This is a genomic window from Flavobacterium piscisymbiosum, assembly GCF_020905295.1.
Taxonomy (GTDB): Bacteria; Bacteroidota; Bacteroidia; order Flavobacteriales; family Flavobacteriaceae; genus Flavobacterium; species Flavobacterium piscisymbiosum.
Genome location: NZ_JAJJMM010000001.1, coordinates 5,766,542 through 6,227,914, shown reverse-complemented (window position 1 = coordinate 6,227,914; position 461,373 = coordinate 5,766,542). Strand labels below are relative to the sequence as shown.

Annotated in this window: 366 protein-coding genes, 3 tRNA genes, 1 other RNA gene and 2 pseudogenes (2 of these 372 only partly in view); 149 read left to right on the top strand and 223 right to left on the bottom strand. The window is 34.4% G+C overall.

The window, feature by feature from the left end:
- The 12 genes from LNP81_RS26095 to LNP81_RS26040 form a co-directional block, all read right to left on the bottom strand.
- A protein-coding gene (locus tag LNP81_RS26095) for a GH1 family beta-glucosidase (RefSeq protein ID WP_230040463.1) crosses the window boundary here: on the bottom strand, positions 1-563 show its 5' portion. Its footprint begins 790 nt before the window's first position; 563 of the gene's 1,353 nt are visible here — the first part of the coding sequence; its start codon is at positions 561-563; its stop codon lies beyond the left edge, outside the window.
- A 212-nt stretch (positions 564-775) separates the two neighbouring features.
- Positions 776-985: a hypothetical protein gene (locus LNP81_RS26090; RefSeq protein ID WP_230040461.1), complete on the bottom strand. Its 210-nt coding sequence runs from the start codon at positions 983-985 to the stop codon at positions 776-778.
- 8 nt (positions 986-993) lie between these two features.
- Positions 994-1,404: a hypothetical protein gene (locus LNP81_RS26085; RefSeq protein ID WP_230040459.1), complete on the bottom strand. Its 411-nt coding sequence runs from the start codon at positions 1,402-1,404 to the stop codon at positions 994-996.
- 132 nt (positions 1,405-1,536) lie between these two features.
- Positions 1,537-2,598 carry a type I restriction endonuclease gene (locus LNP81_RS26080; protein ID WP_230040457.1) on the bottom strand — a complete coding sequence of 354 codons (1,062 nt, stop codon included), beginning with the start codon at positions 2,596-2,598 and terminating at the stop codon, positions 1,537-1,539.
- A 163-nt stretch (positions 2,599-2,761) separates the two neighbouring features.
- Positions 2,762-3,661: a hypothetical protein gene (locus LNP81_RS26075; protein WP_230040455.1), complete on the bottom strand. Its 900-nt coding sequence runs from the start codon at positions 3,659-3,661 to the stop codon at positions 2,762-2,764.
- A 5-nt stretch (positions 3,662-3,666) separates the two neighbouring features.
- Positions 3,667-4,935: an ABC transporter permease gene (locus tag LNP81_RS26070; protein WP_230040453.1), complete on the bottom strand. Its 1,269-nt coding sequence runs from the start codon at positions 4,933-4,935 to the stop codon at positions 3,667-3,669.
- A 3-nt stretch (positions 4,936-4,938) separates the two neighbouring features.
- On the bottom strand, positions 4,939-5,334 hold the full coding sequence (locus LNP81_RS26065; protein WP_230040451.1) for a hypothetical protein: 396 nt from the start codon (positions 5,332-5,334) through the stop codon (positions 4,939-4,941).
- 9 nt (positions 5,335-5,343) lie between these two features.
- The gene (locus LNP81_RS26060; RefSeq protein ID WP_230040449.1) at positions 5,344-5,598 is read right to left on the bottom strand and encodes an excalibur calcium-binding domain-containing protein; all 255 of its coding nucleotides are present in this window, start codon (positions 5,596-5,598) and stop codon (positions 5,344-5,346) included.
- Positions 5,599-5,600: 2 nt separating this feature from the next.
- On the bottom strand, positions 5,601-5,831 hold the full coding sequence (locus LNP81_RS26055; RefSeq protein ID WP_230040447.1) for a DUF4236 domain-containing protein: 231 nt from the start codon (positions 5,829-5,831) through the stop codon (positions 5,601-5,603).
- A 376-nt stretch (positions 5,832-6,207) separates the two neighbouring features.
- On the bottom strand, positions 6,208-6,876 hold the full coding sequence (locus LNP81_RS26050; protein ID WP_230040445.1) for a response regulator: 669 nt from the start codon (positions 6,874-6,876) through the stop codon (positions 6,208-6,210).
- A gap of 6 nt (positions 6,877-6,882) precedes the next feature.
- Entirely contained in the window at positions 6,883-8,346 is a 1,464-nt protein-coding gene (locus LNP81_RS26045; protein WP_346432747.1) for a tetratricopeptide repeat-containing sensor histidine kinase, read from the bottom strand.
- 300 nt (positions 8,347-8,646) lie between these two features.
- Positions 8,647-8,817 (bottom strand): hypothetical protein, encoded by a 171-nt coding sequence (locus LNP81_RS26040; RefSeq protein WP_230040441.1) that lies wholly within the window; start codon positions 8,815-8,817, stop codon positions 8,647-8,649.
- Positions 8,818-9,168: 351 nt separating this feature from the next.
- Here LNP81_RS26040 and LNP81_RS26035 point away from each other — a divergent pair, with 351 nt between their 5' ends.
- Positions 9,169-10,251 carry a hypothetical protein gene (locus LNP81_RS26035; protein ID WP_230040439.1) on the top strand — a complete coding sequence of 361 codons (1,083 nt, stop codon included), beginning with the start codon at positions 9,169-9,171 and terminating at the stop codon, positions 10,249-10,251.
- Positions 10,252-10,384: 133 nt separating this feature from the next.
- Positions 10,385-10,801, top strand: coding sequence for a lipocalin family protein (locus LNP81_RS26030; protein WP_230040437.1), 417 nt, complete (start codon positions 10,385-10,387; stop codon positions 10,799-10,801).
- Between the two features lie 109 nt (positions 10,802-10,910).
- Here LNP81_RS26030 and LNP81_RS26025 read toward each other — a convergent pair whose 3' ends face one another.
- From LNP81_RS26025 to LNP81_RS26015, 3 genes are all read right to left on the bottom strand, one after another.
- Positions 10,911-14,891 carry a PAS domain-containing sensor histidine kinase gene (locus tag LNP81_RS26025; protein ID WP_230040435.1) on the bottom strand — a complete coding sequence of 1,327 codons (3,981 nt, stop codon included), beginning with the start codon at positions 14,889-14,891 and terminating at the stop codon, positions 10,911-10,913.
- A 12-nt stretch (positions 14,892-14,903) separates the two neighbouring features.
- A complete protein-coding gene (locus LNP81_RS26020) occupies positions 14,904-15,353 on the bottom strand; it encodes a response regulator (RefSeq protein WP_230040433.1) in 450 nt (149 codons plus the stop codon).
- A gap of 404 nt (positions 15,354-15,757) precedes the next feature.
- Entirely contained in the window at positions 15,758-18,148 is a 2,391-nt protein-coding gene (locus tag LNP81_RS26015) for a mechanosensitive ion channel family protein (RefSeq protein WP_230040432.1), read from the bottom strand.
- Between the two features lie 550 nt (positions 18,149-18,698).
- On the opposite strand from LNP81_RS26015, the gene LNP81_RS26010 reads away from it, so the two are divergent.
- Positions 18,699-20,300, top strand: a complete 1,602-nt coding sequence (locus LNP81_RS26010; RefSeq protein WP_230040431.1) for a Na+/H+ antiporter — start codon at positions 18,699-18,701, stop codon at positions 20,298-20,300.
- A gap of 20 nt (positions 20,301-20,320) precedes the next feature.
- Here LNP81_RS26010 and LNP81_RS26005 read toward each other — a convergent pair whose 3' ends face one another.
- Both LNP81_RS26005 and LNP81_RS26000 read right to left on the bottom strand, forming a co-directional pair.
- A complete protein-coding gene (locus tag LNP81_RS26005) occupies positions 20,321-21,544 on the bottom strand; it encodes an McrC family protein (protein ID WP_230040430.1) in 1,224 nt (407 codons plus the stop codon).
- Positions 21,545-21,546: 2 nt separating this feature from the next.
- The gene (locus tag LNP81_RS26000; RefSeq protein ID WP_230040429.1) at positions 21,547-23,982 is read right to left on the bottom strand and encodes an McrB family protein; all 2,436 of its coding nucleotides are present in this window, start codon (positions 23,980-23,982) and stop codon (positions 21,547-21,549) included.
- Positions 23,983-24,262: 280 nt separating this feature from the next.
- Here LNP81_RS26000 and LNP81_RS25995 point away from each other — a divergent pair, with 280 nt between their 5' ends.
- The 9 genes from LNP81_RS25995 to LNP81_RS25955 all read left to right on the top strand — a co-directional run bounded on the left by LNP81_RS25995 (position 24,263) and on the right by LNP81_RS25955 (position 36,311).
- Positions 24,263-24,403: a hypothetical protein gene (locus tag LNP81_RS25995; RefSeq protein WP_230040428.1), complete on the top strand. Its 141-nt coding sequence runs from the start codon at positions 24,263-24,265 to the stop codon at positions 24,401-24,403.
- A 208-nt stretch (positions 24,404-24,611) separates the two neighbouring features.
- Positions 24,612-26,174, top strand: a complete 1,563-nt coding sequence (locus tag LNP81_RS25990) for a type I restriction-modification system subunit M (RefSeq protein WP_230040427.1) — start codon at positions 24,612-24,614, stop codon at positions 26,172-26,174.
- The gene (locus tag LNP81_RS25985; protein ID WP_230040425.1) at positions 26,174-27,424 is read left to right on the top strand and encodes a restriction endonuclease subunit S; all 1,251 of its coding nucleotides are present in this window, start codon (positions 26,174-26,176) and stop codon (positions 27,422-27,424) included. Before LNP81_RS25990 ends, LNP81_RS25985 begins: the two co-directional genes overlap by 1 nt.
- Positions 27,425-27,649: 225 nt before the next feature.
- Positions 27,650-28,201 carry a transposase gene (locus tag LNP81_RS25980; RefSeq protein ID WP_230040424.1) on the top strand — a complete coding sequence of 184 codons (552 nt, stop codon included), beginning with the start codon at positions 27,650-27,652 and terminating at the stop codon, positions 28,199-28,201.
- Between the two features lie 3 nt (positions 28,202-28,204).
- Positions 28,205-31,084, top strand: a complete 2,880-nt coding sequence (locus LNP81_RS25975; RefSeq protein ID WP_230040423.1) for a type I restriction endonuclease subunit R — start codon at positions 28,205-28,207, stop codon at positions 31,082-31,084.
- A 563-nt stretch (positions 31,085-31,647) separates the two neighbouring features.
- A complete protein-coding gene (locus tag LNP81_RS25970) occupies positions 31,648-33,102 on the top strand; it encodes a glycosyltransferase family 2 protein (RefSeq protein ID WP_230040422.1) in 1,455 nt (484 codons plus the stop codon).
- Positions 33,103-34,207: 1,105 nt separating this feature from the next.
- Entirely contained in the window at positions 34,208-34,804 is a 597-nt protein-coding gene (locus tag LNP81_RS25965; protein WP_230040421.1) for a TetR/AcrR family transcriptional regulator, read from the top strand.
- A 6-nt stretch (positions 34,805-34,810) separates the two neighbouring features.
- Positions 34,811-35,038: a hypothetical protein gene (locus LNP81_RS25960; protein ID WP_230040420.1), complete on the top strand. Its 228-nt coding sequence runs from the start codon at positions 34,811-34,813 to the stop codon at positions 35,036-35,038.
- Positions 35,039-35,057: 19 nt separating this feature from the next.
- Entirely contained in the window at positions 35,058-36,311 is a 1,254-nt protein-coding gene (locus LNP81_RS25955; RefSeq protein ID WP_230040418.1) for an MFS transporter, read from the top strand.
- Between the two features lie 497 nt (positions 36,312-36,808).
- Here the strand turns inward: LNP81_RS25955 and LNP81_RS25950 are convergent, their stop codons facing one another.
- From LNP81_RS25950 to LNP81_RS25880, 15 genes are all read right to left on the bottom strand, one after another.
- Positions 36,809-37,846 carry a hypothetical protein gene (locus LNP81_RS25950; RefSeq protein ID WP_230040416.1) on the bottom strand — a complete coding sequence of 346 codons (1,038 nt, stop codon included), beginning with the start codon at positions 37,844-37,846 and terminating at the stop codon, positions 36,809-36,811.
- Positions 37,847-38,401: 555 nt separating this feature from the next.
- A complete protein-coding gene (locus LNP81_RS25945; RefSeq protein WP_230040414.1) occupies positions 38,402-39,430 on the bottom strand; it encodes an NHL repeat-containing protein in 1,029 nt (342 codons plus the stop codon).
- Positions 39,421-40,659, bottom strand: coding sequence for a hypothetical protein (locus LNP81_RS25940; RefSeq protein ID WP_230040412.1), 1,239 nt, complete (start codon positions 40,657-40,659; stop codon positions 39,421-39,423). Before LNP81_RS25940 ends, LNP81_RS25945 begins: the two co-directional genes overlap by 10 nt.
- Before the next feature lie 316 nt (positions 40,660-40,975).
- Positions 40,976-42,913, bottom strand: a complete 1,938-nt coding sequence (gene nagB, locus LNP81_RS25935; RefSeq protein ID WP_230040410.1) for a glucosamine-6-phosphate deaminase — start codon at positions 42,911-42,913, stop codon at positions 40,976-40,978.
- A gap of 238 nt (positions 42,914-43,151) precedes the next feature.
- On the bottom strand, positions 43,152-44,069 hold the full coding sequence (locus LNP81_RS25930) for a DMT family transporter (protein WP_230040408.1): 918 nt from the start codon (positions 44,067-44,069) through the stop codon (positions 43,152-43,154).
- Between the two features lie 13 nt (positions 44,070-44,082).
- A complete protein-coding gene (nagA, locus tag LNP81_RS25925) occupies positions 44,083-45,210 on the bottom strand; it encodes an N-acetylglucosamine-6-phosphate deacetylase (protein ID WP_230040406.1) in 1,128 nt (375 codons plus the stop codon).
- A gap of 74 nt (positions 45,211-45,284) precedes the next feature.
- Positions 45,285-48,488, bottom strand: a complete 3,204-nt coding sequence (locus LNP81_RS25920; protein ID WP_230040403.1) for a LamG-like jellyroll fold domain-containing protein — start codon at positions 48,486-48,488, stop codon at positions 45,285-45,287.
- Between the two features lie 471 nt (positions 48,489-48,959).
- Positions 48,960-50,171, bottom strand: a complete 1,212-nt coding sequence (locus tag LNP81_RS25915; RefSeq protein WP_230040401.1) for an AGE family epimerase/isomerase — start codon at positions 50,169-50,171, stop codon at positions 48,960-48,962.
- Positions 50,172-50,578: 407 nt separating this feature from the next.
- The gene (locus LNP81_RS25910) at positions 50,579-52,609 is read right to left on the bottom strand and encodes a GDSL-type esterase/lipase family protein (RefSeq protein ID WP_230040398.1); all 2,031 of its coding nucleotides are present in this window, start codon (positions 52,607-52,609) and stop codon (positions 50,579-50,581) included.
- 199 nt (positions 52,610-52,808) lie between these two features.
- Complete coding sequence (locus tag LNP81_RS25905) at positions 52,809-54,050, bottom strand: MFS transporter (protein ID WP_230040396.1); 1,242 nt, start codon at positions 54,048-54,050, stop codon at positions 52,809-52,811.
- Positions 54,051-54,402: 352 nt separating this feature from the next.
- Positions 54,403-55,563 carry a Kelch repeat-containing protein gene (locus LNP81_RS25900; RefSeq protein WP_230040395.1) on the bottom strand — a complete coding sequence of 387 codons (1,161 nt, stop codon included), beginning with the start codon at positions 55,561-55,563 and terminating at the stop codon, positions 54,403-54,405.
- Positions 55,564-55,593: 30 nt separating this feature from the next.
- Positions 55,594-56,514: a dihydrodipicolinate synthase family protein gene (locus tag LNP81_RS25895; protein ID WP_230040393.1), complete on the bottom strand. Its 921-nt coding sequence runs from the start codon at positions 56,512-56,514 to the stop codon at positions 55,594-55,596.
- A gap of 80 nt (positions 56,515-56,594) precedes the next feature.
- Positions 56,595-58,058: a RagB/SusD family nutrient uptake outer membrane protein gene (locus tag LNP81_RS25890; protein ID WP_230040391.1), complete on the bottom strand. Its 1,464-nt coding sequence runs from the start codon at positions 58,056-58,058 to the stop codon at positions 56,595-56,597.
- Positions 58,059-58,075: 17 nt separating this feature from the next.
- Positions 58,076-61,510: a SusC/RagA family TonB-linked outer membrane protein gene (locus LNP81_RS25885; RefSeq protein WP_230040390.1), complete on the bottom strand. Its 3,435-nt coding sequence runs from the start codon at positions 61,508-61,510 to the stop codon at positions 58,076-58,078.
- 508 nt (positions 61,511-62,018) lie between these two features.
- Positions 62,019-63,251: an ROK family transcriptional regulator gene (locus LNP81_RS25880; RefSeq protein WP_230040389.1), complete on the bottom strand. Its 1,233-nt coding sequence runs from the start codon at positions 63,249-63,251 to the stop codon at positions 62,019-62,021.
- Positions 63,252-63,731: 480 nt separating this feature from the next.
- On the opposite strand from LNP81_RS25880, the gene LNP81_RS25875 reads away from it, so the two are divergent.
- The 9 genes from LNP81_RS25875 to LNP81_RS25835 all read left to right on the top strand — a co-directional run bounded on the left by LNP81_RS25875 (position 63,732) and on the right by LNP81_RS25835 (position 78,249).
- Positions 63,732-64,289, top strand: a complete 558-nt coding sequence (locus tag LNP81_RS25875) for an RNA polymerase sigma-70 factor (protein ID WP_230040388.1) — start codon at positions 63,732-63,734, stop codon at positions 64,287-64,289.
- A 116-nt stretch (positions 64,290-64,405) separates the two neighbouring features.
- Positions 64,406-65,326, top strand: coding sequence for a FecR family protein (locus tag LNP81_RS25870; protein WP_230040387.1), 921 nt, complete (start codon positions 64,406-64,408; stop codon positions 65,324-65,326).
- Between the two features lie 326 nt (positions 65,327-65,652).
- Entirely contained in the window at positions 65,653-69,042 is a 3,390-nt protein-coding gene (locus LNP81_RS25865) for a SusC/RagA family TonB-linked outer membrane protein (RefSeq protein WP_230040386.1), read from the top strand.
- A gap of 19 nt (positions 69,043-69,061) precedes the next feature.
- The gene (locus LNP81_RS25860; RefSeq protein ID WP_230040385.1) at positions 69,062-70,597 is read left to right on the top strand and encodes a RagB/SusD family nutrient uptake outer membrane protein; all 1,536 of its coding nucleotides are present in this window, start codon (positions 69,062-69,064) and stop codon (positions 70,595-70,597) included.
- Between the two features lie 582 nt (positions 70,598-71,179).
- Positions 71,180-73,003 carry an alkaline phosphatase gene (locus tag LNP81_RS25855; protein WP_230040382.1) on the top strand — a complete coding sequence of 608 codons (1,824 nt, stop codon included), beginning with the start codon at positions 71,180-71,182 and terminating at the stop codon, positions 73,001-73,003.
- Between the two features lie 390 nt (positions 73,004-73,393).
- Entirely contained in the window at positions 73,394-73,729 is a 336-nt protein-coding gene (locus LNP81_RS25850) for a hypothetical protein (protein WP_230040380.1), read from the top strand.
- Positions 73,730-73,836: 107 nt separating this feature from the next.
- Positions 73,837-75,492: a peptidase domain-containing ABC transporter gene (locus tag LNP81_RS25845; RefSeq protein WP_230040378.1), complete on the top strand. Its 1,656-nt coding sequence runs from the start codon at positions 73,837-73,839 to the stop codon at positions 75,490-75,492.
- Positions 75,493-75,494: 2 nt separating this feature from the next.
- Complete coding sequence (locus LNP81_RS25840; protein WP_230040376.1) at positions 75,495-76,850, top strand: HlyD family secretion protein; 1,356 nt, start codon at positions 75,495-75,497, stop codon at positions 76,848-76,850.
- Entirely contained in the window at positions 76,831-78,249 is a 1,419-nt protein-coding gene (locus tag LNP81_RS25835) for a TolC family protein (RefSeq protein ID WP_230040374.1), read from the top strand. Before LNP81_RS25840 ends, LNP81_RS25835 begins: the two co-directional genes overlap by 20 nt.
- A 110-nt stretch (positions 78,250-78,359) precedes the next feature.
- Here LNP81_RS25835 and LNP81_RS25830 read toward each other — a convergent pair whose 3' ends face one another.
- The gene (locus LNP81_RS25830; protein ID WP_230040372.1) at positions 78,360-78,971 is read right to left on the bottom strand and encodes a helix-turn-helix transcriptional regulator; all 612 of its coding nucleotides are present in this window, start codon (positions 78,969-78,971) and stop codon (positions 78,360-78,362) included.
- A gap of 420 nt (positions 78,972-79,391) precedes the next feature.
- Between LNP81_RS25830 and LNP81_RS25825 the strand changes: the two genes are divergently transcribed.
- The 4 genes from LNP81_RS25825 to LNP81_RS25810 all read left to right on the top strand — a co-directional run bounded on the left by LNP81_RS25825 (position 79,392) and on the right by LNP81_RS25810 (position 85,834).
- Positions 79,392-79,889: a DUF2480 family protein gene (locus LNP81_RS25825; protein ID WP_230040370.1), complete on the top strand. Its 498-nt coding sequence runs from the start codon at positions 79,392-79,394 to the stop codon at positions 79,887-79,889.
- Positions 79,889-81,010: an efflux RND transporter periplasmic adaptor subunit gene (locus LNP81_RS25820; protein WP_230040368.1), complete on the top strand. Its 1,122-nt coding sequence runs from the start codon at positions 79,889-79,891 to the stop codon at positions 81,008-81,010. The genes LNP81_RS25825 and LNP81_RS25820 overlap by 1 nt, the downstream gene beginning before the upstream one ends.
- Positions 81,011-81,016: 6 nt before the next feature.
- Positions 81,017-84,166: an efflux RND transporter permease subunit gene (locus tag LNP81_RS25815; protein WP_230040366.1), complete on the top strand. Its 3,150-nt coding sequence runs from the start codon at positions 81,017-81,019 to the stop codon at positions 84,164-84,166.
- A 282-nt stretch (positions 84,167-84,448) separates the two neighbouring features.
- Positions 84,449-85,834, top strand: a complete 1,386-nt coding sequence (locus LNP81_RS25810) for a TolC family protein (RefSeq protein ID WP_230040364.1) — start codon at positions 84,449-84,451, stop codon at positions 85,832-85,834.
- 89 nt (positions 85,835-85,923) lie between these two features.
- Here the strand turns inward: LNP81_RS25810 and LNP81_RS25805 are convergent, their stop codons facing one another.
- The gene (locus LNP81_RS25805) at positions 85,924-86,715 is read right to left on the bottom strand and encodes a response regulator transcription factor (protein WP_230040362.1); all 792 of its coding nucleotides are present in this window, start codon (positions 86,713-86,715) and stop codon (positions 85,924-85,926) included.
- Between the two features lie 66 nt (positions 86,716-86,781).
- Between LNP81_RS25805 and LNP81_RS25800 the strand changes: the two genes are divergently transcribed.
- The 3 genes from LNP81_RS25800 to LNP81_RS25790 all read left to right on the top strand — a co-directional run bounded on the left by LNP81_RS25800 (position 86,782) and on the right by LNP81_RS25790 (position 89,765).
- Complete coding sequence (locus LNP81_RS25800; protein ID WP_230040360.1) at positions 86,782-87,429, top strand: DUF1349 domain-containing protein; 648 nt, start codon at positions 86,782-86,784, stop codon at positions 87,427-87,429.
- A 123-nt stretch (positions 87,430-87,552) separates the two neighbouring features.
- On the top strand, positions 87,553-88,851 hold the full coding sequence (locus LNP81_RS25795; RefSeq protein ID WP_230040359.1) for a M20 metallopeptidase family protein: 1,299 nt from the start codon (positions 87,553-87,555) through the stop codon (positions 88,849-88,851).
- Between the two features lie 20 nt (positions 88,852-88,871).
- The gene (locus tag LNP81_RS25790) at positions 88,872-89,765 is read left to right on the top strand and encodes a retroviral-like aspartic protease family protein (RefSeq protein WP_230040358.1); all 894 of its coding nucleotides are present in this window, start codon (positions 88,872-88,874) and stop codon (positions 89,763-89,765) included.
- A gap of 86 nt (positions 89,766-89,851) precedes the next feature.
- Here LNP81_RS25790 and LNP81_RS25785 read toward each other — a convergent pair whose 3' ends face one another.
- Both LNP81_RS25785 and LNP81_RS25780 read right to left on the bottom strand, forming a co-directional pair.
- Positions 89,852-91,261 (bottom strand): MFS transporter, encoded by a 1,410-nt coding sequence (locus LNP81_RS25785; RefSeq protein WP_230040357.1) that lies wholly within the window; start codon positions 91,259-91,261, stop codon positions 89,852-89,854.
- A gap of 389 nt (positions 91,262-91,650) precedes the next feature.
- Complete coding sequence (locus tag LNP81_RS25780) at positions 91,651-93,045, bottom strand: aldehyde dehydrogenase family protein (protein WP_230040356.1); 1,395 nt, start codon at positions 93,043-93,045, stop codon at positions 91,651-91,653.
- 271 nt (positions 93,046-93,316) lie between these two features.
- On the opposite strand from LNP81_RS25780, the gene LNP81_RS25775 reads away from it, so the two are divergent.
- Positions 93,317-93,751 carry an SRPBCC family protein gene (locus LNP81_RS25775; protein WP_230040355.1) on the top strand — a complete coding sequence of 145 codons (435 nt, stop codon included), beginning with the start codon at positions 93,317-93,319 and terminating at the stop codon, positions 93,749-93,751.
- A gap of 557 nt (positions 93,752-94,308) precedes the next feature.
- Here the strand turns inward: LNP81_RS25775 and LNP81_RS25770 are convergent.
- The 8 genes from LNP81_RS25770 to LNP81_RS25735 all read right to left on the bottom strand — a co-directional run bounded on the left by LNP81_RS25770 (position 94,309) and on the right by LNP81_RS25735 (position 109,286).
- Positions 94,309-95,580, bottom strand: a complete 1,272-nt coding sequence (locus tag LNP81_RS25770; RefSeq protein ID WP_230040354.1) for an acyltransferase family protein — start codon at positions 95,578-95,580, stop codon at positions 94,309-94,311.
- A 61-nt stretch (positions 95,581-95,641) separates the two neighbouring features.
- Positions 95,642-96,850 (bottom strand): anhydro-N-acetylmuramic acid kinase, encoded by a 1,209-nt coding sequence (locus LNP81_RS25765; RefSeq protein WP_230040352.1) that lies wholly within the window; start codon positions 96,848-96,850, stop codon positions 95,642-95,644.
- Positions 96,851-97,072: 222 nt separating this feature from the next.
- Positions 97,073-100,072, bottom strand: coding sequence for a serine hydrolase domain-containing protein (locus LNP81_RS25760; RefSeq protein ID WP_230040350.1), 3,000 nt, complete (start codon positions 100,070-100,072; stop codon positions 97,073-97,075).
- A gap of 81 nt (positions 100,073-100,153) precedes the next feature.
- Entirely contained in the window at positions 100,154-101,659 is a 1,506-nt protein-coding gene (locus tag LNP81_RS25755) for a sodium:solute symporter (protein ID WP_230040348.1), read from the bottom strand.
- A 110-nt stretch (positions 101,660-101,769) separates the two neighbouring features.
- Positions 101,770-102,597 (bottom strand): N-acetylmuramic acid 6-phosphate etherase, encoded by an 828-nt coding sequence (murQ, locus tag LNP81_RS25750; RefSeq protein ID WP_230040346.1) that lies wholly within the window; start codon positions 102,595-102,597, stop codon positions 101,770-101,772.
- Between the two features lie 187 nt (positions 102,598-102,784).
- A complete protein-coding gene (locus tag LNP81_RS25745; RefSeq protein WP_230040344.1) occupies positions 102,785-103,984 on the bottom strand; it encodes an exo-beta-N-acetylmuramidase NamZ family protein in 1,200 nt (399 codons plus the stop codon).
- A 256-nt stretch (positions 103,985-104,240) separates the two neighbouring features.
- The gene (locus LNP81_RS25740; RefSeq protein ID WP_230040342.1) at positions 104,241-105,974 is read right to left on the bottom strand and encodes a RagB/SusD family nutrient uptake outer membrane protein; all 1,734 of its coding nucleotides are present in this window, start codon (positions 105,972-105,974) and stop codon (positions 104,241-104,243) included.
- A gap of 24 nt (positions 105,975-105,998) precedes the next feature.
- Positions 105,999-109,286, bottom strand: coding sequence for a SusC/RagA family TonB-linked outer membrane protein (locus LNP81_RS25735; protein ID WP_230040340.1), 3,288 nt, complete (start codon positions 109,284-109,286; stop codon positions 105,999-106,001).
- Between the two features lie 245 nt (positions 109,287-109,531).
- Here LNP81_RS25735 and LNP81_RS25730 point away from each other — a divergent pair, with 245 nt between their 5' ends.
- From LNP81_RS25730 to LNP81_RS25690, 9 genes are all read left to right on the top strand, one after another.
- Positions 109,532-110,281: a DeoR/GlpR family DNA-binding transcription regulator gene (locus LNP81_RS25730; protein ID WP_230040338.1), complete on the top strand. Its 750-nt coding sequence runs from the start codon at positions 109,532-109,534 to the stop codon at positions 110,279-110,281.
- 136 nt (positions 110,282-110,417) lie between these two features.
- Positions 110,418-112,343, top strand: a complete 1,926-nt coding sequence (gene nagB, locus LNP81_RS25725) for a glucosamine-6-phosphate deaminase (RefSeq protein WP_230040336.1) — start codon at positions 110,418-110,420, stop codon at positions 112,341-112,343.
- Between the two features lie 125 nt (positions 112,344-112,468).
- Entirely contained in the window at positions 112,469-115,384 is a 2,916-nt protein-coding gene (locus LNP81_RS25720; protein ID WP_230040335.1) for an FAD-binding and (Fe-S)-binding domain-containing protein, read from the top strand.
- Positions 115,385-115,519: 135 nt separating this feature from the next.
- Positions 115,520-116,344 carry an alpha/beta hydrolase gene (locus LNP81_RS25715; RefSeq protein WP_230040333.1) on the top strand — a complete coding sequence of 275 codons (825 nt, stop codon included), beginning with the start codon at positions 115,520-115,522 and terminating at the stop codon, positions 116,342-116,344.
- A gap of 549 nt (positions 116,345-116,893) precedes the next feature.
- Entirely contained in the window at positions 116,894-118,729 is a 1,836-nt protein-coding gene (locus tag LNP81_RS25710) for an outer membrane protein assembly factor BamB family protein (RefSeq protein WP_230040331.1), read from the top strand.
- Between the two features lie 372 nt (positions 118,730-119,101).
- Positions 119,102-120,574, top strand: a complete 1,473-nt coding sequence (locus LNP81_RS25705; RefSeq protein WP_230040329.1) for a glycoside hydrolase family 10-like protein — start codon at positions 119,102-119,104, stop codon at positions 120,572-120,574.
- A 20-nt stretch (positions 120,575-120,594) separates the two neighbouring features.
- The gene (locus LNP81_RS25700; RefSeq protein WP_230040327.1) at positions 120,595-123,099 is read left to right on the top strand and encodes a beta-N-acetylhexosaminidase; all 2,505 of its coding nucleotides are present in this window, start codon (positions 120,595-120,597) and stop codon (positions 123,097-123,099) included.
- Positions 123,100-123,103: 4 nt separating this feature from the next.
- The gene (locus LNP81_RS25695) at positions 123,104-124,408 is read left to right on the top strand and encodes a serine hydrolase domain-containing protein (protein ID WP_230040325.1); all 1,305 of its coding nucleotides are present in this window, start codon (positions 123,104-123,106) and stop codon (positions 124,406-124,408) included.
- Positions 124,409-124,625: 217 nt separating this feature from the next.
- On the top strand, positions 124,626-125,774 hold the full coding sequence (locus LNP81_RS25690; RefSeq protein WP_230040323.1) for an exo-beta-N-acetylmuramidase NamZ family protein: 1,149 nt from the start codon (positions 124,626-124,628) through the stop codon (positions 125,772-125,774).
- Positions 125,775-126,082: 308 nt separating this feature from the next.
- Here the strand turns inward: LNP81_RS25690 and LNP81_RS25685 are convergent, their stop codons facing one another.
- From LNP81_RS25685 to LNP81_RS25555, 27 genes are all read right to left on the bottom strand, one after another.
- Positions 126,083-127,273, bottom strand: coding sequence for an IPT/TIG domain-containing protein (locus LNP81_RS25685; RefSeq protein WP_230040320.1), 1,191 nt, complete (start codon positions 127,271-127,273; stop codon positions 126,083-126,085).
- Between the two features lie 131 nt (positions 127,274-127,404).
- Entirely contained in the window at positions 127,405-128,595 is a 1,191-nt protein-coding gene (locus LNP81_RS25680) for an IPT/TIG domain-containing protein (RefSeq protein WP_230040318.1), read from the bottom strand.
- A gap of 105 nt (positions 128,596-128,700) precedes the next feature.
- A complete protein-coding gene (locus tag LNP81_RS25675) occupies positions 128,701-129,885 on the bottom strand; it encodes a DUF5977 domain-containing protein (RefSeq protein WP_230040316.1) in 1,185 nt (394 codons plus the stop codon).
- A 4-nt stretch (positions 129,886-129,889) separates the two neighbouring features.
- Entirely contained in the window at positions 129,890-130,750 is an 861-nt protein-coding gene (locus tag LNP81_RS25670) for a DUF5977 domain-containing protein (RefSeq protein ID WP_230040314.1), read from the bottom strand.
- A 76-nt stretch (positions 130,751-130,826) separates the two neighbouring features.
- The gene (locus LNP81_RS25665) at positions 130,827-131,195 is read right to left on the bottom strand and encodes a phage tail assembly chaperone (RefSeq protein WP_230040312.1); all 369 of its coding nucleotides are present in this window, start codon (positions 131,193-131,195) and stop codon (positions 130,827-130,829) included.
- A 24-nt stretch (positions 131,196-131,219) separates the two neighbouring features.
- A complete protein-coding gene (locus LNP81_RS25660; RefSeq protein WP_230040310.1) occupies positions 131,220-132,365 on the bottom strand; it encodes a gp53-like domain-containing protein in 1,146 nt (381 codons plus the stop codon).
- 91 nt (positions 132,366-132,456) lie between these two features.
- Entirely contained in the window at positions 132,457-138,228 is a 5,772-nt protein-coding gene (locus LNP81_RS25655) for a hypothetical protein (protein ID WP_230040307.1), read from the bottom strand.
- Positions 138,229-138,241: 13 nt separating this feature from the next.
- Complete coding sequence (locus LNP81_RS25650; protein ID WP_230040305.1) at positions 138,242-145,690, bottom strand: hypothetical protein; 7,449 nt, start codon at positions 145,688-145,690, stop codon at positions 138,242-138,244.
- Between the two features lie 476 nt (positions 145,691-146,166).
- On the bottom strand, positions 146,167-148,236 hold the full coding sequence (locus LNP81_RS25645) for a leucine-rich repeat domain-containing protein (protein WP_230040303.1): 2,070 nt from the start codon (positions 148,234-148,236) through the stop codon (positions 146,167-146,169).
- Between the two features lie 276 nt (positions 148,237-148,512).
- Positions 148,513-150,297, bottom strand: coding sequence for an NHL repeat-containing protein (locus LNP81_RS25640; protein ID WP_230040301.1), 1,785 nt, complete (start codon positions 150,295-150,297; stop codon positions 148,513-148,515).
- A gap of 443 nt (positions 150,298-150,740) precedes the next feature.
- Positions 150,741-151,301 carry a metallophosphoesterase gene (locus LNP81_RS25635; protein ID WP_230040299.1) on the bottom strand — a complete coding sequence of 187 codons (561 nt, stop codon included), beginning with the start codon at positions 151,299-151,301 and terminating at the stop codon, positions 150,741-150,743.
- Positions 151,302-151,303: 2 nt separating this feature from the next.
- Positions 151,304-151,960 (bottom strand): hypothetical protein, encoded by a 657-nt coding sequence (locus tag LNP81_RS25630; RefSeq protein ID WP_230040297.1) that lies wholly within the window; start codon positions 151,958-151,960, stop codon positions 151,304-151,306.
- 11 nt (positions 151,961-151,971) lie between these two features.
- Positions 151,972-152,637, bottom strand: coding sequence for a hypothetical protein (locus LNP81_RS25625; protein WP_230040295.1), 666 nt, complete (start codon positions 152,635-152,637; stop codon positions 151,972-151,974).
- A 203-nt stretch (positions 152,638-152,840) separates the two neighbouring features.
- The gene (locus LNP81_RS25620; protein WP_230040292.1) at positions 152,841-153,107 is read right to left on the bottom strand and encodes a hypothetical protein; all 267 of its coding nucleotides are present in this window, start codon (positions 153,105-153,107) and stop codon (positions 152,841-152,843) included.
- Positions 153,108-153,196: 89 nt separating this feature from the next.
- The gene (locus LNP81_RS25615) at positions 153,197-153,745 is read right to left on the bottom strand and encodes an REP-associated tyrosine transposase (RefSeq protein WP_230040290.1); all 549 of its coding nucleotides are present in this window, start codon (positions 153,743-153,745) and stop codon (positions 153,197-153,199) included.
- A gap of 103 nt (positions 153,746-153,848) precedes the next feature.
- Entirely contained in the window at positions 153,849-154,481 is a 633-nt protein-coding gene (locus LNP81_RS25610) for a hypothetical protein (protein ID WP_230040288.1), read from the bottom strand.
- A 416-nt stretch (positions 154,482-154,897) separates the two neighbouring features.
- A complete protein-coding gene (locus LNP81_RS25605; protein ID WP_230040286.1) occupies positions 154,898-155,392 on the bottom strand; it encodes a hypothetical protein in 495 nt (164 codons plus the stop codon).
- A gap of 28 nt (positions 155,393-155,420) precedes the next feature.
- Positions 155,421-158,855 (bottom strand): hypothetical protein, encoded by a 3,435-nt coding sequence (locus tag LNP81_RS25600; protein WP_230040284.1) that lies wholly within the window; start codon positions 158,853-158,855, stop codon positions 155,421-155,423.
- Positions 158,855-161,026: a hypothetical protein gene (locus LNP81_RS25595; protein ID WP_230040282.1), complete on the bottom strand. Its 2,172-nt coding sequence runs from the start codon at positions 161,024-161,026 to the stop codon at positions 158,855-158,857. Before LNP81_RS25595 ends, LNP81_RS25600 begins: the two co-directional genes overlap by 1 nt.
- A 30-nt stretch (positions 161,027-161,056) precedes the next feature.
- Positions 161,057-161,560, bottom strand: coding sequence for a hypothetical protein (locus LNP81_RS25590; RefSeq protein ID WP_230040280.1), 504 nt, complete (start codon positions 161,558-161,560; stop codon positions 161,057-161,059).
- 17 nt (positions 161,561-161,577) lie between these two features.
- Positions 161,578-162,036 (bottom strand): CHAP domain-containing protein, encoded by a 459-nt coding sequence (locus LNP81_RS25585; RefSeq protein ID WP_230040278.1) that lies wholly within the window; start codon positions 162,034-162,036, stop codon positions 161,578-161,580.
- Positions 162,033-162,320, bottom strand: a complete 288-nt coding sequence (locus tag LNP81_RS25580) for a hypothetical protein (RefSeq protein ID WP_230040275.1) — start codon at positions 162,318-162,320, stop codon at positions 162,033-162,035. The genes LNP81_RS25585 and LNP81_RS25580 overlap by 4 nt, the downstream gene beginning before the upstream one ends.
- A gap of 315 nt (positions 162,321-162,635) precedes the next feature.
- A complete protein-coding gene (locus tag LNP81_RS25575) occupies positions 162,636-162,881 on the bottom strand; it encodes a hypothetical protein (protein WP_230040273.1) in 246 nt (81 codons plus the stop codon).
- Positions 162,882-163,314: 433 nt separating this feature from the next.
- Positions 163,315-163,515 carry a hypothetical protein gene (locus LNP81_RS25570; RefSeq protein ID WP_230040271.1) on the bottom strand — a complete coding sequence of 67 codons (201 nt, stop codon included), beginning with the start codon at positions 163,513-163,515 and terminating at the stop codon, positions 163,315-163,317.
- A 122-nt stretch (positions 163,516-163,637) separates the two neighbouring features.
- Complete coding sequence (locus LNP81_RS25565; protein WP_168199981.1) at positions 163,638-164,354, bottom strand: DUF3164 family protein; 717 nt, start codon at positions 164,352-164,354, stop codon at positions 163,638-163,640.
- Positions 164,355-164,367: 13 nt separating this feature from the next.
- Positions 164,368-164,646 carry a hypothetical protein gene (locus LNP81_RS25560; protein ID WP_230040269.1) on the bottom strand — a complete coding sequence of 93 codons (279 nt, stop codon included), beginning with the start codon at positions 164,644-164,646 and terminating at the stop codon, positions 164,368-164,370.
- Positions 164,639-164,776: a hypothetical protein gene (locus tag LNP81_RS25555; protein WP_230040267.1), complete on the bottom strand. Its 138-nt coding sequence runs from the start codon at positions 164,774-164,776 to the stop codon at positions 164,639-164,641. Before LNP81_RS25555 ends, LNP81_RS25560 begins: the two co-directional genes overlap by 8 nt.
- Before the next feature lie 304 nt (positions 164,777-165,080).
- On the opposite strand from LNP81_RS25555, the gene LNP81_RS25550 reads away from it, so the two are divergent.
- The 8 genes from LNP81_RS25550 to LNP81_RS25515 all read left to right on the top strand — a co-directional run bounded on the left by LNP81_RS25550 (position 165,081) and on the right by LNP81_RS25515 (position 181,459).
- Positions 165,081-165,764, top strand: coding sequence for a S24 family peptidase (locus LNP81_RS25550; RefSeq protein WP_230040265.1), 684 nt, complete (start codon positions 165,081-165,083; stop codon positions 165,762-165,764).
- Positions 165,765-165,995: 231 nt separating this feature from the next.
- A complete protein-coding gene (locus tag LNP81_RS25545) occupies positions 165,996-170,132 on the top strand; it encodes a hybrid sensor histidine kinase/response regulator transcription factor (RefSeq protein ID WP_230040263.1) in 4,137 nt (1,378 codons plus the stop codon).
- Between the two features lie 427 nt (positions 170,133-170,559).
- Positions 170,560-173,586, top strand: a complete 3,027-nt coding sequence (locus LNP81_RS25540; RefSeq protein WP_230040261.1) for a SusC/RagA family TonB-linked outer membrane protein — start codon at positions 170,560-170,562, stop codon at positions 173,584-173,586.
- Between the two features lie 41 nt (positions 173,587-173,627).
- Complete coding sequence (locus LNP81_RS25535) at positions 173,628-175,220, top strand: RagB/SusD family nutrient uptake outer membrane protein (protein ID WP_230040260.1); 1,593 nt, start codon at positions 173,628-173,630, stop codon at positions 175,218-175,220.
- A gap of 295 nt (positions 175,221-175,515) precedes the next feature.
- Positions 175,516-176,610 (top strand): endo-1,4-beta-xylanase, encoded by a 1,095-nt coding sequence (locus LNP81_RS25530; protein WP_230040259.1) that lies wholly within the window; start codon positions 175,516-175,518, stop codon positions 176,608-176,610.
- Positions 176,611-176,866: 256 nt separating this feature from the next.
- A complete protein-coding gene (locus tag LNP81_RS25525; protein WP_230040258.1) occupies positions 176,867-177,766 on the top strand; it encodes a hypothetical protein in 900 nt (299 codons plus the stop codon).
- Between the two features lie 160 nt (positions 177,767-177,926).
- Positions 177,927-179,336 (top strand): hypothetical protein, encoded by a 1,410-nt coding sequence (locus LNP81_RS25520; protein WP_230040257.1) that lies wholly within the window; start codon positions 177,927-177,929, stop codon positions 179,334-179,336.
- 320 nt (positions 179,337-179,656) lie between these two features.
- Positions 179,657-181,459: a glycoside hydrolase family 2 protein gene (locus LNP81_RS25515; protein WP_230040256.1), complete on the top strand. Its 1,803-nt coding sequence runs from the start codon at positions 179,657-179,659 to the stop codon at positions 181,457-181,459.
- A gap of 77 nt (positions 181,460-181,536) precedes the next feature.
- Here the strand turns inward: LNP81_RS25515 and LNP81_RS25510 are convergent, their stop codons facing one another.
- From LNP81_RS25510 to LNP81_RS25420, 19 genes are all read right to left on the bottom strand, one after another.
- Positions 181,537-182,994, bottom strand: coding sequence for an FAD-dependent oxidoreductase (locus LNP81_RS25510; RefSeq protein WP_230040254.1), 1,458 nt, complete (start codon positions 182,992-182,994; stop codon positions 181,537-181,539).
- A 49-nt stretch (positions 182,995-183,043) separates the two neighbouring features.
- Positions 183,044-185,029, bottom strand: coding sequence for a GAF domain-containing hybrid sensor histidine kinase/response regulator (locus LNP81_RS25505; protein ID WP_230040252.1), 1,986 nt, complete (start codon positions 185,027-185,029; stop codon positions 183,044-183,046).
- A gap of 671 nt (positions 185,030-185,700) precedes the next feature.
- Positions 185,701-187,074: an MFS transporter gene (locus tag LNP81_RS25500; protein ID WP_230040250.1), complete on the bottom strand. Its 1,374-nt coding sequence runs from the start codon at positions 187,072-187,074 to the stop codon at positions 185,701-185,703.
- A 42-nt stretch (positions 187,075-187,116) separates the two neighbouring features.
- On the bottom strand, positions 187,117-188,529 hold the full coding sequence (gene uxaC, locus LNP81_RS25495) for a glucuronate isomerase (RefSeq protein ID WP_230040248.1): 1,413 nt from the start codon (positions 188,527-188,529) through the stop codon (positions 187,117-187,119).
- A gap of 148 nt (positions 188,530-188,677) precedes the next feature.
- Positions 188,678-189,862, bottom strand: a complete 1,185-nt coding sequence (uxuA, locus tag LNP81_RS25490; RefSeq protein ID WP_230040246.1) for a mannonate dehydratase — start codon at positions 189,860-189,862, stop codon at positions 188,678-188,680.
- 19 nt (positions 189,863-189,881) lie between these two features.
- Complete coding sequence (locus tag LNP81_RS25485) at positions 189,882-190,685, bottom strand: SDR family oxidoreductase (protein ID WP_230040244.1); 804 nt, start codon at positions 190,683-190,685, stop codon at positions 189,882-189,884.
- 29 nt (positions 190,686-190,714) lie between these two features.
- Positions 190,715-191,377 carry a bifunctional 4-hydroxy-2-oxoglutarate aldolase/2-dehydro-3-deoxy-phosphogluconate aldolase gene (locus LNP81_RS25480; RefSeq protein ID WP_230040242.1) on the bottom strand — a complete coding sequence of 221 codons (663 nt, stop codon included), beginning with the start codon at positions 191,375-191,377 and terminating at the stop codon, positions 190,715-190,717.
- 24 nt (positions 191,378-191,401) lie between these two features.
- Positions 191,402-192,409: a sugar kinase gene (locus LNP81_RS25475; RefSeq protein ID WP_230040239.1), complete on the bottom strand. Its 1,008-nt coding sequence runs from the start codon at positions 192,407-192,409 to the stop codon at positions 191,402-191,404.
- A gap of 60 nt (positions 192,410-192,469) precedes the next feature.
- On the bottom strand, positions 192,470-194,749 hold the full coding sequence (locus tag LNP81_RS25470) for a glycosyl hydrolase family 28 protein (protein WP_230040237.1): 2,280 nt from the start codon (positions 194,747-194,749) through the stop codon (positions 192,470-192,472).
- Between the two features lie 238 nt (positions 194,750-194,987).
- Entirely contained in the window at positions 194,988-196,664 is a 1,677-nt protein-coding gene (locus LNP81_RS25465) for a PQQ-dependent sugar dehydrogenase (RefSeq protein ID WP_230040235.1), read from the bottom strand.
- 9 nt (positions 196,665-196,673) lie between these two features.
- Positions 196,674-198,161, bottom strand: a complete 1,488-nt coding sequence (locus LNP81_RS25460; RefSeq protein WP_230040233.1) for a glycoside hydrolase family 28 protein — start codon at positions 198,159-198,161, stop codon at positions 196,674-196,676.
- 14 nt (positions 198,162-198,175) lie between these two features.
- Positions 198,176-200,287, bottom strand: coding sequence for a hypothetical protein (locus LNP81_RS25455; RefSeq protein ID WP_230040231.1), 2,112 nt, complete (start codon positions 200,285-200,287; stop codon positions 198,176-198,178).
- A gap of 64 nt (positions 200,288-200,351) precedes the next feature.
- Entirely contained in the window at positions 200,352-201,926 is a 1,575-nt protein-coding gene (locus LNP81_RS25450) for a rhamnogalacturonidase (RefSeq protein ID WP_230040229.1), read from the bottom strand.
- Positions 201,923-204,256 (bottom strand): hypothetical protein, encoded by a 2,334-nt coding sequence (locus LNP81_RS25445; RefSeq protein WP_230040227.1) that lies wholly within the window; start codon positions 204,254-204,256, stop codon positions 201,923-201,925. Before LNP81_RS25445 ends, LNP81_RS25450 begins: the two co-directional genes overlap by 4 nt.
- A gap of 40 nt (positions 204,257-204,296) precedes the next feature.
- The gene (locus tag LNP81_RS25440; RefSeq protein ID WP_230040225.1) at positions 204,297-205,898 is read right to left on the bottom strand and encodes an MGH1-like glycoside hydrolase domain-containing protein; all 1,602 of its coding nucleotides are present in this window, start codon (positions 205,896-205,898) and stop codon (positions 204,297-204,299) included.
- A 193-nt stretch (positions 205,899-206,091) separates the two neighbouring features.
- Positions 206,092-207,612: a hypothetical protein gene (locus tag LNP81_RS25435; protein WP_230040223.1), complete on the bottom strand. Its 1,521-nt coding sequence runs from the start codon at positions 207,610-207,612 to the stop codon at positions 206,092-206,094.
- 302 nt (positions 207,613-207,914) lie between these two features.
- Complete coding sequence (locus LNP81_RS25430; protein ID WP_230040221.1) at positions 207,915-209,387, bottom strand: RagB/SusD family nutrient uptake outer membrane protein; 1,473 nt, start codon at positions 209,385-209,387, stop codon at positions 207,915-207,917.
- Positions 209,388-209,397: 10 nt separating this feature from the next.
- Positions 209,398-212,751 (bottom strand): TonB-dependent receptor, encoded by a 3,354-nt coding sequence (locus LNP81_RS25425; protein WP_230040219.1) that lies wholly within the window; start codon positions 212,749-212,751, stop codon positions 209,398-209,400.
- Positions 212,752-212,986: 235 nt separating this feature from the next.
- Complete coding sequence (locus LNP81_RS25420) at positions 212,987-214,150, bottom strand: FecR family protein (RefSeq protein WP_230040217.1); 1,164 nt, start codon at positions 214,148-214,150, stop codon at positions 212,987-212,989.
- Between the two features lie 144 nt (positions 214,151-214,294).
- Here LNP81_RS25420 and LNP81_RS25415 point away from each other — a divergent pair, with 144 nt between their 5' ends.
- A complete protein-coding gene (locus tag LNP81_RS25415) occupies positions 214,295-214,864 on the top strand; it encodes an RNA polymerase sigma factor (RefSeq protein ID WP_230040215.1) in 570 nt (189 codons plus the stop codon).
- Between the two features lie 97 nt (positions 214,865-214,961).
- Here LNP81_RS25415 and LNP81_RS25410 read toward each other — a convergent pair whose 3' ends face one another.
- The 4 genes from LNP81_RS25410 to LNP81_RS25395 form a co-directional block, all read right to left on the bottom strand.
- Entirely contained in the window at positions 214,962-217,037 is a 2,076-nt protein-coding gene (locus tag LNP81_RS25410; protein WP_230040213.1) for a glycosyl hydrolase 115 family protein, read from the bottom strand.
- Between the two features lie 544 nt (positions 217,038-217,581).
- Complete coding sequence (locus tag LNP81_RS25405; RefSeq protein ID WP_230040211.1) at positions 217,582-219,336, bottom strand: CocE/NonD family hydrolase; 1,755 nt, start codon at positions 219,334-219,336, stop codon at positions 217,582-217,584.
- A 104-nt stretch (positions 219,337-219,440) separates the two neighbouring features.
- Positions 219,441-220,313 carry a helix-turn-helix domain-containing protein gene (locus tag LNP81_RS25400; protein WP_230040209.1) on the bottom strand — a complete coding sequence of 291 codons (873 nt, stop codon included), beginning with the start codon at positions 220,311-220,313 and terminating at the stop codon, positions 219,441-219,443.
- A gap of 1,005 nt (positions 220,314-221,318) precedes the next feature.
- Complete coding sequence (locus LNP81_RS25395; RefSeq protein WP_230040207.1) at positions 221,319-221,594, bottom strand: hypothetical protein; 276 nt, start codon at positions 221,592-221,594, stop codon at positions 221,319-221,321.
- A 46-nt stretch (positions 221,595-221,640) separates the two neighbouring features.
- On the opposite strand from LNP81_RS25395, the gene LNP81_RS25390 reads away from it, so the two are divergent.
- Positions 221,641-221,799: a hypothetical protein gene (locus LNP81_RS25390; RefSeq protein ID WP_230040206.1), complete on the top strand. Its 159-nt coding sequence runs from the start codon at positions 221,641-221,643 to the stop codon at positions 221,797-221,799.
- On the opposite strand, the gene LNP81_RS25385 is transcribed toward LNP81_RS25390, so the two are convergent.
- From LNP81_RS25385 to LNP81_RS25370, 4 genes are all read right to left on the bottom strand, one after another.
- The gene (locus tag LNP81_RS25385; RefSeq protein WP_230040205.1) at positions 221,794-222,051 is read right to left on the bottom strand and encodes a hypothetical protein; all 258 of its coding nucleotides are present in this window, start codon (positions 222,049-222,051) and stop codon (positions 221,794-221,796) included. The two genes, LNP81_RS25390 and LNP81_RS25385, sit on opposite strands and share 6 nt — an antisense overlap.
- Before the next feature lie 62 nt (positions 222,052-222,113).
- On the bottom strand, positions 222,114-222,422 hold the full coding sequence (locus LNP81_RS25380) for a hypothetical protein (RefSeq protein ID WP_230040204.1): 309 nt from the start codon (positions 222,420-222,422) through the stop codon (positions 222,114-222,116).
- Positions 222,423-222,538: 116 nt separating this feature from the next.
- Positions 222,539-223,027, bottom strand: coding sequence for a hypothetical protein (locus LNP81_RS25375; protein WP_230040203.1), 489 nt, complete (start codon positions 223,025-223,027; stop codon positions 222,539-222,541).
- Positions 223,028-223,088: 61 nt separating this feature from the next.
- A complete protein-coding gene (locus tag LNP81_RS25370) occupies positions 223,089-223,793 on the bottom strand; it encodes an XRE family transcriptional regulator (RefSeq protein ID WP_230040202.1) in 705 nt (234 codons plus the stop codon).
- A 290-nt stretch (positions 223,794-224,083) separates the two neighbouring features.
- Here LNP81_RS25370 and LNP81_RS25365 point away from each other — a divergent pair, with 290 nt between their 5' ends.
- From LNP81_RS25365 to LNP81_RS25245, 25 genes are all read left to right on the top strand, one after another.
- Positions 224,084-224,365 (top strand): hypothetical protein, encoded by a 282-nt coding sequence (locus LNP81_RS25365; protein WP_230040201.1) that lies wholly within the window; start codon positions 224,084-224,086, stop codon positions 224,363-224,365.
- 22 nt (positions 224,366-224,387) lie between these two features.
- Positions 224,388-224,612, top strand: coding sequence for a hypothetical protein (locus tag LNP81_RS25360; protein WP_230040200.1), 225 nt, complete (start codon positions 224,388-224,390; stop codon positions 224,610-224,612).
- A 99-nt stretch (positions 224,613-224,711) separates the two neighbouring features.
- Positions 224,712-224,942 (top strand): hypothetical protein, encoded by a 231-nt coding sequence (locus LNP81_RS25355; protein WP_230040199.1) that lies wholly within the window; start codon positions 224,712-224,714, stop codon positions 224,940-224,942.
- 73 nt (positions 224,943-225,015) lie between these two features.
- Positions 225,016-225,237 (top strand): hypothetical protein, encoded by a 222-nt coding sequence (locus LNP81_RS25350; protein ID WP_230040197.1) that lies wholly within the window; start codon positions 225,016-225,018, stop codon positions 225,235-225,237.
- 2 nt (positions 225,238-225,239) lie between these two features.
- Positions 225,240-225,461 (top strand): hypothetical protein, encoded by a 222-nt coding sequence (locus LNP81_RS25345; RefSeq protein WP_230040195.1) that lies wholly within the window; start codon positions 225,240-225,242, stop codon positions 225,459-225,461.
- Between the two features lie 155 nt (positions 225,462-225,616).
- On the top strand, positions 225,617-227,623 hold the full coding sequence (locus LNP81_RS25340; RefSeq protein WP_230040194.1) for an AAA family ATPase: 2,007 nt from the start codon (positions 225,617-225,619) through the stop codon (positions 227,621-227,623).
- Positions 227,623-227,832 (top strand): hypothetical protein, encoded by a 210-nt coding sequence (locus tag LNP81_RS25335; RefSeq protein WP_230040193.1) that lies wholly within the window; start codon positions 227,623-227,625, stop codon positions 227,830-227,832. Before LNP81_RS25340 ends, LNP81_RS25335 begins: the two co-directional genes overlap by 1 nt.
- A 5-nt stretch (positions 227,833-227,837) precedes the next feature.
- A complete protein-coding gene (locus LNP81_RS25330; RefSeq protein ID WP_230040192.1) occupies positions 227,838-228,908 on the top strand; it encodes a recombinase RecT in 1,071 nt (356 codons plus the stop codon).
- A gap of 2 nt (positions 228,909-228,910) precedes the next feature.
- Complete coding sequence (locus LNP81_RS25325) at positions 228,911-229,651, top strand: MBL fold metallo-hydrolase (protein WP_230040191.1); 741 nt, start codon at positions 228,911-228,913, stop codon at positions 229,649-229,651.
- Positions 229,652-229,656: 5 nt separating this feature from the next.
- A complete protein-coding gene (locus LNP81_RS25320; protein ID WP_230040190.1) occupies positions 229,657-230,097 on the top strand; it encodes a hypothetical protein in 441 nt (146 codons plus the stop codon).
- A 60-nt stretch (positions 230,098-230,157) separates the two neighbouring features.
- Positions 230,158-230,745 (top strand): hypothetical protein, encoded by a 588-nt coding sequence (locus LNP81_RS25315; RefSeq protein ID WP_230040189.1) that lies wholly within the window; start codon positions 230,158-230,160, stop codon positions 230,743-230,745.
- Positions 230,746-230,747: 2 nt separating this feature from the next.
- Entirely contained in the window at positions 230,748-231,908 is a 1,161-nt protein-coding gene (locus tag LNP81_RS25310; protein WP_230040187.1) for a DEAD/DEAH box helicase, read from the top strand.
- Positions 231,909-231,913: 5 nt separating this feature from the next.
- Entirely contained in the window at positions 231,914-232,651 is a 738-nt protein-coding gene (locus LNP81_RS25305; RefSeq protein WP_230040186.1) for a DUF7833 domain-containing protein, read from the top strand.
- Positions 232,608-233,477 (top strand): P-loop NTPase family protein, encoded by an 870-nt coding sequence (locus tag LNP81_RS25300; RefSeq protein WP_230040185.1) that lies wholly within the window; start codon positions 232,608-232,610, stop codon positions 233,475-233,477. The genes LNP81_RS25305 and LNP81_RS25300 overlap by 44 nt, the downstream gene beginning before the upstream one ends.
- An 8-nt stretch (positions 233,478-233,485) precedes the next feature.
- Positions 233,486-233,710, top strand: a complete 225-nt coding sequence (locus tag LNP81_RS25295; RefSeq protein ID WP_230040184.1) for a hypothetical protein — start codon at positions 233,486-233,488, stop codon at positions 233,708-233,710.
- 1 nt (position 233,711) lies between these two features.
- Positions 233,712-233,933, top strand: coding sequence for a hypothetical protein (locus tag LNP81_RS25290; protein ID WP_230040183.1), 222 nt, complete (start codon positions 233,712-233,714; stop codon positions 233,931-233,933).
- A complete protein-coding gene (locus LNP81_RS25285; RefSeq protein ID WP_230040182.1) occupies positions 233,930-234,367 on the top strand; it encodes a hypothetical protein in 438 nt (145 codons plus the stop codon). Before LNP81_RS25290 ends, LNP81_RS25285 begins: the two co-directional genes overlap by 4 nt.
- Before the next feature lie 78 nt (positions 234,368-234,445).
- Complete coding sequence (locus LNP81_RS25280) at positions 234,446-234,700, top strand: hypothetical protein (RefSeq protein WP_230040181.1); 255 nt, start codon at positions 234,446-234,448, stop codon at positions 234,698-234,700.
- Positions 234,678-237,188, top strand: coding sequence for a DNA methyltransferase (locus LNP81_RS25275; protein WP_230040180.1), 2,511 nt, complete (start codon positions 234,678-234,680; stop codon positions 237,186-237,188). The genes LNP81_RS25280 and LNP81_RS25275 overlap by 23 nt, the downstream gene beginning before the upstream one ends.
- A complete protein-coding gene (locus LNP81_RS25270; RefSeq protein WP_230040178.1) occupies positions 237,185-237,592 on the top strand; it encodes a PcfK-like family protein in 408 nt (135 codons plus the stop codon). The genes LNP81_RS25275 and LNP81_RS25270 overlap by 4 nt, the downstream gene beginning before the upstream one ends.
- Positions 237,593-237,594: 2 nt before the next feature.
- A complete protein-coding gene (locus LNP81_RS25265) occupies positions 237,595-238,950 on the top strand; it encodes a PcfJ domain-containing protein (protein ID WP_230040176.1) in 1,356 nt (451 codons plus the stop codon).
- Entirely contained in the window at positions 238,947-240,062 is a 1,116-nt protein-coding gene (gene dnaN, locus LNP81_RS25260) for a DNA polymerase III subunit beta (protein ID WP_230040175.1), read from the top strand. The genes LNP81_RS25265 and dnaN overlap by 4 nt, the downstream gene beginning before the upstream one ends.
- A 170-nt stretch (positions 240,063-240,232) precedes the next feature.
- Complete coding sequence (locus LNP81_RS25255) at positions 240,233-240,406, top strand: hypothetical protein (protein ID WP_230040174.1); 174 nt, start codon at positions 240,233-240,235, stop codon at positions 240,404-240,406.
- 2 nt (positions 240,407-240,408) lie between these two features.
- Positions 240,409-240,711 carry a hypothetical protein gene (locus tag LNP81_RS25250; protein WP_230040173.1) on the top strand — a complete coding sequence of 101 codons (303 nt, stop codon included), beginning with the start codon at positions 240,409-240,411 and terminating at the stop codon, positions 240,709-240,711.
- A gap of 48 nt (positions 240,712-240,759) precedes the next feature.
- Positions 240,760-241,260 (top strand): ASCH domain-containing protein, encoded by a 501-nt coding sequence (locus LNP81_RS25245; RefSeq protein ID WP_230040172.1) that lies wholly within the window; start codon positions 240,760-240,762, stop codon positions 241,258-241,260.
- Between the two features lie 541 nt (positions 241,261-241,801).
- Here LNP81_RS25245 and LNP81_RS25240 read toward each other — a convergent pair.
- The gene (locus LNP81_RS25240; RefSeq protein ID WP_230040171.1) at positions 241,802-241,984 is read right to left on the bottom strand and encodes a hypothetical protein; all 183 of its coding nucleotides are present in this window, start codon (positions 241,982-241,984) and stop codon (positions 241,802-241,804) included.
- Positions 241,985-242,037: 53 nt separating this feature from the next.
- Complete coding sequence (locus LNP81_RS25235; protein ID WP_230040170.1) at positions 242,038-242,916, bottom strand: septum formation initiator family protein; 879 nt, start codon at positions 242,914-242,916, stop codon at positions 242,038-242,040.
- 274 nt (positions 242,917-243,190) lie between these two features.
- Between LNP81_RS25235 and LNP81_RS25230 the strand changes: the two genes are divergently transcribed.
- A complete protein-coding gene (locus tag LNP81_RS25230; protein ID WP_230040168.1) occupies positions 243,191-244,147 on the top strand; it encodes a hypothetical protein in 957 nt (318 codons plus the stop codon).
- Between the two features lie 238 nt (positions 244,148-244,385).
- On the opposite strand, the gene LNP81_RS25225 is transcribed toward LNP81_RS25230, so the two are convergent.
- Complete coding sequence (locus tag LNP81_RS25225; RefSeq protein ID WP_230040166.1) at positions 244,386-245,066, bottom strand: hypothetical protein; 681 nt, start codon at positions 245,064-245,066, stop codon at positions 244,386-244,388.
- 62 nt (positions 245,067-245,128) lie between these two features.
- On the opposite strand from LNP81_RS25225, the gene LNP81_RS25220 reads away from it, so the two are divergent.
- Entirely contained in the window at positions 245,129-245,485 is a 357-nt protein-coding gene (locus LNP81_RS25220; RefSeq protein WP_230040164.1) for a hypothetical protein, read from the top strand.
- On the opposite strand, the gene LNP81_RS25215 is transcribed toward LNP81_RS25220, so the two are convergent.
- From LNP81_RS25215 to LNP81_RS25180, 8 genes and pseudogenes are all read right to left on the bottom strand, one after another.
- Positions 245,482-245,982, bottom strand: a complete 501-nt coding sequence (locus tag LNP81_RS25215; protein ID WP_230040162.1) for a hypothetical protein — start codon at positions 245,980-245,982, stop codon at positions 245,482-245,484. The two genes, LNP81_RS25220 and LNP81_RS25215, sit on opposite strands and share 4 nt — an antisense overlap.
- 10 nt (positions 245,983-245,992) lie before the next feature.
- Positions 245,993-246,625 carry an SOS response-associated peptidase gene (locus tag LNP81_RS25210; RefSeq protein ID WP_230040160.1) on the bottom strand — a complete coding sequence of 211 codons (633 nt, stop codon included), beginning with the start codon at positions 246,623-246,625 and terminating at the stop codon, positions 245,993-245,995.
- A 24-nt stretch (positions 246,626-246,649) separates the two neighbouring features.
- Complete coding sequence (locus LNP81_RS25205; protein WP_230040158.1) at positions 246,650-246,979, bottom strand: hypothetical protein; 330 nt, start codon at positions 246,977-246,979, stop codon at positions 246,650-246,652.
- The gene (locus LNP81_RS25200) at positions 246,972-247,283 is read right to left on the bottom strand and encodes a hypothetical protein (protein WP_230040156.1); all 312 of its coding nucleotides are present in this window, start codon (positions 247,281-247,283) and stop codon (positions 246,972-246,974) included. The genes LNP81_RS25205 and LNP81_RS25200 overlap by 8 nt, the downstream gene beginning before the upstream one ends.
- A 740-nt stretch (positions 247,284-248,023) precedes the next feature.
- Positions 248,024-248,340 (bottom strand): annotated as a pseudogene (locus tag LNP81_RS25195) (DUF3109 family protein); the annotation flags it as partial.
- A 47-nt stretch (positions 248,341-248,387) separates the two neighbouring features.
- The gene (locus LNP81_RS25190) at positions 248,388-248,585 is read right to left on the bottom strand and encodes a hypothetical protein (RefSeq protein ID WP_230040155.1); all 198 of its coding nucleotides are present in this window, start codon (positions 248,583-248,585) and stop codon (positions 248,388-248,390) included.
- Between the two features lie 106 nt (positions 248,586-248,691).
- Positions 248,692-248,979, bottom strand: coding sequence for a hypothetical protein (locus tag LNP81_RS25185; RefSeq protein WP_230040152.1), 288 nt, complete (start codon positions 248,977-248,979; stop codon positions 248,692-248,694).
- 48 nt (positions 248,980-249,027) lie between these two features.
- On the bottom strand, positions 249,028-249,321 hold the full coding sequence (locus LNP81_RS25180) for a hypothetical protein (protein WP_230040150.1): 294 nt from the start codon (positions 249,319-249,321) through the stop codon (positions 249,028-249,030).
- Positions 249,322-249,471: 150 nt separating this feature from the next.
- On the opposite strand from LNP81_RS25180, the gene LNP81_RS25175 reads away from it, so the two are divergent.
- From LNP81_RS25175 to LNP81_RS25095, 17 genes are all read left to right on the top strand, one after another.
- Positions 249,472-250,098, top strand: coding sequence for a terminase small subunit (locus LNP81_RS25175; protein WP_230040148.1), 627 nt, complete (start codon positions 249,472-249,474; stop codon positions 250,096-250,098).
- An 88-nt stretch (positions 250,099-250,186) separates the two neighbouring features.
- Positions 250,187-250,366, top strand: a complete 180-nt coding sequence (locus LNP81_RS25170; protein WP_230040147.1) for a hypothetical protein — start codon at positions 250,187-250,189, stop codon at positions 250,364-250,366.
- A gap of 43 nt (positions 250,367-250,409) precedes the next feature.
- Positions 250,410-250,676 (top strand): hypothetical protein, encoded by a 267-nt coding sequence (locus LNP81_RS25165; RefSeq protein ID WP_230040146.1) that lies wholly within the window; start codon positions 250,410-250,412, stop codon positions 250,674-250,676.
- A gap of 13 nt (positions 250,677-250,689) precedes the next feature.
- The gene (locus tag LNP81_RS25160; protein WP_230040145.1) at positions 250,690-252,159 is read left to right on the top strand and encodes a phage terminase large subunit; all 1,470 of its coding nucleotides are present in this window, start codon (positions 250,690-250,692) and stop codon (positions 252,157-252,159) included.
- Between the two features lie 2 nt (positions 252,160-252,161).
- Positions 252,162-253,610, top strand: a complete 1,449-nt coding sequence (locus LNP81_RS25155) for a phage portal protein (protein ID WP_230040144.1) — start codon at positions 252,162-252,164, stop codon at positions 253,608-253,610.
- 142 nt (positions 253,611-253,752) lie between these two features.
- On the top strand, positions 253,753-254,403 hold the full coding sequence (locus LNP81_RS25150) for a hypothetical protein (protein ID WP_230040143.1): 651 nt from the start codon (positions 253,753-253,755) through the stop codon (positions 254,401-254,403).
- Positions 254,404-254,421: 18 nt separating this feature from the next.
- Positions 254,422-254,820 carry a hypothetical protein gene (locus tag LNP81_RS25145; protein ID WP_230040142.1) on the top strand — a complete coding sequence of 133 codons (399 nt, stop codon included), beginning with the start codon at positions 254,422-254,424 and terminating at the stop codon, positions 254,818-254,820.
- Between the two features lie 3 nt (positions 254,821-254,823).
- Positions 254,824-256,107 carry a major capsid protein gene (locus LNP81_RS25140; protein WP_230040140.1) on the top strand — a complete coding sequence of 428 codons (1,284 nt, stop codon included), beginning with the start codon at positions 254,824-254,826 and terminating at the stop codon, positions 256,105-256,107.
- Position 256,108: 1 nt separating this feature from the next.
- Complete coding sequence (locus tag LNP81_RS25135) at positions 256,109-256,687, top strand: hypothetical protein (RefSeq protein ID WP_230040137.1); 579 nt, start codon at positions 256,109-256,111, stop codon at positions 256,685-256,687.
- A gap of 1 nt (position 256,688) precedes the next feature.
- Entirely contained in the window at positions 256,689-257,207 is a 519-nt protein-coding gene (locus tag LNP81_RS25130; protein WP_230040134.1) for a hypothetical protein, read from the top strand.
- An 18-nt stretch (positions 257,208-257,225) separates the two neighbouring features.
- Positions 257,226-258,104, top strand: coding sequence for a hypothetical protein (locus LNP81_RS25125; RefSeq protein WP_230040131.1), 879 nt, complete (start codon positions 257,226-257,228; stop codon positions 258,102-258,104).
- Entirely contained in the window at positions 258,104-258,331 is a 228-nt protein-coding gene (locus LNP81_RS25120) for a hypothetical protein (RefSeq protein WP_230040129.1), read from the top strand. Before LNP81_RS25125 ends, LNP81_RS25120 begins: the two co-directional genes overlap by 1 nt.
- Positions 258,258-258,716 carry a hypothetical protein gene (locus LNP81_RS25115; protein WP_230040127.1) on the top strand — a complete coding sequence of 153 codons (459 nt, stop codon included), beginning with the start codon at positions 258,258-258,260 and terminating at the stop codon, positions 258,714-258,716. The genes LNP81_RS25120 and LNP81_RS25115 overlap by 74 nt, the downstream gene beginning before the upstream one ends.
- Entirely contained in the window at positions 258,713-259,312 is a 600-nt protein-coding gene (locus LNP81_RS25110) for a hypothetical protein (protein WP_230040125.1), read from the top strand. The genes LNP81_RS25115 and LNP81_RS25110 overlap by 4 nt, the downstream gene beginning before the upstream one ends.
- On the top strand, positions 259,305-263,444 hold the full coding sequence (locus tag LNP81_RS25105) for a synaptonemal complex protein 1 (protein WP_230040123.1): 4,140 nt from the start codon (positions 259,305-259,307) through the stop codon (positions 263,442-263,444). Before LNP81_RS25110 ends, LNP81_RS25105 begins: the two co-directional genes overlap by 8 nt.
- Positions 263,444-265,705, top strand: a complete 2,262-nt coding sequence (locus LNP81_RS25100) for a hypothetical protein (protein ID WP_230040121.1) — start codon at positions 263,444-263,446, stop codon at positions 265,703-265,705. The genes LNP81_RS25105 and LNP81_RS25100 overlap by 1 nt, the downstream gene beginning before the upstream one ends.
- A gap of 3 nt (positions 265,706-265,708) precedes the next feature.
- Positions 265,709-267,727: a hypothetical protein gene (locus LNP81_RS25095; protein WP_230040119.1), complete on the top strand. Its 2,019-nt coding sequence runs from the start codon at positions 265,709-265,711 to the stop codon at positions 267,725-267,727.
- 115 nt (positions 267,728-267,842) lie between these two features.
- On the opposite strand, the gene LNP81_RS25090 is transcribed toward LNP81_RS25095, so the two are convergent.
- Complete coding sequence (locus LNP81_RS25090) at positions 267,843-268,046, bottom strand: hypothetical protein (protein ID WP_230040117.1); 204 nt, start codon at positions 268,044-268,046, stop codon at positions 267,843-267,845.
- Positions 268,047-268,154: 108 nt separating this feature from the next.
- Here LNP81_RS25090 and LNP81_RS25085 point away from each other — a divergent pair, with 108 nt between their 5' ends.
- The 5 genes from LNP81_RS25085 to LNP81_RS25065 all read left to right on the top strand — a co-directional run bounded on the left by LNP81_RS25085 (position 268,155) and on the right by LNP81_RS25065 (position 273,201).
- Positions 268,155-270,503: a pyocin knob domain-containing protein gene (locus tag LNP81_RS25085; RefSeq protein WP_230040114.1), complete on the top strand. Its 2,349-nt coding sequence runs from the start codon at positions 268,155-268,157 to the stop codon at positions 270,501-270,503.
- A 19-nt stretch (positions 270,504-270,522) separates the two neighbouring features.
- Complete coding sequence (locus LNP81_RS25080; RefSeq protein ID WP_230040111.1) at positions 270,523-270,942, top strand: phage holin family protein; 420 nt, start codon at positions 270,523-270,525, stop codon at positions 270,940-270,942.
- Positions 270,943-270,949: 7 nt separating this feature from the next.
- Complete coding sequence (locus LNP81_RS25075; RefSeq protein WP_230040109.1) at positions 270,950-271,390, top strand: CHAP domain-containing protein; 441 nt, start codon at positions 270,950-270,952, stop codon at positions 271,388-271,390.
- Complete coding sequence (locus tag LNP81_RS25070) at positions 271,387-272,007, top strand: hypothetical protein (RefSeq protein WP_230040106.1); 621 nt, start codon at positions 271,387-271,389, stop codon at positions 272,005-272,007. Before LNP81_RS25075 ends, LNP81_RS25070 begins: the two co-directional genes overlap by 4 nt.
- Positions 272,008-272,079: 72 nt before the next feature.
- Complete coding sequence (locus LNP81_RS25065) at positions 272,080-273,201, top strand: acyltransferase family protein (protein ID WP_230040104.1); 1,122 nt, start codon at positions 272,080-272,082, stop codon at positions 273,199-273,201.
- A 141-nt stretch (positions 273,202-273,342) separates the two neighbouring features.
- Here the strand turns inward: LNP81_RS25065 and LNP81_RS25060 are convergent, their stop codons facing one another.
- The 3 genes from LNP81_RS25060 to LNP81_RS25050 form a co-directional block, all read right to left on the bottom strand.
- The gene (locus LNP81_RS25060) at positions 273,343-274,503 is read right to left on the bottom strand and encodes a tyrosine-type recombinase/integrase (protein WP_230040102.1); all 1,161 of its coding nucleotides are present in this window, start codon (positions 274,501-274,503) and stop codon (positions 273,343-273,345) included.
- A 121-nt stretch (positions 274,504-274,624) separates the two neighbouring features.
- Positions 274,625-275,021: a transfer-messenger RNA gene (gene ssrA, locus LNP81_RS25055) on the bottom strand.
- Between the two features lie 67 nt (positions 275,022-275,088).
- A complete protein-coding gene (locus LNP81_RS25050; RefSeq protein WP_230040955.1) occupies positions 275,089-276,291 on the bottom strand; it encodes a serine hydrolase in 1,203 nt (400 codons plus the stop codon).
- A 240-nt stretch (positions 276,292-276,531) separates the two neighbouring features.
- Between LNP81_RS25050 and LNP81_RS25045 the strand changes: the two genes are divergently transcribed.
- Complete coding sequence (locus LNP81_RS25045; protein ID WP_230040099.1) at positions 276,532-277,734, top strand: NAD(P)-dependent oxidoreductase; 1,203 nt, start codon at positions 276,532-276,534, stop codon at positions 277,732-277,734.
- A 120-nt stretch (positions 277,735-277,854) separates the two neighbouring features.
- On the opposite strand, the gene fumC is transcribed toward LNP81_RS25045, so the two are convergent.
- Positions 277,855-279,240: a class II fumarate hydratase gene (gene fumC / locus LNP81_RS25040; protein WP_230040097.1), complete on the bottom strand. Its 1,386-nt coding sequence runs from the start codon at positions 279,238-279,240 to the stop codon at positions 277,855-277,857.
- Between the two features lie 419 nt (positions 279,241-279,659).
- Here fumC and LNP81_RS25035 point away from each other — a divergent pair, with 419 nt between their 5' ends.
- Positions 279,660-279,830, top strand: coding sequence for a hypothetical protein (locus LNP81_RS25035; protein WP_194615743.1), 171 nt, complete (start codon positions 279,660-279,662; stop codon positions 279,828-279,830).
- Between the two features lie 388 nt (positions 279,831-280,218).
- On the opposite strand, the gene LNP81_RS25030 is transcribed toward LNP81_RS25035, so the two are convergent.
- The gene (locus tag LNP81_RS25030; RefSeq protein ID WP_230040094.1) at positions 280,219-282,735 is read right to left on the bottom strand and encodes a TonB-dependent receptor; all 2,517 of its coding nucleotides are present in this window, start codon (positions 282,733-282,735) and stop codon (positions 280,219-280,221) included.
- A 94-nt stretch (positions 282,736-282,829) separates the two neighbouring features.
- Positions 282,830-283,174 (bottom strand): arsenate reductase (glutaredoxin), encoded by a 345-nt coding sequence (gene arsC, locus LNP81_RS25025; protein WP_230040092.1) that lies wholly within the window; start codon positions 283,172-283,174, stop codon positions 282,830-282,832.
- Positions 283,175-283,288: 114 nt separating this feature from the next.
- Between arsC and LNP81_RS25020 the strand changes: the two genes are divergently transcribed.
- The 3 genes from LNP81_RS25020 (at position 283,289) to LNP81_RS25010 (ending at position 285,648) form a co-directional block, all read left to right on the top strand.
- A complete protein-coding gene (locus LNP81_RS25020) occupies positions 283,289-284,227 on the top strand; it encodes a CPBP family intramembrane glutamic endopeptidase (RefSeq protein ID WP_230040090.1) in 939 nt (312 codons plus the stop codon).
- Between the two features lies 1 nt (position 284,228).
- Complete coding sequence (locus tag LNP81_RS25015; RefSeq protein ID WP_230040087.1) at positions 284,229-285,272, top strand: AMP-binding protein; 1,044 nt, start codon at positions 284,229-284,231, stop codon at positions 285,270-285,272.
- 175 nt (positions 285,273-285,447) lie between these two features.
- Positions 285,448-285,648 (top strand): bacteriocin, encoded by a 201-nt coding sequence (locus LNP81_RS25010; protein ID WP_230040085.1) that lies wholly within the window; start codon positions 285,448-285,450, stop codon positions 285,646-285,648.
- Between the two features lie 237 nt (positions 285,649-285,885).
- Here the strand turns inward: LNP81_RS25010 and LNP81_RS25005 are convergent, their stop codons facing one another.
- The 3 genes from LNP81_RS25005 to LNP81_RS24995 all read right to left on the bottom strand — a co-directional run bounded on the left by LNP81_RS25005 (position 285,886) and on the right by LNP81_RS24995 (position 290,636).
- Positions 285,886-287,115, bottom strand: coding sequence for an RsmB/NOP family class I SAM-dependent RNA methyltransferase (locus LNP81_RS25005; protein WP_056252915.1), 1,230 nt, complete (start codon positions 287,113-287,115; stop codon positions 285,886-285,888).
- Positions 287,116-287,262: 147 nt separating this feature from the next.
- A complete protein-coding gene (locus LNP81_RS25000; protein WP_230040083.1) occupies positions 287,263-289,236 on the bottom strand; it encodes a KUP/HAK/KT family potassium transporter in 1,974 nt (657 codons plus the stop codon).
- Between the two features lie 134 nt (positions 289,237-289,370).
- A complete protein-coding gene (locus tag LNP81_RS24995; RefSeq protein ID WP_230040081.1) occupies positions 289,371-290,636 on the bottom strand; it encodes a hypothetical protein in 1,266 nt (421 codons plus the stop codon).
- A gap of 121 nt (positions 290,637-290,757) precedes the next feature.
- Between LNP81_RS24995 and LNP81_RS24990 the strand changes: the two genes are divergently transcribed.
- Positions 290,758-291,819, top strand: coding sequence for a beta propeller repeat protein (locus LNP81_RS24990; RefSeq protein WP_230040079.1), 1,062 nt, complete (start codon positions 290,758-290,760; stop codon positions 291,817-291,819).
- 85 nt (positions 291,820-291,904) lie between these two features.
- Here the strand turns inward: LNP81_RS24990 and LNP81_RS24985 are convergent, their stop codons facing one another.
- From LNP81_RS24985 to LNP81_RS24965, 5 genes are all read right to left on the bottom strand, one after another.
- The gene (locus tag LNP81_RS24985; protein WP_230040077.1) at positions 291,905-292,360 is read right to left on the bottom strand and encodes a sensor of ECF-type sigma factor; all 456 of its coding nucleotides are present in this window, start codon (positions 292,358-292,360) and stop codon (positions 291,905-291,907) included.
- A gap of 14 nt (positions 292,361-292,374) precedes the next feature.
- Entirely contained in the window at positions 292,375-292,791 is a 417-nt protein-coding gene (locus LNP81_RS24980; protein WP_230040074.1) for a hypothetical protein, read from the bottom strand.
- A gap of 33 nt (positions 292,792-292,824) precedes the next feature.
- On the bottom strand, positions 292,825-293,367 hold the full coding sequence (locus tag LNP81_RS24975) for an RNA polymerase sigma factor (RefSeq protein WP_230040071.1): 543 nt from the start codon (positions 293,365-293,367) through the stop codon (positions 292,825-292,827).
- A 62-nt stretch (positions 293,368-293,429) separates the two neighbouring features.
- A complete protein-coding gene (locus tag LNP81_RS24970) occupies positions 293,430-294,614 on the bottom strand; it encodes an SRPBCC family protein (RefSeq protein ID WP_230040069.1) in 1,185 nt (394 codons plus the stop codon).
- 191 nt (positions 294,615-294,805) lie between these two features.
- Complete coding sequence (locus tag LNP81_RS24965; RefSeq protein WP_065450561.1) at positions 294,806-294,994, bottom strand: hypothetical protein; 189 nt, start codon at positions 294,992-294,994, stop codon at positions 294,806-294,808.
- A gap of 82 nt (positions 294,995-295,076) precedes the next feature.
- Here LNP81_RS24965 and LNP81_RS24960 point away from each other — a divergent pair, with 82 nt between their 5' ends.
- Positions 295,077-295,457 carry a pyrophosphohydrolase domain-containing protein gene (locus LNP81_RS24960; protein WP_055096002.1) on the top strand — a complete coding sequence of 127 codons (381 nt, stop codon included), beginning with the start codon at positions 295,077-295,079 and terminating at the stop codon, positions 295,455-295,457.
- Between the two features lie 208 nt (positions 295,458-295,665).
- Here LNP81_RS24960 and LNP81_RS24955 read toward each other — a convergent pair whose 3' ends face one another.
- The gene (locus LNP81_RS24955) at positions 295,666-296,736 is read right to left on the bottom strand and encodes a branched-chain amino acid aminotransferase (protein WP_230040067.1); all 1,071 of its coding nucleotides are present in this window, start codon (positions 296,734-296,736) and stop codon (positions 295,666-295,668) included.
- Between the two features lie 308 nt (positions 296,737-297,044).
- Between LNP81_RS24955 and mnmC2 the strand changes: the two genes are divergently transcribed.
- Positions 297,045-297,710, top strand: a complete 666-nt coding sequence (gene mnmC2, locus LNP81_RS24950) for a tRNA (5-methylaminomethyl-2-thiouridine)(34)-methyltransferase MnmC2 (RefSeq protein WP_230040066.1) — start codon at positions 297,045-297,047, stop codon at positions 297,708-297,710.
- A 165-nt stretch (positions 297,711-297,875) separates the two neighbouring features.
- Positions 297,876-298,073 carry a hypothetical protein gene (locus tag LNP81_RS24945; RefSeq protein WP_065450557.1) on the top strand — a complete coding sequence of 66 codons (198 nt, stop codon included), beginning with the start codon at positions 297,876-297,878 and terminating at the stop codon, positions 298,071-298,073.
- 34 nt (positions 298,074-298,107) lie between these two features.
- On the opposite strand, the gene LNP81_RS24940 is transcribed toward LNP81_RS24945, so the two are convergent.
- Entirely contained in the window at positions 298,108-299,049 is a 942-nt protein-coding gene (locus LNP81_RS24940; protein ID WP_230040064.1) for a LysR substrate-binding domain-containing protein, read from the bottom strand.
- Between the two features lie 108 nt (positions 299,050-299,157).
- Between LNP81_RS24940 and LNP81_RS24935 the strand changes: the two genes are divergently transcribed.
- From LNP81_RS24935 to can, 4 genes are all read left to right on the top strand, one after another.
- Positions 299,158-299,637: a Dps family protein gene (locus LNP81_RS24935; RefSeq protein ID WP_230040061.1), complete on the top strand. Its 480-nt coding sequence runs from the start codon at positions 299,158-299,160 to the stop codon at positions 299,635-299,637.
- Between the two features lie 132 nt (positions 299,638-299,769).
- Positions 299,770-300,051: a hypothetical protein gene (locus LNP81_RS24930; protein ID WP_230040059.1), complete on the top strand. Its 282-nt coding sequence runs from the start codon at positions 299,770-299,772 to the stop codon at positions 300,049-300,051.
- An 86-nt stretch (positions 300,052-300,137) separates the two neighbouring features.
- Positions 300,138-301,787 (top strand): SulP family inorganic anion transporter, encoded by a 1,650-nt coding sequence (locus tag LNP81_RS24925; protein WP_230040058.1) that lies wholly within the window; start codon positions 300,138-300,140, stop codon positions 301,785-301,787.
- A 121-nt stretch (positions 301,788-301,908) separates the two neighbouring features.
- Entirely contained in the window at positions 301,909-302,547 is a 639-nt protein-coding gene (gene can, locus LNP81_RS24920; RefSeq protein WP_230040057.1) for a carbonate dehydratase, read from the top strand.
- A 34-nt stretch (positions 302,548-302,581) separates the two neighbouring features.
- Here can and LNP81_RS24915 read toward each other — a convergent pair whose 3' ends face one another.
- Positions 302,582-303,784 carry an LETM1-related biofilm-associated protein gene (locus LNP81_RS24915; protein ID WP_230040056.1) on the bottom strand — a complete coding sequence of 401 codons (1,203 nt, stop codon included), beginning with the start codon at positions 303,782-303,784 and terminating at the stop codon, positions 302,582-302,584.
- A gap of 105 nt (positions 303,785-303,889) precedes the next feature.
- Positions 303,890-304,417 (bottom strand): superoxide dismutase family protein, encoded by a 528-nt coding sequence (locus LNP81_RS24910; protein WP_230040055.1) that lies wholly within the window; start codon positions 304,415-304,417, stop codon positions 303,890-303,892.
- A 210-nt stretch (positions 304,418-304,627) separates the two neighbouring features.
- Between LNP81_RS24910 and LNP81_RS24905 the strand changes: the two genes are divergently transcribed.
- The 3 genes from LNP81_RS24905 to LNP81_RS24895 all read left to right on the top strand — a co-directional run bounded on the left by LNP81_RS24905 (position 304,628) and on the right by LNP81_RS24895 (position 306,180).
- Positions 304,628-305,065, top strand: coding sequence for an META domain-containing protein (locus tag LNP81_RS24905; RefSeq protein WP_230040054.1), 438 nt, complete (start codon positions 304,628-304,630; stop codon positions 305,063-305,065).
- A gap of 33 nt (positions 305,066-305,098) precedes the next feature.
- Entirely contained in the window at positions 305,099-305,623 is a 525-nt protein-coding gene (locus LNP81_RS24900) for a DUF4251 domain-containing protein (RefSeq protein ID WP_230040052.1), read from the top strand.
- Positions 305,624-305,694: 71 nt separating this feature from the next.
- Positions 305,695-306,180 (top strand): hypothetical protein, encoded by a 486-nt coding sequence (locus LNP81_RS24895; protein ID WP_230040051.1) that lies wholly within the window; start codon positions 305,695-305,697, stop codon positions 306,178-306,180.
- 71 nt (positions 306,181-306,251) lie between these two features.
- Here LNP81_RS24895 and LNP81_RS24890 read toward each other — a convergent pair whose 3' ends face one another.
- Positions 306,252-307,346: a glycoside hydrolase family 18 protein gene (locus tag LNP81_RS24890; protein ID WP_230040049.1), complete on the bottom strand. Its 1,095-nt coding sequence runs from the start codon at positions 307,344-307,346 to the stop codon at positions 306,252-306,254.
- A 272-nt stretch (positions 307,347-307,618) separates the two neighbouring features.
- On the opposite strand from LNP81_RS24890, the gene LNP81_RS24885 reads away from it, so the two are divergent.
- The gene (locus LNP81_RS24885; RefSeq protein WP_230040047.1) at positions 307,619-309,631 is read left to right on the top strand and encodes a BCCT family transporter; all 2,013 of its coding nucleotides are present in this window, start codon (positions 307,619-307,621) and stop codon (positions 309,629-309,631) included.
- A 297-nt stretch (positions 309,632-309,928) separates the two neighbouring features.
- Here LNP81_RS24885 and LNP81_RS24880 read toward each other — a convergent pair whose 3' ends face one another.
- The 7 genes from LNP81_RS24880 to LNP81_RS24850 all read right to left on the bottom strand — a co-directional run bounded on the left by LNP81_RS24880 (position 309,929) and on the right by LNP81_RS24850 (position 318,535).
- Positions 309,929-311,734: an acyl-CoA dehydrogenase family protein gene (locus LNP81_RS24880; RefSeq protein ID WP_230040045.1), complete on the bottom strand. Its 1,806-nt coding sequence runs from the start codon at positions 311,732-311,734 to the stop codon at positions 309,929-309,931.
- 46 nt (positions 311,735-311,780) lie between these two features.
- The gene (locus LNP81_RS24875) at positions 311,781-312,131 is read right to left on the bottom strand and encodes a four helix bundle protein (RefSeq protein WP_230040043.1); all 351 of its coding nucleotides are present in this window, start codon (positions 312,129-312,131) and stop codon (positions 311,781-311,783) included.
- A gap of 129 nt (positions 312,132-312,260) precedes the next feature.
- Entirely contained in the window at positions 312,261-313,442 is a 1,182-nt protein-coding gene (locus LNP81_RS24870; protein WP_026984655.1) for a thiolase family protein, read from the bottom strand.
- A gap of 74 nt (positions 313,443-313,516) precedes the next feature.
- The gene (locus LNP81_RS24865) at positions 313,517-315,907 is read right to left on the bottom strand and encodes a 3-hydroxyacyl-CoA dehydrogenase/enoyl-CoA hydratase family protein (RefSeq protein ID WP_230040041.1); all 2,391 of its coding nucleotides are present in this window, start codon (positions 315,905-315,907) and stop codon (positions 313,517-313,519) included.
- Between the two features lie 52 nt (positions 315,908-315,959).
- A complete protein-coding gene (locus tag LNP81_RS24860; protein WP_230040039.1) occupies positions 315,960-316,418 on the bottom strand; it encodes a MarR family winged helix-turn-helix transcriptional regulator in 459 nt (152 codons plus the stop codon).
- Between the two features lie 221 nt (positions 316,419-316,639).
- Positions 316,640-317,677: a helix-turn-helix transcriptional regulator gene (locus LNP81_RS24855; protein WP_230040037.1), complete on the bottom strand. Its 1,038-nt coding sequence runs from the start codon at positions 317,675-317,677 to the stop codon at positions 316,640-316,642.
- Positions 317,678-317,920: 243 nt separating this feature from the next.
- Positions 317,921-318,535: an HD domain-containing protein gene (locus LNP81_RS24850; RefSeq protein WP_230040035.1), complete on the bottom strand. Its 615-nt coding sequence runs from the start codon at positions 318,533-318,535 to the stop codon at positions 317,921-317,923.
- Positions 318,536-319,313: 778 nt separating this feature from the next.
- Between LNP81_RS24850 and LNP81_RS24845 the strand changes: the two genes are divergently transcribed.
- The 11 genes from LNP81_RS24845 to LNP81_RS24795 all read left to right on the top strand — a co-directional run bounded on the left by LNP81_RS24845 (position 319,314) and on the right by LNP81_RS24795 (position 333,994).
- Positions 319,314-319,430 (top strand) — tRNA-OTHER (locus LNP81_RS24845).
- A 240-nt stretch (positions 319,431-319,670) separates the two neighbouring features.
- Positions 319,671-321,911 carry a hypothetical protein gene (locus LNP81_RS24840; protein WP_230040033.1) on the top strand — a complete coding sequence of 747 codons (2,241 nt, stop codon included), beginning with the start codon at positions 319,671-319,673 and terminating at the stop codon, positions 321,909-321,911.
- Between the two features lie 506 nt (positions 321,912-322,417).
- Positions 322,418-323,146 carry a hypothetical protein gene (locus tag LNP81_RS24835; protein ID WP_230040031.1) on the top strand — a complete coding sequence of 243 codons (729 nt, stop codon included), beginning with the start codon at positions 322,418-322,420 and terminating at the stop codon, positions 323,144-323,146.
- Between the two features lie 51 nt (positions 323,147-323,197).
- On the top strand, positions 323,198-323,338 hold the full coding sequence (locus tag LNP81_RS24830) for a hypothetical protein (RefSeq protein ID WP_230040029.1): 141 nt from the start codon (positions 323,198-323,200) through the stop codon (positions 323,336-323,338).
- A 241-nt stretch (positions 323,339-323,579) separates the two neighbouring features.
- Positions 323,580-324,596: a T4 RnlA family RNA ligase gene (locus LNP81_RS24825; RefSeq protein ID WP_230040026.1), complete on the top strand. Its 1,017-nt coding sequence runs from the start codon at positions 323,580-323,582 to the stop codon at positions 324,594-324,596.
- A gap of 70 nt (positions 324,597-324,666) precedes the next feature.
- On the top strand, positions 324,667-325,944 hold the full coding sequence (locus tag LNP81_RS24820) for a class I SAM-dependent methyltransferase (protein ID WP_230040024.1): 1,278 nt from the start codon (positions 324,667-324,669) through the stop codon (positions 325,942-325,944).
- A gap of 4 nt (positions 325,945-325,948) precedes the next feature.
- A complete protein-coding gene (locus LNP81_RS24815) occupies positions 325,949-327,133 on the top strand; it encodes a DNA ligase-like domain-containing protein (RefSeq protein ID WP_230040023.1) in 1,185 nt (394 codons plus the stop codon).
- A 13-nt stretch (positions 327,134-327,146) separates the two neighbouring features.
- Positions 327,147-328,046, top strand: a complete 900-nt coding sequence (locus tag LNP81_RS24810; protein ID WP_230040020.1) for a phosphatase domain-containing protein — start codon at positions 327,147-327,149, stop codon at positions 328,044-328,046.
- Positions 328,047-328,269: 223 nt separating this feature from the next.
- Positions 328,270-328,767: a hypothetical protein gene (locus tag LNP81_RS24805; protein ID WP_230040018.1), complete on the top strand. Its 498-nt coding sequence runs from the start codon at positions 328,270-328,272 to the stop codon at positions 328,765-328,767.
- Positions 328,768-329,049: 282 nt separating this feature from the next.
- On the top strand, positions 329,050-329,847 hold the full coding sequence (locus LNP81_RS24800) for a TatD family hydrolase (protein ID WP_230040015.1): 798 nt from the start codon (positions 329,050-329,052) through the stop codon (positions 329,845-329,847).
- A gap of 232 nt (positions 329,848-330,079) precedes the next feature.
- On the top strand, positions 330,080-333,994 hold the full coding sequence (locus LNP81_RS24795) for a YobI family P-loop NTPase (protein ID WP_230040013.1): 3,915 nt from the start codon (positions 330,080-330,082) through the stop codon (positions 333,992-333,994).
- 84 nt (positions 333,995-334,078) lie between these two features.
- Here the strand turns inward: LNP81_RS24795 and LNP81_RS24790 are convergent, their stop codons facing one another.
- From LNP81_RS24790 to LNP81_RS24780, 3 genes are all read right to left on the bottom strand, one after another.
- Positions 334,079-334,477 (bottom strand): helix-turn-helix domain-containing protein, encoded by a 399-nt coding sequence (locus tag LNP81_RS24790; RefSeq protein ID WP_230040011.1) that lies wholly within the window; start codon positions 334,475-334,477, stop codon positions 334,079-334,081.
- 264 nt (positions 334,478-334,741) lie between these two features.
- Positions 334,742-336,070, bottom strand: coding sequence for an SWIM zinc finger family protein (locus LNP81_RS24785; RefSeq protein ID WP_230040009.1), 1,329 nt, complete (start codon positions 336,068-336,070; stop codon positions 334,742-334,744).
- 6 nt (positions 336,071-336,076) lie between these two features.
- On the bottom strand, positions 336,077-339,169 hold the full coding sequence (locus tag LNP81_RS24780) for a DUF6493 family protein (RefSeq protein ID WP_230040007.1): 3,093 nt from the start codon (positions 339,167-339,169) through the stop codon (positions 336,077-336,079).
- Positions 339,170-340,269: 1,100 nt separating this feature from the next.
- On the opposite strand from LNP81_RS24780, the gene LNP81_RS24775 reads away from it, so the two are divergent.
- Complete coding sequence (locus LNP81_RS24775) at positions 340,270-340,839, top strand: hypothetical protein (RefSeq protein ID WP_230040005.1); 570 nt, start codon at positions 340,270-340,272, stop codon at positions 340,837-340,839.
- Between the two features lie 96 nt (positions 340,840-340,935).
- A complete protein-coding gene (locus tag LNP81_RS24770) occupies positions 340,936-341,514 on the top strand; it encodes a hypothetical protein (RefSeq protein ID WP_230040004.1) in 579 nt (192 codons plus the stop codon).
- 81 nt (positions 341,515-341,595) lie between these two features.
- On the opposite strand, the gene LNP81_RS24765 is transcribed toward LNP81_RS24770, so the two are convergent.
- The 14 genes from LNP81_RS24765 to LNP81_RS24700 form a co-directional block, all read right to left on the bottom strand.
- Positions 341,596-343,386 (bottom strand): AMP-dependent synthetase/ligase, encoded by a 1,791-nt coding sequence (locus LNP81_RS24765; RefSeq protein WP_230040003.1) that lies wholly within the window; start codon positions 343,384-343,386, stop codon positions 341,596-341,598.
- A 178-nt stretch (positions 343,387-343,564) separates the two neighbouring features.
- Complete coding sequence (locus LNP81_RS24760) at positions 343,565-343,996, bottom strand: hypothetical protein (RefSeq protein WP_230040002.1); 432 nt, start codon at positions 343,994-343,996, stop codon at positions 343,565-343,567.
- 231 nt (positions 343,997-344,227) lie between these two features.
- Complete coding sequence (locus LNP81_RS24755) at positions 344,228-344,671, bottom strand: hypothetical protein (protein ID WP_230040001.1); 444 nt, start codon at positions 344,669-344,671, stop codon at positions 344,228-344,230.
- A gap of 1,017 nt (positions 344,672-345,688) precedes the next feature.
- Complete coding sequence (locus LNP81_RS24750; RefSeq protein ID WP_230040000.1) at positions 345,689-345,901, bottom strand: hypothetical protein; 213 nt, start codon at positions 345,899-345,901, stop codon at positions 345,689-345,691.
- Positions 345,902-346,097: 196 nt separating this feature from the next.
- Positions 346,098-346,340, bottom strand: a complete 243-nt coding sequence (locus LNP81_RS24745; protein ID WP_230039998.1) for a response regulator transcription factor — start codon at positions 346,338-346,340, stop codon at positions 346,098-346,100.
- A gap of 155 nt (positions 346,341-346,495) precedes the next feature.
- On the bottom strand, positions 346,496-348,898 hold the full coding sequence (locus tag LNP81_RS24740; RefSeq protein WP_230039996.1) for a TonB-dependent receptor domain-containing protein: 2,403 nt from the start codon (positions 348,896-348,898) through the stop codon (positions 346,496-346,498).
- A 109-nt stretch (positions 348,899-349,007) separates the two neighbouring features.
- Positions 349,008-349,724 (bottom strand): HoxN/HupN/NixA family nickel/cobalt transporter, encoded by a 717-nt coding sequence (locus LNP81_RS24735; RefSeq protein ID WP_230039994.1) that lies wholly within the window; start codon positions 349,722-349,724, stop codon positions 349,008-349,010.
- Positions 349,725-349,732: 8 nt separating this feature from the next.
- A complete protein-coding gene (gene hypD, locus LNP81_RS24730) occupies positions 349,733-350,809 on the bottom strand; it encodes a hydrogenase formation protein HypD (RefSeq protein WP_230039992.1) in 1,077 nt (358 codons plus the stop codon).
- A gap of 1 nt (position 350,810) precedes the next feature.
- On the bottom strand, positions 350,811-351,437 hold the full coding sequence (locus tag LNP81_RS24725; RefSeq protein WP_230039991.1) for an FKBP-type peptidyl-prolyl cis-trans isomerase: 627 nt from the start codon (positions 351,435-351,437) through the stop codon (positions 350,811-350,813).
- Between the two features lie 3 nt (positions 351,438-351,440).
- A complete protein-coding gene (gene hypF / locus LNP81_RS24720; protein WP_230039990.1) occupies positions 351,441-353,714 on the bottom strand; it encodes a carbamoyltransferase HypF in 2,274 nt (757 codons plus the stop codon).
- Between the two features lie 4 nt (positions 353,715-353,718).
- Entirely contained in the window at positions 353,719-354,234 is a 516-nt protein-coding gene (locus LNP81_RS24715) for a HyaD/HybD family hydrogenase maturation endopeptidase (protein ID WP_230039989.1), read from the bottom strand.
- Positions 354,235-354,249: 15 nt separating this feature from the next.
- A complete protein-coding gene (gene cybH, locus LNP81_RS24710) occupies positions 354,250-355,008 on the bottom strand; it encodes a Ni/Fe-hydrogenase, b-type cytochrome subunit (RefSeq protein ID WP_230039987.1) in 759 nt (252 codons plus the stop codon).
- A 10-nt stretch (positions 355,009-355,018) separates the two neighbouring features.
- A complete protein-coding gene (locus tag LNP81_RS24705; RefSeq protein ID WP_230039986.1) occupies positions 355,019-356,755 on the bottom strand; it encodes a nickel-dependent hydrogenase large subunit in 1,737 nt (578 codons plus the stop codon).
- Positions 356,756-356,771: 16 nt separating this feature from the next.
- Positions 356,772-357,899: a hydrogenase small subunit gene (locus LNP81_RS24700; RefSeq protein WP_230039985.1), complete on the bottom strand. Its 1,128-nt coding sequence runs from the start codon at positions 357,897-357,899 to the stop codon at positions 356,772-356,774.
- Positions 357,900-358,084: 185 nt separating this feature from the next.
- On the opposite strand from LNP81_RS24700, the gene LNP81_RS24695 reads away from it, so the two are divergent.
- From LNP81_RS24695 to hypE, 4 genes are read left to right on the top strand one after another with little or no spacing between them, the layout of a single operon-like run.
- The gene (locus tag LNP81_RS24695; protein ID WP_230039984.1) at positions 358,085-358,426 is read left to right on the top strand and encodes a hydrogenase maturation nickel metallochaperone HypA/HybF; all 342 of its coding nucleotides are present in this window, start codon (positions 358,085-358,087) and stop codon (positions 358,424-358,426) included.
- Between the two features lie 7 nt (positions 358,427-358,433).
- The gene (gene hypB / locus LNP81_RS24690; protein ID WP_230039981.1) at positions 358,434-359,309 is read left to right on the top strand and encodes a hydrogenase nickel incorporation protein HypB; all 876 of its coding nucleotides are present in this window, start codon (positions 358,434-358,436) and stop codon (positions 359,307-359,309) included.
- A gap of 2 nt (positions 359,310-359,311) precedes the next feature.
- Positions 359,312-359,548: a HypC/HybG/HupF family hydrogenase formation chaperone gene (locus LNP81_RS24685; RefSeq protein ID WP_230039979.1), complete on the top strand. Its 237-nt coding sequence runs from the start codon at positions 359,312-359,314 to the stop codon at positions 359,546-359,548.
- Positions 359,549-359,557: 9 nt separating this feature from the next.
- Positions 359,558-360,568 carry a hydrogenase expression/formation protein HypE gene (hypE, locus tag LNP81_RS24680; RefSeq protein ID WP_230039978.1) on the top strand — a complete coding sequence of 337 codons (1,011 nt, stop codon included), beginning with the start codon at positions 359,558-359,560 and terminating at the stop codon, positions 360,566-360,568.
- 251 nt (positions 360,569-360,819) lie between these two features.
- Here the strand turns inward: hypE and purL are convergent, their stop codons facing one another.
- From purL to LNP81_RS24665, 3 genes are all read right to left on the bottom strand, one after another.
- On the bottom strand, positions 360,820-364,491 hold the full coding sequence (gene purL, locus LNP81_RS24675) for a phosphoribosylformylglycinamidine synthase (RefSeq protein ID WP_230039976.1): 3,672 nt from the start codon (positions 364,489-364,491) through the stop codon (positions 360,820-360,822).
- A 315-nt stretch (positions 364,492-364,806) separates the two neighbouring features.
- Positions 364,807-366,666: an endonuclease gene (locus tag LNP81_RS24670; protein WP_230039975.1), complete on the bottom strand. Its 1,860-nt coding sequence runs from the start codon at positions 366,664-366,666 to the stop codon at positions 364,807-364,809.
- 544 nt (positions 366,667-367,210) lie between these two features.
- Entirely contained in the window at positions 367,211-368,728 is a 1,518-nt protein-coding gene (locus LNP81_RS24665; protein ID WP_230039974.1) for a hypothetical protein, read from the bottom strand.
- A 241-nt stretch (positions 368,729-368,969) separates the two neighbouring features.
- Between LNP81_RS24665 and LNP81_RS24660 the strand changes: the two genes are divergently transcribed.
- The 7 genes from LNP81_RS24660 (at position 368,970) to nadB (ending at position 375,157) form a co-directional block, all read left to right on the top strand.
- Complete coding sequence (locus LNP81_RS24660) at positions 368,970-369,401, top strand: PaaI family thioesterase (RefSeq protein ID WP_230039973.1); 432 nt, start codon at positions 368,970-368,972, stop codon at positions 369,399-369,401.
- A gap of 3 nt (positions 369,402-369,404) precedes the next feature.
- Positions 369,405-370,472 carry a chorismate-binding protein gene (locus tag LNP81_RS24655; RefSeq protein ID WP_230039972.1) on the top strand — a complete coding sequence of 356 codons (1,068 nt, stop codon included), beginning with the start codon at positions 369,405-369,407 and terminating at the stop codon, positions 370,470-370,472.
- Positions 370,473-370,566: 94 nt separating this feature from the next.
- Positions 370,567-371,283 carry a bacillithiol biosynthesis deacetylase BshB1 gene (bshB1, locus tag LNP81_RS24650; protein ID WP_230039970.1) on the top strand — a complete coding sequence of 239 codons (717 nt, stop codon included), beginning with the start codon at positions 370,567-370,569 and terminating at the stop codon, positions 371,281-371,283.
- Positions 371,284-371,359: 76 nt separating this feature from the next.
- Positions 371,360-371,433 (top strand) — tRNA-His (locus LNP81_RS24645).
- A 656-nt stretch (positions 371,434-372,089) separates the two neighbouring features.
- Positions 372,090-372,163: transfer RNA gene (locus LNP81_RS24640), tRNA-His, on the top strand.
- Positions 372,164-372,681: 518 nt separating this feature from the next.
- Entirely contained in the window at positions 372,682-373,614 is a 933-nt protein-coding gene (nadA, locus tag LNP81_RS24635) for a quinolinate synthase NadA (protein ID WP_230039968.1), read from the top strand.
- Between the two features lie 19 nt (positions 373,615-373,633).
- Positions 373,634-375,157, top strand: coding sequence for an L-aspartate oxidase (nadB, locus tag LNP81_RS24630; protein ID WP_230039965.1), 1,524 nt, complete (start codon positions 373,634-373,636; stop codon positions 375,155-375,157).
- Positions 375,158-375,285: 128 nt separating this feature from the next.
- Here nadB and ypfJ read toward each other — a convergent pair whose 3' ends face one another.
- From ypfJ to LNP81_RS24590, 8 genes are all read right to left on the bottom strand, one after another.
- Positions 375,286-376,137 carry a KPN_02809 family neutral zinc metallopeptidase gene (gene ypfJ, locus LNP81_RS24625; RefSeq protein ID WP_230039964.1) on the bottom strand — a complete coding sequence of 284 codons (852 nt, stop codon included), beginning with the start codon at positions 376,135-376,137 and terminating at the stop codon, positions 375,286-375,288.
- A gap of 92 nt (positions 376,138-376,229) precedes the next feature.
- Positions 376,230-380,282, bottom strand: a complete 4,053-nt coding sequence (locus LNP81_RS24620) for a PAS domain S-box protein (protein ID WP_230039962.1) — start codon at positions 380,280-380,282, stop codon at positions 376,230-376,232.
- 93 nt (positions 380,283-380,375) lie between these two features.
- Complete coding sequence (locus LNP81_RS24615; protein ID WP_230039961.1) at positions 380,376-381,167, bottom strand: DUF2189 domain-containing protein; 792 nt, start codon at positions 381,165-381,167, stop codon at positions 380,376-380,378.
- Positions 381,168-381,291: 124 nt separating this feature from the next.
- Positions 381,292-382,620 carry an aldehyde dehydrogenase gene (locus LNP81_RS24610; protein ID WP_230039960.1) on the bottom strand — a complete coding sequence of 443 codons (1,329 nt, stop codon included), beginning with the start codon at positions 382,618-382,620 and terminating at the stop codon, positions 381,292-381,294.
- Between the two features lie 76 nt (positions 382,621-382,696).
- Positions 382,697-383,386 (bottom strand): RluA family pseudouridine synthase, encoded by a 690-nt coding sequence (locus tag LNP81_RS24605; RefSeq protein WP_230039958.1) that lies wholly within the window; start codon positions 383,384-383,386, stop codon positions 382,697-382,699.
- 219 nt (positions 383,387-383,605) lie between these two features.
- The gene (gene panB / locus LNP81_RS24600) at positions 383,606-384,424 is read right to left on the bottom strand and encodes a 3-methyl-2-oxobutanoate hydroxymethyltransferase (RefSeq protein ID WP_065450501.1); all 819 of its coding nucleotides are present in this window, start codon (positions 384,422-384,424) and stop codon (positions 383,606-383,608) included.
- 49 nt (positions 384,425-384,473) lie between these two features.
- Entirely contained in the window at positions 384,474-385,673 is a 1,200-nt protein-coding gene (locus LNP81_RS24595) for an SH3 domain-containing protein (RefSeq protein WP_230039957.1), read from the bottom strand.
- 122 nt (positions 385,674-385,795) lie between these two features.
- On the bottom strand, positions 385,796-387,223 hold the full coding sequence (locus LNP81_RS24590) for an L-serine ammonia-lyase (protein ID WP_230039954.1): 1,428 nt from the start codon (positions 387,221-387,223) through the stop codon (positions 385,796-385,798).
- A 317-nt stretch (positions 387,224-387,540) separates the two neighbouring features.
- Between LNP81_RS24590 and LNP81_RS24585 the strand changes: the two genes are divergently transcribed.
- The 5 genes from LNP81_RS24585 to LNP81_RS24565 are packed head-to-tail and all read left to right on the top strand — an operon-like array spanning position 387,541 to position 391,959.
- The gene (locus LNP81_RS24585; RefSeq protein ID WP_230039952.1) at positions 387,541-389,688 is read left to right on the top strand and encodes a cation:proton antiporter; all 2,148 of its coding nucleotides are present in this window, start codon (positions 387,541-387,543) and stop codon (positions 389,686-389,688) included.
- Positions 389,689-389,744: 56 nt separating this feature from the next.
- Positions 389,745-390,407 (top strand): class I SAM-dependent methyltransferase, encoded by a 663-nt coding sequence (locus tag LNP81_RS24580; protein ID WP_230039951.1) that lies wholly within the window; start codon positions 389,745-389,747, stop codon positions 390,405-390,407.
- Positions 390,404-391,108, top strand: coding sequence for a VanW family protein (locus tag LNP81_RS24575; protein ID WP_230039950.1), 705 nt, complete (start codon positions 390,404-390,406; stop codon positions 391,106-391,108). Before LNP81_RS24580 ends, LNP81_RS24575 begins: the two co-directional genes overlap by 4 nt.
- Before the next feature lie 35 nt (positions 391,109-391,143).
- Positions 391,144-391,569 (top strand): SMI1/KNR4 family protein, encoded by a 426-nt coding sequence (locus tag LNP81_RS24570; RefSeq protein WP_230039949.1) that lies wholly within the window; start codon positions 391,144-391,146, stop codon positions 391,567-391,569.
- A gap of 27 nt (positions 391,570-391,596) precedes the next feature.
- A complete protein-coding gene (locus LNP81_RS24565) occupies positions 391,597-391,959 on the top strand; it encodes a VOC family protein (protein WP_230039948.1) in 363 nt (120 codons plus the stop codon).
- Between the two features lie 78 nt (positions 391,960-392,037).
- Here the strand turns inward: LNP81_RS24565 and LNP81_RS24560 are convergent, their stop codons facing one another.
- From LNP81_RS24560 to LNP81_RS24410, 31 genes are all read right to left on the bottom strand, one after another.
- Positions 392,038-392,718: a mutarotase gene (locus LNP81_RS24560; protein ID WP_230039947.1), complete on the bottom strand. Its 681-nt coding sequence runs from the start codon at positions 392,716-392,718 to the stop codon at positions 392,038-392,040.
- 6 nt (positions 392,719-392,724) lie between these two features.
- Positions 392,725-393,093: an iron chaperone gene (locus LNP81_RS24555; RefSeq protein WP_230039945.1), complete on the bottom strand. Its 369-nt coding sequence runs from the start codon at positions 393,091-393,093 to the stop codon at positions 392,725-392,727.
- 253 nt (positions 393,094-393,346) lie between these two features.
- Positions 393,347-393,814: an SRPBCC family protein gene (locus tag LNP81_RS24550; protein ID WP_230039942.1), complete on the bottom strand. Its 468-nt coding sequence runs from the start codon at positions 393,812-393,814 to the stop codon at positions 393,347-393,349.
- A 199-nt stretch (positions 393,815-394,013) separates the two neighbouring features.
- On the bottom strand, positions 394,014-394,595 hold the full coding sequence (locus LNP81_RS24545) for an LOG family protein (RefSeq protein WP_230039939.1): 582 nt from the start codon (positions 394,593-394,595) through the stop codon (positions 394,014-394,016).
- 351 nt (positions 394,596-394,946) lie between these two features.
- Positions 394,947-395,489: a GNAT family N-acetyltransferase gene (locus tag LNP81_RS24540; protein WP_230039936.1), complete on the bottom strand. Its 543-nt coding sequence runs from the start codon at positions 395,487-395,489 to the stop codon at positions 394,947-394,949.
- Between the two features lie 301 nt (positions 395,490-395,790).
- Positions 395,791-396,915, bottom strand: coding sequence for a lactonase family protein (locus LNP81_RS24535; protein WP_230039933.1), 1,125 nt, complete (start codon positions 396,913-396,915; stop codon positions 395,791-395,793).
- Between the two features lie 244 nt (positions 396,916-397,159).
- The gene (locus tag LNP81_RS24530; protein WP_230039931.1) at positions 397,160-398,257 is read right to left on the bottom strand and encodes an MBL fold metallo-hydrolase; all 1,098 of its coding nucleotides are present in this window, start codon (positions 398,255-398,257) and stop codon (positions 397,160-397,162) included.
- A gap of 28 nt (positions 398,258-398,285) precedes the next feature.
- Complete coding sequence (locus LNP81_RS24525; RefSeq protein WP_230039929.1) at positions 398,286-398,687, bottom strand: DUF1801 domain-containing protein; 402 nt, start codon at positions 398,685-398,687, stop codon at positions 398,286-398,288.
- 6 nt (positions 398,688-398,693) lie between these two features.
- Positions 398,694-399,740, bottom strand: a complete 1,047-nt coding sequence (locus LNP81_RS24520) for a serine hydrolase domain-containing protein (RefSeq protein WP_230039928.1) — start codon at positions 399,738-399,740, stop codon at positions 398,694-398,696.
- 398 nt (positions 399,741-400,138) lie between these two features.
- Entirely contained in the window at positions 400,139-400,507 is a 369-nt protein-coding gene (locus LNP81_RS24515; protein WP_230039926.1) for a nuclear transport factor 2 family protein, read from the bottom strand.
- Between the two features lie 71 nt (positions 400,508-400,578).
- Positions 400,579-401,184 (bottom strand): hypothetical protein, encoded by a 606-nt coding sequence (locus tag LNP81_RS24510; RefSeq protein ID WP_230039925.1) that lies wholly within the window; start codon positions 401,182-401,184, stop codon positions 400,579-400,581.
- Positions 401,185-401,200: 16 nt separating this feature from the next.
- The gene (locus LNP81_RS24505; protein WP_230039924.1) at positions 401,201-401,899 is read right to left on the bottom strand and encodes a hypothetical protein; all 699 of its coding nucleotides are present in this window, start codon (positions 401,897-401,899) and stop codon (positions 401,201-401,203) included.
- Positions 401,900-401,909: 10 nt separating this feature from the next.
- On the bottom strand, positions 401,910-402,596 hold the full coding sequence (locus LNP81_RS24500; RefSeq protein ID WP_230039923.1) for an aspartate/glutamate racemase family protein: 687 nt from the start codon (positions 402,594-402,596) through the stop codon (positions 401,910-401,912).
- Between the two features lie 9 nt (positions 402,597-402,605).
- Positions 402,606-402,821 (bottom strand): ArsR family transcriptional regulator, encoded by a 216-nt coding sequence (locus LNP81_RS24495; protein ID WP_230039922.1) that lies wholly within the window; start codon positions 402,819-402,821, stop codon positions 402,606-402,608.
- Between the two features lie 17 nt (positions 402,822-402,838).
- On the bottom strand, positions 402,839-403,255 hold the full coding sequence (locus LNP81_RS24490; protein ID WP_230039921.1) for a hypothetical protein: 417 nt from the start codon (positions 403,253-403,255) through the stop codon (positions 402,839-402,841).
- Positions 403,256-403,301: 46 nt separating this feature from the next.
- On the bottom strand, positions 403,302-404,216 hold the full coding sequence (locus tag LNP81_RS24485) for a helix-turn-helix domain-containing protein (RefSeq protein WP_230039920.1): 915 nt from the start codon (positions 404,214-404,216) through the stop codon (positions 403,302-403,304).
- Between the two features lie 12 nt (positions 404,217-404,228).
- On the bottom strand, positions 404,229-405,125 hold the full coding sequence (locus LNP81_RS24480; protein ID WP_230039917.1) for an NmrA family NAD(P)-binding protein: 897 nt from the start codon (positions 405,123-405,125) through the stop codon (positions 404,229-404,231).
- 103 nt (positions 405,126-405,228) lie between these two features.
- Positions 405,229-405,714 carry an SRPBCC family protein gene (locus LNP81_RS24475; RefSeq protein WP_230039915.1) on the bottom strand — a complete coding sequence of 162 codons (486 nt, stop codon included), beginning with the start codon at positions 405,712-405,714 and terminating at the stop codon, positions 405,229-405,231.
- Between the two features lie 96 nt (positions 405,715-405,810).
- On the bottom strand, positions 405,811-406,254 hold the full coding sequence (locus LNP81_RS24470; RefSeq protein ID WP_230039914.1) for a hypothetical protein: 444 nt from the start codon (positions 406,252-406,254) through the stop codon (positions 405,811-405,813).
- Between the two features lie 380 nt (positions 406,255-406,634).
- On the bottom strand, positions 406,635-407,276 hold the full coding sequence (locus LNP81_RS24465; RefSeq protein ID WP_230039913.1) for a hypothetical protein: 642 nt from the start codon (positions 407,274-407,276) through the stop codon (positions 406,635-406,637).
- Positions 407,269-408,048, bottom strand: a complete 780-nt coding sequence (locus LNP81_RS24460; protein WP_230039912.1) for a hypothetical protein — start codon at positions 408,046-408,048, stop codon at positions 407,269-407,271. Before LNP81_RS24460 ends, LNP81_RS24465 begins: the two co-directional genes overlap by 8 nt.
- Before the next feature lie 85 nt (positions 408,049-408,133).
- Complete coding sequence (locus tag LNP81_RS24455) at positions 408,134-408,544, bottom strand: hypothetical protein (protein WP_230039911.1); 411 nt, start codon at positions 408,542-408,544, stop codon at positions 408,134-408,136.
- 12 nt (positions 408,545-408,556) lie between these two features.
- Positions 408,557-409,060: a hypothetical protein gene (locus LNP81_RS24450; protein WP_230039910.1), complete on the bottom strand. Its 504-nt coding sequence runs from the start codon at positions 409,058-409,060 to the stop codon at positions 408,557-408,559.
- A 54-nt stretch (positions 409,061-409,114) separates the two neighbouring features.
- On the bottom strand, positions 409,115-409,546 hold the full coding sequence (locus LNP81_RS24445; RefSeq protein ID WP_230039909.1) for a GNAT family N-acetyltransferase: 432 nt from the start codon (positions 409,544-409,546) through the stop codon (positions 409,115-409,117).
- A gap of 28 nt (positions 409,547-409,574) precedes the next feature.
- Positions 409,575-410,231: a DUF2306 domain-containing protein gene (locus LNP81_RS24440; RefSeq protein WP_230039908.1), complete on the bottom strand. Its 657-nt coding sequence runs from the start codon at positions 410,229-410,231 to the stop codon at positions 409,575-409,577.
- Positions 410,232-411,134, bottom strand: a complete 903-nt coding sequence (locus LNP81_RS24435; RefSeq protein WP_230039906.1) for a PhzF family isomerase — start codon at positions 411,132-411,134, stop codon at positions 410,232-410,234.
- Positions 411,135-411,544: 410 nt separating this feature from the next.
- Entirely contained in the window at positions 411,545-412,189 is a 645-nt protein-coding gene (locus tag LNP81_RS24430) for a suppressor of fused domain protein (protein WP_230039904.1), read from the bottom strand.
- A 121-nt stretch (positions 412,190-412,310) separates the two neighbouring features.
- On the bottom strand, positions 412,311-413,222 hold the full coding sequence (locus tag LNP81_RS24425) for an arginase family protein (protein ID WP_230039902.1): 912 nt from the start codon (positions 413,220-413,222) through the stop codon (positions 412,311-412,313).
- A gap of 123 nt (positions 413,223-413,345) precedes the next feature.
- On the bottom strand, positions 413,346-414,095 hold the full coding sequence (locus LNP81_RS24420; RefSeq protein ID WP_230039901.1) for a DUF2314 domain-containing protein: 750 nt from the start codon (positions 414,093-414,095) through the stop codon (positions 413,346-413,348).
- A gap of 453 nt (positions 414,096-414,548) precedes the next feature.
- The gene (locus tag LNP81_RS24415; RefSeq protein ID WP_230039900.1) at positions 414,549-415,058 is read right to left on the bottom strand and encodes a TPM domain-containing protein; all 510 of its coding nucleotides are present in this window, start codon (positions 415,056-415,058) and stop codon (positions 414,549-414,551) included.
- Between the two features lie 209 nt (positions 415,059-415,267).
- Positions 415,268-415,624, bottom strand: a complete 357-nt coding sequence (locus LNP81_RS24410) for a winged helix-turn-helix transcriptional regulator (RefSeq protein ID WP_230039899.1) — start codon at positions 415,622-415,624, stop codon at positions 415,268-415,270.
- 111 nt (positions 415,625-415,735) lie between these two features.
- Between LNP81_RS24410 and LNP81_RS24405 the strand changes: the two genes are divergently transcribed.
- Positions 415,736-416,875, top strand: coding sequence for an MFS transporter (locus LNP81_RS24405; protein ID WP_230039898.1), 1,140 nt, complete (start codon positions 415,736-415,738; stop codon positions 416,873-416,875).
- 78 nt (positions 416,876-416,953) lie between these two features.
- Here the strand turns inward: LNP81_RS24405 and lpdA are convergent, their stop codons facing one another.
- From lpdA to truA, 4 genes are all read right to left on the bottom strand, one after another.
- Entirely contained in the window at positions 416,954-418,342 is a 1,389-nt protein-coding gene (gene lpdA, locus LNP81_RS24400) for a dihydrolipoyl dehydrogenase (RefSeq protein WP_230039897.1), read from the bottom strand.
- A 358-nt stretch (positions 418,343-418,700) separates the two neighbouring features.
- A complete protein-coding gene (locus LNP81_RS24395) occupies positions 418,701-419,285 on the bottom strand; it encodes an NUMOD4 domain-containing protein (RefSeq protein ID WP_230039896.1) in 585 nt (194 codons plus the stop codon).
- A gap of 143 nt (positions 419,286-419,428) precedes the next feature.
- Positions 419,429-421,183, bottom strand: a complete 1,755-nt coding sequence (locus tag LNP81_RS24390) for an ABC transporter ATP-binding protein (protein ID WP_230039894.1) — start codon at positions 421,181-421,183, stop codon at positions 419,429-419,431.
- 149 nt (positions 421,184-421,332) lie between these two features.
- Complete coding sequence (gene truA, locus LNP81_RS24385; RefSeq protein ID WP_230039892.1) at positions 421,333-422,073, bottom strand: tRNA pseudouridine(38-40) synthase TruA; 741 nt, start codon at positions 422,071-422,073, stop codon at positions 421,333-421,335.
- 641 nt (positions 422,074-422,714) lie between these two features.
- On the opposite strand from truA, the gene LNP81_RS24380 reads away from it, so the two are divergent.
- Both LNP81_RS24380 and LNP81_RS24375 read left to right on the top strand, forming a co-directional pair.
- Positions 422,715-424,631 (top strand): SPFH domain-containing protein, encoded by a 1,917-nt coding sequence (locus LNP81_RS24380; protein WP_230039890.1) that lies wholly within the window; start codon positions 422,715-422,717, stop codon positions 424,629-424,631.
- Between the two features lie 336 nt (positions 424,632-424,967).
- Complete coding sequence (locus LNP81_RS24375) at positions 424,968-425,462, top strand: metallophosphoesterase family protein (RefSeq protein ID WP_230039888.1); 495 nt, start codon at positions 424,968-424,970, stop codon at positions 425,460-425,462.
- Positions 425,463-425,466: 4 nt separating this feature from the next.
- On the opposite strand, the gene LNP81_RS24370 is transcribed toward LNP81_RS24375, so the two are convergent.
- The 3 genes from LNP81_RS24370 to LNP81_RS24360 all read right to left on the bottom strand — a co-directional run bounded on the left by LNP81_RS24370 (position 425,467) and on the right by LNP81_RS24360 (position 427,668).
- On the bottom strand, positions 425,467-426,393 hold the full coding sequence (locus LNP81_RS24370) for a sensor histidine kinase (protein ID WP_230039886.1): 927 nt from the start codon (positions 426,391-426,393) through the stop codon (positions 425,467-425,469).
- 34 nt (positions 426,394-426,427) lie between these two features.
- Positions 426,428-427,090, bottom strand: coding sequence for a response regulator (locus tag LNP81_RS24365; RefSeq protein WP_230039884.1), 663 nt, complete (start codon positions 427,088-427,090; stop codon positions 426,428-426,430).
- Between the two features lie 167 nt (positions 427,091-427,257).
- Positions 427,258-427,668: a DUF4293 domain-containing protein gene (locus tag LNP81_RS24360; protein WP_230039882.1), complete on the bottom strand. Its 411-nt coding sequence runs from the start codon at positions 427,666-427,668 to the stop codon at positions 427,258-427,260.
- Between the two features lie 181 nt (positions 427,669-427,849).
- Between LNP81_RS24360 and rho the strand changes: the two genes are divergently transcribed.
- Positions 427,850-429,742 carry a transcription termination factor Rho gene (gene rho / locus LNP81_RS24355; RefSeq protein ID WP_230039880.1) on the top strand — a complete coding sequence of 631 codons (1,893 nt, stop codon included), beginning with the start codon at positions 427,850-427,852 and terminating at the stop codon, positions 429,740-429,742.
- Between the two features lie 359 nt (positions 429,743-430,101).
- Here the strand turns inward: rho and LNP81_RS24350 are convergent, their stop codons facing one another.
- The 8 genes and pseudogenes from LNP81_RS24350 to LNP81_RS24320 form a co-directional block, all read right to left on the bottom strand.
- Positions 430,102-431,118 (bottom strand): M28 family peptidase, encoded by a 1,017-nt coding sequence (locus tag LNP81_RS24350; protein WP_230039878.1) that lies wholly within the window; start codon positions 431,116-431,118, stop codon positions 430,102-430,104.
- A gap of 6 nt (positions 431,119-431,124) precedes the next feature.
- Positions 431,125-431,886 (bottom strand): hypothetical protein, encoded by a 762-nt coding sequence (locus LNP81_RS24345; RefSeq protein WP_346432761.1) that lies wholly within the window; start codon positions 431,884-431,886, stop codon positions 431,125-431,127.
- A 72-nt stretch (positions 431,887-431,958) separates the two neighbouring features.
- A pseudogene (locus LNP81_RS27495) lies at positions 431,959-432,189 on the bottom strand (DUF3667 domain-containing protein); the annotation flags it as partial.
- A gap of 187 nt (positions 432,190-432,376) precedes the next feature.
- Complete coding sequence (locus tag LNP81_RS24340) at positions 432,377-433,150, bottom strand: dienelactone hydrolase family protein (protein WP_230039874.1); 774 nt, start codon at positions 433,148-433,150, stop codon at positions 432,377-432,379.
- Between the two features lie 99 nt (positions 433,151-433,249).
- Positions 433,250-435,451 carry a penicillin acylase family protein gene (locus LNP81_RS24335; protein WP_230039872.1) on the bottom strand — a complete coding sequence of 734 codons (2,202 nt, stop codon included), beginning with the start codon at positions 435,449-435,451 and terminating at the stop codon, positions 433,250-433,252.
- A gap of 2 nt (positions 435,452-435,453) precedes the next feature.
- Positions 435,454-436,317 carry a cyanophycinase gene (locus tag LNP81_RS24330; RefSeq protein WP_230039870.1) on the bottom strand — a complete coding sequence of 288 codons (864 nt, stop codon included), beginning with the start codon at positions 436,315-436,317 and terminating at the stop codon, positions 435,454-435,456.
- 12 nt (positions 436,318-436,329) lie between these two features.
- Positions 436,330-437,808 carry a M20/M25/M40 family metallo-hydrolase gene (locus LNP81_RS24325; protein WP_230039867.1) on the bottom strand — a complete coding sequence of 493 codons (1,479 nt, stop codon included), beginning with the start codon at positions 437,806-437,808 and terminating at the stop codon, positions 436,330-436,332.
- A gap of 21 nt (positions 437,809-437,829) precedes the next feature.
- Entirely contained in the window at positions 437,830-438,282 is a 453-nt protein-coding gene (locus LNP81_RS24320) for an Lrp/AsnC family transcriptional regulator (protein WP_194615853.1), read from the bottom strand.
- Positions 438,283-438,501: 219 nt separating this feature from the next.
- Here LNP81_RS24320 and rocD point away from each other — a divergent pair, with 219 nt between their 5' ends.
- A complete protein-coding gene (gene rocD / locus LNP81_RS24315; protein WP_230039865.1) occupies positions 438,502-439,755 on the top strand; it encodes an ornithine--oxo-acid transaminase in 1,254 nt (417 codons plus the stop codon).
- Between the two features lie 322 nt (positions 439,756-440,077).
- Positions 440,078-440,539 carry a DUF1810 domain-containing protein gene (locus LNP81_RS24310; protein WP_230039863.1) on the top strand — a complete coding sequence of 154 codons (462 nt, stop codon included), beginning with the start codon at positions 440,078-440,080 and terminating at the stop codon, positions 440,537-440,539.
- A gap of 75 nt (positions 440,540-440,614) precedes the next feature.
- On the opposite strand, the gene LNP81_RS24305 is transcribed toward LNP81_RS24310, so the two are convergent.
- From LNP81_RS24305 to LNP81_RS24245, 13 genes are all read right to left on the bottom strand, one after another.
- Entirely contained in the window at positions 440,615-442,009 is a 1,395-nt protein-coding gene (locus tag LNP81_RS24305; RefSeq protein ID WP_230039861.1) for a RagB/SusD family nutrient uptake outer membrane protein, read from the bottom strand.
- A 10-nt stretch (positions 442,010-442,019) separates the two neighbouring features.
- Positions 442,020-445,028, bottom strand: a complete 3,009-nt coding sequence (locus LNP81_RS24300; protein ID WP_230039859.1) for a SusC/RagA family TonB-linked outer membrane protein — start codon at positions 445,026-445,028, stop codon at positions 442,020-442,022.
- Between the two features lie 401 nt (positions 445,029-445,429).
- Entirely contained in the window at positions 445,430-447,367 is a 1,938-nt protein-coding gene (locus LNP81_RS27425; protein ID WP_305070253.1) for a family 2A encapsulin nanocompartment cargo protein cysteine desulfurase, read from the bottom strand.
- Entirely contained in the window at positions 447,351-448,271 is a 921-nt protein-coding gene (locus tag LNP81_RS24290; RefSeq protein ID WP_072960213.1) for a family 2A encapsulin nanocompartment shell protein, read from the bottom strand. The genes LNP81_RS27425 and LNP81_RS24290 overlap by 17 nt, the downstream gene beginning before the upstream one ends.
- Before the next feature lie 171 nt (positions 448,272-448,442).
- Positions 448,443-449,363, bottom strand: a complete 921-nt coding sequence (cysK, locus tag LNP81_RS24285) for a cysteine synthase A (RefSeq protein ID WP_230039857.1) — start codon at positions 449,361-449,363, stop codon at positions 448,443-448,445.
- 369 nt (positions 449,364-449,732) lie between these two features.
- Positions 449,733-450,557 carry a serine O-acetyltransferase gene (locus LNP81_RS24280; RefSeq protein ID WP_072960210.1) on the bottom strand — a complete coding sequence of 275 codons (825 nt, stop codon included), beginning with the start codon at positions 450,555-450,557 and terminating at the stop codon, positions 449,733-449,735.
- 259 nt (positions 450,558-450,816) lie between these two features.
- The gene (locus LNP81_RS24275) at positions 450,817-452,250 is read right to left on the bottom strand and encodes an APC family permease (RefSeq protein ID WP_230039855.1); all 1,434 of its coding nucleotides are present in this window, start codon (positions 452,248-452,250) and stop codon (positions 450,817-450,819) included.
- A 21-nt stretch (positions 452,251-452,271) separates the two neighbouring features.
- Positions 452,272-453,438 (bottom strand): LLM class flavin-dependent oxidoreductase, encoded by a 1,167-nt coding sequence (locus LNP81_RS24270; RefSeq protein ID WP_230039854.1) that lies wholly within the window; start codon positions 453,436-453,438, stop codon positions 452,272-452,274.
- Positions 453,431-453,583 (bottom strand): hypothetical protein, encoded by a 153-nt coding sequence (locus LNP81_RS24265; protein ID WP_230039852.1) that lies wholly within the window; start codon positions 453,581-453,583, stop codon positions 453,431-453,433. The genes LNP81_RS24270 and LNP81_RS24265 overlap by 8 nt, the downstream gene beginning before the upstream one ends.
- A 22-nt stretch (positions 453,584-453,605) precedes the next feature.
- Entirely contained in the window at positions 453,606-455,306 is a 1,701-nt protein-coding gene (locus LNP81_RS24260; RefSeq protein WP_230039850.1) for an amidohydrolase, read from the bottom strand.
- 241 nt (positions 455,307-455,547) lie between these two features.
- A complete protein-coding gene (locus LNP81_RS24255; RefSeq protein WP_230039847.1) occupies positions 455,548-457,011 on the bottom strand; it encodes a RagB/SusD family nutrient uptake outer membrane protein in 1,464 nt (487 codons plus the stop codon).
- A gap of 30 nt (positions 457,012-457,041) precedes the next feature.
- The gene (locus tag LNP81_RS24250; protein ID WP_230039845.1) at positions 457,042-460,227 is read right to left on the bottom strand and encodes a SusC/RagA family TonB-linked outer membrane protein; all 3,186 of its coding nucleotides are present in this window, start codon (positions 460,225-460,227) and stop codon (positions 457,042-457,044) included.
- 960 nt (positions 460,228-461,187) lie between these two features.
- Positions 461,188-461,373 carry the final stretch of an arylsulfatase gene (locus tag LNP81_RS24245; RefSeq protein WP_230039843.1) on the bottom strand. 1,461 nt of this gene lie beyond the right edge of the window, so 186 of the gene's 1,647 nt are visible here — the last part of the coding sequence; the start codon falls outside the window, past its right edge — the gene reads right to left on this strand; it ends in the stop codon at positions 461,188-461,190.

Sequence of the window (461,373 nt, the reverse complement as noted above, 5' to 3'; positions counted from 1 at the left end):
TGAATACCCAAAAAATATCCTGCGCCGGTAAATACAGAGGGTTCGTTGATCACCATCCAGTTTTTTACACGATCTCCAAAATATTGTGCACAAACTTCTACATATTCTGAAAACCAGGAAACCGATTCGCGATTCGTCCAGCCGCCTTTTGTTTCTAAGGCATGTGGCAGATCCCAATGATAAAGTGTAATCCAGGGTTCTATTCCGGTGTCTAATAAAGCATCGATGATTTTATTGTAATATTCGATACCGGCTTGATTTACTGGATGAACTCCTGTAGGCATAATTCGGGGCCAACTGATAGAGAACCTAAAATTCGGAATATTTAATTCCCGGATTAAGTCGATATCGTTTTGGTACGAATTATAAAAATCACAAGCGGTTAAGGCATGATGTCCGTTTTTTATTTTCCCTTTTTGCGACGTAAAAACATCCCAAATAGAAGAACCTTTTCCATCGGCATCGTGAGCTCCCTCAATTTGGAAAGCGGCGGTTGAAACACCCCACAAGAAATCATCTCCAAATTGGTCTTTGTTCAAAAATGAGTTCTCTATTTTATTCATTCAAATAAGTATTTCCTTTATTTTATTGTAATTTATTAATGAAGGAAAGACGATTGCATAGCTCTTAAAAACAGCCATTCTTTGAATGAAACCAGAAAATTTAGGTTGAAGAATTTCATAACGTTTAGTTTTAATCAAATTAATAAAACTAATGTGAATTTAACGTAAAGCGATTATTATCAAATGATTAAATAATAAAAATGGGAAGATGTTTAATCTTCCCATCCGCAAAGCGTGAGTCCTAAACCTTGTGCCTGTTTTAGTGATGTTTTTACAGTTTCGTGATTGCAAGATGATAAACCACGACAGGTTTGGCTATAATGGTATTTTTTAGCACCAGTTGGGCCACAAATATATACAGTGGTTTGAGGAGGTGTAAAAGAAGTAAAAAAAACAAATAGTAAGAGTAAAGTATATTTCATCAGCGTTTTTATTTGACAATTAATTGGTATTTATTTCCATTTAAATCGGTGGCATTTAGTTTTCCGTATGAAACCCATTCAGTTTTAATTTCAATATCAGGAATAGTATCGCCAAGTAAAATTCCTGCGCCATATTTTCCTTCAACATTGATATTCCCAAAAACCGAATCGCCATCAATGTTGATTCCTTTTACATCGTAATTGTATTCGTATTGTCCGGAATTCCCGGTTCTGTATTTATATTGATAAGTGTCGTTGACATGATACGTTTTTGCTTCTTCGGCAGTAATCGTTTTTCTGTCATCGGGCGTAATTACTTGTTTTAAAAACGAATTAATTTCCGGTGGAGGAGGAGCTGAAGCTTTTTTACAGGAAAAAAACGTAATTAATAAAAATAAGATGAGGTAGTTTTTTTGCATAGGCTTTTTGGATAAAGAATTAAATGTATGGTCAATGTTGTCCAGATCTTAATCAAAAAAGAATAAGATACTTTGTGGCGCTAAATCTAATTAGAAATACCTTCTTTAAAATGCGTATTAATACTTGATTTTTTAGCCTTTATCAGTTTCGTAAAGTGCAACTGTTTCTAAGAGTTCTTTTTCGTATTGATAAATGTCGTCGATGGTTGAAATAGTTAATTTGGTTTCGCTTTTATTTTCATTAAATAAACTGATGTATTTTTTTCCACCGTTTAAATGTAACCTGCACAAAGGTTTACGATTATTATCATCAAGTAAAATACCGAAATAAGATTGTGTATCGCGATGTATGATTCGGTTAGTGGGCAGTTTTCTGCGCAAAATAGCAACAACAATGCGATAAGCGTCAAGCTCTTCTTCGGTTGTAATAGTTTTAGAATCATCTTCAACGATTACAGTTTCTTCGTCTTGCTGTTTGATAGTTTCTTTGGTCAAAGCAGCATTAAGACGATCATTAATTTTATCATTAATATACTGACTTACTGATTTCTGAACTAAATCTTTAAATTCATCGACTACTTTTTCAGTAAGTCTTCCTGTATAAACTTTATTGGCAAAAAGTCGGGTAAATTCGTTAGAAGGACTTTCTAACTCGGCATTAATTTGCTTTTTGATTTCTTTGATATATTTAAGAGAACTCGCATTGCTTACAATATTATTGACATCGAAATTGGCTTTGTGAAACTTGGCAATTTCATTGATGGTATTTTCTTTAAGATTCGTAATGTCAAATTCCAGGAACGGTTTTTCATCCATTTTATTCTGATCGTCTAAATCAGTAAAAAACTGATACGTAATACCGTTTGTTAAAAGGGCAAATCTGGTTTTGGTAACATGAAAATAGCGGAACAATTGCGAATTATGTATCGTTAGTTTTTCTTTCCAGCTTTTACATTCTACAATAATAATAGGCTCTCCGTTCTGGAAAATAGCATAATCTACCTTTTCTCCTTTTTTCAGTCCAAGATCTGCTGTAAATTCAGGAACCACCTCAAGCGGATTAAAAGCATCGTATCCCAAAATATGAATAAAAGGAAGTACAAAAGCATGTTTGGTAGATTCTTCGGTCTCGATTTTACTTTTTAGTTGATTGATTTTGTCGGCCAAAGATTTAAGTTGAATATTAATTTCCATAGTTTTTGGTTTAGATTATGATTCAAACTTAAACCTATTTGAAATCTGTATTTTATGGAAATCCGTAATCAGGTAAAATTTGAAAATAACTTTTGAAGATTTTATAAATAGAAAAAAGAGGACAATAAAATTCCTCTTTCAATTCGTTAGTTTTGGGTAACGCTTATTCTTTATTTAGAATAAAATCTTTAATAATTTTCTCCATATTAGAAGGCAAATCGGCATTTTTTATTTCAAAATGACTTATTTTCATTTCGGTAAACCATTTTGTCCAATATGCTCTGATTACTTTTTCTTCATATGGATTTTTTTTGTCCGGATTTATTCCTAAAACTAAAACTTCAAGATTCGACAAATCATCATTGGCTTTGATAAAACCAAAATCCTGATCGTTAAATTTTTTATCCCAGTCTTTTGTATTTAATCCATTTTTTCGAATTATTTCCGGAGTTATGTAAGTCGTTCGGTTTTCTTCTTTCATTACAGTACTTTCGTAAAACATATAACCATCAGTCAAAACTATAAGTATATTTCGGTATTTATTTTCAATACATTGATCTTTTACTTTACTGTCAAAGAAACTCCAAATGTCTGATCCTACATATTTATTGTCTTTTATGGCCGATTCATAAATTTTGGATGTTTGTGAAGCATAATTTGAATTGATTGAATTTAATAATTCTTTTGAAGCATTATTTTTATCAATACTAATTCTCAAATTTTGCGCAATTGTATTAATTGCAGGATCAAGAGGTTCCGGGTTAAAAAACAATTGCATCTTATCGTTAATCTGCCTTATTCTTTTTGATTTTAGATGTTGGGTAAAAGCTTCAGAAACTGATTTTATATATCCTAAATCCCTTTGGTAATATTCCATTGTTGGATTCGGATTTTTTTCAAGACTAATTCTATCCGATAAGTCAAGCAGTAAACTAATGTTGTAATCTTCGGAGACAGTGTTTTTTACAGCAACTTCTGTTTCGTCTTTATCTGATTCTTTTTTGCATGAAAAAGTAGAAATGACTAAAAAAGACATTGCAATTAGGGTAAAAGTATTTTTCATAGCAATTAATTTTTAGAATAAACCAAGTGTTGAAAATCAGGATCAACCAGATTTAATTTGCTTAAATGTTCTTCTGACGAAAGATCGCAGCTTTCCAGTAATTCAGTTTTCTCAATGTAAGGCAGCGCGATTTCGGTATTAATAGCCTGAAACCAGCCTTCTTTATATTGATGATGATAATGCAGATATTCTTTTACAGGAAATACGAAACCATCAATTTTAGATTGAAGTTCAGAGATTTTTCCGTTTATGGTAGCAATTTGTTGCTTAAAATCGTTGACTTTGTTTACATAATCTGTTTTTAATTTTTCTAAGTCGATGAGGTTTTCTCTTTTTCCTCTTATAAAAGCTCTTATTTTATCGATGTTTTCAAACTCTTTCATTACAAAATCAAAAACAAGTCCCCAAATAATATACACTACAAATCCTGCGAAAATAATCATCCAAAACTCAGCTTCGCCTAAAGCAATATTTAAATTATAAGGAGCAGAATCTGTAGTTTTATTAAATTCATATATTTTCTTTTCGATTTGATAAGCCAATAGCGCATCGAACAAAAAGGTTGTTACAAAAAGGGCAATCATTCTAAAAATATTTTTAATTCCTTTTCCTTTTTGAACCATATGAATGACATAACCCAGTCCCATAAATACAAACGGAATTGTAGTTACCAAAACACCTTCGAGCCAACTAGCCTTAAAAGAATTCGTTAATGCATTGGCATCAAAAATGGCTGCAGTTAAACTGTCATTGGCAAACTCTTTGAAAAAAGCAGAATAAGATGCCGAAATATAAAATACTAATACATAAAGCGTTATTGGTAATAATAAGAACAAACCAATATAAAATTGCGCTTTTAAACCTTTACCATCTTCGATACCGTACTTATCAGGATTGCGTTTTACCTCAATGATTTCGGTTTTAATCTGGTCGATTTCAGTATTAATATCCTGTTCTTTCTTTTCGTAGATGCCTATTGCAGCTTCAGATTTTTTAAGTTCAGTTCTGTTTTTTTCCTGTTCTTCTTTATAAGGTTGTTTGAGTCGGTCTTGATCTAATTTTTGTTTTCGACATTGGTCTTCAAAACTCATGTATAAATTCTGCAGACAGGCTTTTAGAACAATTGGTTTTCCAGTCGCTTTTATCGATGCAGCAAAACCGCTTTGATAATAGGTTATTCTGATTTGTTCTCTGTCATCTTCATTTTCGTCTAAAGTTTTGATGTGAGAATCCTCTGTTTTCTTTAAACTGAATAGTTGTGCTAGTGGTTTCATAACTTAGGAATTTAATTGACTAATAATTTCTTCTTTCTGAACATTTTTCTGGACGCAATCAATAAGATAACTGGATAAATCATTGATGTTTTCATCCAGAAAATTAAATTTCCTGCAATACTTTTTCAGCATATTTTCTTCGTCATCGGTAATTTTACCATCGGCCCAAATGATCCTTGTAAAATCATACAAGTATTCGATTTTGGTGGTTAAATTTTCCGGTACAATCAATTCGGTATTAATAGGATTGAGAAAAAGTTTATCTAGTTCCTCCCTTGGAATTCCGCGTTCATCTGCAAAGTGATACAACATTTGAAGTTCTAAAACATCAAATTGATCATCAGATAATGCCATTTGATATAATCTTAAAAAATGGCTTTTTAGTTCTAGTGTTATCATTGGTTTTTGTTATTTTTTAGATAAATTTTCGCATGCAGTTCCGTCATTATCAGCATCGAGATTTTTATAACAGCTTCTGTTGCTATCGTATGTTGCTTGTGCCTGTCCCTGAGTTTTAAAATCGCCACAAGTTTTGGTTGGACAATTTGAATTGGCTGATCCGTCTGTTGAATTTGATGAATCTGACGAGTCAGAACAAGAAATGATTAATCCCAATAGTATTATGACTATAAATATTCCAGTATATTTTATTCTATTATTCATGATTATAAATGTTTTAATGTAAAAATTAAGAATGCGATAATTCCAGTAAATCCAAATAGAACAAGACATCCGCTATTTTGATATCTTAATCCCGAAATTCCTGTTTTTACAGAATAACTGTTTTTACTAAATGATCCCATTTTTGTTTTTAAACTCGGAGAAATTCCGGATTTGCTTATATTAAATCCAAATCCTCCTCCAAGTTTTATTCTTTTTTGAAATCGAAAGCCCATAATTTTTAGCTTTTATGGCATTCATTGCAACAAGTTTTGCAACCATCCGATTTAGAGTATGTTTTTTTAGCTTCTTCGACTGCAGCTTTACAGTTAGAAAAACTTCCTAAGAATTTTTTACTTACTATGCTTTTAAAATATAGGCATTCATCAGTATGAACTTCATGATCTCCACTTGATTGTGCTGAGTTGTTTACGTAATAATTTTTCATGTTTTTAGGTTTAATTGTTAGATTGTAATTTTTAACAATTCAAACTTAAATCTATTTGAAATCAATATTTTACGGAAATCCATAATCCGTATTTTTTTAAATTTTAAGCCATAAAAAAAAGCCCCCGAAGGAGCTTTATAGAATTAATAATTTATAACGAGATTTTAAATAATCCCCATATCTTTTGCAATAGAAACCAGATGAACAGTATTATTTGCTTTAAAAAAGTCTTTTAATCTTGAAAGTCTTTTTTCTAATGCGCTTTTGCTATTGGCTTTGACATCTGAGGTTTTAAAAATTTCTACAATCTCATCCTGCGAAGTACCGTCAGACAAATGTTTTAGAATTTTAATATCGATGTCGTCAATCTCGTAATTGTTTTTTTCTTGCAATGCCGAAGCAACTTCGGGAGAAATATATTTTCCTTCAGAGGTCGAAATAAGATGTATGGCTTTCTTTAATTCCTGAATACTGGTCAGGCCTTTTAATACAAAGCCATCAATTTCGGCATTGTCAAAAAGTGATTTTATACGGTAACTTTTATCTTCTACAGAATAGGCGATAATTTTAATATCAGGCTGTAATTCCCGAACTTTTTGAACCAATTCATCACCGTTGGTAATTTTTACTTCCCGATGATCTGTTTTGAATGAAAGATCACTAATTAATAAATCATAAGGTTCATTTTTATGAATAGCAGCGCGTATTTTCAAAAACGCATCATCACAATATTTTGAATGTTGAAAATCGACAATATTTAAATCTTTTAAAACTTGTTCAATTCCTAAACTGATAGCATCAAGATCTTCGGCTATTATTACTTTTTTAAACATAGGCTTTTATTTAGGCAGTGTTATTTTTACTTTGAAACTTTTTTCAGGTTCAGAGTCAAAAGTAATAGTTCCTTTTATAGATAAAATACGGTTTTCCATACTTTGCAAGCCATTTTTTACAATTTGATCTATTTTACATCCTTTTCCGTTATCTGAATAATTGATTATGATAGTATTTGCGGTACTTTCGAACTTTAAAACGACTACATGCGCATTACTGTGTTTTTTCATATTGACCATTAATTCCTGTAATACTCTCTGAATAGTCACTTTTTTAATTTCGTCAATGCTTTCCCAATTTACTTTATCCATGTTGGTAATACTAACATTGGTTTCATTACTATTATAGGTCGAAAGCATTTCTTTTAGATTAGCGGCATAATTTATTCCGGTATCGATGCTGTTGTTTTCTCTCGAAATTCCGCGAACGCGGGTATAAATATGATTCAGTTTTTGTAATAAAGTTTCTTTTACCTCTTCTTTAGTCAAAGATTGCGTTTGTGTATAAGTTATGGCATAAAAAACGTCGTTTGCCAGTTCATCATGAATGTCTTTGGCAATTCTGGTTTCGGTATCGTAGGCGGTTTTTATTTTTTCGATCCGATTTCTATTTTGATAAAACTTTCTCAAATACAGTAATAAAAGAGACAATGAAGTGATGCCGATTATAAAAAATATCCTTTGGTATTTTGCTTCCTGTATCGATAATTCATTTTCAACTTTCTGTAAACGCAATTTTTGATTCTCGTCTTTTTCTTTTTTAGAATCGTATTTAATTTTGGCAAACTTGTTTTTAAAGTTATTACGAACCTTTATAATACTGTCATTAATAGTAATATACTTTTGTGCATATTGTGCATTTTTATTTCCGGAATCATTCGAAATTAAAAAAGACAAAGCTTTCAAACGTTCATCGACACTATTAAATCTTGTTGCGATTTCATATGCCGCTTGTGCATATTGATTCGATTTTTTAGAATCGGTTTTTAAAAAATATTCTGCGAGGTGTAAATTGCTTTCGATGCTTCCGTAAAAATCATCAATTTGTTTTCTTAATTGATAACCTTCTTGCATTAGGGAAAGTCCTTTTTCGGTTAATCCGTTTTTAAAATAAGCAAAACCTAAATTGTCTAATACTTTTGCTTTTTCATTTGTTTCTTTATCTAGTACTTTATTATCGAGTATAGATTTTAAAATTTGTATTGCTTCGTCGTATTTTTTTTGCTCTATATAAACAGTTGCAATATTATGTAAAGGAGCCTGTTTTGATACCTCATCAGTGCAATCTGCAGTAGCTTCCTGATAGTAATGTATGGCATCATTGTAAAGAGAAAGTTCCTTATCTGCAATTCCGAAAAAATTATTGATAGCTGCGCTGTATATGTCTTTCTTTTTTAGAAAAGGTAAAGCTTCTGTAAGTGTTTCTTTACTGCCATAATAATCGCCATTTATTTGCTGAATTGAGGCCATCTGGATTAGATTGAAAACAATGTTAGCACTATCTTTTATGGTTTCGTAGGTGATCTTTGATTTATTAAAATGGTAAAAGGCACTATTGAAATTTTTATTCTCAAAGTTGGATATTCCCTTTTGTCGATTGTCTGACGCGTCTTTTCTTATTGATGTTGTATCAACAGGATGAATGGTTTCTTCTTTGCAGGAAAAAAGAAGTAAGAAAAAAAGAAAACAAAAAAACGGGGATCGTAGCATAACGTTACTTTCCCCGAAATTTACTAATTAATTTAGAAATTTAGTATTTTTAATTTATGATTAATCTTGTGGCGGTGGTGGTGGAACTTTTATTGGCATATCCCCAGGGCCATCAGCGTATGCTGGTATTTCGGGTTTAATATTTGCTTTAGTATCTTCGAAATCATCAGCAGTACAAGAAATCATAGTTGTCAGTAGAGCGCACGCTCCCAATAATATTAGCTTTTTCATTTTTTTTATATTTAAGGATTAAGCATGAGTATTGCTGTTCGGAACTTTTCCGGAACTTTTAATGCAACATCATTTTGTGTTGGGAAGTGAAGTGTGTAGACAGTAAAATTTTATTTATACTTCCCAGATAAACTCCGTTTTACGGTTTTCCACACTTTTTATTTAAACTAGTTTGTACATTTGTTCTAATCGCGATATGGAACAAGAACTAATTTTGATACCGCAAAGTAACAACGGCTTTGAGCCTGAATTGATAAGGAATTCCGGGATATACTAACTTTCCTGAGATCTCCCGAAAAACTTAAAAAATCCTGGAAAAAAACTTAAAAATCCTGAAAATCCTGAGAGCTTATGGAAAAAACTACCCGAGAAAATGTTGAAAATGAGTATAAAGAAGCTATTAGAGCAAAATATCGAAAAGAAAAAGAAGGAGCAGAGTATTATGATTTTTTAGCTGTTCCAGGCCAAGCAAGTTTAAGGGATTTATGCTGGAAGATTTTTAGATCTAATCCTAAATATGATGATTTGAAAGTATATTTGGATTTTTTTAAGTTTGAATTTGATCCAAAAGAAGAAAATACTTCAACTACATACACGGATAAATTTAGAAAAGTTGGCACTTTTTATAAAGAAGGGAAAAAGCCAGCAAAAAGGAGCACAATAGAGTTAGCAGCAATTCTGGTTGACTTTGAACCAAGGCCTTTTAATAAATTTAGAATTCACAATTTGTATCCTGATGAAATTAAAGGTGATGATGGAGTAATTTTAGTAAATCAACAAAAGTTACAAAATGATGGTTCAGGAGATCTGGAAGTTTTTCTTGATGAGAAGGAAAGAGAAAAAGGAATAGACAAGGGGATAATACAAGAAAAGGAACATGTAGAGGTAAAGGAAAGTGAAGAAGAAGAGGAAAGTGAGAATGTAAAAGAAAGTGACGCAGGAGAGGAAAGTGAAAATGTAAAAGAAAGCGAAGTAGAAGAGGAAAGCGAAGTAGAAGAGAAAGATGAAAATGAAGAAGAAAGTTCTGGTAAAGAGAATCCTCCAAGTAAATTGAAGCAAAGAATTAAGAATACAATAATAGGTGTTGCTTTAGTTTTATTTATAGGGTTCCCAGTTATCTTTTTTGCATTTCCTGCGAAAGGCTGTATGCAATGGACTGGTAATAACTATGAAATTGTAGATTGCGATTTGAAAGCGGCAGATAACAACATTGAACTGTTAGATCCAAATCAGATTAATATGAAAAGGATGAAAGTATGCGATACAACGGCCTTCTTTAAAAATGAGAAAGCGGTTGTTTTTTATGCCAGATCCCGAGATTCATTAGAATGCTTTAATCAAATAGGATATCATCCAGAAAGAAAGAGTTTATATTTAAAGCCTATAACCAATCATATGATAGGTAAATACGTAAGTAATAAGCCATGTAAATAATATCTTTAATTTAATTGTGTAAATAAATTCTTTAAACTTAAATGGAATTATGTAAATCAAACCGAAAATTATAGAACATTGTTGGAGGACTTTAAAACTAATTTAGCATAAAATAATTTTAAAGAAATCAAACATGAAAACTAAAAGAATATTATTCGGATTATTATTGAGCATGGGTTTATTTGCAGCATCTTGTAGCAGCGATGACAATGACGGGGAAACAATCGTTCCAATTCAGGGTGTTTACAACCTAAGCCAAACAGGAACAATTATTGACGGTAAAGAGGTCTTAATTGATGCTCCGCAAAATCAAGCGGGATGCAAAAAAGATTATTTAGATCTAAGATTAAGCAATGCAGCTGTTATTGGTGATTACAATGGTTCTGATTGTGCCTTAGTAGAAACTACAGGAACTTATGTAAGATCTCATAATGATTTAACGCTTACTGTTGGTGCTTTAAGCTCAACTAGCGATATCATGAACCTTACAAACAAAGAGCTGAAATTGAAAGATAAAGCAACTGGTATTATTACTGTTTATACAAGATAATCTATCAAAGTAAATTTTTTTAATTCCTTGGGAGGATTAAAAAACGAAAACGGAAACGATTTTCTAAAAGTTGTTTCCGTTTTTTATTGTTTTAGATTTAAGCTTAAACTTAAATTACAGGGATATAAATATCAAAAGTAGCTCCTTTATTTTTTTCGCCTTTGGCGGTGATAATTCCGTTATGGTTTTCTACAATTTTTTTTACGATTGCAAGTCCAATTCCTGTTCCGGTGTATTCGAGTTTTCCGTGTAAACGCTGAAAAACTTCGAAAATCTTTTTGCTGTACTGAGGTTCAAAACCAATACCGTTATCAGATAAACTAATGTGGCAATAATTTACTTCTTTAATTAAAGACTCATGATCTAAATTTTCGCCTTTGGTAAATTCACAGTTTATTTTTATTACAGTAGGAATATCCGGATTGGCAAATTTTATGGAATTACTGGCCAGATTATACAATAATTGTCTGAACTGAAACGGAATAATACTTGCTTCGCAGGTATTCTCAATTTCTATTATGGCTCTTTTTTGCTCCAGCTCTTCCTTCAGGTCTTCTTTTACCTCATCGATAATTTTAGAAAGATTCACTTTTTCGAATTTTCTTTCCTGAATATTGGTTCTCGAGTAAGAGAGCAGATCATTGATAAGCGTTTGCATTCGCTGTGCTGCATTTTGCATACGCTGAAATTTATCTTTTCCGGAATCGGATAAATTATCAGATTCTTTCTCGATAATCTGCGTTGCAAAAGTTTGAATTTTTCGCAAAGGTTCCTGTAAATCGTGACTCGAAATATAAGCAAACGACTGAAGCTCTTTGTTCATTTGCTCCAGCTCGACATTTTTTTGCTCCAGTTCTTTGGTACGTGCGGTAACCTGCTTTTCTAATTCCTGGGTAAAAGCTTTTTCTGTCTGGATATCGGTAAAAGCACCTACCCATTTAATGATTTTATTGTCTTTATTCAAAACGGGTTCACCAATAACAGAATGCCATCTATAGGTTCCGTCTTTTCTTAAAACCCTCACATCGGCTTTGTATATTGTCCCGGTTGTCAGGCTTTTGTTCCATATTCTGGAGTTTTCATCAAAATCGTCAGGATGAATCATGGCTTTCCAAGCTGCTTCGCCGTTAGGAACTACTCCAGTATATTCGAACCATTTGCCTGAGGTAAACAATGCATTGCCTTTATCGTCTGTTTCCCAAATAAGCTGAGGAATACTTTCGGTCAGGGAACGGAATCTTTTTTCGCTTTCTTCTATTTTTTTTCTTGCTTCTACTTTTTCGGTAACATCAATCATGGTGATTTTTATTCCTGAAATAGTATCGTCTAACTCACGTTGAGGTGCAAATTCAAAATCAATATACATTTTATGCTCGATACTATTGATCATGATATAAAATAAAGATTCAGATTCTGAATGTACGTTTCCGGTACTGTAGACTTCATTTAAAAGTCTGGCATATTTTTGTTTTTTGAGTTCCGGGAAAACCTCTAATATATTTTTACCCTGAATATCGCTTTCATTTTTTTTCCAGATGTTTTTCAATAAGGCGCCATTGACCATTTCTATCACCATGTCTTTGCCTTTTAAGATCGCTTTAGGAACAGGAGATTCCATGACCAGTTTTCGGAATCTTTTTTCGCTTGCTTCAAGTTCCTGCTGGTGATTTTTTTCGTCGGTAATATCTCTTATCGTTCCTAACAATCTTTCAGGATTGTTTTCTGAATCATAAAATACTTTTCCTTTGGCTTCAACCCAATGAATCGATTGATCATCCCATATTACTCTGGCTTCATAATGAATGTTGCCTATAGCAATAGCTTCTTTGAATGCTTTTTCACGTATGTGTAAGTCATCAGGATGCACATGGCTAAGAAGTTGGGCATGAGTTAAATATTCGAGATTTTTATGGCCCGTAACAATTTCCAGATATCGGTTTGAGTACTGGAGGTCTTTTGTTTTTACATATAATTCCCAGGTTCCCAATTCACTGGCTTCGACTATAATGTTAAGTCTTTCTTCGTTGAGTTCTGTTTTCTTTCTGGATTCAACTTTTTCAGTAACTTCTGTTGCGGTCACGATGATGCCTGAAATTTCTCCATTTTCTTCTTTTAAAGGATGGTAAAGAAAATCAAAATAGAAAATTTCGGGATTTCCAGATCGGTTAATTGGTACAGGTAATTCATTTCCGTGATAAGGAATTCCGGTTGAATAAACAGAATCTAAAAGATCGCCAACAGTTCCTTTTACTTCCGGCAAAGAATCAAACAAAGGTTTGCCAACAAAGCTGCTTTCTTCTTTTCCTACCAATTTTAAATAAGCTTCATTGGCCATTTCTGCTACATGATTAGGTCCACGTAAAATAGTAATTCCAACAGGCGCTTGTTTTACCGTATTTCTGAAACGTTTATCAGCTTCTTCAATTTTTTGTCGGGCATTTACTTGTGGTGTATTGTCCAGCACCCAAATGGCAATTTTTGTTACTTTTCCTCCTATATTTTTTAGCGGAGCATAAACAAAAGTGACATATATTTTTTCTTCTTTGCCGTGTCTGATGAGATTCATTTCGACCTCATTGGCATAAAACGGATTACCTTCTTCAATTACTTTTTGTAGCGGAATTTCGTAAGCAGATCTTACCTCGGCAAAAGCATCCCAATAATGTTTTCCTGCAATTTCCTCGTATTTTTTTCCTGCAACTTCAATAAAACTGTCGTTTACAATTTCTGTTATTAAAGTTCCTGCATCCAGTACGCAAATACCAATAGGCGATTGCGAAACCATACTGCGCAAATTCTGTTCGTTTTCCTCTATTTTTTTCTTGGCTAAATTCAGATCAGTCAAATCGACTCCTGTATTCATTACACCATAAACATTACCGTTTACATCATATATTGGCGTCAGGCTGTAATTGAAATAATAGGTATGTAATTTTCCATCGACAGTAAGATCAAGAGGGGTATTTTGGGTATGAAAAGATTTTCCGCTGTTTAAGACTTCAGTAATTTGCTCAAAAACCAATTGGTTATCGAGCTCCGGAACGACATCTTTGAATGATTTTCCGATAACATCATTACCTTTTCCCCATATTTTTATAATAGAATCATTGGCCAGTTCAACGATCATTTCCTTTCCTGCATACAAGGCAATCGGGAAAGGTGCATTTTCGACCAACTCTCTTACTTTTTGCTCACTTTCGACCACTTTCGACCGCGAAAGCACTTGCGAAGTTACTTCTATTGCAATGCCAACTACTCCTGAAATACTGCCATCGGCTTCTCTCAGTGCTTCGTAAACAAAATTCAAATGTGTATCTTCTATTTTGCCGTTACGGGGCAGTTTGACAAGTTGCTCGTTGGCAACAAACTTTATACCCGTTTTGTATACATTATTGAGTACATCTTCAAGATATTGATTTCTTGTTTCGGGTAAAGCATCAAAAACAGGTTTATTAAGAATTTCGTTAGCTTCGACCCCCCATAACTGAATCATTTGGTCGTTTGCAATTTCTACAACATGATCTGGTCCTCTCATAACGCACATCGCCACAGGAGCCTGCATGATGTTATTTCTAAATCTTAGATTACTTTCTTTTAGTGCTGCTGTTGCGCGTACTTTTTCGGTACTTTCGATAACGGTGACCAAAAGACCGCCTATTACACCATCTTCTTTTTTAATGGGGCTGTACGAGAAATCGAAATAACAATCTTCATCATATCCATTTCTGTCCAATGTCAATTTAAAATCCGGAAAACTAACCGAACTTCCTTTCATGACATCATGAAACATAGGAGCAAGGATATCCCAAACTTCTGAAAATGTAGTTTGAGAACTAATTCCTAAGGCTTTGGGATGTTTAGAGCCCAGAATCTGACTGTAAGTATCGTTGTATATTTGCGTATAATCGTCACCCCAAACTACTAACATTCCAAACGGGTTGTTGAGCATTAGGGCAACAATGGTTTTGAGACTTTGAGGCCAGTTGTCAGGATCACCCAAAGATGTTTTACTCCAATCTTTAGCACGGATCAATTTACCCATTTCGCCACCATCGGATAGAAAATAATGATTATGATCTGTAATGCTCATTCTGGAAACGAATTAGGGTTGGAGGATAAATTGCTCTCTTAGAGGTTGCTTAAAATTATTTTCGGATACTGCATTCAGAGCATTTTCGATGACTTTTTTTAATTGAGAAAATTCCCCCGGTTTACGAATGTAATAAGTTGCTCCTTTTGCATACATCACGTCGACAATCTCATTGTCGAGCGAAGTAGAAAAAATAATAACAGGAAGGTTTTTGAGAACTTCGCTTTCTTTTATTTCTTTCAGACATTCAGAGCCATTTTTGCGGGGCATATTAAGATCCAGAAAAAGCAGGTCCGGTAAATTGTCTCCACTATGATCTGCTAAAAAATCCATAAGCTGCACGCCATCATTAACAGTTACGAGAGATACAGGAAGCGTTAATTCATCCAGTGCTTCTTTAAAAAAATCGCAATCATCTTCATCATCATCCGCCAGCAATAAATTGTAATTCTGTTTAATCATTTTGAGTATTATAAATTTTTTACTTTTTAAAAATTAAATTCACCTTTAAATTTCATAATTATATCGCTTTTGAGCTGTCTTTCTCTTAATTAGAGATCACAATTAATTCAAAATCGATTTAATTCTGCTAAGATAGAACTAATTTTATTACTATTAATCAGTAATATACCGATAAATTTAACGCTTTCAATTCTAATTCAATAATCTGTAATTTGGAGTTATTGTTTTTAAAATTAGCAGTTTACGATTTTTAAAGTATTCTTTTTTTTAATGAATTTTAAAAATAAAAAAAGCTTTTGTTAAATGCAACAATTGTTAATGTCCTTTTATTAATGAAATTAATTTCAAAAAAAATCCGCCAAAAATTGATTTGACGGATTTTAAGATATAATCTAAATTATTTTTTATGTTGATAAGGTCAAACCTTTAGCTTTAAAATTACTAAAAAGAACCTGACGTGCACTGCTAATGGTTTCTTCGGTACGGTAAATACTGCACCAGAATTTTATTTGCAGTTTGAATTTTCCATCGGCAATAGCAGTGTAATAAATCTGCGGAGGTTTAGTATTATTGACTAAATCCATGCTTTCAAGAGATTCTAATATTAAGGCATTAATATCTTCCGGCATAACATCTCCGCTAATTTCTGCAGCGATTTCTACCAGTTTATAATTATCAGTGTACGTCCAGTTGGTAATGTTTTGCGATAATAAATTACCATTTGGTATAATGATTTCAGCACCGTTTGCCGAGTTGATTTTGGTGGTACGCAATCCCATCGATTTTACACGACCAGATTCAGAAGCAATATTGATTACGTCTCCAATTTGTATCGGTTTATCAAAAATCAAAATAATACCCGAAACGAAATTGTTTACCACACTCTGAAGTCCAAGTCCCACACCAACTCCCAAAGCTCCTAATAAAATACTTAGTTTATCCAATGGCATTCCGGATGCGGCAACGGCCAAAAGGTAACCACAAATTAATACCAACAATCTTGTGATCAGTAATTTAGAATGTTGTTTTTTATTGATGTTTTCTTCGTTTTCATCATCAACTTCACCAAAGAAATATGCCACATAATTCTGTAGTAAATGGGCCATCCAGATAATGATAAAAAACAACACGATGTTTCCTAACGTAAAAGTGATACTCCCGATGGTATTAGGATGATTTAATAATGAATTTAAACCCGTACGCAGCGATTCCCAAATGTTTAAATTGGCTGCGATTACCACAACCCACATATAAGTGATTACGATGATGAAAGGTTTTTTGAGTGTTTCAGACAAGCTTTCGTAATCAAAAATCTTTTCGATACCGCGTTTTACACGGGTAGTATAAATTTGTAAAAGGATAATTTCTAAAATTATTTTCAAAAGAACGCTTAATGCAACAATTTGCGTAAGCGATATAAAAGCAGTTATGCTTAACATATTGGCCAGCGAAACTCTTCCGAAGAGATTATTAAGGATCGCCAGAACATTCAGACCAATAAAAATGATCGTCGCCCATTTAAAAAATCCTTTGTAGTAAAGCTGATCTTTCAGGGTTTTTATCTGAACAAATCCATAACGAACACCCAAAATATTGATGATAATAAAAGCGCAGCGTTGTATAAAACCAACGGCAATAAATAAGTCAAGGAAACACAATACAAAAAATAAAACTAAAAGAAGCAGCCAATTGCGCATCGCCACTTTTGACCAATTGTCTTTGAAAAGAATTGTGATAAGTCCCAAAAGACCAAGCTGAATGAGCTCTATAAACATCGCCGGAGCATATAAATTACTCACCACCGCAATGTTAAGACCCACTACAGCAACAGGAACGATAATACCGCGATTTAAATATTTAAAATTAAACTCTGATAAATGTTCATCATGGCCGTTATTTTTAAGGTATTTTAAATTGCGTAAAATGTACCAGCCCAATAATCCCATTAGCAAAACCAAAAAGATTAAGGCGCCAGCTTTATAACTCAAATAGTACGAAGCCACATTCTCTTCGATGATTATTTTAGCCTTGATATTTTTTCCGACAATTTTTTTAGCTGTAGAATCGCTGGTACTCCATAAAACAGGATATTCTTTTTTGAGCATGCTTATTCCGGATTGTTCCAGTTTGCTCTCTACCGTAATTAAAGCATTCGAAACCGCAATTTTTCTTTCTACAGTTAGTCTTTTATTCGTATTTAAAATGCCCTGATTTTTGGTCATTAAACTGTCCGTACTCAGGTACCTGCTTTTTAGGTTGGCAAATTCTTTTTTAAATTGTTTGCGTTTAACGGTGTCTGTCAAAAGCCCCATCAGGGTTTTGTCCTTGCGCAACTCGATTACCCTGCCTTTGATTTTTTCAAGCGCCAGATTTCGGGAATTAATTGCTGTGTTTTGTTCGTCCAGTTCCTGTTCGATTTCTTTCAGGACAATACGATACATTTGCTGGTTGCGCACATTAGGATTAGCACCTTTTAAACTCGCCAGAATAAGGTCGAGTTTGCCTTGCGTTCTTTTAATTTCGCCAAATAAATGATGACTGTTACCGTCAAACTCAGTGTCATTATGAGCAGATTCTAAAACCTCACCCGCTTTTTCGATCGCCATCAAATAATCGCTGTCGGTAGCACTTTCCTCAAAAAGTTTAGATTTGGTTGGGGTTTTAGGCGGAGTAGTATCAGCTTTAGCCGGTGCGGTTTCAGTTGTAACGGCCTTGGTTTGAGAATAGGTTAACGGCGCGTAAAAAAAGACGGCTATTAAGGTCAGTAAACCAATAAAATTTCTTTTCTGAATCATAATGTAAGGCAATGAATTTAAGGGTCAAATGTAATTTTTTTTAGGGTATTTATGATGGAAAGTATGATAAAATTTGGTTAAAAGAGGATTTGCGGGTTGGAGTTTAATTGTGTTGTGTTTAATTTTTTTGTCACTCCCGATAGCTATCGGGATAAAGGATTATTAGGATTTTTTTGAAAGATGGAAATTTTAAAAATAACGATGTTACCAACTTTGTCAAAGTTCTCAAAAGGAGTATTTTTAGGTTACTGCATTTTATCTCAGCATTGTATTTTTTTTTAATCAGTTGCTACAATTTTTAAACACACAGAAACATAGCTTTAGAGGGCGAATATAAAAGTCGTTTCACTTCAACATGAATTCACATAGTAAGCTGTCAGAAATCATTGGTTTTGATATAGGTTATAGCTATGTGAGAAAATCAGGATTTTTAAAATCATCTTTAATAAAGTTTTAATCTATGTTTCTATGTGTTTAAAAAAATTAATGCAAAGATTTAAAAATATTATATTCGTACTCTAAATACCAGAATTACCAAAACAATCAGAAAATGGAAAATATTACCGTAATTATCATGTTACTTTTCGGGGTTGCATTCCTAAGCCTTATCAGTAAAAAATACAATTTCCCCATTCCGATTGTGCTGGTGCTTTGCGGAGTCATTATTAGCGTCATTCCGGGACTTCCGGTCATTGCTTTAAGTCCCGAAGTGGTGTTTATTGTCTTCTTGCCGCCGCTTTTGTATCACGCGGCGTGGTACACCAGTTGGTCAGATTTTAAACAAACAATCCGACCAATTACTTTGGCGGCCGTAGGTTTGGTACTTTTTACTACTGTTGCCGTGGCTGTTGCGGCACATATGCTAATAGATGATATCTCCTGGCCGTTAGCTTTTTTATTGGGTGCGATCGTTTCGCCTCCTGATGCGGTTTCGGCTACTTCTATTACAAAAGGTTTGGGTTTGCATCCGAGGTTAATTGCGATTCTTGAAGGTGAAAGTCTGGTGAATGATGCCAGTGGTCTGGTCGCTTACAAATATGCTTTGACTGCTATTACTGCCGGAAATTTTGTCCTCTGGCAAGCCGGACTGAACTTTGTGATCATGTCGGTTTTAGGAATCGCCATTGGATTGGGCGTAGGATATATCATGAGTTTTATTCATAAAAAGTTTGTCTGCGATGAGGTGATCGAAGCGACATTAACTTTACTAACGCCTTTTGCTTCGTACTTAATTGCAGAACATTTTGAAGCTTCGGGAGTTTTGGCCGTAGTGGCAACCGGACTTTTTCTTTCGGCAAGATCAGGAACGATTTTCACGCACGAAAGCCGAATCATGACGGGAACAATCTGGAGTGTTCTAACCAATATTCTAAACGGATTGATCTTTATCTTAATCGGATTGCAGTTGCGACAAATTATCGAAGGAATCGGGGATTACTCTGGTTGGTCTTTGTTTATTTGGGGCGCTTCGGTAAGTATTGTCGTGATTTTGGTGCGTTTTTTATGGGTGATTCCGGCGACTTTGCTGCCAAGATATATCAGTAAAAAAATCCGTTTGCAGGAGGAATTCGATTTCAGGAACATGATTGTTTTTGGCTGGTCCGGAATGCGTGGGGTGGTGTCGATGGCTGCGGCTTTAGCGCTTCCGCTAATGATGAACGAAACGGAGGCATTCCCATTACGAAACCTCATCATTTATCTGGTATTTTGTGTGATTCTTTCGACTTTGGTCATTCAGGGATTGACACTTCCTTGGCTGATTAAAAAACTAAAAATCGAAAAGTATTCCATAATCGCCGAAGAATATGAGATAAGAAACATCATCGTTTCGCAAACCATTACCCATATCGAAGATAATTTCTCGTTACTCAACGATGACTTGCTCCACAACATCAAAAGCAAATACGAGGTAAAATTCAACCGCCTCCAAAAAACTGAACTCCCAGCCAATTTCTTCGGGAAAGGAAATATAATGGGCGGCGAGATCTTCAACGATTTCACCAAACTTCAAATCGATCTTTTGAATGTGGAACGCAACAAACTAGAATCGATGCACAAATCCGGTTCTGTCAATGAAGAGATTTTCAGGAAGATTGAGAAGGAACTGGATTTGGAGGAGACGAGGTTGTGGATGGAGATGTATGAGGAGTAGTAAGGGGATTGATAAATTCATTATGACTTAATAAACCAATCTATTATACAATCTCCGATATTTTTATTTAATGTTGTACCATCTTTATCAAAAATAGAGATTTTTCCTAGTGCACATTGATGCTGATTTTGTCTTGAACTATTTTTTTCAAAATGTTTAAATTCAGGTGCTTCTGTTTCATTGGATGGATATAAAAGCATGGCTTTTGTTGAAAACCAATAATCATTATACACATACATTTGGCGCAAATCATGTGTTGAAGGATTGTTATAGGAAATGTTTTTCCATTTTGTATCTATAATGAATTTATCGAATCCATTATCTAAAACAATATCAGGCCGTATTGAAATACCATTCCAAAATTGATTTGATTGCTGACCATACACAGTTATCTCTCTAGTAGATTGTCTTAATCTAGCCAATATGTATTGTTCCCATAAAGAATTCATATCGAACAGCAAAGCCAACATATTTTCTGAACCACTTGAAATATTTGGCGCAAAATTTAAAATAATGAATTTTGAAATTGTCAATGCAGTTTCATAAGGAGCAGTTTTTCTAGTTTTAGGAATTTTAGAAAATGTAGCTTCAGTGACTGACATGTTTTTTACTTCAGGAAAATCTAGTTGTACTGTTTTACATTTGGAATATAAATAATTTCCTTTAGTACATTTTTCTACAATATCTAAAGCTTTAAATAGAATTTGATGAACAAGATGATCTTTTTCATAAACTTGGTGAGTGGTGTAGAATCTTTCTTTATGTACCAGATTTTTACTGATATGTCCTGCAAATTCAAGTTTACCTTTTAATGCTTTAACATTATTAGTTTCTTTATAATACTGTTTTATTAATCCATGATGAATTAATAATTGGACTTCATTTAAAAACCACTCAAAATAAAGATCCAACAAATGAATATTTTGTCTGTTTACATTTGCCTGATCTACTTTTTGTACTTTCAATTTTTTGGTAACGCGAAGCATTTCTATTAGAGCTTTTTGCCATAATGCTTCATCACCATTGTGATTATCTATTTTAGGTAAAATTTCAATTGTTAGTCCGGCTACTTGAATAACACCTACAAATTGTTTGAGTTTTATTCCATTATGCCGTAAATCAAAATATTTGTAATTATGTAATGCGTTTAGTTTAGAAAGAGCCACAAAATGACGCTGCTCGAACTTCCTTTTTATAGGAAGAAAAGCGTGTTCAAAAACTTGTATGGTATTTTCTTTGAGCATTTTTAAGCTAATAATGTTTCTATTGCAATTTTAAAATCAATCTCGTCAAAAGGAATTATTTCATATGATTTAATTATATCAACTTCATTTTTAGTATCAAAATCAGCAAATAGGGAAGCATTATTGTTTTTCGAAATTTCTTTTTCTCTTACAAATCCTCTTCCTAAAATTAAACCTATTTTTCCACAATCATTATAGAAATATTCTTGTAGTAAAGGGATAATCTCATCTTTAAAAGAATTCGTAAAATCTTCTTTGATAAAATATGAATGCCCTAAAGTGTAATTACGATCCAACAACAATTCTATTCGTTGATTAATTTTTTTCATTATTTGGACTCTATCATAATCAGTAAAATTTTTCCCTGAGACGACTTCTAAATCAGGCATCATTTCAACAAAACAAAAACGTCTTCTTAGAGCAGTATCTAAAGCTTCTACGCTTCTGTCGGCAGTATTCATTGTTCCTATTATGTAAAGATTAGAAGGAACTCCAAACTCGCTTTTAGAATAAGGTAATTTTATTTTAAGTTCGTTTTTCGCACCGAGTCTCTTATCTTCTTCAATTAGAGTAATTAATTCCCCAAAAATTGCAGAAACATTTCCCCTGTTAATTTCGTCAATAAAAATGGCATAATTATTATTTGGATTAGCTTCAGCTTTTAAGCAAATTTTTTTAAATATTCCATCCTTGATTTCGAAATTTAATTCTGTTTCTCCATCTTCTAATTTAGGTTTTATTCCTTCTATAAAATCTTCATAACTAAAGGATTGATGAAATGTAACTAAATCATAGTTTTTTAATACGATATCTTCATTTCCTGTGAAGTTTTGAATATAATCTAAAATTTCAAAAGCTTTTGGATAATATTGTTTTAATAATTCACTATCAATAGTCCAATTTGATTTCTCATCTTTACTGAAGTATAGTGGTTCTGATCTGTCTTTTATTTTTACGTTTACATTTTTACAGTCTAAAGTAGTATGTCTTTGTAATTGTTCCCAAATTGTACTTGTTACTGTTCTTGAATTAGATAATTTTTCTTTTACTTTGACTAATTCATGATCGTATATATCATTTACTTTTGCGCTTTCTAAATCATAGACGACAACACTAATGATTTGCCACCAATTCATTTCTGAAGCAAAAAATTCAAGAAATTGTTCTCTAGATAATGATGGTTTCTTAAGAGTGAATTTATCAAAAAACTCATTTTTAAGTCTGTGAGTTTTTCCTGTGCCAGGTGGACCATATAAAATCTGATTTAAGTTATTGTTGGTCATATTATTGATAGTATTTTTATTTTCTACTGTGTTATTATTTGGTGATGTTAAGGAATCTATAAGATCAAAAGTATCGGTATAAACCTCTTTAATTTTTCGAATTGTATTATCTGTAGCTAAATTAAATCCTGTCCAATCACCTAATGCATTATTTAATTTTCTTTGCGACTTATTAATCCAAACAATTTTAATTGCTTTGTCATCATCATATCCATCTTCTAAATATTCATTATCTATAATAACGCCTATACCAGCCATATTTTTAGTTCCTCTTCTAACTAAAACTACGTCACCATCAAAGACTTTTTCTAGGGGATATTCACCACCTCTTGTTTTATGTTCACCTGAACTACCTGCACGAACTGCATTATTTCGAATAAAATCATCGTAATAATCTTTTTTATTTTGGCCATCTACCATAGTGCTTACCTGACAGAAGCCTTTTTTTAGAGGAATTTGTTTTCCATTTCCTGTAAATTGACTTAAAAATAGATTAATCTCATAAGGGTAACATTCTGGAAATGTTTTCTTATAGAAATTGAGGAATTCTTGATATTTAGGTAGACCTAATTTTTTTATTTCTTTAGTTGGATTAATTGAATTTGTTAATATTCCTGTAGTTCTCTCATCAATGGGCAGAAACTTTTTGGCATTTATAAGAAAAAGTGTTTGCGTAAATTTTACCACTCCTACGTTTACTATCGACAAAACATCTTTAAAATTGTTTTCGTCAAGATTTTTATCATTTACAACATCTGAAAATAAATCCCAAAGAATATCAACGGAAAAAGTATTGCCATTACTGTCAGCGTATTTTCCTTTGTTATAAAATAAACTTTTTGTTTGCGGTGTAGGTGTCGGAAAGTACCAATCCGTTGGTAGTTTAGTTTCTAGTTCAAAAACGTCAATACAAGATTGAAACACACTTTTTTTTTGATTGGTGGTGTTTCTTTGAGCTAATGTATAAATAAATGAAAACGGATCTATTTCAGAATATGTATAAATTGCATGTCCTTCACCAAACACATTTTTTGCCTTTTCTTTTAGATCATGGTTTCTATTTTTCCTGTTTTGACCGATTAAGTCAAGTGCTGTACTAATTGATTTAAAAAAATCAACCCAGTCATATAAAATTACATTTTTAAATTCTTTCATAATTATAATTAAAAAAAATGAGATCAATTAATCTATAAAACCTCCATTTTTAAGATTTTCTAATATCATTCCTGAAAAAGGTTGTTTTATCTATTATTTAGACAAACATACTGAAACGATTTAAAATTAAAGTATGGAAAACCGTAATGAATTAAATGTTTTTTATATAATTCTTCCAATTATGGTTTTCCATAAATAAAATTTGATTTTAATAATGTTATTTGTTATTAAGATAAGTGATAGTCACCCAATCTTAATATAACAATTAAAACAAAATAGTATGGAGACAATTGAAGCTATTAAGCCAGGTCCAAAACCAAAAAAAGAGGATGGAACACTTGACGAAAGAAGACGTGTTACACCAGAAAAAAAGGAAGATTATCCGCCTTTAAAAGAACATGATCATAAGAAAAATGATTAAAAGATTTGGTTGAAAAAAAAAGAGGCGGTTTATACGGCCTCTTTTGTGTTAAAATAGTCGAGATGTAAATTATTTTATAGCGAGATCCAAAAAAGTTCTCTTTATTTTTCCCTGAAAAAAGCAGTTAATTATGGCTTTCCTCTTTACACTTCGGTATATATTCAATACTTTAGCACTCATAATTATAATGTAAAAAAATACTTGCTTAATGGCAGCCGAACAAAAACAAAAATTAGAACAACAACTCTGGAATATCGCTAACACCCTTCGTGGGAAAATGGATGCAGATGATTTTAGAGATTATATATTAGGTTTCATTTTCTACAAATACTTGAGTACAAAAATGGATTTGTATGCTAATGAAGTATTGAAACCAGACGGTTTGACTTTTCAGGAAATCGAAGGACATGCTGAGGAAGCTTTATTAAAGCAGGAATTAAAATCATTGGCGATTGATAAACTTGGTTTTTTCTTAGAACCATCTGAATTGTTTTCTGAAATAGCAAGAAGAGGAAATGCAGGAGGAAAAAACAATTTTATTCTCGGTGATTTAGCAAAAGTACTTACGCACATTGAGCAAAGTACAATGGGCTCTGAAAGTGAAGAAGATTTTGGAAACTTATTTTCTGACTTGGATTTAACTTCTCATAAATTAGGAAAATCTGAATCAGATAAAAATGAATTAATTGTAAAAGTGCTTGTGCATTTGGATGAAATAGATTTTGATTTAGAAAATGTAGATAGCGATGTTCTTGGTGATGCCTATGAATATTTAATTGGAAAATTTGCAAGTGGAGCTGGAAAAAAGGCAGGCGAATTTTATACGCCACAGCAAGTCAGCAGTATTTTGGCACAATTGGTAACAGTTGGCAAAGACAAACTTAAAAGTGTTTATGACCCAACTTGTGGTTCTGGTTCGTTATTATTACGTGTTGCCAAAGAAGTAAAAACTGTAAATGCTTTTTACGGACAAGAAATGAATCCTACGACGTACAACTTATGTCGTATGAACATGATTATGCACGATGTGCATTACAAACGTTTTGATATTAAAAATGAAGATACTTTAGAACGCCCGCAACATTACGATATGCGTTTTGAAGCTATTGTTGCTAATCCTCCTTTTTCTGCCAATTGGAGCGCGAGTCCTTTATTTATGAATGACGAACGTTTCTCTGCTTACGGAAAACTAGCCCCGAGCAGCAAAGCCGATTTTGCTTTTGTACAACATATGGTTCACCAGCTGGATGATAACGGAACGATGGCGGTTGTTTTACCACACGGTGTTTTGTTTCGTGGCGGTGCCGAAGGACACATACGTGAGTATTTAATAAAAGAGAAAAATTACTTAGACGCTGTAATTGGTTTACCTGCCAATATCTTTTACGGAACCAGTATACCAACATGTATTTTGGTTTTAAAGAAAAAAAGAACTGATGCAGGAAATATTTTATTTATAGATGCCAGCCAACATTACGAAAAAATAAAAACCCAAAGCGTATTGCGTAATCAGGATATTGACAAAATTATAAATACCTATAAAAACCGCATCACAGAAGAAAAATACAGCCATCTCGTAAAGACGCAATTTATTGCGTCTCAAGATTACAATTTAAACATTCCTCGTTATGTAAATACTTTTGAAGAAGAAGATACAATAGATCTAAAAGCAATAACAACTGAATTGCGAGAATTAGCAATACTTGAAAAGACAACAGATGAAACAATTGCTGACTTTTGTGCTGAATTAGGAATTGAAAGACCATTCTAATGAGTACAGCAACTTTACAGAGTGAAAAGAAAAAAACTTTGGTACCGAAATTACGATTTCAGGGGTTTGCTAGAAATGGCAAAATATATATAAAACATTTTTTCAAAGATATTTTTCTTTTTTCAACAGGTAAAAATATTAAGCAAAGTGAAGCTTCGCCTGAATTTGAAATTCCTTGTGTTAGATATGGTGAATTATATCATATGTACAATGAAGTAATTTATAAAATCATCAATAAAACTAATTTGCATAGATCAGAATTGCTTTTTAGTAAGGGAGATGAAATATTACTTCCATCCGCAGGTGAAGACCCATTAGATATTGGCTCAGCTTCTGCATTAACTGTTGCAAATGTAGCAATTGGTAGAACGATAAACGTTTTAAGACCTGTTAATGAAAATGTTTACTCACAAGTTTATGTTTCGTATTATATTAATGAAAAATTAAGAAAGAAAATATCCAAGCTAGCTAAAGGTTCAAGTATAAGCAATGTTTATAATTCAGATCTAAAAACATTAGAAATTACACTTCCAACTCTCCCAGAACAACAAAAAATAGCTTCTTTTTTAAATGCTGTCGATGAAAAAATACAACAACTTTCTCGCAAAAAGGAATTATTAGAACAATACAAAAAAGGCGTAATGCAACAATTGTTTTCTGGTAAATTACGGTTTAAAGATGAGAATGGGGAGGATTATCCAGATTGGGAGAAAGTAAATGGAAATGTTCTTTTCGAAAGTATTTCTAATAAAAATCATAATTCAGATTTACCAATACTTGCTATTACTCAAGATCAAGGAGCAGTTCCTAGAGATTTAATTGAATATAAAGTTTCTGTAACTGATAAAAGTATTGATAGTTATAAAGTGGTTGAAATTGGAGATTTTGTAATAAGTTTAAGATCTTTTCAAGGAGGAATAGAATATTCAAATTATAAAGGAATATGTAGTCCTGCTTATATTATATTAAGACCAACTTCTGAGAAAGTAAATAAGTCTTTTTACAAAACTTATTTTAAAACAAGTTCTTATATAAAAGAATTGCAGAAAAATCTAGAAGGGATTAGAGATGGGAAAATGATTAGTTTTAAATATTTTTCAGAAATTAAATTGCCACTTCCATCTTTTGAAGAACAACAAAAAATAGCCAATTTTTTATCAAGTATCGATGATAAAATAGAAAGCACCAATAAACAAATTACCCAAACACAAACGTTCAAAAAAGGGTTGTTGCAGCAAATGTTTGTGTAGAGACGCGATTTATCGCGTCTAAACCATAGAATGATATGGATTGTGTTGAGACGCGATAAATCGCGTCTGTACGGATAATTGGAATCGATACGCGTGACGCACGTAGAGATGCGATTTATCGCGTCTAACACAACGGATTTCAAATATTGGAATTTCCAAATTGGATTGATTCACAGTGCGTGAGACACGATAAATCGTGTTTGTACTGAAAAATGAAAATGAAAAATGATAAAATTTCAAAATAAATATCGCATTCCATCTGCACGATTGCAAAATTGGGATTATGGTGCAAATGGTGCTTATTTTATCACAATATGCACAGATAAAATGCAGCATTATTTTGGGGAGATTTTTGAATGCGAAATGCAATTAAATGAATTGGGGAAATTAGCTCAGGAATTATGGAAAGAGATTACAAATCAATTTTCGTATGTCGAATTGGGTAATTTTGTGATTATGCCCAATCATGTACATGGGATATTAATCATAAATAAATCCGCAACGGTAGAGACGCGATTCATCGCGTCTCCAAACAACGAAGAGAAAAAGGGAGGAGTGACAGGCGATAAAAACCCAATGCTCAGTGAAAATATATCGCGTATTATTCGATGGTACAAAGGAAGATGTAGTTTTGAAATGCGTAAAATACATGCTGATTTTAGTTGGCATTCCAGATTTCATGATCATATTATCAAAGATTCTACATCGTTTGAAAATATTCAAAATTATATAGAGAATAATCCTTCCAAATGGGAAGAAGATAAATTTTATAAATAAAAAATGGGACATCAATCTGAAGCTGTATTAGAAAACAACTTAATCAAGCAATTGGTTGGCTTGGATTATACGCCCATTAAAATACAGGATGGAGATGCTTTGGTTTCCAACCTAAAAAATCAACTTGAAGTTTTTAACCAAACTACTTTTACTCTAAAAGAGTTTGATGCTATTTTGAATCATTTAGCAAAAGGTAATGTTTTTGAGAAAGCCAAAACACTAAGAGATTATTATAATTTAACCAAAGAAGATGGCACTTCGTTTTATGTTCGTTTTTTTAATACCGAAGATAATAGTCAAAATTTATTTCAGGTAACCAATCAAATAAGTCTTGAAGGAAGTTACAAGAATCGTTTTGATGTAACGCTTTTGGTAAACGGTTTGCCTTTAGTACAAATAGAACTCAAACGTTCTGGTATCGAAATCAAAGAAGCGTTTAACCAAATCAATCGCTACCAAATGCATTCTTTTTGGAGCAATCATGGTTTGTTTCAATATGTACAATTATTTGTAATAAGCAACGGTGTTAATACCAAATATTTAGCCAACAACAAATTGCAGTCGGTTAAGCAAACCTTCTTTTGGGCAGATGCTAATAATAAAAATATTAAAGAGTTACCTGATTTTGCAGATGCTTTTCTGAACCCAAATCACTTGGGTAAAATGATCTCGCATTATATTGTAATAAATGAGACACATAAGGTAATGATGATATTGCGACCTTATCAATATTTTGCAACAGAAGCGATTATTCATCAGGTTAAAAACTCCAATAATAACGCTTACATCTGGCACACTACAGGTTCAGGTAAAACCCTGACTTCGTTTAAAGCGAGTCAAATATTGATGGAATTGCCTGAGGTGTACAAAGTAGTTTTTGTAGTCGACAGAAAAGATTTGGATTATCAAACTATGAACGAATTCAACGCTTTCAAAAAAGATAGTGTTGATGTTACCGATAATACGCAATCCCTAATCAGACAATTAACAGATAATACTAAGTTGGTTTTAACAACTATTCAGAAATTAAATAATGCAGTTTCAGAACGTTTTAAAGGAAATATTGAGCCTTTGCGACATAAAAAAAACGTTTTTATTTTTGATGAATGCCATCGTTCTCAGTTTGGAGAAACGCATGAACGCATTACAAAATTCTTTGAGAAAAGCCAATTAATAGGTTTTACAGGAACGCCTATATTTGCAGAAAACGCTTCTAAAAATGATTTAGGAAAACGAACCACCAAAGATTTGTTTGGAAACTGTTTGCATAAATATGTAATTACAGATGCTATTCGCGATCAAAACGTGTTGCGTTTTGGAATTGAATATGTGGGGAAATACAAAAACAAGAGCAATACTTTTATTGATATTGAGGTAGAAGATATTGATAAACAAGAAGTATTAAATTCTAAAAAGAGAATCAACAAAATTGTTGACTATATTATTGCCTATCACAATCAAAAAACATTTAATAAAGATTATTCTGCTTTGCTTGCAGTAAGTAGTATTGATAATGTTATTCAGTATTATGATCTTTTTCAGCAAAAGAAAGAAGCCGGAGAACACGATTTGCGTATTGCGACTATTTTTACTTATGGTACAAATGAAGATTCAGACGAGGCACAAGATTTTCTTCCTTCTGATGAAGTAGATTTTGATGTTTTGGCAGAACCAAGAACTCTTTATGAATCCAGGCATACCAGAGATAAACTTGAAAAATACATTGGACATTATAATGCAATGTATGGTACCAGTTTTACAAATAAAGATAGTTCATCATTCGAAAAATATTTCCAAAACATTAGTAAACGATTAAAAAATCGTGAAAAGGAAAATTTCAATAACGAAGCTGATCGTTTGGATATTGTCATTGTTGTAAATATGATGTTGACTGGTTTTGATGCTAAAAAAGTAAATACACTTTATGTAGATAAAAACCTGAAACAACACGGATTAATACAAGCTTATTCAAGGACAAATAGAATTTTAGGAGAACAGAAGTCTCAAGGAAATATTTTAGCCTTCAGAAACCTTAAAAAAGCAACTGATGATGCAATTACTTTGTTTTCGAATAAAGAGGCGATAGAAGTTGTTACAATGCCCGATTACGAAAAGATAGCGGCAAAGTTTGATGAAGCATTAAAACTTTTAAGAGAAATAACACCAACCTATCAAAGTGTAGATGATCTAGAAAGCGAAGAAGACGAGGCGAAATTTGTGCAAGCTTTCAGAAAATTAATGCGAGCGATGAATGTATTACAATCCTACACTGATTTTAACTGGGATGATTTACCAATTGATGAGCAGGAATTTGAAGACTACAAAAGCAAATATCTAGACTTGTACGAAAAAGTAAAACAAGACAATCAAAAACAAAAATCCTCTATACTTGAAGATATTGATTTTGAATTAGAATTAATCCATAGAGATCAAATAAATGTGGCTTATATTTTGAAATTATTAGCACAATTAAAAGGAGCTAAAACTCCTACTACAGCGGCTGCTCAAAGAAAAGTTATTATTGATTTATTGGGCGGTGATATTCAATTGAGAAGTAAAAGAGAATTGATCCAAAAATTCATCGATGAGAATATGCCCCACATTAAAGATGGCGATTCGATCGAAGATGAGTTTGAAAAATTCTGGCAAGATCAAAAAGTATTAGCATTAGGAAAATTGTGTGAAGAAGAACATCTGGACAAAGCCCAATTCAAAGCACTGATTGATGCTTATATTTATAGCGGTAGAGAACCAATAAAAGACGAAGTTTTTCAATGTTTAGACAATAGACCAAGTATTCTTCAGGCAAGGGTTATTGGCGATCGAATTATTGCAAGAATGAAGGAGTTCGTAGAGGTTTTTGTAAACGGAATGATGGCTTAGTAGTTGTTCGGGATTTCCGAATAACTGGTTTTTCAGTCAGTTCTTCTTTCTGTTGGTTTTCTCTTGTGGTTATTTGTGCTTTTTTGAAATGTATCTTCTAAATAACCCCCAAAACCCCTAGCCCAGACAGAAGCGGCATCCTTTTTCTTGCTCCTTTAGCAAGGAAAAGATATAGTGGATGGCTGGAAATAGCTCCTAAAAATTAAATTCCAAAATTTTAAATTCCAAATCCCAAAAATCCTTCAACTTCTCTCAGCGTAACAATAATAAATCTCAGAAAGCGTTATAATGAAACTTCAAGCCCTATCGGGCACAACAAAACCTCAACTCAAAAAACTCCCAAACCCCAACAAAAACTGTATACTGTATCCTAAAACCGTATAATAATTACACACTCTCTAAATTGCCAAAACCGCTAAACAACTCAAAACCAGTAAAAACTAATAATGGCACAAGGCTTGCAAAATGGGATAATGTAGATTTCTGTCGATAAATGAAAATAACGAATCGGGAGGAAAGCAAAAAAATAAAAGCCATACAAAGCAAATCAAAAGTAGTGTCATATGAAAAGTGAAACCTTAACATCAGAACAATTTTATACTTCGAAATCAGACCTTAACAACGAACAAGCCTTAAACAGTTCCATTTTTCGTATCAGTAATGATCATGCAGCAACAAAAAAAGTAAGCGAGCGCACCAAAAGTAAGTTTGGGTTATTTGTGCTGGTAAGTACTTTTATCTTAATGTTTGTGGGAGCCTATTCTGTATACCATTTGCAGGACGACTTCGATCAGTTTCAAATTGAGCGATTAAACTCTTCCTGGGGATTACCATTCCTGATTGTTGCGGGATTGTTATTTTTCTTTCAGACAGGAGTTTTCCTTTACAACTTATACCTGTTTTTTAAATACAAGCCAATCGAATCCGTTTCGGATGAAATGTTGCCAACTGTTACCGTAATCGTTCCTGCGTATAACGAAGGAAAACTAGTTTGGGATACTTTATTGAGTTTGGCCGAAAGTGATTTCCCTGCACATAAACTAGAAATATTAGCCGTTGATGACGGAAGTAAAGATGATACCTGGTACTGGATGCAACAGGCCAAAATAAAATTGGGAGATCGTTTAACGATTTTTCAACAACCGGCAAACGCAGGAAAACGTCACGCCCTATACCGCGGATTTGAATTAGGAACCGGAGAAATTTTTGTAACGGTAGACAGTGATTCAATCGTAAAAAAAGATACGCTACGTAATTTAGTTAGCCCGTTTGTGGTAGACGAAAAATGTGGAGCAGTTGCAGGAAACGTTCATGTTCTAAACAGCAAAAAAGCAATTTTACCAAAAATGCTGAATGTAAGTTTCGTAATGAGTTTTGAATTCATGCGTTCTGCCGAAAGCAAATTAGGTTCGGTTCTTTGTACTCCGGGAGCAGCGGCAGCTTACAGAAAAACAGCCGTTTTCGCTTGTCTTGACGAATGGATCAACCAAACTTTTATGGGACAGCCATCAGACATTGGTGAAGATCGCGCCATGACCAATATGATCCTAAAACAAGGTCAGCACGTATTGTTTCAAAGAAATGCGTATGTATTGACAAACGTTCCTGAAGAATACACCGGATTGTACAAAATGTTTATTAGATGGAGCAGAAGTAACGTACGTGAAAACATCGCAATGGCAAAATACGTTTTCACAGATTTTAGAGAAGGATCTAAATTTGGTTCAAGACTTTTATGGCTGAACCAGGCATTAAGAATCGCTATGGCGTATCCGTTCATGCTTTTTATGTTCTTTTTTATCGCCATTCACCCACTATTGTTTTTAAGTTCAACACTTTTAGGAATCTTAATCGTATCAAGCTTTCCGGTTTTGTTTTACGCAAAAAGATATAATTTTTCAGATTCACTTTGGGCCTATTCATACAGTGTTTTTTACACCTTTAGCCTATTCTGGATTACACCATATGCCATCGTTACAGCCAATAAAAGAGGTTGGTTAACACGTGGTTTAGCATAAATTAAATACTTAGAATTAGATTAGAAATTGAAATTAGATTTGTTTTTGAAACTCCTGTTCATCTGAGCAGGAGTTTTTTTATGGAATAAAGTGATGTGTTTTTTTATAGCCACTGATTAAAGGATTAAAAAGGATTTTTTACAAATAGGTGATTTTAAATTACGTGTGGTTCTAATTTGGTCAAAGTTCTATGTCTTGAAAAACACATTTAATTTATATTTTTTTCAGGAGCTAATCCCGCACCCGAGCCTGAAAGAGCGAACTGGCGAAGCAATCCGTTCCAATCTTTTGTGCCTCCCGATAGCTATCGGGACCGGCACAAAAGGATTTTCTCCCGAAGCTTCGGGACTATCGGGGCTAGGGCACTCACTTTCATAAGAATATTTTGGTCTGGTTTGTCATTTCACAAAAGAAAATCACATATTTTCAAAGCCGATCTGCACATTTTTGGCATTTCGACCGAAAGGAGAAATGACAAACTTTCGCGATATATTTTGTTGAAATCTTAACTTATCGTATTTCAAACATAGCCCGTGGTTTCAACCACGGGAAACGTATCGAAATAACGTATCGAAATAACGTATCGAAATAACGTATCGAAATAACGTATCGAAATAACGTATCGAAATAACGTATCGAAATAACGTATCGAAATAACGTATCGAAATAACGTATCGAAATAACGTATCGAAATAACGTATCGAAATAACGTATCGAAATAACGTATCGAAATAACGTATCGAAATAACGTATCGAAATAACGCATCAAAATAACGCATCAAAAATAACGCATCAAAAATAACGCATCAAAAATAACGCATCAAAAATAACGCATCAAAAATAACGCATCAAAATAACGCATCAAAATAACGCATCAAAATAACGCATCGAAACAACGTATAAAAATAACGTATCGAAATAATGAAACACGATACATATATTGTGTCCCAACGGTTGAAACCGTTGGCTATGTTTTTTCCATATCAAGACTATTTAGATCTGAATTTGAAAACCTGTTATTTTTCTTCATTAAAATAATTTCAAAAAAATAATTAATAAAAGAATGTTCATTCATTTATTGTTTTATCTTTGCCAAAAAAATACCATGAGAATACGTGATGTTGATAAAGAAAAACTGGTAATTTCGACTGCCATAGATCAAATCGTACAAGACGGATTTCAGGGTTTCAGCATGAACAAACTGGCAAAAGCCTGCTCGATTTCTGTTGGAACCTTATATATTTATTATAAAGACAAAGATGACTTAATACAAAAAATAGGTGCCATTACTGCACTTAAGTTTTTTACCAGCACGGTAAAAAACTTTTCACCTCAAGTGTCGTTTGAAGAAGGATTATGGAAGCAATGGGAAAACCGTGCGGCGTTTACCATGAAATACCCCAAGGAAGTTGCTTTTTTTGAAATCGTCAAACATTCGCCTCACTCAGAAATTATTCTGGATTCTATTCAGGAGTTTGCAGATTTTAGAATGATTATGAAAGAGTTTATAGATAACGGACTACGTAACAAAGAACTGGTCCCTATGACATTTGAAGCCTTTTGGTCTGTCGCCTACGGACCATTATACACGCTGTTGAACTTGCATACTGAGGGTAAGAGTATGGGAGGGAAGCCATTTAAGCTTACCAGTGAAATTATGAAAGAAGCTTTTAGCCGAACCATAAAAGCTCTAAAACCATGAAAAATTATGGATACAGATTTAAATACCATACACATTTTTAAAACGAATATTGCCACTGTAGATCCCGCTTGCCCGCTGCGTAAAACGCTCGACGACCATCAGGATATACAGCAATGGAGTATCGATCACGAAGATGTCGATTGCGTACTCCGCGTTGTTTCTTCGGTACTAAAACCCGAAACAATCATTGGTATGATCAACGAATTTGGTCATGAATGCCAGGAATTAAATTAATAAAAAATAACCACTTTATATGGAAAAAACATCAGGGGAAAGCCCCACTTTTACTTTTAACCAAAAAATCATTATCGCCATTCTGGCACTTTTGCAGTTTACTGTAATTCTTGATTTTATGGTCATTTCTCCGCTGGGAGACATCTTAATGAAAACACTCGACATGACCACTGCAAACTTTGGTTTTGCCGTTTCGGCTTATGCGTTTAGTGCCGGAATATCCGGATTATTAGCAGCAGGTTTTGCAGACAAATTCGACCGAAAAAAATTACTGATTTTCTTTTATACAGGATTCATTATTGGTACCGTTTTCTGCGCACTTTCAACAAGTTATATGATGTTGCTTATGGCACGAATCGTAACCGGACTTTTTGGTGGTGTAATTGGCTCAGTATCTTTAGCCATCGTAACCGATTTATTCGTCATTCACCAAAGAGGCCGCGTGATGGGCTTTATACAAATGGCTTTTGCCACCAGTCAGATTCTTGGAATTCCGGTTGGATTGTATTTTGCCAACAACTGGGGATGGCATTCGGCATTTATCATGATCGCCGTTTTAGGAGTGCTGATTCTGATTGCGATTATTACTCAAATGCAGCCCATTGTCAAACACCTTGAAGTACAATCAGATAAGAGTCCGTTTTTGCATCTTTGGCATACCCTAAGCAACAAACAATATCAGATAGGATTTGCTTCTATTGCCTTTCTTTCGGTTGGAGGATTTATGTTACAGCCTTTCGGAAGTGCTTTTTTGGTCAACAATATAAAAATTAGCCAATTAGAATTACCAATGGTATTTTTCTTTACCGGACTTTCAGTTCTTTTTATCATGCCTTTGGTCGGGAAGTTAAGTGATAAAATAAGCAAGTTCAAATTGTTTGCAGCAGGTTCTATACTTTCGATCATTATGATTTTAATTTATACCAACCTGAATCCTATTCCGCTATGGGAAATCGTAGTGATCAATATGATTTTGTTTATGGGAATTATGAGCCGAATGATTCCTGCCACAACGCTAAACACAGCTATTCCAGGATTAGAAGATCGTGGCGCTTATATGTCGATATCATCTTCCTTACAACAAATTGCAGGTGGAATCGCAGCGGTTTGTGCGGGATACATTGTACATCAGAAAACTAAAACTGCTCCGCTTGAAAATTATGATATTTTAGGATACGTAATTGCAATTATTACACTTTGTTCGATATTCTTTATTTGGAGAGTGAATCAGTTAGTGAAATCGAAAGATGATGCAAAAGAAGTAAACATATAAACGAATCGTTCGTTTGAAAATAAGAAAGCTTGTCTGTTGAAGACAAGCTTTTTTTGTGGTTAATTTGTTTTTTAATTGCCCGCGGATTGTACGGATTAAAGGGATTTACGCGGAATTTTTTCGCAATCTTGTCATTTCGGAGGAGAAATCACACTAGAAATTATCCAAAGAAAATCGACAATCTTTGTAGTGCTTCTTACGTGTCCTTCTCCCGAAGTCTCGGGACGCTCAGGGTGACAATATTGGGGTGACTTTGTGTGTATCTTAAAAACAAACCCGACAGGTTTTAAAAACCTGTCGGGTTTACTTTGCGTGAAACTTTGTCAAAGTTCAAAACTTTGACAAAGTTGGTTGAGATGCTTTTTGTTTAAAGTTTAAGGTTTATCAGCATTGTCAGGCTGAGCGAAGTCGAAGCCCACGTTCCAATTGGAGCGCCCTTCGACTTCGCTCAGGGTGACAGCTCTGCGTTTCAGGTTTTACACCTTTCCGTTTCATTCTTAAACAACAAAAATAGGAGTGGCACCATCTGGCTGCAAGGGTACAGAATTAAAGTTTTGCGATTCTTCTATTTTACCAGTAACGGTTTTAAGAAAATCAGTTACATGATCTACGTAAAGCAATATTCTTTTGGGTTCTTTGGTGATTCCAAAAGGTAAATTAACATTGATATTTTCTTTTAATTCAATTGAAAGATTATGAGGTTCTAATTTACCCAATAAAGCAAATTTTACAAGTTCATTGCTTTTATCATAATCTCCTTCGAATTTTTGAATAGAATTAATAGAATCAAAAGGAATTTCTAAAGGGTCAAAAAGCCCATAACGAATGACAATTTTTTGAGATAAAATAAGATGAGTTCTAAAATAAATTGCTTTCAAATGCCCGATCAGATTAATCAGTAAATAAATATGAAGAATCAGGATAACAATGGCGATCGTTTTATTGCGCGAAATGAGATACGCATGCAACGCAATGGCTTCAAAAACCGAAGCCATCATTAAACCTATATAAATCGCACTAACGCCGCTTTCGCGATAGCCCGAAAAACCACTTTGATTATTGGTATTCCTTGTCCATTTTATAAAACAATAATAAAAGGAACACACTTCAAAAGCAATCATTTTTTCCAGTTTTTTAAACGGTATTGATTTTTTTAAAGAATCAGAAATAATAGCATATTCATCTTGTTCAACAATATCTTTTTGTTTTACCGCCTTTCTAAAGTTTCTCATAAATTGAAAAGCTTTCCAAAGTAAAAACATCAGAAATGCAATGTTGAAATAGATTTTGAATTGAAAAATGACTTGAAAAAAGTTGTTTTCCATTTCGAATACATAAGGAGTAATCTTGAAAACAGAATAAAAAACAAACCAAAACGTAAATTCAGTTTGTTTCTTATTTAAGATATAATACAATGCCGGTGTTACCACCAAAAAAAGAGCCGTAAAAACAGATAATAAAGACGAATTGTTCTGAAAATGATTATTTAAACTCACCAATGCAATACCAATTTCGATTGCAATAAAAATAATCAACGAGCTGTATTTTTTTAGCATAAAGTTTCTAAGATGTATTGGAAATATACTCCCTAAAATTAGAAATTTAAAAATGAATTGGAGGGGTTTTAGAGTGGTTTTTTTTAGTGAAAACTTGCAATCTTGTGAAATGATAAACTTTGTGAGCAAACTCTCAAAAACAAACTTTGCGTGAAACTTTGTCAAAGTTTTGAACTTTGACAAAGTTGGTTGAAGTGCTTTTTGTTTAAAGTTTAATATTTATCCGCATTGTCAGGCTGAGCGTCCCGAGACTTCGGGAGAAGCCCACGTTCCAATTGGAGCGCCCTTCGACTTCGCTCAGGGTGACAATAGTTACAAAAAATAAATTCAAAAAGATAAAAAATCCGTTTTAAATCCGCGTTTTCGCTTTAGCGAATCCGTATCATCTGCGTTCAATAGACAAAGAATTTCACGAATAAAAGAATTTCAAATTCCCATAAAAAAAATCCCAAATTCCAATGAAGGAACTTGAGATTTTTTATTGTAAAAACTTCTGTTTTTTTTGGAATTTGAGATTTCAAAAATTGGAATTTTCTAATTTTGTTCCTCAATCACAGATTTATTAAGTTTAATAACTCTAATCTTTTTATTCGTGTTATCCGATAAAAAGATACGATCGTTAAGTTGTGCAACACCTACAATGCTTCCAAAAGGATTTTGTCCTAAAACATCAGTAGCATTTATGCTTGCTGTATAGTTACGAGCCATAAAATCTGCTTTAGGATAAAGACGTAAATAATTAGTGCTTCCGTTATTTTCAGACGTAACAGCCCAATCATTGGTAAAACTTACGGCAATTGGTTTAGTTACAATAGTCGACGTTACCGGTTTTATAGGTTCAGTAAGTGAGCTTGCTGCATTGGCTCTGATGCCCGCAATGTTGTAATACAAATAGCTTTTTGCATCTCTTCCCGCAACGACTAAATTTCCGCCTTCAACATCAAGTGAATACACTTGGTCAAAACCATTTAAAGTATTCAGTTTTGCGATAGGTTTTAAATTCCAATCGCTGGTTTCTGTAATTTGAGAAGTTTCAAAAACTTTAATCGAGGTTTCTTTTTCTTTTACGAAAACCAATCCGTCTTTTACCACAACACCAAAAACGTGTACAAAAGTCTGCCACCATTGACCGTTTCCAACAATGCTGATTCCGGCATTTGTATTTTCGTCAATTACAAAAAGTCTGGACTCACGGCTTCCAATATAAATTCGGCCTTTATCAACAGCAACAGAAGTAATTTCCGTTAACGGAGTAGTGGTAGTTCCTTTTTTATATTCGGTAATGGTTTTGATATGTGCCAAAGTTACCGCGTTAAAAACCTCAAGTACATTGCCATTAGCGACATATAATTTTTCGTTAGCAATCGCGATTCCCTTAGGATCTAAAGTTCCCGTTCCGTCCCCAATTTGAGCCGCCGTTATCGAAGCTTCGTCAGTAGGATAGAAGTAGTTGTAAGTAGTTGGGTCATCGCCATTAGAATCTTTGCTGCAATTGGTAAAAAAGCAAAGTAATAGTAGTAAAAACGGTATTTTGTTCATGATAGTTTTGTAGGTTAGTTCCATTTTCCTTCTCCTTTATATTTTACTAAAAATGTATTTTTAGGATTAATAGTAAATACAGGTTTTTTGTAACTACCTGTTAAATAAGTAGTCTTTGTGTATCCTTTTAATACATCCGGATCAGTAAAAGGAAGATCATTTAAATGAATCAGATATTTATAAAACTCTGTTAACATTTCCTGTTGACCACCGCCCTGGCCGCTATTCGCCAAATTACTACTATGGCTATAACCTGAATGGTGCGAATATTCGTGTGACCAAACTGACATTTCTCCTTTCCAGTGTCCGGTAACATAACCCGATTCCCATTGCGATGCCAAAGCGCCTCCGCCCCAGGCAGAACCTCCGCCTACCATGGCCATATTCAGTGTACGGCTATCAATATAAGTATTATACGCTTGTTCGATTTGAGCTTTTGTCAGATAATCATAAACGCCATCGACATCATCAGCATTTCCGTGCCAGTTTAAGGCTCCATTTATTTCTGTTCCGGCTGTTGCAGCCTGTTCTTTTTTGTATCGGTCAAAATTCATGAATGTATCATAATACAAAGGATGACTGATTGCATACGAGAAATTGATGATCATGGTGATCGCTTCTTTAGCCAAAACAGGATTCATCGGTAAATATTTATTAGGATCATCAGCAGGATTATTAAGGTGGTACTGCGTGCTGAATTGTACTAGTCGATTTGATTTTATTTTCTTGAATTTGGCAAATAAAGGATCTGATGATTCTACCGAAAATTCGATCGCTCCGGAAGAAAATCCGCCAATTTTATCAATCGTAACTGTTTTTCCGTTTTCTAACTGATAATCGTGTTTTCCTTCGACCAAAGGAAGTTGGTGAAAAGAACGGTGAAAAGCAGGAACTTTAGAAAACTGGTAAATCAAAAAGCGCTTGTCGTAGTTGGCTATTTTGGCATAAACTTTTACATCGCTCAGTCCAACTGGGGAATAAAGAGAAACCTGAACAGAATCTTTTCCTTTCTGGAGGATCTGCATGGGTTGGTTAACGCGGAAAAAACGGTCCTTGTTGTCATACATTTTCGACGAGTTTTCATCGTCCTCGAACATGGTCATAGGTCGGTTTTCCTTTGGTAAATTACTAGCATCAATGCTGGGCAAATAATTGGCTTTGTAATCGTCTCCTTTCGAGTCATCATCGCTGCAGCCAATAAGTACGCTCGCGAAAATAGCAAAGGGCAAAAAATAAGAAATGGTTTTTCTCATAAGGTTTGTAGGTTAAATTTGGGGTTTATTTATACAACGCAAAACTATCAATATGATTGTTAAAAACAAGAATATTGACAGAAAATTGCTGTTTTAATTTGTTATAAAAGTAGGTTTTTTTAGATTTTCTTATTCTTTTGTTTTTTAAGGTTTTATCAGGGCGAAAGATAAGTTGTAACTGAAAAACCAACTTTTAAATCTGATCAAAAATGTTTTGATTTTGATTTTTATGGCAATTAAATCTATAGTCCTGAAACTTTGGGACTATAGATTTAATAATTACACTCAACGAGTTTTTTAAATATCTTAATTGACTTTAATAATCAAAACGTTTAAAAGCTTCGATTGCTTCGTATTCTGCTAATCCTAAATCATCGTATAAGATCGCAGTGTTTTTGTTACGGTCTTCGGCTCTCACCCAGAATTCTCTAGAGTCATTTCCCTGAAACATAACCCTGTCTTTTTGAGATTGGTGGTATAAAATCGCATGACGTTTTAATAATACTTCTGATGGAGAAAGCGGAACAGCCATATCAATTTCATGAATGTCCCATTCGTGCCAGGCTCCTCTATAAAGCCATAACCAGCAATCATCCATGTATTTTTCTGGTTTTAATTGTTTCATGGCGGCAAAAATCGCATTCAGACAAACTTCGTGCGTTCCGTGCGGATCTGCCAAATCTCCGGCTGCAAATACCTGATGCGGTTTTATCTTGGCGATAATATCTTTTACAATGGCAATATCTTCAGCTCCTAACGGATTCTTTTTTACCTGTCCTGTTTCGTAAAACGGAAGATCTAAAAAGTGCGTATTCTCATCTTTTAAACCAATATATCTTGTGGCCGCATAAGATTCTCTTCTTCTTATTAATCCTTTTAATTTTCGAACTTCAAGAGAATCGATCTCGTTTTCTGACTTGTTGTTTAAGAATTCAATTACCGATGTGAAGTTGATTCCGCTACCGGCTTCGCCAATAAAATCTTTGGCAACCTCAGCAAATTTTAATGCTTCGTCATCTGTAACCGCTATATTTCCGGAGGTCTGATATACTACATGTACATCGTGACCTTGTTTTATCAATTTTGAAAAAGTTCCTCCCATAGAAATCACATCATCATCCGGATGTGGACTAAAAAGAATCACTCGTTTTTTTGCTGGATTGGCTCTTTCCGGACGATGCGAATCATCGGTATTGGGTTTTCCACCCGGCCATCCTGTGATGGTATGCTGCAATACGTTGAACATATTGATGTTCAAATCATACGCAGAACCTTCCTGCGCCAATAGATCAGACATTCCGTTGTTGTTGTAATCTCTGTCTGTTAATTTTAATATCGATTGTTTTGTTTTTTGGCACAACCAAACAATCGCTTTGCTTTTTAATTCCTGTGTCCAAATGCATTCTCCAACAAGCCAAGGCGTTTTGAAACGCGTTAGTTCAGATGCTGCAGACTGGTCTAATACGAAAGTCGCATTAGCATGATTTTGTAAAAATGTAGCAGGAACTTCTGAAGATATATCCCCCTGAATAGTTCTCTTGATGATATCGGCTTTGTTTTGTCCCCAAGCCATAAGTACGATTCTCTTCGATCTCATGATCGTAGAAACTCCCATGGTAATCGCTCTTTTAGGAACATTGTCGATTCCATTAAAATCTGATGAGGCGTCTACTCTTGTAATATGATCCAGTGTAATAATTCTGGTTCCTGAATTGATGTGCGATCCCGGCTCGTTGAAACCCACGTGACCTGTACGCCCAATTCCTAATAATTGAAAATCAAGACCTCCGGCGTTTTTAATATTCATTTCATAATCAATACAATATTGGTTTAATTCATCAATATGTACCGTTCCGTCAGGAATATTAACATTCTCTGGTTTGATGTCAATATGATTAAAAAGATGCTGATGCATGAAATAATGATAGCTCTGATTGTTTTCTTTGGTCATTGGATAATATTCATCCAGATTGAAAGTAATCACGTTGCTAAAGCTCAGGCCTTCCTCTTTGTGCATTCTCACTAACTCTTCGTAAACTTTTATAGGAGAAGAACCTGTTGCTAAACCTAATACACAAGATTTTCCTTTTTCTTGTTTAGATCTAATTAATTGCGCAATTTCCTGCGCTACAATTATAGAAGCTTCTGTTGAATTTTTGAAGATTTCATTATGGATTTTCTCAAATCTGGTTTCTTCAAATTTTCCCGCACTTTTATAGCTGATATCAGGTTTGGTTGCTAAATCAGTTTCCATTTTTATTAATTTTATTTGGTTATTTTTATTTGTTAATCAATATTATTTTAACACATAGAGACATAGCTTTTCTTTGCCTGCAAAGGCGTTTCACTTGCATTAATGCACATATTTATAGGAGTAAAGCTTAGTTTCTCCTAATATTTTAAATCAAAACCACAGATTAAAGGATTAAATAGATTTTAAAAAAAAAATCTGCTTAATCTGCAAAATCTGCGAGAGAAAATTTATGCTCACTTCATGTTTTTATTTTTTTATCAGAAGAAAGAGTAGTGTATAATCCGATGATGACAAATAGAACTCCAAAAAGAGTATACAAAGTAAGTGGCTCATCGACCATAAAGTAGGCAATCAAAAATCCGAATATCGGGCACAAAAAAAGCCAGTACGAAGCTTTTATAGGATTGTTTTTTAATAGATACAACCAAAACTGAACAGCACCAATAGAAACCGCTATCGCCAGCCAAGAAGTTGAGAACCAAAAATCGTGGTTGAAAACATTCTGATCAGATTCATACGTTAAAAATAAAACCGGAAGCAGAAACACTGCGCCAATAATGGTTTGCCACCCATTAATGGTAAGAATGTGCAATCCGTTCCAGTTTTGTCTTGAATAATAAATCGTTCCTAATGAATAAGCAATCATGCTGGTGACCAAAATAAGTATACCGCCGGGGGTTGCAAAACTGTTTTGTAATAAAGGATATGCCGCTAGAAATACTCCAATAAAACAAAGAATCAGACTAAGTATGTTTTTGAATTTGATTTTATGCGATAACCAAACAGCTGAGATCAAAACAATAAAAACAGGATTAGTGGCCACAGCCAGACTCCCCAAACCGGCGGATACTTTTTGCATGGCAATGACATACAATCCCAGATAAAAAGTAATGTTGAACAAACCATAAATACTAATCTGAACCCATTCCTTTTTTTGCGGAAATCGTTTTGCCATTATAATATGTGAAAGAATAAGCATAATGCTCCCGGCTATTACAAACCTGAAAATAGAAATCACAAAAGGCTGCGCGGCATGCAATCCAATTTTGGTTGCCGTTGATGCAGATGCCCACAAAAAGGCAAACAATATTCCGGCAATAATGATTTTAAATTCTTTGATTTTATTGGTAATCGGGAGCATTTTTTCTCTGATCATTTTACGAAAATAGTTATGGATGTTTTAGAAAATTCAACGTTTCTATTTCAGATAAATCATCATTAAATTGTACAAAACTGGCAGGAAAACCCGTTTTTATTTTTCCGAATTGATTTTCTAAACCAATCGCACTTGCAACGCGCGAAGTAGCCATTTTGATCGCTTCATCTGCTGAAACATCCAAATGATTATAGGCATTTTGAACCGCTTCGAGCATCGATATTGTGGCTCCGGCCAAATTTCCGTCATCGTTTCTGTAAAAACCATTGTCAAGATGCGCATCAAAATTATCCCATTTGAAGTTTTCTACTTTTCGGCCTAGAAAGGTAGCGTCACTAATCAAAAAGAATTTGTCCTGTTTGAGTTTGTATGCCACTTTTGCTGCAGCATAATCGCAATGTGCACCATCAAGAATTACGGGAGCGTATACATTTTCATTTTCAAAAGTAGCTCCAACCAAGCCTGGTTCACGATGTCCAAATTGCGTCATGGCATTAAATAAATGTGTGACAAGTTTTATACCTTTCGAAAAATAAACCTGCGCTTCTTTATACGTAACAGTCGAATGTCCAATCGAGATTTGAATGTCACTTTCGAGCAACATATTCAGTTGTTCGTCTGTAAAACATTCCGGTGCAATCGTGATGACTTTGATCACGCCTTTTCCCAGTCTGATAATTTCTTCAAGCTCTGCATTCGTAGGCTTGCGAACCTGATCAATACTATGTGCGCCACGTTTTAACGGATTCAGAAACGGACCTTCCAAATGCATCCCGATTACGCCATTATCGTGCTTTTGCATGTAATTGCGAACGGCTTCAATTCCCTGAAGAATAGTTTCATGCGAAGAGGAAATTAAACACGGAAGTACCTGAGTCGTTCCGTATTTTAAACTTGCATCATAAATATCCTGAATCGTTTCCTCGTTAGGAGTCTGGCTAAAATAAAGCTTTTCTCCGCCGTTGATCTGAATATCGATAAAGCCGGCCGCAATATGTTTTCCTTGTAAATCAATCGTTTCAATGTCATTTGGAATTTCTTTTTGAACGGAAAGAATAGTTCCGTTTTCGATAATAATGACTCCGTTGGTAATGATTTCATCCCCAGTGTGCACGGTCGTATTGATAATCGCATGTTTCATTTTTTAATTTTTAATTTTTTAAACCGGATTAAAATCCGGCCCTACAATATAAGTCGAGCCGATGGCTCTTTTTTTTATTTTTTAATTATTTTATTGCTAATAGTAGAATTGGTATCATTTATATTTAAAAGATAAATTCCCTGAGTTTGATTTCCTAATGAAAAAGTTGCTTGTGTTTCATTAGTATTTAAAGTTTCAGTTCGGATTATTTTACCGGATAAATCAAATATTTGAATACTTACTTTTCCTTTAGCATTATTAATTTTCACAGTAAAAATATCATCAATTGGATTAGGATTTACATCAATACTAAATTTTTCTTCATCGGTTGCTGCTTTTTCCTGTGTTTTCTTGCTTAACGAAGGAGTATCAGCAGGCACAAATGTATCCGCACCATTTGTTAACCAGTTCAAACTAAAACGAACAAAGTACATTTGGTAGGTCGAGCTTTCTCCGTTTTCATAATAAATGCCGATCGTTCCATCAGGCAATATGGTTAAACTCGAATATGCCGAAGCTCCTGCGAAAATCGTTTTTGGTGCTCCCCAGGTTGTTCCTTCATCCGTACTCAATTGTACACTCACATTTTTTCGGCTTCCTGAAAACGGAATCGAATGCAATAACCTGTTTTTGTCATAACCATCAAGTGTAGAAGTGTAGCGAATAAAATCGCCATCGCAATTAGGGTCTGTAATACTTGCCTGATTGTAAGCTGTTCCCCAGGTTGCACCTTTGTTGGTAGAAACATTAAAACGGCGTGTTCCCGGATTACGAATACTCATCATGATATTCCCGTTATTTAATTCTACAACTTTGGCTTCATCACCATCTATTTCTGCTCTTCCGGTCGATGTTGTCCATGTTACTCCGTGATCGGCACTAGTAATCATATAATTGCAAATACGCTCTGTTCCTGAAACATTTTCTCGTACTGCAATTGCCGCTACAATTTTTCCGTCACGTAATTGATGCGCTCTTCCTGAAGCTACAAATAATCCTTTCCAACCCGGATTTGGACCATAAATTTGGCTTGTAATATCTACGGGAGTTCCCCATGTTACACCATTATCTGTACTATGAATGACTAAAACTTTGGCTGGAGCCGAATTTGTAGAAGCAAAAAATCCTTTTTCAGCCGAAACGATGCACAATAATTCACCTGTAGTTTTATCGAGAACCAAAGCTGCATCGCCCGCTCCTGTGGCAGCACCAAAATTGGCAATGGTTAAAGGAGCTGACCATGTTTTTCCGTTATCTGTACTACGGCTAACAACCGGATCTATTTTAGCGGCTAAATCTCCGGCACCGTTCCATCTTTTGTCAGTGACGGTTACTAACGATCCATCGGCAGCAGTGATAATGGCCGGAATACGATAGCTTGCAGAACCCGCATCTCCTGGAGTAAAAAGCAAAGTATTGGCCAATAAAATAACACGATTTCCGGTAACCGTATTGGATGTTGTATTGTAAGTGATTCCGTTTGCAACAATAGATTCGCAAGTGGCATCTAACAGATTTCCTTCATTGGCGGAAGCAGAAATATCATAAGTAATCCAAAAATAATTGTCTCCGTTCACTAATGACTTTGAACCGTTTACAACAAGATTTCCGCTTGACGGAGCAACATTTCCAAATAAAGTTGCCGTTCCAGGATTGAAAATTGCAGTACTTCCGCTAGAGTAAATTTTGATATTGGTAACATCAGAAACATTCGTCGTTCCTGTCATGGTAAATTTTAAAGCACTTACCGTAAGCGGATTTATAGTACCACTCACAGAAGCTTTTATGGCAATAATTCTTTGGTTGGTATCGCCAACTCCGGTTGGTAATTCGGTTTGCACCAATGAAACCGAGTTGATCTGCATTTCGTTGGTTTGCGCGATTACCATAGCTCCGTTGTTCAATGTTCCCGGATGGTTATTTCCTGAAATGTCGGGAACGGTTGTGCCAATTACGTTTTCGAAATCCCAGGCAGCAATTAAGTTGGTTTGCGGTCCGCTTACAATGGCCGTTTTATCGGTTACGATTTCTGCAGCTGTCATGGCTTTATTCCAAAAACGAATATCATCTAATTGTGCATTCATATACGATGCAAAATTACTGAGTGTTCCAAATAATACATCTCCGGTATTCGAAACCGTATTGGTTCCGCCAATGTTTGCTGTCGTTTTGGTTTGCTGTAAAACACCATCAACATAAATTTTGCAACTCGTTGACGCAACATCAACCACCATAGCCAAATGATGCCAAATATTGTTGGCAATATTCGAAGTTCCGTATGGAGGTCCCGCAGCTCCAGCGCTTGTGGTTAAATTAACACCAAATTGTCCGCCGCCTGCTGATGTATTATTGATAAATTCATAGCCAATTCCTGCACCTCCGGGACGTTTGCTAAGAATACGTTTGCCAAAATCAGTCGTTTTTATTTTACAGGTTATCGTCAGACTCTGACCCGCTGCTAAATTAAAATCAGCATGATTCAAGACCGACATATAATCATTTACACCGTCTAAAGATAAAATCATCGGGAAAGCATTTGATGTTGTTGGCGATCCCACCAAAGTTCCGGGATGGTTATTGCCCGAAACATCATGAACAGAAGTCCCGCTTATGTTTTCAAAATTCCATGCTGCCAAAAGATTAGTTGTAGGTGCATTGACAACAGCAGTCATATCTGCCTGTAATTCAAGTGCCGTCATAGCTTTATTCCAAACCCGAACATTATCAACTTGACCTGCCCATTTATAACTATTTCCAGCATCAGAAGTTGCTCCAATAACAAAATTTAAAGCATTCGAAAAATCTGAAGTAACAGAGGTAAAGGTTTTTCCTGTATTGGCCAAAACGCCATCTACATAACCATACATCGTTCGATTGCTCGACGCATCGATTACCAAAGCAATATGATGCCAGGTTCCGTCAGCAATTGAGTTGGCCGAATATCCTGCGGTACTAATATTGTTGGGTGTTCCGGTTCCGCTCATGTTCATGGCAAATTTTCCGGCATTGGTTCCGTTTCCGGTCCAGAATTCGTAGCCGTTTCCTGTAGCGCCATTTCGCTTGGCAAAAATTCGGGGTGTTCCTGTCGAAGTCGTTGTTTTGATCCAACAGGTAATGGTTTTGTTTTGGCTTGCGCCGAAGTCTAAATCAGGATGATCTGCGACTGTCATAAAAGTTGAAATTCCATCGAGGTTCAAAACCTTACCACTTTGTGCCTGGATATTACTACCGTATAAACACATAAAACACGAACAAAATAAGCGTAATAAATTTTTCATAGTTTTTATTTTGGTTAAAATTGGTTAATAAGCATAAGGTTTAATAACGAACGACTTGATGGAAAACAGGTTTTTGTGATAACATGTAATATTGTACCGTTAGGTACAACAGGTTGGTAGCATGCCGTAGGTATGCAACAAAACGTATTCTTGCGTACCTACGGCACGCGGTTGTTGTGGCTATTTTTTGTTTTTTACCAACCTGTTGTGCCTAACGGCACATTCATGCAATCATATTTTTCTACTGATATATTGTTTCGAAAAAATCAAAATATCGATTATGATTTTCTCACAGCATTATGTCATTTATTGTGCCGTTAGGTACAACAGGTTGGTAGAAAAAATTAGATTAAAGATCCCAAAGCGTGCCGTAGGTACGCAAGAATACGTTTTGTTGCGTACCTACAGCACGGGGTTGTTGTGGCCATTTTTTGTTTTCTACCAACCTGTTGTGCCTAACTGCAGATTGATTTACAAACTTTGATTTTCATATTTGATTGTTTTTTCAATATATTCGTTTAATATTTGTGTGCAATACCATTCCTGTCGCGGTAAATGAAAAGGTCCTTTATAAAGATTTCCTTTAGCCGTTTGAGCCACAGTTCCGTCTCTGTGCAAATACCCAAACCATTCTCCGTTTTCTTTATCATGAAATTTACTGTACGCATAATCATGAATCATTTTATGCCATTTTGCATATTTTTCATCGCCCGTCATTGTGTAGGCTAATAATGTGGCAATAATCACTTCGTTATGAGGCCACCAAAATTTCATATCCTGCCAATATTCCTGAACAGGTTTGCCGTAAACATCACAGAAATATAAAATTCCGCCATGTTCTTTGTCCCAACCTCGTTCCCACATATAATCGAGCATTTTACAGCCCAATTCGATTAAATGCGGATCATTATTTCGATGTTTTGCTTCGTGCAAAATAAACCATGCGCCTTCAATGGCATGACCCGGATTTAATGTTCTGCCATCAATATGATCGATGATAGAACCATCCGGAGCTACTTGCTCCATCACACATTTGATGTCGTGTTTTACAAAATCATTTTCGATTTCGGCAATCCATTTGGTGATCCATTCGTCGCAACGCGGATCTCCGATTGTTTCTCTTATTTGTTGTGCCGTATTGATCATAATCATTGGCGATCCTATTCCTTTCGACGGACGTTCACTTGTGTATTTGGGTTCTAATAATCCCGGAGTACTCGAGTATTTGATGCATTCTCCAAATAAATGACGTGCCTGTTCTGCAATTTTTTCGTCTCCGCTTGCTTTTGCGTAAGCGCTCATCGCAATCACGGCAAAGGTTTCAGAAAAATAATAACGACGTTTACGAATCGGGTTTCCTTCGCGTGTTACGTGAAAAAACATTCTTCCATCTGTATCAAAACAATGCTGATTGATAAAATCAATTCCGGATTTGGCACCATCCAGCCATTCTTGTTTGGTTTCGACAGTATTATAAAGCGTCGATAACAACCACGCAGTTCGCCCCTGAAACCAAACCGATTTATCATCATCGATTAAATCGCCATCTTGTCCGCGCATTAACAAATAACCGCCGTGAACGGTGTCGATAGATTGTGGAAACCAAAATGGTACCGTATCCTGTAATAATTGGTGCTGATAAAAATCTTTTAGTTGTATTAGATCAGTATTAGAATAACTCATTTTATATATGTTTTTAGACTTAGTGTTTTATATTTTCTAAGTGTTGATTTTTTATTTGTTGTGTATGATTTTTAAACACATAGAGACATAGTTTATAAAGCTTGGAAAGGCGTTTCACTCAAAATAAATCTCATAGGTCTATGTGAAAAAATGTATTTTCTTTAATTCTCTTTTTTTAGATTGAAGTCTATGTTTCTCTGTGTTTCATTTTTTTTTGTCACTCCCGATAGTTATTAGGATAAAAAGATTATCATGATTTTAATTCGTGCTAATTCGTGAAATTGGTGTTTTATTTTTTTGCTCGCAGATCACGCTCCCGATAGCTATCGGGATAAACAGATTTTATTTCTTGCTTCTTTCATCTCAAATCTTGTCTCTCAAATCTTGCCTCTCACATCTTGCTTCTTTCATCTTTCTCTATCTAAATCCAATTGAAAAGTCGAACAAGGCAAATTCGCTTCATTAACCAGATTGGCTGTTGTGTAAGGTTTCCATGCATATAAAACCGTTTTTATCTTTTCGCCGTTCGGAATATTTATTGAAACTTCATTTTTCATAATAGTAGCTTTGCATTCGATCCGGATTCCTTTTTCGTTGACCAATTCAAAACCAATTAAATCCTTCTTATTGGCTGTCGATAACTGTTTGGCATTCGAAAAAGAAACTATAATAGCATCTCCTTTTTGTGTTGCTTTTTGTGCCGATGGTCCGTTTGCGGTGATATTTTTTCCGTAGGTATATTTTAAGGCCAAAAGCGCCAGACGATCTCCAACCTGCTTTTTTTGAATAGGATGTACATTTGTAGCATCACCATAATCCATACTAATCGCCATGCCGCTGTGTGCGATATTTTTCTGGATTTTGGTTTGTGCATCTCTAAAGGACGGCCAGGTCGGACGATCTGTTCCTGACAATTGAACATAATAAAAGGGTAGGGAAGTTCCCCAGGCCTTGCGCCAGCTACCAACCAGGACTGGCATTAAATGTTCGTATAATTCGATGTTATGTGCGTTGCTTTCGCCCTGATACCAGATGATTCCTTTTATAGGGAAATCGGTAAAATGGGTTACACCGGCTTCATAATTGTAGCAAGGTCCGTACGGATGTCGTTGTTTTGCATTGGTGGTATTTTTCAAATTTTCATCGGCGCGTGATCTTACCCACGGCATAAAAAAATCTGATTTTCGCCAGTTGGTTAGTTCATCAACTACTTTATCATCATGTTCTAAAGTATATCTATCGATCCAGGATTCTATAGGAGATCCGCCAACGGCCACTTGTATTAAACCAATTGGGACATTTTCTTCACGCATTATATTTTGTCCGAAGTAATAGGCTATGGCCGAAAAATCTTTGGCACTTATAGAATCGCTGATTTTCCATTTTCCGGAGAAGAATGCTAACTGATTTGTTTTTTGTAAAGTAATCGAATCCCAGGCTTTTTCATCTGTTTCGGCAATGGCTTCAAAATTGAATAATCGAAGATTCGTATTTTGAATGGCTTTTTTAACCTCATCCTTTCCATTTTCTGATTTCTGAAGCGGGAATGCCATATTCGATTGTCCGGAACAAAACCAGACATCGCCAATTAGGATATTTCTTAAAATGATATTTTTTTCTTTTGATGAAATTATAATTTCATGTGTTCCTCCGGATTTCATCGCAGGAAAAATAACTTTCCACTTTCCGTATTCGTTTGCAGTCGAAATTTCCTTTTGATTATTAAAAGTAATTGCTATTTTTTCACCGCCATTTGCAGTTCCGTAAATTACAATGGGCTGGTTTCTTTGAAGAACCATATTATCACTAAAAGCAGGCGATAATCTCAGTCCGCCAAAATCTTGTGTAATATTGCCGTAAACCGTTTGTGCAAGAATAGTTGCGCCTTCTTTTGTTGGATGTAAAGCATCCGGAAAAAGATCAGGGCGATGGTATAATTTTTCGTGAAGATCAATTAAACCAACATTATTGGCCTTTGCAATTTCTTGAATGTGTTGCTGAATCTGCCAAAACCAATCTCTTGTTCCTGATTTAAAACGTGGATGTTCATTGAAGATCGGTGTCATTCGGCAAATGAAAATTTTCACCTTCGGGTTTTGTGTTTTTAAAGTATCAATCAGCCACGCATAATCGGCATCAAAATCTTCTTTATAATTGGGCCAATTCCTCGGATCTGTATCATTTAATCCCAAATGAATAATCGCGATATCAGGACGATACGCAATGGCTTCGGCACATTTTTCCGTTTTAAAATAAGGCGTACTTCCTTTCTTTAAAAGCGTTGCGCCGCTATGTCCAAAATTTTTGACTTCATATTGATTTCCCATTAAAACCTGAAGCTGCGTAGGATACGATTCTGTTTCCGGATGGGCTAAAAGATAACCTGCCGTTACGGAATCTCCTATACAAGCAATTTTTATTGGACTCTGCGCTTTCATTTCAAGATTTAAAATCATTGAAAAGAAGAGTATCAACAGGAAAATATTTCGAATTTTTGTTCTCATTTTTCTTAGAACTATTATTAAAAATGCGGCGATTAATAAGCTGGGCAGAACGCATAGCTCCGCCCGGGCTTATTGAAAAACCAAAAACCAACTAACTCTTAAATTGTAAAAAAAGGGGAATGAACTTTATATCCTATGCATCGGCAAAATCATTGACTTTGGGACGTAAAAAACTAATTTGAACTATTAAGGCAAGCAACACAACTCCGGCCATTAAAGCAAAACCAAAACCTAAAGTTCCAGTATCTGCTGATTTGCCAAGTAATGATGTAACCAACGCTCCGCAGCCAACACCAGTCATATTAAGGACACCATATGCAGTTGCCCGATGTTTGGAAGAAACAAACTGACAAATGATAGGCATATTATTCGCATCGAACATTCCGTATCCGATACCAAAACATAAAACGGCTCCAACTACATGAAATAACGAATGCCCAAAACCAATCAGCATTAAGGCGGGAATGGTTAAACTCAGACCAATGGCGCTGGTATAAACTCTTCCTTTTATATTTTTCTGAACCCATTTATCAGATAAAATCCCTCCGAAAATAACGCCTATTAAAGATGAAACCGAAATTGTAATAGTGGCTATAGGCCCGGCCTGATCCATTGAAATATTTAAGTTGTCCGAGAACAGGGTAGGAAGCCAGTTTTTTGTTGCCCAGCCCGGTAAACTTATAATAGCGAAATAAAATAAAATCACCCAAAACGAAATATTGGTAAACAATAGCGTCAGGCCTTTGAAAAGGGAATCTTTTTCGTGGGTTTTATTAAACTCAGGATCAAAAACTTTGGTTGTGACTTTTTTCTCGTATAAAAAGAAAACCAAAATAATCGAATAAACAATTCCGATAATTCCAAAATGATGAAAAGTAGTATGCCACGAAAATCTTGCAGCAATTGTAGCGCCAAAACCTCCTAAAGCTGAACCTACATAAAGTCCGGTCATGTGAATACCAATGGCAAGCGAACGTGTTTTTTGCTGATGATAATCGGCGATTAAAGATAAACCTGCCGGAATATACAAGGCTTCACTCACGCCCATAATGGCACGTAACCAGTAAATTTGGTTGTAGTTTGTGGCATATCCCATGGCATATGTAACCGCAGACCAAACAAATAAACTGCCAATAATCAGCCATTTTCGGTTTAATTTATCGGCGATAATACCTGAAATGGGGCTCATTAAAGCATAAATCCAAAGGAAAATAGCCATTAAACGTCCAAAATTTTCACCCGATACCAGTTCAGGAATGTCAGCTTCCATAGAAGGTCTCATGGTCGCCAGCATTTGTCTATCCATATAGTTAAGCAACGCTACAATCCAGAGTAACGCTACGACTAACCACGGATAATATTTAGAGTTTTTCATATTTTGATATGCTTATTTTTTGTTTAATCGGTTATTTTTTTAAACACATAGAGACATAGTTTTTATAGCTTGAAAAGGCGTTTCACTTGAAATAAAACTCATAGGGCTATGTGAAAAAAAAATGTGTTTTTTTAGAATCACCTTTACTTTGATTTTGAACCTATGTTTCTATGTGTTTAAATTTTTTTGCCACTGATTAAAAAGATTGTAATGATTTTAATTTGTGATAATTTGTGCAATTAGTGTTTAATTTTTTTTCTCGCAGATTCGGCAGATTGCGCAGATTTTATTTTAATTCTTGTTAAACCTGACAGGTTTTTAAAACCTGTCAGGTTTAGAACTGTTGAATTAATTATTTGATGGTTCCCAACATAACATCCGGTGTACGAATTCCGGGTTTTATTTCTCCATTCGATAAAACTATTTTATCATTCCAGATGGCTGCCGTTGTGGTTACCTGAGCCAGAAAAGGCAAGTCGCCTATTTTTGACCATTTATTGGTGTGTGTGTTATACAGTAAAATAGCGTTGTAAAAACCTTTGTGTGTTGTATTTAAAATATTTTTTTCGGCAATAAGTTTCGCTTTTTCTTCTTCAGAATTAGCTTTTGCAATTTGAGATAAAAAGGTTTCTATTTTATGAAAAGTAGTTCCGTTATCTCCGCCAAGAATTAGAATAGATTCATTTCCTACAGCAACTCCGGCGCCTGCCGAAAAATTGGTTGTTTCTTTTCCGTCACAAATATTGGCTTTTGTTTCCCAGGTTTGTTTTTTTAGATCGAAAGCCAAAGTGGTGTTGTGCAAATCGCTTATTCCTGAAGGCATTTTGGTTCTTCCGCCAATAACGTAAATTTTATCATTTTGAATTACTGAAACTGAATTCGCTAAAGCAAAAGGCAATTTGGTCAACGATTTCCATTCCGGTTTTTCGGCATTCAAATCAATACTAAAAACTAAATCAGAGGATTGTTTTGCTTCATCTCCGCCAATGGCATACACAATATTTCCTGAATGTGTAAGTGCAATATTGGTAATCGCTAACGGAAAATCCGGTAATGATTTTGTTTCTACTTCATTTTTATCAGCATTCCAATTTAAGATAAAAGCTTTGTTCGAAAGTCCGTTTTCGTTTTCGCCGCCTACGTAAACGATTCCTTTATTTGTAGTGGTATTTCCGGGATAGGCAATGGGTTCGGGTAATGTATTGGTTACTTTTTTGTTCCAATGAAAATCATCTCCCGTTTTTTCTAAAACATGAATTTCATTCGAATAATGTTTTTTTCCTCCTTCCCAAGGCATTTTATCGGGAAAATTAGCGCCTCCGGCAACGATCAAAACAGTATTGCTTACTCCGTTTATCGGACCGGCAAAACCCAATGAAAGACTTCCGTCAGCATTTTGCAGTTGGGCTGCTTTTTTCCATTCGACATTTGTAATTTTTGTTTTTTGCGAAAAACCAACAGTTGCAGACATAATAAAAATAGTAAGGATTAAGGAAGAAAAAGACTGATTCATATGGGTTTGTTTTAGAGAAAACGAACGGATTTATTTGGATTTGAAAGTATCGAAATCTAAACCTGCAACATCTTTTTTGAATAATTCAAATTGTTCAGCACTCATGTTTTTAACCGGTAATCTAAATTCTCCTAAATCATGACCAACCAATTTCATATACGCTTTCCCTACAGAGATTCCGCCATATTTACCTAAGAAACGAATCATATCAATTGATTTTTGCTGAAGTTTACGCGCTTTAACTAAATCATTATTATTGAAAGCATCGATTAAATCGTAATACAATGGAGCAGCATAGTTGAAAGTACTTCCAACAGCACCTTTTGCACCAAGAACCAAAGCCGATAACATATTTTCGTCACGTCCCCAAAGCATATCAAATTTTCCGTTTTCATAGCTCATACAACTCTGGAAATCCATAAAATCTTCGTGTGTGTATTTTACTCCGGCAAAGTTTGGAAGTTTATTATCTAAAGCCCTAACCAAATCGTACATCGCAACATTTACGCCTGTTAAGACCGGAATGTGATAATAATAAAAAGGCATATTCGGAACGCTTTCTCCAACTTTAATACAAATTTCAGCAAGTGTATCAACATTGTTTGGTTTAAAGTAAAAAGCTCCGGTTAAAGAAACAGCATACAAACCAATTTCGTAAGCATGTTGGGCTAAATCGATACAATCAGAAAGACAAGTTCCTCCAAGGAAAACCATTACTTTAAAATCGGCATCGTGATTTGAGCAATCTGCCCAGGCTTGTGCTACGGCTTTTTTTTCTTCCAAAGTGATAGAAACTCCTTCTCCGGTAGATCCGTTGATAAAAGCTCCCGTGATTCCGTTTCTTTTTAGAAATGCATAATAAGGCGGAATCATGCTTACGTCTAATTTTCCGTTGCTGTCAAAAGGAGTGAAAGGAGCAGAAATAAGACCTTGTAAATGTTCAATTTTCATGAGTATGTTTTTTTATTGTTTGTGTATTTTGGTATTAGACCGGGAACTTTTTGAATTCCCAGTCTAATTTTTAATTCTAATTATTTGCTAAGCGGATTTTGAACAATTTTTGGATTAAAGTTGATCGTGTTTTGAGAAATTGGAAACAAAACTTCTTTTCCTGCTGTCATTGATGGCACTAAGCTTGTTTTGTTGAAACGAACCAAATCCCACCATGATTTTCCTTCAAAAGCCAATTCTTTCAAACGTTCATTCAAAATCACATTGTCGTTGTTTGCAGGAGAATCATTTGTAAACGAAGCCGAAGGATCTGCTCTTTGCATTACCAAATTCATCTCTGCAGTTGGATCCTGACCTAAAGCATTTTTGATTTCTGCTTTCATCAATAAAATATCTGCCCAACGGTAAATGATAATATCACTTACAAATCGTCTCAGCGTTCCATCAACAGTTCCGTTGTATTTTACCAAACCTGTAACTACAGGAACTGCACCATTGTATAAAGTTAAATAAGTAGCGGCTTTTCTGGTATCTGTAGCTGCAAAGTTAAATCTTGTAATGTCAGGCTGCACTCTTGAAATTCCTGCATTTCCGGCACCGGTTCCTAATGTTCCAAAAGTTGCTGTTGCTGTTGCAGAAGTTAACGGTGCAAAATCACTTGGCCCCACAAACATAAACTGATTCCAGTTGTCTGCTAAATTCGATGGTAAATCTGCCAGAGAATAACGCACAGCAAAAACTACCTCAGCATTTGCTTTTTTGTCATAAGCAAAAACATCTTTAAAGTTAGGTAATAAAGTTGGAGTTCCCGGGATTGTGTTTATGGCTGTCAATGCCGTATTCAAATCTGCTGTTCCTCCGCCTAATTGTTTTGCTGTCCATAAATTTACATCTGCTTTTAAAGCGTAGATCGAGGCAAGCGACAACTGCGTTTTATTGTTTGTAGCATCCGGAAAGTTGGCAATGGCAGCATCAATATCTTTTTTGATGAAAGCAAATGTTTCTTCGATGCTATTACGCGGAATTATGTATTGCGACTGATTGGCATTTTCAGTAGGATCTGTAACAATTGGAACACCACCCCACGAACGTGCCATGATAAAATAGCACAATGCACGCATTGAATAGGCTTGTGCAATATATCGTTTTTGCTCATTTACCGTTGTTGGACTAAACGTAATTTGCGGTACATACTTTAAAACTAAATTGGCCGAATGTACTACGGTATATAAACCAGCCCAGTCTACGTCGATGTTTTGCGGCGTAAGAAGGTTATTATAATAATTGGCTAATGTTAGTGGCGACTGAACACCACCTGTTATTTCGGCACTTCTGGCTCCGCCCAGCAAATAATAATTTTGCTGTGTCTGGATTCTAAAGTTCACGTACATTCCGTTTACGCCAGCTTTGGCATCATCTTCTGTTTTCCAAAAACTGTCAGATGTAATGATACTATCAGAAGTTAGTTCTAAATCATCCTGACAAGAGTTGAATAGAGATAGAGTAGTAAAAAATAGTGTATAGAGAAGAAATTTCTTTTTCATGATTTTAGTATTAAAATTTACAAACTGATATTTAAACCAAGGATAATATTTCTTGGAACAGGATACGTTCCGGTTGAACCTGCTGCAGATAATCCTAAACTAGATCCTCCGTCGATACCTTGTACTTCAGGGCTTAATCCGCTGTATTTAGTGAAATAGTATAAGTTGCTTCCCGTAACATACATACGAAGTGAGGCTAACTTAGCTTTTTCAACCCATGATTTTGGAAAATTATAACTAAAGGTAATTTCTCTAATACACAAGTAATCTCCGCTTTCGTAGTAACGGCTGTTTCCCTGAAACATATTGGTGTTGTAAGCAGCTCCACTAGCTTCTGATCTAAACAAGTTGTTTTGGTTCGTTTGATCTGCCCAACGGTAGCGTGGTACATCTGTAATATCACCTTCTTTTTGCCAAGATTGTGCACTTTCTGCCAATAATCCGTAGTTACCCTGAAACTGACCTAAGAAACGGGCTCTTGATTCGTTGTAAATTGTAGCTCCCAGAGAGTAATCTGTTCTTACAGTTAATGAAAATCCTTTGTATGAAGCATCAAAATTAAAGCCTCCCACAAACGTTGGGAACATATTCCCCATATACTTTCTGTCTCTGCTGTCGATTACACCATTGTTGTCAGTATCTTCGAATACAGCATCTCCGGCGAATTTTTTACCTTCAGGATTACCACCTGCGGCAGCTGTTTTAGTTACATAAGTATCATGAACTTTTAAGTTGTAAGCATCGGCTTCTGCCTGAGTCGAAAGAATGTATAATTGTTTGTGTGCGTAGAAATTTCCAATTTTTTGTCCTTCCTGTAAACCTCCCACATATTGATAAGTACCACTATTTTGATCGAAAATCTCAGTTCCGCCAATTCGGTTGTTTAAATTTCCGTTTGATGGAAGTTTTTCGATCGTGTTGGTATTATGAGAAACGTTTGCTCCAACATTAATTTTCCAGTCGTTTTGATTGTACAAATTTGCTTGTATTTCTAATTCGAAACCTTTACTTCTTAATCCTCCAAGATTAGTTAAAACCGTAGAGAAACCACTGTTTGAAGGAAGCGTTAAATTCGTTAATAAATCAGAAGTCAGTTTGTTATAAAAATCCCCAATAATTCTGATTTTGTCTTCGTTGAAACCCAAATCAAAACCACCATTTATAGTTTCAGATTGTTCCCATTTTAATCCCGGATTGGCAATTTGTGAGTTGATAATCGCCGATTGTCCGTTGTAACTGTTGGCGATACCATTTGTTGATCCCGAATATAATCCTCCGGCCTGAAAATCTCCCAAAGTCCCTAAGTTACCATTTACACCATAACTTCCTCTAAGTTTAAGTGAAGAAATAACTTTTGGCATTGTAGCCGTCCAGAATTTTTCTTCCTGCATGTTCCATCCCGCAGAAATTCCCGGAAAGAAACCATATCTGTTATCAGGTCCTAAACTTGATGAACCGTCATAACGGAAAGAAGCTGTTGCAAAATACCTGTTTTTGTAATCGTAATTTAAACGCCCGAAAACACTATTTAAAACCAATTTGGTATTGTTGCTGTAAACCGAAACCGGAATAGGAGATGAGTCCAAAGTTTGCGCTAAATCTGACGGGCTTCCTTTTCCTGAAGCATTAAAAGCTTTTATGGTTCTGTCGTATTTAGAAACTCCTAATTTGGCATCAAAATCACCAATGTTTTCCCAGTCTTTTTTATAAGCAAAAACTCCTTCGTATTGTACCTGAGAAATTTGATTGCTTAATCTCGTTGCAGTACGCGTATTGTCTACCAAACCGCTGCTTCCGCTTAAAAATGCCTGTTGAAAAGTGTTGTCATTTTCATTTTCGCTATAAAGCGACATCGAAGGCGTAAAGGTAAAATCTTTGGCAAGCCTTAATTCACCATCAACGCTCATTTGCAATTTATTGTTTTCGTTGATTCCCTTCATTTTCCCCATTTGGTACAATGGATTCCCGTTAATGTTATTTTGACCCGGAGCTAGCGTTCCGTCTTCTAAATACATTTTTGTAGTAGGCGAGTTTCCTAAATATCTGTTGAAAACCACACTATTGGCTACTACCTGATTGTTGCTTGCTTTAGAAAATAACATACGGCCATTAATAGTAAAATTATCGGCTATTTTTAGTGAAGCATTCAATTTACTGGTAAACCTTTGATAACCTGTAAATATGGTAATACCATCACCTTTTAAGTATCCTAAACTTAAGTCGAAAACTCCTGTATCATTACCTCCGCTAAAACCAAGCGTATGGCTTTGCGTCATAGCAGTCTGAAATAAAACATCGTTCCAGTCTGTACTTTTGTACATAATAGTACTAGCAGGATTTAAAGGATCTTGCAATTCCTGCCAGCCTTTTGCCTGAAGTGTACTAATAGTTTCAGGCGATAAATTAGATTTTAATAAAGTAGCAAAAGGTGTATTGTTTTGAAGATTATTTCCCGTACCTGCAGGAGTTGCACCCGTTAACTGACCCAATCTTGCAATACCGGTTGTAGTAGAAAGTCCGGCCAGTTCTGCCGCATTATAAAGACCCTGACGTTGAAATTTGATGTAATCTCCGCCATCCATAAAATTGTATTTTTTACCAATTGTGCTGCTTTGAGTAGAAACACTATAAGTAACTTTCATTTTACCGGATTTCCCCGTATTGGTAGTAATAATAATTACACCATTTGAAGCACGTGCCCCATATATTGAGGTTGCAGCGGCATCTTTAAGAACCTGAAGCGAAGCAATATCAAGAGAGTTAATATCATCAATTTGCGTACGAATCACACCATCTACTATATATAAAGGTGTCGCTCCGGCCGGATTATCGATAGAAGTTCCTCCACGAACTAAAATGTTCGATGCTTTTCCGGGCTGACCAGAAGAGGTTTTTACCACCAAACCAGTTACGTTTCCTTGCAAAGATTGCGTTACGTTTGAGTAAGGTACATTTTCTAATACTTTTTTGTCCAGTTTAGAAACGGCTGTACTTAAAGTTCTTCGGTTTTGAGAACCGTAACCTACCACAATTACCTCATTCATTTGTTGTCCTATCTCTTTAAGAACAATATTAAGTGGTGCAGTTCCTATAGCAACTTCTTGTTCCTGAAGACCAATATAAGAAACGATTAAAGTCGTCGCATTATCCGGTACATCGATAGTAAATTTTCCGTCAAAATCTGTCTGAGCGCTAAAGTTCGTTCCTTTTGCCACTATGTTTACACCAGGTAAAGCTTCTCCTTTTTCGTTTGTAACGGTACCGGTAACTTTCTTTTGGATTGGGTCATTCTTTTTTACATTGTTATATGTAAGTGCAATACTTTTTTCTGTTTTTGCAGTTGCTAGCTGCATGGTAAAAACTAAAAGCAACGTGGAGGTCAATTTTATAACTTTTCCGTGTTTAGGAGTAAACCTACAATTGATAGGTTTACTTTTAGGCAATAATTTCATACTTTTGTAATGGTTTGGTTAATAATAACTTTGTTAAAGGTCTGTTTATTAATTTTCAAATCATTGTTCCTATCGGGGAACCGGCCAGCAATGTTGCAAGCATTCGCTGGCTTTTTTATGACTAAAAAACAAATTTTGTATGCAATGGTTTTTATTGATATTTTTTAGGATTGATCTTTAATTGTTCTTACTTCATATATAAAACGTGTATTCTTTTTTAAGCTATTTTCTTCAGCATCCTGATCTTGTATTTTATTTTCTTTTTTGAAATGCAGGGAATAATAAAAACTATTCTTTGATGATAATGCAATTTCGTATTTAGGAATATTTTACAAGTCCGGATATCATTATTACGATCTTTTAACAGTCAAAATTTATAATCCTTTTGAATGTTATGAAAATCTTATGAATAAATTAATTTATTATTATGAGGTAAAGATATAAAATATTTTAAAATAACAATATTAGTTATTAAAATATTTTAATAATTAAGAAGTAGTTGGAAAATTTAGTTATTAATTAATGGGAATAACATCTTTTCTTTGATGACACAGCAAGCACCAATAACGCCCGCACGACGGCCTAAAGCAGACTTTTTGAGTTTCATATCACGGTTGACTAAACCCAGTGAATATTTTTTTAATGCAGATTGAATAGGTAATAAGGCATAGTCGCCTAATTGTGCGAAATCTCCGCCAATTACCAGTAGATCAGGGTTGAAGATATTTAATAAAATAGATAAATAACGTCCCATTTTTTCGCTTTGCTGCGTAACCAGATCGACACAAAGAGTGTCTTCGAGATTTACAGCTCCGGCAATAATAGCATTATGCTGAAGGGTAGAAGAACTTTCATCAAGTGTAACTTTTGATTGTTTTCCCTCTTTTACAGCTTCTTTAAATTGATTGATCAGCGACCAGCCAGAAATTTCGGTTTCTAGACAACCTAGTTTTCCACATTGGCACATGATATCATTATTGAAAATGGTACTATGTCCAAATTCTCCTGAATATCCTGATTTTCCGTAATATAGCTTACCATCTGTAATCATCCCGATAGCAACTCCCCAGCTGTAATTGACAAAAATGATATTTTGTTCATCATCGACAACACCTTCGCAATACTCACCAAAAGCCATGGCACGCGTATCGTTTTCTAAATGAACGGGAAGATCCAATTGTTCTGAAATGATTTCGTTCAACGGTCGGTTTTCGCTAAAGAAATAATTATAACTAAAGCCTTCCATGGAATTGATACGTCCCGAAAAGTTGATGCAAACACCCACAATCAGTTTTTTATCTACAGAACTATCTTCGATAAAAGAGTTGATGAGTTCGCAAAATTTTAATAATGATTTTTGAGTATTTTCTAAAATAAACGATGCGCCCAATTCTACGCTAACCAGTTCATTTTTGATGTTTTGTAACCCAATAGACATACTGCTGATGCCCACCTCAACACCTAGAAAATAAGCGCAGGTTGGGTTGATACTATATAAGGAAGGTCTTCGGCCACCGCTATTGGTGATTTTTCCCATATCAACCACATAACCTTCGGTCAGTAATTCGTTGACAGCTTTGGTTACGGTTGGGACACTGGATTGTAATTCTGTACTTAATTCGGCAATCGTCGAATTACCTCCTGAAAGTAAACGTTTCGTTATAGATTGTCGTAGCATATGCCATTTCTGGCCAGAAAGACTTTTATCTTTACTATTGTCTAATAAATCTTTTAAACTCATCGCTTTTTATAATTACGTGTCTCTTACAAACTTACTATATTTTTTAAATAATTATAAGAATTGAGTTTAATTATTAAAATATTTTTTTAATCATCGAATGGTTTTTAAAATTTAACCTCGAATGAATGTTTTTTACATTCAAAAAAAACTCTACTAAAAGTTTGTTTAAAAAATTATACAGGAATAGTTTTTTTTAACTGTTCCCTTTTTATGGAGTTAATAAGCGATATCATACAAATATCTGGCGCATAACATCTAAGAGACGAAATGTTAATACAATGTTTTATAACCGGACATTTTTATTAATGTAAACGTAACCTTGCAGACCTACCCTCAGTTCTAATTTTGGAGACATATTATAAACAACACACTTGTAGTATATGTCATTTTTTAAATTAAGAATACATCGCAAAAAAATAATCAGAATTGGTGTTTTAGCCAGCACCGTTCATTTGCCAAATAATACAAAAATACTGCATCATGTATAAAGGATTTACAGATGAGCAGCTTGTTGAATTATTGAAACAAGGAAAAGACAAAGCGTTTGATGAATTGTATTTTCGGTATCGGGATGCATTGGTTCGCTTTGTTTATGTGCGAATGAAATCGGTTCCGGTTGCTGAAGAAATTGTTCAGGAAGTTTTTACCACTATTTGGGAACGTCGAAAGACTTTGGTGATTCAAAAGAAATTTTCGGCTTATATCTACACTTCGGTTCGTTATGTGACTTTAGATTATATCAAATCGCATAATACTACCGACCAATATATAAAAGAGGTTACCGACAGAAGTACAAATGACCACAATAGTACCAATGCCACCGAAGATGCTATTTATTACGAGGAACTTCAGGAAGCGGTCGACAAAGCCACTTTATTATTGCCCAAAAAATCCAAGGAAGTTTTTATTCTAAGCCGCATCAAACATTACACCAACAAAGAAATCGCCGAAGAACTCAATGTATCGCACGAAACCGTAAAGTATCATATTGCTTATGCGCTAAAATTTATGCGAAACTATTTGGGCGAATTCAATTGATCATTGTTTTCTAAAAATTATGAGTGAACGCTTTTTCTTAACAAAAGCGTAACCTTAAGCACCTACCTAAAAGTAACAATCCCAAGACATACTATTAAAGAGATAAACAAATTATAATGCCTGAAAAATTACATCAAGACGTACAACTTTTTTTAGAAGGAAAGCCTTCTGAAAAAGGAGAAGAATTATGGAATAACTGGTACGATCATCCTCAGGAAATTTTAGATCCTGCTATCATAATACAATCTGATCGTTCGCAACTAAAAAAAGAAATCAGACAAATTAAGAAAACAAACAACGTTATTTTTCTTCATAGCAGAAACTGGACAATCGCAGCTTCTCTAATCTTTTTGATGGGATTGTCGTGCTTCTTTTATCTGTCGTTTGTAAAAACAATTTCTAAAGAATATGCCACCAAATTGGGTGAACACGCAAAAATAACATTAAGCGACGGAACCCAAATTTGGCTCAATGCAGGAAGTCATTTAAAATATCCAATAAAGTTTAAAGGAGGAACACGCGAAGTATATCTTACCGGAGAAGCTTTTTTTGATGTAGCCAAAGACAAAGAACATCCTTTTATCATTCATACAGATAAAATGGATACCAAAGTATTAGGAACCAGTTTTAATGTTCAGGCTTATCCGGATCACGCCACACAGGAAGTTTCGGTTTTAACCGGAAGAGTAAATGTAAAATCGACCGTAACCGAAGAAAATGTGTATGTAACTCCGGGACAAAAAGTAGTTTTTAAATCAAAAAATAATAAAATTCAAGCCTTTACAGATATTCCGGTGAATTCTATTTCGTTATGGCGAAAAAATATCATTGTTTTTGAAGATGCGCCTTTGCCGGAAGTTATCGCAACTCTTAATCGCAATTATAATGTAGCGATCCAGATCGAAAACAAAAACCTCAACAATCTTAAAATCAGTGCTTATTTCAAAGAACTTCCTGTTAATCAGGTTGTGGCTTTGGTATGCAATATCATCAATGCCAATTATAAAATCGAAGCAGGAACTTATATCATACAATAAGGTAACCTTTAAAAGAGAATAAAAAGAATTAAAAATTGAGAATTAAAAATTAAAAATCTGCTCGATCTGCTTGATCTGCGAGCAAAAAAATTAAACACATAGAAACATAGATTTAAAATTAAGAATTAAGATGCTTTTAGAAAATCATGATTTTTTTACATAGCTAATGTGATTTATTCCAAGTGAAACGCCTTTATCGACAAAGAAAAGCTATGTCCCTATGTGTTAAAACAATTACGCAATTACAAGTATTTTAAAATTAAGTTAATCAATCATCTACGTAGAAACCAAGCAATAATCCAAACACAAATTAAAATTCCAAAAACATGACTAAAAAACAAATGCGGTACGTCGTAAACTGTCAGAGCATTAAAAAAACGATATTAACAAAAGCACTTCTGTTTGTGGCTTTATTTTTTATCGGATCAACAATGAAGGCAGCGAGCATTAACAGCAGTAAAAGGGTAACCTTAAAAGTTGAGAATGAAACGATAAAGAATGTTTTTCAGAAAATAGAAAAGCAAGCTGATGTACATTTTATGTACGAAACCAATCAGGTCAATACCAATCAGAAAATTAGCCTGAAACTGAGTAACGTAACCTTAGAACAGGCATTAGATAAAATATGCAGCAATTTTTTCTTGAAATACGAAATTGTAAGCAACAATATTGTCATCAAAAAAAATCAAAAACTGGGAGATGCAGGACAAGGTAAAATAAGCATTTCAGGAACTGTTTTTGGGGGCGATGACGGAATGCCGTTGCCGGGCGTTGGAATCAAAGACAAAAATTCTGATACAGCAGCCACTACAGATTTCGACGGAACTTTCAAGATGGAAATCAATTCATCAGAAGCTGTACTTATTTTTTCGTACGTAGGGTATGTTACTCAGGAAGTAAAAGTAACAAGTTCAGATAAAAACATAAGCGTTAAACTTTTAGCCGACATGAAACAACTACAGGAAGTTGTGGTTATGGGATACGGTTCGGTAAAAAAGAATGAAGTTTTGGGAGCTGTTGGAACGGTTTCTATGAAAGAAACTTCAAGCAGAACGTACAACAGTGCAGCCGAATTATTGCAAGGTACAGTAGCGGGTGTTACCGTAATTAATAATGGAGGAGATCCTACGGCTGAACCAACAATCAACATTCGTGGTATTGGTTCCCTGAATGCCGAAACGCCTTTGATCGTTTTGGACGGAATTATCTACAGCGGATCTTTAAACACATTAAACCCAAATGATATTGCATCGATAAGTGTGCTAAAAGATGCGGCTTCGGCAGCAATTTATGGAGCAAGGGCTTCTGGTGGAGTAATTTTAATTACGTCTAAAAAAGGAATCTCAGATCATATTAATGTCAATGTAAATTATCAGGGAGGTTTTCAGAGTGTAGCCAAAAAACTGGATGTTCTGGATGCGGCCGGATATGCTGATGCCATGAATACAGCGAGAGATAATGCTGGTCTGCCTAGAATTCCTGCTTTTGATCCTGCATTTGAACCAACAGCAAGAACAACAAAAACCAACTGGATGGATGAAATTTTCCGTACAGGTGAGATTCAGGATTTGTCTATTTCGGTAAACGGAAAAACAGAAAAATCGAATTTCTTTTTGTCAGGAAGTTATAGAAAAAATGAAGGTATTTTATTGAATACTTTCGGGACAAGATATACGGCAAGAGCCAATTCTTCTTTTAAACTGGCGCCCAATTTTACATTAGGAGAAAACATGTCGTATTCCTTAACCGACGGTCAGGCGGCAAATACAAATAGTGGTTATACAGGTGCAATTTTAGCAGCAATTTTTTATCCGCCAAATGCAACTATTTACAGAGAAGACGGTTCAGGACAATTTGGAGGAGTTCCTGAAAAATATATTGGTTCTTACGGAGACGTAATTAATCCTGTAGCTTATCTAAAAAGACTGGACAACAGAAATCCTGTTTCGACTATTTTGATCAATCCTTATGCCGAATGGGAAATTATTTCAGGATTAAAAGTAAAATCAAACTGGGGTTATACCAGAATTCAAAACAACTCAACCGATTTTGCAGTTAAAATTACAGAACCGGGCAAAGTGTTTGATTTTAACAGATTAACCTTAACCAACTCAACAACAACAGATTTATTAAGTGAGCAGACTCTTTCTTACGAAAAATCATTAGGCAAACATAATTTCAAAGCTTTAGCCGGATATACGTACCAACAAACCAAAAGAAATTTTTATACCATACAAGGTACAGGTTTCGATAATGAAGATCCATCGCAACGTTATTTATTGAATGCTAAATTAGTACAGCAAATAACTGCAGGATTATCTGAAGAAATTATTTCTTCTTATGTTGGAAGATTGAATTACGACTTTAATCAAAAGTATTTAATCTCGGGAATTGTACGTCGTGACGGAACTTCAAAATTAACATCTGAAAACCGTTGGAAAGTTTATCCTTCTGTTTCTGCAGGTTGGTTGATTTCGGAAGAAGGATTCATGAAAGGTATTAATCCGATAATCAGTACATTAAAATTACGCGGAAGCTGGGGACAAATAGGAAACTTAGGAAACCTTGGACCGTACCAGTTTAGTGTACCATTGACTCAAACCCAAGGTTTAATTGGGTCAACTCCGGTAATCAATTACGGATACGCAGAAAGCGAATTATCGAACCCTAATTTAAGATGGGAAAGCTCTGAGCAAACCAACGTAGGATTAGATTTCACGATGTTCAACAGCGCTTTGTCAGGATCTTTGGATGCTTATGTAAAAACAAACAAAGACATGTTGGTTCGTGATCAGCTTCCTGGTGTTTCGGGAACTCCGCTGGGCCGAATTGTAAACTCAGGAAATGTAGAAAACAAAGGAATCGAAGCAAGTTTAACGTACCAAAAAACACGCGGTGATTTTAAATTTGATGTAACAGCAAACGCCGCCTTTTTAAGCAATAAAATTGTTTCGATCAAAGATGATTTGACCTCTCTGGAACCATTGAATTTAAGCCGGGTTCGTAGTTTGCCTTTGGCCAATATTTATCAGGTAGGAAGTCCGGTTGGTGCTTTTTATGGCTATTCTACAGACGGATTGTTCCAAAGTAATGCTGAGGCAAAAGGGTATGTTAATACCAAAGGTGAAGTGTATCAGCCAAATGCGGTTGCGGGAGATATTAAATTTAAAGATGTAAACGGAGACGGTGTCATCAACAACAGCGATAGAGTTGTGTTGGGAAGTCCTTTTCCTAAAACCACTTTCAGTTTAAATATGAACTTTAAGTACAAAGGTTTCGATATGAATGTATTTTTTAGCGGAGCAGCAGGAAATAGCGTTTTTAATGCTGTAAAACATACCGGTTTAAACGGTTCTTTTCCAGGGTATAATTTATTGGCTGAGTCTAAAAATGCGTGGTCGCCAACCAATACAAACACTAGTATTCCGGTACTTTCATCAACAGATAACAACAATAACTTTGGTCGAATCTCTGATTTTTATATCGAAGATGCTTCTTTCGTAAGATTAAGAAACCTTTCGATTGGATATACGGTTAAAGACCAATGGCTAAACGGAAAAGCGAAATTAAGATTCTTTATCTCAGGACAAAACCTTTTCACGATTACCAAATATTCAGGAATGGATCCGGAAGTTGGTTTAAACAACTTTGGTATGGACTTAGGAAAATATCCACTTTCCCGTATTTATATGACGGGTGTAAATGCAACTTTTTAAAAAACATAAAACAAATAAAATGAAAAATTTAAGTCTTTTAGTATTGAGTTTTGTGCTTTTATTGGGCGCTACAGCTTGCGAAAGCGAACTTGATCTGGTTCCGCAAGGAGCTCCTTCAAGCGGAAATTTCTGGAAAACGCCTGCAGATGCAAAAGCAGGAGTAAACGCGATTTATGCTTTATATTCTGATGATAATATGTACGGTCGCGGATTTTTCTGGCTGAACAATGCAAGTGATGATATTGGTACCAAACCAAGACAAAACGCAGAACGTATCAAGAATTTTATTGTTGATGGTGCAGAATCTGATACCAAAGATATCTGGAGAATTCACTACGAAATCATGAAACGCTGCAACGATGTGATTCGTAACATTCCGAAGATTAATTTAGATGAGAAAACAAAAAACACCATGTTGGGCGAAGCTTATTTCAACCATGCCGTAATGCATTTAGAATTGGCGTATCATTATGGAGACGATCGCGCAGGAATCCCAATTCAGGATCGCGAAAACCCTACCAATGTGTATGTGCCAAGAGCTAAAAACGTAGCTGAAAACTATGCCTACATCGCAGCAGATTTAGTAAAAGCAGCTGAGTTATTGCCTTATTTTAATGAACTAACTCCAGACAATTACGGTCGTGCTCATAAAACAGCAGCCTGGGGATATTTGGTTCGTACGTATTTGTATGCCAAAGACTGGGACAATGTGATTAAGTATGCTAACATGATTGTTGCCAGCGGAAAACACAAGCTGTTGGATAATTTTGAAGATGTGTTTAAAATCAAAAATAACTGGTCTTCAGAATATATCTGGTCTGTAACTTCTAGTGCCGAAAATACTTCTTTGGGTTCTATTTTTCCTGGAGTTTGTCTGGAGGATAAAGGTTGGGGAGCTTACAACGGTTGGGGAAATTTTTATCCTACCAAAGAATTGTTTGATACCTATGATCCAACAGATAAAAGACGCAGCGCGACTATTTTGCAAAAAGGAGATAAATTCTTGTATTTTGGTGAATTAGTAACTTTTAATGAAGGAAAATATATAGTAAGTTCCAGTAACAGAACCGGATATCAGTTCAATAAATATATGGAGCCGTTTGGTTATCCAAAAACAACTTCTGGCGGAATCGACATTCGTTATGTAAACGCCAACGGAGACAAACCTTCAACAGCTTTAAACGTGCCGCTTTTGCGTTATGCCGATGTGATTTTAATGTTGGCGGAAGCCAAATTAATGAAAGGCCTAAACGCCGATACCGAAATCAATATGATCCGTCATCGTGCAGGTCTTGGCGATATTGCCGGAGCAACACTAACCGATTTAAAAAGAGAAAGACGTTGCGAACTTGCCGGAGAATGGACAGACCGTCATTTCGATCTTGTGCGTTGGGGCGATGCTCAGGCAACGTATGCAAAACCTTTACATCATTATAACGGAACCGTGATTTATCCGGCCCGTAATTTCAACCCTGCCATTCACCATGTTTGGCCAATACCACCAGATGAAATCGCAGTGAGCAAAGGAGCGCTTACGCAAAATAAAGGCTGGTAATTTGTAGTTTCAGTTTGTTTGTTTTTTCTACGCTGCAAGCTTGTCGGAGCTTGCAGTCGTAAGAAAAAAACAAATGAATTTTTAGATATAAAAACAAGCCAGTCTTTTTTTAGAAAAAGGCTGGTTTGTTTTGGTTTTTTTTGCCACTGATTAAAGGATTAAAAATGATTTTACCCCATGTAACTATACAAAGAATCTCCTCATAGTTTGTCATTTCGAGGAACGAGAAATCTCCGTTGCAAGATCGACAAAGATTGGAATTACATACAACGTAACCCTAATATTGTCATTTCGACCGAAAGGAGACTAAAGCGATAGCAAATAGAAGAAGTAAATTACACTAGAAATGCCACAATCTTTGTCGAGTTACTTGCGAAGATTTCTCGTTCCTCGAAATGACAAACTATACGAAAATATTGTTATGAAAACGAGTGCTTTAGCCCCGATAGAAGTGGAAATCCTTTTGTGGCGGGGTTCGCCACAAAAGATTGAAACGGATAGCGGGATTAGCTCCTAAAAAAAATAATATAATAAATAAAGTCACCTACAACTTAAAAAAAATAAACAAACCCAATTTTTCCAATGAAAAAAATAATCACCCTTTTTTGCCTCCAATTCTTTGTGTTTGCACAAGCGCAGGAATACAGCTCATCCAACATTCATTCTCATAATGATTATGCGAGTAAACTTCCTTTTTACGAAGCTTATTCCAATGAAACCGGTGTTATCGAAGCCGATGTTTTTATTGTGAATAATGAACTTTTTGTGGCGCATACCTCTAAGGAAATTAACGCACAGAATACCCTTAAAAGTCAATATTTAGATCCGCTTTCTAATAAATTAAAAAGTCTTGGCGGAAAAGCATATCCGAGTAATAAACCTTTGATTTTAATGATTGATATTAAAACAGAAGCCGAAGCAACTTTAAAATTAATCGCCCAACAAATTAAAAGCTATCCTGATTTAATTTCGAACAAAAATCTAAAAGTGGTAATTTCAGGAAACCGACCTTCGCCAACAACATGGAAAGACTATCCTGATTTTATTTATTTCGACGGAAGACTCAACGAAAATTATACTTCGGAACAATTGTCACGCGTAGAAATGATCAGCGAGGATTTAAAAGAAATTACGATTTGGAATGGGAAAGGCGTAATGACTCAGGCCGATGCCGAAAAGGTACAATCCATCATAAAAAAAGTACACGATCAAAATAAAAAAATAAGATTCTGGGCCACTCAGGATAATGTAAATACGTGGATGACGCTGATGAACCTAAAAGTTGATTTTATTGGTACTGATAATGTTCCGGAACTGACGCATTTTATCAACAATATCAAATCTACATTTTATCAAAATACCGAATTTCATCAGGCGTATGTTCCTAAAAATGCTTCGGCTTTCGCCAAAAAGAAAGCGAAAAATGTCATTCTTTTAATTGGTGACGGAATGGGTTTAACGCAGATTTACTCCGGTTACACGGCCAATAAAGGGCAGTTGAGTTTGTTTAATATTCCAACTCAGGGATTTTCGATCACCAAATCTTCAGATAGTTATATTACAGATTCGGCTGCCGGAGCAACGGCAATGGCAACGGGACATAAAACCAATAATCGTTTTATTAGTGTCGATGAAAACGGAAAACCATTAGAATTAATCACCCAACAATTGGCGAAGAAAAATTATAAAACGGCCATTATCTCAGCCGGAAATATTACCGATGCTACTCCGGCGTGTTTTTACGCACATCAACCAGAGAGAAGTTACAGCCAGCCAATTGCCGAAGATTTTTTAGCAAATCCGTCCGATATTTTGATAGGAGGAGGGCCAAAAGAATTTACATCGCGAAAAGATGGTAAAGATCTTTCGAAGCTATTGATGCAAAAAGGCTATACTTTTTCGGATAAATTCAGCTCTTTGGATACCATCAAAAACTTCAAATTTATTGTTTTGGATGACGCTTCGGTAGTGTCTATGAAAAACGGAAGAGGGGATTTTTTATCTAAATCTTTAGTGAAAGCAACCTCAACTTTTGCCAAAACAAAAAATCCGTTTTTTATCATGGCCGAAGGAGCGCAAATCGATTACGGCGGACACCAAAATAATGTAGAATATGTAGTTCGCGAAATGCTTGATTTTGATAAAGTAGTAGGACAGGCAATGGAATTTGTAGATAAAAATCCGGAAACTTTATTAATCGTTACAGCCGATCACGAAACGGGCGGACTTTCATTAATTGACGGAAGTATCGAAAAAGGATATGTACACGGAAGTTTTAGTACAAACGATCATACCGCAGTTCCGGTTCCGGTTTTTGCTTACGGGCCAGGCGCAGAGAATTTTATGGGCGTATATCAAAACACCGAAATTTATACTAAGATTATGGAGGCTTTATCTAAAAAATAGTATTCGTTTTGTTTTAAAAATTTTAAGAGACAGTTTACAATAAAACTGTCTCTTTTTTTTTATAAATAAATGAATCTTCAAAAAAAGTAAAGGAATAAATAAAGTGATTATTTTTTAAATGTCTTGCAGTAAGTGGTTTATGTGTGCGGTCTGAAATTCTAATGTTATTCTAATGTGGCAGCGAAAATTTAGATTTAACTTGCACGCTTGTACTTTTTTTGAGAAAAAATATTTTAAAAACGGGCTATTTTCTAAAGAAATAATGGATTTGAAATAGCCCTTTTTTCAATCTAATTGCTGCAAATAATATAACTTTTAGAAATGCTGAATAAAATAAAAAATAGTTTTTTATGCAAATGCCTACAGGCGTTGCTAATCGGCTATTTTTTAATGAGCAGTATCAATTTGTCTGATAATTTCAGCCAAATTATAAATGATAATGCTCAGGTAAATTCCGTAAAAGGAATGACCTGCAATTTCCTGAAAAAAATATTCAAATGCGACGGAATTCCCGAAGAACTGGACGATTATGAAACCAAAGATGCCAAAACAACTAAATTGGCAAAAGGCATTGTTTTATTAGATTATCTGGTTCCTCACGATGCAGATATAGCGGGTTTATATTTCAAAAACGGATCTAAAAGGAAAAACTACATAGACAATCCACTTTTTTTATTTGCATTTCATGGCAAGATTTATTTGCCTCCACCTGAGATGATTGTGTAAATATTTCACTTTTTTTTTGTAGATTTAAATGAAAATCTACCAACCTTAATATGGTATTTACCGTATGTTAATGTCTATCTATTAATCTTGTATTTATATATAAATTCATGACACCATTAAAACGTTTTTATAATTTACTCGCACTTGATAAGCGCGACGTATATCAAATTATATTTTACGCCGCTTTTGCGGGTCTCGTAAATCTTTCACTGCCTTTAGGGATTCAGGCTATTATTAATTTTATTCAGAGCGGACAATTAAGTGTTTCTTGGGTTGTGCTTGTGTTTCTGGTAACCGTTGGAGTTGGTTTTGGCGGAGTGCTGATCATATTACAACTCCGAATAGTAGAAAATCTGCAACAGCGAATTTTTGTACGATCTTCATTTGAATTTGCTTACAGAATGCCTTTAATTAAATTTAAAGAAATGTATTCAGAATATGCTCCCGAAAAAGCCAATCGTTTTTTTGATACGCTTATGGTTCAAAAAGGAACTGCAAAACTTTTACTGGATTTTTGTGCCGCCTTTCTGCAGGTAGGTTTTGGTATTATATTACTGGTTTTGTACCATTCCTTTTTTACTGTAATTGGGCTTTTGTTTATTGTTATTCTTTATATCATTTTTAAATTTTCGTACAAAGACGGTTTAGAAACCAGTTTGAATGAATCTAAGTTTAAATATAAAGTAGCAGCCTGGATTCAGGAAATTGCGCGCAATCGTGAAAGTTTTCGAAGAAAAGGCGGTTTCGAATATGCATTAAACAGAAACGACGGTTATGTGAGCGAATATATCAATTATCGCGAGAAGCATTTTCAGGTCATGAAAAAACAATATATTCAGCTGACTATTTTTAAAGTTATTGTTACGGCTGCCCTTTTGTCGATTGGTGGTTTTCTGGTAATTCACCATCAAATGAATATTGGGCAGTTTGTGGCAGCTGAAATTGTGATTGTATTGCTGATCAATTCGGTCGAAAAAATCATCTTTGGGTTAGAATCATTTTATGATGTACTGACTTCTGTCGAAAAAATTGGTCAGGTTACTGATATGGAGATTTCTGGTATTCCGCAAACCTCAGCGGTAAGCGACACCGGCATCAATATCGAAACCGAAAGTGTTGCTTACAACTATCCCGATCACAACAAAAAATCCCTTAAAAACATCAACCTGAAAATATCTCAGGGAGAAAAAATCATTTTAAGAGGGCCAAACGGAGCCGGAAAAAGTACTTTATTACGCTTACTTTCAGGTTTACTCGAACCCGAAAGCGGTACCATGTACATCACAGATAATTATATGAACCGTCTGGATGAAAATACGTACAGAGCGCAGGCAGGTACATTTTTGCAGGGCGATACGCTTTTTGCCGGAACCATTAGGGAGAATATTCTTTTTGGTAACGAAACCATTGATAATGATGAGCTAAAATGGGCTTTAGACAATGTCTGCCTTACACCATACATTAAAACTTTTCCTAACGGACTTGAGAATCAGATTCATCCGGGCGGGCGCGAACTTTCGGCTTCAGATGTTCAAAAAATTCTTTTGGCACGAAGCATTGTAAACAAACCGAATATATTATTCCTCGAAGATCCCGTTGATAAAATGGACGAATTGACTTCGGGCAAAATAGTTGATTTTTTACTTTCTGAAGAAAATAACTGGACGGTAATTTTAACTTCTAAAAATGATATTTGGAAGAATAAATGCGACCGTATGATCACGATTGATGATGGAAAAATTATTAACGACATAAAGCTTTAATCATGCTCAATTTATCTAAAGATAATAACGTACTTATTACTCCGGGAAAATACGCTTCGATAACCAGCGTTGCCCGCAGACCTCATTATAAAATTTTAAACAGAGTTATCATAGGTTTTTTATTGTTCGGACTAGCGTGTTTGTTCCTTCCCTGGACACAAAACATTTCAGGAAGCGGATCAGTAACTACCTTAAAACCGGATCAAAGACCACAAACGGTTCATAATGCCATTGCCGGTAGAGTAGAGAAATGGTTTGTAAAAGAAGGCGATTATGTAAAAAAAGGAGATACGATTCTTTTTATTTCAGAAACCAAAGAAGATTACTTAGATCCAAATTTGGTTGGAAATACCAAAGACCAGGTCGATGCTAAAAAAATGGCGGTAGAATCTTATGGCGATAAAGTGACTTCGCTTAATGATCAGGCAAAATCGCTTAATACCGAAAGAGAACTAAAACTGCAACAAGCACAAAATAAAATAAAACAGTCCCTGCTGAAAATAAAAAGTGACAGTATGGATCTTGAAGCGGTAAAAACACAGTTAAGAATCGCTCAGACACAGTTTAATCGTTCTACTGCCCTTAATAAAGAAGGTTTAAAACCAATGACCGATGTAGAGCAAAAACGGCTGAAATTGCAGGAATCTGAAGCTTATATCATTACGCAGCAAAATAAATTGCTAAGCAGTAAAAATGAGTTCATAAATGCTCAGGTAGAGATTAGTAGAATTAAGGCTGAATATGCAGAAAAAATATCAAAATCAAGAAGTGATAAGTTTACCGCTTTAAGCACACAATATGATACAGAAGCTCAGGTAAATAAGCTGGAGAATCAATATGCGAATTATAGCATAAGAAACGGAATGTACTATATCACAGCGCCTCAAAGCGGATATGTAAACCGTGCTTTACTAACCGGTCTTGGAGAAACCATAAAAGAAGGAACTCCAATTGTAAGCATAATGCCTGCGAGTTATGATATTGCGGTAGAAACGTATGTAGATCCTATCGATCTTCCGTTGGTACACCGTGGTGCAAATGTACGTGTTTGGTTTGACGGTTGGCCAAGAATTGTATTTTCAGGATGGCCGGGATTGTCTTACGGAACTTTTGGAGGTAAAATTGTGGCTATCGAAAATTTTATTAGTGCCAACGGAAAATACAGGGTACTAATCGCTCCCGATGGAAATAAAGAAGAGAAATGGCCAAAAGAACTTAGTATAGGTGCCGGTGCACAAAGTATAGCATTGTTAGAAACCGTTTCGGTATGGTACGAAATATGGCGTAACCTAAATGGTTTTCCGCCAAATTATTATAAGTCAGATGAAAAAGCAGCAAATGGAAAGGACAAAAAATAAAAGGAGAACTGCTATAAAATTATTTTCTTTTTTATTCTTATTTAGCATTGTTACGGGTTACAGTCAGGATTTTAATAAAGAAGAATTAAGTTATAGCGAGTTTTTAGGATATGTAAAAAAATACCATCCGCTGGTAAAACAAGCCAACCTAGAAGTGAGCAGCGCTCAAGCAATGCTTATGGTGGCGCGCGGAGGATTTGATCCAAAAATTGAAGTAGATTACAATAAAAAAGAATTTAAAGGAACCGAATATTATTCTTTATTAAACAGCAGTTTCAAAATTCCAACCTGGTACGGTGTCGAAATCAAAGCCGGTTTTGATGATACAAACGGGCAATATTACAATCCACAAAATCGTACGCCCGAAGCCGGATTAACTTCATTAGGAATTAGCGTAGCTTTGGGTCAGGGAATGTTTATCAACCAGAGGATGGCTGATGTTCGCGAAGGAAAATTGCAGTTAAAACTAAGCGATGCACAACGAAAATTGAGAGCCATCGAGGTTTTGTACAAAGCCAGTGAAGCATATTTTGAATGGAGAAAAAGTTACAACGAAGCTGAACTTTATAAAAGTTATCTGGGTTTTGCCAGTACTCGTTTTGCCGGAGTAAAAAAACTGATAGAATTGGGAGATTCTCCTGCAATAGACAGTGTCGAAGCCGGAATTACAGTAAGAAACAGGGAACTGAATGTAGAAAACGGAAACCTGAAACTGGCCAAAGCCAAACTGAATCTGTCTAATTATTTATGGATCGAAAGTGTTCCGGTGGAGTTAGAAGAGAATGTAAAACCAGAGCAGAATTTAATTCAGACACTCGAGGGCACCTTGAAAACCTCAGCGATGATGGTCAACTCAGAAACATTTGAAGCGCATCCTAAAATTCAGGCTCTGGAAACTAAAATGTCTATGCTCGAAATCAACAGACAACTCAAAGCAAATTCATTATTGCCAAAGCTGAATGTGGGTTACAATTATATTTCTGAACCTTCTTATTTTAATTCTTTTAATGCCGATGATTATAAGTTTAATATCGATTTTAGTATTCCAATTTTTCTGCGAAAAGAACGCGGAGGACTTAAACTCGCGAAGCTTAAAATTCAGGATTTAAAGTTTGATATCGATCAGCAAAGACTTGAACTTAAAAATAAAATCAAAGCACAGCAAACTGAAATTGCTTCATTAAAAAGGCAAAAAAATGTTATTGATAATCTGGTCAAAGATTACGTGACGATGCTCAACTCAGAGGAGAAACTGTTTTCCTTTGGCGAAAGCTCAATATTCTTAATCAATTCAAGAGAAAATAATCTGGTAAGTGCAAAACTGTCCCAAATTAGTATCGAGAATCAGTATTATATTTCGAATGCTGAGTTGTATAAAATACTGGCAAACCCAGATTGATTTTTAATACTTTAGAATTTAATTATATTTATTCGTTGACTGAAAAAACCTGTAAAATTGATGTTTTGCAGGTTTTTTCTATTTAATGTCTTGTCTATTTAAAAGCGAAATTAATTCAAGGTAATTTGATACGCACATCTTCTTTCTCCTGCAATAATATGGCTAATACGATTGATCATAACATCATTGCCCAATACAGATCTGAAAGTATTTAATTCAGACGAACAAAAGCCCTGACAAATAGTAGCAGCTGCACAAATAGGGCAGTGGTTTTCGACCAAAAGAAAACCTTCGTCATTCTTAGAGTATTCGGCCATATAACCTTCTCTTGTTCTTATTTCGACAAGTTTTTCTATTTTTTGTTCCAAATTATCGATAGTATCAATTTCTTCGTGATATTTCTTTTTCCCTACTTCTTCATAAACATTAATAACATCATCGAGCATATTGTTTCCCATCAAACTAATAATATTAATTAGTTTTAAGGTCAGTTCAGCATGAGTATCGGGGAATTTAGCATTTCCGTTTACTGTAAGGCTAAACGTTTTTTGAGGTCTTCCCACACCTTTAGATTCTTCCTGAGGATGAATAAGTTCTTCTTCGACAAGTTTAACTAGCTGTTGTCGAACACCTTCCTTGGTTATCTTAAGCTCATGCGCAATCTCGAGAGCCGTAAGAGAACCTCGCATTTTAAGCAACATTAAAATCTTATTTGTAGTCATAAATTAATAAAACAAGTATTTAGTTGTTTTATTATGCAAAATTATTAATTTTGCCTTACTTATCAAAGCTCATTGCGAGATATTATTATCCTAAAAGCAATCCAACTTGTGAGTTACAGCATTTATTAATACAAACTGTAAAATTATGGTACTAGAATTACGATCACCTCCCCTTAGTTCATATGATAGGATTATTTTGCCTGTTTATATCGTTCCGTACTGGAATGTGCTGATGAAAACTTTTAAATAGTATATCCTCTAGATTTTAAAAATCTCAAAAAATTTTAATTAAAGATTTACTTACTCAACCTACTATAAAAAAATAGTATTCAGATTGGGCAGGGGATATCTATGCCTAAAAATCAGCAAAATTCAAAAACTTAAAACACAATAATACCTCAATTTTTTAATCATCCAGATATGGAAATACTAAATAAAATAGATGCTTCAGGCATACAAACCCTCGATTTACGGTCGTACAAACCCGTTGAAAATGACTTTATACTATTCGATATTGTGCCTTTTCTAATAGAAGATTTTCTATTGCAGGAAAAAGCCTTTCGATCTGAAATGGCCAATATCAACTGGACGCAGTTTACAGGAAAAGATGTCGTAATCACTTGTTCAAATGATGCTATTGTTCCGCTTTGGGCTTATGTGCTAATTAGTTCATTGCTAGCGCCTCATGTATCAATAGTTGTGTATGCTGTAACAGAAAACCACATCAATCTTTTATGGATCGAAAGAGTACGGAAAATAGAATTTTCGTCTTTCATCAATCAAAAAGTAGTGCTTAAAGCCAATTCATCATTACCCGAAGAAATCCTCGTATTGGCCACAAGCCAGTTAATTAAATATGTAAAAACCCTAATGTGGGGAGAAGCAGGTTCTCCTTTAATGATTTATAAAAGAAAATAATGAAAAAAATAGCAGCAATCCTGTTTATAGGAACACTTTCGATAGTTTCATGCGAGACTAAAAAAACAGAACAAACAGAAAGTCCGGTATCATATCCAACGCTTACGCTAAAGGCTCAAAAAGCCGATGTTTCGGTAGAATATCCCACCACTTTAGAAGGGGAACAAACTGTCGAAATACGCTCAAAAGTAGACGGTTATATAGAGCAGGTTTATGTAGAAGAAGGTTCGGCTGTAGCCAAAGGACAAGCGTTGTTTAAAATCGATGCCAATAGTTATTTGCAGGAAGTAAACAACAAGAAAGCCGCAGTTCTCGCCGCCGAAGCCAGTCTGGAAACAGCCGTTATTCAAACCAAAAGAACATCGGCTTTAGCTGAAAAGAAAATTATAAACAACTACGAATTAACCTCAGCCAAAAATATAGAACGCGTAAAACGAGCCGAATTAAGCCAGGCCAATGCTGATTTATCTTCGGCAAAATCGAAATTGGCGTTCACGAATATTGTTAGCCCAATTAATGGAGTTGTGGGAAGTTTACCTTTTAAAATAGGAAGTTTGGTCAGCAGTTCGGCACCGGATCCTTTGACTACAGTTGCCAATACCAAAAATATTTACGCTTATTTCTCTTTAAGTCAGCAGCAGTTAAACTCTTTTTTGGGACAATTTTCAGGTAATCAATTAAAAGATAAATTCAGGAATATGCCCGAAGTTTCTCTGGTTACTGCCGATGGAGAAACCTATTCCTCAAAAGGAAAAATCCAGACTTTAAGCGGAGTTTTAAATGCAGGTACAGGATCTGCCAATTTCAAAGCCGTTTTTCCAAATCCGCAAGGAAAACTTTGGAGTGGAGCAAGTGCTACAATTGTGATTCCAAGACAGTTTACAGCCGCCATTTTGGTTCCTAAAAAAGCAGTATTCGAATTGCAAAGCCGCTTTTTTGTCTTTACAGTAGACGCTCAAAACGTAGTGCACAACACTGAAATAAAAATAAGAAACGAATCAACCGAAAAAGAATATGTAGTAACCGAAGGAGTAAAAGCCGGAGATATCATCATTACAGAAGGAATAGGAAATTTAAGAGACGGAGTAAAAATCGCACCGATTTCTTCTTCAAAAAAATAAAAAATCATGTTTAGAAAATTTATAGAAAATCCGGTATTATCCACCGTAATATCGATCATCATAGTGATTTTGGGATTGCTGGGATTAGCCTCTCTGCCCATATCACAATATCCTGAAATTGCCCCGCCAACAGTTGTGGTAAACGCTTCCTATCAGGGAGCCAGCGCCGATGTGGTTCTGAAAAGTGTAATTATTCCTCTCGAAGAACAAATAAACGGTGTTGAGAATATGAGTTATATGACCTCAACTGCCAGCAGCAATGGTAGTGCAGCGATAACCATATTTTTTAAACAGGGAACAAATCCTGATATGGCTGCCGTAAATGTGCAAAACAGGGTTACGAAAGCGACCAGTTTATTGCCCAATGAAGTTATTAAATCAGGTATTACTACCAGCAAACAATTGAGCAGTACAGCTTTGAGTTTCTTGCTGTACAGCAACGATGGGAAATACGACGAAAAATTCCTTGATAATTATTTAAGGATCAACATTATGCCCGAACTGAAACGTGTTGTAGGTGTGGGTGGAGCCGAGATTTATAGCAGCCGTGAATATTCGATGCGTATTTGGTTAAAACCCGATGCAATGGCCAATCAGGGTTTGGTTCCGGATGATATTATTGCCGCATTGCAGGAACAAAACATCGAAGCTGCTCCGGGGAAAATTGGAGAAAATAGTAAAGAATCGGTTCAATATGCCTTAAAATTTACAGGCCGACTTGAAAATCCGGCAGAGTTTGAAAACATTGTTTTAAGAAGTGGTAAACAAGGAAGTTTATTACGATTGAAAGATGTCGCCGATATTGAGTTTGGCGCTTTAGATTATACTTCATCTCTTATCACACAAGGTAAAGTTTCTTCGGGAGGACAAATCAGTCAGATTTCAGGATCGAACGCCAGAGAATTAATTATTGCCTGCGAGGATATCCTAAAAAAAGCATCCAAAGATTTTCCGCCGGGAGTAGAATATCATACGTTCTTAAATGCCAATGACTTTCTGGACGCTTCGATTGAGAAGGTAATTTATACGATTATCGAAGCTTTTATTCTGGTTTTTATTGTGGTGTTTGTTTTTTTGCAAGATTTTAGATCCACACTAATACCGGCAATTGCAGTTCCGGTTTCGATTATTGGTACTTTCTTTTTCCTGAAGTTATTCGGTTTTACCATTAATTTATTGACACTTTTTGCTTTGGTTCTTGCCATTGGTATTGTTGTCGATGATGCGATTGTGGTCGTCGAGGCCGTTCATGCAAAACTCGATCAGGGTGCAAAATCGGCCAAGAAAGCGACTATTCATGCCATGAGCGAGATTAGTGGAGCAATTATTTCGATTACCTTAATTATGTCGGCGGTTTTTGTTCCGGTAACTTTTATTACAGGTTCAGCAGGAGTGTTTTACAAACAATTTGGTCTGACATTGGCTGTAGCCATCTTAATTTCGGCTGTGAATGCCTTGACTTTAAGTCCCGCGCTTTGTGCTATTTTATTAAAACCACACGATCCTGAAAAATCGAATCACAATAAAGGGTTTTTGCCAAAATTCTATGCTGGTTTTAATGTAGCTTTTGATGCCTTAACCCATAAATATATTGGAGCAGTTCGATTCCTGATTCGTAGAAAATGGATATCCTTAGTCGCTATAGCAGTATTTGGGATGATATTTTATGCTTTAATCAAAACTACACCTACAGGTTTTGTACCCAATGAAGATGGCGGCGCGATTTACGGAAATGTAGTTTTACCAGCCTCTTCGACACTGGAACGTACTGAAAAAATTACAAAAGAAGTCGACAGTATTGCCAGAAGTATTCCTGAAATTGAACTTTCGTCTACATTATCAGGAATGGATTTAATTCACGGAAACGGAGGTTCTTACGGCGCTTTGTTTATTCGATTAAAACCGTGGAAAGACAGGAAAGGAAAAAATCAGGATGTCAATTCAGTTGTGGCTAAGTTGTTCGAAAAGACAGCTCACATAAAAGGGGCAAGTGTCATTTTCTTTGCCGCGCCAACTTTGCAGGGATTTGGAAACAACAACGGATTCGAAGTGCAATTGCAGGATCGAACCGGAGGAAGCTATCAGGATTTTGATAAAAACATCGCAAAGTTTATGGCCGAAATCAATAAGCGACCGGAGATTATGTACGCAACCAATCCGTTTAATATTACGTTTCCGGAAATGGAAGTGAATGTAAATGTGGCAAAATGTAAAGATGCCGGCGTTAGCGTAAAAACCGTTCTGAATACACTTCAGGGATATTTTGGCGGAATCTACGCTTCGGACATTAATAAATTCGGAAAACAATACAGAGTAATGCTGCAATCGCATGCAGATTACAGAGCCAAAGAAAGTGACATCAATAAAGTTTTTGTTCGAACAGATAAAGGAGCAATGGCACCAATTTCTGAATTTGTAACCTTGAAAAAAACATACGGTCCGGAATTTATAAACCGTTTTAATCTGTTTACCTCAACCTCGGTTACTGGTACGCCAAATGCCGGATACAGCTCGGGCGATGCCATAAAAGCAATCGAAGAAGTCGCAGCACAAACTTTAGACAGAGGATATGCTTATGAGTTTTCCGGTTTAACCAAAGAAGAATTGTCAAGCGGAAGTCAGACCACCTTAATCTTCGGACTTTGTCTGGTCTTTATTTACTTCTTATTAAGTGCACAATACAAGAGTTATATCCTGCCATTTTCGGTATTGTTATCCTTACCAATCGGGCTTGCAGGAGCTTTTATATTTGCGAATTTGTTTGGGGTTGATAATAATATTTTCCTTCAGATCAGTTTGATTATGCTAATTGGTCTTTTGGCCAAAAATGCCATTCTTATTGTAGAGTTCGCCTTATTACATCGCTTAAGCGGAAGAAGTTTGGTACAGTCGGCCATATTTGGGGCAAAAGCCAGATTACGCCCAATTTTGATGACATCGTTTGCTTTTATCTTCGGATTGATTCCACTAATGATTGCTACTGGTGCCGGAGCTTTAAGCAACAGATCGATTGGTACAGCTGCCGTTGGTGGAATGTTGATTGGTACGTTATTCGGGGTTTTTGTAATTCCGGTTTTGTTTATCATTTTCCAGTCGTTGCAGGAAAAAGTGGGAGGGGTTAAAGTGCCTGTTCATGAGCCTAGAGTAATTGATTAGTAGAGGTTTAAAAGGTTCATGGGGATCGCTTTGTGGTTATTTTACCGCAAAGAACGCAAAGTTTTTTTGCTTGTATGGTTTTTATAAAAATGCAAAGTTCGCAAAGCTTTGCCTTGAACCAGCTTTGCCTTGAAATTTTTAGCTCAAATAGGCTTTGCGAACTTTGCGTAAACCTTTGCGAACTCTGCGGTTAAATCCAGCTATAGATTAAAAAGATTTTACTGCTTTGTGAACTCTGTGGTTAATTTCACTCAAATAAATAAAAAATATAAACATATAATAATGAAGAAATACAATCATAAATTAATCATCATTATACTGATTGTTGCCAGTATATGGAGTTCGTGCAAGATCACGAAACCCTATACAAAACCCGCAGCATCAGTAACGTATCGTGATCCTGAAAGTAAGGACACGACAAATATTGCAACCATGAAATGGTCAGAACTATTTACAGATCTTGCATTGCAAAAGCTAATTTCGGATGGATTGGCTGCAAACCTGGATTTAAAGATTGCGGTGGAACGCATTAATCAGGCAACAGTGAATGTTAAGCTGAGTAAAGCCGCTTTTCTGCCTTCGGTAAACGGAAATCTATCTGTTAAAGAATCCAGATTGGCTTTCCCGCAAGGGTTTGGACTTTTCGATCAATCGACACAATACGATTTAGGAATTATTGCCGGATGGGAAATTGATGTTTGGGGTAAATTAAAAAGCGCTAAGAAAAGCGCATTAGCAAATTTATTGGCTACAGATGCTGCCAAACGTGCTGTTCAAACCCAATTGATCGCCAATATTGCCAATTCGTATTATGAATTATTAATTCTCGACGAGCAATTAAAAGTACTTAAAAAGACAGCTAAAAACAGAGAAACCGATGCTGAAACAATCAAGGTTCTTTTCGAAAATTCTATTATTAATGGAGTTGCAGTGGTGCAAAGTGAAGCCAACTTTTATGAAGCAGAATTAGCCATTCCGGATATTGAACAAAAAATAACCGAAACTGAAAATGCTTTATGTATACTTCTGGCAAAATCTCCAACCAAAATTGAACGTGGTTATCTGGAACAACAAACACTAACGTACGATCTTAAAATTGGAGTTCCGATGCAGCTTTTGGCAAACAGACCAGATGTACAACAAGCAGAATATAATTTTAGAGCGGCATTTGAAGAAACGAATGTGGCAAGAGCTTATTTTTATCCTGCTTTGACCATCAGCGGAGCGGCCGGTTTTTCTAGCTTTGGATTGAAAGACTGGTTTACAAACGGAGGACTTTTTGGTAATATTGCCGGAGGACTTACGCAGCCCATCTTCAATAAAGGAATCAATAAAGGAAGATTAGCGACGGCATTATCATTACAAAAAGAAGCCCTTTATAATTTTGAATTTTCGATGCTAAAAGCAAGTGAAGAAGTTTCGAATGCCTTATCTAAATATGATAACGCCGCTTTAAAGGAAGAAAAAAGAAAAAAACAATTAGAAGCTTTATTCAAAGCAGTTGAATTTAATAAAGAATTACTGAACAATTCCACCACCAATTATACTGATGTATTGACAGCCGAACAAAATTTATTAAACGCACAATTAAGAGGAATTGACGATCAAAGTCAAAAACTGCATGCGGTTGTAAACTTGTATCGCGCACTTGGCGGTGGCTGGAATTAATTTAAAAATAAATGTTAATTATTTAATTTGTTGGTTTTTAGTGAAGCAGGGGATAGTTGAAAAGCTATCCCTTCTTTTTTTTCGAAATTCTAACGTGGTATTAATCCCGTGGCATTTGCAATTCTGCAGGCCTCCATGGCATTATTTACATTGAGTTTTTGAAAAATATTTTGACGGTGCCTATTCACAGTATGTATGCTCAGGGACAGTTTATCGGCGATTTCTTTGCTTCGCATTCCTAAATTAATAAGCTGAATAATTTCTCCTTCTCTTATCGATAGCAAATCATCAAAACGGCCTTGTTCGCTATCTAAAATTACGCCTGTGCTGGTATTAATAATCACTCCGTCAGGAACATCAAATCCCGGATAATCATAAACCATGTTGTACAGGCAAAGTACCAGCGAAACATTTCCTTCATCTGTACTGCTCAGGTATAGTAACCGATGTTTAATCAAAAGATATTTGCCGTCGTTGTTTTTAATTCTTAGTTTGGTAATTACATTATAATTAAGGCGTTCATTTAAACTAATAGATTTCAATAACTTAAAAAACTGAAATTCGAGTCGGTATTTTTTCTGAAGATCATCGGGATGAACCCGGCTCAATAATTCATCTTCCCAAATAGAATTTATGGCTGTTTTTGTGGGCTCAAATCCCAACTGCTGAGCGACTCCGCCAGAATAAATATAACTTTTTCTTTCTTTTAGATCGCTAAGTACGCTAATGGTGTTTTCTAGTTTGGCGTATAGTGTAGCGATCATTTTACCATCGTCGAGTTGCATATTAGGCTGAGAAAAACCTGAAAACGGCTGAGAAAACAGTTTTATATCCAGTAACTCACGAATATTTTCAGTATCCTGATGGTTATTTATAGCCATTTGATGTAGAATATTAATTTATAATTTTGGAACCACAAGGTAACATTTCAAATCTATAACAAACTTATGAAAAAAACTATATTAGCTATTGGCCTCTTACTGAGCTTAACGGAAATAAAAGCACAGAGTCTTGAAAAAATGCATTGGTTTAATGAACCTGAAAAATGGCAGATAAAAGACAATAGCTTAATTATGCAGGTAACACCAAAAAGTGATTATTGGAGAATCTCTCATTATGGCTTTACTGTCGATGATGGCCCATTTTATTACAGTATTTACGGAGGTGAATTTGAAACGAAAGTAAAACTAACAGGTAATTATAAAACCCGTTTCGACCAAATGGGACTTATGATTCGTGTAGATGAAAAAAATTACATTAAAACAGGCGTTGAGTTTGTAGACGGTAAATTTAATATCAGTACGGTTGTAACGCATGAAAAAAGCGACTGGAGTGTGAATGTACTGGACAAAGTTCCTCCTTTTGTATGGATCAAGGCGGTGCGCAGATTAGACGCTGTAGAGATTTATTATTCTTTGGATGATAAAAACTATATCCTGACCCGTAATGCTCCACTGCAGGATAATACTCCTGTTATGGTAGGACTTATGGCAGCTTGCCCTGATGGAAACGGATTTGAAGCCAAATTCGAAAATTTTTCTGTGAAACATCTTGCAGATCAGAGACGTTTAGAATGGCTTAAAGATCACCAATAGGTCTTTTTTAAATTGTTAGGAGTTCTAAATTTGAAAGCTTTTTAGGCTATTTAATAAAGAATGATTAAAAACTTGTAACCTTTTCTTATTAATGACGTCTTTAAAAGAACAACCTTCAAACATATGAAACTTATTCTATCAATATTTATTCTGGTATTTATCTTTAGCTTAGAACAAATAGATAAAGAAAATCCGTCAAAACTATCTGTCGAAAATGCAACTCATAAACGCATTTCGGCAGATACTGACAAAATTTACGACAAGCTGGTAGAACTTAGAAGAGATTTTCATGAGAATCCTGAACTGGCAGGAAATGAAAAACGTACTCAGGAAATCGTAAAACAATATTTGTTAGACTTAGGAATCGAAGTTGTAATGGAGGTACACGGGTATAGTATTGTAGGGATTCTGAAAGGAGACAAAAAGGGGAAAAGTATTGCATGGAGAGCGGATATGGATGCCTTGCCAAATGATTTTCCTGACAAAGTTGATTTTAAATCCAAAATAAAAGGAATACAGCATGGTTGCGGACATGACGTACATCTTGCAATTGCATTGGGAATAGCCGAAGTACTTTCGAAAAACAAACAATCAATAAAAGGAACAATTTATTTTATATTTCAATCAGAAGAAGAAACATTTGCCGGAGCAAAAGGTATGATAGACAAAGGTTTATTTTCGAAAATAAATCCTGAAGAAATTTATGGTTTACATATAAGCGCATTGCCGGTAGGGGAAATTATGGTGAAACCAAATGAAATGTTTGCGTACCAAAAACGAATCAGAATCAAACTGAAAGATGAATTATCGAAAGACGAAACCAAAGCGCTTACAGCGAAAATTCAAAGTTTGCTTTCTCGTGTCCAAACCTGTACTAAACCCTGGGAAATACAATCTATAGTTGATCCTGAAATTGGATTAATCAATCAGAATACAATTTTTAAAGATTATCTTTTTGTCGACGGTCAATTTAATGTCTACTCAAAAAACGGCGAACTTTTTTTAGAAGCCTATTTGTATGAAACCAATAAATCGAATCTGCCAAAAATAATACCTCAAATAGAAGAGTTACTGGCCAAAGAAAAATACACACAAAAAGTGATTTCAGTATCTTTCGTACAAGAAAATCCAACAGTAATTAATGATGAAAACCTGACCAAAAAAGCCATAAAATCGCTAAATAAAATTTATGGGAATAATTTGGTGGTAAATGATTTTGGACAAATTCCATATTTTAATGATGATTTTGCTTATTTTCAACAAAAAATACCTGGAGTATATTTCTTATTGGGAGGGTCAAATAGTGAAAAAGGGATTGTAGCAATGAATCACGCCCCTAATTTTACTGTTGATGAAGAAAGTATAAAAATAGGTGTTAGGAGTTTTTCATCTTTAATAATTGAAAGACTAAATACAAAATAACAACGGCACATTTTTTATGTATGAAAAATAGAATAATTATTGTTTTAATATTCCTATCTGTCAATGCTTTTGCGCAAAAAGAAAAAGTAATGCGCGATAGTATTTCAATGAAAATTAACGAGCAGAATACAATATATGTAGAAGCAGTTTTTAATGAAACAGATACTCTGGTTCTCAACTTTGATACAGGAACAACAGAGCTTATTTTGATATATAATGTTCTTAAAAATAAAAATAAGATTAAATCGGCAACACAACTTTATAATACTCCATACAATTTGAAAATTGGAACTAACAATTATAAAGTAAAAGTGTATGACGCAGAATTAACTGGACACGGAACAGATGGCAGGTTTGGTTGGGATCTCTTTAAAAACAAGATTGTTGAATTAAATTACGATAAGAATTTAATGGTCGTACATTCAATATTGCCTGATTATGTTGAAAAAAACAAAGAATTTACAAAACTTAATATGGAGTTTATAGAAGATTTGCTATTAGTAGTAAGTGAAATTAAACAAAGTAATGTTGTAAATAAAAACGTATTTCTTTTTGATACCGGTTATCAAAGAACAGCAATGCTTGACAATGATTTAATGGCACAAGGAAAATTTCCTGCTGAGAAAATGGAAGTCATAAAAAAAGTAATCATGAAAGGCGCTCAGGGAAATGAAATTCCTGTGATTACTTCGAATTTGGAAATGCTGAAAATTGGAAAGTATAAATTAAAAAACGTTCCTGTTCAACAAACAACGGCAAACAAACCATTAAAAGATATCAATGTTCATATTTTGGGCAATGAAGTTCTTAAGAGATTTAACACCTTTCTTGATTTTCAAAAGAATGTTGTCTACCTGAAGCCCAATCATTTATTCAATGATAAATATATAGAAGGAAAGAAAAAAGAGATATGAAAAAAAGCCTGTATACATTATGTTTACAGGTTTTTTTTATGAAATTATAATCAGTGATTTATAGTGATGCATACAAAAAGAGGCGATTAAATTCCTGATTTTAAATTATCACCATCTTTATCATGAAGTCTTCTAAAAACTAATCCGGAAAGAATAGTTAGAAAACCTACCACTAAAAATGTATATCGAAATGCATTGTGAATTTCATTATGAATGAGTTTTATATCACCCTGAAATATTTTAAGAACCAAGAGTCCAAAAGCAATTCCAAAACCAATTGCGAGCTGCTGATTGACAGAAACTAAAGAATTTCCGCTACTGGTATGATAAACCCTTAAATCGGCAATAGAAATAGAATTCATAGAAGTAAACTGAATGGAGTTAAAGAATCCTAACACCGAAATAATGGGAATATACCAATAGAAAGAAGTATGAATTGACGGAATAGCCAGGGCACAAATTAAAACCCCGATAATAAAAGTATTCACCATTAAGGTTTTTCTATAACCGTATTTATTTAAAATCTTAATTACAGCCGATTTTCCAAACATCGCCGTAAGAGCCATGGGGGCGACAATCCATCCTGAAGTTACTGCCGATTGTCCGTATGCAATCTGAATCATCATAGGCAATAACAACGGAATAGAACTAAAGCCCAAACGCGTCGCCAGATTACCTACTATGCCTACGCGAAAAGTTCTTACCTTAAATAAATTCAATGGAAAAAGAGGATTGTTGTCTGTCACGGCATGTTTATAATACCAATACAACATTAAAAATCCGGACATTAATACCAATAAAACCGGTGTTACGCGAACGGTATTGCCAAATAATTCTAAAGAAATAGACAAAAGGAGGGAAGCCGCAGCAAAAATCAGGAAACCTTTTAAGTCAAAATCGATTATGGGAGATTTATAGTCAGGCATATACTTAAGACTTAAGAGAATACCAATAATCCCAAACGGAATATTGATCAGGAAAATCCAGTGCCACGATAAATAATCGACCATATAACCACCAACCAAAGGACCTAAAACAGGACCTATCAAGGCTGGAATAATGGCAAAATTCATTGCTTTTAATAATTCTTTTTTAGGAAATGTTCTAATGAGCGCCAATTTACCTACGGGTGTCATTAAACTTCCTCCGATCCCCTGAATAACACGCGAAAAAATCAGATGGCTTAAATTCTGCGAAAGCGAACAAAACAAAGATCCGATACTGAACAACAATAAAGCAAAAATAAATACTTTCTTCGTCCCAAATTTATCCGATAAAAAACCACTAACCGGCATAAAAAGCGCAAGAGTTAATACATAGCTAATAATGGCATTCTGCATATCAAGCGGCGATTCGTGCAGATCTTTGGCAATAGCCGTTATCGAAGTATTTAAAATAGTAGAATCGAGCATTTGCATAAAGATCGAAGTCGCCAAAATAATGGGTAATATTTTTTTGGTGGTTTCAATGTTTAGTTCTGCAGGGTTTGCGTTCATATTTTTAAAACTTTTTCTTTATTTAAATTTAAATCGGATGCTTAGATTTTTTACCATCAATTTATGAAACCTTTGCGTATGGTTTTTAAACACATAGTCCCGATAGCTATCGGGATTGTTTACTTAAAAAAAGGCGTTTCACTTATTTAAAATACATCCCGATAGCTATCGGGACTATGTGAAATGAAAGAAATGTGTTTCTTTTTGTCTCCTTTTTGGTGCACATAAAATCTATGTTTCTATGTGTTTAAATTTTTTCACGCAGATCTCGCAGATTTAGCAGATCTTGTTTAAAATTTAATCCTTAACATAAAAAAATCTCCTAAATCTGCGAGAAAAATAATCTATGTTTTAAATGAAATTTTCATATTAAATCGGGTAAATAAAAATTATAGAAATTTACTTTTAAAAACGGTTAGTTTTTCTCTCGTCATTTCGTTTATGGCATATGAAATTCCGCCCATGCCAATACCTGAAGAATCTCTTCCTCCAAATGGCATCCAATCGACTCTAAATGCCGTATGATCGTTAACCATAACGGCAGTAGCATTCAATTTTTTAACGGTATCTAAAGCGATATCAACATTTTTTGTAAAAACCGCCGCCTGAAAATGAACATCAAGTGCATTGGCTCTTTTGATCGCTTCATCTCGGTCTGTAAAAGAATAAATACATACAACGGGTCCAAAAATTTCGGTAGTCGAAACTTTCGAATCTTCTGACGGATTAACCAAAACTGTAGGCTCAAAGAAAGTGTCGGAAATTCTTTTTCCGCCGGTTATTAATTGAGCTCCTTTTTCAATCGCTTCATTCACCCATTCTTCGACACGATCGACTTCTTTAGGTGTAATAAGCGGACCAACATCTGTTTTTTGATCTAACGGATTTCCTGTAATTAGTTTATTGGTGGCAGCTGCAAACTCTTCAATAAAACGCTCAGAAATCTCCTGATTGACATAAACTCGCTGAACCGAAACGCAAACTTGTCCGGCATGATAAAAACCTCCTTTTACGAGAGCAGGAATCATTTCGGTAAAATCAGCATCACTTTCAACAATAACCGGAGCAGCTCCGCCATGTTCTAAAGCACATCTTGTTCCCGGAGATAATTTACTTTTTAAGGACCATCCCACTTTTGCCGAACCAATAAAAGAGAAAAAATTAATTCTTGGATCTGTGACCAATAATTCGGCAGCTTCGTTGTCGCATAAAATTATTTGAAGCCAGCCTTCTGGTAATCCTGCTTCTTTTAAAATATTGCCAAGAGCAAAACTCGACAACGGAGTCGCTGTTGCGGGTTTAAAAATTACGGGACAGCCGGCTGCAATGGCCGTAACGATTTGGTGAACTGCTAAATTTAACGGGTGGTTAAAAGCACTAACGGCGGCCACAATTCCTATAGGTTCTTTTGAGGTAAAAGCAATTCTGTTTAAAGAAGCCTCTGTAAGTCCCATTGGTATTTGTTCTCCTTTTATTTGAGAAATGTGTTCTGCTGCCAATTTTACACCTTTTATTGCACGAAGTACCTCAGCTTTAGAATCCTGATAAGGTTTTCCGCCTTCGCTTATGGCAGTGACTAATAATTCCTCGATTCTGTCATTCATAATCGAAGCTGTTTTTTCTAATATTTCGATTCTTTTATAAGCCGGAATCCACTTCGATTGATCGTTAAATAAGTTTTGAGCGGTATTAAGTATGTGGTCAATCTCATTTTTACTAATCAAGGGTAATTCTTTAATAAAACTTTGATCGTATGGAGAGGTGATTTCTGCAGTCATTTTCATAGTATTTTATTTTAAAAGACTCATTATAAAAACAAATTTAGGCTTGAAAGAATTGCTTTTACAAAGTCATTGTAGTGTATTTAATCTAAAGTTAATTAAATTAATCCTCATAATTATGAAAAAAGCGCAATAGGTTATTGAATTTAACTTGAGATTAATATTCTCTTTTAAAATATACAAAGGGCAATTACATGTTATTATTTTCAAAATAGAGTGTTTGTCAGAGCAATAGAAATTTCGTTAACTTTGAATTTACGAAAACAAAACATTCATGAAAATGGAAAAAATCGAGCACATCAATTACATCAAATCACCTATTGCTGAGGTTTACAAAACACTTACTACGCAAGAAGGACTTGGCGCGGTATGGACCACAGAATTAATCGTTAAACCGGAAGTTGGTTTTATCAATGAGTTTGATTTTGGAGATAATGATTCAACAAAAATGAAGGTAGTAGAGTTGTATACAAACAAAAGGATCTTATGGGAATGTACGGATTCTGACCCGGAATGGATTGGTACAAAAATTTCATTTGACCTGACAGAAAAAGACGGAGTAACGTCAGTTGTTCTAAAGCATTTTGATTGGCGTGAGTTAACCGAGTTTTACCAATGGTGCAATTACAATTGGGCGATGTTTCTGTTAAGTCTTAAAAGTTATTGCGAAGATGGGGAAGGAACGCCATATCAAAAGAGAAAGTTTTAGTTTTTTGCCTGAATAAAATTCTAACGGAGCGAGAGGTACTATTTTCTTCAGATTGATAATATGTCACCCCGCTTGGGCTTTTCTTCATAATCAATATTAAAATTTATATAAATATCCCGTCCAAATGTGCAATGTTATTAAGTTAGATTGTGTTCCATCGGAACACCTCATCGGTAGAAAAAAAATGCATCGTGAGAAACATCGTCCCATTGGGACGTTTGAGAAATTGTAATCTGTATCTATTTTTACCAATTATTATTTATAAAATCAGACCTTCCTACGGAACGTGAAAAACGCCATATCTATTGGGCTACCAATGAAATGTTCCGATGGAACAAAAACAAATAAGTGTAATAAAAAGAAATCCAAAAATAAATTGGCTTAATCTCATGTTGTCTTTATTAATAAAAATTAGGAGCTAATCCCGCTATCCGTTCCAATCTTTTGTGCCGAACCCCGGCACAAAAGGATTTCCACTTCTATCGGGGCTAGGACAATCATTTTCATGAAAAATTCGTGCTAATTCGTGAAATTCGTGTTTGCATGAATAACGTTTTTTACACTTTAAAAATTAATTTCTTTTTATAGAAAACCCATAAGATACATGACCAAAAAACAGCATATATAAGTGCATAAGCCAACGACGCATTCAATGGATTTTCGAACCAGGTTGTAATTCCGTATTTGTAAATCGAAGTTTGAAGACTGATTTCTTCTGACGTTATTTCCGGACTTTGAACCTTAATAGCACTCAACGCTCTCGGGATTATTCCTGAAAAGAAAAATACAATCATAGGATTTACGCCCCAGATCAAAAACAGTTTTGTCCATTTTGTATAGTTTGCAACATCTATTATGTAGTATAATATCGTCAAACATATTGTGGCGATTCCAGCCGTGTATAAAACATACGAACTTGTCCAAAGCGATTTGTTTATTGGGAAAAAGGTATTCCAGAGTAGACCCAGAATCAATAAAGAAACTCCGGCGATGGCTAATTTTTTTACAATTTCGATTTTGGCGATTTGCAGGTTTAATATCTGCCCAATAAACATTCCCATGATTCCTGTACCAATGGCTGGCAAAGTGCTCAGGATTCCTTCAGGATCCCAGGTTTTACTAGAAGCCCATAAATGTCCGTTTAAAAGTAAATTGTCTAACCACGCAGCCAGATTAGTTCCTTTGTCGAAATTGGCAGGGCCAAATCCCGGAACCGGAACAAAAGCCATCAAAATCCAGTAAATCAATAAAATCGAAGCGGCAACTACAAGTTGTGTTTTTAGGTTTGTTTTTAAATATAAAATAGAAGTAAAGAAATATACAATTCCTATTCGTTGCAGCACTCCAGGAATTCTTACGTCTTCAAAAGCTTCGATTCCGCTGTAGGCAAAGGATATTAGTATGGCAAAAATCCCTACTGCGAGATAGGTTTTAACTTTTAAAGTAAAGTTGCCTAAAAGGGCATAAGCTACTGCAAAAGTGATTAGTAATCTTAGGATTAATAACGGAATTCCTTCTAAACCAAATAATTCGAATCGGCTGAAAAAAGCGAGAAAAAATCCTAAACAGAAGATTCGTAACGAACGAACTATAATTTTATTAAAAACAGCCGAATCAAAATGTTTTACCGGCATTGCAAACGGAATCGCAGTTCCCATTATAAAAACAAAAAAAGGAAATACTAAATCGGTAGGAGTACAGCCATGCCATTCTGCATGTTCTAAAGGCGGATAAATAAAGGCCCAGCTTCCCGGATTATTGACAATGGTCATCAATAAAATGGTAAATCCTCTAAATACATCTAGTGAAATTAAACGTTCTTTTGTCATTGGTTGAGGTTGTTTTTTTGGTTTCGTTAATGATATAAAAAGAGAAATCGTGATTGTTTTTTTAATTCGGAAAAGAAATTTTTCCCATCGATACTGACGGAATCCTTTTTCTCGGTCCAAAATCAGAAGTGCCTCCGGAAACGGTTTCATTGGCTAAAATGGCAAATAATATGGCTTCTTTTGCATCGCCGGAAATTCCTAAAACATCAGTATTTTCAAAAGTACAAGGCAATAATTCTTTTAGCCAACCCACTAATAATGGATTATGCGCGCCTCCGCCTGACATATATATAGTGAAATTTTCGGGAGAATACGTTGTATTATTTATGGCCGAATGTATGGCTTCGGCGATTGTTTCAGCGCTGAATCGGGTTAAGGTGGCGAGTAAATCTTCGATAGTAATATTTTGGGTATTGCTTTGGGTTTGCGCTTTTCGAACATAGTCAATACTAAAAAGTTCCGGACCTGTAGTTTTAGGGAAAGGTTTAGCAAAGAATTCATCTTCTTTTAAAGCTTTTAAAAGAGTTGCATTTACATTGCCTTTTTTCGCAATTTCGGCATCTTTATCATACGATTTTTCAGGAAAATAAAGTCGGGTAAAAGCATCAATTAAGGTATTTCCTGTTCCTGTATCGGTCACAAAAACTTCTTCGGGATTATGGCTTGATGATAAATACGTAAAATTAGCGATACCGCCCATATTGAGCATAATACGGTTTTCATCTTTTTTGCTAAATAAAAAATAATCTCCGTAAACGGCCAATGGCGCTCCTTCACCACCTGCTGCAAGATGTTTTTGCCTAAAATCAGAAATGGTTATAATGCCGGTTTTTACGGCAATATGATCTCCGTCTCCAATTTGCAAAGTACCGTTTGGAAATTTTTCCTGCTGATGCAAAATCTTCGGAGCATGAAAAACAGTTTGTCCGTGTGAGGCTACCAGATCAATTTTTTCAGCCGGAATTTTCCAATGGTTCAAACGATCCAGAATAATATTAGCATGAAGAATCCCGATCCATTCATTCAATAAAACCAAATTCTGAAAATCAATAGTGGGTTTCGCAAATACATTGCGGATCTCTGATTTTACTTCTTCAGAATAATCAACGGTGTCAAATTGAATCAATTGAACTTCGGTATTTTCACCGGAACCTGAAATTTCGCATAAAGCCACATCCAAACCATCCAATGAAGTACCAGACATTAATCCGATAATAGTTCGTGATGGTTTTTGGGCAATTTTATAGAGTGATTCCAGATTTGCATTCATGATATTGTTTTTTTTTTATAAATTATTCTTCGTTGTGTATAATTATTTAAACACATAGAAACATAGATTTTAGAACTCAAAATAGGCGTTTCACTTGTTTAAAATACACATATCCAGCTATGCGAAAGAAATGTATTTCTTTTTTGTATTCTTTTTAAGAAAAGAAAACTATGTTTCTATGTGTTTAAAAAAAATGCCAACTTATAAGCCAACTCGTATTTTTTATTTTATAATAGCTTCCTGAATAATTTGCTGAATTTCTTCTCTAATTTTTCCTTTGGCTAATTTATTCTCATCTCCATTCGTTCCGGGATAGGTTCTGTTGGATAAAAATACATAAACAATTTCTGTTTCAGGATCAACCCAGGCAATGTTTCCTGTAAATCCTGTGTGACCAAAACTTGATGGAGATACGCAAGCGCAGGTTGGACCATCTTTACCGATTCTTTTATCAAAACCTAAACCTCTCTGAACGCCCTGATTGGCATAATAACAAGTATTGAAAGCGTCAAATGTTTGTGGAGAGAAATATTCTTTATTACCGTAGTTTCCTTTTTGCAAATACAACTGCATCATTTTGGCAACATCCATAGCGTTCGAAAAAATTCCTGCGTGACCGGCAACTCCGCCTTCCATTGCTGCGGCCATATCGTGTACATAACCCTGAATAACCTGATGTCTGAAATACGTATCAATTTCGGTAGGGGCAATGTTGCTTTTATCGAATTTGTCTAACGGATTGTAAAGCGTATTGTTCATTCCGAGTGTGCTGTAAAAATTCTGTTTGCTCAGATCTTCCAGTTTTTTATGTGTTTTTCTTTCCAGATATTCTTTTAAAATGATAAAAGTAAAGTCGCTGTATTTATATTCTTTTTTAAGGGATACCGGACTATCGGCAATGATTTTCATGATCGTATCGTGATAATCATTTCGAATATAAAGGTTGTCTGCCACTTTTGTGGTAAAACCAGTTTCGGCTATTTTTCGATAGTATTTTTCAGAAGGATTATTATTGCTGTCTAAAGTTGCTTTGTAAAACGGAATCCAGGCCTGTAGTCCGGCATAATGAGTTAATAAATCCTTGAAAATGATGTTTTCTTTGTTTGTTTTGGCAAAAAACGGCACCATATCTTTCAATTTGGTATCGAGATTTACTTTTTCTTTATCGTATAATTGCATCACGTTGGGCAATGTAGATATCATTTTCGAAATCGAAGCGACATCATATAAATCGGTGTTGGTTACTTTTTTCCCGTTCTCATAAGTTTGATTTCCGTATGATTTCTGAAAGATTACACTTCCTTTTCTGGCCACCAAAACCTGCATTCCAGGCGCCATTTTTCCATCAATTGCTTTTTGTGCCACAGCATCTATTTTTGATAGAATGGCGGGATTCATATTCACGTTTTCCGGAGCGGTAAAAGCGAGGCGATTTAATTTTTCTGTCGTTAATCCGTCATTTACTTTGAAAAAATTATTGATGGATACCGGCAGTTTTCCTTTGGCTGAAATAGCACCAAAAAGTAATTCGGCCGAAACTACCTGACTGATATCTGAATTTTGGTAAGAAACCACTAAACCTTCAATATCATCAAAATCGGAAATGGATAATAGCGAATAAGGTTTGGCAAAGATGTCGAGAATTACGTCGTTGTGTTTCGCAATTTCTTTTAGCCAAAGCATTTCGGTTAATGTAAATTCTTGTTTTTCCCAAGGTTTATTTACTTTATGAAAGCTGATAATCACCTTGTCAAATTTTCTCAATTCCTTATTCAGGCTGTCAAGATTGGTGTCTTTAACTTCTATTATTTCGGTATATTTTTTTAATGTAGAAACAAAAGTACTGTTCGTATCATCGCCTAATTTTACGTACGCAATTTTCTGATCGAGTTCTTTTATAGGCAATATTTCCTTTTCATTTTTTAAAACAGTAACCGCGTTTTCATACAATTGATAATGCAGCGCATCATTTTGTGACGGATTAAGATCAGTATAAATATTAGCCATATCAATAGGCTTGTAATGATTTAATCCTGCTTTGAATTTATAATGCAATATTTTTTTTACTGAATGTGCGAGTCGTTCCTCGGTAATCACATTTTCATTATAAGCTGCTTCCAGTTTTTGCATCGCTACGGGAACATTTTCCGGACAAAGTAAAACATCATTTCCGGCAAGAATTACCGCAATTTCTAGATCTCCGGGACCTTTAAAATTACTGGCGCCTTTCATGGCTAAACCATCGGTAAAAATCAAACCTTCGAAACCTAATTCTTTTTGAAGCAGGTTCGTAACCACATTATAAGAAGCCGAAGAAGGTAAATTTGGAATTGGTTCTAAACTCGGAATATTAAGATGCCCAACCATCACCGATACTAAACCTTCATCGAATATTCTTTTGTACGGATACAATTCGATTTGCTCCAGTCTTTCTTTCGAAAAATTAACTAATGGCAAAGCATGATGCGAATCTGTTGCGGTATCTCCGTGTCCGGGAAAATGTTTTCCGGTACTAAAAACGCCCTGACTTTGAACTCCTTTCATTAAAGCAATCGCTTTTTCGCTTACATTGACTTTGTCTTCGCCAAAAGAACGATTCCCGATAATTGGATTTTTAGGATTGGTATTAATATCTAAAACCGGCGCAAAATTAAAATGGATTCCGATTCGTTTGTTTTCGTTGGCCATATTTCGGCCCACTTTCTCAATTAAATTCAAATCCTGAATCGCGCCCAAAGTCATATTCCACGGATATCTGTAAGTAGAATCCAATCGCATTGCCAATCCCCATTCGGCATCAATTCCTACGAACAAAGGCACTTTTGCTTTCGATTGGTACAAATTGGTCAATTTCGCCTGACGAACCGGTCCGCCCTGAAAAAAGATTACTCCGCCTACTTTATAATCCTGAACCAGTTTATTGACTTCATTTACGTGTACAGAATCTTTATTAGAATAAGCCGAAATCATAAACAATTGACCTACTTTTTCGCGAAGTGACATTTTGCTGTATATGCTGTCGACCCAGGCAGTTTCTTTATCTGAATCTTTGAAAAAAGTCTTTTTCTCAGATGTTTTTGGAGCCGTATAAACGACTGTATCTTTGGTAACAGGATCTGTTTTTAAATCTTTAATTGTAGTGTCTTTTTTAGAAACGCCACAATTGGTGATTAAAAATAAAAATGAAGCACAAAGGCTGATTTTTATGATGTAATCTTTCATGTTTATTATTTTTTGGGCAATTGAAACTTGTTTAAAGAGATTTCAATTGATTAATCAATAGGGTTGTGTTTTTAAGGTGGTTTAAAAACTTATTTTTTCTGTACTGCGGGAACTTGTAAGGTATAGTCCTAAATACGTTATCAATCCGTTTAGTACGATTAATTCATTATCAAAAACATATCCTGCAAATAATGCTGCTGAATTTTCATTTATTAAATAGGTAAAGAAAGGCGATAATAAGCAAATTACAGGAACAAATTTATCTTTTACATGTCTTGATTTCTGGAACAATCCAAAAGCATATAATCCTAATAATGGGCCATAAGTATAAGACGCCACTTTGAATATCATACCCACTACTGAACTATCGTTGATTGAGTTGAAAATAAGGATCACAAAGAAAATCAATGCCGAGAAACTAATGTGAACCAAATGTCTTGTTCTAACGGTATTTTTCTTGCTGTTTTCGGCTTTGTCCATTCCCAGAAAATCAACGCAAAAAGAAGTTGTTAAAGCTGTTAAGGCTGAATCTGTTGTAGCAAATGTTGCTGCAATGATTCCTAATAAAAATACGATGGCAGGAATTGTAGCCAAATGATTCAGGGCAATTTCCGGAAAAAGTAAATCGGTTCTTGGTTTGCCGGTCAGTAAATCTGTTGGGATTGCGATGCCGTTTTTGTTGGCATAGATATAAAGTAAAGCGCCAACACTCAAAAAGAAAATGTTGATGACAACAAAGATTCCTGTAAAAGTAAACATGTTTTTTTGTGCTTCGCCAATGTTTTTACAGCTCAGGTTTTTTTGCATTAAATCCTGATCCAATCCTGTCATGGCAATGGTTACAAACATTCCGCCTAATATTTGTTTGACAAAATGGAATTTACTTCCCAGAAAATCATCAAAGAAAAATATTTTAGAATAATTACTATTTTTTACTTCTTCGAAAGCGCCAATCGCACTTAAATCCATACGATCGCAGATGAAATAAATGGTAAGAAAAACAGAAGTTACCAGGAAAAACGTTTGTAAAGTATCGGTTATAATAATCGTTTTTAACCCGCCTCTGTAGGTATAAGAAAAAATTAGCAATAGTGAAATCAGGACTGTAAAAGCAAACGGAATGTGATAAAAATCGAATACAAAACGCTGTAACACAATCACAACCAAATAAAGCCTGAACGCCGAGCTTACCGTTCTGCTGATCAGGAAAATAGACGCTGCGGTTTTATAGCTGTAAAAGCCCATTCTTTGCTCTATATAGCCATAAATCGAAGTTAAATTCATTCGATAATACAACGGCAATAATAATTTTGTAATTACTATAAAACCTATTGCATTACCCAAAACAAACTGAAAATACTTGAATTGTTCGCCACTTGGTGCACCCACTTCTCCCGGAACAGATATAAACGTTACTCCTGAAAGTGCCGTTCCTATCATCCCAAAAGCAACCAGATACCATTTTGAGTTTTTATTGGCGGTAAAAAAAGCATCATTTCCGCCGTCTTTTCTACTCACCCGATGTGAGATGTAGAATAATGTTCCGAAATAAATGATGATGAGAAGGAGGATGGTACTTGGTGTCATTTTAGTTTTTTGGTTTGTTTTTGATAAATTTTGGTGAATCAACGTTAATCAAAGATGAATAAAACGGTTGATTAAACCTAACAGGTTTTTAAAACCTGTTAGGTTTCGTTCTAGTTTTCCTGATTTTTGCTTTGAGCCAATAAAACAGCTCTTACGCTTTTGTGTTTTTGCAGTAATTCTTCGGCTAAATCATATTCAATTCCAAGTTCTTCCATGATCATTTTGATACCGCGTTTTACCAGTTTTTCGTTAGACAACTGCATGTCTACCATTTTGTTGCCTTTTACTTTTCCCAGTTTGATCATTACAGATGTAGAGATCATGTTTAAGGTTAGTTTTTGAGCTGTTCCGGCTTTCATTCTGGTACTTCCGGTTAAGAATTCCGGTCCTACAATCAATTCAATAGGATAATCGGCTTCCTGCGCAATAAGTCCGTTGCTAATGCACGAAATACTTCCTGTTTTAATGTTGTGTTCTTTTGCTTTTTTCAAAGCGCCTAAAACATAAGGTGTGTTTCCTGAAGCTGCAATCCCGATAATAAAATCTAAACTTGAAATTTCAAATTTAGCTAAGTCTTTCCATGCTTGTTCAGTATCATCTTCGGCGTTTTCAACAGCTTTTCTAATGGCAGTATCTCCTCCGGCAATAATTCCGATAATCATATCATGAGGCACACCAAAAGTTGGCGGACATTCTGATGCATCTAAAATACCAATTCGTCCCGAAGTTCCTGCTCCAATATAAAATAATCTGCCGCCCAGCTGCATTTTTTTTACAATCGCCTTAACCAGTTTTTCGATTTTAGGAATCTGCTCGTCGATAATCTGCGGCACTTTTTTGTCTTCTGTATTGATATTCGTAAGAAGTTCTTTCACGCTCATTTGATCCAAGTCTTTGTACAAAGATTCTTGTTCAGTTTCAGGATTTTTATTTTTCATTTTTCTTTTTTTTGATTTTTGAAACCAAAGTTGTTCGAATAACCGGTTTCGATATTTTGCAATTTTAGTTGGTTGTATTTTTATTCTTTGGGCATAATTTTTTAACACATAGAAACATAGTTTATTACTTTAAAAAAAGGCATTTCACTTATTTTAAAATACACATAAAACTATGTGGAAAAAGCTGTTAATAGATTAGGTAAGCCTTTCTCATTTTTTTGAAGGCTTCTAAATCTTTCTGCCAGCTCTTTCTTATTTCATTTTCTGAAACTCCGCTTTCGATTTGCTGTTGCAGCTTTTTTGTTCCGGCAAGTTTGGTAAAAAACTGATTGAAGAATTTCGTTTTATCGCTGGTATTTTGATAAGCTTTTATGAGCCATTTAAGTTCTAATTGAGTGAGTTTCGGGTAAGAAGTTAAATCTTCTCCAAAACATTCTTTTCCGTTATAAAGCGGATCTTTGGCTCCAAAATTTGGTTTTGGGGTAAAGCTGAAATTCGTTTTCTTTAAAAAAGGAGAACCATAAATTTGGAATTGTTTCTCGGTTCCGCGTCCCATACTTACGTTTGTTCCTTCAAAAAGACACAAACTGGCATATAGGTTTATCGATTGGTCATTAGGTAAATTGGGTGATGGTTTTGCCAGTAAACTGTATGGCATAGTTCGTTTATAATCGACACAAGGAATAACAGTTAGTTTGCATTGAACGGCATTTTTAAGCCATTTTTCGCCATTGATCATTTTTGAATATTCGCCAATTGTCAGACCGTGAAGCAGCGGAATAGGGTGCATGCCCACAAAACTCGTAAATTCTTTTTCTAAAAGTGGTCCGTCTATGATACCGCCATTTGGGTTTGGTCTGTCCAGAACAATAAGCGGAATTCCGTTTTCAGCGCAAGCTTCCATTACATAATGCAAAGAAGAAATATAGGTGTAAAAACGCGCACCAACATCCTGCAAATCGAATATCATAACATCGATTCCGGCCAATTGTGCCGCTTTTGGTTTTTTATTGTCTCCGTAAAGAGAGATGATAGGTAATCCTGTTTTAGGATCTTTTCCGTCTACTACATGTTCGCCTGCATCTGCAGTTCCTCTAAATCCGTGTTCGGGCGCAAAAATGGTTTGTACGGCAATTTTCTTTTCTAATAAAAAATCTACCACATGTGTTTTATCTGATAAAATTCCGGTTTGATTCGTAACGATTCCAACTTTTTTATCTTTCAGTAAAGGCAGGTACTTTTCGTAATTATCAGCTCCGGTTTTAATCGAAGAAACTTTAATTTCATGAACAGTACTTTTTGCAGCTTTTTGAAATGAATTGGAATAAGACGGTGTGTATATTACAGAAGTAACTATAAAGACACTTTTTGCTATGAATTTTATCATTTTAAATTACAGTTTAGTAGTGAGAAGACAAAAATTGACTCAATAAAATTATATTATTATTTGATTGGTAGTGTATGTTTTTTTGATTTGATGATGTAGTGTGGTATTCTGGAAAGAGAAGTCTATGATTTTTAGACCTGTATTTTATTTTTGTCAGATGCTGCTATGTCTTTTTACAAAGAAATAAGTTTAAAATACTACCTCTGGTTTTAGTGCCCAGAGGTAGTGTATTATTGATGGGTTTGGTAACTGAGGATTACCAGCCCGGGTTTTGTTTTAATGTAACACCTTGAGCTTTATATAAATCAATATCATTAGTTGGGATATTCATTAAATAATGCTTTGGCTCAAAAGTTCTGGTACTTGCAGGATAAATTTTCACATATCCGTTACCATCAACTACAGTTTGAGACCCAACAGGAGCACCAATTCTGGCTCCAAGATTTACGTCAGGATTTTTTGAAGTATCAAGATAATCTCCTTTTTTCCAACGGTAAATATCAGCTTGTCTTAAAGTAGTCCAGCTCATAAATTCAATTTGACGTTCACGACGTACTTCCCAGATTAGCGGACTTACAACACCAGCGATTTGCTCTAAAGCTGAGGTTCTTCTTGGGTCATTGATTACTACATTTCCTGCAGATGCATTATTTCCGTCAGTAGTCAAAGCGGCAATTCCTGCACGTGCACGTACTTTATTGATCGAAATATCAAGATCATTGTTGGTAGCTGTACCCAATTCAGCACAAGCTTCGGCATAATTTAAATATACTTCGCTTAATGTAAATACTGGAGCATCAGTGTAATTACGCCCTCCTGTAGTAACATCAGGACCTGTTGTAGCAGGATTGTTGTATAATTCGAATACATATCCTGACATCGAAACTAAAGCAGTTGTACCAAAAGGTTTTCCTTTATAACCGTAGTTCGCAGGATTTACAGTTTTACCAAAACGCGGATCTCTGTTTGCAAAAGTTTTAGTTACGTTATCATCACCCGTATATTGTGCGTTTCCGGCTTGTTGAATTGGTAATCCGTTTGTCGTTACATAACTGTCAGCAGCCCATTTTGTTAAACCGTATTGAATGGTTGATGTATTGGTGTAGTTTTGAAGAGAGTGCATCAATACGTTTGTTAAATAACGTTTTGCCAATATCACTTCTGTATTTCCAAGTAATTCAACTGAATTGTAAAGTGATTTCCAATCCGCATTTAATTTATAAGCCGGATTGTTCATTACAGCTAATGAAGCCACTTTAGCTTTATTAAGATAAGCACTTCCGTCCTGACCTAAATGGTATTTTCTGTATGTTCCTTCATAAAGACATGCGTTACTTAATGCTGCGTAAGCTGTGTATTTGTTTACGGTAGCATTTTTATCGTCTGAAACAAGCATTAAGTTTGCAGATTCTTCTAAGTCTGCAATTACTTTGTCCATAATTTCGGCTCTTGGCATTGCAGGAGCATAAACTGCAGGATCTGCCTGAACTAAGTATTTATCAGTATAAGGAACATCTCCCATTTTTTGCACTAAACGAAAGTAAGTATAAGCTCTAAAAAATTTAGCTACCCCAATATAGTGGTTCTTTTTCTCGGCAGACATGCTCACCGATGGTATTTTTTCCAACATCAAATTACAACGACGAATAAGCGTGTAATATTCATTCCAGGAATAAACATTTGTGGTAGCAGCAGTAACCGGCATTTGATAAAAAGTAAATGCTGATAAGTTATCATCTACTTTGTAATCACTTCCATGATAATAGAAAAAAGAAAGTCCGATTGTTGTACCGTTTCCGTAGCCATAAAAAGTGTCGTAATTAAGCCATGAAAATGTTTTTACATTATCTTCTGATTGCCAAAAGTTTTCGTTTGTAAATTTATCTGCAGGATCATCTGTTAAATAATCTGAACAACTAACCGCCGTTGTTGCTACTACAGCTGTAGCAAACATCAGCAGAAATTTTGATTTTATATTTGAATTTTTCATTTTAAAAGTTTTGAATAGTTAGTATTAGAAAGCAAGCTCAACACCAAAAGAGATTGTTTTGGTATAAGGATAAGCTCTTCCCCAGAACACCTCTGTTTCATCAATTTCAGGGTCAACAGGAAGACGTTTGTCTGCCCATGTTACTAAGTTTTCGCCCGAAGCATAAATTCTTACTTTCTCTAAAAAAGCTCTTTTTACTAAGTCTTTTGGCAATGAATATCCAAGAGTAACATTTTTTAGACGGAAATAAGACATGTCTAATAAATATCTTGTAGAGCTCACAAAGTTGTTTGAACCTGAAGTACCTGCGCCAAGAGTATTGGCTTCGTTTCCATAATATGGATTTGGCCAGTAAGCCTGAGTATTTTCCGGTGTCCAGTAATCAGCCTGGTTGGCATACATTTGCTGAGGTGCACGATAGAAAGGCAATACAGCATCTGAAGCAGCCCAGTAATCACGTTTTCCAACTCCCTGAAAGAAACCTGAAATATCAAATCCGCGGTATTTTCCACCTAATGTAATACCGTATTTGTAACGTGGCGTTGTGTTACCAATTTTTTTCAAATCTCCGTGATCGTCTGCAGTTCCTGCACCACGACTGATAACTCCGTCTCCGTCAAGATCTACATAATGTACATCTCCCGCTCCGTATTTAAAGTTACCTACCATTGTTTTAGAGTAATCAACACCATTTACCGTTTTACCGTTATTGGTAATTACGTCATCCGCCTGAAGAAGTCTGTCGCTGGTTAAACCCCAAATTTGTCCAATTTCGAATCCATCATAATAAGGATATGTAGTAGGAGTAACTAAACCTAATAATTTAGAAGTATTGTTCCATTTTGTAATTACAGATTTGTAATCAGATAAAGCCACATCAACAAATACCGAAGCATTTTCGCTTAAGTTTTTATTAAAGTTCAAAGACAATTCCCACCCTCTTGTTCTCATGTTTCCTGAGTTGGTTTGAGCTGCATTTTGACCAAAAGAACCCGGAAGTGTTATACCAGGAGCCAACATTCCTTTTGTATCACGTTGGTACCAGTCGAAAGAAGCACCAAGCATATCTAATATTTTAATATCAATACCTACATCTTTTGTGTATACTTTTTCCCAGGTTAATGAAGGATCAACATTAGTTGGTAAACCTGTAGAAGGAGGCAATGTAGAACCACTATTTACCCATGAAGGATTAGCGGAGTTCATGATCGATAAGAAGGCATTATTTCCTACGTTTTGATTTCCGATTGCACCAATAGAACCACGTATTTTAAGGTCGTTTAACCAACCACGTGTGCTTTCCATGAATTTTTCATTCACAATTTTATATCCTACAGAAGCAGAAGGGAAGAATCCCCATTGTTCGTTGGTAGGGAATTTTGAAGAACCATCGTAACGAGCATTTAATTCTAATAAGTAAATTCCGTTGTAATCGTAGTTAACACGAGCAAAGAAACCTGCAATAGAATATGTTGTTTCTGCCGGATTCAAAGAAGTATTTGCAGATCCTGAAACAAATTGTTCTCCTACTGCAAGATTAAACTCCGGTTTTGATTTGTCTAAAAGTGTATTTCTTCTGGCATAGTTACGAGAGAAATCCTGCCACTCTGAGTTAAAACCTCCTAAAACTTTGAAACTATGTTTGTTGATTTGTTTTTTATAGTTAGCATAAATATTTACAACATTGGTAACAGACTCTGATTTAGATTGTGCTACGTAATCATTTCCGGCTTCAAGAGTTGCAGGAATTGCAGTTTGAATTGTTGTAGCATCGTATGGCATCGCAGACCAGCTGTCCCATGCTAAGAATTTACCACCATTTTGTTTTCTGTTGTATGTTTCAGTTACACTGCTAACCTCAGCAATTACATTGAAGTCTTTTGTAATATCTGCTGTAAATTTAGCACTTAACCTGTTATTGCGTTTAACGTTTTCATTTCTTGAGGCATTAGCGATATATCCTCCCGCAGTGCGGAAATTATAGCCTCTGTATGTTCCAAAATTAGGAAAATATTGTCCCCAGCGAAGTGCATATCCAAAATAACCACCATAACTTGTATCATCAGTACCAGAACCGCCATAGTAGTTAAATGGCTGGTCGTATGTACTGTTAATAGTCATTACTTTGAAATCACCCGTAAGCCAGTCGGCCAATTTTGTAGTGAATCCTAAATTGATGTTGGTTCTTTGTCTTTGTTCCTGATTTACTCTCAACATACCCTCTTGGTTAGTAAGGGCAAACGAAGCAAAGAAAGAACTTTTGTCTCCTAAGTTACCTTGTGCAGAAAGATTGTGAGTAGTCTGAAGCGCATTGTTTGCATACAATTCTTTATTAGCGTCCCAAACTCTGTAGAAATAAGGTGTACCATTTTTAATCTCCCAGTCTTCACCATAAACCATTTCATGACTGGTACGATTGTTTGCATATTTTTCTTTCCAGTTTTTAATTCCGGCAAGTAAAGTATTGTAGTTTGCCCCAAAAATTTCCGGTACAGCACCATCGGTACGTGTTCCTGCAGCAATTAGTCCCGGAATTTCTTCTGTTGGATCTAAGAATTGTAACGTAGAAATTGGATTTGTAAAAGCGGTATTGGCAGAATAAGAGAATCTTACTTTTCCTTCTCCCGTTTTTCCTCCTTTAGTTGTAATCAATACCACCCCAAAAGCAGCACGCGCACCATAGATAGAAGCCGAAGCAGCATCTTTAAGTACCGTCATGGTTGCAATATCATTTGGGTTAATAAGCGATAAATCTGTAGGAACTCCATCAACTAATATTAAAGGAGCGTCTGAACCATTAATAGTTCCGGCTCCACGTATGTTAATATTCGCCGTACGATTGATATTCCCTGAGTTAAAACTAACATTTACACCGGGTGTAGTACCTTGTAATGCTTTACTTACATCTGTAAGAGGTCGGCTTCCAATTGTTTTAGCTACATCGATTGAGGCAACAGCTCCGGTTAAGTTTGTTTTTTTCTGAGAAGAGAATCCCACAATAACAACTTCGTCCAGCTTTGAAGTAGCCTCAGCAAGAGAAACGTTGATTTTTGCTTGCCCGTCAATTTTTACCACTTGCGTCTCAGATCCCATGTAGCTGAAAACTAAGCTTTGCCCTGGTGAGGCAGGGATACTGTAGTTTCCGTCAAAGTCGGTAGTCGTACCTGTTTTAGTTCCCTGAATCAGGATACTAACTCCAGGTATAGGAAACCCGTCCGCCTTGTTTTTTACAGTTCCGGTAATTGTTTTTGTTTGCCCAAATGTTACTTGAATGAACAAAACCAACAATGAAATAAGGAATAATTTTTTCATGATTATTTGGTTTTTTAATGGTTGTTGAGCAAATATATTTATTTATTGCATATAAATGCAGTATTTTGAACTTTTTTTCGAAAATTAATTCAAATAACGCAAAATAATGCATATTTAATATGTAAAATCTTTCTGCTTTATAATATTGTATAGAATTATGCAAACTATTGCAGTTTCCTACAAAAGTCCTGCTATTCAATTGAAATATTTGATATATTTGTGCTGAATTTTAACTTTTTAAGAAAATGCTGAAAGCCGAAAGACATAAATATATAATGACTAAGCTGATTGAAGAGCAGAAAGTTGTCACAACAGATTTGGCTTTGGCTCTGGATTTATCGGAAGATACAATTAGACGTGATTTAAACGAATTAGACAGCAAAAAGCTACTAGAAAAGGTATATGGCGGTGCTGTGCAGGTTTCGGAAAAATCCGTTGATATTTTTAATATTGATATAGCTGCCGAAGATGAAAAGAAAAAGATCGTGACAAAAGCACTGTCTTTATTACATGACGGACAGGTTATTATAATGAGTGGTGGAAGCACTAATTTAGTTTTCGCAAAGTTGATTCCTTCAGATTTAAAAGCTACAATATATACATATAGTTTACCAATCGCCATGCAATTATCCCAGCATCCCAATATCGACTTAATATTTATTGGTGGCAAAATGCAGAAAAATGCAATGGTAACAATTGGTATGGATGTGATTCAGGTCGTATCTAAAATTAAAGCCGATATTTGTTTTATAGGTGCGAGCAGTATTAATATAAAACAAGGTTTAACGGAGATTGGATATGAGATCTCAATTGTCAAAAAAGCCATGATAGAGGCTTCTGATAGGGTTGTATCTATGTTTTCTTCGGATAAACTAAATACTAAAATGCCTCATGTTGTTTGCGATTTGAATCTTTTGGATACGATCGTAACCGAATTAGATCCTAATGATTTAAAGTTGGAAGAATACAGAAAATCTGGCGTTTTTATCCTATAGTTTAAAATTCAATCAGTATTTTTTGCGTTATTTTGCGTTATTTGAATTTTATTTTGTTAAATAACGCAAAATAATGTATTTGTTCTGTTTTTTGTATCTATATTTGTTAAAACTAATTTTTTAACTTAGATATATTATGAAAACGAATACTTCTTTGGCTTACGACATTCCCGGGAAATTTGAAGAAACCCGATTTGAAAAAAATCATAACGTGATTTTTGATAATTCTGTTCAGGGTTCAAAAATAGTTGCTCAGGAAATAGCCGAATTAATCCGTTCAAAACAAGCCAACAATGAATCTTGTGTTTTAGGTCTTGCCACAGGATCATCACCTATAAAAGTATACGAAGAATTGGTACGCATGCACAAAGAAGATGGTCTTAGTTTTTACAATGTCATCTCTTTTAATCTGGATGAATATTATCCAATGACCAAAGAGAACCGTCAGAGCTACCATTACTTCATGCATCAATATCTTTTTAATCACATCGATATTAAACCGGAAAATGTAAACATCCCTGACGGAACCGTTGCGATCGAAGAACTGAATCAATATTGCGTTGATTATGAATTGAAAATAAAAGAAGCCGGAGGGCTTGATTTTCAGCTTTTAGGAATTGGGCGTACCGGTCACGTAGGTTTCAACGAACCGGGATCACACATCAATTCAGGAACCAGAATTATTACACTGGATCATATTACAAGAGTCGATGCTTCATCTGATTTTAACGGAATCGACAACGTTCCTAAAAGAGCCATCACAATGGGAGTTTCGACAATTCTTAGATCTAAAAGAATTGTACTAATGGCGTGGGGACAAAATAAAGCTTCTATTATAAAAAGAACAATTCAGGGCGAAATAACGTCGGATGTTCCTGCTACTTTTTTGCAAAATCATACTAATGCCACTTTCGTATTAGACCAATTTTCTGCATCTGAATTAACCCGATTCGAAACACCATGGTTAGTGGGCGGATGTACCTGGACACAGGAATTAAAAAGCAAAGCAATTGTTTGGCTTTGCAGAGAAACCCAACAATCAATATTAAAATTGACCGACAGAGATTACAACAACAACGGAATGTCGGATCTTTTAGCTCAGGAAGGTTCCGCATATGATTTAAATATTAATATGTTCAATGTTTTGCAACATACTATTACAGGCTGGCCAGGCGGAAAACCAAATACAGATGATTCTCATCGTCCGGAAAGAGCCAATCCTGCAAAAAAACGAGTAATTCTTTTTAGTCCGCATCCTGATGATGATGTGATTTCTATGGGAGGAACTTTTTCAAAATTAATAAAACAAGGTCACGATGTACATGTTGTATATCAAACTTCAGGAAATATAGCGGTTACAGATGACGAAGCATTAAAATTTGCTGAGGTTGCCAAAGATTTTGTTGGTGATGCTGCAAGCGGAATCAACTTTAAATCGGTGATTGATTTTTTAAATAGTAAATCCGAAAATCAAATTGATTCTCTTGAAGTTCGAAAATTAAAAGGATTAATCCGAAGAAGAGAATCTTATGCCGCTACAAGATATATAGGTTTAAAAGATGAAAATACACACTTTTTAGATCTTCCGTTTTACGAAACAGGACAGGTAAAGAAAAATCCTTTAGGTCCTGAAGATATTGCCATTGTAAAAGATATTATCGCCAAAATAAAACCTCATCAGGTATTTGCCGCGGGAGATCTGGCAGACCCACACGGAACGCACGAAGTTTGTCTAAATGCGATTTTTGCTGCTATGAAAGAATTAAAACCGGAGAAATATATGGATGATTGCTGGTTATGGTTATACAGAGGAGCTTGGCACGAATGGGACATTCACGAAATTGATATGGCCGTTCCGCTTTCTCCATCAGAAGTATTACTAAAACGAAGCGCCATTTTATACCACCAATCTCAAAAAGACCGGGTTATGTTTCAAGGAAACGACTCAAGAGAATTTTGGGTGAGAGCCGAAGACCGTAACAAAAACACAGCAATTCTATACGATGATTTAGGATTGGCAGAATATGAAGCGATCGAAGCTTTTAAACGTTTTGATTATTAGTAATTTCTGAAAAGTTAACCTTTTTCAGTGATAAACCTGACGGGTTTTCAAAACCCGTCAGGTTTAAATAACACAATCAAAATAAATTTTTCAAATTACCAACCAAAAGCAAACCAACCAATAAAATGTCCAGTCTTCTCCCATTACAGCAACTTTCAGATTCATTAGAGGGAACTCTTTTTTACGATGAGCTTTATAAGAAATTATATGCTACAGATGCTTCTGCGTATAGGATTATGCCTGAAGCAGTTGCAATTCCAAAATCAGTAGAAGATATTGCTAAGATTATTCGCTTTGCGGCAAAAAACAATATTTCGATAACACCCAGAACAGCCGGAACATCTTTGGCCGGACAAACGGTGGGAAACGGAATAATTGTAGATGTCTCTAAACATTTTACAAAAATTGTTGCTTTTGATGCCGAAAAGAAAACCATAACAGTGCAGCCCGGCGTAATTCGCGATGAGCTGAATTTGTATTTAAAACCACACGGTTTATTTTTTAGTCCAACTACCTCAACAACAAATCGATGTATGATTGGGGGAATGGTTGGGAATAATTCATCTGGAACAACTTCGATACGTTACGGCGTTACCCGCGATAAAATTGTAGAGATAAAAGCGGTTTTAAGTGACGGAAGTCTTGCGGTATTTAAAGATTTAACTTCGGAAGACTTTATCGAAAAGACAAAAGGAGATTCTTTAGAAAATAAAATTTATAAAACGATTTACGAGGAACTTTCGAACAAAGAAAATCAGGAAGAAATTAACAGGGAGTTTCCAAAACCTGAAATTCACAGACGAAATACAGGTTATGCCATTGATGCATTATTAAAATCAGAATTATTTTCGGGAACAGAAAATACAATCAATTTAGGGAAATTACTTTGCGGAAGCGAAGGGACTCTGGCATTTACTACAGAAATTACCTTAAAAGTAGACGATTTACCGCCAACAAACAACATTATGGTTGTGGCGCATTTTCATACCATTCAGGAAAGTTTAGAAGCTGTCGTTGTAGCAATGAAACATCATTTGTACACCTGCGAAATGATGGATGATACGATTTTAGATTGTACCAAAACCAATAGGGAACAATCTAAAAACCGATTTTTTATTGTGGGAGAACCAAAAGCGGTTATTATGCTTGAAGTAGGATCGCATATTAGCATGGAAGATGCCGAATTGCAAGCCGATGCTTTGATTAAAGATCTTGAAGCTAATAATTTTGGATATGCTTTGCCTAAAATTTACGGTGCTGATATTGATAAAGTAAATGAAGTTCGTAAAGCAGGTTTGGGACTTTTAGGAAGTATTGTTGGCGATGATAAAGCAGCCGATTCTATTGAAGATACAGCGGTTGAACTAAGTGATTTACCCAATTATATTGCCGATTTTGCTGCCATGATGGAAAGACATGGACAAAGCGCCATTTATTATGCACATGCCGGAGCCGGAGAACTGCATTTACGTCCGAAGATCAATTTAAAAACAAAAGAAGGATTACACCAGTTTAGAAATATATCAACGGAAGTCGCTCATTTGGTAAAAAAATACAAAGGTTCGTTAAGCGGTGAACATGGCGACGGAATTTTGCGAGGAGAGTTTCTGCCTTTTATGATTGGGGATAAAAATTATGAACTGCTAAAACGAATAAAAAAAGCATTTGATCCTGATACAATTTTAAACGTTGGAAAAATTGTAAATGCTTCTAAAATGGATGAAAATCTTCGATTTGAAGCAGGAAGAGTAGAACCGGATATAAAAACAATTCAGGATTTCTCAGACAGTATGGGAATTTTGCGTGCTGCCGAAAAATGCAATGGTTCAGGCGATTGCAGGAAATTGCCATCGGCAGGAGGAACTTTGTGTCCGAGTTACCGTGCCACACGAAACGAGAAAGATACCACTCGCGCCAGAGCCAATGCGTTGAGAGAATATCTAACGCATTCTGAAAAAGACAATAAATTCGATCATGAAGAATTGTACAAGGTATTCGAGCTCTGTGTAAGCTGTAAAGCCTGTGCCAGCGAATGCCCAAGTAATGTAGATGTGGCGACTTTAAAATCGGAGTTTTTGTACCAATATCAAAAAGCAAACGGATTTTCTGTTCGAAATAAAATCTTTGCTTTCAATTCAAAACTCAATAAATTAGGAAGCATTGCACCTTCTATGACCAATTTTGTTGCCAATTTACCTTTGGTTAAAAAAAGTATGGGAATCGCACCAAAAAGACAAGTGCCTTTATTAGCGCCGACAACTTTTAGAAAATGGTACGAAAAAAATAAAAAATCAGCTGTAAATAATACTTTCGAAAACGGAAAAGTCTATCTTTTCTGTGATGAATTTACAAATTATTATGATGTTTCGGTAGGGATTGATGCTTATGAATTACTAACCAAAATAGGTTACGAAGTACTTATAATAGATCACGAAGAAAGCGGAAGAGCTTTTATATCGAAAGGTTTTCTGGAAGAAGCGCAGGATATTGCCAATAAAAATGTGGCTATTTTCAAAGATTTAATTGCTGAAAATACGCCATTAATCGGAATAGAACCTTCGGCAATATTAACTTTTAGAGACGAATACATTCGATTGGCCTATGATAAAGAGGGCGCCGAAAAGTTATCGAAAAATACTTTTACGATCGAAGAATTCTTTAAAAGAGAAATAATAAACGGAAAAATCCATTCGGGACAATTTTCGGATACCGAGAAAACAATAAAAATTCACGGACATTGCCATCAAAAGTCATTAAGTACTATTGAAGCTTCGTTTGTCATGCTGAATTTGCCCAAAAACAGTTCGGTTACCATTTATAATTCAGGTTGTTGCGGTATGGCGGGTTCATTTGGTTACGAAAAAGAGCATTACGAAATTAGTATGCAAATGGGCGAGGATACGCTGTTTCCAAAAATTCGTACAACCGAAGCCACAACAGCAATTGCTGCTGCAGGAACAAGTTGCCGCCATCAGATTTTTGACGGCACGAATAGAAAAGCAATGCATCCGGTCACTATTTTAAGAGATTGTTTAAGATGATTTTACGAATTTTAAATGAAGCTTAATTTTCTTTTTACCATTAAGAGATTAACTAATTTAAGGCTTTATGAACTTAATATCTTAATGGTAAAAAAAAAGATACTTATTTTGACATAATAATTAAAACAAGATTTTATGAAAAAAGCAATCTGCACCCTATTTCTGATGTTCGTATTTTTTTCTGTGAAAGCAGCTAAAATAGATACGCTTCAGGTTTTTAGTCCTTCGATGAATAAGAACATAAAAACCTGCGTGATAACGCCTGATGATTATAAAAAAAGCAATAAAAAATTTCCGGTTGTTTATTTGCTTCATGGTTACAGCGGCAATTATGCCAGTTGGGCAAAAGACTTTAAAGATGTTGGGAAACAGGTCGATCAATATGGTTTTATAGTAATTGGTGTCGATGGTAATTTTTCAAGCTGGTATTTTGATAGTCCGATAGATCCAACTTTTAAGTACGAAACTTATGTAATAAAGGAATTAGTTCCTTTTGTAGATAAAAATTACAAAACCATTGCAAGTCGCGAAGGCAGAGCAATATCCGGTCTTAGCATGGGCGGACACGGCGCTTTGTATTTATCATTTAGACATCAGGATGTATTTGGAGCAGCAGGAAGTATGAGTGGTGGAGTCGATATTCGTCCGTTTCCTGAAAACTGGGATATCAAAAAACGCCTTGGAACACTAAAAGAATTTCCTGAAAATTGGGAGAAAAATACCGTTACCAATATGCTTGAACTGGTAAAAGACAACAAACTAAAACTGATTATCGATTGCGGTGTAGATGATTTTTTTATGGATGTAAACCGCGAACTGCATAATAAAATGCTGGCCCTAAAAATAAATCACGATTATATAGAACGTCCAGGAAAACACAATATTGAATATTGGGAGAATTCCTTAAAATTTCAATTGTTATTTTTTGATAATTTTTTCAAAGAAAATAAATTGAAATAAGAAATTATGTTTTGCAATTCACACATTAGCAATACATAAAAATTGGTTTGGTTACCTATCCTAACAGGTTTTTTAAACCTGTTAGGTATTTTTTCGCCACAGATTAAAAAGTTTTTTTTCGCCACAATTCGAGTGACAACGAACAGTCGAAGCAATTTCACAAATTTACACGAATTAAATCTGCCGAATCTGCCAAATCTGCGAGAGAAAAGGTTAGCCACAAATTAGAAGGATTAAAAATGATTTTTTTGCCACGAATTTCACAAATTTTCACAAATAAATCTGCTGAATCTGCGTGAAAAAAAGAACACAATATATATTGTAGAGACGCACAGCAGTGCTTCTAACATTCCTGATAGCTATCGGGATAAAAGATTAAAATGATTTTTTTACCGCAAATTTCACAAATTTCACAAATTGAATCTGTGTGAGAAAAAAAAATAGATTAAAAGAAAGCTTTGCGAACATCGCGTAAAACCTTGGCGTTCTTTGCGGTTAATCTAGCACCATCATAGTAGAATTTGTTTCAAAATAAATTAAAACAAACCCATGAAATATCTATTTTCCAGAATACTATTGATTTTTATAATAACATCTGGTTTTTCTCAAAACGCAGAAAAATCAGGAATTATAAAATTCGTGCAACTTACAGATTTACATGTTTCACCGGGAAATGAAAATGACTTTTTGCTGCAGAATATTATAAAAGAAATCAATACATCTGATAATGAATTTGTGGTGGTAACCGGCGACTTAACCAATCGCGGCGCCGATGATGAACTTAAAAATGTTCATTCGATTCTTTCGAATTTAAAAATCCCTTATTACGTTATTTCCGGAAATCACGAAACCAACTGGAGCGAAAGTGCCGGTTTAACCTATAAAAAAATATGGGGCAACGATCGGTTTGTATTTTCGAAAGGAGAATATCTTTTTATAGGGTTTCCGTGTGGTCCTTATATGAAAATGGGAGATGGTTTCGTAAAACACGAAGATGTGCTTTGGCTGGATAAAACCCTAAAAGAAAGCCTTAAAAACAACAATAAAAAAGTGCTGAATTTTGCGCATTACCCATTAGATAATAGCGTAAGTAATTATAAAGAAGTGCTTCAGGTTTTAGAAAAATATCCTACTGTCGCCAGTTTTTGTGGTCATGGACATACTTTAAAAAAATATGATTTCTCCGGTTTAAGCGGAATTATGGGCGCATCGATTACCTCGCGTGATGGTAAAACCAAAAGTTACAACGAAGTAATTATCAGTAAAGACAGTATTCGTATTTATCAGAAACAAATTGATCAACCAGGCGTTTTTAAATTTTCGGTTCCGTCGACACCTTCAAAAATTAAAATTCCAAAAGATTCAGGGACAGACATTTTTCCTTTTGTAAAAGATATTGCTTCTATTTATAGTGTTCCTTCTTTTGATAAAAAAAGCCTTTTTTTTGCGAATTCTATTGGTGAGATACAATCGGTTAATTTGAAAAATAAAGTACTTAACTGGAAAAAAGAAACCGGAAATGCCATTTATTTTTCTCCAACAGTGGTAAAAAACAACCTCATTATTGGTACAATCGAAGGAAATATACTGGGATTTGATACAGAATCCGGTAATCAAAAATGGAATATTCCTGTTGGAGGTGTTTTGGTAGGTTCGCCAATTGTCGAAAATAATAAACTTTATACTGCAAGTTCTAATGCATTTATTTGTATCGATGCCGTTAGCGGAAAAGTGATCTGGCAAAATAAATTACCTGAGTCTTATTCACAAGGAACTCCTTTGATACATGGCGATAAAATTATTTTTGGCGCATGGGATACCAATGTTTATTGTTTGAATAAAAATACGGGAACACTCATTTGGAAATGGAATAATGGTAATAATAAACAAGTCTTATATTCAGCCGGAAACGTGAATATGGCGGCATCAAAAAACCGACTTTATCTGGTTACTCCTGAACGTTTTCTGACGATTGTAGAAATAGAAACCGGTAAAACGCTTTTAAGAACTTCGAAATGGAAAGTAAGGGAATCGATGGGAAAAAGTCAGGACGGAAAATGGTTTTATGCCAAAACAATGGAAGGTGAACTTTTAAGATTACCACTTAATGATGAACTGGAACTGACGGAAGAAAATTTAGTGAACCAAAGCAAAGTTTTAGATCTTAAACTAGGATACGAACACAATCCTGCAGGAATATTAGAAAATAAAAAGAAAATATATACAGGCAGCCGAAAAGGTGAAGTTGTTGTGGTGGATGCTGAAAAATTTGAAATTATAAAACAAATCAATTTAGGAAGCTCCAGTGTAAATGGCTTCTCGGTTGACGATCAGGGAAAAGTTTGGACATCGCTTATAGAAGGCGGTATTTATTTATTAGAGTAGTTATGTTGTTAGTTATCCTGACAGGTTTTAAAAACCTGTTAGGTATTTTTCTTAGCCACAGATTGGGAGGATTAAAATGATTTTTTCACCACGAATTGCACGAATTTCCACGAATTGAATCTGCTAAATCTGCGAGAGAAAAAAGTTAGCCACTGATTAACAGAGTAGAAAGTTTTTTTCGCCACAAATTGCACAAATTTCCGCGAATTGAATCTGCTAAATCTGCCGAATCTGCGAGAGAAAAAAAACTTCGGGAATTACTGAGATAAAGAATTAAAAAGATGGAATAGCATAGCGAACATTGCGTAAAACCCTTGCGAACATTGCGGTTAAATCTTCTGACATTATATTAACTAACCAAAAATAATATTTATGAAAAGTTTAAAAATAATATTTCTAGTAGTATTGTTTCAAACCAATATTTTTAGCCAGCAACCAGCAAAAAGAGAAATGCGTGCGGCGTGGATATCTACGGTAGACAATATCGACTGGCCGTCGAAACCTGGCTTGTCAGACAAGGAAATGAAGACCGAAATGATTACGATTTTGGATAATTTACGATCTTATAATCTGAATACCGTCGTTTTTCAAATTCGTCCTACGGCCGATGCTTATTACAAATCGACCAAAGAACCTGCATCGCACTGGATTACAGGAAAACAGGGAGTTGCCCCGGGTTTTGATCCATTGCAATTAATGATTGATGAAGCCGGAAAACGCGGAATGAGTGTTCACGTTTGGCTTAATCCGTATCGTGTGCAAAAAGATACGACGAACGAAGTGCTTTCAAAAAATCATTTGTTTTTTAAGAAACCGGAACTGTTTCTTACTTACGGAAAAACAAGATATTTTAATCCGGGATATAAAGAAACCAGAGATTTTGTAGCTTCTGTAGTGGGCGAAATAGTCCGTAATTATAATATTCAGGCCATTCATATGGATGATTATTTTTATCCTTATAAAATTGCAGGACAGGAATTTCCTGATCAGGCGGCTTTCGCCAAAGAGCCTCGCCAGTTTAAAGACAAAGACGATTGGAGAAGAGATAATGTCGATTTGATCATCAAGCAAATACGAGATACCATCATTACGAATAAACCAGATGTCGAATTTGGAATTTCACCTTTTGGAGTATGGCGAAATATTGCCAAAGATTCGCAAGGTTCGAATACTGTGGCCGGAGCAACAAATTATGATGATTTGTATGCCAATATTTTGAAATGGCAAAAAGAAAACTGGATCGATTATGTTACGCCACAATTGTACTGGCACATTGGTTTTGATAGGGCTAATTTTGAAGTTTTGGCAAAATGGTGGGCAGCGCACAAATATGGAGCCAATGTTTATATAGGTCATGGAGTTTATAAGCTTTCGAAAACGGCAAAAGAAGTAGAGTGGAGAAGTCCGGATCAGATTGTGAAACAGATAGAAATGATTCGTACAATGCCTATGATTGATGGTTCGATGCATTTTACAGCAACCAATTTTCTGAAAAAAGGAGATACGCTGAGAAAACCTCTTATGGAAAAACAATATAAATACATCGCCCTAACGCCCGAAGCCAACAGAATTACAAGAGTAAAACCTCAACCACCGGTAAATGCTTCGATTGCTCAAAAAGGCGGCACCGCAGTTCTGACATGGAAAGCTGGGGTAAACAATCAAAAATATGTGATTTACAGATTTCCTAAATCAAAAATAACCGATTTCTCTAATCCGGAGAACATTTATTATGTAACAACAGCAACAAAATTAGAGGTTCCGAACGCTAATTTGCAGCAATATACCTACGCTATTACCGCTTTGAGTAATACACAAACGGAGAGCAGTCCGATACAATTTTAATAAAACAAAAGTTTAAAAAGATGAAAAAAAGTATTTTACTAATCGCCATTTTCCTGAGTTCGCTGAATACGATACAGGCTCAGCAACTGGATATAATCCCGAGGCCTGTAAAAATAGAACAAAAAGATAAAGCTTTTATAATTCCTTCAACGCCGAAGATTATTATTGACAAAAAGATAGAAAAAAGTATTCTTTACATTGCAAGTGATTTTTTTAAAATTACAGGAATTACGGCATCGGTTGTTAACGGAAATAAACAGGAAAAAAATACAATAGCACTTTTGGTCGATGAAAAAATGAGTCTTCCAAATGATGGGTATCAATTGACTGTTAATAAAAAAGGAGTTTTGGTAAAAGGAAAAACTCCAAACGGAGTCCTGAATGGTTTTCAGACTTTACTACAAATCTGCTCTGCAAAAGATGTGAAAAAAGGAACAATTCCGTTTGTAAAAATCGAAGATTATCCTCGTTTTGACTGGCGCGGAATGATGCTGGATTGTTCGAGACAATTTTTTGATAAACAAACGGTTGAAAATTATATCGATTGGCTGGCAGCGCATAAAATGAATGTTTTTCACTGGCACCTTACTGATGATAATGGTTGGAGAGCCGAAATAAAATCAATGCCGGATCTGACTGCAAAAGGAGCTTGGAGAGGACCGGGAGAAGTGTTATTGCCATCGTACGGTTCTGGAAACAAACGTTATGGCGGTTTTTACACTCAGCAAGATATGAAAGAAGTGGTTGCGTATGCATCTGCCAGAGGGATTGCTGTAATGCCCGAAATTGAAATTCCGGGACATTCGCGTGCGGTAACAGCAGCATATCCCGAGATTGGTTGTGCTATAACGCAGGAACTTAAAAGTGTTCAGGGTGAAGTAAAAAATGTTTGGTGTGTGGGACGTGAAGAAAACTACCAAATTTTAGATTCGATTATTAGAGAAGTTTCGGGAATTTTTCCTTTTGAATATATTCATATTGCAGGAGACGAAGTCAATCGTGCCAACTGGGAGCATTGTCCTAAATGCCAGGCTTTGATGGCAAAAGAAGGATTTACAGATAGTTTTCAGCTTCAGAATTATTTTTTTAGAAGAGTTCAAACCATTGTGGATAAATATCATAAAAAAACAAATGGCTGGAATGAAATTTTAAAAGGCGGAGAAATAAATCTAAACACTTTAATTAGTGCCTGGCAGGGAATAAGCTACGGAATTGAATCGGCTAAAAAAGGACATGAAACCATTATGATGCCGGGACAATATACTTATTTTGATATGGCACAATCTGAAAATGAACGCGGGCATCGCTGGGCAGCCATTACAGATACCAAAAGAGCATATTCGTTTGAGCCAATTCCGGAGAATGAGTTAACACCTGAACAGCAAAAACTGATCAAAGGAGTTCAGGGCGCTTTATGGAGCGAATATCTGGATCGTCCGACAAGAATTATGGAGTACCAAAGTTACCCTAGAATTGCTGCTTTGTCAGAAATTGGATGGACTAAAAAAGAGGATAAAAATTGGGATGATTTTTACGGAAGATTAACTCACAGTCATTTAGAGCGTTTGGCGAATATGGGAATTGCTTTTAGGGATTTTCCGCCAACGGCAATTTACAAAAGCGGAATTATCACCGTGACTCCGCCTTATGAAGGAGCCGTTGTACGTTATGATGCGCAAGGAAATGAACCTACAAGACAATCGCCTTCGTATACCAATCCAATTAAAACCAAAGAATACGAGCAATATATGTTCCGTACTTTTTTTAATGAAGAGATTGCAAGTCCTGCTGTAAAAGTCGAAAAACTGCCGGTTGCCAACTGGAATACTTCTAAAATTGAAGTGGTAAACATTTCGGAGAATATTTCTGAAAATGTAGACAAAAAAGGAATTTGGTACCTCACTTTTGATCCAACAACTGATGCAAGTGCGAATGGAAGTATCAGATCTGTTTCACTTTTTGAAAATGATCAATTGATACAAACTTATGCAGAAGAAAAAACACTGAAATCAAAACCTCGTTTGCGATTTGTGATCGAAAATTACAATGAAAAAAATACATACCGTTTGGATTTTGTGGTGGATAATAAAGAAGCTAGAGAATCTTCGGCGAAGGTAAATTTTAATTGCTCTCCTTATTTAGAACCAGAAGTAAAAGTCACGTCATCGATGGCGGAGAATCCTAAATTTCCAATTTCAAAATTAGAAGATTATAACATAGAAACGTATTTACGTACCGATGTTGCCTGCGCAAATGGCGACTGGATTTTATACACTTTTACCAATCCTATTGTTTCCTCAAAAATTGATGTATTAACAGGGATTCCGCATCACCCGAGATTTATTGTCAATGATGGTCATGTCGAATATTCATACAACGGTGTCGACTTTGAAAAAGGAGATAGTTTTGATTACGGAAATGCATCCATTTATCCAAAACAGCCTGTAAAAGCAGTTAAGATTATGATAACGGCCACAAACAACGAACCTTTGATGGCGGCTCAGGATTTAAGAATTAATCCATAAACCAATGAAAAAAACAGGAGTTAGAATCGTACTTGTCTTTTTGATCTTTTTAGGGATAAGTTGCCAGTCGCTTAAAAAATCGAAAAAGTCTTTTGATACAAAGCAAAATGAAGTTTTCATCGATTCGATGATGAATAATGCCTTAGGAAAAGGATTTTTTCCGGGAGCACAAATTATTGTGGGCAGTAAAGATTCTGTTTTTATCTTGAAAAATTATGGTTATCATGATTACTCAAAAAAAGGATTAGTAAAAACAGATGATGTGTACGATTTGGCTTCTATGTCTAAGGTTTTGGGCGCAACACTTGTAACCATGCGTTTGGTGGGCGAGGATAAAATAAATGTAGACGATAAATTGGGCGAAATTGTTCCTTTCTATAAAAACACGGCTATTGCTGATTTGACTGTTTTTGAATTATTAACGCACACATCGGGATTAACGCCAAGTATTACTTTTTACCAAAGTTTGCTTTCTACGCCTGACGGATCGCCTTTGTTAAGCAATCAGCAATCTGAGAATTATCCGGATTTGTTTGATACGATGTATGTAAATAAAAATATTGTTTACGATTCAAACTACCTTTCTTTCGAACCTAAAGATCATTACGTTCAGGTTTATAAAAATATGTGGATCAATCCTGAATTTTATAAAACAGTTTACGGGAAAATTGCTGTTGCCAATATACATGAACGTGGTAAATATTTGTATAGCGATCTCAATTTGCTTTTGGTACAACAAATCATAGAGACAAAAACAGGGCAGAAACTCGATCAATTGGCTAAAGGAATTTATAGTGAATTGGGGATTTCGAAAATTGGATACAATCCGCTAAAATGGACTTCGGAGGAAAATGTAATGCCAACTGAAATTGATCATTTTTTCAGAAAAGATACGATCAAAGGTTATGTGCACGATGAAGCAGCGGCTATTTTGGGAGGAGTTTCAGGAAATGCAGGTTTATTTGCCAATGCACAATCGATCTCGGTGATTTGCCAGATGCTTTTGAATAATGGCAAGTATCACGGAAAACAAATTCTAAAGTCGAAAGTGGTAAAAGAGTTTACAAAATCGCCTCTGGTAAAAAAAGGAATCTACCGCGGACTCGGTTTTGATAAACGTAAACCGGATGAATTTTACAAAAAAAATGATTTTGGACATACTGGTTTTACAGGAACTTTTTTCTTTATGAATCCTGATAATAACAGGTTTTTAATCATTCTGACCAATCGCGTAAATCCAACGAGAACAAACAGATTAATGTATAAAGATGATTTTACTGCCAAAATTTGGAGGCAAGTTAATGAGTAATTTTTTTTCGCAACGAATTACACTAATTTCCACGAATTAAATTTGATAAATCGTCATGCGAAATTTAGCCATTCCCAATAGCTATCGGGATAAAGGATTAACATGATTTTTGTTTCACGCAGATTTAAACAGATAAACACAGATTAAAAATTAAATCTGCCCTAATCTGTAGAATCTGCGTGAAAAATTAATGCCAAATAAAAAAACAATAAACCTTATGAAAAGACTAACTATACTATGCGTACTAATTACAACAGTATCTTTTGCGCAAAAAATAAAAACAGGAGCAGAAAATTATACTGCTTATTTGCCTTTATTAAAAGGAAAAACAATTGGTATTGTCACCAATCAAACCGGAATTATCGATTCGAAAACTCATTTGGTTGATTTTTTGGTTCAGAAAAACATCAAAATCAAAACTATTTTTGCGCCTGAACATGGCTTTCGTGGTACAGCCGATGCCGGCGAACATGTATCTGATGAAATCGATTCGAAAACAGGTTTATCCATAACTTCCCTGTATGGTAAAAACAATAAACCAAGTGCCGAACAATTGAAAGGTATTGATATCATGGTTTTTGATTTGCAGGATGTGGGAACGCGTTTGTATACCTACGTTTCAACGATGCATAGAATAATGGAATCTTGTGCTGAAAATAATATTCCGCTGATTGTATTAGATCGTCCAAATCCTAATATTGCGATTGTAGACGGTCCGGTTTTGGATATTGCTTTTAAAAGCGGAATAGGAATGCATCCAACGCCTTTGCTTCACGGAATGACTTTGGGGGAAGAAGCCAAAATGATCAATGATCAAAAATGGCTGAAAGATGGGATTCAATGTAATTTGACCGTTATTCCGTGTTTGAATTATAACAGAAACATGACGTATAGTCTGCCGGTTCGTCCTTCACCAAATTTACCAAACGACCAATCGATTAATTTATATGTGAGTTTGTGTCTTTTTGAAGGAACAAATGTAAGTATGGGACGCGGAACGGAAAAGCAATTTCAGATTTACGGTTCGCCTTATTTACCAAAAAGCGATTTTGCCTTTACGCCAAAACCCAATTTTGGAGACAAAGACCCTTTGTATAATGGTGTAGAATGTAATGGAGAGGATTTATCGGCAGTACCGAGAATTAATAAACTCGAAATTAAATGGCTGATTAAAGCCTACCAAACTACGGAAGATAAATCGAAATTTTTTGATAAAAGAAAATTCTCTATTCGGGCAGGAAATGAAAAACTGCAACAGCAAATCGAAGCAGGAATTTCGGAACAGGAAATAAGAAACAGCTGGAAAGAAGGTTTGCAGGAGTTTAAAAAAATGAGAAAGCAGTATTTGATTTATAGAGAGAAATAGGGTTTGGATATTTTAATAAAATAAAATACAAAAGGGAATAGTGATATACTATTCCCTTTTTTTAATGGAGTGGGATATAATGAGTTATTTATAATTCGAATTTAGATATTAGTTCGATATTTTTAAGTTATGTACTTCAACTTTAAAAGCTTTAGTAAACTTTCTTTTGATACCTTTCATTTTGTAGTCGGGTTCTTTTGTATATAGAAATGACAAACAATCAAAACTAATATAAGCTAAAGTATTTCCCAGTGTTTTAAATTTTTCTAAATAATAATCTACAACAATTTATGCGCTCATGATATTTTTTAAGTAGCTAATTCTATATAATTAATTTCAGCAAAATCATAAAACTTAGGCTGTAATACAAGTTTCAGGTTCGTTGTGGGGAAATTTGCGAAGGTGTAAATCAAAGTATTATCCATGTATAAAAACATAACTCCGCCAACAAATTTTAAGCGCATTGTATTTAAAGGCGCAATAGTTGGAAAAAAACCTCCAAGATTAAACAAATTTAGTGTTCCAGTTGAAACTAAAAAGACATTTGTATTATTAACACCACTTCCTACACTATGATAGAATTGCGCATTTAAAAAAGGTGTTCCATCTGTTGCTTTGATTAATTTTAAAGTAAAATCCCCGTAATCATCACCGCCAATATAATTTCCTAGCGGAGATCTTTTAGGTGTCATTCTAATTTCAAAAGGTTTTGAAATATTGAATACTTTATTCCAATCAGCTCTTCCTGGTGAACCGTGATTAATTAATTTAACCGAACCATTTTCATTAACATCTACCAAACTCGTATTCTCCCATTCATTAGCTGTCGGGGTATAAACTGTTCCTAAAACAATTAGTAAAGTTTTTGGAAATGTCGCAGAAATACCATTATTTAAAGTTACATTAAAGCTACCTTCAGCACGTCCCGTTGTTACATTCACATTTACTTCGTTATCACTTTTGAACTCTAGATAATTAACAGTTTGATCTTGAATTACGACTGTCATAGTTGGAGTGAAAAATGAGCCTTTTAAAATAATGTTTCCGGTTGTATTTGGTAAAAAACTATAAGGTAGGATTTCAGTAAGATATGGTGCTGGATAAGTAGATGTAGGTAAAGAGTATAATTTTAAATTACCACTTGCATCCGTACTTAAAACTTTATTTGTGGATAATTGTCCATCATTTCGTGTTGATGGATAACTTCCAAGTTTTAAATTAGAGTTATTAAGATCAGGAATAGAATTTGCTAAATCTTGTGTTGTACCTTGAAAACCACCTTTATCTATTTTGTTATTTACTAAATCTTTTAGAATTTTTCCCTGTCTCGCATCAAGAACTTTACCTTCCTGATCATAATCTAATGCATTGTAACTATCAATCCTGATATTGTTGATATCCGTAAAATTTAATTGTCCTTCAGTATCTGTTGTTAAAATTTTATTGGGCTGATTTTTTTCTAAATCAGCCACTTTAATTCGGTTATAATTTGTACCCATTTTTATTTTTTTTTAAAGATTTTTTTACAAAGCCTTTTCATGAGATTTGTAATTAAATGCAATCATGAAATCTATTTGTAAAAACAGTGATATTATTTTGAGAATTTACATTAAAAAATAAATATTTGTTTTTAAAAAAGCTCAACATATTTAATGCTTTTTATATCCTGCCTTCTTATAAAAAATTTGATATACATATCCGTTAGTTCAACATATGGAGGCGTAAATAGCAAAGTGCTATTTTTGTATAGTGTAATAACTCCATTTATTTTTCTGAAACTAAAATTAATTAATGTGCCAGATGCTAGAGTACCTGAATCAACATAATTGGAAGTGTTAAGTGTAGTTCCGGACTGAAGAAGGAAATTGGTATAGGTCGTTGTAAGTTGAAAAAATGAGAATCTATAAACTTCTACATTATCTGATATTCGATAGATAGACATAAATTGCTGATGACCGTCAAAACCACTTGTGCCGAAAGGAGAATGCATTAAAGAAAAATTAAAATGAAAATTCTTTAAAGAGTTTAATTTTAATTTTGTAGGATCTAAAATAGATGTACCTAAAACATTGTATTGAGAAACGTTTATTTCTCCGTTAATTGTTAAATCTATAGGTTGTGTAATATCTTTGTAGTCAGTTGATTTAGGAGAAAAAGTATCGCCATATATAATTAAGAAAGAATTAGGAAAGGTCGCAATCAATCCATTATTCAAAATAATAGAGAAATTGCCTTCTAAATTTCCTGATGTGACATTAACTAGGATTTCATTATCACTTTTAAAAGTAATATAATTAACTGTTTGATTTTCAATGGCAACATTCGTGTTTGGAGTGAAAAACGAGCCTTTTAAAATAATGTTTGCAGTTGTATTTGGTAAAAAATTATTAGGTAAAATTTCAGTAATATATGGCGCAGGATAAGTAATAGATGTAGGTAACGAACATAATTTCAAATTACCTTCTGCATCAGTTGTTAGAACTTTATTTGTGGATAATTGTCCATCATTTCGCGTTGATGGATAATTTCCAAGTTTTAAATTAGAACTATTAAGGTCAGGAATAGAATTTGCTAAATCTTGCGCTGTACCTTGAAAACCACCTTTATCTGTTTTGTTATTAACTAAATCTTTTAGAATTTTTCCCTGCCTCGCATCAAGAGCTTTACCTTCCTGTTCATAATCTAAAGCATTGTAACTATCAACCTTGATATTTTTTGTGGCTATAAATTCTAATTCGCCTTTTGAATTTGTAGCTAAAATTTTGTCTCGCTCATCTGTTTCTAAGTCAGATACTTTTATTCTGTTGTGATTTGTGTTCATTTTTGTGGTATTTAATTTCTAGTGCTAAATGGGATTTTTTAAAATTTTATTTGGCTGATTTATTTCTAAATCAGCCAATTTTATTCTATTATGAAATTGTCTTTATTAAAATTGACATTCTAAATATATCTGGCCAGTTTCGGCAGTTATTGATAATAAAGGTCTGCTATTTGAAACAGGTATAGATGAGTCTTTATCACCATTAGAAATTAGGAAAAAGTTATAGGCTTGACCTGAAACGAGTAAATCTAATTGAGAACTAGTTAAATTTATTTCGTTATAAGCTGTAGAATTTATAGGAACAGAAATACTATTAATAAAGGTACTATTGTCCCAGTCATTCCAATCAGCAGGTTGAAATTCTTGATTAAGTGGAATCTGAATATTGGATCCAAATAGATTAAAAGTCAACGCATTGCCAACTGTGTTTTCTGCAAACTTAAATTTTATTTTAGCAGATTTTGGCTTGATAGTAATTGACGAAGTATCAATAACACCTCTATATCTATTTAGAGAATATAATAAACTATCTGCACTTACAGCTGCACCAATAAACGTATTATCGATATGTTGTAAATCTGCAGAAGAGGCATCTCTACATTCGCTCCATGATCTGGCTTTATTTTCAAAAATTACCGATTTTACTGCATTTAGAGATAGAAGAGAAGATAGCGTCGTACTGGTTAAAATATTACTATTGCTTGAATTTCCTGTAGCATCCTTTGCTTTTATATAAAAATTGTATGTCGTAGATGGAGACAAACTGCTGACAGAATAAGTATATACATCAGATAAAGTTGAACTTAGTAAAACTCCATTTTTGTATATATCGTAGCCTGCAATTGTTCCATTGTCTGTTGCTGGAGTCCATGATAATATCAATGAATTTGAAGTAATCGAAGACACACTTAAAAAAGGACTTGTAGGAGGAGTTGAATCAGCAATGCAGGTTCCCGCATTATTCGCATAAATTTGAGCATTATTTTCCAGCCAGGCAAGTGCTTGATTATTTGCATCAGTTATACTGTCATAGGATACAAATTGATTTGCATAAGCAATAAGTTCAACTTCAGTACCTGTTTCTCCCGGGGAACAATTATTTTTTGTAACGGTTTTAGTTTGTTGGCTATTGTAATGTCGAGTGACAGGTGGGCAGGTCGTAATATCTAAAATAGGGGCAATATAATCTGGATCTGATGTTACATTTGGTTTTGTTTCTTCTGTGGAGGTATTGTCATCTGTATAGTATTTTTCTAAAAAAGCAAAAGACTTATATCCTGTGTTTTCCATGTTTTTAATAATTTATTACAACCTTTGCAGTTGATTGGTTATTAGAATAATTAATGTATCCAATGTGAGTAACTTGGTCTATTGAAAGCTGTTTACCCTGTATTGAAATGTTTTTTGAAAAGTTTAATTGCTGAACCTGATCACCGTCATTATTTATGATGTCTTTACCCTCTTTTGTCATTGTACCGCCAAGGAAAGTGGTAATTTCTACATCAATATTTCCACTAGCCTTAGAAACCCACCAAACTCCGGCCATTCTAATTTGAACATCATTGAGATTAGAATAAACTTCTTTTACTTTTTTGAAATTAATCAGACAAGTTTCGGTACCTGTTACATCCTGAATGTCACCGCCCCACATAATGTAAGAATCCTGTGCAATTGCGCTAGTCGGAATTTCATTTCCGAGTCCAAATCCTACCCATTTTTTATCTAAAGTGCTAATGCCTGTATTTACGAAACCAGTAAAAGTATCTAAATCAACACCGGCGCCAGGAGCCCACTTGTATTTTATTACCATATAATCAAAAGGTAATAAAGTTGTAGGCGGCTCTAAAACACATGAAGGGTTTGCTCCACGCCATGCTGTAGGTCTAATACCGCAGGTTCCGGTATTATTAGCATAGGCCTGAGCATTTGCATTAAGCCATGATTCGGCTTGCTCATTTGCTTCACTAGCACTTACTGTTGATACAAATTTATTGGCATTTGCAGTTAAAGTAACTGGGTTTCCAGTTGTTCCTTTAACGCAGTCATTCTTTTTAAGTGTTAAGGTTTTTTCTGTATTATAATAAACCTGTAAGCCTTCTACCGGAGTATAATGGTCTAAATATTCAAAAGGTTTAAATGTTGTGTTTTCTTCCATACATTATGTTTTTATGAAGTAATAATGTTGTTTTTTTGTTTTTAAAACCATCAGAGAATCATTGAGTTTTTTTCGATTACAGTGGCTTTACAGGCCAGACAATAGAAGATAGATCATCCAGATCAGTTAAATCTCTTAGTGCCTGTCTATAGGTTTTCCATTCTGATTTTTTTTCATCAGAAAGAGGAGAATCTCCCGCTTGTGTCCAGTCACTTTCAGCTAACAATATGTTTCTGGTGACTCTTAAATTTTCCAGAATATCATCCTGACTCTTAACGAATGCAGAATAAGCATGTTTACCATTAATTACTTTGTAGTTTTTTGATAAGGCTTGCTGCCATTCTTCTTCAGATAATTCAATATTGGGCTGTGGGATATTTTCATGAATTCCTTCAACATAAAATCCTGTGTATTCTCCGTTTTCGCTGTATGTTCCTTTATACATTTTTTTTATTTTTAAGTTTTTTTATTAATAACCAATTGCAAACATGTATCCGGTACTACCATCAATAATTGCATTGTATGAGGTACCTGTAACATTAAAAACATGATTAAAACCTTTATTTCCTGAGGAACTTCTATGTGTAGAGAGAACTATACTGCCTACTCTTTTAGGCCAGGCAATAGGAAAAGTATAATTGCTAGAACCATTAATTAAATAATCCCATTGTAATATTAAACCATTACTAAATTTTTGATATCCACCAGTCAGTGGTATACCAAAAGGGGAATGTCCGGCATCATAATCAGAACTTGTAGAATTAGAAACAGAACCATCAGCCATTAAATACTGGTTAGAAGCGCCGCCAGTTTTAATAAAGCCTTTACTTTCAATAGTTTCTGTAAAAGTTTTATTTCCTGCAATGCTTTGTTTTGTGGTTAAGTCAACATATTTTGTATTCAATTCCGGATCCGTTAATGAAATTGAACTTTGAAACCAATAGTCGACTTCGATGTTACGGCCGCTTATGGGTGCAGAAAATGTAATAACGGCACTGTCTTCGGCTATAGAATAATCTTTACCTTCTCGAAGCAGCTGGCCATTTTTGTATATTTTCACACTGTATTTAAGAGGTGTCTCTTTTAGTGTAATAGTATCATCATTAAAAGTGTCGGCGCTAAAGTTTTCTTTGTAAGGGATCGATGCTTTACCAAAGATGGAATCAGAATTGTCAGATGTTGGATTGATATTTTTAAACCAATAGTTTACCTCAATATTTCGGCTCGTAATCCCTTCACTAAAAATGATTATTCCAGTTTCTGAATTTAGTTGGTAATCTTCATTTTCTTCTAATAACTGTCCGTTTTTGAATACCTTAACACTGTTTTCAACAGGGGAAAATTCTAATTCTATTGTTGTGCCTGTAAAATCGTCCTCATATTGTTTGTATGGAGAATAACAGTTTCCGGAAAGAATTCCTGAATTTTGAAAAATGCTTTTTAAAAGTGCCGGAGTAATATAATGCTCATTGTCTGTACCGGTTTCCACCATTTGAAAATCGGCTTTATCGTCATCTCTATGAACGAAATTGTCAAAAATTTCGACGAAGTCAACGTGTGACGGAATATCTCCATCTTTGAATTTGTTGTGAAAGTCATTTCTGCTTGTTGCCATGTTGTTTAATTTTATTTCTTGCTATAAATTTTTGTTTGATGAGGCTGAATAAAACACCAATGAGTTTAATCATTGGTATTTGCTGCTAGTTTTAAAGAGTTAAGATTTTTTCTTCACTGCTAAACATTCCTGAAGAGTTTTCAGAGATTACTTTGAAATGGTGATAGATTCTTTCACCATCATCATTTTTAATAATCAATTCATCTGTATAAGAGTTTACACTTTCCAGCGGAAGACTGACATCATTCAGGTTAGAAGTAACTTCATGAATTTTTTCCCAATTCCCAGATCGGGTCATTTTGTATAAATGATATTTACCATTATGAACTGTTTTCTTCCAATTGAAAATGACTGTTTTTAAAACTTCAGTATTTGTTCCGGTTATATTTCCTGATGCTTCTAATACAGGAGATTCAGGCGAAATAGTATCAGCAATTACTGTAGCTGTAATTTTTGAAGGCTGCGAAGGCGCATAGTCAATATTGATGATAGGATTTTCTGTAGTTGAACCTGAATCTGCATATTCGATTTTTCTTGAAACCGTAATTCGGTAAAAAAGGCCATCGCCAAACGGAACAAATTCTAAATCTTCAAATTCATCATAAACTGTCCAGACATTATCAAACTCATTAGATAAAGTATCTTCGTCAATTACAATTTCTTTAGCCAGTGTCATCGTTCTTATCGATTTTGCATCCAGCATTGAAGAGGCACGATAAATATTGATTTTTCCGATTTTGTATTCCGGCTGATAAGCATTTATTTCAAACTGAATTGAAGGTTTAATTCCTAAAACCTGATTTTCAAGAATTGGCATGATTCGCTTAATTTCCGGCGTTTGAGGCGGATTTGAAGCAACCAGTTTTACAGGTCCTAAAGGATCACTAAGTTCACTAAAATTCATTTTAATATCCATTTCGCGAACCGCATAGAAATAAAAACTTTGAGAATTTCCATCCAGATTAAAATCAGTAAACTGTGTTATATTTTCAGTTTCATTAACGATCTTCATCATTGGCGCAATATCAAAATCGGGATCGGTTGGTTTTAAGGCATGACCATTTTTGTCTTTAATTGTCTGCTTTTTGTTGGTTGGTACATACGTATTGTCTTTAATGTATTCATAAATAACCGGTACTTCTGTTAATGGAACGTAGGCTGATTTTATAGCTTCTTCAATAAAATAAACAGCCAATAAATTGGTTTTAACTCCATTAGCTGTAGAAATTAATACTTGATTTAATGAAGTTAACTTCTCTATTGTTTTGGCTTTAATTTCAGGTTTTTGCGTTTCATTATGCCATTTGATAAAATCATTAATTAGTTTTACAAATTCGTCATTATCGGGTAATGGAAATCTATAGTTTGGCTCAGATTCATTTTCAGGGAAGGCTTTGTAATTCCCATTGATTTCAAGGTATTTAAAGTCTAAAAAGTTTTTCCATCTTTTTTCAAAATCAGGTTCTTCATTGCCACCCAATTTTTTTAGTTCTTCACGAATGGTATTTATAGTTGTTGTTTTATACAAAAGATTCAGGAAGTCTTGCTCATTGGCTCTATAATGCAAAGCTCCGTAAGGTTTACGTTCTTTTTTGTATTGAGTTGTAAAAGTAAAAGTCGAACGATTGTAAAAATCAGGTCTTGTGGCATATAAATTATGTCCCTCTGTAATTTCTGGTTTTTCGGCTTTTTCAACTTTAACGGCATACATAGGGCTCGGAATACTAATCTTGGATTTGTACTCAAAAGTAGGACGAACAGCACGCGAACTAATTCCGAAAATAGAGTAGCGTGTACTTTCGCCAGCTCTTGGCTGAATATTTTCTTTTGTAATTCCAGAAGCTTGGTCTTTGTACAGATATACTTTATAACTAGGATAATAGTTTACTTCTTTATTTCCAATAATGATTTCATCATGGCTTTCGAGCATTGTTTGATTTACATAATCTCCTAATTTGAAATCTGTATCATTAACATATAAAACCAAATCTCCTGTTTCTCCAATATTCTTGGTTCGAACAACTTTAAATTCTTTTCTCGTTTTTATAGGAACTGAAACTCCTTGTTTAACAGAGCTTTTTGTAAATAAACGAACAATACCATTAAACCATTCTACAGAGTTTTCGTTTCCTGCTTTAAACTGAGGGTGCTGAGGTAAATTAAAACCAGAAAAAGTGATTTGATATAAACCTAAATGTTTTTTGTCAGCCAATTTGATTGGTTTTTCATCTTTATCCAATTCATATTGTCCGTTTTTATCCATTTTATACGCATCTTCCAATACCTTTTCTATTAGGGCATTTTTCCAGATACCTCTGGTTTTCTCTAATTGCAGCTCTGTTGTGTTTTCGCTTTCAGGCTGAATAACTTCACGATGAATAATATTTAAACTTTCGGGATATTGAACTTTAAAATCAATTTCCGGTTTATGCCAGTTCGAGTCTGTTAACATGTTTTGAACCAAAGTGCATAATTTACTCTCAGGCTTTTCTATGCCCTTAATTTGGTCAGAGTCTATTGTGGCATCTCCCTCAGCATGAGTACGGTCACTTACTTCTTTCTTAAGTACAGTGATATTAGCATAGCCAAATTCATCAGGATCCTGAGGTTTTTGTTTTGGTTTAAGAACAACATTTATATCCTGAATCACATAATTTTGATCTCCAACAGTTAGAATTCCTCCTGTAAATCTTGCTTTATTGCTTTCAGTTAATGTTACTTTAACATCTTCGCCGCTGCTAAGAACTTTATACTCTCTTATTGTAACAATTGAGGTCAGTTCATCATCATTATTAATACTTGCAATTTCACCATATTCTACCTCAGGAAGTCCGTCTTTGTAGTATAGTTTAAAATGATCTGCGAATATTTCTTCTGTATCAGGAAAAATACTGTTTTTGTCCAACTCAGCTTCTTGAGCAGATATTTCAGAAGGAACAGTGTAACTTAATAATTCCTGAGCCGAGTAATAGTCAAATAAAATTCTAACCAATGTTGGATCGTCTCCTATAATTTTACCAAGACGTTCCTGCTCAGATTGAGAGGTGAACATTAATGGGTTTTCTTCGGTAATTAAAAGTGAGTTAATATTGCCTGGCGGCATTAAATTGTTTGCCGGTTTAATATCTGATTCAATACTTATTCTTCTTCCGGCAGATGCTCTGGAGAAAATATTAACGCCATATCCCTGATAGATATAGGTTTTTTTACCGGCCTCTTCCTGACGTACATTTAAGATTGATTTTCCAGCATCCGGAATAATAACCGGTACCGGCTCATAACATGATTCTTCAAGATTTTTATTGACATTGCGATATTCTAAATCAAATGATATCTCCGGTTTTCTCCAGTTTGTTTCTCCATCAATTTTAAAATCGATACCTACATAAATAGGAAATGTAAAGGAACTTCCGTCATATTCTAATGAAGATTTAAAGAAATCATCAGCCTTAGCAGATGCTATGTCATAATCCATGACGTCATCCATAAACAAACTTACGTATCTTTTCTTTCCGTCAAAACTATATCCGTTTGAATCTGTAATTTGAGCATTTTGATTTTCATCAGAACCCACATTTAAACCAGGCACAATGTTATTTAATTGAACCGGCAGAGAAAAACGCTCTGTAGCTGTAGAAGTTGGAATACTCATAGAAAGATGCTGAACCTCTCTTGATCCCAGGCCATCCCCCAAATCACCAAAAGTGGTGTATTCTGTTAGATAAACATAGTCTCCGGAAAGCACTTCTTCGTCAATATCAATACATCCCAAACCTAACATACGTGCAATATGGTAATCGTTTGCCGCAATATTTAACAAATCAAGATTAGATATTTTTTCTGCATCGTCCTGTTCTTCTCCCGGTTCAGGATCTTTATCTGCGTCAAGATCTCCAAAGTTGATAGCTTCTAATGCGGTTGGGTCATTTGGATTTTCGCTTAATTCGATATAGCGTTCAACGATTGACTTAATCTTTTTATCGCTTTCATCTCCTTCAATGGCTGGCCTGTTCCATTTGTTTTTATAATTGGTAATATTTACATATTCGCCATCATTATATTTTAGCCATTTTCCATGAACCGCATTGAGTTTTGGTTCTAATTGCTCAAAAACTTTGATATCATTTTTGCTCAAACCATATTTGCCTTTTAAATTCCAATCGCCATTAGTATTGGCATGTGTAATGAAATCTGAATAAAACTCAAAGTTTATAGCATTCAAAGTACAGTTATCAGCCTTAAATCGGATGCTTCTTCCGTTTTCTGCAAGCAAACGAACGTTATTTAATTGTGTCGAAGAATAACTTTTACGATTGGTAACTCTCTTAGCAGCAATAATGGTATTCTCTGCAACAGATAAAGTTTCTAACCTTACCTTACTTGAAGATGTTGGTGGTGAAAAGTTTAATTCTGCAGCAAAAAACAATTCGGTTTTATTTTCAATTTCAATTAAGTTGTTTCCGTATGCTTGTACAAAGGCGGCAGCATTTGCTAACGGATCTATACCAAGTTTGACTGATTTATACTTTGCTTTATTTTGAAAACTAACATAAATAGATCTCTTAGAATCCATTGTCTTATAAATCCATAAAGCCCTTTGATTATCTACAACATTTGGTTCTCTGGTTAGATCTAAAGTGTGGCTTACTTTTGTATAAGGAGCCCTGTATAGTTTTACAAAGTCTTCCGGTTTATTAAAATTAATTTTTTCACCCTTATATAAATCTCCTTTTGGAAGATGTTTTTCGCCCAATTTACCAGCAAGCAGCCAGCGAAGATGAATTCCTCTGGTACTGTCAACTCCTTTTGAACCTGACGCAGCAATTTGCAAATACGTAGACTGCAAATTTGTTTTTCCTGTAGCAATATCAATTATAGATGATTCTTTGCCAACTTTAAAGCTAATATTAAAACCTAAAGGATTTTTAACATTGTTTAAAGCAATTGGAGTAAAGAAATTTCCGAGCGCTAATGGTTTTCCTTCAATTCGAACTACAACCTCAATTTGTGTTGAGCCCGGAATTGTAACAGCATTTTGAAGTTTAAAAGTTAAGCCATTTAGACTGCCCGCAGTGTGTATTCTTGTTCCTGTGCTTAAGGAAAGAGGAACACGGCTTTTGTTTCTAAGAACCAGAGTTCCGGCTTGCTGGCTTACTTTTACACCTTTCTTTAAAGCAGGATAAGCGATTTTATTTTCAACAATACTTACATTCGAAATACAGCCCGTTTGAGCAGTAGACAAATCAGTAACAAGTTTGTTTAATTCTATTCCTAAAGTGCTGAAATCAGGAACCCTAAGGTAATCTGAGTCCAAAGCAGAGATTTTATCCTCTTTTAGTTTTGGTGTTCTGCCTAAAAAAGTATTTAATGGCGTTGTTAACTCCTTAATATCTTCTATTGTGCTCGTAACACCATAAACAAAAACCTGTGATTTTAGATTTAAATCAGTGAATAAATCTTTTAAAAATTCAGAGTTGTTTACCTGAATTCCGTCTGTTACAACGAAAACAATATCAGGAGTTACAGCTAAATTCTTGGCGGTTTGCAGACCAGATGCCCAATAATCAGATTGGATAGTAACTTTGCCATTGCCATATAGATTAATCCAGCTTAAAAAATCCTGTTTGTTACCTGCAATTTTTTTCTGAATAACATTATCGGTTCTGACAGCGGTATCGCTGTCAGACATTCCGATTAATGAAAGTGTTATATTGCTTTGCGCCTGAGAATTAATAAAAGAAGTCAGTCCATCTCTAATTTGCTTTGCTTCATTGGTGTTTATCGAACCCGATTCGTCAACAACGATTGCTATATATTTTTCGCAGTCCGAGATTGGGATTGCCTGAAGATTTATAGAACTCATTTTTTATTGTTTTTTAAAGATTTATATTTTCTGATTCTGCTTGTAGTTGTACTTTTATGTCTTGCCTGTCAATTGATGAAGTCAATGCTCTAGTTGCATTTACGGTAATTTCTTCGTTATTCCACATTCTGTAATCAAACATGATATCCACATTAGGCTCTAAAATGAATTTATCATCATGCATTATCAATACCTGCGAATAATCTTTGGAATGCAATACCTTGTAAACATCTTTTTTAGTATATTTTTTCTTTTCGTTTTCGACCGTGATTGTTACCACAGAAATAGTCTCCTGGATTTCTTTCAACGGTATTTTCGGAATATTAAATGGCTCCGGATTACGAATTAAAAGCGCTATGACTTTACCTGTATTAATATCAATAATTTTGTTTACTTCGGTATTTTGAGCCGGATCAAGAGGAGACAGTTTTAAAACTCCCTCAATGGCGCGATCAAATGAATGCTGATATTTTATAGCAATTGAATCACTTAATGTATTTGCTTCAGTTTTTGCTGCGGCTAAATGATATAAGGCATCAATTTGTTCCTGATTAACATTTACATTTACATCAAAGACTGCTTTACGATCTGTGGCTTCGTCGATGTTATAACTCTGAATTTGCTCTTCAAAATTTTTGTAACGAGAAGTCTGAAATCCGTATTGGTGAACTAAAACATTTTCTTTTTCATCTACTTTTTTGTTTTGGTTAACATCATAATAGTTATTAGCTAAAACAGTATATAGTTTTGAAGGTTGCAAATCAGTTAGGTTAACTTGATATCCATAAGATTTTGGTTGTAAAGGATCTCCTAAAAGAATACCACATTTTGTTTCAGGATGAGCACCGATAAAGTTATTTATCAATTTTATACCCAATGGAATTCTAGGATCGTTATCACTTACCCATTTTGCATCTCCTTCATTATCTCCTTCTGTTGCTCTTGGATAAGTTACGGTCTCTTCTGGAAGCGGATATGGAATAAGCGTATCATTAAGAGGATCTTTTATAATAAGATTCAATGATCCCTGGATTTCCTCTCTTTTACCGCCATAACCAGACCAGCCTTTAAACATGTGATAAACATAAGGACTTGTAAAAAACATCGAGATTTTGCATTGTTCATGTCCGTAGAAAACAGGTTTAGACTGCAATAAACTACCATCTGCATTTGGATAAGAACGATTGTAATCTAAATATTGTCTTAGCGACGTCAATGGTGATTTTGACAAATCTGTCAATTCGTTCTTTGCCGGAGGAAGTTCACCTGGCAATACCGGTTCCGGAATAGGATCTGGAACAGGGAAGTGTCCAACAGGACCTAATGTTTTAAATCCATAGAAATAGTTAAAAGCAATTGGTTTCTTGTCATCTACAGCATCAGTCAAAGTAAAATCTAAACAATAGGTTGTATTAGGTCTCCAGATTGGCTGAACAGTATTTCTTACTGCAGCTTCCATCGCTTCCCGGTTTTCTTGTACCGCCTCGATTGAAGGAATTGTTGTGTTATGGAAATAGCTTTCTTTGCTTAACCATTCGATACTCTGAACGCTGGTTGTGTAATCTAACTCAGGATCTTCTTCGGTATATCCGCTTGAACAAATCGTATCATTAACCGTAATTAATTTAGAATTTTTAGGTCGTTTGTTATAATCCACTTTGGCAGTAAGAGAAAGTGACGTTAAACTTGTAACTTCAGTTGTTAATGCTGCAACAGACGAAGTAAGTGTAACATTTTCTGCAGCATATAAAGAACAATTATCAAACTGATTATTAAACAATGAGAAGTAAACTCCTTTTTCTTTAGGTTTAGAGGAAAGCATCAGAATTTCATTTTCAGAAGGTTCATTTTGAATATGAATGATTGACGCATTTTCTACCGTATTGCCTCTTTTTATTATTCTTTTAAGCTCTAATGTTGCATTGAATACGAATAAATAATCTTTATTATACGACATAATCGAATTATCAGCCAAAGTCTTGTTAGATAAATAAACTGCCGAATCGAAAATGGTATCTTGTTTTACAATATCTAATGAGTTTCCTGTAATTTGAGCCAGACCAAATTTTCCGTTTGAAAACTGAACCGTAACCAAAGTTTTTCCGTTGGTAATAACAGCATCAATGATTTCAGATATAGAGGCATCAGAAATTACTTTTGTATCGGTTACCGAAATTGTTTTTGTACTCAAATTAAGATCAAAGCGAATGATTTTCTTGTCTTTCGTAATTAGACTAAATTCCGAATCGCTATGCTGAAGAACTTTTATTGCCGTTCCATTTATTTTTACACGTTTAATAAGATCGCGGCTGCTTCCGTTAACCCAATTAATTTGAGTTTCATTTTCTAATGTATTAACCCAAAGCAATTCATTATTGGCCAATGGCAGTACTTTGTTAAATCCTAAAGAATAACTATTTAAGTATTGAGTTCCTGTTTTTAAATTTAGTTCGTCATCAAGCTCAATAATAGCCATTGCATCGATAGGAGACTCACAACCTACAATAAAATCAAGATCGATAACGGCTTCTCCAATTCCTTTGCATTGATCAGCATTTAGAGCCTGAGTTACCAGTAAATTTCCATTTATAGCCTGCATCGAAGTAACAACACCGTTTAAGAGACGTTCTCTTAAAATATCCCCATTTGAGTTCATTTGTAAAAGCACGGTAGTATTTTCCTGCGGATGGAAAGAGATAATATAATTGTCGTTGTATTTTATTACTTTGTCAAAAGCATATAAATCTTTTCCTTTATATCCGTAATAATGCGTAAAAGTCAATGCATTTGGCGTTCCTTCCTGGATATTTTCATTTCCGGCATTGGTTTTTAATTGGTTTAATTTTGCAAGTAACAAATCATACTTTTCAAGGTCGCGCGGCCCGGACATTACAAAGTCTCCGTTTGCACTGGTGTAGGTATCATCAAACAAAGCAGCAATTTGGTTTCTCACGTCTTTAATTGCTTCTGCATTTGCCGCAATTGGTGTAATTACAATTTTATCGATTTTTGTTTTTGAGCTTGCATCAATTTCTTTGTGATATAAAGTTATTTCATTTAATAACTCAGCTTTAGTGTATGTTAACTCTGTAGAAATATCTCCTCCAGCAATTTTTCTTATATCAACGATTTCATAAGAAGCTAGTTTAGCACCCTCTTTAATAACAGAGGTATATGCTTTTATTTTTACTTCTTTGGCTTGCGTTGTAAGCTTAAATGCCGGCTCAATGGCAGATTGAGGAAAAATAACTTCTAGTTCATTATAGTTTTTAAATGCTAGTGATTTAATATATTTATGAGGATTTTTTTCTCCGGTAATACTCATAAAATCGCCTTCTGTGGTTTGGCTGTTTTCAAGAACTTCCGGAACTTCTCCAATTAGTCTAAAAAACAATCCGTTAATTTTATCTGCGGTATATTGTGTAGGAACATAATAACGTTGCCCAATTTTTTGCCTAAGGAAATCAGTATGTTCTTTTTTAATTTTATCAGATGGACAGAACAATTTTGAAGGCGTAATTCCGAATTGCTCCGGTGCATGCCATCCTGGTTCTCCCGAGCTTAAAAATGAAAACGGATCTGTGGCTAAAACACGAATACTGTCATATTGGTCGATTGCTTTCTGCCATTGTGCCCAAGGTAAATTTGTGACTTTACTGCGTTCTTTTTGTTCTACAACAGCTTCAAACGGATGATAATCTTCCCAAGTAGATCCATTCCATGATTTTAAATTAATTGATTTAATTTCATATTTATGTTTAACCTGACGAATTGGTCTTCCGGCAACTTTTTCAATTGGCGGCATCATATCTGTATAGTTTTTTGCATCTCCGGTATAACCGCCAATTTTTTTAGATAATGATGGATCTGGTAATAAGCCTTTTGCCATTTTAATATCGATATACGTGTCCAGCGGAATTATGTTTTTAATTAACTCTGCTTTTGGCATTCCGTCATGAAATTTAGTTGGATCGTAGCCATTATCATCTGTCGATTTGAAATAATCAAGAGCAAAAGCCTGATTAGTTAGCATGTGAACTCCTTTTACATTTTCTAATGTTCGGTTGTCTTCCTCATCTCCTAGTGTTCCTTTTGGCAGCGGACTGTATGGCGTACGATCAACAGTTCGGTTAATGTCCCATTGAAGTTCTATTAGAAAGTTTTTACGAACTCTTACAAAACCAATTTTTACACGAACACTTAATTGCAGTTTAGCATAAATTAAGAATGGTCTAAAGGATTCAACTGAGAAAACGGTGTCCAGAGCGATTTCAACTTTTATAATCCAAATTTTAATTTGAATTCCGCCGCCTGCAGTAATATAACCGCCCATTTGCGGACGTTTGAACGAAATTTTTCCGCCTAATTCTAAATAAGCCCATAGTTTTACCTTAGCAGGACCAAAGCTTTTTTCGAGTTTAAAATCTAATCGGGCTCCGGCCTCAATCCCCTGAGCCGAAAGCATGATAAAAGCTTTTGCAGAAAATAAAGTCAGGATTCTGGCCATAATTGGGTCTTTTCTCGATCCAATATTTACATACCAGGGTTTTTGGTTTTTAAAGAAGAAACCTGCTTCCAGCAAAGCATGCAGCTGAAAGATTTCGCCAGTATTTTTAGGAATACTAAATTCTGCTCCGGCTGCCAACTCTAAGGAATCATCACCAAATGCCACTATGGCAAAGAAAGGAGGATTGCTAGGATCATCTTCAATAAGTCCTAATCGTCCGGCAATAACATTTAATCCTGCCTCAATATAAAATAGAGTAGGAAGAGATAATAACAGCATCGCCCTTAAAGACAATACATGTCCGCCATCGGCAATGGTTCCAAAAGTCGCTCCGGCCCCAATAGAGAATGGGGATTTGTGCTGCATGGAATCAGGTGGTCCACTGAATTTATTAATATTAATTCCAGGTTTGGGATGTTTGTAAAACTCATACCATGAATTATCTTTATTTAATCCTGCTGCTTCTTTAGTTGCTACATATCTAAAACCTAATAAACCTCTAAAAGCAGAAATAGCAAGAAACCCTAACGGAATAGGAGTAGGAAGCTCAATATGAGCATCTACTAAAAATGCCGGATATTTAGGCATAAAGCGCATGCCAACACCACCTGAAATTTTTGCTTTTGGCAATTTTAAGGAAACTTGCCCTTTAAATTCTTGAGATTTTCCAGGTTCAGGAAGCGAAATCATACCATTAATGATGGCCATTGCAGATGCTTCTGTGGCTGTTCCCGGAATGATTAAGTCAACTTCGATAGTTTGAATTCTGATAAACGAATCTTCGTGACCGTCTTCAGTACAGTAATAATATTTTACACCTTCACCACGAGCGTCAACTCCAAGCGGATTGATACTGATGGCTCCATCAAAACCAAAGAAATTATATTTACGTCCGTTAATTTGGGTAGAACCAAAGTTTACGTTTGTAACGGACATCTTAACAGGACCAAGCTCTAATGAAAAATTGATAGGAATTGGAATCGAACCTCCTTCAACCTCGATGCTTCCATCGCTGTAAATACGAAGTTTTTCAATATTAATTCCCTGTCCTTTCATTAATCGCTGCATGACAACACTAGGAAACGAAACATAACAGGATGTTCCTATATAGTAATCTTTGTCTTGTTTCCCCAGTTCAAAACTGTAAAAATCAAAATCGACAAGATTCAGTAAATTGGCACGAGGAGCTGTTTCTTTAGGAAAAGAGGCAGTAAGATTAAAATCTCCGTCATCGTATAAATGTCCTTCAAGAATGGCGCTAAAAGGTCTTTCAGGTTCATTTGGACGTTTTATTTTAAGCTTTTCAAATAATAGTTTTCCTTTAATATTAGAACCAATTACTTTGTTCTGTTTAAATGAAATATCAAATTTGTTGAAACCAATTTTAAAACCTTTTTCCGGAGATCCAATGGTTTTCCAAAGTGTATTGTCTAAATTTAATTCAGATAAAAAACTTTTGTATTCCTTAGCGTTACTAAAAGTATAAGTTGTCGAAGACTTAATAGTCGTAGAAGCTAAGTTAGAAAGTGTTGTCAGCGATAAGGGATAATCAAAAGCATAAGGTTTTCCTTTGCTGTTTAATTCTTGTAAAAAGGCAATTAAAGATTCGTAATCGGCAATTTCTTTTTTAATTACAACACCGTCTTCACCTCTGTCAAACATGGCGATTGGATAATTGAAATTGAATTTGTCGCTGAAATAATTAAATGTAGTGCCTATACTTTTAACGGTCTCCAGGTAAATATTTCCTGAAAGACCACCTGAACCTACTAATAAATCTGAAGCACCAAGTCTTAGTGTTTTGTTTTCATTTTCAGGGCTTGTTTTAGGATCATGAAACCATCTTGAAGGGAGTGTAACCGAAACGGCTCGCGCATAAACTCCAACGAAATCATTAGGACGTCCATCGGCATCAGCTTCAGGAATATTGGTTTTTTTGCTTAAATCGACTTTTAAAGTATCTAATTGAAGAATTAAACCCGTGTTGCCAATCATCGCAAATGTAGAAGGACTTAAACTTCCTCCTAATTCCAGCTGATAGTCAATTCCGGCTTCAGTATCAGCATATAGTTGGGCCTTACCAAATAAGAACATTGATTTAGCAGTTGGATCTATGTAAGGAGTACCGTCTTCATTTATTGGTCGTAATACATTTTGAGGAAACTCAATACCGGCGCTCAAGGCTAATGTAGCTTTGGCTTTTGGAGTTATAATTCTTTTGATATAAGCTTCGATACCATCTGGAGCGATGATATTATAGAATTCCTGTAATTTTTGTTTCGTTGCGCTTAAATCTTCATTTAAAATATATGTGGCGAACAACAATAACGGAATTGTTTCTGTAATAGCCGCACTGCTATTGATAAGTGTAATTACACTACTAATAGATTGTTCAGCACCTTCAGGAAGTTTTAGTTTTTGTGCTTCAGGAAAATTCAGAAGCCCGTTAATATCTTCCAGAAGGGTTTCATATTTTGTTTTTCCTTCTTCGGCTTCAACAAAAATGTTCATCATGTGGGCTACAACTTGTTCTTCGCTGATGCGAAAAACCTGTAAGCCTACAGAATAAAAATCTTTTATAGAGAAAGAAAAACTGCTTGAACTGAAAGTTTTTAGGAAAGCTAAAATTTCCCACTGATATTCTAACGTAATAGGAAATGAGGAAATCGTAGAGTCTCCGTCAGGATCCGGGTTTAGAACAAGTCCTAAACCAAATGGCAACGGAAGAGCCAGTCTTTCGCTGGTAACGATGTCAAGACTATAAAAGGCCGAGTCGCCGCGATATCCTTTAGAATATTGTAAGTTTTTGTAATGAATTTTATCAAAAATGGCATTTAAACCATTTTCGACAAACGATAAAAATTCAGGTAAATCATCTACAGTGATTATCTCCGATAGTCGGGGATAATATCTTGCTGCAGGAATTGGAACCGCAGGAATAGGATTAGTTGGCATATTCTAATGTGTTTTTGACTTTGATTTTGTTCATATTCTGAATGATTAAGTTGTGGCAGCATCAAACCAATCTTAGCGCTCAAAAAGCATAATTTTTGGGTTAATGGTTTTGGTAATCTGCATTGATTTGTCCAGGTTTAGTACACTTTATAAAAGGTTCTTTTTTGGATTTTTAACACTGTTTATCCCTTTTGATATTGTAAAGGTCAGCTTAAAATAGAGGTTTAAAAAGCAGTTGCTTAGTAGTTTAACATGGGTGTTCTGGAGCTTTACAGAGTTGTAAAGGAAGTGGATGTTGGGTTGAAATTTGCTTTTTTGATATTGAATGAAAAAGTTGGGGAAACTTAAGAATTTTAAGTTTCCCCTAAACTTGGAACTGTTTGTATAGTGGTCCTAAGTCAACCTTTTGCTATCTAACTTTAAAGACTTTTTGGAATACTTGTTCAGTTTGATTTATTTATGCTCAGGAAATGTATTTATAAAAAAGGATAAGGAGTTTTTGTTATTGTCCAGCTTAAATCTTTTAACATTGACTTAGTATTTGTTCCATCTATTGAACCAACTGTGTTTCCGGCATATAATATACCTTCTTCAATTCCTAAAGAATTAATCCAATTTGTATTTGTGTTCCAACCAATTGAGGTAATTGGATTATTTTCAAGATTTAAAGTGTTTATTTCACTTGGAAACAATGTTGGATTAAAATTTACAATTTTATTATTTCCTAAATTTAGCTTATGCAGAGTGTCGTTTAAGGACTGAGGATTAAATGTAACGATCTTATTATTTTGTAATAAAATAATTTCTAAATCATCACCTGCCAAATATTTAGGGTTAAAATCAACAAAATCATTATCATTTAATTCTAATCGTTTTAATGCCCACGGTAATTGTTTACTCGTTAAGAAATCATCCATTTTATTGTGGGATAATTTTAAAGTTTTGATTCCGTCTGGTAATCCCCCTGTTATGTAAAAATGTGAAAATTCATTATAAGACAGGTCTAATAATAATAGATTTGTTTGATGTATTGAATTAGATTCCCAATCAGATAAGTTGTTACCTGATAAAAGAAGTGTTTCAAGGAATTTAGGCACAACCATTGAAAAACTCCCTATTTTGTTTTTATTAAGATTAAGAATTTTTAAATTAGTTGGCATTTCTATATTATCACCAAAAGCATCTAGTAAATTTTCTTCAAGATTTAATTCAACAAGTGAATTAGGAAGTCCTTTTATAGGTTCAAATTCACTTAGTTTATTATTATTTAGAATTAATTTTTTTAATGTTTCAGGAAGCGTATCGTATGGATTTAGTTTTGTTATTAAATTATTTGACAATACTAAAGTCTCTAATATAGGGGACAATGTGCTTAAATCAATTTCTGTCAAGTGATTATTTGACAAATCAATTTCTGTTATAGCAAGTAAATAACTAAAGTATATTCTAGTTAATTGTATATTTGGCAAATTGATAGTTTTAATTGTTGCAGCATCATTTGTTGAAAAGACAACTAAATTTCCATAAACCTTTACTCTAGTAAAGTTTGACGAACCTTTTGACGTAAAAAAAGTATTCCAATCATCAATACTGTTTACATTGTTAATTCCAAAGGCAGCAAAAGCTTTAGAACTAGTGAACTCTAAACTCAAATGTCCAGGATTTTGTGTCATTGCTATGTATGCTGTGTCATTAATTGTATGAGTAGGTGTACTGTAATAATCTCCTACTTTTAAGTTTGCAGCTAAAGCTTCACGACTGTTATTGAATTCTCCTTTTAATTCAATACCTGAAGAGCCGCTGCCTAATTTGCTTCGTATCTCTGCATGTGTTTCCCAAAGCTGCCCATTTTCATCACGCTCTATTGCTCCATTTTGCGGTGTTGTTGTTAATGAGCCATTCGGAATAATTAAAGATGGTGTCGTAATTGTCCCTGCTGCTGTTTTAACAAAATCATTTACAATAGAAATTGTTCCTGATTTATTAGGTAGGGTTAGTGTTCTGTTTTGATTTGGAGCTATAGGTTTAAGTAAAGTTGAATACCCGTTAGCAGTTGACCATTTAACAGTTTCGAACCCATATTCAGCTTTACAAACACCATTATTTACTTGATTTAATTTTGCAACAAACATATTTTGAAGCATTTCAGTTGTATAGTTGCTCGTACTGTCACTAACTTTTAGACCTTTGGAAAAATTCCAAACAGCTTTTATGATTTGAGTTTGAGCTACCACCCAATTCCACCAATTAAATAATTTAGATCTACTAACAACTTTATTGTCTTCTGTAACTGAATTTGTTATTTGTGTTTCTGAATCAGAAGCAAGGTTAAAGTTGTTATTCTCAATCATATCTTTCAATACTTTTCCTTGTCTGGCATCTAGGGCTTTACCTTCGCTGGTGCAGTCAAGTGCATTGTAGTTTTCGGTTTTTAGAGTGCTTACATCGCTAAACTCTAATTCACCTTTCATGTTCGTTTTTAAAATTTTGTCATGTTGGCTTGTTTCAAGATCTGACACTTTAATTCTGTTGTGATTTGTACTCATTTTTAATTAATTATTACGGGTTTAAAAATTACAGGCGTATATTCAGTTATTTTAGGGCGTAACCGTAATTAATGCAGGTTGAGGTAACTTCAAAAATGACTTTTTTTAGTCTTTTTTGATGGTTAAATGGCAACCAGAAAAATTATTGTTTAAAAATTGTGTTAGTGGCGTCACAATAGATTTTTATTTTACATTGCTGTAAAACAAATAGGGAGTGGGGTAAGGATGACTTTAAAAAAGTCGATTATTAGGTTGTAAAATTTATGATTTTACATTTTAAGGTTTTTGAAAAAGGGTGCGATTTCCTGTTATTTTATAAAAAGCTTTTGAAGGAAGATTTGAATCTGCATCAGCGTCTGTATCATTTGCATAACTTGGAGGTGTGAGGTAAACAAAATTGCCATTCTCGTCAAGGCAAACTCGCATTTTCTCAACTTGCATGTCAGTTCCTGACACAGTTTTTTGGCCTGTGTAAAATTCTACACGGCTTTTTCCGGTGCCTTTTCCAGTTCCTGCTTTTACCTTATTAGTTCCTCCATCAAGATCATTAGTTCCAGTAAGTGCAGAATTAATTTTCCAATTTAATACAGTATTATTCGCAAAGCCTTCTCCTGTATATACATCATTGTTAATATCTGTGGCTATCATTGATGGGCCATAGTTACTTGCCGGAACTGTTTGAAAAAACACAAAGTTTCCAGAATCATTAGCTCTAATTGAAATATTTCCTCTAGACTCTGTCACATACATATCATTTGAAGGTGTAATGCACATACTCTTATATGGTGTAGAAGGCACATTTCCAGCTAGCGTATCAGTAAATGCTCCAGTTGCATTAGTTTGCTTATACAATTTTGTACCTTGCATGTAATAAACGTTGTTAAGATTTGAATAAGTTATAGCATCATAAGTTCCTTCTAAAACTCCTTGATTTACTCCTGGTCCTGTTCCATTTATTAATCTAAAAATTCCTACTCCATTTTGATAATAATACACATCATTTGAATTAAATGAACATGCTATCTTTGTTGCAAAAATTCCTGTATCTACAAAATTCCCTGTTCTTCCAGTTCTTTTATAAATTTTATTGCCATTACAACCATAGGCATCTCCATTTTGTGTAACTCCTGATGTATGCACACTTTGGCCAAGATTTGGAAAACCAGATATAACAGAAGCAGTAAAAATAGATGATCCGCTAGGTCTAAACCATATTACTGACCTATTCGCACTAAGTAAATACATATCTCCATTTGGGTCAGCCCAAACTGTTAGCGCATATAATCCTGTCGTTGCTGTATAAGGATTAAAATCTGTAGGAGCATAATTTATTGCCCTGCCTGCAGATAATGTTAAATCTCTACCTTTTGTGGTATTAGTGGATTCTTCAATTCCTATTTCTCTATTATTTTGATTTCCTAAAGTAATATCTTTTGAAAGCGTCTTATTTGTACTTTCTATCCCTATGCATGCTCCATCGTCTTGAATCCTGCTATTTCCAATTTGCGTACCCCCTGAGTTATTGTATTTTGGGACATAATTTTGAGTTCCTGTGGCAATAATATTTGTTGGTAAATCGGAAGTCATTGCAACAATTCCGCTTTTATCAGGAAAAGTCCAGGTTCTTGATGCTGTCGCAGTGCTTGCAATAAATGATGTAAAAGTGTTTGCTGCGTTTCGCAACCCTAACATTAAGTTCAGGAAAGTTTTTACTCCAGAGACAGTTTGAGTTGTAGTTGTGTCCATGTCTGGTGTAGCAATATTACCACTTCCAAATATTGAATTTCCTCCTACTGTTTTAAATAGAGATTTAAAGTTTGCCCATGTCATCATTCGGGCTAGAGAACCAATTAGAAATGGCATTTTATCTGTGCCAGTAATTGTATTAACAGTTTGCAGTGAGTCCTGGAATGCTCCAAAATTTTCATCGGTAAGATTTGGCTGAAAATTATTTTCTACATCGCTAAACTCCAATTCACCATCTAGGTTGGTTTTCAAAATTTTATTTGGGTGATTTGTTTCTAAATCAACGACTTTGATTCTGTTGTGGTTTGTACTCATTTTTTAATTAATTTTTATGGGGTTAAAATAATTTGTGTGCATTGTTTTATATAGATTTAAAACAAATAAGTAGGTCCTAATTATGGGTACGGCTTAAAAAAAAGTCAATAGGAGAGTGGGGAAGCTTATAGATTAAGTTTCCGGATTGGATTTTTGAAATGTGTTTTTAGAGTTTTCTTTAGATTATCTCACTTTTAAGACAGCTCAAAGGATTTTGTCTTTGAGCTTTTATATATTTTGTGATCATAAATAAGATCACGATAGCGCGGATTTGCAATCCGCGTCCGCAACACAAAGACGCAAAACAAATCATTAAAACAAAAGTCACACAAATTAATGCGCATTTTAGATTTTCAAGGAAAACAAACCAATCTTTGCGGGCACGGATTGCAAATCCGCGCTATCGTTGCTGAGATAAATCTGCGCGATCGGGCTATTGTTGCTTAGTCTCTTAAAAAGACTGGAGATTTCCAATCTTTTTTAAGAATAATTTCTTTTATCTCTTCATACGAAAGAGGATAAAAATTATGGCAATCCACACCAATATCAATTGAACGAGAAGTTGGATCATCTGCTAACCCTCCATGATAATGCCCATACAGATGCCAAGTCCCATAGTGAGAGGCATTCCATTCTTTAATAGCATAATGAAATAGTACAATAAATTGTTCTCCGTTATAAGCTTCTTTATCTTTAACTGACAATTCATGATAATCTTTTATCCATTCAAAACGAGGGGCACAATCTAAAGCTGCATTTTCATGATTTCCTTTAATTAAGTATATCTTTCCATTTAATCTTTCTAAAATGATCTTTAATTTAGCAGAAGAGATTAGCCCCACATCTCCTAAATGATAGACTTCATCTTCTGGATTAACTTTTTCATTCCATCTTTTTATAAGCTCCTCATCCATTTCTTCAACAGATGAAAAAGGACGATTAGAGAATTTATTAATGTTTTTGTGTCCAAAATGATGATCGGAGGTGAAGAATATTTTGCTCATAATCAAAAATTTGGTACCAAAGGAAGAAAGTTTGTGAAATATGATAACATTGCAGGTGTCATTAAATTTAATATAGGACCATCTTTTTGTTCCCTTAAAAATTTTGGAAGAATTGTATATGGTTCTGAAAAGACTTTAGTGTTTGTATCTATGCTACTAATTTCTCCATTCTCATCAAAATAAAAAATAACTTCTGCATCATTATCAAAAAACCCATCAATATCATCAACATCAAAGATAATATTTTTATTAGCTATATTTAAAATTTTATATCCTCCTCTTGTAGGCATTCCACTAGAGTCGTAGCCAATTTGCGCTACTTCTTGATTGTTTGAGTTGAAAACCGTTTTACTATAAACAACACTCAAAGTACCTTTATACATATAATTTTTTTTCCAAACAGAATATCCATTAATTATTTCTTTATCTGACATAATTGACCATTTATGAGATAAATCTAAAGAACCAATAACGTTATTTATGTTTTCACCAGGCGACATAAAGTAAGTGCCGTTGACAATCTCATTATTATAATATAAAAATTCCATTTTTAAAGTATTATCAATAAATTTTAATTCATAATAATCTTCTAAACTGTTTTTTTGTTGAATAGTTATGATACTTCCTGTTGCATTTCTAAATTGTGTATTTAAACTCATAGTACTATAATTTAATATTTGTAAGGCATTGTTGGTAATACATCAAATTTTGAACCTTTAATGATTATTGCTGCTCCAATTTCTGTTTCTCCTTTTTCGTTCAAAGGAAAAAATATCTGTGTTCCGTCATTTCTTTTTCCAGCATTTTTTAAACCTGTTAAAAAATCAACATTTCCATTAGGAACCATCCTAAATTTATGAATAATTCCATCCTGAAAAGCTTTGTCAATTTGGTTAACTGTATTCTGTATGTTTTTCCACTCTTTGTCATTATAATCTTTTGGATCAAGAGTTTTTACATGTTTTCTCCAATTTTCTTTAACTTTTACTAAGTATTTTTCTCCTTCTGAACGAGTAAGGTATATTATTTGATCCAAATCTCCAGGAGTGTTAATTACGCCATCTTTCATTAGAACAGGTGTATTTGTTAAATCAATTGGATTTTCAGGGTGAGATTTATATAATACTGATCCTTGAATCTTGTATTCTAAAGGATTGATGTCCATTGCTTTGCAATAGTTGTCTAAATATGCTTTTTGTTGATTACAAAATAATTTATAATCATTAATATTTCTGAAACCTGTCGGAAATCCCTTGACGATTGTAACTTTAGCATAATAATTAACCAAAGTTAAAGTTTCTTCGTAAGTATATAATTTACTTGCGCGGCAACTCATATATATAAAATCTTCGACAAGTTTTCTATTATAGATTTTTAATTCTAGAGTCTTTCCAATTAAACTTTGAGTATTTACTTCATTAAAATGTAATTTATAATGGGTAGGCTTAAAACCACCTCCTGTTTGCTTAATTCTTTCTACAAGTGATAAATGTAAGGCTTCATATTCTTTAGGAATTGATACATCGAAAGCAATACCCGCTATTCAAGACTCTCTCTCGCTTTAATCCCTCTGGTATCGCTTGTAAATTCAATTGGCCACCTATTTTCATTATAGTAGGTAACTAAATTTTTAGCATCCTTTCTCAGCTTAAATTCAGAGATAACACTTCCAACTGCTGAAAATACTTCAAGCCATGTTACAAATTCTTTTAGTTTTTTTAATCCCTCATCATCTTCATTACTTGAATTTGTAATAATTTTTAAAAATAAACTCACTGAAGCAGCAGTAACATTTACAGCTTCCATACCAGCTGTAACAAATAAAGAAACCAAAACTTCAGTAGATACTGACTCCCCTGCTGGCGCGAGCGTCCCGCTCGTGCACGTGAAGCATTTCAATTAATATCAATTTCTAAGACAGTCTGATCATTATCGCCATAATTTCTAGCAGAGCTGTATTTCCAATCTACAGGATTAGTAACAAAACCAGTCTCTATCGGGTTGTTATGAATATAATTTAATTTTTGCTCAAAAACTTTAAAAGACCAGATTTCAATGGGTTTGTTGTTTTGCTGCCAAAACTGCCTGAATTTTACATTGCTGTTTTTCTTTCCAGCTCTTTCAAACATCCAAAGCATCCATTCTTTTCTGCTTTCTTGTGGATTTTCTTCAATTACTTTGAGCATTTTTCGAGAAGTAAAACCTTTAAAATCTCTTATTAGGCCGGAAGGGTCTCCATTTTCAGATCTGAAAATTAAATGAACATGACTTGGCATTATGCAATAACCATAAATCTCCATTCCCTTGTTCTTTCTGCAGTAATCTAATGACTCAACAATGCTCCCAAAATACTCTTCTCTTGTAAAAACATCTATCCAGTAAACTGTAGCAAAACTTATAAAGTAAGCTCCAGTTTTATCTCCAAATTTGTATTTTCTGCTCATTTATTATTTTTGAGCTAATGTAAGAAATACTTTGCGTTCACGAGCGGGACGCTCGCGCCAGCGGGGGGCTCGTGCTAGGGAATAAGGTTAAGTAATATATAAATTAATTACTTTTTTTCTTTTGAAATTCTTCCCACAATTGATTCGTCTTTTCTTGATTAGGAATACCTGCACTTCCTCCATTTCTTTCGCAAACGGAATCTATATAATCTAAAAAAGCATAATCTAATGACGGTAATCTGAAATCTGTTTGCTTCTTAACATCAAATTTAGAGTCGATTGTAATTTTAGTTGGCTCTGACTTATCTACATAATGACCTGTAATGTATAGTGCCTTTATAGAATCATAGGGATTTGGTAAATTTTTAAATTTATCAAACACAGAATTGTTCTTAAAAAAGTCCCAACAGAATAATGCATGGATTAAACCGGCATCTAGACTTCTTGCACTTGACAAATTAAATGTGTCACCATTTTGAGGATTATTATTTCTAAAGTCATTTAAAGAAATTACATTTTTTAACAAGTCTGGAGCTATTATTCCAACTATATTTAATAAATCATGTTGTCTACTAATTTTATTTAACCAATCTTGAGGGAAACCAATTACATTGTTCCATTCTTCCATTTTTGATAAAAAATCCTTAAACAATAATATTCCTGAAGTATCAGTTTGTATTTTTCTACCTTTTATTTGATTTTTTAACTCATTGAGTTTGTCTTGAAAATTTTCCATTTTTTTATTCTAATTTATAAAAATTTATAAGTTGATTTAAGATATCGTCCAGATTATCTAAATTTTGAGTGGGTAAAGGCGGTATATTTACTTGTAATCTTCCTAAAGAATTATATTCGGAAAATTCGAATGACCACCCTATTTTATTAACACTAAGGTAATGAGCTCCTACATCATAACTAAAAGCATTGTCTCCATTAACAAAGCTCCTTATTGGCATGTGTTTTTCCATTACCCGATAGCGCGGATTTGCAATCCGTGACCGCAACAGTAAGACGCAAAACAAATCATTTAAAACAAAAGTCACACAAATTAATGCGCATTTTAGATTTTCAAGGAAAACAAACCAATATTTGCGGGCATGGATTGCAAATCCGCGCTATCGTTGCTGAGATAAATCTGCGCGATCGGGGGGGTTAATTTATGGATATAGTATATGTTGTGTTTTTAGTTGTCACTTCCTCAAAGAACTCCCTTAATTGGATAAAAACGTCTATAAAATATTTAACTGTGAAACCATCCTGTTCTATATCATCAATATTAAAATAATTAAAAAAACTGCCTTGTTGCATTAAAAAAGCCTCAAAGCTTATTCCTATATTCCATGTTGTGGTTAAATCTAGGTTTATTGGTAAGGTTTGCAAAGAGGGAAGTATTTGATTATTTATAAATGTGTTCACCTCAGGTAAATTATTTGTTGATAAGTAAGCATTTATGTCAGTTTCAGTTACTTCTTCTAAGGGTATATTAGCTCCTAGCTTATAATAATATTCACTAACCATTGCTTTATATAATTGTAAGGCTAAATTCTGATTAAGTGTATATGCATAGTACAATATTGCACCATAATCATCAAAATTTAATAAGATTTTTAAATTGTTATCAATGCGAAATTCTATTCTTCTAGACATAGGTTTTTTATTTTTATTAATAAATTTGTTAGTCCCAACTATTTTTTTGGTTATATTTTTTATTTAAGTATTGATATGTACCTTCTATAATTTCTCCTTTTGTAGTGTTAAAGCTACTCGGATTTATTTCACTGACATCAAATTGAAAATAATTATTTTTTACTTTCTGTTGAAAATCAGATGCATTAATAATTATTTTTTCGTTAGTTTTCACATTTATCATTTTAAATTTGAAATAATCAATATCATCAAAACCTTTAATTTTTTTAGTTTTTAACAACTGATTGGAAACGAAAAAATTTTTCATTTCTACTTTGTCATAATAGGGCATTTGACCATAAGCCAGTAAATAACCAACTTCCTCATCCCATTTAGTAGCATTAATTGGTAATTTGCAACTATAAATTTTTTCAAATTTACCAGTTATATTATTATAAATTAAGCCATCAATATCTCTAATAGCTGATGTATGTAAAAGCTTATCGTTTTTACTGTAGAACATAATATCTACACTAACATAGCCTTCTTCATAACTACTAAGATTTCTTTTGATATAATCGATAGCTGGTTTTTCTATGTAGTCACCAACAGTAACTCTGCTTCCGTCACCCAAATATTTAATCGCCTTTTCCTTATTTGCTGAAGAAGGGTTTTTTATCCACTCAAAAGCATTATTGTGTTGAGGCTTATTAGGGGTTTTTATTTTATTTCTTATTGCTATAAAGTGATCATATAAATCTTTAATTTGAATTGAATTAAAATTATTATTTAACCAATGATAATCAGCTTCACTCAAAAGTAATCTCCTCATTCCGTTACCATCAATGAATTCGCTTATTTTTTGAGGGTTTTGTACAAATTTATCAAAATAAAGATCCTTGTTTCCAAAAGTATCTAAAAAAGATAATCTCCCGTTAATTTGAGCTCTTTCTAAAATGTATCGTGTTGGAATTTCATTATAAAAATTTTTATAAGCGCTACTTCTAGCCGTATTTGAAATAACGGATATTTCATTTCTTTCTAGCACATCAAGTTGTTTTAGTTCTTCCCAATTATCAAGAGTACTAGTTTTGTTTAAAGAATTCCAAAACTTAGTTTCGGTATTTTTGATTTCACCAAAATCTCTATAAAATGCTCTTTTTAGGTCGTCACTATAGTTTGCATAACGAGTTGTAATTAAATTTGTATTTTCAAGTTGAGGTAATGTAGATAATTTTGTTTCAAAAGAAACTACATCATTAACTTTATCTCCAAGAAGTGTTTGCATTACAGATTTTACTTCTGCAGGCATAGCAACAGTTCCCGCTAAATCGATCAATGCATATTCAGCAGCAGTAACTGCTTTATATCTGCAATAAATAGTGCCTCCGCCAAAAGCTAAAGCGATATAGAGAAATGCTTTGTTAGCCTGTTCTCGTGCCATTCTTTGTTCTTCAGTTGGTAATAATGTAGCATTATATTGACCTAAAGAATATATAGTTGCAGCTGTAATTGATGTTGTAAATGAACCAGCTTCAAGACCTGTCCAAACTAAGATCTCTTCTGACGCAATTAATTCTCCACTTAAAGCAGCGCGAATTTTTGTTAAATACTTTAAGTGTTGCAAATATTTTAGTTGTGTGATACCTCCGAAAGTAAAAAATAATACGACTTCTATTCCGATGGTTACAGCTAATGCTATTTTCGCATCAATTTTCAATAATCTTTTAAAATCGTCTGAATAATAAAATAGAAATGCAGGAATAGGTTGGTTATTTGGTAATATTGTTCTGTCGTCAGCTTGATGGCCAATTAGTGTTATTGACTGATATAAGTGATACTCATTAGGAATCGATTCATTTTTATCTAAACTTGGGGCATCTCCTAAATAATGGCCATCAGTACTCAAGTATAAATTAGTAGTACTAACTTTTTTATTTATAGTTACTAATTCTTTCTTTAACGTTTTATCGGTTATATAATTTACCCATGTGTTGGTTTGTAATGGCATTGCTGGATCATCCGAATTTACAGATGAAATTCTGCCACATTCTAAAACTATTGATTTTAAATGACCATTTTGATATTTGTAATAATTATTTCCATCAGTAAAAAAGAAAGATTCTGTATTTACTTCTTGTGATACATTCAGTAAATTATATTTTGATACTTTCCATAATTCGTAAACAGCATAAATAAATGCCATTCTATTGGTTTTTTCATCCGCAATCCAACTTGCAATAGGTATTCTTTCAATTCTGGCATCGTCTAGCATTTGAAATAGACAATCAAAATTTGTATTTACACCATTCTCAATTTTTAGAAGAAAGTCTAAAAAAGCATTTGCTTGATTCTGCGCTACAGATAAAACCAGCCTTACAATAAATTGTTCTTCAGTTTCTGTTATATTTCTTAATTTTATAAAAAATAAGATTGTTTTTTTTATTATTTCAATTGGTAATGCAGAAATAGCATTAATAGGAAGGATTTCTAGTAAATATTCGTATTTTGTTTCTTGGGGAAATGTAGATAACGCATGTGGTATTTTATAAGTTTTTTGATAAAAACTTACTAAGCCAATATAATAGTACTCTAAATCAGCGTAAGATGATTGTTCATTGAATATTGTAGGCAGAGTACGTCTATGTGGTAAAGAAGATTTAGGATCATAGTAATATCCCCAGCTTTTTTTCAACAAAAACAACATTTGTTCCAAATTAGATAACTTACCCAAGTCAGTATCTATATCATTTGCAGTAGCTTCTAAAACTGATTCAGAAGTGCTATGCATCAGTAAATTAGGAAAGATATCATCAATAATTTCTCTAATTTTGAAGATGATAAGCATTACTATTTTTTTTCGCTTTCTCTTATCATCATTATTTGTGTAACGATCAATAAAATCACCTAGATTTTTAGCATAAAAATAAGAACCAGGCTTATTTAATGGACTTATAGAAACAGGAATAGTTGATGAAGTAAAATTACTTGGTAATCTCAGCTTATAATCAATTGTTTCAAAACCATCAAGAATACCATCGGAATAGCTTCTAACTCCTCTATTATCAATTGTGTTTTCTATCGTAAAATCATATTTTTTGCGATCATAGAATAAATCATATGGGGCATCAAAATTAGTTACGCTTACTGAAATAGGAGCTCCTGCTTTGGCAATAAAATTATGGAAGTTAAATTTATGTTTGTAAATCATATCACTTCCAAGTGGTATATTAGGGCCAGTATTTTCAATATATTTTAGAAATTGTTTTTCATCATAAAAACCATCTGTTAAATCAGATCTTTTTTTGTCAGCTGTTTTAAATGATGATTTATTGTAAAATAGATATTTAGTGTTAATAATGTTTTTTTCAATGACTGTTTTATATGTAAATTCTATTAAAAAACCTTCAATGTCGAATTTTAGTTCACTAAAATTATTTGTTAATTTTACTGGTATGCCCGATTTATATAAAAGTACTACCATTATTCCATATCTTTATTTAAAATTAAATATTCATCTTTGAATTGCTGTTCAGGCATATACTCACTATACCCCTTACTAAAATGATATCTCCTATCAAGCGAATACACAAAAACAGCTTCGTTAGGTTGAGATAATAAATTCCCACCCTCGGCATTCTCGGCAACAATTGCAACCTTGTATTTCTGGTATTTGATATCTTCCGGAGAAATTAGTTCGTTGCCATCTTCAAATAAATCAATCAAAAACAAACGTGGATTTTTTATGTCGTCTGTGATTAATGCTTTTATGGCATCATTTTCAGTTTGAGTTAATCCCAAAATGATTTTAGTTGGATTAGAACCATCCAATGTTTTTAATTCCAGTCCGGTAATCGTTTGAGTACTGTCTGTAAACATTTTGAGGTTATAGTAGTAAGGTTCCGGTAATTCGTAAGTTTTACTTTTGGTTACGGCACCGCTTGCAGAAGCTGTTGTTTTGGTATCAGGCGTACTGCTTCCTGTGGCAGAGACTGCATTGTTCATAACATCTATCGGCTCTGTAAGGTAGGTTACACGTCTAACGGCTGCAGATTCTTCAACTCCGGTTTCGATAACATCATTAACAGTTAGAGTTTGTACTATTGAGATTCCCTGCTGTTTTTTATCGTAAAACTCATTGATAAGATTCAGTTTTTGAGAAGTCATTCTGGAATAACTTTCATCGGAGCTAAGTTTTAATAAAGGTTTTGCGTCTATTAAGCTGAATACGTTATCAAAAAAGTTGGCTTGCCCATATAAAATAACAAGATCTCCGTTTTCATCTAGAGTTGTTCCGGCTGTATATTGATTCACTTTTCCCTGATAAAGCAAAATGTTAAGCGCAGCAATATTTTTACCTTGAACAGCAGGAGTTGTAAGCTGAATGGTTGAAGTTAGATTACTATAGTTTCCTGTTTCATCCGGGGGTAATCGTAAACCGTCGGCATTAATGAAATTATCTTTTTGGGCATTGGCTACTTTTGCGATTTGTCCGTAAAAAGCAGTATTGTTATTGTTATCGGTTGCGAACTGTAAATACAAATTGTTTGTTGTAACAGAAGTTGCCTGTTCCTGAGTATTCACTAAAACGGGCCATCCAAAAGTGCCATAAGCAGCAGCAGTCATTGGGACGACTTTAGTAGCAGGATCTTCTAATAATCCTGTTTTTAAGTTTTCCGGCCCTTCGCCTAATTTATAATTTCCGTAGAAATCATAACTACGCGTGCGGTCACTTTGAATATAGATATACCAATTGTTTTTTGTATAAAAGCTATTGATAATACTGTTGTAAATTTCTGTACCTTTTTTAGTTGTTTTACTTCCGGCAGAAACTACATCTACAGCATATTCTGGGACAAATAAGCCATAAAAGGCAGCAATATCAATAAATTGTGTACTTTGTTCGCGCTGAAGTTTTTTCGTATAATCTGTAGAACCATCCGCAATAATCTTTGCATCGCCTTTACGTGCATATCCTAAATCAAAAACAAATTCGCCATTGGGCAGTTTGTTTTTATAGTCGCCGTAATTTAAGACAATATCAATTCCGCATTCGCCTTCAGCAAAAATCCCTAAAGATTTTCCCATATCAATCATAGGCAGTTCAAAAGGATCGTTTTCTTTAAGCGTGCCGTTTTTATCTTCAAATTGAGATTCTTTAAAAAAGACATTTGAAAGTAAAGTACTGTCGGGTGCTGTAAGATCGTAGCCAATATAAGCTGCAGTAAACGGAGGAACAGGAATTTCTGTAACCGTTTCGCCGTTTTTGACTTTACGCCCTTCATGAAAGGCTTTAAAATCTTTATTTATCTTGTCGATAAAATCTGAATATTCCCCTTCATTTTTAATAACTAATGGCTCAGAATCGTTTGTAAAAAAGTCACTCTTTTTTAATCCTCTATAGATAAAGTACTTGATGCTTAATCCCGGAAAAGGCTGTTTATAAGGTCTAAGAATTAGATTTACTTTGTTAGGATTGTCCGTTTGAGGCTGTATTAAAACAACCCCTTTACAGATAGAATAGGCTTTTTTAGCAGTATCTAAATTGAATTTGGAGGTGAGGTTAAACTGAGTGCTCGAGACGGGACCAAAAGCTTGTTCCTTACTTTGCGTAAGGCCTCCTGACTCCACGAAAAAATGAGATTGTGCAGACATATTTATTTAATGTATTATTTAAAAATTGATTTATTTAAACCATAAAGGCTTATAGAATTTGTACGCGAATCTCCCAATTAGAAAGAGCAGTACAAGCAGAAGCAGTCTTCCCATCCAGATTTGCACCTTTTGCCAAAAAGTTAAATGATTGACAAACTTGGTAATCGTGATTGTTTTTTCCTGAACATCTTTTACTTGTTTCGATTTCCAGAAAGCGTATAGCTCTTGTTCTTTCAGGTCGCAGTCTACGCTGAGTTTATTGTTATCAAGTCGAACCCTTGGGCTTTTTAATGTACGCCCTGGTTCGGCCTGAATAACATTTTTAAGAACTACTTTTCCGTTAATACAGTCCAGTAAAGCGTTATAGGAACTACTGTCTTTAGCAATTTTAAAAACAGTATCATGCAAAGTTTCTGTAATATTGATGGTTTGTACTTTGTTTTCGTTTTGCACGGGTTTAGGACTTCGGCATGAAATCACAATCAGGATAATAAATAGGGAGAGAACAAAGCATTTTAGTTTTTTAGTCGTCATGATAGTTGGTTTTTAATTTAATTTTGCAGGCGCAAAAAGCCCTTTATACTTTTTATATCTCGTTTTCTTCGGGCTACTTTATAGCCTTCACGGCCGCCTGTATCATTTGTATTTCCTTCGATAGTGTAAATCATGGTTCCGACTACTTTTTCTACAAATCCGGTATGGCCTAAACCATTTTTTAAATCCAGAATAAAAATGTCTCCTGCCTGCGGAATTTTTTTTACCAAAAGCGGTCTTGAGTTGTATTGATCCAGAACTCCTGCCGTTTTCTTTAAAGGATTTTTTGCGTTAATCTGCAATGCCGCATTTTGGGTGCACCAGTATACAAAAGCCATGCACCAGGCATATCCTTTTGAAAGTCCTACGCTTCTTAAATAAATCTCGACTTCAGGGCCGGAGTTACTGTTTCTGGGAATTTCTTCGACACCAATTTGTGCCGTAGCGATTTCTAAGGTTTTTTTAATTAGTGTCATGAATTTTTTCCGTTTAGTTGTTTGAATTTTTGTAATTCATCAACCAATTGCTGGTTGATAAGCATGAGTTCTTTGTGTTGTATTTCCATTTTTTTTATGGTATCGGTAGCTGCTGTAAGTCGGGCAGTAAGGTCATCCAGAAGATCACGGTAATATTTTACGGCACTTACGGCATTGTCAAGTTCGGCGGCTCTGTCCTGAGCCAATGATTTTCGCATTGAGAAAAACCAGGTAATAAAGGCGGCAAAAAATGCGGTTAGAGTGGGGTATAGAAATTGCTCCATCGAATGTTAATGTTGAATGTTAGGTTAAATATGTTTTTTGAGAAACAACAGTAGGATGTCGTTTTTTTTGGGATTTACAATCTTGTAAATTACAGTGAGATTGTAGCGGGTTCTTTCCGTTTGAGATTGCAAAGATTGGGTAAAAAAAGCCCTAAAAAAAACGAATGCAAGGTCTGCGAACATTTGTATTCTAGGGCTTTACATAGTTGTAAAGGAAGCGAACAGAACTCATTTTTACAGAGGTAAACGAGTCATCTTTGCATTGTAAAAACAAGTTTTTTTACAATTAAAAGATTTGATTTTCTTTTATAGTAATTAAGAAGATTTTTTCTTAGTACTCATAAGTTCTTCTATTTTTTTCAATTCTGAAGTAATAGGCGTACAAAGAATTTCATACAAGGTAGTTCTTGAAATAGGATAAACAGGATACACATATTTTCGCCATACTACGGTAGTAGGAATATCTTCTGTTTTATGTTTTTGATACAACTCTTTAACAAGTTTGTAACGCAGTAATTTATTTTTTTGAATTCCGAGGCTTCTGTTGGATGATATAGGCATGATAATAATATTTATGGTGTGATAGAAAATGAAGAAAAGATTTTGAAAAAGCGAACGAAGTTTAAAATGAAGATTTAATCACTATTAAAAATTACCTGAATAATAAAGTAATGATATAAGAGTTACAGCAGCCAAACCATTTAATTTTTTTAGTAATGGTTTTCTCCTTCAAATGCCATTTTGTTAAGAACCTCGTTCTGAGGTGATATTTGTTAAAGATTTTTTTTTAACAATTGAGGTCAGTACTCTTCCTATTATGATCTCGTTCCGCAGCTCTTAAGACTGGGAACTTTACAGAAAGAATGGTTTTTGGCTGCTTTTTGGGTAAAAAGAGCCCATCTTCGGTTCCTGTTTTCCTTCAAAAAAAAAGTGATAAACAGGAACCTTTTTTTATGTCTGCTAAGTTTTTTTATGCAGATAGTGAGGGATTTTTTCAGCCTTTATAAGTGGCTGTTGTATGTTTTTTGAATCTCGGATTTTTGATTACGATGCTTTCATATTGGTTAAAAGCCTGACGTTCTTTATTCGAAAGGTTATTTTTGCAGTTCCAGTTTCCAAGTCCGTCTTTAAAAATTGTATGTTCATTAACCTTGTAACTTTCGTGGTCTGTAATTGGTTTTATTTTTACGCTCATTTAAGTATTGTTTAAAAATTATTTTGATTCTGAAATAAAACCATTCACGAAATAAAAGTATTGGTTTTAAGTTGGTTGCAATAAGCAGCAAGGCTAAAAGAGCCGAAACGTATATATCATTATTAAGCTGCATGACTTTGCTCGTTTTGCTGATTAAAAAAATTAAAAGCATAACCCTGTAAAAAATCTACTGACGACATAGACAACGGAATATTGATTTTTACACCATTTTCATCAATTCTGTTTGCCTCGATAAACCAGCTTGAGCGAATAGGCTTAAAAGACGAAGCAATAATTTCAACCCCATCTGTAAATTCTTCATTATTAAATTCTTTCGTTAGTTTTTGAAGTTCCAGAACTCGTGAACCTTTTAAATTACCTTTAGCATCTTTCTTTAGTAAATTGAAAACAATTTTTACCAGCGATGCCGTTTCTTTACTTGTAGAAAGAGACGAAATATAGTTTTGTACTTTTTCAATTCCAATGGTTACAGTATCGTCCCAGCCTTCATTAATGCGATATCCAATCGTAATTTCCTCTTTATCATTAGAGAAAGTATGCGACATTTGTTTTTCTTTAAAACCATAAACCTGATTTTTTAAATCCAGAATAGTTTCAAATAATCTAAAAGTTTCTGTTTTAGCATTTCGCATCATTTCAGAGGTCTCATGCAGTCTCGAAAGTGCTTTGGGAATCGTTTCTGCTACCAGTTTTTTATAAGCATCTCTTTCTTCATTTTTTTTATTTTCAATTCGATTTAGAGCCTCTTTTAATTGTTGTGCAGAAAACTGAGATAAATCCATATTTGGGTTGATTGTGTTTGTTAAGGGAGTATTCATAATATATTGGCATTTAGTTATGTAATAAAATTTCTTCTTTAAAAGGATCACCATAATAAGGTTTGAAATTATAGAAGTGGGCAAGTTTCAAAACCTCTTTTATTTTGTATTCAATTTGCGGTGAAACTGGTCGGGATGAAGCTGTTTCATTATCCAGAATATGCATCCATTGAAAACGTTCCTGATTAATGCAGATTCTTTCTCCGGCTGTGAAAGTTTTTGTTCTTTCTGAGCAATATTGTAATGCCAGATATAATAAAGCAATACGTTCTTCAATTTGATTTCTATTCATGATTTTTAGTGATTAAGGTTCTTAAGTGATTGATATCAGATTCGATTAAATTTCTCTCGGGACTGTTTGGATTTTCAATCAGCCAATTTTCCAGTTCCTGAATTTTTTCCTTGATTTGATGTGTTTCCATTTTTTATAGTTTTTAAGTAATAATAAATAGATTTTTTATAATTAGTGATTAATATTACTGCTTATTCGTAGTTTTATTCCTATTTGACGTAGTGGTTTATTTTTTATTTCTTAAGGTCTTAATGTTGTTATAATTAATTTATATTGAGGAGGTTATTTGTTATTCTGTTTTTGATTGAATTTCTGCTACATCTAAATTTGTGCTTAATTATCTTGTTTTTTATATTTGTTTTTCTTTACTTTGCAAATATAATGTAAAATAATACATCAAAACAAATTTTTAACGTAAAAAAATACATCTTTTTATGGGGTCAACGGAAAGAATGAGAGAATACCTTGATTATAAAGGGATTACTAAATATAAGTTCTGTAATGATTTAGGCTTTTCTAATAAGTTTTTAGATAACAGCAGTAATATGGGAACAGATAAAGCGTGTAAAATTTTACATCACTATCCGGAGATTAATTCCGAGTGGCTTCTTACCGGAAACGGATCTATGATAAAAGAGGATAATGCTAATATTGTAATTATGAATAATGACCGAAAAACAATCGATTCACTACATATGAGTCAGGAAATACCTTTATATGATTTAGAAGCTGTAGCGGGTCTACGAGAATTATTTAATAGTGGAAAACCGCAAAGAGTTCTGGATACGATAAAAATTCCTAATCTGCCAAAATGTGACGGAGCCATTTCTGTAACTGGAGACAGTATGTATCCACTTTTAAAATCAGGAGATATTGTTCTGTATAAAGAAACCGAATTCGAAAATATCTTTTTTGGTGAGATGTATCTTTTAAGTGTGAAGCTAAATGACTGGGAAGAATATATTACAGTAAAGTATGTTCAGAAATCAGACCAAGGATCTGACTTTGTGAAATTGGTAAGTCAGAATTCACATCATCAGCCAAAAGATATTCATATTTCAAAAATTTCTGCATTAGCATTAATAAAAGCAAGTATCCGTATTAATACCATGATGTAAAGCTTCTGTTATTCTGGAATTATAAAAACTAAAAACCTTTAAATTGTTGATTTATAGGTTTTTTTTGTTTAATGCGTATTTGTTGTTTACAATAAGTACAAATACACCCCTTAAAAAGAAAATATAGAGACTTCTGTTTTTTGTATTAGATTTACCTTGCAGGACGTTTGACACCTCTTTTGTATCAAATCAATTCAAAATTTAATTGTTGAGCTCTTATTTATTTCAGATATGAAAAGCATTAAAAAGTATATTTTAAGTTGTATTTTATTGTACTCAATTTCGTTTAGTTCTCTTGCCCAGAATTCGGATTTATATTTTGATCATATTAATTATGATGTGAGTTTTTCGCAAAGTATGATCTCGAGCATTCATCAAACCAAAAAAGGATTTGTATGGATAGGAACTGCAAACGGATTAATTAGTTATGACGGCTATAATTTTCTGAGATATATTTACAACAAAGACATCTTAAATACGATAAGCAACAGTCATATCAACGTTATTTTAGAAGATAATGAAAAACAACTTTGGATAGGAACCAACAATGGCCTGAACCTCTTTAATAAAAAAGAAAATAGTTTTTTAAGGGTCGATGTTCTAAAAGTAAAAGGAGGCAGAAACTATATTTCGTCGATTATTCAGGACGATCATAACAGAATCTGGATTGGAACTTTTGGAGGAATCAAACGCCTTAATAAGGAAAAATATTTATTAGAAGAAATCTCAAACGATCACAATTCACCCTTTAGAAAAAGCAGGGTTCTGTCTTTGTTCTATGATGCTCAATATGGTGTATTAGTGGGTACGGCAAAAGGACTGGAATGTTTTGATCCTAAAAACGGATCGAAGAAAAATCTGCCTCAGGCTTTAAGCGAGAACGGTACTTTGCTTAAATCTAAAATCTGGAAAATCATTAAGGAAAAAAATGGCGATTTGTGGTTTGCAACCGAAACAAATGGTGCATTTCATTATTCTAAAACTAAGAATTCAGTAACCAATTATGTAGTCGATTTTAATAATAAACGAAGCTTGTCTTCCAATTGGATTAATGATATAACAATTGTAGATGACAACACTATTTGGTTTGCCACCAAAAATGGTTTGTGCGTTTTTAAAAAGGATAAAAAGGAATTTACCAATTACAAACACAATCCCTTAACGAGTTACAGCCTTTCTGACGATGATGTAAAGTGTTTTTTGAAAGACCGTCATGACGATATCTGGATTGGTACAAACGGCGGCGGAGTTAACTTTTTTCAAAAAAGCAACACCAATTTTACGAATATCCGCGAGGTTATCAAACCTGGTTTCGGACTCAATAATGCCTATGTAAATGCTGTTGCAAAAGAAAACGATGGTGCTTTATGGGTGGGAACAAACGGCGGCGGACTGAATCATTTAGACTTTAAAAACAATAGAAATGATTCGTTTTTAATAGACCATTATGATTTTGAAAAGACAGTGAATATGGTCACTGCTTTGGTAAACCAGAACGATCAGAATTTGTATTGCGGAACTTTTAACGGATTGTTTAAATTTAATAAAAACAGTAAAACCTTCAGTAATATTCCGCTTTCTCAAAAAGATTCAAAAGAGAGAGAAAGACCCATAACCTCCTTATTAATGGATAACGGAGATCTTTGGGTAGGCACCAACGGAAACGGACTCAAAAAAGTAACACCAGAAGGTTCTGTAGAAAGTTACATGGCCGATGGCAGCGGAAATTCCCTCAGCGATAACTTCATTACCGATATCGCAAACCGACAAAATGGTTTGTGGATTGCCACTCAATATGGTTTGAATTATTTTGATAAACGATTAAAAAAAGTCACCAAAGTTTTTAAAACAGGAGGAAAGAGCGGTTTGCCTAACAATAGTCTTACGGTGATGTTTACCGATTCGAAAAACAGGTTTTGGATTGGTGCTGAAAGTGGCGGAATTAATTTATTTGATGAAAAATCGGAACGTTTTTTTGAAATTAATAAAGCAAAAGGTTTTACAGATGAAACCATAAAAAGTATCTCAGAAGATGCGGAAGGTACTATTTGGGTCAGTGACAATAATTTATTGTATCAGATAAAAACAAATAAAATTAAAACGGTACCTGCAATTGCTGATTTTGAGATTACCTATTATTCTTCAAAAGATGGTTTGAAAGTGAAACAATTTTCAAACAACAGCAGCACAAAACTCCAGAATAATAAACTGGTATTTGGATCATCAAACGGACTAATCATTTTTAATCCTTCAAAATTAATAAAGACCGAAGATAAGGCAGAAATCGTTTTGACGAAACTTATCGTGAATAATGAAGAAATTAGACCTGGCAATAAAGAAATTCCGTTAGAAAATGATATCAGCGAAACTTCAGAAATTACGCTGGGTTACGATCAGGGATATATTGGACTTGAATTTAGTGCCATGAATTTCGTAAATCCTGAAAAGAATGTATATGCTTATAAATTAGAAAGCTCTTTTAATAAAGACGATTGGCATACCATAGGTTCACAGCATTATATTAACCTGACAAATTTAAATTCAGGAACTTATCTCCTTAAAATAAGAACTTCTGATGCCGGCGGAAAATGGAATCCATCTGTAAAAACCTTAAAAATTATCATGCTGCCGCCATGGTGGAAAACCTGGTGGGCGTATATCTTTTATTTTGGATTGTTAGTGGCGGGAGGCGTTTTATTGTTCCGTTTTTTTAGAAATAGAGAATTATTAAAACAAGCCTTTTATCTGGAACAGGTCGAGAAAGAAAGGCAAGAGGAATTGTACAAAATGAAACTGGATTTCTTTACGAATGTTTCGCACGAAATCAGAACGCCGCTAACGTTGATAAGCGGCCCTGTTGAAGAACTTTTAAGCAGTGCCGAAAAGGATTCAAACCTCGAACATAAATTAAAAGTCATCAAAAATAATTCAGACCGATTATTAAAACTGGTCAATGAATTAATGGATTTCAGGAAAGCAGAAAAAGGCAGTATGAAAATCTATTGCGAACAGCAGGATATTGTTTCTTTCTGTTTTGATATTTATGAATCTTTTCGCGGATTTGCAGTAGAGAAAAAGATTGATTACAAATTTGTGCTCAATATCAATACTGTAATGCTCTATTTTGATAAAAATCAGATGGAAAAGGTAATTTATAACCTGCTTGCAAATGCATTTAAATTCACAAGCAAAAACGGCCGTATCACCATAGCTGTAGAGCAAAAGGCAGATGATCCGGATTCGATAGACATTAAAGTAAAAGACAATGGTATTGGAATTCCTGAAAACAGGAAAAAGAAAATCTTCAAAAACTTTTTCCAGCTGGATGATCGCGGAAGCGCCAATTTAGGAAGCGGGATAGGTCTTGCTTTAAGCAAAAGTATTGTAGAACTGCATCACGGAGAAATTAAAGTGCAAACCGAAGCTGATGCTAATTTTACCACGATTTTTACCATTACATTAAAGAAAGGAAAAGACCATTTTAAGAAGTCGCAGATTGTTGAAAATGCCATTAAGATAGAAGAAAATGCAAACCCAATTTCGGATGTGAAAACTGAGATTGAAACCTATGAGGCGGAATATATTGAAGAACCGGAAAACAGCAACAAAAAGACTGTTTTGGTTATTGAAGACAACGAAGAAGTGCTCTCTTTTGTATATGATATTTTATACAGCGATTACAAAGTCCTGAAATTTACAAACGGAATAAAAGCACTGGAATACATGGAAAAAGAAATTCCGGACCTTATCGTAACCGATGTCATGATGCCGGAAATGGACGGTTTTGAATTGTGTAAAATTCTAAAAACAAGTATCAATACCAATCATATTCCGGTTATTCTGCTAACGGCGAAATCATCTACTTTAAACAGAATCGAAGGACTTTCAACAGGAGCAGATGCTTATATTTCGAAACCTTTTAGTATTGAAGAATTGAAACTGACAATAGCCAATTTATTATCGGCCAAAGAAATAATGCGTCAGAAATACGGAGACGGGTTTATTACAGATGCTGAGGATGAAAATGCAAACACACCCGAAGGTTTATTCGTAAAAAAACTAACACTGATCATCGAAGCCAACATCGATAATACTGATTTTGATGTCAACGATCTGGTTCGCGAAATAGGAATGAGCAGAACCGTGCTTTATAAAAAAGTACAAACTCTTACCAATCAATCCGTAGCCGGTTTTATAAAAAATATGCGACTAAAGAAAGCTGCCAGTTTATTAATAAACACCAGTTATTCAGTATCAGAAGTTACCAACATGGTGGGTTTTAATGATCGAAAACATTTCAGTAAAGAATTTAAAAGGTTTTATAATTTATCACCTACTGAATACAAAAACTCTCATTTGAATAGTTAGCCATAAAGTTTAATTGAACGCTAATGAAACAGATTCGCTTTCGCGAAAGCGCAGATTCACGCAGATATTTTAAAAACAATTAACAAATTAAAATCCGTTTAATCCGCGTCTTTGCGAAGCAAATCAGTAAAATCCGCGTCTAATTATACATAAAGTCCGCAAAGTTTAATTAAGCTTTGCGGACTTTGCGTTTTTATTCTTAGCGTGCTCTTTGCGGTTAAACTAAATTTAAAACATGAAAATTAATCGAATTTCAAAAATTTAAGTTTTTTATTACGAATACCGTTTTTTTAAAGCCTAAAACTGCAAATAAGCACATTAATCCCCCTAAAAACGAATATCTTCCTCCCCTAAAAACGTCATTTATTAGTCACATTTGCAATGAAATCATGACTGATTTTTATACTAACTAACCAAAACAATAACTATGAAAAAAAACAAACATGAAAAGATGTTTTTTCTTGGAGGAAATTATCTAAAAGTAATTTTACTACTGTTTATGTGCATCCTTTCGACCACAACGAATGCACAGGAAACCTCGATCACAGGAAAAGTAGTCGATAGCCAGGGCTTACCCTTGCCAGGCGTAAATGTACTTTCTAAAGGAACATCAAAAGGAGTTCAGACCGATTTTGATGGTAACTTTAGTATCAATGTTCGGGCAAAGAGCATATTGGTATTCTCTTTTATCGGGATGGATGAGGTTTCGGTTCCAACCGAAAATAAACAGAATCTAAAAGTAGTCATGAAAGCAAGCTCTCAGGCGCTGGATGAAATTATAGTTGTAGGATACGGAACAAAAAAGAAGAGCGATGTAATTAGTTCTGTTGCCTCTGTAAAACCGGGCGACATGATAAAAGTAGCCACTTCTGATGTGGGAGAAATGCTGAGAGGTAAAGCCGCAGGAGTTCAGGTAACTTTATCCGATGGAGGGCCGGGAAGTTCTTCTTCTATACAAATTAGAGGAAAAAAATCAATTAACGGAAGTAACGAACCTATCGTAATTGCAGACGGTATAGTTATAGGAAGTATTAATGATATTAATGCCAATGATATTGCTTCTTTAGAAATTTTAAAAGATGCCGCCGCGCAGTCTATTTATGGAGCAAGAGCATCAAATGGGGTTATTTTGATTACTACGAAAAGAGGAAAAACAGGAAAGGCAAAAATTGCTTACAATGGATTCTCGGGAGTGCAGACAATCAACCGAAATTTTGATATTTATAGTGGCGAAGAGTTTGCTCAATTAAAAAGAGAAGCTTATAGAACAAGTAATAATGGTGTTTACAGACCAGATAATCAGGTTTTTTCTCCGCTTGAATTAGAGTCGGTTCAATCAGGAAAATATATCGATTGGGAAAAATACGCTTTAAGAACCGGCGTTACCAACAACCATAGTTTGAGTGTTTCGTCAGGAACAGATAAAACAAGCATTTTTACGAGTTTAAACTACATCAATACTTCGGGAGTTGTACCTAATACGGACTTCGAAAAAGTAGCCATGAGAATTAATGTTGACCAAAGAATTAGCGACTGGCTTAAAGTGGGAATGAATCTTTCGCTTCAGTTTTCAGAGTCAAATCGTCCAAATGTGGGTAATATTTTAAATAATGCCATTAATACATCACCGTTGGGTAAAATTTACAATGATGATGGTTCGTTCCGCCATCTTCCGGGTGGAATTCAGGAAACACCAAATCCGCTTATTGATATTTACGAAACCAATACAAATGAGTTAAACAGAAACGACATCATGAATGTGTTTCTGGATATCAACATTTTAAAAGGTTTTACCTATAAATTGAATGCCAGCCGCAGATCGTGGAATTACAAAGCAATGAATTTTAATTCTTCTAGATCACTTTCAGGAATCGCAAATTCAGGGCAGGGAAGCGGCAGTATTCTTTTTAAGGATAATGTAGAATATCAGTTTAGTAATATTTTAAATTACAATTTTAAACTGGCGGAGAAAAACCATTTTAGTGCAACGGGAGTTTACGAAATAACATCATCAGAATACAATGAATTTAAAAATTCATCAAACAGGATTCCGAGTGATATTTTGGGAATTTACGGTTTAGAAAGTGCTTTTCTGAATACACCTGAAATTGGCGGAAATGAAAGATCGCTAATTTCATTTGCAGGAAAATTAGAATATGATTTCGATAACAGATATTATTTTACAGTTTCGGGCAGAGCCGATGGATCATCAGTATTTGGTAAAAACAATAAATGGGGATTTTTTCCTGCTGTAAATGCTGCCTGGAATGTTTCGAACGAAAGTTTTATGAAAGAGCACGTTCCTGTTTTGAGCAATTTAAAATTAAGAGCCAGTTATGGTAAAGTAGGGAATCAGCCCAAAGATCCGTACCAAAGTATGGCAGTGGCAGATCAAAGAGATTATATCATCAACGGAATAAAAGTATCCGGTTATGTTCCGGGTTCACAATTGTCTAATCCGGATTTGCGTTGGGAAACGTCAACACAGTTAAACCTTGCCACTGATTTTGGTTTATTCAAAAACAGATTAACAGGAACGGTTGAGGTGTATAATACTGATACGTCAGACTTATTAATCTATGAAACGCTAAATGCAAATACAGGATATACAACCAAATTGTCCAATCTTGGTAAAGTAAATAACAAAGGTTTAGAGATTACTTTGAACGGAGATTTGATCAAAAAACAAGATTTTAGACTGAGTCTTGGCGCAACTTTCACCAAAAACAAAAACAGCATCGTAAGCATTTATGGTAAAGATGCCAACGGAGACGGAAGAGAAGACGATTCTGTTGGAAACCTATGGTTCATCGGTAAACCAATTGATGTGTATTACCGCTATAAAGCTGTTGGAATTTATCAGCAAGGCGAAAATATCCCTATTGTTACAGGAACAACTTTGTATCCGGGAGATATAAAATTATACGATGCAGATCCGTCAAACGGTGCAAATCCAAATCCGGATCAGGATAGGGTAATCACTTCAAAAATGCCGGATTGGTTCGGAACTTTTTCAGTGAGTTTAGAATACAAACGTTTCGATTTCTCGGCAGATATTTATACAGTTCAGGGCGTTACAAGAGACAATTTATTTTTATATGATTATGTAAAAGGAGGTTCTTTAAGAGGAGTTAAAAACGGTATTAAACAAGATTACTGGACACCTGAAAATCCGGGAGGAAACTGGCCAAGACCAAGAGACGGAAACGATCCGCCGTATATCAATACTTTAGGATTACAGGATGCCTCTTATATTCGTTTACAAAATGTATCTCTTGGATTTAAGTTTCCTGAAAATACACTTAAATCATTAGGATTGAGTAATATGAGATTGTATGTAACAGGAAGTAATTTAATTACCATTACAGATTATCAATCGTACAGTCCTGAAAAAGATATAAACGATTATCCAGAACCTGTTACTTGTGTTATAGGCTTGCAAGTAGGTTTCTAACAGCACATTTAAGACATCAATAAAATAAAAATAACAAGATTATGAAAAATATAAATTTTCTATTTGTTTTGATATTCGGACTTTCTTTAGGACTGACTTCGTGCGAAGAATTTCTGGAAGAAAACGTAAAAGATCAGATTTCTGTAGATTATATCTACACTTCTCCGGCAGGTTTAGAAGTTGGAGTAAATGCACTTTACAACCAGATGAGGTATTATAATTCGCCATCCGGAGATAATAGCGATTTATGGGCCAATGTATTTTTTATGGTTGCCACCGATTTAGGATTGCACAGAACCTGGAATACACCTTATGGTACAGGACATAATCCGCAATCTTTTACAGGATCAAAATGGATTCAGGGATATAAAATTATCGACAGATGTTCTGCTATTATAACTTCGGCAAGATCTATTAATATGGATCAAAATGCGAAGAAAAGACTGGTGGCACAAGCACGTGTTATAAGAGGGGAATTGTACTTGGATTTAAAACAAATGTACGGCGGAATCTTAATTGATACCATTCCAACAACGCCGGAAAACATTAATGATGTAGCAGAATATAAAGTTGCCAGCGATGCCGATGTTTACAAATTAATCGACGGCGATCTGGATTATGCAATAGCAAATCTTCCTTTTAAGGTAGATGCAGGACGTTACGGACAAGGTGTTGCAAGACACATTCGTGGTAAAAGTGCTTTGTGGCAGCAAGACTGGACAGAAGCAGCAGCGCAATTTGATGCGATTATCAATGACGGAACTCACGGTTTAGTACCACTGGCTGAGGTTTGGGGACAAAATGCCAACCATAAAGAATCACTTTTTACTTATCAAAGAGATTTTCTATTAGGACCTAGTGATGATTTGGCAGGCGGAGGAGGTTTTTGGCTGGGAAGCGTTTTTACTCATAGACCTTATGAATTAAATGCAAGTGAAATGATTCAGGATGTGGCTTATGGAGGTCAGTCTTTAGGATGGTTTTATCCCAACAATTATTTAAAATCACTTTACGATCAGGCAAATGATTTGAGGTTTAAAACCTATTATTATTCGGATAATTATCAGGATTATAAAATCAATGTTCCGGGTAACCCGAAATTTGGCCAGCCGATTACCAATCCGGCAATTGCGGCTCCAAACGGAAATTACAGAGCCTGGCACTGGAGTTTGAAAAAATACCACGATACAGAAAAACTGCCTATGACATCCAACAGTTACAAAGATTATATGTATTACAGATTGGCCGAAACGTATTTATTGGCATCTGAAGCATATCACAATCTGGGTAACGACACAAAAGCACTGGCTTATTTGAATAAAGTGCGAAGAAGAGGTTATACCGGAAATCCAGAAAGTACCGTAACAACTTTTGATTTGACCAGCTGGACATTAAATAATTATTTGGATGAATCAGCCAGAGAATTGGCGTTCGAAAACAACAGATGGTTTTTGCTAAAACGATTAGGACTTTTGGTAGAAAGACAAAATCTATATTTCCGTTCAAGTCCATCAGGAACAAGTGCAGGAGAAGTGCCTTTAAAAATGACACCAGTAATGGTCAATATGCCTATACCGCAAACTCAGATCGATTTAATGGGAAAACCGGCAGGATTTAATGTGGGATATAATTAATTAGAATCAAACCGTTGGGTGTAATTATTTTTAACACATAGAAACATAGAATTACTGAAGTCAATAAAGGCGTTTCACTTGCATTAATTCATCCCGATAGCTATCGGGACTATGTGTGAGAAACAAGTTTCTTTTTGATTTACTTTTTTAAAAGCATAAAATCTATGTTTCTATGTGTTTAATTGTTTTTTTTATGAATTACCGCCAACGAGTTAATAATCAAGTTTTTGTTAGTAACAATCGAGCTGGAAATTGAATTTGGTTTTGATTTCCAGATCAAATAAAAAATAACACGATGATAAAGAAACAATATATTTTAGGTCTGTTAACCGCTTTGTTGTTTGCTTCTTGCAGCAACGACGAAAAAACAGTTTTCATTAATGTTGATGATAATGGATCTCCGGTGAATCCAACTCCAACATTGACTTTAAAAGAAAAAGCAAAGTTTAAAATTGGCGCTGCAGTAAAAATGAAAGATCTGCAAAATGAAGCCAATTTTAAAAATGCAGTCTTAAAACATTACAGTCAAATTACAGCCGAATACGAAATGAAAATGGCAAGTATCTGGACTTCTTCAACAGCTTACAATTATACAGCGGGAGATTATCTGGTAAATTTTGCCAAAGACAATAGTCTGGAAGTTCATGGGCATACATTGATTTGGTACGATTCGTTTCCGGAATGGTTTAAAAATGCCAAATACGATTCAATTGCATTTGAAGCCAAAGTCAAAATTTATATTACAGATGTTGTAGGACATTATAAGGGAAAAGTAAAAAGCTGGGATGTTGTAAACGAGGTTTTTGCAGATGGAGGAGCTTTAAGAAACGAAACGGTTATTAATTCACTTTTTAAAGACCCAATTGGATTTTACGGAAGATGTTTTAGATATGCAAAAGCAGCAGATCCGGATGCTAAATTATTTTACAATGATTACAGCGTTGTTATTGATGGAGGAAAAAGAGCTGCTATCAAAAAAATGGTCACCAGATTCAAAGCCAACGGAGTGCCAATTGATGGTTTAGGAGATCAGTTTCATTATGCGACCGATACCAACCGACAAACTATGAAAACCGGTTTTACAGATCTGGCTTCAACAGGATTGCTAATTCATATTTCAGAATTGGATATCAAAGTAAATACTGCAAAATCAGATTCGTATGTGTTTAATGATGTCGAACAGCAAAAACAATCTGAAACCTATAAATACATTACAACAATGTATGAAGAACTGCCTCAAAATCAAAAATTTGCCATTTCAACCTGGGGTGTAACCGATAAATATACCTGGCTGACAAGTTTTTGGCATCCTAAAGAGTATCCGTTACTTTTAGATGCTGATTATAATAAAAAACAAGCATATCAGGGATTTTTAGACGGGTTGAAATAGAATTTTAGAATATAGAATATAGAGACAAGAAGCAAGAGACAAGAAGCAAGAGACAAGAAGCAAGAGACAAGAAGCAAGATTAGATGAGGAATACTTTCTCTATCTTCTTTATTCTATTCTCTTAAAAAAAACAAGAATCAAAATTTGCTGAGGTCTATTCTCTTTCTTCTTTGTTCTTTGTTCTTTGTTCTTTCTTTTTTCTTCTGTCTACTCTTTCGTTTATTCTCTTAAAAAAAAATAATCAAAAAAAGAAATCATGAACATAAAACTAAATAATATAGCCAAATTAAAATACTTGTTTCTAGTGCTTTCGATAGGTTTGCTTTCCTGCGATGATGATGTACGTGAAGTTTATCTTTATAATCAGGGAAAATTAGAAGCAACTTCGACCAATACCTCTGTTAAAGCAGGAGAAATAGTTACTTATACCGATGCGTCAACAAAAGTACGTGCTGTAAAATGGACTTTTCAGGGCGGGGCTCCGGGATCTTCAATCGAGCCAAATGTTGAGGTAAAATATACTAAAGGTGGAACTTTTATAACAACTCTCGAAATTACTTTTGTGGATAATACTACACAAAAGAAAACTTTTACTGTTGAGGTCGAAGCTCCTGCAACGCCACCAATTGTTATTCCGGCTGATGCGCTTAAAATTTACTCTGATAATACTGATTTTACCAAAACCGCTCCTGTTTTAAATTGGGTTTCAAGCAATCAGTTTGTACTTAAAGAAGTGGCTACTGATGGTTATGAAGGTGCTTATAGAAATTTTTCTCTTCCAGCCACGCCGCCTGCAGCTGAAGCCAAATGGGCAATGGCAATTCTGTCGTTTGTAAATTTCACGGATATCACTTCTTACACTTATATCAATATGGCGGTAAGAACAACTAGCACGGGAAAAATCAGATTTAGAATGAAAGACGCCTCGAATACAGGTTATGTAGAATTTGATGCCACAAGCAATTTATACGGATTAAAAAGAGATGGAAGCTGGAATATGGTTAAGATCCCAATCGCAGAATACAAAAAACAGAATTCGGCATTAGATCTTACTAAAATTAAGGATATTTTGGTTTTAAGAAGCGTTGATCCGGAAGATGTAAGAGCTTTAAATAATTACATTTTCGATATTGATCATATCTATTTATCGAAATAATTAGAGTGAACTCAGTCTCAGTTTACAGTCTCAGTTCTCAGTCACGGTTCTCAGTCTCAGTTATCAGTAGTGTTAAACTGAAAACTGAGACCGCGACTGAGAACTGAATACTGCGACTGAGTACTAAAAAAACTTCTTTAAAAAAATAAAAACTAATGTAATGAAGCATTTCCTTTATCTCATATTCTGTTTAATAAACCTGATTTCTTTGCAGGCGCAGAATAGTATTAAATATCAAAAAGTCGAAGCCCGACAAAACGCTTTAGATCCCAAATGGATATCGTATGAAGCCAAAACGGTTGATAAACTACCCGGATTTAAAACTAAAAAACAAGAACCAATTTCGATTTACGGAGGATCAAAAGTCTGGCAAAAAGAAGCTACAGGATTTTTTAGAACTCAAAAAATAGACAACAGATGGTGGATTATCGATCCCGAAGGTTATCCGTTTATTTATAAAGGAGTTGCTGTTTTTAATGCGGGCCGTTCTGTAAATCAGCAAAAAACATTTGATAAAAAATTTGGAAGTCCTGAAAATTGGCTGAAACAAGAATCAAAATTACTTCGTGATAATGGGTTTAACGGAGTAGGCGCGTGGTCGAATACAGACTTAGTTCGAAAAGGAGAAAATCCGTTGGTTTATACGGTTATTGTTTCCCCAATGGGAATGTACCATTCTGATCATATTAAAAAATACGGCGGAAAATACAAAGAAGCCAACTGGCAAAATTACCGTTTTGATCTGGTTATGGTTTTTGATAAAGAATTTGATGCGTATATCGAAAAAGCATTCAAAGATGTTTCTCAGTACAAAAATGATAAGTATTTGATGGGTTATTTTACTGATAATGAACTGCCATGGTATAACGACGCATTAGATAAACATTTAACTTTATTGGCCAAAGATGAACAAGGTTATCTCGCCGCAAAAGAATGGCTGGATCAAAGAAAAGGTTTTAATGCTTCGATATCAGATGTAAATCAGGAAGATAGAATGGCATTTACTGCTTTTTATTTTGAAACCTATATGAAAAAGGTAACAGCGGCGCTTAAAAAAGCAGATCCCAATCATCTTTATTTAGGATGTCGTTTTAATCAGGATAAAGAACAGGAATTAACAAATCCGGAGATTTTTAAAGTGGCCGGAAAATACATGGATATTGTTTCGATCAACCATTATAGAAAGTGGGAACCGAGTCAGGATTTAATGAACAATTGGGACGAATGGTCAGGAAAACCGTTTTTAATTACCGAATGGTATACCAAAGGAGAAGATTCTGGATTGCCTAATAATACCGGTGCCGGATGGCTCGTTCGAACGCAGAAAGAGAGAGGGCTTTTCTATCAGAATTTCACTTTGGAATTACTTAAAAATAAAAATTCGGTGGGATGGCATTGGTTTAAATATATGGATAATGATCCCGAAGATTTAACGACTGATTATTCAAACAGAGATTCGAATAAAGGTATTGTAAACAGTGCGTTTGAGCCCTATACTCCTTTACTAAAAGAGATGAAAATCATCAATGATAATGCGTATGAATTGACGCAGTATTTTGATAAGAAATAGAGATTAATTTTTTTAACGGAAGTAAATGCGATCGATGCAATCGTGCAATATTACTCACAATCTTGTCATTCCGAGGAAAGAGGAATCTCCACAAGAAACTAACACAAAGGATATAGTTTGTCGAGCTACTAACGGAGATTCCTCGTTCCTCGGAATCGAAAACATTCTTATGAAAATGACTGCCCTAGCCCCGATAGAAGTGGAAATCCTTTTGTGGCGGGGTTCGCCACAAAAGATTGAAACGAATAGCGGGATTAGCTCCTAAAAAAGTGCATCTAAATATTAAAAATTATAATAAAAAATTAAAAATGATTTAAGCTATGAGAAAAATAATAATGCTGTGTTTTACTTTTCTGATTTTTGGGAAAACGATGGCGCAGGAAATTCCGTTACTCGCGAATATTGCGTCACGAAACAACATCAACCTAAACGGAAAATGGAGTTATATTGTAGATCCGCTTGAAAACGGATATTATGATTATCGTTTAATGCCGTTTAAAAACAACGGATTTTTCGAAAATAAAAAATTCAACACCACAGATTTAAGCGAATATAATTTTGCAACTTCAGCCACAATGGATATTCCGTCTGACTGGAACAGTAAAGACGAAAGATTGTTTTTTTACGAAGGAACGGTTTGGTTTGAGAAAGATTTTAATTATAAAAAGAATTCTCAAAGCAAAGGTATTCTTCATTTTGGAGCAGTTAATTATGATGCGAAAGTATATGTAAACGGAAAATTGGCAGGAAGTCATGTTGGCGGTTATACACCATTTAATTTTGATGTAACCGATTTATTGGTCGACGGAAATAATTTTGTGGTTGTAAAAGTAGATAACAAACGCCATAAAGATAATGTGCCAACGGTAAACATGGATTGGTGGAATTATGGCGGAATCACCAGAGACGTTACTTTGGCTCAGGTTCCGAATACGTATATTGAAGATTATCTGGTGCAGCTGGATAAAAAAGACAAAACAAAAATTTCAGGCTGGGTAAAATTGAACAGTGAAACGGCAAATCAGTCGGTTTCGATTAAAATTCCGGAACTAAAAATCAAGAAAAACATCACAACAGATGCCAAAGGAATGGCGTATTTTGAGATTAAAACCAATCCTGTTTTATGGACGCCTGAAAAACCAAAATTATACAACGTAACCATTGACAAAGCAGATGAAAGTATTGCGGATGAAATAGGTTTTAGAACTATTGAAACAAAAGGAAAAGAAATTTTGTTAAACGGAAAGAAAGTCTTTTTACGAGGCATTAGTATTCATGAAGAAGCCCCATTTCGATCTGGAAGAGCGTGGTCTACAGAAGATGCGGTTACGTTATTAACCTGGGCAAAAGAATTAGGTTGTAATTATGTTCGTCTGGCGCATTATCCGCATAACGAAAACATGGTAAAAGCAGCCGAAAAAATGGGCTTAATGATCTGGTCTGAAGTTCCGGTGTATTGGACTATTTCATGGACAAATCCAGATACTTACGCCAATGCCGAACGTCAGTTGCACGATATGATTTACAGGGATAAAAACCGTTGTGGTATTGTAATTTGGTCCATTGCAAATGAAACACCGCATGGCGACGATAGAGATATCTTTCTGAGCAAACTGGCAAAATACGCCCGTACGCAGGACAATTCTCGCTTAATAAGCATGGCGATGGAAGTGACCAAAAGTCCGAACAATGTAAATACACTTCACGATAATATGAACGAATATGTAGATATTGTGAGTTTTAATCAATATTTGGGATGGTACAGAGGAACAAACGAATCGTGTAAAGACATGCAATGGATAATTCCGTACAACAAACCTGTTATTATCAGCGAATTTGGAGGCGAAGCTCTACAAGGTTTGCACGGTGATAAAAAAGAGCGTTGGAACGAAGAATATCAGGAAGAATTGTATGTTCAAAATACTCAGATGTTCAATCGTATAGAAGGTTTGGCGGGAGTTTCTCCTTGGATTTTAGTCGATTTTAGATCACCAAGAAGACAGTTGCCTAATATTCAGGATTTCTTTAACCGAAAAGGATTAATTTCTGATCAGGGAATCAAAAAGAAAGCTTTTTATGTCATGAAAAATTGGTACGCTCAAAAAGAGGAAGAGTATAAATAACAGAAAGTTTAAATAATTAAAAAAGTGCAGTTGCCTGAAAAGACGACTGCACTTTTTTTGTGAATTATATTAAGATTTTATTGTTTTAAATCATCTTCTTTTTTCTTTATACACCTTCCTCTTGGCTCGTCACCTTCATGAAGTACAATTTCTGAATGCAGGAACTGTGCAGCTTCTGCAGAATCTTTTACTTTGATGGCGCTTCTTTCTAACATTTCAGCTTCGAATTCATTTAGAACATTTTCTCTTATGCCTGCTTTTCTCCATTGCGACATTGGCCTGCATCCTTTCGAAATGCCACGAGCTAGTGCAAGTGCATCCAGCAGCGCCTGATTGGCACCTTGTCCTTTAAACGGGCTCATTGGGTGAGCTGCATCTCCAATCAAAGTTACTTGTTTGGCTTTCGATAATAATGTTGAATCGAGTAATTCCCGATCATAAACAGGATAACCGGAAATCTGAGCTTCCTGAGTCGCTGTTATAATCTGAGGGATAGGATCGTGCCATTGCGTTCTTCGGCAGGCTTCTTCCTTAAGCGCCTGAGTTCCCTGAGCACTAAGCGTTTTGGCTTCATCTTCTGTCATTGGAAAACTGAGCTGCCACATTACAGAATCTGCCGTGTAAGGCATTATGTAAATGCGCTCATTTCCGTTAGCGGTCTGGAATACGGTTGCTGAATCCAGTAAATCACTATCAATTCCGTCAAAAGCTTTTAATGGACAAATACCCAATATCACGATACAGTCCAGATAACGTAAAGGTGTAATATCTTCACCAATCAGTAATTTTCGTACCGAACTTCGAATGCCATCGGCTCCAACCAAAAGATCGGCTTTTGCGTTTTTTATTTCGTCGTTTACCTGAAATTTTAAATCAACACCTTCGTTTTCGTTTGTTTTAAAATCAACTAATTGATGTCCCCATTGCACAAAATCATGACCTCCGAGTTGTTCTAATAAGGCCAATCGTAAAGATTGTCTTGCGATATGTACATTGGTTCTTTTATTCGCCGTTTTAATATCGGATTGTAGCCATTTTCTAATTCCCCATTCCCCAATGACTTTTCCTTCTGTAGTATGAACCAAATGTCTTGTTGAAACCACACCATCTTTTAGCGAGAAAATACCCAATCCTTCGATGGCTTTACTGGCTTGTTGCAAAGTAAGTCCGTAACCCTGGGATCGTGCCTCGAAGTTATTGTCACGTTCATAAAGAGTAAAAGGAATTCCGCGATGTAAGCAAGCAACGGCCAGAGCAACGCCTCCAATTCCACCGCCAATAATAGCAACATGTGGATAATTTTCTGTATCAGCAGGAGGAGCAGTGGCTGATGCAATCAAACCTGAACCGTTACAGTTCGAGCATACATATAAATTACCTTTGGGATAAACCGGGGCTGTTCCTTCGTTTGTTTTTTCAAATTGATCGAGAGCAATCTGGTAGAGCAGTCGCGCTTTCTTGCTGATTCTTCGGCTTTTTTTGCCGCGTCCCTGACATTCCGGACAAATAGCCCAGCTGGTTTCTTGATTTTCCACTTTTTTGCTTTCCACTTTATTTAAGTTGATCTTGGTACTAAAGTAGGATTTATATTTCCTTTAAAGATTTAATTACTTCACTGATTTCCTGATCTAAGATAGTAATCATATTGACAGTTTCGGAGCTAAATTGCCCAAGTTGAGCTTCTTTCTCTATAATAGACAAATAATTGCTAAGATCATTTAGCATAAATATGTCTAAACTGGATTTCATAATATGAGAAAGTCTAAGGACTTCATCATTATTTTTGTTATAAAATGCCTCGCTTAGTTGAATTATTTCATTCGGAATTTTTTCCAGAAAAAGAGCAATCATATCCTGCTTAAATTTTGGGTCACCGCCCGATACTTCATCCAGAAATGACAAATCTATTTTTCTCTTCAATATAGGAGAAACATCCTGGCTTAGAGCCATTTTTATAGCTTCTAAAAGTGCTTCCTGTTTAAAAGGTTTTGGTACATAAGCATTCATTCCTTCCTTATAACAACGTTCTTGCTCGCCTACAAGAGAGTGTGCGGTCATGGCTATAATAGGAATGCTTAAATTCATTTCATTTCTAATATGATGTGTAGTTTGATAACCGTCTTTAACAGGCATCTGAAGATCCATTAAAACCAAATCATATTTATTTTTTGATAAAAGATCGATACCTATTTCACCATTTTCGGCAATATCCAGTTCAAAACCAAAATTGTGAATAACGATTTTTGCCAGTTTCTGATTTAAGGCATTGTCTTCACAAAGAAGTATTTTTAGTTTACCGGGTTTATATTCTGCTAATGGTTCGTCTACTTTTTCAATGTAATTTGCTTTTTTATAAGTAATTACAAAGAAAAATTCAGAACCAAACCCTTGTTTGCTTTTTACATGAATTTCGGCATTCTGTAATTCAATAAGCTGTTTTACAATGTTAAGGCCAAGTCCTGTACCGCCAAATTTTCTTGTCGTACTTTCTTCTGCTTGTGTAAATCGTTCAAAAATCGTTTTAAGTTTTTTCTCCGGTATACCTATTCCGGTATCTTTAACAGAAAATTTAAGTGAATAATCATCAGCAGTTTCAGTAACTTTTTTTACAGAGACTGTTACTTCACCTTCTTCAGTAAATTTTAGCGCATTACCGGCAAGGTTTACCAGTATTTGGTTGAGTCTTCCCTGATCACCAATTACAATTTCCGGCATATCGGCATCCAGAAAAAGATTAAATTCTACAGCTTCAGGAACTTTTACTTTTAATAAATCATAAACGTGTTTAAGTGTCTTTTTTAAATTGAATGGCTGTGCATCAATCATCAAATTACCTGATTCAATTTTTGAAAGATCAAGAATATCATTAATGATCAAGAGCAGGTTTTCTTCTGCAACCTGAACACTATTAATATAATCACGCTGAACATCGTCTAGTTTTGTTTGAGCTAAAAGATCTGTAAAACCAATTATCGCATTTAAAGGCGTCCTGATTTCATGGCTCATATTGGCCAGAAAACTATCCTTTGCCAATACCGCACGTTCGGCAATTTTTTTCTGCTTAGCCAGTTCATTATTTTTTGTTCCTAATTCTAACTGGTTGATAACGTGTCTTGCTATAATAGAAAGTGCATTTCGCTGACCTTCATTAAGTTCTTTAGCAACATGATCAATGGCACAAATGGTTCCTATGTTATATCCGTCAGGAGTTGTAAGCGGAACTCCGGCATAAAACCTAACCTTGAAGCCGTCAACTACATTAGGATCGTCTCTAAATCTGTCGTTTAAATGAGTGTCGCTTATTTCAACCATTTCAGATTCCATAATAGTATAGCGGCAAAAGCTTATTTCCCGCGGTACTTCAGATACGCCAATTCCGATTTCAGATTTAAACCATTGTCTGTTTTCATCTATAAATGAAATATGTGCGATAGGTACACTGCATATATAAGAAACCAGTTTAGTGGCATCGTCAAATGCATATTCGGGTAAAGTGTCAAGGATATTATAACGTTTTAATGCTGCAAGACGTTCTAATTCGTTGTGGTGTATAGGTTGGGGATTGTTCATTATAAGGGAAAGTAAAGTGCAAAAGTATAAATAATATTAGACTAAAGTTTTGAATTTAGTTTATCTATAACAAAGTTTTGGGGATTATGTAGGTATTGATGTATGGTTTGTTGTGAAATAAAAAAAGGAAGATATATCTAAATACCTTCCTTTTTGTGGAATTGAAGGGATCTCAATTGAACACTTAATTCCCATATTAATGTTTATAGATAAGCTTGGTAAAAATCACTAAATCCCCTTATTTATATGAGCTCGAAGTGTATACGGATTTACTATTTATTTTGTTTAAATCGAAAAGGCTATTTTTATTTTTTAGATTTTAGGTCAAATTTTTTATTCTAAAAAAGAAAATATAACTTTTAAAGTTATTGTAAAAGTGTTCGACAGTCGAACACCTTTGTTTTCGATAGATATTTCGTTTTGATACAATATTCTTGAGAATTCCAACGGAGAAAGAGGGATTCGAACAAAACTATCACATTCCGCTTTTATACTGCATTTCTAATATTTTTTTCTGTATTGCGCCACGAATCTTCCATCAAAATTCAAATTGTAGACTTTAAATCTCTTAACTGTTTTAAAATGAATGGTAAAATTCGATAATGAAATTCAAAATTAAATCATTTTATGATAAATCAAATATTTTATTTGTTTTTAAAAGTTGTCTAATATTACAAATCTTTAATTTCTGAGTATTTAGGAACCAGTATTTTCATAACTGTCCATGCAACCAAATACGCAACAGCGCAAAGCACAAACATAATAGTATAACCAGTCTGAATATGGCCGTGGGCTTCATAATAATCAAAAAGAGTACCACCTAGTTTTGATACTAAAACACCACCAATTCCTCCGGCCATTCCTCCAATACCAATAATAGATCCTATTGCTTTTTTAGGAAACATGTCTGATACCGTAGTAAATATATTAGCTGACCAGGCCTGATGTGCCGATGCCCCAATACCAATTAATAAAACCGGAATCCAGTAACTGATGTGACCTAAAGGTTGGGCCAATAAAACTACAAGAGGAAACAAAGCAATAATCAACATCGCTTTCATTCGGCCTTCATAAGCATTGTAACCTTTATTGATGAAATACATTGGAAAATAACCACCATAAATACTTCCAACCATTGTCATCGTATATAAGACGGAAAGTGGAAATGCAATATCTGTTTTTACGAGACCAAATTGTGCTTCTAAATATTTTGGCAACCAAAATAAAAAGAACCACCAGATACCATCAGTTAAAAATTTACCTGAAACAAAAGCCCATGTCTGCTTATATTTTAAAAGTTTAATCCAGGAGATTTTTTCTTTTGGAACAGTTGTTTCAATTTCTTTTTCTGCAATTTCTCCATCAAGAATATAGTTCAATTCTGATGCTGATAATCTTTTCTGCTTTTCTGGTTTCTCATATAAGATGTACCAAAAAAACATCCAGATAAATCCAATTGCTCCAATGATGATAAAGGCAGTTTCCCAACCCCAATTTACCGCAATCCATGGAACTGTTAGTGGAGCTAGAATTGCGCCTACGTTAGAACCTGAATTGAATATTCCAGTAGCAAGCGAACGTTCTTTTTTTGGAAAATATTCGGCAACTGCTTTAATTGCAGCTGGAAAATTTCCTGCTTCACCAATAGCTAAAAAGGATCGTGAAATCATAAATCCTAAAATAGAAACCGGAACGGCAGCAATTCCAACCCAAACTAAAATGCTATTTACTGTTGTTCCAATCGGGATTGCGTAGGCATGCATAATAGCGCCAATTGACCATATCGCAATCGCTAATATATAACCGGTTTTTGTGCCGATTTTATCTATAATCCTTCCTGCAAACAGCATCGAGATGGCATAAATAAATTGAAATACAGCAGTAATATTTGCATAATCAGTATTGTTCCAGTTGAATTCTTCTGAAAGGCTTGGTGCTAATAAACTCAATACTTGTCTGTCTAAATAGTTTACAGTAGTAGCAAAAAAAAGTAAACCGCAGATCGTCCATCTGTATTTTCCGATGACTTCGTTTTTATTGTACATTATGGTTTTTGGGTTATTATAGTTTAATAATTATTTGAAAGTTTATTTTTGATGGAAATCAAAATATTGAACCGCATTTTCACTGCAAATTTTTTGAACTAAATCGCCAATTAAATTCATGTCATTTGGCAATTCAGCTTTTTCCATTTCTTCTCCTAAAACATTGCAAAGAATACGGCGGAAATATTCATGACGGGGAAACGAAAGAAAACTTCTTGAATCGGTTAGCATTCCCACGAAGCGGCTTAATAATCCAAAATTGGAGAGAACATCTAATTGCTTTTGCATACCGTCTTTTTGATCCAAAAACCACCAGGCCGCCCCGTATTGCATTTTCCCTGGAACTGACCCGTCATTAAAATTCGCTGCCATAGAAGCCATCATTTCATTGTCTCTTGGATTTAGATTGTAAACAATGGTTTTAGTCAGGGCGTCATTTGAGTTTAATTTATCAAAAAAGCCGCTCATACTTTGCGCCATAGTCAAATCTCCAATTGAATCAAATCCCTGATCAGGGCCAATGAGGTTCATCATCTTGCTATTGTTATTACGAATAGCACCAACATGAAATTGCTGTACCCATGATTTTTTATAATTCATAACGGCGATTTCATAAAGCAATGCCGATTTGTATTTTTCAATTTCTACTGAAGTTAAAGGTTCAGATTGCATCCCTTTTTCAAATATCAAATTGATTTCTTCCTGAGTTGAAGCAGCATTGTAAAAAGAAGAATGACCATGATCTGAAATTCGGCATCCCATTTCGTGGAAAAAGTCATGACGTTTTTGCAACGCTTTTACCAAATCATTAAAATTTTGAATTCTAAAAGAAACTACTCTTTCCAGTTTTTTAATCCAAAGTACAAAGGCGCCTCCTTTTTCAATTTCGGTTGCTTTATCAGGACGAAAAGAAGGAAGCACTGCAATTTCAAATTCTTCGTCTTTCAGTTCTTTATGATATAGTAAATCATCTGTAGGATCATCGGTAGTCCCTACCATTTTTACATTCATTTTATGCAATAAATTACGAACGCTGTATTCTGGCTTTTTTAATAATTCATTACAAGAATCATAAATTCTTTTTGCTGATTCAGCGTTTAATAGTTCGGTTACCCCAAAGTAACGTTGCAGCTCTAAATGTGTCCAGTGATACAAAGGATTTCTGAGCGTGTTCGGAAGCGTTTCGGCATATTTTTGAAACTTCTCAAAGTCAGAAGCATTTCCTGTTATGTACTTTTCATTAATTCCATTGGCACGCATGGCTCTCCATTTGTAGTGATCGCCTTCTATCCAAAGTTGCGTTATGTTTTCAAACTGACGATCTTCAGCAATATCTTTTGGAGAAAGATGAGAGTGATAATCGTAAATAGGTTGTGTTTTCGCAAAATCGTGATAGAGTGTTTTTGCAAAGGTATTGTGTAATAAAAAGTCGTCTGTTATAAAGCTGTTTTGCATAATGCTATTTTAAAATTTTCTTTGATTGGCTTTACTTAACTGTGAAATCTTTTTGTAAAACCTGATAACTGTTTCCACCCACAATTAATGTGAAAATAACTAAAGAATTCCACTCCAAACTTTTAAGTCCGGAGCAGAAAATTATTATTTACAAACTTCTTTTGATTCCTAGTTCCAAACCTCGTAATTCGGCTAAACCTCTTAAACGGCCAATTCCAGAATATCCGGGGTTTGTTTTTTTCTTTAAATCATCCAACATTTGATGCCCGTGATCCGGACGCATTGGCAATTTGGTACCATTTCTTTTTTCTACGATAAGAATTTCTTTTACAACTTCATACATGTCAACATCACCTTCTAAGTGATTGGCTTCGTAAAAATTGCCCTGCTCATCACGTTGTGTACTTCTTAAGTGAATAAAATTCATTTTATCGCCATGACGTCTTACAATTCCGGCCAGATCATTATCAGCTCTAACGCCGTAAGAACCTGTACACATCGTAAACCCGTTTGATTTAGAATCGTAAGCTCTCATTAATTCTATAAGATCATTCTCTGTGCTTACAACTCTTGGCAATCCTAAAATAGGGTAAGGGGGATCATCGGGATGAATGGCCATCAATACATGGTTACTTTCTGCAACAGGAATAATTTCTCTTAAGAAAAAGAATAAATGTTCTTTTAATTTATTGCTGTCAATTCCGTCATAAGCTGCCAGTGTCACTAAGAAATCTTCAACAGAATAAGCTTCCTCAGCACCAGGTAATCCTGCTAAAATATTTTGCTGTAGTTTCGTTTTTTGTTCTGGAGTTGCACTTTCAAAGTAAGCTGTAGCAGCTTTAATTTGCTCTTGTGAGTATGATTTTTCAGCATCGGGACGTTTTAAAATAAACAATTCAAAAGCTGCAAATTCTGTCATATCAAAGCGTAATGCTTTTGAACCGTCTGGCATTTCATAAGATAAATCAGTTCTTGACCAGTCTAAAACCGGCATAAAATTGTAACAAACACAGTGAATACCACATTCAGCAAGATTTTTAATGCTCTGTTTGTAATTTTCGATATATTGAAGATAATTTCCGCTTTGTTTTTTAATGTCTTCGTGAACGGGAATACTTTCCACTACGGTCCAGTTTAAACCTGTCAATCCGTTAGCCGAATTTCCATCTTTGTATTTTACAATATCAATTCTCTTCTGAATTTCTTCCACTTCCCAAACCTGACCGTTTGGAATATGGTGTAATGCTGTTACAACTCCTGTTGCACCTGCTTGTGCTATGTCTGATAAAGAAACGGGATCGTTTGGCCCGAACCATCTTAATGTCTGTTTCATCTTTTTTTTATTTTAATAATTAAATACTTGTTGCTCCAAAACCACCGTCAACTTTGATCACTGTTCCGGTTACGAATTTTGACAGGTCGCTGCACAGGAATAATAAAACTCCATCTAAATCTTCTGGTACTCCAAAACGTCCCATTGGAGTGTGTTCAATAATTTTGATTCCTCTTGGCGTAAGATCTCCTTCTGGAGTCAATAGCAAAGCGCGGTTTTGTTCTCCGATAAAGAATCCGGGAGCAATTGCATTGACACGAATTCCTTCTCCATATTTTGAAGCCAGTTCTACAGACATCCATTTAGTAAAATTGTCTATAGCCGCTTTTGAAGCAGAATAACCAACGACTCTCGTTAAAGGACGCTCTGCCGATGCTGAAGAAATATTGATGATAATTCCACTTTTTTGTGAAGCAAAAAGTTCAGAAAATACTTTTGAAGGAAGCATTGTTCCGATGACATTTAAGTCCATAACTTTTTGTAAATCGCCTAGTTTTAAGTCATAAATTGCCTGGTCAGGACCAATAGTTGCACCTGGCATATTTCCTCCGGCAGCATTAATTAAAATATCTAAACGGCCATATTTCTCTTTTATAAAATCGCGAATGGCTTCAAGATCTTCCTGATTTAAAACATTTCCTTTTACAGCAAAAGCTTTTCCGCCGTTGCTTTCAATTCTGTCTACAGCTGTCTGGGCTTCTTCAAGCGTAAGTCCGACAATTCCTGTAGTAACACCTTGTTTTGCCAATACTTCGGCCATATTGCTTCCTAAAACTCCCGCACCTCCGGTAATAAGGGCAATTTTTCCTTCTAGATTTAACATTGAATTCATTTTTATAATTTGTTGATTTGTTACTTGTTTATCGTTTTTATGATGTCCAGTACATTTTTAGTTTGATCTTCAATAGTCTGATAATCCTTTTCGTCCATCAATTTTTTGCTAATTAATTTACTTCCCATTCCAACGGCGGATACTCCCGCGTCGAACCAGGCCTGAATATTTTCTTTAGTTGTATCAACTCCTCCTGTTGGCATAAAAATCAGATCTGGAAAGATGTCTTTTATGCTGGAAAGAAAGTCGGGCTCGATTTTGTTTCCCGGAAATAATTTTATGAACTGAATTCCTTTGTTTTCAGCAGCAATTATTTCAGTCGGTGTCATACAGCCGGGGATATACAAAATTTCTTTGCTTTTTAATAATGCGGCTACTTCTGGAACAAAGCCCGGACTTATAAAAAAGTCGGCACCCAACTCGAGATAGGCTTCTGTCTGAGTTTCATTTTTAATGGTTCCAATTCCGATAAGCAAATCGAACATTTCAGCGTCGCGAACTGCTATCATTTTTTTGAAGTTTTCTGTTGCTTCAGCGCCCCTGTGTGTGTATTCAATTGCTTTTATACCGGCTCTGTAAAGCGCACGCAATATTTCAATACTTACCGTTTCATCTTTATTGAAGTACAAGGGCAAAGTGCCCTGATTGGTAATTGTCGTTATAATCTGGTCTATTTTACTCACTTTATTAGTTTTATTTATTTCTAATTATCGAATAACCCGCCCGCCTGTTGAACCGTTCATTAAAGCTATAATGTCATTGACCGAAGCCAAATTAATATCGCCAGCTATTGAATGTTTGAGGCAAGAACCGGCCAAAGCATATTCTACCGTTTTTTTCGGATCTTTGGGCCAATTGATAAGTCCGTATATGAGTCCGGCCATAAAGGCATCACCAGCGCCAATACGATCGATAATGTGTGAAATTTTATATTCTCCGGATTGATAAAGTTTTGAATCGCTCCATAAAACTGCTCCAATAGTATTTGCAGATGCATTGGCATCATAGCGTAGTGTAGAGACAATTGTTTTTAATTTGGGATGCTGTTTTTGCCATTTTTTATAGACAATTTCAAAAGATTCATCTTCGGTTGTTTTTATTGCCAAACAATTCTCAGAATCATCAATACCGCCTAAAAGTACATCGCAATATTGGATGAGGTTTGGCATTATTTCATTGGCTTTTTTGCCGTAATTCCATAAAGTCGGCCTGAAATTTAAATCGGCAGAAATGGTTAATCCCATTTCTGAAGCAATAACTAAAGCTTCTTCACAAACGTCTGCCAAATCCTGAGAAAGGGCAGGAGTGATACCCGACCAATGAAACCATTTTGCATCTTTAAAAATAGTTTTCCAATCAATCATTCCTTTTTTTAATTCAGAAAAGGAAGAACTGTTTCGGTCATAGACTACCCGTCCAGGTCTTTCGGAGGCACCTTGTTCGAAATAATAAATTCCGATTCGTTCTCCCTGTCTGATAGTATTGGCTCTCATTCCATACGAAAGCATTTCACTTTCTGCAGACGCCCCAAGTTCATTTTGAGGAAGTGCAGTAACAATATTCACATCACAGCCCATTAAAGCCAACGATGCTCCAACATTTGCTTCGGCACCGCCATAGTGTGCTTCAAATGTTTTTGATTTAAAAATTTTTAAATGATTTGGAGGCGAAAGACGAAGCAGTATTTCTCCAAAACACACGATTTTATCTGACATAACTTATTATTTGTAATTTACTTTTGTATGGAATTTAGAACCAACATTTATTATTTGCGCTTACTTAACCATTAGCTTTTTGTTTGTAACCTTGGTGTCTGATTTTAATGAAATCACGTATATTCCAGTTTTTAAAACTGAACTTAAATCAATTTGTAATCCATTTTCAGCATCAATTTTTTTAGAATAAACCAGATTTGCCGTACTGTCATAAATTAGTATTGAAGTATATTTTTCTCCATGAAAATCAATATTTAAAATTCCGTCGTTTGGATTTGGATACACATAAAAACCTTCCTCAATTAAAGGTTCTGTTGTTGTTTCAGCAGTCTTAGCACTTTTAGCTGCGATACCGCCGGAAGTCGTTCTTATTGCCAGATAATCTACATTTAATTCCGTTGTTCCTTCAGAATCACGTAATTCAATGATATTATTTCCCTGATTAAGCGCAGTACTTAAAGAAACTTCGGCAAAAGCTAAAGAAGAAGATGTGATTACGCCCTTTTTTACACCGTTTACATAAACTCCCATTTTTCGTGTACTGGCAGAATAAACCGCAACATTAAAAGCTAAACTGTAGGTTCCTGCTATAGTCATATTAACATTCCCCCATTTTAGGAAGCCTCCCGCATTTAAGTCAACATATCTTCCGGTTGCTCCGTCATTTATAGTTCCTTCGTTTATTAAAGCGTTTTCTGCTTCATAAATATTCTTATTGGTAATCTCAAAATCCATAGTGCTTACAGCTCCGCAAGGATTCGTATAAGTTGCTGTATAGATTCCGTATTTTGCATCCTGAATATTTGAAATGGTAACTTCGCGTGAATTTGAGTTAAATCCGTTTGGTCCCGTCCAGCTCCAGCTTCCGTTTGTTGGCTGAGGTCCAAAAGTTACAGACGCACCAGTTGCAGCAACAGTAATTGGCACATTTCTATAAGCTCCGTTATTTACTTTAGAGAATGGATCGATTGGAATTCTGGTACATCCGTTAGTTTCATGAACATCAGCCGTTGTATTTTCGAAGTAAGTTCTCGGACGCGTACTGTTTCCTGTATTGATGAAATCACAGCTGTTGATATCCAGACCATCAATACCTCTTGCCCAAATACCGTATGCAGCAGCAATTCCGTTATTTTTAACTTCCGGATAGTTTCCTGACATACAAGTCTGATTGACTCCCGCATTTGAACTATAATTATAAACTGTGATATTGTTAAGAGTGACGTCTTCCATTTTAGTTGGATAATCACAATCATAATTAAAAACAACAGGTTGAATAGTTGATTTTTTACAATTGACATTTTCAATTAAAATGTTACTTAGTTTACCTAAAAAAGGGTTATTATTTCCTCTGTTTTGTAATTCAAGATAGATAGGATTGTAACAACTATTGATAGTTACATTTCTTACTGTAATATCATGAACATTCGTGTTATCATTACTTTGTATAGTAATTGCAGATATACAGTCACCTGTAGAAATAGGATCCTCTCCGCTTGCGGCAGGATTAGAATGTTTGTTTATAATAATATTCTCCGCAATAATGTCATAAGCATCGTTTTTTGTGTCGGTACCTAATTTAAGAGCATTACACGAAGAAGCCAGAATACAGTTCTTGATTCTTACTTTATGCAAAGGAGCTTCGGGTTTTACTTTTAAGCAGAGTGCATCGTCACCAACTTCAATATCGCAATTTGTAATGGTGACATCAAAACAACTTTGAATGTCTAAACCATCTGCAGAACCATGAAAATTGTCAAAAGGCCTACCACGAATCAATAGATTATCTGCAATTACGAGGTTACATCTTTCTAGATTAATCGCAAAATTAGGAATGTTTCTCACGGTTAAGTGGTGAATATTCACATTTGTACAGCCAATTAATTCAATACCTCGACCTGGTTTTTGATAAGGCCTGGTACTGCGTTCGTAAACCAGACCACCGCCATCAATTATTCCGCCTCCTGTGATTTCAATATTTTTAAGGTTTTCACCAAAGAATAAATCACTACCATTCTCACGCCATACATAGATTGTATTGGCTTTAATAAGCGCACCCGGAGAAATGATAACAGTTAAATCGTTCGATTTTAGTGTCAAACCACTATCCATTAAATACGTTCCGTCAGGAAAGAATAAAATATCACCCGGCTGGCAGGCGTTAATCGCATTTTGGATCTGTACAGTGGCATAAGTGGCTCCTGTATTATCCGCTCCGTAACCTGTGACGACATTTCTTGTTGCGCTCCAAAGCACTGATGCGTTAAATAAAAATGCAACGCTTGTTAAAAATAAAATCTTCTTCATCGAGATCCGATGCAAATTCAAAATTGTTTTCATTGTAAATTGTTTTTAAGGTTAGAAAATAAAGTGATTGTGTAATAGTTGCGCATTTATAATTAGTACGAATTGTGTTTGTAATTGGTTATTTTACAGTTAATTATGTTACGTGTGCGCACACGGTTTTTTACGGTGTTTTTATCATAATTTGTGGTTTAAAATGTTATTTATTATTTATTAATTATCTTCTGTAAAAACGGTAAATATTACAGACCCAAAAAAGTCTGTAATATTGATTTTATTTAATTTTACGAATAGCAGCAACCTCTTCAGGAGAAACAGCACTGGCCTTATTACCAAAGCTATTTCGTACATAAGTAAGCACATCTGCAATTTCCTTATCGCTTAAAAAGCTGTGAGATGGCATTGCATTGCTATATATTTCTCCATCAAGTTTACCGCCTTTAAGTCCATTAAGAAGCGTCTTAATTAGTCTGCTTTTTTCACCCGTTACATTACTGGATTTTTTAAGCGGTGCATTAAGATTGGTTACGCCTGTTCCATCATCCATGTGGCATACAGCACAATTTCTGGTATAAATTTGCGCCCCAGCGGCATTTATTTTGTTGGTTTTATCAAGTATTTTATCATCATCTTTTATTACAGTTTTAGGTTTAGAAGATTCGAGATTCTGAGTTGTTCTGTTTTCATCATAGGTAATTTTGTAGATAGCTCCTTTTTTATCATCAGAAATATAAAGGGAACCATCTGGTCCCTGTGCAAGACCACACGGACGGCGCTCTGAATGTCCAGATGCGGTATTTTCCGGAGATCCTGAAAATCCGTCTGCAAAAACCTCCCAGTTTCCATAAGGTTTTCCGTTTTTGAAAGGTTGAAAAACAACAAAATAACCCATTTGAGGCTCCGGTCTGCGATTCCATGAGCCGTGAAAAGCTATAAAAGCACCGTTTTTATATCGTTTAGGAAATTGGTTTCCAGTGTAAAACAAAATGTCGTTTGGAGCTAAGTGAGCTGGATAAGCAGCAATTGGATCCAAATATTTAGAACTGCCTTCTTTTTTGCCATCACCACCATATTCAGGCATCTGGATTTTCTTCTTTTTTAAATAATCATAATAGATAAAAGGCCAGCCAGCGTTGTCTCCTTTTTTTAAGGCGTACATGCATTCAGCAGGAATTTCAGCATTTTGTTTGGTCGAATATAATTCGGGAAAAAGGTAATCCAATTGATCACGTCCGTGCTGCATTACAAAAAGCTGATTGGTTTGCGTATTCCAGTCAACAGCGACAACATTTCGTAATCCTGTCGCATATCGTACCCCATCTTGAATAGTTTGATTCAGGACATTTGGTTTAAACTGCCAGACTCCTCCGCTGATTTTCAAAAGTGGACAATCGGGGATACCCATTGATCCTTTTTTTCGGTCTTCCTGCTGGCATGAATTTAAAGGACAGCCAATCGGAATATACATGTTTCCTTTATTGTCCATCATAATCGATTTTGTTTCATGCGTACCATTATCCAATAATCCGGTAACGATTGTTTCGCGTGCTGTTGTATCGATTACCTTTCCATTTTTATCCAATTTATATCTGAAAATTTCTGAGTTGGAAGAGGTGTAGAGATATCCTCTGTAAAGTCGAACTCCCGTTCCTCCGTAATTTCCAAAACCAAATTTTAACGTCGCTTTTCCATTTTTCTGTTCTAATAATAATGTCCCTTTTCCGTTGATAGGTTTGGCAAGTCTTGCATAAATTTTGTCATTATCTGTAACGGTTATATGTCTTACCTTTCCAAGACTGTCTATCAGTTTTACAGCAGCAAAACCTTGAGGTAATGATAACTCAGTATTAAGTATGTAAACCCTGTCTTTTGATTTGATCATAGCCACCACGCTTGCCAGAATAGCAAGAGTTAGAATAAGTAGTGGAATGGTATCATTCTTTTTTATCATTGTATTTTACTATAACTTCGATTTGTCTACATTCTCACAATCTTCAATTACAATCGCTTCACGGGGATCTTTACATTTTAAATCGAATTTTAAGTTTTGGATTTTTAGCCCGTTCACATATTTAAAATTGAAACCATAGCTTGAAAGATTCCCGAAGGTATCAGGTGAAGGATAGCCGCGTTTTTTGGCAGCAAGAAGTGCCGTCATATCAATGTTTCTATCAGCACTTTCTCCCGGATGAGTCAATTCAATAGCAATGTTTTCAAGAACAACATTATTTATTTTATTGGCATTATCTAAACCTGTAACAGAAGATGCCATTGGTCCTGCACCAAAAGCTTTCATATTCGATATTCTGATGTTTTTTATGCTTCCAATTGCAGGTACCGGAGCAGAGGCAGTATGCTTACGGCTTCTGTTTCCAAGAGTAACAAATATTGGAGTAACACAATCAGTAGCTTCTATATTATCAAACCAGACATTTTCCATTTTTCCACCGTCCGTAATGATAAGGGTGATTGCTGTGCGGGTTGTTTCTGTTCCATTTACTTTGTGAAAACCTGTTACAGATTGCACGACTTTGCAGTTGCGGTAGATAATATTTTTAAATCCTCCTGTAGTTTCTGTTCCCAATTTTAAAGAGTTACAGTGACTCGCGGCAGTACAATTTTCGATCAAAACATTTTCACAGGCTGACGGGCCGTTGCTTTTTAAACAAATGGCATCGTCATCACTGTCGAAACGTGAATTACGCACATACACATTGCGGCAGCCGTCAATATCGATTCCGTCATTATTTTGATGCGCGTGGTTGAATACATTCATATTTTCGACCATTAAATTCTCGCAATCCAGATAATGCTGTAACCATTGTGGCGAATTCAGTAACATTATACCACTCATATAAATGTTTTTAGAACTGATAATTCTTATTCCGTAAGGTCTGCGTTTGTCGTTATTTCCTGTGCCTAAATAAGTGGCGCTAGTTCCTTGAAAATCAATTATACCTTTTCCGGTAATCGAAATTCCATCTACTTTTTCGGCATAAAACAGCGATTTATCTACCTGAAGATCGGTGTTGTTTTTATATTCAGGTTGTATTACGATATAATCTTTCGGGTCTGTGCTTCCCAGTATTTTTGCATTTTTATCTAATTCGATATGTACACCTGATTTTAAAATAAGTGTTCCTGTTAAATACATTCCTTCCGGAAAAAATAGGCGCGCCGGTCCTTTTTTAGAACATTCATCAATCGCAGTTTGTAGTTGTTTTGTAGTCAATTGTTTTCCTTCGTTGATGGCTCCAAAATCTTTTACTACATTAAAAACAGGTAAATTACTGTGATCTGCAGCAAGGGATTTTTCGAGTTTTTTTGCCATTACTTCCAAATCTGAAGCTAATTTCAAATGATCAAAACTGTTGGTTTGTGCAATTGCAGCATTTGCAAAAACAAAAGCTGCAAGAGTAAGAATTAATTTAGAGAACTTCTTTTTCATGATATTTTTGTATTTTATTTAAGCGCTATTTTCTTTTTGATTGTTTCGTTTTTCTTCAATATTATTTTTTCTCCGTTGAGGTCAAATTCACAGTCTTTCCATGCTTTCAATTCTATTGAAGCCGATTTTTGATCAACTTCACCGCTGACCGTTACACCCAACTTTGAATAGATATTTTGCAGATAAACTTTTTCTTTCCACGGATTGCATTTTGCTATTTCGAGTTTGCCGTACCAGTCTGTCACAATATTATTTAGAAGTGATTGCGTAATAAGGCCGTTCGTAATATTGTAATAAGCGTCCTTGTAAACACCACTGGTTTCATAAACCTGAATCCATTCTGCATCAACATAATCAGCTTTTCTAAGATTATCCCAATCTTTCTGCCATCCTGCAACGTCGCCCATTCTTGAACCAGCCAGTAAAAATTCGCCTAAAGTCCATCCGTAGAAATAAGGTTTTTTGGCTCCCATCGTAATATCATATCGAAGTTCATAAGACGTTTTTGAAGTTTCTGAAACTGTTTTTTCTATGGGAAGAAAGGCCAAAGGATTCAGTTGCACTGGATGTTTTTGACTTCCAAAATCTGATTCTCCGCGTCCTCTGTTGGTAAAATAAATACCTCTTTGTGATTTTAATGCAGGAAAAGACAATCCTTCTTTTAGAATTTTAGCGTAAGTTCCATCTTCGTCCAAATTCAATTCTATGGCTTTTTGAAAACAATATTCGGCGCTAAATAACGCGCACAAATAATCATCCTGATTGACACCGCCTTTTTCATCTTGCCCTGTTGATGGCTGAATGATAATATGCCACAGATTATCAGCTCCTTTTTGAGAAATGCTTCTGTAGAATTTGGCTGTTTCGGCAATTAAGGGTTTTGCGTTTTTTTCTGTCCAGTTTTTATCGTTTACAAAAACCGAAGTTTCATAAGCCATTCGTGCCATATAACCCGAATTATGAATTTCGTAATAAAACTTATTTGGAACAGCAGGATCGTGATAACCTTCAAAATCACCGTAAGGAAATGTCCACGGTGCCATGATTCCATCCACATTCAAAAGGCGTTTGGTGTAGGCTTTCATTCCCGGAATTCTATCAGCAAAATTTTCAACCCATGATTTTGCCAGATTGATATTTCCTGTTGAAAGTAAAATGGAATGCACAAATGAAACATCCTGCGGATAACCAAAAGACCAGTGATTTCCTGTAAAGCCCATTGGCGGTGGCAAACCTAATTTTTGATCATTAAACGAACTTAGAAATTGAGCCATAGATCGAACCCATAATTTCTGCGCATTTAAATCGGGAACAATAATAATTCCCATGGTTTGCCATTTAGAATGCCACCATGCTGTATTTTGTTTTAACGATTTTTCGGCAGCAATAGCAATTGGTTCTTTAACAGAAAGCAAGATGTTATTTTCTCCTGATTTTAGTTTTAAAATCAAATTCGAGCCTTGAAATTCTACCAAAGCATTTGTTTTTAAGTACACATTTGTTTTGGCATTCAAACAAGAAATTTCAATTTTCCATTGATCTTTTTGATTGGTTATTTTTGAGATTTGAGAGAGCTTTTGATCGTAATGAACATCTAAAATATCAGAAGGTTTAAAGATGATATCAGAAGCTTTTCCTTCAACATTAATTTTTATTCCTGCCAGATTTGTATTTACCGCATCAAACCAGGTTAGAACAGTAACTTTATTTTGACCTTCTTCAAAATGGGTTGAAATCGTACCGTCATAATAACTTTGCTTCTGACTGTAGTTTGTTGCTTTTACCGGCTCTTTTTCCCAATAAAAATGAGCAAGTGGAATGAGATAATCGGCATTATATTTTGCTCTTACAAAATGATGCATATTAAAGTATTCTGTTTTTCCATATTTGGTAAATGAAGCATTTTTTGAAGGGTCAATATGTAATCCAAGCGGACCATAAGAACTTCCAAAAACACCATTTCCCTGATACAAATTAATGGTGGCAGTATCAGGTAAAGATTTTCTCTCCAGATCTGTTGATCGTATCGTCTTTTCAATATCCTTAGCACTTATAACTGTTTTTTGCGCAGTGACCTGGCAGAAAACAGATAGAAATAAGCCTAGTAACAATATTTTTTTATTCATAATTATATTCTTTATCAACAAATTATTTTAGAAGCTAAAAAGATAGAATTTGTCTTAAGCTATTTTATTTAGTTAAAGTTGTATTTCGAATATTTACGCCTTTAACATCATCAGTCAATAGTATGTTTTTTACACCATCAGCTGTCTGCAACTTCAAATTATCAATATCAAGTCCCTGAATATCTGAAAACATGGCAGCAGGGCGCTTATCGATTGTTTCAAACTTGGTTATAATGTTTGCCAGTTCTAAATTTTTTACGTGTCGCACAAAAATCCCGTATGCAGGCAAAGTCCCAATCTTATAAGGTTCCGGATAACCGTTTCCAAGTTCTCTAGGTTTTATGGCCGTATCTTCTAAAGTTCCTCCGCCTTTAGTTATTAGACGAATATTTTCCAGTCGTAATCCATCAATAGGTTCCTCAGGCAAGCCCATAATTTGTATACCGCTCATTTTATCTGATACAGTTGCAATAACATTAGATATCAAAACATTTTTCATACGACTATTGGTTTTAACTTCCGGCGATCGGTTGCGGTTGCCTGTTGCTACATAAATTGCATAGTGGTATAAATCCGTCATTACTAAATTGGTGATAGTAATGTTTTCAAGAAGTGCACCGTCTACTGATTCAAGTGCGAGTCCTCGGCAGCTGCGTATCGTACAATTAGAAATCGTAATGTTTCGAAATCCTCCGCTAGATTCTGTGCCTAATTTAATACGTCCGGAAGCATTTGGTCTAGGTTTCATAGTTCCGTCAAGCAAAGTGCCTTCCTGAAATCCGGAAACCTGACAATTGGTAATGGAGACATTTTCGGTAATTCTAAATTCGCCAAGAGCATAAGTACTTTTAAGGCAGATTCCGTCATCACCCGGAGAATTAACACGACAGTTTGAAACTACTACGTTTCGGCAACAGTCAATATCGATACCATCGCGATTTGTATCCATCGTTACATTGTCAACAGTCATCATATCACAACCCGTTGCCAATATTGCAAAATGACCGCCATGAACGATAGTAATGTCGCTGATTGTAATGTTTTTGCAGCTTTTAAGTGCAATTGCTTTATTGCCTAATCGCATTGGTTTAAAAGTCGGATTTGGATTTTGCCAATTATCGTGACCATTCATTTTATTCAAAATTTCATCATCGCGTATAATACCGCCGCCATTTATGAATCCGTGACCGGTAATGAAAACGTTAGTAAGATTCTCTCCCCAAATTAAACTATTGTGAAAATAGGTATGCGCACCGTCCTGATAAGGACCTACAGTAGAGGGTTCAGTTTCATCATAAGCATTCATTTCCTGAGGCGCTCCCAAAATGGTTGCGCCGGCATCAATATGCAGATTTATATTGCTTTGCAAATGGATAGAACCACTCAAATACGTTCCCGCCGGAACCCAAACTGTTCCGCCACCCACTTTTACAGCAGCATCAATTGTTTTGTTAATGGCTGGACTATCAAGGTTTTTTCCGTCTCCAATTGCTCCATACGAACGAACATTAAACACATTATTTGTCTCTTTTGATTGTGCATTAAGGATAACGCAGAATCCAGATAAAAGAAAAACAACAAATGCTAGAAAAAAAGACTTCTCCGTTATTATGAAATTTAGTGTAGCTTGTTTTCTCATGGCCTTTCTATTTTAAAAAGTTTAGTTTGTGCTTGAGTTAAATTGATCTCCAGTTTTTTATTTCCGATAATGGTATTGGCTCTGTTCCAAAGCTCAGAAACTTCGACAGCTTTATTGGTAATAAATGGCAAATTAAGAGTGGTTTGTACCGTATGATTTGCTGTATGATTGATTCCTTCTTCGAGATTTCCGGCCATAATTCTAAAACTTCCATCATTAAGCTTCCACATTGATAATTGAACAGGTTGCTCTTGTTTGATTTCATCCACATAAGCAAATCCTGATTTTTTCATCGTTTCATTTATAAGTCGGGCGGTCAAAACATAAGACACCGGACTTCCCATAATTTGATCCAGAGAACCTTTGTAATTATCTGTTCCGCCAGGAAGATTATTGAAAAACTCAGGAGCATCCCAATAAATCAAATTTTTTCCGTCTTTTTGATTCAATCCCAGCGCAGGAGAGAAGCTTACGGAATAAATAGATTCAAGTCCGTCGCTAAATTTATTCTGTGTAAAAGGCTGAAAAATTGGAAATGTATTAGGAATAGAAGCATAAATGCCTTCCGTTTTATAATTAATTGTTCCGATGTATTTGGTGCTATTTATAATGGTATCAGATGAAGAAACTCCCAAAATTGTAGCAATATCTTTATCCAATCCACCAACTGGACTACCAATAACCATAGAGGGTTTGCCCGATTTTAGGACTTTAATTAAATTTTCTTTTTCAGAGGAGTTTAAATGAGACGGAGTCTGAAAGATGAACAGATCACTTTGAACATTTGGAAGATATTCCAGACGAGTTACCGACATAATAGGAACAGACCATTTCATTAATGTTCCTGCTTGTTCGTCAATCCATTCTTTAATGTTTTCGTCTGGCTTGTTATTCGATTGCCATTCCATCGCACTTCGGTTGTAAACCAATGTTGGTCCAAAAACTTCTTTGGTTGCTGCGGCATCGGCGAAAGCCTCATTGGTAGTTTGGGCAAGGAATTTTACATCTTCTTCTGGTAACAACATTTTTCCTCTGTTACCCCATGAAATATAGCTTCCGTGAGGCATTTTTAGTCCGTTTGGAGTTTTTAGAGCAGCATGAGAATACGCCCAGATCCCCCAACGCAGTCTTTCTCTGGCATTGTGAATAATATCCCAGGTTTCCCAAGCATCGAAAGTTTCGGTTAGGAAATAATGGTGCACTTTTGTATCGGCAAGCATGGCAGAATGAGAAAGCATATAACCGAGCATATAGCTGTAGCCCAATAATGGGGAACTCCAAAAACGAACTTCGGGAACATAATTCATGACAGGACGCTGCCCAACTTCATTCCACGATCCCGCCCAGGATTGGTCAATCCAGCCATCCAAATAGCCTTCTTTTGCAATGGTTTCCAAATCAAAACAATTCGCGCGCCATCCGCCAATGGCGCTTGCTGCATTTGAATAGCCAATTACCAATGCTTTTGGATTTGATATCTTAGTTTGTTTCACTAAATCAGCTGTGGCTTTGCTCCATTCTGCGACCAGTTTCGGATCTTTTGGAGCGGTTTCGCCATACGGACCTTTTCTTCTCGAATACAATCCTGTACCTAAAAAGCCGTCTCTTAAAATAATAACATCAAGGTTAAGTGCTTTTGATAAACTTCCCCATTGTTTTCCGAAGAATTCTGTCAAAGGTGTTCCTTCTGGAATTCCTTCTGGAAAAGCACCATATTTGTGGGATTCAGCAGCTAATTTAGCAACCATATTTGGTTTCCCATTTCTATAAGAATTGGCATGTCTTAATGAAAATGATGATTTATCGCCGTCATAAGAGCTTTGACCTCCGGTAATAAACGTACCCACTTTAATATCTTTTAAATTGTATTTATTTTGGGCTGTTTTTTTAAGTATGTTTACTAATTTTTTCAAATCGGCATACGTCCATTTTTCGTAATTGATAGATTGAGGTTTATCTGCCTTTTCAAAGCGATCTTTCCATAAATCCATACGCTGCGGAGTTGTTCCTGCCAATTGTCCCTGGTCTTTGATCGAACCCCAGGTTTTCATGTTTTTAGGCAGTTTTATTTCCTGATTAATATCTCCCTGCCATTCATATAAGTAATCCGTAATCCAACCAACATTGATGATAACACCTTTCCAGCCGTCGATTCCCTGCATAAGAGGTTCGTAGCGTTGCCAAAATTCATTGGCAGATTTCTCCATGTCTTTGTGTTCAAACCAGTAAAGATCAATTTCCAGCCAACGGTCTGCAGCAACGGGTGTTTTTGCATTTGTTCCAATGCTATAAAACAGGATAGAGAATAATATAATTAGATTTTTTTTCATTAGTATTTTTATGTTTTGAACTGTTCTATGTACTACAGTTTTATATTTTTTTTCCTTTTATAAGAATATCTTTTTTCCCTCCTGCCCAAAGCAATGTGAGTGTAAAATCCGTACTAGATTTCACACTTATTTGAGGCATTCTTTTAGTATCTTTTCTGGATTTGCAATAAAAATCAATAGTATCATCTGTTCCAAAAGGATATTGTTTTACTCCAAACTCATCCTTTAAAGTGACATCCCAAACAATCTTATTATTGGGTACATCAGCTCTGATTCCAAAAATATATTCGAACAAAACCGCAATAGGAGTCAATCCTGTCCAGCCAACAAAATTTTTCCGATCATTTCCCTGAACTTTTTCCGGGGAATAGTTTTCGAAGAAAGTGCCAGTTTGGGTGTAAACTTTTAGTACATTGTCAAAATGATTCGTTGCGATTTCATGTGCAAGACTATCCTGATGTATTTGGGTAAGTCCTCTTAAAACCATATAAGAAGTTGGTGCCCAGACAGATCCTCGCCAGTAACCGCCTTCGGCATTATAATCTGGACTATCAGCAGATAAAGTAGGAACACCATGCGGACGATTGAATTTTTTGGTATCAGAAAGTGGGCTAATAAATTGATTTATTCGATTTTCGGGAACTACATCTGCAAGCAATGCCCAATAAGAGCCGATTGATTGTAAATTAGATAACGATCCATCTTTGAAAGCATCGGTATAGAAATTCAATTTTTCATTCCACATTTTTTCGTTTACGAATTTGGTCAGATATTCAACTTCTTCTTTCAATTTTTTTACGTCATTTTCTCTATCAAGTTCAACAGCCATTTTTATTAAAAATCGAGCGGCAAAAATTTCCTGCAAAGTGGTATCAATCCAGGACATTTGACCGTTGCTCCATCTTACACTATATTCACTTTGTAAACGTGGTTGATTGTCCATTCCGCAGCCCCAGCCAGTCGAATAATAAGTGCCGTCTTTCCACGAACGGTTGAGGTTAAACCAATTGTAATAGGCGAGAAGGGCAGGAAATACTTTGGCAAGTCTGGTTTTGTCATTAAAATTGGTGTAATATTCCCATTCAGACCAAGGCAAAATATTAGGTCCTGTGCTCGAAGGATCGTAATGTTCGAAACAATCTTCACCGTTCGAACCATAAATCTGACGGCATATAAATCCGTCCGGTTTTTGCTTGCTGTAAAAATTATCCAAAGAACCCTGAAAATTAAATGCTCTCGAACCATAACGCCCAAATAATGTCATAAAAGAAGTATCCCACATAAAAATATTTCCATTGAAAGCAGCATCGATATAAGGAGAAATAAATCCGTTTTCAGGACTAACTTTATGAAGATTAGAAAAGGCAATTTTCCAAGCTTTCCAGTAACAAAGAATCGCATCGTTTTTTGTTTTCCAAAATGGTTGCGGAAGCTTTTCTTTTATTTGATCGAAAGTTGGCGGAGTATCAAAATTTTGTGGAGTATTTTTTATAAAATTATTTTCGGCAACCAATTTTTCAGGAATATATAATTTCTTAATTCCTTTCCCCCAGTCGGCTGTTCCAAGTTCAATAACAGGTTTTTGCGCTATTATTTGACTTAGAAAGCAAAGGAATAGTAAAAAAGAAAATATTTTTTTCATGATTATTATGTTTATTCAACCCTTTTAGTGGATTTGTTTTAACACATAGTCCCGAAGCTTCGGGATAAATTTGTATTTTAAAAAAGGCGTTTCACTTATTTAAAGACACAGAGTTTTGCTATGTGAAAGAAATGTGTTTCTTTTTGTATGCTATCTTTACATATAAATTCTATGTTTCTATGTGTTAGAATGTTTACTTTATTTTTTTATTAAATTTTAAAACCAATCCAGGATCAGAAATGTCATTTTTTGATGCTGCTGAAAGCCCGATTTTTCGAATTAAATCTCCTGAGATAATTATTTTATTATCCTTAAAAACAATATCTTTTGTAATATCTGAAGAAATATCTCCAGCCAAATCCTGGCCTAAAACTTCATAATCTGATCCTCTTATTTTTGTTGGAAGAAGGAATGTTAGCGACTCATAATCTCCAAAAATCCCGATAGGGTTATCGATATTTTCAATTTCCTGCTCCACTTTAATGCGCTTCGTAATGTATTCCCGATTAATACCTCGGCCAATAGTAACGACAGCAACAGCTCCATTTGGATACATTGATGATAATACAAAAGGCTGATCTGGACTTGGATTTAAAACTTTTGCCAATGGCAATCCACGGCTTACTCTTGCCGGCGCATTTTCTCTTAAAGTATCGCCTGGTTTGTGTTTTTTATTCCAGGTTTCTCTTTCTCCTAAAACCCAGTAATCCTTTAGAACATTTTTATCGATACTATAATTTTCTGATCCCACTCCAAAAGGTTCGGCAATGCGGTGCCATCTTATGCCTCTTGTTATTTCATCCATTCTGTATTTCATATTTCTTCCAATAGGAGGAAATGCGTAGTCATTGGTATTATTAGGAAGTTTGTCTGGGAACGGATATCGCATTATCCCAATAGCGCAACCCAAACCTGCCGCGATATAAGGTTCGTCTTCGCAATTGATAATACTTTTTGCGTCGCCTTGTGGTTGATAGTGTAATAAATTGGCAATTCTTTGAATGGTAACTGGCTGCGCAGTAACATTCTCGACATCGTAAGTTCTGTAGGTATCGCTTACTTCAATTGTATATCCATTAAAGGCATGTTCAATTACTAAATTTGGCGCATAAGTACGACCTAATTTAGTCATGGTTTTTCTCCATTCTAAGTTTCGGGATTGTTTTCCCCAATCTACTTTCCAATATGCAAATCCTGATTCATTAGCTGCTTTTATGCGTTCTGTCCAATATGTTTCTGAATTTACGTTTCCTGCAATTGGAGCTTCCTGAGCACAAATCCATCCGCCAAGACCTTTCCATCCTTTTGCTTTTACGGCATTTACCAGTTTGGTTAATCTTTCTGCCGGATTTCCGGTGTAAGAAGGAAAACGCTCCTGATTTAATTCCGTAAGACCAAATGACGGTCCGTCTTTGCTGGTTTCTGAAAGCGGAATATCCCAAGAATCATCCATAACAAAAATGAGATCTTCACGAATTTTTGGAAAAAAATTAACCCAGTTTAGATAAGTCCCTTCGCCAAGCATATTTTTTTCAGTCATTGCTTGTCTAATTTCTGCATTGGTATTGTAGCTGCATGAATATCCCTGTATGTTCCAGGTACAGAAGTAATCAGGTGCTTTTGATGGTTCATTTGGAACCAGTGAACTTTTGCTTTGCGAAAAAATATTTGCAGTAAGCATTAGAAGTATAACTGAAGAAAGAAAATGATTCATCTGTTTATTTTTATAGTATTACTTTTTGATTGAATTCAATATAAAAAATGGAGTAGGCTGTTAAAAAAGAAAAACGGAACAGGAAGGAGGATTCCCATCCCGCTTCTTTCAAAAAACTAAAATTAAACCAACTCTAAAATATTATATTGAATTTAGGCTGTCCTTTAGCCTGCGCCAATTAGAGCCTGTAATAAAACTTTTAAATTCATAGGGAATTCGTCCGCCTCTATTGAAGCATGACATTCTTAATAAATAACTTGAATTTTTCTCCCACGTTTGAGCATGGGAGAAAGATTATTTAGTTAATATCCAGGATTTTGATCTGACGGATCGATTTTACTATTTAAGTCGATTTCTCTTTGTGGAATTGGAAATAATAAATTTCTTGGCTGAGGATTTTTACCTGCAGCGGTCATAATAGGGATCAATTGCTCCGTACGAATCAAGTCAAAATATCTTTTGCTTTCAAAACAAAATTCCCAACTTCTTTCCTGAAGTATTGCTGCTCTGAATTGTTCTTTTGTCAAACCCGAAAGTTCCATCATACCAGCTCCGGCTCTTTTACGAATCGCATTAATAGCTTCGTATGCATCCGTAGTTGGTCCGTTTAGTTCATTCAAAGCTTCTGCTTTTATCAACAATACATCTGCATAGCGTAAGATAGGGTAGTTGTTATTGTTGTTGCTTCGTGCATATGCCTGTGCATCAAAGTATTTGAAAATACTTAATTCCGCTAAACCTTTTGTTGGATACTCGTAATATTTGCTCGTTTTAGGATCAGTAAAACTGGATAAGATTGAAGCATCACGGCGCGTATCTGCGGCAACAAAAGATCTCCAGAATTTATCTTCAACTAGATTAATAGCAAATCCTGATATACCATTATTCTGAATAACATTTGCTGTTCTTGAAAGATAGAATTGCGAATAGGCACTTCCGTAACCTTCCGGACCAGACTGAAATTGAATTGAGAATATATGTTCCAATTTATTTTCGTTGGCTATTTTCCAGACATCTGCCGGTGTAGGATATAAACCGTAGCCGTAAGCAGCTTTATTGTTAATTACTTCTTGTGCTTTTGCAGCAGCATTAGTCCAGTCTTTCTTTGTTAAATAAACATAAGCAAGCAGGGAAGAAGCCGCACCTTTAGTAGCTCTTCCAACTCCAGTTGTAGACTGTACTGGTAGCAATTTTGCTTCGGCTAGTTTTAAATCATCTATAATCACAGCATAAACTTCGTCTACAGATGAACGTGCTATATCAAGGCCTGCCAGTTCTTTGGTTTCCGTTAAACTTATTGGAACTCCGCCAAACTCTCTAACAAGATTAAAATAAGCTAATGCACGTAAAAAATGTGCCTCATCTATATAAAGTTCTTTATTAGCAGCAGGCATTTCAATAGCAGGAACACGTTCTATAACTGTATTGGCTCTATTGATTACAACATAGTTGTTATTCCAGTTGTTTGTTAAAACAAGATTAGAAGATTGAACAGTAAAATTATCAATATCACTTCGGTCAGTATTTGAACCTGTTCCGGGATTAGTTTGTTCGCCTGCTAAATCTCCTACAAAGGTCATATCCTGGCTGTATATAGGTCTTAAGCCATTGTAAACAGATACTAACGCAGCATATGCATCAGCGTCGGTTTTATAAAAGTTTGTTGGTGATAAAAAAGATTGTGGATCTTCATCCAGAAAATCATTTTGACAACTGCTAAATCCAGTAATCAAAATAGATAAAGCTGCAACAATAAGAAAATTATTAGATTTCATGTTTTTTTGATTAAAGTTTTACATTAAGTCCCATTAGGAATGTTTTGGCTGCCGGGTAACCCCCACGATCAACACCAATACTAAGATTATCCTGTCCAAATGAATTTACATCCGGATTGTATCCTTTGTAATTGGTAAACGTAAAATAGTTTTGTAAACTCACGTATAATCTGACAGACTGTACAAAAGTATTTTTGAAAACAATCTTTGGCATTTCATACCCAAACGATATATTTTGTATGCGCAGGTAAGATCCGTCTTCTACTTGTTTGTTGGTCAAACGTGTTTCCTTGGTAGTTCTTGGAACGTCAGTATTAGTATTTGTTGGCGTCCATCTGTTATTCGAACCTGGAGCATTAATATCGGTTTCTGCATTAACGTTTAAATTTAATACGTCGTTGCCCTGAACACCGTTAATTAAAACATTTAAATCGAAATTTTTGTAGCTGAATGTATTGGTCATACCATAAAAGAAATCTGGCTGCGCGTAACCTAAAATGGTACGGTCATTAGCGTCTAATTTTCCATCGCCATTCACATCTTTGTAACGTCTGTCTCCCAGTTGTACGCCTGCCTGTCCTGAAGCTATTCCTGCAGTTACTTCGGCCGGAGTTTGAAATAAACCATCCGTTACATAACCGTAGAATAAACCAACCGGTTCTCCAACTCTTAAAATTCCTGTATTTGCAATTGCTTTACTGGCACTTCCACCTCCCGCTGGTCTTTCATAATCACCGCCCAAATCTGTAACTTCATTTTTATTGAAAGTGATATTAAATGATGTTTTCCATTTAAAGTCACTATCGAAATTTACTGTATTTAAAGCCAATTCGATACCGTGGTTTCTCACACTTCCAACATTTTGAAGGGAAGTCTGATATCCTGAAGTTCCGGGAATCTGGACATCAAGAAGTAAGTCTTCTGTACGTTTGTCATAGTAATCTGCAACAATGTTAATTCGGTTTGAAAATAAACTCAAATCCATACCAGCATCAAATTGTGATGTAGTCTCCCATTTCAAGTTAGGATTAGCCACACGTGTAGAAGCTACTCCGCTTGTTATAACACCTCCAATAGGATAATTAGAAATACCTCCTAAGGCTGCAAGACTTCTGTACGTAGGGATTTCTGTATTACCGGTTTGTCCGTAACTTACCCTAAGTTTAAGATTTGAAATAACCTTCTCTGTTGACTTCATAAATTCTTCCTGAGATACTCTCCATGCAAGTGATCCTGAAGGGAAGAAAGAGAATTTATTACTTTCACCAAAACGTGATGATCCATCCGCACGCCCTGTAAGTGTTAATAAGTATTTGTCATTATAACCGTAATTAATTCTTGCAATATAAGATTCAAGTGCCCATTCGTTAATATTAGATGTTGGCGGAACAACTATTGCCCCGCTACCTAAGCTGCCATCTTCTAAAATATCATTAACAAATCGATCTGCACCTGTAGTTACATTTTCGGAAGTAAATTTCTGGCGGGTAAAACCTCCTAATGCAGTGAAATTATGTTTTTCGGCAAATGTTTTAGTATAGGTTAATGTATTTTCATTTAACCAGCTGAAACTTTGGTTAACTCCAATTCTTGCTCTTGCATTTTGTCCGGTATTTTGAATAAATGCAGGAAGATAATAATCATCTTTAACATTAATCTGGTCACCTCCAAAACTTACTTTAAACAATAAATCTTTTGTTATTTTATAATCAAGAAATAAATTACCCATTACACGGTCAGTTCTTGATAAATTTTTAATTTCTAACAATGATGCAACAGGATTTCCATAAAAGCTTCCATCTGGTCCAATAAATCTATTGTAGCTTCCATCAGCAGCATAAACTGGGGCAGTTGGCGGAGCGTAAAGAATAGAGGTTACAGCGCCTATATTGTTGGCATCCAAATCCGTATCGGTTTTTGCCTGATTGTTTGCTGTTCTTGATGCCGTAAAACTTAGTCCAAGTTTAAATTTAGAACTTAAGTTTTGATCCAGGTTTACTCTGATAGATCCACGTGTAAAATCTGATCCGCGAAGTATACCATCCTGTGTAAAATAATTACCTGAAATAGCATATTTTGTCTGATCATTTCCACCTGTAAAACCTAACTGATAGTTTTGTGTTGGAGCTATCCTAAAAGCTTCGTCCTGCCAGTCCGTTCCCTGACCATAAACTGCCGGGTTATAAATTTCCGGATCTGGGTAAATAATAGGACGTACTCTTTGAATATTATCAACATTAGCATTTTTGGCGAAATCATATGCATTTACTAAGTCTATTTTTTTACTAAGTTGCTGAAATCCATAATAAGTTTCAAAAGAAACGTTTGCTTGTCCTGATTTACCACGTTTAGTAGTAATAATAATTACACCATTGGCACCTCTGGCACCGTAAATAGCAGTAGCAGACGCATCCTTTAAAATTTCCATTGATTCAATATCACTAGGGTTAATCGAAGCTAATACGTTCGTAGGCTGCCCGTTCCCTAAAACTCCTGTAGAGTTACTGCTGTCATTGTATATAGGAAAACCATCAATTACATACAAGGGTTCGTTTCCTGCACTAATGGAGTTTCCTCCACGAATTCTTACCGATGCACCTCCACCGGGAGCGGATGAAGACTGTGTCATTTGTACTCCCGCAGCTTGTCCTTTTAAAGCCTGTTCTGTAGAGGTAAGTACTAAATCTTTTATAGCATTTTTATTAATAGAAGATACAGACCCTGTTATATCACGTTTCTTTTGAGTCCCGTATCCCACAACTACAACTTCATTTAGGCCTGCTGCACTTTCTGTCAGGGTTACATTGATAAGACTTTGTCCTTTAAGAGCAACTTCCTTAGAGTCAAAACCAATGAATGAAATTACTAGTATAGCGTTTTCATCTGAAACTGTAAGGGCAAATTTTCCATCAAAATCGGTTGTAACTCCATTTTTAGTTCCTTTTTCAACAACATTGGCACTTGGTAATGGCTGTCCTTTAGAATCTGTAATTACACCTTTTATTGGCTTAGGCGCCAGATCGAGAAGACTTGGTGCCTCGGTCATAATTACTTTACTTGCTTTGGTTTTGGTCAGTAGTATTTTTCGGTCGTCAATTTCATATGAAGTGTCTGTTCCTTTAAAAAGCATGTCCAGAATAACATTAACAGGTACTTTTTTAACGTTCAGGGAAACCCTTCTGTTTAAATCTACGGCCTTTGTGTTAAATAGGAATTTGAATTCTGTAGTAGTCTCGATTTCATCGATAACTTCTTTTACAGTAACACTTTCTTTATTTAAGGAGATTTTGGTTTTTTGAGAATATGATACGCTGGCTTGCATAACAAAACTTGCGGTGACAAAAAATAATAGTGATAACTTCATTTTTAAATCAAATTTTAAGCACGCAGGAAATAATCCATTGGACTTTGGTGGTTTTTTCATAATTTTGGAATGTTAATTAGTGATTAATCTTTTGCGGTTTGATCACTTTACCTAAGTCGGGAAATGTTAGCGCATTTTCCGATTTTTTTTATCCAGATGATTTGGAGAGGTAATAAGTGATAGTTAGTACTAAGTTTTTGCGTGGAACTCTAATTCATAGGCATTGTTTTAATTTTTAGTGGATTATTATTTTATTTTCTACTACGCTATAATCAATCTGATACACCTTTTTAAAGTAATTGAATACTTGTACTATACTTTCGTGGTCAGTTTCTATAGTGGCATTAAAAGTTTCATGTGCCAGGTTTTTATTATTATTGATGATAATGACATTGTAGTGGCGTTCTAGTTTTTTAATTATATTTTCAAAAGATTCCTGTCTAAAAACAAGATTTCCGCTCATCCAGGATGTATATAAAGATGTGTTGACCTTTTCGTTGGATATTGTTTTATCACCTTTGGTGAAAGTTCCTTTATAACCTGGAGACAGGAAAACTTCCTTTTTACTTTTTCCGGTTAATCCCGATTCTGTCATGCTTACAGAACCTTCAAGAAGGACGACATCAGTAGCGTCATCTTCCTGATAATTGCTGACATTGAATTTAGTACCATAAACCTGTACATCTAGTTTGTTTGCATTTACTATAAATGCATGTTTTTTATCGTGAGCAACTTCAAAGAAAGCTTCTCCTGTAAGGAAGATTTTGCGGGTTTTATCTTTTATAAACTGCACCGGATAAGTCATAGAACTTCCTGCATTCAAATATACCACGGTCCCATCTGAAAGCGTAATATTAAAACGCTTTCCATTTGGGATACTTAATGTGTTGTATACTAATTTGGTCGCATTTGGATCATTTGCGTAAACTAGTTCTTTACCTTTTTGCTCGCCAACTACTTTTCCATTTGCGTCATAAACTTTCGAAGTTCCGTCAGCAGCAATAACTTTAATATTTCCATTTCCCAGTTTCAGCGTAATTTCATCTTTTTTAGGGACAATTATTTCTTTTGTATTGTTATCAAAGATGTTTTTTTGCAATACAGCACCTATTCCTAAAAACAAGATTGCGATTGCAGCATACTTCATGAAAGAGCGAAGATTGTATTTTTTCGATTTTTTCTTTTCTCTTCTGATTTCCTTAAGAAGCGCTTTTCTCACAGTTTTAATATCGGGCTCATTCATGGCTAAAGTTATAGCAAAGTGCGTTTTAACATATTCCTGAAATATCAATTGATTTTCCGGATCTTCTATCCATTTGTTTAATATATCCAAATCGTCCATGTTTGCGGACTGTGAAAAATATTTAACGATTATAATTTCTATTTCTTTAGGAGCCATTTTCTGGGGTGCTTTTTTATGTATTACAAGACAGAATTACAATACCCTAATTTTTTATTAAAATATTTTTCATATTCGTATATTTTTTTTCTTTATTTTGCCGAATAAATACTTTTTATGGATTTCGAGGATAATATAATTTTAATGGAAAGCCTCAAAAATGGGGATGAGAAAGCTTATAAGTTTCTATTGAATAAATTTCATAGAAAATTGAACGCATATGCACTAACATTGGTTAACGATCATTCGATGGCCCAGGATATTGTTCAGAATGTATTTTTAAAAACATGGAAAAACAGAATCAAACTTAATGCTGAATTTTCTATTCAAAGTTTTTTATATAAATCCGTTTATAATGAATTCATCAATACTTACCAGCAAAATAAGGCGATGATGCTATTACAGCAGAAATATGTAGACTCTTTGCAACAAGTTGTTGAAACCACAGACGAAAGTTCTATAGAACGTATGTTGGCTATCATCAATAAAGAAATACAAAATTTACCTCCAAAGTGCCAGAAAGTTTTTATCCTAAGTAAAAAGGAGGGACTAACCAATATTGAGATTGCAGAACATTTAGAAATATCCATTAAAACTGTTGAAGCACAGATTAGTAAAGCTTTTAAAATTTTGAAAGAAAAATTGAAAGATAATTATAATATGATGTTGTTTTTGCTCTTTCATTCTCCACAAAAAGAATATTCTAAGACTTGAGATACTAAAATATAAACTTTAAAAAAAATCCACTCAATCAGAGTGGATTTTTTGTTTTAAAATGTAAAAAGAAATAGTAATGTTTTACCACCTGAACTTATTTCAAAAGCTCGTTATATAGATCCGAAAGACGCTTTTCGAGCAAATTCATTCCAAATTTAGCGTCGTTAGTATACCAGTCGGTAAATGGCGCATGATTAGATGTATTTAAACGTTCTTGTGCCAGATGAATTTCGTTTAAGGTTTGCTTGATAAATTCTCGCTTTTTCTCCTTGTTTTCCTTACTTTCATAAGCCTGTATCAAATAATTTAGCGAACGATTTAAATGCAGCATAAGATAAGCTTGTCCTCTTAAGTTATCATCAAAAAAGACTTTTCCGCTTTTAAGTTTGTTATAAATCTGATCTGATTTAGTTGTAATCTTTTCCAACTTTGCTATACTTGAGGCAGTTCCTTTAGCCATAGCTTCCAGCTGATTTTCTGCATCATTATCGGCAGGAATTACTCGAAAATAACCGACACTTCCTTTACTTGGATCATCCAGCGGATGATTGTCAAGCGGGTTTGTTGAGTATTTATCTTTTTCAAGATCGTTGAGTAACATTTCGATTGCACGAGCATACCTCAAATCCTGAAATAGATATTGTCGTTCGAATCCTGGCAGGTCACCTTTTTTTTGCTGCCAATAAGAATTGAAAAAATCCTGATACAATTGAGAAATTTCGGCTCCATATTGAGAACCATAGTAATTATTGCTGAATGTAGAAAGAAATGAAGTAGAATTAAAAGGTTTAAAATTCCACATCATATCTGCATTGGCCGATAACTCTACAAGATGTTCTCGAATATTTCCGGCATTTACTACAGAAAATAGTAATTTATGACCACTAAGGCTATCAACTATACGATAGTTTTGTTCCATTTTTCTCGGACCTTCTGCCTGTGCTAAATGCGAACCTGTTGATGTAAACTGAAAATTAAGATAATAACCGACAGGTTTTCCTGAAAAAGTGTAATTGAGTATATCTAATGCTGGGAAGTGATCTCGACGTGCCGCTACGAAATTTATGATTAATGATGACTCATCAGGAATATGAAAAAGTCCGGCAGCTGTAAGATTCGACATCTCGTTATAAAGCGTTAATCGCATTGGCGGATGCGGATCTCCAGTTTTTTCTTTAAGAAGGTCGATTTGCATCTGCACCATTTCTTCAATAACTTTTGCTCGGCTTTTGTCATCTTTTGGCGCATCTGGAAAAAATTCCCAAAATGGAATATCATGATTTCCTCTAAAACCAACCAGCCAAACAACTTCTAAGTTATTTCGTTTTGCCAAATCAATATGATAACCCCAAAACTCCTTTAAAGCCTGACGGTTCGCAATTGTCAATTCGGGAGCAGGCAGATGTCTAACTTCTTTCCAATAATCTTCCCAAAAAGCATAGGTTGATCCAAAAATATTAAGATGATGACCTGTTGTTATTAAACCACGCTGTTGACCAGTTGTGGCATCCTTTCCAGGACTATAGGGAGGAATGAAACTTTCTTTTCCTGTAATTACACCTTCAAGCGTATTAAGTTTAAGACGCAGCATCGCTTCGAACAAAGCTTGATAGTTGCTGTCTGATAGTTTTTGCCAGGGAGTCAGGAAGTCAGTATCATTGGGCAGCCATGCTCTATATTTAATATCTGGTGAATTAAAGACCTTTTTATAATTGGCAGCCATTGTTATTTGGTCCTTATGAATAGGTGGTTCAGATGCCCAGAACCAAAGTGGTTTAACGCCCAATATCAGTTCGCTAAAACTATAAATGGCATAAATAGTTCCTCGCATATCAGCACCGTTTAGTATGATACGTTCTTTATCTGTATAAATTTGGTGCGCTTCCCAGCCCTTTACTAATCGGTTGTCTTTTTTGTAATGATCCCCAGTGGCAATTACGATAACAGGGCCTTTTTGTGGTAGTTTCGTAACAAAAGCCGATGGTTGACTTAGAACTGTATTAAGGTCACGTTGTAAATCTTCTGCAGCACGACGAACTGGTGCTGATTCGCCAGGACTTATATATATGGGAATCTTAGCCTTTATTGTTATAGATTGTGCTTTCGTAGTTTGGTTAAAAAAGCAGACCAGCAAAAACTGGAGTAGTAATAAGAAATTGTGTTTTTTCATTGTGGTTATTTTTGGGTGGTTATAGATAGTAGATAACAAAGAGGCATTGCATGAGAATTCACTTAATTGTCTGAGTTATGATTATAATACAAAGCTGGAGTATAACACCCTAATTTTTTTCAGTAGTTTATTTTTATATGTGCTGTAATGACAATAGTCAAATCAGAGAGCAGATATTATAAACAATTCAATTTTACTAACAAATGTAAATTTATATCGACACGGGATATAAAACAGTTAATACTCTGCGTTCCTTATAAAATAAGACCTCAGAATTCTAAAAATGGATGGTTAGTTTAAAAGGATATTTTTTTACGATCTTCCTGTAAGTTGCGAGTACTGGCATTAATTACTGAAAGTAAAATTTGCCCAGCCTTTGTCTGATCTTTAAAATACATAATGTGAGGAATTGGCTGGTCCCGCAGGGCTTTCATATCAGTATGAAGGTAATGTAGAATGTAATGTAATGTAATGGTCATAATTGGGTATTTGGAAAATTAAAAAACAACTCCTTTCTTTGAAAAGGAGTTGTTTTTTTGGTATTCTATTTCATTAATGGCATTTGCAAATAACTTGCATATTTACCTCCAGTATGCAGAACATGAATTCCTTTGTTGTTTGGTGTACAGCCTGGAGTTCCCGGCATCACAGAACCAATTTCATCCTTGCTGCTTATCATTACTCGCAGTGTTTCGCCTGCATAGTAAATCAAACCAAGTGGACTAAGGACAATATCTAATTCTACGATTTCTTTTGGCGAAAGCTTTTCTACCCTGTCAAAACTATACGCAGGTACTTCATCAGTAGAGAGTTTTGGATCTAAATGCCTGTGTGATGCGCGTAAACGACCACTCGCGCCTTTGTAACGCAATGCAGAAGCTCCGTCTTGTGTAAAATCCTGTAAAGCAGCGTTGCGGTTTGGTACTACAAATTCGCTTAATACATTGCCTAATTTGTCAATTTTTTGTACCCAAACAAATATATCCATATCGTCTGCATTTTCTGCTTCCATAAACAGTTTCACTTTTGGATAACCTATAAAGGTAGTGTCCTTATCAAATACAGTCTGGAACGATACACGAGCTGGCATAGCTTCAGGGAAATAACGCAGTGCTGTTTCATTTTCATCTGCAGTCAATTGTAGCGTTCGTGTTTTTCCATTCAAATAATATCGTTGCAATTCTGATTCTTTTGGTGGAAAAGTTTCCGAAGTAAGTCCGGTACGATTACCGCCATGAAAATCCAAAATTGAATATTGTACGGTTGGCGTTCTTTCCCATCCGTTTTGTTTCCCAAGCAAATAATAATCAAAGAATTTACGAAGTTCCTCGGTAGATTCTTTAGCATAATAATCCGGCCACTCCTGAGTATCGTGAATACGCATCCATTTTTCTTTAGAACCTATAGAACGCCAGGAACGGAAAGTTCCCATTGTATGTAATGTATTAGAATAACTTGCCACAATATAGGCAGGAACCGTAATTTTAGAAACATCGGCTACTTTGTCTTCCCACAAATCGCAATTTGCCAGTGGATAAGCTTCTAACTCTGCAACCATATCTTCTCGTTTTGCACCGGTAGCACTTACATGATTTACCTGCAAACGGTGAAGGAAATTTGGATCGGGAATTCCGCCAATATATGCCAAATCGCGATACGCATCCTGTAAACCTTCAACAGGGTTTATACAAGTAAGATGTGGTGGCTGACCTGCAGCGATAAACCATTGTGAAAAAGCTAAATAAGAAGTTCCGGATAATGCTGTTTTCTTGTTCGACCAGTCTTGTGCTGCCAACCATTCTATAAGGTCGTAACAATCTTCTGCTTCTTGCGAACCAATCATGGTAATATCACCTTCGCTATGTGCAATACCACGTGCGTCCGGGTTACAAACTGCGTAGCCGTGCTCTACCCAGTAAGCTGGATCTGGCGCTTCAAATTTTGTTAAACCTGAACCCCACGCATTTCCCATTCCAAGCATATTAAACAAACCAACATAACGTGGAGCAGTTCCTGCACTTTTTCCGTAAGGACTCCATGCAATTAAAGTAGGGACTTTTTCTTCCGTTACAGGCAGATAAACATCTGTGTATATTGTGATCCCATCACGCATTTTTACAGGAACATCTTTCAGGAAACGAATATCGCAACCAAGAGCTTTAAAGCCAGGAGCTATTTGTTCTCCTTTTTTCAAAATGATTTCTTTGGTTTCAAATGGACTTAATACTCCGTGTTCAATTCCGTTGTCAATGTATTCAAATGCTGGTTTGAAAATCATTTTTTCAGCTATAGTATTCATATTTATATAATTATTATGTTATTAGCTAATTTAATATTACAAAGCTATGAAAGAATAATCCTGAAAATATAAACGATTCAAACCAAGAAGTATAAAATTCAAACCTAAGGGTCCCGATAAAATTTAGGAATATTGCCAGTAATTTTTTTAAAAAAACTACTGAAATAGTTGGGATATTCGAATCCTAAAATGTGCGCAATCTCAGAGATACTCCAATCGGTGTAGCGCAATAATGTTGTTGCTTCGGCAGTAATACGCTCTGCAATTATTGTTGTTGTTGATTTTCCTGTAACTTCTTTAACAGCACGGTTAAGATAATTTACATGAATAGAAAGTAAGCCCGCAAAATCTTGTGCGCTTTTGAATTTTAAAGGTTCGCTGAGGTTTTCTATTGGAAACTGACGTTCCAACTGATCCATAAAATGATTAACGATTCGTAATGAAGCACTGCTGGATTGTATAAAATTTTCTGCAGGACGCATTTGTAATGCGTCGTGAATGATCAGTTCAATGTAAGTACGCATTAAATCATCCTTGTAGAGATAATTTGTTTTGTCGCTTGTAATCATAGTATTAAAAATATCTGTGATCTTATTCTGTTGTTCTTTGTTAAGTTTAAAAGCTGGGTTTGAGTTGAGTTGAAATAGAGGCGAATGCTGGAGGTTTTCCAGCCTTTCCAAAGGTTTAATAAATTCTTCTGTAAATACACAGGAATATCCTGTCTGCTTTTCAGAAATTATCTCAGTGGCATAAGGTATACGAGAATTAGCAAAAAAAAGATACACTCCGTTAAGATGAATAGTCTGATCGTCGTAATGTATTTTGCTGTTTCCTATGCTAAGAAGTATTAGATAGAAATGACGACGCCCGAAAGCTGAAGTACCGGTTTTTGTAACTTTATTCCAGGTCACTTTGAATCCTCTTTGCTTCAGAACCGATTTTAATGCAGGGTTGGCAAATTCTCTTGTTGCTTTCATACAAATATAAAAGTACAAAAATCAAACAAATAAAAATATGCTTTTTTAACTTAATTACTTTAAAAGCTTTGCCAATTGCTTTTCTAACTCGATTACTCCAAAAGGTGTAGCCATTGATCTTATATGGTATTCGAGAAGATCGATTTCTTCTTTGCGAAAATCTACTTGAGAAAGTGATTTTTCTTTAGTATGAAAGAGAAGTTTGTAGTAAAAGAAAACATACAACTCAAGATTTATATTTTTTCGATATAAATCCTCCTTTATACCTTTTTGAATGTTTTCTCTAAAGTTTATATCGTTCTTTCGGTCTGTTAATAATGATAAATTTGTATCTTATATGTATTTCATGAGAGTTTTAGAGTGCTTAATAGTATAAAACTAATTTCGGGAAGTGAAATTAACTTTAGATATTTCATATTTTAAAAAGCTGGGTGGAGCTCATTTAGTATTAATCTTATTTTGATTTTTCTTTAACTATCAATTTAAATTCAGTTTTAAACTTTGATTAAATAATGATTTGATCCAACTATCATGAAATTAAAATCTGGAAAATCTTCAAAAAAGACTGATGATAAAATAAAGAAAGAGAAGCAGCATGCCGCTATAATCGATTGGTTTGTCAGAAGATGAGGTGTAATATTTTAATGACTTAAATGATTTATAATGAAATTACTGCTCAGTCGAACTATTTTTTAACTTATTGGTTTATAGCCGGTTAAGGTGTTCGATTCCCAACAACTCCTTTTTTGGTTTTAATACTTTCGATAATCTAAAAAAGAATATTTGTTAAAAGAATAAGAATTGTAGTGATTTAAGGATTTAAAAATGAATGTTTTTGATAATAAAATAAAAAAGGAAGGTGTTCGACACCTTCCTTTTTGTGGAGTCGCCGGGAATCGAAAACTACACCATGTAAATTCTGAATTATAAATGACCGTATTTATTGACTTTACAAACAAATTAAAATAGGTTAATATTCGTTTTTGTTCACTTTTTTGTTCACTGCTAAACTTCGCTAATTTCAATGCTTCCAGACATATTGAAGACTTTTTTATCAGTGCCAAAAATCCAATTTGCATTGACATTATATTTATAAACGATGTTTTCTATATGAGTTACTGTAAAGTGATTTGTTCCATTCTTAATTTTTGAAACTGTTTGTGGAAGAATATTTATTTCTCTACAAAAGTCTACTTCACGATTAACCTTGTTCTGAAATATAAGAACATCAATTAGGCGTAATATTCTTTTATCTATAGTATTTTCTTTATTTAGAACCATTTTAAATAGTACATTTGTTTAACTATTATTATAAAAACACATCATTATGGAAAACGAAGGTCAAATTAAGAGAGAAGACATTATTTCAAATGAAGCTTTGGAATGGGGAAATGAATATGCAAAAACCGTAAAAAAGGTAATTAGGCTGAACAAAAAATTTATAAAATCCACTAAAAAAATAAAGAAGATTTTAAAAAAATTATAGACCTAGAAACTGTTTTTGCTTTTCGCTTATATAGCTGTTTATAAATCCTGATTTCGCGAATTCATTTGCTTTTTCAGGATTTTCTGAGTTTAAATAATTTAAGCATTCATCTACTGATTTTTTCGTAATAGCGTCTAACAAAGATCCAAGTGAGGTTTGATCCTCAAGTTTATTTCCGGTTCTCTTATATACAACCTCTGCAAATCTTGCATCAATGATTTCTCTGCATTTATCTTCTATTCTTTCGATCATGATTTTATTTTTGTAATTCTTTTATCGGTGTTTTGCGTTTTATTCATTTTGATATTTAAGAACTATTCTTGAAATCTTAAAAAATTAAATGTTTTATCACTTACAACAACTTTTTGATTTAAAACCGTCGCATTAAATTGGTTTTTTGCTCTGAAGGTATATGCAAATTCAATTTCATCTTTTGGAAAAAGCTGAATGTTTGTGGCGTTTATTTCCTCCTTGGTAATCATAATTTTTAACTCATTATTTTTTCTATCTCGCTGATATTCTTTTAACATTCGTTGCAAGTCGTTTAGTCTCTTGTTGGCGTTTTCACGAGCACTGGTGTCAACCGTAAAACTGACAAATTCGTATGATTCAGGATCGTTCAATTTGCTTAACAGTTTACCCTCTGCTTCTAGTTTTAATAAGTCTATAGGCTGACTTGATTTATTGTGACAGTTATACAAAAATGTACACAAGAATAATAGTAGAATGTTTCTCATATCTATTCAATACACTTTAATTGTTGTCTAAATTTATTTGCTCGTTTTTCTTTAACCGGTTTGTCAATGTATCCATCAGTTGTATAAAATCTGACTTTAGTTATTTTTTCATCCAAGAATCTTTGATAAATTTCATCCGAAATATTAATACTTTGAGTTACGTATTGACTAGCTACTGCGCCAGGAGTTGTTTTTGAAATTTCGTATTTTGGAAATAACAAGACAATAGGATCACCTTTATCTGGTAAGAACATCAACTTTGCACCATCGCTTATTGCAAAAACTTTAAAAGATCCTAATTCTATGCTTAAAAATTTTGCATCATTAATTTTTATTAATGTGTAGGCAATATTTTCGGCAAGCCATTCAGATTTCGTTTCTAGAACTTTGTGTTTGGTAAATTCATCCACTTCGTTCCTTTTGTATTTACAATCTTGACTGTGAATTATTAATGAAGTAAAAAGAAAAGTAATTAAGTAAAATTTTTTCATGGTTGTTATTTTTGGTCGAACTTAGTTATTCCGGAGTTTTATATTGTACGGAAATCCGTAACTATCTTCTATTTCTTTTTCTTTGGATGTCTACGATGTTGAAAATCTTTGTCACATCTCTCAGGTCCATGTCAAAATCTTCGTAGTAATCGTTAAGGGAATGACAAGTGATGATCCCTTTTTCAACGTCATGCTTAATTATTCGCTTTACACAAATCCCGTTGTCTTTGTGTACAATTACAAAATCCCATTTGTTTATGTGTAATTTACTTTTCCAAAAATCTTTTCTAACATTTCGGCATAATAGAATGTCACGCTCGAGATAACTTTCATGTGTTCCGTCATCCATACTATCACCTTTTACTTCAAAGCAGATATAGTCACCTTTATGTTCTTTTTCCACTAAAAAAGGAATTTTCGGAAGTTCTTCAATATATGTTGGGTCGTTAAAACCATTTAGATAGCCGCCATATGCGTACTGATTCACTAAAGGAACGTACATCAGATTTTCGGCCACGTGATTTACGACTTCATCTTTTAGTAGCTCTTTTTTACGTTCAACCTCACCTTCACCGGTTAGAACCCATTTTAAATTGATATCTAATACTTCTGCAACTTTATCTAATTTTAGACTATCAGGATTTCCAATATTGTTAAGATAATTTTTTATTGTCGTTGGGTGGATACCCGTTGATACTGCTATTTTATTAGGGTTTAATCCGTTTTCTTTCATTTTTAAGCTTAATCTTTCTCCGATTGAATCCATTTTATAATTTAGAATGATTATAAATTAGATATTGTTAGATTAAAAATATCTAATTTTAGTTATTTATATCTAATATTAGATATATATTTGCTCTGTACAAATGACGAATGCAAATGTACTAAAAAAGTTCTTTGAAATACTGAATACGAAAAAATGTAAGTAAAAAGCTCTGTGGGTTTAAGAAAACCTTTTTGAGAATGAGCTGAAAAATAAAAATCGAATACAGGTTAGCCGTTGCGAGTAAGTCGTAGCATCGAAGCGACAACGGCGCAATTTCAAAATACTATATCATGAGAAAATCAATATTTAAAAAAGCGTGGGAATTATTTAGAAAGTTCCAAATGACATTTTCACAAGCTTTAATTGAAGCTTGGAAACTTGCAAAAAGAGAAGTACTGATAAAAGCATACAATAAAATTCCTTCAACTAGAAGCTTTCAAAAGAAAAAAGCGGAAGCTAAAAAACTTTGGCAAACGATTGAAACAATAACATATCCGTGGAGAGGTCAATTTGTTGCAGATAACACTGGAGCAGCAGCTTATTACGGAGCAGGTAGATACTCTGGAGATTAACAAAATATAACATCATTTTAATATGGCAACAATTATCAAAAAAAAGAAAAAGCTTAAAGATGAGATTTATAATATCATCAGGAATGATATTCCATTACGAGCGAAACTTGCTAACGCATTAAATATTGAACGTGATTCTGTATATGGAGCTGCAGTTCGAAAATCTACAAAATTCAGTTTGCCTTTTGTTTTGGATATTATTTCAAAACATATCGGCAAACCAAAAGAAGAATTAACCGATGTCTAAGTTAGTATCAATCGAGGACTTTATTCTGTTTTTCGCAGCCTTAATTGTTCTTCTAGGCTTTATTAACATCATTTATTGGATTTCTAAAAAGATAAACAGATGGCACTAAAAACGATAACAATACCTCTGGAAACATACAAATGTCTGCGGGGACATTTAGAAAAGGCGAATGAAATTTTCAATAGCCTGGGAATGGCCGGGGGGCTAGCAAGTGAGAGCAAGCCTCCTAAGCCAGAACCTAAAGAAACAAGATCACAGAAAGTTAATAAATACAAAGAATTAATCGGAAGTGGTAAACGGGTTAAAAAGCCTGAGCATTTAAAGAAATAAAAAAAAGCCACTTGACAGAGTGGCTTTCGCAAATAATTCAATCACGGACCTCGAATCCTTAATACAAATTATTATGAATACAAATCTAATACAAAGATTCTGCAATACCACATTGTCGAATGATAAAACAAAATTTCTTTTAGGGGAATGCTTAAAAAAGGCATTTGATGATGCTATCTCCGATCCTATAGAATCTGAAAATATTTTGGCTTTAGCCTGGAAGTTTCAAGTTCCTCAATTTGATGAAATGTTTGAAGATCATCAAAATCACGATTATCCACCTTTTACATGTTAGTTATGGAAATCAAGAAAAACCAAACTTTTAAAACTCCGGTAGGATTGTTTTTAAAAGTACAAACTGTTCGTGAATCAGGTTTGCACACTCTAGTGCTAATTGATAAAAAAGGCAAGGCAATCCCGGAGAAGCGAAATACTCGCGGTCATGTTATCCAACGAACTGAGCGCTTATGCACAGAGGAAACTATTAGATCATTTAAAAAAGTTTCGATATGTCATTAACCAAATCCAAACGAGAACAGGAGCTTTTTGACTTCTACAAAAAATACTTGAAGGATCCTTCTTTAATTGATGAGAATGTGATCAAAGCTTATAAGCACGATGTAAAACACATCAGGAACTCTAAAAAATAATAATATCATCTAATTCTAATAAAAATGAAAACAATTGAAATTAAAGGATTGATCCTTACCAACTTTAAAGGAATCGTAAAGTTAAAAGTAAACTTCCAACACAATACTGATGTTTTTGGCGCTAATGGTACCGGAAAATCTACAATATATGATGCTTTTTTATGGTTGCTTTTTGGTAAAAATGCAGAAGAGAAAAAAGAGTTCAGCATTAAAAACACTGTTGATACGTCGCTTAATAGACAAGATCATGAGGTTGAAGGCTTTTTAAATGTAGATGGTGACGATATTACTCTTAAAAAAATATACAAAGAAAAGTGGGTAAAAAAGCAGGGAGAAGAAATTGCAAAATATACCGGAAATGAAACTCTTTACTATTATAATGAGGTTCCAATGAACCAAAAGGAATTTCAAGCGAAGGTTTATTCTATACTGGACGAAACTGTTTTCAAACTGATCACTAATCCTTTTGCGCTTAATTCTATGAAATGGCCGGACCGTAGAACAATTATTACACAAATGGCCGGTGAGTTTACAAACGAACAACTCGCAGCTGGGAATCCGGAGTATGAAGCCTTGATCGCAAATCTTACTCAAGGTAAAACGATGGAAGATTATTTAAAGCAAATCAAAGCCAGCGTTAAAAAATCAAAAGATGATCTGAAATTGATTCCAACTCGAATTGATGAGGTTTCAAAAACAAAACCACAAGCGTACGATTTTCAAAATCTTAAAAATTTACTTTCTGCTAAAGAATCGGAGCTTGCAAGAATTGATGAAAGTATTCAAGATAAATCAAAAGGTTTAGAAAGAATTTTAGAAGCGAATGAAACGGCACAAAGATCAGCATCAAGTCTAAGATCTGATATTTCAAATATTGAATTTGAAACTAGAACGAAAGCTAATAATTCTGTAAAAGTGGATACTTCTGTTTTGGATGGTTTACAAACAAATCTTCAAAATAAAAAGGCTGAGTTGCAAACCGCTTCAAATGGCTTGGTAACAGTTAAAGGTTTAGTTACAGCAAAAGAATCTGACTTAAAAGCTTTGGAAGTTACCATTCAAAACAAACGTAATGAATGGACCAATGAAAATGGAAAGGTGTTGACATTTGAAGAAAATTCTTTTTGCTGCCCAACTTGCCAACGTGCTTTTGAGGAATCAGATATTGAAACTAGAAAGACTGAAATGTCTAACAATTTTAAGACTGATAAATCAAACAAACTAGCAGAGATTAACCGTCAAGGCGGCTTGCTTGCAACTCAAAAAGCAAACCTTGAAAAAGAATTGGCAGACTTAAAAGTGAGAGTTGCAAACGGCGAAACCTTAATAGCAAATTTGAATACTGATATCAAAACAATTGAAAGCAGTATTGAAACTGAAACATCTAAATCTTCAAGTGCAACGCCAGTTGATATTGAAACGATTTACGCTGAAATGTTAGCTTTTAATACTGATTACAGTTCTAAAAAATTACAGCTAGAAACGGTTGAAAAATCAATTCTAGAAGTTCCAAAAGTAGACGATGCGCAATTGAAAGAAGACAGAAAAGCTATCGTTTCTGATATTGATGGCATCAAAACTAATTTAAGAAACGAAGATCAACTAAACACAATCAATGCTCGTATCGATGCTTTGAAAGCAGAAGAGACAAGATTAGCTCAGGAGATCGCCGGAGTTGAAAAAACTCAATTCTTAATTGAACGATTTGAAAAAGATAAGATGTCGGCAATTGAAGCAAATGTCAATTCTAAATTCAGAATTGTAAAATTCAAAATGTTTGAGGATCAAGTTAACGGGGGCGAGAATCCTGCTTGTGAAATCCTGGTTAACGGTGTTCCTTTTGCAGATGCAAATACTGCTTCAAAAATAAATGCCGGTATCGACATTATTTCTACTCTATCGAAATTCTATCAAGTATCCGCTCCAGTTTTCATTGATGGCGCTGAATCTATCCATTCTATAATGGACACGGAGAGCCAATTAATAAGATTGGTAGTTAGCGAGCCTGATAGCAAAATCAGAATTGCGTAATGACTGACTACAGAGTCAAAAGAGACTCCGATGGAATCCTTACAGAAAATTGTAAAGAAAACATCGGAGTTAAAATTGGAAGTTTTGATTGTACGGCCAATTGTCCACATAATCAAAACACCAAAAAAGAAATTCAAGAACAGGCTTTCGATTTGAAAATCGTAAGGTGTCCAAAACTTCAAAGTAATCAATTAACAATCGAAATATAATTAAAATGAGCACAGATATAAAAGCTGCAGAACCTGCAAAAACGGAATTAGCAATTACACAACCGTCACAAAGTGAAAGATTCACAAATGCTGTAATGAAAGAGTTTTCATCAAATAACGGAGCAGTTACTTTAACTCCTTTTCAAAAGAAACTTTGCCAAAACTACTTTATTAAAGTTGATCAAACGCTAAAAGATAACGAAAAGAAGAGATTGGCGAAAGATGAACGATATCGAGATGGATTAGCTTTTACATGGGAAAATGTAAACATGGCTAAACTTGCCACTGACGTAATCGCTTATTCAAGCGTTGAGTTAGATCCTACTCAACCAAACCACATTAGTATTGTTCCATATAAAAACACAGCAAACAATAAGTTTGATATGGGTTTTCTCATCGGTTACCGAGGTATGGAGATCAAAGCGAAAAAGTATGGTTTGGAAGTTCCAAGTGACGTAGTTTATGAGTTGGTTTATTCGACGGATAAGTTTAAGCAGTTTAAAAAAGATATGAATAATCCGGTTGAATCGTACACATTAGAGATCACTAATGATTTTGATCGTGGTAAGGTTGTCGGAGGTTTTTGGTATCACGAATTTAAAGATGCTCCTGAAAAGAATAAAATTAAGGTCTTTTCTTTAAAGGACATTGAAAAAAGAAAACCAAAGTATGCTTCGGCTGAATTTTGGGGAGGAGAGAAGGATATTTGGGAAAATAAAAAGAAAGTTGGAACCGAAATAATAGAAGGATGGTTTGAAGAAATGGCCATTAAAACAATTTCCCGAAATGCTTATAACGCGATCACTATCGACAGCAAGAAAATTGATGATAATTATTTGGCTATTCTTCAAAAGGAAAATGAAATGAATGATTCAATCATTCAAAATCAAATTGATGCCAACGCAAACAAAGAACCATTAGATTTTGAAGATGCTGAAATGGTCGATGATAAACTTTTGGAAGTTGCCGGAACAACAGTAATAGATCAAAAAGCTAATCAAGATCCGGAACCTGAAAACGCAACTCAGCAAACCTTAGATATAGATCAATCACAAGGTGATGGACCAGGCTTTTAATTATGAAGTTAAAAGTAATTTCAACAGGTAGTATTGGCAACGCTTACATTCTCGAATCAGAGAATGAAGCGTTGCTTATAGAATGTGGTGTCAATATTATGGACATCAAAAAAGCATTGAATTTTGATTTTAGTAAAGTCGTAGGCTGTCTTGTTTCGCATGAACACCAGGACCACGCTAAATCATTTGATGAGGTCATGGGTTTAGGCATTACAACTTATACCGGTGCCAAAACTACTCAGTTCCTAAATCCAGATAACTTTCACAGATCACTGACAATTGCATCAAAAGAGATTGTGAAGATCGGAAGCTTTAAAGTAATGGCGTTTGATGTCAAACATGATGCAGTTGAACCTTTAGGTTTTTTGATAGAACATCCGGAATGCGGCAAAGTGCTTTTCTTAACCGATACCAACTATTGCGAGTACACTTTCAAAGGTTTGAACAACATCATAATTGAGGCTAATTTCTCTAAAGAAATTATCGATAGAAAGTTTGGTTCAGATAGTGGAAAGGAATTTCTAAGAAATAGGATTCTGAGATCTCACTTCTCCTTAGAAAACTGCAAAGAAATGTTGGCGGCAAATGATCTTTCAAAAGTCAACAATATTGTTCTGATTCACTTATCAGATAGCAATTCAAATGCTAAACAATTTCAAAGAGAAGTTTCAGATCTGACTGGCAAGAATGTGACAGTGGCCGAAAAGGATTTAATAATTGATTTCAACCTAACACCCTTTTAAAAATTATGCTTTACAATCCAGAAAAACCGATCGATGTCCAGAGAGCTATTGAAAAGTTCAAATATTTTGTAAAGCATAATAAAGTATTTGAACTATCAGCAAAGAAAGTTCCAAAGACATATCCTCAATTAAAGTATGCTCATCTTATTATGTCCTGGTTCGCATTAGAATACGGCGAACAACTTGAATACATAAAACTTGAGTATTTCAAAAAGCTTGTTAATCCTGCCATTTTTAAATATGATTTTATTAACCATAAAACTGGCGAAATACGAGTTGAGTACAAAAGCTTGGCGAACATCACTAAAGATGAACTAACGTTAGCAATTGATCGATTTAGAGACTATTCAAGCAAAGAGGCTGGTATATATCTTCCAGAACCTAAAGACTTAGCTATTATCAGAGAAATAGAAATTCAGATTAAAAATAACGAGCAATTTTTATGAATCAGCAGGAAGGGAAATACAAAGAATATTACTTAAAAATTAACCAATAAATAATAACTCATGACTAAGACGATAACTATCAATTCAGATAAATTTGTTCAAGCTTTAGAGAAGATTTCAGAAAAAGAAGTTGAAATAAAAGGTGCTTCGATAAAAGACGCACTCTGCACTTATTCTTACCAGCTGCTAAAAGGACCTACTAAAGGCGATACACTAAGCCGAAATGGAGCGCACATTGTTCACGATGATCTGCAAATAAGATTTGATCAGCTCGATGTTTTTTTTGCTCATCTGGATGATGCTTACACAGGAAATACGAATGTTACTCCACTGGGAGAATTAGAAGCTGAGATTGAAACTGAGAAATACCATGTTACCGGATTTAAGATTTCAGGTGTAGAAGAAAACAAGTCCGTTGTCCTTTCCGGATGGAAAGAGGTAACTAACGGAATAATAAAATTCGATGCACCAAAAGTTAAATACTCAAGTGCTTATTTATATATCAGCGACTTGAAAGAAAGAGTAGAAAATGCTCTTGATGAGGTGGAGCAATATATGAATGGTAAGACAGCGCCGCAAGAAGATCCTAATCAAGTTAACATGTCTTTTGAGGAAGAACATGCTGCATTTGAAAATGCCAAACTTTAATTATGGCTTTTCAATTACGACCTTATCAAAGTGACTCCATAAATTTAAGTGTTGACTTTCTCAAAGATAATACTAAAGGAAATGCTTTGGTAATACTTCCGACAGGATCTGGAAAATCAGTTGTAATTGCTAAAATTTTGGAACCGCTGGAGGGCAAAACTGTTGTTCTCCAGCCTTCAAAAGAGATTTTAGAACAGAACTATGAAAAGTTTTCCAATTACGGTAAGGCATCCATTTATAGTGCCTCTGCAGGTGAAAAAAGAATTGATAAAGTTACTTTTTGCACGATCGGGAGTATCATTAACAAAAAGCATCTTTTTAAAGGATTAAAAAACATTCTTATTGACGAATGTCACCTTGTTAATTCTGATGCCGGAATGTATATTGAATTTATAAGAGCGTTTCCCAATGCTAAGGTGTTGGGATTAACAGCAACTCCTTATCGATTAGATCAAGCTTCTACCGGTCCGCAACTTACCTTCTTAACTAGAAGTACACCGGCAATATTTGACAAAGTTCTTTACTATGTTCAAAATGATGTACTGTTTAATGCCGGGTTCTTGGCGCAATTGGAATACTACAATTTTGATGTTATTGACCGAAGCAAATTAGAAGTTAATAGTTCTGGAACCGATTTTACGCAAACATCCTTAAGAAGATATTACAAGTCCATCGACATGCCTTCACGAATTGTCAGAACAGCTCTAACGATTCTGAGTAAAAGAAAAAATATATTGATCTTCTGCTCCTTAATTGAAGAAGCTAAAGCAGTTCAAAAGCGCATACCAGGATCCGAAATTCTAACTGGAGAAACAAAAACAGAAGAAAGGGAGCGAATCTTAAGTCAGTTTAAAAAAGGCATTATAAAGTGCCTTATAAATGTTGGAGTTCTAACAACGGGATTTGATTATCCAGGACTTGAAGCGGTTCTTATGGCCCGTTCTACAATGTCGCTTTCCTTGTATTATCAAATTGTTGGCCGCGTTATGCGAATCTTCACTTATCCTGATGGTACTAAAAAGACAGGTTGGTTCGTAGATATGGGAGGTAATGTCAACTTCTTTGGAAAGATAGAAACAATGCAAATTAAGGTTGATTCTGAAGGCAGGTTTGCTATCTGGAACAATGGCCGGCAACTAACCAACGTACCATTTAAAAAATAGAAAATATGGCTGATGATAAACTAGATTACTTCAAGCTTATGCGTGATTTTTGGGAGTTTGCTTTTAAAAACCCTGAAAGTATAAAGCCAAACCATTGTGCTGTGTATGCCTATGCTGTAGAACACTGTAATCGTTTAGGATGGAAAGAGAAGTTTGGTTTTCCAACCTCAATGGTTTTAGATTATGTTGGAATTAAAAGCTACTCAGTTTATAAAAAAACCTTTGATGATTTGGTTCAATTTGGTTTTTTCGAAGTAATAGAATATAGCAAAAATCAGTATTCAGCCAACATAATTGCTTTGAAAGAAAATAACAAAGCACCTATCAAAGCACATGCGAAAGCAACCCCAAAAAGCGAAGAATGCTTTGAAAGAAAATTACAAAGCACATGCGAAAGCACCTATCAAAGCACCTTACAAAGCACGGAGAGTATAATAAAACAAGAAAACAATATAAAACCTTTAAAACCTCTTTCTAAAAATGAAATTTTTGGAGATGAAGTTTTACAAGATCAAATTTGGTTAGAAGCAATTTCGATGCAAAATCGAGTTGCATTAGAAAATGTTAAAGATTGGATTTTAAAATTCAATCAAAAATTAATTGTTGAATGTGATTTAAAAATTAACAAACAAGATTATGCCGGACATTTTTCCCGGTGGCTTCCAGGAGAAATTTTAAAATCAAAAAAAGTAAACAAAGATGGAAACACAAAAGGCACGGGAGGATTTACTAAAAATCGATAATGTATTAATTCCCATTATTGGAATTCACAAATACAACGAGTTAAAAAGCTTCAGTAGTGATAAGTTAACCGAAGATCAAAAAAGTCAAATTGCTGCATACGAATCCAAAAACTCAGAAGCTACAGAGGAACAGATCGCATTTCGTGCAAAATATGTTGAAATAGTTCATCGCCCAAAATCAAAACCGAAATTTTCAATTACAGCGAGAAGGCTTTACAATCTTTTCAAAGCAAATTTTCAAAAAATATGCGAAAGGCCATTTATCAAAATCGAGGGTGTTACGATAAAAAACTTAGAGCCTTTGATTTATTATTTTTCGAGAGATGAGCGCTTTTTCAAATGTGAAAATTTATCGAGAATTTCCGAACCAAGTTTTGATAAAGGTCTTCTGATTATTGGCAATTATGGAAATGGTAAAACATCAACAATGAAAGTTTTCGAGCATATTTTCAAAGGTGTTCCCGGAGTGGGATTTAGAAGTTTTTCGGCAAATGAAGCGGTAACAATGTTCGAAAAATTATCAAGTGATCTCGACCGGGATAACTTTGAAAAGATCATGTGGCGTGGAATTATAAACTTCGATGATTTAAAAACAGAACGTATCGCTAGCAATTACGGCAAGGTTAATATTTTCAAAGAGATCCTCGAAGAGAGATATCGCCTTAAATCAAAAACATTCCTGATTTGTAACTTCAAAGAGGGGTATGAAGATGATCTGCAAGCTGCAATTGATGAAATCGGCGAAAAGTATGGTGGCCGTGTCTGGGATAGGATTTATGAAATGTTCAATATTATCGAATTCAAAGGTAAATCCTTTCGAAAATAATTGGCCTGATGAATCACATTAGCCAACGCAATCTTTTAGAAGTTCAACTTAAAAGCTTCAAAGATTTTGTCCCTTTTTGTCCAAATGATTCGCTTCAGCCGTTGCTTCAGGAAATTACAAAAATTCATGATCGACTGGAAAAAATAAGAGAATTTACAATTGAACAATTGGTAGAAGAGGTTCATTACCACTACGAAACGCGTCAAAGCAAATCTAACTTTAGAACTATTTAAAATGGGAAATATAGAAATTGTATCTGACTTGACTGCAATCAAGAAGCAAATTGCAGAATTAGGAATGAAGTATGTTGAAAATCAGATGCCGGTATCATTAAGTGATGTTGGATTAACCCTGAGGCCATTTACCAGTATTGATACTTCGATCGACCAGGCTATTAAAAAACTTAGTTCCGGTAATGTTGGTCTAATTCCAAAATCAAGCACACTGAAATCATGATCAAGCAAAAAGAAAAGTTTATTGTTGGTATTGATCCGGACGTTGATAAATCAGGAGTTGCTTTTTTAAGTGGAAATCAGTTGCAATTGGATAATCTTACTTTCTTTCAGCTTTTTGATTACTTCAACGAAATGAAAAAAAAATATCCTGGGCTTGAAGTTTATGTCGAATGTGGATTTTTAAACAAATCAAATTGGCATAAAAAAAGTGATAGATCAGCTGCTTTTAATTCTAAAATTGGTGAGCATACTGGAGCAAATTTTGAAACAGCGAAAAAGATTGTTGAAATGTGCGAATACTTAAAGATCACTCACTATAAAATCAAACCAACCAAAAGTAAAATAAGTAACGATTACTTTAAAGCGATCACCGGTTACACTGGTAAAACTAATCAGGAACAAAGAGATGCATTTATGCTGATTTTTGGAAGATAGTTGATCGATTCAATCCAAAACATTTTTAAGGCTCTCGATATCGAGGGCTTTTTTATTGCCTAACCACAAAACATAAATATGGGAAATATTATCATCGATAAAATCGAGACTGAAAAAATAGTTAGATCTGTCTGGGTCGCAAAAACTACAATCTATACTCCAACTAAAACCGATATAGAAATGAAAGGAGAAAGCGAGATTAATGCTTATGAAAAGCTAATGCTCTTTTTAAAATGCGAGCAAAAACCAAAAGAGGTTAAAACGCTGCCGAACGGAAACAAAATCTATCACTTTAAAAAACCAACTACAAATGATGAATCAAAAACCTTATAAGGAATTTTTAGAGGATAAGATTGTTGTAGCTGACAGCTACGGTGTAGAAATAGACCGATCAAAAATAAATCCAATCGCTTTACCTCACCAAAAAGACATTATTCATTGGGCCATTAATGGAGGTCGAAGAGCGATTTTTGCCAGCTTTGGTTTGGGTAAAACATTGATGCAGCTTGAAATTGCCAGATTAATTATCGAATTGACAGGAAAACCTTTTCTTATTTGTATGCCTTTGGGAGTTATTGGAGAATTTAGAGATGATAATAATCTTTTAAGTACCGGTTTTGAGATAAAGTACATTACTGATACGGATGAGGTCGATGATCTGGAATTGGCGATTTATGTAACCAATTACGAGCGAGTTCGAAAGGGAGATATCACACCCGACTGTTTTGGAGGTGTATCTTTTGATGAGGCAAGTATCTTGAGAAATCTTAAGACTGAAACTACAAATTACGTTTTAAAGCACTTCAAAGACATCAATTATAGATTTGTTGCAACAGCGACGCCCACGCCAAATGATTTCATTGAGATATTAAATTACGCCGATTATTTGGGAGTTATTGACCGAGGTCATGCGCTTACACGATTCTTCCAAAGAGATTCTACAAAAGCCGGACATCTTACACTTTACGAAAACAAAAAAGAGGAGTTCTGGAAGTGGGTTTCTTCTTGGGCAGTGTTTATCAATAAGCCGTCAGATCTTGGTTATGATGATACCGGCTACAATCTCCCGAAATTGAACTTTCACGAAGTTGAAATTGATAATACTGTAGAAGGAGTTGTCACCAATAAAGAAGGTAAAATTGTTTTATTCAAAGACACAACTAAAAGTCTTGTTGATACTTCTCGCGAGAAAAAAGAGAGCATCGAAATTAGAGTTCAAAAAACGTTTGATCTAGTAAATAATGAACCCAATGCTAATTGGATTTTATGGCACCATCGGGAAGCTGAAAGAGATGCCTTAGAAAAGAAGTTTAAAAAGTTTGAACTAAAATCGGTTTACGGTTCGCAATCCAATATCGAAAAAGAAAATTTACTAATCGATTTCAAGCATTCTAAGTTTCAAATACTTTCTACAAAACCAGAAATAGCCGGTAGCGGATGCAACTTTCAACACGCTTGCCACAATATGGTGTTTGTTGGTATAGATTACAAGTTTAACAACTTCATTCAGGCCATTCACAGATGCTACAGATTCAAGCAAGAATTTGAGGTGAATGTTTACGCAATCTTCACAAATAACGAACGTGAGGTACTTAAAACCCTAAAAGAGAAATGGCGCAAACATATCGAATTACAAACTGAAATGATCAACCTGGTCCGTGAGTATGGACTTAACTCAGATAAAATTACAGCTGATATGAAAAGACAAATTTTTGAAAATAAAAGAAGTGCGATCATCGGAAATGCAAAAGTTTTCAATGATGATACTGTTGCCGTCCATGAGCAAATGCCGGATAATTCTACGGACATGATTCTAACGTCAATTCCTTTTGGTGATCATTATGAATACTCAGACAATTATAATGATTTCGGCCATAATAACGGTAATGAAGAATTTTTTAAACAAATGGATTACTTAACTCCAAATTTGCTTAGGACTTTGAAGCCTGGTAAAATTGCAGCAATCCATGTCAAAGACAGGATCCGTTATTCATATCAAAACGGAACTTCATTTACTACAATCGATGATTTCTCAGGTAAGACAGTTTCGCACTTTGTTAAACACGGTTTCTATCTTGTTGGAAAGATCACAGTTACAACGGATGTTGTTCGTGAAAATAATCAAACATATCGTCTCGGATGGTCGGAACAATGTAAGGATGCTACAAAAATGGGTGTTGGCCTTCCTGAGTATGTTCTTCTTTTTAGAAAGCGACCAAGCGAAATGAACAATGCTTATGCTGATGAGCCTTGTATAAAATCAAAAGACGAATATTCAATTGACAAGTGGCAACTTGATGCTCATGCTTACTGGAAATCATCCGGTGATAGATTTATGAGTTATGAAGAATTAGCTGCATCTGATATGAAATCTGTATTTAATCGCTGGAGAGAATTTGACAAAAAGAATATTTATAGTTACGACGAGCATTTGAAAGTATGTAATGATCTGGAAAAATCAAACAAGCTAAGCCGTTTATTTATGACTATTCCCCCAACATCACCAACTGATATGGTTTGGACTGATGTCAATCGTATGAATACTTTAAATGCTAATCAGGCAAACCGAAAAAAGGAAAAGCATATTTGCCCGCTTCAGCTCGATATAATATCTAGATTAATTAATCGATTTACAATGAAAGGCGATGTTGTTGATGATCCTTTTGGCGGTTTATTCTCTACAGCTTACAAAGCACTTGAAATGGAACGCAAAGCGATATCTGCAGAGCTGAATCCAAGCTATTATGATGATGGTCTTTTTTACCTGAAATCTATCGAGTACAAAATAAATGTTCCAACCTTATTTGATTTAGCAATATGAAAACCACAGATAATTTTAAAAAAGTAATAAGCGACCACCTTGAATTGGTCGCTTCAAATGATGCATTATTTGCAGAAACATTAAAAAAAGAAAGCAAAAATATTGAGGGATGCGTTAATTATATTTTATCAGAAGTTCAGAAAAGCGGTTGTTCGGGATTTACAGATGATGAAATTTTTGGAATGGCGATTCATTATTATGATGAAGATAATATTAAGCCTGGGAAATCTTTTTCCGGAAATGTCGTAGTGAATCATCATGTTGAGCTTACTGAGGATGATATAAAGAAAGCAAAGGAAAAGGCTATCTCACAAGTTGTAACTGAAGAAAAGGAAAGATTAAAAAAGAAAGCAAATCTAAAAAAACAAGATGCAACTCAAACCGTTCAAGCTGAATTATTCTAGGTATGGAACCAAAAACTAAGCAAGAGATTAGGATAGTCGAATTGAGTAGTAAGCTTCCTAAATTAACCGAAAAGCAATTGAAATATCCCGAAGACAATTTATTTCGAACATGGGGATCATTTTCCAGAAACAGAGTTCATTGTCTTGAATGTGGACATTCATGGAAAGAAGATTCTCCTACATGGCATAATGAAATTGTTGAGCCTATATGTCCCACTTGTAGTTCAAAATTGAAAATGTTTAAATACAATTCAACTCTTTTTCAAGAGATGAATTATTTCGCAATATTAACCAAAAAAGAAAATTATCAAGTTGTTAGAATGATAGCTTCTTATAAGTATATGAGGAAAAATCAACCACCGACTTATTTTAGTTGCGAAGTTATGCAACATTGGATTGATGAAAATGGAGAGGTCCGATCTTTGGCAAAGTTTACTCAAACTATGGGAGCAAGAGGTTGTTATGATCTCTGGATTCACAACAGCAGGATGGAAATTAAACCTAAAAGATTTGTTTACGATAATAAGTATAAACTTAATCCTTATAAAATTTATCCAGAAAGAAATATTCATCCCTTAATTAAAAGGAATGGTTTTAAAGGACATTTTTACGATATAGCTCCGCAAATATTTTTTTCCTATTTATTAAAAGATTCGACGACTGAGTTTTTATTAAAAACTAAACAGACAAACGTTTTAGGATTCCATCTTTCAGATTCCTCATATAAAGTAAATGGGTATTTAGATTCTATAAGAATCTGTATTAAAAATGGATATATAATTAAAGATTTTGTAACCTGGAAGGATTACGTTGATTTACTAAAATACTTCAATAAGGATTTGCGGAATGCAAAATATACATGTCCCGACAATCTTGTTAACGCTCACGATCGACTAATAAAAAAGAAGCGTTCAATTCAAAGAAAACAAAAGTTATCTGAAATGAAAGCAGAAATTGAGAAGTCTCAAAAGAAATACGAAAGCGAAAAAAGACCTTTTCTTGGTTTAGAATTTAAGGATAAGGAGATAACTGTGAAAGTGATTTCAACAGTTGCTGAATTTATGGAAGAAGGAGATAACCTTAGCCATTGCGTCTTTACAAATGAGTATTATAATAGACAGGAATCTCTAATATTATCTGCAAAAATTGGAAATAATAACATCGAGACGATCGAAATATCCCTTTCTAGTTTCACCATCAAACAATCTCGCGGCAAAAAAAATAAAGCTACTAGATATAATAAGCGAATCATAAAACTTGTAAACCAAAATATGGATCAGATCAGATTGATAATTAAGCAACAAGAAAAACTTGAAAAACGAAAAAAAACTATTAACCATTCAAATACTAAAATATGAAAATCACTTTAAATAGTAAAAATTTACTCGACAAGCTTTTAATTTTAAACGGTGTTATTAATTCGTCAAATACGCTTCCTATCCTGGATTGCTTTTTATTTGATATTGATGGAAATGAATTAAAAATCACAGCTTCTGACTTAGAAACAACTATTAGTTCTACTCTAGAAATTACCTCATCCGACAAAGGGTCTATCGCGGTACCATCTCGAATGTTGATCGATATTTTAAAAGCTTTCCCAGAGCAGCCGCTTGACTTTTACGTCAAAGATAACAGTACGATTGATATTAATTCCGATGCGGGAGTTTATTCGATAGCTTATGCGCTTGCAAAAGAGTATCCGCAAGCTGTTCTGATCGAAGATCCTCAAACCGCGACAATCAATTCCAAGATTTTAGGAAAGGCCATCAGTAAAACAATTTTCGCAACTGGTACCGATGATTTAAGGCCGGCAATGACCGGAGTGTTATTTCAATTTTCACCTTCCGGATTAAATTTTGTTGCGACCGATGCACATAAGTTGGTGAAATATCAAAGATCAGATATTACATCTGCAGAGGAAATTGATTTCATTGTTCCAAAGAAACCTCTTAATGTTCTAAAAGGAATTCTTTCCACGTTGGATATCGATGTTGTGATTTCCTTTAATCAAACAAATGCAATTTTCACTTTTGAAGATTATGTTTTAATGTGTCGTTTAGTTGATGCTACTTATCCAAAGTATGAAAACGTAATACCAAAGGAAAATCCAAATAAAGCAGTGATCAGCAGATCAAAACTTTTAAGTTCTGTAAAGTGCGTTTCTATTTTCGCAAATAAAACTACAAAACAAATTCGCTTTAGGTTTACTGGCAACGAAATTAACCTTTCGTCTGAAGATGTGGACTATTCAAACAAGGCAGATGAGCGCTTAAATTGTAATTACGAAGGTCAAGATACTAAAATCGGTTTCAATGCGAAATACCTGGCTGAAATGATCAGCAATTTAAGTTCAGAAGAAATCAACTTCGAATTTTCTTTACCAAATCGAGCTGCAATTTTAACTCCTATTGATGATAAGGATGATCAAGAAAAGATATTAATGTTGATCATGCCGTCCCTAATAAACTAATATAAATCCTTTTTCTATAGAAGAATCTTTGCTTGTCGGCAAGGTAGCTAGTTATAATGTGTTAAGATTGGGAGAAAAAGGGAAACGTTTCATTAACCCAATCAAATTATAATCAGACTTTTTAACCGCCCGTAATTGGGCGGTTTTTTATTAGCTAAATACGAAATGTGATGAAAAATAAAAAGATTCAAAAAATTAATAAAAACACACAAGAATTAATCATTGAAAGATGGCAGTCCAGCAGATTAAATTCTATTCCTGCTATTGCATTGGAGTTTGGATTAAAGCAGCATGTTATTAAAGCGACTGTAAATAATTATTTATCAACTCAAATAACAACTTAATCATGAAAAAAGATAAGCCAAAATTATATTTTAAAACTATTGATGATACATTTTGCAGCTCCTTAGAAAGTCACTTGCAAGATGCAAAGAATGAAGGTTTAGAAGAAGTTACTTTGATCGAGGCGGATCCGGATAATGACAATACAGACTTTACTTGGTGTACAAGTGAAGGGGAATGTGTAGAAAGACATATGTGTAAAAAATCACAATGTTCTAGCTATAATTCAAAATCGGGCAGGGGCGTATGTTCAGACCGTGGCAACTTATATAAGCATGGCGATGAGGTATCTTTTAAAATAGAGTAGTTAAATCATAAGTGGTCGATTTTGACCACTTATAAATAAAATCATATTATGAAAGCACTTTCAGTAAAGAATCCTTGGGGTTATTTGATTGTACTCGGAATCAAAGACATTGAAAATAGATCCTGGCGTACTAATTTCAGAGGGACATGCTATATTCATGCATCCGGACAAATTTACCCATTCTTCAAAGGAAATAATTTGGCTTTTCCTAGTGATCAATGGGCGGAAATAAACAAAGTAATTGATCTGAAACTTCCAGGTGAAAAAGAAAAGTTTTTTATAACCTCAGCAATTATTGGCGAAGTAGAAATAATTGACTGCGTTCAAAACCATCCGTCAATTTGGGCAGAAAAAGCAGATCCCGAAAAAAAACCAATTTGGAACTGGGTTCTTGCAAATCCGGTACTTTATGATAAGCCTATCTTAAATGTTAGAGGTAAACTTGGTTTTTGGGATATTGAACTTGATGTTTGTAATTATTGTCTTCAGTGGTGTAAAAAACTGGTAGATGGTTTTGGATGTAGAGAGTGTTCTGAAGTATATCGTTAACGTTTATCAAACCATTTTTTTCGTATTTCAGTTACAATCATTCCAGATACTAAAAGAAAAAATGAAAGGGCTATTATGCTTCCTATTAGGTAAGTAAAGAAGATGATAATGTTTCCGGTTAATTTTAGAAAGTAATGAAGTAACCAACCTATTAAAAGCATACCGACATTAAACAAAAACAAGAGAATTATAACTCGAACGATCTGATATAATATTTGTAAAAATTTATTCATAATTTCAGAAGCGGGTATGAGCAAAAAAACAATTTTATTAAGAACTGGTAGCATTGCTACCAGATTAAAGCTAATTTTTTTTTTCAGCTTTAATAGTAAATACTCCTAACAAGTTAAAAGAAAATTTACTGTATCCGGTAGCAGCAAGAACCAGAATAATCACAGTTGCACAAAGCGCAACTCCTCCAATTACATATCCCATATTTCATTTGATTATTTTTAGCAAGCACAAAAAGAAGCTGCATTCTCTTTGATAGTAACATAGTTAAAAAGTACTTAATCTTTGCTTAAGGCAGCAACTTTTTAAATTAAGAATTGCTTTCTGCTTCTGTAATTTTTCTTAAAATCACTTCGATTGTCTCATTTGTGTGAATTTCGTTGCCGGCAGTAATAATGTGCCTACGATCTTTTCTGTCAAATACATCTACAATATAATTTATATTAATGTAATGAATACGGTCGTTTCCGTCACTTATTTTAATTAGTTTCATTTATTAGTATGTTTTTGTGGTTAAGAGCTAAATATAAGGTTTTATATTAATTATTACATTTTTTTGACAGTAATTTGAATATAAATTAAGATAAATCTACCTAATCTTGTAAGTGTGACTAGTTGATTATTCAAATTTACTATTCCTAAATCTATAAATCGATTTAAATTATCGGGGTGTACACTTAGCATTGGAAAAGCCTTATGCTCTTTGCCATTACCAAACATAGTTTTTAGCGTGTTTCTTTCATCTTCTGTTAATTTTGGTAATGTCCTCTGTATCGTAAAATTAACATCTGGATCCAACACGAAGTCCAGCTCGTCTTTATTTTCGTATTTATGAATTGTTTCTGTGATACTGCTTTTTAGGGCAATAATTTCTTTATCTTTTTGTTGATTTAATTTTATTAGTTCATTTTCCTTTTCAAGTGCGAGATCTCCTCTTTCTAACCATCTTTGATGGTCTAGTTTATTGAGTTCGGTTAGATCTTTAATTTCCTGCTGCAGACTTTCTATTCTAGCCTGTAGATTATTAATTTCACTGGTACCGGCTTTTGCATCGGCAACTTGTCTTTCTAGTGCCGCATAATCTCTTTCTTGATGTAAGTCACCAGTTCGTTTAGCTTTTTTTTCCTCTGCTCTTTTTTTAGAATATTTCCCTAACAGAAAATCTATAATTAGATTTATGTAGGGTAGTGGGACTATATAGAATAATGCAATTCCGATTGGAATCAATAAATTTGGCCATTTACAATAATTATCTTCAATCCATTCTATTCGACAATGAACAGGCCATTCCGAGTAAAATAGAATTGCAAATACTCTCCAATTAAAAATTAAGAAAGAAATTATAAAGGAACCAACTAAAGGACTTTTTATTCTCTCCGTTGAGCTGTCATAGATATTTTGAAAAAACTCCTTAATTGTCTCCATTCATTTTTTAATTTTGGCAAACATAGGATTTAAATTGAAGTTTCCAAATAACTTACAATAGTGTGAAGCAAAAACAGGTATAAATACCTGTTTTTTCAATGGTCAGTTTTACACTTCATAATTTAATAAAATAAAACTGTATGTTTGCTAAAATTTGATAGCAGAAGATAATTATGGAAATTTTCTAAAAGCTATAGATTAAACAGCACGCATGGAAGTAATGTTTTTAATATATCGGCATTATTATTGCATAAATAATTTAATATAAAGATAAATGATAGAAAAGTACTGGGACCCAATTTATAATTTTTACAAAAAAAATGTGCTCTATATCATAGCGTTTTTATCCATAATTATTTTACTTATTGCCTACACATGTTTTGAAAAGGATTTCTGGGCGTTCGATGTTTTAAAAAGTCTTGGTTTTACATTGATATCTGGAGGTGTATTTGCTGTAATAGTAAAATCAGAACAGTTTTCTAATATATTTCAGAATGAGTTGCGTAATATTATTTATGGGGATGAAGACTTAAAAAAAAGGGTCGACTTAGAAGAACTTTGGGACAAAGTAACGAAAGCTCTTTGTAATCAGAAATTCAAACTAATTAGTAAAAAATTGCATGATGGTGTAAAAATATGTTATTTGCCAATCAATCATGAGTTTTATTATCGAGATCATAAAGTTGAAATTCATATCGAAATTGATAAGGAAAATCCAGAATATGTAATTGTAAACGAACAAACTGAAACAACATTAATTTCAGAAGATACAAAGGAAATATGTTATAAATTTTCAAGTAGTATTCCGTTAATTGAAGGAGAAGAAGAATTAACTACATATGAAGTTTCAAATTTTACAGTCGACAAAGAGAAAAAAGTATTATCTGTTGATGAATTAGTAATAGTTAAAAAGGATAATTATTTAAACGCGTACTGTCATTATAAAGTCAGTGGAAAAAAGAAATATAAAATAATACGAGTGGAAAAAAAACGATATAATCTTAAGGCAAATCCGTATAGACAGCATAATGCAATTTGGTTATATCAAAACTTTTCATTAGATTTAATATATTCAAAAGAATTAAAAATTGATTTTATTGAAATGGGGGTCGTAAATAAATTCGAAACTAATTTAAAAGATCACTTAGGGACACATAATAGATTAAATGCTCATTACGAGGGGCTTATATTTACGAAACAGGGGTTTATTTTGTTGTTAAACAAACTTTAAAAAAATTAAAATAATCATTGGATATTTAAATAAAAGAATATCTTTGGAAAGAAATTGTAATGCACTAAATCAATTTAAAATCAAATATTATGGAAAAAATGGCGAAACAAGATGTAGTTCATGGTTAACCGATGAATACAACTAAAATTACAATTATCACTACTATAGCCACTCAATTGAGTGGCTTTTTTATTTGCTCTATAGTAATGTTTCAGTAGATATTTATATTTAATAAAGCTTACTTTAATTCTTTTTGTAAGTTATTGAGTATTTTTCCAAACGAATTATTGAAATTGTCAAATTGATTCTGTGGAAACTCAGGAAAATCACCACTCCTTTTCTTCATATGCTCTACTACAAGATCAAAATATATAATAACTTCATTTAGATCAATTACGAGCTGCTTAAATTCTTTAGCTGTGAAATCATATATAAATAAGTGTCCAAAACGATGATTAAATGTTAAGAGAAAAACATGAAGATGTTTAAATATCCTAGCTTTTTCTGCTAGTGCTTTTACTTTAGGGCCAAATTGTAGTTCAGGATAATGTAGGATCTCAATAAGTCCGGAAATATCATCATATAAATCAAAGAATATTTGATTTAGTGTAGGCAAATGGTCTGTTAACTTCTCATAGCTATCTATTCTCTTTAAAAGTAAAGTTACATTTTTATTTTCTTCACTTGACTGCTTGCTAACTGTATTGGTTAGAATGGCAAGAATTATTAAACTACTTAGTGAGACAAGTGTATTAATTGTTCCGCCAATGTAGTCACCAAATGTGCCCCACACTGCTGAGTCATCAGATATTGGATGATCCCAAAAAGTTACAATATAAAATGCACCTGCAACTACTATAAGTAATAAAGAAATAAGTGAGATTGTTACTAGTATATTTTTCTTAAAATAGTCAATCATAGGTTTTGGTTTATAGTTGTTGCAAACATACATTTTTTACATCAAAATTAATTTGTATTTTTATGGAAAGAAATAGCAATATGGCAAATCACACACTCATATTATCAACAGCAAAAGTGGCAATTCCGGAAAGAGTTAGAATCGACTTTATCACAAGTTTGATTAATCGCGGATTAACCGGAATCGAATATTTTGGACCGGAGATCGATAACCAGGAAGATTTTATTGAACCCGATATGAAACTGGCCAGTGAAGAAATTTCATATTTCGAATTCTTTTTTGATACTGAAGAACCAATCGAATATGATCTATTTTCAGAAACTGATATTGACGGTTTTGTCCTGGAAGTAATAAAAAAATCCGCTAACATTGAACTGCGAGCGGATAAAAAAGATGTGACACTTTACTTGCATCATTAAGCTTCTTCAAATTCATCATTTTCAAATTCATCTTCGCCAGGGTAATCAGGAATAAACACAAGTGGAATATCTAAATCGATTTGTGAAATAATTACCTCTTCTTCATATTTGGCAATTATCGGTTCCAGTAATGGTTTCAATTCAAAATGCTTATCTTCAGATTTTATAATCTGAGTTTCATTGTCGAGCCATTTTCCCTCTTCATTTTTAGCTTTCTGTACAACTTTTAAAATTTTGTTGTAAAGAATTTCAAGACACTTATTGACGTGGTAATCCAAAACCTCAAATCCTTCTTCAAACAACTGAGTTGGATAACTGTAATTCGTCAATTCCATTCTGCTGTGTAAAAGCTGAGTGAAATATTTTATATACAGTTGATTATCTATGTGTGCGTAATAATCTGTAGGATCATCGGATACTGGTCTTTTCAGCTTTTCAGCTATCTTATCAAGTACTTCTTGCTGCTCTGGGGTAAATGAGGATTTCTTTTCTTCCATGTTTATAATTTTATGCAGCTTCAAAAGCCACGAGTTTTGCTTCATAAGGAAATGCAAATATAGATACATCATTTGTAGGGTCAAGCCAAGCTTGCTCATCCTCTTTTCGAAGCATCACAGGCATCCTTTCTCTATTATTGTGAATGTATTTCATTAATTCGTTTGCTTCGGTCGTAACCATTGTATACGTCTTTAAACTTTCACCAGTTGACGGATTTAGCCAAGTATCATATAATCCTGCAAAACAGAAAATTTCATCGTTTTGAGAAAATATTTGATACTTTTCTTTCTTCTTCCCTTTGGGATCTAACCAACGCCATTCGTAATAGCCAGTCGCTATTATCAAACATCTATTTGACTTAATGTTTCTATAAGAAGGTTTTGAATCAAGATCTTCTATTCTTGCATTTAGTTTTCCAGTTCTGAACTCTAACTGTTCAATACCTGCCCATGAAGGCATCAAGCCCCATGTAAAATCAGTTTGGACTTGATCGGGATCCGTATTTGTAATAATAGGAATGTTAGGATGATCAAATCCATTCACAAAAACGCCTTCATAATATTGGCCAGTATTGTTCACAGAAATATTAAATCTGATCTTTACATCTCGGCGACTTCCTTTTTGATCTACATAGTAGCACATACGCTTTATATTAGTAATATAAAGTTAATCTTTTTTCACAATTATGTTATAACGCTCACAGTAGCTTTTTTCTGCTTCTTTCGGTTCTGGTGTCATTCCAAGTATATTTTTGTAATACTCATTTATAGCATCGTTTTCTAATAGTACTTTGTCAGCTCTAATCAGAACTTTTAAACCAATGTTTTGTAACCATATAGCTAAGTCTCTATGAAGTTGTGGCTCACGTAACATCCAAAAATCCCATTCGTTCTTATCAAATAATAGCTTGATTGCTTGGTATCCTTTTGTTGTATTATCAAATCCGGCTATCTTAATTATGTGCTCTGCTACGGCTTTTTTTTCTTCGCTATTCATTTTTTTTGATTTGAATATTTAAATTAAAGTCACTTGATATGGGTTGCAGGCCCATTACATTCTCGTAATATTTTACTATTATATCAGGAGTGATCATGATTTTGTCAAATCGCATTCCGCATTCAAATTTCAAAAACCAAAGTTCTTTTCTAAGGGACACCGCATCGTCATAATTTACGTCTATAAATAGTAGTTCGTCATCTTTAAATAGACGCTGAATTAATTTATATTGCGGAGTTGCTGAGTGAAATCCGCACGCTTTGAGTAGGTGTGCTTCAACTGCATTCTTTTCATCTGTTTTCATCTTCATTAATTTAGAAATGCAAAATTAATACAGATTGTAACATAGTCGTTTGTATAGAGTGTTCTAAATTGGAACAAAATGCAAATGGAGATTTTGAGTATAAGAAGAGAGGTTTTTTGAGGAATTTAGGGAATATCAGGAATTGTTCAGGAATTCGGAGGTAATTATTTGAGGAATTTGGGGATTTTTTTGAGTTATAAACGAACTGTTGATAAATAAATCCTGAATTTTGGGATATTATCTTTAACATTTATAATATATTTGTCAAAAGAAAACCGCCTCAGTTTTTAAACATCAGCGGCTTCTGAAACATAATTATTCTATCTTTCGATAAATAATTTCACAAAGTCATAAATGAGTCGTCCAAAACCAAGAATTGACAATGTGAGGATCCTAAATTTGAGCCATAGACTTTCGGAGTCTTTAGGCTCATTTTTTTTATCTTTCAATAGACTACAAAGATTGTCATTTATCGCTAAAGATGAAAGCCAAACTTATGCACAATTCGACGTAGTTTTTAACAAAGGAGAAAAAATGAGATACTTTTCATACAATATTTACATTGTTGATTATTAAGAATTTACTGTTGATGAAAGTAGCTATTACCCTGTAAAATATAGACTTTTTACAATAAAAAGCAAGAAATTTTTAATTGTTTTTAAAAGTTTTTTTTGAGTTAAAGCCTTAATTTTTGAGTCAAAGTATATCTCTAAAAAGTTGTTAGTGAGGCGCTGGTATTTTTACTGTTTTTTAAGTACTTCAGCAACTTTTTCAAGCTCCAAATACCATTCCTGACCAAAGCGGCGTATTAATGCTTCTTTGACAAATTTATAAACCGGAACTTCTAATTCTTTCCATAAAGAACAAGCATCATCGCAAATATCCCATTTATCATAATTGACTGCGGCATATTCTGTAAAGTCTTTACACGAATTGGATATAAATGACAAGAAGCCGGTTTTTTCCAGTCTACGATTCCTTGGTTATAATCTTGCTCGATTCTGCAAAGAGCCGTTTTTCCGTCGAAAAGAACGTAACCTCAATCTTTTTCGGCGATAATGGGTTTCAAGATATCCTCTGAGAAAATGGTTTTACTTAATTGAATCAATCTAAGTTTTTAGTAAGTTCTTTTATAAATGATATAAGATCCTGATAGTTTTTTTCATTGAATGAATGCCTTTCATTTTTTCCGGTCTTTTTACTTCGGAATGTATCATAGGAAATTCCCATTGCTTCAGCAGCTTTTACGCCAGACATCCCGAAATCATCAAGTACTTTGTTTATTTTTTCACCTGTTTCCATATTGATATAATTATTACATTTACAGCAAATTTAATTTTAATAGTTAAGTTTCCTTTCTACAAAAGGTAAAACCTCTCCGATAAAGAGAGGTTTTTTTGTTTCGGGACTATTCTATATATTTTCCGATCAATCTGTTTGCTGCTCCATAGGGAGAGTAAATGATATCTTCAACTAAAAACAGCTTTGTGATATCTGGATTAGGAAAATCCCGGACCAGAACTTCTACCTTAGATCCAATATGCGGAACTGTTGCCATTTTACAGACCAAAACCGTTTGTCCATTTTGAACCAATTGAATTTGAAAGCTCAATTCTTGATCAACGAAATCGATCAAAAATCCAGTTAATAGCCAATTGAAGAATCTCTTTTTAAATTTATATGTTTTCTTTTTCATGATGTTTTAAGGTTTTTAAAGAGGAGCCTTTCGACTCCTCCGGATTAATTAATTTACAGCTTTGAACTGGCTGTTTGAATAACTATAGAACTTCTTTTTTCCTTTATCGGAGATGATATAAAAATCGTACTCACTTAGGTTAACCACTTCGTATTCTTTACCTTTTGTCAAGTTCTCTGTACTATTTCCGTGAACTTCTACACATTCTACAAAATCGCCAATTTCTAAATCTTGTAGTGACTTGTACTTCTTTTTGGAAGGTGTTGTCATCAATTGAGCTAATTGAATGTGATACGCTTCGACCACATCTAAAGCTTTGTTGTAATCTTCTCTTGAAATCATTGTTTTAAAATTTAATTGTTAATAATTGTTTCATTTCTACCCTACAAATATACGACGCAAAAATGTGTCGTGCAACACAATTCTAAACTTTAACATATTATGCAATAAAATAATATATTGTATTACTTTTGTATTGTTAATAGAATCACTATGAAGATTAATAATTTGACTGAAAAACAGGAAGCCTTTTCTAATGCGTACATAAGAATAGGTATTGGCTCGGAAGCTTATAAAGAAGCTGGTTATTCGTATTCAAACAAAAGCGATAAGTCAATTCATGAAGCAGCGTGTAGAGTGCTAAACAACAGCAAGGTACAAGCAAGGATAAAAGAATTGCAATCTGTTGTGGCCGAGATTGCCGAAAAAGAATTTAAGATCACATCAGAAGAAATGCTTCGTCATTTGAATATTCTTCGTAAAGCGAGAATCGATGAATATGTAGAATACTATGAGTACGAAGTTCCGATCACCACTACAACCGGAACGGGTAAAAATAAGAGTGTTTCAACGACAATTGAAAAGAGGACCGAATTGAGGTTAAAGACTTTCGATAAACTCAACGAAGAGCAAAAGATGTGTATTGAAGGTATTAAGCAAACCAAATATGGGATTGAGATTAAACTTCACGGTAAGGAGTGGAGCATTGAAAAGATAAATAAGCACATTGGATTCTATGAAAAGGATAATGATCAAAAGAAATTAAGTTTAGATATTTCAAATCCAGAAGATCGAAATAATAGGATTGCAGAATTAATTGCCAAAGCTCAAAAACAATGATGATCCTACTGCAATTAAAAAATAACATATAATGCAACATAATTGTAAAATATATTAGCTTTGTAGTATTAACCAAAAACAACATATCATGAGCATAGAAGTAGTAAATGGCCGCGTATTCGTAGAAGGTAAAGAAACTGTTGATCCGGCTTTAATTGGATATGCTGTATTGGATGCGGCTGAAAACGGTGATATGATCATATGTCAGGAAGAGGAAATTAAAAAACTGATCATGAATGTTCACGATTCCTCTTTTGCTGCAGGTTAGATTTTAGAAAAAAATCTCAATTTAATTGGAAGTTCTGAATAATATGACAATTGAAAACAAAAACATTTTACTAATGATTGAAAGGATTCAAATTTTAAATGAAATAGTAGCATATTTCGCAGACAGAAATCGCAAAAGTAAAGCAAGAAAAGCAGCGCTTAATCGTGCAAAAAGTAATTACGAAGCTTTAATCAATGAACTAAGATTAATTCAGGAAAAGAAAAGTAAACTGTCAAGACGCGAAAGAGAAATTGTTGTTTTGCAAATTAAATATCTTATTTCAAAGGGCCATATCCAAGTAAAAAACTAAAGGAAATAATTGAATGTCATTAACCGATGCTGAAATAATAGAGCTGGAAGAATTGTTGGCTGCACGTGATATCGATATGTCACGTGAGAGGCTTACAAAAGTTGATGACGAAACCAATCCAAATTACTCTCTACTGTTCAATGCTATTCAGAACCAAAAATACGAGGTAATAAACGGTAAGTCAGAACTAGTATCCGGATATCGAGGAGCCGGTCTTGAAGGATCTTCTCGTTCTGGCAAAACTTGGTCCGGAATTGATATCATTATTTGGCTTTGCTTATTTTATGAACCAAAAGGATGCACCATCAATATTTATCGTGAAACCTATAACGAGTTTAAGACGACTCTTTATGATGACTTCAAGCGCCGATTAGACGATTATGGATTGCCTAATAAATTCAAGGACAATGATGAAATAAAATCATTTAAGATTGGCAATAGTAAGATCTTTTTTATTGGAGATGGTAAACATGGGGGAGGATGTGATTATGCTTTCTTTAATGAGGTGATGTTCATTAAAAAATCAGTCTTTGACCAGGTAAAAATGCGTTGTCGTAAGTTCTGGTGGGCCGATTATAATCCATCCTTTACAGATCACTGGTTTTTTGACAGCGTTTTGGCCCGACCGGATGTAGTATTCTTGAGAACAACATTCAAAGACAACAAATACATTTCTGCTCAGGAAAGAAATGAGATCTTAATTACAGAACCATGGAAGCCAGGTTCTTATATGGTTAAAGATAATGTTGTTCAATGCTACAATAAAGAAACTAATAAGGTTGAACCATTATCTCCGACCAACCAACCGCCGCCACATCCTGAAAACATTAGAAACGGTACTGCTGATGAAAGCTACTGGCGTATTTATGGTTTAGGTCTAAGAGGAGCAATGAAAGGATTGATTTTCCCATTTGTAAAATGGATCGATAAGTTCCCAGAAGATAAAGCTCCAATATATCCAAACGACTTTGGCTTTACGACGGATCCTAACACATTGGTTAAGTATGCGGAAGATGAGTATAACATATGGATTGAGCCGTTGAGTTATGAACCAATAGAGACACCGGAAGCGCTTTCAATGCTTCTCGAAAGTTTAGGAATTGATAAGTCAAAGGATATTATTCCCTGCGATTCGGCTGATAAATACACTGGAGAGAACAAGGGAACCGTGGAAATGGTTAAGGGTTTAAAAAAGCTTAAATGGATAAATGCGTACAAAATAAGTAAAACCAAATCAGTTATGTTTTGGTTGGCTTCAATGAAAAAGAAGAAGATACATATAGTTAAAAATCATCTTTATAAAGAGGCTTTAAGGGAACAACAGAATTATAAGATGCGTGAAATCGCAGGTATTTCAATTAATCAACCCTTAGACAAATTCAATCACATATGGGATAGCGCAAGGTATGGTCACATCGCGCATAACTCAAAACCCAAAACATATACAACAACGGCCGAAACAATTAAATCAGTAAATTATTAGCTATGTTAGATATTAAAGGAGGATTGACCTCAAACACAGAAAAGACAATTGAAAGATTGTTTGCTGCTGGAAAAAAACCTGAAGACATTCAAAATATCAGAAAGGAATTTAACAACAGAGATAGATCAATTAGAGAAAGCCAAGTCGGTAAGACACAGAAAGATAAAGACGTTGGTACCGGCGAAAAAAGAAGAACTGTTGTTGCAGTTCGTATCGCAATAAATTTTGCAAAAAAGATTTGTCGTGTGGCAACGGCATTTGAAGTTGGGAAACCAGTTACTCTAATTCCATCAGAAACTAATAAACTGTCACAGTTGATTAAACTATTGTGGAAAACGAACAGGATTGATAGTATATTAGTAAGATTTGTGTTTCAGAAAAAGTCCGAAACGCAGGCTGCATTACAATTTTATATTGCTGATGTAAAACCTGATGGACTATTTATGAAAATAATTTCGTTCGTTGGAGCTAAGCTTGGTATAAGTTCTCAAAATAAAGAAACTAAAATAGCACTCCTAGAAAATAAAAATGGGGTTATGGCTCCATACTTTGATGAAACTGGAGATATGAAGGCTTTTAGTTGGAAATATGCCTCTAAAAGCGATGATGATAAGGATTTAGAAAACGTTATGGTCTGGGATGATTTAACTGTTTACAAGTTAGATAATTCAACAGGTAAATTAACAATGTCAGAGGGATATCCAAAACTTCATGGATTCGATAGAATTCCAATTGTTTATGATGATCAAGATGAACCTGAATGGTTTGATGCTTTAGACCCTGTAGATAGGTATGAAACTATAATATCGAAACTAGGCGGTTCAAATGATCGTACGGCATATCCTTTAATGAAATTATATGGTGAACTCGGTTCCTTTCCTGAAGCCGATGATAACGGAAAGATTTTGCAATTTCCAATTAAAGTTGATGAAGACTCCGGAAAAGAAATTCATGGGGACGCTGAGTTTATGACAAACCCAAATGGTCCAGATAGTATTAAACTAGAGCTTGAGACTTTAGAAAAAGCAATTTACGGCATTACTTCTACACCTGATTTATCTTTTGATAATGTAAAAGGTCTTGGTGCAGTTTCTGGAATAGCATTAAAATTAATGTTCTTGGATGCAATGATTAAAGCTTCAATGAATGAAGGTGACAATAGAACCGTTGTCGAAAGAATAATCAATATTATGATGTCAGGTATCACAAAGACAACAAACACTTCATTAGTTGTTGAAAGTAAAAACCTTTATTATGATATAGTTTTCAACAGCATTCTTCCAGATGATCTAAAAGAGTTGGTTGAAACTATGAGCTCCGCAAAAGAAGCTGGACTTGTTGCTACAAAAACAGCTGTCGAAAGATTGGGACTTAACGAAGACACTGAAGAGGAGATGAAATTGATTGCTGCTGAAACAGTCATTAAAAATCCAGATCCCATTACAGCATAGCGAATCCCTAATAAACTAAATAAAACCACATCATTTGAAGTGGTTTTTTTTTGTCAAATTATTTTCTTATTTATAATGATTCTAAATAAGAAAAACTTTATTACTTTTGTTTCTAATAATAAACAATTTAAAATCAATTCTTATGGCAGTTAAACCAGAACAGATTAAGGCACGACTTAAGATAAAATTTCCTAAGGCGAACTTATCGACAAAAAGGATAGACGCATTGGCGGCTAAACTATGTTTGAAACCAGCAGACGATGCAGATGATGAAGCTATTGATGCAGTATTGGAAACAGCTAACGACTTTATGTCTTTTGAAGAAATTGCCCGTGAGGATGATAGAATCAGAACATTAGAGGCGAACCAAAAGCCAAAACCAGAACCAACTCCAACGCCAACACCTACAACGGATCCTGATCCAAACAATCCGACACCCAAACCAGCGGACGATGCTCCAGCATGGGCGAAGAAAATTCAGGAAGATCTGGAAGCTCTTAAATCAGAAAAAATTATTGGATCTAAAACTCAAACAGCTCAGTCATTACTTGACAAGTCTGAAATTTTAAAAGGTCTAAAACCTGATATAAAGGCAAATTGGCTAAAGCGTATTGATTTGGATTCAGAAACTCCCTTTGAAGATCAAGTTACTGCTTTGGAAACAGAGTACACTGAACTTGTGCAAGGAGTTGCAGATTCAGGAGATTATGCCGGACGTGCTCCGCAAGGAAGACCGGACGCAGCTAAATTCTCAGATGCTGAAGCTGAAAAAATTGTTGAAAACATTTTATAAACTTAAAATTACAAAATCATGGCAGGAACTACTGCAAATTTAAGCAACGATCCGGTGTATGGCGACATGGAAAACGAGGGTATCGTAATTCAGAAAGTTGTTGATACAGTTCCGGGAGGTAGAACTTTGGATGTTACTGGATTTGCTCCAGCATTTATTCCACAAGGACACCTCGTGATCGAAGAAACAGCGACTGGTGTATTAAAGCCAATGCCGATTTCTGGAACTGCCTACGGGGCATTACCATCAGGTCACACTTACAAGTATGTCGTAATGGCTGGAATTCCAACAGCAAAACCATTTGCAGGTTTACTGCGAATCGGAACTGTGAACTGGAAAGCTATGAAGTACGATGCAACTTCGATCCTTAGCGCTGTAAAAACAGCGATTCCATCAATCTATTTTACAAAAGACTAACCTATGTTAAGTATTTTAATACAGTACATCGCAGCCTTTAAGGCAATGATGAAAGCGGTAGAGTTGCGTGTAAATGGTTCGAAAGATCCTTTGCAGTATACTTTCACAACTGAACTTAAAAAAGAGTTCAGTGCAGATATGACCTGGAATACAGGAAGCATCGATAATACAGTTGTTACTGTTGATTTCGTTGCAATGGATTCTGATTTGCCATTGGCAAAATGGGATAAGCTAGGAGTGGCCACGGGAGAGGTTCCGAAATTCGGTAAGAAGATTGTTCTTTCTGAGAGACTTTTAAGCGATATCGACAATATGATTGCGAAAAGCGCTGATACCGCTACAGTAGCAGAAAAATTATTTTCTGGTGCAGTTAAGTTGGTTTCCGGTGTTGCAGAAACAATGCAGTACCGCTACGACCAAGCTTTATCATCCGGATTAATGTTAGTTGATGATGATACTAATGTTGGGGTTGGTTTCAGAGTTAACTTTCGTTACTTAAATGCGAACAAGTTTGGAGTTGTATTACCATGGTCGGATGCAAATGCAAAACCTCTTGATGATATTAAGCGCGTTTTAAAAACTGCAAAGGCAAAAGGCGATACGATCTCTATTCTTAAAATGGATGATACAACATTTGATAATTTTTCTCGAAATACTCAAGTAAGAGAGCAGTTTGCTTTTTACAATAATTATGTTGGTTCAGTTCAGAACGTTCCAAGTCTTGATTTAGAAAAGGTAAACTTGATGTTGAAAAACAACAGCCAATTCAAAGTGCAAATTCAGATAATGGATCGTACAGTAACACATGAAAGAAATGGAGTTCGAACTACTGTTCCAACCTGGACACCAAACAAAGTTGTGTTTTTGACTTCGACAAAAGTTGGACGTCTTGTATGGAGTAAGTTAGCTGAAGCAACACGACCTTCAAAAAAGGTTGAATACACTTTTGTTGATCAGTATATCATGACCAAACTTTGGAGAGACGAAGAGCCATTCGCTGAGAACATTTCTGTACAAGGTTTAGCGCTTCCAATCATCGACAATGTGGGTAGCATTTATGTATTGGATGCAGAAGAAGCTGTTATTGATGCGCAAACAGAAGGTGACGCAAACTTTGCCTATAAGGGAACAAATTACACCAAATCTTCAGTTGTTGCTTCTTACAAACTTATCAAGCCAAATTCTACAATTACTTTTAGTACCACGGATGCTAATATTATGGCTGGTGTCAACAAATTATCTGAAGAGGATGTATTGAAGTTTGAAGGAAATATAACTCCAGCATAACATGTATACTCAAGAAGCTATTGATGTATTAAAAAAACGTATTGGTTGGTCCGATTTATCATCGGGCCTTCCTTTCGTTTTAAGTGATGAAAACTTAACTGCTGAATCTGGTAAAAAATTCAATTGGTATCATTCACTTGTATTGGTTGATAACATTTATGCAGCTGTACCAGAGGTTGAAATGTCGGAGGAAGATTTTAATAAATACCTATCGGACATTAGAAATCAGGCTGTATTAAGCGTTCTTACATCAATTCTTGATACACATGAGAACTATGTTTCCACAATTGATTATTCACGAACTATAATCGACAGACCGACTTTGTTTGATGATGCAATTGGCTATTCTTTAGCAATAAAGATGATCGAGATGTTCGTTTCTACTACCAGAACCAATTTTAACGAGAGAAGTGCAAAGATGAGTTATCAGTCACTCAAGGTTGAATTAGAGGGTGCAAAAAACGATAACGGTCATTTTATAGCAAAAGGAATTGTTTACAAGATGGAGCAAAGCATTAAAAAGGCACAGAAAGTAATTTTTCCTTATAAAATTGTTGTAAACGACGCTAACGCCTGGTAACATGAATTATCCAATAACACAACCAAAAGGAATAGATAAAGAGATCCAATTGATACAAACTTCTTTGTTTGAAAAATTAGGATGGTCGCCAATCGATGTATTTGGTCGAGTTCATAAAAATCAATCTAAAGAAAAGGGTTTAGTTCCAGAGTTTTATTTAGGGAAAGGCGAATATAAAGATGTATTCACAAACGATCTCAAAGCAGCAAATATCTTCTTCATAGATGATTCGGAGCATACTACTGATAATAGAGTTTTTTATTTCAGTGAAGTAAAAATAGTATTCATGGTTGATCTAAAAAAAGTAAAACCAAGCATTATACACCGTGCAGATATGGAAGTTGAAATTGATGCTTTAAAAATAGTCAAAAGGCATAGAATGTTTCAGGTTGATGGCTTTGAAAAGGGGATTGAATCTGTTTTTAAAGGCTTCAATATCGACAGAGTAAAACTTTTAGATATGCAACCATTTCATGTTTTTGCTATTACTGGAAAAATGAAATACAAAATAAATTGTTAACTAAAAAAATATTACACCATGGTTTACCAAGAATGTAAAAACAAAAAGAAAGCCAAAAAGAACACTGGTGCGAAAGAGCAGTGTCTTGAAGGGCTTACAATCAAAACGGCAGTCCACGTGCCGGGATTCTCTTTTGAATCGATTGCAGATGCAAAGGACAAAACTAAATGGGATGCTGCAGTTGCTGCTAAGAAAGTAATTCCATTGTATGAGGTTGAAGAATTAGCATCTGCCAATACTGAAGATACAACTTTCGAAGGTAGAAGAAATCAGTTCATTACCTCAGAAGGTAAAAAAATCACTACTTACAATAGCTTCTTAAGCTTATGTTCTCACTCGGCGCTTAAAACCTATCACAAAGCTGAATTAGGTTTATTTGAGTTTACCGAAGATGGAGCGATCAAAGGCGTGATCAATGATGATGGAACTATAAAAGGCCAATCAATTGTAATGAACGTTGGAAAACGTATTGATCCTTTAGCAAATAGACCAGCATCAACAGGAGTTACTTTAAACTACAAAGACTTTAACGAGTTTGAAGATGATGGCGCAATCTTTCGTCCTGAAGGTTGGGGCGCTGATGATTTGTATGGAATATTCGATATTAATATCAATCAGGTTTCAGCAACTTCAACAGAAATCAAATTCACTGCAACTGATGGTTGTTCCGGAGGCGATGAAGAGATCACTTCTTTCTTAGCTGCTAATATTGTGGTTAAAGATCTTGATGGAGCTACAGAAAGTGTAACGTTTGTTCCTGCTGATTCCGAAGGTGTTTACACTGTTACCGGAACTGGATTTGCAACAGGATTCACTATTGGCTTAAATGGAGTGGTTACTCAAACCGGAACTTCATATGAGACTCCAGAACCTACAAAAATTAAAGTTACACCATAATGCGAGGTGAATACAAAGGGATAGTATTTGCAGAGGGCTATAACAAGCCCTTTGCAGATTTTAAAAAAGAGTTTGCTTCAACTCATGTTTTTAAAGATATCCCATCAGACGAAAGAGAAGCCGAACTAAAAAAAGCTCACAAAATCGCAACCAATGGCAACATTTCAACAACAATTGGCAAGGGCAAAGAAGTTGAAACCGAAAAGCCTGGAGATAAACCTTTATAAATTCATTAGAAGTATTGAAAAGGATTTTTTAGATCTCGAGAAGAAAAGGCTGTCTGTTGATCATAAAGACATTTTCGGAAATCCGATTGGTTTTTATTCAGAGAACACAGAAATCATTTCAGGAGGTCGGAAAAAAGCCGGAGATCCGTTTACCGGATTAGATACTGGGGATTGGTTCAAAGGATTCTATATGCAAGAAGTTAATGGTGTTTTGAGATTTAGTTCTAAAGACCCTAAAAACTCAATCATCCTCAGTGATGGACCAGATAATACTTGGCTTTCTGATGAATTATTCGGATTAACTGATAAAGAATTAAAGGAAGTGATCACATCTCGATTGCTTCCTTTTTTTATACAAAACGCACGAAAAATACTTGAGCTATGATTTACGATTCACTTGACATAATTCCTTATAAAACATTTTTCAAGATCGCTGAATCTGGAAATTTCACTTTGTTATCTGATACTGAAAAGGATCCGGAAGTACTGTCAAAAATATGGGATTCTCTATATGAACAACATATTGAAATTGCGGGGGCCAGTTCTCAGGAAAAGAAAACTTTTAGAATTTCTAAACAGATCAGCGCTTTGGAAACCCAATACAAAGTGATTCTTATGGCTTGTGATGCATTAAAATTTGATTTTAGTCAAGAACTGTTCGAAATACTAACTGTTGACTACGGCTATACTTTGAGAATTACAGATGAGAAAGTTTACTACGAAGACATTGAACAAATTGAAAGAGAATCGAAAGCGCTTAAAGTAAAAATAAACACTCTTTCTAAGCTGCTTCCTAAAGTTGATCAAGGGCAAGAATATAACATCGATGATGTGATGGCCTCGTATTGTTCCATCCTAGAATTTCAAATTGGGGACTTCAATAAGATCACTTATACAGCTTTTAATAGCTACGAAAAGCAAGTTCATAACAAGATAGAGCACATTCGCCAACAAAACATTAAAAGCAAAAAAAATGGCTAATTCAGACGGTATAATTACAAGAAAACAGGTCATTGAAGATGATGCTCTAACCTGGGGATCGACATACGCGAAACAAACTCAAATTGCAATTGATAAAAATAAAGAATTTGTGCAAGGTATTGTTCAGATTGCTACTATTCAGAAACAGATTAAAGATGCAACCGGTAATTCTGCCTACACAGATGCTCTGCAGCAGGGAATATTAGCCACGCAAAAAGCTATTCTTGCAATCAAAGAAAGAGAAGCTGCTGAAATTTCTGCGAACAAAATCAAAATTTCCTCTATTGCTCTAGAAGAAAAAGAGCGCAAAGCAAAAGAGGCAACCAATAAAATGACTTTGGATGAAAAAATTTTGTTAGCTGAAACTAATAAACAATTAAAAGAAGCTGCAAGGGAAAGGCTCGGTCTTGTTGGAGCATATGCCAAATTAAATAAAGCCAGGCTTGATGCACAAAAAAGACTTGCTGAATTATTATCTGCTGAGAAAAGTAATATTGCGGAGGTCATACTGGCGCAGAGAGAATTTGAAAAATTAGATGCCAGAGTTAAAGCAGTTGATGCTGCAATAAAAAACTACTCTAAAAATATAGGTAATTATCAAGATGCGTTCAAAGGTCTAAACGGAACCTTAAGAGACTTAATGTCAACGTTTGGAATCGCAACAGGATTAGCTTTATTTGGACAAATTGTAAAAGACATCTTTAGTGTAATTAAAGATTTTGACAGACAATTAATTGCGGTAGGAAAAACAACTAATATTTCTGGTGAAGACTTAAAACAATTTGGTCGCGAAGTAGTAGAACTTGGAGATAGATTAAATGGTGTTACAGTTGAGGGACTAATTAAATCAGCTGAGGTTGCTGGACAGTTAGGTGTAACCGGTACCGCTAATATTTTAAAGTTCTCAGAAGCTATTGAAAAATTAAAACTGACATCAGATATTATTTCAGATGAGCAGGTTGGCCAGTTTGCCAAGTTCATCGAGGTATCATCTGACAGTTTTGAAAATGCTGATCGTTTAGCATCGGTTATCACGCAATTAGGTAACTCATTTGCAACGACTGAGAAAGAAGTTCTTGCGAATGCGACAGAGATTCAAAAAGGTGTTGCGGTATATAATACTTCCGCGCAGGGAGTTTTAGCATTAGGAGCAGCGACTTCATCATTAGGATCCGAAGCTGAGGTTTCTGCTAGTTCTATTCAAAAAACATTTGGTGTAATTAATAAATCTATTGCAACGGGTAAAAACTTAGAGAAAGTATTAGAGCTAACAAATTTGACTCAAAAAGAACTTTCTAAGCAATTTAATAAAGATGCTACCGGTGTATTTGTGAAGTTCATTAAGGGACTTAATTCAGCTAAAAAAGAAGGTCAAAATTTAGCGGTTGTATTAGGTGAATTAGGTTTGGATGAGGTTAGGTCATTTAAAACAATTGGATCCTTAGCGGCAAACTATGATTTATTAGCAAGTGCAATGGAACAAGCTAAAAAAGAGTATATCGATAATATTGCATTAAATAAAGAAGTTGAGGCGGCTTCTGAAAGTTTATCATCTATTTTATCCGATATAAAGGATCGTTGGGAAGCTTATATCTTAAGCGCTGATGATGCGAATTCGGGTTCACTAACTCTCGCTAAGACTTTGAAATTTGTTCGTGATAATTTCAAAGAAATCATTGATTTTATTGTCAAGTTTGGAACTGTTTTACTGACATATTTGGGTGTTCTCAGGACAGTAAATTTTGTTATTACAGCATATGGCGCATTACAAACTGCCGCAACTGCTGCACAAATAAGATTTGCGTTAGCAACGGGAATTGGAACAAAGTCAATTCTAGCACAAGCAGCTGCTGCCAGAGAAGCGATGATTGCTCAGGAAGGTTTGAACGTAGCAGTTAAAGCAACTCCATGGGGGTTGATTCTTGCGTTTTTATCTGCTGCAATTGTTGCTTACATGATATTTAATGATGAAATGAGTGATGCTGAAAAGAACATTCAGAGGATTGTTGATGCGAATAAAGATATGGCTAAAACTGAAAAATTCTATTCCGAAGAGAGAGACAAGGCAAATGCTGATCGATTTAAGGCAATTGAAAATGATATTAAACTTAGAAAAGCGCAAGGTGAAAATTCAGATAAGTTAGATAAAGAGGAAATTACCAGAAAGAAAGCAGTAATTCAATCCAGTATAGATGTTCTTGCAGATTTGGATGCTAGAACAACAAAAAGAACTCAAAGCGAGATTAATGCTTCAAGGCAAAGAATCGCTCAGTTCCAGCTAGAACAAAAAGTTTTAGAAAATAGTGGTTATAGAGTAAGTAAACAAGGTCGGACAAGTGAAGATCTTGATGAGTTAATTAGAACCGAGAAAGAAAAAAAGGACTTTAAGCAAGCCACTCAAGCTCAAAGTTCAAAATTATCCATAGAGGAGCAGCTTAGATTGAAAAAACAATTGCAGAGTTTAGAACAAGATGCTGCAATCAAAGATGCTGAATTTAAAAAAGAACTTTCAAAGAAAGAACTTGCTGCATTGAGAAAAAGGTTAAAAGAGCAATTCGAACTTTGGAAAAAAGGCCTTGAAGATCTTTTCAAGTTGCAACAATTTAGACTTCAGGTTGGTCTGGATATGGATGATGAGATTCTTGGGAATGAGAAAATGTCGTATGATAAAAGACTTGATGCTCTTGCCGATTATACACAGATCGCATCTGAAAAAATACGTAATGCAGCAGAGTTTGAATTGTCACAATTAGGAAAGTATAACGAAAAGACTGGAAAACTAATGCGTGAGCTTTCTGATTTGGAAATTAAAACTCTGTTAGAAAATGGTGAGATTAAAAAAGAACTGACATCTGGACAATTATTGATCTTAGAAAAATTTCAAGATGATCAAAAGAAGTTGACTTTGAAAGGTGTTAAGGATCGTCAAAAAATTATCGATAGCGAAGCAGATGAGATTAAAAAGCGTATTGATGCTGAACTATTACTTCAAGATACCAAACTTCAAGAGGCTCTTGAAGCGGAAAATATTACTTATAATGCATCCTTAAATAAATTTACGGATCTAGAAAAGGCACAGGAAGAACACGAAAGAAAAATTCTTGAGATAAAAAAGGCATTTGCGAAAGAAGCTTTAAATGTTCAGATTGGAGTAATACAAAAATTATTAGATGCAGAAAAGTTACGAACCGACGGATCTGCTATTTCTATTGATAAAATAAAGAAATTAGAGAATGAATTAGCAACTTTGAGAAGGGAAAATTCAGATATCAATGTTGAAAATAACGATGCAGCAACAAAAAAGACTTTGTTTTTCGAAGAAGAAAATTTTAAAAAAATAGAAGAAAGATCTCGAGATTTAACTTATGCCCTACAAGATCTGGGTAATGCAATTTTTGACAGTAGGATTCAAAATATAGAAGCTGAACAATCTAAAAATGATGAGTACTATGCTAAGCAAATTGAATTAGCAGGAAAAGACGAAAGACAAAAGGATCTTCTACAAAAAGAGCGTGATAAAAAGAATGAGGCTTTAGAGAAAAAGAAACGTAAAGAACAGGAAAAGCAAGCCATATTTAATAAAGGTTTAGCCATTGCCGAAGCAAGTTATAATACTGCGAAAGCAATCACTTCGGCTCTATCTGCCGGCCCTGGTATTGGTTTAGCGTTAGCAGCTATTACTGCGGCAGTTGCTGCTGTTCAATTAGCAGCTATCATCGCAACTCCAATACCAAAATACAAAGATGGTCGTAAAGGAGGTCCGAAAGAAGTTGCGATGATCAATGACGGTGGAATGACCGAGATCGTAGAATCTAAAGATGGTAGTGCAAGAATATATTCCGGAAAGAATCGAATTGTTCAACTTTTAGAAGGCGATACTGTACATAAATCCTTTGATGATTATAACAAATTGCAAAGAGCAGCGATGTTGACCAGTCTCAACATGGAAGGCAGAAACATGAGCGATTTCCAAGCTTCTCAATATTTTGAAGCTTCTTATGGAAAAGAACTTTTAGAAGAGTTAAAACGTAATACGGCCGCTATTAGGAATCAAAAGCAAGCCGTGTACAATGCACCTAAAATAGATATTCCTCATGCTATTTGGAAATCAAAAAACACTAATTGGAACTAATGGGAAATATAAATCCACAATATAACAACCGTGTTGAGTACACCTTAAAAAATAAAAATTTTGGGGAGTTGGTAACTATTGAGCCAATTGGATGGACCGACGATGATAAGGAATATTCACGTCATGAAAAGTATGACGGAATAGTAGCTAAGTTTTCTAATTCCCTAAAGTTCATCGGGGATGCTGCAGAATATATTCAACTGATTTATGATATCGACGGGATTATGGCCGATGTTGAATTGACTAGAAGAGAGAGACATCCACAAACTGACGTTTGGACATTGACTTATTCTGGCTTTTTAGATCTTTCAACCTGGAGTCGAGAAAATAGAGTTCAAGTGATGGTTAAATTCAATTCTGGGGGATTAGAACAGGAACTAAAAGCCCGGGAATCCGAAAGTGTGGAAGTTGATCGAACTACAACATTTAATGATACTAAGATTCCGGAATTAAATACAATCGATGTTGAATTAGATGGTAGACGAATTTTTCTACAAACAAAATTTGCAACTAAGGCAAGTGATAATACAGCAAAATTAAGCAATCAAACAAATGGTAATACCAGAGGTAGTACGATTGCTGTACCTCTTTCACTTGTAAATAAGTCACATGAAAGTGCACAAGCGCCGCTTCAGGGGGTATTGGTTGGCGATAATTCTTGGGATAGATCGGGAAGAGCGGAGCCAGGAAACCTATTTTTTGCTATTTCAGATCGAGATCGTGATTTAAAAGTAAACATGAAACTTACTTTTAAAGTAAACATAACAAATTTCGATGATGTTAATCATTTCACCTTTTGGGCCAGAATCGGTAAGTATAAAGATGGAGCAGAATTTATTTTTAAGGAAAATATTATTTTATTTTCAAAGGATTCTTATTCTGCTTTAAACGGAAATACTTTCAGCGTGAATTTTGATGGTACGATCGAAGTGCTAACGGGCGAAAGTCTACAACTTGTTTTTGATCAGAATTACGATGGTGCTAATGGCCATAGTTCGCATTTAGATATTACAGTTTCCGATGTTGTTTGTAAAGTTGATATTGACGAAGATAGTTTTCAGGAAAAATCTACGACGAAAGCAATTTTGGCTCATGAATTAGCTGATCGCTTAGTTACAATTTCAACAAACAAAGAGCGGGTATTTTATTCTGATTATTTTGGTAGAAAAGATTTAGGATATGCAGTTGACGGACCTGGAGCTTATATTGCTTTTACACATGGTTTTTGGGTTAGAAAGTTTGATAAGCTTCCAATTCCACAAGAAGAAACTATCACTCAAGATAAAGTTACAAATCTATTCAAGCCATTGACAACATCATTCAGTGACTTTGCGACTTCTGCTACTGCAGTCTTAAATATTGGAATTGGTATCGAAACAATTGGAAATAAGGAAGTAGTAAGAATTGAAGAAAAAAGCTATTTCTATAATCGAAACGTAACTATTAGGCTTCCTAACCAGGTAAAAAATGTAAAAAGGAAAGTAGCTACTGACAAGTATTATTCTGCTTTAGAATTCGGTTATGAGAAAGGCGGCGATTATGAAGAAGCAGTTGGATTGGATGAATATAATGTGAAATCTAATTTTTCAACAATCATCAGCAGACTTAAAAATGTTTATATCCAAATCTCAAAATATAGAGCCGATAGTTATGGAATGGAGTTCGCTAGAAGAAAGCTGGTCACATTAAACGATACTGAAGATACTTCTTATGATGAAGATATTTTCTGGTTAGACCTGTTTAAGAATCCAGTAGGAGGATTTGAACAAAGATTTTGGTTTAATAAGTACGATCGAACAAAGGATGATTTCGAGCAAGCTCCGACAGGTATTTTCAGCCCGGAGACAGCCACAAATTTAAGATTCTCACCAGTTAATTGTTTATTGCGACACGGTTGGTGGATAGCAGCTTCAGTAATTAAATACGCAACAGATAAATTAAAGTTTGGTTCATCTACTGCAAACAGATTGCTTAAAACAAAGATGATCGGCCGCAATGAATATGCTGAGAATGGTGATATTTTGAATTCGGAATTGCCAACTGCTCGTTTTATTCCAGAGGAAATTGAATTTGAACATATTTGCGATTTTGATGTTCTACAGCAGATCAATGGTACTACAACAATCTTAGGTAAAGAAGTAATAAATCTATACGGTTTGATTGAATTTATAAATGAAAACGGCGAAAAGGAGAGAGCTTTCTTCTTGAACATTAAGCCTAACGGTAAAGGTCAGTTTAAAGTTTTAAAACTAAATAGATAAGTCATGGCATATTCAAAAATAACAATACAATTTAACTCAATTCCGATTTTCAATGAATCAATTTATTTTGATCAAAGAAATGATGCGTATTCAAATTTTTATAGAGAAACATTCCGAGATAAAAGGCTAGGTTCTTACCAGGCAGAACAGCCGAAGTTTAACTATGAAAACGAGACATATATGGGATATGCTTCGGATTTTTATAGGACTGCTTTTAACTTAGACTATAATAGTGCTAATTTATATACAGTACAATCTGTTCGAGGTGAAGTAGGGTCAGGCTTAGGAACCGTGATAATTACTGCTAATTTTCCAAACGCAGTTTTCGAGAACGCTTCTGCTAGTGCAGATGTGACTTTTACAATTGAGAATGAGCCTGCATTACCTGATTTCAATATTACCAATGTGAGTTTTTCTCAAAGTTCAACTACGCCATGTCAGAATGTAAAAGTGAACGTGACCACAGATCACTTAGCTACCAAAGTAATTAGCCCTGTTTCCATTAATCCAAACAGTAACAATCCCATTTCATTTGATTGGCTGCGTGGTGACACTGTAAATTTGGTTGTTGAAGATTCAAACGGACAGCAAGTGGCACAAAGTCTCTCACTACCAAGTTTATTGAACGCAAGTAATTTTGTGATTAACGTAAATAACAGTCCAAATGGTGCAACGGTTGTGATTGAAAATATTAATACATCAGGATTGAATCTTGAGTATTCCTTAGACAGTTCAACATGGCAAATATTAAACACTTTTTCAGGTCTGGAAGTAGGTAATTTTACTTTGTATGTTAGAGATCAGTTAGGATGTTCTTTTAGTAAAGCTTTTTCAGTAAGTGAGTTCGGAATACAAGTTCCGTATTTCTACATGTCGAAAGCAAACGCAATAAGATATGCCAATAGAATTACCTGGGGAGATTCAGCAAATTATAAAACAGATGAAAATACCTTAAGCTTCGAAGTAGATGTAGATGTTCCTTATAAAGAAGTTCAACAATTTCAAAGTGCTGATATTGTTCCAACACAATTTAAATCTAATTATAGCAATATTGTAGCGAAAATTATTAAAGAGGATCTTTCAGAAGTTACTATTCCCATCGAAAAGAAAACAAGTAACATTGGTATTAAAGACAAACGTGATGCAAGGAAATACAATTTAGGTGACGGTAGAACAGGAATATACTTTTTGTCTGGAAACACATATAATTATGATACAAATGCTGTTACTGGTACATACTCTTTAAATGGTAATTTGCCAGAGTGGGCCATCATCGGTAATTATATTATTGTCGGAACTTCTTGGTTTTTAATTGAGGAAATTGCTTTTGACGAAACAAAAAGCGCTGATGTTGTGATCTTCTCACAAAGTTATGCCGGACCTGAAATTAATCTTGTAGTGGGTTCTATTTTTAATAGATTCAATTATGAGGTCTATGAATACTACATTGACATGGTTGATTATATTGATCAACATTTCAGTGTTGAGCTTGTGAATTCAGATCCCAATTTTACCACAATTACGCATCTGAGTGAAGAGATCTGGTGTAAGGTGAAACATGAGGATACTGTAGAAATTAAATACAGAAATACGACAAATACTGATGTATTTTATGCAACCGGCATTGAGTTTAAAGTAAGAGTGCCGCTCACAATTCAAAAAGGCGTGCCGGATGAGGAAAGTGAAATTCATAAAACTGATACTGATACAATTCTTTTAACGGCAGATTTATACGAAGGTGATCAATTTGTTTTTGAACCAACTACCAAAGAAATTTGGAAAAAGAACATGATCGCTTTATCACATGAGAAAGTATGGGTAAATGGAGTAGGATATGTCAAAAACGGAAGCTTTAGCACCGAGGGTCCATTGGAGAAATCAAACCTTTATGTATTAACTGCCAATATGCTTAAAACAGGAAATGTTTATAATTCACAAGGAACTGGTAATATTGATTTTGATGGAAGTCAAGTTGAAGTACCAGGATTAATTTCGACCGAATCTGGATATGTAAGTTACTAAAAGAAGAAAGCCTCTAATTGCTTAGAGGCTATTTTATTTAAGCAATAAGTAAATCCTTCTTTATGTGCCGCCAGCCGTATTAGGTATCTGACGGAACGGCTTAAATATTATTTAATTATTTGTTCAAATCTTTAAACTGTTTTCCATCAACATGCACACTTCTGTTGTCATGATAATGATGGTGATGCACAATTGTTGTTGAATTATCAACGTATTTCTTCGAGTCATCTCTATCAGGAAAAAGAGCATTGCCAATGCCTTTGCCGATCATCCAACATCCACCCACAACAACGAAAAAAAGTACAACTATAAATCCCATAAAGCAAAGTTATTAAATATTAATCTTTTAGCTAATTCAAATTGTTATTTAGAATGATTCTAAATAGAATAATATTTTTTACATTTGTTGGATAAAATATTCATTATCATGAGCTTTCAATCCTTTATTACTCAACAAGTCGCTGCATTAACTGAAAGATTAAATGCAATTGCAAATAATGCCAAGAAAATCATCGAATTACCATGGCAATCAGTTTTGCGTCCAGAATCTGAAATTCATGTAAGTGATGCCGGTACATCATTTAAAATCAAGATTCAACAAATATTTGATTGGTTTTATTCAATTCGTCAAAATCAATTATTATCAGCTAATATTTCTGTTCTAGTAAACGAGGTAAAGGTTGCATCCGGCGCACAATGGATCATAGGCAATGTAAATTATTCAACAATTAGTGATACTTCATTCACTATTGAATATGCTGAAGATGGTTATACCCGAAATGATATTTTGGTTGCTGACAAAAACAATCACATCATTCGTGTCATTGGCCCTGAAACAGTAGGGATTTCGCCGACTCCGCCAACTCCAATTGATACCGTATTAGTTACAATTATTAATATTACAGATGCAACGATTGGTAATACACCACCGATAGTAGGAGGAGATTACGAGAAAGTGATCAATAAACAAAACTCTTTGGCAGTTGATGGGAGCGGAACTAAATATCCTACGGTTGATGCGGTTAATGCAGGTCTAGCTGCAATTGTAGTTCCTGATGCTACGACAGTTGTAAAAGGAATTGTAAAACTTGCGGGTGATCTTGGAGGTACAGCAGATGCTCCAACAACACCTACAGCGTTACATTTAACAGGAAATGAAAATTTCAAAGGACAAAAAAGCTTTACTAATTCAGATTCAGGTCAAGCACTTTTTTCAGGTGTTCAAAATAGAACCTCAGGCACACTTGTTACTTTTCAAACTGGGTCTAATATTTCTGGCGGAACCTTATTAAGTATAAATAGTACAGGAGGAGATTCTTCTACAAATACATGTAAATTATTGGTTTTAGATACAGGAGTAAGTTCATTGGGAATGCCTTTTACAGTATCAAAATCAGGAGTAGTTAAAGCTACAATAGACAAAGAAGGTAATATCATAACTACGGGTAATGTTTCTGGAGCCAATCCTACTACTGCAAATCATTTAGTAACTAAATCCTACGCGGATGGTTTGGTTGTTGGTCTTTTGGATGACAGAGGATCTTATAATGCATCAACAAATGTATTTCCAACAACCGGAGGAAGTGGGACAAGTGGGGCAGTTTTAAAGGGTGATCTGTGGTACGTGTCGGTAGCCGGAACTTTAGGAGGTAAGGCGGTTTCTGTAGGCGATTCTTTCAGAGCGCTAACAGACGCACCCGGACAGACTGCAGGGAATTGGAGCGTATTAAGTTCTAACTTAGCGTATGTTCCGGCAAACGATGCGAACGTGGTTCATAAAACTGGAACAGAAACTATAACTGGATCAAAATCATTTGATACGACAAGCGGGTCAACAGCGTCGTTAAATGCTACAGTATCAGGAACAGGAACAGCCGCGGCAACTATAAATGCTTTAAATTCAGGAGTAGGTTTAATTGTATCAGGATTTAATTCTTTTAATAGAAACATAGCTACATTTTCTAATTATGGAACATTGACAAGTGCCTCTATAATCACAATAAGGAATGAATCAGGTAGTGTAAATTCAGATTTTTTAAATTGTTCTAACCCGACAATAGGTACAGTTTCTAGAATTAATAAAACGGGGGATATTACAGCAAATTCCTTTATTAAGATCGGAGGTCTTGCAACCGAATATTTAAAAGCCGATGGCTCAGTAACTACATTAACAAACCCCATTACAGGAACGGGAACACCTAATTTTTTACCGAGATTCACAGGGACTGGGGCAATTGGAAATAGTCAGGTTTTTGATAATGGTACTAACGTAGGTATAGGAACAACTAATCCCCTCGATAAGTTTCAAGTTAATTTGGCAACAAATAAAAATGTTTTCATTAGGCTAGGAGGAAACAATCTCCCATCTATTGGTTTTTTAAATGACGCGGGTAATTCTTATGTAGCTGGTGAAATTAATTTTAATAACTCTTTAATGCTTACAGGAGGAAATGTTTTAATTGGAACTGCAACAGACAACGGAGTAGACAAACTGCAAGTTAATGGTACTATTTCAGCAACGGGTATTTCAGCACCCTCATTAGGTGCTACTAATTTAGATACAGTATTTGATAGTATGCCGAATAACTCAACATCAACATTTTTAGCAAATAACGGGGGAGCAACATCTAATGCGCCTACTTCTAACTTATGCTCTGTTAACGTATACAAGGCGTCAGCCTCTTATGGAACAATGCTCGCTATAGATTTATCTAGCAATAAACTATACACAAGGTCATCACACGGGAGCGGGTGGGCTGCATGGGTTGAAAAATAATAAATAATAAAAAACGAAAATGATTTTAAAATATATACCTGATGGTAGTTTGGTAATTGGATTACTAATTATGTGTGCTTTAGATTTTGTGTTTGGGGTTACAAAAGCAACATTGACAAAAACTATTAGAACTTCGAAAGGGTTCAGAAAAACATTTACCAAATTCACTCAATATGGAGGTGCTATTGTGATGGGCATAGTTCTTTTAAATATAAAAAGCGTTAGCGATAGCAGATTTGGAAGTGAATACTCGAGTCTATTTGGGGATTCGATGATAAGTATAATGATTTACATTGAAGTTGTTTCGATTTTGGAAAACATGGAAGTCATAGGAAAAGATACTGATTTTGTAAAATATTTTATCAGACCAGTTCGACGATTAATCACTTTTCAAGTAAAAAATTTATTCTCTGATACAGGGAATATAATAACTAAATAATTATAAAATGAATGAGATTTTAAGGATTGCAGAAAAAGAAATTGGTCAAAGTGAAAAACCAGCTAATTCAAATAAAACACCGTATGGTAAATGGTTTGGTTTGGATGGTGTTGCCTGGTGTGGAATATTTGTTTCTTGGTGTTATGCTCAGGCTGGATTTCAGTTGCCTAAAATAGGTTTTTTGAAAGGTTACGCGGGTTGTCAAACTGCTGTCGCCTATTTTAAAAAAGTAAATCAAATTACAAATGATCCGGTCGAAGGTGATATTGTTTTTTTTGATTGGAATGCAGATGGTAGATATGATCATACTGGACTTTTTGTAAAATGGATAAATGATAAAGAGTTTCAGACGATTGAAGGTAATACTGCTGTTGGAAACGATAGTAATGGTGGAAATGTGATGAAGCGAGTTAGAAAAAACAAAAATGTAATATTTGTACATCCATGATTTCTTTTAAATTGTTAGGGGATAATATTAAGCATGTACTTATTATTGTTTTGGTTGTGGCTGTCGTTTGGTTTTATAAAGATTACACTTTCCAAAAATCTGAAAATTTAAGGCAAACCGAAAATGCCAGTCAATTAAGGAAATCCGAAACGCTTCTTTTTACTACTCAAATTTTGAACGAAAAAGAAATGAACGATTATCTGAAGTATCAAAATTCCGATCTGAAAAAGAAATTAGATAATGCCGGTATAAAGGCAAGTCGAATTGAAAGTATAGTATCTAATTCTTATAAGTACCAGGATACAACCAAAAGAGAAACGGATCTTTCACGAATTGTAGAAGCTGTAAGGAATAATACTCCCACAAGTCAGGAAGTGATAGATACGTTGAATTGTTGGACGACAAAGGGAATTATTACTTACGAGAATAATAAACTTAAATGGCGTGTATTGGATAGGCAGTTCAATAATAAGTCTGATGGTGTTCTTTATTGGGAACGCCGCCAATGGAAATTTTTAGGTATTAAAACTCGGTTGTTTGGTAAAAAGGAATTTACATCTCAAAATTTTGATGATTGCGGAGAAAGCCGGATTATGAAAATTGAAAAGAAAAAATGATATATGACCTACATGAAAGTGAAATTTCATGTAGGTTTTTTATTTACATTTGGCTAAAGTTAAATTAAGCTAATGTTTGGGATTTTAAAAATTGATATAGGTAATAATAGAGTTTACGGTTTAGATATTATTAGGTGTTTGGCAATATTTTTTGTAGTTTTTGGGCATGGAAATTTATTTATCTCAGATTCCACTGCTAGATATTTAGAATATTTTGTTTTTGATGGAGTTAGTATTTTTTTTGTTTTAAGCGGTTACCTGATCGGATCAATACTTATAAAGGAAATTGAAACTAAGCCTTTCACAACAGATGTGTTAATTAATTTTTGGAAAAGAAGATGGTATAGAACATTACCGAATTATTTTTTAGTTCTAAGTGTGTTGATTATTCTAAGTTATTTTTTTACCAGTAATTTTAATTTAAGTGACTCCCTTGCATACTATATTTTTTGTCAAAATTTATATTATCCTCATCCAAATTGGTTTCCGGAAGCGTGGAGTTTAAGCATTGAGGAATGGTTTTATATAATTATTCCAGTTGTTTTATTCTGTTTAATTCGCTTTTTAGATCTTAAAACAAAAAGATCAGTTTTACTTACTGCAATTTTGGTAATATTTTCAGTTACTATTTTTAGATATTTCAGGAGTATGGAAATGGTATTGTTAACGGGCGGACAGCGTGATTTGTATTTTAGAAAGCAAGTATTTACTAGAATTGATAGTATTATGTTTGGAGTTTTAGGTGCCTATATTGCTTACTTTTATAAAAGCTTTTGGATTCACTATAGAAAAATTCTGTTTGCAATTGGAGTTGTTTTGTTAATATCTAATAGGTTTTTTATTAAAGGAGAATTGAATTCTTTTTATACTACCAATTTTGCCTTTACTTTAAACTCAATTGGTACTTTGCTTATTTTGCCTTTATTAAGTCAAATAAAATCAGGTAAAGGATTCGTTTATAAAGTGGTAACTTACATCTCGCTGATTTCATATTCAATGTACCTGATAAATTTGACTTTAGTTAAAAATTGGATCATTTCAAATATGGGAATTGATTTTATAAATTCATATTTTACATTAATTATAAATTATTTTCTGTATTGGATTTTTACAATTGTGATATCAATTTTCCTCTACAAATATTTTGAGGTGCCGACCACTAAGTTAAGAGACAATAAAAAAAGCGATCAATAACGATCGCTTTTTCTTTTTCTCCAGCTACCGTTATGATATTTGTCGCTAGGATGTCCTTGAAACTTTTTAAATAGCAATGCTACTACAAGGACAATTACTGCTACTGTTATTACAATGTCGGATAATTCCATTTGATAATTTTTAAAAGTCCGGTGACTTTTCCATAATTTGGTTTCTATTTACTTCTTTTACAACTTTTGCATATCTCAAAGTCATCATTTTTGAGGTGTGGCCGTATAGTTCACGAAGAGCATCAAGTTCTACGCCTGCCAGAATTTTTTTGTTTGCTCCAAGATGTTTTAACGAATACATGTTGACATTTATTTTAAGTCCGTCAATAATTAATTTTCTCCATAATTTAGAAGCACAATCTCTATTCAATCTTCGCGGCCCAGGAATGAAATCTAAATCTTTTTTTAATCCACGATTTGTAAATTCTCTTTTTGAACCAAATACAAAATATTCATCCGGATAATCGGATAGCTTCATTTCTTCAAAGTAATTTTTTAAAAATGGATTCAATGGAACTATTCTTTCGATGTCGGTTTTAGTGATTTCCGGAGGTAATATAATTTGTGATTTTTTAAGATCAATCATTTTTAGCTTTATGTGCAAAAGCTCTTCTGGTCTAATGCCGGTATGAAAGATCGAAATTATGTACACGTAAAAACTCGGGAATTCAGCAAGGATCTTTTCCTTTATTAGTTTTACTTCTTCATCAGTTGCCGGAGTGAAAGCAGTAATTTCGCCAACCTTTAAAGATTTTATTCCGTGCGCTGGGTTATTCTCTATTATGTCCCATTGCATCAGTTCAGACAAAATTGCCTTTAGATAACCTAAATTTTTATTGAATGACTTATTCGACCACTTTCGCTGCTCTTTTGTTTTCTCAATAATTAATTTTATATGGATCCTTTTAGTATCGGCTACAAGAAGCTTCGTCATATTAGTAGCTTTTAAAGCTTCTTTTATGAATTTTACTGTGCTCTTATAACCGCAAAGAGTTTTGCTACCTAGATTTGGCGTTTTCTTTTCAATAGCAAAATCTAAAGCTTCGCTAAACGTCAGGCTGCTAAAATTATTTACTACATCCGGAACATTTGGATTCCATCCTTCCTTGAGTTTTTGAAGTAAAGCATCACAAATTATATTTGCTTCGGCTTCTCTTTTCTTAAGATTTGCAATGTAGTTTATTCCGTATTTGTAACGGAAGAGTTTGCCGCTATATCTAAAAAAGACAAACCACGGCTTTGAAACATCGTCATACTTGACAAGCTTTGGGATTGTGTAAATTGATTTCATTTTAATTTGTTTAAAAATTAAAATGTTTGCGGGGACATTAAATCAATTATTTGTAATTCTGTTCACTTTTTGTTCTCGAGTTTTAAAAACTCATTGTAAACCCCTGTAAAACAGGGGTTTTTTGTGGAGTCGCCGGGAATCGAACCCGGGTCCAAACAAGCAACTAAAGAGCTTTCTACACGTTTATTTCCTGATTGGATTTTCGTTGTTAAGCTAGGTCAGGAACAACCACTCAACACTTATCTTCTTAATTTCGATCTCCACCCGAAGCTCATGGAAATCTAGGTCTATTTTTACGGTTCTCCTGGACTGACCGCCACAAACCAAGGCTTTCAAGGAGAATCCAGCTTCCCTATCTGATAGGGACGTGGCTTAATCTTACTATAATTCGGATTATGCAGCTAAAGCGTAGTTATTTTCGCCGTGTAAAATTGTAAGATCTTATATTTACGAGCAAGGTCTCAATGCTCGACGTGCTTACTTTTCAATTCGACTTGCTGTCAAAACCAGTCGACCCCAAAAATGAGTTTGCAAATTTATACTATTTGAAGTTAGTTTTGTAATAAATTTTTCAGAAAAATAATATTATTCTTCATCCTTGAAATTAAACGGATAATCACCAAAAATAGGAGCCAGTTTACGCACCGCATAGGTCTTCGTTGTCATTTTATTGGATAAAGCAATTATGGTAACATGCTCTTTCATTAACGGAATATACGATGACGTATTACCATGCCACCAACCGTTATGGAAATAATAGTTTTGTCCGGTTTCCCAATTGATCATTCTAATTCCTAAACCGTAGTTTTTTGTGCCTTTTCTTTCATTACTATAACCGGTATAAACTTGTTTTAAAATTTCAGGTTTTAAAAATCCGGGAGCATTTCTGGCACGGTCAAATTTTAAAAGATCTCTCGCAGTCGAAAATACGTTTTTATCTCCGTAAACATTGTCCAGGTAATCAAAACCAATTTCGACACCATTACCTTTATAGGAAGGAACAATTTTTTTTCTGTCCTTATCATCATCAAAAACATAGGTATGTGTCATGCCTAAAGGTTTAAAAATCATTTGAGACATCGCTTCTTTGTATGATAGCCCCGTAATTTTTTCGATAATAAGCGCAAGCATTGCATAATTGGTATTGCAATAACTAAAACGTGTTCCGGTTTTAGCTTCTAATCCAATATCTTTTGTAGCTAAAATATCAAGAATATCTTTATTGGTCAGTTGATTGTGTCTGTCCCAAACCGACTTGTCTCTGTCTGTAAAATAAGCGTAATTACGCATTCCGCTTCTGTGAGATAATAACATTCGAATCGTACAATCCGGGTAAGGAAATGTTTTTAAAATCGTATTTACTTTTTGGTCCAAATCGATTTTACCGGCATTAACCAATTTTAAAACTGCGGTTGCAGTCAAAACTTTGCTTACAGAAGCAATTTGCACCGGAGTTTCGGCTGTAATCTTTGTTCCTTCGTTTTTATTGGCAAAACCATTATATCTTTCAAAGATTATCTGACCATTTTTGGCCACTAAAAAACTTCCGTTCATGCTATTGTTCTGCCAGTTTTTAGTATAAAAATGGTTTATTCTTCCGGCAACTGAATTTATATAAGCTTGTGAAATTTTAGTTTCATTCGCTAACGGTTTCATTTTAGGTAAAGTATCTTCGACTTCTTGCGTTGTATCTGTTTGTGTTTTTTTGTCTTTACCACAAGAGGTTAAAACTAGTATTGAGAAAAGTATTTGTGGTATATTTGTTTTTTTAAGGAGGCTCATTTTCATCATTCTTTAAAAACAAATATATAGAATTCAATATTTATGTTTTGTCTTTTTTTACTGTTTAAAAAGAGTATTTTAACAAAATATTAAGACGTAGTTTAATTAGTTGATTGTTATTCAGCTTTTAACGGTTTTAAAACATTCTAAATTGTATTTTCACAACAAAACTTTAACTAAATTTGTTATATTTGAAACAAATTGAAGTTAAAAAGTTATATTAATAATTATTTTAATCCGCTATAAATGAAATTTGGAATTATAAAAGAAAGAAAAAATCCACCGGATCGACGTGTTGTATTTTCACCAAATGAACTTGCAAAACTGAAACAAACGTATCATGATGCTGTTGTTGAGGTAGAAAGTTCTGATATAAGGATTTTTTCTGATGTTCAATATAAAAGTATGGGAATCACTGTGACAGACGATGTTTCCGGTTCTGATGTTTTATTTGGAGTAAAAGAAGTTCCTGTAGACAGCTTGATTGCAAATAAAGCCTATTTCTTTTTTTCTCATACGATTAAAAAGCAGCCTTATAACCAGAAATTGTTGAAAGCAATTTTAGAAAAAAATATCGATTTGTATGATCACGAAACTATTGTTGATGATCAAAATCGCCGTTTAATTGGTTTTGGAAAATACGCCGGAATGGTTGGTGTTTATAACGGAATACGTGCTTTTGGGATAAAATTCGAATTGTTTAAATTACCAAAAGCTGAAACTCTTGCCGGAAAAGATGCCTTAATCGCGCATTTGAAACGTCTTAATTTACCAGCATTAAAATTTGTAATTACCGGAACCGGAAAAGTGGGGAGTGGTGCCAAAGAAATTCTTGATGCTATAAAAGTAAAAGAAATTACGGTCGAAAATTATTTAACCAAAAATTATGCACAACCTGTGTATGTTCAGTTGGATGTTTTAGAATACAATAAAAGAATAGATGGTGTTGAAAAGGATTTTAATGATTTTGTAGCACATCCTGATGAATATGTTTCTGATTTTGAAAAGTTTACTAAAGTCACGGATATTTATTTCGCAGGACATTTTTATGCAACCGGAGCCCCAATGATTTTATCGAGAGAAATGCTGAATGCCAGTGATTGCAAACTAAAAGTTGTGGCTGATATTTCTTGTGATGTTAACGGTCCAATCGCGTGTACTTTGCGTTCTTCGACAATTGAAGAACCTATCTATGGCTATTTTCCTTTAGAAGACAAAGAGGTTGAGGTTTTTCACCCGGCAGCAGTGGTGGTAATGGCAGTAGATAATTTGCCATGTGAAATCCCAAAAGATGCCAGCGAAGGCTTTGGAGAGCAATTTATGGAACATGTAATTCCTGCTTTCTTTAATGGAGATAAAGATGGAATTCTGCAACGCGCCAAAATAACAGAAAACGGAAAGTTAACCGAGAGGTTTAGTTATTTACAAGATTACGTAGACGGAAAATAGGAGGAAGTTGTGAGTTATGAGTTATGAATTGTAACTTTTAGAAATAATAAAAAAGCAGAAGATTTTTTTTAATCTTCTGCTTTTTTACTTTAACTCATAACTCATAACTCATAATTTTTTTTAAACCATTTCCTCTGGTTTTACCCAGCTATCAAAATCTTCTGGAGTTACATAACCCAAACGAACCGCTTCGTCTTTAAGAGTTGTTCCGTTTTTGTGTGCGGTTTGGGCGATCTCGGCTGCTTTGTAGTATCCTATTTTAGTGTTTAAAGCCGTAACTAACATTAATGAATTGTCTACCAGTTCCTTGATGCGTTTGTAGTTGGGCGCGATTCCCTGAGCGCAATGTTCGTCGAATGAAACGCAGGCATCTCCCAATAATCTTGCTGATTGCAGGAAGTTTGCTGCCATAACAGGTTTAAAAACATTAAGTTCATAATGTCCCTGCATTCCGCCCACGGCAATTGCCATATCATTTCCTATTACTTGTGCGCAAACCATTGTTAAGGCTTCGCATTGCGTTGGATTTACTTTTCCGGGCATGATTGAGGATCCTGGTTCGTTTTCTGGAATATGAATTTCTCCAATTCCGGAACGTGGCCCTGAAGCTAACATTCTAATATCGTTTGCTATTTTGTTTAATGAAACAGCTAGTTGTTTTAAGGCTCCGTGTGTTTCTACGATCGCATCGTGTGCTGCCAGAGCTTCAAACTTATTCTCGGCAGTTACAAAAGGTAGATTGGTAAATTTTGCGATGTATTCGGCAACTTTTACATCATAACCTTTTGGCGTATTTAGTCCCGTTCCTACTGCGGTTCCTCCAAGAGCAATTTCTGATAAATGAGATAATGTATTTTTTAGCGCTTTTAATCCAAAAGATAATTGAGCGGCGTAACCTGAAATTTCTTGTCCTAAAGTTAGAGGAGTAGCATCCATAAGGTGCGTACGTCCAATTTTTACAACATCTTTGAACTCGGTTGCTTTCGCAGCTAAAGTAGCGTGCAGTTTTTCGACTCCGGGAATAGTAGTTTCGATTACCATTTTATACGCTGCAATATGCATAGCAGTAGGGAAGGTGTCGTTTGATGATTGCGATTTGTTTACATCATCATTGGCTTTGATAAATGGTTCACCTTCGCCAATATTGAATCCTTTTAAAACTTGTGCACGATTGGCAACCACTTCGTTTACATTCATGTTGCTTTGTGTTCCTGAACCGGTTTGCCAAATTACCAATGGAAATTCATCTTTAAGTTGTCCGGCAAGAATTTCGTCGCAAACGGCTGCAATAGCGTCACGTTTTTCGGTAGGTAAAACGCCTAAATCGGCATTGGCGTATGCGGCGGCTTTTTTTAGGTAAGCAAATCCTTCGATGATTTCTTGTGGCATTGAGGCCGAAGCGCCAATTTTGAAATTGTTACGGGAACGTTCTGTTTGTGCTCCCCAATATTTATCGGCTGGGACTTGTACTTCGCCCATAGTGTCTTTTTCTATTCTGTATTTCATGATGTTATATATGTGTGATTATTGTTTGTTGTTTAATGTTTGTATGGTAAATGGAACGCTGATGAAACAGATTTACTTTGTGACGCGGATTTACACGGATTTTTTACTGGTATGCTTACTATTTCTTTAGTTAATAGAAACTTCTTTTTGAAAACTATTGACCTAGCCCTGATGGGAGCGGCATCCTTTTGTGTCCGCGGCGGCGGACACAAAAGATATAGTGGACAGCAGGAATCAGCTCCTGAAAACACTCATGTTCTTATAATTTAGCTAGTTAAATAATAATCGAAAAAATCCCTTATTTAAAATGAGTTTAAATATACGGATTATTGTGATTTTATGAAAATTGATTTAGTTTTTATTGCTAAGGAAAAATATAAAACATACATTTGTCGTTACATTCAAAAATTCCGGAAAACATGTTTGAATTTTCACAGTACTTAGGCTTTTTACTTTTCTTGACCATACTAACTATAGGGTTTTGGTTGATGTTTTTCTTAGTTGGTTTCGTATCTTATTGGGTTACGGGAGCAAGCTGGGAACTTATCAAAGAGAAAAGAGCAAAGAAAAAAGCAGAACAAGCAATTTAATTTTAAGTTGACTTCATAAAAAAAGGACCCGTTTTTACGAGTCCTTTTTTTTATGCAAATAAATGAAATTCCAAAAATAAAAAAATCCAAAACCTATACAGAAAGAAAAAATTTACCGCAAAGAACGCTATGGTTTTCTTATTATTAGCTTTTTATAAAAGGCATCCCGAAGCGTCGGGACGCAAAGCTTTATGTTGATTTAGCTTTGCATTCTTTGTGTTCTTTGCTTAAAAAAAAATGTAGATATAGTATGTTTTCAACAACATTTAGAGTTTATAAAAAAAAATCCAAATTCCAACTTTTAAATTGGAATTTGGATTTTAAATTTTGGAATTTATCCAATGAGATTGGAATTTGGAATTTTTTATTTTTGGAATTTAACGAAGTGTTATCCAGGAAATTCTCCTCCGCCGTCTCCGCCACCATCATTTTTAGGAGCTCCGTTCTTTTCTCTTTCGTTTTTAGGCTTGTTGAAACGATACGTAAAAGACAAATTGAATTGACGTTTACGGAATTGCATTTCACCATATGATGTCTGGCTCTCAAGAGTGGTGTCGTTTTGAAGGTAAGTATACGACTTCATGATTCTTGAGTTGAAAATATCACTAATATTGAATGCGATTGTAGCTTTGTCTTTTAAGACATCTTTACTAAAAGCGGTGTTCATTGCAAATTGTCCAAGGTTTTTACCCTGAGCTGTTTTTTGCTCTCCATTGTAAACTCCGCTTAATTGCCAGTCAATTTTGTATGGTAAAGTTAGCTTAGAGTTGATTCTTGCAAACCATGTTGTGGCTTGATTGTCCAGATTTTGTACAACAACGTTTCCTTTAGAATCATTGTACGTGTTTTCTCCGGTAGTTTTTACGTTGTAAATATTGAAATTACTGTTTACTCTCCATTTTTTGAATGGTGTATAATTCAGTGTAAATTCAAACCCTATTTTTTGTTCTCTTCCTAAGTTAATTGGACGGCTTAAAATAACCGGAATTCCATCATTAACTGGGTTTTCTGGTGTAGGAGTTACAACCTCACCGTCAGAATTTACAACTTCACCTGTAGGAGTTCTTACGAAACTGAAAACATCTTTTGTGTTTTCGAAATATGCTGAGGTATTAAAAGTTAGTTTGTCCCAACGTTTGATGTATCCAATATCATATTTGTCTGTTAAAGAAGGATCTAAATCAGGATTTCCCTGAAAGATATTTACGTTACTGGAGTAATTTGTTGCAGGGTTCATGAAACGTCCTCTAGGTCGTGATAAACGTTTACTGTAGCTGGCTGAGAAGCTGCTTTGATCTGAAATTTCGTAACCAATAAAAGCACTAGGAAATAAGTTGTTGTATTTCTTAGTATTGAAATCGCTATTGTCTAATAAGTTCACCTGAATGTTGGTGTCTTCCCAACGCAAACCAAATAAATAAGAGAATTTGTTTACTTTGAAACCATATTGCGTGTAAATCGCGTTGATGTTTTCTTTGTATTCTAAGGTGTTAGATAATTTTGGATCTGGATTACCCAAATTGTCTGTTATTATATATTGGTTATTCAGGTCGCCAAAACTACCTTTATATCCGGCTTCAAACTGACTTCCTTCGCCTAATGGTAAAACATAATCAGCCTGAAATTGTATTTGTTTTTGAACCTGATCGTTTAAAGTATTATTAAAATTTGGTGATGCTGTAATAAGACTGTTACTGTCATCTGTATTTCTTGAAACCGATAAATCGGCAGTAAGTTTGTGTCCTTTATCGTTGAAATTTTTGATTAAATTTGAAGTATATTCTACGTTTTCACTATCGGTATCTCCATTATTTAAACGGAAAGAAGTTCCTGTAAAAGCATGATTAGCGTCAAAATTATTGTAGTTAATCAAGTCTCTGGTATTTCCGTTGCTTTTTTGGTAATTAATAGCATTTTTCCAGTATGTATTTGGTGCTACAGTCCATTCTATACCCGCTCTTCCGTTGAATCCTTCGTTGGTTCTTTTAGTATCACGATCTTCATCTAAATAACCTTTAGGCGTTTTGTCGGCATTAAAATACTCTGTATTGGTTAATCCGCCACCTTCATTGGTTCTGTAGTTGTATCCTGCAGTAGTAAAGTAGTTTAATTTTTCGGTTTTATAGTTCAAATTGGCACTTGCGCCATACGTTTCAGGAATACCAGTTGAGGCAATAAAAGTTCCGTTTAATCCCTGATTTTTTCCTTTTTTAAGAATAATATTGATTAATCCTGAACCTCCTTCGGCATCATAACGTGCAGATGGGTTGGTGATAACTTCGACTTTATCAATAGCATCGGCAGGAAGCTGACGTAAAGCTTCGGCAACGTTAATGGCATTTGAAGGTCTTCCGTCGATTAAAATCCTGATATTATCACTTCCTCTTAAACTTACATTTCCTTCTGTATCAACAGAAACAGATGGTACATTGTCAAGAACGTCACTTACAGTTCCGCCTTTTACCATCATATCCTGACCAACATTGTAAACTTTTTTATCCAGTTTTATTTCTACTGTCGATTTTTCGGCGCGCACTACAACTTCATTTAGTTGTGCTGCATCTTCAGATAAATTTACAACGCCTAAATTGGTGTCGCCCTGAATTGTTCTGCCTTTAATTTCAGATGCTTTAAACGAAATAAATTCAACTTTTATATCATAAGTTCCGGGAGCAACCGCTACATCAAATTCCCCTTTAGGATTTGTGATTCCGCCAGCAATAACTTTAGTGTCATTTGGCGCTGTGATCGAAATAGTCGCGTATTCAAGAGGCTGTTTGCTTATTTTTTCGAAAACTTTTCCTGTAACTTTTACTTTGTTATTGGCTGGTGGTCCTTGTTGGGCATAATTGTAAAAACTTGTAAATAGCATTACAAGCAATACAGCAAATTTGATTTTTTTCATTTTAATTTTTGGTTTCTTTTTCTTTTAGACCGCAAATGTACCTTTTGGTTTAAAGAGAGAAATCACAAAAAAATGTTAATAATACTCTTTATAATCAATCTAAAAAAGAAGCCATTTTGTCTAAATCTCTTCCAATAATAGCTTTCCCGTCTTTTATAACAATCGGGCGTTCTATTAAAATAGGATTATCAATCATAGTCTGAACGATTTGGTCATTCGTTAATTCTTTTCCTTTATAATTTTCGATCCATATTTTTTCTTTAGTTCGAACTAATTCAATTGGTTGTAAATTTAATTTCTCCAGTAATGCTTTTAATTCATCAAAAGAGGGAGTTTCTGTCAGGTACGGAATGATTTCATATTGCTGATTGGTTTGCTCGATAAAAGCCAGGCAATTTCTTGATTTTCCGCAACGTGGGTTATGGTAAATTTGTATCATTTTGTTATATTTAAGCTGAGTTAAGGGAATTAAATTAAAAATTAGGTATTTTAGCAAGACCAAAAGTAAGATTTAGTTGTTAAATCGAATTCTCATTTTTAAATTATTATAAATATGTTTTTAGAGCAAGGAATTAAATCTCAGAATAAGTTTTGGTTGTATCTTATAGGGTCAGTTTTAATTATTATCGCGTCATTTATAGGTCAGATTCCTTTTTCGGTTGCGGTTTTGGCTAAAACTTTGACTGGTAAACAAGTAATTCCAACTGATAATGCTGCGGTTATGAAAATCTTCGAACCAAATCTTACCTTGTTTTTGGTCATGATTTCGTTTGCTTTTGCATTTGTGGGTATTTATTATGTGGTAAAGTATTTGCATCATCAAACACTTTTATCGGTTACCACGTCAAGAAAACAGGTCGATTGGAAACGTATTTTTTTCTCCTTTTTTCTCTGGTCTTTTTTTACAATACTAAGTTTTGTAGTGGTGTATTTAAACGCTCCGGAAAATTTTATATGGAATTTTAAATTAATTCCTTTTTTGATTTTAGTTGTTGTAGGAGCGATTTTAATCCCAATTCAAACCAGTACAGAAGAATATGTATTTAGAGGATATTTGATGCAGGGATTTGCGAATCTGGCCCTTAACAGATGGTTTCCGCTGGTAATGACATCGCTTATATTTGGATTGATGCATATTTTTAATCCGGAAGTTGCCAAAATGGGTTATGTTATTATGGTTTATTATATAGGAACCGGTTTATTTTTGGGTGTCATTACCCTTATGGATGAAGGAATTGAGCTGGCTTTGGGCTTTCATGCGGCCAATAATTTAATTGGTGCTTTGTTGGTTACTTCAGATTGGTCGGTTTTTCAAACCCATTCTCTTTTTAAAGATTTATCAGAGCCATCTGCTGGCCTGGATGTTATATTGCCGGTTGTAATAATCTATCCAGTTTTACTTTTTATTTTTAGCAAAAAATACAATTGGACTAACTGGAAAGAAAAATTAACGGGTAAAATAAATGTTGTAGAAATTTCAAATCAATTATAAAATGTCAAAATTAACACACAAAAATGTTCACAACTATTTTAAGATAAATGGTTTTCATTTAAACGCTGACGAGTTGCGCCGTGTTGCTTATGATTATATAAAGGAAGGTGGCAGCAATGAAGCCGCGATAGGAGAGTTTTTGCTCGATTGGTTCGATAATAAGGAGTATATCGAGATGAAAACTTCCGGAACCACCGGGCTTCCAAAACTAGTGCGATTAGAAAAACAAGCGATGATTCAGTCTGCTTTAGGGACTGGAGATTTTTTCGAATTAGAACCGGGAAATACGGCTTTGCTTTGTTTGCCTGTACAATTTATTGCGGGCAAAATGATGCTGGTGCGCGCTATTATTTTGGGTCTGGAATTGGATATTGTAGCGCCGAGCACACAGCCATTGGTCCTTAATACAAAAGTATATGATTTTGTAGCTATGGTACCTTTGCAGGTTCAGAATTCGATTGATGCTTTAAAAAATGTCAAAAAACTAATTGTAGGCGGAGCTAAAATGGATACCGCTCTTGAAGAGAAAGTTTTACCGTTGATAAAAACCGAAGTTTATGAGACTTATGGTATGACGGAAACTATTACTCATATCGCTGCGAGAAAAGTGGGAGAGAATGTTTTTACCGTTTTGCCAAATGCAAAAATTAGTCAGGATGATCGCGGATGTTTGGTGATCACTGTTGCTACTATTTCTGACGAACCAATTGTTACCAATGATTTAGTCGAGTTGATAAGAGAGAATCAATTTATTTTTCTGGGAAGAATTGATAATGTTATAAATAGTGGAGGAGTGAAGCTTATTCCCGAGCAGATAGAAGCAAAACTGATTGGTAAGATAAATAGAAGATTCTTTGTAACCGGAGTTCCGGATACTTCTTTGGGCGAAAAATTAATTTTGGTTATTGAAGGCGAGAAACAAGAATTTGCGCCGGAGTTTTTTGATGTTTTAGATAAATATGAAAAACCAAAAGAGATTGTTTTTGTCCCGAAGTTTAAAGAAAACGAAAACGGGAAGTTGTTGCGTAAGCCAAGCTTGGTTTAAGAAAATTCCAATATTTTTAAATTCCAAATTCCAATTTTACAATTGGAATTTGGAATTTTTTATTTTTTGTGGATTTTAATGATTATTTTAAGTAGGTCTAGTTTTATGTAATTATATTATTAAGTAAGAAAATTTAGTTATATTTATAAGGTATTAACTTTAAAACCTAATAATTATGAAACTTATTCTAAATCTCCCAAGTGTTCAGGTGCTAAGCAAGAATGAACTAAAACAAATTAAAGGTGGTGATTATATTTATTATTTAAATGGTTATCAAATGCGTTGCTCAAAACCATTAACACAAACTCCTACCTGCCAAAATATACCAACATATTGTTTGATTTCGCCAGATATGTGTCCTGTAGATTTATCCTAGTATAAAAAAGCCTTTAGATTTAATTCTCTAAAGGCTTTCTTTTTATTTTAATAATTATTATTTCTAGAAGATAATACTCCGTTAGGAGTTAAATATTGGTAGAAAAAAAGAGCAGACAAAAAATATATCCTTAGGGATTATACATCTAGTAATTAAATAGGAACAAAATAAAAAATTCCAAATTCCAAGTATAAAAATTGGAATTTGGAATTTAAAAATATTGGAATTTAATCTCAATTATTCTTTAATTACTGCATCTTTACGTTCTAACAACGCCATATAAAATCCATCAAAACCAGATTCAGAAGCTAGAATTTTACGATCTTTTATGAAAGTAAATTGTTTTCCGATTTCGGTTTTTAAGAATTTTTCTACCTGCTCCTGATTTTCAGATGGTAAAACAGAACAAGTTGCATATACTAACTTTCCGCCTGGTTTTACAATTTTAGAATAGCTTTCTAAAACTTCTGCCTGTACTTTACGAATGTTATCAATAAATTCAGGTTTCAATTTCCATTTGGCATCCGGGTTTCTTTTAAGAACTCCTAAACCGCTACAAGGTGCATCAATTAAAACACGATCTGCTTTTTCGTGTAATTTTTTGATCACTTTTGTAGTGTCGATGATTCTGTATTCAATATTAAAAGCACCATTTCTTTTAGCTCTTAATTTCAATTGTTTCAATTTGCTTTCGTACAAATCCATTGCAATCAATTGTCCTTTGTTTTCCATCAAAGAAGCGATATGCAATGTTTTTCCTCCTGCACCTGCGCAAGTATCCACCACACGCATTCCTGGTTTTACATCCATAAAACCGGCTACTAGTTGTGAGTTGGCATCCTGAACTTCAAAAAGTCCTTGTTTAAAAGCGTCTGTCAAAAATACGTTTGCTCTTTCTTTTAAAACCAAGGCTTCAGGCTGGTCTTTTAAATATTCTGTTTCAATATTCAAATCCATCAACGTGTTTCTCAGACTTTCTTTGGTTCCTTTAAGCGTATTGGTTCTTAAAATAACTTTAGCAGGCTGGTTTTGAGCTGCAATTTCTGTAGCCCAAACTTTTTCGCCAAGTTCTTTTACACCCAATTCATCCATCCAGTCCGGAATAGATTCTTTTAAGGCTCTAATTTTAGAAAGTTCGTCAAAACGTCCTTTTATTTTTCTTTCAGGAGTTCCTTCCAGTTGTTTCCAATCCGGTATTGGGTAACCTCTTAAAACTGCCCAAACTGCGAACATTCTCCATAAATTCTCTCTGTCGAAAGGTTCTTTTACTTCGGCAATTTCTGCGTATAATCGTTTCCAACGAACAATTTCGTATATCGTTTCAGCAACAAACTTCCTGTCAGAACTTCCCCAACGTTTGTCTTTTTTTAATGCTCTTGCTACCACTTTGTCTGCATATTCTCCTTCATTGAAAATTGCATTTAAAGAATCGATGGTAGTATAAACTAAATTTCTGTGTAATCTCATTTTACTTATTTGAGTTGCAAAGGTACTATTAATTGATTGAAAGTTAAATTTTTAATTTTGATTGTTGTTTTAACTTCCTTTAAAAAGAAAAAAAAACACTCTAATAAGTTTAAAAGAGTGTTTTTTGAATGTATTTTTTGAATTGATTTATTTGATAATTCGGGTCAGTCCGATGTTTTCCGGAGCGTGAAGCACCATTGGGAATTTTTCTATTTTTACCGAACTACTGTCTAAACCAAAAGCTCTTTCTTCAGACAAACTCAGTTTCTTGATAAAGAAATAAGAGTTCATGATAATATTTTCGTGCCATCTTAAATCATTATCGTTTGATAAGAATTTCTCAGACAATACAAATTTGAAATCACCAATAATATTGTTTTTGTTCAAAGATTCGTAACGGCTGGTAATGTCCACTTCGCCACGTTTTACCATATCGCGAATTACTTCTCTAAACATCAAATTGATTTTGGTAGGTTCTCTAAATCCTAAATTAAAATCGATTCTGTAAATATCGTCTTTTGCGATCTCGGTAACTTTATATTGTGTTTTGTATGGTTCAGTCAAAATGTTTACGTGAACAAACCAATAAATATCAGCTCTTTTTGGGCGTTTTTGCAAGATAGAGTAAATTACTTTTTCCTCTAGTTCATCTACACGATTGGCATTGGTCATATACACCAAATGCGTTGCGTATTTAGGAATAGATAAGTCTTCGCTTAGCTCCATTAATACTTTCTTATAATCGTCAATTTTGATGATTTTAGTGTAGCTTTTATTAATTTTCTTAGCCAGATACCAGATCGTCATGATCGAAATCAGGATCATCGCAATAATTAACGTTACGTAACCACCTTCTGCAAATTTGGTAATATTGGCAATTAAGAAACTGAATTCTATTAGTAAATAAATTGTGATAAGCGGCACCATCAAATACAATTTTACTCTTTTCATTATTAAATAATAATTAAGCAAAATAGTAGTCATGATCATACATAAAATGATAGCAAGACCATAGGCATGCTCCATATTTCCTGATTTTTCGAAGTGTAAAACGATTCCGACACAACCAAAGAATAATAACCAGTTGATTGATGGGATGTATAATTGACCTTTAACCTCAGTAGGGTATTTGATTTTTACTTTTGGCCAGAAATTCAATCTCATGGCTTCGTTAATCAGAGTAAATGATCCACTAATAAGAGCCTGAGAAGCGATAACGGCAGCCAAAGTTGCAACTACAATCCCAAACGGAAGAAACCAATGCGGCATGATTAAATAGAAAGGATTTCCGTTTTCTCCGCCTAATTGTTGTAATGTACTTCCTTCATGGTGAATTAAATATGCTGCCTGACCAAAGTAATTTAAGACTAAAGTTGTTTTTACAAAAATCCAGCTGATTCTAATGTTTTTTCTTCCACAGTGTCCCATGTCAGAGTACAAAGCTTCAGCACCTGTTGTACATAAAAATACAAATCCAAGTACAAAGAAACCATCAGGGTGAATAGATAATAAATGGTAAGCATAGTAAGGATTTACGGCTTTTATTACCTCAGGATGATTTATAATTTGTATCGTTCCAAGAGTTCCTAACATGGCAAACCAAATTAACATCATTGGAGCGAAAAACTTCCCAACTAGCTTGGTTCCAAATTGTTGTATGGAAAATAGAACAAATAAGATTCCGATAACAATGTAAACAATTGTTCGGGTTTCCATTGTAGGGTAAAATGCCCTGATTCCTTCTACAGCAGATGATATCGAGATAGGAGGAGTAATAATTCCATCGGCTAGTAAAGCACTTCCCCCAATAATGGCGGGGACAATAAGCCATTGAATTTTGGTTTTTTTGACCAGTGCATACAATGCGAAAATACCACCTTCGCCATGATTATCAGCGCTTAGAGTGATAAGAACATACTTTATGGTGGTTTGTAAAGTCAAAGTCCAGAAGACACATGAAATCCCACCTAAAACAATATCAGAATTAATGGCATAATCACCAAGTATGGCTTTCATTACATATAATGGAGAAGTACCGATATCTCCATAAATAATCCCTAATGTTATCAATAAACCCCCTATAGACAACTTACTATGTAAGTTTTTATGCGATGCGCTCATGTATGTTTTTATAAAAGACGGTTGCAAATTTACTGTTTTAAAACAAATTAGAGTCAATTATAAGAAAAAAGATAAAAAAAAGCACAATCGTCAAATTGTGCTTTAGTTTTTTATTTAGAAATGCGAATTTAATATTAACCTCTTCTTCCGCCTGAACTTCTTGTGCCTGCGCCGCTTTCTCTTTGTGGCTGGCTGCTTCTTGATTCCTGGCTTGCTCTTGGAGCTTCAGATCGTTGTGTGCTTTGAGCTCTTGGTGAGCTTGATCTGCTTTCTGAACTTCCTCTGTTTTCTGAATAACTTCTTGGAGTTTCTGTTCTCTGAGGAGATGGAGTTTCTGATCTCTGAGTATAAGTTCCTCTGTTGTTCGTGTTTCTTTGTGAATTTTCTCTTGAAACATTAGAATTATTCTGACTGTAATCTCTTCTGTTTTCGGTTCTTGGAGTTGTGTTTTCAACTCTTACCGGATTGCTATTGTTTACCGTAGTCGAATTACCTCTGTTTACGGGAGTTGAACGGTTTGTGTTGTAACTTCTGTCAGTATTCGTTCTGTTTTCAGCATAGTTTCTGTTTGTTGTTCTATTGTCTGTTGGAGATACTCTATTGGTATTAGATCTGTTCGTATTGTAAGTATTTTGATTTCTGTTAGATTCTCTGCTTGCAATACGTCTTTGATCTAAATCATATCTGTTTGTTACGTTAGAATGTCTTTGAGCAAAGCTATAGTTAGGGCGTCTTGTTTCGTAACCGTAAGTACGTCTTGATTCGTATAAAACCGGAGCTCTGTAACTTCTTCTTGTATTTACATAATTGTAATGATTGTTTACGTTGATATAAACGCCAATGTTATTTCTGTATCTGTAAATTGGATAAGGGCTCCATGCAGCATAGTATGTTGGATAATAATTCCATCCCCAGGTTGAGTAGTATGGTCTGTAATTATTTACCCAAAATGAAGTATAGATTACTGGCGCAACACTGTAAACCGGCTCGTAAATATAATTGTCTCCGTATAAATAAGTATTACCTACCACCTGTACGCTTACTTTATTGTAATTATCTCTTTCTACATCGATTGTTGCAATGTCCTGGTAAACATCACGATCAAGAACTGCCTGGATAATTACAACGTGAGTTCTGTCTTCTACAGATTCTATCACACGTAAATAATCAACCTGATCATCGCCATTTAAATCAAGATTCGAGATTTGGTATTTTGGATCATTCAAACGTCTTTCGAAATCCTGAAGATTGGCTGATTCACCAAAGATAGAAGCTACTGCTCTTAAGTCTAAGTTATCGCTTATATCTGAATTTTTTGCATATACAGTAGTTTGGCTTTGTGCTGAACAAGAACCAAAAACTAAAGCTGCAAACGCTATTAAAAGTAAATTAGTTTTCATGATAAAATCATATTAAAGATTAATATTCAGAGATATCCAATTACTGTGCCAGAAAAAAACAAGTAACTTATTTTATATGTTATAAATAATTGTATTTTAGCAATAAAAAAAACTGATTTATATGAGAAAAGTAATATTTTTTTTCGGTGCTTTAATTTTATTAATGTCCTTTAAAGCGCTGAATCATAATGATGAAAGATCATTTTATAATGGTTTTACTTCAATACAAATAGATACTTTATTTCAGGATAAAATTAGTATTAGAGCGATCTCAATCGACAAGAATAAAATTTGGTACGGAGCTGATAATTCCCGATTTGGATATTATGATTTAGATAAAAAAGAGAAGTTTGAAGATCGTATTTATCGTGATACTCTAAATCTGGAATTTAGAAGTATTGCTCAAAATTCTCAAAGCATATTTTTGCTAAGTGTAGGAAATCCTGCATTGCTTTATCAGGTTTCAAAAAAAACTCAGAAAGTTAAGTTAGTTTATAAGGAAGTGAACCCCAAGGTGTTTTACGACAGCATGCAATTTTGGAATGATAAGGAAGGAATAGCAATTGGCGATCCCACAGAAGATACTTTTTCGATTATTGTAACGCGTGATGGCGGAGAAACCTGGACAAAAATATTGTCTGATAAATTGCCTACGAATGCCGAGGGCGAAGCTGCTTTTGCTGCTAGTAATTCGAATATTGTAATAAAAGGAAATGACACATGGCTGGTTTCAGGAGGAAAAAAAGCTCGTGTATTCTACTCTGCGGATAAAGCTAAAACATGGAAAGTTATTGAAACTCCTATTGTGCAGGGAAAAACAATGACCGGTATTTTTACGGCAGATTTTTACGATGCCAAACACGGATTTATTGCTGGTGGTGATTATGAACTTCCGAACAAAAAAACAGATAACAAAGCGTTTACTACAGATGGTGGAAATACCTGGAAATTAATAGGTCAGGAAATGGGTTTTGGATACGCATCGTGCGTGCAATACGTTCCGGGAGGAAATGGTAAAGAAATTATATGCGTGGGTTCTGAGGGAATACAATATTCTCAGAATGGAGGTGAAAACTGGACGCAATTATCAACGGATACGAAATTTTTTACCATTCGTTTTATAAATAGAAACACTGCAATTGCTGCAGGACATAATAAAGTAGTAAGACTTCGTTTTAAATAGTTTTAAAATAACAAGAACCCTAAATAATAAAGTAAGTATTATTATATAGGGTTCCTGTCGCTGTTGTTCTTTTAATGTTGGCTTTTTATTTATTGCCAGCCTTATCCCGGTATTGTTTTAATAATTTTCTATTAAAATCATCCTCAGATTTTTTAAGCTTTAATATTTTCTTGGCCGAAAGTATCTTTTTTAAATTAGTGTTATACTTATCACGCAAAAGATACAATTCCTTATCGGTGCTTTCTATTTGAGATAACAATACAGCAGCTTCTTTTTCTGACATCGAAGTAATATTGTCATCGTCTAATTTGCGTAAATACGTTTTCATTTTTTCATGACGCAATTCAAATTGTTTGTCATCATACGCATTATAAACGGGCCAAAATTTCTCTGCTTCTGTAGAGGTTAGTTCAAGCTCTGTAGTTAAAAACGAAACTTTATAAGCTTTGATTTTCTCACGCTTTTCATCTGTTTTATCTTGGGCATAAAACGAAAAGGTGACGAAGAATAGAATTACCGGTAGTATATTTTTAATTTTCATCTTTTTGATATTTTTTATTCTGAAATTAAATTTTCAAGATTAGGATTTGATGCTAATATATCTTCAAGTGTTTCCTGTTCAAGGGCAACGTTTTTATTCAGTTTTTCAATGTCTTTAGTATCGAGTTCCCTGATTAAGTCATATTGATTCAAATTAGATTGATACGATAAATATGTCTCTAAGGTATCTTCGTCAAGCTCTCTCGAAGTGTTATTATAGTTGTTTACGATCGGGATCATCAACGCAATAAAAACTACAGCGGCAGCAACCATAGAAAGTACCTTTTTACGTTTGTAAATCGGAATTACTTTTACTTCTTTCTCTTCGTTTAGCTGCTGTAAAACTTTTGCCGAAAAATCATCAAAATAATTTTCCGGAGTTTTAAATCCAGTGGCTATTTTCGGTTCGTTTTCTAATTTAAATGCTTTCATAATATCTATAAGACAGGTTTTGTTACAAAAGGTTTAATTTGATGTAACATATATTTCAATTTTTTTTACAGCATGATGATAAGATGCTTTTAAGGCGCCCACTGAAGTTCCCAGAATCTCAGCAATTTCTTCATATTTTAATTCCTGAAAGTATTTCATTTTAAAAACCAATTGTTGCTTTTCCGGCAATGTTACAATGGCCTTTTGAAGTTTAATCTGAATTTCATCTCCATCAAAATAAACATCGGCTTTCAAATTGTCGATGGTTTTGTTTTGTAGCGCTTCAGATGTTAATCCGTTTAGTTTTGCTTTTTGGTTTAAAAAAGTCAAAGCTTCATTGGTGGCGATTCGATACATCCAGGAGAAGAGTTTACTCTCTCCTTTGAAATTTTTTAAATACTGAAAAACTTTCACAAAAGTGTTCTGCAATACATCATCTGCATCATCATGATTCAAAACAATGTTTCGAATATGAGAATACAACGGTTTTTGATAATCTGACAAGAGTTTTTGAAACGCTGTGTTTTGCGTTTTAGGATTTAATAATTCTTGTATAAACTCCTTCTCGTCTGTCAAATTCCTTGATTTATCTTATTAGAATGAATTTTAAACAAAAGGTTTAATCAGTCCTAAATAAATTAGAATTCTGATTCTTCTTCAGTAGTTTTAGGAGTTGTTGTTTTAGGAACCGCTTTTGGTTTCGGTGCTGCTTTTGGTGTTTGTGCAGGGTCTGTTTCTGTAGGCTCTACAGATGTTGGTTCTGTATTTGCTCTGTAAACAGGAGCTTTTACAACAGGAACAACTTTTGGTTTAATAGGAAAATAAACTTCAGTCATCAGCTTAGACGGACTTTTTACATCTAATTTGCTAATGGTTAAGATTTCAAGGTGTGACCAGCTTAATTCCGGCGTTATTTTTTCTTTATTTATAAAAGCTGTGGTTTTCGTCATTGCTTCGTTTAGATGCGTATAATCACCCGTTAAAGTTGTTTTTACTGCTTCAAAACCATCCAGTTTTCCTCCTGAAATATCACTTCCTGCAGTTGTCAGGATTTCTTTGTTTGTAGGTAAACAAATCGAAATTTTTGCCAATCCGGTTGTGGTGTCGTACGTATGGTAAATAATAAAAGGTTTTCCGTTGGTAGACAAGCCATTGTTTTCGCTAAACTCAATAAGTTTAGGAATAACAATCCTGGCGTTTTTGGTTATTTTAGGAATTTCACTTGTAAAAGTTTGTCTGATATAGGCAGTTTCGGTTTTTCTTACCACACCATTTACTTTAATAGCATATGTTTTAGTTTCGAAATCCAGGTTTTTATCAATGTTGGCAAGACTTTTTTCGTAAATAGTTCCAATAACTTTATCAGAACCTCCGTTTAGAGCGGTATATACTTTAAACAAAAAGCTCATTGTTCCTGTTGCTTTCCAGGTTACTTTAGTTTTTCCTCCCAAAGTATCTTTAAAAGTCCAGTTTACATCCGCTTCTGTTCCGTCGTATTTCATTTTTTGCTGAATGCTTTCTCCTTCTTTAGTTTTTAGGGTAATGGCATTTCCGTTTCCTTCGGCTCCAGCCCAATAATACGAGGCACCGTTTCCGGCTGTTTTGTTAGGGAATGTCATTTTCATCGAAGGATCTGCTACTGACCATGATTCAAAATCTTCATAATTTCTAAAATCATTTACATAATTATAAACGGTTGCTTTTGGTGAGTTGATCACCTTGCTTCTTTCTACAGAAAAAATCCCTTTTTGGGTAGCGACAAAAACAGTTAGGGCAACTAAGCTTAATAATAATAGTAGGAATAAATATTTTAGAATCTTCATTGGGAGTCGTTTATTTTGTGTCGTAAAGTTATAAATTTTATTACTAGTCACGCTAATTGTGCCGCAATAAAAGTACACTTTATAAAATTATATTGGTCAATAAAAGCTTTAAATAAAACGTTTTTGAATAAGTTTAATTGTAAAACTTCAAAAAATATTTTATCCTAAATATAGCAATAAATTTTTCGGAATTATCTTTTAAAGAAAAATTTGATCACAAACAAAAGGGCAATAAAAATCAGGAACACGATTAATACTTTGTAATTTCCTTTATAAAAAATTCGGTGTAAGGCGAGATCTTTTCGATAAGCAAATATCATTACGATTACAAATGCGATAAAAAAACAGAGTGCGAATATTAATTGTCCTTGGCTAAACATAGTTGAAAATTATTTTTGACAAATTTAGAGAATTGTATATGAATAGTTGCTAATTTGGCATTTCATTTAAGTAAATAAAATCATGAAGAAACAACTTGACGCAGTTACCGAATTTCATACTGCTTTTAAAATAGGTCACAGTCAAACGCCAATTGCTGATTTGGGTGAAACAAAAAAAATCCTTCGTTATAATTTAATGAAAGAAGAAAATGAAGAATATCTTGAAGCAGTTCAGAATAATGATTTGGTTGAAATTGCTGATGCTCTTGGAGATATGATGTATATTTTATGCGGAACAATTATCGAACACGGTTTACAAGATAAAATTGAAGCTGTTTTTGATGAAATCCAGCGTAGTAATATGAGTAAACTTGGCGAAGACGGACAGCCCATTTACAGAGAAGACGGAAAAGTAATGAAAGGGCCTAATTATTTTAAACCTGATTTTTCTAAGCTTTTATAAAAAGAGTAACCGCAAAGTGCGCTAAGATTTATTTTTTCTTTACGCATAGAAAATACAAAGTTCGCAAAGCTAGATCAACACAAAGCTTTGCGAACTTTGCGTTTAATCTTACGCACTTTGCGGTAAAATTAACTTTGAATTTTATGATATAAATAGAAAACCCGATAACTGTGAAGCTATCGGGTTTGTTTTTATATCAATCTTTTGATTATTGAACTTTAACCGTCCATCCAAAAGTATCTTCAGAAAGTTTGTTTTGAAGATTGGTTAGTTTTTCTTTCAAAAGAGAAGCATATGAATTTTCAACCGGAGTCATTTCATAATAAACATCCTGATAAGAGAAACCTTTGATAACACTGATAACTGCAGCAGTTCCAGCTCCGAAGATTTCTTTCAAAGATCCGTTTTTGGCAGCTTCTACTAATTCTGAAACAATAACAGGACGAACTTCTACATTAAGATCTTCTTTTTCTGCCATAGCAATCAAACTTTTTCTGGTAATACCATCCAAAATTCTCTCGCTTGTTGGAGCAGTTAGTAAAGTATCGTTAATTCTAAAGAAAACGTTCATTGTTCCCGCTTCTTCTAGTTTTGTATGCGTTGCATCATCTGTCCAGATTACTTGCTGGAAACCGTCTTTGTTTGCCAAATTAGTTGGGTAAAACTGCGCTGCGTAGTTTCCTGCAGCTTTTGCAGCTCCAATTCCACCATTTGCAGCTCTACTATAATGTTCAGCAATAATTACTTTTACTTCACCGGCATAATAAGATTGTGCAGGAGAAAGTAAAATCATGAATTTATATTCATCAGAAGGATTAGCTACAACGCCAGCGCCGGTAGCAATCATAAAAGGACGGATATACATACTGCTTCCGTTTCCTTTTTGAACCCATTCCTGATCGATTTTCAATAATTCATTCAAACCATCCATAAAAATAGATTCCGGAACTTCCGGCATCGCCATACGAACTGCAGAATTATTAAAACGCTTGAAGTTTTCATCAGGTCTAAATAACCAAACATCGTTATTGTCATCTTTGTAAGCTTTCATTCCTTCAAAAATAGCTTGTCCGTAATGAAAGACTTTTGAAGAAGGATCCATTAAAATTGGAGCATAAGGCTTAATGACAGGATTTTGCCACTCTCCATTTTTAAAATCACATTCGAATAAATGGTCTGTAAAAACAGCACCAAAGCTTAAGTTTTGAAAGTCTACTCCGCTTATTTTTGACGAAGTTGCTTTTCTGATTTCAATTTTGCTTGTTTGAGTTGTACTCATAATTATGTAAAGTTTTTATGTAATTTTCACTGCAAAAGAAAGATTCTAAAGCGATGATTTGGTGTGAAATAGAATTAACTGAATGCAAAATTAAGTAAAAATATATAAATTCCTTGGTAAAACTGCATTAATTATGGCGTTTAACTGAGATTTATTTATCTTATAATAAAGTGAAAAAATTAAGAGAGTTTTATAAAGAATTTATGAAAAAACAGCCGTTTTTTAAGGCTTTACGCATTTGTTTTGAGTAAATTTGGCTGTTAAAAAAGACCAAGACCCAGTAAATACCCATTATAAAGTTCTAAAAAGTGAAAAGAGAAATAATTAAAACGCTAGATGGCTCAACGACAATTCATTTGCAGGATTGGGATGAATGTTACCATTCTAAACACGGTGCGATTCAGGAAGCAAAACATGTATTTATAAAAAACGGACTTTCATTATTTGAAAATAATCCGGTAAGTATTCTTGAAATTGGTTTTGGAACAGGTTTGAATGCTTTTATCACTTTTTTAGAATCAATTCAAAAAAATCAAATCATTGATTATGTTGGGGTAGAGGCATATCCTGTTGATGCATCAGAAGTTTTAGCAATGAATTATGTCAGTGAACTTGAGGCATTGGAATTTGAGAACATTTTTGAAGAAATGCATAAATGTGAATGGGATAAAAAAATTGAAATTTGCAGCTCTTTCTCGTTAACCAAAAGGAAACAATTTTTTCATGAAATAGATGATTTTGAAAGTTTTGATTTGATTTACTTTGACGCCTTTGGATACAGAGTGCAGCCGGAGTTGTGGAGTACTGAAATTTTCAGGAAAATGTACAACAGTTTAAAACCAAATGGAGTCTTAGTTACCTATGCCGCACGCGGAGTTGTTAAAAGAAGTATGATTGAAGTTGGATTTACTGTCGAGAAATTAGCAGGTCCTCCGGGAAAACGAGAGATGTTTCGAGCCTTTAAAAAGGTTTAAATGAGTTGTTTAGAATGATTCTATATTGATTTATACATATTAAGAAAACGTATTCGTTGCTAAAGTTTTTAAAATAATAAGTTAAAATGAATGCATATGAATGATATTTGATTAAATTTGTGCGAGTTTAGAAATATAGATAACCCCCGAAAATCTTATTTTATTATGTCAAAAATGATGTTTGATTACACGAAATCAATACTTGAGAGAGTAAGTTTCGATCCGATACTTTTCTGTAAAGAACTAGAAAAAGCTATCAAAACGCTGTTACCATACGAGATGGAGCAATTGCAGGAATGGTTGATGAATTTTATTATCGAAAAACCAGAACTAAAACAAAGTTTACTACTAATCAAAGTATAAAAAAAAGGAGCCAAATTGGCTCCTTTTTTTATGTCTATTTCTTTTGTAGCGGACTCACAATTTGAACGTTCTGGAAAACAATTGCTCCTTTTACAACTCCGGCAATTGTAGATCTTAGCGCGTCGATGATTTGCATTTTTAATTCGCTCTTTGGGTAAATTAAACTTACCTCACGAGCAGGTTTTGGTTCCTTAAAATTTCGTAGTTTCAGTTTATCGGAATCTTTTAAGTCTAACGTGTGCAAGTACGGAAGTAACGTTGTGCCCAAACCTTCGTCGGCTAATTTTATAAGGGTTTCAAAGCTTCCGCTTTGTATCTGAAAATTATTCTGATCGATATCAGTACCATTTTTGCATAAATTCAGGATTCCGTCTCTAAAGCAATGTCCGTCCTGCAAAAGCAAAATTTCATTGATGTTTAAATCTGCAATTTCAATTTCTTCTTTCTGAAAACTGGCGTGATGTTCCGGAATATACGCTACAAATGGCTCGAAGTATAAAACAATCTCTTTTATCTTTTCATCTTCAAGAGGCGTTGCGGCAATTGCAGCATCAAGATGTCCGTTTTTTAGCTTTATAATAATTTCATCTGTGTTTAACTCCTCAATTAAAAGTTTTACTTTTGGATACTTCTTAATAAAGTTGTTTAAAAACATTGGTAAAAGCGTTGGCATAATAGTAGGTATAATTCCTAAACGAAATTCTCCGCCTATAAAACCTTTTTGCTGTTCTACTATATCTTTAATTCTGTCGGCTTCGTTTACAATGTTTTTGGCCTGATTTACAATTTTTTGACCAATATCAGTAAGTTGAATTGGTTTTTTGCTTCTGTCAAAAATTAAAATATTAAGTTCTTCTTCAATTTTTTGAATCTGCATACTTAATGTAGGTTGCGTAACAAAACATTTTTCGGCAGCAAGTGTAAAATTTTTGTGTTCGGCAACGGCTAACACATATTGTAATTGAGTAATAGTCATTTTGATAGTATTTTGTGATGCAAAAATAAGTAAATATAATTTTTTTTTATACTATTTTAAAAGAACTTATATTAAATTTGTAGTAAACTTATTATAAAACGAAAAACTATGAAAACGAATATTTTAGGATTACCTGTAAAAGAGTCAGAATTGTTAGTAAAGGAATTAAATATTCTGTTGTCAAATTTTCAGGTATATTATCAAAATTTAAGAGGAATACATTGGAACATTCGTGGTAAACGTTTCTTTGATTTACATGTGAAATTTGAAGAATTGTATACAGATGCCCAATTAAAAATCGATATGATTGCAGAGAGAGTCTTAACAATAGGAGGGACTCCATTACATACATTTGAGGATTATATAAAAAACAACAAACTAACAGTTGGAAAAAACATCTCGAATGACGAAAAGGCAGTTCACCTTATTGTAAATTCTTTGACAGATTTATTAAAAATTGAAAGAGAAATTTTGAAACAATCAGATGAAATTAATGATGAAGGAACCAATTCTATGATGAGTGACTTTATTGCTGAACAGGAAAAAACAATCTGGATGATGAACGCATGGTTAGAAGAAGAACTGTAATGCGTTGTTTATAAAAGAATTAAAAGCAGGATTTTCAAATTTGATCTTCCTGCTTTTTTGTTATTGTTAAATTTGTATAAAATTTTTGCCCTCAAGCTTTGATTTTATTTGTTTAACACTATTTTTGCTCCAATGAAATTAATCGCTCGCATATTATTATTCATATTTATCGCTTTCTTATCGACCCCTACAATTGTTCAGGCGATAAAGAAAGGGACTAATACGGCTATATCTTTTAATTGCGCAGAAGAGGAAGTTCATAAAGAGCTTAAATCTGTTGTGCATCCTGTAATATTAGAGCACGAGGTTTTATTGCCTGTCTATATTCAAAAGAAAACGATTGTTTCTGAAAACATCGTAAAATTAGATAATATCTCTCCGAGCATTTTTGCTCCTCCTCCTAACTTAGTATAATACTTCCGATTATTTTGAATTACGCTGCATTTTTGATTAAATGTGGTAAATCTTTTAATGAATAATTTTTTTAGTATTGTATTATTATGACAAAAAAAATCAATCTTTTTGCCAACCTTAAATCTGATTTTGCTTCAGGTTTAGTGGTTTTTTTGGTGGCTCTTCCATTGTGTTTAGGTATAGCAATGGCTTCGGGAGCGCCTTTGTTTTCGGGTATTATCTCGGGTGTTATTGGTGGTATCATAGTTGGTTATTTAAGCCAGTCACATATTAGTGTTTCGGGTCCAGCTGCTGGATTAACAGCTATTGTTTTAACCGCTATTACTGATTTTGGTGCTTTCGATGTGTTTTTAATGTCTGTTTTTATTGCGGGACTAATTCAGTTAGCATTAGGGTTTTTAAAAGCCGGAAGTATCTCCAATTATTTCCCAACCAATGTTATTGAGGGAATGTTAGCGGGTATCGGGATCATTATTATATTAAAACAATTGCCTCATGCTTTTGGTTATGATGCAGATTTTGAAGGTGATCAGGCTTTTATTCAAAATGACGGAAGCAACTCATTTTCATTTTTATTCGATGTTTTAAATCATATACATTTTGGAGCTGTAGTGGTTTCGCTAGTTTCACTGGTTATATTGATCTCATGGGATAAGGTATCTTTTTTAAAGAAATTAAAATTAATTCCGGGAGCGCTTGTTGCGGTTCTTATAGGTATAGCTTTAAACGAATTTTTTATTGCTACAGGAAGCTCATTGGCGATTGCAAAAGAACATTTGGTTTCATTGCCAGTTCCAAAGTCTTTTGATGAATTTAAATCTATTCTAATTACACCAAATTTTGCTGCGGTTACAAATCCTCAAGTTTGGGTAGTTGCTATTACAATTGCCATTGTAGCTTCTATTGAAACATTATTATGTATCGAAGCGGCAGATAGAATGGATGTTCAAAAACGTTATACCAATACCAATGTTGAGCTTAGAGCACAAGGTATTGGTAATATTATGAGTTCACTTTTGGGTGGTTTGCCAATGACATCAGTTGTGGTAAGATCATCTGCTAATAATAATGCAGGTGCAAAATCTAAAATGTCGTCCATCATTCACGGTGTGCTTTTGCTGATAAGTGTTTTGTCTATTCCGGCAATTTTAAATAAAATTCCATTGGCGACTTTGGCTACTGTTTTAATTTTAGTGGGATACAAATTGGCCAAACCTGCAACATTCAAACATTTTTGGGAAAAAGGAAAATACCAATTTATACCTTTTGTTGCCACTTTAGTATTTGTTGTAGCAACAGATCTACTTAAAGGTGTTGCTTTAGGAATTATCATAAGTGTGATTTTTGTATTAAGAGGAAACTTAAAAAGAGCGTACAGCTTCAAAAAAGAAGAATACGAAGACGGAGATGTTATTCATATCGATTTGGCTCAGGAAGTTTCATTCCTAAACAAAGCGGCTATCAAATTGACATTGAATGAAATTCCTGAAAACTCTAAAGTAATCATCAATGCACATGATACAGAGTATATTGCACACGATGTTCTGGATTTGATTCGTGAGTTTAAGGAAACAAGAGCAATTGATGAAAATATCAAAGTAAAACTAAAAGGATTTAAAGAAGCTTACGAGCTCGAAAATTCACCGGATCTTAATAATCACGTTTCGATAGAACATTATTATGATGTTGCAAAGAGAGCATTGGTTAAAAAAGAAACGATTAAAGAAGATTTTTAAACAAATTAAATTAATTAAGGTATTTCTTCATTGTGAGAAATATGAAAAATTAGATAACTTTACATTAGTTATTTTAATATGTTTAAACATGTAGAAATACCATTCAAAAAAACAAAAAACAATGAGAAAGTTCTATGAGCAGTTATTAGAAAATAATAAAGAATGGGTTGAAAAATCATTAGCCTTAGACCCTAATTTTTTTGCAGACCTGGCAAAAGGACAAACTCCGCCATTATTATGGATTGGATGTTCTGACAGCCGTGTTCCTGCAAATGAAATTATTGGGGCAAAACCGGGAGAAGTTTTTGTACATCGTAATATTGCTAATATGGTAGTACACTCTGATATGAATATGTTGAGTGTTCTTGATTATGCAGTAAATGTTCTTAAAGTAAAACACGTTATTGTGTGCGGACATTACGGTTGTGGTGGTGTAAAAGCAGCGATGGGAAATATGTCTGTTGGAATTATCGACAACTGGATTCGTCACATTAAAGATGAATACCGTTTGCATGACAAATACCTAAATTCGATTGAAGATGAAACAGAACGTTTTAATGCTTTTGTTGAAATCAATGCTAAAGAACAAGTATACAACTTAGCCAAAACATCAATTGTACAAGGCGCCTGGAAAAACGGTCAGGATTTAATGCTTCACGGATGGGTTTACGGATTAAATTCAGGTTTTGTAACCGATTTGAATGTAAATATCGCTTCGAATGATGAACTAGATGAGGTATATCAGCTAAGTAATCTATAAAAATTAAAAAATCGCCTCAAAAGGGCGATTTTTTTTATTCGTTTTCGTCTAGATTTTCGTTAAAAGCAGATGGTAATAAGGTGGGAATAAACTTGATTAAAATCGGCAATAGTAAACTTCCGCCCGGAAGTAAAAATATCGTTAATGACGGAATGGTTTTGCAAATATCTAAAAGCTGTTTTTTTACTTTTTTCTTTTCTTTGGCATCCAGATCTCTTGTTGTAGAATAAGCCAAAAGAACCATTAATTCCTTACTCTGAATAATTTCCTTCACCAGTCTGTTTTTGTTTCTTACAATCAGTTTTACAACGCTGTGCGTCATTTGATCGTAGAAATGTTTTACAGGATTAGAATAATTAAAATACGGAATTTTCTTTTTATGAGTGGTTATAAAATCATTGGTGGTGTCGATGCTTTTGGTTACAAAATCATCAGAAACTCCCATCATAGAACCCAGTGAGTATAAAAAGTAAGCTTCTTCGTTTTCTACAACACCATCGCTCCATAAAGCCATTCCGGCCATATCGATTAAATAATAATGTTCCAGTGTATTGCTAAAATAATCCAGCTGTAAGGTTTCAAGAGTATCAACCGTAACTTTTGAGAATTTCGAATATCGAATCGAAGCTTCAAAAAGTTTAATTAATAAATCGTCATGCTGTGATTTGACAGTTTTAGTTTTTAAGGCCAAAGCGACAATGCCCAAAACAGTTTCTTCGATTCGTTTTAGATATTTATCTGGAATCGCGCCTTTTTCCAGATATTGTCTAAAAGCCAAAACATCAATAAATAAAAGCGCATTGGTTACTAAATGCGAAAAGTTTTTACTGATGATACTGTCATTCGTCTGAACGCGCTGATCTATTATATTTTCTAAAGAAAGGGAAGGAGTATCTTTTGGAAGTAAAATTTTGAACAAATTAAATCCTTCAGGATTCATTTCGTTATAAAACTTTAAAACTTCGCTAATAAAATTATTGGGTTCAAAGCTTCTTTTTTCTAAACAAAATACGCCGTACAAAGTATTTAGTAAAGCGACTTTAGAAATTTCGGTCTTAAACCAGCCTTTTATAGGAACCGGAATTCGGGAATCGATAGTTATGATGTGGCCATAGATAAAACCAGTTTCTCTGACTTTATAGTAAAACGAATCTGTAGTCTCAAAAGGAATAGCCTCTGAAAACTTTTGTTCACTAAAAAACTTGTCTATCCAACCTGATGCTGATGGGTTAATCATTAACTTTAATTTATAGCTGCAAAGCTATATCTTTTTCTTGTGTTAGGATAAATTTTAAATGAAATAACCACTAGATTTTGTGAAAATGTAGTGGTTATTGTTTTTTTATTTGATGATTCCGGCACAAGCGACTCTTCCGCCTGCATTTCCGGTAGGCTGTGTTGTAAAATCATCAGTTCCCTGATGTACAACCAAACCTTTACCTAAAACGTCTTTAGTTTCATCTCCACAACCAATACACCATTCGTCAGTGGTTAATGTTATAGTTCCGTTACCTTTTGCATCAGCAGTAAAGTTTCCGATATCTCCTTTGTGGTATTCTGCAACACCCCATTTTCCGTGCTTTTTAAAAGTTGGATTCCAGTGTCCTCCGGCTGAACTTCCATCAGCAGAACTACAATCTGCTTTTTCGTGAATGTGTATCGCGTGAACTCCCGGAGTTAAACCAGTCATTTTTGCAACAAAAGTTACTTTCCCGTTTTTCTCTGTAAAAGTAGCAGTTCCAGCAACGGCACTACTGCTTTTTGGTTCTAAGGCAACAGTCAGGGTTTTGGCATCATTTGATTTTGTATTGGTCTTACAGCCAACTATTAAAGCTGTAATTATAGCGAAAGAAGCGATTATTTTTTTCATGCGAAAGGCTTTTAAATTAAAGATTAAGTAAATTTAACATAAAATTCCGACATTGATTGACGCTAATAGTTAAAAAAATCTAAAACTATTGGTGGTTATTTAATGTTACTTTATGAAATCAACCCAAGATTATTGCGTAATTTCGTAGAACCCCCGAATTTAAAATTTTCAAAAACCAGTATTATTATTATTAATTTAATCTGTAAAATTATGATAAAGAATATTTTGATTTTAGTTTTTTCAGGAGTGGTATTAACTTCATGTAATGCTTCTAAAACACAGAAAAATGATTCGGTTTCTAAACTCGAAGGAACCTGGGAACTTAATTATATAACCGGACCAAGAATTGCTTTTGATGGTTTATACCCTAATAAAAAACCAACAATTAGTTTTGATCTCAAAGAAAATCATGTTTCAGGAAACAGCAGCTGTAATAACTTTACAGGAAAACTGATTGTAACCGGCAACAAAATTGATTTTACGCAGCCAATGGCTATGACCAAAATGATGTGTGTAGACGGTCAGCAAGGCGAACAGACTTTTATAAGTACTTTGCAAAAGATAACTTCCTACGATGTTACGGATGATGGTAAAACTTTAAATTTTATTTCTGGTGATATTGCGATGATGCGGTTTGCCAAAAAATAGTAATTACCTTTTTTAACTCATATAAATACTATTATGAAAATTAAATTATCGATTTTATTAGTCTTATTAAGCTTTTTAAATTCTCCTGTTTTTGCGCAGGAAAAGACTAAAAAAGAATTAAAAGCAGAACAAGAGCTACAGAAGCAAAAAGAAATTGAAGCTCTTATAAACTCTAAAAATTTTATTTTTGAAGCACAAAAAGTTAATACTCAAGGAGGCAGGCTGATAATTCTGGATTATAAGACTTATTTCTTAAAATTCAATACAGAAAAAACAACTTGCGATTTACCCTTTTTTGGACGCGCTTTTAATGTTGCTTACGGCGGAGATGGCGGAATAAAATTTGAAGGAGTTCCCGAAAATATTAAAATTGAAAAAAAGAAGAAAAGTTATATTTTGAAGGCTACTGTCAAAGGTAAAGATGATGTATATAATTTAACTTTTTCTATCTTTTTTGATGGAGGTGCTACGCTTTTTGTAAGTAGTAATAATAAGGCTTCAATTTCTTATACGGGGCAAATTGAAGCTCCAAAAACTAATGAAGGTGATAAAAAATAGTGTATTAACTTATTAAAAATCAGTATATTTGATAATGCATGAATTTTTAAGAACCCATTAAATTTAATACTATGAAAAAACTAAGTCTTATTCTTATTATGGCAATTGCCTCGTTTTCATCTTATGCTCAGTCTTCGTTTAAGGAAGATGTAGATGTATTGCAAAGTGTTTATGGCAAGTCGAAAAGTGATCTTGTAAAACAATACATGAACTTGTCTGATACACAGTCTGTTGCATTTACTAAAGTTTATGATAATTATGAAACAGAACGTAAGGCGCTGGGGCAGACAAAATTTCAGTTAATCAACGATTATGCTGCTAATTATGCAACCCTTACAGATGCAAAAGCCGATGAGTTGGCAAAAGGAACTCTAAAAAATCATTTAGGGTATGAAAAATTATACTCTAAAACTTATAATCAGGCCAAAAAAGCTGTTGGCGCGATAAACGCTGCTAAATTTCTTCAGTTAGAAGTGTATTTGCAAACTATAATAAGAGCCGAGATTTTAGAATCAATTCCTTTTATCGGTGAATTGGATAAATCAAAATTACAATAATAGAACTTTTATAAATAGAAAAACGGCAGTTACCTCATATAACTGCCGTTTTTTATTGTTTAAACTAGAATTTATTTAGCTGTTTTAACTTGGTAAATTGCGTCTACCATTCCGTTACGAGGAGCATCAAGAGGAAGTTCCCAAAACATGATTCCACCTAGGTTTTTAGCTTTAACATATTCTGTTTTTGCTTTTATAGAAGCTAAATCGTCACCGGTAGCAAATGTTTTTTCTTTTTCATTGTACCAATATGGTGCTTTAGCTTTATCATCCCAAAAATATTTCCAACCATTAGCTTCTGTATAAGTAGTGGTGAAATTTTTAAAATCAACACCAGGTATATGTTCTCCGGCTTGGTACAATCCATTATTTATATTTTCTACATTTTTCCATGTTCTGGTATAAAATGCGCCTCCAATAATTAATTTTTCAGCAGGAACTCCTTGTTTCAATAAAAAGGTAACAGCTCTGTCTGTAGATTCTTCTTTTGGATTTGTACTGTATAATGGAGTATGATGTCCGGTAACTTTAGAATATCCGTTTACCAAATCATAACTCATAATGTTGATACGATTTACTAAAGGCGCTACTGTTTTCCAATCAATAGATTCATCTAAATATTTTTGAAAACCACCAGCTGCAAAACTCAATTCGTATTTTTTACCTAAAGTAGAACGCAAAATTTTGATTAATTCTGTAAAATTTGGTTTGTCAGCAGCTTGATACAAATGCCCCGGAAGACCTTCGATTGCCGGATATTCCCAATCTAAATCTAAACCGTCTACTTTAAAATAATTGCTGACTTCTTTTACTGATTTTGCAAAAGTCAATCTTCCTTCCGCCGTTGAAAAAGCTGCAGAACAAGGCTCGCAACCGCCCCAGCCACCAAGCGAAAGAATAATTTTAAGTTGTGGATTTGATGCTTTTAAAGAAACTAAATATTTAATAGTTGTTGAATCTTTAGCAGAATCGACACTTAGTTTGCCCTCTTTTAAATGACAGAAACTAAAGATGATTTGATTTAGTTTGTTTACTTCGTATTGATTAATAAGTTTGTCATCGCCGGTGTAATAAGCAATAATGTCCATTTTTTTATTTTTTTGTGCGAATGTATTTGTGGTACATAAACACAATAAAAATAAAGCAAGCAGATTAATTTGTTTCATTGTATGTTTTTTTGAGTTTTTAGAATGCTAAATATAGAACTTTTCGAATAAAATAGATGCTAAATAGAAGAACAGTATTAAGCTCATTTGCTACGTTTTATGTTTTAAAAGGCAATTTTTGCCGCATTTAAGGGAAAAATTGCTTCTTTTTGACTAAATTTACAATACATCTCTATAGAAATTATCTAAGTTCTATTTATAAAAACTTCCTCAATCCAAATTTAAATTTCGGATTTTACTTTAGATAATAACGATGACAAAACAATTTTACTATGAATAAATCCAAAAGCTCAAGTGTCTTTAAAACCAATTTTACAAAATCAGTTGCATTACCAAGTTTAACCATAATTATTGCAATTTCGTTGTTTTGCGGTTTTTTTTCGAAAGAAGCAGAACAGTCACTTAATTTTGTAAAAGACATCATATTTAAGAACTTAAGCTGGCTCTACGTTTTATTGGTAACTGTTTTTGTTTTGTTTCTGATCACGTTAGCCATTAGTAAATTTGGGAAAATCAAATTAGGAGCAGATGATTCCGAGCCCGAATATTCTTTTTTTTCCTGGGTCGCCATGCTTTTTGCCGCCGGAATGGGAATTGGTTTAATGTATTTTGGAGTAGGTGAAACCATGTCGCATTATGCAACTCCTGCCAATGCCAATTTGGCTGAAAATTTACGAGCTAAAGAAGCTCAGTTGTATACCTTTTTTCACTGGGGCTTTCATGCATGGTCGATATATGGTGTAGTAGGGCTTTCGTTGGCATACTTTGCATATCGTCATAATTTACCTCTCGCAATTCGAAGTGGATTTTATCCAATACTGAAAAGTAAAATTCATGGAAGATTCGGGAACATTGTGGATATTTTTGGTTTGTGCAGCACTTTTTTCGGAATTGCGACAACACTTGGTTTTGGAGTCGTTCAGTTAAGTGCCGGGTTAGTAAGTCTTGGCGTAATTGCAGAATCCAGTTTTAACTATCAAATTGCGATTGTTTTGGTAGTGATGATAATTGCTGTTCTTTCTGCCATTTCAGGTTTAGGAAAAGGAGTTAAAAAACTAAGTGAGTTAAACATCATTATGGCAGTTTTATTAATGTTGTTTATACTGATTGCAGGACCAACTATTTATATTCTAAGTACTTTTACAGAAGGTTTAGGGCATTATATCAGTCATTTTATATCACTAACGTTTAATACGTATGCTTACGAAAAAGGAAGTCAGGAATGGTTTTCAAAATGGACCATTTTATATTGGGCGTGGTGGATATCGTGGGCACCTTATGTAGGTTTGTTTATTGCTAAAATTTCTAAAGGAAGAACTATTAGAGAGTTTATTTTGGCAGTATTATTTATTCCGGCATTTTTTAATTTTTTGTGGATGACCGTTTTCGGAAGCAGCGCGGTGTGGATTGATGAGCACGTAGCACATGGAGCGTTAAGCGAATTTGCTAAAAACCCCGATACACTTTTATTTAATTTCTTTACGTATTTCCCGCTAACGACCTTCTTGAATATATTATCAATTCTGATTATTTGCGTGTTTTTTATTACCTCTGCCGATTCAGGGATTTTTATCATGAACGGAATTGCATCAAAAGGTGCAGTAAGTTCACCAAAATGGCAAAGTGTTTTCTGGGGTGTTTTATTATCGCTTTTGTCCTTGAGTTTATTGCGAACAGGAGGTTTGGCTTCCCTTCAAACAATGACTTTAATTACGGCTTTACCCTTCGGAATTATTATGGCGTTGCTATGTTATAATTTATGGAAAGCACTGGTTGTAGATAGTGAATATAGCGACAAAAAATATTCCCACGGAAGTTTAAATTGGAATAATAGCAATTGGAAAGAACATTTAGAAAAGATTGTAACGGTTTCTAAAAAGAAAGATATTCATAAGTTTTTGAGTGGAACTGTGAAAAAAGCTTTCGAAGAATTATTGGCAGAACTGGCTAAGAATAATATTGAAGCCACTATAAATTCTTTTTCTTCTCCACATCAAGCTGTTGAAATAGAAATAAAATACGATCAGTTACGAAATTTCAAATATGGTGTAATGGCTCAGGTGCAAACTGTTTCAGAAACATTCATTAAAGAAGAAAACACGCCCAATGTTGATGTTGAAACAGTCTTTTTACCAATTACTTATTTTGGTGATCATCGTATGGGTTATGATATTCAATATTTAACTAAAGACGGAATTATCTCTGACGTTCTAAGAGAATATGAGCGTTTTCTGAATCTAAGTTCTGAAGGAGATCATGATTTGATTATGAAACCTAATAGTTAATTGTAAATGCTGCGTGTATTGTAAACCATGTAAGTTATATAAGATAATGTAAGTGCTGTGTTTTATGAAGTTGCGTAACTTATGATGTTATGTACAAGAAAATATAAGTAGTGTTCTTTAAATATAATAGATGTGGGTTATATAATGACGTAATAAAAGATAAACAGCATTGTTTAAATGAACTTATATAACTTATATGGTGAAAAAATCACGTGGTAAAAAAACAAAAAAATAAACCCGCACTGTTTCGGATAAGTGCGGGTTTAAACAAATTAAAAGCTAAAAACTATTTTTATATTAGAAGCAGTATTCGTTTTCTGCAACTAATTTGGTTGTAATAACCTCTCTTAAGGCTACAACATTTGGATTGTTTGTATATTTTGTGAAACGTTTAAGTCCCATCAACATCATACGTTGTTCGTCACCTTCGGCAAAAGAAATAATTCCTTCTTTTCCTCTTGAGTTTACAATATCAACCGCTTTGTACAAGTATAATTTTGCCATAGCAATTTGCTCTTGTACTTTATCTTCGCCTTGATTTTTGGCTAATTTTTCAGTTCTAAGAATTGTACTTTCAGCCATGTAGATTTCGATTAAGATATCAGAAGCAGCCATTAATAACTGTTGGTGAGCATCTAAGTCAGGTCCGTATTTTTGAACAGCACTTCCGGCAACCATCAAGAAAACTTTTTTCAGGTTAGCGATAATTCCTTTTTCTTCAGCAAATAATTCAGAGAAATCAGGAGTATCAAAAGATGGAATCCCCATTAATTCTTCAGAAACTTTCATAGCTGGCCCTAGTAAATCAACGTGACCTTTCATTGCTTTTTTGATCAACATACCTACAGAAAGCATTCTGTTGATTTCGTTTGTTCCTTCGTAGATTCTGGCGATACGAGCATCTCTCCATGCACTTTCCATTGGAGTGTCTTCAGAGAATCCCATTCCACCAAAAATCTGAATTCCTTCATCTGCACAAGCTTGTACGTCTTCAGAAACCGCTACTTTCAAAATAGAACATTCGATAGCATATTCTTCAACACCTTTCAATTCAGCTTCCTGGTGAGAAGTTCCTTCTGCTTCACGAGCAGCGATTCTGTCTTCGATATCTTTTGCAGCACGGTAAGAAGCACTTTCTCCGGCGTATGCATTAGTTGCCATTTCAGCTAGTTTAGAACGGATAGCTCCAAAAGATGAAATTGCAGTATTAAACTGAATTCTTTCGTTTGAATATTTTACTGCATTGGTAGTCACTCTACGTTGTGCATCAAGACAAGCAGCAGCCAGTTTAATACGACCAACGTTTAAGGCATTCATTGCAATTTTGAAACCGTTTCCTCTTTCAGACAACATGTTTTCAACAGGAACTTTTGTATCGTTGAAGAAAACCTGACGAGTAGAAGAAGCACGGATTCCTAATTTATGCTCTTCTTCATTCATAGAAATTCCGTTTGACGGATCGTTTTCTACGATGAAACCAGTAATATTTTTATCATCACCAATACGGGCAAAAACGATGAAAACGCTACAGAAACCTGCATTCGAAATCCACATTTTTTGTCCTGTGATAGAGTAGTGTGTTCCATCTTCAGATAGAACTGCTTTAGTTTTCCCTGAGTTAGCATCAGATCCAGCCCCTGGTTCTGTTAGGCAATATGCTCCAAACCATTCTCCGGAAGCCAATTTAGGAACGTATTTTTTCTTTTGTTCTTCAGTTCCATAAAGTGTAATTGGCATAGTTCCAATTCCTGTATGAGCACCAAAAGCAGTTGAGAAAGATCCTGTAGCACCAGAAATGTAATCGCAAACTAACATTGTAGATACGAATCCCATTCCTAATCCGCCGTATTCCTCAGGAACTGCAACTCCTAGAAGTCCTAGTTCACCCGCTTTACGCATAGATGATTCAGTATAAGCATAATCTTTCTTCTCGAAACGATCTTTATGTGCCCATAATTCTTTGTCTACGAACTCTTTTACAGAGTCACGCATCATTAATTGCTCTTCCGAGAAATCTTCTGGTGTAAAGATATCTTCGCACTTTGTTTCTTTAACTAAAAACTGACCACCACGGGTTACGTTTTTTTCGATTGTATCTGCCATTTGTTTTTTGTTTAGATAAAAGATGAAAGAATCAAGAAGAAAGATTTTAGCCCAACTTACTTATGAAACCCATAGTCATCTTTTGAAATTCAATTATTTTGTTTTCTATTTCTTCAGTTTTTTCTTTTGATAAATAGTCGTTCTGACATGCTATCAATAATTGTGTCTGTAATTCAAATGAAGATCCTAAACTAATATTCAGATAATGCTGAAAATGTTTATTCTCTCTATTTGAGCCTTCTGCTACATTTGAAGGCATTGAAACGGCGCATCGATTCATTTGGCTAGATAAGCTGTAAGTTTCTGATTTTGGAAAAGTGGAAGTCAATTTATAAATATCATTTGTAATACTCATTGCTAAAATCCAAATTTTCAAATTCTTAAAATTGTGTCTCATGTTTTTTGAACCAAGATAAGAAAAGGAATATAAAAAGTAAGTTTTTTACTACTATTTAAAAATTTTTATTCTTGCCTCATTCTTTCAAAAAAAACATCTTTCCTCTTGCTTCTTTGCTCTTTCCTCTCTTTACAATACCTCGTAAATCCCAGCGCTTCCTTGTCCAGTCCCCACACACATCGAAACAATTCCGTATTTACTACCTCTACGTTTCATCTCGTCGAATAACTGAACAGAAAGTTTAGCGCCAGTACATCCCAGAGGGTGACCTAATGCGATCGCTCCACCGTTTACGTTTACGATATCAGGATTTAAACCTAACTCGCGAATTACAGCCAAAGACTGAGAAGCAAAAGCCTCGTTTAATTCAACCAAGTCAATATCTTTCAATTCTAAACCAGCTTGTTTCAATGCTTTCGGAATTGCTTTTACAGGACCAATACCCATGATTCTTGGCTCAACACCAGAAGAAGCAAAATTTACCAATCTTGCAATTGGCTCAAGGTTTAATTCTTTCACCATATCCTCGCTCATAATCAAAACAAAAGCCGCACCATCACTCATTTGAGAAGAGTTACCAGCAGTTACACTTCCGTCAGCAGCAAAAACCGGTCTTAAACCTGCTAAAGCAGCTACAGAAGTTCCGGCTCTTGGACCTTCGTCTTGTTTTACAACGTATGATTTAGTTTCTTTTTTTCCATTTTCATTAATGAAAGTCTGTTCAACAGTAATCGGAACGATTTGTTTGTCGAATTTACCTTCAGCTTGCGCTTTCAAAGCTTTCATATGAGAGTTGTAAGCAAACTCATCCTGATCTTCTCTAGAGATTTTGTATTGGTTGGCAACCGCTTCAGCAGTTAAACCCATTCCCCAATAGTAATCTTCGTGACCTGCAGCTGCAACTTTATAATCCGGAGTTGGTTTGTAACCTCCCATCGGAATAAAACTCATACTTTCGGCTCCACCTGCGATAATACAATCTGCCATTCCCGATTGGATTTTAGCAGTTGCCATTCCGATAGTTTCAAGTCCGGATGCGCAATAACGGTTAACCGTTACACCAGGAACATCTTCAACTTTTAATCCCATCAAAGAGATCAAACGTCCAACATTTAGCCCTTGTTCTGCTTCCGGCATGGCATTTCCTACCATAACGTCATCGATACGTTTTTTGTCGAAATCAGGCAGTTCATCCATCATAAACTGAATGGTTTCTGCTGCTAATTCATCAGGTCTTTTAAATCTAAAAACCCCTTTTGGTGCTTTTCCTACCGCAGTACGGTAAGCTTTTACTATATATGCTGTTTTCATGTTTTTTTTCTTGTTTAGATGAAAGAAGAAAGAGTCAAGAGAAAAGACTTTATCTTGCTTCTTGTTTCTTGTCTCTAGTTTCTTAATGGTTTTCCTTTAGTTAACATATACTGGATTCTCTCTAAAGTCTTACGCTCTGTACAAAGAGATAAGAAAGCTTCACGTTCGATATCCAATAAATATTGTTCAGATACTAAAGTCGCTTCAGATAAATCACCGCCAGCCATTACGTAAGCCAGTTTGTTAGCGATTTTTTTATCGTGCTCAGAAATGTATTTTCCAGCTTCCATTTGATCTGTTCCAACTAAGAACATTCCTAATGCTTGTTTACCTAAAACCTTTACATCAGTTCTTCTGATAGGTTGAGTATAACCCGCTTCAGCCATTAACAAAGCATGTTTTTTAGCTTCAGCGATCTGACGATCTTTGTTTACTACAATAACATCTTTACCATGTTGAAGAAGTCCAGTGTCGAAAGCTTCATAACCAGAAGTCGAAACTTTTGCCATAGCAATAGTTAAGAAATACTCCTGAAGAACGTTCAATTCCACATCGTTTTTACGGAAAAGGTCAGAAGCTCTTAAAGCCATTTCTTTAGATCCACCACCACCAGGAAGTACACCAACACCAAATTCAACTAATCCCATGTAAGTTTCAGCAGCAGCAACCACTTTATCAGCGTGTAAGCTCATTTCGCATCCACCACCAAAAGTCATTCCGTGAGGAGCCACTACAACCGGAATAGAAGAGTAACGAACGCGCATCATCGTGTCCTGGAACATTTTGATTGCCATATTCAATTCGTCATATTCCTGCTCAACTGCCATCATGAAAATCATTCCGATATTTGCTCCAACAGAGAAATTCGCTGCCTGGTTACCAATAACCAAACCTTGATATTCTTTTTCAGATAAGTCAATTGCTTTATTGATAGCCTGAAGTACATCGCCACCAATAGTATTCATTTTAGACTGGAATTCTAAGTTCAAAATTCCATCTCCTAAATCCTGGATAATTGCACCACTATTGCTCCAAACTTTTTTGCTTTCGCGAATGTTGTTCAGAATAATGAATGAATCTTGTCCCGGAACTTTAGTTTGAGATTTTGTTGGAATGTTATAGAAATAAGTAGCTCCTTCTTTTACAGAGTAGAAACTTTCGCTTTCGGAAGCTAACATTTCGTTAACCCATGCAGCTGGTTCAAGACCTTCTGCTTTCATGATTTCGATTCCGTTTGCAACACCAATAGCGTCCCAAATTTCGAATGGACCATTTTCCCATCCAAAACCGGCTTTCATCGCATCATCAATTTTATATAATTCGTCTGAGATTTCAGGAATTCTGTTTGATACATAAGCAAACATTCCAGAGAAACTCTTACGGTAGAATTCACCCGCTTTGTCTTTTCCTTTTACCAAAACTTTAAAACGATCAATTGGTTTATCAATAGTTTTTGTTAGTTCAAGTGTAGCAAAACTTGCTTTTTTAGCAGCGCGGTATTCTAATGTATCTAGGTCTAAAGAAAGAATATCTTTATCTACTTTTTTATAAAAACCTTGACCTGTTTTACTTCCCAACCATTTATTTTCTATCATTTTGTTGACGAAATCAGGAAGTTTAAACAATTCATGTTGTTCGTCTGTTGGGCAGTTTTCATAAATACCGTTGGCAACGTGTACCAAAGTATCCAAACCAACAACGTCAACGGTACGGAAAGTAGCCGATTTTGGACGACCAATTACCGGACCAGTCAATTTATCCACTTCTTCAATTGTTAATCCCATTTCTTTTACCAAGTGGAACAAACTCTGAATACCGTAAATACCAATTCTGTTTCCAATAAACGCCGGAGTATCTTTAGCAACAACCGAAGTTTTTCCTAAGAATTTAGAACCGTATTCGTTTAAGAAATCCAATACTTCAGTTGAGGTTTTTGGACCAGGAATAATTTCAAATAATTTTAAGTAACGCGCAGGGTTAAAAAAGTGAGTTCCGCAGAAGTGTTGTTGAAAATCTTCGCTTCTACCTTCGCTCATAAAATGAATCGGAATACCAGAAGTGTTTGAAGTAACCAAAGTTCCCGGTTTACGGAATTTCTCGATTTGTTCGAATACCAGTTTTTTAATATCCAAACGTTCCACTACAACTTCAATAATCCAGTCAACATTAGCAATTTTTGCCATATCATCTGTCGTATTTCCAGTCGTGATTCTGTTTGCAAATTTTTGACTGTAAATAGGAGAAGGTTTCGATTTTAATGAATTCGCCAAATGTTCGTTTACCACACGGTTGCGAACGGCTTTACTTTCAAGTGTTAATCCTTTTTTAGCTTCAGCTTCTGTCAATTCACGTGGAATGATGTCAAGAAGTAAAACTTCAACACCAATATTAGCAAAATGACAAGCTATCCCTGAACCCATAATTCCGGATCCAATTACAGCAACTTTTTTAATTGTGCGTTTCATATTTGTAAAATTTGTTTTTTGGGTAGAATTTGAATTTTCTCTTCAAGAGAGATTATTCATTTCCTGTGTTTTCTGTTTGATTAAATATATTTTTGTCCTGAATCAATTCGTTGATGATTTCAGAAACTTCGATAAAATGTTTCAGCTTTTCATCAGAAACATGTTTTCTAATCGTTTCATTAAATTTCAGAACTGTATTTTTAGATAAATCTCTTTTTTCTTTTCCAAATTCCGTCAGGTAGATCAAAACGCCACGGCCATCGGTTGGGTTTTTTTTGCGAACAATCAAACCTTTGTCTTCCATCGATTTTAATGTTCTGGTCAGGCTCGTAGCTTCCATTCCCATTCTTGGGCCTAAAGCTGTAGACGGAGTTCCTTCTTCTTTGTCAATACTCAAAAGTGCAAATCCGGTCGCCATTGTGGCATCGTATTTTGCAGCTTCTTCGTTGTACATTCTTGATACAGCTTGCCATGTAGCTCTCAAAATATAATCTATTGTTTTCTCTTTCATATGTAACTATATCGATTTCAAATATAATCAAAAAATACTATGCATGCATATTAATTTATGATAAATTTTTGGTTAGTAAAAAAATAACTCTGATTTAGAGTGGTTTATGGTTTAATTTTAATTGAAATATACTATTCTTTTTTGAGATTTTAACAAATTTTATGCTGTAAAAATCGTTTTATGGTTTTAAATTAAGATTTAATTCTACATTTTGTAAAAAATCATGCGTTTAATTCAGTCTTATCTTCAGCACTATAGCGTGAAATTGCCTTTTCAAGGATCTTTTTCATACGATTTCGTAGATTCTCAGGTTTAATTACTTCAATTCCATCACCAAAACCTAACAGAATGCGTTCCATTTCGTAATTAGGAGAAATTAACAAATGAACGATAATACTTTTGTCCTCATTTTCTTTAATCAGTCTTTGCGTGTTATGCAAAGGTTTCGTTAGAACATAAGGTGCATTTACAGCATCAATCCAAAGTTCGATTTTTCGTGGCGGCAATCCTGTATTTACCGTAACGCCAATTACATTTTTATAAAAAAGTTCCGCATCAAAATCTTCTTCCAGATAGGGGAGGTTAAAATCATAATCTATCGCTATAATTCTGTCGAGCGCCAAATTGGTAATTGGCTGAGAACCTTTTTTCTTTCCTATTAAAAACCATCTGTTATTAAATTCCTTCAGGATAAAAGGATGAAAATGAAATTTATTTTCCTCTCTCGATTTAAACGATTTATACGTAATCACGAGAACAATCTTCTTAATAATCGCCTGATAGATTTCATCCAAATAATGTAAACCTTTCAATCCTTCGTTTTTATCCAGATAAATAACCGGTTTTGTATGCGATTTCTCCGAGTAGATTTTATCCTCCAGTCGCTGCAGAATATCCGATACATCATTAAACAAAGAAAAATCCTTAAATTGCTTCAACATCGAAACAGTTTCCGTCAAAACATTCATATCCGTTTCCGTAAGCGGAATATCGGTTATCGAAAATTCATCATCTTCATATTTATAATACTTTTTGTCATACACGACAATTGGTGCATTATAACCCAGTTTTTCACTCCGCATTAACTGAATATCCATCTGAATCGTTCGTTTGCTAATCGGGTTCTCCCGACCTTCATATTCAAACAAAGCTTCAGAACAGCATTCTATTAAATCCTCCAGAGTCCATTGCCTGTATTTATTCTGCAGACATTTGTCAATGGTTTTGTACCGTATTAAGGCGTTCTTGTTTTGTGACATAGTTTTAGGGTTTTTGCCACGAAGGCGCTAAGACGCGAAGTTTTTTTAATGCCACAGATTAAAAGATAATAAGGGATAAAAAATCTGCTTTATCTGCTAAATCTGCGAGAGAAAAACTTTGCGCTATTTTATTAAATTTTCTATTCCAATCTTCTCGTTCCTAATATGCTGTTCGTTATCATCGTCTTTGAAGGCAAACCCGACAGGTTTTTAAAACCTGTCTGGTTTAACATAACGTAATATCTACGTCAACAACAAAATTTCTTTTTCAATATTAAGCCTTGCTTTCTCTTCATACAATTTCCTAAATTCCTCAGTCTGAAAAATAAACTCATGCTCCAGAAAATGTTTCAACGCTTTTGCACGTCCGGGTTTATATAGAAAATCAGGATAAATGCGATATTCTTTTCGAATTTGTTCAAAATAGATTTTATAATCGTCCCAATCTCGGGCAAGAATCTTTAAATCAAAATCGATAAGCCAATTAATATCTTCAATTTCATTATGCTGATGTTGTTGCGTAGCACAAATGGCATCAAAAACCAATTGTTTATTTATTGTTGTATTTTCAGATAAAATAGCCAAAGCATATTCGGCACTTTTGAGTTCATTATCTTTTTTAGAACTCTTATAAACATAATCGTGATAAAAAATCGAAAATAGTATTTCATCAGGATTCTGAAGTTTATCAGAATACGTTTCAAAACAGAGAATCATATCATTAATATGTGTCAGATTATGATAATGTCTTGATTTATTGGAATAGGCCTTTTCTAAATCCAGCCAGTTTTTTTGAATGGCATTTGCTGAAAAGCCAATATTCGAAAGTAAATCAGAATAAATTTCCTGTAAATTCATATTGTTTTTTGTTTAAATCTTATTTCAAGGCTTATGGGGTGTAATATTTATAGGTAATTATATTTAGAATTGTAATTAGCTCCATCGGAGCCATATATTTATAGCAATTTATCACAAGAGCATCAAAAGCTCCGGCGGAGCGACACTTCAGCCTTTATGTTTAATCAATAAAATATGTCACCGCGCTGGGGTTCTTGAAAATTATTTTGGAAAATTGCTATAAATATGTCGTCCCTCTGGGACTTTATTGGTTTTTATTAAATCTAAAAAAAATTATAAATGTGCCGTTTCTAATGGGGCTTACGCGATTTTGCTTAATAATATTTAATCAAATATAAAATTCTTTTTTTACTGCGCAAAATAATTGCGTAGTGGTTTTGAAATCTTTGTAATGTCAAAACGAAAGGCCTTGTAGCTTAAAAGGAAAAGCCTATAGAAAAATTACTGACTATAGAGTTTGCGGATATTCCGGTTAGACCCGAGCGGACTAATGGGTAGAATTTACAGAAGCACCGAAATCGTTAGGGAAAGTAGGGAAGCGTATTTAGAGCCGCAATGCCCGAAAGGGAATATGAGTTCGAATCTCATCAAGGTTACAAAAATAAGATTCTTTTTTCCTGCGCAAAATAATTGCGCACTAGTTTAGAAATCTTTGTCAAGAAATAAAAAACAAACGTTCATAGAAATAAAATAATAATAAAACAGGTCAAGTATAAGTTACTTCGAAACACTTTCCAACGTACTACTCATACCATTACCTTTTTATTCAATTTAAAATGAAACAGTAGCTCAGCGGTTAGAGCAGGTAGTTTTGAAATTATCCTGACAGGTCAATCAAAACTTACTTCGTACACTTCTAATGTCCGGGTCGTGGGTTCGAATCCCACCTGTTTCACAATTAATGGTCAATTAAAACTTACTTCAGACAATTGGTAACTTTCGGTTCGAGTCCGAACAAGTTTTAAAATCATCATTAATAAAAAAGGAGGGTCAAGATTAACTTACTTCTCGGGGAAACCCATCAGATAAAACAGTTCATCAATTACACTCCAATTTCAGGTCAAGTGTTTCTTACTTCAAAATCTTTTAGGTAGAAATCAGAAACACCATTATCTAAATTTTAAAAATTAAAAAAATGAAAACACAAGAATTATTAAAAATCAGTTTGCGTCAAAACGCTATTTTCATTCCATCAGAAATGATTGCGAATGATATTAAAAAATTATCAGGATCAACATCGGTTTTCGTGGCCAATGTTTCAAAACTCGGATTTACGTTTTCCGAATCGTTATTATACGCTTTAAATAATGTAAACCCGAATTATAAATTAGAGGTTTTAGAAATCTTAAAAGAAGTTTTAGGAACAGATAAAAATTGGGCACCTTTGGTTAAAGAATGGAATATTCCAACCGGAGAATCTGCCATAGATCACGTTGCAACTTTTTTTGCCAATTTTTTTCAAACAAAAAACGGAACAACTTTACAATGCGGACATATTATCCCAAACAATACTTTTCCTTTAGAAAGATACAATGGATGTCCGTTTTGCGGAACTCCGTTTGAATTTGGAAAAATCGAAAATTACGGACAAGGAAGCAAATTAAAAGTTTTGGATTTATGGTCAGAAAAGGAATTGGAAGATTTCTACAAATCATTATTGCAATCTAAAACCGCTTTAGATGCTACGCAGGCAGATAGTTTAAAAAAGGCGTTGAAATACTTCCCATTACCAAAAGTAGATATCGCAATGAAGGAAACTTTGATGTTGGTAATCGATGTTTTAATTGAAGAAGGTAAAGCCGAAAATGCGTTTCAGTATTTTAAATCGCCAACAGATATCTTAAGATATTTATGGTTCAAGAATACAGGATTGTTGCAAATTATTGAGCCAAAAACCATCATTAAACGAATATCTAAAAACGCAACACATTTTTATAATCCTTTAGATACAAGTGCGCAGGCGAAAGTTGCGTCTCAAAAAGATTTGAAACTTAAATATTCAAGAAAAGAATGTTTAATGGTGGCATCCTGGTTGAATAATCTTGATATGGATGTTGAAACAATGTGCGAAATCATGCACCCAAAAAGAGGAATGTGGGTTCGTTTTATCAGAGCGTTGCGTTTGGCGGAGTACAGCAAAAGAAAAGGATTTGAGAAATTGAATTTTTTAATGGATGTATTCTACAACCAAGTGTACGACGTTTGGCAAAGTAAAGTAAACTCTTCAAGATTAAAATTTGATGCCGATAAAACATTTTCATTATTAAAACAACGTCCAGGATTGTTTGCACGCTCTTTATTTTCGAATATGCTATGGTTTGGTGCAGATGAAACAGTTGCTCATTTCGAAGAAATTATAGATAAAGTTCCTGCCAGATTGGTATTTACTTTGAACATGTATGCTCAAAATTATTTTGATAAAAACATGCAAAGAAGCGTGAAACCTTTAGGTGGAACCAACAAAAGAATTCCGGCAAATGGTTTATTGAATTTGTACAACGAAGAGCAATTAGAGGCGATGAAAAATCAAATTGAAGCGTTGTGTCTTTTGGCGATGAAAAAGCGATTTGCGGCAATCGAAAACCCAAACAAAACGATCTATATCGATCCGCAGTTGTTTAATATGCCAGTTTCGATTGGTGATAGAAGCGAAAATGTTCAGGATTTACCGGTTGCTTTAATGGGAACACGTTTCCCGATAGAAGGTAACGAAGTGCGATTGTTTATGCAATGGGGTGCAGATTTGCCAGCGCAACACCTGGATATGGATTTAAGTTGTCATATTGCTTACGAAGATAAAGCCGATATCTGTTCTTTCAGCCGATTGGAAACTGTTGGTTGTAAACATAGCGGTGATATCAGAAGTATTCCAGCTAAAATTGGAACCGCTGAATATATCAACATCAACATTGACGATTTGGCGAAAGCCAAAGCAAAATTTGTAACTTTTACCTGCAATGCGTTCAGCAACGGAAGTATCACGCCAAATCTTGTTGTGGGTTGGATGAACAGTAAACACCCGATGAAAATCTCTGAGAAAACTGGAGTTGCATACGATCCGTCTTGTGTAGATCACCAGGTTCGTGTAACGCAAAATGTTGCCAAAGGTTTGGTTTTCGGAGTGTTGGATGTAGCCAAAAGAGAAATCATTTGGTTAGAGATGACCTTTGGAGGACAAGTTGTACAAGGTTTGGATTTTAAAGGAGTTCAGGCGTTATTGGCAAAACTAAGCAGCAAATTGAATATTGGTAGCTTGTTACAACTTAAAGCGGAAGCACAAGGTTTAACCATCACCGAAGATCAAAATGCCGATGAGGTTTATGATGCACAATGGGCGATAAATGCTGCGGCAGTTATGCAATTATTAATTGATTAAATTTAAACCACGGATTCTTGAATGAGTTCGTGGTTTTGTCGTTCTGTTTGTCATCCTGACGTATTCTTAGGTGTCACCCTGAGCGAAGTCGAAGGGCGCTCCAATTGAAACGTGGGCTTCGACTCCGCTCAGCCTGACAATACCAAATACGTCATTGGTAGCGAAATCGAAGGATACGCAAGAAACTCGATTCCAATTGTCAACCTTTGTCAAAGTTTTAAACTTTGATAAAGGTCTATCTGAAAAAAAATGTATCTCAATACGAATTGTTTCAACTGCGCAAAATAACTGCGTATTAAAGCAAAATCTTTACATTATCAAAAGATAATTACAAATGAAAAATACTTTTCCGTACCCATATTATATTTATGGTTCTGATGATTCTACAGCAATATGTTGATTCCTGGTTAAAAATGTTTCAAAATTTTGGAGAATTTAAATCTGAGAATGGTTTTTTGACTTGCCATAACGAACGAATTGATATGCTAAACGAAAAATTTTAAATCATGAAAACACCAATTTATCAAATATTTGGATCTGAAAATTCGCTCGATGTCGATTTAGTTTTCTTTGTTGAAAAAATGCCGGAAACAATAGTAGAAAAATTGACTTTATCAAAAGAGTTAAGCAAATCAATTGTTCCGGTTTTTCCTGAAAAAGTAATCAATGCCAATCTTGCTGTTTGTAAAAACGGTCATTTAGTTGAGGTTTATAAAGGAACGACAGATGAGTTAAATAATGCATTGTTTTATACTTACCGGTTTCATGAACAAAAACAGGAAAATCGAATAACAAAGCTTTTGGTGCGGGATATAAATTTGAAATTTCTAAGAAGTACCAGAATGCTTTTATCTTTTATGAGCAAAACTGAATATCGGGTTTTGATAAAAAGTGCTTTGAAAGGAAATCTGGATGAAAAGATTATGGCTTTAGAAACTATAGATTTAAGTAAAATAGCCTCTTTTGGAAAAGGTAGTAAAAAAGAAGATATTTTAAAATCAATGGCTTTTCAAATAGCGCAGACGATTGCACTTCAGAAAGGAAAAGAACTTTATACAAAAAATCAAATTGCAGACTATTTTCCTGATTTGAAAGAATATCTTTTTAGGAATGAAAATGTCAATTTTGATCATTTAAAAAAATGGCTTTCAATATTTGTTGAAGTATTGAAAACAAGAATATTAATAATGAGAAATACGTCTGAATATAAGTATGAAGATGAAAATTATTTTTAAACTTATGCAAGATTTTATCTTCCTATTCCAATCATCATCCAAAGAAATCCAGTGATTAAAATGCTTGCTGTAAGCAATAACGAGCAAATAGTTATTGCCAATGTTACGCCGGTATTATCTGTATTTTTTCTTGTTCTAACCCTGAATGCAACTACAGCAAATAACAATAATGAAAAAGCTAAAATAGGGTAGAAAAACAAATATCGATCAAATAAAAGGTACAAGAGCGTTGACTGATTTGGTTTGTAATACAGAAAAATCGATATACTGTATAGGAAGCCAAGCAGAATATTTATTATGATAATTTTTGACCAGTATACTTTCATTTACATGGAATTTTAATACAAATGCAAATATCAATAAAAATAATATTTTTAACTACGCAAAATAACTGCGCAGTTCCTTTTGAATCTTTGTTTAAAGATAAGAACTAATGAATACAACGCTTTTAAAGGAAATGATTTCAAAAAATTATGTGCGGGTAAACAAACATCCTGAACATGATTTATATATTTATAATTATACCCAAAATGCTCAGTTCGAGAGAATTTGGAATGAGGTAACTTTAGCGTGCAGAGGTTTGATTTTAGATAAAAATGAAAACGTCGTTGCAAGACCTTTTGCTAAGTTTTTCAATTTAGGTGAAATGGAAAATCAAATTCTTCCTGAATCGACTTTTGAGGTTTACGATAAAATGGACGGTTCAATGGGAATTTTATATTGGGTTGATGAAGTTCCTTTTATGGCAAGTCGCGGTTCTTTTTCGAGCATTCAGTCGGATAAGGCGAATGAAATGCTGCACGGAAAATACAGAAATTCATGGCCGCTTTTGGATAAAAATAAAACCTATCTCTTTGAAATTATTTATCCTGAAAACCGAATTGTTTTAGATTACGGCGCATCAGAAGAACTGGTTTTACTGGCCATTATCGATACACAATCCGGAGAGGAATTTCCGCTTGAAGATATTGGTTTTCCTGTAGTTGAAAAATACGACGGAATCAAAGATATTTTGACTTTAAAACAAATGGATATCGCCAATAAAGAAGGTTTTATCATTAAATATGCGAACAACTTTCGGGTAAAAATTAAATTTGATGAATACCTTCGTTTACACCGAATCATCACTCAGGTTTCGAATTTGAATATCTGGGAATATTTGAAAACCAATCAATCAATGGAAGAAATTTTGGAACGTGTTCCGGATGAATTTTTCGATTGGGTAAAACAAACTAAAAGGGATTTAGAAAATAAATATTCGGTAATAGAAGTTCAGTGTAAGGCAGATTTTAAAGTTCTGGAATCACGCAAAGAAACTGCTTTGTATTTCATGACTTGTCAATATCCGGGAGTTTTGTTTGCAATGCTGAATGGTAAAAATTATTCGGAGATTATCTGGAAAATGATTCGCCCTACATTTGAAAAACCGTTTAATAGAGAAGAAGAATAAAATTAAAATTTAACTGCGCAAAATAACCGCGTAGTGGCAAAGCTATATTTGTCAAACAAAAATAGACACAATGATTATAAAACTTAAATCAGAGAATAAATACTTTTTAGATATCCTTTATAAAAATCCAAATACGGATAAAGGTTTATATTTAAAAGAATTAAAAGACGGAATTGTGATTGGAAATGTAATTTCTGCCAATGAATATCATTGTGTTTTTTTAGATGGCAAAAAAAGTTATCTGCCCGAGGAAGGAAATCAAATCGATTTTCAAAGTTACTGCAGTCCTTTATTGGCCTTGAACATGTCGACAGAATTTTTCAATCATTTGTATAAAGAAAACACAAGTTTGGGTGAAACGACAATTTCCTGGTTAGAGAAAAATTACAATGAAGTTGATACAGAAAAATGTACCATAGAAGTAGAAACTTTTTTTATTGATTCAGGTTGGTACAAAAACGGAAACTATCTTTTGTCAAAATACATCGAGGGAATTTCATTGCAGCATAAAATTGGGAATAATTTCGAATTAAAGATTGAAGGTAAAACCGTTAGAGAAGCTTTGCAGAAATTTTCGCTTGTCGCTTTGTTTTCGCACTTTACCAATAGATATGCAGTTTACACGTACATCGATGACTATTTTATTCAGAAGCATATCACGATGTTAACCAATATTTCAGGCATTCCGTATTTTGTGTTTTATCTTTTTATCAAAAGAATCATGCGTTCGCCGGTGCAGTTTGAAAAATTCAAACCACAATTAGAAGCTTATTTTGACAACGAAGTACAGTTTGTTTTTACAGACACGCATCAATCCAGAAAAGAATTTATCTGCAGTAAAATCAATTTTGATGAACCTGTTTTAGATTTTGGCTGTGGCGAATTACAATATTTTAAATTATTGCTTAAAAAAGGATTTACGCAAGAATATTATGCATACGATGAGGTCGATTTTAAGCATGTCGCAGATAAAATCGTCGCAATAGAAAATGCAGATAACTTGCGATGGATAGAAAGTTTAGATGAGATTAAAGGTTTTGAAAATCAGATTATTTTGAGTGAAGTGATTGAGCACAATTCGCTTGAAGAAGCAAAAGCATTGTTAATCTGGATTAGGGACAATACAAACTTTACGCAGCTATTTGTAACAACGCCAGACAAAGATTTTAATGTAAATTATGAACTAACAGAAGAATTCAGGCACGACAATCACGATTTTGAATTGTCAAACTCAGAATTTGTAGCGTTGATCAATGAAATTTTTCCAAATCCTAAAACCTTTTACGGAATAGGAGATTGTGTAAAAGGAGTTTACCCAACAAGTGCCGTAATCATTCAAAAAAAGTAAAAAAATGTTAGACTATAAAGTAAGAAACAGAATCGACTGGTTTTGTACTAATAAAATAAATGATTTTTCGCCAACTATTTCTCCGGCGCTAAAAAGCACGTCTAAAAATGAAATAGAAAGCATTGAAGAAGCTGTAAACTATTATTTAGGCAAAGGCGTAAACGAATTTGTGGTTCAAAAAAAATACATGGGTTCGTACTGCACCATTTACCTGAAAAGAAATCTTGAAGAAACTTATTTTGTTTCCCGAAACGGTTTTAAAATGGATCATATCGATGTAGAAAAAGCCATTGAAAGTCTGAAAGAATTGCATGCTAAGATGGTAATTGCTTTTCCTGATTTTGAAACTATTTTAATTGCTTCGGAATTATTGCCTTGGAAAGTTTTGGGAGCCGGATTGATCGAAAAAGAATTTACAGGATATTACGATGCCTTAAAAACGCATAATGAGTATTTAAAATCTTCAGGATTACTTGAAAAATTAGAAAGTGTAAAAAAATCGGAAGCGTTTACAACGTATCTTTCAGATAAAAAAGCGCTTAGCAGAAAAGAATTTGGCAGCAAACATAAGTCGCATATTGTGCGTCAGTATGAAGCTTTAGGAAGCGTGAAAATTCCGGATTTAGCCAAACAGGAAGAATCATTACATGTGTTTAAAAACCAGATTGAGACTTTTGGGAATGAAGGTGAAATACATTTTAAACCTTTTACAATCCTGAAAATAGTTACAGCTTCCGGTGATGAAACATTGCCAAACAGTAATTTAACGTATGAATTGGTAAACGATGATGCCTTTTTGCATGTAGAATTTACGGTTTCTGGTAAAGAAGAAAAGCTAAAAGAAATCTATTCGTTTTTTGAAAAACTAACGAATGACAATGAAGAAGGCATCATGATTAAACCGGTTCAGAATTATATAAAAAATCTGCCACCTTGTTTTAAAGTGAGAAACAACAATTATCTAACGATGATTTACGGCGTGAATTTTCATCAGGATTTTGATCATTATTTAGAAAAACGAAATGTAAAAAAGAAGATGGAGCAATCGATAAACGGTTGGGAAATCAATCAAAAAATGCTTCAGATTCCGTATAAAGATTTAGATGACGAAAATTACCTGATGCGTTTGTTGCTTTTGAAGCGAATCAATAACGAAGAGATAGAAAAAACATTAGATCCAAGATTATAACAAAGATTATACAATGAAAAAGATACCAACATTAACGATACTTATAGGTTGTCCGGCATCGGGAAAAAGCACTTTTGCAGAGTGGAAGGTGAGAACCGAATCTAAAACGATGAGAATAAGCCGTGATGAAATCAGGTTTTCGCAATTTCAGGAAACTTTGGATCCGGCATATGAAAGCATGATTTCGAAAATTGTAAACGGACAGATTAAAACCTTGCTTTCGAATGGTTGGAATGTGATTCTGGATACTTGCAATGTAAAATCAGATTATATAAAACAGTCGATAAATGATTTTGCCGAAATGGCCAATATTGATTTCAAAGTGTTTGATTTACCATTAGAAGAGCTTTTTATCAGAAATGAAAAGAGAGACCGAAAAGTGCCAAAAAAGGTAATTGAAAACATGTACCATCAATTGCAAAAAACAAAAGAAAAGTTTGATTTTAAACCGATAAAAAAAGTGAATAAAAATCTCGAATACTGCCCTCAAAACTCTGATCTGCCAAAAGCTATAATTTGCGATCTTGACGGAACGCTGGCTTTAATGAACGGAAGAAATCCTTTTGATGCCAGTAAATGTGATGAAGACGAAATCAATAATCCGGTCGCGAATGTGTTGAGAAATTACAAGAAACTGGGATATAATATATTGCTGGTTTCAGGAAGAGAAGATCAATACAAAGAACCAACATTGCGATTCCTGAAAAAACACGAAATCGAATATGACGACCTGATCATGCGTAAAACCAAAGACAGCCGAAAAGATTCGATCGTAAAAACCGAAATCTACAATGAGTTTATCAAAGATAAATACTTTATAGAATTCGTTCTGGACGACAGAAATCAAGTTGTCGACACCTGGAGAAATGATCTTAAATTACCTTGCTTTCAGGTATATTATGGGGATTTTTAACTTGAAGGTGCTGAGGTTCTAAGATGCTAAGGTTCTAAGTTGCTAAGATACTAAGGGAAAAAACTTTGAGGATCTGCTCTTGATAGCTATCGGGATTGCAAGATTAAATCCAGACAAAAAGAACAAAAAAACTTAGCGTCTTAGTGTCTTAGTGTCAAAAAAGAACAGACAAAAAGAACAAAAAACTTAGCGTCTTAGTGCCTTAGTGGCAAAAAAAACAGACATGGAACTAGTAAACAGAGACTTCGAAATACTCACAGATTACATCCTGACCTTTCATTTTAACAAATACCTCAATATCGATCTAATCGAAGACTGGGCAATCGAATTGATCAATTCAGGTTATGAGAGTGAAGCTATTTATAACTTGGCTTGTTTCTATAAACCAATTGATTGCTATGAAGTTCAGCCTTATCTCGAAGCCGTTCTCTCAGAATTGAATCTAACGACAAAAAACAAGGAGGAATCTCAAAAAAGTCATATAAGATATTTTCTAAATAAAGTAGTAAAATATGACGATGTGAGAGGGAACCTGAAAAGAATGCTGCATCTGTATTGCGACTTTGATGTAGACAAAGACATAATCGATTTGTCTGTTCTTGATGACGCTTGGGATGATTTGATAGCAGGCCAGGTCAATTGGTATTATAAAGATGTTAGTCTGGATACTATAGAGCAAGAAGTTATAGTAATGGCCCAAAAATGGCTTTATGAAAATTGATAGAGAAGGTTCAAAGGTTTGTTCTCATTTTATGTCATTTCGACGCAGGAGAAATCTTCGTTGCAAGATCGACATAGAATGGCTTTTGATTGCGGAGCTACTTGCGAGGATTTGCTTCGCCTGTTCGCTATCGCTCGGGTCTCCTACGTCGAAATGACAAACTTTGTGTAAAAAACTTTGTGACTTAGCGCCTTAGTGGCAAAAAAAAACAAATAATAAAAGGTTCCAAAGAGGAAAAAACTTAGCATCTCAGAATCTCAGAACCTCAGAAACTTAAAAAAAATGACATACATAGACATAGGAATTAATTTAACCAATAAACAATTCCAAAACGACATAGACGATGTCGTACAAAACGCTTTAGATGCCGACGTATCGCAAATGATACTAACCGGAACAAGCGTAAGAAACAGCGAAGAATCTTCACGAATAGCAAAAGAATATCCCGGAATATTATACGCTACAGCCGGAATTCACCCGCACGATGCGAAAAGTTTTGATGCGCAGAGTATTTCGAAACTGCGTAATTTATTAAAACAGAAACAGGTAGTTTCGGTAGGCGAGTGCGGACTCGATTTTGATCGTGATTTTTCGCCCAGAAATGTACAGGAAACCTGTTACAAAGTCCAATTAGAATTGGCGATTGAAGTTCAGAAACCTTTGTTTTTGCATGAAAGAGCTGCTTTTACAAAGTTTATGGATATTACCAAAGACTATTTGCCACAATTGCCAAAAGCCGTTGTGCATTGTTTTACCGGAACTTTGCCCGAAGCCAAAACCTATCTCGATAACGGATTTTATCTTGGTTTTACCGGAGCAATATCCGACAGTAAACGTTTTGAGCATTTAAAAGAAGTGATTCAGTACGTGCCGCTGGACCGAATGATGATCGAAACTGATGCGCCATTCATGTTGCCAAAAAACGTACCCAATAATCTCCTGAAAAAATACCACGAACGCCGTTGCGAACCAGCTTTTCTGCCTTTTGTTGCAGCAACTGTTGCGCAGTTTAAAGGAGTTTCGGGGATTATTGTTGCGGAGGAAACTACTAGGAATTCTAAAAGCTTTTTTGGGATTTAGCGTTTCCTAACAGGTTTTAGAAACCTGTTAGGTATTGTATTAGAGATTTTATTTGTTGGCTTTTAAATCAGGTATTTTTACTGGGTTTAAAGGCTTTTTGTTTATTTATATTTGAGGATTAAGCACTAAGTAAGATATTGTGGAAATCCGTAAAATTATCTTTGATTTAATTGGTAGCTTTGGCTTATATAGTTTATAATTTAATACTTTATTAATAATACAATTGGATTACATGATAGAATACATAAAATCAAATATTTTAGTCTTATTAGCAATCATAATAATTATGTTATCTTTTAAGAGAAGCAAGAAGTTTTTAATCGATATGTTTAAAATATTTAAAGAGTTTTTGATTAAGCAATTGCAAGTATTATTTAAAAATATTATTGAATATCTAAGTAAGATTGAAAGTAATCTATATAAAGGTTATTCTACCCCAAATGAATTATTACTTGAAGATTTAACGGCAAATTTACCTAATGATAAAAGAGACGGTCAGATAAAAACTTATCTAGATGCTTTATTTTTTGCAATACATAATAAAAACGTAATTAATATAGCATTGACAGGTGGATTTGGAACAGGAAAGAGTACAATCATTAATGAATTTTGTAAAAGTAATAGAGGTAATGAATATTTACATATTTCACTCGCGAGTTTTAAAGATGATAAATCTGATGAAAAATTAATTGAAACTAGTATAGTTCAGCAAATTCTTTATTATGAGAAAAAAATAAAAATCAAAGAATCTTCGTATAAAAGAATTGATTTTACAAAGCCTTTTCGAAAATTAATTTTTATATGTTTATTGACATTGTGGTTTTACTCATTAATTTTTTTATTTTTTGAAAAAATCAATGATAAACTTATTTTCTTTAAAGAAAGGAACACAGATATTGATTTCATTCGTTTTGTTTTTATTGCAGGTATTTTTTATATTTTCTATAAATCTTATGATATGATAAAAAACATAAAATTTTCAAAATTAACTCCAAGTAGCCTTGAAATTGTTAATGAAAACCCTGATAAAACATTATCTGTTTTTAATAGAAATATTGATGAAATAATTTATTTCTTCGAAAAAACTAATACCAACATTGTCATTATTGAAGATATTGATAGATTTAATGATGATATAGCTATAAAATTATATTCTAAAATTAGAGAACTTTCTATTTTGATTAAGCAGTCAAAAGATGTTATCCAGCCAGTTAAATTTATTTATTCTGTTAAAGATGAATTAATCTTAGAAGATAAAACGAAATTCTTTGATATCATTATTCCAGTCATACCAATTACTGACTATAGTAATTCCAAAAACATGTTTCTTTCAAAATTAGATAGTTTTTTCAACAAAGGAAAGACTGAAGATGAGTCTGGAAAAGAAATTAAAAGTTATTTAGACAAAAATTTCATTTCAGAAGTTTCTAATTATGTATATGATATGCGTACCGTTATCAATATTTGTAATGAATTTAAATTATATAATGAGATTTTAATTATTGATAAACCTATTATTGATAAAAATAAACTCTTTGCAATCATTTTTTATAAAAACATATTTCCTGATGACTTTGCACTAATTCAAAAAAACGAATCGAAATTACATCGAGTCTTTAAAAAAGATTTTAAAAATGACAAAGGTTTAGGAAAAATTATTTCAGATTTTAATGATCAATTAAAAAATGAAAGGGAAGAAAAGGATAAATTAGAGAAGGCATTAAGTGGACAAATTGTGAGAGATATAAATGAATTAAGAAATATTTATATTTTTAATCTGATAATAATGATTAATGAAAAACACAAAGTAAAAATAAAAGATATTGAGGAAACGAAATTAGGTGATTTGAGCACTGATGAAAACTTTAAAAAAATAAAAGAATCTGATAATGTTCAGTTTGGCTATGATTATACAGATAGTTATGCGTCAAAGATCTCTTTTAAAGAGGTTGAAAGTAGAGTAAATATTGAATTATCATATGATCAAAGAGAAAAACTTATTAAAGATTTTCATGAGAATAAAATAGCTTTATTGGAGAGGAAGATTATTCATTTAAATAATGAAAAACAAAATATTAAAAATTTAAGTTTATTTGAATTATGTGAAAATTATAATGAAGGAATTGATCATTTTTTAGAATTAGTTTACTCTTCTAAAATATATAGAAATGTTGATGGTAAAGAATTTATTGAAAATAAAGTACATCCTAATATTAGTTTATTTAAATATCTATTTAAAAATGATTATGTGAATGAAGATTTTATAGAATACGTCTCATACTTTCATCCAGGTTCATTATCTTCTAGTGATCATAAATTAATGATGAAAATAAATCAAAATGAATTAACTTCTTTTAATGAAAAAATTGAGGACGTAGAGAATTTGGTAAAAAGTATAATAGACATTAGATTCAAAAATCAATCAATTTTAATCTATGATATTTTTGAATTTTTATTAAAAGACTGTCAAAATCCTAATTTGAGAAATGAAAAACTTGATTTTGTACTAGATCAAATTCAAAATTACCATAATGAGAGCATTTATTTTATAGAAGGGTTTCTGAGAAAAGTAAGTAATGATAATAATATTCTATCTAGCTTTTATGTTGAAATAACAAAATGGGATAAATTCTGGAATTTAGTAGAGACAAGGTTTTCAGAGGACTTAAAAAGAAAAATTTTGTTTGATCTAATTGAATTGTTTTCTGATGATATTGATGACAGAATTTTATTTAAATTGAATAAAAATAAAGGAATAACTAATTTTATTAATTCGGATAAAGATTTACTTAAAGATATATTTGAAAGAATAAATAGTGATGCTTTTATAAAAACACTGCAGATATTACAAGTTCAGTTTAATTCCATCAGTTATTCAGAAAAAATTAAAGGGTTATTACTTAAGGTTTATGAACATAACTTATATCAAATAACTAAAAAAAATTTATATCTTTTTTCTCATCTTGATGAAAAATATAGTCATGATCCCAAACAATTCTTACATTCAAATCTAGGTTTTTTAAAATCTAAAGAAGAATCAATTTTATACAAAAGAATTAGCAAAAATTTGAATCAATATGTTGAAAATGTTTACCTAAAGATTGAGAGAAATGTCAATGAAAAACCTGAAGAAGTCCTGTATTTATTAGAGCAAAATGATGAAATACTTAGTTTAGAGAATAAATTGCAAATAATTAAAAAAGGATTTGAAGGCAAACTAGGTAGCTATGGTAAAATTCTTTCAAGAGAGATTATTATATCTTTAGTTGATGAGAATAAAATTTTATCTTCTTGGGAAAATATCGTTAAATATTATAATTGGGAAGGACCATCAACTTCAATATTAACAAATTTTTTGAATTTAGAAGAGAATTATTCAAGACTGTCAATAGTTGAACTTTATCAAAAATTAGAAGTTCTTTTTGATGATGAAGAATCCTGTTTTGATTTTATATACTGTCTAATAAATGATAAAAATCTTTTAGATATCTCTTTTGAAACAATTTTTGTAGATTCGGGAGATTTGGTTTTAAAATCTAATAGAATAAGTATAGATTCAAGAATTTTATTTTTAGAAGAAAAAGTTTTTTTTGTACTTGACATAGAGGAATTTGAATCATTATTTGAAAATAATAAAAATGTCCTAGTCAAACTAATTGAAACATATGAAGATGATTTTATTTCAAATTTAAGTACTTACAATTTTGATATTGAATTTTTGGAAAGTTTATTGGAATCAGAGTTAAATATTGAATCTTTAAATACAATTATTATTGAAAGAGAAACTGAGATAATTGAATCTGAGAATATAGAGCTTTTACAAAAAATAGCGGAGTTTTATCTTCAAAATAAATCTTTGAATTTTACCGCGGAAATGTTTGATGAACTAATTACTTCTGATTTAGAAGAAAAATATAAAGTTAGCTTATTTAATTTAGCTGTTTCTGATGAAGATAATGAATACGATATTTCAGATTTATTACAAAAGATGGGAGATAAATTTCTTAATATTATAGAAGAGGAAGGTTTATCTCTTAAAATGACTACTGAAAATGAAGAGTTTCTCAAAGTATTAAAAATGAATGAACTGATTAAAAACTTTAAAAGAGATAATAAAAAAGAAGTTTTTAATATATCTTATGCTTAAAAATTAAATTATATTTTAATTTAACAAAAAGCGCGAACCTTAAAAGTTTGCGCTTTTCAATTATTATATAAAGAAAAAGAAATATTATTTCAATTTCATCAATTTTTCTAAATACTCAACCTTATCTTTTTCAGCCTGAACCAAACGTTCGTAAAGTTCGACAACTTTATCTAATGGATTAAAAGTAGCATTCATGCCTTGATTAAAACTATTTCCCTGACTTGAACTATTATCGTAAAAGTTATTAAAGAAATTAAAAACAGATTCTTCTGTAAAATTTTCAATAGCTTCTACCGTCACGCCAAGTGCTTTTGCAATTTGTACCAATTTTTCGAAATCAACAGTTTCACTGGTTTCAATGCCAGAAATAGTTTGCTGGCTAGTGCCAATAGCATCAGCAAGTGCTCCTTGTTTCATACCGCGAAGTTCTCTTATTCGGCTAATATTTCGGCCAATGTGTTTTGGTTTAGTTTCTGTGCTCATAATTCAAAGGTATTTAAAATTCTTTAAAAAAATACTCATCGGTAAAAAACAAGGTTGATTTGATAAAATACAATTTTCGTTGTTTTTGCACTTGTAAATATATGTTTTTTCTCACTTAAATTAAAATGGTGAATTTGAAATCAAAATAATGATCTAAAAAAATCCATACAAATCAGCGTTTTCGCGAAAGCGAATCCGTATAATCTGCGTATAAAATCGCCCCAATATCAGGGCGATTTTCCTTTATATATAAAAGTATAATTTCTAAGAAATCATCATCTTCACTCCCAAAATATGCTTGCAAATCCCTCTTTTGCCCTGATAAGCCGTAAACCAGTCACAGGTACATCTTTGCGAGTTATTGTCGATAATGACTTTGTGTACAACGCCGGAACCTTTTACTTTGGCTTCGATATAATCGGCTCTTCGTTCGACGATTTCGATGTCTTCGTTGGCTAATAGTTTCTTGGCATTTTTAAGTCTTGGGTTGAGCGATAAAATACGTTCGGTTTTAAAAGGGAGACGACGATAGAAATGTGCTTTTTCGCTTAAATCATAGCCCAATAATCCCATCGAGGATAAATTCGAAGTCAGATTGTCCATCGTGCCAAAATCGATATCATTTTCGATAGAAAGCATCGTTGGGTCAAAAGTTTCATTCGATTTTAATAAACTGTTCAGTCCGTAAACCCATTCTATAGGTAAGTTTTCGGTCATGGTTTCGAGTACATTTCCTTCGCCCGAAAATCCTCGGTACGAATCTGGAGAAAAAGCCATGAGAAGCTGCATCTTTCCAAATTCGGCCACAATTGCACAAGTTTGTTTGTCTGTCGATTCGTAAATGAAGATTTTGTCTACAATCGCCAGAATTCCTTCTAACAAGCGCAATCTTTGCACGCCGCCAATTCTGACACTATCGGCTGTAGCCAAAGTCGAAAACATAAATTTTCCGGCTCTTTTGGTAATAAAAAAATCACCTTTTACGGTTCCTTTTGGTAAACTCTGAAACAACTGAATCGTCTGAATTTTGTTCAGTTCAAACTTAATATCCATATCCGCCAGATACAACTGAACGCTCGTTAAACCTTTTATCCAGCGCATAGGTAAAGTCACTTTTTTCTCCGTTACTTTTGCTTTGCTGGTAATGACCTGAACATCCTGCTGACCCACGGCAAGCGTTACTTTTTCGTTTTTCTGAATCGCATTTAAAGCATTTAGCATCGGATCATTAAAATCGACATTCGTAGTTCCGTTGGCGATAAATTCTCCGTCGATCGCTTCAGGTTTCATATCCAGTCGTACATAAACACCGTTGCAAGACGAAAAACCTTCAAAACGCAATCGCTCAGATCCTGCCGAAACAATAGGATCACGCAAACTTGGCGGAATGGGACCAAAACTGGAACGAACCACTTTGGCAATCGTAGTCCAGCATTTTGCAGTGACATATGGATCTGTCAGACTTCCCCAGAAAAAACACGGAATGTTATTGACTTCCTCAATTTCGGTTTGATGCGCCAGAACGAGATTGTTGATGCCTTTGGTTTTACTGTAAGTCGAAATTCCTTTATAATTATATTCGAGATCTGTCATTTTTCTTTATTTTAAAATTTGCTTAATCAATGATTTAAGCGATGCATTATCTTTCCATTTTTCGAAGAAAACAATGGCTTCCGTAGATGGTTTCTGATTGGTTTTCGTTAAAATATCCAGATAATTTTCTATTATTTTCTTGAAGTTGGTTGGCAATTTATCTTTTAAATCCAGATTGGCAAAGAAAGAATTCAGCAACTTCAATAAAGCATTATTATGCAAAGGAGAAACATCTTTTATGGCAATTAATCCGTCGACTAATCTTAAAAATACGCCATATTTTTCGGTTGCGAGATACGCTATTTTCTGAGCAAAAAGTTCGATATCTATAGTTTGTTTTTCGATAAGATGAATCAAAACTTCTGAAGCCATTAATCGTAAATCTTTCTTTTCCTGAAAGAAACAGCAGGCATATAAAAGCAGGCTAATATCTGAGAATCTAAACTCCGGTCTGTTGATAACGTCCAGAAAACCTTTTAATTCCGGTTTTGCTCCATCGGCAATATTACAATTGTGCAATAAAGTCAACGCGAGAGCATCTGAGTTTTGCGGTGTAATACTGTGCCAGAAATAGGTGTTTCCGGCATAATTGATATTATAATCCCAAGTGTTTGATCTCTTGTAAATATCCTGGCTATAAAGCAAATAATTGGGGATCTTAGAATAATTAGGCAAATCAAATCCTAGTTCGTACCAGGATGGTGTTCGTTCTTTTTCTTTGGTTTGATAATTCGTCCATTCGTTCCATTTTTCCTTAAACTCGACCTTAGGTTTAAAAGGAGATACCACAAACGGAATCTCTTTTAGATACGTATTCTCAAATTCGGGGAAAGTATCGTTAGGATAAAATGTTCGTGCTGCAACGGCCCAAAGCGATAGGTTTCCGGTTTCTTTGGTCGTTTTTCCCATTGTTGCCAATAGTTTCGAGAACAGAGAAGTATCGTCTAATTCGACTTTCTCGTTTACGCCCAGACAAAAGGATAATAAGGGTTTGAGTTCACCTTCGATCTTATCCAATAACGGAATGGCTTCTGCAACATTTTCTCTTGGCATACGGGCAATTGCAATAGCCAGATCGACAGCATCAATTTCTTCTTTTGTATTTTGATAGGCAATAACCCTTTCTAATAAAACCTTTGGAGCAACCCAATACGGTTTATGACTCGGGAAAGAGAGCAGGGGCAAAGTAGAATTTGAATCTATTTTTTGCTGTACTTTTTCCATTAAAGGCTGCATTAACAAAGTGGTAATAATCTTTGAATAATGATTGACTTTGCTATTGAATTTATTATCTATGTTGGCGATTTTAGATTGTAAAAATGCCTTCACGAAATTTTTGTGAGTGGCTTCAAAATAATGTTTCTGCAATTGCTTTTCATAAGGCTGCAATTGCGCGCTATAATCTGCCGGAAACAAATCACGTTGCGAGATATAAATGTTCAGTAGAATTTCTGAATCAACCGTTTCTTCTGAATTGATGAAATTTCCAAACTGAAAAACGACATCGTTCCAATCCTTTGGCAACTGAACTTCTTCTGTAAGCAATAATTCTCGATGAGGTTCGAATGTATATTCTTCATGAGCAGCATCATCAACAACCAGAGCATCTTCGTCTAAAAACTGGGTTAACCCTGATTTGATATTTCCCTGCATCAGCGTTACGTATGAGGATAATTTCTCTTTTAGCACTTTATCTTTTACGTTCGCAATTTTGGTAATAATTTTGGTAGCACGTTCCTGCAAAGCCAGATCAGCAATCACATAAACATCGGCAATAATGGATGATATAGCGGTGCTTAGTTTTGGGTTTGATTTATTTATTTTCTCGAGAATTGGCAAAACGTTTTTAATAGCTGCTTTGCAATCACTGCGCATCATAAGCGGTTCAAGCCATTCGAGAAATGATTTGGTTTTGAATTTTGGATGATCGTAAATTTTCTTAATCAGTTCAATTCCGTAACTCGTTATAGGCGGATACGGATTGTGTAGAAAAGAGAATATGTTTTCCTGGTAAAGAATAAGTTCATCGGCAGTAACATTAAATTCTTCTATTCTTTTTCTAAAGAACGATTTCAGGTTATTGTTCCATTCTTTGGTTTGAATCTGGATGGCATTTTCGATAAAAAACGCACGTTCCATCTTTTTCTCCTCTAATAAGGATTTATAAATAACAGCCCAGGTCTGGAATTCATCATGTTTTTGTTTGTCATTTTCCCTAAAGAAACTGTTGTGCAGAATCGTTTCATAATTAAACAATTCCGGAATATCCCTTTTCCAGGTTAGTTGATCATTTAATGAATTATTAATGAACCTTCTGGTCTTCATTTTGGCACGCCACTCATTTGTTGCGGCAAGTGTCAAAGCGTATAATTCAGGATTAAATGCTAATAAATGCTGCTCTTCGAGTTGGCGCAGCGTATGATAATTAAATCCCACCCAATCTTGCCTTTTTACTTTGTCTAAAATAAAAGTATCAAGCCAATTGGGTTTTGCCCATAATAAAACCTCCATCACCTGAGGTTTTTCATCAATTTCGTTCAGCAAGCTCAAAGCTTCATCCCAGGAATTGATATCTGCTTTATCAAATAAGGCGATTGCACTTAGGGTAATAATATCACTTTGTTTTTTATCGCCGCGGGTTCCCCAGCCATAATCGTGTTTGTCTTTTTTTACATAACCTGGATCTTTGGTAAGATCAGTATAGGTCATAAAATAGCGTTTACTTTTCTTGATGAGCTTTTTTAGAGCTTCAATATTCCCCTTTGATTTTTCTTTCAGGAAAGGCAATAGTAAATCTATATTTTTAGATTTTACAATTGCGTCGTATTCTTCCAGAACTTCATCAGATTTTGCGCTTTTTGCGGTTTTAGGTTTTGAAGTCAAAGCAACATCACCAGTTTCTGAATATCCTTTTTTTACTTTTTCGGCCAGTATTTTTTCTGCTGATTTCAGACATTCTTCGTCTGTAGAAAATGATTTGGTTTGAGAAGTTCCCGATGTTCCGTTTTTGCCGTAAGTCACAGTATATTCTAATCCTGTAACTTCAATTTGCCAAAACTTATCAGAATTTCCGTCTATGTATTTTAAATATTTTTTCATGGTATTTTTAAGACTGAATTTGATAAAAAATAATGTGTGCGTATATTCTCAAAAATATAAAATTATTAAGGTTTATAGGCTTTTTTAAGGGAAAATTTAGGTTAAAATTGATCGCTGTCTTATAAATATTTCAGTGCGAATACTATGCAAATGTTAAAATATATTGTACATTTGGTCCTGAAATGGAAACAAAACACATATATATCAATCTGTCAGTAAGACAATATAGTGATCGTTTAGCCGGATTTATCTCGGCTGAAGGTTCAGGATGTAATATGTATTTTAATGAATTGAAGTGTAAATTGTAGTTACAAACTCAACATAAATATATAAAAGCGTCCTTTTTGGGGCGCTTTTTTTGTTTTTGCACACTGAGAGAAGTCGAAATACGACACTTTTCCGACAGGGTCGGGATCGTTCAGGATGATAATTTATATTGCTTAGTAGGATAGAAAATGATAAAAAATAACTTTTAACTAAAAAAAATTAAAATAATAATAGATGAAATGTTACATGATACGACTAATTAAGGAATTATACTCTTGAAAAGTAATTTGATGATAGACAGTCAATTGATAAAAATAAGAATCTGCACAAGTATGCGGACAGCCATTTCTATGTTTTTTTATTGGTTTAACTAATTGATAATCAGTAAAATAAATATTAAAAATGTTTTGGATAATTGATCTTTTCAACTATATCTTTGTCGAAGAAATTTGAAGATAGAATTTCACAACAATGATTTAAAAATACAACAACAAATAAGATGGATTTTAAATATAACTCATATAGCGTAGCATTACAAGCCCCAGGATTCGTTTCTGGATGTTTTACAATACAGGTGCATGAATGGCAGTAGGATAGATATGTCTTACCCAATCTCATGAAGCACCTTTAATCGGGTGCTTTTTTTATGCCTAAAAAGTAAAGTTTTGCCACGAAGGCGCTAAGGCACAAAGATTTTTTTATAAAGAATTGAATTAAAGATCTGGCGTTTTTGCGAGAAGCAGACAAAATAGTGAAGAGTAAAAAAACTTAGTGTCTTTGAGCCTTCGCGGCAAGTAAAAAAATCAAAGGGTCACTTTAAATAAAAATATAAAATGAAAAAGATAAGTACATTATTTGCTAAAGATGAAAAGAATTTGGCAAGAGTAATAAATAAGATCAATGCCGAAAATGCATGGGTAACAAATGGCGAGGCTATTGCGACAAGAAAATTTGACGGAACAGCTGCGGCGATTATTAACGGAGAGTTATTCAAACGATTTGATGTTAAAAAAGGACGTTCAATTCCGGCGAATGCAATTGCATGTCAGGAAGCGGATTTAATTACAGGGCATCATCCGCATTGGGTAAAATGTGATCGGTCAAAATCTGAGGATAAATTTTTCTTTGAAGGTTTTGATAATCTGGAAATTAAAACAGACGGAACATTCGAATTATGCGGACCTAAAGTACAGGGGAATCCCGAAAATTTAGAAAAGCATACGCTGATTAAACACAGGTGTGAAGTGTTTGAATTTTCAAGTTTTGAGTTTAATGACTTGGAAAAATTCTTATCAGAAAATGATATAGAAGGAATTGTATTTCACCATAATTCAGATGGCAGAATGTGTAAACTAAGAAAATCTGATTTTGGAATGAAGCGTTTACAATTAGAGAAGATTTAGAATAGTAAAACAGCAAAGAAAAAAATAAGCTTAGTGTCTTTGAGCCTTAGTGGCAAAATTTCCTAAGATAATTAATAAAATAAAAAAATATATACCATGAACAACAATACATTAGATAGATACAAAAAAGCGATTAGAAAAAAATACGAGATAGAAAAAGAAGGCGAGTACTTTGATTATTTGTACAGTCCGTCTCGTGGAAAACTACGTGATTTCTGTTGGCTTATTTTCGAGAATGGAGTAACTCAGGATGACTTAAATGTTTTTAGAAATTTATTTTCTATAGATTTTGATTACACGAAAAAGAAGAAATTTAAGGATCAAAAAGACAAGTTCAGACCTATTGAAACCTTCTTGAAAGGAGAAACAGATCCGTCGAATATTGATGCAATAAATCTGGCTGCGATTATGGTTGATTTTCAACCGCGTCCTTTTAAAAACTTTAATAAAGTGTGTAGAATGGAAGATGCAATACAAGTTGAAAACAGCTACAATGCTAAAGCAGTTGTTGAAGCAGAGAAAAAGATCAGAAAAAGAACCGCTTTTGCAGAAAATGAAAAGTCAGGAGAATATTCTGGGAAAAAACGTCTTTTTTCAAATTTCGCCACTCTGTTCTCTAAAAGAGGAGATCAGAAGAGCTATCCGGAAAAAACAATCCGTTTCTCGAGTGGTTAGATACTCATTTGCCAATTGAAGGAAATCTTCGCGAAATAAAAAACGGCTGTCTTGTGAGACAGCCGTTTTCGTTTGGTTATATTATTTTGATTGTGAATTCTGACCATATATTTTAGCGTAAAGATCTTTGTAGATCTCTTTAATAATTTTACGCTTTAATTTTAATGTTGGAGTCAATTGTCCGCCATCGATAGACCAAACATCAGGAGTAAGCTCAAAACGTTTGATTTTTTCCCAGTGACCAAATTTCTCATTGATTTTCTCTACTTCTTCATCAATACGTTTAATCACATCAGCATTTGCGCTGATTTCTGCGTCAGTAGTTCCTAAAGTTACTTTATGCAGTCTTGCCCATTCTTTTACAAATTCAAAATTAGGCTGAATAAAAGCAGCAGGCATTTTCTCTCCGTCACCAATCACCATGATTTGCTCAATAAAACGAGATTGTTTCATTGCATTTTCAATCAACTGAGGGGCAATATATTTTCCTCCTGAAGTTTTGAACATTTCTTTTTTACGGTCTGTAATTTTAAGGAAACCTTCGCTGTCAATCTCACCAATATCTCCTGTATGAAAATATCCGTCTTGTAACGCTTCGGCAGTTTTTTCAGGATCTTTAAAATAACCTAACATTACATTGGGTCCTTTACAAAGAATTTCTCCGTCCTGAGCAATTTTTACTTCAACGTTGCGAATTACTTTACCAACCGTTCCAATCTTGAAACCTTTGTTTCTTTGATCGTTTACAGCAATTACGGGAGAAGTTTCAGATAAACCGTAACCTTCCATAACCGGAATTTCGGCAGCGGCAAAAACTCTCGTTAAACGTGGCTGTAAAGCAGCACTTCCGGAAACCATTAATTCAAGATTTCCTCCCAAACCTTCTTTCCATTTACTAAAGATAAGTTTGCGGGCAATTTTTAACTGAAATTCATACCAGAAACCATTAGCTCCGTAAGGCTCATATTTTAAACCTAAATCGATAGCCCAGAAAAATAATTTTTTCTTGATACCGGTTAGTTCACCACCTTTGGCATAAATTTTATCGTATACTTTTTCTAAAAGTCTTGGTACGGCTGTAATCACCGTAGGACGAACTTCTTTTAAGTTATCACTAATTTTATCAATCGATTCTCCAAAATAAACCGATACACCATAAAATTGATAGATATATAAAATCATTCTTTCAAAAATATGGCAAATAGGCAAGAAGCTCAAAGCAGTACTTTTTCCCGGATCAAACGGAATCCTTGGCGCACTGTCTAAAACGTTCGATACAATATTTTGGTGCGAAAGCATTACACCTTTAGGTCTTCCTGTTGTTCCTGAAGTATAAATAATTGTAGCGAGATCATCGGTCTTAATACTATCTTTTCGGGCTTCAACTTCGCTCTGATTGCTTTCGTCTTCACCAAGAGCCAATAACTCAGTCCAGTGTTTACATCCTGCAATTTCATTAAACGAGTAAACCTCTTTTAATGTGGGTACATTTGCTTTTATCGCATTTACTTTGTTAAGTACTTCTTCATCAGATACAAAACAGTAAATACTTCCGCTGTGATTTAATATATATTCGTAATCTTCTTCGGCAATTGTGGGATAGATCGGAACGTTTTGCGCACCGGTTTGCAAAATACCAATATCCATGATATTCCATTCGGTACGATTGTTCGAAGTTATCAGGGCAATTTTATCATCTTTCTGAATGCCCAAACGTAATAATGCTCTCGAAATAGCATTAGCTTTTGCAATATATTCCTGGCTAGATGTTTTTTCCCAGACTCCATTTTTTTTGGTTGCTAAGGCAACCGGAAGGTTATAAGTTTCTTGTTGATAATAGGGAAAATCAAAAAGGCGTGTGATTGAAACCATGTTTAATATATTGAATTTTACCGCAAATTAAATAAAAATTAGGTATGATTTTTAATTTTATAAGAATTTATGGGAAAAATTATAGGTATAATAGAAAATCTACGAAAACGTTTTCTTTTTTGTAGTAATTTTTTGAAATAACGAGAAATGTTTATTTTCGTTATGATTTTCGATCCTATTATTGAACATTATAATCTACATATTCTTTTACTCTTTCTCCCATTAAAAACATTTTTTTCTTGGCAAAATGAATCGAAAATTGAGAATATATCCAGGCATCACTATCATTTGTTCTGTACCAAAAGGTATACGATGCACTATTGAAACCCTCTTTAAAAACAGGAATTCCTTCATCTGTACATTCTATTCCCCAGTTGATTTTGCTTTTGCTTAAATCATCTGCCTGAATAAATCCGGTACCGTCAGGATTTAAAACTGTACTGGGTGCTTTTTGTCCTGTAGGGATATAAGTTCCCGGAACAGGATAACCAATTGTAGTGGTAATATAATGATCACGACCATTGTACGTAATTTGATCTACATGAACCTGAGCATGAGATTGTGCAGCAACAAAAAATAACGTAATAAGTAATAAATGTAAAGATTTCATTCTATGTAGGTTTAATTGTTTTTGGATGGCAAAAAAAATCAGTGGCATAATTTTTTTGGCGAATATACTTCAAATTTCTATAGAAAAATGATCAAAAACAGATATGAATGAGTTTATTTAGTATTTTGTTTTATTATAAAAAAGACGTTGAATAAATAATGATTTCCTGGTAAATAACAAATCGTTTGATTTGTAAAGAATCAAACGATTTAGTTGTAAATTCATAAAACATTAATTTTTAATTTTCCCTATTCCTATAGAAAATCTATATCCAAATTGTAATTGATAAAAAGCTTCATTATTATCTTTTTCTGAATTATTAAATGTTTTAAATCTTAAAAAGATTGCTTGCTGTTTAGTCTCACCTGGAAAAAAATATACTTCTGCCTTATTTTGAAAAACTAAAAATGATTGAGGATTAATAATTCCGTCAATTTCATTGAAGCTTTTGGAATTATAATTTGTTAATTCAGCTGAATAAGTGAATCCGAAATTATTGTAACGCTTAAACTCGAGTGAAATTCCTCCGCCAATACCAAGAGATTTATAATTTACTACAGTGCTGTCTGGAGTCATGATATCTGAAATTAGATATCTTGTTGCTCCATAAAAATTGATATCAAAAGGAAATTCTTTTCTTATCTTAAAAGAGAGGACATTAATATTTAACCCCATTTGAAGATATGATTTCTCTATTATTTCAAGGGAGTTTGTGATGCTTCTAGTATTGGGTTCTACTTCATTTAATGTTAGGTATCTAACGTCTTTATCAAGACGTGAAAAGTTAACAAAAGGAGATATTTTTTTAAAAATATATACAGAGCTGTTAGGTAAATTAAGAGGTGCAATATAAAAATCAGCTTTTCCTTCTAATTGTATAATTCCATTTGGACTATCTGTAAAAAGACCAAGAAAGTCAGTATAGGTTCTTAGTTCTACAATATTTTGTAGTGACGTATCTTGATTGACTTTGTAAATTATCGGATTGTTTATGTTTTCTTGAATATTATCTTTTTTGGTAGGAAAGGTTAGAGTCAGATCTTCGGGAATATAATTTTCACCGGGATTTGGAATGTAAAGAAGAACATCGGATAGTGTAATGTAATTATTTTCATCAATACCTGTATTAAGTGCTTCGTTTTTATTGTTTGAACTTGCCGTTTTAAATTGAATACGGGTTTTAGGGCCTATTGTTGAAAGTATTAATAAATTTATTGGTATTCTATTTTCAAAAAGTAATTCATTATTTTTTTCATCCAGAACAATTAACTTTAAATCGCATATACTTCCTTCTTTTAGATGAATCTTGATTTCTTTAAAGAAAGCCTTTTTTTCATCCTTGGTTTTATAATTATAAATTGTAAGTACTTGCTTGTCCTGAGGAATTTTAAAATCTCCAAGATATGTTTTACTTTCCGCAGAGAAAGAATTGTCTAATATGGTTTTTGCAATTTTATTGCCAAAAAGCCCTTCATCTTCGGGAATAATTTTGTTTTCGCCAAAATAGAGATAATTCTTAGTTTCTGAACTTACTGATTGAACATCGTTGTTTTCAATCTTGTAATCAATTTTGGCTATCTGATATATATCTTCTTGTTTGTTTTTTTTACTTAAAAGAATATTATTGTAGCTAAGGTATAGTTTATAAATTGAATCTAATTCAGTTCTATATTTTGTGGTTTTTTTAAGTTGTTATGTTATTTTCGGTACAATGCTTTCTTTCTGATTATTTAAAAGTTCTTTACTTAGTTCCTCCAGTTTTGTTTTCTCTTCTTTATATAGATTATTAATTTTTGCAAAATCAGCAGATAATTGTTCTAAGGACTTCTTATCTGGATCTGTAATTTGTGCCCAGCTAAATGCAGCAAAACTGAGAAACACGATTAATAGTAGTAGTTTTTTCATAATTGATTTGTTTTTGGATTTGTATTTAAGGTCTATTTATAGATTTTGTCCAGAAAAAATTATAACAATTAAGCGAAATAAAAATATTAACATTTCTATCTGGTAATCGTAATTTCTATCAAAAAATATTTACAAATTTAACATTTGTTTAAGACTGTGAAATACTCCAAAAGATGTATTTATCAAAAATGAAGAATTATATTAAACCCTGAAGAACAGTTTGTTTGATAAGCTGCGCAGTGTTTTTGCAATTTGATTTTGCCAGGATATTATTGCGATGTTTTTTTACTGTAAGGGCACTAATAAAGAGTTTTTGCCCTATTTCGGTATTGTTTAAGCCATCTCCAATATATTTAATTATATCAATTTCCCTTTTAGTGAATTGATTTAAATAGTGAGATTTTTGTTTTTCAATATAGTTTTGATTCTTAGAATCCATACAAAGTTATGTTTGGGGATTCTAAAAGTACTAAAAAAAAGCGTTTAAATTAACACGTAAAAACACCTGTTTTTAGCTATTTTTTAAATGTATATTTTTATACTTTAACATTTTTCAAAAGGTTAATTATTATGGTCATCAAGCATATAGAAATATTACTCTGTCGAAAACTGATTTTCCAATAGTTTTTCTTTAAAATCAGATTTAAAACTATAAGCAAAAGTAACCATCAAAGCGCGGGTATCTGATTTTGAGGTTCGATTATTGCTAAAAAGATAAGTGTTGTTTTTATAACCACTTTCTAAAGTGTTGAACATATCCGTAACCACCAATCCTAAGCGGGCATTTCCTTTGCCTAATTTTTGCTGAAATCCCATATCAACATTGTAAACCGGAATTCTTTTTCCTTGCGGAGTTGCCAATGCCGAATTATAATTGCCTATAATCTGAAGTTTTCCGCCTTTCCAGGGAATAAAATTATTAATGATTTTTCCGTACCAGCTAAAAGCACTATTCACCACATCCTGAGCTAAATTTGAAGCATTTATCTTTTGCTGAAAAGCTGTAATACTGATATTGGCATCATAAAATCCGACTGGTTTTAAACTGAAAATAGTTTCCAAACCATAAGTTATAGTACTTCCAATATTTCTGGGTTGAAGTAAAATCACACCATTATCCTTTAGTTCTGCATATTGTCTTATGGCATCTGTGGCGTTTCTGTAAAAAGCATTGGTAGAAAACGAGTATTTCGACCATTCTTTATTGTAGCTCATTTCGGCAATATGAATAATTTCAGGTTTCAAATACGGATTTCCACCATGAGGATTCAAAGCATCTGTAATATCTACGAAAGGGTTTAAATCATCTAAATCCGGGCGATTGATACGTTTGCTGTAACCCATTTTTACAAATTCGTCTGACGCTAAATTCATTTGCAATGACGCTGATGGAAAAAGTTTTAAATAATCATTGCTAAAGTGATCGCTATTATTTTGTGTTGCTCCGGTGTTTGAAACATTTTCGGCGCGTAAACCTAAATTATACTTCCATTTTGGATTTTCTTTATCGCCTATATACGAATTTAGCATTCCGTATACAGCGTTGATTTGTTCGTTATATTTAAAAGAATTACTTGCCAGCGGATCTATAATATAGTGACCATTGTTCATATCTGCACTTTGAAAATCAGAATTAAAAAATCGGAATGTTCCTTTGTAACCTGTTTCAATAATTGATTTTTCAGCAACCGGAATTGCATAATTTACAATGGCGTTCGATATGTTTTCATGCTCATAATTATGTGTTCTTTGTAAAGATGCATCACCAATCAGAGCATTATAGTGATCATAATTATTAGTGTCAATATCTGTATTTTCTTTATGTTTATTAAAAGAAGAAGTAATACTTGCATTCAGGCTTTTTCGATCATCAGCAAATTTTCTGTCGTAACTAAATGCCAGTTCACCTACTTTTGAACGTTCTAGTTCTAATGAATGTCTAATATTATTAGAAAAAAACTGATTTGCACTTGTATTTACCTGACTATGCAAAGTCTCATCATTATCCTGACTTTCTATATTTCCTAAAGCTTCAAATGAAAAGCTGTTTCGTTCGTTGGGCGAAAAATCAATATTCAATTTTAAATTCTGTAATCCTTCCGTTCTTTCGTCGTTTCTATTTTGATAAATAAAATGTTCATCATCAATAAAATTATTGGTTCTTTCGCCTTTTATTTTCTTGGTTCTTCCTGCAAAACGATTGTCATATCCCAAACCAAGATTCCATTTTTCTGATTTCTGATTCAAAAGCACAGAACTGTTCAGTCTTCCTTTCGCACCAAATCCGCCGCCTAAAACTACAGCACCATTAATACCGCTCTGATTGTTTTTTTTGAGTTTAATATTGATAATCCCACTTTCGGCATTTGCATCATATTTAGCCGTGGGATTACTAATAACCTCAATGCTTTCAATACTGCTGGCAGCAATCTGGTCCATATTGGTAATAGCCGAATTTTTTCCGTTAATTAAAATCATCGGAGATTTCCCTCTCAGTGTTATTCCTCCGTCAGCATCAACAGCAACTGTTGGAATACTTTTTAGCATATCTGTAGCGGTTCCTCCGGATTGCGAAATGTTCGAAACAGCATTAAAAACAAAACCTTCGTCAGTTTTCTGAATTTGTTTTTTCTGAGAATTCACCACAACTGCATTCAATAAATTGGTGTCGCTTTGTAAAGTAATGGTTCCGATAGAAATTGGGGATCCGGAAAATTTTATTTTTTGTTTGAAAGTTTTAAAACCTATTAATTTCAATTGTAATTGATAATCACCAGAAGGAATATTCTCTAAAACAAAATTTCCCGAGATATCTGTAACGGCATAATTTGCCACTTTGGTAGAATCTATTGTATTTTTTAAAATAACATCGACAAATTCTACAGCTAGTTTCCCGTCAGAAACAGTTCCTTTTATAGAAGAGTTTTGACCAAAAGAAAATTGACTTAATGTAAATAAGAGAATTAAAAGCGATAGATTTTGTCTGCATTTTTTCATGAGACAAAGATATTTATCGCATTAAATACAGCTTCTTAAAGTGCCTTAAGATATCATTAAATTAGTCTTAGAACCTTTTTAAATTTAGGGTAGAATATAGTTTTAAGCTTTAAAATAAATTGGTGAAGATGATTTTAAATCCAAAAATAATACAAATAGCAGAAGAAATGATAATTAGCACATTTTGTAGTTTCTGAGATTTAAGAATGCTCTTGGTAAACGGAATACTAAATAATCCGGATGCAATAAACATACCCAGAATAGATCCCACACCAAAAACCAAAATATACATCAAACCTTCCAGAGGTGTTTTCATTTGCGAAATAACCAGAATAACTAAAGATCCGCTTCCGGCCAGACCGTGAACCAAACCTACACCAAAAGCAGCTTTGTAATTTTTGGACAGATCATAATGCTGATGCTGAAAAGAGGCGATAGGATGTGAGTGAGAATACGTATGAGCATGCATGTGTGAATGTGTAACTCCATTGCTATGAGTATGCTCGTGACTATGGTAATAAGTATGCGAATGTCGTTTTTTATATAATAATTTGAACAAACGAATAGTTCCTAAAACAATTAACATCAAACCTACTACCGCTTCAAGATAACTAAAAATGTTTTCGCTGATCGAAATCTTAAAACCAATCATAATAATGCCAACCATAAAAATAGTTGAGGTATGCCCAATTCCCCAAAATATGCCATCTTTTAGCGCATCTTTAATCTTACTTCTGTTAGTAACCAGATTGTTTACAGCTAGTAGATGATCTGCTTCAAAGGCATGTTCGAGTCCGGCATAAACCGTAATTAAAAATCCGATCATTTTGAGTTTTATTGATAGTTAAAGTAAGCAGCACAAGCACCTTCAGAAGAAACCATTGGCGCGCCAAGAGGATTAGAAGGTTTGCATTTTTTACCGAATTCAGGACATTGATTTGGTTTCTTATTTCCCGTTAAAATCTGACCCGCAATGCAATGTTCGTCTGTTTTTTCAGTGCTTGTTTTTATGGTAAACTTTACATTGGCATCATACATTTTATAGGCTTCTCTTAAAACGAGTCCGCTGTTTTCTATTGCTCCAATACCTCTCCATTCCTGATTTCCTATGGTAAAAATAGTATCCACAACCTCTTTGGCCTTGATGTTTCCTTCTTCTTTTACCAAACGCGTATATTGATTTTCGACCTCATATTTTCCTTGTTCTAATTGTAGAACGGCATGATAAATGGCCTGAACCATATCGGCAGGTTCAAATCCCGAAACTACAATTGGGATCTTGTATTTTTCTGCAATTGGGTAATATTCTTCAAGTCCTACGATGGTACAAACATGACCTGCTCCTAAAAAAGCATTAATGGTACAAAACTCATCAGATAAAATAGCTTCCATCGCTGGCGGAACTAAAACATGAGAAACTAATAAACTAAAATTCGTCAAACTCAATTTTTGCGCATGCATTACTGCCAAAGCATTGCTCGGGGCAGTAGTTTCAAAACCAACGGCAAAAAAAACAACTTCACGATCCGGATTTTTCGCAGCAATATTTACAGCTTCGAGAGGAGAGTATAAAATACGTAATTCTCCGCCTTCGGCTTTGGCTTGCAATAAGCTTTTTGATGATCCCGGAACTCTGATCATATCTCCAAACGAACACATGATAACGCCCTGATGCATCAATTCAATTGCTTTATTGATTAATGAAATAGGAGTGACGCAAACCGGACAGCCCGGGCCATGAATCATTCTGATATTTTCAGGCAGCAAATCCAGTAATCCGTTTTTGACTAATGAATGGGTTTGCCCACCGCAAATTTCCATGATATTCCATGGTTTTGTCGTTATCTTATGAATTTCATTTATATAATGTTTGACCAATTCGGGATTTCGATATTCAGAGAGATATTTCATTTTAAACTATATTTAAAAGTTCAATGATGAAAACTAAAGTCGAATTGGGCTGAATCATTGGTGGTGCTCCAATATGACCGTAAGCTAAATCATGCGGAATATAAATTTTCCAGCGGGAACCTTCAGGCATCAGTTGTAAAGCTTCCTGCCATCCTTTTAAAGTTTGTAAAACGCGCATTTTTTGCGGGCCTGTTTCTTTAGTAGAATCAAAAACATCTTTATTCAGTAAATAGCCTTCATAAATGACATCAATAGTATTTGTGATTTTAGGAATTTCTCCTCTTCCTACTACCAAAACTTCATATTGTAAACTACTCGCAAGTCTGACAATACCTTCTTTTTTTGCATTTTTTTCTAAAAAAGCTTTTCCAATCTCCGCATTTTTTACTTTTAATTCTTCCTGTAAAAGTGCTACGTAATTATTAAAAATTTCAATAGAACGTTTGGGCGAAATTTTCTCAGCAGATTTCTCAAAAACAGATTTCATTCCGTCTATATAATCTTCATACCTAATTTCATCAAAACCAATATCTTTAAGACTTAAAGCCATAACAACTCCCGCCGAATACGAAATTTTGTCTTTTTCTTCTGTTTTACCAATGTGCCCTAATAATTCAAGAATATCCATAGCTTATTTTTTTAAATTTAAATAATGATTGAGTTGTCCAAAAGAGATATTTTCGTCGTTTGGTGAAAGCGTTTCGTGAAAATGCAATTTGTATTTTGGTTTAAGATGGTCAATTATTAAATCTATCAGTACTGAGTTTTGAAAAACACCGCCACTAAAAGCTATTTCTTTAGATTTTGAAAAACAGGCTATTTTTTCGATACATTTCACTAAAGTAAAATGAAAGTTTAAAGCGATTATTTCTAAATCTTTATTATTCTGAACCTCTTTGGCAACTTGTAGCAGGAGTTTTTTTGCAGGTATTAAATCAGTTATTTTTTCATCTTTTAAATAATCCTTTAATTTTAATTCTGATTTATTAAAAGCCTGCTGGGCTAAATTTTCTAAATACATTCCAGCTTCTGCTTCAAATAAAATTGAATTTTTAAATCCTAATGTAAAGGCAACAGCATCAATTAATCTCCCCATTGAAGATGTTTTTATAGAGCTGTTTTTGATGTGTTTAGAGTAAATTTTCAATTCATTATTATTAAAAAAAGATTGAAAGTAACTATTGTTTTTACTAATAGAAAGTGCGGCCATTTTAGGATTTTTAGCCATTTGATCGCCTAAAATCCAGGGAAAATATTCCAGATGTCCAATTCGGGTTATAGTATTATGATCGTATTCAAAGAATTCGCCGCCAAATATTTCTGTATCACTTCCAAATCCGGAACCATCCCAAACCACACCTAATATTTTAGATTTTTTCCAAAGCTTTTTTTCGCTTAAAATAGCAGCAAAATGCGCTTCATGATGTTGTACTTTTACGGTTGCGACAGTTGTATCTTTGTTTACAAATGCCGATATTACTTTATTATTTTCATAATTAGGATGTTGATCGCAAACCACTTTTTTGGGAGAAAAATCAAAGAAATACTCGTAATTTTTTATTTTCTTTTCAAATCTATTGTAAGTATCAAAATTCAGTAAATCACCAATATACTCACTCATATAAACCTGATTATTGGCAGTAATAGTGATCGTATTTTTTAAAGTCGCGCCCAAACAAAGTAATTGTTCTAAATTGTTTTCTAAAAAAGAAAAATCAATATTTGGAGCAAAGCCCCTTGCATGACGAAGAATAATTTTTTGTTTATTTTTTCGTGAAAACTTAATTACAGAATCATCTTGAGAATTTTGAATTTCAAGATCATGATGCAAATAATAATCGGCGATAGGATTTAATGTTTTTACGGCCTCATTTTCATCTGAAAAAATCGATGATCCGTTAAAATTTCCGCTAGTCGCTATTAAAGGTTTCTGAAACAAATTAGAAATTAAATGTAATATTCCTGAATTGGGCAACATGGCTCCGATGGTTTTCATGCCAGGAGCTATTTGATCTATCGCTAAATCAATCTGTTTTTTTAAGGTTAAAATAACAATGGGTGCCTGAGTAGATTTAAGTAAATTCTTCTCTGTTTTATGACAAAATAAATAATTTTCAATTTGTTTTGCATCAGGAAACAGAACTGCAAAAGGTTTTGTCAAACGTTTTTTTCTGTTTCGCAATTCCTGAACAGCTTCTGGATTAGTCGCATCACAAAGCAGCAAATACCCCGAAGTATTTTTTACAGCAATGATTTTTCCTTCGCTTAATTTTTCGGAGATGTTTTCGAAAATTTCTTTATTCGAACCTGAAATAATGGTTCCTGTATTATCTGTAAATGAAACCTGAATGCCACAATCAGGGCAGGAGTTAGTTTGTGAGTGAAAACGTCTGTCTGCAGGATTGTTGTATTCTTCAAGACAGGAATCGCACATTTTAAACTCATGCATACTGGTGTTTTCTCTTTCGAAAGGAAATTTTTCAGCAATGGCATATCGTGGTCCACAGCATGTACAACTTATAAAAGGATAGTAAAACCGACAGTTTTCAGGATCTAAAATTTCTTCTTTGCAATTTTTACATATCGCAAAATCAGGAGTTAAAGGCGAATTAATAGAGATATTTTTCTCGGTTGGTTTTATAAAAAAGGAATCAAATCTTTCCTGAATTACAATTTCAGAAATTTGAATATCATTTATTTTTGCATTTTTTGGATGTTTTCTTTTTATTTTATTTAAAAAATCAGTTGCGGTTTTTTCATTTTCCTGCAGTACTATAATTACCCCAAATTCATTATTAGAAACATAACCTTTTAAATTTATTTTAATTGCCAAATTGTATACAAAAGGCCGAAAACCAACGCCTTGTACACTACCTGAAATTATTATTTGAAATGAAGGTTTCAAGGAACTAAGTATTAATTTTAAAATTTTCTATTTGTTGGATAATCTGTGCTGTCACTTTTTCTATTGCGGCATCTACCTTTGGAGAAAGCTTCATAGACATCGGTTCCATTTTTAGAATGGTGATCGTGTATAAATAAATTTCCGGCATCGTATCCAGCATCGATAAGATTTCGACCATATCTTTTAGGCCAAAATTATGTCCGCTTAGCGAAATAGGGAAATCATCAGAAAAACGAGGTTTCAAGAGTGTAATTGTTCCTTCTTCCTTACCATCCATCGTGGCATCAACAATAATTACTTTTTTATGATTTTCGATATAGGGTATTAGGGTAAAACCACCTGTTCCGCCATCAATAAAAGAGGTGTCTTCAGGAAATAAGGTTTTATCGAGTCTGTTTATAAAATGTACGCCAACACCTTCATCACCCATCAAATAATTACCAATTCCCAATACTAAAACTTCATTTCCATCAGAATGAAAAGCATCTAGTTTTCTTGTAATAATTTCTTCTTGCATCATTTTTTTATTTTTATTTTAAACTGAATCTTTATTTGCTATTGCTGTTGTAACAGATTCTTTTGTTTCATCATCTTTATCTTTTTTAATTCTTTCGGTTCGAACAAATTTATAACCGCTTACCATAGCAGATGTTTCGCCCAAACCTTCGAGCCAGTCATGGAAGAATACCAAATAGATATGAACAATGGCAAACAAAATAAAAGTCCATGTGGTGAAATGATGAATGGTTCTCACATTAAAATCTCCTCCAACCAAATTGGTCACCCAACCAAACATTTTAGGAAAAAACCAGGTCGAAGTAGGAGCATACATGGCAAATCCTGTCCCAATCATAATAAGTCCCATAACGAACATTACTAAATAGGAGGCTGCCGCTACGCTATTATGACCTACAGCGCCGGAAGGAGAACCGTTGGTATGTTCGTTTTGTAAAAAAATATCAAATTTAATAACGTGCCACATCCTTTTGAAACCTTCTTTTTTGAATGGAAAAAAGACGCGCCAATTGGCATATTTATTTCCTTTAAAAGCAAAATAAACTCTCAAAATCATCACGGCTACCAAAAGATAAGCGCACATAAAATGAATTTCACGAATGTATCCAAACCAAAACTGACCTGTTGCTTCTTTGGTAGAAATAATTCCCGGCGGATTACCAATAATAAATCCTGTTATAACCAATCCTGTGATCGCCCAGGCATTTACCCAATGAAAAATTCGAATAGGTAATTGCCAGATATAAGCTCTTTTATAGTCATTAGTTTTTGTAGACATGCTGGAGAATTTAAATAGTGCAAATAGAAATGTCGTTTACTTCTTTAATGATATCGCCTTTCTCATCGTATAAATGCACTGCGCAAGCAATACACGGATCAAATGAATGTATGGTTCTGATAATTTCTAATGGTAATTCCGGATTCGCGACTGGTGTTTTTAGTAAACTGCTTTCATAAGGAGATCTTTGTCCTTTCGGATCTCTTGGAGAAGCATTCCATGTCGAAGGAACTACTTGTTGATAGTTCGCTACTTTGGCATCTTTTATCACGATCCAATGGCTTAAAGCTCCTCTTGGTGCTTCCACAAGACCAACACCTTGTGATTCTTTTGGCCAGGTTGAGGTTTCCCATTTTTCTGTATTGGCCATTTTGGTATCTCCTTTTTTAATGTTTTCAATTAGATTATCGAAAAATTCAAGGTTCCAATTCGCAACCAATTGCGATTCCAGAGCTCTTGCAGCTGTTCTTCCTAAGGTTGAGAATAAAGCTCCTGCAGGAACTTGTAACTTAGATAAAGCTGCATCAATTATTTCTTTGAATTCTTCTCTCCCTGATGCATATCCTACGAGCATTCTTGCCAGCGGGCCAACTTCCATAGCATGACCTTTCCATCTTGGTGTTTTGATAAAACTGTATTTTTCATCCACATTCAAATGCGTATAAGGCGGTTTTGGTCCTGTATAGTTTATTTTAGTTTCTCCGCTCCACGGATGCTTTCCTGCATTTCCATCTCCTTCATAATCGTACCATGAATTGTTCACATATTCTTCTACGGTTTTTAAATCTCTTAGATCTAAATCATGAACTTTTGTTAAATCTTTATTCAAAATTACCCCCGACGGAAATTTGAAAGTATTCATGTTGGTATTATTATAACCCTGTGTTGGGAAATCACCAAAAGTCATAAAATTATGAAAACCTCCAATGGCGCCCCAATCTTTATAATAACTTGCAATAGTAAGAACATCCGGAATATAAACCTGTTCTACAAAACGTTTTCCTTCTTCCAGAAGTTGTCTTACATGGGCCAAACGTTCAGCATTTAATCCGCTTGCGTCATCCAGGTTTATAGAGCACGCCATTCCGCCAACCAAAAAGTTAGGATGCGGATTTTTACCTCCAAAAATTGCATGAACTTTTACGATTTCTTTTTGCCATTCCAGCGCTTCCAGATAATGAGCCGTAGCCATTAAGTTCGCTTCGGGCGGCAATTTCATTTGTGGATGTCCCCAATAACCATTGGCAAAAATTCCTAATTGACCACTGGCTACAAATTTTTTCAATCTTTTCTGTAAGTCTGAAAAGTAACCTGGTGAACTTTTTGGCCAGTTCGAGATCGATTGTGCCAATTGAGACGTTTTTACAGGATCTGCATTTAAACCGCTTATAACATCAACCCAGTCAAAAGCATGTAAATGATAAAAATGAACTACGTGATCGTGCAGGTACAAAGCACCCAACATAATATTTCTAACAATTTCAGCATTTGGCGGAACAACAATTCCCAATGCATCTTCTACAGCTCTAATAGATGCTGTAGCGTGAGTCGAAGTACAAACGCCACAAGTTCTTTGCACAAAAGCCCAAACATCTTTAGGATTCCTGTCTTTTACAATGTTTTCTAAACCTCTCACCATCGTCGAGGATAAAAAAGCTTCTTGTATCGTACCATCTGAGATTTCTACTTCGGCTCTTAAATGTCCTTCTATTCTGGTAATTGGGTCAACAACTATTCTCTCTGCCATCTTGTTTTTTTATAGATTATAAATCTTCTAAATGTTTTTCGTTTTCAGTTCCCTGGCTTATTCTGTGGTTGAGTTCGTCTTTTTTAGATATATTCGAAAGAACAGCATGCACTCCAATACCTGCAGCAACTCCGCCAAGAGCGATTTTACCCAAAGTATCTGCATTTGCTTCGATATTACCCGGACTTATCGAAGAATCTCTGGAATAAAAACTTCCTGCATCCCAAAAATCATTGGCACTACAGCCAATACAGCCATGTCCGGACTGAATAGGATAACTTACACCGCCATTCCATTTCATGTTACCACAGGCATTATAAGTACTTGGCCCTTTACAGCCTACTTTATACAAACAATATCCTTTTTTGGCATTTTCATCATCGAAGTTTTCTGCGAATAATCCCGCATCAAAATAAGGTCTGCGGTAACAGCTGTCATGAACTCTTTTAGAATAAAAAGCTTTAGGACGACCGGCACTGTCTAATTCAGGGAATTTTCCGAAAGCGACGATATGCACAATAATTCCAGCCATAACTTCGCCAATTGGCGGACAGCCCGGAACATTTATAATAGGTTTATCAGTAATAATTTTATGAATTGGCACTGCACCTGTAGGATTTGGTTTCGCAGCCTGTATACAACCAGATGTAGCACAGCTTCCCCAAGCGATAATAGCTTTGGCTCCTGCCGCTGATTCTTTAAGAATTTCTATAGCACTTCTTCCACCAATACAGCAATAATTTCCATCGGCACCCATTGGTATAGAACCTTCAACACAAAGAATGTATTCTCCTTTGTATTTGTCCATTGTAGCTTTTTTAGCGGCTTCGGCCTGGTGACCGGAAGCTGCCATAAGAGTCAAAGTATAATCTAATGAGATTTTGTCTAAAATAATATCCGCAACAATAGGATGATCAGAACGTATAAAGGATTCGCTACAACAAGTACATTCCTGAAAATGTTCCCAAATAACAGGCAGTCGGGGAGTATTCTCTAAAGCTTTAGTAATTTGACCAATTGCGGAACTCTGAACCCCCATGTAGGCGCCTATGTAAGCAACAAATTTTAAAAAATCCCTCCTGTTATAACCTTGTCTTTCGATACTGTTATAATAGGTTTCATAGACTTTGTTTTTATCCTCCATACTCGTTGTATTTTTAAGAATGCTTTAAGTTATTTTGAAAAATGATGTAGAAAAAAGAATTGCATTTTTTTATGAATAGGATTCAAAACTATTTAAATAATAGGGATATAAATGTGATAATTGTCAGTTTTTACTTTATTTGTTGAAAGTAATTTGCATGATTAATTGTTTTGAGATAAATAGATATGCACGAGCTTTCTGTAGTTACTTCAATTGTGAAAATTGTTCAACAAGAAGTACATAAAATCAACGGCAAAAAAGCCCTGGAACTTTATTTAGAAATTGGAAAATTATCCGGAGTAGAAATGGATTCCTTTTATTTTATCTGGCCACAATGTATAAACGGAACCGTTTTAAGTGATACAAAATTATTTATCGAAGAGCCTGTAGGAAAAGCCAGATGTGCAGAATGCGAAACTGAATTTTATATTGATAAAAGTTTCGACAGCTGCCCCAATTGCGATAGTCCTTTTAAAGAAATTATTGCAGGCAAAGAATTAAAAATCAAAAAAATAATCATTAAATAAAATAGTTATGTGTACCACTTGCGGCTGCAGTTCTGATGAAAACGAAATAAGATTTACCAAAATAGGGGATACTAAACATTCCCACTCTCATTCAGGGCATTGCCATCATCACGATCACGATCATCATAATCATGAAGATCATCACCATGAGCACCATCACGATCATAATCACGACCATGATGACCACGATCATCAACATAGCCATAATCACTCTCACAGTCATTCTCACGAAATAAATATCATACAGCTCGAGAAAGATATCTTGTATAAAAATCAGTTAACAGCAGAAAGAAACAGAGGTTTTTTTGAGGCTTTGAATATTTTCTCTGTCAATTTAGTGAGTTCACCCGGTTCGGGAAAAACTTCTTTGTTAGAACGAACCATTGCAGATTTGAAAGATAAAATCGCTTTTTCAGTAATCGAAGGCGATCAGCAAACAACAAATGACGCTGACAGAATTCATAAATTAAATGTTCCTGTAATCCAGATTAATACCGGAAAAGGATGTCATCTGGACAGCGAAATGATTGCGAGAGCAGTAAAAGAACTTAAACCTGTTTCTGATTCTGTTTTAATGATCGAAAATGTGGGGAATTTGGTTTGTCCTGCCATGTTTGATTTAGGCGAATTAAAACGAATTGTGATCATCTCAGTTACTGAAGGTGAAGATAAACCACTTAAATATCCGGATATGTTCTCGGGATCTCAAATTTGTATTATCAACAAAATTGACTTGCTGCCGTACTTGAAATTTGATTTACAAAAACTAAAAGAGTACGCGAAAAAAGTAAATCCGCATTTGACCTTTTTTGAAGTTTCTGCAACTTCGGGGGAAGGTTTACAAGCCTGGTACGATTATTTGGCACAATCTATAAAACAATAATTATGTGTTTAGCAATTCCCGGAAGACTTGAAAAAGTGACAATAGAATTGGATGAAACTTTCAGAATTGGAAATGTTTCTTTTGAAGGTATTATAAAAGAAGTCAATTTGGCGCTGGTTCCTGAGGCTAAAGTTGGCGATTATCTTTTGGTTCACGTAGGTGCAGCCATTGGGATCATTGACGAAGATGAAGCCAAAAAGACTATGGAGGTTTTAAAACAAATGGGCGAGGAAATTTAATTTTAAGAGATGAACAAAAAATCTGAAGTGATTCATTTACATCACGGTAGTGGTGGTGAACATATGACTAAATTGCTTAATGAAGTAATTTTTAAGATCTTAAAAAATGATATTTTAGAAGTTCGACATGATGGTGCATTTTTAAATATGCAAGGAAATTTGGCTTTCTCCACAGACAGTTATGTGGTTTCTCCTGTATTTTTTAAAGGAGGTAATATTGGTGAACTTGCTGTAAATGGTACTGTAAACGATCTTTCGATGTGCGGAGCGATTCCAAAATATCTTTCATTGGCTTTGATTATAGAAGAAGGTTTTGGTCTGGATGAATTTATTCAGATTATCAAATCGATTAAAGAAGCGGCTGATAAAGCCAATGTTCAAATTGTTACCGGTGATACCAAAGTGGTCGAAAGAGGAAAAGGTGATCAAATTTATATTAATACTTCCGGAATTGGTGTTGTTCATGAAAAGGCCAATATTAAAACTCAGAATATTCAGGAAAACGATGTTATTATCATCAACGGACCAATAGCTTCCCACGGAATGGCTATCATGTCAGAACGTGAAGGATTAGAGTTTGAAAGCGATATTCTAAGTGATACAACCAATCTCAATTACATAGTTTTAGATTTAATAGAAAAATTTGGTGATAAAATCCATTTTTTGAGAGACGCAACCCGTGGCGGACTAGCTTCGGTTTTACATGAAATAGCAACCGAAATCAATTTTGGAATTTCACTTTTTGAAGAAGATATAAAAGTAGAAAATCAGGTAAAAAGTGCTTGCGAATTATTGGGTTTAGATCCGTTGTATGTGGCCAACGAAGGAATTTTTGTTTGCATTACAACTCCTGAAATTAAAGATGAGGTTCTAACAATTTTACAAAAAGTAAACTCAAACGCTTCGGTGATTGGTTTTGTTACAGATGAACATCCATCAAAAATAATTATCGAAAGTACTTTTGGAGGTAAAAGAGTAGTAAATCCTTTAGTAGGAGAACAGTTGCCGAGAATTTGTTGATTTTTTTTTAAAAGATTTTTTACCACAAATTACACAAATTTCCGCAAATTATTAGTTTGCAATCTTAAAAAAAGATGCACTCCAGATAGCTATCTGAATAAAGCATTAAAATGATTTTATAAGGCTATCTTTTTGTAATTCGAAAAAAAGCAAAAAAGATAATTTGTGGAAATTTGTGTAATTTGTGGTAAAAGAAAACAAAAAAAAACGCCCGATAAATTCGAGCGCTTTTAGTAATAAAATATATTTTTTTAGATTTTCTCAATCCATTTTCTTGCATTAACAAAAGCTTCATGCCAAGGCGAAACCTCGTCGTTTCTGTCTTTTGGATAGTGCGCCCAGTTCCATTGGAAAGTAGAACGCTCAATATGAGGCATCATTACCAAATGTCTTCCGGTTTTATCACACATCATTGCCGTGTTATAATCAGATCCATTAGGATTTGCAGGATAACCCTCGTAAGCGTATTTAGAAACAATATTATAGTTTTCTTCGGCAAGAGGTAAATTGAATTTTCCTTCTCCGTGAGAAACCCAAACTCCCAAAGTACTTCCGGCTAAACTAGATAACATAACCGAATTATTCTCCTGAACTTTTACAGAAGTGAAAATACTTTCGTGTTTGTTACTTTCGTTATGAAGCATTTTTCCGTGAACTTCATGCTCCGGATTAATAACTTCCAATTCCATAAACAACTGACAACCGTTACAGATTCCAACAGATAAAGTATCTTCTCTTTTAAAGAATTTATCCAAAGCCGTTTTTGCTTTTTCGTTGTATAAGAAAGCTCCGGCCCAACCTTTAGCAGAACCTAAAACGTCTGAGTTAGAGAATCCTCCAACAGCACCAATAAATTGAATATCTTCAAGAGTTTCACGACCCGAAATTAAATCGGTCATGTGAACGTCTTTTACATCAAAACCTGCTAAGTACATCGCATTTGCCATTTCGCGTTCAGAATTACTTCCTTTTTCACGAATAATAGCCGCTTTTGGCCTCTCGACTCCGCTCGAGATGACAGGCTTTTTACCAGTGAAATGTGCCGGGAAAGTATATTGTAAAACCTGATTTTTATAGTTTTCGAAACGTGCCTGAGCTCTTCCGTTTTTAGATTGTTTTTGATCTAATAAATAAGAAGTTTCAAACCAAATATCTCTGTAAGTCGGAATATCTAATTTATATTCTCCAAATTCTAAAGTTGCAGTACTTTGAACTGAACCAATTTTGAAGAATTCGATATTGTTCGCTTTCAATTTAGCTTCAACAGCTGCATCAGATTTTGCCTGGAAAACGATTCCGATGTTTTCCGCGAAAAGGATTTTCAATAAGTCTTTTTCCGCGAAAGCGCTAAAATCAATTTTTGCTCCAAGATTTACATCAGCAAAACACAATTCTAATAAAGTTGTGATTAAACCGCCGCTTCCGATATCGTGACCTGCTAAAATTTGGCTTTCGCCGATTAATTCCTGAATCGTGTTAAAAGCATTTTTGAAGAAAGAAGCGTCTTTTATAGTAGAAGTCTCGTCTCCAATCGTGTTTCTGATTTGTGCAAAAGAAGAACCTCCTAATTTGAAATCATCCTGAGACAAATTGATATAATAAATAGAATCTCCGTTTTTCTGTAAAACAGGTTCAACTACTTTTCTAATATCGGTACAGTTTCCACCAGCCGAAATAATAACCGTTCCCGGTGCGATTACTTCGTCATTTGGATATTTTTGTTTCATCGAAAGTGAATCTTTTCCTGTCGGAATATTGATTCCCAATTCGATTGCAAAGTCAGAACAACCTTCAACAGCAGCATATAAACGAGCGTCTTCACCTTCGTTTTTACAAGCCCACATCCAGTTTGCAGAAAGTGAAATTCCTTTTAAACCATCTTTAATTGGTGCCCAAACAATGTTTGATAACGATTCTGCGATAGCATTTCTGCTTCCTGCAACAGGATCAATCAAAGCCGCAATAGGAGCATGGCCAATAGAAGTTGCGATTCCTTCTTTACCTAAATAATCCAGAGCCATAACTCCAACATTATTCAAAGGCAATTGCAAAGGTCCTGCATTTTGTTGTTTTGCTACTTTTCCACCCACACAACGGTCCACTTTATTCGTCAACCAGTCTTTTGAGGCAACAGCTTCAAGACGTAAAACATCTTGTAAATATTTTTCGAAATCTGCCTTCTCATAAGAAACACCAGCATATTTTCTGTCGATAGTTTTGTCGTTCATAACCGTTTTAGGAGAACTTCCAAAGAAATCTTCTAAAGCATAATCCATCGGTTTTGAACCATTTGATTTTGATTCGAAAGTAAAACGGTGATCTCCCGTTACATCTCCAACCTGATACATTGGCGAACGCTCTCTGTCAGCGATTCTTTGCAAAATATCAATATCTTTTTGACCAATAACCAATCCCATTCTTTCCTGAGATTCGTTACCAATAATTTCTTTCGCAGAAAGTGTAGGATCTCCAACCGGCAATTTATCCAAATCGATTAATCCACCAGTTTCTTCCACTAGTTCAGAAAGACAGTTTAAGTGTCCTCCAGCTCCGTGATCGTGAATAGAAACAATTGGGTTGTGATCGCTTTCTACCAAACCGCGAATGGCGTTAGCAGCACGTTTTTGCATTTCAGGGTTCGAACGTTGGATTGCATTTAACTCAATTCCTGAACCAAAAGCTCCAGTATCTGCAGAGGATACCGCAGCACCGCCCATCCCGATTCTATAATTTTCTCCACCAAGAATTACAATTTTATCACCTTCTTGAGGTTTCTTTTTAATTGCCTGATCCAGTTTTCCATATCCAATTCCTCCCGCTTGCATGATTACTTTATCGTAACCAATTTTACGGTCGTTTTCTGAATGTTCGAAAGTCAAAACCGAACCTGTAATAAGCGGTTGCCCGAATTTATTTCCAAAATCAGAAGCTCCGTTTGAAGCTTTGATCAAAATATCCATTGGAGTTTGGTACAACCATTTTCTTTCTTCCATTGCATTTTCCCAAGTCCTGTCATCCTGAGCGGAGTCGAAGGATTTCAAACGAGAATAAGAAGTCATGTAAACTGCAGTTCCTGCCAATGGCAAAGAACCTTGTCCTCCAGCTAAACGGTCACGAATTTCTCCTCCAGAACCTGTTGCAGCTCCGTTGAAAGGCTCTACAGTTGTTGGAAAATTGTGTGTTTCTGCTTTTAAAGATAAAACCGAATCAAATTCTTTTATCTCGTAATAATCTGGTTTGTCAGCTGTTTTTGGTGCAAACTGCTGCACTTTTGGTCCTTTTACAAAAGCAACGTTGTCTTTGTAAGCAGACACGATATCGTTAGGATTTTCCTGTGATGTTTTTTTGATTAATTTAAAAAGAGAAGTTTCTTTTTCTTCACCGTCAATTACAAAAGTTCCGTTGAAAATTTTGTGACGACAGTGTTCTGAATTCGCTTGTGAGAAAGCAAAAATCTCAGAATCAGTAAGTTTTCTTCCAAGTTTTACAGCAAGATTATCTAAATAATCTACTTCCTCCTGGCTTAAAGCCAAACCTTCTACTTTATTGTATGTTGCAATATCATCGATTTCCAATATCGGTTCCGGTTGAACGTTGATAGTGAAAATCTCCTGATCTAATTGATTGAATTTTTGTGAAAGCATTGGATCAAAATCAGTGAAATCTTCCGTTGCCGGATGAAATTCTTCGATTCTGATGATGCCCGGAATACCCATATTTTGAGTAATTTCTACAGCATTTGTACTCCAAGGTGTGATCATAGTGGCGCGGGGACCAACAAAAAAATCCGACAGCGCGGATTTTTCGATCTTATTAGAGTTGGCAAAAAGCCAGTTTAGTTTTGAAATGTCTTGAGCCGAAATTTCGTTTTGCGTTTGTACGGCAAAAACAGTTTTGCTTTGGTTTTCAAAGAAATGGATCATTGTTTTGTGTAGTTTGTTGTATTGAGGTGCAAATTTAGTGTAAATAAATAGCAAGCGCAAATTTGAAAACAAACTCTTTTAAACTTTTTGCCACGAAGACACAAAGGCGCAAAGTTTTTTTTGTTTCACGCAGATTTGGCAGATTGAGCAGATCAAAGAACTGAATGAAAAATTTACGCAGATTTAAAATAAAAATCCAATCAATAAAAATCTGCTCAATCTGCCAAATCTGTGAGAGAACTTTTTTTGAATTTAGTAAAACAAAAAAGAGCGGCAATATTGCCGCTCTTTAATTTAGTAAGCACTCGTTTTTAATTAGTTGATAATGATCTTTTTGCTGAAAGTTTCAGAATCCTGATTAATACGAACAATGTAGATGCCTTTTGGCAAGTTATTTATCGTCGATAATGAATCTGTGATGTTTGATTTTTCAAATACCCTCTGACCAAATATGGAGATTATCTCGATAGAATAAGGTGAATTAATAGTATTAAAGTAAATGTTAAAGTTTCCGTTGGTTGGATTTGGATATAAAATAACTTCTTGTAATTGAGGAACAATTTCTTCTTCAGTTTCAATAGCTGCAATTTGTGCACGTTTAGCACCTAAGTTAGAGCAAGTATCTGTCGTGTAAGAATCCCATTGCGAGCTTAGGTTGAATGTTGTACTTGGAGTCGTTACGGTAGCTTTTCTTCTTAAAGTAACATCCACTGCAAAGTTTGCCGTTCCGCCATTAAAAGTTCCTATGATGTCAATCAAAACACCATTTTTGAATAAACCTACAGCGTCATTTCCGTTAAAAGTCAGTTCGGTTGCAGTAGTTGAAATATTAGCAGAGCTTGTTGCAAAACAGCTAGAAGACATTGAGCTGTTTACAATTACAAATTTACTTCCGGTTGCTAATGTTCCGCTTAAAGCCAAACCTGTGCTCCAGGCTCCGGCACCATTCGTTTGTTTTTTTATGGTATAAGTTGATAAATTCACAGAGGCACCAGTATTATTAGCGATTTCCAATGCTTTATTGTTTCCTGAACCTTCAATATATTCAGAGAATAAAATGTCCGAAGCTGTTCCGCCAGTTTCGCTTGCGTTTGTCGTTACTGCAATTGTACTGCTTGACGCAGAGCTATTTCCGGCCGCATCTTTGGCTTTTACATAAATAGAATAACTTGTAGAAGCAGTTAAGCCTGTAATAGTTGCTGTCAATCCTGAAACAGTTGTTTTTAAAACGCTGTTGGCATAAACATCGTATCCTGTAACGGCCACATTATCTGTAGAAGCATTCCACGAAAGTGAAATTGATGTTGAAGTTTTAGCAGTAGAAGCCAGACTCGTTGGAGCAGTTGGAGCCTGAGTATCTGTAGAAGAAGTTCCGCCCCAAATTTGATTCACATATTCAGGATGATCGATGTATGGATTTCGATTATTCTGACGTGCATAAATAGCATTATTTCTCGCAATTTCTCTTGCGCTTACCGGATCCTGAGCGTTCCATGCTAAAAGAGTAGCTAAAAATGCAGCAGTAAAAACTTTGTTGCTGGAACCATCAAACATAGGGTAAGAATATCCGGCAACGGTATTTTCGTAACGCGTTGCAAAATAAAAATACATTCTGGCGATATCGCCTTTAAAAGCATTGACAGGTTCAAAAACAGTTCCTGAATATCCGGATACAGCACTTGATCCTAATTTACTTCCGTTTTGAGAGGTATACGTTGCTGAATTTACGGTGCCATGCGGATAATTAGAGCGCATTCCGTTTACTTTTCCGTCAGTAGGAGTAATAAAATGCGCATCGGCAACCATTGGCGATTGTTCATTAAATACCGATTGCGGAATAATGTGTTCTCTGTTGTAGCAATCGCCTTCTGAAGAATAATTACCGCATCGTTGCGTGCTTCCGGTACTGTAATTATAAGGATCTGTTCCTGAAGGATTTTCAGAATACATGTCTAAAACAGTTCCATCGTTTTCGTAGAAATTATCAACATCTGAGGTTTGATATGTGGTGTACAAACCAGCGTATCCATTATCGGTATGCCCTTTAATGATGTTGTACAATTGTGTTTTTAATGTGTAACCTGTTCCGGTTGCCGTGTTGTAATAACCTGAAGGAATTTGGGAAAAACCAACGGCAGTAAACATCAATAAGAGTAAAAAGTAGTTTTTTTTCATAGTAAATAGGTTAAGATTTGGGTTGTTAATAAATTGAAGATTAGGTTTCTAATTTATTAATTGTATCAAATTTACTACTTTTAGGAATACGCTACGTTAAGTGATCTTTAATTTTAGATATATTTTCTTACGGTTGGTTTTTTTCTTGCCACGAAGACGCTAAGGCGCAAAGTTTTTGATCACACAAAGTTTTTTACGATATTTCATTTCGATTTCTATGATAAAACCAAATCTTACTTCAGGAGCTAATCCCGCTATCCGTTACAATCTTTTGCTTTTTAAAGAAAAAAGCAAAAGGATTTCCACTTCTATCGGGGCTAGGCACTCGTTTTCATCAGAATGTTTTTCGTCTTGTTTTGTCATTTCGAACGAGAAATCTTCGTGAGAAGCTCGACAAAGATTTGATTATCGTTGCGGAGTTACTTGCGAAGATTTCTCCTCCGTCGAAATGACAAACAGTAAGTTTAAATAGTTGCTTTAAAAAAAAACTTTGCGCCTTAGCGTCTTCGTGGCAAAAAAAACTTAGCGCCTTCGTGGCAAATTTTTATTTAGGAAATGCAGCACTTTGATAAGCGCCTAAATCGGGTGGAGAAGTTCTCGTTTTTCCAATAATATCTAACGGAATTATATATGCCTGATTCCCTTTCGCGAAAGCGGGAGTACTATTGTCGATATTAAACTTGTTCTGCGAAACATTATAAAACTTCGGATTTTCATTTAAGATAATCTGATTGTAATGTTCCGTATCGGTTTTAAACTGATAATCCGGATTGGTACTTGAACTGCTGAATTTCAACAGACAATTGTTCAACTGGTAAACAAAAGCGGCATTTGTATTTTTATTCAAATTAAATTCGTTTGTGCTTGATCCGTAAATAATACAATTATTGAAAGTGGCTTGTGTTAACGGATTTGTTGCCGGAGTGGCACCGGCTAAATTGTTGCTGAGGTTAACTGCAAAATGGGATGAGTTTTGCCAATTGTTATTGAATGTAGAATGTGTAAAAATGTAATCTCCGCCATAAACGCATGATAAACTTGCTAAACCAGCATAATTTATTACAATGTTTTCTCCGTTAATGTGCGCGTTTTGAGCCAAGATTCCGTACTCAGCACAATTGTATATTTGTGTGTTTTTAATTTCAATTTGAGTGCTGTTATTTGGACTTTTTATATTTAATCCTGTGATCGCATTTTTTAAAGTAAGATGATTGATCGAATGATTTTTACTTCCACTTGCCAGAATAACCGAATTCCATTGTCCGGGAATATCATCGTAAAGAGATTCTAATCTGTCGCCTTCAAAAATGACTTCATTTTCTAATGTGTTGGTGCTAGATACCGCGCCGTTAATTTGCAGAGTGGCATTATTATCAACGTAAAGTCCTGAATTGGCATGAAAAAATACTCTTGCACCGGCTTGAAAAGTTACGGTTTTATTCTGCGGAACGCCTGCAAAACCATAAATAACATATGGTTTCTGATTTGTAAAAAGCAATTCGTTTCCGTTTACAGCGTCATTTTCATCCAAATAAAAACCATCAACCGGTTTGCCATCGATTATAATTTTTTCTTTGGTTCCGTCAGCATTTTGTTTTGGATAGAGAAAAATAGCGTCCTGAATTAAAGTAACCAAAGCTACTTCCTGAAGATTGGCGCCGCTGTCAAACTGAATTTGATCTGTGTATAAAAAATTGGTAGGATCAGCATCTGTAATATCTGCAGTGGTTTCTATAAAAATATATAAACTGTCTTTGGCTAAAAGCGTGACATCTTTGAAGATTTTGCCATTGTTTCCGCTCATTCCGTCAACTGTCATTCGGTATTTTGAATTTAAACCATTTTTAAGCTGAATGGTTGGAATCGAAATATCGTCTTTACTCGTATTGTAAACCTTAAGTTGGTAAGTGCCTGAGCCAATATTCTTAAAAACAGTATCTAAATAAACAGTGTCTCTTGAAAATTTTAAATTTCCGGAACTGGCAACGGTGTCAAAATCAGTTCGACAAGAGCTGAAAGTTATAAGGATTCCGAAAATAAAAAGTATAAAGTATTGACGCATTTGTTTCTTTTTTTGCCACTGATCTAAAAGATTAAAAAGGATTTTATGACTATTTTAATCTGTGAAAATCTGTGAATCTTTGGCAAGAAAGAATAAATTTTCAGCCTTAGATCGATATCGATTGTTTTTTGTAAAAATAACAAAAAACTTACATGTTTGAAGTTGATTTTTAATTTAGAATTGCATTTTCGAATTTGTATCTCTTCTTTTCTTTAATTTTACGATTTTAAATTCCATTTTAATGAATTATACAAAAGAGCAGATTTTAGCGCGTTGCAACGAATTTTCTAAAAACACGCTAATGGAAACGCTAAAAATAGAATATATAGATGCCGGAGAGGATTTTTTGACGGCGAAAATGCCTGTAAATCCTTCCGTTCACCAACCAATGGGACTTTTGCACGGAGGAGCTTCTGTAGCTTTGGCAGAAAGTGTAGGAAGTGCAGCATCGTTTTTTTTCATTGATCCAAAAGAGCAGGAAGTACGCGGAATTGAAATTTCGGCCAATCACTTAAAAAGTATTCGCGAAGGCTGGGTTTTCGGGACGGCGAGAATTATCCATAAAGGAAGAAGTATTCATCTTTGGGAAATTAAAATTACCGATGAAGCGGGAAATCTGATTTCGCTTTGCAAACTGACGAATATGGTTTTAGAAAGAAAGAAAACAGAATAGAACATGAATAACTTTTTTTCTAAAATAAAAAAACATTACGAAAAGCATTTGCCTTTTGTAATGTATTCTAAGCCCAATTCCAGCAATATTTTTGGACTTTTACAACAAAATGAGACTCTGCATAAGATTTCTAATTATAAAGAAAAAGGTTTTGTTTTTGCTTCTTTTGATGAAAAACAACTGATTTTGATTCCGGAAAATGAATCTGAAATTATAACGACGGAACAAGAAGAACTTTCTTTTGAAGTTATTGAAGTTGAAGATTCAGGTTTTGATGCAACTGCTAAAATTCAGTATGAAGATTTAGTTGCAAAAGGAATTGAAGCGATTAAAAACGAAGAATTCAAGAAAGTGGTTTTGTCCAGAAGCGAAAAGGTTGATTTGTCCGAATTTGATTTTGTAGCCACTTTTCAGCATTTGATCGAATTGTATCCCACTACTTTTTCGTATTGCTTTTTTCATCCTAAAATTGGATTTTGGATGGGAGCAACGCCAGAGCAATTATTAAAAGCAAACGGAAATGTTTTTGAAACCACAGCTTTGGCAGGAACTCAAAAAGCAACTGCTGAAACGGAGATTCTTTGGCAACAAAAAGAAAAAGACGAACAACAATATGTAACCGATTTTATTGTAAAAAGATTGCGTGAGGTTGCCGCTTCGGTTAATGTTACGGAACCTTACAGTCTGAGAGCAGGATCGATCTGGCATATTAAAACAGATATTTCGGGAGTTTTAAATGATAATTCTACGCTTGAAGAAGTGATAGATACTTTGCATCCAACTCCTGCGGTTTGTGGTTTGCCAAAGAAAAAAGCAAAGGCTTTTATCATAGAAAACGAAAACTACGACAGGACTTTTTATACCGGTTTCCTGGGCGAATTAAACAGCAGTTTTGCGAATAATGAGATTAGTTCTGATTTATTTGTAAATTTACGTAGCATGCAAATTCAGGAAAATAAAGCCATTTTGTACATGGGCTGCGGTATTACAAAAGAAAGTATTCCTGAAAAAGAATGGGAGGAAAGCGTCAATAAATCAATGACGATGAAGAGAGTATTGAGAATAGAATAAAGAGAATAGAATAAAGAGAATAAGATAACAGAAAAATGATTTTAGTTTTCAGATTGAAATTGAAATTGATTTTTGACATTGACATTGAATAATTATGAAATTAGATATATTAGCCTTTGGGGCACATCCGGATGATGTAGAATTGGGTTGTGCGGGAACAATTTTAAAAGAAGTATCTCTTGGGAAAACCGTTGGTATCGTTGATTTAACACGTGGCGAACTGGGAACACGAGGTACGGCTGAAACCAGAGATCAGGAAGCAAAAGATGCGGCAAAGATTTTGGGGGTTTTGGTTCGTGCTAATTTAGGTTTGCGCGATGGGTTTTTTGTGAATGACGAAAAACATCAGCTCGAAGTGATTAAGATGATCCGAAAATATAAACCGGAGATTGTATTGTGTAATGCTATCGATGATCGTCATATTGATCACGGAAAAGGAAGTAAGTTAGTTTCTGATGCTTGCTTTTTATCAGGATTGATGAAAATTGAAACTACTGTAGATGGAGAAAATCAGGAAGCCTGGAGACCAAAAGTAGTGTACCATTATATTCAGTGGAAAAATATTGAACCAGACTTTGTAGTAGATATTACAGGATTTGAAGAAAAGAAAATTGAAGCTGTGATGGCATATAAAACGCAATTTTATGATCCAAATTCAAAAGAACCCGCTACGCCAATTACAAGTAAAAACTTTATGGAAAGCTTAAATTACCGTGCGCAGGACCTAGGAAGGCTAGTTGGTAAAGATTTTGCCGAAGGTTTTACTGTTGAAAGGTGTTTGGCAGTCAATAGCTTAGGAGATTTGATATAATTTTGATGTAAATTTTTCATTTTTTTCTTTGGTGAAGTAAACCTTTGTTGTATATTTGCAACCGCAAAGAAAAATGGTGGTTGTAGCTCAGCTGGTTAGAGTATTGGTTTGTGGTGCCGAGGGTCGCCGGTTCGAACCCGGTCAGCCACCCAGAAATTTAAAGCCTTGAAGAAATTCAAGGCTTTTTTTGTGCCTGTAAATTAAATCCCAATTTTTAAAAATTGCTTCGCCTGTTCGCTATTGCTCGGGTCCAAATTCCAATTTGAAGGGATCAACGCTAAATGTTGTGGAGCAGCTTACAAATGCTGACTGTTTTTTTACCGCAGAGAAACAAAGATTTTATCTAAGAATTTCTTATAAACACAGAGTTCGCAAAGTTAAATCAATATACATCCCGAGGCTTCGGGATGCCTCTTATAAAAAGCTAAGAGTATAAAAAATTAGCGATCTTTGCGATAATTTTTTTGCTTCAGAGGTTTTAGGATTGACGTATCAACACTGAATGTTTCTCCACAACATTCAGTGTTAATACAAGTTTCAGGACCAAATTCAAAGATGGTAAATAGTACGGTAACTACTATTTTGTAATTTGGAATTTACCTATTGGAATTTTTTTATCTATTGGAATTTATTTTATAAACAAAAAGTACAATGTTTAGATCTTGATTCATTGGTTATTATGGTTTAGTTTGTAAATCATTTTATTTCATCAAAAACATTTTCTTACTGGATGTCTTCGGTTTTGAACCTTTTTTTCTTTGTAGAAGTAAACCTTTGTTGTATATTTGCACCCGCAAACAAAAATGGTGGTTGTAGCTCAGTTGGTTAGAGTAGCGGTTTGTGGTGCCGCGGGTCGCCGGTTCGAACCCGGTCAGCCACCCGGAAATTTAAAGCCTTGAAGAAATTCAAGGCTTTTTTTGTGCGCATAATTTAAAAACCTAATTTTAAAATTATTCTTCTTGACACTATTCTGGATGTCACTCTCGAAACCTGTGGAGAGTAAAAAAAACTAACGCAGAGGACACAAAGCTTTGCGAACTTAGATGGTTCAAACACAACTTAAAAACTTAGTGAACTCTGCGAATCCCGATAGCTATCGGGATTGCGCTCCTTTCGGTAAAAAATAATCAGTGTGTATGCTTCTTCAGCATATTTAAGATTACGTATTTAGTATGAATAACCGTTATCTCTTCATCAAATAAGAAATTGATCAAATAATCAGGACCTGAGTAATTTAATACTTTAATATTTTGAATTAAAAACTACTGTTTCATGATTTTAATCATAAAATAAAATTAAGTGCCATAATATCTTTACGACGTAAATCAGGCTTCAAAAAACAAAATAATTCACGTATTCTAAAGTCTAAGATTTAAGAATACTGATAAAAAGAACCGTATGGATAAGTTATTCTTCATTGCTGAAATAAACCGACTCAAACAAGAAAAAAATGCAATTATTCTCGCTCATTATTATCAGGATAAAGACATACAAGATATCGCTGATTTTGTAGATGATAGTCTTGAGTTATCAAAAAAAGCAGCTTCTGCCAATGCAGATATTATTGTTTTTGCAGGAGTATATTTTATGGCTGAAACAGCAAAAATTATAAATCCCGATAAAAAAGTGCTTTTGCCTGATAGCAACGCAGGATGTTCTCTTGCTGATGGATGTGATCCCCATAATTTCAGAAAATTAAAAGAACTTCACCCCAATCATGTTGTAGTCACTTATATTAATTCTTCGGCAGAGATAAAAGCTTTAAGCGATTGGGTTTGTACGTCATCAAATGCAAAAAAAATTATAGAAGCCATTCCTAAAGAGCAGGAAATCATTTTTGCTCCTGATAGAAATCTGGGAATGTACCTAAAAAAGGAAATCAACCGTGAATTATTACTTTGGGATGGATCGTGTATTGTTCACGAAGCTTTTTCATTAGAAAAGCTAATCGAAATTTACAATGCCAATCCAACGGCTAAAATTGTAGCACATCCTGAATCCGAGAGGCATATTCTCGAGACGGCACATTATATTGGGTCAACATCCGGAATGCTGAATTTTATCAAGAATGATACGGCTTCTGTTTTTATCGTAGCAACAGAAGCGGGAATCCTGCATCAGCTCTCAAAAGATGCCCCGCTAAAAACGATTATTCCGGCGCCCTCACACGAAGATAATACCTGTGCCTGCAGCGAATGTGCTTATATGAAAATTAACACTTTAGAAAAGCTCTATTTATGTTTGAAAAATGAGAGCCCTGAAATTACTATTAATGAAGAATTACGATTAAAGGCCATAAAACCTATCAACAGAATGCTCAATTTGTCATAAATATCTAAATCAATCCAACATGAAAAAAACAGATATACTTATAATTGGTTCCGGAATAGCAGGTTTGTTTTTTGCGATAAAAATCGCAAAAAAGAGACCGGATTTATCTATTGCAATTATGACCAAAGACAAGGTCAAAAACTCTAATACCCAACTGGCTCAAGGTGGTATTGCTGTGGTTACGGATTGTATAAAGGATAGTTTTGAGCAGCACATTGCCGATACATTACAATCGGGTGGAGGTTTATGTGATGAAGAAATTGTAAAAATGGTAATACATCAGGCGCCTGAACGCTTAAAAGAACTGATTGATATTGGGGTTTCTTTTGATAAAAATAAATCAGGAATATGGAATTTGGGTCTCGAAGGCGGACATTCTCAACATCGTATTTTGCATCATAAAGACATATCTGGAGCAGAAATAGAGAAAAATCTAATTGAAACTATAAAACAATTGTCTAACATTACAGTACTCGAAGATCATTTGGTTATAGATGTTGATACTAAAAAAAGTAACGGAAAAATGCGTTGTACAGGTGCTTTTTATTGTGACAAAATCAATAAAAAAGTAAAATACATACGTACTAAAACGGTTGTTTTAAGTACAGGAGGATGCGGTCAGATTTTTAAGAATACAACCAATCCCGAGATTGCAACCGGTGACGGAATTGCAATCGCTTCCCGTGCCGGAGCAGTGATAAAAGATATGCAATACATACAGTTTCATCCAACGGCATTGTATGAAGAGGATAAAAATCCGTTTTTTTTAATCTCAGAAGCCGTAAGAGGTTTTGGGGCGCATATTGTTAATGAAAATCAAAAGCGTTTTATTTTTAAAGATGATATCCGTGGGGAATTGGCAACAAGAGATATTGTCTCACAAGCCATCAGTAAAGAAATAGAAACGTCCGGAAAGCAGTATGTATATTTAGATTGCAGACATCTGGATTTTGCTGAATTTTATCGTCATTTTCCCTCTATTACAGATTATTGCAAAACTATAGGATTGCATCCTGAAAGAGATTTAATTCCTATTGTTCCCGTTGCTCATTACCAGTGTGGCGGTATTAGTGTCAATAAAAAATCGCAGACCAATATAAAGAATTTATATGCTATAGGAGAATGTTCCAGAACGGGTTTGCATGGAAAAAACAGACTGGCATCTAACTCATTATTAGAAGCTTTGGTTTTTGCTCACCAAGCTTCAGATCATATTGGCAGGACTATTGACGATTTATCTTTCTCATCAAAGAAAAGCTTGCTGAAGTTTGATGAGCCTTTGATGGATAGAGATTCCAATTATTTTGTGGAATTAAAAAAAGAACTTCAAACCATGATGACTTTTTTCTTTGCCAACAAAGATTCTGATTTTGCGCCAATATTAAATCGAATCGAATCGATGAAAATGGCAACGGTAGGATTGTTATTCAAAAAACAAAAAATAACAACTCAATTGATAGAATTTACTAATATGCTCACAGTTGCTAAAATTATTGTCGAACAGAATAAGACCGAGGCTTTAAAAAACGTGACAAGTTATTAAATCTCATTTTCTGTAATCGTTTTAAACAAATCAAATAGTTTACACAAAAAAAAGCATTGTTTCTAATAACCAAAAAAGCATGACGTTTAAGTCATGCTCATTTGGTTATTATAGTTTGGTTTATTGAATTATCGTATTTCGTCGAACGTATTGCCTTGTTTGATATCGCCAGTTTTAAAACCTTTTTTGAACCAATACATTCTTTGTTCTGATGAACCGTGGGTAAATGAATCCGGAACAACATGTCCCTGCATTTTACTCTGAATAGCATCGTCACCAACTGCATTAGCAGCACTTAATGCCTCTTCGATGTCTCCTGCTTCAAGATATTGTTCGTTGTCGTGAGCCCAAACTCCGGCATAAAAATCAGCTTGTAATTCCAGAGCTACAGAAAGTTTATTAGCTTCGGCTTCACTTTTTCCTTCTTGTTCCTGACGCATTTTTGCAGACGTTCCTAATAAAGTCTGAATATGATGTCCTATTTCATGAGCGATAACATAAGCAATGGCAAAATCACCACCTTTAGCTCCAAATTTAGTTTTTAATTCTTCGAAAAAAGCCAAATCCATATAGACTTTGCGATCGCCAGGGCAATAAAAAGGTCCTGATGCAGATGATGCACCACCGCAGGCTGTATTTACAGAGCCTCTAAAAAGGACTAATTTGGGTTTTTCGTAGGTCATGCCGTGTTGGGCAAAAATTTTCGTCCAGGTATCCTCATTACGAGCCAACACAACTCTAACAAAGTCTCCCATTTTTTTGTCCTCTTCGCTTAACGGGGCTGCCGCCTCAGTTTGCGTTTGCTGACCGCCTTGCATTTGCTCTAATACATTTCCTATAGTCTGACCATTTTCACCGCCAAAAACATTCAGTAACAAAATAATAATACCAATAACACCGCCTCCAACGGCTACTTTTCCGCCAGAAAGGCCTCTTCTGTCTTCTACATTATCACTTTGTCTTCCGCCTAACCACTTCATATTATATTGTATTTTAGTTTATTGAGTTTTATGTTGTACGAATTTATATATTTTTTAGGAATTATTGTTAAAATGAAGCAAATTAGTTTGAACTATTTTAACCATTTTGATAAGGCTTCTTCTACCGTTCCTTTAATGATAGGTTTTGAAATATAATCATCCATTCCTGCTGATAAGCATTTATTTCTTTCATCTTTCTCTGCGCCTGCGGTTACTGCAATTATAGGGATATCTCTTCCTGTTACGGTATTTCTAATTGCTTTTGTTGTTTCGTAACCATTCATAATTGGCATCTGAATATCCATAAAAATCAAATCAGGATTAATGTTTTCGAATTGATTCACAGCTTCATATCCATTTTCGCATTCGTAGATATAAGCAGTACTGTATAGGTTTTTAATAATAGTTTTTAGTAACAACATATTTACTTTGTTGTCTTCTACAATCAAAAAAGTGATGTTTTTATAGTTCATCCCGGCGTTGTTAGCGCTTAGTTCGAGATTGATTTTTTTAAGTTCGGCATTGTATTTTTCATTGATACTTTGGTTGCTGGTTTTTAGATTTAAATCAAAATAAAAATTACTGCCAATATCGATCTGGCTTTCTAATTGCAAACGACTTTCCATTAAAGCCAATAACTGATTTGAAATTGTTAATCCTAAACCGGTTCCTCCAAATTTTCGCGTTGTAGAACTGTCTTCTTGTGAAAAAGCTTTAAAAATTTTCTTCTGATTTTTCTCCAAAATTCCAATTCCGGTATCGATAACAGAGAATCGAATAACGCAATTGCCGCTTTTGTTTTTTTCCAGAACAGACACATTTAATTTAATAGAACCTTCATTGGTGAATTTTACTGCGTTTGAGAGCAAATTGATTAAAATTTGTTTGATTCTCACAATATCTGTCCAAATGTATTTAGGAACATCAGGATCTACATTCAATTCGAGTTTAAGATTTTTCTGGTTCGATTCGTAAACAATGAGATCAAAAACCTGCCCCAATACTTTTTTAATATCATATAAATCAATAAAAAGTTCCAGCTTTCCGGCTTCAATTTTTGAGAAATCAAGAATGTCGTTTATAATCTCCAACAATGAATGTGCCGACTGATTGATGGTTGTCATGTATTTTTCCTGAATTTCTTCTAATTCAGTTTTCATCAGTAAATGTGTAAAACCAATAATACCGTTCAAAGGCGTTCGTATTTCATGCGACATATTGGCCAAAAAGTCTGATTTTGATTTATTTGCCGCTTCTGCCAATTGTTTGGCTTTTATGGCATCTTCGGTTTCTTTTTTGTTTGTAATATCAAAATAAATTCCACCAACAAATTCAATTTCATCTCCTTTTTTAATCACATCACCAAATTCTTCTACCCAGATATATTCGCCACTCTTTCGGCGAATTCTATAGATATTATGTAGAGGTGTTCCGTTTTGCAGATTATCAATCTGATTATTAATTACTTCATCTTTATCATCAGGATGTATCAATGAAAGAAAAGATAAATTATTCTCAATAAATTCTGATTTAGAATAACCCGTTAGGTTTGCAATCTCATCATTCAGGAAAATCTTGGTCGAGAAAGCATCAAACTTCGATAAATAAACGGTACCAGGAATATTATTGGCAATTAGTTTGAATTTTTCTTCACTTTCGAGAATTTTAGTTTCATTTCGATTTCGCTCCAATGCCGATGAAATGTTATTGGCAAGAACCTGAAAAATGTAGATTTCTTCTTCAGACCATTTTTTTTCATTGGTACAATCATCAAAGCCAATAAAACCGGTAAAAACATCGTTGATGAATAATGGCAAAATCAAAATAGATTTGATCTGGTTATCAACTAATAGTTGCTTAAAAAAATTGTCGTCAAGATTACGGGTTAGTTTGTTTAAGATTTTTCTGTTTTTTGCCGCCTCATAAATTTCCTGTAAATTATCTTCTGTAAGTTGTCGTAATTCAGTTATTTGATGTTCAATTCCTTTTCTTGACCATTTGTACTTTTGGCAAACGGTATTGGTATAAAAGTCTCTTTCATAATAATACATATGATCAACTTTGGCTGCTTTGCCAATTATTTCATAGGTTTCCTGAAACATTTCATGAGTGGTTTTACTCAGCAAAAATTTCTCTGTACATAAAGAAAGTGCCGAAAGCAGCTGACTTTTAAACTCTAATCTTCGTTCAGCTTCCAAACGTTTCTGAGACGAAATAGCTAACGAAATAACATCTGAAATTGTTCTGGCATAGTTGATATCTTCATTATCCCAGTCCCTTTTTTCAGCAGTGCTTTCAAAACAAACCACGCCGCCTAACTGTCCGCTCAAAAATATAGGAACGTCAAGCATCGATTTGATATGGTTTTTAGTAAAATAAAGTTTTTGAAATTCAGACGTTTCTAATTTATTAAAAACATCGGATGCATTGATAATGGCTTTGTTTTTTAAAGTCTCAAAATAAATAGGATAAGATTCTTTGTCGAGGATGTTTTTGTCGCTTAAGTTTTGATTGTCAACGCTAAATAAATTTTGACATGTAATTAAATCTTTATCATATTTCCAGAAACTTACCCGATTTGTTTTTGTTACAGTCGCCGCTTCTTTAATGATGTAATCAGTAACCGTATCTAAATTGTCGTATTTACTAAAATCTGATGTCGATAGTTTTTTTGTCGAATTGTTGTATGCTTCGATTTTTTTTAAACGCTTCTTTTTTTCGTTTTCTATATTTTTAATATCGGTAATATCTCTGGCTATACCCGCAAAACCAATGGTTTGGCCTAAATCATTTTTACGAATTATGATTTTTTGAGAAATCCATAACGTTTTTCCGTTTTTCTTTAAAATCGGAATTTCTATAGAAGGGAAATTGTTTTCATTGATATCCAGGTTTTCATAAAAATCAACTGCATTTCGCTGATAATTTTCATGAATAAAATTCGAATAATGTTGTGATATAATTTCATTTTCGGAATAACCCAGAATCGAAAACCCAAAATCATTTACAAAAGTAAAATAGCCTTCGCTGTCAATTTCGAAAATAATATCTGTCGCAGTCTGGATCAGGTTTTTGTATTGATCCTGAACATTAATCTGCTCAGTGACATCCTGACCAATACTGATAATTAAATCCTCAGAGAATTTTTTGTCTTTCCACTGAATGTATTTGTATTCGCCATTTTTGCTTTTTAGTTTTCGAATATAAAGTTTGTTTTCTTCGGGATTGAGATTTTTTATGTCTTCAATAAAGTCGGTTTCTTTGGTTAGTTTCCAAAATTTCAAACCCATAACTTCATCCGGTAAATACCCTAAAATTGAAGTTATGGTTTCACTGCAGAATAATACCTCGTTTTTTTTATTGGTAGCAATTGTCAATGAATTTCCCTTATGTACAATTTCGTTTGTAAATCTAAAATTATCTGAATTGTTAACTAAAACAGCATATTTTACCTGGTTGATAATGAAAATAAGGATACAAAAATTGATTAAAATAATAGAGGATTTTAAAGAAATCAAATGAAAAATAACGGTTACAATTAGAAAAGTAAAAACCAGACCAACAAAGATCCAGTATATTTTTATGGGTTTTAAAATGTTATATGAAAAGAAAAATGAGATTAAAAAAACAATAACCGGAATAACATCTTTTGGGAGATAGATAATATTATGCCCAACATAAGCGATGTAAACAAAGAAAAAGAAGATAAATATGGGCTGAACCCGATCCCGTAAAAACTTTACTTTATTTGTTATAAAATAGATAACCAATACTGTAAAACCAATAGAAACATTAGTAATCAATAAACTTTTGGGTCTTATTTTAAAAAGTTCATTGATGATTTCGATTACAATAACGGCAATACCAAAAAATAAAATATAAAGTTGATATTCTCTGTTGGCTGTTTCAGTTTCCAGTTTTTTTTCTATGAAATAGCCAATGCTCGTTTTTATTTTAAAGAATTGGTGAATAAGAACCCCTAGAAGTCCAAATAATGCCAATCCTAAAAGAATAATTTTAGGATTGTTGTAAAAAATAATGTCCGAAGTAAAAACATACCAGTTTGCAATAATTGATTTTAGGGCATTACCAAGAGTGGCAATTCCTGAAATCAACGAATTGAAAAAACTATAGTTTTCTACCATAGATTTTGGGGTATGTTTGGTTTTAGTAAATGTTTTTTTTGAAAATTCTATAGCAGAGTAGGTTAGGCTCTGTTTATTGATAGAATTTTCTATTTATTCTAAATCCGGTTGCCCAATTGAGTCAATCGGATCTTCTTTATCACTTTTAAAAATTGCATAATATATAGCGTATGTCATTGAATAACTAAGGGGAACTGTAAAAAGGATTCCGATAAAAAGAGCCATAAAACCAATAATCAGAGCAACGACAATGGTGATCATTAATCCTAAAAGTACTATGGGTTGCTTTGCAATAAGAATAAAACTCGATGTAATAGCATCAATCGCTTTTAAGTCTCCAAATACAATAAGCGGAATCATTAAAAATGTAAAATACGAAGTCAGCAACGAAACCAGAAGTCCCGCCACATTAAGATTTTGCATTTCGAAAAATGTCGATACAGATACACTGAATAATGAAATGATCGCAGTGGCTAAAAATATTTGTAAAAATTTATTTGATTTGTAATAAGTAAAAATGGTAGAAACATTAAACTCCTGATCTCTGTCTGCACAATATGCCATTTTTAGAAATCCCGCACCAAAAGGGCTTAAAATTGCCGAAAACAGGACTGTTCCCGCAATATAATAAACCAGTTGAAGACTTGATAATTGTGTTGGTTTGATGGTAAAAAAAGCAGGATTGTTTAATTTGTCAACACCAAATATTACGGCTAAAAGAATAGAGCCAATGATACCAAAAAGTATAGAAAAAACTAGTAATATTAACCCTGCATAAAGTGCTATTTTTTTATAGTTTTCAAAAGCAGTGTTAAAGACAGTTGAAAAATCTAAGGTATAACCATGATTCTTAATGTCTTTGATTTTATCAAGTGTAGATTTCATTTTGTGTAAAAGTAGAATTGTTTTATATTCTGGTATTTAGGATAAATAATGTGACGTAAATATAATATTTTTAATCAAATGCATATGAAAAACCCGAAAACATTACGAAATTGTTTTTGGGCTATTATATCCAGTCTAATATCCTTTTAATGGAAGCCAATTTATCTTTGTATGGTGCATATCTCATAGGTAAATCAAGCCAGTTTGCCTTTTTTACTACTGCTTTATGATGAGAAAAAATATCAAAGCTCAACTGACCATGATAAGCGCCTATGCCACTATGGCCAACACCGCCAAAAGGCAGCCTTTTATTAGAAAAATGAACCACTGTATCATTGATGCAGCCACCGCCAAACGAATAGGTTTTGATCATTTTTTTTGCAAAGGATTTATTTTCGCTAAAAATGTAAAATGAAAGAGGTTTCTCATAACGGCTAATCACGTTATGAATATCAGCTTCTGTTTCATAAATAAGAATAGGTAAAATAGGGCCAAATATTTCTTCTTTCATAACCAGACTATCCAATGCCGGTTCTTCGATTAAAGTTGGCGAAATGAAAAGATTGTTAGCATCTGTTTCTCCTCCAAAAATCACTTTCTCAGGTTCTATCATACTGGCTAATCGCAACCAGTTTTTGGTATTGATAATACGCGCAAAATCAGGAGATTTTTCCATTTTTTTACCGTATGCTTTTATGATTTCTTCGATCAAAAAACTAATGAAATTAACCTTCATGTTTTTTTGAACCAAAATATAATCCGGCGCAATACAAGTTTGGCCGGCATTAATAAATTTCCCCCAGACAATACGTTTCGCAGCTAATTTTAAGTTGGCAGTTTCATCTACAATACAAGGGTTTTTTCCGCCAAGTTCAAGAGTTATTGGCGTTAGATTTTCGGCTGCGGCTTTGGCTACAACTTTTCCAACTGCGACACTTCCGGTAAAGAAAATATAATCCCAGCGTTTTGCCAGTAGTTGATTAGAGACTTCTACACCGCCTTCAAAAACTTCAACATGATTGACATGAAAGGTTTTTTCGATAATTTTGGCGATTATCGCTGAGGTATTAGGTGTGAGTTCAGATGGTTTTAAAACTACACGATTTCCTGCTGCTACTGCCGCAATCAAAGGACATAAAGCCAATTGAAAAGGATAATTCCAGGGAGCAATAACCAAGACGTCTCCGTAAGGTTCTTTATAAATATAATCTGTAGAAGGAAAATTAAGAAGAGAAGGAAAAACACGTTTTCGGTTTGCCCATTTATGAATATTTTTTATAGTGTCTTTTAAATCCGAAATAACATAGTTGGTTTCGGTTAAAACAGCTTCAAATTCTGGCTTTTTAAAATCATCGTATAAAGCTTTTACAATTAAGTCTTCGCTTTTCTGAATGTTATACAACAATTTTTTTAGCGTTTCTTTTCTGTATCCGATGTCGTTTTTATAGTCCATTTTTATGATTTCACTTGATTTTTGACTATGCAAGTTAATCGATAAAAATTAAAAAATTAACAATTGTATCATAAAATCAAAGGGCGTTCCAAATAGTTTCATCGGGAGTTGGCGCTGTAATTGTTATATTTTCTTTAGAAACAGGATGAATGAAAACCAATTTTCTGGCATGAAGATGAATTCCTCCATCAGGATTGCTTCGGTCAAAACCATATTTTAAATCGCCTTTAATCGGTGATCCAATAGCAGCTAATTGAGCCCTAATTTGATGATGGCGACCTGTATGCAAATTGATTTCAAGAGCTACATAATTTTGTAATTCTTTAAAAACAGTATAATCTAAACTAGCCAGTTTACTATCCGGAACTTCTTTTAAATGTGCTTTTGAAGTATTGTTTTTTTCGTTTCTTTTAAGATAATGAACCAATTTGGCACTTGTTTCCTGATGTTTATTCTTCACAACTGCCCAATATGTTTTTTGAGTTTCACGATTGCTGAACATTTCGTTCATTCTCGTTAATGCTTTGCTAGTTCTGGCAAAAACCACAATTCCGGTTGTAGGACGATCTAAACGATGAATTACGCCCAAAAATACATCACCAGGTTTATTGTATTTGTCTTTAATGTATTCTTTTACAACATCAGATAAAGGTTTATCGCCTGTTTTATCACCTTGCACAATATCGCCCACGCGTTTATTAACCACAATAATATGGTTGTCTTCGTGTAGAACCTGGAGATTATTTTTATCTGAAACGATTTTCATACTAGACTTGTGTGTAATTTTAGATTTTAGATATCTGATTTTAGATTGAGCACCGTAGCGTTTTAATCTCTCGCAAAGACGCAAAAGCGCAAAGTTAAAATTTGGTTCTTTGTGACTTTGCGTCTTTGCGAGAAATAATGGTAAAATTAAGAAACCTTTGAACCTTTGTCCCTAAAAAAGAAACCTTAGCAACTTAGAACCTTAGTACCTTAAAAAAAATTAATATTGCTCCCCAGAGTTAGGAAAATCACTTGATTTAACATCAGCGGCATATTGACCAATTGCTTTTGTCATTTCTTCGTATAAATTTAAATAGCGACGTAAGAAACGCGGGCTGAATTCATTGTTCATTCCTAACATATCGTGAATCACCAAAACTTGTCCGTCAACGCCACCTCCGGCACCGATACCAATAACCGGAATCGAAATACTTTCGGCTACTTTTTTAGCTAAATCGGCTGGGATTTTTTCTAGAACAACAGCAAAACAACCTACTTTTTCAAGCAATTTGGCATCTTCGATTAGTTTTTCGGCTTCCTGATCTTCTTTGGCGCGAACGCTGTAAGTCCCGAATTTGTAGATCGATTGAGGAGTTAAACCCAAATGTCCCATAACCGGAATTCCTGCGTTTAATATTTTTTTGATAGATTCTTTAATTTCTTTTCCTCCTTCCAGTTTCACAGCGTGACCGCCACTTTCTTTCATGATTCGAATAGCAGAACGCAAAGCTTCTTTTGGGTCAGACTGGTAACTTCCAAAAGGTAAATCTACTACAACTAATGCTCTCTCTACAGCGCGAACTACAGATGAAGCATGATATATCATTTGATCTAAAGTAATTGGCAATGTCGTTTCGTGACCCGCCATAACATTTGATGCTGAATCGCCCACTAAAATCACATCGACTCCTGCGGTGTCAACAATTTTAGCCATTGTAAAATCGTAAGCCGTAAGCATAGAGATTTTTTCTCCGTTGCTTTTCATTTCGATCAATGACTTTGTTGTGATTCTTTTATAATCTTTTTTTGCTACTGACATTTTATTTTTTTTTGAAGATGTAAAAGTATTGAATAATTATAGATTGAAATCAGCAATAGTAGATTATTTCGATGGCAAATAACTTTCCATCTTTAAATTCTATTTCAAAATGGCTGTCTTCTAACGGTATAGAGTATGAATGTGGGTTTTTTATTGACGCCCCAATATAAGTACCGTATTTTTCGATAAAGTTTTTTTCGGTTAATGAGCTGTCTAATGCCGCATTGACATTGAAAACAAGTTTGTTGGTTTGATTGATGAAAATCTTTATGACCTCTACTTTGTTTTCTTTTTCATCTACAGAAGCTTCTAAATCCGGATAATAATAAAAAAGTTCGCTGATATATAAACCACATTCATCGCTTATTGTGGCTTTTTTTACCGGATTGCCCAATGTATTTATTAACTCTTTTTGAGTAAAAAATAATGATTTGGTTTTTAAGCCTTTTACCACAAATTCTGATTTTTTGGTAAAGGCCGTAATTTCTTCCTGTTTTTTATGCTTTACTAATCCTTTGGCTATAGCCATATTCAACTCGGTATCATCAATAAGTTTAGGATCATTTAATTGTTTTACGACCTCATAATATCTTTGATAAGCGGGGATTAGTTTAGTATTGTCGCTATTCCAGGCGAGTTGAACTAGTCGTTCGCCTACAATTTTACGTTCTGTAACATTATTGACATCGAGTTTGTCGAAATCTTTTAATAAGGTATTAAAATCAGGTCTTTTGCCAACAAACTTTCTTAGCGTAAACCTGGCATATTCGTCGCTAAATTGACCACTAATATTTACCCATTCGTCTTCATTTTTTGGGAGATAATTAATGGCTACAGGATCACCAACAAATAAAATTTCTCTAATTTTTGAATTTTTATCGGGTTGTGCACGCGCCTTTAAACCTGCAACCAAAACAAAAAGGTGATTACCACCATAATAATTGTCTCCGCCTTCTAAAATAGGATTTTCGTTGTCTCTTACTTTAACATCTTTGGCATTTAATCGTGTTGCAACATATTGCTCCGGAATATAACCTTCAGATAAATTATCGGCTTTTACTTTGTACCAGCCATTTTTGCTTTCGGATAATAATTGTATTTCGGCACCATATTTAAAATAACCCAAAAACTCAGCAGAAGTACTTGCGGAAGTATACAAACGCGTATCCGAATTAAGGAAATAACGTTCCTGAGCATTTATTAAAAGGGACGAAAATAATAAGGCTAAAAGAAAGTAATATTTTTTCATGAAAATATATTTTGGAAGAGTTTTTTGCCACGAATTTCACGAATTTCATAAATTTTTTAATGCGCAAAGAAGCTAAATATTAATTCGCGAAAATTAGTGAAATTCGTGGCAACCTTTATTATTTAACAATCAGCCATATTTACAGCAATTGCCAATCCGCCTTCGGAGGTTTCTTTGTATTTAGAGTTCATGTCTTTTGCCGTTTGCCACATCGTATTGATTACTTTATCAAGTGGTACTTTTGCGTTTTTAGAATCAGTTTCAAGGGCTAATTCGGCAGCATTTATTGCTTTTATGGCACCCATAGTATTTCTTTCGATACACGGAATCTGAACCAAACCACCAATTGGGTCGCAGGTTAAACCAAGGTGATGTTCCATAGCGATTTCGGCAGCCATTAAAACCTGAGCAGGAGTTCCGCCCATTAATTCGCAAAGAGCTGCAGCAGCCATAGATGACGAAACACCGATTTCGGCCTGGCAACCGCCCATAGCAGCCGAGATTGTAGAACCTTTCTTGAAGATACTTCCAATTTCTCCGGCAACCATCAGGAATTGTTTGATTTCTTTTTCGCCTGCATCATGATTTTCAATAACCAGATAATACATTAAAACCGCCGGAATTACACCAGCGCTTCCGTTTGTAGGAGCTGTAACCACGCGGCCTAAAGAAGCATTTACTTCATTCACGGCAAGTGCAAAACAACTTACCCATTTTAGGATCTGACGAAATTTTACTTCGGTTTTTCTGATTTCTTCCAGCCACGTTTGCGGATTGGAATAATTTGATAAACCTATTAAGTTTTGGTGCATGTCAAAAGCCCTTCTGCGAACGTTTAGTCCGCCCGGGAGAATTCCTCCGGTATGACAGCCAATGTACATACATTCTAACATCGTGTTCCAGATACGCATTAATTCGGAATGAATTTCTGCTTCCGGACGCATCGATTTTTCGTTTTCATAAACAATTTCCGAAATAGATTTGTTCTCTGAAACCGTATAATTTAAAAGCTCAACCGCATTTTGAATAGGGAATGGGAAAGCACATTTTATAACTTCTTTGATTTTGGCATTGGTGCGTTCTTCTTTCACCACAAAACCTCCACCTATAGAATAAAAAGTAGATTCATATTCAGAATCATCCTCTTTATAAGCTGTAAATTTTAGTCCGTTGGCATGAAAAGGAAGAAACTCTTTATTGAAAACAATATCCTGCAGAAAATAAAACGGGATTTTATATTCATTCGCCAGAATAATCTCGTTGTTGTCTTCGATCGTTTTAATGATTCCGGCAATATTATCAACCGGAATATATTCGGGATCCTGCCCGCTTAAACCCAGCATAACAGATAAATCTGTGGCGTGACCTTTTCCGGTTAAAGAAAGTGATCCGTATAAATCGACTTTTACACGTTTAATCTGGTCTAAAATTGATTCGTCTTTTAACTCTTCTAAAAAACGTTCAGCGGCTCTCCAAGGCCCTAAAGTATGAGAACTTGAGGGGCCAACGCCAATTTTAAGCATATCAAAAACAGAGATACATTCTTCCATTGTGCAATATTTATTAAGACAAAGATAATTGAATAATGCAATGAAGTTTTATTTTCGTTTGTTAATGTTGCAGTTTTGTTAAAAAAAATATTAAATATTAATAATTTGGCAACGAAACAAAATTTATTGCTTAATATGTGGTTTTCGTGAAAAGTTGGTGTTTTTTTTAGGTATTTTTGTAATGAAACAATCACTAAAGAATCCGGTTTTTTTGGTCTAAAAAGAAATCGGTAACCATAACTTCTGAGATTTCATTTTAATTTGAACACCTCTGTTTGCGAAAAATTAAAATACCACAAAGAAGATAAAATTACATTATGATAGAATTTTTCAAGCATTTTTTACAAGAATTCGAATTACCGCTTAGCAACCCAGTATTGATTTTCTCGTTAATACTTTTCATTATTCTCTTGTCGCCTATTTTACTTAAAAAAATAAACATTCCAGGAATTATCGGACTTATTATTTCCGGTGTAATCATTGGACCACACGGACTTAATATTCTGGCTAAAAACTCAGCCGTAGATTTGTTTTCGACAATCGGACTTTTATATATTATGTTTATTGCCGGCCTTGAACTCGACATGAATGAGTTTAAAGCCAATAGAAATAAGAGCTTATTATTCGGTTTCTTTACCTTTATTTTCCCTTTAACCATTGGGTTTCCGGTTTGTTATTATTTACTGCAATATGATTTTAATGCCAGTTTCCTGACCGCAAGTATGTTTGCCACGCACACGCTGGTAGCTTACCCAATTGTAAGTAAATTAGGGATTGCAAAAAATCAGGCTGTTGCCATAACAGTAGGAGGAACGATATTAACAGATACTGCCGTTTTGATTATTCTGGCCGTTATTATGGGAAGTAGCCAAGGTAATCTGAATCAGGCTTTCTGGATAAAACTAACGGTTTCATTGGCCATTTTCTCTGCTATTATGTTTTTGGTGATTCCAAGAATTGCTAAATGGTTCTTTAAGAAATTAGAAAGTGAAAAACATGCTCATTATATCTTTGTACTTTCTGTAGTTTTCTTTGCAGCATTTTTGGCCGAAGTAGCAGGAGTAGAGCCTATTATTGGTGCGTTCGTTGCAGGTTTGGCTTTGAATCCCTTAATTCCGCATTCGTCTGCATTGATGAACAGAATTGAGTTTATCGGCAATTCATTGTTCATTCCGTTTTTCCTGATTTCGGTGGGAATGTTGGTTGATATCAGCGTAATTCTTAGCGGACCAACGGCATTAATTGTTGCCGGAACTTTGAGTGTTGTGGCGATTTTCGGGAAATGGACGGCAGCATTTTTTACCCAGATTGTTTTTAAATATACCCGAACAGAAAGACAACTGATCTTCGGGTTAAGCAGTGCACATGCCGCTGCAACGTTGGCGGTTATTTTAGTGGGATTTAAAGCGAAAATTCTGGATGAAAATATCTTAAACGGAACTATTATTTTAATATTAATTACTTGTATTGTAGCTTCTTTTGCCACTGAAAAAGCAGCCAAAAAAATAGCAATTTGCGAGGAAGAAGTTTCTCATGAAGATGCGCATAGCGATCAAATTTTAGACGAACACATTTTAATTCCGTTAGCAAAAACTTCGGCGACAGCCACTTTATTAGATTTTGCACTTTTAATTAAAGATAAAAAATCATCTAATCCAGTAACTTTGTTAACGATCGTTCCTAATAATGATCAGGCCGAAAAAAATATTTTAAAGTATCGAAAAGCAGTTGATAAATTCGTCATTCAGGCGTCGGCTTCAGAAGTAAAAATAAATACAATTGCCAGAATTGACCATAATCCTGCCAGCGGAATTGCCAGAACTTCGAAAGAAATCATGTCGGATATTGTGATCGTGGGTTGGCCTAGAAAAACAGGATTCCTTGATAAAATTTTTGGAGAAAACGTAGATTCGATTATCAATAACGTCGACAAAAGTTTATTTATTTGTAGATTTCAAAAGACTTTTATAGAAGAAAAAAGACTGGTTTTTATCTGCCCGCCATTTTCTGAAAGAGGAGTTGGATTTCATTTGTTATTACAGAAAATCTGCCGATTATCGCAGGAATTAAGTATTCCGATTATAATTTATGCCGAATATAAAACACATCAAACGATTCAGCAAATTGCTGCTAATTTGAAACTGAATGCAAAATTAGGTTTTAAAAGTATTATGGATTGGGATGATTTTGAATCGATTTCTGATGAAATAAAACCAAACGATTTGATTGTTTTTAATCTTTCTAGAAAAGGTTCTGTTTCGTACCAGTCAATTTTTGATAAACTACCTCAGAAATTCGAAAAATCATTTGATGATAACAATCTGATTCTGGTATATGCGCAAGACGATCGCAAAGGAACTTCTATGGATGCCTACGAAGATTTTACTGCTACGCCATTAACCAAAGGTCTTGAAGCCATTGAGCAAATTGGCCGTGGTTTAGGGAATATTCTGAAGAAAGGATAAAAAATGTTTTTCGAGTAAGATTTTTATTATTTTTGATTTTGTCTTAAAAATTAAAAATGAGCGAAATTGTAAATTACTATAATGATCTGGCAAGTACTTATGATCAGAATAGATTTGATAATTCTTACGGAAGATTTATTGACTCTCAGGAACGAAATATTCTTGATAGGTTATTAACCAATAAAAACGAGCAAATTCTTGATTTAGCCTGCGGTACTGGCAGACTTTTAAATTATGCTTCTATTGGAGTTGATGCAAGCGCTGAAATGATCGAAATGGCAAGAAGGAAGTTTCCTGAAAAAACATTTTTACAAAACGAAGCTCATCAAATAACTTTACAGGATAATTCTGTAGATACCATTATTAGTTTTCATTTTTTTATGCATCTGGATCAGGATAAAATCAATCAGGTTTTAGAAGAATCAAAACGAATTTTAAAAAACAATGGCAGAATTATTTTTGATATTCCATCGCGAAAACGAAGAAATTTGCTTGGATATAAAAAAAATAATTGGCACGGAGCCTTTAGTTTAAGTATCGGGGATTTTAAAGAAAATCCCAATTTTAAGATTAAAAGAACATTTGGTTTTTTGTTTTTTCCCATACATCGATTTCCTGAATTTTGCCGAAAGCCTTTGATAAAACTCGATTCTTTTTTAGCTAATTCATTCCTAAAAGAGTATAGTTCTTATTTAATCATCGAATTAGAGAAGAAATGAATATGTTGAAACCACTCAAAATTAGCCTTAAGTTATTGCTTAGATTTAAAAAGGATTTATGGACCAAAGATTTGTTCCGGTTTTCTAAAAAATGCCAAAACGATTTTACCTTTCGTTATGCGATAACATTAACACAGGAAATAAAATCCAGTCAGACTTTTGATAATAAGTTGCACAATATTCTGCTGGCTTCAAAAAGGATTAACAGATATGTTCTTGAGCCAAATCAAATTTTTTCTTTTTTTAAAGTGGTAGGAAATCCAAATCAGGATTTTAAGAAAAGCAGAACTTTGGTAAACGGTCAATTAGTAGAAGAGAATGGAGGCGGCATGTGTCAGGTATCGGGAATTATATACCAGATTAGTTTAATTGCCGGTTTAGAAATTTTAGAAAGACACAATCATTCTGTTGATATTTATACCAATGAAACAAGATTTGCGCCCTTAGGTTGTGATGCAACGATTGTATATGGTTATAAAGATTTACGAATAAAAAATAATTTGCCATTTCCGGTTCAGTTTAAAATTGAAATAAAAGAAAGTTTTATTCATATCAATTTATTGAGCGAAAAAGCCATAAAAGAGAAAGAGCTGCTTTTTGAATCTCAATTGGACAAAGAATTTATTACTGTAAATGTTCTGAATAATGACCGACAATTACTCAATCAATCGAAGTACAAAAGAATGAAAGCAGAATTTTAGTATTTTGATTTACGCCAATCCTATAAACTTATCCTATGCAATATTTACAAGAAATATTTGAAAAATATGAGTTTCCAAAAAGAAATGTAAAATCTTATGTGGAAGTTACTGATGTTGAATCATATTCTAATTTAAGACTTCCGATAGATTATGTTTTTTATCTTGAGAATTATTTTGGAATCGATCAGTTTATTGGTGTTGAGTTTATAAAACTTTGGAGTCTGGAAGAAATAATTGAAGCGAATAAAAGTTATAATATTGTTGAAGAATTATACAGGACTATAGGAATTGGTACAAATGGAAGTGGAGAATTTATAGGAATTGAAATTGATCCATATGATAATGTAAAAGTAATTCTTTCGCCTTTTACCGATTTAAATAGCAAATATAATACTGAAATTGGTACATCATTTGCTGATTTTCTTATTCGTTTGGACAATAAAATTGAATGGTTTTCTTAAATTTATATAATTTTAAAACCCTATACTATGAACCACAAAGCCCTGTCTATCCGACCATTTATTGGAGCCAAAGATTTTGAAGTTTCCAGAAGTTTTTATCGTGATTTAGGTTTTGAAGAAGTAGTTTTAGATCTAAAGTTTTCTGTTTTTAAAACCGGAGATTTAGCCTTTTATCTTCAGGATTATTATGATAAAAACTGGATCGAAAACACCATGATTTTCCTTGAAGTCGAAGATGTCGATGATTATTACAATCAGTTATTGGCCTTAAACTTAACCGAAAAATATGGAGTAAAACTAACGCCAACAGTTCATCTGGATTGGGGAAGCGAATGTTTTTTACACGATCCGTCAGGTATTTTATGGCATTTTGGGAAGTTTAACAAATAAATTTTTTGCCACGAAGGCACTAAGGCACAAAGTTTTTTTTGAATTCCCAAAATTTTAGCAAAATTAGTTACGAGTAAATCAAATAATAAAATTGGCTAAGCGAATGGTGTTTTTTTCTCGCTGATACCAATCGTTATAAACCAGTTCCAGATTTTTGGCTTCGAATTTTCCAAAATCATAATCACGATATTTTTCTACAACTTGTATTAATTGTTCCGGATTTTCGAGTTTGTCCTGAAATCGCATTACAGTCGAATGCGCTGTTGAAATGGCGTAACGACTATCGATACTTTGTTCTAAAGAAGATTTTTTAAAGTTCTCCCGAAGTTTATCCCTGAAATTATTCAAAGATTCATCCGTTGGAAACCCCTGAATCATTATAGCAGACGGAGAAGCTGTTACACCGCGAAACCCGATTTTTATTGCATCTAAATGCACAAGACTTTGCTGAATGAGGTCGATATATTCGTGAACATTTATTTTATCTAAAGTAAAACCGTCGTAACAGGAAATAATAGACATCACAGTAATATGAATATCAGCATCAGGATAATAATATTGATGAGGTTCAACAGCCTTTAATTCATCTAAAAACAACTGAATATTTGCTTTAATGATTTCGCTCGGGCGAATGAGAAACGTGATTCCAAACCGCGAATCAGATTCATTATTAAGTTGTGAATCTAATTTGTAATTACCTGCCAAAATAGCTTCGGAAGATTTTTTGTAAAGTTGATCGTAATGTTGGGTTGAATCCATTTAATATTATTTCTTTTTTGCTTTTTCAAGGTTTTCTTTTACTCTAAATTTTACAATTTTGTTAATCAGATCATACGGCATTGGTTGATCGAGAGGAAATTGTACAGAACCTTTTCCGGATTTATATTTCGAAAGTTCTTCTCTAAAAGCTTCATGACCGCTTGGTAAAGCATACAAACCAATATGATTTTTAAAAGCAGCAAAATAAACCACGATTCCGTTTTGTTCAAAAGCTGGCATCGAATAACTGATTTTCTCTTTGGCATCCGGCGCCGCCTTCTGAATCGTTGCCCTGACTTTCTCCAGAATTTCCTGAACGTCATTTGGGAACGCGCCAATATATTCATCGATATTTGCTGGTTTCTTTGTGTCCATTTTTCTATGTAATTTTTTTAAAAGTTTGTTCTTTTTTGATCTCGCAAAGGCGCAGAGGCGCAAAGTTTTTTAATATTTTTTCTTTAAACTTTAATTTAGAATTAATTACAAATTTTAATCTGCTCAATCTGCAAAATCTGCGTGAAAAAAAAATAACCATAAATGTGCTCAAAACTTTGCGACCTTGCGACTTTCCGAGATTATTTTCAGTCCAATAAAAAAATCCTTGCGAACTTTGAGGTTAAATAAGTTTTTATGCCAATCCTTTAGGAAATCGATCCAAAACCAAATTCAACTGAATATTATGCTCCAAATATGCTTTGGCTCCAGCCAAAACCAGTGCAAAACCTTCAGTAGAATTGCGAACCTGATCGATTATTTTATCCGAATCTCCTTTTAAACCTGAATTGATGATGCTTACAAAAGTTTCATTTTCGTTTAATGGACTAAAAATCCATTCTACTAAAGTCGATTCGTCGGGATTTCCCCATTCGATCACAATTTTATGATTTTCCTGCAAAACATGAGTTGTCACGGTCAATGAAAAACCATACATTTCCCAGGTCCATTCGGTTGTAGTGTCTTGTTCTAGTTTTCCGGAACCTTTTGTAAACCAAAATTTACTTGTAATTTCCGGATCTGTAAAAGCCTGAAAAACTTCTGAAACAGGTTTTCTAATCAGCATTTCGGCTTTTGCGAAGTGGTTGTTTTCTGCTTTCATTTTTTATTGGTAAGATGTTGTTTGTAAAATGTTATTTGTAAAATTTGAAACAAAAAATTGGCGTGTAAACTTGAAACTTGAAACTTGAAACAAATTTTTACAACCTCTAATTTAAGAAAGAAATCCCAAATAACTTCAAAAAAAAATCCACACAAGTCTTAACCTGTATGGATTCTATAATCTATGATTTAAAGTTTGTTTAAACTTTATCTTTATCAATCCATTTTCCGGTGGTTGGTGCCACGTAATTTTTCATTTGCTCTAATAAATCATCAATATTATCGCTTACCAAAAGCATTTGCTGATTAGCCTCTTTCAGTAAACCTTTTTCTACCATTACTTTCGTTAATTCGATTAGAGAATCATAAAAGCCGTCGATGTTTAAAATGGCGATTGGTTTTTTGTGAAGCCCTAATTGAGCCCAGGTTAGCATTTCGAAAAGTTCTTCGAGAGTTCCAAAACCACCCGGAAGTGCAATTACGCCGTCGCATAAATCGTTCATTTGGGTTTTTCTTTCGTGCATACTTTCGACCAAAATCAATTCGGTCAGGCCTAAATGTGCAATTTCTTTCGATCTTAAAAAGTTGGGTAAAACGCCAATTGCTTTTCCTCCTTCGTTTAAAATTCCGTCGGCTACAGCACCCATTAAACCTACGTTTGCTCCGCCATAAACCAATTCTATATTTTGTTTTGCTAAAGTTTGCCCCAGCAATGTTGCCTGTTCTTTGTAAATTTCTTCGGTTCCAAAACTAGATCCGCAGAAAACTGTAATTCTTTTCATTGTTAGAAGTTATATGTTATTCGTTAAATGTTAGAAGTTATTCGTTATTAGTTAATGGTAAGATGTTAGAAGTGAGAGGATTATTTGTTATTCGTTAAATATTGAAAGTGATAATGAAAATCAAAGATTAAAAGTCGGTATTTTGTGCCGTTAGGCACTACAGATTGGTAGAAAAAATATGAATTAGAATAGATAGCGTGCCGTAGGTACGCAACAAAAAATCCTATTGCGAATCTACGGCACGTCAACCAACTCTATAACCTAATAAACTACCAATATCTGCCCAAGGCACATTAGAAAGTTAATTTGTCAAAAAGAAGAGTAAATATTTTCCAACTCATAACTCATAACTCACAATTTATAATTTTCAACCTTCAACTCATATTCAAAATGAGGTAAATTGACTGGAATATTACCTATACTATTTACTTCGCCAATATTTATAGCTCCTAATTTCGAGACTGCTTTTTGTGAACGTATATTATCTGTACCAATATGAAATAGTACCGAATCTACATGTTGAAAAGCATAATCTATTAATAGTTTTTTATTTGATTTATTATATAGTCCGCCCCAAAATTTTCGACCAATAAAAGTAAAACCAATGGCAATGCTGGATTTCTCCGGATTGTAATCGTAGTAACGCGTATTGCCTACAATTTCATTTGTTTGTTTATCCAAAATCAAAAAAGAACTTTTTGAGTTGATTGCCGCATCAAAAAAGGGTCTGAAGATTTCTATTTTATATCGGTCTTTGATTGGATGTTGTTCCCAAATTAATGGATCTGAGGCTACTTGATAAAGTGCGTCAAAATCACTTTCCTGTAGCGGAACTAATTTTGTAATATCGTCTTCTAAAATTTCAGGTTGTAAATTGAATGCTGATTTTGTCATTTTATAAAGGTTAAATTCTCGTTTGCCACTAATTTTGACGGAGAACTACGAATTTAAAATAAAAATTTGACTTTAGTTTTCTGATAAAGAAGTTTTTTGCCACAGATTAAAGGATTATAAAAGATTTATAAATTTTGTGTGATTTCTGCTTTTGCATAAATGCCAAACGATAGGAAATCTGCGATAATCTGTGTCTTCGCTTGCGAATCCGTGTCATCTGTGTTCGAAATCACAATACTATAAACTTTTGCCGATACAGCACCTGAGATTGCTTCGTTCCTCGCAATGACGTAAAATGTGATTATATTCTCTTAATCTGAACACAGGAAACATTCTCCATTTTAACTTTATTTTCTACTTTTTTAAGCAATCCGGTTTTTTGATTTCTTTTAAAAACTACTACGTTTCCCGAATTGACATTGGTAGCAACCAAAAATTTTCCGCTTTCATCAAGGGCAAAAACTCTCGGATGATTTCCTAGAGTCGATTGATAACCAATGTTTTTCAAAAGACCATTTTCATCAATAGAAAAAATGGCAATATTGTTTTCTTTTCCTCGGTTTGTAGCGTATAGAAATTTTCCGTCAGGCGAAATATGAATGTCTGAGCTTTCAAAACCAGATATTATCGTATCCGGATGCGTATTGATGCGCTGAATTTGTTTTAAAGTTCCATCCTGATATTGATAAACACTTATTGCGCCTCCCATTTCTTCGATACAATAACCAAATTTTTCATTGGGATGAAAAGTAAAATGTCTTGGTCCGGCTTCTAAATCTGTTTTGGTAAACGGAATTTTTGTTTCTATTAATGGTTGTTTTAGAGTTGCATCAAAACGGTAACAACGAATTTTATCGGCACCTAAATCGGGCAGGAATAAATAATCACTTTGAGGCGAAAATACAGCCGAATGAACGTGAGATTTGGTTTGTCTTTCTTTATTGACACTTCCATCTGAATATTGAAAATTTTGTGCAATCGAATCTATTTTTCCATTTTCTAATATCGGGTGAACCGAAACACTTCCTTCGTTGTAATTGGCGTTTGCCAGCCATTTTCCGCTTTTATGAACCGAGAGATAAACCGGATTTTCGCCACCGCTGGATTGTTTGTTCAAAAATGTAAGGGATTTGTTCGCAGGATTAAATTCAAAACTGCTCACGCTTCCGGCATTTGGTGTTTTGGTATCAGTACAGGCATAAAGATATTTTCCGTTTGGAGATAAAGTCAAATACGATGGATTGATGATATTTTTCGCAGATGTTATTTTGTTCAATTTTCCTTTTACGGTATCTAATTGATACACCTGAATAGATTCTGCGGTAAGATCCCGGTTATAACTTCCTAAAAAGACATAAGTATTTTGGGAGAAGCTATTTAGGGTAATGAGAAAAGAAATTGCTAAAAGGTATATTTTTTGGTTCATGGTTTTTGCGAAGTTTGTTTCAGGTTTCAAGTTTCAGGTTCTGAGTTGCATTCCAATTTTTGGTTAATCTTGTCATCCTGACGAAGGAAGGATCACACAAGAAACTTTGCAAAGATTGTCGACATTCTTTGGCGATAAACTAGTGTGATCCTTCCTTTGTCAGGATGACAAACTATGGTGTTTTGGTTCAGTTAAATCACAGTTTTTAATCTACAATCTACAATCAAAAATCTGCAATCAAAAATCATCTAACCCCTTTCCACCATTGTTGAAATTCTTGATTTTCGTTTCTGAGTTCTACTACTTCTCCGATTTTTGGAGTAATTAATGGAATAGGATTTTCTGAAGCTGCATTCAATTCTGTTACTTTTATCAAAGGCTCATCCCAGGAATGGAGAGACAAAGGAAATTTTGAATTATGAACCGGAAATACTCTTTTCGCTTTTATCTCTTTCATGGCTTTTATGACATCTTCAGGTAGATTGTGAATGTATTTCCAGGCAGGATTATATTGTCCGTTATCGAGAAGTGCGATATCAAAAGGGCCAAATTTGTTGCCAATTTCAGCATAATGTGTATCGTAACCGCTGTCGCCGCCCAGATACATTTTAAAATTGTTGGCTTCTAGTACAAACGATGTCCAAAGTGTATTACATCGATCAATGCTTCTGCCCGAAAAATGTCGGGATGGAGTGGTATAAAGCGTCAGATTCTGATCTAATTCTATTTTTTCATTCCAGTCTTTTTCGATGATAATTTCTTTAGGAAATTTCCAAAATTCAAGATGTGAACCAACACCAAGAGCGCAAACTATTTTTTTTATTTTGGGTTGCAGTTGCTTGATAGTTGCATAATCAAGATGGTCGTAATGATCGTGCGTAATCAATAAATAATCAATTTCCGGAATATCATTAGCGCTATAAATATCAGTTCCTTTGAATGCTTTTGTGGTGCCGTAAATAGGAGAGGCGTTGCCGCTAAAAACAGGATCAATCAAAAAACGTTTTCCTTCAAGTTGAATATAATAGGAGGAATGCCCAAACCAAACCAAAACATCCTGATCGACAGGAAGTTCGTGTAGATTTGTTTTTACAGACGGAATAATATCTGTTGGAGTTTTGCGATCTACTTTCTTAAATAAAAAATCAAAGAAAACTTTAGAGAAACTATAACCTTCGGCAAGTTCGGGAGTAAAACTTTGGTTTTCGAATTTTCCGTTTTTATAGTTGGGTGATTTTTGTATTAAGGCCAATCTTTCCCCTGATGGCTTTTTACCATATCTGGGATGTTGTGAAACCAAAATAAGAATGGCGAACAATAAAATTATTAGTGTAAGAGTCATGGTGGTATTTAATTTTTGGGTATTTTTTTTATTGTTGTAACGAAAGTGAAATCATATTTTTTAGCACTTCAATATTGATATCGGCTATTTTTTTTACATAAATGCAACCTTTAGAAGCTTTGTGTTTGCCAAGTTTAGAAAGTAATTCGTCTCTATTTTCTGTCGGAACATTGATATAAAGTGAAATGGCTGCTTTTCGTGGAGAAAACCCCACAAGAGGTGCATCGCCTTCGTGACCGCTGGCATATTTATAATGATAACTTCCAAAACCAATAATACTTGGTCCCCACATTTTTGGCTCAAAATGGGTTACTTCCTGCATTATTTTGATGAGTTCAAAAGCGTCATTTCTTTTGGTTTCATCTTCAACAAAAGTATTTATAAAATCAGTAGTACTTTCATTGGTTTCGGTAGTTTTATTCTTTGCCATTGTGTTTTATTTTTTGTTTAGCAAATTGCTTTTCAGCAGAATATTTTTGATTTTTACTTCATTAGCATAAAACAAATCACGATTTTGATTCATTTGGTTTTCTAGAATAATTAAACTTACATCACTGTCAGGAAAATATAAATTTATCGAAGAAAAACCATCACCTAAACCTGTGTGGCCAATATATTTTATAGGTTCCTTATCGACAATTCTAAAACCGTATCCGTAACCTATTTTTTCTGTGCCGAAGAAACTATTCTGAGCCGTTATATTGTACTTAAACAGTAATAGATAACTTTCTGGTTTCAGTAGTTTTCCTTTATGCAGATTTTCATTCCAGATTGCTAAATCACCTGCCGTTGAAACAATTCCGTTAGAAGAAGTACTTTCGATAGTAATCATCGATCTTGAAACTAACTTAAAAGCATTATTGTTGTTGACATATCCTGAAACTAAATTTTTAATTGGCGCTGCAGAAAAACAAAGTGTATTTTTCATCTTTAGCTGTTTAAAAAATGTATTGGCTACTTCGTAATAGCTTTTTTTAGTAACAGATTCAATTATTTTTCCCAGTAAACTATAGCCTAAATCTCCATATTTAAAGTCACTTCCCGGTTTAAACAACAGCGGTTTTGTCAAATCGATAATTCCATGTGTATGATTTAAAAGTTGGTGAACCGTTACAGATTCTGCCCAGGTTTGGTTCATTTGAGGTAAATATTTTTTTATAGGCGCCTGTAAATCAATTTGGCCTTGTTCTACTTCTTTTAAGATTAAAACAGCCGTGATTTGTCTTGTATTCGACATGATTTCGAATTGACTGTCTGTTTTTAAATATTTTCTGGTTTCAAAATTGGTAAAACCGTATACTTTATTGTAAACTGTTTTTCCGTTTTTGGCGATCAGTACAACGCCATTAAATATTGGATTGCTGACACTTATCAAACTATCAATTTGAGCGGCATAATTGTTTTTTTTCTGAGCGAATACATTACAATTTGAGAAGAGAAGAATAGAGGATAATATAAAGGTAATTCGAAGATTAGAAGTCATTTTTATTTTTTTGTTTCAAGTTTAAGCTCTTTACGGCTATTTTACCGCAAAGAGCGCAATGTTTTTGTTTATGTAATTTATAAATTAGCAAAGTTCGCAAAGCTAGATCAATACAAAGCTTTGCGAACTTTGTGTTTTAATTAAGGTCAAATTAAGATTTTTTACCGTAAAGAGCGCAATGTTTTTGTTTATGTAATTTATAAATTAGCAAAGTTCGCAAAGCCAGATCAATACAAAGCTTTGCGAACTTTGTGTTTTAAAACTTCCTGATTGATAAAAAAACTTAGCGTTCTTTGCGGTAAATTCACCGTAAAACTAAATCAATACAAAGCTTTGCGAACTTTGTCAATTTATAAAACTCCGTAAGTAAAAAAACATTGCGTTCTTTGCGGTTAAAATCAGAACATTCCATTTTCGTTAATAGGTTCTTTTGGTACAGGTTGTCCTAAATCCCAGAATTCGACAATTTTATCTGCTTTGAATTTAAGAATATGAACAACTGCAAAACCGGGTTCTACAGGAGTTTGTTTTAAATGCGAATGTACGGCGACGAGATTGCCATCTTCAAGAATATGATGAATTTTAAAAACTTTATTCGGGTTTGTTCTTGTAGATTCTTCCATTGCCAGCATCAATGTATCGGCATCACCTTTAAAATAAGCATTATGATGTTTAAATTTATCACCAACATACAAACGAAATGCTTCGTGAGAATGCCCGTTTGCAGCGAGTTTTAAAAAGTCCTGGGCTATTTCTTTCTTAGTCATGATTTTAAAATTTTAAAAGCTAACTAAGTTATAAAATAAGAATTTAAGAAATTCAAAAAGAGATTACTATTTTATTCTAAACGCTTAAATTCATACACACCATTATAACTTTGGCCAGCCCAAAAAATAAATAACAGTGCACCCGCATTATCTAAGGCTTCGTTTATAATTAGATTATTGTTTTTAGAAAGCGTAATGCGTCTTTTATTGTTATTGCATCCGCCAAAAAGATAAGGGATTCCGTTGCATTTCAGGTATTTGTTATCGAGATAAAACATACCGTCGTTTTTAAGCTCGCCTTTTATTTGCTGTTTTTTTATGCTGTTATTGTTTTTAAATAATGCAACGTCTAAGTCCGTATTGTTAATGAGATTTAATTCGATATGATATTCAGTAAGGCCTTTTACAATAGAATCCTTTTTGTCAAATTTTAGAATATCGTTTGTGATGTAATTATAAGAGTTGATGATGTTTTGGGAAATATCATATTGTGAATTCGGATTTTTTTTGTCGAATTTCTTAATGGGATAAAAAGAATATTTTCCGTTAAACGAAAGAAGATTGCTTTCATTTATTTTAGTGTAGTCGTTTTTAAAATCTTTATTCGAAAAAGAAGCACAGTTTATGAATAAAACCGAAACCAATAGAAGTAATAATAGTCTTGAAATCTTTTTCATATCCGATTTTGTGGTATTAAATGATAGTTAATGAGTTCGATTTTAAATATCTATTTTCATTGATAACTTTTTTTGCTTCGGGACTAATCCAGAAATTTGGGCGATATAGTTTTGTATTGCTTTGCAATTTTGCTTTACTGGATAATGCTTTTATGTTTTTTATTAAATCATTAAATAACAAGGTGTTGTTGAACTGATTCGTATCAACAACAGAATTGAATTTATCAGTAGAAAAACTTACCAATTTAGGATAAGTCAGTTCTAAACCTATTGTACCTTCGGTATTCATATAAGCGATACTTAAGCTTTCCTTATGCTCTGAAAAGATAATATAAAAAGGGCTGATATCGATTACTGGTTCTGTTGGATCAACCAATTTAAATTTATTAGAAACAGTTCCTTTTTTGTCTATAATTTCTTTGAAGCCAATTTTAGAAATATCGTCAGTAATCGATATTCTGATTTTATCCTCGTACAACCAATGTTCTTTTCTATCGTATTCTTTGTTACCAATCATGATTTCATTAAAAAAATCTTTGTAACCATCATAAACATAAGATTTATCAGTTGCAGTATAATCTATGGCAACCCTTGTGTTTGTAATAACAAAGTAAAATTTAAGTTCACTGAAAATTGATTCAAATTGCTCAGGTGTAAGGATAAAATTAAATTTATTCCATCCTTTTCCAGCACCTAGTCCGCCAAAATAGCTCATAAGTTATAATTTAAGTTGAAGCAAGCATAAAGCTTACAATAGCATCCGAATGTATTTTTGTTGTATCGAAAACAGGAACAGAAAAATCAGATTGGTCGATTAATAAAGGAATTTCGGTACAGCCCAAAATAATCCCTTCGGCGCCACGCTCGATCAGTTCGTTGGCAATTTTGATATAGTTTTTTTTCGATTCCGGATTTATAATTCCTTTACCCAGTTCTTGTTTTAAAACCTGTTGTATATAATTTCGAGTTTTCTGACTTTCGGGAATCAATACATTTAATCCAAAACTTTTCAGACGGTCTTTATAAAAATCCATTTCCATAGAAAACGAAGTTCCTAAAAGACCAACCGTTGTAATTTTTTCTTGTGTTATGGCTTTTGCTGTTTCAGTACCAATATGAATTAACGGTACGTCAATTTCTTTTTCGATTTTGTCTGCATGCATATGCGCTGTATTGGCGCACAAAACAATAGCATCAACACCGCTTTTTTGTAAACTTAAGCACGCATTCAATACCAGTTCGTATGCGTTTGGCCAGGTTTTTTCCTGAATATCACCAAAGTTCAAAGAATAAATCAAACATTCTGCAAATTGCAATCCGCCCAGTTTTTTATTTACACCTTCGTTTATGAATTTATAATAATCTATTGTCGAAACCCAACTGGTTCCGCCTACGAGTCCAACTTTTTTCATTTTTTTTATTTATAACTCTTCAGACTTGATTTGTGAAATGTCAATGCCTAATTTTTCAAATCCTTCTTGTCCCAAATCAGTAATATAATAGTTTTTATCAGTTGGTTTGTTTTTGGCAATCCAGCCTTTATCAGCAAAATTTTCTACCAGTAATTGCCCCAATTTTCCGCCAATATGTTCGTAACACATTTTTGCCGGTTTCGCTATGATTGATTTGTTGCTCATTTTTGAAAAATATAAAGTTAAGACTCTTTTGAAACAACTAACTTTCTAGCCAGATAAGCCATTGGCAAGTAGGCTAATACAACATCTAATATGTTGTACCAAATAGGTGAAGGCAATGTACAAACATTGACAATACCTCCTAATAAAAAGAAAGAGCCAATTGCCAAAGCCAATTCTGTTTTGCGATTGGCAGCAATTAAAGCTGTTGTTGCCGCACCGGCAAAAGTTCCGATGGCATGTGCAAGAAAAGGAAAAATAAAATGTTTAGGTTCGAATAAATGCATGGTCGCTTTTAGTCCTTCCATTGTAGTAACATCTGCACCGTTTGGAGGAGGAATAACCGAACTACTCATTAAAATAATAGCCATATTGACAACACTTCCAACAAAAAGGCCAATAATTACGGCCAAAGTATTTTTAAAAATCGGATTCATAAACTTGATTTAAGAATAACGAATTTATGAAAATTATAGCTTCTATTTAGTTAAAAGATTGTCTGAATTCTAAAGGAGAGACATTTGTTTTGGTCTTAAACAATTTGCTAAAAGATTGCTGATGTTCGAAACCCAGTTCAAAAGCAATTTCGCTGATGGATAAGTTGGTTGTCGAAAGTTTTTCTTTGGCTTTTTCGATCAATTTATCGTGTATGTGTTGCTGCGTGCTTTGGCCTGTAAGCGATTTGAGTAATCCGCTTAAATAATTGGGCGTAACATTTAGGGTTTCGGCAATATAATGTACAGTTGGCAAACCCTTTTTAGACAGAGATTCATTTGCAAAATAATCTTCAAGCAAGTTTTCTAAACGAGCCAGAATCTGATGATTGCTTATTTTTCGGGTAATAAATTGTCGGTTATAAAAACGTTCTGCATAAGTGAGCAGCAATTCGATTTGGGCAATAATAACATCCTGGCTGAATTTATCAATATTCGACTGATATTCCTGCTGAATATTTTTTATAATGCCAATAATCATTTTTTCTTCTTTGTCAGAAAGATGCAAAGCTTCATGAACCGAATAGCCAAAATACTCGTATTGCTTGATTTTTTTTGCCAAAGGCGTATTCCATAAAAAATCAGGATGAATCAATAATGACCATCCTGTATGTTGTAACTCGGCATTTCCTTCTATAGAAAAAACCTGACCTGGCGCAATAAACAACAAAACACCTTCTTTAAAATCGTACTCCTGCTGACCGTAACGCATGGTTGCATTAGCATGACGTTTTAATGCAATCGAATAAAAATCAAGCATTAAACTTTTTGGTTCTTCTTCGTTTAGATGTTTTAGATCCACAAAATTATAAACGCTCACTAACGGATGTTCAGGCTTGGGCAAATCCCGAAACTCATGAAATTCGCTAATACTTTTTATGCGGTGTGGTTGATGATTTGCCATAGTCTAAGGTACTTATTTCTGTTTATAAATAGCAGCAAATTCTTTGGCATAATTGGCTAGTTTTGTTTTTCCCATTTCTGCCGGTCTGTTTTTAATGTAATCTTCGCCCAATAAACCGTTGTAAAGTCCGGCGTACATTTCGACCAAACCTTCGGCGATTTTAGGCTGCATTCCCACGTTTACCAAGCCGTTTAGTGTTTCTTCATCACTGATTAAAACCCATTTTAAATCCGGTTTGCCTATAGCTTCGCCTAAAATACGAACTGTTTCATCGCCTGTAAGTTCTTCGCTCGAAACATAACGAACTTTTTTTCCGTCAAGCGGAGTTGTGATTTCCTCAGCAATTGCAGCAGCAATATCATTTGGAGAAACCCACGGAATCATTCTGTCACCACCATAATTAGCTGCAATAATGCCTTGCGATTTGATCGACGGTATATAAGCCAGCAAATTGTAAAAGAAAGAAGTTGGACGCATAAACGTAATCGAAACATCGTCAAGCTTTTTCAAAATAGTTTCGATCTCATTATAACGCTGAATTATTCCTGAATTCTGCTCTAAATGTGCCCCAATACTGCTTAAAAATACCACACGTTTTACGCCGGAATTTTTAATAGCTTCGGCATAATTATTTCCAATTTTACGCGTAAAAGCATCAAGATCCAAATTGGGATCAAAATAATTCGCACGCGGAATCATACAATAAACCGAATCTGCGCCTGTAAAAGCTTTGGTTAAGAAAGCTGGGTCTTCGACAGAACCTATGGCTGATGAAGCTCCCAAATCTTCAATTTCGGCCTTCTTTTCAGCACTGCTGCTAATTACTGTAACTTCATGTCCTTTTTGCACTAATTCTTGTGCCAATGGTTTGCTAATGTTCCCTAAAGAACCTGTAATTGTAATTTTCATTTGTATCTATTTTTATAGTACAAAGTTACGCAACATTCATCAGGCAGATTTAGCCAAAACTATTTTTGTCGTAGCCTAAAAATGGGGATCAAAAAACTGAAAATTATTTTTCAGACAATTTTTTCTCATTTTCGGTTTGAGGTTTTCCGCTTGCATTTGGTTCTCCTTTTCCGGTTGTGATAAGCTTTTTCAAACTATTCTGAATATAATTTGTCCAGGAATCCCGGCAGATTTCAAAACATTCGTATTCCGGATTCAAACCAAAATGCGTAAACTTAAGTTCGGTTTTTCCGTCTTTTTCAGAGATTTCAAAAGTAGGTTTCGTGCCTGTCCATTCCGTTTTATCTTCCGTAAATTTAAAATAGTTTTCTTCGACCAGCCAAACGACTTTCTGATTCTCAATTACCTCGATCAGTTTTATTTTGCAGCGATGAACATCTTCATAATGATAATCGAATACATCGTTAAGCTGAGCCGTATTGCCTTCAATTTCTTCAGACCACCAACCCCGAACATTCGTAACGGCATCAAAAACTTCTTTAGGAGATTGGTCTACTTTTATGCTTGTGGTAAAATCTGTTGCACTCATTTTATCTGATTTAGAAATTAGTACAACAAATTTAACTATTAATAATCAATAGTTTAGGGTTGAAAAAAGACAGTTTTAAGGGGCAGATCAGACGAATTATTTGATCGTTTCATATACAAAAACAGTAAAATAACCGTCCTTTGGTTTAAAACTGTAGGTGTTAGATTCTTTATACGGAAAAATGTCATCAAACCTTTTGGTTTTGAAATATCTTCCGGTGAGCTCAATTGTTTCACCGTCATTCAGCTTTTCAATATTTTTAGCCGAAAAATTCTGAATATCATTGTTTTTAGTATCAAGATAAAAACAATAGTTTACTAAAGTAGTGTCATTTTTTTTGGCATTATAGTTTTCTTCCGTTATAAAACCGGGTCTGTCAGTAGTTGCCCATTCAATAAATTTTACTTTTATAACTTCTGTTTGCGTACTAATGGCTTCATAATACGAAAATCTGTTTTCATTGATATCATTTTTTTTGCAGCCAAAAATCGTTAGCATTACGATTGATAATATCATTAAATACAAAGGAAAATACTTCATAAATCTTATACTTTTTATTTTTCAAATATATAAGTTTTTTATTACAATTTATACGAATTCTATTAATGAAGTAACTTTATTATTTATAGCTTTTCAGGAGCAGATAAGAAGTGTAAAAAACACCTCTTGTCCCGCTGTCCGCTATATCTTTTCCTTGCTAAAGGAGCAAGAAAAAGGATACCACGTCCATCGGGGCTAGGTTAGGGGTTTTAGTTTATATAAGAAATGAAGGTTGGGGTAAATACAGAACGTTATAAATCTGTCAGGTTTGCCAGCAAATTCGTTAAGCCAGTTTTATAATTTTATTTCGAAACAAAAAAGTAATAAAGACCGGAGTAAATCTGTTTAATCTATTGCCTGTCAAACCATTTCATAAAAAATCAGGAATATTTTTTATAGATGATATAAGCAATTAAAAAATAAATAAAAAACACCCAAAATACAAACCAGCCATAGCGCTGTGTGTTTACAATAGTATCGTAATAATTCGTCTTTACCTTAAAATAAGACTTTGTAATGTTTTTTAAATTTTGAGAAAGAATAGCATAGTTGCTGACTTCGAGCGAAGTAATCACAATGTTTTTAGCATCATAAATTTCTATAATCGTCTTTTTTCCTTTATAAATATCATACAATTTGTAATTGTGCGAACCTTTTATATCGTAGTCCTGATCGTAAACTTTACAAACATCATCAAAACTAATATCGCGTGATGAATGTAAGAAAGGATATGAAATATTTAAACCAGTATTGGTAAGCGTAACTTTCTTTAGAGTTAAAATCATATAAACGCTTAAAAAAGCTAACAATACAATGAAAAACTCAAATACCCAAACTAAACTATTTTCTAAACTAATTTCAGTAAAATATTTTAGATTAAAAGTATAATAAGCAATAGTTATAGAAAGTAAAAATGTAATAATACCAAAGCCAAGTAAAAGTAAATTAGGATTACCTACAATTGTTGTGTCTTCTGTTTCTGCTTCTTTGAAGTTTTTGGTCATTATTTTTACTTTACTCAATCCTTTTTACGACATTATCAAGGTCATTAACAACAAGCTTAAAAATGATTTTATTGTCTGGAAAAAACTTTTGCATATCGTTTCTTAAGTATACGAATGTTTGTGTAGCTGCTCTATCATTTTTAATTGATTCGTTGCAGGATATAGAAATTTCGTAATTGTTATTTATTTTTTCCAGATAAACATATTTCGTTATAGTGTCATCAAAAAAAGTTGTTTTCTCAAAAGCTTCAGCAATTTTATCTGCTTCATTTTCATTGATATTACTCTGATAAGCAATTTCATGATTCATCGCGCCATATTTTTTTGTTGATTCTGTCAGTCTTCCGTTGGCGGCTTCATTCGCAAAAGCGATTCCAAATAATGCGCCAAGAGTAACAATACATCCAATAAGAGAAATACCAATTGTTCGCCACCAATTAAACTCTTCGCCGCCATTTTCGATATGTTTGGCTATGTTTCCTTCCTGATATTTTTTTGTGAAGTAAGCTGCGATTCCCATGTAAATAACCGGAAATATCACATTTGGAATATTAACATTTTCAGGAATCATAAATATTAAACCAAAAATAAGTATGCTTGCCAATATGGTGATAATCCAGGTTCTTTTTACTTTGTCGAAATCACCAAAAACTTTAAAATTTTCGGCTATAAAATACCCGGCAACTATAGGGCCTCCTAAAAAAGTTCCAACACGAATTGCTTTTTCAGAATAAATTTTTTCTGTTGGGACTTCTTCAAAAACTGATTTTTCGAGTATTATTTCTTCCATAAAATATTTTTAGGTAAAGGTTTTTCTTTTCAACGAAAATACAAATTAAAACCAAAATAAAGAAAGCCTTCTAAACCCAAGATAATTATTGAATTGCAAAAATAATGACATCGCTAAAATTTTCTATTTCTTCGATTACAAACAAACTATCATTAAAATAATCCATATCAAAATCATCATCGCCCCAAATTTCAAATCTTTTATGGCTGGTTGTTAATTTGGCTTTATCAAAAACATTTTCATTCCAGTCAAGTTCATATTGATCTGCAAGCTCGAGTGCTTCTTCGTTTACATATTCTTCTTCAGAAAGTGCAATATGCAGGCGATAATCATCATCAAAAACAATATCGATTTGATTATCATCAAGAACAATTTCGGGTTTGTTTTCTATAGTTTCTTTTTGATAAAAAGTTTCTAGATTGTTTTTTAGAAGAGATAGGCTAGCATTTGAATTTGGAGCAATGAAAGCTAAATAAGAGTAGAAAGTATGGGCCATTTTGTTACGTTTTTAAGAGTGTTTTTCGATGATAACAGGCTTTGATTCTAATATATAAGATGCCAATATTTCATTAACTTCATTTTCGTTCAAGATCTTAAATTCTGTTTGAGAACGTACTTTGCTCTCATCCATCATAGAACGTGTGAGAATTAATTTGAAAACTTCTGATTTCTTTTCTACGTCAATTTCCGGATTTTTAGAAATAAATGTTTCATAAGCATACATCATATTTTCCCAAACCATAATTTCGTTATCAGGATTTCGATCTCTTTTAAAATTGGTAATAGTATCTTCTAATGATATGGGATAAATGTCTGAAAAAACAGATTGTATTTTTGTTATTTTTTCGATTTGTTCCTCACTTAATTCATCGTGAACTATTGGCCCCGCAATTATTTTATTAGGATCTAATGTTTCGGAGTTTTGTTTTTTCTGAGCTTTTTTATACGAAAGAAAAATAGAAACTAAGATAAGCAGTAAACCTGCAAGAAGAATTATGGTATTTATTTTCATTTTTTGGATGGTTAATTAATAAGTTGATTTATGTGTTTTTGAAAATTAGCTATTTTAATTAATATTTTCCGGCAACTCGAATAGAATATAGTCACCATGTTCTGATGGTCCTCTTTCTTTTTCGATAAAGCCTTTTTTTCTATAAAACGCAACGGCTTTTCTATTTTCTTCTAAACATTTTAATGTTATAGGAAAATTGGTTTGCTGAATTGCGGCTTTCAATAGTAAAGTCCCAATGCCTTTGCCCTGATATTTTTGATCGATATAGAAATGGTGAATAAAATTATTAGGCATCCAGATCGAAATAAAACCAACTGGAATATTTTCGTCGATTGCGACCAAAACCAATTCTCCTTTTATATGCTTTTCAAAATCATCTAATTTAAATTTTGAAGGATTGAGCCATGAAAAAGTCGCTTGTCTTTCTTTTAAGAATAAGGTTCTTAAAGTATCAAAATCAGAATTTTTAATTTCTCTTATTTCCATGATAAATTAATTGGGTGAAAGGGCCGTTTTATTGTAATCGTATTTGTGCTTGCTGTTTTTTACTTACCTTTTTTATCCAGTAAACAATATAAAATCCACCTATTGTTCCGGGAATAAACCAGCCGTAAAAACTTGGGAAGAAATTGTTTACTACCACAAAAGCTGTTGTTGCTGAAATATATCCGCCAATCATTTTTCCTAAATGTAATTTTAGCCAGGCATTGTATAATTTATCAGTGTTATTGTAAAGTATTAAATCTCTGGTCGAGAAAACTAGTCCTACGATACCCAAAACACTTAAAACAATATTTACTTTTTGATGAACAAGAGGATTATATAAAATCATTAAACCTCCTGTAAACATCATAATTGCAGAGATTATTTTGTCTGTTTTAAGATTGATGTTTTTATTTTTGAATCGTAAGGCTCTGTAACCCGTTATGATAAAATAAGAACTAAAAATCCCGATAGCGAATAAAAAAGGACTTTCATGCTGCGGCAGCGAAGCGATAATTAAAGCAGTCAAAGCTGATAAAAGCATGCAATAGTAAAAAAGCTTTCCGGATTTTTTATGTGTTTTTTTTCCTTTTTTAGCGATTAATGAAATAAGGCCCGAAAGTAAAGCAACGCCGCCAAATAAGGCGTGAGAATAGATTAGGACTTTTATGATTTGTTCTTGAATCATTTAAATTTCTATTTCAGTTCTAAAAACAACTACCGCGTCGCCTTTAATTTGAATCAATGTTGGTTTGTTATCTTCAATACTAACTTTAACTTTTATTACGCCAAGACGATCTATTTTTTCACCTTGCCTTCCATTGAACTCAAACTCGTTGTTTTTTGAATCTACTATTTTATTTTGTACCAAATAACCGCCAAGTGGTCCGTTTGCATTTCCGGTAACCGGATCTTCGTTTATGCCAATTGCCGGAGCGAACATTCTTCCGTAAGTAAGAATACCTTTGTCATCAGAATCGAAGGTAAAAACAAAATAACCATTGCAATTGATCTCTTTGCTTAAATGGGTTAAATCATTATAATTAGGTGATAAATTGTTGAGTTTTGCCCTGCTTTTTATTCCAATCATTACTTTAGAATGCCCGGTAGAAGCTATCTGAATGGGACATGTTTTGTCAAGATCTGATTTTTCGAGTCCTAATGCAGTTATCATTTTTTGAGATAAAACAGAGTTAAATGTTTCGCTTAGTTCAAAACTTCCCTGAGTCATTAGAATTTGATAATCATCTTCTTTTTTTATTATTTCAAAAGGAAGAATGCCCACTTTTGTTTTGAATCTCAGAATACAAGAATCCAGTTTTTCTTCGATAGCTTTTGCATACATTGCAGCGATTGTAGCATGTCCGCAAATTGGAACTTCGGTATTTGGGGTAAAGTAGCGAATAACGCCATCGCAATCTGCACTATCTGGATGAAAAAGAAAGGCAGTTTCAGAATTGTTGAGTTCTCTGGCAATTTGTTGCATTTGGTAGTCATTCAATCCGTCTGCATTTACAACAACTCCAGCCGGGTTTCCTTTGAATTTTTCTTTTGTAAAAGAATCTATTTGGTATGTTATTCGTTTTTTCATTATAGTTTTAAACATATTATTTTATGTTGAATCAAATTAAAAGGTATTATTATTCAGGGTGAAAATTAAAATTTTTTCGGTCTTTTTTAATCATATTCATACTCTTTCTCTGTGATTAAATTTTAGAATTACCATGTTTTTTTACGTTTTTTTGATCCGGCGTTCCAAATTGTATAGGCTTTGTTTGTGCATTGGGATTGAGCTAAAATAATCTTTTTTATTATATGATTTGATTCAGAAATGTTGCTGTTATGAAAACCGGTGTTTGCGTTAGAGATGGTAACGGCATCCTTTTATAGTGGTTCCGAAGCTTTGGGACAACATAAAAGATATAGTGGACAGCCCGGTTCGCCGCGGCGGATTCGCCAAAATAAAAATCCGACTTACTTTCATAAATCGGATTTTTGGAATTATTTTCTCGTGAGATCCGTAATCAACAAAGGATTGTTTTCTTTGAGTTTATGGGCTAATTCCTCGGCTGTTTGGGGATTTTCTTTTAAATGTTCGTATTCGGCAGAGGTGATTCCTACGATTTGCAGAAAAGAAACTTCGCCATGTGGGGTTTGCTTTTTTTCGATTTCGGGATCGGCTACAATCAATAAAGCAGTGATATCGGTGTCTGTGTCAAGTCTGATTGGACCGTTTGCCGGCATGTAATGAAATTCTTCGAACCAATTGCCGCTGTCGAATACATATCGGGCAATATTTTGAAGCATTACAATGGCCCAGCTTGGATTTCCGTTGTCTGGTTCAAAAGGTTTTAATCGAAAGGTAAGTTCGAATCCCCATTTGCTAAATTCATCGTCTAATTTTTCTTCGTTATAATATAATTCTGAAAATCCGTAGGTTACAAAATGAAGGTGATCTGTTTGGTTTTTACTTTCGTAAACGCTTATGCCGTCAAGCGGATCTTCGCCGCCCAGCATATAAGGTATTGGCGGTACATAATGTTTGGGTTCCTGATTGGGGTAAAGACGATCAAACTCCTGATCTATGGATAACCAGCCGACAGCATCGTCTTCTGAAAATTGTTTTTTGTATTCGTCTAATGTCATGTTTTCTGGTTTAAATATGAGACTTTAATTATTATTTCTTTTTTTTAAGAAATATTGGTTGGTCTAATTTAAAAAGAAAATTTAGGATTTTTGTATTTTGGAATATAGAATTTTCTGTTTTTTATAAGGTTAATTTTCCAAAATGTGTATTGAAAGTGGTGGTGATATGATGCACAAAATCTTTGGTATATTGTCCCGTAGGATCTAAATCCGGATCGAGAATTGTGATTTCGAGTCCGCTAAGTTTTTCGCTTTGAAATAAATAGGAGGTAAGCTCATTAAATTCATCGTAAGTAAGTCCGTCTGGTGTTCTGCTGTCTACGCAAGGCATAACTGAATCGCTTAAAACATCGACGTCGATATGCAGCCAAAAACCGTCGAGATTTTTGTTTTCGATTTCAGAAAGAAAAGCCTGAATGCTTTTTGAAATACCTTGTTTTCTTAATTCGTTAAGACTTAAATAAGTCGCGGCAGAATTTCTGATCTGATTTTCGTATTCTTCATCATATTCGCGATTACCTACGCACCATAGATTTTCTTCTTTTATATAAGGTGATAAATTAAGAATATCGGTGAGTTTTTTATGTCCGTTTCCTGTAACTATTGAGGCTGCCATTCCGCCAACTCCGCCAGTTTCTGATAGAGAAATATCCATAAAATCAGTATGGCCATCGAGATAAAATAAGCCGTAATTGCCTTTTTGTTTTAACGCAATTGCTGATCCTAATAAAATACTGCAATCTCCGCCAAGAATGAAAGGAAATTTATTTTGCGAAAGTAAATTGTTGATTAAATAGGCTTGCTCGCGTGCGTAATCGACCAATGCATTTGCATTGAGAATATTAGTTTCGGTTTCTCGAATGTTTGTATATCGTGGCGGATCGAGTCTTAGAATATCTTTATGAGTAATGGCTTTATGCAAATTATGTTTCCAGAACCAGTTAGGCAAATTTTTCACGCCAGGCTCTTTTCCGGGTTGAGGTTCTTTTAGACCTAAATTAGACGGAAATTCAACAATGCATACTTCTTTCATGACTTTTGATTTAGGGATAAAGTTATAAAAATATATGTTTTGCTGTGTTTTTTAATTAAATGAAACAATTTAAGGACTTATAAAAAAATCCGACTTGCTTTTACAAATCGGATTTTAATATTGTTATTTTAAAATTGGAATGATGTGTTCCCATTTTAGTTGTTCTGCAAAATCTAAAGGTGTTTTGTCATTATTCGTTTTCGCATTTTTATCAGCGCCAGATTCTAATAAAACTTCGACGATTGTGCTATTTCCTGCAATTGCTTCGCGGTGTAAAAAAGTATATCCAAATTCATCCTGAGCTGTAATCTCATTCGGATTTGCTTTTACAAAATCAACAAGACTTTCTTTCATATTCCTGCTCATAGGATGTTCGATCAGGTTTTCCGGTTTTTCTTTTTGTTCGTAAGCAATCAGAATACTGTTGTAATCTCCAAAATTTAATCCCCAGGCAGCATCATGTTCTTCTCTTTCGGTTTCGTCCATTTCAGATCGCATGGCTTGTATCGTAAAACCTCCGTATGTTTTATCCTGAGTAACAAATAACCAATCGCTAATTTGATTGGTCGGAATCTCTACATATTCGCCATTGCTCACATTGGTTAATTCGTTGGGATCGTTGACTAAGATGCCTTTTATTTTTTCGCCATCAAAATTAATCTCATTGATCCACATATGTTCGACTACGGTCTCGTTATTTATTTCCTGTGTAAAAGCTAGTTTTACGCAGGCAACATCAAGTGCCGGAACTATTCGGCGGTATTCCCATGATAATTCTCGCCAGAAATATTTAAAAGTTTCCTGAGCTTTTTTAAACGCTTCAATCATTTTTGGACTTTCTCCGTCTGCAAAAAATATTGGTGTATTTTCCATTACTGCTATTTTAGAATAATTATTTCTTATTACGTAAATATAATTTTTTTGTAAGAAAGGAAAAAAAGTAATGGCTGATTTTATGAATGTTTTAATGAAAACGAGTGTTGCGTGAGGGATAGCAACGAAAAGCCCACAGCCTGATGAAGGAAGTGCGAGGACTTGTAGTGTATAGCCCGGCCCGGAGGGACACGCCATTATGAAGGTTCTGAAATTTCGAGATGCTAAGGTTCTGAGTGGCTATCCCGAGGCTTCGGGACTAAGATTTTCTCAAAGTATTTTTTTGTGAGGAACGAAGTAATCTCAATTCATAAATCGATAAAAAACTATAGTAGTGCGGTTACTTTGTTTCTTTCAATGGCAAAACAATGGCTTATGCAAATAATCAGCGCATAAAAAAAATCCGACTTGCTTTCGCAAATCGGATTTTATAAAAAAAGTTTTATTTAAAATCTATTCGAGTTTTTTTACTATTTGATTTACTGCATTTTCTAAGCCTTTATAAAAATCACCTTTTTTAAATTCGGGTATTGCAAAATTGCTTATAATGTTTCTAGTTTCTTCTTGAGTGAGTGTATTAAGCTCTTTGTGGTTACTTTGAATTTGAATTTGTCGAAGCTCTTTGCTCAATACAATTAAGATTGTAGGATTTAATTTTAAATTATCTGTTAAATATTTTTCTAAATAATATGCATATTCCGGCACGTTTGTATACGGTTTAATAGAAGAAATTGTGACAACAATAATTTTATGACCTGATTTTTTTTCAGATGATTTTAGAGTTGTGTTTAAAGTTGTAATTTGATTTGAAGTTAATATTTTTTCGAAATCGTTTACATAACTATATGATTTTGAAAAAGCATTTTCGGTTACTGGATTTTGAGGTACGCTTTTTCCGGATTGACCAAAAAAAGTGTTTGGCAAAAGAAAAGAAATTGTAATTAAAAGTAATATTTTTTTCATCTGAAAATAAATTTGGGTGCTGCAAAAATATCATTTTATTATCATAAATCTGCTTTCGTTTTATATGAAATGGTTACTATTTTGATTGTTTTTTAAGATGGTATGAACTTACTGATTTAAGTGTACTAGTCATTGATAAAAAAAATCCGACTCGCTTTCGCAAATCAGATTTTTTAAATTGAAACTAGGTATAACTAGTACTATATCTTTTATTTTAAAGGAGGATACTCTATTCCTTCTTCTTTGATAAGTTCGTATCCATATTTCATTATTACTTCAATTACCGGAATCGCTTTTTTTCCTTTTATGGTAATATTGTATTCAACCTTTGGCGGTACTGTAGGATATGCAGTTCTGGTGATTAAACCCTTGTTTTCCAGTTCCTTTAATTGGCTGGTTAGCATTTTGTCTGTTATATGAGGAATGTCTTTCTTTAGTTCGCTAAATCGTAAAACACTATTTTGTAGCCTCCACAATATGGGCATTTTCCATGTGCCTCCAATATGCGCAAGTGCAAATTCTATTGGAGTATAATAAAGTTTTCTGTCGTGAAAAAAATCAGGCATTTTTCTAAGTGTTTAAGAATCAATTAACTTTCAAAAAGGTAAGTGTATTACATAAATGTAAGTAATGGATAAGTTGATTATTACTGATGCAAATTTGCAAAAAATAAATTTATGAAACGTATACATTATCTATTGGCTTTGGGAACATTTGGAATTGGAACAACGGAATTTGGAGTAATTGGGATTTTGCCTCAAATAGCTTCTGCTTTTGCTACTACGATCGAAAAAGCAGGGCAGCTTTTAAGCTTATTTGCCTTAATAGTGGCTATATCAGGTCCTTTTATAATGCTTTTGATGTCGTCATTAAATAAAAAAAAATTAATGCTATTTGTATTGGCTATTTTTGCTTTTTCAAATGTTTTTTCTGTTTTTGCAACTAGTTTTAATATGCTTTTGGTTGCCAGGTTATTACCGGCTTTTTTGCATCCTGTTTTCTGGTCTATAGCGCTTTCGACTGCTGCGAATAATTTGGCCAACGAGCAATCTTCAAAAGGAGTTGCTATTGTTTTTGGCGGATTTACGGTGTCTAGTGTAATTGGTATTCCATTAGCAACTTTAATGGCTTCATTGTTTAATTGGCAATCATCCTTTGTGTTGTGTGCTATTATTAATACAATATCTTTTCTGGGCATATTGTTCTTTTTACCTTCAATAAAAACTCCGGAAAAACAAACTATATCATCGCAAACCAAAATTTTGAAAAAGCCTGTTTTATGGATTAGTTTTTTTCTGTCATTTTTGATAATTGCGGCCATGTTCTCTACTTATAGTTTTATGGCTGTTTTTTTAAATACCGTCACTAAAATGAATGGAATACAAATTAGTTGGATGCTTTTAATCTTTGGGTTAACTGGAGTTGCAGGTAATTGGCTTGCAGGTTTCATGTTAAGTAAAAGTATTTTAAATACTGCTTTTGTTTTTATTATTGCTCTAACAATTATTCATTTGCTTTTGTATTTCTATGGGCTGTATTATATACCTATGTTACTATTAATCTCAATTTGGGGCTTTGTACATACGGCAGGTTTCTTAATCGGAAATGTTAATCTTACTTCATCAGCTTCAGAATCTCCCGAATTTGTAAACAGTATTTTTACAACTTGTGGTAATGCCGCGGTAACTTGCGGAACAGTTCTTGGCGGATATTTTATCTCTAGTTTTTCTGTTCAAAACGTAATTTGGTCTAGTATTGGTCTACTTGTATTAGCATTCGCAGTGTGGATTATAAAAAGATTTGGCAATTTTGAATAGATAAAAAAAATCCGACTTGCTTTCGCAAATCGGATTTTTTAAATTGAAAATTATATATAACCGTAAAACGGTATGATATTACAAGTGAATTACTTCGCCATAAGCATCAGCTACAGCTTCCATAACAGCCTCACTCATTGTTGGGTGAGGGTGAATAGATTTAAGGATTTCATGACCTGTAGTTTCAAGTTTACGGGCTACAACTGCTTCAGCAATCATATCTGTAACACCAGCACCAATCATGTGGCATCCTAACCATTCTCCATATTTAGCATCGAAAATTACTTTTACGAATCCGTCAGCAGCACCGGCAGCTTTTGCTTTTCCTGAAGCTGAGAATGGGAATTTACCAATTTTTAATTCGTATCCTTTTTCTTTAGCTTGTTTTTCTGTTAAACCTACAGAAGCAATTTCAGGAGTTGCGTAAGTACAACCAGGAACGTTTCCGTAATCGATTGGGTCTACGTGTAAACCAGCAATTTTCTCTACACAGTTAATTCCTTCAGCAGATGCTACGTGAGCCAAAGCTTGTCCAGGAGTAACGTCTCCAATTGCATAATATCCAGGAATGTTAGTTGCATTGTAAGCGTTTACTAAGATTTTATCTCTGTCAACAGCGATTCCAACTTCTTCTAAACCTATGTTTTCGATGTTAGTTTTAATTCCAACTGCAGAAAGTACGATGTCAGCTTCAAGAATTTCTTCTCCTTTTGCTGTTTTTACAGTTGCTTTAACTCCAGTTCCGGTAGTATCAATTTTCTCAACAGAAGAGTTGGTCATGATTTTTACACCTGCTTTTTTCATAGAACGCTCCATTTGTTTAGAGATATCCTCGTCTTCAACAGGAACGATATTTGGCATAAATTCTACAATAGTAACATCAGTTCCCATTGAGTTATAGAAATGAGCAAATTCAACTCCAATTGCTCCAGAACCTACAATAATCATAGATTTTGGTTGTGTTGGTAATGTCATTGCCTGACGGTAACCAATTACTTTTACACCATCTTGTGGTAAGTTTGGTAACTCACGAGAGCGAGCACCGGTTGCAATGATAATGTGATCAGCGCTATATTCAGTAACTTTATTATCTTTATCAGTAACGTCAAGTTTTTTACCTGGTTTTAGTTTTCCAAAACCTTCAATAACGTCAATTTTGTTTTTTTTCATCAGGAACTGAACTCCTTTGCTCATTCCGTCAGCAACACTACGGCTACGTTGTACTACTGCAGGGAAATCTTTATCGAATTCAGAAACTTTCAATCCGTAGTCAGAAGCGTGTTTTAAGTAATCAAAAACCTGAGCTGATTTTAGTAATGCTTTTGTTGGGATACATCCCCAGTTCAAACATACACCACCAAGGTTTTCTTTCTCCACTACAGCTACTTTAAAGCCTAATTGCGAAGCTCTAATAGCTGTTACATATCCACCAGGACCACTTCCTAAAACAATAACGTCGTATTTCATCTTTTTGGTTTTTAGTATTTATTACCGAAAAATGAAGTTTAATTCCGAAACTCATTTTTCGATTTATTCTTTTGTTATTTGTGATTGCGAATTTAAGGAATTATTTTAAAAAACACCTGAAATTTTATTTTTACCCGTACTGATTTTGATCTTTTCACAGAAACTTAAGTAATTGTTAATTGCAAATTGTGAATTATGAATTGAAAAATCAAATTTAGAAACGAAAACTCAAATTAAATTGCTAATCAAAATAAACGAAGTCGAAGTCCTTTTCGTATTGAAAAGATCTTCGACTTCGCTCAGAATGATAAATTACTTAAAAATTAAAAATTAATAATTCATCATTCATAATTTATAATTAAACTTTAACGTGTCCCCAGTTTTCACCGCTGGCAATACGTCGTATTTGCATTTCGCTTACGCCAAATTGTTTGGCAATCATTTTTAGTCTAGTTTTTTGTTCTGGTCTCGCCAGTATTTTCTTGATTAACATTACTTTGGTAGTCGTTAATTTTCTTCCGTCGGCTTTTAGGTTGTGTTCGATCAGGTTCTTTTTGGCCTGAATCACACGCGGACTTTTACGACTATGCGCCATCATTTCGGCCTTTGTAGCCCAACGCAAATTATTTACATCATCATTACTTCTGTTGTAATCCAGATGCAATACATAAGTCTGTTCTTCGGATGTTTTTGGAATAAAATACTGGGCAACTAATTTGTATAAGAAAAGGTATTTTTTGACAATTTTGTCCTCATTTTTAACCTTAAATCTAAAGGTTGGATAACCATCGCTTAAACCGCCTTTTAAGAGACGGCCGTTTTGAATTTCGTCTGAAAAGCTGATTAATCGGCCTTTGTTTGAAATGGCATATCTAAGTTGTAATGAGGCGTTTATTTCTATTTCTTTGAATTGTTCGTTTGGATAAAATCTGTTTTGTGGCATTTTCTTTTGCATTTGAATTATACATACTCAAATATAAATAATTCAAAAATCAAAGCAGTTATATAATTTCCGTCAGATATTACATTTATGATTCCTATAACGCTAATTTAACTTTTTTAAGAATTTTTTTAGCATTTCAATTCCTAGTTAGCGACCGAAAACTGCGAGTCGTAGAGGTTTTTGTAGTAACCGTCGACTTTATTAAGCAATTCCTGATGCGTTCCCTGCTCAACAATCAAACCTTTATCCATTACTACAATTTTATCTGCATTTACAATTGTAGCCAATCGATGCGCGATAATAATCGAAGTTCTTCCTTTAGTAATCGTTTCGGTAGCACGCTGAATCAATTCTTCAGAATACGTATCGATCGATGACGTAGCTTCATCCAAAATCAAAATACTAGGATTGCTCACATAAGATCTTAAAAACGCAATTAACTGACGTTGTCCTGACGAAAGCATTACACCACGTTCCTTAACATCAAAATCATAATTATCAGGCAAACTCATGATAAAATCGTGCACTCCAATTTTTTTCGCAGCGTCGAGTACTTTCTCACGCGTAATTTCAGGATTGTGCAAAGTGATGTTATTATATATAGTATCGGCAAACAAAAATACATCCTGCAAAACCACCGCAATTTGTTTTCTTAAAGAAGCCAAAGTATAGTTCTCTATATTATGACCATCGATAAAAATAGTTCCGCTATTGATCTCGTAAAAACGATTCAGCAAATTGATGATTGTCGATTTTCCTGCTCCTGTAGAACCTACAATTGCCACGGTTTGGCCTGAAGCCACAGATAAATCGATACCTTTTATTACTTCCTCTTCCGGAATATAACTAAAACGAACGTCCTTAAACTCAATACTTCCTTCAAAAACCGGAGCTTCAAGCGTTCCTGTATCCTGAATATGATCTTGTGTATCTATAATATCAAAAACACGATTGGCAGCAATCATACCCAATTGCATCTCGTTGAATTTATCCGCAATCTGACGCAGTGGATTAAACAACATCCCGATAAACATCGTATAAGAGAATAAATCCCCAAACGTAGTGAAGTGATCGCCGTTTAGGATTTTAAATCCGCCATAAACCACCACTAATCCTAAAGTAATAGACGAAATAATATCGGCAATCGGGAAAAAGATCGAGTTGTACAAAATCGTTTTTATCCACGCCACTCGGTGTTTATCGTTGATTACTTTAAAATTATCCGCTTCAATTTTCTCACGGTTAAAAAGCTGTACAATCTTCATTCCCGTAACACGTTCCTGTACAAACGAGTTCATATTGGCAATTTGCGTTCTAACTTCCTCAAAAGCCACCTGCATTTTGCGTTGGAAAATTCGGGTAATAAAAACCAGAATAGGCATTGCAACCACCACAATCCAGGTCAGCTTCCAGTTCATATAAAACATAAAAATCAAAACCACCAGCATTTTCATCAGGTCGCTAATAATCATGAACAAACCCTGACTAAAAATACGCGCAATCGATTCAATATCAGATACTGATCTGGTTACCAATTGCCCCACCGGAACCAAATCAAAATATTTCATTCTAAAGCTCAAAATATGTTTGAATAGTTTTGTTCTAATATCCTTTACAATATCCTGACCCAGCCAGTTGGCCCAATACACAAAATAAAACTGAGAGAATACTTCAAACAAAAGAACAACGCCCATTAATATAATGTACATCAATAAACCTTCCTTGTCATGCGTCTTGATATAGCCGTCGACCGTTTGTTTTAATAAATAGGGGCGAAGCGCTGCAAAAATCGACAAAGAAACTGCAAAAAGAATAACGCCATAATAGCGCCATTTATAAGGTTTTGTATAAGTTAAAATTCGTTTGAATAATCCGGTATCAAATGCTTTTGCTTTCATTATATTTTTTAGGAGCTATTTCCTGCTTTCCGTTACAAGTTTTTCTCAAAAATATGTTTTTGTACTGTTTTTATAAAGCTTCCGTTGGTCGCTCTATAAAAACACAAAAACAATATTTTTTTCAAAAAAGCTTTTCACTTCAATCAGGGCTATTTTATGATGTAATCGTAATAAATTTCGGTTAAATATAATCCGTGTGCCGGAACCGAAAACCCAGCTTTTTCTCTGCTTTTACTTGCAATAATATTTTCAAAATCGGTCAGCGAAATTTTGTGTAAACCAATGTTTACAAGAGTACCCACAATAGAACGAACCATATTTCGTAAAAAACGATTTGCCGAAATGGTAAAAATCAGGTTCTTGTTTTCAATTTTCCAATAGGCTTCAAAAATTGTGCAATCAAATGTGTTTACATCTGTATTTACCTTCGAGAAACATTGAAAATCTGTATGATTCAGTAAGATTTTTGCCGCTTCATTCATCAAAGCTACGTCTAATTTTTGATTAAAATACCAACTCAATTCCTGCAAAAACGGATTTTTAACAGTATTGATATGGTATTCATACGTTCTTTTAGTAGCGTCAAATCGACAATGTGCATCGTCCTTAACCAAAATAATATCAAAAATCGCAATGTCTTTTGGCAAATACGAATTCAGTTTATGTATTAAAGTCAGAACATCAATTGGAGTTTCAAAATCAAAATGACCGTACATTTCACTTGCATGAACACCAGTATCCGTTCTTCCGGCTCCCATTACATTTATAGGAGCATTCAGTAAAACCGAAAGTGCTTTGTTTAAAGTTTCCTGAACAGAAGACGCATTGGGCTGAAATTGCCATCCATGATAATGTGTTCCGTTATAGGCAAATTGAATAAAATATCTCATTTTAAGGTAAAGAGGTTCTGAGGGGCAAAGGTACAAAGGTTTTTTTGAAGAAGCTAAGGTTCTAGGTTGCTAAGAGTCTAAGATGCTATCCCGAGGCTTCGGGACTGAGATTTTTTTCCACAACGTATATCGTAGAGACGTACTGCAGTGTGTCCCTACAATAAAAAACATATTATAATTTTTTCACGCAGATTTTACATATTTTTTAAAATCATTTTAATCTTTAATCTGTGGAAAACTTTATAGTTTCATAGACACAAAGGTTCAAAAGTTTTTTCCGCAAAGTATATCGTAGAAACGCACTGCAGTGCGTCTACGCAACGTTTATCGTCGTAGATTTACATGACGTTAGACATACTGCGTCTCTACAAATAACCGCCGAATTTCAAAAATCCCAAAGGAGAAACTTAGACTCTTAGCAACCTAGAACCTTAGAACCTGCCCAAAAAACTGTTAAAGTCCAAAATACCAATCATAGTTTGCTCAGTAAAAAATCGTGTCAGAAATTGACAATTCCAACGATTTAATGAAAGGCTTTTTTTAACATTATTTCATTAAAATTAACAAAAGTTAATTTTAATAATTTTTCATTTTAACAGGAAGTATTTCTCCTATGTTTGTAATCTAATATATCAAAAACTATGAATGAAATTACTTCTTATTGGTGGATAATTTTAATCTTATTCTCCATTATTTTTTACAAATTTATTTTGCGTGTTTTCTTCGGGATGGTAATGGTTCCTGAGGATAAAATTGGTCTTGTAACCAAAAAATTCGTTTTGTTTGGAGCTGATAAATCGCTTCCGGATGGTCGTATTATTGCGACAAAAGGAGAAGCAGGTTATCAGGCCAAGACGCTTGCTCCGGGTTTGTACTGGGGAATGTGGATCTGGCAATACTCAATCGATATGTCTGGATTTACCGTAATTCCGGAAGGCAAAATTGGATTGGTTTTAAGCAAGGACGGACAGGAAATCCCAACCGGACGAATTTTAGCCCGAAAAGTAGACAGTGACAATTTTCAGGATGCTACTTTTTTCCTGGATAATGGCGGACAAAAAGGACGTCAAACGGCATTTATTACCACAGGTTCGTATCGTATTAATACGTTCTTGTTCGAAATTGTAATCGCTGATCAAATCAAGATTTACGAGAACATGATTGGTATTGTAACCGCTCTTGACGGAGAACCAATTCCGCAAGGACAAATTGCCGGAAAGTTTGTGGAAGGTCATAATAACTTTCAGGATTTTGACAAGTTTCTGGATACTGGCGGAAATCGTGGTTTGCAACCTCAGGTAATGTTGGCAGGTTCTTACTATATTAATACATGGGGAGTACAAATCGAACAAAACCCAATGACCGATGTGCCTATCGGATATGTTGGTGTTGTGATTTCTTATATTGGAGAAGACGGTCAGGATGTTACCGGAGATACTTTTAAACACGGAAATATTGTTTCGAAAGGACAACGTGGTGTTTGGATGGAACCTCTTGGACCAGGAAAATATGCTTTGAACAAATACACAACTAAACTAGAAGCTGTTCCAACAACCAATTTGGTTCTAAACTGGGCAAATGCCAGAAGTGAATCCCATGATTTAGATAAAAATCTTTCTACAATTACGGTGCGTTCAAAAGATGGTTTCCCGTTTAATCTGGACGTGGCACAAATTATTCACGTTCCGGCTGCCGAAGCGCCAAAAGTAATTGCCCGTTTTGGAAGCATGAACAATCTGGTTTCTCAGGTTTTAGAGCCTACAATTGGTAACTATTTTAGAAACTCGGCTCAGGATAGCGATGTGATTTCTTTTTTATCAACTAGAAAAGAACGCCAGGAATCGGCTAAAAATCATATTAAGTTAGTTCTTGACGAATATAACGTAAATGCTGTTGATACTTTGATTGGAGATATCGTTCCGCCAGATTCATTGATGAAAACATTAACAGACAGAAAACTGGCTGAAGAAGAGCAAAAAACATATCAAACCCAAAGAATGGCGCAGGAACAACGTCAGGGAATGGAGAAAGAAACCGCGATTGCAGATATGCAAAAAGAAATTGTTCGCGCTTCGCAAAGTGTTGAAATTGCGCAACGTACAGCCGATGCAACCGTTAAGAAAGCAGAAGGTGACGCAACAAGTTTAAAATTAAACGTAAACGCCGAAGCCGAAGCTACAAAAATGCGTGCCAATGCCGAAGCTGAAGCTACGAAAGCAAGAGCGGGAGCACAGGCAGAAGCTACGAAACTAAATGCAAGTGCCGAGGCCGAAAGAATCTCAAAAACAGGTCTTGCCGAAGCAGAGAAAATCATGGCAATTGGTAAATCGACCGCAGAATCGTATCAACTTCAGGTTAGTGCAATGGGTGGTGATAATTTTACCCGATATAAAGTAACCGAAGAGATTGGAAAAGGAAATATCAAAGTAATTCCAGACGTTTTAATTTCAGGAAATGGTGGATCTGACGGCTCTATCAGCGGTTTATTGGGATTAAAACTAATGGAGATGATGGATACCAAAGATTCTAAAGATGGTAAAAACCTTAAGAAACAGTAATTATTATAAAACGTTTGATGTGAAATGTTATACGTGAAAATGTAAAACACATCGTATATCGTAGAGGCGCACAGCAGTGCGTCTTAAACAAAGTTTTTAAATCCGGTTTGCGAAAGCAGACCGGATTTTTAATTTTAAAAAATATATGTAAAACACAATGTGGATAAACCTGACAGGTTTCAAAAACCTGTCAGGTTTAATAAGCATATTTTTATGCTCAAAAATAAAAGAAAACCCTGTGAAAGGCGCACTGCAGTGCGCCTTTACGAAAAATCTTTAAATTTATTTTAAAAAAAATCTCAGTACCTTAGCAGCTTAGAATCTTAGTCACTTAGAATGAAAAAAATCCTCCTCCTTTCCGATACCCACAGTCATATTGATGATACTATTTTAAAATATGTAAATCAGGCAGATGAAGTTTGGCATGCGGGAGATATTGGAGATCTGAATGTTACCGATACCATAAAAAAACTGAAGCCCCTGCGTTGTGTTTATGGCAATATTGATGACGCACAAGCCCGATTAGAATTTCCGTTACATAATCGTTTTTTATGCGAAAATGTTTCCGTTTGGATTACCCATATTGGCGGTTATCCCGGAAAATACAATCCGGCAATTAGAGAGGAAATGGCTTCGAATCCGCCTAAATTATTCATTTGCGGACATTCGCATATTTTAAAAGTAATGTTTGATAAAAAGAATAATTTACTGCACATGAATCCCGGCGCGGCAGGAAAAAGCGGATTTCATCAGGTGCGAACCATGTTGCGATTTGTAATTGATGATGATAAAATAAAAGATCTCGAGATTGTCGAAATCGGCAAAAAGTAATTGATTAGTGCGGTAACGGAATTTTTATTTTAATAGAAGTTCCTTCGTTGACCTTAGAAATAATGGATAAACTTCCTTTGTATTTTTTAATACGGGCTCTAATTCTGTTCAATCCAAAACCCTCAGCCTCGTTTAGTTTTTCGGTTTTAAAACCTTTTCCGTCATCATGAATAACAATGATAAACTGATCGTTGTTTTCTTGTAGCGAAATCTGAGCTTTTTTTGCGTCGCTATGCTTTATGATATTGCTAAAGAGTTCTGATACGATGAAATATACTTTCATTTCGAATTTCTCAATATATCTTTTATCAGTCGTAATTGTACTTGAAAATTCAAATTGAATACTCGAATTGGTATTTCTTTCACATAAATCTTCCAAGGCATAAATCAAACCAAAACGCACCAAAAGAGTAGGTACTAAATCGTGCGACATGTCCCGTAAAAGATCATGTGCTTGCTGCAGTATCGCTTTGGCTTTCTGAATCTCTTCAGATTTTAGATTATTTTGGGTGGTGTAAGTATTTAAATGCAAACCTACAGACGACAATAACGAATTGATATTGTCATGCAAAAACGAGGCAATCTTTTTGCGTTCGATTTCCTGACTGTCTATTCCGGCATTGATAACATTAAGGAGTATTTTTTGTTTGGTATCTTTTCGTTTAATTTTTTGTTTTAGCTTGTTATTCTGATAAAGGAAGTAAAACAAAAAGAAAACGATGACAACAAGTACAATCGATAAACTTACTACTTTTTTATTGCGGAGCTGCTCGAGTTTTCGAACCTCAGAAAGACTCTTTTTATTGGGTTTTTCCTGAGCTCTTATAGTAGTTTCTGTAGAAGCCGAAGAAGGATTTTGCTGGCTAAATAAGGCGCTTCCGCCAGCAGAAGAAAGAAATAGAAATAATATAAAAACTCTGATTAAAGCCATGAATTAAAATAGTTTCGATTCTTTAATATAATACCTAAGGGGTTATTAAGTTGTTTTTAAGGGCGTACTTTACCAACCCAATGGTATTTTTAATCTGAAGTTTTTTCATAATATTTTTTCGATGTGTTTCAACCGTATTCATACTAATAAAAAGCTGTTCGCTTATTTCTTTACCACTATATTCAAGTGAAATCAATGTTACAATTTCGATTTCCCTGGCACTCAAAATTGGATTTTCAACGTAAAGTGGTTTGTTTAATTTGGGGTTATTATGGGTAAAACTATTAAATATTTTCTCTCTAACAGCGTCACAAAAATATTCCTGACCCTGATACACAGCTTCAATGGCTTCTATTATATTCTCGCCAGCGCATTTTTTTGTGAGATAGCCTTTGGCACCTAACTTCATTACTTCTTTGATGATCTTTAAATCATCATAACTGGATAAAATAATAACCTTGCAGGGAAAATCTTTTTGGCTGAATTCTTTTAATACTTCGATACCATCTTTTTTGGGCATGCTGATATCTAAAACCAGAATGTCGGCATTGTTGCGAATGACATCATCATAAACAGTAGTTCCGTCCAATGAATTGCCCACCACTTCAAAGTTGTTTACGGTTTGAAGCAGATTGGTAAGGCCATCGATAAGTACTTGATGATCATCAGCAAGATGTATCCTTATTTTGTGTGTCATGATTGTTTTGGAACTGAAAAAGCAAATTTATGAAAAAATTATCTTACAAAGTTGTTTTTAGTCCCTGTTTTAATTGATGGTGAGAAAAATTATAAAATTTGACCCACAAAAAAACCCGAATTATACAATTCGGGTTCTCTTCGCACAAAAAACTTAAGTTTATAGGTTTATCTCAAACGGTCTGCAGATTTTACAAGATCTTCATCCTTCTTGATGGCCTTATTAGCTAACACTAATAATACGATAGCAACAATTGGTAGAAACATCCCAATACCTTTCTCTGAAACTATTGTTTCTCCAGATAAATTTAGAGAGCGATATACAAACAATCCTAATAAAATTAAATTTAATATTATGTTCAGTCTGTTCATTACAAACTGATTTTGTCTTTTTTTGTATGAAATGATACTAATTATAGTAAGCATTGTACTTAATCCCACTATTACAGTATATATTGGATCTTGATTAAAGAAAAATAATGCTCCGCCTTTTAATGTCCATAACGGAATAAAAAGAAGCAAAACACTTGTTGCAATAAATGCAAGAATTAAATATACAGTCTGAATTCGTTGTATCATGGTCTAAAATTGTTTTACAAAAATATATTTTCTTTTTTTAAAATACTATTGTATGATTAAATTTTATTCGTATTATTGCATCATAATACCGTAAGCACTTCATACTGCGGTCAATCGAAAACTATTATCTACCTATCTTTTTACAGTATTCCGTTAAAATAATTAAATTCATAGAACATTCATGTTTGATATTTCTGCATTAAAAGAAATGAAGCTTTCTGAGCTTCAAGAAATAGCTAAGTTAGCTAAAACTATAAAGTTTACTGGTGTCAAAAAAGAGACCTTAATCAGTCAGATTTTAGCACATCAGGAAACCACTGTAGCACCATCTCCTAGTGCTGTAACCGAAAAGGAAAATGTTGATGATAAGCCAAAAAGAGCCAGGATTGTTCCTGTGAAAAAAGCGGCTATTAGTAAAAATGCTCCCGTTCTAGAATTTGATACAATAGAGGAAACTCCGGAAAAAACAGAAGCTCCGGTAGCTGTAAAACCAACTCCAACAGCTAAAATAGCTCCTAAAGCCAAACAAGCTCCAATAGTTAAGGCAGCTGTAGAAGTTAAGCAAGAGGCAGAAACTCCTGAAAATTCAGAAGTTCAGGAAGCTCCGGCAAATGAAGCAACAGAGAAAAAAGGACCTAAAATCGTAAAATTTAATAAATCAGCTTACGAGAAAAAAGTCGCTTTGCAAAAAGAAAAAGAAGCCGTAAAAGAACCCGTTCAGGAAGGCGAAGCTGTAGCAGAAACTTCAACTGCTGAAAAAACAGAAGCACCTGTTCTGGTTAAAAAGGTCAATCCGAACCAGATTAAAAATCCAAACCAGAATCCCAACCAAAACCCAAATCAAAATGCAAATGCAAATCCAAACCCAAACCCAAATGGGAACGGAAATGGGAATAACGGGAATCAAAATCCAAATCATAAAAACAAAAAGAACAATTTCAGAGATTCAGATTTTGAATTTGACGGAATTATCGAAAGTGAAGGTGTTCTTGAAATGATGCCGGACGGTTATGGTTTTTTACGTTCATCAGATTATAATTATTTAGCCTCTCCGGATGATATTTATTTATCAACCTCACAAATCAGATTATTTGGTCTTAAAACCGGAGATACTGTAAAAGGAGTGGTTCGTCCTCCTAAAGAAGGCGAGAAATTTTTTCCATTAGTTCGTGTACTTAAAATCAATGGTCACGATCCGCAAGTTGTTCGCGACAGAGTTTCTTTTGAACATCTTACTCCTGTTTTTCCTTCAGAAAAATTTAAATTAGCCGAAAAAGGCAGTTCAGTTTCAACCCGTATTATCGATTTGTTTTCTCCAATTGGTAAAGGACAACGTGGTATGATTGTCGCTCAGCCTAAAACGGGTAAAACAATGTTGCTTAAAGACATTGCAAATGCAATCGCTGCCAATCATCCTGAAGTTTACCTTATTGTTCTTTTGATCGATGAGCGTCCTGAGGAGGTTACAGATATGCAACGCAGCGTGCGTGGTGAAGTTATCGCGTCAACTTTTGACAGAGAACCACAAGAACACGTGAAAATTGCCAATATTGTTCTTGAAAAAGCAAAACGTTTGGTAGAATGTGGTCATGATGTTGTGATTCTTTTAGATTCGATTACACGTTTGGCAAGAGCTTACAATACAGTTCAGCCTGCATCAGGAAAAGTGTTAAGTGGTGGTGTTGATGCCAATGCATTACAAAAACCAAAACGTTTCTTTGGAGCGGCAAGAAATGTAGAAAACGGTGGTTCGTTAAGTATCATCGCAACTGCATTGACTGAAACTGGTTCTAAAATGGATGAGGTTATCTTTGAAGAATTTAAAGGTACAGGTAACATGGAACTTCAATTGGATCGTAAAATTGCCAACAAACGTATTTTCCCTGCAATCGATCTTACTTCGTCAAGTACACGTCGTGATGATTTATTATTAGACGAAAAAACTTTACAAAGAATGTGGATCATGCGTAAATATCTATCTGATATGAACCCGGTAGAATCTATGGATTTTGTAAATGAACGATTCAAGAAAACAAGAAACAACGAAGAGTTTTTGATTTCTATGAATGACTAAGAAAGTTGCTAAGGTTCTGAGATACTAAGATGCTGAGTTTTTCTTTGAGATTAAACTAAATGATATAAAAAACGGGATGAGTCTTAAAACTCATCCCGTTTTTGTTTTTCAAAGATAATGTTTTGACATAGCCCACGGTTGAAACCGTGGGCTATATTTTTGGAGTGTCAATGTTATTTTTTCTTCCAAATAACAACATTTTATAAACTTTGGTCTATAAAAAAACTTAGAATCTTAGTATCTCAGAGCCTTAGTAACTCTTTTAGAAAAACTTAGAATCTTAGTATCTCAGAGCCTTAGTAACTCTTTTAGAAAAACTTAGAATCGTAGTATCTCAGAACCTTAGCAACTAAAAAAACTTACTTCTTATCCACTACCGGTCTATTCTCTCTATTGGCTAAATCCCAGGCAACCACAAAAGCCAGTTTTGTTCTTTTGGTCAAAGCATCGTATTCGATTTTTTGAGGTTCATCACCTTTACCGTGGTAATCTTCGTGAACTCCGTTGAAGAAGAAAACAGCAGGAATGCCAAACTTTGCAAAGTTGTAATGATCAGAACGCTCGTAAAAATGGTTTGGATCTTTAGGATCGTTAAATTTAAAATCAAGATCTATTTTAGTGTATTTTTCATTTTGTGCTACCACAATGTTGTGCAAATCTGTAGATAGTCTATCGGCACCAATTACATAAACATAATTATTTGTTTTAGCATGTTCTACATCGCGGCGACCAATCATATCAATATTGATATCTGTAATGGTATTGGCAATTGGGAACAATGGATTCTCAGAATAATAACGTGATCCGTGCAAACCATGCTCTTCGCCCGTTACGTGAAGGAATAAGATAGAACGTTTTGGTCCGTGACCTTGTTTTTTAGCTTTAGCAAACGCTTTAGCCATTTCTATTACCGCTACAGTTCCTGAGCCGTCATCATCAGCTCCGTTATAAACTTCGCCGTTTTTAATACCTACGTGATCGTAATGTGCAGAGATTACAAGAACTTCATCCGGTTTTTCAGAACCTTCGATATACGCCCAGATATTTTCAGAATCCGGTAAGTTTTCGTTGCGTCTTGCGTTTAAAAAAGCAGCAGGAATATGTTGGTAATAATCAGTTGCTCCTTTAGGAAACGAAATGCCATTCTTTTTATATTGCTCGATCATATAAAGACCTGCTTTTTTCTGGCCTTTAGATCCGGTCTCGCGGCCTTCCATTTCGTCAGAAGCCACAACGTACAACATCTTTTTTAAATCTTTCTCGCTAATAGATTTTATGTATTTAGTTGGGTCTGAATTGTCTTTTGATGCAACTGACTGCATGTTTTTACAGGAAAATGCAGAACCAATTAATAATAGAATTATAATTTTTTTCATTTGGTATTAGTGTAAATTGATAAATGTATAAAAAGCAAAGGCTAATAGTAAAAGTAGGATAAAAAATGAGTTAATAAAAAACAATACTATGCTTTTCGTAAAAGACAAAATTCTGGACTCTCCGTAAAATCTATGATGAGCTGGGAAAAAGTAATAAAATGCCCAAATTACTCCAATAAATGTTATACAGCCACTTATAAAATTAATAAAGCCATAGTTGAGTAAGGTTGCTATTTTATCTACAGAAAAGAGAATTAAAAAGATTAACAATAAAAATGAAAAGTAATGTAAGGTAAATATACCGTGGTCAAAATAATACCAACGCTTTTTATTGTGAAAAATCCATAAAAAGAAAGCGAAAAAAGGCATGATTATAAATAAAACCTTAGGTAAATTATGTATAAACGATTCTATAAATTTATCAAGAGCTTCCCTACCGGTATTTTGATCTTTTATAATTTGTATTTTTCGATTGATCCAATAACCAAAGGCAGAAAGCTTTTTAGATTCTGGACCATATTTTTGAATAGAATCAATTTGATTAACAGATTTATATCCTAAATTGATTAAGCTGTCGTCACTTGTTTTGGGATGGCTTAACACATTTTCAATTGCTTTTTTATCTTCCTGAGATATTGATTCGGAGTTTAATAAAGCTTGTACATTTTTATCATCTTTTAATGAATTTGTATGTGATGAAGCCTGATTTTTAATATTTTCAGATTTATGAGATTCATTTACTTCATCATTGACATGAACGGGAAACATTGCAATCATTAAAAACGTAACAAAACTGATGAAAATATAAAGACGTACCGGTGCCAGATAAGACAATCGCTTTCCTGAAAGATATTCTTTTGTTAAAGAAGAAGGTTTTAATAAAAGATTTTTGATAGTACGCCAAAAAGCATTTTCATAATGCGTTAAATCTTCAAAGAAATGAATAAATAAATGATGAAATGTTTTTCGGGAATCTGTGTTTTCCTGTCCGCAATTTGGACAAAATTTTTGTTCTACAACGTGTCTGCAATTCAGGCAGGTTTTGTCTTTTCTAATCGGACTGTGTGACATTGAGTATAAATTGGTTTGGTTTTGGTTGTTATTTTTTTGCCCACGGGTGTTACGGGTTTTATCTAGTTTTACGCTGTTTTTTTGCCACAAATGCCACAAATTTCCACAAATTTTAATTTAAAAAATAAATAAATAATCAGCGCAAATCTGTTTAAATCTGTAACATCCGTGTGCCATCAATACAATATTATTTTTTCAATACTTCATTCAGGAAAAGCTGCAAATGCTCAAATGATCTTTTTGCTGCAACTGCATTATAAGCAGCTCCTTTTGAGTTGTCGTTTCCTGCTTCAGGATTGGTAAAAGAGTGAACGGCATTAGCATAATATATCATTTGCCAATCGGCTTTTGAGTCGCGCATTTCCTGCTGAAAAGCGGTAATTTCTTCTTTTGATTCAAACGGATCATCAGCACCGTGACAAACCAGTACTTTTGTTGTAATTGGTTCAACAGCACGGGCCGCATCTTTACCTAAACCTCCGTGAAACGAAGCCACACCTTTTAACTTCAAATGTCCGCGGGCAGCTTCAAGAACCCCGGTTCCTCCAAAACAATATCCTATAGCAACAATATTATCTGCATTTGCTCCGGATTTTACTAATTCCTGCAAAGCTGCATTAATTCGTTTTTGATAAACTTCGTAGTTCTTTTTGTAATAACCGGCTTGTTTTCCGGCTTCGGCAGTATTTGTTGGGTAGTTTCCTTCGCCATAAATATCAGCGATGAAAACATTGTAGCCTAGTTTTGATAAATTTTCTGCAATATCCTTCGACGCTTTATCGATTCCCAACCAGGCTGGTAAAAGCAAGATACCCGGATTTTGACTGCTTTTTTTAGCAGATTTTATAAATAATCCATTTAATGCCTGAGAACCATCTGTATATTTTACAGCTTTTAATTGTGCGCTTATAGTATTAGAGAACAATATAGTAGCAAATAAGAGTAGGGCTGAATTTTTCATAGTTTTACAATTTTTAACAAATATCTGAAATAAAATGTTACAAAAAAACCTCGAAATGTATTTCTTCCGAGGTTTCTACGTTAATTTATAGCTTAAAAATCATTCGCCGGGATGATATGTTTTTTCGGCATTTTTAAGGACATCTTCTTTATAAAACAATACATCTTTAAATTGCCCTTTTTGATACATTTCAGACTGATCATTAAAATGTTTTGAATTTAAATCTCCGCTGTTTCCACCTGCCAACAATGACTTTGCTTTTATTTTTGAACCAAATTCGACTGCGCAAACAAAACTGTTTCCGTTATATCCATATCTTTTTTTGGAACCATTTTGATAGTTGCTTTTAAAAGAAGGTAAACTTCCCCACGAGCCAGGACCAAAAGCAATGGGTAAACTAGATTGTGAATCATCGTATTTTAGATCGATATCACCATTTAAACGCTGAAAACGGTTGATTTCTCCCCAAGCTACTTGCCATGTTCCCCAGTTTGATTTTAAATTTTTTAAAACTTCCTGTAGTTGAGGAATTAATTGCGCTACGGTAGCATTTTGAGCAAAGTTTTTAGTATTCTGTACCTGATCCGGTTCGCCTTCATCAATATAAGCTTTTAAGATAATCGGGTCTAATTTGTATGCCCATTCAACGGCTAATGTGGTCGCTACTGAATTTTCTTTGGCATAATAATCCCAATTTTTAAGTATTGAAATCGGTTCAATTAATTCTGAATATTCAGGATCAGATGGTTTTATGTTTTTTTCGAAAACAGCAATCAGACTCGGAATCAGGATTTCAAAAATAGATAATTTGGTATCATACCCGTCAGCGATTACCTTGTCTAAAGTATAATGATCGCCTTTACTGAAAATACGAACAGCATTTATTCCTCTAAAATTTTCTCCGTCCGGCGCCATATATGGTAAATAATTTTCTTTTTTAGGGCTATTTTCTCCGGCAACAGAATAAGGTGTTGAATTACAATTTTGTAACCAGCCGTTTACCGGATTATAAATATGAACCGTTTCGTCGACCTCATGTAAGCCTTTCCATTGTGTTGTAGAAACCGAACCATCAACGACTTTTGCCCAATTAAGGCTTTTGTCCCGAATTGGGATAAAGTTACCGTGCCAATAAGCGATATTTCCTTTGCTGTCTGCATAAACGGTATTGTTGGAGGCGTTGGCTTTTAGATCCATCGCTTTTTTATAATCGTCAAAACTTTTTGATTTTGTTCTCACCCAACTCTGTATCAAACTGGTCATCGAACGATTGTTTGATTTTAAGCTGATCCATTTTCTGTCACGTTTGGACATAACCGGCCCGTTGTTGGTAAAGTAGGTTTTGAACTTTTTAGGAATTAGTTTTCCGTTTTCGGTATACTTTATAATGATTTCTTTCTCGATAACAGGTAATAGTTTTTTATCGAATTCATAAAATAATTTTCCGTTTTTATTGGTGATTTTTTCGGCGTACATATCCGCAACATCTACGTTTGATGAAGTGTGCATCCATCCGCAATTGTCATTAAATCCCTGATAAATAAAAAATTGTCCCCAGGTAACGGCTCCGTAAACGTTGAGGCCTTCTTCGCTTGTGATTTGTACTTCTGGTCTAAAGTAAAAAGTCGTATGCGGATTGATGTATAAAATGGCTTTGCCATCAGCAGTTTTTGACGGCGAGAACGCAAATCCATTCGATCCGGTTTGTACATTTTTCTCTCTTTCTACATAAGCTACTTTATCATTATTACCGGAATAAAAAGCCTTTAATTCTCCTGTCGAAAGATCAGCAGTACTTATAGCGCCAATACTTCCGTCTGTCCAGAGTAGGGGAAACCACGGTTCAAAATGCGTTAAAAGTGCGGGTTTTACTTCGGGATGTTTGTAAAGATAAAAGTTGATTGCATCGGCATAACTGTTTAAAAGTTTTTTAAGCCATAAAGGTGCTTTTTTATAATCTGATTTTGCTTCTTCAGTATCTATCAAAAGACGAATTTCTAAATCATTGTATAAAACCGATTGTCCTTTTATTTCGGATAGACGCCCCAGTTTTTCGACATAATTCATTTCAATTCGTTTAAAATCATCTTCGCATTGTGCATATAATAACCCGAAAACAGCATCAGCATCAGTTTTTCCGTAAACATGCGGAATTCCCCATTTATCTCTGATAATAGAAACTTGTTGGGCTAATTTTTCCAGACGAACAACTTCTTTTGCATTTATTTTTTGTGCAGAAATCTGCAAATTTGCACAACAAAATACAAAGATGAATAGTATTATTTTATGGTATTTAAACATGATTATTTGATATTAAATTTTTGTCCGGCCATATAAATACTCATTTGAAGACTTTCGATCGAAATCAAATCGGTCTTTTTTGCCTTTTGAATTCCTTTTGGATTTCTAAATACGATTACTTCGCTATCTCCGGCTACTTCTATCTGATTGTTTCGAACTATAATTGCCGTAGCTTCATCAATTCCAATTCCTGTTAGCGTTGGAAATTCAACCAAAGCAGAAAGTAAACGATTGTAACGGTTTCTCTTTAAAAAATGCTGATCAATAATGGCTGTTTTTAGTAAACCCAAACCTTCAGAAGTTTCCAGGTTATCGTGTCTGATATTATCAAAAGTTCCTGAATATTCTTTTTGTAATTTCTGATTTCCGGTAATCATTTTTTCAGACATTACGGCTGCTCCGGCGCTTGTTCCAGAAATAGTGCTGCCATTTTCGTATGCTTTTTTTATGGCGGTTTTTATTGGAGTGTTTTGCACTACATTCATAAAACGAACCTGATCGCCACCACTTATAAAGATCAGTTTTGCTTTTTGCAGCGAGTCGGTCAGGGTTTTGTTTTGTGCCGTTTCTTTGTTGAAATTGAGCATTACAATTGGGTGGGAGGTTAATTTTACCATTTGTGTTTTAAAGAAAATAAACGAACTATCCGGTTCTTCGCTCGACATAGGTAGAACCACGATATAATCCTTTTTGGATAATTCAGCGACACTCAAAACTTGTTTCATCAAATCATCAGATCGGTCTCCGCCGCCAATAATAAATAACTTTCCTTTTGGTGTTTGCGCCTGTATAAAATAACCGTTGAACAAGAATAAAAGCAAACAGTATTTTTGAAATGAAAATGTAAAAAGAAGCTGATTTTTCATGGTTATTTTGGTTTAGTTATGCTGATTTTCTATAAATTTTAAAATAGAATTATTAACTATAAACAATACATCTTGTATTTTATCTAAATCTACTTTTGAAACTTTATCCCGGGGCGTATGATAATCTTCGTGAAAACCACTAAAAAAAGTCATTACCGGAATTCCTTTTGTGGTAAACGATGCATAATCACTTCCGGAATGACCATCGGTTTCCCAAAGATCCAGCGAAAAAGGTTTGGCAAGTTTATTATTGCTGAAATTAGCAATTTCTTTTAAATTATCACTTCCTTTTTGTGTTCCAATACTTAAAATTCGATGCGTTTTATCTTCTGGTGCACTTCTTGAAATCATGTCCATATTGATAGCAAGCAAGATTTTTTGTTTTTTGAAATCAAAATTCTGAACAAAATATTCACTTCCTAAAAGTCCCATTTCTTCGGCAGTCCATGCCGCAAAAAGAATATTAGATTCTGGTTTTATGTTTGATTCAGACCATTTTTTGGCCAAAGCCAGCATGCCCGAAGTTCCCGATGCATTATCATCTGCACCGTTATAGATCGAATCATTTTTAATTCCTAAATGATCGTAATGGGCTCCTACAATAATAGTTTTTGTAGTGTCTTTTCCCGGAATAAACCCTAAAACATTTCCAACATAAGAGGTTTCATGTTTTAATTCTATTGAAAAATTGATTTTTACTTTTTTTAATGGAGTAGAAGTAAGTTCAGTTTTTAATGGAATGTTGCTTTTTGAAAAAAGATTTTCTGCTGTTTTTTTGCTAATTCTAAAAATAGGAATCGACGTTGCAGTTGTATTTTCTAAAGAATGAAAAACTTCATTTTCTTTGCTTTGAGGCTTAAAATTCTCTCTTGTTTCGATAATGATTAAAGCAATTGCACCTTTACTAATTGCGGTTTTGAGTTTGGTTTCTTCTAAATCATTTTCTTCCGGAAATATGTTCTTGAATTTTTTATAAAATGAAGAAGTGGTGTCCTGATCGCCCGGGAATCCGCTTAAAACCACCACAATTTTGTTTTTTACATCCAGGTTTTTATAATCGTCGTAGTTTTCTTTTGACACATCTAAACCATAAGATGCAAAAACAACTTCGGCTTGTTTTTTTTGAATGGAATTTGTTGTTGGAGTAATTTCAAAATCTTTGTCAGGAGAAAGGGAAATTGTTTTGTGATTTCTTTTTTTGATTTGTAAAGATGTTTTTTTTACGGTATGTTCTTCAATTGCAAATATTTGAAAATAATCTTCGAAATCATTGTAAGCTTTCAGCTTGTAAGAATGCATTTTAGAGGATATATAAGAAGCTGCTAAACTGCCACCTCTTCCGTTAGCTTTCCGACCTTGCAGCGAATCTGAAGCTAAAAGAGTTAATGCTTCAGAGAAATCATTTTTAGACGGGTTTTGAACGGTCGTTTGCGAAAACAACAATGATTTACAGCAAAGCAAGGTAAATAAAAGCGGTATTCGTAAACGCATATTTTTTAGATTAGAAAATGATTACAAACTAATATTTCGTTTAAAAGCGCAACCTAACTCAATAATCGAATCGGTTTTGGCAATACCGGGGATATTATCAATTTTTTCGTAAAGAATTTTACGCATATGTTCGTGATTCTTTGCAACGATTTTGATATAAAGTGTAAATGAACCCGTTACGTAATAACACTCTGTAATTTCAGGAATATCTTTTAATGCTTCGATAATTCGGTCAGAATCTGAGTCTTTATTTAAGGTAATTCCGGTAAAAGAAGCCCAGTCGAAACCAATTTTCTTTTCCTGAATAATAGGTTTTATTCCGCCAATAACACCTTGTTCGATCATGCGGTTAATACGTTGATGTACCATAGTGTTTGATATCTTCAAATTGGCAGCAATTGCAGAAAAAGCCATTCGGCCGTCTTTCTCCAACTCTTTAATGATGCTGATATCAAATTCGTCTAATATATCCATTGTTTTATCTTGAGTTTAAATTTCTTTCAGATTTATAAAAGTAATTATTTTTTTGAATAAAAAGGAATCCGGATCTTATTAAAACAAAAGCGATTTGATTTTTATAATGCTAAAAAATATTATTTTTGACTTAAAAATAGTTGCAAAAAAGTCAAAACAAATGATTTTAGCCTTGATAATGAATAAATTTTAATACTTTTGCACTTTAAAAGATATATCATGATTCATACTGAAAAATCCCTTTCGTCAAAATCAGAAGTTTTGATTGAAAAAGAAAATAAATACGGTGCTCATAATTATCATCCACTTCCAGTTGTGTTAGAAAGAGGAGAAGGTGTATATGTTTGGGATGTAGACGGAAAGAAATATTATGATTTTTTATCGGCTTATTCTGCGGTAAACCAAGGGCATTGTCATCCTAAAATTGTAAAAGCAATGGTCGATCAGGCGCAAAAGCTTACGTTGACTTCTCGTGCTTTCTACAATGATAAATTAGGTGATTATGAAGAGTTTGTAACCAAATATTTTGGTTTTGATAAAGTACTGCCAATGAATACCGGAGCAGAAGCGGTTGAAACTGCACTTAAAGTATGCAGAAAATGGGCGTACGAAGTAAAAGGTATTTCGGAAAATCAGGCGCAGGTTATTGTTTGCGAGAATAATTTTCATGGAAGAACCACTACAATTATTTCATTTTCTAATGATGAAGGTGCCCGTAAAAATTTCGGACCTTTTACAGAAGGATTTATAAAAATTGAATACGATAATCTTGAAGCTCTTGAAAAAGTTTTAGAATCATCAAAAAATATCGCCGGATTCCTGGTTGAGCCAATTCAGGGTGAAGCAGGGGTTTATGTACCTTCTGAAGGATATTTGGCGAAAGCAAAAGCATTGTGTGAGAAACATAATGTATTGTTTATTGCAGATGAGGTTCAGACCGGAATTGCGCGTACCGGAAAATTATTAGCCGTACATCATGAAAATGTACAGCCAGATATTTTGATTTTAGGCAAAGCTATTTCCGGAGGAGTTTATCCAGTTTCGGCAGTTTTGTGTAACAACGAAATCATGAATGTTATTAAACCAGGTCAGCACGGATCGACTTTTGGTGGAAACCCTGTTGCCGCAGCAGTTGCTATTGCCGCGCTTGAAGTTATCAAGGAAGAAAATCTGGCCGAAAATGCAGAACGTTTAGGAATTATTCTAAGAAAAGGTCTAAACGAAATCGCGGAAAGAAATAACCTAATTACACTAGTTCGCGGAAAAGGTTTATTGAATGCAATCGTAATTAATTGTGGAGAAGATTCGGATCTGGCTTGGGAGATTTGCCTAAAATTCAGAGATAACGGATTATTGGCAAAACCAACCCACGGAAATAAAATCAGGTTAGCACCGCCATTGGTAATGACCGAAGCGCAAATTCAGGAATGTCTTGAAATTATCGAAAAATCATTAAACGATTTTAGAGACTAAAAATATTGATTATATAATTCAAACTACAAAAGCTGTTCAGAGATGAACGGCTTTTTTTTTAAATCTCAGTCACAGTTAAGAAACTGAAAACTGAGACCGAAAACTGAGACTGGAAACTATTTCTTCACCCCATCCTATAAATTATATAACAAAGCAGATGAATTGTATAATTTTTTTAAGCGACTTGAGAAGTAGTTTTGAATGTCTTTGAAACGGAATTAAAAATGACTCTTGAAAAAGGTTTTTATTTAATTTTTAATAAAAAGGAAAAGGAAAGAACCCAAACGGTTTTACAAAATTTTATAAATACAATTCTATAATAATGGCTTACTCAAATAATGATATCACACGTTTTTTAGATGCGCAGAATAAACTTTATCTTACTGCTCTTTCCGAAATTAAAAAAGGAAAAAAAGAGACACATTGGATGTGGTTTATTTTTCCGCAAATACAAGGATTAGGTACAAGTAATATATCAAAGTATTACGCTATTGCTGATCTTAATGAAGCTAAAGAATTTCTTGATCATCCTGTTTTAGCAAAACATCTTATAGAAATTTCTAAACTTCTTTTGACTTTTAAAAGAAAATCTGCCGAAGGTATTTTAGGAGATTTAGGAGCCCGTAAATTATGTTCGTCTATGACACTGTTCTCTCAGGTTGAAGGAGCTGATCCTGTATTTCAGGAAATATTAGATACTTTTTTCTTAGGGTATTCAGATCAACTTACTTTGTCTGTGACTAATTCACAAATAATGTCGCCAGCTGTTGAAGCATTACTATAAATTACATCGAAATGTAAAAACGAAAAGCCATTCCGCCTTAACGGAATGGCTTTTCATTTATAAAGTGTTTTTGTATTAGTTATTATATCCCGGATTCTGAGTGATTTTTTTGTTGGCATCAGTTTCGCTCAACGGAATAGGGAATACGAGATTATTGGCATCATAAAGCAACAGGCTTGAACCGTCGCCATTCTCGCTAATATCAATAGAGCGTTTTGTTCTTTTGATATCGTGAATTAAGAAACCTTCCATTCCTAATTCTAATTCACGTTCCAGTAAAATATCATCTATTGTAACAGCTGATAAATCGTCTGCATTTGCTCTTGATCTTATTATATTGATATCGTCTAATGGTGTATTTCCAACAGCTGTTCCTTGTCTGAAATTTGCTTCTGCTCTTATCAAATACATCTCGGCCAATCGAATAATAGTCACATCAGAAAATTGATCTGTAAATTTAGAAGTCAATATTCTGCCGTTTGCTTCATTCTCATAATTAAAAGTCGCTCTGTCATCCGGGCTGCTAAATTTTTCTAAATAATGATCTCTAATAGAAAAATCCCCCCCACGGCCTCCATTATCTTCAGACTGATAAAAGGTATTGGCGTCATTTATACCGGTTTGTTTTGTGATTTGTATAGCAAATACATCTTCGGTCTGATCTGTATCGTGATTAAAGGCTGCGGCATAAGTTTGAGACAATCCGTGTCCGCTATTTTCGATCACATCATTGGCTGCATCTCTTGCTTCAGCATAATTACCTTGTTGCAGATAAACTCTGGCCAATAATGCTTTTGCTGCATATTTATCAGCATAAAAAGTATTGTCAGCAGGAAGATTAGTGTAGGCAAGATTTAAACCATCGATGATTACTTTGTAAACTTCATCGACCGTACTTCTTTCTTTAGAAAGATCTACATTAAAATTATAAATCGCGTTGGGTCTTATTACAACTCCTAATTGTGTATTGGCCTGACCACTCACATAAGGTTTTGCAAAAAAGCGAACAAGGTCAAAATAGGCAAGAGATCTTAAAAAACTGGCCTCACCAATCATTCGGGTTTGTTTGGCCGGATCTTTTACTTTATCGACGTTTTCGATCACCGTATTTGCTGCATTGATTATCTCGTAACATCTCGAATAAGTTCCTTCAATAATTACGTTATCTGATAACATTGTTTTGATGTACATCTGTCTCAACTCTCCGAAAGTTCCACGCCATCTAAGATCAGTTGTATTTAGTGAACCACTAACTCCTAATAAATCGGCGTAAAGTAATATTCTTCCTCCATAAGCATTTCCATTGGCTGCCAGAGCATAAGTTCCGGTCAGTATATTGGTGACACCACCTTCTGTACCCAGTGTAATAGAGGCATCTTCGGTTTGTTTTGGGTCTATATCCAATTCATTTTCGCAACTCGCAAAAAGGGCTACGAAAAATATATATAAGATTATTTTATTTGCTTTCATTTTGTTCGTTTTAAAAATTAATATTTACTCCCATTGCAATTGTTCTCGCTGGCGGAGCTGAGTAAAAATCTTCTCCTGCTCTTGGGCTTGTTCTGCTAGTGTCATCTCTTCTTGCTTCAGGGTCAGTTCCGTTATAATTGGTAAAAGTAAGCAGGTTCACGGCAGTAACATAAACTCTCAAATTGCTCATTCCCATATCACTTACAGTTTTTTTAGGCAAAGAATATCCTACTGTTACATTTCTTAAACGAATAAAATCTGATTTTTCTAAGTAACGTGTAGAATTCTGTGTTCCGTTTGAACCTCCAAATCTCGCCTGAGGTACATTGGTAATATCTCCCGGTTTTTGCCAACGGTTTAACTGATCAGCGGTTTGATTATCAAAATAATCAGCTGCTGTTGATTGGTATAATCCCGCTGAATTATAAATACTGGCACCCCATTCTCCCTGAAAAGTAAAAGTAAAATCAACGCCTTTGTACAGGATTGTATTGGTTAAACCCGACATTAAAGTAGGAAACGGATTTCCTGAAATAACTCTTTTGGCTTCACTGTAATCATTGGTAGTGCTTTTATCAATACTTCCGTCAGCGTTTTTAGTGTTTTTTACAAAAAGAGCATCCCCGTTTTGTGAATCAACTCCTGCGTATTCCACTAAATAAAAAGAAGAAATGTTTTCGCCAACTCTGTTGATTGTAAAATCTGAAATAATATCTGTATTGTCGTTTGGAAGTGATTTTACTTTAGATTGATTGGTCGTAATATTAAAACTCGTATTCCATTTGAATTCTTCTGTTTCAATGTTTTTAGTGTTTAAAGTAAACTCGAAACCATTGCTTCTAATCTTTCCGATATTCTTGCTGATAGTTCCGCTGGTACCAGCGCCGGCACTTTTAGGAAGCGGTACATCAAAAAGCAATCCGTCAGTATCTTTTTGATAATAATCAGCTTCAAAAGTAATTTTGTTTAAGAATCCAATTTCGAAACCAACATCCGTCTGAGTTGATTTTTCCCAGGTAAGATCGTCGTTTCCTGGTTGGTAAAATGTTAATCCTGATTTTAGATTATACGGATTTGTCTGGTACAATTGTCGTGAAGCAAAGTTTCCAATTTCAGCATTTCCTAGTTTTCCCCAACTTCCTTTTATTTTTAAATAACTTAAAACAGGATTGTCTTTTAAAAATTCTTCCTGAGAGATTACCCAACCAGCAGAAAAAGCAGGGAAAATTCCAAATCTGTTATTTTTTCCAAAGCGGGATGAACCGTCACGACGTACACTTGCTTTAAAAAGATATTTACCATCATAGCTGTAATTTAATCTTCCAAATTGAGAAACAAAGGCATAATCAGTCTGACTTCCGTGACCTTCGTTTACTTCTGCTCCTCCATCAACGGTCTGGAAATTATCGTTAGGAAAGTAAATACTTTGTACATCCTGGTATCTTCGGTTGTATTTATTAAATTCCATACCGGCAACCGCATTTATAGTATGTTTTTCTGCAAATGTTTTATCAAAAGTAAAATAGTTACTAAAAACATAACTTTCAGTATTTACAGAGGTTGCAAACACTGCTCCGTCAGTAGCCATAAAAGGAGCATTTTTTCCTTGCCAGTAATCTTCTGTCTGACTTAAAAGATCGTATGAAAAATCAGAATTGAATTTCAGAGAGTTTAAGATTTTTAATTCCCCAAATACTTTTCCGGTCACTCTTCTCATGATGGTTTTCCAGAAGCTATTGTCTTTGGCTAAAAGATAATTGGCATATTCTGTATTAGGATTTGCTGTTCCGTCTGCTAATCTGGCTTGCGAAATAGGAGCCTGGGCAACAGATTGTAATGGCGTTGTAAATTCATTATCGTCCTGAACCCTGTCTATTAATGATCTTGAAAAACCAATATTCATTCCTGCGGTAAAACGACTAGAAACTTTATGTGATAAGTTACTTCTTGCCGTTAATCTTTCCAGACTATTGCTGTCTACAATACCAATTGTTTTATTATAAGAACCGGAGAAAAAATATTTTGTTTTGTCGTCACCTCCTGAAACCGAAAAATCAGCATCAGTAGTGTAACCGGTTTTTAAAGCTTCTTTTTGCCAGTCTGTATTTACTTCACCATTTCTCCAGTCTGTTCCTTGCGCTAAATACTCTAGTTCATCTTCTACAGATTCCAGATCGTCAACATTTCGTCCGGCTTCCTGTAGTAATTGTACGTATTGTGTAGCATTTAACCATTTCTTTTTATGAGTTGCTTCGCTAACACCTTGTGAGAAATTGATTGAGAAAGTACCTTTTCCGTCTTTTCCTTTTTTAGTGGTAATGATAACTACTCCGTTTGCACCACGCGCACCATAAATAGCTGCAGAAGAAGCATCTTTCAAAACATCGATAGATTCAATTTCGCTTGTACTTAAAGTCAGTAATGGGTTGGTTGGAGCTCCGTTACTTGATTCATTATCAGTGATTAATGGAATGCCATCAAGTACGTACAATGGTTGACTTCCTGCGCTAATACTTGCAGCACCACGAACTCTAATATTAATTCCTCCTTCGACTTTACCATTTGTTTGCGTTACTTGTACACCTGCCAGTTTACCAACTAAAGCATTTTGCAGATTTGAAACCGGTATTTGCTGAATATCTTTTGCAGTTACACGGGCTATATTATCAGTTGAATTTCTTTTAGTTTGTGTTCCATAACCTACTACGAGAACAGCTTCAAGTTCGTTTTGAGTTTCAACTAATTCAATGGTCATTAAATTTGATGCAGGAACCTGAACTGTTGCAAAACTTACATAACTCACAATTAAAATATCGCCTTTGCTGGCAGCTATTTTAAAATTTCCGTCAAAATCAGTCTGAGTACTGATTTTTGTCCCTTTTAGGACAATATTTACTCCCGGGATAGGTACTCGCTTTCCATCTGTAACTTTACCAGAAATAGATCCTCCTTGTGCATTGGCTAATTGCACAAATAATACCAACAAAAGCCACAAAAAATGCTTTAAATTAATTTTCATTTTGTTTAATGTTTGGATTAGTTCTCTCAAATGTCTTAAATATATGTTAATGTTCCTCGTTTTTTTTATGTTAAGTATAACTGTTTTATGTGCTTTTGTGTTATTTGTAACATTTGAACTCAGATTTATCGTTTTTTTGTAAAAAAAATATGCTTGCATTGTTTATTATGCAATCTATTTGGTTTTTTGTCTTTATTTATGATAGCGTTTTAACTATAGTGTTGATTCGATTTTAATTATTTTTTGTTTTATTCGATAATTGTTTAAAAAGAGGTCCATTTGATTTTAATCAAAAAAGCGACTGTTCGAAAACAATCGCTTTTGGTCATAATTACTTAAAATATCAAAAAAAGTAATTATTTTTTTCGAGAAGATGTACAAGACAATTTCTCTATTTTATTTTAAAATCTAACTTTTTTAAGTTCCCACAATGTTTTGATGAATGTATCAACATCTTCTGTAGTATTATAAAAAGCCAAAGACGGCCGAACAGTAGTTTCAACTCCCATTCTTCGCAAAATAGGCTGCGCGCAATGATGTCCGGTTCTTACTGCAACACCTTCTCTGTTTAAAGCCTGACCAACCTGATCGTTGGTATAACCTTGTAAATTAAAAGAAAGTACACTTGCTTTATTTTTCGCCGTTCCTATCAGTCTTACACCCGGAATTTCCTTCAATAGTTTTGTGGCATAATCCAGTAATTGATGTTCATATTGTCCGATAGCGTCAATACCAAGTTTAGTAACATAATCTATTGCAGCGCCAAGACCAATGGCATCAGCGATATTTCCGGTTCCGGCTTCGAAACGATTCGGTGCTTTGTGGTATTTTATTTCCTCAAAAGTCACATCCTGAATCATGTTTCCGCCAGCTTGGTAGGGTTCCATTTCGTTTAGTAACTCTTCTTTTCCGTATAAAGCGCCAATTCCGGTTGGACCAAAAAGTTTATGTCCGGAAAATACCAGCCAATCCGGATTTAGATCCTGAACATCCACTTTCATATGCGAAACTGATTGTGCTCCGTCAATTAAAACTTTTGCTCCAACAGCGTGTGCCATTTTTACAATTTCTTTGGCAGGAGTTACAGTTCCAAGTGCGTTTGAAACTTGTGTAAAAGCAACCAAACGGGTTTTAGAATTCAGTAGTTTAGAATATTCATCCAGTAAAATTTGTCCGTCATCGTCTACGGGAATTACTCTTAATTTCAAGCCTTTTTTATCCGCCAATCTTTTCCACGGAACAATATTCGCATGATGTTCCAGATTGCTCACAATGATTTCGTCTCCGGCAACCAGATTATGATCGCCCCAACTTTGAGCCACCAGATTGATACCTTCTGTAGCACCGCGAACAAATACAATTTCGTTTACAGAACTTGCATTCAAAAACGTTTTTACTTTTTCACGAGCGGCTTCATAAGCATCAGAGGCGCGAGCGGCAAGTTCATGTGCTGCACGATGGATATTCGAATTCTCGTGTTCGTAGAAATACGCAATACGATCAATAACCGATTGTGGTTTTTGGGTAGTAGCAGCATTATCAAACCAGACTAAAGGTTTTCCGTTTACAGTTTCTCTTAGAATAGGAAAATCTTTTTTGATCAGATTAGCATCAAAACGAGAACCTGAGACATTCCCAAAATCTGGTTTTTCGAAAGTATTTCCAACAATTAAATTTGAATTTCTCTGATCGAAAGCAAACGGATTTTGTTCTAAAAAATAATACGAATTTGGTATTTCATTTCCGTTTAACGGAAAATCAACGCGCTTTGTAAAGTTGGTATCAACAAAAGACAACGCCTCTTTTAATTCCGTTTCAAAAGAAGAACTTTCGGTTTGAAAAGGCAGATAATTATGGTTTAAAAGCAATTGCGAAAAAAGGTTTTCTTCATTCGATTGTGCCGTTCCGCCATTCTTGAAATTGACATCATGAAAACCCGTTTGCGGATTGTTGACATTGACATTATTTCCGTGCGGAATTCCTGATGGAGAAACCCCACTTTGAGGATCAAATCCGGCTCCGGCATTAGGATATAAAGCCGAAGCTCCTGAACCATAATTGGCAACAGTGGGCGAAGCTCCAAAGCCACTAAATGCAGGCGCACCAGAAGGTGGTGTTGCTACATTCTGTAACGGAAGAGTTGTTGCACTATTACCGCTTAAATTCCCGGTATTCAACAAAGTTTCTGCAATTTTTGTTGCACGCGGATGTTCATTTCGATCAGGACTTAACGAAATTTCCTTAGGAAACTCGTTAGGTAATGACTTGAACAATTCGTTCGCCAAAAACTGCAAATCCTCAATGTTGGGTAAACCGTCGTGGTTAGTATTTATACTCATGGTACTTTCCTATTTCTACATCTTCAAGAACTGCAATAGCATCATCGACTAAAATTGCCAATGAGCAATAAAGAGATACCAAATAAGAGGCAATTGCTTTTTCGTTGATTCCCATAAAACGAACCGATAATCCTGGTGATTGCTCGCCTTGTAATCCCGGTTGAATTAATCCGATAACACCCTGACGGCTTTCGCCCGTACGTAATAAAATAATTTTCGATTTTCCGTTTACGATAGGTAATTTATCCGATGGAATAAGCGGAATCCCTCTCCATGTCAAAAACTGAGATCCAAATAAAGACGTTGTAGGAGGTGGAACTCCGCGACGTGTACATTCGCGGCCAAAAGCAGCAATTGCTAAAGGATGCAACAAGAAAAAACCAGGTTCTTTCCAAACTTTTGTCAACAATTCGTCTAAATCGTCAGGAGTTGGCGCACCGGTTCTGGTTTTAATGATTTGAGATTTTGCAACATTACTCAACAATCCATAATCTTTATTGTTGATTAATTCGCTTTCCTGACGTTCTTTGATCGTTTCAATAGCCAAACGTAATTGTTCAGAAATTTGATTGTATGGTTTGCTGTACAAGTCAGAAACCCTTGTGTGTACATCTACAATCGTTTGTACTGCTGCCAGATTGTATTCTCTTGGATTATCGATATAATCTACGAAAGTATTGGGTAAAACTCTTTCGTCACGTGCAGAACAATCGACTTCGATATGGCTTCCGTCTTTTACTTTATTCAAACGAAATACGCCTGATTCTACTGGTGTCCAATGCAAAAGATGCGTCAGCCAACGTGGTGAAATTGTCCCAATTTGAGGAACCGTACGAGTTGCAATTGCTAATTGTCTTGCTGCAACATCTCCTAATGCTGTTTGTTGTTGTTTTTGTTCAGCCATGGCTTTAAAGGTTTAATGGTTAATTTATTTTTGGTACACTATTTTAAGAATTTTTATTCGTAAAAAACACTGTTTTACCGTCTAAGTAAATTTATGTTAAAAATAAAAACATCAGAAGTAAATGTTGTTTATTTTAATGTGAAATAATATGTAAGTTGTTGAATTATAATATTATGAAAGCGGATCGAATAATTCGTCAACCGAAAGATATCGTTCTCCGGTATCATAATTAAAAGTCAAAACAACAGCATCTTTAGGGATTTTATTGATTTGTTTTGAAATCGCCGCCAACGAAGCTCCCGTCGAAATTCCTGCAAAAATTCCTTCTTCTTTTGGTAACCTTTTAGCAAAATAAAAAGCATCTTCTTTTTCAACCGGAATGACCAAATCGACATAATCCCGATTAAAAACTTCCGGAATAAACCCCGCGCCAATACCCTGAATAGGATGCGGGGCAGGAGATCCTCCGCTTAAAACCGGTGATAAGGCAGGTTCGACCGCGTAGGTTTTAAGATTAGGAAAATGTTGTTTCAAAATTTTAGAAACTCCCGTAATATGTCCGCCCGTTCCAACTCCCGTGATGAGGTAATCGATACCTTCCGGAAAATCCTGCAGAATTTCCTGAGCCGTTGTTTTCTCATGAATCTCAACATTTGCCGGATTCGTAAACTGAAAAGGCAAAAATGAATTAGGAGTTGATAAGGCTAATTCTTTTGCTTTTTCTACTGCGCCCAAAGTTCCTTTTTCTCTTGGAGTTAAAACAAATTCAGCACCATAAGCATTCATGATTTTTCGTCTTTCGATACTCATCGATTCCGGCATTACCAGAATCACTTTGTATCCTTTTACTGCAGCAACCAATGAAAGCCCAATGCCGGTATTTCCCGAAGTAGGTTCTATAATAATCGAATCAGGATTTAAAAGTCCTTTTTGTTCGGCGTCTTCAATCATTGCCAATGCAATCCGGTCCTTGATACTCGCCCCCGGATTCGACTTTTCGATCTTAATCCAAACCTGATGCTCCGGAAAAATCTTGTTGAGTTTTACGTGGGGGGTGTTGCCTATGGTTTCTAGTATATTTTGATATTTCATGTTGCTTTTTTTTAACTGTTATTTTTTTAAACACATAGGGACATAGCTTTTAGTTGTGCTTAAAAAGTCGTTTCACTTAGAATAAAAATCATAGCGATGTGAAAAAGAATACTTTGATTTCGACAACTTTGACAAAGTTTTACGGCCAATGATTCTACTCATTTTTGTCATCCTGAGCGAAGTCGAAGGAACGCAAGAAACTCCACAAACAAAATCGCCAATCTTTGTCGAGCTACTAACGGAGATCCCTCGTTACTCGGGATGACAAGATTGCGGTTATAAACTTTGTCAAAGTTTTCAAGACCTTTTATATGTTCTTACATTACTTATATGGTTCAAATATTCCTTACATGGTTCAAAAAAAAAAAATTAAATCGAATAAAAAATAGGTTCCGGAAACGGATTATTATCCTTCACTTTAATCTCATTTTTATGATACACCACAGAATTTGACGGAACCGTATAAGTTAGCCAGACATTTCCTCCAATAATAGAATCCCTTCCCACAACAGTTTGCCCGCCCAGAATCGTACTATTCGAATAAATAATTACATTGTTTTCAATCGTAGGATGTCTTTTTATAAAAGCTTCTTCCTTTTTTACACTCAAAGCGCCCAATGTAACACCTTGATAGATTTGCACATTATCGCCAATAATCGTGGTTTCGCCTATTACAATTCCGGTTCCGTGATCTATGGCGAAATCATTGCCTATTTGCGCGCCTGGATGAATTTCGATACTGGTTTTGATGTGCGCATATTCAGAAAAGGTTCGTGCGAGAAGTTTTAAATCCTGATTCCAGATTTGATGTGAAAACCGGTAAACGGCAATCGCAAAAAATCCGGGATAAGCGTACAGAACTTCTTCAATGGATTTTGCGGCGGGATCTTTTCTAAAAATAGTATCGGCGTCATTTAATGTTTTTTTGTACAGATTAGGCAATGCTTCGAAAAAAAGTTGAGTTTGCTCGAAACTGTCCTCTTTTTTGGATGAATAGTCAATTACGATTTCATTAAATTGCTTTTCTAAAACTTCAAATTTGTTTTTGATAATAGATAAATCTCCAAAACGCTTTGAAGTATTCGAAAATAAAACAGAGAATAAATCCTCAATAAACTGATGAATTACCTTTTTTTGAGGAAGGATCAATAAACTCTGATGGTTGTTTGCTATTTCTTGATAAAATGAATTCATAATGGTTTGTTTTTTGGTTCATAACTAACATCTTTATGAGAAATCAACTAATCTAATTAGGCATTCTAAAATATTTTAAAGCAATTCGTCGCATTCAAAAAAATATTAAACACATAGAAACATAGATTTTATGTATCTGAAAGGAGACAAAAAGAAATACATTTCTTCACATAGCTATGTGATTTATTCTAAGTAAAACACCTTTTTTAAGCAACCATAAGCTATGTTTCTATGTGTTAGAATAATTATGCGCATTGTTTTAAATGTCTGTAATTTTTCGTTTTGAAAATTTCTCTCTAATATAAAAAACAGGTATTCCGATACCGGCGATGATTAATCCCGGCCAGGTATAAGTAGGTTTATAAATGATTAATAAAACACAAAAGGCTGATCCTAAAATAATGTAAATAATAGGTAAAAACGGATATCCAAAAGCTCTGTACGGTCTTTCGTGTTGCGGTTTTTTAATTCTTAAAACAAAAATCCCGGCAATGGTAATCACGTAAAATAATACCACTACAAAAGAAATCATGTCTAATAAATTTCCGTAACGACCGCTTAAACTTAAAATCACGGCCATAAAAAACTGAATCCAAAGCGCATTTGCAGGAACCGAATGTTTGTTTAAAATCGCTGTTTTCTTAAAAAACAAACCATCTTTTGCCATACTTTGGTAGACTCTTGCGCCCGATAAAATCATTCCGTTGGCACAACCAAAAGAAGCAATCAAAATCATTAATGCAATAATCGAAGTTCCGCTTGAGCCAAAAATAGCCTGTGCTGCAGCAATACCAACGCGATCTTTTTCCGGAGTTCCAATAGCTTCAACAGGCAAAACGGCTGTAAACATTACATTTACCGAAACGTAAATAATCGTAACAACGGCAGTTCCTAAAAGCAAACTCAAACCAATATTTCGTTTTGGATTTTTTATTTCATCCGAAACAAACGTCACATTATTCCAGGCATCATAGCTAATTACCGTTCCGACTAATGCCGAAGCAATTGCGCCCCAAAAAGCGGGTGTATTAGTGTATTGTAAAAACGAACCGTCCGGATTTAGCTTTTGTAAATGAAACGGATTCGTCCAGTTTGCCTGCCACACTTCGGGTTTGAAAAAGATAAACCCGAAGACAATCAGAATTAGTAAGCTTATCAATTTAGTTCCCGTGAAAAACTTCTGAATCACTTTTCCCAGTTTTACGCCTTTGGTATTGATGTACGTTAAAACGAACAACAAGACAATAGAGGAGAGTTGTGCGGGCGAAATGGTGAAAGAATCTCCAATCCTGAAAGCGACCAAATCTTCGCTGAAAAGCGGAAAAAAATACGCCAGAAATTTAAAGAACGATACACAAACCGCAGCAATAGTTCCGGTTTGAATTACGGTAAACAAACTCCATCCGTATACAAAGGCCACAAGCGGATTGTAGGCTTCTTTTAGATAAATATACTGACCTCCTGATTTAGGAAACATGCCACTCAATTCGCCATAACTCACAGCAGCAATCAATGTCATGAATCCGCCAATTAACCAAACTAAAATCAACCAGCCCGCTGATCCCACATTACGCGTAACATCGGCACTCACAATAAAAATTCCCGAACCAATCATTCCGCTGGCCACCAATAAGGCTGCATCGGCAAGACCGAGTTCTCTTTTGTATTCTTGTTTTTTTTCTATTTCTGACATTCTGATTTTTTGTTTTTATAACTAAACCAATTCGGCATTGGTCAAAGGTGTTGTAGGTGTTTCTTGCGGAATTCTTCCTTGTAAATGAGGCAACGATGCATTCGGCAAACGCGGCAAAACCAATTTGGCAAAATAATTCGCTTCTTCAATCAAAGGAAAACCGGAAAAAATAAAAGATCTGAAACCCATATCCATGTAGCGGTTTAGTTTTTCTATAATCTGATCGGCACTTCCTACCAAACCACTTCCGCAGCCGGAGAAAACTTTACCAATATCGGTCCATAAGATATCTTCTACATATCCCTCTTCATCCGAAGTTTCTCTTAATTCATCTTGTTTTAAAACACCTAACGAACGTGAATCTTCGCCACGGCTTCTGATTTCTAAACCTCTTTTCTCATCAAATTTTGAAATTAGCTTTTTCGCGTAAGCTCTTGCTTCTTCCTGCGTTTCACGAACTATAACGTGAATTCTTAACCCGAAATCGATGGTTCTTCCTTCTGCGGCAGCGCGTTCACTCATTTCTTTCAGAGTGGCGTACATTGATTCTTCAGATTCCGGCCAGGTCAAAAACACGTCGCAATGTTTCGCGCAAACAGCTCTGGAACCAGGGGAAGTTCCTCCAAAATACAATAATGGACCGCCGTTTTGCTGATAGGATTTTACAGGATCTGATGGCAAATCAAACTGATAAATTTCTCCTTTGTGCGAGATTCTGTCTTGTGTCCAGCCTTGTTGTAAAATCTGAATAACTTCAGAACATCGTTGGTATCTTAGATTAGGATCTTCACGAGTTCCCGGCAAATCAGAGTTGATGATATTCAAGATCAATCTTCCTTTCAGCATGTGATCTAACGAAGAAATAGCTCGCGCCAACATAGGCGGATGCACTTCTCCGGTACGAACCGCGAGCAAAAATGTAATCTTGTTGGTTTCCGGTGCAACGCTTGCTGCAAAAGCCAATCCGTCTTGTCCTACGGTATAAGCTGATGGATATAAAATGTTGCTGAAACCTAGTTTTTCTGCTTCTAATGTAATGTCACGACAATGCTCGTAACTGCTTCGGCGATCATTATCCAGAACACCTAAATATGCTGTATCTCCACCAATAATGTCATTGAACCAGGAAATTTCTGCGACTCTTTCCGGGGTTCTAATGGCTACTGTTTCAATTTTACCTTCAATCATTTTTTCTTTTCTTTTTTAAGCTTTTTTTCAATTTTTTGTTCTTGTTTTCCTGTGCGTTTTTATCAGCTTCGCTCGACCAGGAAATTTCAGTATTTTTAATTCTCATTGATACAACAGGTGCGGGATTTAGGTTGATCTGATTCATATTTTTGAGTTTTAATTATTGATTATTTTTTAAAAACTGTTTTACCTTCTTTTATCGTTTCGAGAACTGTAATGTCTTTTATTTTAGAAGGATCTATTTTTGTTAAATCATCAGAAAGCACTACTAAATCGGCCAGTTTTCCAGTTTCGATAGAACCTTTGCTATTTTCTTCGAAATATTCGTAAGCACCGTTTATCGTGATGGCACGCAGTCCTTCGATAGGAGTAAGTCTTTCATCCGGACCAATAACCTGACCTGAACGGGATTTTCTTTCTACCGATGTCCACAATAAAAACAACTGGTTTAGTGGCGTAACCGGATAATCTGTATGATTTGTTGCTACAACTCCTTTTTTGATGGCAGTTTTTAATGGGCTTAAAAAATTAGCTCTATCTGCACCTAAATTGCGAACGTGTACGTCACCCCAAAAGAAAGCGTGATTGCTAAAGAAAGCCGCAATAATTCCCAGTTTTTTATAATCATCAAGCTGATCTGGTCGCACAAACTGAGAGTGAATGGTCACTGGTCTGCGGTCGTTACTATTCGTATTTAAAGTTTTATTGGCATTTTCTATCGCTTTCAGATACATATCGATAGTTGCATCTCCGTTGCAATGCACAAACGGACGAACATTATTTTGGAATGCTTTAATAACAAGATCATTAAACTGTTCCTGTGTAATATTGGCAAAACCGGTACATACATCGTGGTTACAACCCGGAACTTCTACCAAATATGATTTACTAAAAAAAGCAGTTTTACCTTGAGGCGAACCATCGGCAATCATTTTGGTACCGGCTAGTTTTAAGTGATTTTTTAGAACGCCAAATTTAAAGTCAGGATTTTTTAATACTTTTTCTAAAGTAGGATAACCCGGCAAAGCTTCAATATCGATAAACAACTCGTTTCTTTCTGCCGCTTTATGCAATAATTCGACTGATTCGTAACTTGAATATCCGTCCTGAGCCGTTGTAATACCATTGCTGGCATAAAACAATTGTTGCTCTTTTAAACCTTTTATTTGTTCGTCTAAAGTTGGAGCTGGTTTGGCTGGCCTTTTCAATAATCGGCTTGCATTTTCCTGTAATAATCCTGTAGGTTCGTTGGTACCTTTTTTTCTTTCTATCGCGCCTCCTGGAGGATTTGCTGTAGTGGCATCAATTCCTGAAAGTTTTAAAGCATACGAATTCGAAACCGACATATGCCCGTTAATATTTGTAATCGTTACCGGATTGTTAGGAAAAGCAGCGTCAAGATCTTCCTTATTCGGGTGTCTTTTTTCTTCAAGCTGATCCTGATCATATCCGTAAGCATCGATCCATTCGCCTGGAGCGACATTATTTTTCTTCTGAAAATCCTGAATACGGCTTACTAAATCGGCAATATTTTTAACATCGCCCATTGGCGGCGAACCTACATTTACTGTAGTCGATCTTGATAAACCCATAAAATGACTGTGACCGTCAATAAATCCGGGAACTACTGTTTTGCCTTTCAGATCGACAACGATCGTATTCTTGTCTTTTAATTTTTCGATTTTACTATTTGTTCCAACAGCCAGAATTTTGCCATTACTTACTGCAACAGCTTGCGCAGTACTATTTTTGGCATCAACCGTAATGATATTACCGTTGATGAAAATTTTCTCGGCGGTGTTTTTTTGCTGTGCACTGATAATCGTCGTAGCGAAGAGTACAGCCAGATATTTTAAATTAGTTTTCATTTCGTTATTTCTTTTTTTGTTTTTTATAAATGCTATAGTGAATGAACTGTTGAGGATAATTATTTTAAACACATAGAAACATAGGTTTTGGGCTTTTTAGAAAAACGAAAATTTGAAAGAAACTAGTTTCTAACACATAGCTATGTTTGTTAATGCGAGTGAAACGCCTTTTTTAAAGTTTTTAAAAGCTATGTTTCTATGTGTTTAATTTTAATTTTTTATAATTATATCTAATAGTATTCTATCTAGGAGCCAGTTTGTTATAAGCTAATTCGTTACTTGGTATTGCCCAGACATAATTGGCTGCTGTTGGTAAAACTTCAGGTGCAGCGCCTGCATTTCCTGTTTTGGCAGGAAGCGCCTGAACTCGTCGCAATAAATCCGGTGTACGGAATCCTTCGCCTACTAATTCTATTCTTCTTTCGTTTAAAATAGTGGCAATCAATTCGTCTTTTGTAGCAACTCCGGTTGTGAAAACGTAAGCGGCATCAGAACGATTTCTTACTGCTGCCAATAAAGATTGTGCTAAAGGCAAATTGTCACTTTGAGCAGCGGCTTCGGCATAATTCAATAAAACTTCGGCATAGCGAATCACCGGAACATAATCTGTAAAAGGCGCACCATTTTTCTTGAATTTGTTCAATAGTTTTTGTCCGGTTGCATTGGTGATAACCAAACCTTTTCTGGCATCTGCAGAAGTTGCCGAAGCATAAACAGGATCAGCAATTATTGCTGCGGTATTAAAATAGATAACCGGAGTTAAGTAGTTTCCTCCAAGTGCGCTTTGCAATCCCGGAGCTTCTGCCGCGGTTGTAAACGGAATCGAAAATATCGCTTCGTTCCCTACATAAGAACCTCCAAAAACGGTGGCAACATTTGGTTCTAAACGATGTGTCAAACTTCCGGAAACGTATTGGAAAGGAGCTGTTGCAGGAACCAGTTTACTGGCTTCTGAAATTACTTTTGCATAATCGCCTTTGCTTAAATATACTCTTGTTTTTAGAGCAATCGCAGTAGCTTTGTGCGCTCTTGAAGCCGTAAGAATTCCGGTGGAATAGCTCTCCGGTAAATCAACTTCGGCTTCGTCAAGATCTTTTAAAATCTGAGTGTAAACATCGGCAACACTACTAAAAGCAAAGTCATTGAGTCCGCCTGATGTGTTTCCTTTTAATCTTAGCGGAAGTGCCAATGCAGCACTATTTTGTGCATAAGGTTTTGCATAGGTTTGTACCAAACTTAGATACGAAATAGCTCTTACAAATTTGGCTTCGGCAATATAATTTTTACGTAAATCTTCAGTAACAACAGTAGAAGTTGCCAGATTGTCGATCAGAATATTCGAAAAGTTAATCGTCGTATAGGCAACGCTCCAAACCGAGTTTACAAAATCTCCTGATGAGGTAATGGTTTGATTCCAGACATTGGCTCCGGTTGAATTGTTACCATCATTCTGGCTGAATTCATTGCCTCTTTGTTCATTAAAAATAATGAATCGGCCACCGTAAAAAGAGGGATTGCTAAACTGACCGTAAAGTCCGTTTACCTGACCTAAAATTTTGGCTGGTGTGCTGAAAGCAGTTTCTGTAGAAATGCTCGTTTCAGGAACAGTATCTAAAGCATTATCACTACATCCTGTCAATAATAAGGCTAGAAATGGCGTAATAATCAAGGTTTTTTGTATGCTTTTTTTATAATTGAAAATCATGATGTTTTTATTTTTAATTAAGATGAATGCCTAGAAACCTACATTAAGTCCTAAAGTGAATACTACTGAATTGGCCGGCACGTTTTGATCTTTCCCTGAATTGATGGAGTTTCCGTTGATGGAAATCTCAGGATCTGAACCGCGGTATTTTGTCCAGGTATATAAATTAGAGCCCTGAGCATATACTTTTGCAGATGAAATGTATTTGTTGACCAACTCGTTCTTCACCGGAATTCTATAGCTTAAAATGATGTTTTTTACTTTTAAATAAGATCCGTCTTCAACATAAGCAGAGTTACTTGACGAGAAACCACCTGAGAAACTGTCTCCGTAAATTAACTTAGGAACATCTGTAACTTGTCCCGGAGTGGTCCAGCGATCTTTGATGAAAGTTCCGTTGTTGAAAAAACGCTGATCTGATAAAGTAGATCTTGTCCCGTTGTACAATTTGTTTCCGCCGGAAAAGGTTAAACCAATCGTTAAATCGAAATTTTTATAAGATAAATTGTTATTCAAACCTCCATAATATGTTGGTAACGAAGGTCCCTGAATACGACCGTCACGATAGTTGTCGATTGCCGGCGCAGTAGCTCCGTTGAGATACGTAAAAGCTTTTGTAAGCGCATTGTATTGTACTTCTTCATTATTGGCATTTACATAAACGCGGTTTCCGTTTTCAGGATTTACTCCGTTAGTTGGTACTGCGAAAATAGATCCTACAGAATAGCCTTCTCTTGTAATATTCTGGATTCCGAAAGTGCTTAAAGCCGTTGGATAAATATCTCCGTAACCGCCTAGTGAAGTCACTTTGTTTTTGATGGTAGATAAATTAAAACTTGCATTCCACTGAAAATCATTGTCGTTTATGATGTTGGCATTAATCGAAAGTTCAAATCCTTTGTTGTATAAAGATCCCACGTTTGCTGCAATCGAGTTATTCGGAATTCCTTGTGATAAAGACTGAGGCGCATTCAAAATCAAATCGTTGATGTTGTTTTTATAATAATCAGCTTCAACAGTGATTCGGTTATCAAACAATCCAAAGTTGATTCCAAAGTCAAACTTTTTGCTGGTTTCCCATTTTAAATCCGGATTTCCAGACTGTGAAAAACTAAGCGTTGGAACTCCGGCGTAAGTACCTGCTGAATATTGTGATAAAGCGGCATAATCATTCAATTCGCTGTTACCTACAATTCCGTAACTCGCACGAACTTTAAAAGCATTTAAAACATTTTTTATAGATGAACCTTTAAAGAAATCTTCTTCAGATACATTCCATCCAATAGAAGCCCCTCCAAAATTTCCCCATTTGTTCCCAGATGCCAAAGCAGATAATCCGTCTCTTCTGAAATTAAGGTTCAGCAAATATTTTTTGCTATAATCGTAAGCAATGCTGCTAAAATAAGAAAGCAATACATTTTCTGTCTGAACAGAAGGGCCAGGTGCAATAGTTGTAAATCCACCTTGATAACTGGTAAAGAAAGGATCTGTTAAACCTGTTTTTATAGCGCCCCAACCGTCAATTTCGCGAACATTTTTCTCTTGTCCCAAAAGCACTTTCAAATTGTGTTTTTGATCAAATACAGTTGAGTAGGTTAGGGTATTGGTCCAGTTTGATCTCGAGTATTTGGTGTTGGAATTTGTTGCAGCTCCTTTGGTAGAAAAACCATCTCCGCTATACGGATTTCTGAATTCCTTATTTTCTACGACAAAATTATTGATGCCATACACCGTTTTGAATTTCAGGTTTTTGATGATTTCAAGTTCGGCATAAATGCTTCCGATAAAAGTGTTATTTTCAGAAGTGTTTTTATCTAAATCTAAAATAGTTTGTAAATTATAGGCATTAAAAACACCTAATGAAGGGCTGTTTGCGCCATATCCTATATTTCCGTTACTCGGATTGATGTTGTAAGAACCATCAGGATTGTAAACCGAAACGTTGGATGGTAAAATATATGTAAGTCTTCCTAAAGGTTGTAAACCAATGTATTGCGTATTCACGGCATTTCCAGCCGAAGATCCAATAGAATTGGGTGTCGATGAACCTGAATTTGGACCTGAATTTAAGGAGTTGTTATAAGAGAAATTAGTTCCTAAAGTAAGGGAGTTATTCAGCTTATGTTCAAAATTCAATCGGATTCCTTTTCGCACAAATTCATTCGTTCTTAAAATTCCTTCCTGATTAGAATAGTTGGTCGAAATAAAATAACTGGTAGAATTTGTTGCTCCAGAGAAGCTTAAATTATGATTTTGTGAAACTCCTGTATGATAAGCCACATCGTACCAATTAGTTCCTATTGTCGATCCGTCGGCATTTTGACCTAAAGCAAAACCGGGTGTAAGTCCTGCATTGGTTCTGGCTTCGTTTTTAATGCTTACATAATCTTCGGCATTCAGCAGTTTTGGTAAATTCGAAGCTTTGTTCCAGCTTACCCAAACATCATAATTGACATTTACTTTTCCTTTTTTTCCTTTTTTAGTCGTAATCACGATAACTCCGTTTGCTGCACGTGAACCGTAAATGGCTGCTGCCGAAGCATCTTTCAGCACATCGATAGATTCGATATCGTTTGGGTTAATATCAGATAACGGATTGTTGCCTATAGCGCCTCCCGCAGTTCCTGTAAATACAGTTACACCATCAACAATAACCAAAGGATAAAGTGAACTGGTGATCGAGTTGATTCCTCTAATTCTGATTACCGGCGTACTGTTTAATGATCCGCTTGGTTGTACAATGTTTAATCCTGAAGCCTGACCGCCTAACAACTGATCGAAACTTTGTGCCGGACGATTCGCTATTTGCTGTGCATCAATTTTTGAAGTTGCTCCTGTAAAGGTTTTTTTTGCCGATGTTCCGTAACCTACAACAACAATCTCATCTAGTTTCTCGACTTGTTCTGTTAGTTTTATTACCACCGGACTTCCGTCTACGATTATTTCTTTAGAATTGTAACCGATATAATTAATAACTAAAGTATAAGGGAATTTTTGTCCTGTCTGAAAGTAAAATTTTCCGTCGATATCCGTTTCAACGCCGTGTGTAGTTCCTTTTATGTTTACCGAAGCGCCAATAATAGGCTGATTTGATATTTGATCCACAATCGTTCCGCTTAGTTTCGATTGAATATTGGGTGCTGTGTCTTGAGCATTTATTCCGATGGAGATAAACAAAATGCTAATCCATAAAATAAGTTTGGTATTTTTTTTCATTCTTGGTTATTGATTTTTTGTAATTAAAAAATGACGGAAGATTGGATGTCCTGCGCATTGTTTTATTGAGTGATAAATGTTCTTTTAGCCTTGCTATTTCTGTTGCCGCAGAAATATTAGGAGCAATTTTGTAGTGGTATTTGTGTCATGTTTGTTCGTATTAATTATTGTTTCCGGATGATTTATAGTTATGCGTGATACTTCTTCCTGATGCAAAAAATGCAGCAAAATGATGGTGTATTATTCAATAAGAAACCGTTGAGGTTAAAAAAAAACGATTCTTTTTAGATAGAAATCGATTTTTAATGAAAAGAATGTGAGGGAATTAACAACAGAAGCACATATAACAAAAAGTGTTATAAGTATATTTTTTTGGAAGAATGTAAAATGATATGCTTTCGGTTGTTTTCAAAATTAAGTTGTTTTGGTTTTAAACTCTACTAATTCTATAGACAAAGTTAAATTTAATATAATAAAAACCAAAAGTTTTTTAATTTTTCTTTAAGTGAATAGAGGTGAGGAACTTATAAATTGAATAGGAATTTGTGTTAATGTATTGATTTCTAGTGATTTGAATTTTATTTTATTTCAATAAAAAAAACAAAAAAATAAGTATACGTTAAATATTTATACTTATTTTTCTGTCTTTAAGGGTTTTATGTAAATAGAAATATAGATTTATTTTTGTGGTAATTCTCAAATGAGTATTTATTTTCATGCAGATTTTGCAGATTGAGCAGATTTTAAAATTCCTTAGTTTTTATTTTAAAACATCGAAATCTGGTTTTTATACCTATCAAAAAAGGAAAATATTTTTTTACTATTAAAATCAATACAATAGATTAAATTTCTAAACGATAAAAAAAGAATCTGCTCAATCTGCAAAATCTGCGTGAAAAATTTAAACGTACAGCAAATAAATGAAACGCTTTTTTTACTGTTTAAAATAACTACAACCAGTTACTTTTTCAAAGCTGCACCGCCAGGCATAACCTCCGTTTTCAATTTGAATTTACTGTATTCAACCACTCCGGTTTTATCTGCCCAGTCAAAATAAGCAGCCGAAAGTTGGTTTACAATTCCCGGATTTTGCTGTGCGACATTGGTAGTTTCGCCACGATCGATTTCGATATTATAAAGTTCCCA

Bases quoted from the DNA above. Each gene is read 5' to 3' on its own strand.
- LNP81_RS26090 (WP_230040461.1), bottom strand. From the start codon at position 985: ATGAAATATACTTTACTCTTACTATTTGTTTTTTTTACTTCTTTTACA.
- LNP81_RS26085 (WP_230040459.1), bottom strand. From the start codon at position 1,404: ATGCAAAAAAACTACCTCATCTTATTTTTATTAATTACGTTTTTTTCC.
- LNP81_RS26080 (WP_230040457.1), bottom strand. From the start codon at position 2,598: ATGGAAATTAATATTCAACTTAAATCTTTGGCCGACAAAATCAATCAA.
- LNP81_RS26075 (WP_230040455.1), bottom strand. From the start codon at position 3,661: ATGAAAAATACTTTTACCCTAATTGCAATGTCTTTTTTAGTCATTTCT.
- LNP81_RS26070 (WP_230040453.1), bottom strand. From the start codon at position 4,935: ATGAAACCACTAGCACAACTATTCAGTTTAAAGAAAACAGAGGATTCT.
- LNP81_RS26065 (WP_230040451.1), bottom strand. From the start codon at position 5,334: ATGATAACACTAGAACTAAAAAGCCATTTTTTAAGATTATATCAAATG.
- LNP81_RS26060 (WP_230040449.1), bottom strand. From the start codon at position 5,598: ATGAATAATAGAATAAAATATACTGGAATATTTATAGTCATAATACTA.
- LNP81_RS26055 (WP_230040447.1), bottom strand. From the start codon at position 5,831: ATGGGCTTTCGATTTCAAAAAAGAATAAAACTTGGAGGAGGATTTGGA.
- LNP81_RS26050 (WP_230040445.1), bottom strand. From the start codon at position 6,876: ATGTTTAAAAAAGTAATAATAGCCGAAGATCTTGATGCTATCAGTTTA.
- LNP81_RS26045 (WP_346432747.1), bottom strand. From the start codon at position 8,346: ATGGCCTCAATTCAGCAAATAAATGGCGATTATTATGGCAGTAAAGAA.
- LNP81_RS26040 (WP_230040441.1), bottom strand. From the start codon at position 8,817: ATGAAAAAGCTAATATTATTGGGAGCGTGCGCTCTACTGACAACTATG.
- LNP81_RS26035 (WP_230040439.1), top strand. From the start codon at position 9,169: ATGGAAAAAACTACCCGAGAAAATGTTGAAAATGAGTATAAAGAAGCT.
- LNP81_RS26030 (WP_230040437.1), top strand. From the start codon at position 10,385: ATGAAAACTAAAAGAATATTATTCGGATTATTATTGAGCATGGGTTTA.
- LNP81_RS26025 (WP_230040435.1), bottom strand. From the start codon at position 14,891: ATGAGCATTACAGATCATAATCATTATTTTCTATCCGATGGTGGCGAA.
- LNP81_RS26020 (WP_230040433.1), bottom strand. From the start codon at position 15,353: ATGATTAAACAGAATTACAATTTATTGCTGGCGGATGATGATGAAGAT.
- LNP81_RS26015 (WP_230040432.1), bottom strand. From the start codon at position 18,148: ATGATTCAGAAAAGAAATTTTATTGGTTTACTGACCTTAATAGCCGTC.
- LNP81_RS26010 (WP_230040431.1), top strand. From the start codon at position 18,699: ATGGAAAATATTACCGTAATTATCATGTTACTTTTCGGGGTTGCATTC.
- LNP81_RS26005 (WP_230040430.1), bottom strand. From the start codon at position 21,544: ATGCTCAAAGAAAATACCATACAAGTTTTTGAACACGCTTTTCTTCCT.
- LNP81_RS26000 (WP_230040429.1), bottom strand. From the start codon at position 23,982: ATGAAAGAATTTAAAAATGTAATTTTATATGACTGGGTTGATTTTTTT.
- LNP81_RS25995 (WP_230040428.1), top strand. From the start codon at position 24,263: ATGGAGACAATTGAAGCTATTAAGCCAGGTCCAAAACCAAAAAAAGAG.
- LNP81_RS25990 (WP_230040427.1), top strand. From the start codon at position 24,612: ATGGCAGCCGAACAAAAACAAAAATTAGAACAACAACTCTGGAATATC.
- LNP81_RS25985 (WP_230040425.1), top strand. From the start codon at position 26,174: ATGAGTACAGCAACTTTACAGAGTGAAAAGAAAAAAACTTTGGTACCG.
- LNP81_RS25980 (WP_230040424.1), top strand. From the start codon at position 27,650: ATGATAAAATTTCAAAATAAATATCGCATTCCATCTGCACGATTGCAA.
- LNP81_RS25975 (WP_230040423.1), top strand. From the start codon at position 28,205: ATGGGACATCAATCTGAAGCTGTATTAGAAAACAACTTAATCAAGCAA.
- LNP81_RS25970 (WP_230040422.1), top strand. From the start codon at position 31,648: ATGAAAAGTGAAACCTTAACATCAGAACAATTTTATACTTCGAAATCA.
- LNP81_RS25965 (WP_230040421.1), top strand. From the start codon at position 34,208: ATGAGAATACGTGATGTTGATAAAGAAAAACTGGTAATTTCGACTGCC.
- LNP81_RS25960 (WP_230040420.1), top strand. From the start codon at position 34,811: ATGGATACAGATTTAAATACCATACACATTTTTAAAACGAATATTGCC.
- LNP81_RS25955 (WP_230040418.1), top strand. From the start codon at position 35,058: ATGGAAAAAACATCAGGGGAAAGCCCCACTTTTACTTTTAACCAAAAA.
- LNP81_RS25945 (WP_230040414.1), bottom strand. From the start codon at position 39,430: ATGGAACTAACCTACAAAACTATCATGAACAAAATACCGTTTTTACTA.
- LNP81_RS25940 (WP_230040412.1), bottom strand. From the start codon at position 40,659: ATGAGAAAAACCATTTCTTATTTTTTGCCCTTTGCTATTTTCGCGAGC.
- nagB (WP_230040410.1), bottom strand. From the start codon at position 42,913: ATGGAAACTGATTTAGCAACCAAACCTGATATCAGCTATAAAAGTGCG.
- LNP81_RS25930 (WP_230040408.1), bottom strand. From the start codon at position 44,069: ATGATCAGAGAAAAAATGCTCCCGATTACCAATAAAATCAAAGAATTT.
- nagA (WP_230040406.1), bottom strand. From the start codon at position 45,210: ATGAAACATGCGATTATCAATACGACCGTGCACACTGGGGATGAAATC.
- LNP81_RS25920 (WP_230040403.1), bottom strand. From the start codon at position 48,488: ATGAAAAATTTATTACGCTTATTTTGTTCGTGTTTTATGTGTTTATAC.
- LNP81_RS25915 (WP_230040401.1), bottom strand. From the start codon at position 50,171: ATGAGTTATTCTAATACTGATCTAATACAACTAAAAGATTTTTATCAG.
- LNP81_RS25910 (WP_230040398.1), bottom strand. From the start codon at position 52,609: ATGAAAGCGCAGAGTCCAATAAAAATTGCTTGTATAGGAGATTCCGTA.
- LNP81_RS25905 (WP_230040396.1), bottom strand. From the start codon at position 54,050: ATGAAAAACTCTAAATATTATCCGTGGTTAGTCGTAGCGTTACTCTGG.
- LNP81_RS25900 (WP_230040395.1), bottom strand. From the start codon at position 55,563: ATGAATCAGTCTTTTTCTTCCTTAATCCTTACTATTTTTATTATGTCT.
- LNP81_RS25895 (WP_230040393.1), bottom strand. From the start codon at position 56,514: ATGAAAATTGAACATTTACAAGGTCTTATTTCTGCTCCTTTCACTCCT.
- LNP81_RS25890 (WP_230040391.1), bottom strand. From the start codon at position 58,058: ATGAAAAAGAAATTTCTTCTCTATACACTATTTTTTACTACTCTATCT.
- LNP81_RS25885 (WP_230040390.1), bottom strand. From the start codon at position 61,510: ATGAAATTATTGCCTAAAAGTAAACCTATCAATTGTAGGTTTACTCCT.
- LNP81_RS25880 (WP_230040389.1), bottom strand. From the start codon at position 63,251: ATGAGTTTAAAAGATTTATTAGACAATAGTAAAGATAAAAGTCTTTCT.
- LNP81_RS25875 (WP_230040388.1), top strand. From the start codon at position 63,732: ATGTATAAAGGATTTACAGATGAGCAGCTTGTTGAATTATTGAAACAA.
- LNP81_RS25870 (WP_230040387.1), top strand. From the start codon at position 64,406: ATGCCTGAAAAATTACATCAAGACGTACAACTTTTTTTAGAAGGAAAG.
- LNP81_RS25865 (WP_230040386.1), top strand. From the start codon at position 65,653: ATGACTAAAAAACAAATGCGGTACGTCGTAAACTGTCAGAGCATTAAA.
- LNP81_RS25860 (WP_230040385.1), top strand. From the start codon at position 69,062: ATGAAAAATTTAAGTCTTTTAGTATTGAGTTTTGTGCTTTTATTGGGC.
- LNP81_RS25855 (WP_230040382.1), top strand. From the start codon at position 71,180: ATGAAAAAAATAATCACCCTTTTTTGCCTCCAATTCTTTGTGTTTGCA.
- LNP81_RS25850 (WP_230040380.1), top strand. From the start codon at position 73,394: ATGAGCAGTATCAATTTGTCTGATAATTTCAGCCAAATTATAAATGAT.
- LNP81_RS25845 (WP_230040378.1), top strand. From the start codon at position 73,837: ATGACACCATTAAAACGTTTTTATAATTTACTCGCACTTGATAAGCGC.
- LNP81_RS25840 (WP_230040376.1), top strand. From the start codon at position 75,495: ATGCTCAATTTATCTAAAGATAATAACGTACTTATTACTCCGGGAAAA.
- LNP81_RS25835 (WP_230040374.1), top strand. From the start codon at position 76,831: ATGGAAAGGACAAAAAATAAAAGGAGAACTGCTATAAAATTATTTTCT.
- LNP81_RS25830 (WP_230040372.1), bottom strand. From the start codon at position 78,971: ATGACTACAAATAAGATTTTAATGTTGCTTAAAATGCGAGGTTCTCTT.
- LNP81_RS25825 (WP_230040370.1), top strand. From the start codon at position 79,392: ATGGAAATACTAAATAAAATAGATGCTTCAGGCATACAAACCCTCGAT.
- LNP81_RS25820 (WP_230040368.1), top strand. From the start codon at position 79,889: ATGAAAAAAATAGCAGCAATCCTGTTTATAGGAACACTTTCGATAGTT.
- LNP81_RS25815 (WP_230040366.1), top strand. From the start codon at position 81,017: ATGTTTAGAAAATTTATAGAAAATCCGGTATTATCCACCGTAATATCG.
- LNP81_RS25810 (WP_230040364.1), top strand. From the start codon at position 84,449: ATGAAGAAATACAATCATAAATTAATCATCATTATACTGATTGTTGCC.
- LNP81_RS25805 (WP_230040362.1), bottom strand. From the start codon at position 86,715: ATGGCTATAAATAACCATCAGGATACTGAAAATATTCGTGAGTTACTG.
- LNP81_RS25800 (WP_230040360.1), top strand. From the start codon at position 86,782: ATGAAAAAAACTATATTAGCTATTGGCCTCTTACTGAGCTTAACGGAA.
- LNP81_RS25795 (WP_230040359.1), top strand. From the start codon at position 87,553: ATGAAACTTATTCTATCAATATTTATTCTGGTATTTATCTTTAGCTTA.
- LNP81_RS25790 (WP_230040358.1), top strand. From the start codon at position 88,872: ATGAAAAATAGAATAATTATTGTTTTAATATTCCTATCTGTCAATGCT.
- LNP81_RS25785 (WP_230040357.1), bottom strand. From the start codon at position 91,261: ATGAACGCAAACCCTGCAGAACTAAACATTGAAACCACCAAAAAAATA.
- LNP81_RS25780 (WP_230040356.1), bottom strand. From the start codon at position 93,045: ATGAAAATGACTGCAGAAATCACCTCTCCATACGATCAAAGTTTTATT.
- LNP81_RS25775 (WP_230040355.1), top strand. From the start codon at position 93,317: ATGAAAATGGAAAAAATCGAGCACATCAATTACATCAAATCACCTATT.
- LNP81_RS25770 (WP_230040354.1), bottom strand. From the start codon at position 95,580: ATGACAAAAGAACGTTTAATTTCACTAGATGTATTTAGAGGATTTACC.
- LNP81_RS25765 (WP_230040352.1), bottom strand. From the start codon at position 96,850: ATGAATGCAAATCTGGAATCACTCTATAAAATTGCCCAAAAACCATCA.
- LNP81_RS25760 (WP_230040350.1), bottom strand. From the start codon at position 100,072: ATGAAAGATTACATCATAAAAATCAGCCTTTGTGCTTCATTTTTATTT.
- LNP81_RS25755 (WP_230040348.1), bottom strand. From the start codon at position 101,659: ATGACACCAAGTACCATCCTCCTTCTCATCATCATTTATTTCGGAACA.
- murQ (WP_230040346.1), bottom strand. From the start codon at position 102,597: ATGAAAAATAAAAATCCTGAAACTGAACAAGAATCTTTGTACAAAGAC.
- LNP81_RS25745 (WP_230040344.1), bottom strand. From the start codon at position 103,984: ATGATAAAATTCATAGCAAAAAGTGTCTTTATAGTTACTTCTGTAATA.
- LNP81_RS25740 (WP_230040342.1), bottom strand. From the start codon at position 105,974: ATGAAAAATTCAAATATAAAATCAAAATTTCTGCTGATGTTTGCTACA.
- LNP81_RS25735 (WP_230040340.1), bottom strand. From the start codon at position 109,286: ATGAAAAAATTATTCCTTATTTCATTGTTGGTTTTGTTCATTCAAGTA.
- LNP81_RS25730 (WP_230040338.1), top strand. From the start codon at position 109,532: ATGCTGAAAGCCGAAAGACATAAATATATAATGACTAAGCTGATTGAA.
- nagB (WP_230040336.1), top strand. From the start codon at position 110,418: ATGAAAACGAATACTTCTTTGGCTTACGACATTCCCGGGAAATTTGAA.
- LNP81_RS25720 (WP_230040335.1), top strand. From the start codon at position 112,469: ATGTCCAGTCTTCTCCCATTACAGCAACTTTCAGATTCATTAGAGGGA.
- LNP81_RS25715 (WP_230040333.1), top strand. From the start codon at position 115,520: ATGAAAAAAGCAATCTGCACCCTATTTCTGATGTTCGTATTTTTTTCT.
- LNP81_RS25710 (WP_230040331.1), top strand. From the start codon at position 116,894: ATGAAATATCTATTTTCCAGAATACTATTGATTTTTATAATAACATCT.
- LNP81_RS25705 (WP_230040329.1), top strand. From the start codon at position 119,102: ATGAAAAGTTTAAAAATAATATTTCTAGTAGTATTGTTTCAAACCAAT.
- LNP81_RS25700 (WP_230040327.1), top strand. From the start codon at position 120,595: ATGAAAAAAAGTATTTTACTAATCGCCATTTTCCTGAGTTCGCTGAAT.
- LNP81_RS25695 (WP_230040325.1), top strand. From the start codon at position 123,104: ATGAAAAAAACAGGAGTTAGAATCGTACTTGTCTTTTTGATCTTTTTA.
- LNP81_RS25690 (WP_230040323.1), top strand. From the start codon at position 124,626: ATGAAAAGACTAACTATACTATGCGTACTAATTACAACAGTATCTTTT.
- LNP81_RS25685 (WP_230040320.1), bottom strand. From the start codon at position 127,273: ATGGGTACAAATTATAACCGAATTAAAGTGGCTGATTTAGAAAAAAAT.
- LNP81_RS25680 (WP_230040318.1), bottom strand. From the start codon at position 128,595: ATGAACACAAATCACAACAGAATAAAAGTATCTGACTTAGAAACAGAT.
- LNP81_RS25675 (WP_230040316.1), bottom strand. From the start codon at position 129,885: ATGGAAAACACAGGATATAAGTCTTTTGCTTTTTTAGAAAAATACTAT.
- LNP81_RS25670 (WP_230040314.1), bottom strand. From the start codon at position 130,750: ATGGAAGAAAACACAACATTTAAACCTTTTGAATATTTAGACCATTAT.
- LNP81_RS25665 (WP_230040312.1), bottom strand. From the start codon at position 131,195: ATGTATAAAGGAACATACAGCGAAAACGGAGAATACACAGGATTTTAT.
- LNP81_RS25660 (WP_230040310.1), bottom strand. From the start codon at position 132,365: ATGGCAACAAGCAGAAATGACTTTCACAACAAATTCAAAGATGGAGAT.
- LNP81_RS25655 (WP_230040307.1), bottom strand. From the start codon at position 138,228: ATGAGTTCTATAAATCTTCAGGCAATCCCAATCTCGGACTGCGAAAAA.
- LNP81_RS25650 (WP_230040305.1), bottom strand. From the start codon at position 145,690: ATGCCAACTAATCCTATTCCTGCGGTTCCAATTCCTGCAGCAAGATAT.
- LNP81_RS25645 (WP_230040303.1), bottom strand. From the start codon at position 148,236: ATGAGTACAAATCACAACAGAATTAAAGTGTCAGATCTTGAAACAAGC.
- LNP81_RS25640 (WP_230040301.1), bottom strand. From the start codon at position 150,297: ATGAGTACAAACCACAACAGAATCAAAGTCGTTGATTTAGAAACAAAT.
- LNP81_RS25635 (WP_230040299.1), bottom strand. From the start codon at position 151,301: ATGAGCAAAATATTCTTCACCTCCGATCATCATTTTGGACACAAAAAC.
- LNP81_RS25630 (WP_230040297.1), bottom strand. From the start codon at position 151,960: ATGAGTTTAAATACACAATTTAGAAATGCAACAGGAAGTATCATAACT.
- LNP81_RS25625 (WP_230040295.1), bottom strand. From the start codon at position 152,637: ATGAGTTGCCGCGCAAGTAAATTATATACTTACGAAGAAACTTTAACT.
- LNP81_RS25620 (WP_230040292.1), bottom strand. From the start codon at position 153,107: ATGGAAGCTGTAAATGTTACTGCTGCTTCAGTGAGTTTATTTTTAAAA.
- LNP81_RS25615 (WP_230040290.1), bottom strand. From the start codon at position 153,745: ATGAGCAGAAAATACAAATTTGGAGATAAAACTGGAGCTTACTTTATA.
- LNP81_RS25610 (WP_230040288.1), bottom strand. From the start codon at position 154,481: ATGGAAAATTTTCAAGACAAACTCAATGAGTTAAAAAATCAAATAAAA.
- LNP81_RS25605 (WP_230040286.1), bottom strand. From the start codon at position 155,392: ATGTCTAGAAGAATAGAATTTCGCATTGATAACAATTTAAAAATCTTA.
- LNP81_RS25600 (WP_230040284.1), bottom strand. From the start codon at position 158,855: ATGGTAGTACTTTTATATAAATCGGGCATACCAGTAAAATTAACAAAT.
- LNP81_RS25595 (WP_230040282.1), bottom strand. From the start codon at position 161,026: ATGTCTGCACAATCTCATTTTTTCGTGGAGTCAGGAGGCCTTACGCAA.
- LNP81_RS25590 (WP_230040280.1), bottom strand. From the start codon at position 161,560: ATGACGACTAAAAAACTAAAATGCTTTGTTCTCTCCCTATTTATTATC.
- LNP81_RS25585 (WP_230040278.1), bottom strand. From the start codon at position 162,036: ATGACACTAATTAAAAAAACCTTAGAAATCGCTACGGCACAAATTGGT.
- LNP81_RS25580 (WP_230040275.1), bottom strand. From the start codon at position 162,320: ATGGAGCAATTTCTATACCCCACTCTAACCGCATTTTTTGCCGCCTTT.
- LNP81_RS25575 (WP_230040273.1), bottom strand. From the start codon at position 162,881: ATGCCTATATCATCCAACAGAAGCCTCGGAATTCAAAAAAATAAATTA.
- LNP81_RS25570 (WP_230040271.1), bottom strand. From the start codon at position 163,515: ATGAGCGTAAAAATAAAACCAATTACAGACCACGAAAGTTACAAGGTT.
- LNP81_RS25565 (WP_168199981.1), bottom strand. From the start codon at position 164,354: ATGAATACTCCCTTAACAAACACAATCAACCCAAATATGGATTTATCT.
- LNP81_RS25560 (WP_230040269.1), bottom strand. From the start codon at position 164,646: ATGAATAGAAATCAAATTGAAGAACGTATTGCTTTATTATATCTGGCA.
- LNP81_RS25555 (WP_230040267.1), bottom strand. From the start codon at position 164,776: ATGGAAACACATCAAATCAAGGAAAAAATTCAGGAACTGGAAAATTGG.
- LNP81_RS25550 (WP_230040265.1), top strand. From the start codon at position 165,081: ATGGGGTCAACGGAAAGAATGAGAGAATACCTTGATTATAAAGGGATT.
- LNP81_RS25545 (WP_230040263.1), top strand. From the start codon at position 165,996: ATGAAAAGCATTAAAAAGTATATTTTAAGTTGTATTTTATTGTACTCA.
- LNP81_RS25540 (WP_230040261.1), top strand. From the start codon at position 170,560: ATGAAAAAAAACAAACATGAAAAGATGTTTTTTCTTGGAGGAAATTAT.
- LNP81_RS25535 (WP_230040260.1), top strand. From the start codon at position 173,628: ATGAAAAATATAAATTTTCTATTTGTTTTGATATTCGGACTTTCTTTA.
- LNP81_RS25530 (WP_230040259.1), top strand. From the start codon at position 175,516: ATGATAAAGAAACAATATATTTTAGGTCTGTTAACCGCTTTGTTGTTT.
- LNP81_RS25525 (WP_230040258.1), top strand. From the start codon at position 176,867: ATGAACATAAAACTAAATAATATAGCCAAATTAAAATACTTGTTTCTA.
- LNP81_RS25520 (WP_230040257.1), top strand. From the start codon at position 177,927: ATGAAGCATTTCCTTTATCTCATATTCTGTTTAATAAACCTGATTTCT.
- LNP81_RS25515 (WP_230040256.1), top strand. From the start codon at position 179,657: ATGAGAAAAATAATAATGCTGTGTTTTACTTTTCTGATTTTTGGGAAA.
- LNP81_RS25505 (WP_230040252.1), bottom strand. From the start codon at position 185,029: ATGAACAATCCCCAACCTATACACCACAACGAATTAGAACGTCTTGCA.
- LNP81_RS25500 (WP_230040250.1), bottom strand. From the start codon at position 187,074: ATGTACAATAAAAACGAAGTCATCGGAAAATACAGATGGACGATCTGC.
- uxaC (WP_230040248.1), bottom strand. From the start codon at position 188,529: ATGCAAAACAGCTTTATAACAGACGACTTTTTATTACACAATACCTTT.
- uxuA (WP_230040246.1), bottom strand. From the start codon at position 189,862: ATGAAACAGACATTAAGATGGTTCGGGCCAAACGATCCCGTTTCTTTA.
- LNP81_RS25485 (WP_230040244.1), bottom strand. From the start codon at position 190,685: ATGTTAAATCTAGAAGGAAAAATTGCCCTTATTACCGGAGGTGCGGGA.
- LNP81_RS25475 (WP_230040239.1), bottom strand. From the start codon at position 192,409: ATGTCAGATAAAATCGTGTGTTTTGGAGAAATACTGCTTCGTCTTTCG.
- LNP81_RS25470 (WP_230040237.1), bottom strand. From the start codon at position 194,749: ATGAAAACAATTTTGAATTTGCATCGGATCTCGATGAAGAAGATTTTA.
- LNP81_RS25465 (WP_230040235.1), bottom strand. From the start codon at position 196,664: ATGATAAAAAAGAATGATACCATTCCACTACTTATTCTAACTCTTGCT.
- LNP81_RS25460 (WP_230040233.1), bottom strand. From the start codon at position 198,161: ATGAAAAAGAAGTTCTCTAAATTAATTCTTACTCTTGCAGCTTTTGTT.
- LNP81_RS25455 (WP_230040231.1), bottom strand. From the start codon at position 200,287: ATGAATAAAAAAATATTGTTACTAGGCTTATTTCTATCTGTTTTCTGC.
- LNP81_RS25450 (WP_230040229.1), bottom strand. From the start codon at position 201,926: ATGAGAAAACAAGCTACACTAAATTTCATAATAACGGAGAAGTCTTTT.
- LNP81_RS25445 (WP_230040227.1), bottom strand. From the start codon at position 204,256: ATGAAAAAAAATCTAATTATATTATTCTCTATCCTGTTTTATAGCATT.
- LNP81_RS25440 (WP_230040225.1), bottom strand. From the start codon at position 205,898: ATGAAAAAAATATTTTCTTTTTTACTATTCCTTTGCTTTCTAAGTCAA.
- LNP81_RS25435 (WP_230040223.1), bottom strand. From the start codon at position 207,612: ATGAATCATTTTCTTTCTTCAGTTATACTTCTAATGCTTACTGCAAAT.
- LNP81_RS25430 (WP_230040221.1), bottom strand. From the start codon at position 209,387: ATGAAATCTAATAATTTTCTTATTGTTGCAGCTTTATCTATTTTGATT.
- LNP81_RS25425 (WP_230040219.1), bottom strand. From the start codon at position 212,751: ATGAAGTTATCACTATTATTTTTTGTCACCGCAAGTTTTGTTATGCAA.
- LNP81_RS25420 (WP_230040217.1), bottom strand. From the start codon at position 214,150: ATGGCTCCTAAAGAAATAGAAATTATAATCGTTAAATATTTTTCACAG.
- LNP81_RS25415 (WP_230040215.1), top strand. From the start codon at position 214,295: ATGGAAAGCCTCAAAAATGGGGATGAGAAAGCTTATAAGTTTCTATTG.
- LNP81_RS25410 (WP_230040213.1), bottom strand. From the start codon at position 217,037: ATGAAAAAACACAATTTCTTATTACTACTCCAGTTTTTGCTGGTCTGC.
- LNP81_RS25405 (WP_230040211.1), bottom strand. From the start codon at position 219,336: ATGAATACTATAGCTGAAAAAATGATTTTCAAACCAGCATTTGAATAC.
- LNP81_RS25400 (WP_230040209.1), bottom strand. From the start codon at position 220,313: ATGAAAGCAACAAGAGAATTTGCCAACCCTGCATTAAAATCGGTTCTG.
- LNP81_RS25395 (WP_230040207.1), bottom strand. From the start codon at position 221,594: ATGGTTCTAAATAAAGAAAATACTATAGATAAAAGAATATTACGCCTA.
- LNP81_RS25390 (WP_230040206.1), top strand. From the start codon at position 221,641: ATGGAAAACGAAGGTCAAATTAAGAGAGAAGACATTATTTCAAATGAA.
- LNP81_RS25385 (WP_230040205.1), bottom strand. From the start codon at position 222,051: ATGATCGAAAGAATAGAAGATAAATGCAGAGAAATCATTGATGCAAGA.
- LNP81_RS25375 (WP_230040203.1), bottom strand. From the start codon at position 223,027: ATGAAAAAATTTTACTTAATTACTTTTCTTTTTACTTCATTAATAATT.
- LNP81_RS25370 (WP_230040202.1), bottom strand. From the start codon at position 223,793: ATGGATTCAATCGGAGAAAGATTAAGCTTAAAAATGAAAGAAAACGGA.
- LNP81_RS25365 (WP_230040201.1), top strand. From the start codon at position 224,084: ATGAGAAAATCAATATTTAAAAAAGCGTGGGAATTATTTAGAAAGTTC.
- LNP81_RS25360 (WP_230040200.1), top strand. From the start codon at position 224,388: ATGGCAACAATTATCAAAAAAAAGAAAAAGCTTAAAGATGAGATTTAT.
- LNP81_RS25355 (WP_230040199.1), top strand. From the start codon at position 224,712: ATGGCACTAAAAACGATAACAATACCTCTGGAAACATACAAATGTCTG.
- LNP81_RS25350 (WP_230040197.1), top strand. From the start codon at position 225,016: ATGAATACAAATCTAATACAAAGATTCTGCAATACCACATTGTCGAAT.
- LNP81_RS25345 (WP_230040195.1), top strand. From the start codon at position 225,240: ATGGAAATCAAGAAAAACCAAACTTTTAAAACTCCGGTAGGATTGTTT.
- LNP81_RS25340 (WP_230040194.1), top strand. From the start codon at position 225,617: ATGAAAACAATTGAAATTAAAGGATTGATCCTTACCAACTTTAAAGGA.
- LNP81_RS25335 (WP_230040193.1), top strand. From the start codon at position 227,623: ATGACTGACTACAGAGTCAAAAGAGACTCCGATGGAATCCTTACAGAA.
- LNP81_RS25330 (WP_230040192.1), top strand. From the start codon at position 227,838: ATGAGCACAGATATAAAAGCTGCAGAACCTGCAAAAACGGAATTAGCA.
- LNP81_RS25325 (WP_230040191.1), top strand. From the start codon at position 228,911: ATGAAGTTAAAAGTAATTTCAACAGGTAGTATTGGCAACGCTTACATT.
- LNP81_RS25320 (WP_230040190.1), top strand. From the start codon at position 229,657: ATGCTTTACAATCCAGAAAAACCGATCGATGTCCAGAGAGCTATTGAA.
- LNP81_RS25315 (WP_230040189.1), top strand. From the start codon at position 230,158: ATGACTAAGACGATAACTATCAATTCAGATAAATTTGTTCAAGCTTTA.
- LNP81_RS25310 (WP_230040187.1), top strand. From the start codon at position 230,748: ATGGCTTTTCAATTACGACCTTATCAAAGTGACTCCATAAATTTAAGT.
- LNP81_RS25305 (WP_230040186.1), top strand. From the start codon at position 231,914: ATGGCTGATGATAAACTAGATTACTTCAAGCTTATGCGTGATTTTTGG.
- LNP81_RS25300 (WP_230040185.1), top strand. From the start codon at position 232,608: ATGGAAACACAAAAGGCACGGGAGGATTTACTAAAAATCGATAATGTA.
- LNP81_RS25295 (WP_230040184.1), top strand. From the start codon at position 233,486: ATGAATCACATTAGCCAACGCAATCTTTTAGAAGTTCAACTTAAAAGC.
- LNP81_RS25290 (WP_230040183.1), top strand. From the start codon at position 233,712: ATGGGAAATATAGAAATTGTATCTGACTTGACTGCAATCAAGAAGCAA.
- LNP81_RS25285 (WP_230040182.1), top strand. From the start codon at position 233,930: ATGATCAAGCAAAAAGAAAAGTTTATTGTTGGTATTGATCCGGACGTT.
- LNP81_RS25280 (WP_230040181.1), top strand. From the start codon at position 234,446: ATGGGAAATATTATCATCGATAAAATCGAGACTGAAAAAATAGTTAGA.
- LNP81_RS25275 (WP_230040180.1), top strand. From the start codon at position 234,678: ATGATGAATCAAAAACCTTATAAGGAATTTTTAGAGGATAAGATTGTT.
- LNP81_RS25270 (WP_230040178.1), top strand. From the start codon at position 237,185: ATGAAAACCACAGATAATTTTAAAAAAGTAATAAGCGACCACCTTGAA.
- LNP81_RS25265 (WP_230040176.1), top strand. From the start codon at position 237,595: ATGGAACCAAAAACTAAGCAAGAGATTAGGATAGTCGAATTGAGTAGT.
- dnaN (WP_230040175.1), top strand. From the start codon at position 238,947: ATGAAAATCACTTTAAATAGTAAAAATTTACTCGACAAGCTTTTAATT.
- LNP81_RS25255 (WP_230040174.1), top strand. From the start codon at position 240,233: ATGAAAAATAAAAAGATTCAAAAAATTAATAAAAACACACAAGAATTA.
- LNP81_RS25250 (WP_230040173.1), top strand. From the start codon at position 240,409: ATGAAAAAAGATAAGCCAAAATTATATTTTAAAACTATTGATGATACA.
- LNP81_RS25245 (WP_230040172.1), top strand. From the start codon at position 240,760: ATGAAAGCACTTTCAGTAAAGAATCCTTGGGGTTATTTGATTGTACTC.
- LNP81_RS25240 (WP_230040171.1), bottom strand. From the start codon at position 241,984: ATGAAACTAATTAAAATAAGTGACGGAAACGACCGTATTCATTACATT.
- LNP81_RS25235 (WP_230040170.1), bottom strand. From the start codon at position 242,916: ATGGAGACAATTAAGGAGTTTTTTCAAAATATCTATGACAGCTCAACG.
- LNP81_RS25230 (WP_230040168.1), top strand. From the start codon at position 243,191: ATGATAGAAAAGTACTGGGACCCAATTTATAATTTTTACAAAAAAAAT.
- LNP81_RS25225 (WP_230040166.1), bottom strand. From the start codon at position 245,066: ATGATTGACTATTTTAAGAAAAATATACTAGTAACAATCTCACTTATT.
- LNP81_RS25220 (WP_230040164.1), top strand. From the start codon at position 245,129: ATGGAAAGAAATAGCAATATGGCAAATCACACACTCATATTATCAACA.
- LNP81_RS25215 (WP_230040162.1), bottom strand. From the start codon at position 245,982: ATGGAAGAAAAGAAATCCTCATTTACCCCAGAGCAGCAAGAAGTACTT.
- LNP81_RS25210 (WP_230040160.1), bottom strand. From the start codon at position 246,625: ATGTGCTACTATGTAGATCAAAAAGGAAGTCGCCGAGATGTAAAGATC.
- LNP81_RS25205 (WP_230040158.1), bottom strand. From the start codon at position 246,979: ATGAATAGCGAAGAAAAAAAAGCCGTAGCAGAGCACATAATTAAGATA.
- LNP81_RS25200 (WP_230040156.1), bottom strand. From the start codon at position 247,283: ATGAAAACAGATGAAAAGAATGCAGTTGAAGCACACCTACTCAAAGCG.
- LNP81_RS25190 (WP_230040155.1), bottom strand. From the start codon at position 248,585: ATGGAAACAGGTGAAAAAATAAACAAAGTACTTGATGATTTCGGGATG.
- LNP81_RS25185 (WP_230040152.1), bottom strand. From the start codon at position 248,979: ATGAAAAAGAAAACATATAAATTTAAAAAGAGATTCTTCAATTGGCTA.
- LNP81_RS25180 (WP_230040150.1), bottom strand. From the start codon at position 249,321: ATGATTTCAAGAGAAGATTACAACAAAGCTTTAGATGTGGTCGAAGCG.
- LNP81_RS25175 (WP_230040148.1), top strand. From the start codon at position 249,472: ATGAAGATTAATAATTTGACTGAAAAACAGGAAGCCTTTTCTAATGCG.
- LNP81_RS25170 (WP_230040147.1), top strand. From the start codon at position 250,187: ATGAGCATAGAAGTAGTAAATGGCCGCGTATTCGTAGAAGGTAAAGAA.
- LNP81_RS25165 (WP_230040146.1), top strand. From the start codon at position 250,410: ATGACAATTGAAAACAAAAACATTTTACTAATGATTGAAAGGATTCAA.
- LNP81_RS25160 (WP_230040145.1), top strand. From the start codon at position 250,690: ATGTCATTAACCGATGCTGAAATAATAGAGCTGGAAGAATTGTTGGCT.
- LNP81_RS25155 (WP_230040144.1), top strand. From the start codon at position 252,162: ATGTTAGATATTAAAGGAGGATTGACCTCAAACACAGAAAAGACAATT.
- LNP81_RS25150 (WP_230040143.1), top strand. From the start codon at position 253,753: ATGGCAGTTAAACCAGAACAGATTAAGGCACGACTTAAGATAAAATTT.
- LNP81_RS25145 (WP_230040142.1), top strand. From the start codon at position 254,422: ATGGCAGGAACTACTGCAAATTTAAGCAACGATCCGGTGTATGGCGAC.
- LNP81_RS25140 (WP_230040140.1), top strand. From the start codon at position 254,824: ATGTTAAGTATTTTAATACAGTACATCGCAGCCTTTAAGGCAATGATG.
- LNP81_RS25135 (WP_230040137.1), top strand. From the start codon at position 256,109: ATGTATACTCAAGAAGCTATTGATGTATTAAAAAAACGTATTGGTTGG.
- LNP81_RS25130 (WP_230040134.1), top strand. From the start codon at position 256,689: ATGAATTATCCAATAACACAACCAAAAGGAATAGATAAAGAGATCCAA.
- LNP81_RS25125 (WP_230040131.1), top strand. From the start codon at position 257,226: ATGGTTTACCAAGAATGTAAAAACAAAAAGAAAGCCAAAAAGAACACT.
- LNP81_RS25120 (WP_230040129.1), top strand. From the start codon at position 258,104: ATGCGAGGTGAATACAAAGGGATAGTATTTGCAGAGGGCTATAACAAG.
- LNP81_RS25115 (WP_230040127.1), top strand. From the start codon at position 258,258: ATGGCAACATTTCAACAACAATTGGCAAGGGCAAAGAAGTTGAAACCG.
- LNP81_RS25110 (WP_230040125.1), top strand. From the start codon at position 258,713: ATGATTTACGATTCACTTGACATAATTCCTTATAAAACATTTTTCAAG.
- LNP81_RS25105 (WP_230040123.1), top strand. From the start codon at position 259,305: ATGGCTAATTCAGACGGTATAATTACAAGAAAACAGGTCATTGAAGAT.
- LNP81_RS25100 (WP_230040121.1), top strand. From the start codon at position 263,444: ATGGGAAATATAAATCCACAATATAACAACCGTGTTGAGTACACCTTA.
- LNP81_RS25095 (WP_230040119.1), top strand. From the start codon at position 265,709: ATGGCATATTCAAAAATAACAATACAATTTAACTCAATTCCGATTTTC.
- LNP81_RS25090 (WP_230040117.1), bottom strand. From the start codon at position 268,046: ATGGGATTTATAGTTGTACTTTTTTTCGTTGTTGTGGGTGGATGTTGG.
- LNP81_RS25085 (WP_230040114.1), top strand. From the start codon at position 268,155: ATGAGCTTTCAATCCTTTATTACTCAACAAGTCGCTGCATTAACTGAA.
- LNP81_RS25080 (WP_230040111.1), top strand. From the start codon at position 270,523: ATGATTTTAAAATATATACCTGATGGTAGTTTGGTAATTGGATTACTA.
- LNP81_RS25075 (WP_230040109.1), top strand. From the start codon at position 270,950: ATGAATGAGATTTTAAGGATTGCAGAAAAAGAAATTGGTCAAAGTGAA.
- LNP81_RS25070 (WP_230040106.1), top strand. From the start codon at position 271,387: ATGATTTCTTTTAAATTGTTAGGGGATAATATTAAGCATGTACTTATT.
- LNP81_RS25065 (WP_230040104.1), top strand. From the start codon at position 272,080: ATGTTTGGGATTTTAAAAATTGATATAGGTAATAATAGAGTTTACGGT.
- LNP81_RS25060 (WP_230040102.1), bottom strand. From the start codon at position 274,503: ATGAAATCAATTTACACAATCCCAAAGCTTGTCAAGTATGACGATGTT.
- LNP81_RS25050 (WP_230040955.1), bottom strand. From the start codon at position 276,291: ATGAAAATGAGCCTCCTTAAAAAAACAAATATACCACAAATACTTTTC.
- LNP81_RS25045 (WP_230040099.1), top strand. From the start codon at position 276,532: ATGAAATTTGGAATTATAAAAGAAAGAAAAAATCCACCGGATCGACGT.
- fumC (WP_230040097.1), bottom strand. From the start codon at position 279,240: ATGAAATACAGAATAGAAAAAGACACTATGGGCGAAGTACAAGTCCCA.
- LNP81_RS25035 (WP_194615743.1), top strand. From the start codon at position 279,660: ATGTTTGAATTTTCACAGTACTTAGGCTTTTTACTTTTCTTGACCATA.
- LNP81_RS25030 (WP_230040094.1), bottom strand. From the start codon at position 282,735: ATGAAAAAAATCAAATTTGCTGTATTGCTTGTAATGCTATTTACAAGT.
- arsC (WP_230040092.1), bottom strand. From the start codon at position 283,174: ATGATACAAATTTACCATAACCCACGTTGCGGAAAATCAAGAAATTGC.
- LNP81_RS25020 (WP_230040090.1), top strand. From the start codon at position 283,289: ATGTTTTTAGAGCAAGGAATTAAATCTCAGAATAAGTTTTGGTTGTAT.
- LNP81_RS25015 (WP_230040087.1), top strand. From the start codon at position 284,229: ATGTCAAAATTAACACACAAAAATGTTCACAACTATTTTAAGATAAAT.
- LNP81_RS25010 (WP_230040085.1), top strand. From the start codon at position 285,448: ATGAAACTTATTCTAAATCTCCCAAGTGTTCAGGTGCTAAGCAAGAAT.
- LNP81_RS25005 (WP_056252915.1), bottom strand. From the start codon at position 287,115: ATGAGATTACACAGAAATTTAGTTTATACTACCATCGATTCTTTAAAT.
- LNP81_RS25000 (WP_230040083.1), bottom strand. From the start codon at position 289,236: ATGAGCGCATCGCATAAAAACTTACATAGTAAGTTGTCTATAGGGGGT.
- LNP81_RS24995 (WP_230040081.1), bottom strand. From the start codon at position 290,636: ATGAAAACTAATTTACTTTTAATAGCGTTTGCAGCTTTAGTTTTTGGT.
- LNP81_RS24990 (WP_230040079.1), top strand. From the start codon at position 290,758: ATGAGAAAAGTAATATTTTTTTTCGGTGCTTTAATTTTATTAATGTCC.
- LNP81_RS24985 (WP_230040077.1), bottom strand. From the start codon at position 292,360: ATGAAAATTAAAAATATACTACCGGTAATTCTATTCTTCGTCACCTTT.
- LNP81_RS24980 (WP_230040074.1), bottom strand. From the start codon at position 292,791: ATGAAAGCATTTAAATTAGAAAACGAACCGAAAATAGCCACTGGATTT.
- LNP81_RS24970 (WP_230040069.1), bottom strand. From the start codon at position 294,614: ATGAAGATTCTAAAATATTTATTCCTACTATTATTATTAAGCTTAGTT.
- LNP81_RS24965 (WP_065450561.1), bottom strand. From the start codon at position 294,994: ATGTTTAGCCAAGGACAATTAATATTCGCACTCTGTTTTTTTATCGCA.
- LNP81_RS24960 (WP_055096002.1), top strand. From the start codon at position 295,077: ATGAAGAAACAACTTGACGCAGTTACCGAATTTCATACTGCTTTTAAA.
- LNP81_RS24955 (WP_230040067.1), bottom strand. From the start codon at position 296,736: ATGAGTACAACTCAAACAAGCAAAATTGAAATCAGAAAAGCAACTTCG.
- LNP81_RS24945 (WP_065450557.1), top strand. From the start codon at position 297,876: ATGTCAAAAATGATGTTTGATTACACGAAATCAATACTTGAGAGAGTA.
- LNP81_RS24940 (WP_230040064.1), bottom strand. From the start codon at position 299,049: ATGACTATTACTCAATTACAATATGTGTTAGCCGTTGCCGAACACAAA.
- LNP81_RS24935 (WP_230040061.1), top strand. From the start codon at position 299,158: ATGAAAACGAATATTTTAGGATTACCTGTAAAAGAGTCAGAATTGTTA.
- LNP81_RS24930 (WP_230040059.1), top strand. From the start codon at position 299,770: ATGAAATTAATCGCTCGCATATTATTATTCATATTTATCGCTTTCTTA.
- LNP81_RS24925 (WP_230040058.1), top strand. From the start codon at position 300,138: ATGACAAAAAAAATCAATCTTTTTGCCAACCTTAAATCTGATTTTGCT.
- can (WP_230040057.1), top strand. From the start codon at position 301,909: ATGAGAAAGTTCTATGAGCAGTTATTAGAAAATAATAAAGAATGGGTT.
- LNP81_RS24915 (WP_230040056.1), bottom strand. From the start codon at position 303,784: ATGATTAACCCATCAGCATCAGGTTGGATAGACAAGTTTTTTAGTGAA.
- LNP81_RS24910 (WP_230040055.1), bottom strand. From the start codon at position 304,417: ATGAAAAAAATAATCGCTTCTTTCGCTATAATTACAGCTTTAATAGTT.
- LNP81_RS24905 (WP_230040054.1), top strand. From the start codon at position 304,628: ATGATAAAGAATATTTTGATTTTAGTTTTTTCAGGAGTGGTATTAACT.
- LNP81_RS24900 (WP_230040052.1), top strand. From the start codon at position 305,099: ATGAAAATTAAATTATCGATTTTATTAGTCTTATTAAGCTTTTTAAAT.
- LNP81_RS24895 (WP_230040051.1), top strand. From the start codon at position 305,695: ATGAAAAAACTAAGTCTTATTCTTATTATGGCAATTGCCTCGTTTTCA.
- LNP81_RS24890 (WP_230040049.1), bottom strand. From the start codon at position 307,346: ATGAAACAAATTAATCTGCTTGCTTTATTTTTATTGTGTTTATGTACC.
- LNP81_RS24885 (WP_230040047.1), top strand. From the start codon at position 307,619: ATGAATAAATCCAAAAGCTCAAGTGTCTTTAAAACCAATTTTACAAAA.
- LNP81_RS24880 (WP_230040045.1), bottom strand. From the start codon at position 311,734: ATGGCAGATACAATCGAAAAAAACGTAACCCGTGGTGGTCAGTTTTTA.
- LNP81_RS24875 (WP_230040043.1), bottom strand. From the start codon at position 312,131: ATGAGACACAATTTTAAGAATTTGAAAATTTGGATTTTAGCAATGAGT.
- LNP81_RS24870 (WP_026984655.1), bottom strand. From the start codon at position 313,442: ATGAAAACAGCATATATAGTAAAAGCTTACCGTACTGCGGTAGGAAAA.
- LNP81_RS24865 (WP_230040041.1), bottom strand. From the start codon at position 315,907: ATGAAACGCACAATTAAAAAAGTTGCTGTAATTGGATCCGGAATTATG.
- LNP81_RS24860 (WP_230040039.1), bottom strand. From the start codon at position 316,418: ATGAAAGAGAAAACAATAGATTATATTTTGAGAGCTACATGGCAAGCT.
- LNP81_RS24855 (WP_230040037.1), bottom strand. From the start codon at position 317,677: ATGTCACAAAACAAGAACGCCTTAATACGGTACAAAACCATTGACAAA.
- LNP81_RS24850 (WP_230040035.1), bottom strand. From the start codon at position 318,535: ATGAATTTACAGGAAATTTATTCTGATTTACTTTCGAATATTGGCTTT.
- LNP81_RS24840 (WP_230040033.1), top strand. From the start codon at position 319,671: ATGAAAACACAAGAATTATTAAAAATCAGTTTGCGTCAAAACGCTATT.
- LNP81_RS24835 (WP_230040031.1), top strand. From the start codon at position 322,418: ATGAAAACACCAATTTATCAAATATTTGGATCTGAAAATTCGCTCGAT.
- LNP81_RS24825 (WP_230040026.1), top strand. From the start codon at position 323,580: ATGAATACAACGCTTTTAAAGGAAATGATTTCAAAAAATTATGTGCGG.
- LNP81_RS24820 (WP_230040024.1), top strand. From the start codon at position 324,667: ATGATTATAAAACTTAAATCAGAGAATAAATACTTTTTAGATATCCTT.
- LNP81_RS24815 (WP_230040023.1), top strand. From the start codon at position 325,949: ATGTTAGACTATAAAGTAAGAAACAGAATCGACTGGTTTTGTACTAAT.
- LNP81_RS24810 (WP_230040020.1), top strand. From the start codon at position 327,147: ATGAAAAAGATACCAACATTAACGATACTTATAGGTTGTCCGGCATCG.
- LNP81_RS24805 (WP_230040018.1), top strand. From the start codon at position 328,270: ATGGAACTAGTAAACAGAGACTTCGAAATACTCACAGATTACATCCTG.
- LNP81_RS24800 (WP_230040015.1), top strand. From the start codon at position 329,050: ATGACATACATAGACATAGGAATTAATTTAACCAATAAACAATTCCAA.
- LNP81_RS24795 (WP_230040013.1), top strand. From the start codon at position 330,080: ATGATAGAATACATAAAATCAAATATTTTAGTCTTATTAGCAATCATA.
- LNP81_RS24790 (WP_230040011.1), bottom strand. From the start codon at position 334,477: ATGAGCACAGAAACTAAACCAAAACACATTGGCCGAAATATTAGCCGA.
- LNP81_RS24785 (WP_230040009.1), bottom strand. From the start codon at position 336,070: ATGACAGATCTCGAATATAATTATAAAGGAATTTCGACTTACAGTAAA.
- LNP81_RS24780 (WP_230040007.1), bottom strand. From the start codon at position 339,169: ATGAAAAAATATTTAAAATACATAGACGGAAATTCTGATAAGTTTTGG.
- LNP81_RS24775 (WP_230040005.1), top strand. From the start codon at position 340,270: ATGAAAAAGATAAGTACATTATTTGCTAAAGATGAAAAGAATTTGGCA.
- LNP81_RS24770 (WP_230040004.1), top strand. From the start codon at position 340,936: ATGAACAACAATACATTAGATAGATACAAAAAAGCGATTAGAAAAAAA.
- LNP81_RS24765 (WP_230040003.1), bottom strand. From the start codon at position 343,386: ATGGTTTCAATCACACGCCTTTTTGATTTTCCCTATTATCAACAAGAA.
- LNP81_RS24760 (WP_230040002.1), bottom strand. From the start codon at position 343,996: ATGAAATCTTTACATTTATTACTTATTACGTTATTTTTTGTTGCTGCA.
- LNP81_RS24755 (WP_230040001.1), bottom strand. From the start codon at position 344,671: ATGGGGTTAAATATTAATGTCCTCTCTTTTAAGATAAGAAAAGAATTT.
- LNP81_RS24750 (WP_230040000.1), bottom strand. From the start codon at position 345,901: ATGAAAAAACTACTACTATTAATCGTGTTTCTCAGTTTTGCTGCATTT.
- LNP81_RS24745 (WP_230039998.1), bottom strand. From the start codon at position 346,340: ATGGATTCTAAGAATCAAAACTATATTGAAAAACAAAAATCTCACTAT.
- LNP81_RS24740 (WP_230039996.1), bottom strand. From the start codon at position 348,898: ATGAAAAAATGCAGACAAAATCTATCGCTTTTAATTCTCTTATTTACA.
- LNP81_RS24735 (WP_230039994.1), bottom strand. From the start codon at position 349,724: ATGATCGGATTTTTAATTACGGTTTATGCCGGACTCGAACATGCCTTT.
- hypD (WP_230039992.1), bottom strand. From the start codon at position 350,809: ATGAAATATCTCTCTGAATATCGAAATCCCGAATTGGTCAAACATTAT.
- LNP81_RS24725 (WP_230039991.1), bottom strand. From the start codon at position 351,437: ATGGATATTCTTGAATTATTAGGGCACATTGGTAAAACAGAAGAAAAA.
- LNP81_RS24715 (WP_230039989.1), bottom strand. From the start codon at position 354,234: ATGATGCAAGAAGAAATTATTACAAGAAAACTAGATGCTTTTCATTCT.
- cybH (WP_230039987.1), bottom strand. From the start codon at position 355,008: ATGTCTACAAAAACTAATGACTATAAAAGAGCTTATATCTGGCAATTA.
- LNP81_RS24705 (WP_230039986.1), bottom strand. From the start codon at position 356,755: ATGGCAGAGAGAATAGTTGTTGACCCAATTACCAGAATAGAAGGACAT.
- LNP81_RS24700 (WP_230039985.1), bottom strand. From the start codon at position 357,899: ATGGAGGATAAAAACAAAGTCTATGAAACCTATTATAACAGTATCGAA.
- LNP81_RS24695 (WP_230039984.1), top strand. From the start codon at position 358,085: ATGCACGAGCTTTCTGTAGTTACTTCAATTGTGAAAATTGTTCAACAA.
- hypB (WP_230039981.1), top strand. From the start codon at position 358,434: ATGTGTACCACTTGCGGCTGCAGTTCTGATGAAAACGAAATAAGATTT.
- LNP81_RS24685 (WP_230039979.1), top strand. From the start codon at position 359,312: ATGTGTTTAGCAATTCCCGGAAGACTTGAAAAAGTGACAATAGAATTG.
- hypE (WP_230039978.1), top strand. From the start codon at position 359,558: ATGAACAAAAAATCTGAAGTGATTCATTTACATCACGGTAGTGGTGGT.
- purL (WP_230039976.1), bottom strand. From the start codon at position 364,491: ATGATCCATTTCTTTGAAAACCAAAGCAAAACTGTTTTTGCCGTACAA.
- LNP81_RS24670 (WP_230039975.1), bottom strand. From the start codon at position 366,666: ATGAAAAAAAACTACTTTTTACTCTTATTGATGTTTACTGCCGTTGGT.
- LNP81_RS24665 (WP_230039974.1), bottom strand. From the start codon at position 368,728: ATGCGTCAATACTTTATACTTTTTATTTTCGGAATCCTTATAACTTTC.
- LNP81_RS24660 (WP_230039973.1), top strand. From the start codon at position 368,970: ATGAATTATACAAAAGAGCAGATTTTAGCGCGTTGCAACGAATTTTCT.
- LNP81_RS24655 (WP_230039972.1), top strand. From the start codon at position 369,405: ATGAATAACTTTTTTTCTAAAATAAAAAAACATTACGAAAAGCATTTG.
- bshB1 (WP_230039970.1), top strand. From the start codon at position 370,567: ATGAAATTAGATATATTAGCCTTTGGGGCACATCCGGATGATGTAGAA.
- nadA (WP_230039968.1), top strand. From the start codon at position 372,682: ATGGATAAGTTATTCTTCATTGCTGAAATAAACCGACTCAAACAAGAA.
- nadB (WP_230039965.1), top strand. From the start codon at position 373,634: ATGAAAAAAACAGATATACTTATAATTGGTTCCGGAATAGCAGGTTTG.
- ypfJ (WP_230039964.1), bottom strand. From the start codon at position 376,137: ATGAAGTGGTTAGGCGGAAGACAAAGTGATAATGTAGAAGACAGAAGA.
- LNP81_RS24620 (WP_230039962.1), bottom strand. From the start codon at position 380,282: ATGGTAGAAAACTATAGTTTTTTCAATTCGTTGATTTCAGGAATTGCC.
- LNP81_RS24615 (WP_230039961.1), bottom strand. From the start codon at position 381,167: ATGAAATCTACACTTGATAAAATCAAAGACATTAAGAATCATGGTTAT.
- LNP81_RS24610 (WP_230039960.1), bottom strand. From the start codon at position 382,620: ATGGACTATAAAAACGACATCGGATACAGAAAAGAAACGCTAAAAAAA.
- LNP81_RS24605 (WP_230039958.1), bottom strand. From the start codon at position 383,386: ATGAAAATCGTTTCAGATAAAAATAATCTCCAGGTTCTACACGAAGAC.
- panB (WP_065450501.1), bottom strand. From the start codon at position 384,424: ATGTCAGTAGCAAAAAAAGATTATAAAAGAATCACAACAAAGTCATTG.
- LNP81_RS24595 (WP_230039957.1), bottom strand. From the start codon at position 385,673: ATGAAAAAATATTACTTTCTTTTAGCCTTATTATTTTCGTCCCTTTTA.
- LNP81_RS24590 (WP_230039954.1), bottom strand. From the start codon at position 387,223: ATGGAAGAATGTATCTCTGTTTTTGATATGCTTAAAATTGGCGTTGGC.
- LNP81_RS24585 (WP_230039952.1), top strand. From the start codon at position 387,541: ATGATAGAATTTTTCAAGCATTTTTTACAAGAATTCGAATTACCGCTT.
- LNP81_RS24580 (WP_230039951.1), top strand. From the start codon at position 389,745: ATGAGCGAAATTGTAAATTACTATAATGATCTGGCAAGTACTTATGAT.
- LNP81_RS24575 (WP_230039950.1), top strand. From the start codon at position 390,404: ATGAATATGTTGAAACCACTCAAAATTAGCCTTAAGTTATTGCTTAGA.
- LNP81_RS24570 (WP_230039949.1), top strand. From the start codon at position 391,144: ATGCAATATTTACAAGAAATATTTGAAAAATATGAGTTTCCAAAAAGA.
- LNP81_RS24565 (WP_230039948.1), top strand. From the start codon at position 391,597: ATGAACCACAAAGCCCTGTCTATCCGACCATTTATTGGAGCCAAAGAT.
- LNP81_RS24560 (WP_230039947.1), bottom strand. From the start codon at position 392,718: ATGGATTCAACCCAACATTACGATCAACTTTACAAAAAATCTTCCGAA.
- LNP81_RS24555 (WP_230039945.1), bottom strand. From the start codon at position 393,093: ATGGACACAAAGAAACCAGCAAATATCGATGAATATATTGGCGCGTTC.
- LNP81_RS24550 (WP_230039942.1), bottom strand. From the start codon at position 393,814: ATGAAAGCAGAAAACAACCACTTCGCAAAAGCCGAAATGCTGATTAGA.
- LNP81_RS24545 (WP_230039939.1), bottom strand. From the start codon at position 394,595: ATGAAAAGAATTACAGTTTTCTGCGGATCTAGTTTTGGAACCGAAGAA.
- LNP81_RS24540 (WP_230039936.1), bottom strand. From the start codon at position 395,489: ATGACAAAATCAGCATTCAATTTACAACCTGAAATTTTAGAAGACGAT.
- LNP81_RS24535 (WP_230039933.1), bottom strand. From the start codon at position 396,915: ATGAACCAAAAAATATACCTTTTAGCAATTTCTTTTCTCATTACCCTA.
- LNP81_RS24530 (WP_230039931.1), bottom strand. From the start codon at position 398,257: ATGACTCTTACACTAATAATTTTATTGTTCGCCATTCTTATTTTGGTT.
- LNP81_RS24525 (WP_230039929.1), bottom strand. From the start codon at position 398,687: ATGGCAAAGAATAAAACTACCGAAACCAATGAAAGTACTACTGATTTT.
- LNP81_RS24520 (WP_230039928.1), bottom strand. From the start codon at position 399,740: ATGACTTCTAATCTTCGAATTACCTTTATATTATCCTCTATTCTTCTC.
- LNP81_RS24515 (WP_230039926.1), bottom strand. From the start codon at position 400,507: ATGACTAAGAAAGAAATAGCCCAGGACTTTTTAAAACTCGCTGCAAAC.
- LNP81_RS24510 (WP_230039925.1), bottom strand. From the start codon at position 401,184: ATGAAAAAGATTTCAAGACTATTATTACTTCTATTGGTTTCGGTTTTA.
- LNP81_RS24505 (WP_230039924.1), bottom strand. From the start codon at position 401,899: ATGAGCTATTTTGGCGGACTAGGTGCTGGAAAAGGATGGAATAAATTT.
- LNP81_RS24500 (WP_230039923.1), bottom strand. From the start codon at position 402,596: ATGAAAAAAGTTGGACTCGTAGGCGGAACCAGTTGGGTTTCGACAATA.
- LNP81_RS24495 (WP_230039922.1), bottom strand. From the start codon at position 402,821: ATGAGCAACAAATCAATCATAGCGAAACCGGCAAAAATGTGTTACGAA.
- LNP81_RS24490 (WP_230039921.1), bottom strand. From the start codon at position 403,255: ATGAATCCGATTTTTAAAAATACTTTGGCCGTAATTATTGGCCTTTTT.
- LNP81_RS24485 (WP_230039920.1), bottom strand. From the start codon at position 404,216: ATGGCAAATCATCAACCACACCGCATAAAAAGTATTAGCGAATTTCAT.
- LNP81_RS24480 (WP_230039917.1), bottom strand. From the start codon at position 405,125: ATGAAAATTACAATTACAGGTTCTTTAGGGAACATTAGCAAACCATTG.
- LNP81_RS24475 (WP_230039915.1), bottom strand. From the start codon at position 405,714: ATGAGTGCAACAGATTTTACCACAAGCATAAAAGTAGACCAATCTCCT.
- LNP81_RS24470 (WP_230039914.1), bottom strand. From the start codon at position 406,254: ATGAAGTATTTTCCTTTGTATTTAATGATATTATCAATCGTAATGCTA.
- LNP81_RS24460 (WP_230039912.1), bottom strand. From the start codon at position 408,048: ATGGAAGAAATAATACTCGAAAAATCAGTTTTTGAAGAAGTCCCAACA.
- LNP81_RS24455 (WP_230039911.1), bottom strand. From the start codon at position 408,544: ATGGCCCATACTTTCTACTCTTATTTAGCTTTCATTGCTCCAAATTCA.
- LNP81_RS24450 (WP_230039910.1), bottom strand. From the start codon at position 409,060: ATGAAAATAAATACCATAATTCTTCTTGCAGGTTTACTGCTTATCTTA.
- LNP81_RS24445 (WP_230039909.1), bottom strand. From the start codon at position 409,546: ATGGAAATAAGAGAAATTAAAAATTCTGATTTTGATACTTTAAGAACC.
- LNP81_RS24440 (WP_230039908.1), bottom strand. From the start codon at position 410,231: ATGATTCAAGAACAAATCATAAAAGTCCTAATCTATTCTCACGCCTTA.
- LNP81_RS24435 (WP_230039906.1), bottom strand. From the start codon at position 411,134: ATGAAAAAACGAATAACATACCAAATAGATTCTTTTACAAAAGAAAAA.
- LNP81_RS24430 (WP_230039904.1), bottom strand. From the start codon at position 412,189: ATGACATTAGACGAATACAAAAAACAATTTTCAGAAGACGATGCTGTC.
- LNP81_RS24425 (WP_230039902.1), bottom strand. From the start codon at position 413,222: ATGAAAGAAGTATGCATTGTTGAATTTCCGTCTAATTTAGGTCTAAAA.
- LNP81_RS24420 (WP_230039901.1), bottom strand. From the start codon at position 414,095: ATGGAAAATACACCAATATTTTTTGCAGACGGAGAAAGTCCAAAAATG.
- LNP81_RS24415 (WP_230039900.1), bottom strand. From the start codon at position 415,058: ATGAAAAAAATATTACTTTTAATTACAATTTCTTTTCTTTTGCCAAAC.
- LNP81_RS24410 (WP_230039899.1), bottom strand. From the start codon at position 415,624: ATGCCTGATTTTTTTCACGACAGAAAACTTTATTATACTCCAATAGAA.
- LNP81_RS24405 (WP_230039898.1), top strand. From the start codon at position 415,736: ATGAAACGTATACATTATCTATTGGCTTTGGGAACATTTGGAATTGGA.
- lpdA (WP_230039897.1), bottom strand. From the start codon at position 418,342: ATGAAATACGACGTTATTGTTTTAGGAAGTGGTCCTGGTGGATATGTA.
- LNP81_RS24395 (WP_230039896.1), bottom strand. From the start codon at position 419,285: ATGCCACAAAACAGATTTTATCCAAACGAACAATTCAAAGAAATAGAA.
- LNP81_RS24390 (WP_230039894.1), bottom strand. From the start codon at position 421,183: ATGAAAGCAAAAGCATTTGATACCGGATTATTCAAACGAATTTTAACT.
- truA (WP_230039892.1), bottom strand. From the start codon at position 422,073: ATGAGATATTTTATTCAATTTGCCTATAACGGAACACATTATCATGGA.
- LNP81_RS24380 (WP_230039890.1), top strand. From the start codon at position 422,715: ATGAATGAAATTACTTCTTATTGGTGGATAATTTTAATCTTATTCTCC.
- LNP81_RS24375 (WP_230039888.1), top strand. From the start codon at position 424,968: ATGAAAAAAATCCTCCTCCTTTCCGATACCCACAGTCATATTGATGAT.
- LNP81_RS24370 (WP_230039886.1), bottom strand. From the start codon at position 426,393: ATGGCTTTAATCAGAGTTTTTATATTATTTCTATTTCTTTCTTCTGCT.
- LNP81_RS24365 (WP_230039884.1), bottom strand. From the start codon at position 427,090: ATGACACACAAAATAAGGATACATCTTGCTGATGATCATCAAGTACTT.
- LNP81_RS24360 (WP_230039882.1), bottom strand. From the start codon at position 427,668: ATGATACAACGAATTCAGACTGTATATTTAATTCTTGCATTTATTGCA.
- rho (WP_230039880.1), top strand. From the start codon at position 427,850: ATGTTTGATATTTCTGCATTAAAAGAAATGAAGCTTTCTGAGCTTCAA.
- LNP81_RS24350 (WP_230039878.1), bottom strand. From the start codon at position 431,118: ATGAAAAAAATTATAATTCTATTATTAATTGGTTCTGCATTTTCCTGT.
- LNP81_RS24345 (WP_346432761.1), bottom strand. From the start codon at position 431,886: ATGTTTCCCGTTCATGTCAATGATGAAGTAAATGAATCTCATAAATCT.
- LNP81_RS24340 (WP_230039874.1), bottom strand. From the start codon at position 433,150: ATGAAAAATTCAGCCCTACTCTTATTTGCTACTATATTGTTCTCTAAT.
- LNP81_RS24335 (WP_230039872.1), bottom strand. From the start codon at position 435,451: ATGTTTAAATACCATAAAATAATACTATTCATCTTTGTATTTTGTTGT.
- LNP81_RS24330 (WP_230039870.1), bottom strand. From the start codon at position 436,317: ATGAAAAATCAGCTTCTTTTTACATTTTCATTTCAAAAATACTGTTTG.
- LNP81_RS24325 (WP_230039867.1), bottom strand. From the start codon at position 437,808: ATGCGTTTACGAATACCGCTTTTATTTACCTTGCTTTGCTGTAAATCA.
- LNP81_RS24320 (WP_194615853.1), bottom strand. From the start codon at position 438,282: ATGGATATATTAGACGAATTTGATATCAGCATCATTAAAGAGTTGGAG.
- rocD (WP_230039865.1), top strand. From the start codon at position 438,502: ATGATTCATACTGAAAAATCCCTTTCGTCAAAATCAGAAGTTTTGATT.
- LNP81_RS24310 (WP_230039863.1), top strand. From the start codon at position 440,078: ATGGCTTACTCAAATAATGATATCACACGTTTTTTAGATGCGCAGAAT.
- LNP81_RS24305 (WP_230039861.1), bottom strand. From the start codon at position 442,009: ATGAAAGCAAATAAAATAATCTTATATATATTTTTCGTAGCCCTTTTT.
- LNP81_RS24300 (WP_230039859.1), bottom strand. From the start codon at position 445,028: ATGAAAATTAATTTAAAGCATTTTTTGTGGCTTTTGTTGGTATTATTT.
- LNP81_RS27425 (WP_305070253.1), bottom strand. From the start codon at position 447,367: ATGAGTATAAATACTAACCACGACGGTTTACCCAACATTGAGGATTTG.
- LNP81_RS24290 (WP_072960213.1), bottom strand. From the start codon at position 448,271: ATGGCTGAACAAAAACAACAACAAACAGCATTAGGAGATGTTGCAGCA.
- cysK (WP_230039857.1), bottom strand. From the start codon at position 449,363: ATGAAATATCAAAATATACTAGAAACCATAGGCAACACCCCCCACGTA.
- LNP81_RS24280 (WP_072960210.1), bottom strand. From the start codon at position 450,557: ATGAATTCATTTTATCAAGAAATAGCAAACAACCATCAGAGTTTATTG.
- LNP81_RS24275 (WP_230039855.1), bottom strand. From the start codon at position 452,250: ATGTCAGAAATAGAAAAAAAACAAGAATACAAAAGAGAACTCGGTCTT.
- LNP81_RS24270 (WP_230039854.1), bottom strand. From the start codon at position 453,438: ATGATTGAAGGTAAAATTGAAACAGTAGCCATTAGAACCCCGGAAAGA.
- LNP81_RS24265 (WP_230039852.1), bottom strand. From the start codon at position 453,583: ATGAATCAGATCAACCTAAATCCCGCACCTGTTGTATCAATGAGAATT.
- LNP81_RS24260 (WP_230039850.1), bottom strand. From the start codon at position 455,306: ATGAAAACTAATTTAAAATATCTGGCTGTACTCTTCGCTACGACGATT.
- LNP81_RS24255 (WP_230039847.1), bottom strand. From the start codon at position 457,011: ATGATTTTCAATTATAAAAAAAGCATACAAAAAACCTTGATTATTACG.
- LNP81_RS24250 (WP_230039845.1), bottom strand. From the start codon at position 460,227: ATGAAAAAAAATACCAAACTTATTTTATGGATTAGCATTTTGTTTATC.